This is a genomic window from Enterococcus sp. DIV2449a (assembly GCF_051711225.1).
Classification (GTDB): Bacteria; Bacillota; Bacilli; order Lactobacillales; family Enterococcaceae; genus Enterococcus_D; species Enterococcus_D casseliflavus.
This window is the reverse complement of sequence record NZ_JBIOME010000001.1, coordinates 1,542,051-1,900,000: the sequence shown is the minus strand read 5'-3', so window position 1 is coordinate 1,900,000 and position 357,950 is coordinate 1,542,051. Positions and strand designations below refer to the sequence as shown.

At 42.1% G+C, this 357,950-nt stretch carries 351 protein-coding genes, 1 other RNA gene and 1 riboswitch (2 of these 353 cut by a window edge); of the genes, 176 read left to right on the top strand and 176 right to left on the bottom strand.

Features of this window, described 5'->3' with window-relative positions; all coding sequences use genetic code 11:
* The 3 genes from IGI76_RS08970 to IGI76_RS08960 all read left to right on the top strand — a co-directional run.
* Positions 1 to 405: the end of a hypothetical protein gene (locus IGI76_RS08970; RefSeq protein ID WP_221693121.1), read on the top strand. Its footprint begins 657 nt before the window's first position; the window shows 405 of its 1,062 coding nt (coding positions 658–1,062); the start codon falls outside the window, past its left edge; it ends in the stop codon at positions 403 to 405.
* 73 nt (positions 406 to 478) lie between these two features.
* On the top strand, positions 479 to 1,486 hold the full coding sequence (locus tag IGI76_RS08965) for a zinc-binding alcohol dehydrogenase family protein (protein WP_375354311.1): 1,008 nt from the start codon (positions 479 to 481) through the stop codon (positions 1,484 to 1,486).
* The gene (locus IGI76_RS08960) at positions 1,487 to 2,200 is read left to right on the top strand and encodes a class I SAM-dependent methyltransferase (protein WP_333719202.1); all 714 of its coding nucleotides are present in this window, start codon (positions 1,487 to 1,489) and stop codon (positions 2,198 to 2,200) included.
* Positions 2,201 to 2,332: 132 nt separating this feature from the next.
* Here the strand turns inward: IGI76_RS08960 and IGI76_RS08955 are convergent, their stop codons facing one another.
* Positions 2,333 to 3,436, bottom strand: coding sequence for an SLC13 family permease (locus IGI76_RS08955; protein ID WP_430599410.1), 1,104 nt, complete (start codon positions 3,434 to 3,436; stop codon positions 2,333 to 2,335).
* Positions 3,437 to 3,598: 162 nt separating this feature from the next.
* Between IGI76_RS08955 and IGI76_RS08950 the strand changes: the two genes are divergently transcribed.
* The 21 genes from IGI76_RS08950 to dat all read left to right on the top strand — a co-directional run bounded on the left by IGI76_RS08950 (position 3,599) and on the right by dat (position 25,065).
* On the top strand, positions 3,599 to 5,068 hold the full coding sequence (locus IGI76_RS08950; protein ID WP_034878592.1) for a helix-turn-helix domain-containing protein: 1,470 nt from the start codon (positions 3,599 to 3,601) through the stop codon (positions 5,066 to 5,068).
* Entirely contained in the window at positions 5,065 to 6,429 is a 1,365-nt protein-coding gene (locus IGI76_RS08945) for an FAD-dependent oxidoreductase (protein ID WP_005226235.1), read from the top strand. Before IGI76_RS08950 ends, IGI76_RS08945 begins: the two co-directional genes overlap by 4 nt.
* A 120-nt stretch (positions 6,430 to 6,549) precedes the next feature.
* A complete protein-coding gene (locus tag IGI76_RS08940) occupies positions 6,550 to 6,750 on the top strand; it encodes a hypothetical protein (RefSeq protein ID WP_005236200.1) in 201 nt (66 codons plus the stop codon).
* 319 nt (positions 6,751 to 7,069) lie between these two features.
* Complete coding sequence (locus IGI76_RS08935) at positions 7,070 to 8,020, top strand: ABC transporter permease (protein WP_333719200.1); 951 nt, start codon at positions 7,070 to 7,072, stop codon at positions 8,018 to 8,020.
* Positions 8,017 to 8,961, top strand: a complete 945-nt coding sequence (locus tag IGI76_RS08930; protein ID WP_005236195.1) for an iron chelate uptake ABC transporter family permease subunit — start codon at positions 8,017 to 8,019, stop codon at positions 8,959 to 8,961. Before IGI76_RS08935 ends, IGI76_RS08930 begins: the two co-directional genes overlap by 4 nt.
* Positions 8,958 to 9,716: an iron ABC transporter ATP-binding protein gene (locus IGI76_RS08925; protein ID WP_438781398.1), complete on the top strand. Its 759-nt coding sequence runs from the start codon at positions 8,958 to 8,960 to the stop codon at positions 9,714 to 9,716. Before IGI76_RS08930 ends, IGI76_RS08925 begins: the two co-directional genes overlap by 4 nt.
* Positions 9,717 to 9,740: 24 nt before the next feature.
* Positions 9,741 to 10,712 (top strand): siderophore ABC transporter substrate-binding protein, encoded by a 972-nt coding sequence (locus tag IGI76_RS08920; protein WP_333719199.1) that lies wholly within the window; start codon positions 9,741 to 9,743, stop codon positions 10,710 to 10,712.
* Between the two features lie 189 nt (positions 10,713 to 10,901).
* Positions 10,902 to 11,234 (top strand): PadR family transcriptional regulator, encoded by a 333-nt coding sequence (locus IGI76_RS08915; RefSeq protein WP_005226229.1) that lies wholly within the window; start codon positions 10,902 to 10,904, stop codon positions 11,232 to 11,234.
* Positions 11,231 to 12,190, top strand: a complete 960-nt coding sequence (locus tag IGI76_RS08910) for a permease prefix domain 1-containing protein (protein WP_333719198.1) — start codon at positions 11,231 to 11,233, stop codon at positions 12,188 to 12,190. Before IGI76_RS08915 ends, IGI76_RS08910 begins: the two co-directional genes overlap by 4 nt.
* A gap of 152 nt (positions 12,191 to 12,342) precedes the next feature.
* Entirely contained in the window at positions 12,343 to 12,546 is a 204-nt protein-coding gene (locus tag IGI76_RS08905; RefSeq protein ID WP_010748444.1) for a hypothetical protein, read from the top strand.
* A 306-nt stretch (positions 12,547 to 12,852) separates the two neighbouring features.
* Positions 12,853 to 13,416, top strand: coding sequence for an alkyl hydroperoxide reductase subunit C (ahpC, locus tag IGI76_RS08900; RefSeq protein ID WP_005226227.1), 564 nt, complete (start codon positions 12,853 to 12,855; stop codon positions 13,414 to 13,416).
* Between the two features lie 9 nt (positions 13,417 to 13,425).
* Positions 13,426 to 14,955 (top strand): alkyl hydroperoxide reductase subunit F, encoded by a 1,530-nt coding sequence (gene ahpF / locus IGI76_RS08895; RefSeq protein WP_015509798.1) that lies wholly within the window; start codon positions 13,426 to 13,428, stop codon positions 14,953 to 14,955.
* 348 nt (positions 14,956 to 15,303) lie between these two features.
* On the top strand, positions 15,304 to 17,199 hold the full coding sequence (locus IGI76_RS08890; protein WP_333719197.1) for an endonuclease MutS2: 1,896 nt from the start codon (positions 15,304 to 15,306) through the stop codon (positions 17,197 to 17,199).
* Between the two features lie 287 nt (positions 17,200 to 17,486).
* Positions 17,487 to 17,662, top strand: a riboswitch (M-box (ykoK) riboswitch).
* Positions 17,663 to 17,788: 126 nt separating this feature from the next.
* Positions 17,789 to 18,943, top strand: coding sequence for an FtsW/RodA/SpoVE family cell cycle protein (locus IGI76_RS08885; protein ID WP_074933644.1), 1,155 nt, complete (start codon positions 17,789 to 17,791; stop codon positions 18,941 to 18,943).
* Positions 18,921 to 20,114 carry an FtsW/RodA/SpoVE family cell cycle protein gene (locus IGI76_RS08880; RefSeq protein ID WP_333719196.1) on the top strand — a complete coding sequence of 398 codons (1,194 nt, stop codon included), beginning with the start codon at positions 18,921 to 18,923 and terminating at the stop codon, positions 20,112 to 20,114. The genes IGI76_RS08885 and IGI76_RS08880 overlap by 23 nt, the downstream gene beginning before the upstream one ends.
* Positions 20,111 to 20,764 (top strand): phosphatase PAP2 family protein, encoded by a 654-nt coding sequence (locus tag IGI76_RS08875; RefSeq protein ID WP_333719195.1) that lies wholly within the window; start codon positions 20,111 to 20,113, stop codon positions 20,762 to 20,764. The genes IGI76_RS08880 and IGI76_RS08875 overlap by 4 nt, the downstream gene beginning before the upstream one ends.
* Position 20,765: 1 nt before the next feature.
* Positions 20,766 to 21,689 (top strand): LCP family glycopolymer transferase, encoded by a 924-nt coding sequence (locus IGI76_RS08870; protein WP_142968482.1) that lies wholly within the window; start codon positions 20,766 to 20,768, stop codon positions 21,687 to 21,689.
* A 212-nt stretch (positions 21,690 to 21,901) separates the two neighbouring features.
* Positions 21,902 to 22,318: a GNAT family N-acetyltransferase gene (locus IGI76_RS08865; RefSeq protein ID WP_015509792.1), complete on the top strand. Its 417-nt coding sequence runs from the start codon at positions 21,902 to 21,904 to the stop codon at positions 22,316 to 22,318.
* A 76-nt stretch (positions 22,319 to 22,394) separates the two neighbouring features.
* Positions 22,395 to 22,823, top strand: coding sequence for a hypothetical protein (locus IGI76_RS08860; RefSeq protein WP_231588509.1), 429 nt, complete (start codon positions 22,395 to 22,397; stop codon positions 22,821 to 22,823).
* Between the two features lie 162 nt (positions 22,824 to 22,985).
* Positions 22,986 to 24,086: an AI-2E family transporter gene (locus tag IGI76_RS08855; protein WP_010748435.1), complete on the top strand. Its 1,101-nt coding sequence runs from the start codon at positions 22,986 to 22,988 to the stop codon at positions 24,084 to 24,086.
* 121 nt (positions 24,087 to 24,207) lie between these two features.
* On the top strand, positions 24,208 to 25,065 hold the full coding sequence (dat, locus tag IGI76_RS08850) for a D-amino-acid transaminase (RefSeq protein WP_121261226.1): 858 nt from the start codon (positions 24,208 to 24,210) through the stop codon (positions 25,063 to 25,065).
* 96 nt (positions 25,066 to 25,161) lie between these two features.
* Here the strand turns inward: dat and IGI76_RS08845 are convergent, their stop codons facing one another.
* Complete coding sequence (locus IGI76_RS08845) at positions 25,162 to 25,335, bottom strand: hypothetical protein (RefSeq protein WP_005226215.1); 174 nt, start codon at positions 25,333 to 25,335, stop codon at positions 25,162 to 25,164.
* Positions 25,335 to 26,000: an NAD(P)H-dependent oxidoreductase gene (locus IGI76_RS08840; protein ID WP_016609240.1), complete on the bottom strand. Its 666-nt coding sequence runs from the start codon at positions 25,998 to 26,000 to the stop codon at positions 25,335 to 25,337. Before IGI76_RS08840 ends, IGI76_RS08845 begins: the two co-directional genes overlap by 1 nt.
* A gap of 165 nt (positions 26,001 to 26,165) precedes the next feature.
* On the opposite strand from IGI76_RS08840, the gene IGI76_RS08835 reads away from it, so the two are divergent.
* The 4 genes from IGI76_RS08835 (at position 26,166) to IGI76_RS08820 (ending at position 30,162) form a co-directional block, all read left to right on the top strand.
* Positions 26,166 to 26,348, top strand: a complete 183-nt coding sequence (locus IGI76_RS08835) for a hypothetical protein (protein WP_194192736.1) — start codon at positions 26,166 to 26,168, stop codon at positions 26,346 to 26,348.
* 171 nt (positions 26,349 to 26,519) lie between these two features.
* Positions 26,520 to 27,305, top strand: a complete 786-nt coding sequence (locus tag IGI76_RS08830) for a MurR/RpiR family transcriptional regulator (protein WP_333719194.1) — start codon at positions 26,520 to 26,522, stop codon at positions 27,303 to 27,305.
* Between the two features lie 103 nt (positions 27,306 to 27,408).
* A complete protein-coding gene (gene malX, locus IGI76_RS08825; RefSeq protein WP_060791978.1) occupies positions 27,409 to 28,971 on the top strand; it encodes a maltose/glucose-specific PTS transporter subunit IIBC in 1,563 nt (520 codons plus the stop codon).
* A gap of 30 nt (positions 28,972 to 29,001) precedes the next feature.
* Positions 29,002 to 30,162 (top strand): MalY/PatB family protein, encoded by a 1,161-nt coding sequence (locus IGI76_RS08820; RefSeq protein ID WP_430599417.1) that lies wholly within the window; start codon positions 29,002 to 29,004, stop codon positions 30,160 to 30,162.
* A gap of 58 nt (positions 30,163 to 30,220) precedes the next feature.
* Here IGI76_RS08820 and IGI76_RS08815 read toward each other — a convergent pair whose 3' ends face one another.
* Positions 30,221 to 30,391 carry an aldo/keto reductase gene (locus IGI76_RS08815; protein WP_074536738.1) on the bottom strand — a complete coding sequence of 57 codons (171 nt, stop codon included), beginning with the start codon at positions 30,389 to 30,391 and terminating at the stop codon, positions 30,221 to 30,223.
* 185 nt (positions 30,392 to 30,576) lie between these two features.
* Positions 30,577 to 31,977 carry a C69 family dipeptidase gene (locus IGI76_RS08810; protein WP_333719192.1) on the bottom strand — a complete coding sequence of 467 codons (1,401 nt, stop codon included), beginning with the start codon at positions 31,975 to 31,977 and terminating at the stop codon, positions 30,577 to 30,579.
* Positions 31,978 to 32,142: 165 nt separating this feature from the next.
* Between IGI76_RS08810 and IGI76_RS08805 the strand changes: the two genes are divergently transcribed.
* From IGI76_RS08805 to IGI76_RS08795, 3 genes are all read left to right on the top strand, one after another.
* Positions 32,143 to 32,562, top strand: coding sequence for a DUF4430 domain-containing protein (locus tag IGI76_RS08805; RefSeq protein ID WP_438781393.1), 420 nt, complete (start codon positions 32,143 to 32,145; stop codon positions 32,560 to 32,562).
* A complete protein-coding gene (locus IGI76_RS08800) occupies positions 32,546 to 33,091 on the top strand; it encodes an ECF transporter S component (protein WP_333719190.1) in 546 nt (181 codons plus the stop codon). The genes IGI76_RS08805 and IGI76_RS08800 overlap by 17 nt, the downstream gene beginning before the upstream one ends.
* Before the next feature lie 167 nt (positions 33,092 to 33,258).
* The gene (locus tag IGI76_RS08795) at positions 33,259 to 33,630 is read left to right on the top strand and encodes a hypothetical protein (protein WP_005226207.1); all 372 of its coding nucleotides are present in this window, start codon (positions 33,259 to 33,261) and stop codon (positions 33,628 to 33,630) included.
* An 89-nt stretch (positions 33,631 to 33,719) separates the two neighbouring features.
* On the opposite strand, the gene IGI76_RS08790 is transcribed toward IGI76_RS08795, so the two are convergent.
* Positions 33,720 to 33,992 carry a hypothetical protein gene (locus IGI76_RS08790; RefSeq protein ID WP_005226206.1) on the bottom strand — a complete coding sequence of 91 codons (273 nt, stop codon included), beginning with the start codon at positions 33,990 to 33,992 and terminating at the stop codon, positions 33,720 to 33,722.
* A 135-nt stretch (positions 33,993 to 34,127) separates the two neighbouring features.
* Between IGI76_RS08790 and IGI76_RS08785 the strand changes: the two genes are divergently transcribed.
* Entirely contained in the window at positions 34,128 to 34,325 is a 198-nt protein-coding gene (locus tag IGI76_RS08785; protein WP_015509783.1) for a hypothetical protein, read from the top strand.
* A 36-nt stretch (positions 34,326 to 34,361) separates the two neighbouring features.
* On the opposite strand, the gene IGI76_RS08780 is transcribed toward IGI76_RS08785, so the two are convergent.
* From IGI76_RS08780 to rsxC, 3 genes are read right to left on the bottom strand one after another with little or no spacing between them, the layout of a single operon-like run.
* Positions 34,362 to 34,934, bottom strand: a complete 573-nt coding sequence (locus IGI76_RS08780; protein ID WP_015509782.1) for a hypothetical protein — start codon at positions 34,932 to 34,934, stop codon at positions 34,362 to 34,364.
* A gap of 24 nt (positions 34,935 to 34,958) precedes the next feature.
* Positions 34,959 to 36,029, bottom strand: coding sequence for an RnfABCDGE type electron transport complex subunit D (locus tag IGI76_RS08775; protein ID WP_438781390.1), 1,071 nt, complete (start codon positions 36,027 to 36,029; stop codon positions 34,959 to 34,961).
* Positions 36,022 to 37,359, bottom strand: coding sequence for an electron transport complex subunit RsxC (gene rsxC / locus IGI76_RS08770; RefSeq protein WP_034857394.1), 1,338 nt, complete (start codon positions 37,357 to 37,359; stop codon positions 36,022 to 36,024). Before rsxC ends, IGI76_RS08775 begins: the two co-directional genes overlap by 8 nt.
* 185 nt (positions 37,360 to 37,544) lie before the next feature.
* Here rsxC and IGI76_RS08765 point away from each other — a divergent pair, with 185 nt between their 5' ends.
* Positions 37,545 to 39,479 (top strand): heavy metal translocating P-type ATPase, encoded by a 1,935-nt coding sequence (locus IGI76_RS08765; protein WP_081116319.1) that lies wholly within the window; start codon positions 37,545 to 37,547, stop codon positions 39,477 to 39,479.
* A gap of 32 nt (positions 39,480 to 39,511) precedes the next feature.
* Here IGI76_RS08765 and IGI76_RS08760 read toward each other — a convergent pair whose 3' ends face one another.
* A complete protein-coding gene (locus tag IGI76_RS08760; protein ID WP_005226200.1) occupies positions 39,512 to 39,955 on the bottom strand; it encodes a hypothetical protein in 444 nt (147 codons plus the stop codon).
* Positions 39,956 to 40,075: 120 nt separating this feature from the next.
* Positions 40,076 to 40,603, bottom strand: a complete 528-nt coding sequence (locus IGI76_RS08755; RefSeq protein ID WP_005226199.1) for an HdeD family acid-resistance protein — start codon at positions 40,601 to 40,603, stop codon at positions 40,076 to 40,078.
* A gap of 137 nt (positions 40,604 to 40,740) precedes the next feature.
* On the opposite strand from IGI76_RS08755, the gene IGI76_RS08750 reads away from it, so the two are divergent.
* On the top strand, positions 40,741 to 41,235 hold the full coding sequence (locus tag IGI76_RS08750; RefSeq protein ID WP_005226198.1) for a hypothetical protein: 495 nt from the start codon (positions 40,741 to 40,743) through the stop codon (positions 41,233 to 41,235).
* Between the two features lie 63 nt (positions 41,236 to 41,298).
* Here the strand turns inward: IGI76_RS08750 and IGI76_RS08745 are convergent, their stop codons facing one another.
* Together IGI76_RS08745 and IGI76_RS08740 are read right to left on the bottom strand one after the other, a co-directional pair.
* Positions 41,299 to 41,895, bottom strand: a complete 597-nt coding sequence (locus tag IGI76_RS08745) for a nitroreductase family protein (protein ID WP_074536743.1) — start codon at positions 41,893 to 41,895, stop codon at positions 41,299 to 41,301.
* 112 nt (positions 41,896 to 42,007) lie between these two features.
* On the bottom strand, positions 42,008 to 43,459 hold the full coding sequence (locus IGI76_RS08740; RefSeq protein WP_333719189.1) for an NAD-dependent succinate-semialdehyde dehydrogenase: 1,452 nt from the start codon (positions 43,457 to 43,459) through the stop codon (positions 42,008 to 42,010).
* 214 nt (positions 43,460 to 43,673) lie between these two features.
* Here IGI76_RS08740 and lepB (IGI76_RS08735) point away from each other — a divergent pair, with 214 nt between their 5' ends.
* The 6 genes from lepB (IGI76_RS08735) to pheT all read left to right on the top strand — a co-directional run bounded on the left by lepB (IGI76_RS08735) (position 43,674) and on the right by pheT (position 55,840).
* Positions 43,674 to 44,222 carry a signal peptidase I gene (lepB, locus tag IGI76_RS08735; RefSeq protein ID WP_005226195.1) on the top strand — a complete coding sequence of 183 codons (549 nt, stop codon included), beginning with the start codon at positions 43,674 to 43,676 and terminating at the stop codon, positions 44,220 to 44,222.
* A gap of 122 nt (positions 44,223 to 44,344) precedes the next feature.
* Positions 44,345 to 47,962: a PD-(D/E)XK nuclease family protein gene (locus IGI76_RS08730; protein WP_115232360.1), complete on the top strand. Its 3,618-nt coding sequence runs from the start codon at positions 44,345 to 44,347 to the stop codon at positions 47,960 to 47,962.
* Positions 47,955 to 51,632: a helicase-exonuclease AddAB subunit AddA gene (gene addA, locus IGI76_RS08725; protein ID WP_438781387.1), complete on the top strand. Its 3,678-nt coding sequence runs from the start codon at positions 47,955 to 47,957 to the stop codon at positions 51,630 to 51,632. Before IGI76_RS08730 ends, addA begins: the two co-directional genes overlap by 8 nt.
* 67 nt (positions 51,633 to 51,699) lie before the next feature.
* Complete coding sequence (locus tag IGI76_RS08720) at positions 51,700 to 52,020, top strand: winged helix-turn-helix transcriptional regulator (RefSeq protein WP_005226192.1); 321 nt, start codon at positions 51,700 to 51,702, stop codon at positions 52,018 to 52,020.
* Between the two features lie 352 nt (positions 52,021 to 52,372).
* Entirely contained in the window at positions 52,373 to 53,419 is a 1,047-nt protein-coding gene (pheS, locus tag IGI76_RS08715; protein ID WP_005226191.1) for a phenylalanine--tRNA ligase subunit alpha, read from the top strand.
* A complete protein-coding gene (gene pheT / locus IGI76_RS08710) occupies positions 53,420 to 55,840 on the top strand; it encodes a phenylalanine--tRNA ligase subunit beta (RefSeq protein ID WP_438781385.1) in 2,421 nt (806 codons plus the stop codon).
* A gap of 400 nt (positions 55,841 to 56,240) precedes the next feature.
* Here pheT and trpS read toward each other — a convergent pair whose 3' ends face one another.
* Positions 56,241 to 57,248, bottom strand: a complete 1,008-nt coding sequence (gene trpS, locus IGI76_RS08705) for a tryptophan--tRNA ligase (RefSeq protein WP_005226189.1) — start codon at positions 57,246 to 57,248, stop codon at positions 56,241 to 56,243.
* A 267-nt stretch (positions 57,249 to 57,515) separates the two neighbouring features.
* Between trpS and IGI76_RS08700 the strand changes: the two genes are divergently transcribed.
* From IGI76_RS08700 to cbpB, 8 genes are all read left to right on the top strand, one after another.
* Positions 57,516 to 58,253: an amino acid ABC transporter ATP-binding protein gene (locus IGI76_RS08700; protein ID WP_430599424.1), complete on the top strand. Its 738-nt coding sequence runs from the start codon at positions 57,516 to 57,518 to the stop codon at positions 58,251 to 58,253.
* 18 nt (positions 58,254 to 58,271) lie between these two features.
* Positions 58,272 to 59,081 (top strand): transporter substrate-binding domain-containing protein, encoded by an 810-nt coding sequence (locus IGI76_RS08695; RefSeq protein WP_438781383.1) that lies wholly within the window; start codon positions 58,272 to 58,274, stop codon positions 59,079 to 59,081.
* An 11-nt stretch (positions 59,082 to 59,092) separates the two neighbouring features.
* Positions 59,093 to 59,740: an amino acid ABC transporter permease gene (locus tag IGI76_RS08690; RefSeq protein WP_333719184.1), complete on the top strand. Its 648-nt coding sequence runs from the start codon at positions 59,093 to 59,095 to the stop codon at positions 59,738 to 59,740.
* A 17-nt stretch (positions 59,741 to 59,757) separates the two neighbouring features.
* Positions 59,758 to 60,414, top strand: coding sequence for an amino acid ABC transporter permease (locus IGI76_RS08685; RefSeq protein ID WP_005226185.1), 657 nt, complete (start codon positions 59,758 to 59,760; stop codon positions 60,412 to 60,414).
* Between the two features lie 230 nt (positions 60,415 to 60,644).
* Positions 60,645 to 61,460: a glutamate racemase gene (gene racE, locus IGI76_RS08680; protein WP_015509769.1), complete on the top strand. Its 816-nt coding sequence runs from the start codon at positions 60,645 to 60,647 to the stop codon at positions 61,458 to 61,460.
* Complete coding sequence (gene rph, locus IGI76_RS08675) at positions 61,461 to 62,813, top strand: ribonuclease PH (protein WP_005226183.1); 1,353 nt, start codon at positions 61,461 to 61,463, stop codon at positions 62,811 to 62,813.
* A complete protein-coding gene (locus IGI76_RS08670) occupies positions 62,810 to 63,322 on the top strand; it encodes a metallophosphoesterase (protein ID WP_074536749.1) in 513 nt (170 codons plus the stop codon). Before rph ends, IGI76_RS08670 begins: the two co-directional genes overlap by 4 nt.
* A gap of 109 nt (positions 63,323 to 63,431) precedes the next feature.
* A complete protein-coding gene (gene cbpB, locus IGI76_RS08665; protein WP_005226181.1) occupies positions 63,432 to 63,935 on the top strand; it encodes a cyclic-di-AMP-binding protein CbpB in 504 nt (167 codons plus the stop codon).
* Positions 63,936 to 63,970: 35 nt separating this feature from the next.
* Here cbpB and IGI76_RS08660 read toward each other — a convergent pair whose 3' ends face one another.
* Entirely contained in the window at positions 63,971 to 64,888 is a 918-nt protein-coding gene (locus tag IGI76_RS08660) for a mechanosensitive ion channel family protein (RefSeq protein WP_015509767.1), read from the bottom strand.
* Between the two features lie 140 nt (positions 64,889 to 65,028).
* Positions 65,029 to 65,784 carry an enoyl-ACP reductase FabI gene (fabI, locus tag IGI76_RS08655; RefSeq protein ID WP_005226179.1) on the bottom strand — a complete coding sequence of 252 codons (756 nt, stop codon included), beginning with the start codon at positions 65,782 to 65,784 and terminating at the stop codon, positions 65,029 to 65,031.
* A gap of 206 nt (positions 65,785 to 65,990) precedes the next feature.
* On the opposite strand from fabI, the gene fabZ reads away from it, so the two are divergent.
* Positions 65,991 to 66,431 carry a 3-hydroxyacyl-ACP dehydratase FabZ gene (fabZ, locus tag IGI76_RS08650; protein WP_005226178.1) on the top strand — a complete coding sequence of 147 codons (441 nt, stop codon included), beginning with the start codon at positions 65,991 to 65,993 and terminating at the stop codon, positions 66,429 to 66,431.
* A 50-nt stretch (positions 66,432 to 66,481) separates the two neighbouring features.
* On the opposite strand, the gene IGI76_RS08645 is transcribed toward fabZ, so the two are convergent.
* Positions 66,482 to 67,231, bottom strand: coding sequence for a peptidylprolyl isomerase (locus tag IGI76_RS08645; RefSeq protein ID WP_333719183.1), 750 nt, complete (start codon positions 67,229 to 67,231; stop codon positions 66,482 to 66,484).
* Positions 67,232 to 67,413: 182 nt separating this feature from the next.
* Between IGI76_RS08645 and IGI76_RS08640 the strand changes: the two genes are divergently transcribed.
* The gene (locus IGI76_RS08640) at positions 67,414 to 68,505 is read left to right on the top strand and encodes a DUF871 domain-containing protein (protein ID WP_060791964.1); all 1,092 of its coding nucleotides are present in this window, start codon (positions 67,414 to 67,416) and stop codon (positions 68,503 to 68,505) included.
* 178 nt (positions 68,506 to 68,683) lie between these two features.
* Positions 68,684 to 69,634, top strand: coding sequence for an alpha/beta hydrolase (locus tag IGI76_RS08635; RefSeq protein WP_074536925.1), 951 nt, complete (start codon positions 68,684 to 68,686; stop codon positions 69,632 to 69,634).
* Positions 69,635 to 69,686: 52 nt separating this feature from the next.
* On the opposite strand, the gene gap is transcribed toward IGI76_RS08635, so the two are convergent.
* Positions 69,687 to 70,697 carry a type I glyceraldehyde-3-phosphate dehydrogenase gene (gap, locus tag IGI76_RS08630; protein ID WP_005226174.1) on the bottom strand — a complete coding sequence of 337 codons (1,011 nt, stop codon included), beginning with the start codon at positions 70,695 to 70,697 and terminating at the stop codon, positions 69,687 to 69,689.
* A 248-nt stretch (positions 70,698 to 70,945) separates the two neighbouring features.
* On the opposite strand from gap, the gene obgE reads away from it, so the two are divergent.
* From obgE to IGI76_RS08595, 7 genes are all read left to right on the top strand, one after another.
* Positions 70,946 to 72,259 (top strand): GTPase ObgE, encoded by a 1,314-nt coding sequence (gene obgE, locus IGI76_RS08625; RefSeq protein WP_005226173.1) that lies wholly within the window; start codon positions 70,946 to 70,948, stop codon positions 72,257 to 72,259.
* A 180-nt stretch (positions 72,260 to 72,439) separates the two neighbouring features.
* Complete coding sequence (locus tag IGI76_RS08620) at positions 72,440 to 73,015, top strand: DUF456 domain-containing protein (protein WP_010748409.1); 576 nt, start codon at positions 72,440 to 72,442, stop codon at positions 73,013 to 73,015.
* Between the two features lie 72 nt (positions 73,016 to 73,087).
* Complete coding sequence (rnz, locus tag IGI76_RS08615; protein WP_034857404.1) at positions 73,088 to 74,044, top strand: ribonuclease Z; 957 nt, start codon at positions 73,088 to 73,090, stop codon at positions 74,042 to 74,044.
* Positions 74,028 to 74,816: an SDR family NAD(P)-dependent oxidoreductase gene (locus tag IGI76_RS08610; RefSeq protein ID WP_015509761.1), complete on the top strand. Its 789-nt coding sequence runs from the start codon at positions 74,028 to 74,030 to the stop codon at positions 74,814 to 74,816. Before rnz ends, IGI76_RS08610 begins: the two co-directional genes overlap by 17 nt.
* Positions 74,817 to 74,828: 12 nt before the next feature.
* Positions 74,829 to 75,266 (top strand): lipopolysaccharide assembly protein LapA domain-containing protein, encoded by a 438-nt coding sequence (locus tag IGI76_RS08605; RefSeq protein WP_005226169.1) that lies wholly within the window; start codon positions 74,829 to 74,831, stop codon positions 75,264 to 75,266.
* Between the two features lie 146 nt (positions 75,267 to 75,412).
* A complete protein-coding gene (gene recJ, locus IGI76_RS08600) occupies positions 75,413 to 77,713 on the top strand; it encodes a single-stranded-DNA-specific exonuclease RecJ (protein WP_074536927.1) in 2,301 nt (766 codons plus the stop codon).
* Between the two features lie 11 nt (positions 77,714 to 77,724).
* Complete coding sequence (locus tag IGI76_RS08595) at positions 77,725 to 78,237, top strand: adenine phosphoribosyltransferase (RefSeq protein ID WP_005226167.1); 513 nt, start codon at positions 77,725 to 77,727, stop codon at positions 78,235 to 78,237.
* Positions 78,238 to 78,313: 76 nt separating this feature from the next.
* Here the strand turns inward: IGI76_RS08595 and IGI76_RS08590 are convergent, their stop codons facing one another.
* Together IGI76_RS08590 and lexA are read right to left on the bottom strand one after the other, a co-directional pair.
* On the bottom strand, positions 78,314 to 78,526 hold the full coding sequence (locus IGI76_RS08590; RefSeq protein ID WP_005236082.1) for a hypothetical protein: 213 nt from the start codon (positions 78,524 to 78,526) through the stop codon (positions 78,314 to 78,316).
* A 129-nt stretch (positions 78,527 to 78,655) separates the two neighbouring features.
* Entirely contained in the window at positions 78,656 to 79,276 is a 621-nt protein-coding gene (gene lexA, locus IGI76_RS08585; RefSeq protein ID WP_005226165.1) for a transcriptional repressor LexA, read from the bottom strand.
* Between the two features lie 136 nt (positions 79,277 to 79,412).
* On the opposite strand from lexA, the gene IGI76_RS08580 reads away from it, so the two are divergent.
* From IGI76_RS08580 to IGI76_RS08500, 17 genes are all read left to right on the top strand, one after another.
* Positions 79,413 to 79,652, top strand: a complete 240-nt coding sequence (locus IGI76_RS08580; RefSeq protein ID WP_005226164.1) for a DUF896 family protein — start codon at positions 79,413 to 79,415, stop codon at positions 79,650 to 79,652.
* A 100-nt stretch (positions 79,653 to 79,752) separates the two neighbouring features.
* A complete protein-coding gene (gene tkt / locus IGI76_RS08575; RefSeq protein ID WP_086295431.1) occupies positions 79,753 to 81,750 on the top strand; it encodes a transketolase in 1,998 nt (665 codons plus the stop codon).
* Between the two features lie 375 nt (positions 81,751 to 82,125).
* Positions 82,126 to 83,004 (top strand): glucosaminidase domain-containing protein, encoded by an 879-nt coding sequence (locus tag IGI76_RS08570; protein ID WP_074535762.1) that lies wholly within the window; start codon positions 82,126 to 82,128, stop codon positions 83,002 to 83,004.
* A 198-nt stretch (positions 83,005 to 83,202) separates the two neighbouring features.
* Positions 83,203 to 84,132, top strand: a complete 930-nt coding sequence (gene cysK / locus IGI76_RS08565; protein WP_005226159.1) for a cysteine synthase A — start codon at positions 83,203 to 83,205, stop codon at positions 84,130 to 84,132.
* A 168-nt stretch (positions 84,133 to 84,300) separates the two neighbouring features.
* Positions 84,301 to 84,741 carry a Fur family transcriptional regulator gene (locus IGI76_RS08560; protein WP_005226158.1) on the top strand — a complete coding sequence of 147 codons (441 nt, stop codon included), beginning with the start codon at positions 84,301 to 84,303 and terminating at the stop codon, positions 84,739 to 84,741.
* Positions 84,738 to 85,124 carry a RidA family protein gene (locus IGI76_RS08555; RefSeq protein WP_015509753.1) on the top strand — a complete coding sequence of 129 codons (387 nt, stop codon included), beginning with the start codon at positions 84,738 to 84,740 and terminating at the stop codon, positions 85,122 to 85,124. The genes IGI76_RS08560 and IGI76_RS08555 overlap by 4 nt, the downstream gene beginning before the upstream one ends.
* Positions 85,125 to 85,235: 111 nt before the next feature.
* The gene (locus IGI76_RS08550) at positions 85,236 to 85,937 is read left to right on the top strand and encodes a DnaD domain protein (RefSeq protein ID WP_074535763.1); all 702 of its coding nucleotides are present in this window, start codon (positions 85,236 to 85,238) and stop codon (positions 85,935 to 85,937) included.
* Between the two features lie 24 nt (positions 85,938 to 85,961).
* A complete protein-coding gene (gene nth, locus IGI76_RS08545; protein ID WP_074535765.1) occupies positions 85,962 to 86,618 on the top strand; it encodes an endonuclease III in 657 nt (218 codons plus the stop codon).
* 593 nt (positions 86,619 to 87,211) lie between these two features.
* On the top strand, positions 87,212 to 87,586 hold the full coding sequence (locus IGI76_RS08540; protein WP_121261285.1) for an LPXTG cell wall anchor domain-containing protein: 375 nt from the start codon (positions 87,212 to 87,214) through the stop codon (positions 87,584 to 87,586).
* Positions 87,587 to 87,600: 14 nt separating this feature from the next.
* Positions 87,601 to 88,404, top strand: coding sequence for a WxL domain-containing protein (locus IGI76_RS08535; RefSeq protein WP_008379814.1), 804 nt, complete (start codon positions 87,601 to 87,603; stop codon positions 88,402 to 88,404).
* Between the two features lie 41 nt (positions 88,405 to 88,445).
* The gene (locus tag IGI76_RS08530) at positions 88,446 to 89,258 is read left to right on the top strand and encodes a WxL domain-containing protein (protein ID WP_074535768.1); all 813 of its coding nucleotides are present in this window, start codon (positions 88,446 to 88,448) and stop codon (positions 89,256 to 89,258) included.
* Between the two features lie 13 nt (positions 89,259 to 89,271).
* Positions 89,272 to 90,399: a DUF916 and DUF3324 domain-containing protein gene (locus IGI76_RS08525; protein ID WP_167823262.1), complete on the top strand. Its 1,128-nt coding sequence runs from the start codon at positions 89,272 to 89,274 to the stop codon at positions 90,397 to 90,399.
* A 1-nt stretch (position 90,400) separates the two neighbouring features.
* Complete coding sequence (locus IGI76_RS08520; protein ID WP_086295427.1) at positions 90,401 to 93,454, top strand: WxL domain-containing protein; 3,054 nt, start codon at positions 90,401 to 90,403, stop codon at positions 93,452 to 93,454.
* 259 nt (positions 93,455 to 93,713) lie between these two features.
* Positions 93,714 to 95,765: a glucosaminidase domain-containing protein gene (locus IGI76_RS08515; protein WP_086295425.1), complete on the top strand. Its 2,052-nt coding sequence runs from the start codon at positions 93,714 to 93,716 to the stop codon at positions 95,763 to 95,765.
* Between the two features lie 18 nt (positions 95,766 to 95,783).
* Positions 95,784 to 96,263, top strand: coding sequence for a signal peptidase I (gene lepB / locus IGI76_RS08510; protein WP_333719179.1), 480 nt, complete (start codon positions 95,784 to 95,786; stop codon positions 96,261 to 96,263).
* 121 nt (positions 96,264 to 96,384) lie between these two features.
* Entirely contained in the window at positions 96,385 to 97,236 is an 852-nt protein-coding gene (locus IGI76_RS08505; protein WP_236598497.1) for a hypothetical protein, read from the top strand.
* The gene (locus IGI76_RS08500; protein WP_413135641.1) at positions 97,236 to 98,435 is read left to right on the top strand and encodes a hypothetical protein; all 1,200 of its coding nucleotides are present in this window, start codon (positions 97,236 to 97,238) and stop codon (positions 98,433 to 98,435) included. The genes IGI76_RS08505 and IGI76_RS08500 overlap by 1 nt, the downstream gene beginning before the upstream one ends.
* Positions 98,436 to 98,513: 78 nt before the next feature.
* On the opposite strand, the gene IGI76_RS08495 is transcribed toward IGI76_RS08500, so the two are convergent.
* Positions 98,514 to 100,835: a PBP1A family penicillin-binding protein gene (locus IGI76_RS08495; RefSeq protein WP_333719176.1), complete on the bottom strand. Its 2,322-nt coding sequence runs from the start codon at positions 100,833 to 100,835 to the stop codon at positions 98,514 to 98,516.
* A gap of 1 nt (position 100,836) precedes the next feature.
* Complete coding sequence (gene recU, locus IGI76_RS08490; protein ID WP_201689153.1) at positions 100,837 to 101,463, bottom strand: Holliday junction resolvase RecU; 627 nt, start codon at positions 101,461 to 101,463, stop codon at positions 100,837 to 100,839.
* A gap of 70 nt (positions 101,464 to 101,533) precedes the next feature.
* Between recU and IGI76_RS08485 the strand changes: the two genes are divergently transcribed.
* The 8 genes from IGI76_RS08485 to IGI76_RS08450 all read left to right on the top strand — a co-directional run bounded on the left by IGI76_RS08485 (position 101,534) and on the right by IGI76_RS08450 (position 107,192).
* Positions 101,534 to 102,079 (top strand): DUF1273 domain-containing protein, encoded by a 546-nt coding sequence (locus tag IGI76_RS08485; protein ID WP_005226143.1) that lies wholly within the window; start codon positions 101,534 to 101,536, stop codon positions 102,077 to 102,079.
* Positions 102,080 to 102,150: 71 nt separating this feature from the next.
* Positions 102,151 to 102,561 (top strand): cell division regulator GpsB, encoded by a 411-nt coding sequence (gene gpsB, locus IGI76_RS08480; RefSeq protein WP_005226142.1) that lies wholly within the window; start codon positions 102,151 to 102,153, stop codon positions 102,559 to 102,561.
* A 24-nt stretch (positions 102,562 to 102,585) separates the two neighbouring features.
* Positions 102,586 to 102,951, top strand: an RNA gene (gene rnpB, locus IGI76_RS08475) — RNase P RNA component class B.
* Between the two features lie 66 nt (positions 102,952 to 103,017).
* The gene (locus IGI76_RS08470; RefSeq protein WP_201689152.1) at positions 103,018 to 104,181 is read left to right on the top strand and encodes a THUMP domain-containing class I SAM-dependent RNA methyltransferase; all 1,164 of its coding nucleotides are present in this window, start codon (positions 103,018 to 103,020) and stop codon (positions 104,179 to 104,181) included.
* The gene (locus tag IGI76_RS08465; RefSeq protein WP_333719175.1) at positions 104,178 to 105,692 is read left to right on the top strand and encodes a carboxypeptidase M32; all 1,515 of its coding nucleotides are present in this window, start codon (positions 104,178 to 104,180) and stop codon (positions 105,690 to 105,692) included. Before IGI76_RS08470 ends, IGI76_RS08465 begins: the two co-directional genes overlap by 4 nt.
* Positions 105,693 to 105,838: 146 nt before the next feature.
* Positions 105,839 to 106,498 (top strand): HD domain-containing protein, encoded by a 660-nt coding sequence (locus IGI76_RS08460; protein WP_005226139.1) that lies wholly within the window; start codon positions 105,839 to 105,841, stop codon positions 106,496 to 106,498.
* A gap of 83 nt (positions 106,499 to 106,581) precedes the next feature.
* Positions 106,582 to 106,962: a hypothetical protein gene (locus IGI76_RS08455; protein ID WP_005226138.1), complete on the top strand. Its 381-nt coding sequence runs from the start codon at positions 106,582 to 106,584 to the stop codon at positions 106,960 to 106,962.
* A complete protein-coding gene (locus IGI76_RS08450) occupies positions 106,959 to 107,192 on the top strand; it encodes a hypothetical protein (RefSeq protein WP_010748385.1) in 234 nt (77 codons plus the stop codon). Before IGI76_RS08455 ends, IGI76_RS08450 begins: the two co-directional genes overlap by 4 nt.
* Before the next feature lie 156 nt (positions 107,193 to 107,348).
* Here the strand turns inward: IGI76_RS08450 and IGI76_RS08445 are convergent, their stop codons facing one another.
* Positions 107,349 to 107,675, bottom strand: coding sequence for a hypothetical protein (locus IGI76_RS08445; protein ID WP_010748384.1), 327 nt, complete (start codon positions 107,673 to 107,675; stop codon positions 107,349 to 107,351).
* Positions 107,676 to 107,768: 93 nt separating this feature from the next.
* Between IGI76_RS08445 and IGI76_RS08440 the strand changes: the two genes are divergently transcribed.
* Both IGI76_RS08440 and IGI76_RS08435 read left to right on the top strand, forming a co-directional pair.
* Positions 107,769 to 108,932: a VanZ family protein gene (locus IGI76_RS08440; RefSeq protein WP_142968454.1), complete on the top strand. Its 1,164-nt coding sequence runs from the start codon at positions 107,769 to 107,771 to the stop codon at positions 108,930 to 108,932.
* Positions 108,933 to 108,990: 58 nt separating this feature from the next.
* Positions 108,991 to 110,337: a DEAD/DEAH box helicase gene (locus IGI76_RS08435; protein ID WP_005226134.1), complete on the top strand. Its 1,347-nt coding sequence runs from the start codon at positions 108,991 to 108,993 to the stop codon at positions 110,335 to 110,337.
* Between the two features lie 37 nt (positions 110,338 to 110,374).
* Here the strand turns inward: IGI76_RS08435 and IGI76_RS08430 are convergent, their stop codons facing one another.
* Positions 110,375 to 110,812 carry a GNAT family N-acetyltransferase gene (locus IGI76_RS08430; protein WP_142968453.1) on the bottom strand — a complete coding sequence of 146 codons (438 nt, stop codon included), beginning with the start codon at positions 110,810 to 110,812 and terminating at the stop codon, positions 110,375 to 110,377.
* 70 nt (positions 110,813 to 110,882) lie between these two features.
* On the opposite strand from IGI76_RS08430, the gene IGI76_RS08425 reads away from it, so the two are divergent.
* From IGI76_RS08425 to cls, 4 genes are all read left to right on the top strand, one after another.
* Positions 110,883 to 111,935 (top strand): DUF7278 family profilin-like fold-containing protein, encoded by a 1,053-nt coding sequence (locus tag IGI76_RS08425; RefSeq protein WP_438781369.1) that lies wholly within the window; start codon positions 110,883 to 110,885, stop codon positions 111,933 to 111,935.
* A 350-nt stretch (positions 111,936 to 112,285) separates the two neighbouring features.
* Positions 112,286 to 114,928 carry an alanine--tRNA ligase gene (gene alaS, locus IGI76_RS08420; RefSeq protein WP_074535779.1) on the top strand — a complete coding sequence of 881 codons (2,643 nt, stop codon included), beginning with the start codon at positions 112,286 to 112,288 and terminating at the stop codon, positions 114,926 to 114,928.
* Between the two features lie 276 nt (positions 114,929 to 115,204).
* Complete coding sequence (locus tag IGI76_RS08415) at positions 115,205 to 116,347, top strand: cation diffusion facilitator family transporter (protein WP_333719174.1); 1,143 nt, start codon at positions 115,205 to 115,207, stop codon at positions 116,345 to 116,347.
* 24 nt (positions 116,348 to 116,371) lie between these two features.
* Complete coding sequence (gene cls / locus IGI76_RS08410) at positions 116,372 to 117,838, top strand: cardiolipin synthase (RefSeq protein ID WP_015509734.1); 1,467 nt, start codon at positions 116,372 to 116,374, stop codon at positions 117,836 to 117,838.
* Here the strand turns inward: cls and IGI76_RS08405 are convergent.
* Complete coding sequence (locus tag IGI76_RS08405; protein ID WP_201689140.1) at positions 117,818 to 118,234, bottom strand: ribonuclease HI family protein; 417 nt, start codon at positions 118,232 to 118,234, stop codon at positions 117,818 to 117,820. The genes cls and IGI76_RS08405 overlap by 21 nt on opposite strands.
* A gap of 65 nt (positions 118,235 to 118,299) precedes the next feature.
* On the opposite strand from IGI76_RS08405, the gene IGI76_RS08400 reads away from it, so the two are divergent.
* From IGI76_RS08400 to IGI76_RS08320, 17 genes are all read left to right on the top strand, one after another.
* On the top strand, positions 118,300 to 118,710 hold the full coding sequence (locus IGI76_RS08400; protein ID WP_005231379.1) for an EbsA family protein: 411 nt from the start codon (positions 118,300 to 118,302) through the stop codon (positions 118,708 to 118,710).
* Between the two features lie 209 nt (positions 118,711 to 118,919).
* The gene (locus IGI76_RS08395) at positions 118,920 to 120,590 is read left to right on the top strand and encodes a formate--tetrahydrofolate ligase (RefSeq protein WP_333719173.1); all 1,671 of its coding nucleotides are present in this window, start codon (positions 118,920 to 118,922) and stop codon (positions 120,588 to 120,590) included.
* Between the two features lie 228 nt (positions 120,591 to 120,818).
* Positions 120,819 to 121,226 (top strand): hypothetical protein, encoded by a 408-nt coding sequence (locus IGI76_RS08390; protein WP_074535785.1) that lies wholly within the window; start codon positions 120,819 to 120,821, stop codon positions 121,224 to 121,226.
* Positions 121,219 to 121,926, top strand: a complete 708-nt coding sequence (locus IGI76_RS08385; protein WP_005226123.1) for a CBS domain-containing protein — start codon at positions 121,219 to 121,221, stop codon at positions 121,924 to 121,926. The genes IGI76_RS08390 and IGI76_RS08385 overlap by 8 nt, the downstream gene beginning before the upstream one ends.
* Positions 121,923 to 122,408 (top strand): signal peptidase II, encoded by a 486-nt coding sequence (gene lspA, locus IGI76_RS08380; RefSeq protein WP_005226122.1) that lies wholly within the window; start codon positions 121,923 to 121,925, stop codon positions 122,406 to 122,408. Before IGI76_RS08385 ends, lspA begins: the two co-directional genes overlap by 4 nt.
* Entirely contained in the window at positions 122,392 to 123,300 is a 909-nt protein-coding gene (locus tag IGI76_RS08375; RefSeq protein WP_074535788.1) for an RluA family pseudouridine synthase, read from the top strand. The genes lspA and IGI76_RS08375 overlap by 17 nt, the downstream gene beginning before the upstream one ends.
* 243 nt (positions 123,301 to 123,543) lie before the next feature.
* Positions 123,544 to 124,080 carry a bifunctional pyr operon transcriptional regulator/uracil phosphoribosyltransferase PyrR gene (gene pyrR / locus IGI76_RS08370; protein ID WP_005231374.1) on the top strand — a complete coding sequence of 179 codons (537 nt, stop codon included), beginning with the start codon at positions 123,544 to 123,546 and terminating at the stop codon, positions 124,078 to 124,080.
* 19 nt (positions 124,081 to 124,099) lie between these two features.
* On the top strand, positions 124,100 to 125,380 hold the full coding sequence (locus IGI76_RS08365) for a solute carrier family 23 protein (protein WP_005235990.1): 1,281 nt from the start codon (positions 124,100 to 124,102) through the stop codon (positions 125,378 to 125,380).
* A gap of 47 nt (positions 125,381 to 125,427) precedes the next feature.
* Positions 125,428 to 126,354, top strand: a complete 927-nt coding sequence (locus IGI76_RS08360) for an aspartate carbamoyltransferase catalytic subunit (RefSeq protein WP_005235988.1) — start codon at positions 125,428 to 125,430, stop codon at positions 126,352 to 126,354.
* Positions 126,355 to 126,390: 36 nt separating this feature from the next.
* Positions 126,391 to 127,674, top strand: coding sequence for a dihydroorotase (locus tag IGI76_RS08355; protein ID WP_333719172.1), 1,284 nt, complete (start codon positions 126,391 to 126,393; stop codon positions 127,672 to 127,674).
* Position 127,675: 1 nt separating this feature from the next.
* Positions 127,676 to 128,755 (top strand): carbamoyl phosphate synthase small subunit, encoded by a 1,080-nt coding sequence (locus tag IGI76_RS08350; protein ID WP_005235984.1) that lies wholly within the window; start codon positions 127,676 to 127,678, stop codon positions 128,753 to 128,755.
* A 1-nt stretch (position 128,756) separates the two neighbouring features.
* Entirely contained in the window at positions 128,757 to 131,942 is a 3,186-nt protein-coding gene (gene carB, locus IGI76_RS08345) for a carbamoyl-phosphate synthase large subunit (protein WP_333719171.1), read from the top strand.
* Between the two features lie 21 nt (positions 131,943 to 131,963).
* Positions 131,964 to 132,740 (top strand): dihydroorotate dehydrogenase electron transfer subunit, encoded by a 777-nt coding sequence (locus tag IGI76_RS08340; protein WP_005226114.1) that lies wholly within the window; start codon positions 131,964 to 131,966, stop codon positions 132,738 to 132,740.
* Positions 132,740 to 133,663 (top strand): dihydroorotate dehydrogenase, encoded by a 924-nt coding sequence (locus IGI76_RS08335; protein WP_005226113.1) that lies wholly within the window; start codon positions 132,740 to 132,742, stop codon positions 133,661 to 133,663. The genes IGI76_RS08340 and IGI76_RS08335 overlap by 1 nt, the downstream gene beginning before the upstream one ends.
* On the top strand, positions 133,663 to 134,382 hold the full coding sequence (gene pyrF, locus IGI76_RS08330; RefSeq protein ID WP_142968443.1) for an orotidine-5'-phosphate decarboxylase: 720 nt from the start codon (positions 133,663 to 133,665) through the stop codon (positions 134,380 to 134,382). Before IGI76_RS08335 ends, pyrF begins: the two co-directional genes overlap by 1 nt.
* A complete protein-coding gene (gene pyrE, locus IGI76_RS08325) occupies positions 134,379 to 135,014 on the top strand; it encodes an orotate phosphoribosyltransferase (protein ID WP_074535794.1) in 636 nt (211 codons plus the stop codon). The genes pyrF and pyrE overlap by 4 nt, the downstream gene beginning before the upstream one ends.
* Before the next feature lie 157 nt (positions 135,015 to 135,171).
* The gene (locus tag IGI76_RS08320; RefSeq protein WP_074535795.1) at positions 135,172 to 135,849 is read left to right on the top strand and encodes a carbonic anhydrase family protein; all 678 of its coding nucleotides are present in this window, start codon (positions 135,172 to 135,174) and stop codon (positions 135,847 to 135,849) included.
* Positions 135,850 to 136,051: 202 nt separating this feature from the next.
* On the opposite strand, the gene IGI76_RS08315 is transcribed toward IGI76_RS08320, so the two are convergent.
* Together IGI76_RS08315 and IGI76_RS08310 are read right to left on the bottom strand one after the other, a co-directional pair.
* On the bottom strand, positions 136,052 to 136,927 hold the full coding sequence (locus IGI76_RS08315; protein ID WP_317726542.1) for an IS3 family transposase: 876 nt from the start codon (positions 136,925 to 136,927) through the stop codon (positions 136,052 to 136,054).
* Positions 136,897 to 137,463, bottom strand: coding sequence for a helix-turn-helix domain-containing protein (locus IGI76_RS08310; protein ID WP_016249835.1), 567 nt, complete (start codon positions 137,461 to 137,463; stop codon positions 136,897 to 136,899). The genes IGI76_RS08315 and IGI76_RS08310 overlap by 31 nt, the downstream gene beginning before the upstream one ends.
* A 239-nt stretch (positions 137,464 to 137,702) precedes the next feature.
* Here IGI76_RS08310 and IGI76_RS08305 point away from each other — a divergent pair, with 239 nt between their 5' ends.
* Complete coding sequence (locus tag IGI76_RS08305; RefSeq protein ID WP_142968441.1) at positions 137,703 to 138,605, top strand: AraC family transcriptional regulator; 903 nt, start codon at positions 137,703 to 137,705, stop codon at positions 138,603 to 138,605.
* Between the two features lie 14 nt (positions 138,606 to 138,619).
* The gene (locus IGI76_RS08300) at positions 138,620 to 139,108 is read left to right on the top strand and encodes a pyridoxamine 5'-phosphate oxidase family protein (protein WP_142968440.1); all 489 of its coding nucleotides are present in this window, start codon (positions 138,620 to 138,622) and stop codon (positions 139,106 to 139,108) included.
* Between the two features lie 254 nt (positions 139,109 to 139,362).
* On the opposite strand, the gene efbA is transcribed toward IGI76_RS08300, so the two are convergent.
* Complete coding sequence (gene efbA, locus IGI76_RS08295; protein WP_438781364.1) at positions 139,363 to 141,063, bottom strand: fibronectin-binding protein EfbA; 1,701 nt, start codon at positions 141,061 to 141,063, stop codon at positions 139,363 to 139,365.
* Between the two features lie 108 nt (positions 141,064 to 141,171).
* Entirely contained in the window at positions 141,172 to 141,570 is a 399-nt protein-coding gene (locus IGI76_RS08290; protein WP_010748365.1) for a DUF1622 domain-containing protein, read from the bottom strand.
* Positions 141,571 to 141,696: 126 nt separating this feature from the next.
* On the opposite strand from IGI76_RS08290, the gene IGI76_RS08285 reads away from it, so the two are divergent.
* The 23 genes from IGI76_RS08285 to IGI76_RS08175 all read left to right on the top strand — a co-directional run bounded on the left by IGI76_RS08285 (position 141,697) and on the right by IGI76_RS08175 (position 163,333).
* Entirely contained in the window at positions 141,697 to 142,275 is a 579-nt protein-coding gene (locus IGI76_RS08285; RefSeq protein ID WP_142968438.1) for a hypothetical protein, read from the top strand.
* A gap of 374 nt (positions 142,276 to 142,649) precedes the next feature.
* Complete coding sequence (gene trpX / locus IGI76_RS08280) at positions 142,650 to 143,702, top strand: tryptophan ABC transporter substrate-binding protein (protein ID WP_010748363.1); 1,053 nt, start codon at positions 142,650 to 142,652, stop codon at positions 143,700 to 143,702.
* A gap of 78 nt (positions 143,703 to 143,780) precedes the next feature.
* The gene (locus tag IGI76_RS08275) at positions 143,781 to 144,665 is read left to right on the top strand and encodes an ABC transporter permease (protein ID WP_010748362.1); all 885 of its coding nucleotides are present in this window, start codon (positions 143,781 to 143,783) and stop codon (positions 144,663 to 144,665) included.
* Positions 144,665 to 145,423 carry an ABC transporter ATP-binding protein gene (locus tag IGI76_RS08270; protein WP_005226102.1) on the top strand — a complete coding sequence of 253 codons (759 nt, stop codon included), beginning with the start codon at positions 144,665 to 144,667 and terminating at the stop codon, positions 145,421 to 145,423. The genes IGI76_RS08275 and IGI76_RS08270 overlap by 1 nt, the downstream gene beginning before the upstream one ends.
* Before the next feature lie 413 nt (positions 145,424 to 145,836).
* Positions 145,837 to 146,706: a shikimate dehydrogenase gene (locus IGI76_RS08265; RefSeq protein ID WP_167827274.1), complete on the top strand. Its 870-nt coding sequence runs from the start codon at positions 145,837 to 145,839 to the stop codon at positions 146,704 to 146,706.
* Between the two features lie 39 nt (positions 146,707 to 146,745).
* Positions 146,746 to 147,771: a 3-deoxy-7-phosphoheptulonate synthase gene (gene aroF / locus IGI76_RS08260; RefSeq protein WP_005226100.1), complete on the top strand. Its 1,026-nt coding sequence runs from the start codon at positions 146,746 to 146,748 to the stop codon at positions 147,769 to 147,771.
* A 36-nt stretch (positions 147,772 to 147,807) separates the two neighbouring features.
* Entirely contained in the window at positions 147,808 to 148,863 is a 1,056-nt protein-coding gene (gene aroB, locus IGI76_RS08255) for a 3-dehydroquinate synthase (RefSeq protein ID WP_015509713.1), read from the top strand.
* 19 nt (positions 148,864 to 148,882) lie between these two features.
* On the top strand, positions 148,883 to 150,049 hold the full coding sequence (gene aroC, locus IGI76_RS08250) for a chorismate synthase (RefSeq protein ID WP_077453377.1): 1,167 nt from the start codon (positions 148,883 to 148,885) through the stop codon (positions 150,047 to 150,049).
* A gap of 44 nt (positions 150,050 to 150,093) precedes the next feature.
* Positions 150,094 to 151,176: a prephenate dehydrogenase gene (locus IGI76_RS08245; RefSeq protein ID WP_167823256.1), complete on the top strand. Its 1,083-nt coding sequence runs from the start codon at positions 150,094 to 150,096 to the stop codon at positions 151,174 to 151,176.
* A 9-nt stretch (positions 151,177 to 151,185) separates the two neighbouring features.
* Complete coding sequence (gene aroA / locus IGI76_RS08240) at positions 151,186 to 152,475, top strand: 3-phosphoshikimate 1-carboxyvinyltransferase (RefSeq protein WP_086295405.1); 1,290 nt, start codon at positions 151,186 to 151,188, stop codon at positions 152,473 to 152,475.
* Positions 152,472 to 152,978, top strand: a complete 507-nt coding sequence (locus IGI76_RS08235; protein WP_008379901.1) for a shikimate kinase — start codon at positions 152,472 to 152,474, stop codon at positions 152,976 to 152,978. Before aroA ends, IGI76_RS08235 begins: the two co-directional genes overlap by 4 nt.
* A gap of 1 nt (position 152,979) precedes the next feature.
* Positions 152,980 to 153,861, top strand: a complete 882-nt coding sequence (pheA, locus tag IGI76_RS08230) for a prephenate dehydratase (RefSeq protein WP_086295403.1) — start codon at positions 152,980 to 152,982, stop codon at positions 153,859 to 153,861.
* A complete protein-coding gene (locus IGI76_RS08225) occupies positions 153,836 to 154,306 on the top strand; it encodes a GNAT family N-acetyltransferase (protein WP_086295401.1) in 471 nt (156 codons plus the stop codon). Before pheA ends, IGI76_RS08225 begins: the two co-directional genes overlap by 26 nt.
* A 116-nt stretch (positions 154,307 to 154,422) precedes the next feature.
* A complete protein-coding gene (locus IGI76_RS08220; RefSeq protein ID WP_086295399.1) occupies positions 154,423 to 155,697 on the top strand; it encodes an LCP family protein in 1,275 nt (424 codons plus the stop codon).
* Between the two features lie 93 nt (positions 155,698 to 155,790).
* Positions 155,791 to 156,639, top strand: a complete 849-nt coding sequence (locus tag IGI76_RS08215; RefSeq protein ID WP_005235946.1) for a DegV family protein — start codon at positions 155,791 to 155,793, stop codon at positions 156,637 to 156,639.
* A gap of 177 nt (positions 156,640 to 156,816) precedes the next feature.
* On the top strand, positions 156,817 to 157,359 hold the full coding sequence (locus tag IGI76_RS08210) for a GNAT family N-acetyltransferase (RefSeq protein WP_438781360.1): 543 nt from the start codon (positions 156,817 to 156,819) through the stop codon (positions 157,357 to 157,359).
* Positions 157,352 to 157,609 carry a TfoX/Sxy family DNA transformation protein gene (locus IGI76_RS08205; RefSeq protein WP_333719170.1) on the top strand — a complete coding sequence of 86 codons (258 nt, stop codon included), beginning with the start codon at positions 157,352 to 157,354 and terminating at the stop codon, positions 157,607 to 157,609. Before IGI76_RS08210 ends, IGI76_RS08205 begins: the two co-directional genes overlap by 8 nt.
* A 289-nt stretch (positions 157,610 to 157,898) precedes the next feature.
* Positions 157,899 to 158,378 carry a DUF6530 family protein gene (locus IGI76_RS08200; RefSeq protein ID WP_005235941.1) on the top strand — a complete coding sequence of 160 codons (480 nt, stop codon included), beginning with the start codon at positions 157,899 to 157,901 and terminating at the stop codon, positions 158,376 to 158,378.
* An 18-nt stretch (positions 158,379 to 158,396) separates the two neighbouring features.
* Positions 158,397 to 160,664 carry an AAA family ATPase gene (locus IGI76_RS08195; RefSeq protein ID WP_333719167.1) on the top strand — a complete coding sequence of 756 codons (2,268 nt, stop codon included), beginning with the start codon at positions 158,397 to 158,399 and terminating at the stop codon, positions 160,662 to 160,664.
* Positions 160,665 to 160,801: 137 nt separating this feature from the next.
* On the top strand, positions 160,802 to 161,440 hold the full coding sequence (locus tag IGI76_RS08190; protein WP_333719166.1) for a hypothetical protein: 639 nt from the start codon (positions 160,802 to 160,804) through the stop codon (positions 161,438 to 161,440).
* A gap of 87 nt (positions 161,441 to 161,527) precedes the next feature.
* Positions 161,528 to 162,196 (top strand): hypothetical protein, encoded by a 669-nt coding sequence (locus IGI76_RS08185; RefSeq protein WP_438781746.1) that lies wholly within the window; start codon positions 161,528 to 161,530, stop codon positions 162,194 to 162,196.
* A 15-nt stretch (positions 162,197 to 162,211) separates the two neighbouring features.
* A complete protein-coding gene (locus IGI76_RS08180) occupies positions 162,212 to 163,060 on the top strand; it encodes a sce7725 family protein (protein WP_333719165.1) in 849 nt (282 codons plus the stop codon).
* A 120-nt stretch (positions 163,061 to 163,180) separates the two neighbouring features.
* Entirely contained in the window at positions 163,181 to 163,333 is a 153-nt protein-coding gene (locus tag IGI76_RS08175) for a hypothetical protein (RefSeq protein ID WP_010748347.1), read from the top strand.
* Between the two features lie 707 nt (positions 163,334 to 164,040).
* On the opposite strand, the gene IGI76_RS08170 is transcribed toward IGI76_RS08175, so the two are convergent.
* The 10 genes from IGI76_RS08170 to IGI76_RS08125 all read right to left on the bottom strand — a co-directional run bounded on the left by IGI76_RS08170 (position 164,041) and on the right by IGI76_RS08125 (position 171,847).
* Positions 164,041 to 165,030: an IS30 family transposase gene (locus IGI76_RS08170; RefSeq protein WP_438781357.1), complete on the bottom strand. Its 990-nt coding sequence runs from the start codon at positions 165,028 to 165,030 to the stop codon at positions 164,041 to 164,043.
* Positions 165,031 to 165,392: 362 nt separating this feature from the next.
* Positions 165,393 to 165,626, bottom strand: coding sequence for a hypothetical protein (locus tag IGI76_RS08165; protein WP_325815798.1), 234 nt, complete (start codon positions 165,624 to 165,626; stop codon positions 165,393 to 165,395).
* A 54-nt stretch (positions 165,627 to 165,680) separates the two neighbouring features.
* Positions 165,681 to 166,856, bottom strand: a complete 1,176-nt coding sequence (locus IGI76_RS08160; RefSeq protein WP_438781353.1) for a replication initiation factor domain-containing protein — start codon at positions 166,854 to 166,856, stop codon at positions 165,681 to 165,683.
* The gene (locus IGI76_RS08155) at positions 166,849 to 167,124 is read right to left on the bottom strand and encodes a hypothetical protein (RefSeq protein ID WP_325815795.1); all 276 of its coding nucleotides are present in this window, start codon (positions 167,122 to 167,124) and stop codon (positions 166,849 to 166,851) included. Before IGI76_RS08155 ends, IGI76_RS08160 begins: the two co-directional genes overlap by 8 nt.
* A 217-nt stretch (positions 167,125 to 167,341) precedes the next feature.
* The gene (locus tag IGI76_RS08150; RefSeq protein WP_325815794.1) at positions 167,342 to 168,049 is read right to left on the bottom strand and encodes an ATPase; all 708 of its coding nucleotides are present in this window, start codon (positions 168,047 to 168,049) and stop codon (positions 167,342 to 167,344) included.
* Positions 168,050 to 168,165: 116 nt separating this feature from the next.
* Positions 168,166 to 168,420: a hypothetical protein gene (locus IGI76_RS08145; RefSeq protein WP_008379919.1), complete on the bottom strand. Its 255-nt coding sequence runs from the start codon at positions 168,418 to 168,420 to the stop codon at positions 168,166 to 168,168.
* On the bottom strand, positions 168,410 to 170,794 hold the full coding sequence (locus IGI76_RS08140; RefSeq protein ID WP_438781351.1) for a hypothetical protein: 2,385 nt from the start codon (positions 170,792 to 170,794) through the stop codon (positions 168,410 to 168,412). Before IGI76_RS08140 ends, IGI76_RS08145 begins: the two co-directional genes overlap by 11 nt.
* A gap of 103 nt (positions 170,795 to 170,897) precedes the next feature.
* Positions 170,898 to 171,047 carry a hypothetical protein gene (locus IGI76_RS08135; RefSeq protein ID WP_325815792.1) on the bottom strand — a complete coding sequence of 50 codons (150 nt, stop codon included), beginning with the start codon at positions 171,045 to 171,047 and terminating at the stop codon, positions 170,898 to 170,900.
* A 25-nt stretch (positions 171,048 to 171,072) separates the two neighbouring features.
* On the bottom strand, positions 171,073 to 171,579 hold the full coding sequence (locus IGI76_RS08130; protein WP_438781347.1) for a hypothetical protein: 507 nt from the start codon (positions 171,577 to 171,579) through the stop codon (positions 171,073 to 171,075).
* Position 171,580: 1 nt separating this feature from the next.
* On the bottom strand, positions 171,581 to 171,847 hold the full coding sequence (locus tag IGI76_RS08125; RefSeq protein ID WP_325815790.1) for a hypothetical protein: 267 nt from the start codon (positions 171,845 to 171,847) through the stop codon (positions 171,581 to 171,583).
* Between the two features lie 100 nt (positions 171,848 to 171,947).
* Between IGI76_RS08125 and IGI76_RS08120 the strand changes: the two genes are divergently transcribed.
* Positions 171,948 to 172,211 carry a helix-turn-helix domain-containing protein gene (locus tag IGI76_RS08120; RefSeq protein WP_438781345.1) on the top strand — a complete coding sequence of 88 codons (264 nt, stop codon included), beginning with the start codon at positions 171,948 to 171,950 and terminating at the stop codon, positions 172,209 to 172,211.
* 537 nt (positions 172,212 to 172,748) lie between these two features.
* On the opposite strand, the gene IGI76_RS08115 is transcribed toward IGI76_RS08120, so the two are convergent.
* Positions 172,749 to 172,907, bottom strand: coding sequence for a hypothetical protein (locus IGI76_RS08115; protein WP_438792257.1), 159 nt, complete (start codon positions 172,905 to 172,907; stop codon positions 172,749 to 172,751).
* Positions 172,908 to 173,130: 223 nt separating this feature from the next.
* Between IGI76_RS08115 and IGI76_RS08110 the strand changes: the two genes are divergently transcribed.
* Positions 173,131 to 173,541 carry a hypothetical protein gene (locus IGI76_RS08110; protein ID WP_074535832.1) on the top strand — a complete coding sequence of 137 codons (411 nt, stop codon included), beginning with the start codon at positions 173,131 to 173,133 and terminating at the stop codon, positions 173,539 to 173,541.
* Between the two features lie 159 nt (positions 173,542 to 173,700).
* On the opposite strand, the gene IGI76_RS08105 is transcribed toward IGI76_RS08110, so the two are convergent.
* The gene (locus tag IGI76_RS08105) at positions 173,701 to 174,087 is read right to left on the bottom strand and encodes a hypothetical protein (protein ID WP_074535834.1); all 387 of its coding nucleotides are present in this window, start codon (positions 174,085 to 174,087) and stop codon (positions 173,701 to 173,703) included.
* A gap of 213 nt (positions 174,088 to 174,300) precedes the next feature.
* On the opposite strand from IGI76_RS08105, the gene IGI76_RS08100 reads away from it, so the two are divergent.
* The 4 genes from IGI76_RS08100 (at position 174,301) to IGI76_RS08085 (ending at position 175,717) form a co-directional block, all read left to right on the top strand.
* A complete protein-coding gene (locus IGI76_RS08100; RefSeq protein WP_074535836.1) occupies positions 174,301 to 174,669 on the top strand; it encodes a hypothetical protein in 369 nt (122 codons plus the stop codon).
* 36 nt (positions 174,670 to 174,705) lie between these two features.
* Positions 174,706 to 174,984, top strand: coding sequence for a hypothetical protein (locus IGI76_RS08095; RefSeq protein WP_010748343.1), 279 nt, complete (start codon positions 174,706 to 174,708; stop codon positions 174,982 to 174,984).
* Entirely contained in the window at positions 174,981 to 175,268 is a 288-nt protein-coding gene (locus tag IGI76_RS08090) for a hypothetical protein (protein WP_005226077.1), read from the top strand. Before IGI76_RS08095 ends, IGI76_RS08090 begins: the two co-directional genes overlap by 4 nt.
* A gap of 95 nt (positions 175,269 to 175,363) precedes the next feature.
* Positions 175,364 to 175,717, top strand: a complete 354-nt coding sequence (locus tag IGI76_RS08085) for a DUF2200 domain-containing protein (protein WP_015509694.1) — start codon at positions 175,364 to 175,366, stop codon at positions 175,715 to 175,717.
* Between the two features lie 315 nt (positions 175,718 to 176,032).
* On the opposite strand, the gene rsgA is transcribed toward IGI76_RS08085, so the two are convergent.
* The gene (gene rsgA / locus IGI76_RS08080) at positions 176,033 to 176,974 is read right to left on the bottom strand and encodes a ribosome small subunit-dependent GTPase A (protein WP_333719158.1); all 942 of its coding nucleotides are present in this window, start codon (positions 176,972 to 176,974) and stop codon (positions 176,033 to 176,035) included.
* 152 nt (positions 176,975 to 177,126) lie between these two features.
* Complete coding sequence (mgtE, locus tag IGI76_RS08075; protein ID WP_074535841.1) at positions 177,127 to 178,491, bottom strand: magnesium transporter; 1,365 nt, start codon at positions 178,489 to 178,491, stop codon at positions 177,127 to 177,129.
* A gap of 408 nt (positions 178,492 to 178,899) precedes the next feature.
* On the opposite strand from mgtE, the gene IGI76_RS08070 reads away from it, so the two are divergent.
* Complete coding sequence (locus IGI76_RS08070) at positions 178,900 to 179,886, top strand: DNA/RNA non-specific endonuclease (protein WP_333719157.1); 987 nt, start codon at positions 178,900 to 178,902, stop codon at positions 179,884 to 179,886.
* Between the two features lie 32 nt (positions 179,887 to 179,918).
* On the opposite strand, the gene IGI76_RS08065 is transcribed toward IGI76_RS08070, so the two are convergent.
* Positions 179,919 to 180,173 carry a LexA family protein gene (locus tag IGI76_RS08065; RefSeq protein WP_016620130.1) on the bottom strand — a complete coding sequence of 85 codons (255 nt, stop codon included), beginning with the start codon at positions 180,171 to 180,173 and terminating at the stop codon, positions 179,919 to 179,921.
* A 341-nt stretch (positions 180,174 to 180,514) separates the two neighbouring features.
* Between IGI76_RS08065 and IGI76_RS08060 the strand changes: the two genes are divergently transcribed.
* Positions 180,515 to 181,000, top strand: coding sequence for an AmiS/UreI family transporter (locus IGI76_RS08060; RefSeq protein WP_438781340.1), 486 nt, complete (start codon positions 180,515 to 180,517; stop codon positions 180,998 to 181,000).
* A 35-nt stretch (positions 181,001 to 181,035) separates the two neighbouring features.
* Here the strand turns inward: IGI76_RS08060 and IGI76_RS08055 are convergent, their stop codons facing one another.
* The gene (locus IGI76_RS08055) at positions 181,036 to 182,286 is read right to left on the bottom strand and encodes a glycosyltransferase (protein WP_167823254.1); all 1,251 of its coding nucleotides are present in this window, start codon (positions 182,284 to 182,286) and stop codon (positions 181,036 to 181,038) included.
* A 162-nt stretch (positions 182,287 to 182,448) separates the two neighbouring features.
* On the opposite strand from IGI76_RS08055, the gene IGI76_RS08050 reads away from it, so the two are divergent.
* The 4 genes from IGI76_RS08050 (at position 182,449) to IGI76_RS08035 (ending at position 184,795) form a co-directional block, all read left to right on the top strand.
* Complete coding sequence (locus tag IGI76_RS08050) at positions 182,449 to 182,841, top strand: hypothetical protein (RefSeq protein WP_167823253.1); 393 nt, start codon at positions 182,449 to 182,451, stop codon at positions 182,839 to 182,841.
* A gap of 61 nt (positions 182,842 to 182,902) precedes the next feature.
* Entirely contained in the window at positions 182,903 to 183,442 is a 540-nt protein-coding gene (locus IGI76_RS08045; protein ID WP_167823252.1) for a sigma-70 family RNA polymerase sigma factor, read from the top strand.
* Positions 183,432 to 184,226 carry a hypothetical protein gene (locus IGI76_RS08040; protein ID WP_081117174.1) on the top strand — a complete coding sequence of 265 codons (795 nt, stop codon included), beginning with the start codon at positions 183,432 to 183,434 and terminating at the stop codon, positions 184,224 to 184,226. The genes IGI76_RS08045 and IGI76_RS08040 overlap by 11 nt, the downstream gene beginning before the upstream one ends.
* Before the next feature lie 443 nt (positions 184,227 to 184,669).
* A complete protein-coding gene (locus tag IGI76_RS08035) occupies positions 184,670 to 184,795 on the top strand; it encodes a hypothetical protein (protein WP_270288240.1) in 126 nt (41 codons plus the stop codon).
* Positions 184,796 to 184,943: 148 nt separating this feature from the next.
* On the opposite strand, the gene IGI76_RS08030 is transcribed toward IGI76_RS08035, so the two are convergent.
* Entirely contained in the window at positions 184,944 to 186,269 is a 1,326-nt protein-coding gene (locus tag IGI76_RS08030; protein WP_333719156.1) for a dihydrolipoyl dehydrogenase family protein, read from the bottom strand.
* 183 nt (positions 186,270 to 186,452) lie between these two features.
* Here IGI76_RS08030 and IGI76_RS08025 point away from each other — a divergent pair, with 183 nt between their 5' ends.
* A complete protein-coding gene (locus tag IGI76_RS08025; RefSeq protein WP_333719155.1) occupies positions 186,453 to 186,641 on the top strand; it encodes a hypothetical protein in 189 nt (62 codons plus the stop codon).
* A 62-nt stretch (positions 186,642 to 186,703) separates the two neighbouring features.
* On the opposite strand, the gene IGI76_RS08020 is transcribed toward IGI76_RS08025, so the two are convergent.
* The 3 genes from IGI76_RS08020 to IGI76_RS08010 form a co-directional block, all read right to left on the bottom strand.
* The gene (locus tag IGI76_RS08020) at positions 186,704 to 187,681 is read right to left on the bottom strand and encodes a Gfo/Idh/MocA family protein (protein ID WP_167823249.1); all 978 of its coding nucleotides are present in this window, start codon (positions 187,679 to 187,681) and stop codon (positions 186,704 to 186,706) included.
* Complete coding sequence (locus IGI76_RS08015; RefSeq protein ID WP_333719154.1) at positions 187,678 to 188,148, bottom strand: heme-binding protein; 471 nt, start codon at positions 188,146 to 188,148, stop codon at positions 187,678 to 187,680. Before IGI76_RS08015 ends, IGI76_RS08020 begins: the two co-directional genes overlap by 4 nt.
* 69 nt (positions 188,149 to 188,217) lie before the next feature.
* Positions 188,218 to 189,243, bottom strand: a complete 1,026-nt coding sequence (locus tag IGI76_RS08010) for a Gfo/Idh/MocA family oxidoreductase (RefSeq protein WP_333719153.1) — start codon at positions 189,241 to 189,243, stop codon at positions 188,218 to 188,220.
* 204 nt (positions 189,244 to 189,447) lie between these two features.
* Between IGI76_RS08010 and IGI76_RS08005 the strand changes: the two genes are divergently transcribed.
* The 3 genes from IGI76_RS08005 (at position 189,448) to IGI76_RS07995 (ending at position 191,674) form a co-directional block, all read left to right on the top strand.
* The gene (locus tag IGI76_RS08005; RefSeq protein ID WP_333719152.1) at positions 189,448 to 190,341 is read left to right on the top strand and encodes a MurR/RpiR family transcriptional regulator; all 894 of its coding nucleotides are present in this window, start codon (positions 189,448 to 189,450) and stop codon (positions 190,339 to 190,341) included.
* Positions 190,338 to 191,324 (top strand): Gfo/Idh/MocA family protein, encoded by a 987-nt coding sequence (locus tag IGI76_RS08000; protein ID WP_438781335.1) that lies wholly within the window; start codon positions 190,338 to 190,340, stop codon positions 191,322 to 191,324. The genes IGI76_RS08005 and IGI76_RS08000 overlap by 4 nt, the downstream gene beginning before the upstream one ends.
* 125 nt (positions 191,325 to 191,449) lie before the next feature.
* Positions 191,450 to 191,674, top strand: a complete 225-nt coding sequence (locus tag IGI76_RS07995; protein ID WP_005226057.1) for a hypothetical protein — start codon at positions 191,450 to 191,452, stop codon at positions 191,672 to 191,674.
* 105 nt (positions 191,675 to 191,779) lie between these two features.
* On the opposite strand, the gene IGI76_RS07990 is transcribed toward IGI76_RS07995, so the two are convergent.
* The 8 genes from IGI76_RS07990 to IGI76_RS07955 form a co-directional block, all read right to left on the bottom strand.
* A complete protein-coding gene (locus IGI76_RS07990) occupies positions 191,780 to 192,919 on the bottom strand; it encodes an AI-2E family transporter (RefSeq protein WP_438781333.1) in 1,140 nt (379 codons plus the stop codon).
* A 172-nt stretch (positions 192,920 to 193,091) separates the two neighbouring features.
* Positions 193,092 to 193,949 (bottom strand): triphosphoribosyl-dephospho-CoA synthase, encoded by an 858-nt coding sequence (locus tag IGI76_RS07985; RefSeq protein ID WP_005231353.1) that lies wholly within the window; start codon positions 193,947 to 193,949, stop codon positions 193,092 to 193,094.
* 12 nt (positions 193,950 to 193,961) lie between these two features.
* Positions 193,962 to 195,047 carry an acyltransferase family protein gene (locus IGI76_RS07980; RefSeq protein ID WP_010748325.1) on the bottom strand — a complete coding sequence of 362 codons (1,086 nt, stop codon included), beginning with the start codon at positions 195,045 to 195,047 and terminating at the stop codon, positions 193,962 to 193,964.
* Between the two features lie 24 nt (positions 195,048 to 195,071).
* Positions 195,072 to 195,665 carry a malonate decarboxylase holo-ACP synthase gene (locus IGI76_RS07975; RefSeq protein WP_142968425.1) on the bottom strand — a complete coding sequence of 198 codons (594 nt, stop codon included), beginning with the start codon at positions 195,663 to 195,665 and terminating at the stop codon, positions 195,072 to 195,074.
* A gap of 3 nt (positions 195,666 to 195,668) precedes the next feature.
* Positions 195,669 to 197,351, bottom strand: a complete 1,683-nt coding sequence (mdcD, locus tag IGI76_RS07970; protein ID WP_142968424.1) for a biotin-independent malonate decarboxylase subunit beta — start codon at positions 197,349 to 197,351, stop codon at positions 195,669 to 195,671.
* Positions 197,341 to 197,640, bottom strand: coding sequence for a malonate decarboxylase subunit delta (locus tag IGI76_RS07965; RefSeq protein ID WP_005226050.1), 300 nt, complete (start codon positions 197,638 to 197,640; stop codon positions 197,341 to 197,343). The genes mdcD and IGI76_RS07965 overlap by 11 nt, the downstream gene beginning before the upstream one ends.
* A 25-nt stretch (positions 197,641 to 197,665) precedes the next feature.
* On the bottom strand, positions 197,666 to 199,312 hold the full coding sequence (mdcA, locus tag IGI76_RS07960; RefSeq protein WP_015509676.1) for a malonate decarboxylase subunit alpha: 1,647 nt from the start codon (positions 199,310 to 199,312) through the stop codon (positions 197,666 to 197,668).
* 5 nt (positions 199,313 to 199,317) lie between these two features.
* A complete protein-coding gene (locus IGI76_RS07955) occupies positions 199,318 to 200,232 on the bottom strand; it encodes an ACP S-malonyltransferase (RefSeq protein ID WP_010748321.1) in 915 nt (304 codons plus the stop codon).
* A 117-nt stretch (positions 200,233 to 200,349) separates the two neighbouring features.
* Here IGI76_RS07955 and IGI76_RS07950 point away from each other — a divergent pair, with 117 nt between their 5' ends.
* Positions 200,350 to 201,204 carry a LysR family transcriptional regulator gene (locus tag IGI76_RS07950; protein WP_438781330.1) on the top strand — a complete coding sequence of 285 codons (855 nt, stop codon included), beginning with the start codon at positions 200,350 to 200,352 and terminating at the stop codon, positions 201,202 to 201,204.
* A gap of 213 nt (positions 201,205 to 201,417) precedes the next feature.
* Here IGI76_RS07950 and IGI76_RS07945 read toward each other — a convergent pair whose 3' ends face one another.
* The 4 genes from IGI76_RS07945 to IGI76_RS07930 form a co-directional block, all read right to left on the bottom strand.
* Positions 201,418 to 201,837, bottom strand: coding sequence for a cupin domain-containing protein (locus tag IGI76_RS07945; protein ID WP_016609368.1), 420 nt, complete (start codon positions 201,835 to 201,837; stop codon positions 201,418 to 201,420).
* The gene (locus tag IGI76_RS07940; RefSeq protein ID WP_434232669.1) at positions 201,838 to 202,182 is read right to left on the bottom strand and encodes a carboxymuconolactone decarboxylase family protein; all 345 of its coding nucleotides are present in this window, start codon (positions 202,180 to 202,182) and stop codon (positions 201,838 to 201,840) included.
* Positions 202,151 to 202,717, bottom strand: a complete 567-nt coding sequence (locus IGI76_RS07935) for a flavodoxin (RefSeq protein ID WP_434232668.1) — start codon at positions 202,715 to 202,717, stop codon at positions 202,151 to 202,153. The genes IGI76_RS07940 and IGI76_RS07935 overlap by 32 nt, the downstream gene beginning before the upstream one ends.
* 166 nt (positions 202,718 to 202,883) lie before the next feature.
* Positions 202,884 to 203,765 carry a LysR family transcriptional regulator gene (locus IGI76_RS07930; RefSeq protein ID WP_438781328.1) on the bottom strand — a complete coding sequence of 294 codons (882 nt, stop codon included), beginning with the start codon at positions 203,763 to 203,765 and terminating at the stop codon, positions 202,884 to 202,886.
* Positions 203,766 to 204,053: 288 nt separating this feature from the next.
* Here IGI76_RS07930 and IGI76_RS07925 point away from each other — a divergent pair, with 288 nt between their 5' ends.
* Positions 204,054 to 204,242, top strand: a complete 189-nt coding sequence (locus tag IGI76_RS07925; RefSeq protein WP_185939944.1) for a hypothetical protein — start codon at positions 204,054 to 204,056, stop codon at positions 204,240 to 204,242.
* Positions 204,243 to 204,453: 211 nt separating this feature from the next.
* On the opposite strand, the gene IGI76_RS07920 is transcribed toward IGI76_RS07925, so the two are convergent.
* Positions 204,454 to 205,158: a flavodoxin gene (locus tag IGI76_RS07920; protein ID WP_438781326.1), complete on the bottom strand. Its 705-nt coding sequence runs from the start codon at positions 205,156 to 205,158 to the stop codon at positions 204,454 to 204,456.
* A gap of 194 nt (positions 205,159 to 205,352) precedes the next feature.
* Between IGI76_RS07920 and IGI76_RS07915 the strand changes: the two genes are divergently transcribed.
* Together IGI76_RS07915 and IGI76_RS07910 are read left to right on the top strand one after the other, a co-directional pair.
* Positions 205,353 to 205,556 carry a GNAT family N-acetyltransferase gene (locus tag IGI76_RS07915; RefSeq protein WP_368856678.1) on the top strand — a complete coding sequence of 68 codons (204 nt, stop codon included), beginning with the start codon at positions 205,353 to 205,355 and terminating at the stop codon, positions 205,554 to 205,556.
* A 310-nt stretch (positions 205,557 to 205,866) separates the two neighbouring features.
* Complete coding sequence (locus IGI76_RS07910; protein ID WP_005226030.1) at positions 205,867 to 206,367, top strand: hypothetical protein; 501 nt, start codon at positions 205,867 to 205,869, stop codon at positions 206,365 to 206,367.
* A 174-nt stretch (positions 206,368 to 206,541) separates the two neighbouring features.
* Here the strand turns inward: IGI76_RS07910 and IGI76_RS07905 are convergent, their stop codons facing one another.
* The 4 genes from IGI76_RS07905 to IGI76_RS07890 all read right to left on the bottom strand — a co-directional run bounded on the left by IGI76_RS07905 (position 206,542) and on the right by IGI76_RS07890 (position 211,962).
* Complete coding sequence (locus IGI76_RS07905) at positions 206,542 to 207,231, bottom strand: ABC transporter ATP-binding protein (RefSeq protein ID WP_195960677.1); 690 nt, start codon at positions 207,229 to 207,231, stop codon at positions 206,542 to 206,544.
* Entirely contained in the window at positions 207,225 to 208,424 is a 1,200-nt protein-coding gene (locus IGI76_RS07900) for a Tat pathway signal sequence domain protein (RefSeq protein ID WP_195960676.1), read from the bottom strand. Before IGI76_RS07900 ends, IGI76_RS07905 begins: the two co-directional genes overlap by 7 nt.
* A complete protein-coding gene (locus IGI76_RS07895) occupies positions 208,421 to 209,410 on the bottom strand; it encodes a hypothetical protein (protein WP_438781324.1) in 990 nt (329 codons plus the stop codon). Before IGI76_RS07895 ends, IGI76_RS07900 begins: the two co-directional genes overlap by 4 nt.
* A 488-nt stretch (positions 209,411 to 209,898) precedes the next feature.
* Positions 209,899 to 211,962 carry a glycosyl hydrolase 115 family protein gene (locus tag IGI76_RS07890; protein ID WP_438781322.1) on the bottom strand — a complete coding sequence of 688 codons (2,064 nt, stop codon included), beginning with the start codon at positions 211,960 to 211,962 and terminating at the stop codon, positions 209,899 to 209,901.
* 406 nt (positions 211,963 to 212,368) lie between these two features.
* On the opposite strand from IGI76_RS07890, the gene IGI76_RS07885 reads away from it, so the two are divergent.
* The 3 genes from IGI76_RS07885 (at position 212,369) to IGI76_RS07875 (ending at position 213,318) form a co-directional block, all read left to right on the top strand.
* A complete protein-coding gene (locus tag IGI76_RS07885) occupies positions 212,369 to 212,773 on the top strand; it encodes a hypothetical protein (RefSeq protein WP_118215235.1) in 405 nt (134 codons plus the stop codon).
* Between the two features lie 39 nt (positions 212,774 to 212,812).
* The gene (locus tag IGI76_RS07880) at positions 212,813 to 212,926 is read left to right on the top strand and encodes an AAA family ATPase (protein ID WP_221928419.1); all 114 of its coding nucleotides are present in this window, start codon (positions 212,813 to 212,815) and stop codon (positions 212,924 to 212,926) included.
* Between the two features lie 116 nt (positions 212,927 to 213,042).
* The gene (locus IGI76_RS07875; protein WP_438792256.1) at positions 213,043 to 213,318 is read left to right on the top strand and encodes a hypothetical protein; all 276 of its coding nucleotides are present in this window, start codon (positions 213,043 to 213,045) and stop codon (positions 213,316 to 213,318) included.
* Between the two features lie 213 nt (positions 213,319 to 213,531).
* Here the strand turns inward: IGI76_RS07875 and IGI76_RS07870 are convergent, their stop codons facing one another.
* The 3 genes from IGI76_RS07870 to lepA all read right to left on the bottom strand — a co-directional run bounded on the left by IGI76_RS07870 (position 213,532) and on the right by lepA (position 217,022).
* Positions 213,532 to 213,783, bottom strand: coding sequence for a hypothetical protein (locus IGI76_RS07870; protein WP_438781319.1), 252 nt, complete (start codon positions 213,781 to 213,783; stop codon positions 213,532 to 213,534).
* A gap of 272 nt (positions 213,784 to 214,055) precedes the next feature.
* A complete protein-coding gene (locus IGI76_RS07865) occupies positions 214,056 to 215,006 on the bottom strand; it encodes a zinc-binding dehydrogenase (protein ID WP_375853319.1) in 951 nt (316 codons plus the stop codon).
* Positions 215,007 to 215,186: 180 nt separating this feature from the next.
* Positions 215,187 to 217,022, bottom strand: a complete 1,836-nt coding sequence (lepA, locus tag IGI76_RS07860; protein WP_005226023.1) for a translation elongation factor 4 — start codon at positions 217,020 to 217,022, stop codon at positions 215,187 to 215,189.
* Between the two features lie 145 nt (positions 217,023 to 217,167).
* Between lepA and IGI76_RS07855 the strand changes: the two genes are divergently transcribed.
* From IGI76_RS07855 to IGI76_RS07840, 4 genes are all read left to right on the top strand, one after another.
* Complete coding sequence (locus tag IGI76_RS07855) at positions 217,168 to 218,382, top strand: GNAT family N-acetyltransferase (protein WP_005226022.1); 1,215 nt, start codon at positions 217,168 to 217,170, stop codon at positions 218,380 to 218,382.
* A gap of 51 nt (positions 218,383 to 218,433) precedes the next feature.
* Entirely contained in the window at positions 218,434 to 218,919 is a 486-nt protein-coding gene (locus IGI76_RS07850) for a nucleoside 2-deoxyribosyltransferase (RefSeq protein WP_010748216.1), read from the top strand.
* Positions 218,920 to 219,585 (top strand): hypothetical protein, encoded by a 666-nt coding sequence (locus tag IGI76_RS07845; protein ID WP_016609503.1) that lies wholly within the window; start codon positions 218,920 to 218,922, stop codon positions 219,583 to 219,585. It abuts the gene before it with no gap.
* Between the two features lie 277 nt (positions 219,586 to 219,862).
* Complete coding sequence (locus tag IGI76_RS07840; protein WP_005226019.1) at positions 219,863 to 220,048, top strand: hypothetical protein; 186 nt, start codon at positions 219,863 to 219,865, stop codon at positions 220,046 to 220,048.
* Positions 220,049 to 220,109: 61 nt separating this feature from the next.
* On the opposite strand, the gene lepB (IGI76_RS07835) is transcribed toward IGI76_RS07840, so the two are convergent.
* From lepB (IGI76_RS07835) to clpB, 4 genes are all read right to left on the bottom strand, one after another.
* Positions 220,110 to 220,679: a signal peptidase I gene (lepB, locus tag IGI76_RS07835; protein WP_074933965.1), complete on the bottom strand. Its 570-nt coding sequence runs from the start codon at positions 220,677 to 220,679 to the stop codon at positions 220,110 to 220,112.
* A 166-nt stretch (positions 220,680 to 220,845) separates the two neighbouring features.
* Positions 220,846 to 221,799 (bottom strand): ABC transporter ATP-binding protein, encoded by a 954-nt coding sequence (locus IGI76_RS07830; RefSeq protein WP_010748213.1) that lies wholly within the window; start codon positions 221,797 to 221,799, stop codon positions 220,846 to 220,848.
* On the bottom strand, positions 221,796 to 223,337 hold the full coding sequence (locus IGI76_RS07825; protein WP_438781317.1) for an ABC transporter permease/substrate-binding protein: 1,542 nt from the start codon (positions 223,335 to 223,337) through the stop codon (positions 221,796 to 221,798). The genes IGI76_RS07830 and IGI76_RS07825 overlap by 4 nt, the downstream gene beginning before the upstream one ends.
* Before the next feature lie 167 nt (positions 223,338 to 223,504).
* On the bottom strand, positions 223,505 to 226,108 hold the full coding sequence (gene clpB, locus IGI76_RS07820; protein WP_438781315.1) for an ATP-dependent chaperone ClpB: 2,604 nt from the start codon (positions 226,106 to 226,108) through the stop codon (positions 223,505 to 223,507).
* 308 nt (positions 226,109 to 226,416) lie between these two features.
* Between clpB and IGI76_RS07815 the strand changes: the two genes are divergently transcribed.
* Positions 226,417 to 227,943: an ABC-F family ATP-binding cassette domain-containing protein gene (locus IGI76_RS07815; protein WP_438781313.1), complete on the top strand. Its 1,527-nt coding sequence runs from the start codon at positions 226,417 to 226,419 to the stop codon at positions 227,941 to 227,943.
* Between the two features lie 38 nt (positions 227,944 to 227,981).
* On the opposite strand, the gene IGI76_RS07810 is transcribed toward IGI76_RS07815, so the two are convergent.
* The 12 genes from IGI76_RS07810 to IGI76_RS07755 all read right to left on the bottom strand — a co-directional run bounded on the left by IGI76_RS07810 (position 227,982) and on the right by IGI76_RS07755 (position 238,211).
* Positions 227,982 to 229,013 carry a lysylphosphatidylglycerol synthase transmembrane domain-containing protein gene (locus IGI76_RS07810; protein WP_005231344.1) on the bottom strand — a complete coding sequence of 344 codons (1,032 nt, stop codon included), beginning with the start codon at positions 229,011 to 229,013 and terminating at the stop codon, positions 227,982 to 227,984.
* A 27-nt stretch (positions 229,014 to 229,040) separates the two neighbouring features.
* Entirely contained in the window at positions 229,041 to 229,313 is a 273-nt protein-coding gene (locus tag IGI76_RS07805; RefSeq protein ID WP_010748207.1) for a DUF1294 domain-containing protein, read from the bottom strand.
* A gap of 33 nt (positions 229,314 to 229,346) precedes the next feature.
* The gene (locus IGI76_RS07800) at positions 229,347 to 230,255 is read right to left on the bottom strand and encodes a diacylglycerol/lipid kinase family protein (protein ID WP_438781310.1); all 909 of its coding nucleotides are present in this window, start codon (positions 230,253 to 230,255) and stop codon (positions 229,347 to 229,349) included.
* Positions 230,256 to 230,354: 99 nt separating this feature from the next.
* Positions 230,355 to 231,587: a peptidase T gene (gene pepT, locus IGI76_RS07795; RefSeq protein ID WP_005226010.1), complete on the bottom strand. Its 1,233-nt coding sequence runs from the start codon at positions 231,585 to 231,587 to the stop codon at positions 230,355 to 230,357.
* An 11-nt stretch (positions 231,588 to 231,598) separates the two neighbouring features.
* Positions 231,599 to 232,717 carry a Nif3-like dinuclear metal center hexameric protein gene (locus IGI76_RS07790; RefSeq protein ID WP_288722814.1) on the bottom strand — a complete coding sequence of 373 codons (1,119 nt, stop codon included), beginning with the start codon at positions 232,715 to 232,717 and terminating at the stop codon, positions 231,599 to 231,601.
* Positions 232,714 to 233,409, bottom strand: a complete 696-nt coding sequence (locus IGI76_RS07785) for a tRNA (adenine(22)-N(1))-methyltransferase (RefSeq protein ID WP_413153351.1) — start codon at positions 233,407 to 233,409, stop codon at positions 232,714 to 232,716. Before IGI76_RS07785 ends, IGI76_RS07790 begins: the two co-directional genes overlap by 4 nt.
* 95 nt (positions 233,410 to 233,504) lie before the next feature.
* On the bottom strand, positions 233,505 to 233,966 hold the full coding sequence (locus IGI76_RS07780) for a hypothetical protein (protein WP_010748202.1): 462 nt from the start codon (positions 233,964 to 233,966) through the stop codon (positions 233,505 to 233,507).
* A gap of 24 nt (positions 233,967 to 233,990) precedes the next feature.
* Complete coding sequence (gene dnaI, locus IGI76_RS07775; RefSeq protein ID WP_005226006.1) at positions 233,991 to 234,920, bottom strand: primosomal protein DnaI; 930 nt, start codon at positions 234,918 to 234,920, stop codon at positions 233,991 to 233,993.
* Entirely contained in the window at positions 234,920 to 236,296 is a 1,377-nt protein-coding gene (locus IGI76_RS07770; protein ID WP_438781307.1) for a replication initiation and membrane attachment family protein, read from the bottom strand. The genes dnaI and IGI76_RS07770 overlap by 1 nt, the downstream gene beginning before the upstream one ends.
* Before the next feature lie 13 nt (positions 236,297 to 236,309).
* Entirely contained in the window at positions 236,310 to 236,780 is a 471-nt protein-coding gene (gene nrdR, locus IGI76_RS07765; RefSeq protein WP_005226004.1) for a transcriptional regulator NrdR, read from the bottom strand.
* Between the two features lie 203 nt (positions 236,781 to 236,983).
* The gene (locus IGI76_RS07760) at positions 236,984 to 237,625 is read right to left on the bottom strand and encodes a FusB/FusC family EF-G-binding protein (protein WP_438781305.1); all 642 of its coding nucleotides are present in this window, start codon (positions 237,623 to 237,625) and stop codon (positions 236,984 to 236,986) included.
* Between the two features lie 247 nt (positions 237,626 to 237,872).
* Entirely contained in the window at positions 237,873 to 238,211 is a 339-nt protein-coding gene (locus tag IGI76_RS07755) for a hypothetical protein (protein WP_016609515.1), read from the bottom strand.
* A gap of 168 nt (positions 238,212 to 238,379) precedes the next feature.
* Between IGI76_RS07755 and IGI76_RS07750 the strand changes: the two genes are divergently transcribed.
* Together IGI76_RS07750 and IGI76_RS07745 are read left to right on the top strand one after the other, a co-directional pair.
* Positions 238,380 to 239,159 carry an ABC transporter ATP-binding protein gene (locus tag IGI76_RS07750; protein WP_438781303.1) on the top strand — a complete coding sequence of 260 codons (780 nt, stop codon included), beginning with the start codon at positions 238,380 to 238,382 and terminating at the stop codon, positions 239,157 to 239,159.
* A 216-nt stretch (positions 239,160 to 239,375) separates the two neighbouring features.
* Complete coding sequence (locus IGI76_RS07745; protein WP_153884166.1) at positions 239,376 to 240,671, top strand: ISL3-like element ISEfa11 family transposase; 1,296 nt, start codon at positions 239,376 to 239,378, stop codon at positions 240,669 to 240,671.
* Between the two features lie 185 nt (positions 240,672 to 240,856).
* Here IGI76_RS07745 and coaE read toward each other — a convergent pair whose 3' ends face one another.
* From coaE to IGI76_RS07610, 27 genes are all read right to left on the bottom strand, one after another.
* Entirely contained in the window at positions 240,857 to 241,450 is a 594-nt protein-coding gene (coaE, locus tag IGI76_RS07740; protein ID WP_221692991.1) for a dephospho-CoA kinase, read from the bottom strand.
* Positions 241,447 to 242,289 (bottom strand): DNA-formamidopyrimidine glycosylase, encoded by an 843-nt coding sequence (gene mutM, locus IGI76_RS07735; RefSeq protein WP_275850407.1) that lies wholly within the window; start codon positions 242,287 to 242,289, stop codon positions 241,447 to 241,449. The genes coaE and mutM overlap by 4 nt, the downstream gene beginning before the upstream one ends.
* 15 nt (positions 242,290 to 242,304) lie before the next feature.
* Complete coding sequence (gene polA / locus IGI76_RS07730) at positions 242,305 to 244,950, bottom strand: DNA polymerase I (RefSeq protein WP_081117054.1); 2,646 nt, start codon at positions 244,948 to 244,950, stop codon at positions 242,305 to 242,307.
* A 125-nt stretch (positions 244,951 to 245,075) separates the two neighbouring features.
* On the bottom strand, positions 245,076 to 245,768 hold the full coding sequence (locus IGI76_RS07725; protein WP_005231333.1) for a Bax inhibitor-1/YccA family protein: 693 nt from the start codon (positions 245,766 to 245,768) through the stop codon (positions 245,076 to 245,078).
* Positions 245,761 to 246,234, bottom strand: coding sequence for a MaoC family dehydratase (locus IGI76_RS07720; protein WP_005225996.1), 474 nt, complete (start codon positions 246,232 to 246,234; stop codon positions 245,761 to 245,763). Before IGI76_RS07720 ends, IGI76_RS07725 begins: the two co-directional genes overlap by 8 nt.
* Before the next feature lie 141 nt (positions 246,235 to 246,375).
* A complete protein-coding gene (murC, locus tag IGI76_RS07715; protein WP_005225995.1) occupies positions 246,376 to 247,710 on the bottom strand; it encodes a UDP-N-acetylmuramate--L-alanine ligase in 1,335 nt (444 codons plus the stop codon).
* A gap of 114 nt (positions 247,711 to 247,824) precedes the next feature.
* Positions 247,825 to 248,289 (bottom strand): SprT family protein, encoded by a 465-nt coding sequence (locus IGI76_RS07710; RefSeq protein WP_005225994.1) that lies wholly within the window; start codon positions 248,287 to 248,289, stop codon positions 247,825 to 247,827.
* Positions 248,286 to 250,472, bottom strand: a complete 2,187-nt coding sequence (locus IGI76_RS07705) for a Tex family protein (RefSeq protein ID WP_438781299.1) — start codon at positions 250,470 to 250,472, stop codon at positions 248,286 to 248,288. Before IGI76_RS07705 ends, IGI76_RS07710 begins: the two co-directional genes overlap by 4 nt.
* A gap of 137 nt (positions 250,473 to 250,609) precedes the next feature.
* Complete coding sequence (locus tag IGI76_RS07700; RefSeq protein ID WP_123833883.1) at positions 250,610 to 251,344, bottom strand: metallophosphoesterase family protein; 735 nt, start codon at positions 251,342 to 251,344, stop codon at positions 250,610 to 250,612.
* A gap of 165 nt (positions 251,345 to 251,509) precedes the next feature.
* Positions 251,510 to 251,881, bottom strand: coding sequence for a VOC family protein (locus IGI76_RS07695; RefSeq protein ID WP_005225991.1), 372 nt, complete (start codon positions 251,879 to 251,881; stop codon positions 251,510 to 251,512).
* A 22-nt stretch (positions 251,882 to 251,903) separates the two neighbouring features.
* Positions 251,904 to 252,317: a DUF1149 family protein gene (locus IGI76_RS07690; protein ID WP_005225990.1), complete on the bottom strand. Its 414-nt coding sequence runs from the start codon at positions 252,315 to 252,317 to the stop codon at positions 251,904 to 251,906.
* A gap of 92 nt (positions 252,318 to 252,409) precedes the next feature.
* Positions 252,410 to 253,462, bottom strand: coding sequence for a SepM family pheromone-processing serine protease (locus tag IGI76_RS07685; protein ID WP_005235759.1), 1,053 nt, complete (start codon positions 253,460 to 253,462; stop codon positions 252,410 to 252,412).
* Positions 253,452 to 253,946, bottom strand: a complete 495-nt coding sequence (coaD, locus tag IGI76_RS07680; RefSeq protein WP_005231326.1) for a pantetheine-phosphate adenylyltransferase — start codon at positions 253,944 to 253,946, stop codon at positions 253,452 to 253,454. Before coaD ends, IGI76_RS07685 begins: the two co-directional genes overlap by 11 nt.
* Before the next feature lies 1 nt (position 253,947).
* Positions 253,948 to 254,502 (bottom strand): 16S rRNA (guanine(966)-N(2))-methyltransferase RsmD, encoded by a 555-nt coding sequence (gene rsmD, locus IGI76_RS07675; protein WP_005225987.1) that lies wholly within the window; start codon positions 254,500 to 254,502, stop codon positions 253,948 to 253,950.
* Positions 254,503 to 254,602: 100 nt separating this feature from the next.
* Positions 254,603 to 254,947 carry a YlbG family protein gene (locus IGI76_RS07670; protein WP_005225986.1) on the bottom strand — a complete coding sequence of 115 codons (345 nt, stop codon included), beginning with the start codon at positions 254,945 to 254,947 and terminating at the stop codon, positions 254,603 to 254,605.
* Complete coding sequence (locus IGI76_RS07665; protein ID WP_167822798.1) at positions 254,934 to 255,362, bottom strand: YlbF family regulator; 429 nt, start codon at positions 255,360 to 255,362, stop codon at positions 254,934 to 254,936. Before IGI76_RS07665 ends, IGI76_RS07670 begins: the two co-directional genes overlap by 14 nt.
* Positions 255,349 to 256,479, bottom strand: coding sequence for a CAP-associated domain-containing protein (locus tag IGI76_RS07660; RefSeq protein WP_167822799.1), 1,131 nt, complete (start codon positions 256,477 to 256,479; stop codon positions 255,349 to 255,351). Before IGI76_RS07660 ends, IGI76_RS07665 begins: the two co-directional genes overlap by 14 nt.
* Positions 256,480 to 256,494: 15 nt before the next feature.
* Positions 256,495 to 259,923: a pyruvate carboxylase gene (locus IGI76_RS07655; protein WP_333719119.1), complete on the bottom strand. Its 3,429-nt coding sequence runs from the start codon at positions 259,921 to 259,923 to the stop codon at positions 256,495 to 256,497.
* A 22-nt stretch (positions 259,924 to 259,945) separates the two neighbouring features.
* Positions 259,946 to 261,109, bottom strand: a complete 1,164-nt coding sequence (locus tag IGI76_RS07650) for an FtsW/RodA/SpoVE family cell cycle protein (protein WP_087627421.1) — start codon at positions 261,107 to 261,109, stop codon at positions 259,946 to 259,948.
* Positions 261,110 to 261,111: 2 nt separating this feature from the next.
* Positions 261,112 to 261,411 carry a YlaN family protein gene (locus IGI76_RS07645; protein ID WP_010748186.1) on the bottom strand — a complete coding sequence of 100 codons (300 nt, stop codon included), beginning with the start codon at positions 261,409 to 261,411 and terminating at the stop codon, positions 261,112 to 261,114.
* A gap of 370 nt (positions 261,412 to 261,781) precedes the next feature.
* Positions 261,782 to 262,816: a diacylglycerol kinase gene (locus IGI76_RS07640; RefSeq protein ID WP_005225980.1), complete on the bottom strand. Its 1,035-nt coding sequence runs from the start codon at positions 262,814 to 262,816 to the stop codon at positions 261,782 to 261,784.
* A 10-nt stretch (positions 262,817 to 262,826) separates the two neighbouring features.
* Entirely contained in the window at positions 262,827 to 264,257 is a 1,431-nt protein-coding gene (gene gatB, locus IGI76_RS07635; RefSeq protein ID WP_201689039.1) for an Asp-tRNA(Asn)/Glu-tRNA(Gln) amidotransferase subunit GatB, read from the bottom strand.
* Positions 264,254 to 265,726 carry an Asp-tRNA(Asn)/Glu-tRNA(Gln) amidotransferase subunit GatA gene (gene gatA / locus IGI76_RS07630; RefSeq protein WP_086295271.1) on the bottom strand — a complete coding sequence of 491 codons (1,473 nt, stop codon included), beginning with the start codon at positions 265,724 to 265,726 and terminating at the stop codon, positions 264,254 to 264,256. The genes gatB and gatA overlap by 4 nt, the downstream gene beginning before the upstream one ends.
* Positions 265,726 to 266,031: an Asp-tRNA(Asn)/Glu-tRNA(Gln) amidotransferase subunit GatC gene (gene gatC, locus IGI76_RS07625; protein WP_005225977.1), complete on the bottom strand. Its 306-nt coding sequence runs from the start codon at positions 266,029 to 266,031 to the stop codon at positions 265,726 to 265,728. The genes gatA and gatC overlap by 1 nt, the downstream gene beginning before the upstream one ends.
* Before the next feature lie 215 nt (positions 266,032 to 266,246).
* Positions 266,247 to 268,277 carry an NAD-dependent DNA ligase LigA gene (gene ligA, locus IGI76_RS07620; RefSeq protein WP_086295266.1) on the bottom strand — a complete coding sequence of 677 codons (2,031 nt, stop codon included), beginning with the start codon at positions 268,275 to 268,277 and terminating at the stop codon, positions 266,247 to 266,249.
* Between the two features lie 13 nt (positions 268,278 to 268,290).
* Positions 268,291 to 270,534, bottom strand: coding sequence for a DNA helicase PcrA (gene pcrA / locus IGI76_RS07615; protein ID WP_005225975.1), 2,244 nt, complete (start codon positions 270,532 to 270,534; stop codon positions 268,291 to 268,293).
* 211 nt (positions 270,535 to 270,745) lie between these two features.
* On the bottom strand, positions 270,746 to 272,212 hold the full coding sequence (locus tag IGI76_RS07610; RefSeq protein WP_015509620.1) for an alpha-amylase: 1,467 nt from the start codon (positions 272,210 to 272,212) through the stop codon (positions 270,746 to 270,748).
* Between the two features lie 205 nt (positions 272,213 to 272,417).
* On the opposite strand from IGI76_RS07610, the gene IGI76_RS07605 reads away from it, so the two are divergent.
* The 3 genes from IGI76_RS07605 to IGI76_RS07595 are packed head-to-tail and all read left to right on the top strand — an operon-like array spanning position 272,418 to position 276,026.
* The gene (locus tag IGI76_RS07605) at positions 272,418 to 273,173 is read left to right on the top strand and encodes a DeoR/GlpR family DNA-binding transcription regulator (RefSeq protein WP_201691688.1); all 756 of its coding nucleotides are present in this window, start codon (positions 272,418 to 272,420) and stop codon (positions 273,171 to 273,173) included.
* Entirely contained in the window at positions 273,170 to 274,087 is a 918-nt protein-coding gene (gene pfkB / locus IGI76_RS07600) for a 1-phosphofructokinase (RefSeq protein ID WP_015509619.1), read from the top strand. Before IGI76_RS07605 ends, pfkB begins: the two co-directional genes overlap by 4 nt.
* A 13-nt stretch (positions 274,088 to 274,100) precedes the next feature.
* Positions 274,101 to 276,026: a PTS fructose transporter subunit IIABC gene (locus tag IGI76_RS07595; protein ID WP_201689037.1), complete on the top strand. Its 1,926-nt coding sequence runs from the start codon at positions 274,101 to 274,103 to the stop codon at positions 276,024 to 276,026.
* Between the two features lie 42 nt (positions 276,027 to 276,068).
* Here IGI76_RS07595 and IGI76_RS07590 read toward each other — a convergent pair whose 3' ends face one another.
* Positions 276,069 to 277,400, bottom strand: a complete 1,332-nt coding sequence (locus IGI76_RS07590) for a hypothetical protein (protein ID WP_086295257.1) — start codon at positions 277,398 to 277,400, stop codon at positions 276,069 to 276,071.
* Positions 277,401 to 277,528: 128 nt separating this feature from the next.
* Here IGI76_RS07590 and IGI76_RS07585 point away from each other — a divergent pair, with 128 nt between their 5' ends.
* Positions 277,529 to 277,705 (top strand): SPJ_0845 family protein, encoded by a 177-nt coding sequence (locus tag IGI76_RS07585; protein WP_254777463.1) that lies wholly within the window; start codon positions 277,529 to 277,531, stop codon positions 277,703 to 277,705.
* Between the two features lie 112 nt (positions 277,706 to 277,817).
* On the opposite strand, the gene IGI76_RS07580 is transcribed toward IGI76_RS07585, so the two are convergent.
* From IGI76_RS07580 to IGI76_RS07545, 8 genes are all read right to left on the bottom strand, one after another.
* A complete protein-coding gene (locus IGI76_RS07580) occupies positions 277,818 to 278,699 on the bottom strand; it encodes a helix-turn-helix transcriptional regulator (protein ID WP_086295255.1) in 882 nt (293 codons plus the stop codon).
* Between the two features lie 171 nt (positions 278,700 to 278,870).
* Entirely contained in the window at positions 278,871 to 279,455 is a 585-nt protein-coding gene (gene yihA / locus IGI76_RS07575) for a ribosome biogenesis GTP-binding protein YihA/YsxC (protein WP_005225967.1), read from the bottom strand.
* 69 nt (positions 279,456 to 279,524) lie between these two features.
* The gene (clpX, locus tag IGI76_RS07570) at positions 279,525 to 280,769 is read right to left on the bottom strand and encodes an ATP-dependent Clp protease ATP-binding subunit ClpX (RefSeq protein ID WP_010748174.1); all 1,245 of its coding nucleotides are present in this window, start codon (positions 280,767 to 280,769) and stop codon (positions 279,525 to 279,527) included.
* A gap of 226 nt (positions 280,770 to 280,995) precedes the next feature.
* Positions 280,996 to 282,279, bottom strand: a complete 1,284-nt coding sequence (gene tig, locus IGI76_RS07565) for a trigger factor (protein WP_201689035.1) — start codon at positions 282,277 to 282,279, stop codon at positions 280,996 to 280,998.
* Positions 282,280 to 282,398: 119 nt separating this feature from the next.
* Positions 282,399 to 283,346 (bottom strand): hypothetical protein, encoded by a 948-nt coding sequence (locus IGI76_RS07560; RefSeq protein WP_201689033.1) that lies wholly within the window; start codon positions 283,344 to 283,346, stop codon positions 282,399 to 282,401.
* A gap of 37 nt (positions 283,347 to 283,383) precedes the next feature.
* A complete protein-coding gene (locus IGI76_RS07555) occupies positions 283,384 to 284,214 on the bottom strand; it encodes an RDD family protein (RefSeq protein WP_333719117.1) in 831 nt (276 codons plus the stop codon).
* Between the two features lie 2 nt (positions 284,215 to 284,216).
* Entirely contained in the window at positions 284,217 to 285,248 is a 1,032-nt protein-coding gene (sppA, locus tag IGI76_RS07550; protein WP_086295247.1) for a signal peptide peptidase SppA, read from the bottom strand.
* A gap of 31 nt (positions 285,249 to 285,279) precedes the next feature.
* On the bottom strand, positions 285,280 to 285,570 hold the full coding sequence (locus tag IGI76_RS07545; protein WP_194186084.1) for a hypothetical protein: 291 nt from the start codon (positions 285,568 to 285,570) through the stop codon (positions 285,280 to 285,282).
* A 445-nt stretch (positions 285,571 to 286,015) separates the two neighbouring features.
* Here IGI76_RS07545 and glmS point away from each other — a divergent pair, with 445 nt between their 5' ends.
* From glmS to IGI76_RS07530, 3 genes are all read left to right on the top strand, one after another.
* A complete protein-coding gene (gene glmS, locus IGI76_RS07540; protein ID WP_144808636.1) occupies positions 286,016 to 287,827 on the top strand; it encodes a glutamine--fructose-6-phosphate transaminase (isomerizing) in 1,812 nt (603 codons plus the stop codon).
* Between the two features lie 125 nt (positions 287,828 to 287,952).
* On the top strand, positions 287,953 to 288,519 hold the full coding sequence (locus tag IGI76_RS07535; protein WP_016249835.1) for a helix-turn-helix domain-containing protein: 567 nt from the start codon (positions 287,953 to 287,955) through the stop codon (positions 288,517 to 288,519).
* Positions 288,477 to 289,364 carry an IS3 family transposase gene (locus IGI76_RS07530; RefSeq protein WP_317756472.1) on the top strand — a complete coding sequence of 296 codons (888 nt, stop codon included), beginning with the start codon at positions 288,477 to 288,479 and terminating at the stop codon, positions 289,362 to 289,364. Before IGI76_RS07535 ends, IGI76_RS07530 begins: the two co-directional genes overlap by 43 nt.
* A 298-nt stretch (positions 289,365 to 289,662) precedes the next feature.
* Here IGI76_RS07530 and glmM read toward each other — a convergent pair whose 3' ends face one another.
* The 4 genes from glmM to nifJ form a co-directional block, all read right to left on the bottom strand.
* On the bottom strand, positions 289,663 to 291,018 hold the full coding sequence (gene glmM / locus IGI76_RS07525; RefSeq protein ID WP_005225959.1) for a phosphoglucosamine mutase: 1,356 nt from the start codon (positions 291,016 to 291,018) through the stop codon (positions 289,663 to 289,665).
* A gap of 39 nt (positions 291,019 to 291,057) precedes the next feature.
* On the bottom strand, positions 291,058 to 292,149 hold the full coding sequence (locus IGI76_RS07520) for a CdaR family protein (protein WP_167822811.1): 1,092 nt from the start codon (positions 292,147 to 292,149) through the stop codon (positions 291,058 to 291,060).
* Complete coding sequence (cdaA, locus tag IGI76_RS07515; protein WP_005235688.1) at positions 292,146 to 293,027, bottom strand: diadenylate cyclase CdaA; 882 nt, start codon at positions 293,025 to 293,027, stop codon at positions 292,146 to 292,148. The genes IGI76_RS07520 and cdaA overlap by 4 nt, the downstream gene beginning before the upstream one ends.
* Before the next feature lie 268 nt (positions 293,028 to 293,295).
* Positions 293,296 to 296,979 carry a pyruvate:ferredoxin (flavodoxin) oxidoreductase gene (nifJ, locus tag IGI76_RS07510; protein WP_194186085.1) on the bottom strand — a complete coding sequence of 1,228 codons (3,684 nt, stop codon included), beginning with the start codon at positions 296,977 to 296,979 and terminating at the stop codon, positions 293,296 to 293,298.
* Between the two features lie 227 nt (positions 296,980 to 297,206).
* Here nifJ and IGI76_RS07505 point away from each other — a divergent pair, with 227 nt between their 5' ends.
* On the top strand, positions 297,207 to 297,722 hold the full coding sequence (locus IGI76_RS07505; RefSeq protein ID WP_167822813.1) for a DsbA family protein: 516 nt from the start codon (positions 297,207 to 297,209) through the stop codon (positions 297,720 to 297,722).
* Between the two features lie 88 nt (positions 297,723 to 297,810).
* Here IGI76_RS07505 and whiA read toward each other — a convergent pair whose 3' ends face one another.
* The 7 genes from whiA to uvrB form a co-directional block, all read right to left on the bottom strand.
* Complete coding sequence (whiA, locus tag IGI76_RS07500) at positions 297,811 to 298,746, bottom strand: DNA-binding protein WhiA (protein ID WP_005225954.1); 936 nt, start codon at positions 298,744 to 298,746, stop codon at positions 297,811 to 297,813.
* Between the two features lie 18 nt (positions 298,747 to 298,764).
* Positions 298,765 to 299,766, bottom strand: a complete 1,002-nt coding sequence (locus tag IGI76_RS07495) for a gluconeogenesis factor YvcK family protein (RefSeq protein WP_010748165.1) — start codon at positions 299,764 to 299,766, stop codon at positions 298,765 to 298,767.
* Positions 299,763 to 300,653 (bottom strand): RNase adapter RapZ, encoded by an 891-nt coding sequence (gene rapZ / locus IGI76_RS07490; protein ID WP_333719102.1) that lies wholly within the window; start codon positions 300,651 to 300,653, stop codon positions 299,763 to 299,765. The genes IGI76_RS07495 and rapZ overlap by 4 nt, the downstream gene beginning before the upstream one ends.
* Positions 300,654 to 300,766: 113 nt before the next feature.
* The gene (locus IGI76_RS07485; protein ID WP_005225951.1) at positions 300,767 to 301,477 is read right to left on the bottom strand and encodes an amino acid racemase; all 711 of its coding nucleotides are present in this window, start codon (positions 301,475 to 301,477) and stop codon (positions 300,767 to 300,769) included.
* Between the two features lie 3 nt (positions 301,478 to 301,480).
* Positions 301,481 to 302,734 (bottom strand): carboxylate--amine ligase, encoded by a 1,254-nt coding sequence (locus IGI76_RS07480; RefSeq protein WP_167822815.1) that lies wholly within the window; start codon positions 302,732 to 302,734, stop codon positions 301,481 to 301,483.
* A gap of 308 nt (positions 302,735 to 303,042) precedes the next feature.
* Positions 303,043 to 305,859, bottom strand: a complete 2,817-nt coding sequence (gene uvrA / locus IGI76_RS07475) for an excinuclease ABC subunit UvrA (RefSeq protein ID WP_005225949.1) — start codon at positions 305,857 to 305,859, stop codon at positions 303,043 to 303,045.
* Positions 305,860 to 305,872: 13 nt separating this feature from the next.
* Positions 305,873 to 307,864 carry an excinuclease ABC subunit UvrB gene (gene uvrB / locus IGI76_RS07470; RefSeq protein WP_010748162.1) on the bottom strand — a complete coding sequence of 664 codons (1,992 nt, stop codon included), beginning with the start codon at positions 307,862 to 307,864 and terminating at the stop codon, positions 305,873 to 305,875.
* Between the two features lie 270 nt (positions 307,865 to 308,134).
* On the opposite strand from uvrB, the gene IGI76_RS07465 reads away from it, so the two are divergent.
* A complete protein-coding gene (locus IGI76_RS07465; RefSeq protein ID WP_010748161.1) occupies positions 308,135 to 310,288 on the top strand; it encodes an amino acid ABC transporter substrate-binding protein/permease in 2,154 nt (717 codons plus the stop codon).
* A 1-nt stretch (position 310,289) separates the two neighbouring features.
* Positions 310,290 to 311,027, top strand: coding sequence for an amino acid ABC transporter ATP-binding protein (locus IGI76_RS07460; RefSeq protein ID WP_005225946.1), 738 nt, complete (start codon positions 310,290 to 310,292; stop codon positions 311,025 to 311,027).
* A gap of 48 nt (positions 311,028 to 311,075) precedes the next feature.
* Here IGI76_RS07460 and IGI76_RS07455 read toward each other — a convergent pair whose 3' ends face one another.
* A complete protein-coding gene (locus IGI76_RS07455; RefSeq protein WP_074536413.1) occupies positions 311,076 to 311,315 on the bottom strand; it encodes a hypothetical protein in 240 nt (79 codons plus the stop codon).
* 397 nt (positions 311,316 to 311,712) lie between these two features.
* Here IGI76_RS07455 and IGI76_RS07450 point away from each other — a divergent pair, with 397 nt between their 5' ends.
* Entirely contained in the window at positions 311,713 to 312,255 is a 543-nt protein-coding gene (locus tag IGI76_RS07450; RefSeq protein ID WP_167822817.1) for an outer membrane protein assembly factor BamE, read from the top strand.
* A gap of 105 nt (positions 312,256 to 312,360) precedes the next feature.
* The gene (locus tag IGI76_RS07445) at positions 312,361 to 313,116 is read left to right on the top strand and encodes a Tat pathway signal sequence domain protein (protein WP_144808625.1); all 756 of its coding nucleotides are present in this window, start codon (positions 312,361 to 312,363) and stop codon (positions 313,114 to 313,116) included.
* Positions 313,117 to 313,211: 95 nt separating this feature from the next.
* On the opposite strand, the gene IGI76_RS07440 is transcribed toward IGI76_RS07445, so the two are convergent.
* The 11 genes from IGI76_RS07440 to IGI76_RS07390 all read right to left on the bottom strand — a co-directional run bounded on the left by IGI76_RS07440 (position 313,212) and on the right by IGI76_RS07390 (position 325,435).
* Positions 313,212 to 313,667 carry an S-ribosylhomocysteine lyase gene (locus IGI76_RS07440; protein ID WP_008382180.1) on the bottom strand — a complete coding sequence of 152 codons (456 nt, stop codon included), beginning with the start codon at positions 313,665 to 313,667 and terminating at the stop codon, positions 313,212 to 313,214.
* Positions 313,668 to 313,679: 12 nt separating this feature from the next.
* The gene (locus IGI76_RS07435) at positions 313,680 to 314,324 is read right to left on the bottom strand and encodes a class I SAM-dependent methyltransferase (RefSeq protein WP_005225941.1); all 645 of its coding nucleotides are present in this window, start codon (positions 314,322 to 314,324) and stop codon (positions 313,680 to 313,682) included.
* A 2-nt stretch (positions 314,325 to 314,326) separates the two neighbouring features.
* Complete coding sequence (locus IGI76_RS07430) at positions 314,327 to 315,472, bottom strand: cystathionine gamma-synthase (RefSeq protein ID WP_194186088.1); 1,146 nt, start codon at positions 315,470 to 315,472, stop codon at positions 314,327 to 314,329.
* Positions 315,462 to 316,427, bottom strand: a complete 966-nt coding sequence (locus IGI76_RS07425; protein WP_194186089.1) for a PLP-dependent cysteine synthase family protein — start codon at positions 316,425 to 316,427, stop codon at positions 315,462 to 315,464. The genes IGI76_RS07430 and IGI76_RS07425 overlap by 11 nt, the downstream gene beginning before the upstream one ends.
* Positions 316,428 to 316,836: 409 nt before the next feature.
* Positions 316,837 to 317,937: a glycerol dehydrogenase gene (locus tag IGI76_RS07420; RefSeq protein ID WP_438781288.1), complete on the bottom strand. Its 1,101-nt coding sequence runs from the start codon at positions 317,935 to 317,937 to the stop codon at positions 316,837 to 316,839.
* Positions 317,938 to 318,124: 187 nt separating this feature from the next.
* Positions 318,125 to 319,294, bottom strand: coding sequence for a molecular chaperone DnaJ (gene dnaJ / locus IGI76_RS07415; RefSeq protein ID WP_005225937.1), 1,170 nt, complete (start codon positions 319,292 to 319,294; stop codon positions 318,125 to 318,127).
* 126 nt (positions 319,295 to 319,420) lie between these two features.
* Entirely contained in the window at positions 319,421 to 321,250 is a 1,830-nt protein-coding gene (dnaK, locus tag IGI76_RS07410; RefSeq protein ID WP_005225936.1) for a molecular chaperone DnaK, read from the bottom strand.
* A 52-nt stretch (positions 321,251 to 321,302) separates the two neighbouring features.
* Positions 321,303 to 321,890, bottom strand: a complete 588-nt coding sequence (gene grpE, locus IGI76_RS07405; RefSeq protein ID WP_005225935.1) for a nucleotide exchange factor GrpE — start codon at positions 321,888 to 321,890, stop codon at positions 321,303 to 321,305.
* Between the two features lie 38 nt (positions 321,891 to 321,928).
* Entirely contained in the window at positions 321,929 to 322,972 is a 1,044-nt protein-coding gene (gene hrcA, locus IGI76_RS07400; RefSeq protein ID WP_005225934.1) for a heat-inducible transcriptional repressor HrcA, read from the bottom strand.
* Positions 322,973 to 323,155: 183 nt separating this feature from the next.
* The gene (gene hemW / locus IGI76_RS07395) at positions 323,156 to 324,346 is read right to left on the bottom strand and encodes a radical SAM family heme chaperone HemW (protein ID WP_194186092.1); all 1,191 of its coding nucleotides are present in this window, start codon (positions 324,344 to 324,346) and stop codon (positions 323,156 to 323,158) included.
* Positions 324,347 to 324,787: 441 nt separating this feature from the next.
* The gene (locus IGI76_RS07390; protein WP_194186102.1) at positions 324,788 to 325,435 is read right to left on the bottom strand and encodes a hypothetical protein; all 648 of its coding nucleotides are present in this window, start codon (positions 325,433 to 325,435) and stop codon (positions 324,788 to 324,790) included.
* 161 nt (positions 325,436 to 325,596) lie between these two features.
* Between IGI76_RS07390 and IGI76_RS07385 the strand changes: the two genes are divergently transcribed.
* Positions 325,597 to 326,418: an aldo/keto reductase gene (locus IGI76_RS07385; protein ID WP_005225931.1), complete on the top strand. Its 822-nt coding sequence runs from the start codon at positions 325,597 to 325,599 to the stop codon at positions 326,416 to 326,418.
* A 136-nt stretch (positions 326,419 to 326,554) separates the two neighbouring features.
* Here IGI76_RS07385 and iadA read toward each other — a convergent pair whose 3' ends face one another.
* From iadA to truB, 4 genes are all read right to left on the bottom strand, one after another.
* Positions 326,555 to 327,739, bottom strand: coding sequence for a beta-aspartyl-peptidase (gene iadA, locus IGI76_RS07380; RefSeq protein ID WP_015509592.1), 1,185 nt, complete (start codon positions 327,737 to 327,739; stop codon positions 326,555 to 326,557).
* 30 nt (positions 327,740 to 327,769) lie between these two features.
* Positions 327,770 to 329,461: a putative basic amino acid antiporter YfcC gene (yfcC, locus tag IGI76_RS07375; RefSeq protein ID WP_170927566.1), complete on the bottom strand. Its 1,692-nt coding sequence runs from the start codon at positions 329,459 to 329,461 to the stop codon at positions 327,770 to 327,772.
* 239 nt (positions 329,462 to 329,700) lie between these two features.
* Positions 329,701 to 330,654: a riboflavin biosynthesis protein RibF gene (gene ribF, locus IGI76_RS07370; RefSeq protein WP_201689011.1), complete on the bottom strand. Its 954-nt coding sequence runs from the start codon at positions 330,652 to 330,654 to the stop codon at positions 329,701 to 329,703.
* A gap of 2 nt (positions 330,655 to 330,656) precedes the next feature.
* Positions 330,657 to 331,583, bottom strand: coding sequence for a tRNA pseudouridine(55) synthase TruB (gene truB / locus IGI76_RS07365; RefSeq protein WP_118214884.1), 927 nt, complete (start codon positions 331,581 to 331,583; stop codon positions 330,657 to 330,659).
* Positions 331,584 to 331,705: 122 nt separating this feature from the next.
* Here truB and IGI76_RS07360 point away from each other — a divergent pair, with 122 nt between their 5' ends.
* Positions 331,706 to 332,284 (top strand): phosphatase PAP2 family protein, encoded by a 579-nt coding sequence (locus tag IGI76_RS07360; protein ID WP_194186094.1) that lies wholly within the window; start codon positions 331,706 to 331,708, stop codon positions 332,282 to 332,284.
* A 51-nt stretch (positions 332,285 to 332,335) separates the two neighbouring features.
* On the opposite strand, the gene rbfA is transcribed toward IGI76_RS07360, so the two are convergent.
* The 12 genes from rbfA to IGI76_RS07300 form a co-directional block, all read right to left on the bottom strand.
* On the bottom strand, positions 332,336 to 332,686 hold the full coding sequence (gene rbfA, locus IGI76_RS07355; RefSeq protein WP_005225925.1) for a 30S ribosome-binding factor RbfA: 351 nt from the start codon (positions 332,684 to 332,686) through the stop codon (positions 332,336 to 332,338).
* A gap of 32 nt (positions 332,687 to 332,718) precedes the next feature.
* Positions 332,719 to 335,451, bottom strand: a complete 2,733-nt coding sequence (gene infB / locus IGI76_RS07350; protein ID WP_333719100.1) for a translation initiation factor IF-2 — start codon at positions 335,449 to 335,451, stop codon at positions 332,719 to 332,721.
* A gap of 12 nt (positions 335,452 to 335,463) precedes the next feature.
* On the bottom strand, positions 335,464 to 335,766 hold the full coding sequence (locus IGI76_RS07345) for a YlxQ-related RNA-binding protein (RefSeq protein ID WP_005235626.1): 303 nt from the start codon (positions 335,764 to 335,766) through the stop codon (positions 335,464 to 335,466).
* Positions 335,759 to 336,055: an RNase P modulator RnpM gene (gene rnpM, locus IGI76_RS07340; RefSeq protein ID WP_005225922.1), complete on the bottom strand. Its 297-nt coding sequence runs from the start codon at positions 336,053 to 336,055 to the stop codon at positions 335,759 to 335,761. Before rnpM ends, IGI76_RS07345 begins: the two co-directional genes overlap by 8 nt.
* Positions 336,056 to 336,071: 16 nt before the next feature.
* On the bottom strand, positions 336,072 to 337,286 hold the full coding sequence (gene nusA / locus IGI76_RS07335) for a transcription termination factor NusA (RefSeq protein WP_008378144.1): 1,215 nt from the start codon (positions 337,284 to 337,286) through the stop codon (positions 336,072 to 336,074).
* A gap of 21 nt (positions 337,287 to 337,307) precedes the next feature.
* Positions 337,308 to 337,781, bottom strand: a complete 474-nt coding sequence (gene rimP, locus IGI76_RS07330) for a ribosome maturation factor RimP (protein ID WP_008378146.1) — start codon at positions 337,779 to 337,781, stop codon at positions 337,308 to 337,310.
* 207 nt (positions 337,782 to 337,988) lie between these two features.
* On the bottom strand, positions 337,989 to 338,330 hold the full coding sequence (locus tag IGI76_RS07325) for a DUF2752 domain-containing protein (RefSeq protein ID WP_430616349.1): 342 nt from the start codon (positions 338,328 to 338,330) through the stop codon (positions 337,989 to 337,991).
* Positions 338,327 to 338,761, bottom strand: a complete 435-nt coding sequence (locus IGI76_RS07320) for a DUF4234 domain-containing protein (protein WP_008378150.1) — start codon at positions 338,759 to 338,761, stop codon at positions 338,327 to 338,329. The genes IGI76_RS07325 and IGI76_RS07320 overlap by 4 nt, the downstream gene beginning before the upstream one ends.
* Before the next feature lie 175 nt (positions 338,762 to 338,936).
* On the bottom strand, positions 338,937 to 340,877 hold the full coding sequence (gene thrS, locus IGI76_RS07315) for a threonine--tRNA ligase (RefSeq protein ID WP_194186096.1): 1,941 nt from the start codon (positions 340,875 to 340,877) through the stop codon (positions 338,937 to 338,939).
* 311 nt (positions 340,878 to 341,188) lie between these two features.
* The gene (locus IGI76_RS07310) at positions 341,189 to 341,365 is read right to left on the bottom strand and encodes a 2-hydroxymuconate tautomerase (RefSeq protein WP_005225916.1); all 177 of its coding nucleotides are present in this window, start codon (positions 341,363 to 341,365) and stop codon (positions 341,189 to 341,191) included.
* Between the two features lie 88 nt (positions 341,366 to 341,453).
* Positions 341,454 to 341,951 carry an ASCH domain-containing protein gene (locus IGI76_RS07305; RefSeq protein WP_005235615.1) on the bottom strand — a complete coding sequence of 166 codons (498 nt, stop codon included), beginning with the start codon at positions 341,949 to 341,951 and terminating at the stop codon, positions 341,454 to 341,456.
* The gene (locus tag IGI76_RS07300) at positions 341,921 to 342,793 is read right to left on the bottom strand and encodes an aminoglycoside 6-adenylyltransferase (protein ID WP_194186097.1); all 873 of its coding nucleotides are present in this window, start codon (positions 342,791 to 342,793) and stop codon (positions 341,921 to 341,923) included. Before IGI76_RS07300 ends, IGI76_RS07305 begins: the two co-directional genes overlap by 31 nt.
* 140 nt (positions 342,794 to 342,933) lie before the next feature.
* On the opposite strand from IGI76_RS07300, the gene helD reads away from it, so the two are divergent.
* Positions 342,934 to 345,213: an RNA polymerase recycling motor HelD gene (gene helD / locus IGI76_RS07295; protein ID WP_218212988.1), complete on the top strand. Its 2,280-nt coding sequence runs from the start codon at positions 342,934 to 342,936 to the stop codon at positions 345,211 to 345,213.
* A gap of 57 nt (positions 345,214 to 345,270) precedes the next feature.
* On the opposite strand, the gene IGI76_RS07290 is transcribed toward helD, so the two are convergent.
* The 16 genes from IGI76_RS07290 to IGI76_RS07215 form a co-directional block, all read right to left on the bottom strand.
* Positions 345,271 to 345,930 (bottom strand): hypothetical protein, encoded by a 660-nt coding sequence (locus tag IGI76_RS07290; protein WP_005225912.1) that lies wholly within the window; start codon positions 345,928 to 345,930, stop codon positions 345,271 to 345,273.
* A 215-nt stretch (positions 345,931 to 346,145) separates the two neighbouring features.
* Entirely contained in the window at positions 346,146 to 346,868 is a 723-nt protein-coding gene (locus IGI76_RS07285) for a YebC/PmpR family DNA-binding transcriptional regulator (RefSeq protein WP_005225911.1), read from the bottom strand.
* Between the two features lie 79 nt (positions 346,869 to 346,947).
* A complete protein-coding gene (locus IGI76_RS07280; RefSeq protein WP_194186099.1) occupies positions 346,948 to 348,114 on the bottom strand; it encodes a nucleotidyltransferase in 1,167 nt (388 codons plus the stop codon).
* 27 nt (positions 348,115 to 348,141) lie between these two features.
* Positions 348,142 to 348,870, bottom strand: coding sequence for a class I SAM-dependent DNA methyltransferase (locus IGI76_RS07275; RefSeq protein WP_034695540.1), 729 nt, complete (start codon positions 348,868 to 348,870; stop codon positions 348,142 to 348,144).
* Positions 348,870 to 349,211 carry a ribosome silencing factor gene (rsfS, locus tag IGI76_RS07270; protein WP_034695537.1) on the bottom strand — a complete coding sequence of 114 codons (342 nt, stop codon included), beginning with the start codon at positions 349,209 to 349,211 and terminating at the stop codon, positions 348,870 to 348,872. The genes IGI76_RS07275 and rsfS overlap by 1 nt, the downstream gene beginning before the upstream one ends.
* 11 nt (positions 349,212 to 349,222) lie before the next feature.
* Positions 349,223 to 349,822 (bottom strand): bis(5'-nucleosyl)-tetraphosphatase (symmetrical) YqeK, encoded by a 600-nt coding sequence (gene yqeK / locus IGI76_RS07265; RefSeq protein ID WP_005225907.1) that lies wholly within the window; start codon positions 349,820 to 349,822, stop codon positions 349,223 to 349,225.
* Complete coding sequence (locus IGI76_RS07260) at positions 349,812 to 350,453, bottom strand: nicotinate-nucleotide adenylyltransferase (RefSeq protein ID WP_005225906.1); 642 nt, start codon at positions 350,451 to 350,453, stop codon at positions 349,812 to 349,814. The genes yqeK and IGI76_RS07260 overlap by 11 nt, the downstream gene beginning before the upstream one ends.
* Before the next feature lie 12 nt (positions 350,454 to 350,465).
* Complete coding sequence (gene yhbY, locus IGI76_RS07255; protein ID WP_005225905.1) at positions 350,466 to 350,777, bottom strand: ribosome assembly RNA-binding protein YhbY; 312 nt, start codon at positions 350,775 to 350,777, stop codon at positions 350,466 to 350,468.
* A 15-nt stretch (positions 350,778 to 350,792) separates the two neighbouring features.
* Positions 350,793 to 351,911, bottom strand: coding sequence for a ribosome biogenesis GTPase YqeH (gene yqeH / locus IGI76_RS07250; RefSeq protein ID WP_438781280.1), 1,119 nt, complete (start codon positions 351,909 to 351,911; stop codon positions 350,793 to 350,795).
* Between the two features lies 1 nt (position 351,912).
* Positions 351,913 to 352,437 carry a YqeG family HAD IIIA-type phosphatase gene (locus tag IGI76_RS07245; protein WP_194192869.1) on the bottom strand — a complete coding sequence of 175 codons (525 nt, stop codon included), beginning with the start codon at positions 352,435 to 352,437 and terminating at the stop codon, positions 351,913 to 351,915.
* A 359-nt stretch (positions 352,438 to 352,796) separates the two neighbouring features.
* Complete coding sequence (locus tag IGI76_RS07240) at positions 352,797 to 353,522, bottom strand: amino acid ABC transporter ATP-binding protein (RefSeq protein WP_322745110.1); 726 nt, start codon at positions 353,520 to 353,522, stop codon at positions 352,797 to 352,799.
* 16 nt (positions 353,523 to 353,538) lie between these two features.
* A complete protein-coding gene (locus IGI76_RS07235; protein ID WP_005225900.1) occupies positions 353,539 to 354,228 on the bottom strand; it encodes an amino acid ABC transporter permease in 690 nt (229 codons plus the stop codon).
* Between the two features lie 22 nt (positions 354,229 to 354,250).
* Positions 354,251 to 355,096, bottom strand: a complete 846-nt coding sequence (locus tag IGI76_RS07230; RefSeq protein WP_194192871.1) for a transporter substrate-binding domain-containing protein — start codon at positions 355,094 to 355,096, stop codon at positions 354,251 to 354,253.
* 190 nt (positions 355,097 to 355,286) lie between these two features.
* On the bottom strand, positions 355,287 to 356,072 hold the full coding sequence (locus tag IGI76_RS07225; RefSeq protein WP_194192872.1) for an acetyl-CoA carboxylase carboxyl transferase subunit alpha: 786 nt from the start codon (positions 356,070 to 356,072) through the stop codon (positions 355,287 to 355,289).
* Positions 356,065 to 356,934 carry an acetyl-CoA carboxylase, carboxyltransferase subunit beta gene (gene accD, locus IGI76_RS07220; RefSeq protein WP_005225897.1) on the bottom strand — a complete coding sequence of 290 codons (870 nt, stop codon included), beginning with the start codon at positions 356,932 to 356,934 and terminating at the stop codon, positions 356,065 to 356,067. The genes IGI76_RS07225 and accD overlap by 8 nt, the downstream gene beginning before the upstream one ends.
* A 12-nt stretch (positions 356,935 to 356,946) precedes the next feature.
* A protein-coding gene (locus tag IGI76_RS07215) for an acetyl-CoA carboxylase biotin carboxylase subunit (RefSeq protein ID WP_194192873.1) crosses the window boundary here: on the bottom strand, positions 356,947 to 357,950 show its 3' portion. It continues 361 nt past the right edge of the window; 1,004 of the gene's 1,365 nt are visible here — the last part of the coding sequence; its start codon lies beyond the right edge, outside the window; the stop codon is at positions 356,947 to 356,949.

Sequence of the window (357,950 nt, the reverse complement as noted above, 5' to 3'; positions counted from 1 at the left end):
CAATGGCATGCGGAGAATATTTTCTCGGTCAATCAGCTTTCGCTCTTTAATTATGATGTCAACTTGGTATTGGCGCATTTAAAAGAATTAGGCTTTACGGTTTCACCAAGCTTGATCGACAATACCCAAACATTGGCTGTCGATATGGAGACGGACTTTGCTGTTGCAGCAGAAGTTCTCGATCAAATTTTCATTATTACAATGGAGAATCAGCAATATGATTTTATCACAGAAAACAAAGGTGAAATTCTTGTTTTACTTGATAAAAATCAACGATTGACGATTCATTTGTATACAGAGTCCACTTTACTAACGATTGATTCAGATCAATGGAAGCGATCCTTATTAGATTTCTTCACAAGCTATCCATTTTTGGTTCCGCTTGTCGTGGAAGGTGAAGAATAAATGTTCTAAATTCATTAAAAGTGCTAGAATGGTTTTTATAACTATTCAGCACTTTTTTTTTGGAAGGAGCAGTATGATGAAAAACAAAGCACTAGGTTTTTATGAAGGACGATCTTTAGATGAGTCAAATGTATTTATTGAAAAGGAAATTCCGATACCCAATTGCCAAGCAAATGATTTATTGGTGGAAGTACAGGCAGTTTCGGTCAATCCAATCGATACAAAAAGACGGCAAATGACTGCTTTAAGTGAAGCGTTCCAGATCCAAGGGTATGACGCCGTTGGGATCGTTAAAGAAATCGGCTCAGCAGTTAATGGCTTTGCCGTTGGTGATCGGGTGTTTTATGCTGGAACCACACAACGACCTGGTGCGAATCAAAGGTTCCAAACAGTTGATTCTCGGATCACAGCAAAGGCACCAGCCGGCTTTTCTGATGGCGATCTTGCAGCTATGCCATTAACGAGTATTACAGCGTGGGAATTGCTTTTTGAAAAATTTGGGTACGTGCCTGAAGAAAACGCGAATGATGGATCGATTTTATTGGTCAATGCCAGCGGTGGTGTTGGCTCAATTGCGGCGCAACTAGCAAAATGGGCAGGATTGACAGTCTATGGCACTGCGAGTCCTAAGAACGATCAGTGGCTTAAAAACAATCAAGTGGATCAAGTACTTAATCATCGCTTGCCGTTGGCTGAACAAATCACTGAGCCTTTTTCAGCCGTTGCAATTTTTTATGACGCCTCGGCCTATTTGCCACAATTAACGAAAGCAATCTTGCCGTTTGGCAAAGTCGGAATGATCGTGAATACGAAAGAAGCGCTAGATTTAAATCCATTTAAAAACCTCGGCATCGATTTTTATTGGGAGTATATGTTCGCAAAAACAGATGCTCAGTTGATGATTGAAACACAAGGGAGCATTTTGCAACGGATCGCCTCGTTGCTTGCTGACAAAAAGATTCATACGACTGCGGTCCAAACGTTTGATGGAGGAATTACCATCGAGACCTTAAAGCTCGCTACAAAAGCGGTTGAGCAAGGAACGAAAGGAAAGACAGTGATCACTGGAGGCGTCCGCTAGATGGAAGAAGAGGAAGCGATGCTGTTTTGGGATGAATTTGCCCAAGAATATGCACAGATTCAAAGAGAATCCCAATTGAAAATTGCTGAAGAGGTAGCAGCTTTTTTGGTGGAGCAGAAAGTGTTCCCGATATCGGCCTTCGTTGACTTTGCTGCGGGGACTGGCCGCTACATTTCAGCATTTTATCCTTATGTAGATGAGTATTACGCAATTGATTTTTCAAAAGAAATGTTAAAAATCATTGAAGAAACGACGGAAGATCCGATGAACAAGCTCCATCTGGTTCAGCAGAGCCAAAAAGACTTTTTATCTGCAGACCAGCACTGGCCCTGTATTTTTATGGCAATGAATCCCGCAGTCAGAGACAAGGAAACATTGCTTCAGTTTCAAAAAAAGGCCCATCAATTGATTATTCTAAGAATGATCACAGAAGAAGAAAACGTGTTTCAGCCATATGAAAAAAATCTTTCAGCGAAGAATGACCTGAACCTAAACACTTGGTACAAGAAGTGGTTTTCAGAAGAAGCGATCGATTGGCAGCGTCGGCAATTCGAGTATATTTTGAAGGAAGAGATCGATCAAGAAATATTTCATCTTTATTTTGAGGAGGAGTACTCATTGGAACAACGGCAACAAATGGTTCAACATGTCTTTGGTGAGGCATTGACTGTCGAAAGCCAAACGAAAATCACTTTTGAGCTTCTTTTAGCTTAAGTAAAATCACACAATGGGTATCAAAAAAACGAGATTCTGACATAAGATCAAGAAACAGGTACAGGAGCTAGGCTTCTTTTGGCTGCTGACTGGAAACATCTTATGCTGGAATCTCGTTTTACAGTGAATTTGCTACAATAGAAGGTATACGATGCTGCCTAATAACAGTAAAAAAATGATGTTGACGATAAAAAACAGCTTTTGAAACGTTCTCGCTTCTTTTGGTCTGGCTTGTTTCAATAATTTGTACCCAATCAAATTCGCCAAAGAAGCAATCAATGTACCCAAACCACCAACATTGACGCCCAAAAGAACGGCTTTTTCTAAATCGGTAAAAGGAGCAATCAAAATTGCTGCTGGAACGTTAGATATTCCTTGGGAGAGTAAAATACTACCTAAAAAAGCGCGATGCGTTTCTTGAAAATACGGTCGAATGTGATCGGTGACCAGAGATAGGTCTTGAATATTCCCGACGATCAAGAAGAAGCAGAGAAAGGTAAGTAGTAATCGATAATCAACTTTTGCAAATAATCGTTTATTACTAAACCAAACCACGGCTGCGACGACAAGCACGGCGATTGAAATAGGGAGAACACTAAAAATACCAAGAATCATAAGAACAAATAATCCTGAATTAAGCAGCGCTGGCTTTTTTTCAAAGGGTTCTTCTTGCAGGGCGATTTCCAATGGAGTCTTTGGGATGAGCTGGATCGAAACAAGGAGTAATAGTAATGAAAGTCCCACAAAGGTGCCAGTAGTCCACATGAATTGTGGCAGCGAAATCTGATAGTAAGAAAATAAAAATAGATTTTGCGGATTTCCAAATGGAAACAGGCTGCTTCCTAAATTGGCTGCTACGATCAAATAGACAGCGCCTAATAAGACACTGGTGTGCTGTTGTTCTTTCCTCGTTAAGAGTAAATAGATGGGCAATAAAGTTAAGATAGCCACGTCATTTGTTAAAAACATCGAACTGAAGAAGCTTAGCAAAACGATTGCGCGGATCAAGTCACGCAGATTGCGACTTTTTTCCACTAATTTTTGTCCAAATGCTCGTAAAAGACCAGCTTCTTCTAACCCATTGATTACTAACATTAATCCAAACAGTGATAAAATCACTTTAAAGTCAATAAACGACCAACGGAAGGTGCCGAAAAAACACGTAATAAGTGCTAGTAGCAGGGAAATCGAAAATAATCGATCCGTTCGAAAAAATGCTAACATTCGTTTTCCCATAGTTCACCACCTTTCTTCTCAAGAATTTTACCATTCCCGCGCTTTAGGAACAATAAATAACGCTTTTTCCATCGAACTCAAAGTCATTCAGGCAATTTTTATAGTTGACAAACGACTCATTAATTGGGAAATTAGTATGTGAAAGGTGAAGGAGGTTCAAGAATGAATGTGATGCAGCTGCTTGAAAAAAATCAGCAGGTACATTTTCAAATTTTGGCTGTTTTTTTTCAGAATGGCTCAGAAGTCTCGTATAAAAAACTTGCAAAAACGTTATCCATTTCCGCGCCCACTTTGCAAAAAGAACTTCAAAATCTTCATCAAAATTTAGCTGCTTTCCATGAAGACGCAGCTTTGATCTATTCAGAAAATGATCAAGTGCAATTGGTATTGCCCCTTGATTTTTCCCTGAAGCAATTTTTTTATGCGTATCTTTCAGAAGCAATCGATTTTCAAATATTGTCGTATTTGTTTTTTCATCGAGATGAGTCAACGACGAAAATGATGTTAGAACTGATGTTGAGTGAAGCTTCATTGTTTCGTCGTTTCAAAGCGATCAATCAGTTATTGAAAGAATTCGACATCCAATTAAAAAATAAAAAATTGATTGGGGATGAAAAACAGATTCGCTTTTTCTATTATCAGTTTTTTTCACAAAGTTATCCCAATGAAGAATTGATCGCTCGCTTGAATGCACCAGCCATCAACAATTTGATTCGAGTCATTGAAAAACAGTTGCAGACAACGTTTAGTCAAGCAGAGCGTTGGAAAGTCGGGCTTTGGTTAGGCATTATGGAAGCCCGTTTTGATTATCGCGGCTCGCAACAGCATGAAGCCTCGTATCCATTGTTGAAGTCATTGGAAAATGAAGCGATGTTCCAGCTTTTGCGGAATATATTAGGGCGCTATCTCAGTCGTTTTGCCGTATCCTGGAGCGATTATGAAACGGTATATTTCTATTTATTTTTATTAGCTGAAGGCTTGATTCGCCCTTCACTGGATGACTCCTTGCAAAAATCACTTTTCTTCCAAGAGATCGATGCGTTAAATGGGGAGCTGCTGCAGGCCATTGGTGATAGTGAAAGAAAGACTACGGAAACTTCTACGGAATTACGCGTCTTCTTGACGAGTGTGACGATCCAAGCGTTGTATATTCATGGCGGCATTATTGCCTTTGCTGAATTTCAGCCCCAAAGTGTTGCGAATGAGAGCTTGATCGAAGTGGCACAGCAAGCAATCGAACAGTTGGAGAAAAACGTAAACCAGTCTTTTTCTCTTGAGAAAAAGCAGCATTTGACCAATGAATTGCTTTTGATCCGTCAATGGATTCAAGTAAAACAGGAAAAAGCATTTACGGTAGGCATTTTGCTGACTCAATCACGATTACGCAGTGGCTTTTTGCGGCGCTTTTTGATCAAAGAATTGGCTGGCTATCCGAATATTCACTTCGATGAGACGAAGGAGAGGGACTATGATTTATTGATCGTTGATCATTCTGAGATCTCGGAAGGCTATCGTTATAAAAAACGATTGATTTTAACAGGTGGTGCAACCCCATTTGAAGAAGAGCGGCTTCATCAAATCGTGGATGAAATACGAAATGAGAACCTTGAAAGCGAGTTGGAAAAGATATGAGAATAGTGATTATTGGAGGCTCTCATGCAGGAATTGCTGCTGCCCGTCATTTAAAAAAAGTTGACCCAAAAGTCGATGTGATAATTATAGAAAAATCAAGCGTTCTTGGTTATGTTGCCAGCAGTTTGAATTTAGTACTGGAAGGTTACATTCAGCGTTTGGAAGATTCCAAAACGGCAACTGCCAGTGAACTTCTTTCAGAAGGAATCAATGTGATGTTAAACAGTGAAGTCACAAAAATCTTTCCGCAAGAACAAACGGTTCATTTTGTCACATCAACGGAATCTTATCAGCAAGAAGATGAAGTGAGTTATGATGGCTTGATTTTGGCGATGGGATCGAGTACTTTCCGTTCGGAGTTTGCCTCAGATGTCGAAGCACATATAACGACCTACAAAACCATTGGTCAATCAAAGCAAGCATTAGAAAAAATCGAGAATGCCCAAACCGTTGCGATCGTCGGTGCTGGTCTGATCGGGTTTGAATTAGCGGAATCTTTAAGCGGACAACAAAAAGCCGTTCATTTGATCGATCGCATGGATACGCTGTTGTTCCGTTATTTTGATCATGAAATTGCCAAAATTTTGATGGAACGCTTTCCTAAAAATTTGCAGATCTATCTTAACAGCAATGTCGCTCATACGATCAAAAATGAGAAAGGCGATTATCAAGGTATTGAGCTGTCAAATGGAACGAAGATTCAAGCTGACGTGGTCGTTTATGCTGTCAATCCACGTCCAAATGTCGCGTTAGTAGAAGATTTTCTAAAACTAAATCTGGATGGCACGGTATCGACAAATGAGTATTTGCAAACGTCTGACCCAGCGATTTATGCAATTGGGGATCTTGTTTCGATCCCATTTAATCATTCGGATAGCTCCTTGTATATTCCTTTAGTAACAAATGCTTACCGCACCGGGATCGTTGCTGCCACCAATTTATTGGCAAATGAACGGGGAACAACGAAAATTCCTTTTCCAAAAATGCAACGGACCGTCGTCAGTAAATTGTTTGGCTATTTCGTCAGCAGTTCAGGTATTAATGAGACCGAGGCACCGTATTACGGCTTTGAAGTAGATTCAGTGACGCAAACATTTCATTCTCGGACATTTTTCGCGACAGATGAGGATTTTGAAGTAACGTTAAAACTGATTTTTGATCAGCAAACGAAAGTGATCATGGGGGGACAAATCATTACGAGTGATCGTGGAAGTTTGGAGATCATCAATACGATCTCAACCTTGATCAATAGCAAGACGACCTTGCACCAATTAGCAACAATGGATTACTTTTTCAATCCAACCATCTCATTTCCACTGCACTTTTTGAATCAATTGGCCCTTGATGGCTTGTTAAAGTAAAATAGTAAGTCTTGATAAACCTGCGATGATCGCAGGTTTATTTTTGTGAATTGACGTTAATCGGGAGAAAATAGCGATTGCGCCCATGAAAGGTATCGCGTATTAAAACCAGGTGGGGTTGTGCTGAACTTTGATGCCAACTGGTATTGCTATCTTTTTGATGAAGAAACTCGTAAAAAATATGACGACGCTCGTTTTATGACTGAACGATTTTTGGTAAATGATTGTTATCGGCAGACGAATGTTCCTTGTATGGACACGTTAGCTCATCAGTACTCTTTATCTGAAAAGCTACGCCTAGCATGGGATGAGCATGTGTGAACTACACAGGGGGTTCAACAAATTGAAACGAATGAACGTGTGAATGATTTGTTATTGAATGAAACTCAGAAGTTGAATCTAGCCTTCTCAAGTATTTATTTGATTAAAGCGATTAAATAGACTTCATTGATAAAAAAAGACGTGCTTGCAGTCTTTTATAAGAGAAAAATATCACATAATCCCATGCCTTGGCAGATTCGTTTTCACTGAAATTGCGTTAGTAAAGGGATTTTTTTTAAAAACTTCTTGTGATTTTAAGTGAAATACGTTACCCTATTAAAGAGAGTGAGAATCATTCTCAATAAGGAAGGGGCGGGGCATGTTGAAAAAAATCGGATTACTGCTGATCTTGATTCTTCTTGTGGGCTGTTCTTTACTGGTAGGTACCCATGAATTATCATTAAGTGGTTTACAGCAGGGTGATCCGAATCATTGGCTTGTTTTGGTAAAAGTTAGGCTCCCACGGACGATCAGTTTGATCATTGCAGGTGGAATCATTAGTTTATGTGGGAAAATCATGCAGCATATGATGCAAAATAAATTTGTGGCATCAGAGTCGATCGGGTTATCTGATAGTGCTCGTTTAGGAATTTTGCTAGTCATGCTTTTTCTGCCAAATGCTTCAAACTTGATTCGGACAACCGCAGCATTTGTGTTTGCTTATGCAGGTGTTTTGTTCTTTTTATTTTTAAGCCAATTTCTACCAAAGAAAGATCCAATGATGCTCCCTTTGACCGGGGTGATGTTCGGTAATATCATCGGTGCCATTAGCAGCTTCTTGGCCTATCGCTTCCAATTGGTTCAAAATGTCTCTTCTTGGCTACAAGGAAATTTCGCTACTATTATGGCTGGCCAGTATGAACTTTTGTATTTGACGATTCCAGTATTCGGTCTGTTGTATTTCCTAGCTTATGAGATCACGATTGCTGGTTTAGGAGAAAGTGCCGCCAAGAGTCTGGGGATCAATTATCTGTATTTACGCTTTGCTGTGTTCGCTCTGGTGACGTTTGCCAGTAGTGTCGTTTTATTGACCGTTGGACAAATCCCTTTTCTAGGGATCGTTATCCCAAATATGATCGGCATGGTGTTTGGGGATCATTTGAAGAATAATCTACTGCTGATCAGCTTTGCTGGAAGTGCATTTTTACTTTTATGTGATGTATTGGCACGCATCGTGATTGCTCCGTATGAGATGCCCGTAAGTGTGGTTGCCGGTGTACTAGGTGGTTGCTGCTTCTTGATTTTGCTGCTGGGGAGGAAGTTTCAATGAAGAAAAAACTCTTTCTTTTGTTCTTTCTGATCCTTTGTGCCGCTACTGCCTATCTGACCTATAACACCTATGGTAATTGGTCATTTGCTTTTGCATTGCGGGGCCGTCGGATCTTCGCCTTTGCTCTGGTGGCGATCGCAATTTCCTTTAGTACGATCACCTTACAGACTGTTACGAGCAATCGCTATTTAACACCAGGAATCTTAGGCTTGGATCAACTATATGTCCTGGTTCAGACCCTATGTTTCTTTTTTATCGGCGGGATCCAGATGCTAAGCCAAGAAACAGCAGCGATGTTTTTATTCTCTGTCAGTCTGACTGCCATTCTAGGAAGTTTATTGATCGGTTTTTTCTATCAAAAAGCCGTCAACGGATTGTTTTTGTTGTTGATGGCTGGAATGGTATGCGGCACGATGTTCAGTAGTCTGAGCACGTTTTTGCAAGTCTTGATGGACCCGAATGAATATGATTTACTGCAAGGTCGCTTATTCGCTAGCTTTGGCAATATCAATACGCAACATCTCTTAATTGCTGCTGTGATCATTTTGATCGGTAGTAGCTGCCTGATTCTGTTGATTCCAGAATTGAATCTATTACATTTAGGAAGCGGGCAAGCCAAAAGTCTAGGCGTTCCTGTTCAATGGCTTCATAGAGGTATTTTATTTTTGATTGCGCTTCTGACAGGTACCGCTACGGCACTCGTAGGTCCAGCTGTTTTTCTCGGCTTTGTAGTGGCAACGATCACCTATCAGCTTTTTCCCACCTATCGCCATGGGTGGTTGTTTGCTGGTGGCAGCCTGATTGGTTTTCTCCTGTTAGTAGGAGGGCAGTTCTTAGTGGAACAAGTGTTTCAATGGCAAACGACCATTGGTACGGTGATTCAATTATTAGGTGGCGTCTTCTTTATAAGCAAATTGCTGCTGGAAAGGAAAAAATCATGATCGAAACAAAAAACGTATCCAAAAATTATGCGAAAACACAGGTGTTGACCGAGTGTTCTTTAGCATTACCTGAGCAGAAAATGATTGCCTTTATCGGGCCTAATGGTGCGGGAAAAAGCACCTTACTCTCCTTGGTCAGTCGAATGCTGGACCAGAGAACTGGTGATATTTATTTAGATGGAACTGAGATTCGCCAATGGAAATCCAAAGAGCTAGCCAAAAAAATGGCTTTTTTGCAACAAAGCAATCGCTATGCAGTCAATCTGACTGTAAGAGAACTGGTGGCATTTGGTCGCTATCCGTATAACCGCGGGCGACAATCGGCAGCGGATGATAGGATCATTGATGATTCTTTGGCTAAGCTATCCCTTACCGAATACGCCAATCAATCGATTCATGAGCTTTCTGGTGGTCAGCTACAACGAGTTTACTTGGCGATGATCTTGGCTCAAGATACAGATTATCTGCTGTTGGACGAACCGTTAAACAATCTAGATTTGAAGCACGCCAACCAGCTGATGAAGTTATTGACCACCTCGGTGGAAGACTATCAGAAAACCGTTGTGATCGTCTTGCACGACATTAATTTTGCCGCTCGCTACGCCGATCACATCGTTGCCATGAAAGACGGTCAGATTTTTAAAGCGGCCGACACTGAGGCTGTGATCCAGGAGCAAGTGTTGGCATCGTTATATGAGATTCCAATCAAACTGGTACAAGTGGATGGTCGGCAATTTTGCTATACCTTCCAATAAAATGTATTTCTAAGGAGGAAAAAAATGAAAAAAATTGTAGTAAGCTTTATGAGTATTTTCGTATTAGCGGGGTTGACCGCATGCGGCTCGAATAATACAGGGACAACAGATTCAACGGGTACAGCTCAAACCCAAGTAGAAGAAAGTACACAAGCACCGACAGAAATCGAGATTACGGACAGCAATAGGACTGTTACTGTTCCTTATGCACCAGAAAAAGTGGTGGTTTTTGACAATAGTGCCTTAGACACGATGGATGCGCTTGGCCTTGGGGATCGAATCGTTGCTGCTGCGACCAGCAATTTACCAGATTATTTATCAGCGTATGCAGATGTTGAATCAGCAGGGGGAATCAAAGAGCCTGATTTAGAAAAAATCAATCAACTGCAGCCAGACCTAATCATTATTTCTGGGCGACAACGTGATTTCCAAGAGGAATTGTCTGCAATCGCGCCAACCGTTTTCTTAAGCGTTGACAATAGTGATACTTGGGCATCGATCGAAGCCAACATTACGACCATTGGTCAAATTTTTGGTAAGGAAGAGGAAGCGCAAGAACAACTAGCATCGTTACAAGGTCAGATCGATACCTTGAAGGAGCAAGCGCAAAATGCTGACGAGAAAGCCTTGGTTGTTATGGTAAATGAAGGCAATCTTTCTGCTTTTGGGCCAGGTTCTCGTTACAGTATCTTGTATGATACGTTTGGTTTCCCTGCAGTAGATGAGGAATTAGAGGCGTCGACACATGGACAAAGTATTTCTTATGAGTACTTGCTAGAGAAAAATCCTGATATCATTTTCGTGATCGACCGGACAAAAGCGATCGGCGGCAATGAAAGTGAAAGTGAATTTGTTGCAAATGAAATCGTCCAAGAAACAAATGCTGGGCAAAACGATCAAGTCATTGAATTGGATGCCGCGGTTTGGTATTTAGCAGGTTCAGGCTTGGAGTCGATCCAACTAATGATGGACGATGTCAAACCAGCCGTTGAATAAATAGGTGAGAAAAGCAATCAAGTAATTAGGACACGCGTATCAGTTTACTGAGAATGCGTGTCCCTTTTTATTTTCCTATTTTCTAAGACCTACGACTGATTTTTGATAACTTTCCCTGTTTTACTTTACCTGTCGTAGTAATTGTTTTATAATTAGTACGACAGATGAAGTAATTTAGGAGGCGATTGCGTGATCTCGAGTGACGGAATTCGCGGCTATAACGACGCAATCATTTTATCCATTCTTTCCAATGAAGATTCTTATGGATATGAAATATCCAAGCGTATTCGCGAAGGAACAGATGCTTTATATGTGATCAAAGAAACGACGTTGTATTCCGCTTTTACTCGGTTAGAAAAACAAGGATTGATCCGCTCATATCCTGGAGAAGTGACGCATGGCAAAAAGCGGACGTATTACCAGATAACTGCAGACGGAAGAGCAAGCCTTACGGAGAAACTATTGGAGTGGCAGCAGACAAAGATCGTCGTTGACCAGTTCTTACAAGGAGGAGACAAATGAAAACCATTCATGACTATCTAGACAGCTTATTTTTATCAGTACCCATCACACCGGAAACCAAAAAGGCGAAAGAAGACCTCTTAGCGATTATGGAAGACCACTACTTAGAACTGATTCACCAAGGGAAAAGCGAGCATGAAGCCATCGGTGCAGTAATCAGTGAGTTTGGTTCCATAGATGAGCTGTTGCAAGAGTTAAATGTTTCAAAAGAAGAAGCGCCGATTGATGATTGGTCCGATGCCATCACAGAAGACGATGCGTTTGATTATTGGGGAACTGTGCGACACTTTGCTTTCTCGTTATCTATAGGAATCGGTTTTTGTATCGCATCCCTAGCAGCCTTGATGCTCTTTGTTAGTATATATGCTGAGACCTTTGGAATAATGGTGATGTTTCTTTTTATCGCCATCGGGGTCGGTTTTATTATCTCTAGCAGTTTGCACTTTTCCGGTGCGCGTAAACAGTTGGATGATCGTCCAATAAAAAGGGATGCCAAACGAGAAGCCGCTCAGCAACTCGCAAATTATGAAAAAAGTTTTCGGATTGGTCTTGTTTTAGGAATTGGTGCCTGTATTTTATCAATTGCGCCTGTACTTTTAAGTGAATTGTTTTATTATTCTGTTGAATTTGGGATTTCCTTGTTTTTCTTGACGGTTGCAGCAGGTGTGTTCTTTATTATTTATGTAAGTATTATCCGTACAGGCTTTGCGAAGCTGGCAACTGAGACGTATTTTATTCGCGACGAAGACCATCCGGGGGATCGAGCAACACGTCATAAATATGGCGAATCCGCTGGTAGAGTTACCTTTTTTCGAACAGTCTACTGGCCAGTGATTTTGGTCGTTTACATGCTTTGGTCCTTCATGTTTCATGCATGGGCTTACTCTTGGGTCATTTTTGTTGTTGGTGGTGTCTTAGAGGACTACTTTATCGGACATACGAAAGCAAAAAAATAAGAGACACTTCAATCGAGAGTGCTTTCTTTACTTTTAAAAAAAGGAAGATTATAATACGCCTTGTAACTGAACCAATCAAAATAGAACTTCGAGAAATATGGTTCTCTCAATGCTTTTTTAAAGTTCAGAATACAAGAAAAGAGGCAATGAATATGTTAGAAATTCATTATCTGAAAAATGGCAGCAAAGAAATAGCAACAGTCGAATCTCCGGAGCGCTTTCTCGCAAGTCAATACTTGGAAGTTCCACCTTTTCAAGACCATTACCCAGTCGAAGAAGTTTTTTTAGACGGTAAGCGGATTACATTGAGGGATCGAACGATCAGTGGATTGTTCAACTATTTAAATACTAAATAAAAAATTGCCTTTTTCTATGGCTCACTTTACTTGGTGAGGAATCATAGGAAGAGGCAATCTTTTTTATTTAATTGAGAATGAGAGGTGTAATTGAGAATCTAACAAGTAGGGAATTGAAATGGAAACGATTAGTCAAACTTACAACTATACTCTATTTGTATTGGATAGGAAATAAATATGCTCATTTCTGAGGAGGATAACATTTTTTTTGACTATTTCTGAATAAACTATTGCTTTTTATAGTTAGATATACTAATAATTAATAGAGATTATTCTCAAATAATTATTCTAATTGGAGGAAATGATATGTCATTAATTGGAAAAGAGATTGGTTCATTCGAAGCGAAAGCTTACCACAATGGAAAATTTATCGATGTTTCATCAGAAGATTTTAAAGGAAAATGGAACGTTGTTTGTTTTTACCCTGCAGATTTCTCATTTGTTTGTCCGACAGAGCTTGAAGATTTGCAAGATCAATATGCATCATTAAAAGAATTAGGCGCAGAAGTTTATTCTGTATCAACAGATACTCATTACACTCATAAAGCATGGCATGATCATTCTGATGCCATCAATAAAATCGAATATATCATGATTGCAGATCCTTCTCATGTGATCTCAGAGATCTTTGATGTACTAGATGAAGCTTCTGGGTTGTCTCAACGTGGAACATTCATCATCGATCCAGATGGCGTAGTCCAAACAGTTGAGATCAATGCGGACGGTATCGGTCGTGATGCTAGTGGCTTGATCGATAAAATCCGTGCTGCACAATATGTCCGTACTCATCCAGGTGAAGTATGTCCTGCAAAATGGAAAGAAGGCGAAGAAACTTTAACGCCAAGCTTAGACCTTGTAGGCAAGATTTAGGAGGCTCTCATGGCATTAGATAAGGCAATCAAAGACCAACTGACGCAGTATCTCGCGATGCTAGAATCAGAGGTTGTTTTTGCGGCAACTTTAGGTGAGGATGATTCTTCCACGAAAGTACGTGAATTCTTAGAAGAAATCGCAGAAATGTCGCCAAAAATCACTATCCAAGCTGTAGCAAGTGAACGGACACCAAGCTTTTCGATCAATCGTCCCGGTGAAGAAAGCGGCATCGCTTTTGCTGGTTTACCGTTAGGACATGAGTTCACTTCGTTTATTTTAGCGTTGCTTCAAGTAAGCGGTCGTCCGCCGAAAATTGACGAAGCACTTCAAAAGCGCATCAAAGCGATCGATAAGCCATTACATTTTGAAACCTATGTCAGTTTGACCTGCCATAACTGTCCTGATGTTGTTCAAGCGTTAAATATCATGGCAGTGCTAAATCCTTCCATCAGTCACACCATGATCGAAGGTGGGATGTTCAAAGAAGAAATTGACAAGAAAAAAATTATGGCTGTGCCAACCGTCTTTTTAGACGGTGAAGAATTTGCAAGCGGCCGACAAACGATCGAACAGTTGTTGGAAAAAGCAGCTGGTCCGACGAGTAAAGATGACTTTGCTGAAAAAGAGCTTTTCGATGTGTTAGTTGTCGGTGGCGGACCTGCAGGCGGAAGCGCAGCGATTTATGCAGCGCGTAAAGGCATCAATACTGGGATGGTCGTCGAAACAATGGGTGGACAAGTAATGGAAACCCTGGGGATCGAAAACATGATCGGTACTCCTTATACCGAAGGACCAAAATTAATGCGTCAGGTAGAAGAGCACATCAACGAATACAATGTAGACGTGATGAAAGGGCAGCGTGCGAAAGATATTCGTCGCAATGATGTCATCGAAGTTGAATTAGAAAATGGTGCAGTATTAAAAACCAAAACGGCCATTTTAGCAACTGGCGCTCGCTGGCGTAACATCAATGTTCCAGGAGAAAAAGAATTCAAAAATAAAGGTGTTGCCTATTGCCCACATTGTGACGGTCCGTTATTTGCTGGGAAAGAGGTTGCTGTCATTGGCGGCGGAAACTCTGGGATCGAAGCAGCGATCGATTTAGCTGGCATGGCAAAACACGTCTATGTTCTTGAATTTTTACCGGAACTAAAAGCGGACCTTGTGCTACAAAACCGTTTGAACACGTTAGAAAATGTGACTGTTATTACGAATGCGGCAACGAAGGAAATTGCTGGATCCGATCATGTCGAACAATTGACCTACGTTGATCGTGAAACGAATGGCGAATTCACATTAGCTGTTGAGGGTGTCTTCATCCTGATTGGCTTGATGCCGAATACCGAATGGTTAAAAGATCGCATCGTTTTAAACGAACGCAATGAGATCGTCGTAGACAAACACGGCGCAACCAATATTGAAGGGGTCTTTGCAGCAGGGGATTGTACCGATAGTGTATACAAGCAGATCATCACTTCAATGGGTTCAGGTGCCACTGCGGCATTAGGTGCCTTTGATCACCTGATTCGCTCGTAAGCGCCTTGCATCATTTAAAATCAAAAAACGTCTCAGGCGCTTTTAGGAGCTACTGAGCGTTTTTTCTTTTTGTAAGGGCAGTTTGGGTGCAGTTGACAGAAGGACAGCTTCTATATTACAATGAAAAAAACTCGTTCAAAAAAGAAAGAGGTATATTGATGAGTGTCGTAGGTATCTAATCAGCCAATTAAAACAAATAAGCAAAAACAGACTGTTTATTTGTTGTGCCTGTAGATACCGATAAAAATCGTTATTGATGAATCAGGTGATGGGAGACTATCGCTTTTTTTGTACACTTTTTTGGACGGGGATCTGATCGGAATCCTCAGGCACAAGAAAGGATAACTCATGAAGATACCTCAAGCAACTGAATTTGAACAAATTAAAGAACAAGTAAGTAAAAAAATAATCAGCGATTACGGCAAAGCGCGCTTTGCGAATGAAAAACCAGCAGCGACGATCCACTCTGCCCAAAAACGAGTGACAGAGACCACTGAAGCGATGGCACTATTAGCTGCTGGTCGTCAAGTGCCTTTTATGGGGCTGCAGCATGTCTTACACCATACGGAGAAAATTGAAAAAGGGTTTGTTTTAGAACCACAGGAGCTTATCGAATATGGAGACTTTTTACGGTCTTTTCGAATCATCCGTCAATTGTTCGAAAAGAATCAATCGATTGCCCCAAGATTACATCAATATGCACAAGGGTTAGAAGACTTTTCTGAAATCGCCGAAATGATTTTCCAAAAGATTCGCAATGGTCAGGTTGATAGTAATGCCAGCCGAGAATTGCGGAAAATTCGCGGTACGATCGAAAAATATGAAGCTGATCTGAAAAAAGTTTTTGCAAAGTTTTTTAAGGAAAGTCGCTATTTACAAGAAAATCGTGTCATCAAAAAGAACGACCGATATACGTTACCTGTGCGTGCTGAATTTCAACAGCAATTTAACGGAACGATCATCGAACGTTCCAATAAACGAGCGACTGTCTTTATTGAACCGGAGGCAGCTGCCCGTTTAAATGATCGATTGATCTTGGCACAAGCAGAAGAAACAGCCGCTCAATACCAAGTGTTGTCAGAGTTGACAGGGGCGATCGCCGAACAAATGAACGCCGTGTTTGCCTGTCTTGACATTTTAGTTGTGCTGGATATTATTTTTGCTCGGGGAAAATATTGTCGAGAAATCAATGGGCAGCCGATAACTATGACTGAGAAAGAAGTTTTGCTTCTTGATCAAGTCCGCCATCCTTTGCTGGGGCGTGATGCGGTTCCTCTTTCTTTAAAACTTGGCGAAGAAAACCGCTGCATGGTCATCACTGGACCCAATGCTGGAGGCAAGACCGTCGTCTTAAAAACCGTTGGACTTGTTTGCGCCATGGCTCATTATGGCTTATTTCCAGCGCACAATGGCAAAAGCATTGTTCCGTTTTTAAAAAGTCTTTGGATGGATATTGGCGATCAACAAAGTCTAGAAAATTCTTTAAGTACCTTCTCTGGGCACATGTCGAACATTGCTCAGATTATGAAGAATGCTACCCGACACAGTATTGTTTTATTGGATGAAATCGGCAGCGGCACTGAGCCTAATGAAGGGGCTGCTTTGGCGATCGCCATCATGGAATCCATCTATCGCTCAGGAGCTTTAATGATCGCAACAACGCATTATGGTGAAATCAAGCAGTTTGCCGTCGATCATCAAGATTTCGAAACAGCGGCAATGGCTTTTGATGCCAAAACCTTGACACCAAAATATCGTTTGCTGACGAATGCAGTCGGTGATAGTAATGCGTTTTGGATTGCCGAAAAGATGGCGATCCCCGCTGACGTAGTCCAAACAGCAAAGGAATATTTAAAGCATAAAACCTATTCTTTTGAGAAGGAACCTTTTGAAAAGGGGAAGAAACAACCCCCTCAACAAGAAGCCAAGATAGATCTTATTTTTCAAAAAGGAGACTTGGTCTTTTCAACAGAACATAACCAGCGCGGGATTTTTTATGAGTATTTGGAACAAGGACAAGCGAAAATTTCAATTGAGAAACAATTTTTTGTTGTTGCCGCACGTCGCTTGCAACTCCTCACAAAGCGAGAGGTGCTCTATCCCGCAGGTTATGATCTTGATCAGCTATTCGTTGAGTTTGCGCAGCGCAAGTTTACTCGAGATATTGAACGGGGATCAAAAAAAGCGCAGAAGCAGTTACGAAAAGCAGCGCAAGAACGGCAAACCAATCGACCCGTGGATTGATAGATTAAGAAAACTTTCAATCGATAGACCAAAATCAAGCAAGCAGTCCTTTTTCAGCACCTAGAAAAAGGACTGCTTTTTTTAAATGTTCGTTTTTTTAATAACGTCCTTTATCGATGCCGTTCCTTTGTTTGGATGATTATTTTGGTTGTTTTTTCTTTATAGAGCAGAAAATATTCGAAATATCTAAATTCTTTAAGAAAAGTTAAAGAAAAATAAAAATAACAGAGAATTGGTTGTATCTTTATTCGAGGAAGGGTACCATTCATATTGGATTGAAAAATAACATATAACCTTGTTAGGTGAGGCTCCTATACAAACACAAGCTATTGCGCAGAAACGTCGAAAGACGCCAATGTGTAAAACAGGAATTGTCGGATTAAGGCTTTTCATAAAATAGCTAAGAGAGCAAATGACTTTCTTTACGTTGTATAGTGCTAAAACTCGGACGATGAGATTGCTGCTAAAGTCTGACGTCCTAAGAGAAGTGAGACTTTTTTGCTTTTCTTTCTGATGGATGACGAAGCTCATAGAGCAAAATAACTGGTACCGTCTGAACACCTACTCCAAGGCAAGAGGAGTGGAAGCAATGATAGAAAAAAAGAAGATCGATTGGCTGCTGATCATAGCTTATTTGCTATTGAGCCTTATCGGTCTTTTAATGATTTATAGTGCAAGTTCATACCGTTTATTAACGAGAGATCAACCACCAGCGTCGCTATTTATCCGTCAATTGGTCTTTTTGTTACTTAGCTGGGTTCTTTTATTCATTATTCAGCGGACGCGAAGAGAGATTTTGCTTAGCAAATACTTAGCGATCGGTCTGCTAGCATTTGGGATCTTTACCTTGCTCTTAGCTCGTTTGCCCTTTTTCGGTGTCTCTGTTAATGGGGCACAACGCTGGGTCTCGATCGCAGGGATTCAATTTCAACCATCAGAGATTGTGAATGTAGGGATGGTCTTGTACCTCGCTCATTACTTTCAAACAGCAAAAACCACCTTGCAGGAAATGAAACGTCCGCTTTTCGTTTTGTTTTTGTGCTGTGTGTTGATCCTGATTCAACCGAAAGTAGCCGGTGTGATGATTTTACTCTTTCTAGCATTTGTCATGATAACTACGGTACAAGTCCCCGTGAAGCTGACGGCTCTTTTATTTGGTGGCTTAGTGATCAGTCTATTCCTGGTTGCACTGTTGATCATGTTTTTAGGTGACAATGATTTATTGCCCCACATGTTTATGCACGTATATAACCGAATTCGCTTAGTAGGCGATCCATTCTCCGACCCTTACAATCAGGGGTTCCAAATGATCCATTCTTACTATGCTTTATTTAATGGAGGGCTTACTGGTCTCGGTTTAGGAAACAGTATTACGAAAAAAGGCTTTTTACCAGTTGCGGAAACCGATTTTATTTTTTCCGTTTTAGTAGAAGAGCTTGGCTTGCTTTTCGGGATTTTTGTTATTGGCTTATTATTCGTAATCATCTTACGTTTATTTATTCGTTCCGCAGCTATTGAAAACCCTCAGATTGGATTGATATTGCTAGGAACAAGTACATTACTTTTGTTGCAAACAAGTATCAATATAGCCAGTATTTTAGGGTTGATGCCGATGACGGGGGTACCGTTACCATTTATCAGCTATGGTGGCTCCAGTTACTTTATTCTTTCATTTGCCTTTAGTATGTGCCTGAAATTAGAGCGAGAGGAGGGCAAACGAAATGAAGTTCCTCAAACGACATGATGCAAACTATGCCTTGCTGCTACCCGTTTTTCTACTTTTTTTGCTAAGCATTTGGGTACAACATCAAGCTTCTGTAATGGATGGCAATGATCCTTCTGGAATCGTTTTTCGACAGCTCGTTTTTTGTGTTCTATCCGCCATCGCGCTCTTCGTTACGAGTTTGATCCCAACCAATTTGCTCTTACGCTTTTCGGGTCTTTTGTATGTATTGGCACTAGGTCTGATGGCTTCTCTTCATTGGTTCTACGATCAAACGATGTTTGAACAGACGCATACCAAACGCTGGATCAGAATCGGCGACTTTACCATTCAGCCCTCAGAGTTTATGAAAGTGGCCTTTATGCTTTTTATGGTCTATCTCACCTTAGTGTATGAAAAACGAAAAGCCGAACGGACCATTAAATCTGATTTGATCTACGTCACTAAGATCTTGCTTTATAGTATACCGACATTTCTATTGATGTTTATGCAACGGGACTTTGGTACAAGTTTAGTGTTTATTGTGATGTTAGGGGCTTTATTTATTATCTCGGGTGTTCATTGGAAAATTTTGACCGTAGTGATCGGTTTGATCGCAGCCCTCGGCGCTATTTTATTGCTGCTCGTGTTTACGGAATGGGGCAATCGTGTCTTGTTTCGACTTCATTTCTCGCAGTATCAATTAGACCGAGTGCGAGCTTGGGCAGATCCCCTAGCGTACCAAGACTCTATCGCGTTCCAACAAGTTCGCAGTATGTGGGCGATTGGCTCAGGAGGCTTATTGGGAGCGCCTGACACCCATACGACAGTGTACGTGCCGGTTCGTGAATCAGATATGATTTTTACAGTTATTGGTGAAACCTATGGCTTTTTAGGAAGTACCTTAGTGATCTTCTTGTATTTTTATCTCATCTATCAAATCATCTTCGCCGCGTTAAAAACGAATAACAAGGCGTCGGTCTATATCGCCATCACGTACGTTTTTGGCTTAGTCTTTCAGATCTTTGAAAATATCGGAGCGGCGATTGGGTTGCTGCCATTAACGGGAATTCCTCTGCCATTCTTAAGCCAAGGAGGAACCTCGTTGATTGCGATCAGTATTGCGATGGGAATTATTTTTGGGTTAGAAAAATTTCCGACTAAAGCGAAGAAACGATCGTACGCATTAAAAGAAAGTAGGGGATTAACATGAGCAAGACAGCAAAACAAGGGGTGATAGGTGGACTGCTTTGTAGCTGTTTCGCATGGTTGTTTTTCCTTGTAGCATTAGAGCCGCAGTGGTTCCAAACGCTTGATACCCTGTTTTCCCACGTGCCTCAATGGCGGACGGCTACAGTAGAAGCGATTTTTGTTCCGCTTGCTAGCACGGCAACGATCGTCCCGATAGCGGCTATTCATTTTCTATTGGCAGCAATTTTGTTTCTTCGGAAGAAACGGATCGAGAGTTTTTGGTTGATGGGAAATATGATCATAATCAGTGGTGTTGGCCAAGTGATCAAGAAATTCGTTGATCGCCCAAGACCGGAGTTTGCTGACAGTATGGAACGGGCGTCCGCCAGTTTTCCAAGTGGGCATACGCTATTAGCGACCACGCTAATTATTTCTCTCCTCTTTTTCTTCGCACAAACAGCTTCTGGCAAAAGAGGCAAACGTCCTATTAGCCAAAAACTAGCTATGTTTTTGGGATTGGTTTATTTACTGCTTATTATGATGAGCCGCTTGCTATTTGGGGTTCACTATCCTAGTGACTTGTTAGCGAGTATCTTATTGGCAAGTGGAATCAGCTCGATTACGTGTTCAATAGTTTTTTCAATAAAAAAAAGGGTGCTTAGGGGGGAATAAATTGAGTTTGGTAAAAAAAATAATTATTGTATTTTTGGCTTTGCTTACAGTGGTTGTGGCATCGGGGACTGCGTACGGAATCAAAGTATATTTTCAAGTTGAAAATGTTGCGCACTCGATTCATCGGCCGATAGAAGGAAGACAAGAAGCAGAGGTGATAGAAAACACAGAGCCTTTAAGTCTGCTTTTGCTAGGAATTGCCAATGATGCTCGCCGGCAAACAGATTATCGTGCCAATACGATCATGATTGCAACGTTGAATCCAGTTACGAAAAAAACGACACTTACGAGTATTCCCAGGGATGCGTATGTTGAAATTGTTGGTCAAGGATATGAAGATAAAATCAACCACGCACATTCCTTTGGCGGAGCAAAGATGATGATTGAAACAGTGGAACAATACCTTAATGTTCCGATTCATCATTATTTTTCTTTAAATATGGATGGTATGGCAGATCTAGTTGATGCGATTGGCGGTATTACCGTTGAAAACGATTTTGCATTTACTGCTGAGGATATCTATTTTGAAGAAGGTATCCTTGATTTGGATGGCTGGGAAGCACTTCAATATACTCGTATGCGCAAAGATGACCCCGAAGGTGACTATGGACGCCAACGTCGTCAGCGAGAAGTGACAGAGATTTTGGCGAATGAATTAGTTTCTCTATCAAGCGTGATGCGGATTCAGGATCTGTTAACGATTATTGGGGAAAATGGTGAAACAGATTTAACGTTTTCTCAGATGAGTCAACTATTCACCCAATATCAATCGGCACTCGTTACTGTCGAATCTTACCAAATGGCGGGTACTGGGTTCACTGGCGATGGCTTTAGAGGTGAATACGGTATCTCTTATCAAGAAGTGTCGCCTGAAGAACAACAAGCGACGAGTCAGCGTTTAAAAAGCGAATTAATGCTTGATTAAGTAAGCCTTGGGTTTAATTAGTAATAACACCACTTCCTCTTTGTTCCTCTAGTAAATCGTGATTAGAGTTGACAGCTGCTTTTCCTCAGGATACTCTTTAGTCAAGCAAAGCAATTCGGCTTGAAGGGTAGCAAGATCCTGTTCGGAGAAGGACTGTTAACTCTTTATTTGTTGCTATATCGTTTGGTTAAAAGTTACAAGGGGGGAAAAGAATGACTATCATCTTTAAAGATCAATTACCAGCGGATTCAAATCAGATACTCGCTTTATATAAATGTGTTGGCTGGGTCGCCTATACGAAAGAGCCAGAGCGACTATTAAACGGCCTAGCTCAGTCGCAGGTGATCACTGCCTATGTTGAAGAGCAGCTAGTCGGACTTATTCGATGTATAACCGATGGACAAACTATTCTTTATATTCAGGATCTGTTAGTAGCGCCAGCGTTCCAACGTCAAAAAATTGGCCAGCGATTGCTCAAAAAAATGCTGGCGAGATATCCATCGATTCGACAAAAGGTTTTGATCACGGACAACACAGAGAAAACGCGCCGATTTTATGAGTCTTGCGGCTTTTCCTCTGTAGAAACGCAGCAAATTGCAGCATTTATTTATTTACCTAAAAACGAGTAAATAGCCAGAGACCCGATCGCTAGTTGAAAATGGTCAATTTATTAACGGTTTTATGTTTGATGAAGGAGTGGGAGAAATGAAGCTGCGATTTGCGTTATTTGTGTTAAGTTTAGTGATTGGTGTTGGCGCATGTGGAGGAAGCATGCTGGCGTTTATGAGTATTGAGCCATTAAGGAAAGGACAGTCATTTGCTGGGTTGGAATCGTCCATGCTCCAAGGAACGCCATTTACAACATTTTTGATTCCCGGGGTGTTTTTGCTAATTGTGTTAGGACTGGGCAATTTATTGTCAGCTATCCGATTGTGGCGCAACCAAGGGTATCATGGCGAATTGCTTTTAGGCATCTGTTTAGTTATCTGGATCATTGTTCAAGTGATTTTATTAAGGGGCGGGAATGTTTTGCATCTGATTTTCTTAGTGTTAGGTTTACTCCAGCTCGGTGTGGCAGCTTACTGTATCAAACACTTGCAACTCTCGGTTCCTTTTTCTGCTCATCAAAATTGATTTTGCAGAAGGGTTTTATGGGGGAAATAATTAAATTACTCAAAAGTTTCCTATGTAAAACGTGGATTTTTGAAAAAATATTCGCAAAAGGATCATTCGCTTAAAAAATTATGATAAACTGAAAGAAGTGAACGTATTTTCTAGAATCAGGAGGATCAATTATTGGAGTTTCTTAAAAAATCAAAAATTTTTGCAGGTCTGGTGATCGTCTGCCTTTTAGGGATCGCCGTCTGGATCTATTCAAATATACTGTTTGTTTTTCGACCATTAGAAGCAATCTTTTCTAGTGTCTTTTTACCTGTACTGATATCAATTTTTATTTTTTATATCTTTTTGCCTTTCTTTAATTGGGTAAAAAGAAGGACGAAAAAGAAAAGCATCGCGCTGTATGCGACACTGTTGTTGATCGTTTTTGCAGCTTATTTGATCATTCAGGTGATTGGACCCGCATTAGCCTATGAGATGGGACGCTTTATCAATCAAATACCCGTTATCATCAATTTAGTGATCGATAACATCGATCATTCCTATTTGGAGGAACTTTTCGGTCCTTTCATTGATTCGATCGATATTTCGCAAGCGAGTAATTTCGCTTTGCAGTTTATTACAGGGGCAACGAATAGTCTGACGAGTTTGATCTCCATCGTTTCTCACTCAGCGATCGTTTTGTTTACGATCCCACTGCTCTTAGTCTATATGTTTAAAGACGGTGAGAAAGTGCCAGACTTTTTAGCAAACAAAACACCGAAAAAGTACCAAGGTTTGATGCGTCAATTATGCAGTGATTTCCACCAAGCAGCATCTGCTTATATTGGCGGGAAATTGCTTGTATGTTCGTACGTTGCCGTTTCCAGTTATTTGATTTTTTCTTTGCTAGGTTTGCAGAATGCGTTGCTTTTAGGCCTGATTTGCGGTGTCTTGGATATCATCCCATACTTCGGACCATTTATCGGAGCGGCACCCGCATTTCTATTTGCTTTAAGTTTAGATATCCGTACCGCCATTTTATTGGTAGTGGGCATCACGATCATTCAATTGGGTGAATCGTATCTAGTTTCACCTCTAGTAATGAATAAAGTGTTGCATATCCATCCGATTATTGCGGTGTTCTTATTATTGATCGCCGGCAACTTGCTGGGATTTGTTGGTATGATCGTTGCACTTCCAGTGTATTCGATCATTATGGCGATGTCTGGCACGCTACTCCGTTTTTTCCAGGAACGCAAACTAGAACGTTCTGTGATCGACAAGGAGTCATTGTAACAATAAAACTTGCTGTTGAAGAAATCTTCATCAGCAAGTTTTTTGTTTTAGATGACACATAGCACGGTACAAAGACTCATGCTATACTGATTGAAACGAAAACGACGATAGGAGTGAGGAAATGAAGGTTTTGTGGAATGATCAGATCATTGATCGAGAGGCAGTGAGAATTGATATCGAAGACCGTGGCTATCAGTATGGTGATGGGATCTATGAAGTTATCCGAATATATAATGGCCACTGTTTTATGTTAGCGGAGCATATGGCTCGATTGGAAAGCAGTGCACAAAAAATTAAGCTAACGTTACCCTATTCGATTCCCCAATTGACTGAAAACCTAAAGTTACTCATTAAGACTGAAGGAATCACAGAAGGAGAAATCTATCTTCAGATCACCCGAGGAATCGCTTCTCCGAGAAATCACGAGTTTCCACCAGCTGGATCGGTCAAAGGGGTGGTGACGGCAAATGTGATCCCCTTTGAACGACCAGATGAAATGCAGCAAGCAGGGCTTTCGGCAACCGTCCTTCCTGATGAACGCTGGTTGCATTGTGATATCAAATCATTGAGTTTGTTAGGGAATCTTTTGGCGCTGGATCAAGCGATCGAAGCTGGCTTCGATGATGCGATACTGCAACGAGATGGCTTTTTTACAGAAGCATCTGCATCCAATCTCTGGTTTGTCATTGATGGGATCGTCTATACTCATCCGGATGGGCGTTTGGTGTTACCGGGAATCACGAAATTGAAGGTCCTTCAGTTGTGTCGCCAATTAGAAATTCCCTATCGAGAAGAACCCGTCCCGATTGAGGCACTACGCAACACGCAAGAGTGTTTCTTGACCAACTCAGTTTGGGAAATCGTTCCGATCGTTGCCATTGATGGGAAACCCGTTGGCACTGGCGTATTGGGTTCAATCACGAAACAATTGCAAGCAGCGTATATCGCTGCCACAAAGAATAAAAGCGATTCATTGTGATTATGCAATAGAAACCACCTAAAAAAGCTTTGGCAACACCCAGTATTTTTAAGGCTGGGTGGGACCAAAGCTTTTTCTTGCGTTGAAAATTATTTCTTACCATTCACTAGGATTCCACAACTTCCCGTCAAGTTCTCCTTGTTTCAATTCGATGCGGGTTTCTTGCTGCTGCAACAACTGTCCCAGCTCTTGCAAAAATGCTTTTTCATGGTAATCAGTGGTTTCTTGAATGGATTGTTCTATCAGCGGTGTTAGCCAATCATGCCCCATCAAAGCACCTCCAATTCAGCTAAAGCATCTTCTAATTCGTTCAATGTTTCATGGTTTTCCTGCAACAGGGATAGCAAAGGAGCAAGCTGCGGTTTTTTAGAAACCAAATGTGCCAGTTTCTCAGCAAACCATTGTTGCTTTTGGTCAAACGTAAAGGGAGCGGGCATCGATAATAATTGCTGATAGGCAATGACAAAGGCACGCTTTTCTTTTTCCGTTTTATACATCAGTTGGTCAAGGACAACGATGGGTAACACGGTCATTTGGTGTTTTTTTGCCATCAGTACGAGTGGATGCAAAATTTCGTTAAAGGTCGTATTTTCTCGACCGCCTAACTGAAATTCTTTGGCAGCAACACCAGTAGAAACGGCGAAACTGATTTCTTTTCCCACCAAAGCAGGCGCGCAATTTTCCCAAACCGTATCGATCCAAGCTTTCATTTTTGCTGGAACACTGTACCAATATAAGGGGAATTGTAAAACCAAACGGTCACAGTTTTGCAGCAGCGCCTGTTCATCGGCAAGAGAAAAGTCAGAAAAATCATCAAGAAAGTGTATGGTGACATTAGGAAGTTTGGCACTTTCACTGAAAAAACGTTGGGAAAGAGAGTTGTGGAAATCTGGGTGGCTAGCCACCACTAAGGTTTTTATCATGAGATTGATCATCCTTTCCTACTACATGTACCATATTTTACCAGAAAGGGAAACTAGTCTGCTTTGCTTTTCGTAGTGTTGGTCCTCTTTTAGTTTGATTTAAGGTACCTCGTCTATATTCATTGATAAGGAAGTGTCAGTAACGACTTACACGTGAAGGAAATGGGGGAATAGAGGATGGAACCAAACGATCCCTTGATCAAAGGTCTAGCAAATGTAGTAATGTTCGCCGCCAATACAGTGGAATATGTCGAAAATAAACTTGCCAGTTGCCGACAACGAATATCTGGAAAGCAACCCTCAAAAGAAAGTGACTATGGCAATGGGCAAGAGTTTACAGAATTGACTGCGCAAAAATGATAGATAGAGAGAAAATAGAAGAAGTGGCTCACCTTTTACCTGGTGAGTCACTTTTTTACTGTCAAGTTCTTCATCATCAGTTGGTACTTTTCTTGAGGGAAGGTATAATGAGTAAATGAAGCATAGTGGAGAGGAGAAGAATGAAGAAACAGTAGAGAGGAGAAGCAGGTGATGAACCATTTATACAAACGAATCCAATACAAAATCCCTGAGCTAAACCGAGCAGAACGAACCGTCCTTAACTATTGTTTGAGGGCGCCTGAGAAAGTTTCGGAAATGACGGCCGATGAGTTAGCTTCTCAAACCTATACTAGTCAAGCAACGATCAGTCGAATGGCGAAAAAGCTTGGCTTTACGGGTTTTCAAGAATTCAAATTTTCATTGAAAAGTTATCAAAGCCTTGAAAGAAACGAGTCTGCTACCCAAGCCTCTCTTGGCTTATCCCCACTGATCAAGCAAATGATTGACCAGCTGACGACATCCTTATCAATGATTGAAGAAGCTGACTTTCAGCGTGCCGTGGAAATGCTGCAGCAAGCACAACGAATCGAATTTTTCGCTTTAGGGCAAAGTGCGCCGGTCGCATTATCTGCAAGTCGAAAATTGCGCTTTTTAGGTAAAACAGTGGGTGCATCAACGGATTGGGATGAATTGACAACCATCGCGAACCAACTATCAAAAAATGATTTAGCTCTTTTTATTAGTCATAGTGGAGAAACGATCGGGATGCTAAATTATGCTACTCGTTTGAAACAAAGAGGCGTGCCGATTTTAGCCTGTATTGGTCAACCAAAAAGCACGTTAGAAAAGCTTGCCACCTTCTCTTTTCCTGTTGAAATGACAGCGATTTATCATCATGAAGTCGATTTGAGCCCGCGGATCTCCTTAGCGGCGTTACTGGATATTTTAATTATTCAATACGCCAATCAAATCGAAGCAGGACTTGATCCTGAATGACCATTCCATTTTGTGAATGGTCATTCTTCTTTGGGGAACTGTATTGTAAGCCTTCTTGATATCGTTTACATTTTAAGAGATAAAAGTGTTAGGAGGAAATGATATGCAAAAAGGAAAGAAAGCAAGCTGGATGGAAATTTTTCAAGGACTTGGGAAAACATTTATGTTGCCAGTCGCTTTACTCGCATTCATGGGTTTATTTTTAGGGATTGGTAGTTCATTTTCATCGTCTTCAACGATCGACGTTTTCCCATTTTTAGGTGCCCCTTGGCTCCAAGTGGTTTTTCGTTTCATGTCAACGATCGGTGGGTTTGCCTTTAGTTACTTACCCGTCATGTTTGCGATGGCGATTCCTTTAGGTCTAGCAAGAAAAGAGAAGGGAGTTGCGGCATTCTCAGGCTTTGTGGGCTATGTCGTGATGCATTTATCCATCAATTTTTATTTGCAAGAAACGAATCAATTAGCTGCTGCAGATCAACTACGAGAAGCAGGGCAAGAGATCGTTTTTGGCATTCAAACATTATCAATGGGTGTTCTAGGAGGTATTATCGCAGGATTGATCGTTTATAAATTGCATATGCGCTTCTACCATTTTCAATTGCCAGATAGTTTTGCATTCTTTTCAGGAGCACGTTTTGTTCCAATCATCACCTCGCTTACTTTAGCTATGGTCGGGGTGATCATTCCGATGATTTGGCCGTTGTTTGCTATGATCATCACAGGAATCGGACATTTGATCCAACAAGCTGGTCCTTTCGGTCCGTTCTTATTTGGTTCAGGTGAGCGCTTGTTACTGCCATTTGGATTACACCATATTTTGGTTTCCATGATTCGCTTTACCGAAGCCGGGGGAAGTCAGCTGATCGATGGTCAGCAAGTCTTTGGGGCGTTGAATATTTTTTATGCGGAATTACAAAACGGCTTGAGCATTTCACCAAGTGCAACTGCGTTCTTGTCTCAAGGGAAGATGCCAACCTTCATGTTTGGCTTACCGGCAGCAGCATTAGCTATGTACCACACGGCAAAACCTGAGAATCGTTCAAAAATAAAAGGTTTATTGATTTCAGGCGTCATTGCAACTTTTGTGACAGGAATTACTGAACCAATCGAATTTTTATTCTTATTCATCAGCCCTTTATTATGGATTTTTCATGTCATCATGACAGGTGCTGGATTTATGGTAATGAGTCTATTAGGTGTCACGATTGGAAATACCGATGGGGGCGTGCTTGATTTTCTTATCTTTGGCGTGATGCAAGGCGCATATACAAAATGGTGGCTCGTTCTGATTGTAGGAGCTTGCTGGTTTGCCCTTTATTACTTTGTTTTTAAAACAGTAATCCTTCGCAAGAACTTGAAGACACCTGGTAGAGAAGAGAACAGTGATCAAACGAATGAGTTGGAAGAGGAAATGACCTATTCTGGAAAGAGTGGCTATGATGCCCATGGTATTTTGGCAGCATTAGGGGGAGCAAGCAATATTGATTCTTTAGACAATTGCATTACACGGCTACGCCTCGTTCTAAACGATGGTACATTGGTTGATGATGAACGGCTGAAAAAACTAGGTGCGCTTGGGGTCGTTCACTTAGATGATACTAACGTGCAAGTAATCATTGGAACGAAAGTAACAACAGTCAGAAATCAACTTGATGCGATTCTTTAGCAAAATTGTCAAGTAGTAGGAGTGAAGAAAATGTTTTTTGATGAACCAATCAATCGTAAAGGAACCCAGTGTACTCAATGGGATTATGTTGAAGACCGTTTTGGTGAAAAAAACTTGTTGCCATTTACGATTTCCGATACGGATTTCAAGGTGCCAGCTGCAGTTGAAGCGGCACTTATCAAGCGGATGCAGCACCCGGTTTTTGGGTATACACGTTGGAATCATAATGAATTCAAGCAAGCGGTCTGCAAATGGTATTCTGAACGTTTTAACAGCATGATCAAAAGCGATTGGCTGGTCTACAGTCCTTCCGTTATGTATAGCGTTAAACAGCTCGTCACCCTACTCAGTGAACCAGGAGATGGGATCATTATTCAGACGCCAGCATATGATGCGTTTTATAAAATGATCAAAGAGAACAAAAGAAAAATCGTACCTAATGCACTCATCTATGATGCTAAGTCGTATCGCATTGATTTCGAAGAGCTAACAAGATTGATGGCACAGCCTGAAAATAAAGTTCTTCTCCTCTGTAGTCCTCATAACCCAACTGGGAGAGTCTGGCAAAAGGATGAGTTGCAACGAATCATCGAATTGGCGAAAACCCATGATGTATTTATCATCTCTGATGAGATCCATATGGACATTGTAAGAAAAGGACAAAGGCATCAACCGATCATTGATTTGTTGCAAGAAAATGTAGCCCTTGTTACTTCGGGAAGTAAAACATTTAATTTCCCAGGGTTGATTTATTCTTATGGAATCATTCCTGATCCCAAGTTGCGTGAGCGCTTCTTAACTCAGTTAAAAGAAGCCGATGGGTTGAGCTCCACCAGTATTTTTGGCATGACCGCAACGATTGCTGCCTACGATAATGAAAGTAAGTGGGTGGATCAGCTCAATGACTATCTTGATGGTAACATTGCTTATGTGATCGCTTATTTACAGGAACATCACCCAGAACTCATGGTCACGAAAAGCGAAGCCACGTATCTTATGTGGATTGATTGTACAGCACTGGGTTTAACGATGGCGGAATTGCAGCAACGAATGATTCGAAAGGGGAAAGTCGCGATTATGTCAGGGGAGATCTATGGGAAAGAGGGGAGAAATTTTTTGCGCCTAAACATTGGCTGTTCGCGAAAAAAACTCATTGATGGCTTGAAGCGATTCACATTGAGTTTGACATAAAAAAAAACCACTGAGCGATCAGAAAGATCCTGTATTCTTTCTGATCGCCAGTGGTTTTTTAGTCTTTCGTCGTGCGGGGAGCCATTGCAGTAGTAACGGGGATTGGTTCAACGACATGGAAATAACCTTCTTTGTCTTGAATGATCAGCATATCTTGCTGACTCTTGCTCTTGATGATCTCACCTTTAACAATTTCGTTGGTGACAGTCCGATAAATGCTTGTAGTCATGTTCATTCCTCCCAACGGTTTTTACCAATTGATCTTCAATAGGGGGACTAGTACAAATCAATTGCTTGATTTGTACCAGCAAGGAAAAAGAAAACGAATTGGTATCTTTAGTATAGGAGAGCAATGTTTAGATTGCTGCAATTCCATGTAAAGTTTTTGTTAATCCTTTTATTTTCAGCGATTGACTAATCGGCTAAAGAAAAACGCAAGGCCATTTTATTACTGCCAGAATCCACCATTTTTCCTAGTAACGTTGTTGCATTTTTTAAATACAGTTCGGCCATCTCAGCGTTGGCTTCTTCAAGCAGACGAGTAGGCTGCTTGTCAACGGAAGCTTTACGATCAGTTTCTTGTTGGATGCGGCGACAAGCCGCCATCGTTTCCATTTCAAAACGGTTGGCAAGATCACTATAGCGATCGTAGTCGCTGTCTCCAATCAACGCCAAGGTGCGTCCTAACCAATAGCTATTTGATGGATCGTAGGTCTTTGTCGTATCACAATAGCCAAGTGGGGTCTTAGTGATAGCTGCATAAAAGGGCACAACGCCATTGAAGGTATTGGGGCCAAAGGCAAGCCAATGAATGCCAGCGATTGCTGCGGGCACGTGGTTGCGGATCTGTAAAATATGGACTTGCTGGTTGCGATTGAGAGCAATCGATCGGAATTGTGTTTTTTGTGTCTCGCTCCCTGTACCGTAAGGGTCAAATGGCGTATTTTGGAAGTGGGAGCTCAATGCCCATTTTACATCTTCCACGGATAGCTTTTGTTTTGGGTAGCATACAAACGGGAGCTCTTGATCGATCGGTTCAGCGGCTGTTCCGCTAAAGTGTTTTTGAATGTACCATGCCCGCGGGTTATTGTAACGGGTATCTTTTTCTGAGGAGCTGCCAAAAATATGGCGTAGATTAATGCCTTCAAAATCAGGATTTAATTGATAGTCTTCAATCAACTGTTCGAGATCCTGCGAACACAACGTCATTTCTGAGGCGAAGTCGAAGTGATCAATGTTTAGTCGATTGGGTGCCACGACATAGGCATCATCTGGTATGCGAACAGCTGCCCAGTGATGTCCACCGATGGTTTCCATATACCAGATTTCCTCGGCATCAGAAAAAGTGATCCCGTTGGCTTCATAGGTCCCATAGGTTTCTAAGAGTTCCCCTAAGCGCAAAACACCTTCTTTAGCGGAATGGATATAAGGCAGTACGATGCTGACGAAATCAGCTTCCCCGATACCATCTTCCACATATGGATCAATAGCCAAAACGCGTGAATTGGTTGTGATCGTTTCTGTCGCAGTCATGGCGATATTTTCTTCATTGATTCCTGAAGCTGCCCAGACTCCTTGCGATTCATCTGCTTCAGGGGTTGAAGTATAGCGTAATGATTTTGCTGGTAAACTGATTCGACAGTCGCTTAAAACGGCGTAAAATTCATTTCCTTGCTGTTCTGGAGTGATGACGACGAATTTTTGCGGTTCCGAACCGCTTCCAGAATCTTCATTGCGGGCAATCATGGTCGAGCCGTCGATCGATGCTTTTTTTCCTACTAGTAAAGTGGTACAGGACGCTTTTTTTCTATCCATCTTTCCAACACTCCTTCATTTCTTCTTACGAATGATTGAAGCTAGTATACCCATAGTCTCATGGTTTTACAATGCTTTCTATAGAGAGGAGCAAAAAAATTTCGCCTTTTTTATTTATTTTTAGTACAATAAGGTGTTGTAAAAAAAATCAAAGGAGCCATTATTATGAAGAAAACAGTTATTTTTAGTTATATTTTTTTACTAAGTCTGGTTTTTGCCGGCTGTGCCAAACCGTCGATGGATGCGGGAAACTCCTCCAGTGAATCTTCGTCAGTCCAACAAAACGCCGAAGAGCGCACTGCCCAAATCAGCTTCAATAATAAAAGTGAAGAGCAAGACCAGGAAATCGAAAACAAAACGGTCAATTTTAAAGAAGGGGTTTCTTTGATGACTATCATGAAAGAGAACTTTGACTTGGAAGAAAATCAAGGGATGATCACCAGCATCGACGGTTTAGCGCAAGATGAAAAAGCTGGCTATTATTGGACATATACGATCAATGATGAAATGATTACAACTGGGGCAGGTGATACCTTTTTAGGAAACAACGATAAAGTGGTTTTCACCTATGAAAAATTCGAATAAACCACTTGCATTTGCTGGAAAAGAAATTGCTTATTTAGGGCTGCTTGTAGCAGCGGCCGTCGTCGGCAGGTCACTTTTTCAACCCTTACCCAATGTTCAACCAATGACGGTGATCTTTTTATTAGTAACCATCCATTTAGGTCTTAGTCGTGGATTGATCGTTTGTCTGCTCTCGATGCTGATTACCAGTTTTTACATGGGAATGGGAATATGGACGATTGCTCAATTAGTTAGCTATGCAATCATTATTTTGGGGATGTATCTGTTGTCCAAAAGCAAGCTGTTTATGAAACGGTTGCTTTTACAAGTCAGCTACAGTGTATTTGCAGGGTTTGCTTATGGCTTTGTGATATCTTGGATCAGTGTCAAACTTTATGGGTTTCCTAGCTTTTGGGCTTATTATTTTCAAGGATTGAGCTTTGATGCCCTCCACGCAATAGGCAATGGCATTTTTTATCTGTTACTAGCACCGATCTTTCTGCGGCTTTTCCAACACTACTATCCAAAGAACAACAGCGAAGGGCACTAAGCGCTTCGCTTTTTTGTTGAGTTAGCTAGTGTCGGGCAAAACGTCCATGACTAGAGGAAAAGTCTTTGACGATCAAGCGAGGTGAAAGGGGCTATGTGAGGAAACAAGCAGGCATATTGTTGTGCAAAAGCGGTTTCTGCAGGTATCCTTAAGGTATCTAAGGAAGGATGTGGCTTTTGATGAAATGGATCGTGAAAAAAGATGATTTAGAAAGCTACCGTGCGAAGTTCCATGGAAAACTGGCTGGTTATGCCGAGGAAGCCAAAATGATTGCCCTGCCAACACCAAAGTATTTTATCGTGGTGGTTGACGAAGAAAAAATCCACTTGATTCAGTTAGATCTGCAATTTCATGAAAAAGGGATGCAGACAATTATGATCCACGAGATCACAAAATTACAACTAGGCGGTGTGGTAAATAAAAAAGTCCAGATTCAGACACCTTCGACCACTGTCAAACTAATGATCAAACCGTTGGCGATCGGTATCAAAGAGGAGCAAAAAGCCTTGATCGATCGGTTTACCAGAATGTCGCGATAAACATCGGAGGAACACGCGGGAAAAATCAGCTGGATTTTTTCAAAAAAAAAGCAAGGGCAGTTGCCTGCACTTGCTTTTCGTGAGTCCTGTTATTCTGGTGTACCGACGATTTTAATAAACTCATCGATATTCTTGATTTTCATATGCTTGATCACTAACTGTTCCCGCTTGTTCCATTTTCCTTCGACTTCTAATTGGTATTTATTTAAAGGAAGGCGTAAGACATAACTGGCTAAGTAGCGATCCTTAATAATGCAATTCACGATTTTGTGGTCTTCTAAAAGTTGGATACCTGTTAGCATCATTGGCGTTTCTTGAAAAACACGGCTATTGACTAACAATCCAGTGTGGGTTTCGTTCATGGGATCTTCCTTTCTGATAAACCTGGGATAAATCATCTTTCTGTCTGTTATGTTACCTGATTTGCATCAGAAAGGCAATTCCTATAAAAAATCCTCGTTATTATGTGTCACGCAAAAAGAAAGGAGGCAAAAGGAGTGGTTGGGTATAACCGTTTCTCAAAAGAGTTTCAAAAGGCTTCGAAAGAACTCCGTGAAGGGAAGAAGTCCAAAAATGCCAATAAAGGGCTGCGAACACGACAAAAAATCGCTGCTGAAAAAGAACAAAAAGCACAAAATGCTTTTTCGACTGGTTTTTTGATCGGTTCCTTCAGAGAAATATTCCGCAAGAAATAAGCAAGTTCCGCTGCCAAAGCGGGACTTGCTTTTTGTTTAGAATAAATAATTGAAGAAGACACCGTTGAGAAAGGAAAAGCTCAGATAAAATAGAAAAAGTGTCACGATGTCCAGAGGTAAGCCTTTCAGAATTGGCGGAATTGCGGCAATTTGATTTCGTGTATGAACCCCTGACAAAGCACAGGAAAAGAGAAAATACATGCCTACAGCAACAAATAAATTGGTTAAATAATCGGTATAGGGAAATTGGGTCACAGTGGCGATCGTCAGCAAGATGACACTGACTAGGGTCGTCTTTTTTAGATCATTCGTCAAGAAACGTTTTTTTGCTGGAACGATCAGTAAGCATAAACTGGCAGTAATCAAGGCGATGATGGCAGCACTTACCAAATTGGTGACCACTTGATTGCCATAGACAAAGCGATTTTGAAGCAAAAGATAAAAACTTAAACCGCTCAACAAGTATGCGACTGCAATGATCCCTGACAGGAAAACCACCCGTGTCGTCACGTTCGGTTTTTTTTCTTTGACGGTCGGCGCCAAATTTTGACAGGCGTAATTTGTGAGTAGAATGACTAGGAAGACCACTAGTCGATTGGCGATCATCATATGAGAACGCTCCTTTCTTGCGTTTTAGCTCATGATTTTAAGGTTGAACGGGGTCTTTTTTCCTTCCCCTAAAATGCGAAGGCGTAAGAAGCGATCGATGAGTGGAGTAAAACAATTCATGATCAAGATGGCATAGCTCATGCCTTCGTTTGTGAAACCAAAGAAACGGAAGAGGACAACGAGAAGCCCCACGCCTAAGGCAAAAAGATTTTCTCCTGCTTTTGTTCCTGGAGTCGAAGAATAATCAGTCGCCATATAGATCGCACCCAACATGGCACCACCGCTGATGATATGCCCAATCACCGTTTGCCAACTGCCAGTAAAAAGTCCTTCTGGACCAAGGATAAAAGCAAAGAGCCCGATCGTTGCAAAAATAATCAGTGGGATACGAGGGGAGATGATTTTCTTGTAAACGAGAAAAATTCCACCCAGAAGTAAAAGCAAGGCACTGGTTTCACCGATTCGTCCCCCAGTAAATCCTAAAAAAGCATCCAACAGATCAGAACCGCTTAAGGTGTCCCCGGCCTTCATGACAGCTAATGGCGTAGCACCGGAAACGACATCGTTCGCCGTAGCTTGCGAAACCACATCAGGAGCGATGCTGCCAAAAGGTGGATCTGGCCAACTGATCAAAAACATCTGGTTATAAAACAAGCCAATCAACAAGGCGCGACCGCCAAGGGCTGGATTTAAAAAGTTATAGCCGATACCGCCAAAAAATTCTTTGACGATGATCACGGCAAACGCCACCCCGATCACTGGGAAATACCAAGGTGCGGTCGGTGGAAGATTCATCGTTAAAAGCAATGCCGTCACAACGATGCTTAGATCGAAACGAAATGGCCGTTTGATGAGGTAGGACCAAATTCCGTCGGCGGCAAACGCCGTGGCTAGCGCAATGAAAAACAACCCATATACCTTGAGCCCGAAAAGGTAGCCCGAGAATAAAACTGCTGGTAGTAAGGCTAGTACTACACAGCCCATGATTTTGACTGTTTCGTCATTGCTGCGAATATGGGGGCTTGGTGGTGGTTCTTGGTTTTTTCGTTGCTGAAAGAGGCGCTCGCTATCGGAATCCTTGTAGTAATCAGGCACTTTCCTTCGCCTCCTTCTGCAGCTGTGCAACCTTGCCTTTTGCGGCAGTGATGTTGGCAGCTAAGGAACGTTTGGCTGGACAGACAAAGGTGCAAGCACCACAATTGATACACGCTTCTGCCAGCAATTCTTCACATTTTTGATAATCGCCTGCTCGATAGAATTGATCAATCTCCATCGGCATCAGGCGCATCGGACAAGCTTCGACACATTTATTGCAGCGAATGCAGGGGTTTTCGGCATATAGCCAATCGGTTTCTTCATTAAAAACAACGATCCCGTTGCTGCCTTTGGTGACCGGAACCTTTAATGTTTTGACGGATTTCCCCATCATGGGGCCGCCAAGAATCAGCTTGCTGGGCGCACCTTGAAAGCCGCCAGCAAAATCGATCAACTCTCCTGCGAGTGTTCCTAAAGGATTTTTGACGATGCGTGGATGTTGAACATCACCAGTCACGGTTGTATAGCGTTCAATCAGCGGTTTGTCATAACAGACCGCTTCAGCGATGGCAAAGCTGGTGGCAACATTGATCAATACGATCCCAATATCGGCAGTCAAGCCGCCTAAAGGTACCTCCTGATCGGTCAATAACTCTACTAACTGCTTTTCACCACCGGTTGGATAAACAGTTGGGACAGTAACGACTTCTATCGTGTCATCCTCTGCACTTGCGGCTTGCATCGCTGAAATGGCTAGCGGTTTATCATCCTCGATGCCAATGATGATTTTTGGATCAGCTAACAATTTTTGGGCAATTTTTGCCCCTTGGATGATTTTTTGGGCTTCTTTTTGCATTAAGAAGGCATCACTGCGCAAAAAGGGCTCACATTCAGATCCGTTTAAGATCAAGGTATGGATTTTTTTATTTTCATCAATACTGAATTTGACATGGGTGGGAAACGTTGCACCGCCTTTGCCGGCGATACCGCCTTGACGGATTTTTTTGAGGATCGTTTCGTTAGCAGCAGATTGCCAGTTGAATGGGGTAGACAAAAAATCATTATCGAAGGCATAATCGTTTTCAATGATGATGGTTTTTCCTTCTTCATTGTTTTGATTTGGCCAATCGACAATATCGACGATTTTGCCTGAAACAGATGCATGGACTTTCGCAGACACAAAGGCATCTGCTTCAGCGATCACTTGCCCTTGCTTGACGTACTCACCAACGGAAACCGTCGGTTCGACAGGGGCACCAATATGTTGTGCCAAAGGGATAAAGACCATCGTGGGTGAAAAGGTAAGGATTTCATCTTGTTCGATCATTAATTTTTCTTTTAACATTTGTAACGGGGGACTTAGTGAAATTCCACCAGTAAATGTTCTCATAGCCAACACTCCTTTTTTCTCCTAACTTTATTCTAGCATGCCATCCGCATTCTCAAAACCATAAACGCTTACATTTCACAAGAAAAACTTCTTTCGGTTGACATATGATTGTTTGTTCATATATAATCAGGGTATAAACATGATTGATCGTTCATATGTTCGATGGAATAGAGGAGGTTTTGATGATGGCTGAACATACTTGTCAACACGAGCACACAAAAACGAAGGGACATACGCATACCCATGATCATGGGACGTTTCCTCGTAAAGTTTACTTCGCGGGGGTAATCTTCTTTATAGTGGCGCTGTTTATTTCGAATCAATGGGTAAAAGACGGGGTTTATTTTGCTGCAGTTTTATTAGCGGGCTACCACATTTCGTGGGAAGGGATCGAGGATACCGTAAAAAGCACAAGAATCAATCGGCGCTTTACGCCAAATGTACATCTATTGATGTTATTAGCAGCGATAGGGTCAATGATCATAGGCAATTTTAATGAGGCAGCCTTACTGATTTTGATTTTTGCTGGTGCTCACTTTTTAGAAGAATACGCGGAAGGGCAAAGTCGACGTGAAATTACCAATCTTCTCAAATTGAATCCAACGGAAGCACGTTTGATGGGCCCAGATGGGAAAGCCAAAAAAATTGCTGCTTCAGAGATAAAAAAAGGGGATATATTACAAGTTTTGCCTGGTGATCAGTTAGCAACAGATGGGGTGATTCTTTCTGGCACGAGTGCCATCAACGAAGCTTCCATCAATGGCGAGAGTATACCGCGAGAAAAAACAGCGGGAGACGAAGTTTATGGCAGTACCATCAATGGCAATGGAACATTTTTGATGGAAGTCACAAAAGACAGCTCGGAAACGGTCTTTGCCAAAATTCTTTCAGTCGTTGAAGCGGCACAGTCGAATCAGTCACCAACAGAAACACGAATCAAAAAAATCGAACCAATCTATGTAACCATTGTTTTCATTGCAGTCCCTTTGTTCATCTTAACAGCACCGTTTCTACTTGGTTGGGATTGGTATACCAGTTTTTATCGCGGGATCGTGATGATGATTGCAGCGTCTCCTTGTGCGTTAGCGGCAAGTGCGGTACCTGCTAGTTTATCTGCGATTTCAAATCTAGCGAAAAAAGGGATTCTTTTTAAAGGCAGCAACTACTTAACGAATTTTGCTCAGATCAAAGCGGTGGCATTTGACAAAACGGGCACGTTGACCGTCGGAAAACCAACGGTCACGGATGTCATTTTCGCTGAAGCCATCGATCAAGCAGAGGCCGCTTCCATCATCGTTTCGCTGGAAAAACAAGCCAATCATCCATTGGCAGATGCGATCGTTACTTATTTTGAGAAGAACAATAAAGAGCAGCAAAACGAACAGCTGACGGTTACGAATGAGATTGGTTCCGGTTTAGTAGCCGTCTCAGGAACAAAAACCTATCGATTAGGAAAAAGAACCGAAAACTCCCAGTTAACAGGTTCGTTGGAGCAACAGTACCGTCACCTGGAAGCGCAAGGAAAAACGATGGTCATTTTTTCCATCAATGAAGAGGTTGTCGCAATCATCGCTTTGATGGATGAGCCGAACGAACAGGCAGCTTCTGTGATTCGTTATTTAAAAAATGAAGGGATCCATACCGTTATGATCACTGGAGATAGTGCGTCTGCTGGGGAAGCCATCGGAAAGCGGCTAAACGTTGATCAAGTGGCGGCTAATGTGTTACCTGAGAACAAAGCGGAAGCGGTTCGAGCACTCCAAGAAGCCTACGGACAAACCGCCATGGTGGGGGATGGCATCAATGATGCGCCCGCACTTGTTCAGGCAGACATCGGTTTTGCGATGGGGGAAGGGTCAGATGTTGCTATCGAAGTGGGGGACGCCGTGATCATGAAAAATGATCTTTCACGCTTCGCGTATGCCTATCGCTTAGCGAAGAAAATGGATCGAATCATTTGGCAAAATATTTTCTTCTCCATGTTTATCGTCGCATTATTAGTCGGGTTGAATCTATTTGGAAAAATGAATATTGGACTGGGGGTATTTGCCCATGAAGGAAGTACGTTGATTGTATTGTTTAACGGGTTGCGCCTTTTGCGCAAACTGCCAGATGCATAAAAAAAAGCGGCTATCGAAGGATAGCTGCTTTTTTAATGACTGAATTGTGTCGAAGTTGGAAAATCAAAGGCATCGATTTTTTGCAATCGATTTTCGATCCTTCTTAAAATCCCTTCAGAGGAATCCAACGGTTTGATTGCATGATAAGCAGTCAGTAACAGGTCTTTTTCTTTAGCGGGACGGTTTTCGATGCGGTAGATATTTGCTAGTCGTTCCACGTATTCATAATGACTATAGTCTGTTTTGTTGATCAAGAAATGCAAGAGATCTTTTGCTTTTGCGTAGTCTTCTTGAAGATAGAAACTGATTGCTTCACGATACAATTTGATATCAAGTTCTTCGATCTGGTCAGGGGTTGCTTTAAGCGCACGCCACTCATTGATCGAGATTTTTCGTACGACTTTGCCAGTTGCATCGGTCAAAAAAATTACCGGTACATCGTTTGGATGTTTTGCTTCTTGCTTGATTTTCTTCATGTCGCACCTCCCGCGTGTCAATGGACTGACTGTTTGATATCTCCTATTTTAAAAGGAATAGCGGGAAAAGTCTACATGTAGATGTTAGATTCGTAGGAAATTTTAAAACATTCTCATTTATTAGGCTCTTTTTCGTTGAAAATGGTTGACCGCATCGGAGGCACCCATGAAAATCAAGATCCCGCCAAAAATTTGGAAGAATAACAACCAAGTGGCGAAGGGATTCAATACTAGGATGATCCCTGCAGCAATGATCAATAGACTGATGATCAAGCTAGTGATATAAGGTAAACCAATGCGTTTTTGGTTAAAGCTTGCCATCAATCGGGTGCAACCGCTGATGGTGATCATGATTCCTAAGAAAAATGGCACGATGGCAAGTAACCCTTTGGCAAAAACTAAAATCGCAGCTGCCGCAATCAACAGTAAGATACCAGAGACGGATTGCACATTGCGATAGCCCTTTTGTTTTTCTTTGTAGCTCGTATACAAGCTAATGATCCCTAAACATGCAATATACCCGGCAACAAGATAAACGATCGTGTTGAAGACAGATCGTGGTGCAATCAAGATGATGAAGCCAAAGACGATATATACGACGGCACGAAGTAAATCATAGCGTTGTAATTTATCAAAAAATGCATTCATGATAATTCCTCCTTTTTTTCCTATTGTACCGAATTCTTGTTAAAATAGATATCAAAAAACCTACGAAATAGGCTAAGCCTTTTGTATCAGAGGGTTTTTTGGTAAAATAAGGAAAAGAAAACAGAACGGAGAGTATTATGAGTGGGTTAACGCTAGTGATGTGTGCCTTTACGATCGTTTTATACCTTTATTTATTCGTGGTAAGGAAAGACATTCAATTTCTTGCTGTGGAGCGCAAACTAAGCAAGGTCGCCATTACGATTTTTTCAGTAATGATTATCCTATCTATGGTGATGATGGAAGAGGCACTTGATAATCGGGTGCGGGGGATCGTTTCGGGTTTGGTCTTTTTGAGCTTTGTTTTAGATAGCCGCGGCTTAGCACTTGATCGAATCATTGTCCATCCAATGAGTATCAAAGGGGTACTCTACCAAGAGATCGATCGAGTCGTTTTATTTCAAGAAAAGGAAGGGCAGCCCATCAAGATGAACTATTTTCGAAGAGGGATGAGAGGCCCATTGATGAAATTCAAGCAGCCATTAGCAGAATTGGTTGTTTTCTTGTCAGAACACTTGAATGAAGGGACACCGATCGATATTTTAGTCGATCATGATCAAGGAACAAAGGACTAAAAGACCCTCGATTACTGCCAGTTTAAGGCGTAATCAAGGGTCTTTTTTTAGGTCGAAAATTGATTAATGGAACACGCGGAAGCGCTCATCGTCACTTAGAAATTCTTTTTCGTTCGGTTCGCTTTCTTTTGAACCAAAGACTAGTTGCGCCCGCAGTTGCCAATTTTCAGGAATTGACCATTCAGCTGCAACAGCGTCATCGATGACAGGGTTGTAATGCTGTAAGTTGGCACCTAATCCAGCTTCTTCTAAAGCGGTCCAAGCGTTCGCTTGAGCGATCCCATTCGATTGTTCTGCCCAAACGGGAAAGTTCTCTGCATATAGAGCAAATTGCTCTTGCAAATTTTTCACGGTATCCGTGTGAATAAAGAATAGAACGGTTCCGTAACCCGCTTTAAAACCAGCAAGCTTTTGTTTTGTCGCTTCAAACGCTTCGGGTGGTGTCAATGGTTCTAACGCAGCCTCTGTTAATGTCCACAATTTTTCGTGGGCTTCGCCAAATAAAATCACGGCTCTTGGTGATTGTGCGTTAAACGCAGTTGGACTATTTTTCACTGCTTCTTTCACAATGTCTTCGATTTCAGTGTCGGAAAGAGCCACATTTTTACCTAGCCCATAGATTGAGCGGCGCTGTTTGATCGTATCAAGAAATTTTGTCATCGTATTCCCACCTTTTCTATTGTCATAGAGTGAAGTATACATTCTTACTTAATGTTAGTAAAAGAAAATGCTTGGGACGTCAAAAAGTCAGGCAAACGCACCTGACTTTTTCTTATTGGGCATCGATAGCAATGAATTTAACGGTCACGTATTCTTCAGGACCATATTTGCCGTTTTCACGACCAAAACCGGAATGCTTGACGCCACCGAAGGGAGCCGCCGGATTTGAGATCGCAATGTCATTGACCCCAACCATCCCATATTGGAGGTTTTGGGCTACATCCGAGATCGTTTGCAAATTCGTTGAAAAGAAGTAGGAAGCTAGTCCAAATTCCGTATCATTTGCCGCAGCGATGACTGCTTGTCGATCCGTAAATGAGATCAATGGGATCACGGGTCCAAAGGTTTCTTCATAGTAGATAGCCATCTCAGAAGTAATCCCATCGATGACCGTTGGTGCGAAGAAGTTGCCTTTTTCGTATTCACCTTCAGTAAGCTTCTTACCACCGAGTAAAACTTTAGCTCCTTTATTTACTGCATCTTCCAACTGCTCGATGACTTTTTCAACGCCTGCTTGGTTGATCAAAGGACCAACAGTAGGGTTTTCCAGACCATTGCCGACCGTTACGGATTCCATTTTCGCTAGTAATGTTTTGGTAAAGGCGTCTTTGACGGACTCTTCGACAAAAATTCGATTGGGGGATGTACAGACCTGACCGTTGTTACGGAATTTTGCTGCAATTAATTTTTCAGCAGCTAAATCTAAATCAGCATCAGCAAAAACTAGAAACGGGGCATGACCACCTAACTCCAATGAAACTTTTTTCAGAGTTGGTGCAGCTTGTTCGTATAATTTCATCCCAACTTTCGTGGAGCCAGTAAAGGTGATTTTTTTGACTTGTTCATTTTCGGTCAATTCTTTCCCAATTTCAGAAGAATCTCCTAAGACGATATTGACGACCCCGTCAGGAAGGCCCGCTTGTTGAAAAAGTTCACCTAAAGCCAATGCTGATAGGGGTGTTTCTTTAGATGGTTTCATAACAAGGGTACAGCCAACGGCCATAGCAGGCGCAATTTTTCTTGCAATCATGTTAGAAGGAAAGTTCCAAGGCGTGATCGCGCCAACAACCCCGATCGCTTCTTTGCGTACCAGCCAATGATTGTGTTCAGGGGCTGGAATCACTTCGCCATAGACCCGTTGCGCTTCAGCTGCATTCCAACGGAAATTGTCAACGTTGGATTGGATTTCTGCCTCCGCTTCTTTTAATGGTTTTCCTTGTTCCATACTCATGATTTTTGCTAAACGATCGCTTTCTTCTTCCATCAAATCAGCAATGACGTTCATCAAATCGGTACGTTCTCGAGGGGAGCGTTTTGACCATTCGGGAAAAGCAATCGCTGCGGCATCGATTGCTTGCTTGGTTTCCTCGATCCCTCCTTGACTGACTTTTACGAGTTCTTCATTAGTGGCAGGATTGGTAACCGAAACCGACTCTTTTGTTCCTTCAAGCCATTTTCCGTTAATCAATAACTTTGTTGGTACTTGTGGTAACTGTTGGTTCATCTTGGCACTTCCTTTCAATAATGGGTTCTTATTAAACCCTAGCACGGATCAGAAAGGATGACAATTCATATGCAAGTCTCTTGATTCTCCAAATTTTTGTAAAGAACCAAAGGGGAAATGTCCTGCTCCTATCATTTTATGGTAGAATAGAAAAATAAGAATGTTTGTTCGATTCTTGGGAAATATAGTAAAATATTCAAGGAGTGAGGGACGCGTGCAACAAGTAAAAGAGCTTTTAAAAACAGTAGGATTTGTCGTGATCTTCACTTTATTCCTCTTGTTATTAAGACAGTATGTCTTTACTCCTGTGATCGTAAAAGGAGATTCGATGGACCCCACATTACATGATGGTGAGCGGGTAATTGCTTTGAAAAATACCGAGATCGAACGTTTCGATATCATAACGTTTGAAGCACCGGATGAAGCAGGCAAAAACTATATCAAACGCGTGATCGGTTTGCCTGGCGACCAGGTTTCCTATCAAAACGATACCCTTTATATCAATGGACAAGCATATGATGAACCCTACTTGGATGAATTCAAAGCAGCTGTCACAGATGGCTTTCCATTGACCAGTGATTTTGATATGGGGTTATTTGGTGTTGAAGTCATTCCTGAAGGTCAAATTTTAGTGTTAGGGGATAACCGCCGAATTTCCAAAGATAGTCGTCAATTAGGTCTGATCGATGAAGCAACGATTTTGGGTGATGTAAAATTTGTATTCTGGCCAATTGCCGATTTTGGTATGCTAGGCAAAGAGTGAAATTCTGCGACCGTTTTTTTGTTTTTAAGGAGATTCTTTTAAAAACAAAGACGCATTTGAAAAAACGTGCCGCTGATTTTTAGTGTTTTTTTTAAAAGACGATGGAGAGAAGGAGTCCTTTCATGAGTTTACGATTTATCCTTGGCGATGGCCGTTGTCGTCATGATCAAGCAGTGATAGAAAATGCAAAAAGCTGGTTAGAAAAAGACCATCAAGAAGTATTTTTTTTGGTGCCTAACTACAACAAATTTGAACGAGAACGCGAGATCCTTCAATTACTGAGAGAGGATCGCGTAGAAGATTTTGCTTCTATTCGCGCGCAAGTGTACAGTTTTCACCGTTTGGCTTGGTTTTATCTGCAACAAACCGGCTTGCTTTCTCAAAATGCCATCACTGAAAATGGTGCCTCCATGATCATGCGTAAGCTGCTTTTGGAACTAGAAGAAGAACTCGTCTTATACCGTGGTGAGATCAATAAAGCGGGTTTTATCCAACAATTGTTGGCGTTCTATCAAGAAATGCATACAAGTCGATTGGGGATCGAAGATTTATTGGCAGGTGGTGCTGCACCAAGCGCAACACAAGACGAGGAGAAAAAATACAGTGAATTAGCGAAAATATTTCAACGATTTGAACAAGAACTTCTGGAGCGTGCATTACAAGTCGAACAACCGATCACCTTGTTGACACGCTTTCTTGAAGGTTCCTTGCTGGATGATTCTCCAGTGGAGCAAGCAATGCCTAACGCAGTGTCAATGAACAAAGCGCCAGATCTTTCCCATGCCTTATTTATTATCAGTGGGTTTTCCGCTTTTTCAACACAGGAACAGCAGCTGATTCAAGTGTTGATGAAAAAAAGTCATGTCATTATTGATCTTTTTCTGGATCGTGGGTATCCACAAGAGCTGCCTTCACCGTTGAATTTGTTTTATGAAGCAGGGCGAACCTATTATCAATTGATTAGTTTTGCCCGAGAAAATCAAGTGCCGATTTATTTGGATCAGAAACTTTCGGTCAACCAAGAGGTGGACGAGGAAGCCAAGGGATCGATGCAACAGGCGTATAATGAAATTGAAACATTTTGGCGGCATACCCAGTCACAAGTCAGCTATCAGCAACAGTCCTCTGTGAAGGACTTTCTGGCAGTTTGGAAAGTTGGGAATCCAGAAGAAGAGATCCGTCAGATTGCAGCGTCGATCCGTGGGATGATGAGCGATAACAAACGGTATCCAGCATTACGTTACCGGGAGATCCAATTATTGATCGCCGAACCAGAAATCTATCATCAATATATCCCTAAAATTTTTACTGAGTTTGAGATTCCTTTTTATATCGATGAAGAGCAGATGATGGCGCAACACCCATTGGTTGAGTTTTTGAATGCTTTTTTTGCTTGTCAATCCTATGGCTTTCGCTTAAATGATATTTTGCGGCTGCTTAGAACGGAACTTTACTTACCGGCAGCCTATCGCTCCGAAGCAGATTGGCTCGTCGGCCGTGACCAGTTTCGTAAGTTGGTGGATATTACCGAGAACAAAGCGTTGGCTCATGATTTCCAAGGAGCGAGTTGGACGAGAAACGAAGATTGGGAACTGATCGAGTATTTACAATCGGAAGAAGAGCAGACGGATAAAGTGGATTTGACAGCGTATACCAACCAGTTGCGCAGGGCCTTTAAGCAAGATGTTGCTGATACTCTTGACTGGCTGACGGCCGCTAGAACGAACCGCGATGCGGTCGAACTGCTGTATCGCTTTTTACTGAATGCCGGCGTTGAAGAACAACTGCGGCATTGGCGAGATCAAGCGATCCAGCAAGGGAAGTTGGATCAAGCCCGTAATCATGAACAAGCATGGCAAGCCTTGATGGATTTGCTGGATGAATATGCTGCGATCTATGGGGAAGAGTCCTTTGATTTTGTACTCTTTGAGGATGTCTTATTGACTGGCTTAGAAAATGTCACATTCGGGAAGATCCCAACAGCGATCGACCAAGTCAACATCAATCGCCTTGATCTGGCACGTCCAAAGCAAGCAAAGATCACATTTGCACCGGGATTGAATGAAACGGCGTTGCCAAGAAAAATAGAGAACAAAACGTTGTTGACGAATGAAGAACGTCAGCATTTCAATCAGTTGTTCAATGGTGAAAAATACCTTAGAGATACAGTGGTGGAAGGCAGTGTCAAAGAGCCATTTGCTTTTTACTCTGTCTTGCTTTCAGCAACGGAACACTTATCACTGTCCTATGCCGTTAATTTTGATACCCAGCAAAACATCAAAATGTCGCCTTATTTAGATCGCGTGGTCAAACGTTTGGATGTCCCACTGCAAGAGCGAGGGATATTGACGCTAGTCAGCGATCCAAGAAACTATGTCGGCAGTTACCGTGGCCTGATCTATCAAATCAATAACCTCAGTCAGCAAGCGCAAAAAAACAAAGCGAATTTGCCTAGGGTTTGGGAGCAGCTGAAACAAGCACTGCTGCGTTCGGAATGGACAGATTTAGCTGCCCAAGTATTTGAAAGCCAAACTCATCAAAATATTCCGATTCCTTTGTCTCAAGCACAAGCTGCGGCGCTATATGGCCCGTCGATCTACAGCTCCATTTCTCAGATGGAGACGTTCTATCAGTGTGAATACAAGTATTTCGTCAGCTACGGATTACGGTTAAAAGAACGGGAAGTTTATGGCTTAAATCCAGCAATGACCGGTGAGTTTTTCCATGATGCGTTGGACCGCTTTGTCAAAGTCCTGATTGCTGAAAATATTTCCTTGACCCAGTTAACTACTGACCAACGCGTGCAATTTGTGGAAGTCGTTTTGCAGGAAATTTTTGGCGAAAGCCGTTATCGCTTACTGACGAGCTCTGCTCGGATGAATTTTATTCGATATCAATTAGGCAAGACGATTCAGCGAGTAGCGTGGGCATTAGCGAAACAAGGACAAAAAATGCATTTTAGTCCTGAAAAGACGGAGGTGCTATTCGGACAGATCGCTGGCTCAAATGGGATCAATGGGATCGAATTACCATTAAGTTCTGGCGGGAAACTGCATGTGCGGGGGAAGATCGATCGTGTCGATACGGCAAAAACGGAAGAAGAACAATGGCTTTCTGTTGTTGACTATAAATCTAGCAGCCGAGATTTTGACCTTTCTGAAGCATACTACGGACTTGCGATGCAGTTGATCACCTATCTCGATGTCGCATTGACGGATGCTGTCCAACTGGTTGGTTCGCCAAATGTGCGACCAGCGGGGGCATATTATCTGCATGTGCATAATCCGCTTTTGGACGGACAAGAAGCCAGTGAAGAAGAACGTTTAAAACGTTTCAAGTATGACGGGTTGTTTATTGACGAACCGGCTGTTTTCCCATTGCTAGATGAGGATGTTGAAGCCAGCAAAAATTCACCGATATTTCCTGTTCGAAAAGACAAAAACGGCAATTATCAAAAAACAACGCAGGCGAAAAACAAGTTTTATAAAGAAGAAGAGCTTGAACTGTTAAGAAAACACAATCGTAAAAACATGCAGCAAAGCGGTGAGAAGCTGTTGAGCGGTGAAATCGCCTTAAACCCGTCTTATAAAATAAAAGACAAAAAACGGGCGTGTGAATTTTGTCCGTTTCGCAGCATCTGTGACTTTGATGTATTGTTGAAAGAAAATGAGTACCACCGTTTAGAAAACTTATCTAAAGATGAGATTATCCATCGCTTAAGGGAGGAAGAAGATGAGTAAGATCCCTTTAAAACCGCAAAATGAAACCTTTACGGATACCCAATGGCAAGCCATTTTTGATAAAGGGGATAATATCCTCGTTTCCGCTTCAGCGGGTTCAGGCAAAACCACCGTTTTGGTTCGGCGAGTGATCGAAAAGCTAAAAGCAGGAACGACGATCGATTCTTTACTGATCGTAACCTTTACCGAAGCAGCTGCTCGAGAAATGAAAGAACGGATTCAAGTGGCATTGCAACAGGCCATCAATCAAGAAAGTGACGAGCAAAAGCGCCAGCACTTCGTTCGTCAGCTGCAGCTGTTGCCGACAGCTAACATTTCTACCTTGCATGCGTTTTGTTTAACTGTGATTCGGCGTTTTTATTATTTGATCGATTTAGATCCCAATTTCCGCATGATGACCGATGAAACCGAAATTTTATTGATGAAAGAAGAAATATGGACACAGCTGAGAGATCAACAATATGAAGCCAATGATGAAGCCTTCTTTCGTTTGACGGAAAATTTTTCAAGTGATCGTTCTGATGAAGGCGTCGGGGATCTGATCCTGTCTCTCTATGACTTTGCCCGAGCCAATCCAGATCCAGTCAACTGGCTAGCTCATCTAAGTGATCACTATATCGGCAAAGAAACCTTTGCTGAAAATATCCTGTATCAATCGCAAATAAAACCGACTTTGCAAGAAAATTTGAAGACAGCGGCGCATTTGCTGCAGGCGGCGCAAGACTATGCCCGTTCTGATGAAGCGATGGAAAAAGCGGCACAGTTGATCGATACCGAATTGGGCATGGTGGAAACCTTAAAGGCTCTGCTGGATGCAGACGATGTCGGTGGCTTCTATGAGCAGATCCAAACATTGCGTTTTGGTCGTTACCCAGCTTTTCGCAAACCAGAACAAAAGGAATTGTCCCAAGAAATCAAGCCCTTACGCGATGATGTGAAAAAATTGGTCGAGCAATTGAAAGCCACCTTCCCGTATCCACCAGCTGAAATGATGGAGTTGCTTCATCGATCAGCACCTGTCGTTGAAAAAATGGCAGCGATGACCGAAGCATTTATGAAAGCATTTCAAGAAAGAAAGCTTTCAAAAGGCCGTTTAGACTTTAATGATTTGGAACATTTCACCTTGCAGATTTTACAAGGAGATGGCAGTGGAAGTGAGGCGTCGACCTATTATCGTGATCGCTTTGAAGAAGTTTTAGTCGATGAATACCAAGACGTCAATCGGCTGCAAGAGGCAATTTTATATTGGGTGAGACAAGTCGAGCATAATCCTGGCAACATGTTTATGGTGGGGGATGTGAAGCAGTCGATCTATTCGTTTCGACTAGCAGATCCGACGCTATTTATCGAAAAATACTTGGCATTTGAAACAGAGAATGGTGGGCGGAGAATCGTCTTAGCAGAAAATTTCCGTTCTCGTTCCGATGTATTGGATTTTACGAATCTAGTTTTTCAACAACTGATGGATGAAAGGGTTGGACAAATCCCTTACGATGAGGCGGCAGCCTTGATTACCGGTTTTCCTGATTTTCCAGAAAGCGAGGCCTTCGCCACAGAGCTCTTGTTATATGAAAAAGAGCATGAATCCGAAGAACAATTGATTGATGACAAAACAGAAGGTGAAATGCAGATCACTGCCTTGAAGATTCAGGAGCTGATTGAATCAAAATTCATGATCTATGATAAAAAAGCCAAAACAAATCGACCAATCACTTACAACGATATCGTCTTGTTGACCCCCACACGTAAAAACAATCTTGTCATTTTGGATGTCTTTAAGCAGTTTGGGATTCCGATGGCGGTCAATGATGCTCAAAACTATTTTCAGGCAACGGAGATCCAAACCGTCGTTTCTTTGCTGCAGATCATTGATAACCCGTACCAAGATATCCCACTTGTAGCCGTTTTGCGTTCGCCAATCGTCGGCCTAACAGAAGATCAATTGGCTGAGATCCGTTTGGCGAATCGTTCCAGCGACTACTACGATGCAGTATTGGATTACCATGGGCAACAAGAAGCGTCACCCTTGTGGCAAACGGTGGATGGGTTTTTAACAAAACTGGAACAATGGCGAGAGGAGGCACGACGATTACCAATCCCGACCTTACTTTGGCAAATCTATGAAGATACTGCCTATTTGGATTATGTCGTGGGACTGCCTGCAGGTCAGCAGCGTTATGCCAATTTAGCGGCATTGGTCCACAGAGCGGAGAAATACGAAAAGAGCAGTTTCCGTGGGTTGTACCAATTCATTCGCTTCATCGAAAAGATGCAAGAAAAAAACAAGGACTTGGCAGAGCCATTAGCTACACCAGTAGAAGATGCGGTTCGTGTGATGACCGTCCATGCAAGTAAAGGTTTGGAATTTCCTGTAGTCTTCTTATTGGATACAACAAAATTCTTTAATTACCAAGATTTTCAAAAACGCTATATCTTTGAAGAACAGCTGGGGGCTGGGATCCAATATGTGGAACCCGCAGAAAACCTTAAATTTGAAACACTGCCGTTTCAAGCCATCAAGCAAGTTCGTTTGAAAAAAGCCTTGTCAGAAGAGATGCGAAAATTATATGTAGCATTGACACGAGCAGAGCAGAAGCTTTTCTTAGTAGGCTCCTATAAAAATCAAGCGGATGCCTTCAAGACATGGCAATCTGGCTTGACACAATCCGAGATGGTTCTTGATCCAGCGTTGCGCTTAGTGGCACGGGGGAGCTTGATGGATTGGGTCGGACGGACCCTGATGCGCCATCCAGATATGGAAGCAGTATTCTCCGAAGCGTCAGAGCGCAAGCGGACGATCGATCATCCGGCTCATTTTCGTCTGTCATGGTGGAATCAAGAAACGATCACGCAAGAAGTCCAAGAGATCCTTGCGCCAGTCGAGGAGCCTAAACGATTGATTGAGCCAGATAGCAATATCGATGATCTTTTGAAACGCCTAGCCTATCGCTATCCTTATCAAAAAGCGACCCAAACGACTAGTTATCAATCTGTTTCAGAATTGAAAAGACTCTATAACGATCCTGATGATCAACAGACCACTTTGTTGGAATGGCGGTCGGTTTCCGAGAAGACGAATCCTCAGCAATATCGCTACGTACAAGATGAATTGGCGAAACCCAAATTTCTGCAAGAAACGAAGCCTCTCGCCAGCAGTATCGGAACCGCAACACATACGGTTTTGCAAATGATCCCCTTAGGAATGAAGCCAACACAAGATACTTTGGCGCTCCTGATTGCTGAACTCGTGAAAAAGCAATTTTTTTCTGAAGAAATCGCCAAAAAAATTGACCGATCGAGTATTTTATGGTTTTATCAAACTGAACTAGGTGAACTGCTGAACCAACCCTCTGATGTGGTGAAGCGGGAGCAGCCGTTTTCGATGCTAAAAGAGGCCGATACGATCTTTGAAGGGTTTGACGAACCAGATGCGCCGCTTTTGATCCATGGTATTATTGACGGCTATATTGAATTGGCGGATGAAATCATTTTGTATGACTTTAAAACAGATGATGTGTTCGGCAGTCAGGCTAAGATTGAACAGAAAATGCGCGAACGATATTATGGTCAATTAAAACTCTATTGCCAAGCATTGGAGAAAGCATTGAACAAACCAGTGAAACAGACCTATTTAGTGCTGTTAAAACCTAAGATGATCGTGGCATTCTAGCTGATCGATCCTAGTTTCTTACATTTCGTAAGTCATATGCTATAATAGGTAAAAGAGGTGATGGAGAATGATAAAAGTAGAATCGGATTATGCCCTTTGTCCTAAATTTGAAAAAGCTTTTTCTATTTTAGGCAAAAAGTGGAACGGCTTGATCATTGATGTCCTTCTTGAAGACGGCAAACAAAGATTTGTTGAGTTAGCAAACAAGATTCCTCAAGTGAGTGATCGGGTGTTAGTCGAACGCTTGAAAGAATTAGAGCGGGAAGAAATTGTCTGCAAAGAAAACAATCTTTACTGCTTGACGCCAAGAGGTATTGCTCTTGAAAAGAGTATGATGAGTGTGAAGCGTTGGGCAGAAACCTGGGTACGTGAGGAAGAATGCAGTTGATTTCTCAACGGAAATTAGGTAAACTAAGCTTAAATGAATAGTAAAAAAAGCGTTGATAGAAACTAGTAATTTGGCTGGATCAGAAAAAGGGAGACTTGTCACAGACTGAAAGCAAGTCCTGTATTCGAAAAATGAATTTCACTTCTGGAGCTTGCTGAGAACAATCAGTCGGCAGTGTTGCTGTCGTTAGCCGAAGTGAGTGCGCGGAACTTTCCGCGAATGAGGATGGTAACACGAGACGTCGTTCCTTTTTTTAGGGATGACGTCTTTTTTTGTCTTTTTATCAAAAGATCGTCACTTTTTCCAGTCAAATCGTTTTTTACGCTATTCACAGTATAGAAGGAGGAAACACATGTCTTTACAAGAAAAATTAGAAGCATTGAAGGAAACGACATTGCTTAAAATCAAAGAAAGTCCAACCATGAATGACTTAAATCAGATTCGAGTGGAAGTGCTTGGAAAAAAAGGTCCCATTACTGAAGTTCTACGAGGGATGAAAGATCTTTCTGCGGAAGAACGGCCGAAGGTGGGGAGCTATGCCAACGAGATTCGTGATATCTTGACAGAAGCGATTGAAGAAGCAAAATCGTCTATCGAAGCAGCAAACTTGGAAAAAGCCCTCGCTGAAGAATCCATCGACGTGACTTTGCCTGGTAAAAAGATGGACCGAGGAACACGCCATGTGCTAACGCAAATCATGGAAGAAATCGAAGATATCTTTGTTGGTATGGGCTACCAAGTAGTTGAAGGCTACGAAGTGGAAAAAGATCATTACAACTTCGAACGGATGAATCTGCCAAAAGATCATCCAGCCAGAGACATGCAGGATACTTTTTATATTTCAGAGGAAGTGCTGATTCGGACCCATACGTCACCAGTGCAAGCGCGAACAATGGAGACTCATGATTTTTCTAAAGGGCCGCTGCGGATGATCTCACCAGGGAAAGTTTTCCGTCGTGACACAGATGATGCGACCCATAGCCACCAATTCCATCAAATTGAAGGATTGGTGATCGATAAAAATATTACGATGGGTGACTTAAAAGGAACCTTAGAAGTCATGATGCAAAAAATGTTTGGGGAAGATCGCCAAATTCGCTTGCGACCAAGCTATTTCCCTTTCACAGAACCATCGGTCGAAGTTGATGTCAGCTGCTTCAAGTGCGGTGGTGCGGGTTGTAACGTTTGTAAACAAACTGGCTGGATCGAGATCCTCGGTGCTGGAATGGTGCATCCTAACGTCTTAGAAATGTCAGGGATCGATCCAACCCAATATTCAGGATTTGCTTTTGGTTTAGGTCCTGATCGAGTGGCAATGCTGCGCTACGGCGTAAACGACATTCGCCAATTCTATCAAAATGATGTGCGTTTCATTCGCCAGTTCAAGGGGGAACAATAAATGTTAGTATCGTACAAATGGTTAAATGAATACCTTGATCTGTCTGAGATCACACCAAAAGAGCTGGCGGACAAAATGTCAGTGACGGGGATCGAAGTCGAAGGTATTGACGTGCCTGAAGAGGGTTTAAAAAAAATCGTTGTCGGAGAAGTGACCGACTGCCGACCACATCCAGATTCTGATCATCTATCGATTTGCCAAGTAAATATTGGTGAGGAAGAAGACACGCAAATCGTTTGTGGGGCACCAAATGTCAAAAGTGGCATCAAAGTCATCGTGGCATTACCAGGCTCTCGAATCGCGGGCAATGTAAAAATCAAAAAGGGCAAGATGCGGGGAGAAGTTTCGAACGGCATGATTTGTTCATTGCAAGAATTGGGATATGCGGATAGCGTGATTCCCAAAGAATACGCAGAAGGAATCTATTATTTACCAGCAGAAGCAGAAGTAGGAACACCGGTTTTTCCTTATCTCGATATGGATGATCATATTATCGAATTATCGATCACACCGAACCGTGCGGATGCGTTGAGCATGCGGGGGGTTGCTTATGAAGTCGGTGCCATCTATCGGCAAACACCGAAGTTTCCTGAAATTGCGCTTAATGAAAGTGAAGTAGCTGCTGCCGATAAAATTCAGGTGAAGGTCACGGAAGCAACCGATGCACCCGCTTACCAAATTCGAATCATTGATGGTGTAACGATCGTTCCAAGTCCACAATGGCTGCAAAATCGCTTGATGAATGAAGGCATTCGTCCAATCAACAATGTCGTGGACGTGACAAATTATATCTTGCTATTATTTGGCCAACCATTGCATGCTTTTGATTATCAAAAGCTAGACAGCAAGGAAATACTGGTACGTCGCGGCAAAGAAAATGAAAGCCTGGTAACCTTAGATGGAGAAACACGTCAGCTTTCATCAGAAGACATCGTTATCACCAACGGAACGACACCCGTTGCGCTCGCAGGCGTCATGGGAGGGCTTGATTCTGAAATCACGGAAACAACGACCACAGTCGCTTTAGAAGCGGCCTTGTTCGATCCATTAGCGATTCGTTTAACCTCAAAGAAATTCAATTTAAGAAGTGAGTCCTCTGCTCGTTTTGAAAAAGGGATCAACCAAGCAACGGTTGCAAAAGCTTGTGATGCAGCAGCAGCACTGATTGCAGAACTTGCTGGCGGAACGGTCTTAAAAGGAGCAGTAATAGGTTCCCAAGTAGCAGTAGAACCTGTGGAGGTTACAATCACTTTAGCTCGAATCAATAGCTATTTAGGCACAGAAATCACGGATGAAGAAGTGCAAGAAATCTTTGATGCATTAGGCTTTGGTCATCGTCAAGAAGCAGACAGCTATATTGTTTCTGTACCACCTCGTCGTTGGGATATTACGATCGAAGCAGATATCATTGAAGAAGTGGCGCGTATTTACGGTTATGATCGTTTGCCATCGACTTTACCGCAAGGAGAAACGGTTGCCGGTCATCTAACCAAAGCGCAACGTCTGACTAGAGAAGTTCGGACGCTATTAGAAGGCAACGGGGTCAGTGAAGCCATCAGCTATGCTTTGACCACTGAAGAGAAGGCACAACAATTTACGGATAAATCGAGCCAAGTGACTCGATTGGATTGGCCAATGACCGAAGAGCGTGCCGTCTTGCGCTTGAATCTGATTTCAGGTTTGTTAGACGACGTTGCGTACAATTTGGCACGTAAAAACAATCGTGTTGCTTTGTATGAAATTGGTCGCGTCTTCTATCAAACAGGCGACAGTAAGCACGAGCTGCCAACAGAAGTCAATCACTTAGGGCTAGCTTTGACAGGAAATATCCATGAGAAAGACTGGCAAACCCAAGCTCAAAAAGTTGATTTCTTCCATTTGAAAGGCATTTTAGAAAATCTATTTGATTCGTTGGCATTAACCGACCGTATACGTTATCAAAAAACGGCAGCTATCAAAGAGATGCATCCTGGCCGTACGGCAATGATCTTGCTAGATGACCAAGAAATCGGCTTCTTGGGACAAGTCCACCCGTCGATCGCCAAAGATTATGAAGTGAGTGAAACCTATGTTACTGAATTGAACTTAGATCAACTGTTAGCAGCGAAAACAGAACAATTGGTCTATCAGCCAGTTTCTAAGTTCCCATCAGTAACGCGGGATATGGCACTCTTGCTTGATGAAACGATCGATAACCAGTCCGTGATGGAGATCATTCGCAAAAGTGCAGGTCGCTTCTTAAGTGCGATTCGTTTATTCGATGTGTATCAAGGGAAAAACATCGAAGCAGGCAAAAAATCATTAGGGTACAGCCTGACCTTTAGCAATCCGGAAGCTACCCTGACGGATGAAGAGATCAATCAAGCAATAGCGAAAATTACTCGTAACTTAGAAGAAAAAGTTCAAGCAGAAATCCGCTAATCAAATAAGTAGAAAAACGTTCTCCACCATACAAAGAAGTTGGGTGGGGAACGTTTTCTACTATTATAATAGATGCTCAGATGACACAAGAATGTTAGGAGTTGAGTGAGAGCCGTAAAAGATTTCACTATAGAAGGCAATCCAGTTTTTTTGGTACAACTTTTTTAAACACTGGCAAGGTTGAAAAAAAGGATTTTCTAATCCGCATTTTATGAGGTTATTTTTTAGGACAGCTCTCTTGATTTTTGTGCAAGAAACAGCATCAAATCAAATTACACAAAGTGTCAGTCTGGGGAGGAAGGTTCTCGTGAAATCTCACACAGAGTTGACACATAGGTTTTGTATGAAAGAATTCATTCCGATTTGTAAACGAAAAAACAAGCCGTAAAGGCTTGTTTTTTTAGGCAAAGTAATTGATGCCCATTGCATTTTTGACTTCAGCTAACGTTTGGGCGGCAACTTGTTCTGCTTTTTCACTACCAATTTTTAATAAGTTCATCACTTCACCGGGATCTTTTGCAAAAGCTTCACGGCGTTCACGAATCGGTGCAAATTCGGCTTCTAAAACATCGATCAAATAGCGTTTGATTTTGACATCGCCTAATCCACCACGGGTGTAATGTTCTTTTAATTCAGCAATTTTTTCTTTTTCAGTGCCAAATACATCAAGATACGTAAAGACCATATTGCCTTCAACTTGTCCAGGATCGTTGACATGAATGTGATTTGGGTCCGTGTACATACTCATCACTTTCTTTTGTAATACATCGGCTGGATCAGCTAAGTAAATACCATTGTTCAGTGATTTGCTCATTTTCCCGTTCCCATCGATCCCCGCTAAACGTCCCATGCCTTTTGGCGGTAAAACCGCTTTTGGTTCGACTAATACTTCACTATACGTAGAATTAAAACTATGCACGATTTCTTGCGTTTGTTCCAGCATTGGTTTTTGATCTTCTCCAACGGGGACTAAATTTGCTTTAAAAGCGGTGATATCCGCTGCTTGAGAGACAGGATAGATGAAGAAACCTGAAGGGACGCCTTCACCAAATTTTTTTTGTTCAATTTCGGCTTTAACGGTTGGATTGCGTCGTACTCGAGCAACACTGACTAGATTGAGATAATACATCGTCAATTCAGAGAGCTGAGGGATTTGCGATTGAATAAACATCGTTGTTTTTGCTGGATCCAATCCAACGGCTAAATAATCCAAAGCAACTTCTAGAATATTCGCTGAGACCTTCTCAGGTGTTTTCGCATTATCTGTTAGTGCCTGCATGTCAGCGACCATGATATAAAGCTGATTTTCAGGGTCAGCTTGCATTTCGACCCGTTTTTTTAAAGACCCCACATAATGGCCAAGATGCAATTTGCCAGTTGGGCGGTCGCCAGTTAAAATCGTATTCACTTTTTTTCCACCTTTTCCTTTGTTATATGGTTTATCTTACCTTTTTTTAGCAAAAGAAACAACCGGTTCTCCTTGTGATCTGATGGGGTGAGAAAAATTTTCATGGACAAAAACCTCACATCAAAGTAAAATAGCACTTGTCTTTTCAGAAATAAGGGGGGAACATTGGAAAAGCACCTTTACAAATGAAAAAAGATTGAGCTATAATATGAATCAAATCTTTCCAATTACTCATTTAATTTTAAAAAAAGCTAGGAGTGTGAATCAATGGCAATGATCGAATTTAAGAACGTAGAGAAATATTACGGAAAGTTCCATGCATTAAAAAACATCAACCTTGAATTTGAAAAAGGTGAGGTCGTTGTTGTTATCGGACCTTCAGGATCTGGTAAAAGTACAATGCTCCGTACGATTAATGGTCTAGAAACCATTTCAGGTGGTCAATTATTGGTCAATGGCAAGAACTTGTTTGACAAAGATGTCAAAATGACAGAAATTAGAAAAAACATCGGTATGGTGTTTCAACATTTCAATTTGTATCCAAATAAAACCGTGTTAGAAAACATTACGTTGGCACCGGTTAAAGTATTAAAACAAAATGAGCAAGAAGCCATCAATTTGGCGGAAAAGCTTCTTGATCGGGTAGGGATGTTAGATAAAAAAGATTCCTATCCTTCCATGTTATCCGGCGGACAACAGCAGCGGGTCGCAATTGCCAGAGGGCTTGCGATGAAACCAGAGATGCTGCTTTTTGATGAGCCAACGTCTGCATTGGATCCAGAAATGATTGGTGATGTCTTGGATGTCATGAAAAAAATTGCCAGTGAAGGCATGTCCATGATCGTTGTTACCCATGAAATGAGCTTTGCCCGTGAAGTAGCAGATCGAATCGTCTTTATGGCGGAAGGACAAGTACTAGAGGATCGGCGCGATGTCGATGGATTCTTTGATGCACCAAGAGACGAACGTGCAAAACAATTCTTGAGCAAAGTCAGCAATCATTAAGCAATAGGAGGAACCCTTATGAGAAAGAAAATATTTTCCTTTCTAGTCTTAGCCTTTGCCCTTGTGACTTTCTCAGGTTGTAAAGGACAAAGTGCCGCAGAGATCGATATTTTAGAAAACAGCAAAGAGACGAATCAGATCGTTTGGGGCGTAAAAAACGATACCCGTCTTTTTGGATTAATGGATATCGCGACCAGAGAAGTACGAGGATTCGATATTGATATCGCTCGTGCAATCACTGAGAAAATTTTAGGTCGTGATGGCAATGCCATCTTTGTTGAAGTAACCTCAAAAACTCGGATTCCTCTTTTGAAAAACGGCAACATCGATGCAATCATCGCCACGATGACTATCACGGAAGAACGTAAAAAACAGGTCGATTTTTCCGATGTCTACTTTGATGCAGGCCAATCGTTATTAGTTGCCAAAGACAGCCCTATTCAAGGGATCGAAGATTTGACCGCAGATACCACTGTATTGGTCGTGAAAGGCTCTACTTCCGCTGTGAACATTCGTGAAGCAGCACCAGAAGCGCAAATTTTGGAACTTGAGAATTATGCGGAAGCCTTTACCGCTTTACAATCTGGTCAAGGGGATGCTATGACCACGGATAATGCGATCCTATTAGGGATGGCGAGTGAAAATCCCAATTACCATTTAGTTGGCGAAACTTTTACAGAAGAACCTTATGGTATTGCTATCAATAAAGGACAAAAGCCGTTTCTTGATGCAGTGAATCAAGCGTTGCGGGAAATGCGTGAAGATGGAACCTATGATGAGACTTACAACAAGTGGTTCCCTGAAGACGAATCAGGAAAAGTAGAGTAGGAGGAAACTGAATGGTTGAATTATTTCAAACGTATACCGGTCAGTTTATTGAAGGCTTTAAGTACACAGTCATGGCGAGTTTGATCGCACTGTTTTTTAGTCTTTTGATCGGAACCTTAATGGCAATTTTTCAGTTGTCAGACAATCGCCTCATCAAAGGGATTGCCAAAGCGTATGTTGAGTTTTTTAGAAATATTCCCTTATTGATCATCGTGATGTTCTTTTATGTCGTTGTGCCAATGTATTGGGTTTCTTTTGACGGCTTTCAAGCAGGAACGATCGGCTTAACGATCTATACATCGGCATTTATCGCTGAGACGATCCGTTCAGGGATTCAAACGGTCCCTAAAGGCCAGATGGAAGCTTCCTTGTCTTCTGGTTTTACTTACAGCCAAGCGATGCGCTACATTATTCTGCCACAAGCATTTAAGATCGTCGTACCGCCGTTAGGCAATCAATTTATCAATCTTGTCAAAAATTCATCAATTTTGGCGATGGTCGCAGGATTAGATATTATGTATCAAGGCGATTTGATCGCAAGTGAGACCTTCAATACATTTGATACGTATATCATTGTTGGTCTTTTCTATTTGATCATTACCCTACCATTGTCTTATTTGATGATTTACTTGGAACGGCGTTGGGCTGTCCGCTCATAGAAAGGAGCTAACGAACTATGGACTTTTTTGAAGCTTTTTCAGCGATTAACATTCGCTTCTTGATCGATGGCTTGCGGGTAACAGTTGAAGTGTCGATCCTATCGATTTTATTTAGCTTTATAATCGGAGGGATCGCCGGTATTTTGCGATTCAGCTCGATCCCAGTCTTTTCCAAAGTATTAGGTGTCGTGATCGATGTTATTCGTAACTTGCCTTTGCTCTTGATCATCTTTTTCACTTACTTTGCATTGCCGCAGATCGGTATCCGCTTTAATATTTTTTGGTCAGCGGTTGTGGCGTTGACGATTTTTGAATCAGCGATGCTCTCTGAAATCTTTCGTGCTGGTTTGAATTCTGTGCCAAAAGGGCAGATGGAAGCTGGTTTGTCTACAGGGCTAAGCTATGTCGAAGTATTGCGGAGCATCGTCGTGCCGCAGGCATTTAAAGCGATGCTGCCAGCGATCGTCAGTCAGTTGATCTCTTTGATCAAAGATACGTCATTAGCCGTGATTATTTCTTTACCAGAGCTGACTCATCATGCTCGAATCATTTATGGCCAAAATACAAACTATGTTTTGCCTATGTTTTTGGCAATGACTGTTTTATACTTTTTGGTTTGTTATGCCTTGTCATTGCTTTCTGGCTTTTTGGAAAAACGTCAGTACGATTACTAAAAAGAATAATCGTCAAAAAAATCCCCACGATCGGTCTTACACCCATGCAAGTGCAACTTGTGGGGTGTAAGCCAATCGTTGGGGATTTTTTCTTTTTGACCGTTTCGTGTTTTTGGGGAAAGCTTTTTTAGCAAACGAAAGGAATACTTGAAAAATAGTCAAAAAAAGTCCAAAATGAATAAGAGAGAAAAATGCACCAAACTCTTTCTTTCATGTAAAGGATGGAAACTATGACAAACAACAGACCAATTGGTTTTATCGATTCTGGTGTTGGTGGGTTGACGGTCGTCAAAGAAGCAATCAAGCAATTACCCAACGAATCGATTCTTTATCTGGGAGATACAGCCAGATGCCCGTATGGTCCGAGACCTGCTGAGCAAGTCATCGAGTATACGTGGCAAATGACCCGTTTTTTATTAGAAAAAAACATTAAAATGTTGGTGATCGCTTGTAATACAGCGACAGCGGTCGCCCTTGAAGAAATCAAAGAACAACTAGCGATCCCAGTGATCGGCGTGATCCTGCCTGGCAGTCGAGCAGCAGTCAAAGCAAGCAAAAACCAACGCATCGGTGTCATCGGGACAAACGGAACGATCAAAAGTGACTCTTACAAGCGCGCGCTTCATGGCAAAGCGCCCCATGCGTCCGTCGTCAGTTTGGCTTGCCCGAAGTTTGTGCCGATCGTAGAAAGCAAACAATACCATAGCTCGGTCGCCAAGAAAATCGTGGCAGAAACGTTGCGTCCATTGAAAAACAAACGGCTAGATACAGTGATTTTGGGTTGTACCCATTATCCTTTATTGCGTCCTTTGATTCAAAATGAATTGGGCGCTCATATCCAGCTGATTGATTCAGGGGCAGAAACGGTGGGGGAAGTCAGTACCTTGTTGGACTATTTTTCCATTGCTGCAACGAGTCAGGACGATCCGCATCCGCAACATGCATTTTTTACTACTGGTTCACCGAAAATGTTTGATGAGATTGCCAATGATTGGCTTGATTTAGACACGATCTCATCGATTCACACTGATTTAGGAGGCTTTTAAATGCGACATGATGGCAGAAAAGAAACAATGTTAAGACCAGTTAAAATTCAAACCAACGTCTACAAACACCCCGAAGGATCGGTTGTGATCTCTTTTGGTGACACAACCGTGATCTGTTCGGCAACGATTGAAGATCGGGTCCCTCCGTTTTTACGAGATACGGGAAAAGGCTGGGTCACAGCCGAATACAGTATGCTCCCACGAGCGACCAACACTCGTAATCGTCGAGAAAGTGCCAAAGGCAAGCTTTCTGGTCGGACGATGGAGATCCAACGGCTGATCGCTCGTTCCTTGCGCGCAGTAGTCGATTTAGAAAAATTAGGGGAGCGCAGTATCGTGGTCGATTGTGATGTCGTTCAAGCAGATGGCGGTACCCGAACAGCTAGTATTACCGGCGCATTTGTCGCGTTGCGTTTAGCTATCGATACCTTGTTGCGTGACAAAGCGTTGACGGAAGATCCAATCAAGGAGCATTTGGCAGCAATTAGTGTCGGGATCTTACCAGATGGCACCTGTGTGACCGATCTTGATTATCAAGAAGATTCTTCAGCTGCTGTTGACATGAATTTGGTGATGACGGAATCTGGTCGATTTGTCGAATTGCAAGGAACTGGGGAAGAAGCGACCTTTGATGGTCAGCAGTTGAATGAGATGCTGATTTACGGAAAAACGGCTATCGAAGAATTGATTGCCTATCAAAAAGAGGCACTGTTTTTACCAGATGAACCCCCTTATGAGATTCCCGAAAAAACGATTGTCATTGCTACAGGCAATCCAGGAAAAGCCAAGGAGTTTAAAGCCGTATTTGGCGCAGCAGGTTACGATGTCCGTACCTTAAAAGACTATCCTTCCTTGCCAGATGTTGAAGAAACCGGCACCACCTTTGAAGAAAATGCCCGCCTTAAAGCCGAAACCATCGCCAGAATTTTGGGAAGACCGGTGTTAGCTGATGACTCAGGACTGAAAGTCGATGCACTAGGGGGGCGACCAGGGGTGTACTCTGCTCGATTTGCTGGTGAGCAAAAAAGTGACGCTGCCAATAATGCAAAATTGCTCTATGAATTGACGGATGTCGAAGATGACAAACGCAGTGCCCAATTTCACTGTACGTTAGTTTTTGCAGCGCCAGGAAAAGAGAGTTTGGTGGTTGAAGCTCAATGGCCGGGGAGAATCGGTCGCATCCCTCGCGGAGAAAATGGGTTCGGCTACGATCCATTGTTTATTCCTGATGGTTCAGAGCAAAGCGCAGCCCAAATGAGTCAAGAAGAAAAGAACCGAGTGAGCCACCGTGGTCTAGCAATCAAAAAACTGCAGGAACAGTGGCAGGAGTGGTTAGAAGGAGAAAATGTATGAAATACTTAGTTGTCAGTGACAATCATTCAGATCGTGAGATTCTTGTTGATCTTAAAAATGAATTCGAAAATCAAGTCGATTTGTTCCTTCACTGTGGGGATTCAGAACTTCCTGAAACGGATCCTTTATGGGAAACATTCCAAGTCGTTTGTGGGAATTGCGATTACGGTGGTGGTTTTCCGAATGAGCGTATCGTTAAAACGCCGCTGGATATCATCTATATGACCCATGGCCATTTGGCGGATGTTCGTTTTGGCGTAACCAAATTAGGCTTAAAAGCGCAACAAGCAGATGCCTCGATCGCTTTGTTTGGTCATACGCATCAAATTGCTTGTGAGAAAGTCGGGAATCGACTTTTCTTGAATCCCGGCAGTATTTCCCAACCGCGAGGGCAAATTCAAATCAAAAGTTTTGCGATTATTGAAAGTACGCCAGAACAATGGGCAATCCAATACTATGATCGTTCCTTTCATAAAGTCCCAGAGCTAGCTTTCGTTTTTACACGTTAAGTAAGCGGAATCAAAAAGTAAAAATTTCATTATAATTTTGCAGGTTTCTACTTTCTATTCTCATTTTCAAGTAAAATAGAAGAGTAGCTGTGAAATGGAGGCAATTAGATTGATAGGACAGACCGTAGAAAAAATATTACTCGAGAATCAAGAAAATTTCTTGGTGCCGGCAGAGAATGTGGCATCGGTATTTTATAACCACCCTTTGAGTCACGCATTGCTTGTTTTATCAAAAGTGGGCTATTCAAAGATCCCAGTACTAGATAGTGAGGACCATTTAGTCGGCTTAATCAGCCTCTCAAACATCGTAGAACGAATGATGGATCTCACTGGCTTCAGTATGGAAAATATTGAAGGGCTGACTGTGGCAGATGTCATGGAAGTCAATGTGAATTGCATCAAAGAAAACGATGAGTTGGAAAGTATGCTGCATCTGTTAGTGGATCAAGCATTCTTGCCGATCGTTGATGATGACAATGTCTTTGTTGGGATTATCACCCGCAAAGAGATTTTAAAATCCGTCAATCATTTGGCGCATGAAATCGAAAGACGCTATTTGCTGATTTCGAAAGAAGATGCCCCAAAGATGACAGATGAACTACATGTGGTATAGAAAAAAGGTTATCCCAGTTTCGGGATAACCTTTTTTTAAATACCGACGATCGGCGCATTGGGGATCGTATAGCCTTTGGCAGTTAATGCATCGATCGATGCGGCCAAAAATTCCTCTTTGATTTTCCATTGCGTACCGTTGGTCACATACATGGTCGTGCGAATTGCAAAGTTGTTGTTTCCTAGATCCACCAGACCGAAGACCGTAGGGGCCGTTTGAATCTCTTCTTCGTGCTGCTGAGCAATCTGTTCATTGACTTCTTCAATGATGGCACGTATTTCATCTAAGCCTTCAGATGGTAAGATACGTACGTCTACCACGACTTGCATATTGGCTCTGGATGTATTACTGATGGTTGTGATGTTACGATTTGGGATATAATGAACGGTTCCATCAACGGATTTTAATTGAACAGTCCGAATACCGACGGCCGTCACTGTACCTTCAAGCGTCAGATTGGTCAAGCGGACGTAATCACCAACGTTGATTTGTTGTTCGGTAATAATAAAGAAGCCAGTAATCAAGTCATTCATAAAGCCTTGGGCACCGAGACCGAGGGCGACACCGACGACTCCGGCACCGGCTAGTAGCGAGCCTACAGGTACACCGATGGTAGAAAGGAGTGCATAGACAAAAAAGAAGCCTAATGTGTAATGAACCGTATTGCGGATCAGAGTATGGATCGTGTTGATTCGACTCACATTGAAGGTGGCTTTTTTTTCATAGGACCGATAGATCCGGTCAATGATCATGTTGCTTATTTTTAATAAAATTCCGAATAAGATACACAAAAAAAGCAGCATCAGTGCTTTTTGGATCAGTAGGCCAATGATCGATTCCCAGTCGATCGATGCCCACCATTTTTGTAATGCATTGAGCTGAGCAGCTGCTGGTTCGGTAATGCTGGAACCACTTGAATCGGTCGTGCTAGCTGCAAGTAGCAGTTGTTTCATAAAATCCCTCCAAGTCTTACTGCATCTATTTTAACGAAGATAAAATAGAAATGCAAAGGAGGTTTTCTGAAATACCTGTTTTTTTCAGAAAAAGCCTGCTTAGCCAACGGGTAGGCAGGCTTTTCTATGACAATCATTGATTAAGATAAATGAACGCCTTTATCAACGAAAATCACTTCGCCGATAATCCCGCTTGATAATGGACTGATCAAGAAGGCACAAGTATTGCCCACTTCTTCAATCGTCACACCAATATGATCAGGTGTTCGATCCTCTGACAATTGGATCAGTTTTTGATAGTCTTTTACACCAGTTACTGCCAGCGTCTTGATGGCACCAGCTGAAATCGCATTGACGCGGATTTTTTGCGGTGAAAGTTCGGCAGCTAAATAGCGAACGCTTGATTCTAAAGCGGCTTTTGCAATCCCCATCATATTGTAGTTCGGTACTGCCCGTTCGGCACCTAAGTAGGAAAGGGTAACGATTCCAGCATTTTCAGCTAAGATTGGTTTGGCATATTTAGTGACGGCAATCAATGAATAACTGCTGATGTCTTGCGCCAAAGCATAACCGTCACGAGAAATATTCAAAATATCGCCAGATAGATCTTCTTTATTGGCATAAGCAACGGCATGGACAACACCATGGATCTCACCTGCATATTCTTTGATCGTTTCAAAGGCGGAAGCAATGCTTTCGTCATTGGCGACGTCACATTCCACTACAAATTCATCAGATTCCAATAAGCGCTCTAAAGGCTTTTTCATGCGGTCGTTTTGATACGTGTAGATCACTTCGGCTCCTTGTGCTTTTAATGCTTGTGCACAGCCCCAAGCGATACTGCGTTTGTTAGCAACGCCCATGACGACAACTTTTTTACCGGTTAAAAAACTCATAATTCCACTCCTTAATAAATTCAACAATAATAAAATACGTATAATGACAAATAGTAAATCAAACTATCTTGATTTCTAATTATTAAGCATAATTGTTTGATTGTCAAACTATTTTTTTCTTAATAAATATTTAGTTGCGAATTTCGCTGAACTATGATACTTTGATAATCAAACTATAATAAATTCTTAAGCAAGGAAGGGAAACCATGAAAAAACTATTGACTGAAACAGAAGTCATGGATTTGATTCCAAATCGCTATCCAATTATATATATTGATTACGTCGATGAAATCGAGTCTGGCAAAAAGATTATCGCAACGAAAAATGTCACCATCAACGAAGACTTTTTCCAAGGACATTTCCCAGGAAATCCAGTAATGCCAGGTGCCTTGATTTTAGAAACATTGGCACAAGCAGGATCGATCCTGATCTTGAAATCCGAGGAATTCCAAGGTAGAACGGCGTATATCGGCGGCATCAACAAAGCCAAATTCCGTCAAAAAGTTGTTCCGGGAGATACCATGAAACTTGTTTTCGAGATCACTAAAATCAAAGGCTCTGTAGGAACTGCTGATGCGGTCGCTACAGTGGACGGCAAAAAAGCTGCGGAATGCGAATTCACCTTTATCGTTGGCGACCAAAAATAAAAGAAAACCGCTGAAATTCCCGAATATCGGAGACTTCAGCGGTTTTTTATTTATTCTTTGGCTTCTTGTAAGACCTTGATCGTTTCGATCTTCACTGGCTCAACCGGTTGAGAATTCTCACCATTGCCAGAGTCTTGGGTTTCTGCTTGTGCAATTTTATCTACGACATCCATGCCTTCAATCACTTGACTAAAAACGGTATAGCTGCCGTCCAATTGTGGTGTTCCACCATTTTTGTAGGCTTCGATGATTTTTTCAGGATAGTGTTGGATCGCTAGACCGTCAGATACATCTTGATCATTTTGAACGATGTAGAATTGACTGCCTTGGCTGTTTGGCGCACTTGATTTTGCCATTGCTAATGCGCCTCGCAAGTGATAAAGCTGGTTCGAGTATTCTTCGCCGAATCCTTCGCCCCAAATGCTTTCTCCGCCAGTGCCATCACCATTAGGGTCGCCCCCTTGGATCATAAACTCTTCTACGACACGATGGAAAGTCAAGCCGTCATAATACCCATCTTTGGCATGGGTCAAAAAGTTTTCGACTGCTTTGGGCGCGATCTCTGGGAAAAGTTTGATTTTGATCGAGCCTTCTTCCGTTACCATTTCAACTAAAGCTTCATTCTCTTGCACATCCGTTGATAATTGCGGCAATTCCAGGGCATTCAAGTCAACAGATTCTGAGGTTGACGTGCTTTCTGCCGAATTGCTTGATGAGGGATCGGTGGTACTTGAACCTGTACAAGCAGCTAGTAATAAAAGGCTAGCAGCTGCTGTCAGTGTGAATAGGATTTTTTTCATTCTTTCATTCCTTCCAGTTTTCTTAATGATAATCATAACAAAAAAGAGACATAGAAGAAAGCGCAGATTTTGTGGAATGAGAAAGAAACAGACGGAAAGGTGTAGACCACTTTTTAGATGTTTGCTATAATGAAAGAGGATTCATTATAATAAACGGATAGAATTTACAGGAGGTTTTTTTGATGGGAAAATTAGGGATATCGATTTATCCAGAGCGCTCAACGTTTGAAAAGGACAAAGCGTATCTAGACTTGGCACACAAATACGGCTTTAAACGGGTATTTACCAGTTTGCTGCAAATCAACGATGATAAAGAAAAAGTCTTGGCAGACTTTAAACAAGTCGTGGATTATGCCAATCAGTTAGGAATGGAAGTCATGGTAGATATCAATCCTGGTTTATTCGAACAGTTAGGTATTTCTTATGATGATTTATCCTTCTTTGATGAGATGGGGGCTTACGGTGTTCGGTTAGATATTGGTTTCACTGGTTCAGAAGAAGCCAAAATGACCCGTAATCCTTACGGGATCAAAATCGAAATCAATATGAGCAGCGGCACGAGCTACGTGGATAACATCATGAGTTATTCACCTAATACTGAAAATTTACTCGGTTCGCATAACTTCTATCCTCATCGCTATTCAGGGTTAGGCTATGACCATTTTGTTTTTTGTTCGGAAAAATTCCGCAAATACAATTTAAATACGATGGCTTTCGTGAATTCTCACGAAGCTGATTTCGGTCCATGGCCAACACAAGATGGTTTGTGCTCTTTGGAAGACCATCGTGATCTGCCACTAGCTACACAAGTCAAACATTTAGTGTTGACTGGTTTGATCGATGATATCTCTATTGGAAATGCCTATGCTTCAGAAGCAGAATTGGCAGCAATGGCTGAAGCGTTTCATGCTGATTATCCGACATTAAGAGTCGATGTCGTTGACGGAATCACTGAAGATGAACGAATTTGTCTCTTCGATAATCTGCACAGCTATCGAGGAGATCGCTCAGAGTACATCTTGCGTTCAACGATGACGCGGATCTATTATAAAGACAAGGAATTTCCACCTCATGATACCCGTGATATGGTAAGAGGGGATGTCTTGATCGATAATGCTGGCTATGGACAATACAAAGGTGAGACGCAAATCGCCTTGAAAGCAATGAAAAATGATGGCCGCGTCAATGTCGTTGGGAAAATCGCTGATGAGGAACTATTCTTATTAGAATTTTTGAAACCTTGGTCAAGTTTTAAATTGGTCGAAAATAACTAATTATCACGAGAAATCAACCATTGCCAACAAAGCGTGTTGGCAATGGTTTTCTTTTTGGGCGCTTGCAATTGACAAACACGAGCAAAAAACGGTAATTTATGTAGTGGGTTCTTTCCATGAAGAACGATGAAACCATAATAATATTATGTAAACTATATAACAAGAGGACGTGACAAGTGTGAAATTGCGCTGGAAGATTGCCATCGGAGTGGCTGTATTAGCAATTGCAGGATTAGGGTATGCAGGAAATTATTTTTACGATTATGCGGTGGTTCCTTCAGAAAAAGATTTTTTGGAAGGAGATACCCCTGGTACGGATGAAAATCAGACAGGAAATGAATCGCAAAATTGGTTTACAGATCCAGCAAATCGTGAGATGTGGCAGCTGACTTCTGAAGACGATTTAAAATTATCCGCCATTTATCTACCGGCAGAGGAGAAGAATCGAGGAAAAACGGCGATCATCGCGCATGGCTACATGGGGAATGCAGAAACGATGGCGGACTATGCTAAGATGTATCATGATTTAGGCTATAATGTCTTGGTTCCAGACGCTCGAGGGCATGGTCAAAGTGAAGGAGATTATATTGGTTTTGGGTGGCACGAACGTAAGGATTATCTGCAATGGATTGATGAAGTACTCGCAAAAAATGGTCCTGAAGAGACGATCACTTTGTATGGCATCAGTATGGGGGCTGCCACGGTAATGATGACCAGTGGGGAAGACTTGCCGAAAAATGTCACTTCTATCATTGAAGATTGTGGGTATACCAACGTCAATGAAGAATTGGGGTATCAACTCGATCAATTGTTTGGTCTACCGGCCTTTCCATTGATGAATGTCACTAGTCTTGTCACAAAAATCCGAGCGGGGTATTTCTTTGGTGAAGCAGATGCAGTCAAACAACTGCAAAAGAATACGCGTCCAATCTTTTTTATCCATGGCGATGCGGATACGTTTGTTCCTTATTCGATGCTGGAAATTTTGTATAACGCGACCGATGCACCAAAAGAAAAGTGGGTTGTTTCAGGTGCCGAGCATGCGAAAAGCTACAAAACAGATCCAGCGCTTTACAAAGAAAAAATCGCGGCTTTCTTGGAAAAATACGATCATCCAGCAAGTGAATAAAAAAAGTGCCGGTTCTTTTTTCAGAACCGGCACTTTTTGCCTACTCATTGACTTACAAACGAGCAAATTCTTCTAGTAAACGAATCATTTGGCAAGTAAAGCCATATTCATTATCATACCAAGCGACGGTTTTCACCAGTTGGAAATCGCCAGCCGTGGTTACTTCTGTTTGTGTCGGATCAAAGATAGAACCTTGGGTGGTACCAATCACATCTCCAGAGACGATCTCACGGTCATCGTAACCGAATGACGGATTATCGACGGTGTGTTTTCTGATCGCTTCATTGACTTCATCGGCGGTTACTTTGGTTTTCAAAATTGAGACTAATTCTGTTAAAGAACCATCGACGACAGGAACCCGTTGGGCGTGTCCTTGTAATTTGCCATTTAATTCTGGGATAACTAGACCGATCGCTTTAGCAGCACCCGTCGAGTGAGGGATCGTGTTATCTGCAGCGGACCGAGCGGCTCTTAAGTTTCCGCCTTTTACCGGACCATCCAATAGCATTTGTGTAGAAGTATAGGCATGTACCGTCGTCATCGTACCAACTTCGATCCCGAATTCCTCATTTAAAAAGTAGGCCATCGGAGCTAAGCAGTTGGTCGTACAAGAACCTGCGGATATTATAGTATCCTCTGGTGTTAACGTGTCGGAGTTGACATTGTAAACGATCGTTTTCATATTACCAGCTGGTGCGGAGATAACGACGCGTTTGACACCCGCATCAAGATGGGCTTGTGCTTTTTCTGCGGAAGTGTAAAAACCCGTGCATTCTAAAACGATATCGACGCCATTTTCTTTTGCCCAAGGGATTTTGCTTGCGTCTGGTTCAGCGTACACACGGGTCTCTTTGCCATCGACAACAATAGCATTATCCGTTGCAGTAACAGTTCCAGGGTACGTGCCGTGGGTCGAGTCAAATTGCAATAAGTGTGCTAACATGACTGGACTCGTTAAATCATTGATTGCCACAACTTCAATATCGGCAGAAACTTCTTTGATCCTACGAAAAGCCAAACGTCCAATTCGTCCAAAACCATTGATTCCAACTTTTACTGTCATTTCTTGTTTCCTCCTTTGATTGTGTCTGGTACACTTAAAAGTTTGCTACGATTTCAAGTGACTGTCAAAGAATAACCCTTAAGAATTCGCGATTTCTTACGGAAACCCATGAGAAAAGATAGACAAAAGACGTTTCGGTCGTTACAATAAAATAGACTTTCTTATTAGAGAAATAGTAACCACTTAAGGTGAGATAACTGATAATCAAAAAGTATAGAAGGTAGTAAAAAAAGAATGGAGGACAAATAATGTCCATGTTTTTAGATCAAGTGACAATCGATGTCAAAGCAGGAAAAGGCGGCGACGGAATGGTTGCTTTTCGCCGAGAGAAATATGTCCCAGACGGCGGACCCGCAGGTGGTGACGGTGGACGTGGTGGTGATGTCATTTTAGTCGTAGACGAGGGTCTGCGTACATTAATGGATTTCCGTTTTAATCGTCATTTTAAAGCGCAACCCGGGGAAAACGGCATGAGTAAAGGAATGCACGGTCGTGGCTCAGATGATACCTACATCAAAGTACCACAGGGAACGACCGTTCGTGACGCTGAAACAGGTGCCTTATTAGGTGATTTGATTGAGCAAGGCCAAACATTAGTGATTGCTAAAGGTGGCCGTGGCGGCCGTGGCAACATTCGGTTTGCCTCTCCGAAAAACCCAGCCCCAGAATTAGCTGAGAATGGAGAACCTGGTCAAGAAAGAAAAATCGAGCTCGAATTGAAAGTTTTAGCAGATGTTGGTCTAGTTGGTTTCCCTTCAGTTGGGAAGTCTACATTACTCTCTGTGATTTCCTCTGCTCGACCAAAAATTGGTGCGTATCATTTTACCACGCTGGTACCAAATTTAGGTATGGTAACAACTACTGATGGCCGTAGTTTTGCGGTCGCTGATCTACCTGGTCTGATCGAAGGAGCCTCACAAGGGGTTGGTTTAGGGACTCAGTTTTTACGCCATATCGAACGGACCCGCGTCATTTTACATGTGATCGATATGAGTGGCATGGAAGGACGCGATCCATACGAGGACTATTTGTCCATCAACAATGAATTGTCGACCCATAACTTGCGCTTACTAGAGCGACCACAAATCATCGTTGCCAATAAGATGGATATGCCGGATGCTGAAGAAAACCTAGCCCTTTTCAAAGAGCAGCTGGCAAAAGAAAAAACGGATGAGTTCGCGGATGAACCAATGATTTTCCCAATCTCTGGTGTCACTCGTAAGGGAATCGATGCCTTGTTGAATGCGACAGCGGATCTATTGGAAGTCACCCCTGAGTTTCTTTTATACGATGAAGAAATGGAAGAAGATGTTGTTCATTATGGCTTCCAATCGGATGAACCAGAGTTCTCAATTGATCGCGATCCTGATGCAACTTGGATCTTGAGCGGTGAAAAAATCGAAAAACTATTCCAGATGACGAATTTTGATCATGATGAGACCGTGATGCGTTTTGCTCGTCAGCTGCGTGGTTTAGGTGTCGATGAAGCATTACGGGCGCGCGGTGCCAAAGACGGCGATATCGTTCGGATCGGCAACTTCGAGTTCGAGTTTGTCGAATAATCGTTTAAAAGAACATCATTTGCCTAAAAAATACCTTTTTAGCTGCAGTGGATTTGACTACCGATCATTGATTTTCACTAAGAAATCAATGATCGGTAGTCTTTTTGGTTTCTTTTTTCATTTAAATGATTTACTGTTAAAATAAAGAAGAGAACAAATAAACCAAAGGGAGCGATTTTTATGTCAAAACGTGTCATTGTAATGAATTTTGATGCCAGTGCCAAAGCGTACCAAGCCTTTTCGGAAGTGAAACGGATGCATATGGAACGGAAGATCAAAGGGGAACAAATGGCAGTTCTTACCCACACCAATGAAGGCGTGCATCAATTTAAAGTCGAGGACTTTCTCGATTTTACTGGGAACAATAAGACATCAACGGGTGGATTGATCGGGATGCTCGTTGGCGTGCTAGGCGGACCTTTAGGAATCATGCTGGGCTGGTTTGGTGGCAGTATGATCGGTGCTACTCGTGATGCAAAAGAGATCCAAAATGCGCAAATGCTTTTTGAACATGTCGGAAACCAAATTGGTGTTGGTGATACGGGGTTATTATTGATCGCAGATGAAGAAGACAATCGTCCTTTGAATCAATTGATCATGAATGAATTAGGCGGTGACATCACGCGCTTTGACTACGATGAAGTGGAAGCAGAGATTGAAACGGCTAAGAAAGTCGAAGAATCCACCAAAGCACGCGTTCAAGAAGACTGGAAAAACTCTCATAACGACGCAGAAGATCGCCAATCTGAGAAATAAAATCCACAAGCTTCAATTGCAACTTGATTTCTTTTCCGCTAAAATTGGAAAGAGATGAAAGGAAAGAAGCTTATGGAATTAGAATTTTTAGGAACAGGCGCGGGTGTGCCTGCGAAACATCGAAACGTGACCAGCATTGCGTTACGACTTTTAGATGAACGGAATGCCGTTTGGCTTTTTGATTGTGGCGAAGGGACGCAAATGCAGATTTTGCATTCTACGATTCGTCCACGAAAGATTGAAAAAATCTTTATCACTCATCTTCATGGTGACCATATCTATGGGTTGCCAGGATTGATCAGCAGCCGCTCCTTTCAAGGAGGCGACACGCCTCTAGAGATTTATGGACCCAAGGGGATCAAAGCATACGTTCAAACCGTTTTGCGGATTTCTCAGACCAAAGTCAGCTACCCCTTACATTTTTTCGAGATTGAAGAAGAAGGGATTCTTTTTAAAGATCAGCAATTTGAAGTATCGTGTCTGCGTCTTGATCATGGCATTGACAGTTTTGGTTATCGGATTGTTGAAGCAAGCCATCAAGGGGAATTGCAAGTGCAGGCTTTACTGGAACTTGGGTTGAAACCTGGGCCGCTCTTCGGTCGTTTGAAAAAAGGTGAAGTAGTTACCCTTGACGATGGACGTCAAATCAATGGGGCTGATTTCTTGGGCCAAGCGAAAAAAGGTCGGATCGTGGCGATATTAGGTGATACGCGTAAATGTCAAAACGCCGTACTGCTAGCAGAAGATGCGGATGTATTGGTGCATGAAAGTACCTTTAACAAAGAAGAAGCCAAGTTGGCTCGCGCTTATTTTCACTCGACGACGCGGCAAGCTGCCGAAGTGGCACAAGAAGCTCAAGCGAAGCGTTTGCTGTTGACCCATATCAGTGCGCGTTACGTTGGCAAAGATATTACAAATTTAGTAAATGAAGCAAAAGAAGTATTTCCGAATACGTTGATCGTCAAAGATTTTGATATTGTCGAGATCCCTTTTGCCGGAGAGGAAGAAACAGATGAATTTAGAGAATAAAGTTGTCGTTGTAACAGGTGGCTCTGCTGGACTTGGAGAACAAATCTGTTATGAAGCCGCAAAACGTGGTGCGATCGTCGTGACTTGTGCCCGAAGAACGAATCTGATTGGGAAAGTCAAAGAACAATGTATGGAATTAAGCGGCAAAGAAGCGTATGCGTTTCAATTGGATGTAGCAAATCCTGAAAGTGTGGAGCGCTTACTAGAAAAAATCAATGAAAAAGTTGGTAAGATCGATGTCTTCGTCAATAATGCTGGCTACGGGATCTTTCAAGAATTTACAGAGATGGACCCGGCGGTCATCCGAAATATGTTCGAAGTCAATGTGCTTGGCATGATGGTTTTGACCCAGCAAGTAGCGATCCAAATGGCTGAACAAAAGCATGGTCATATCATAAATGTTGCTTCGATCGCAGGTAAGATCGCTACGCCAAAAACGGCCGTCTACTCTGCAACAAAATTTGCTGTGCTCGGTTTTTCTAACGCATTACGTTTAGAACTAAAACCATTAGGGATCAACGTAACAACGGTCAATCCTGGACCGATCGAAACGGCATTCTTTGACCAAGCAGACCCAAGCGGTAGTTACTTATCGTCGGTGGGCAGCCTAGTGCTCGAACCGAACAAATTAGCGCAAACGATCGTCAAAGCGATGATCCATCCAAAACGAGAAATCAATCGCCCACATATTTTAGGCGCTGCTGCGAAACTATATACGCTGTTTCCTTCAATCGGCGATTATATGGCGGGAACGATGTTCAACAAAAAATAGGAGTTGAAGCCCATGAAAAATCAATGGCGTGTTATCGTTGGTATTTTACTGATTTTAGTGATCGTTTTATTTGCCGTTGCAAACAATATGACTGTCCCGATCAACTTTGGCTTCACAACGATTCAATCGCCACTGATCTTAGTCATTATTGGTTCTGCTTTGTTAGGCGCATTGATTTTGCTGCTGGTTTCCACAAGCGCAATGTTCCGCCAAAAAAAAGAACTAAAGCAATTGAGAAAAGAGCTCTCAGATTATCGTTCGAATAACGAGAAGGTTCTCCAAGAACAGCGAGAAGCTTTGGAACGGGAATACACGAACAAGCAGGCGGAGTTAGCGGCAAGACAGCAGCAGCTCGATGATCAAGAAGCCCAGCTTTCCTCACGTGCTGCGGGCGCATCCACGCCGCCAACGATCGATGAGGAAATGAAGTCTTTTGAATCGCAAGCCTAAAAGAACGACGTTTCACAAAAAAAGAGTTTGCTAGTGCAAGATTTGCTGCAAGCTCTTTTTTTGTGTTGTAAAACGAGTGCTGTTTCTCTCGTTGTTTTTCTTTTTTGCATAAACTTTGCTATAATATCCTAGTTAGGAGTGATTTGGTGAAACGTGCAAATTTTCATTGGGTGCGTCCGCAAGAAAGCGAAACGACCCCAGTATTTAAAGAGCTGATCCAAGAAAGAAAGATCCCTGAGCGGATCGGCGCGTTGCTATGGCAGCGAAATATTCGAACAGCAGAGGCGCTCGATGCTTTTTTATCAACGGACCTGCAATATCTTCATGATCCGTTTTTGTTTCATGATATGGCTAAAGCCGTGGAACGAATCCATGAAGCGATTTTAAATGGCGAACGAATCTTGATTTATGGTGATTACGATGCGGATGGGATTACGAGCACTACCGTGTTAAAGGAAACGTTGGAATTGCTAGGGGCGGAAGCTGAGTATTATTTGCCTAATCGTTTTACAGATGGATATGGGCCCAATCTAACTGTCTATCAAGATAAAATTGCAGCAGGGACGCAATTGATCATCACCGTCGACAATGGGGTGTCTGGTCATGAGGCGATTGCTTATGCTCAAGGACAAGGAGTTGACGTGATCGTCACAGATCACCATGAACTACCTGCAGAACTACCGGAGGCGTTTGCTATTGTCCATCCCCGTCACCCTCAAGGAAACTATCCTTTTGGTGATTTGGCTGGAGTCGGCGTTGCATTTAAAGTGGCTTGCGCTTTGTTAGAAGAAGTGCCAGTGGAATTGCTTGATCTTGTTGCGATTGGGACGATCGCTGATATGGTTTCTTTAACCGATGAGAATCGGCTATTAGTCAGCAACGGGTTGAAAATGATTCAGCAATCGGATCGCATCGGACTGAATGAGTTGCTGTCAGTCAGCGGTTTAAAAAAACAAACAGTCAACGAAACAGATATTGGCTTCGCCGTTGGACCACGGTTAAATGCGATCGGTCGTTTGGAGGATCCCAATCCGGCTGTTCGCTTGTTGACTACCTTCGATGAAGAAGAGGCAGTAAGCTTAGCGAAAACCTTAGATACAATCAATCAGCAGCGAAAAACCTTTGTTGAAGAAATCATGAAAGAAGCACAAGTAAAAATCGATCCTGCGAACCATGTTCATTTGGTGGTGGGAGATCATTGGCACGAAGGCGTTTTAGGGATCGTGGCAGGGCGAATCATGCAAAGTACAGGACAACCAGTGATCGTTTTGACCAAAAAAGAAAATGGCTTAGCCAAAGGGTCGGGAAGAAGCATTGCTGCGTTGAATCTGTTTGAAATGCTGTCGACGATGAAAGACATGTTTACTAGCTTTGGCGGCCATCATGCAGCAGTTGGATTAAGTATCCCCATCGATCATTTAGATATGCTGCAAGCCCAAATGAATCGTTACGTTGAAGAAAATGCCATTGACCTCAGTCAGGGCATCCCCTTAGCGATCGATGAGGAGCTACCGTTAACAGAAGTTTCGATCAGTTTTATTGAATCATTAAAAGTCTTAGCGCCTTTTGGAACGGACAACCCCTTACCGAAATTTTTATTTTCTAATCTGATGACTCAAAATGCTCGCCAGATTGGTTCAGAAAATCAGCATTTGAAGTTAGTGATGAGCGATGAGTCTAACACGCAGCTGGATGTCATTGGGTTTGGTTTTGGAAAAGATTTAGTAGCGTTTGAAAACGACCGCTTATCGATCGTTGGTCAGCTTTCCATCAATGAATGGAATGGCAACAAAAAACCGCAGCTCATGTTGGATGATTTTGCAGTGGAAGGGATTCAGCTATTTGATTATCGTTCGAAAAGAAGCCGTCAAGGTGTCTCTCTGGGCAGTCAAACACTAGGCGTTCTTTTCAAGCAGAAACTTCCTCGGGAATTGCAAGGCTTTTGTGGGCAAACCACCATATTTGACTCAGTTACAGCCTTGGAAGATACTTTTCGTGCTGGTCAGTTCCAAGAGATTGCATTTTTAGATTGTCCTGCTGACCCTGCAGTGATCAAAGAGATCGTTCAAGCGCTCCAGGCGTCAAGAGTTGCTTTTGTTTTCTACTCGACAGAAGATGCTTATTTAGATGGGGTAGGGACAAGAGAGCAATACAGTCGTCTCTTTCAACTGATCAAACAGCAGCCTCGTTTGGACATTCGTTACAAACTAAAGATGGTCGCTGACTATCTAAAAATTCCACAAAAATTACTTATTTTCATGATTCAGGTGTTTTCTGAGCTGGAATTTGTTACAATACAAGATGGTGTTTTGAATAAAACTGCTGATCCTGTTTCCCGTCCATTGACGGAGAGTCATTTGTATCAGCAACGACAAAAACTGATCAAAACAGAAGAATTTTTATTAATGAGTGATTTATCAACCCTTCGTCAGTGGTTGACAGTCTAGGAGGAAAGAAAATGGATTTAAAAGAGTATATTGCTAGTATTCCTGATTATCCCCAAGAGGGAATTATTTTTCGGGACATCTCGCCATTGATGGCAGATGGAGAAGCGTATCGGTATGCGACACAACAAATCGTTGAGTATGCACAAGAAAAAGGCATCGATATGGTGGTAGGACCTGAAGCCCGTGGCTTTATCGTTGGTTGTCCAGTTGCCTATCAATTAGGTGTCGGCTTTGCCCCAGTACGTAAAAAAGGCAAATTGCCACGGGAAACGATTGAAGCAGAATATGAAAAAGAGTACGGTGTGGATGTCTTGACGCTGCACGCCGATGCCATCAAACCAGGTCAACGTGTCTTGATCTGTGATGATCTACTAGCAACTGGTGGAACGATCAAAGCAACGATCGAACTCGTAGAAAAACTAGGTGGTATCGTTGTTGGCTGTGCCTTCTTGATCGAACTGATGGATCTACATGGAAGAGACAAGATCCAAGGTGTCGAAATCAAGACGTTAATGGAATACTAAAAAAGCAGAAACAAAAAAGGACTCGCTGGAGTCCTTTTTTGTTTCTGCTGCCTTATGGGCGTATGTAGGGGAAGGATCATGGTTCATAACGATAAAAATCATGATCGTGATAATAATGGCGGTTACGTTTGCGCTCTGCTTGGCGGAATTTCTTTTCATCCCAAAGCATGAACCAAAGCATCATTAGAGGGCAAAAAATCAGAACAGCACTTAAAACGCCAAAATAGCCAATAACAATTCCCATCAATAATACCCACAACATAAAACCAAATCGACGAACTGCTTTCATCTCATTCACTCCTTAAATAATACGAACATATGTTTGTATACTTATTATACGAATGTTTGTTCGTTTTGTAAAGAGGAAAGAAAAAAAATCTTCGTAAAAACGAAGATTTCCTAGTCAGCTCGTTGAGCATCAAAGCAGATGGCGATACAATCCAACAACCAATCCTAAAATCGTTACGTCAGGCAAAATGATTGGTTCTAAATAATCATTTTCTGGTTGTAAACGAATGTAATTCTTTTCTTTATAGAATCGTTTGCACGTAGCTTCGTCTTCATCTGTCATAGCAATCACGATATCGCCATTTTGAGCACTTTGTTGTTTACGAACGATTACTTGATCACCGTCGAGAATGCCAGCATTGATCATACTTTCTCCTCGGATCGTCAACATGAATAAACTTCCTGTGCTATTCGCTAAATCTGGCGGAATCGGAAAGAAATCGGATGCATCTTCCACGGCTAAAATCGGTTCTCCAGCAGTTACGACACCAAGCATCGGAATGGATGCTGGTTGAACATCGATTTTTTCAAGACCGGAAGCAGTTAATTCAATGGCTCTGGGTTTTGTAGGATCTCGTAAGATCAGCCCTTTTTTTTCAAGTCGGGACAAATGGCCATGAACAGTTGAGGTAGAAGATAACTGAACGGCTTCGCCAATTTCGCGAACAGTCGGCGGATAGCCTTTTTCAGTGACACGTGTATGAATGAACTTAAGAATTTCGATTTGTCGATTTTCTGTTCGTTTTGCCAAAACTGACACCTTCTTTCATTTGATAACCTTAGTGTACCATAGCTATATCGATTATTCAAACAAATGTTCGCTTTTTGTGCTATTGTTTTTGCTCGCTAGTTTGTAGTAAAATCAAGAGGGAAAAGGAGGAACAACTATGCTATCTCAAGAAAAATTAGCTCGAATCAATGAACTTGCCAACAAGAAAAAAACAGAAGGCTTGACTGAGGCTGAGACCCACGAACAAAAAGTTCTGCGTGAAGAGTATTTAACCGCCTTTCGTGGAGGGATGCGACACCATATCGAAGGAATGAAAATCGTTGACCCTGAAGGTGCTGATGTAACACCAGAGAAGTTAAAAGAGATTCAAAAGAAAAAAGGTCTCCACGGCAGATAATTGTGAATTCCTTTTCATTGCTATTGAAATAAGCTTCTGAATCACGTATAATGAAAGATGTAATAAAGGTAAAAAAAACCTAAATTAGGAGGAACTACCATTGTTTGATAAAATCGATCAATTAGGAGTGAACACCCTTCGTACATTAAGTATCGAAGCCGTACAAAAAGCCAATTCAGGACATCCAGGATTACCGATGGGGGCAGCACCCATGGCCTATGCCTTATGGACGAAACACTTGAAAGTCAATCCAACGACTTCTCGCAACTGGGTGGATCGTGACCGCTTTGTTTTGTCTGCTGGACACGGTTCGGCGTTATTGTACAGCTTGTTGCACGTGTCTGGTTACGATGTGACCATTGAGGATCTAAAAAACTTCCGTCAATGGGATAGCCGCACGCCAGGACATCCAGAAGTCGATCACACAGACGGCGTGGAAGCAACCACTGGACCTTTAGGACAAGGGATCGCCATGGCAGTCGGTATGGCAATGGCCGAAGCCCACTTGGCTGCAACCTACAATCGCGACAAGTATCAAGTCATTGATCACTATACCTACGCTTTATGTGGCGATGGCGACTTGATGGAAGGTGTTTCGCAAGAAGCTGCATCCATGGCTGGTCACATGAAATTAGACAAACTGATCGTCTTGTACGATTCAAATGACATCTCCCTAGATGGCCCAACTTCAAAAGCCTTTACAGAAAATGTCGGTGCGCGTTTTGAAGCGTATGGCTGGCAACACATTCTCGTTGAAGACGGCAATGATTTAGAAGCGATCTCGAAAGCGATCGACGAAGCAAAAGCTGAAAGCGACAAACCAACCTTGATCGAAATCAAGACTGTGATCGGATACGGTGCGCCAAATCAAGGCACCTCTGCCGTTCATGGTGCGCCGATCGGTGCCGAAGGCATTTCTGCAGCCAAAGCGATTTATGGTTGGGAATACCCAGAATTTACCGTACCTGAAGAAGTTGCCGCGCGCTTCAAAGAAACCATGATCGATGAAGGGCAAAAAGCTGAAGCAGCTTGGAACGAAACCTTCCTTGCCTATGAAGCAGCCTACCCAGAACTTGCTGCGCAATTCAAACAAGCCTTTGCGGGTGAATTGCCAGCAGATTGGGATGCAGCATTACCAAGCTACGAAGTTGGCAGCTCACAAGCTAGTCGAGTATCTAGCAAAGAGATGATCCAAGCCTTATCCAAAGCCGTCCCTAGTCTCTGGGGTGGATCGGCTGACCTTTCTGGATCCAACAACACGATGGTGGCAGCAGAAAAAGACTTTGAACCTGGCCAATACGAAGGCCGCAACATTTGGTTTGGCGTCCGAGAATTTGCGATGGCGGCAGCGATGAACGGCATCCAATTGCATGGCGGTACGCGAATCTATGGCGGAACCTTCTTCGTCTTCGTTGATTACTTACGTCCAGCGGTGCGCTTGTCTGCGATCCAGCATGCACCTGTGATCTATGTCTTGACGCATGACTCCGTGGCGGTGGGAGAAGATGGACCGACGCATGAGCCAATCGAGCAATTAGCCAGCGTCCGTTGCATGCCAAATGTCCAAGTGATTCGTCCAGCAGACGGCAATGAAACCCGTGCTGCCTGGAAATTGGCCATGACAACAACGGATAAACCTACGGTCTTAGTCTTAAGCCGACAAAATCTACCAGTGATCGAAGGCACGCAAACCGGTGCGGATGAAAATGTCGCAAAAGGTGGCTACGTGATTTCAAAACAAGCTGGTGAAACACCAGCGGGGATTTTGATCGCCACAGGTTCTGAAGTGAATCTTGCGGTCCAAGCACAAGCTAAATTGGCAGAAGAAGGCATCGATGTATCGGTGGTTTCCTTACCAAGCTTTGATCTGTTTGAAGCACAAAGCTCAGAATACAAAGAAAGCGTCTTGCCAAAAGCAGTGAAGAAACGGGTAGCGATCGAAGCAGCTTCCCCATTTGGTTGGGAACGTTACACCGGTTGCCATGGAAAAGTGATCGCGATCGATCATTTCGGTGCATCGGCACCTGGTGACAAAGTCTTAGCGGAATTCGGCTTCAGTGTTGAGAATGTCGTGAATACTTTCAAATCAATCGATTAATTGATCGACAATCAATCAAAAATAGCACGTTCGAGAATCTTTTCGATTTTCGAGCGTGTTTTTTTGTCTGGATTCTTGCCACTTTAAACGTGTTAGAGTGACTTATTTAAAGTAATAGTGGCTAAGATTTCCAAAAAATGGTTGTACCGCAAGGCACAAGCACTTGTGAATAGTAAGAGGGAATCGATAAAATAGCAATCTAACAGTTTTTAAAAATACTTATCAGTAGTTAGCAATCCAAGCGGGATACCCATACAGTTTTTTAAAAGTCTTTTGTTGTTTGCAAAGTGATCATTGTTTGCACTGTTAGATGTTTTTCCGTATAATAGCTGTATTGATTTATTTGAAAAAACGTACAGTTACTGGAGGAAAAAAATGGGAAGTTATCAAACAAGAAGTGAAAGACATCATCAACCAAAGAAGACGATAAAAAGACCTACTAAAAAGGCGGTGGTCTCTTTGATGGGGGCAGGAATGATGTTAGCGCCAATGACGGTCACTTTCGTTCCTCAACAGGTACAAGCTGCTGAGAATCAATACGCGACGCAGGACATCTCAGGTTTTATTGAGCAAATTGGCTGGTCAGCACAAGATGTTGCTGCCAACAATGATCTCTATGCTTCTGTGATGATTGCTCAAGCGATTTTGGAAAGCGGCTATGGTTCTTCCGCGTTATCCAATGCACCCTATTACAATTTGTTTGGGGTCAAAGGCAGTTACAACGGACAAAGTGTCTATATGCCTACACAAGAGTATTTGAATGGTCAGTGGGTAGAGATGAATGAACCGTTTCGTCAATATAACTCTTACTGGGAATCGTTTCAGGATCATGCGAATGTCTTGCTCAGCACGAGTTTCGCGACAGGAACTGCTCATTACAGTGGTGTTTGGAAAAGCCAAACAACCTCATTTTATGATGCAACGAATTACTTGACGGGGCGCTATGCTACCGATCCAGGGTATGCACAAAAACTGAACTGGTTAATTGAAACGTATCAGCTCACACGCTTTGATACTGGGACAACGCAAAGTACCGCATGGACAAGTACAACGAGCACGACTAGCACGAGTACTACGCAAACTACAACGACGACTCAGGTAAACAGCGGATCTACAGCGCAGAGCTATCACGTTGCTTCAGGCGATACACTTTGGGATATCGCCAATAAATTTGGCACAACGGTCGACGCTCTAATGGCAACAAATGGGTTATCTAGTGAGGTCATTGTTGTTGGCCAAGAATTAATCGTTTAATTATCTGATACCGCCTTAAGAATGATTGCTCTAAATGGCATCATTCTTAAGGTTTTTTTGTAATGGAAAAACAAAATCAAGAAAGTGAATACAAACAAATATAAAAAAATAAGAAAAAACTTGAAATTGCTTACTTTTTATTCGCAACTCGGGGTTATTTTAGGTAGAATGGAAGAATAAGAACGGGAGGGATTTTCAATGACAAAAATCTATCAATCGGTCAATGAGTTAGTTGGGCATACGCCAATCGTCAAATTAAATCACATCGTAGAAGAAGGTTCTGCGGATGTGTATCTGAAATTAGAGTTCTTCAATCCTGGGGGAAGTGTCAAGGACAGAATTGCTTTAGCCATGATTGAAAAAGCAGAAAAAAATGGCTTGTTAAAAGCTGGTGATACCATCATCGAACCAACATCTGGGAATACTGGGATCGGCTTAGCCATGATCGGTACGGCAAAAGGCTATCGTGTCGTGCTGGTTATGCCAGAAACCATGAGTATTGAAAGACGTAAAATTGTTCAAGCTTATGGCGCAGAGTTGATTTTGACCCCTGGGTCTGAAGGAATCACTGGTTCTATCAATAAAGCAAAAGAATTAGCAGAACAAGACGGCTATTATATGCCATTACAATTTGAAAACCCAGCCAATCCAGAAGTCCATGAAAAAACGACAGGGAAAGAAATTGAGGATGCGTTTGAATCTAAAGGGTTAGACGCTTTTGTTGCTGGGATCGGCACAGGTGGCACGATCACTGGTGCGGGGAAGGAATTGAAGCGCGTCTATCCTAATTTGAAGATCGTGGGCGTTGAGCCTGCAGAATCAGCTATTTTAGGAGGTGGCAAACCTGGTCCCCATAAGATCCAAGGGATCGGCACGGGATTTGTTCCTAAAGTACTAGACACTGAGATTTATGATCAGGTCATTGCCATCGCTAGTGAGGATGCCATGGAAACTGCGCGTCAAGTTGGGATGAAAGAAGGAATCTTAGTAGGAATTTCTTCTGGTGCAGCGATCAAAGCGGCATTAGAGGTTGCTAAGGACTTAGGAAAAGGCAAAAAAGTCTTAGCGATCGTCCCAGATAATGGTGAACGCTATTTGTCTACGGCACTGTATCAGTTTGAAGACTAACAAAGAGGGGGAAAGCAGGCATTCGTTTGTCTGCTTTTCTTTCTCGAAAAACTGAGGGAAGACGGGCTGGGCAAATGCGTTATTCCTTTAAAAAAACAAGGAAAGCTGTTTGAATTTTTAGGTTTTACATAGTATGATAGGTAAGATAAGAGAAATGGAGGAACTCCTGTGAGTACGATCTACGATGAAGCGATCAAACGATTAAAACATGAAAATATTCGTATTACACCGCAGCGAGTAGCGATATTAGAATTTTTAGCCAGTCACGATGCCCATCCGACCGCTGAAGAGATTTATCGGGCGATCGAAGTTCATTTTCCTGGTATAAGTGTCGCAACGGTATACAATAACTTACGTTTGTTCACAGAAATTGGCTTTGTAAAAGAAATGAATTATGGAGATGCCTCCAGTCGTTTTGATTTTACAACGGAGCCTCATTATCATGCTATCTGCCAAAAGTGTGGAAAGATCGCTGATTTTTACTATCCAGGATTGGAAGATGTCGAAATGGCGGCTTCGAAATTAACTGGGTATCAAATAAATAACCATCGACTAGAAGTTTATGGCCTATGTCCCGAATGCCAAGTGAAAGAGGAGGAAACAAAATGAAGATAATTTCTACAGATCAAGCACCACAAGCAATCGGTCCTTATGTTCAAGCAAAAATCGCAAACGGCTTTTTGTTTGCTTCTGGTCAAGTGCCATTAGATCCTGTTTCGGGGGAAGTTGTCGGTACGACGATTGAAGTACAGACTCAGCAAGTATTGAAAAATATCAACGCGATTCTTGAAGCGGCGGAACTTACGCCAGATGACATCGTTAAGACGACATGTTTTTTAAAAAATATGAATGATTTCGTTCCTTTCAATAATACGTATAGCACATTGTTCAATGAAGCGTTACCTGCACGTTCTGCTGTCGAAGTTGCTCGCTTACCAAAAGATGTTTTGGTTGAAGTTGAGATCATCGCAGCAGTCAAAGAAAAAGCGTAACCAACAAAGAATCGTGGGACGTCCGCATTTGCGTCGTCCCCTTTTTATTGATTCGATCCTGATAGGATGAATCTTTATGTTTCAGATGAGCCAAGGAGAAGAGGATGTAGTATGGTTTCATTAAAGGAATATTTGGCAAAAGGGCAAACGACGATTTCAAATTTGCTTTTAGAGAATTACCATCATCTTGGTTTGACGAATGATGAATTTTTGTTATGGCTGCAACTGTATCGCAGCCATGAGCAAGGCAATGATTTTCCAGATTTACGTGAGATCGCCTCGGTGATGGGCAGCGACCAAAAAGAGATCTATCATTGGTTGAATCAATTGCTGAAAAAAGATGTGCTGCGAATGGGTTCAAAAAAAGACGACGCAGGAAAAATGGTGGATTATTATGATTTCACTGGCATTTATGAACGGCTCGAGTTTCTTTTGAAGCAGCAATCTAAAAAGGAATCCGCTGAAACAAATGAAGAGAAGATACGCGAGTTGTATCGCTTATTTGAAGGAGAATTTGGTCGCCCCTTATCGGCGATCGAATACCAACGGATCGGGCAGTGGTTGGATGAGGACCACTATGATCCCGAGCTGGTCCAGTTTGCTTTGCGAGAAGCGGTCTTGAATCAAGCGTATAGTTTAAACTATATCGATCGTATTTTGCTTTCGTGGGAACGCAAGAATATTACCTCAAAAGCGCAAGTAGAAGAAGAGCAAAAAAGAAGAAAAAAACAGTTTCTTCAAAATGAAACTACGCCACAAGAAGATGGCCCAATGCCCAAAATCCCTATGCATAATTGGTTAGAAGGAGAGTAAGATACAAGGAGTTTAATTCGTCCAATGATCAGTAAAGAAAAAACAATGACTGCGATAGAAATAATGTATGAGATGTTTCCTGATGCACATGGAGAACTAGTGTCAAAAAATGCCTTTGAATTGCTGATTGCTGTCATCCTAAGCGCACAGGCAACGGATGTGTCAGTCAATAAAGTGACACCGGCACTTTTTGAAGCATATCCAACGCCGCAGGCTCTCAGCGAGGCGCCGTTAGAAGACATTATTGAAAAAATCAAATCGATTGGCCTCTATCGAAACAAAGCGAAAAATATCAAAGCTTGTGCCTCTGAATTGTTGCTGCGTTTTGGAGGCGAAGTGCCTCAAACCAGAGAAGACTTAATTTCTTTGCCAGGTGTCGGCAGAAAAACAGCGAACGTCGTTCTTGGCGATGCATTTGGCATTCCAGCAATCGCTGTCGATACGCATGTCGAGCGGGTATCAAAAAGGCTGCGCATCTGTAAACTAGACGCCAACGTATTAGAAGTCGAACAAACATTGATGAAAAAGATTCCAGATACGTTGTGGGTCAAAACGCATCACACGTTAATTTTCTTTGGTCGTTATCATTGCACAGCACGGGCACCTAAGTGTGAGGTTTGTCCATTGTTGACAATGTGCCAAGAAGGAAAACTTCGGATGAAGGGGAAGAAAACCATTTAATGGTGAACATAAACCAAAAGTAACTAGGATCAAGACGCTAAGCGAAATCGCTTAGCGTTTTTTTTGCATAAGTTGATAAAAGAACAGGTGATTAACGTAACAACCTTTGATAAAGCCGTTTCAAGTAACTGGAAAAACATAAGCTTACTGAACTTTTTTGATTACACCACTCAAAAACAGGTGGTTTTTCACAAAGAGCGCGTGTGACGATTGTTGCTCGATACGAGATTAAACCTTCCAATACGCCTTTTTATGAAAGTATTTGTAGGCTTAATATGATGGGATTCTTTCGCAAAAATTTTAACTTCTCTTTTTTATAAAATCCTATTTTTGGTCAATAATAAGTAACGTTAATAAGAAAATTCACCTATTGGTGAAAAATAGTATTTCAAATCTGTGGAAATCATCAGTATAGTGAACTTTGTCAAAGGTTATAAGTCTTTCTCTGCTATTTTGCTAATGACAGAAAAAGCGTTGCAAATTTCGAAATGATTCTTTAACAATCTCATAATCATTTTTGTTACGGATACTAGACAAACGCAGTTTTGAAAAGATCACTTATAAGATGTGGCAAGTATAGAGGAGGAGGGAGAATGAAAGGAGAAAAGGTATGGAAATTAGTTCGTATGGTTCTGTTTTGCACTCTTTTTTATGGGATAACTATTTCTACGGCAGCGGTGAATGCTCAGGAAGTGCAGTCGGTTGAAACAGAAAGCTCTGTGCTTTTTACCGGTGTTTATGAGCCTATTGGCCAACCCAAACCAGCACCGCCAGCAGGCCCTACAGAGAATATCTCGCCACCAAAAGAGGTAGCAAAACCAGGTGGCATTTTACCAAAGACCAACGAGACAAAAACTTACGGCGTAATCTTGCTTGGATTACTGCTCGTACTGGTTGCATTGTATGCGCAATATACCAAACATCGATCAAAATTTATGATGGTTAAAAAGAAAAGACAAATAATTTGAAAGCAGGGATGAATTTGAAATTCGTACGATTTGCATCGGCAGCTGTTTTAGCTGCAACTTTATTTACTATTAGCGCGGAAGCCTTCGCTACTGAAAGTGTAACAAACCATGATACAGAAGGGAAAGTTCTCTTTGTACCAAACGATAGCGAAGCGACAGTGGTTCAACCACCAAATCCTGGTCCTAATGGTCCAGATGTAGAGATCAATCCAGTCGGCCCTGAAGGACAAACAGGACCATTGACGATTGCTTACGCACCTACGCTTAATTTCGGTGAGCAAGTGATTTCTAATACCGATCAAGAATATAAGCTAGTGGCTGAATTACACAAGCTAAAAGACGCGGAAGATAGTGAAGAAAGAGTTCCGTATGTTTCATTTGCCCAAGTCCAAGATACGCGCGGGACAAATGCTGGTTGGGATTTAAAAGTTTCATTAAGTGCTTTTGAATCAGGAACACAAAATAATGAACTGACTGGAGCAAGAATTCGTTTTAATTCGCCGAAATTGGAATATAACGGAAGCAACCAAGAAAATGAACCACAAATTCATGCGGATGGATTGATTTTAGATGCTACAAATAGTGAGCGTTCGGTTCTGACCGCCGCTCAAACAAAAGGTGCCGGCGTTTCGTCAGTCGTTTGGGGCGATCAGGAAGAAATCAATCGACAAGTGGAAGCAGGCGCAGAGGTTGTTGAAAATGCCGGAATCGAATTACTTGTTCCTGGATCAACAGCAAAAGACGCTGCTCTTTATGAAGCAACCCTTACTTGGACATTGGCTGCAACAGCCGGACCGGACGGAGAAACGGTTCAATAACTTGGTTTTGTACTGAATAAAAAAGAAAGAAGGAACTAGAAATGCAAAAGATTCGTTTAGCTACGGTCGCTGTATTATCCACCACTTTACTAGCCGGAGGCGTTCAAGCCTTTGCCCAATCTTCATTAGAAACGACTACCGATAACGTTATAGGATTTACCTCAGACGGAAGCGATCTAACAGAGGTACAGCCTCCAGTCGTAAACCCAGAAGTAGAAACAATCGAACCAACACCGCCAGGGCAAACGGGTCCGTTTACCATTGCTTATGCACCAAAAACTTTTGATTTTGGTCAGAATGCTATCTCTACCAGTGATCGTTGGTATTCAATGGTTGCAGATGAGCGTAATTTGGCTGATCAATCAGGTACGACACCGTATGTATCATTTGCCCAAGTGCAAGATACCCGAGGAACGCATGCTGGTTGGACATTAAATGTTAGTCTAACTGATTTTACTTCTGAATCAGGGGATGTTTTGACTGGGGCAAAAATCAAGTTGGCAAACCCTGAGATCGTGTTCAACAAAGGCGAAGGTGATCGAGACTTACAGCCAAGTGCCGTTATCAATAGTGAAGAACAAAATGCGTTGATCCTAGATGTCAACGATCAAGACATTCCTGTCATGCGTGCTTCGGTCGGTCAAGGCGCGGGCGCTTCATCGATTTACTGGGGAGATCAAGAAAAATTGACGGAACAAAATCTTAATAAACAAGAAGACGAAATTATCAGAAATGATGATATTCAACTATTTGTACCAGGCTCTACCACGCAGCTAGCAACCAACTATACTGCGGAAATGACATGGACGCTAACTGCTTCTGTTGATAGTGGCGGCGAAACAGTAAATCCGTAAGAAGGATCATAGCTTGCAACAAGAAACAACTGGCAGGAATAGTAAATTATTCCTGCCTTTTTTGGAAGGAGAACCACTTTTGACTGAACAACGTATAAGAATGAAATGGATAAAAACGGTTACCTGTGCGGTCATCCTGCTATCATTCTTTTTTTCGCCAAGATTGAGCTATGCTCAGACAGAATCAGAATTAAACTTCTATGTGACGCCTATCTTACCAGAAAGTCAGCTGGAAGGAGGGGCGTTGGGGTATTTCGATTTAAATCTTGGGGCAGGAGAACGTGATGAATTGGCTTTAGAGATCGAAAATGGTTCTGATCAAGCGATCGAAATAGAAATTTCTGCCCATACGGCATTTACGAATGTGAATGGTGTTGTGGAATATGGCCGGGATGCAGAATCCCCTGATCCGACTTTACCTGCATCAATTGATGAACTGGTAGAGGTGCCGGAAACCATATCGTTAGATCCATTAGAAAAACGAATCATTTCTTTACCGATTGCGATGCCAGAAGAGGAATTCAAAGGGGTTTTGGCAGGTGGCATTCGAATCAATGAAGTTATTTCTAAAGAGGAGCAAACACAATCTGCTGAAGAAGGATTAGGCATACGGAATGCATTTTCCTATGTCATTGGTGTGGTAGTAAGCAACAATCGGTCCGCAATGGATCCGGGATTGGAACTGCTTGATGTTTTTGCCGATCAAGTAAATTACCGAAACGTATTTAGTGCTGTTATCCAAAATTATACATCGACATTTGTCAATCAATTGGAAGTAACAGCTGAAATTCGATCTGTTGGCAGTGAGACGATCTTATATGAAGCAAGTCAAGCAGCGATGCAAATGGCTCCTAATTCACATATGCATTTCCCAATTCCCTTGAATGGCGATCGTTTTCGTAATGGGGAGTATGTATTAAATCTTACTGCACGGTCAGGAGAGGAAGAGTGGTCTTGGGAACAGACATTTAGCGTGGAGGCAGAAGATGCTCGCCGCTTAAATGAACTCGATGTCAATGTAGATACGTCGCTCAATTGGTGGATGATCGCCACGGCTGGTCTAATCAGCTTGTTTTTATTGCTTGTGATCATCCTAATTGTTCATAAGAAAAAAAAGGCAAAGGAAGGTGGGAATAGTTGAAATGAAGAATACCCCACACAAGGTAATAATTGCGATCATTATTGGATTACTAAGTGTGCAAACTTTTTTTCCAAGTCTGAGTAGTTTACTATTGCCAGAAATCCACGCCATCGATCACACGATTGAACCATTGGACGAAACGCAGAACATGTCCTTGCTTGATAAAGCAACACAACCGATCCAAACAAAAGAATTTGACATCCATAATCCTTTTTTTCAGTTTCCAGTTAGTGTGATTGAAGGTATCGTGGATCAACCGATCGATGTTTTCGTCGTATCAAGCCAACCGTTAGATGAGATTACGCTAGTTGTAGCGAAAGAAGCATTGATCGTGGAAGAAGAATTTGCTGCAGAAGTGAAGAGTAAAAAGCTGTCTGAAGAAGAACAGGAATGGAAGCTTACCTTTGATGAAGAGCTAATGGAGTTCGAGATTCCTATCGTCTTTAATAAAATAGGCGATTATCAACTGATTATAGGTGAAGCGGAACTAACGATCGAAGTACAGGCAGAAGATGACGGGGAAGAGGACTCGGATGATGATGCAGATAATGAAACGATCGAGACAGAAGTCTCACCATCAGAGACGCCGCAGGAAGGGGAACGAACCACGCAACCTTCCAATGACGCGAACCTAAACGAGAATCAGCAAGACACAGAAGCTGATCAAGCAGAAGCGATTGCCCAATTGACAGAACCGGTCACACCGTTAAACGAAATCAGTCACCGAGATGTTTCCAATTGGCAAGAATTTATGGCGGCAATCGTGAACAAAGATGTAAATTATATCAATATCGTAAACGACTTTGAATCTTCGGATAATCCTACTCAAGGAGTTTCTGGAGTGGCTGTGGGAAGTGCAACTTCCAACCCAACAAATGGATTAGCCTATATTTGGACCAATGCTTCTGGAATTTCAAGAACGCTTGTGATCGAAGGCAATGGGTATCAAATCGACTTTAGAGCTGTTGCTGTCGGATTTTATGATAGTACCGTCAATAGTGCAACGCCGTGGGACATTACGTATCAAAATATCGATGTCGTTCATGGCAACTGGTATGGGTTTATGAACTTTACGAATATGAGTATTCCTCAGCAAAATCTATCCAGAATGCGTTACCACAATTTAACCAACGCGGGCAATCAGTTGATCCACTCGTTAGCGACACCTGTTATTATGTCTGGCGAAGTAATATCGCATCAAACTCCGACATATACTTCCAGATCTGGACGTGTGCAAACGATCAATGCAACCAACCAAGCGAATATGGAAGTAACACAATTGGAAATTCTTGATAACGCAACAGTTGACATGTCGACAATAAATTCCGGCAATATCTATTTATATTATGCAACGGGGCGTATGACTATTGGCAATGATGCAAAGATGTCCCTGCGTGCAGCTGGAACAGCCGGTGAGGCTTTTGGAGCAAATATTTATATTGCGAATGGACGGATCAATATCGGTAATCGATCAGAGCTGCATTTGAATGCCCGAGCCAACTCCCCCGCAATCAGTATGTATGCAAGCGGCGCCCACTTTGAAATGTCTGAGGATAGCAAAGTGGTAATCAAAGCTGACGGACGTACCACAAGCCTCAATGGATGGTCCTATAACATTATCTACATGGGTGCTGGAAGCACGATGCTTATTGGAAATAAAAGCAGTGTCGAAATTGATGCAGTGAATCAAGGGACCACCACATCCGGAGTGATCCATGTAGCCGGTGCCGCCACATTTATTGTTGCTAAAGAAGGAATCTTGGATATTAAGTCAGACGGAACCAATCCCTCTCATTCCTTGATGACATTTTTGAGCTCGGCCTCAACCTTCACTTTTGCGGATGCACAACGCATCAATTTAGAGAAAACAAGGGCGGTTACCGGAAATGCAGCAAATAGTAGCCTTATTTCGATTTCCGGCAGCGGCGGGCTATTAGATGTGGATATTCAAGCAGCGAAGCAATGGCGGCATGGAAACTTGACGGAGGAACCAGACTTCAGTTGGAGTCCAATCTTCAATTTAAAAGTGAATTTTTCCTCTACCTTGTCATCGATTTCGAATGTTTCTTCCATCTCACAAGAGATCGTTGATCATTTTCGCGCGAATTTTACCACAAGAGCACAACGTATCCTATTTGAATATATTCCAGATGTCGAAGTTCATTTAGAACCATTAACGGAAGACCCGGCACTAGATGGATCAAGAATCATTAGAGGAAAAGCCACACCTTATAGTGTGATTCGTTTTGACGGAGATCCAGTTATTCCCGCACCGCAACTGCAATCACCTTCTTTTGATGATAACAGCTTGTTTCATCTTCAAGCAGATGCCAATGGTGATTTCAGCTTGACCTTAGCCGAGGGGGATCGGTTTACAAAACATAATACGGTGACGGCTTACGCTTTCTTAAATGGAAAATTCGATACAGATGAAACAGTTGTTCAAGAGATTGCCACAATGAATCCACGAGATCCGATCGCGCCAGATATTGAAGTGAACCCAGAAAATAAACCGGATATACCAGACCATTTAGGGTTTATCAGTGTCGATTTCATCTCCCAGTATAGCTTTGGAGATGTATCAATAAGTGCAGATACCAAACAGTACAAGGCATTGCCGCAACGTCTTAGCAGTGCAGATGGCTCAGTAACTGAGGAACGGCCAAATTACGTGCAGATTTCTGACCGGCGCGCTCAATTTACCGGTTGGGAACTTAACGCGACATTATCCGCTGCAGGATTTCGTAATGATCGAGGAGAAGAACTTCGGGGTGCACGAATTATTTTAGAAAATGCAGTTATGCTGACGAATGCTGCCAATTCAGCAATTCCTCCCACTTATAGTGAATCAATGATCCTTGATCCTGGGGTACCCGCTTTGATCGCTGAAGCAGATGCAAATGAAGGAAGCGGTACCTGGATTCAGCGCTACGGGGATATGGGGACGATGGGGGATAGTGTCAAACTTGAAGTTCCCATTGGATCAAATCCGCGTAACATGACCTACCAAGCAACGATTGAATGGGAGTTAAGTTTTGTCCCATCTACCGAATGATCAATGCTCAATCTTATCAAATGGAAGCTGTTGACACCTATGACAGCTTCCATTCTTGATAGGAAGATAGTGAGTAAATCGCTTGAAAAGCAGTGGGTTTTACCGTTTTTTTGCGGTAGATCACGCTTACTTCATAATAACCGCGAAGATATAGAGTTCACCTAAACTCGTGCAAAAACTATTCAAGCAGCTTTGAATCAGTTCGTCAGGTTTTGTTCAAAACCAATGATGCCAGCTGAAACAAGAGAAAGGAAACTGTATGAAGAGTAAAAAAAAGAAGTCATATCTGACATTATTCAGTGCTGGGATTTTAGCAAGCCAACTTTTTGTTTCTCCCGTATTGCTGGCGAAAGAAAGCCCTCAGCCTGATAACTATTCAGAAAATACAAATGTCGAACAGGAACTTGATGATCAAGATTCATCGGCAGCAGAAGACCAAGAGAGTCAAGAAGACGTCAGCAAAGAGCAAACGGAGGGCTCGACCGAGCTATCCACCGAATCAAATGAGACGCTTATGGATTCAGAAACAGCAGATACCGTTGTAGAAACTCCCGATTCGTCTGAAGAAGTAGACTCAACGCAAACGACCGAGTCAGCGGAAACGACCGAAATAGAGGAATCAGAGTCCACGGAACCTTCCGAGGAAGAGGAAAAAATAGATGCTGAAACGGACGATCTAGAAGTAGAAACAGAGAACAAGCCAAAAGAGACCGACTTGATTGATGAGTCATTGGCACCAAAAGAAAATGAAATTTCAACTGATAGCAACGAAAATACTGAAAATGCAAAAAAAGAGGAGCCGAAAACACCTCCGATTATTGCACCTGAGCAAGTAATAAACCCTGTCGTTCAAACACCAGATGCTACTTCTGACTTGAAAAATTCTTTTTATGATGGACGTACTATTGATTTACCAGAGAGTTTTCGGGCAGCAAAGATCGCAGATTCGAATCTGTTAGATTTCACCTTGCCGATATTAGCTGATTATGATGCGCAATGGCAAGCGGCATTCGTCTACGAGATCATCGGACAAATTGGTGAACTAGAAGAACCATTGACGATGGACGAATGGATCAATGAACGGATCAAAGCGGTTATAAATGGGGAAGCTAGCTGGATAGAAAAAGAACAGCAGGTTGAACAATTACAACCGGGGGATCTTTTATATGACGCAAATAAGTTAATCGGTATCTACCTCGCAGATGGTTACCAAGCAAGTTTAGTGACAAATCAAGAAGAGCCAATGAAAACTGCCATCGAAGTTCAGCGGGTTTCTATCGAAGAGCCGCTATCGATCAGACGGCTATCAAATCCTGAATTGGCTACATATGGCGAAAAGCTAGTTGCTGAATATCCAGCCCCTTACGAATTTACAGTGAATCAAAAGACCCAGATGTTTATTGAAACATTGGCACAAGAAGCCCAAAGCTTAGGGCAAGAATACGATGTCTTTGCTTCTGTTTTGATCGCGCAAGCGATCCTTGAAAGCGGCAGTGGCGACAGCGGGCTTTCCAGCAGTCCCCATTATAACCTTTTTGGCATCAAAGGCAGTTATCAAGGAAACAGCGTGACTTTACCAACAATGGAAGATAAAGGCAACGGGGAACTTTTCCAAATTCAAGCCGCCTTTCGTTCCTATTCAAGTTATCGAGATTCCATGGCAGATTATGTCAAATTGATTCGCGGAGGAATCACTGGAAATCCAACCTTTTATCAAGACGTGTGGCGCTCTGAATCAAAAAACTATCTTCGGGCAGCAGATGCTTTGACGGGCACTTATGCGACTGATGTTAATTATAGTAAAAAAATCAATTCACTGATTGCGGTCTATGGATTGACGCAATATGACCAAGTGATCGCAACAGAAACAGGCTTGTTTATCCAAGGAAAAGAACAAATTCCAGAAGAGTATCGCTCCCTTATGACATTCCCAGAATACAACGGTCGTGACTACAATCTTTCTGGTTCGTATCCTGTTGGACAATGTACTTGGTATGTGTTCAATCGCGTGAGTCAATTAGGCGGTCAAGTAGATGACTACATGGGAAATGGTGGTCAATGGGGCAATACCGGACGACGTTTAGGTTACAACGTCAGTCAAACGCCTAAAGCAGGCAGTATGATCTCTTTTGCACCTGGAACAGCTGGATCTGATCCTCGTTATGGTCATGTCGCTTTTGTTGAAGCCGTTGGTCCAAATGGTATTTTGGTTTCAGAAGGAAATGTCTATGGTGGAACCACAATCTCTTATCGCGTGATCAGCAATGAATTGGCGCACTCATCAAGTGTTTCATATATTATGCCAAAATAAGGATGGAGGGCTGGCAATATGAGTAAAAGGCATAGACAAATAGGTCTTCCTATCAGTGGTATCTTTTTGATGGTCCTTTTGCTTATTGTGTTTCTTCAGCCGTATCGACTGGCGTTAGTCAGAGGAACATCCATGCTGCCGACGATCGAGGATCGACAAGTTGTGCTGGTTCATAAAAAGCGCCAGCCAAATCGCTATCAGCTGATCGCTTTCGAACAGGAAGGAAAATTTTTGATCAAGAGAGTGATTGGTGTGCCAGGGGATTCCTTCGTTCGTACACAGAAGCGGTTGTTGATTGGGGCGGAGGATACTGACTTTGATTTTTCATTTATGATCACTGTGAAGGATGAAGCCGTTGAGGCGTTGCCGATTCGGGGGTACCTCAAAGAAGATGAGTACTTTGTCGTTGGCGATGCACTGCTCACTTCAAGTGATAGTAGAGAATTTGGAATCATTTCAAGTAAAACTTTTTATGGTGTGGTGACCACGTTCTTCTGACACATCAGCTTTTTGAAAGGAAGTTTGCGATGATTCATTTCTTGCAACATATCAACGAGACTAAGTTTGTATCAAAATGGATGAATAAAACGAATTTTAGTTTTGATGGAAGGAAGAGACTGTGATTTTTATCTATATTGGGATGATACTACTTGCCATTGGAGCAGGTAGTATCATCGGTTGGCGATTGTATCGAGAATATTTATTAAGAAAAGTTGAAAAGCAGCTGTCGTCAGATGCTTTAGCCAAAAGGAAACTTCGTTTATTTAAGCACAACCTCCGCAGTGGGCACCTGCTGATTGTATTGGGCTGCAGTAGTGCCATAATCGTAAGTGTCTTGCTACTAACAGTTTTTCAGCTGACAGGCGGCATTCATTTGCAAAAGCTGCATGAAGAAACCAATCAATTAAAAGAGGAAGTCTTCGCGCTTAGAACTGAGCAAACGGAATGGATGCGGATGCCGATTTTTGCATATCCTGAGAACGGCTTTTCTTTTGAAGCGATTGATTGGGAGCATTTACTCGTCTCCAATGATCGTGAAGCACAGTTTGCAGCTGAATATGAGTTGGCCTATCAGTTATCACCATATCTAGGTCGCACTGTAGCGATGATTTTTGTTGATCAGCCTTTGCAAGAAATCTCGATTGTTCTATCTAGCAAATTACCATCAATTGATGACTTAAACGGATGGGAAGAGAATTTTTCTCGTCTACTCCATGATATGCAGAACGTTCCCCTGATCACCCAAGGAACCTTCTCTGTCCAATTTTCCAAGGATTCTGATCAGTCCTTTGAGCAGACGATCATTCGTGACGAGAATGGGGTCTGGACCCTTTTAGAACGCAGATTCCCAAACACTGATGCTCAAGAAGTAGCCAACAACGAGAGGAGCGAGAGCATATCGTCTACTCCTCAAACGGATCAAAGTGAAACGATCAATACAAATGAACAAAAAGGCAGTGTGAAAAATTAATGATGAAAAAGAAAAACAAAGGTTGGTTTTCTGCCCAAAAGCTAATGGATGAAGTGAATCAATTATCCATAGAAGAGCTGAATGAATTTGAGGAGACAAATCAAGAAGAGGGAATCGTTGAGGATCAAGGGTCCGCAAAGGCTACCCCTGAAAAAAATGAGGACGAGACCAATCGACCAGCAGACAATGAACTCCCTAAAACCCAGAAAGAAGCAGTAAAACCTGTCGCACAAACTTTCGCAAAACCGATTTCTCACCAAAGAGTGGCTGGAGATCAGCAGAAAGAGCAAAGTGTCAAAAAGATAGCAGTGCAGCAAAAGTCCTCTGGCAACCGTGATAGCTACGCCAAGGATAGTCAACTCGTTGAAGATAAAGGAGAACGTATGGAGAAAGAATTGAGTACAAACCAAACAAATAAGCAAGAATCAAAAGAACAAGAAAAGGATCATATGATTGAAAATTTATCTTTTGAAATCAAAGAATTGATTTTAGAAAATGAGCAACTACAGGAAGAAAAAAATCAGTTGAAAAAACAGCAGAAGATAATGGTTCAACAAGAAGCAGAGGCAAAAGAATTAAAAGCTTCGCTAGTAGAAGCAAATAAGAAAGTCAAAGACCTAGAAGAACAGTTTGCAAAAGTAGATACAGAAAAACTTGAAGCAAAAATCCAGCAATTAGAGGCCAAGTTAGCTGTTCAGCAAGAAAAAGAGCAACAAGAGAAACAAACTTACGAAAAGGAACGCGCTGAATGGACCTTGAAGCGGCAAGAAATCCAGCAGCTGCAAGAGGTAATTGCTGATTTGAAACAGCAATTGGCAGAAAAAGAAGAGCTTGCTGCAAATGTATCAGCTAGCGAATCAAATGAAGAAGTCGCAGAGCTTCAGGCGACAATCGAAGCATTAAGGGAAGAAAATGCAGCCCTACAAATCGAAAACGAGCAGTTCCAAACAGAAATCAGTGAGGTCTTAGTCTTTGCTAGAAGAAAAGCGAATCGCACGATTCAAGAAGCGAAAATCGAATCTGAACGAATGATCCGTACAACAGAAATGCGGATCGATGGGATTCATGATCGTGCCAAAGAGATTCTTTTTGAAGTGAACGAGACGAAAGAAAATGTGATTCATTTATTTGACGATCTGCATAATCAAGTTTATCAGCTTTCCGATAAAAAATTGCTGTTTGAAGAGCTTGAAAAGTAAGCTTCTACATTTATATGACAGGAATTAAAAAAAAACAGTAGATCAGATTTTGATCTACTGTTTTTTTGCGATTCTCCATTATTCGACACTACCATCGTTTGGTTCCGGCGGGTCCGGTGGTGAGGAAGGATTATCCTCACTGCTGGAAGGTGTTGTTGAACCGGGATCCTGACTAGAAGCAGGAGGCGTAACGACCGATGATGAATCATCCTCATCAGGTGTTGTCACTGGTGGTGTTACTTCGCTTGATGATTCTGTGGTACTTGATGGTGTTGATTCGCTACTTTCTGTAGAAGGTGTCGTTGGTTCAACGTAGGAACTGCTGCTGGACGAACTTGGTGCTGAATAGCTTGGTTGGGTGTACGTCCCTTCAAGATAAAGCTCTCTTCCGATCCGTGTTAATCCGTCAGGCATTGTCCAGTCCGTGTTTTCTACAGAAGCAGAAACATAGCGCATCAATTCACGATAGACATCTGAAGCCACATGGGTACTACTATCAGTGATCGGTGTCATTTTGTCATTGTAGCCTGTCCAAACCGCCAATGAGTAGGAGGGAGTATAGCCGGCAAAGGTAATATCAGGGTAGGCACCATTCGATGTATCCAGTTGTGCTAACTGGTCATCGGTGTAGTTGGACGTTCCCGTTTTCCCTGCTTGGTACAATCCATCGATTTGCGCGTTGGTTCCAGTTCCGACAGAAATAACATCTTTCAAGATATCGGTCACCATGTAAGCTGTCGTATCATCCATTGCTTCTTGACCAGAAACTTTAAAGGATTCTTCGTCTTCTGTACCATCTTGCATGACGATCTTATTGACGTACTGTGGTTCGTAATAGGTACCACCATTTGAAAACGCAGCATAAGCAGCGGCCATTTTCAGGCTGGAGATCCCATATTTTGTGCCATCTAATTTATCCGTATTGCTCGAAATTGCATTAGATTGAGTAATCGTGTGGTATTCGATACCTAAACCGCTAAGAAAGTCTGCGATATTGTCCGCGCCGACTTCATCAAACAATTTCACTGCCGGCACATTTCTAGACTCTGCTAGAGCGGTCCGCAAGGTGATATTGCCCATGTATTGGCGATCCCAATTGTATACAGGGATATCGGTTCCTTTGTAAGTATAAGGTTCATCTAAAATCATTCTACCGGTAGAGTCTTGTAGAAATTGGAAGGCAGGGCCGTAGTCTGTGATCGGTTTAACGGTCGATCCAAAGTCCCGAGCGACGTTGACAGCCAGGTTGTTTGCTAGAACGTCATCAACGTTGCGGGCACCAATTTGAGCCGTGACTTTGCCCGTATTGACATCAACTAAAGTAGCGGCAACTTGCATCTTGTCGTCTGGATAATTAACATAATCATCGCTGTTGACGATGTCATATAACCGTTTTTGCGCATCGATATCGACATTGGTGTAAATATCTAAGCCATCGGTATAAACATCTTTGCCGGTTTTTTCTTTGACTTCTGCGATCACTTCGTTGAAGTAATTATCAAAGTACTTCCACTCTTGGTTTTCTCGCGGGTTTTCTTGCAATCCTTCTTGAATATCTTCGGCAACGGCTGTATCATATTCCGCTTGCGTGATTTTCTCGTTTTCAAGCATTGCGCCTAAAACCACATCTCGACGACTTTTCGCATTATCAGGATGAGCGAAAGGATCAAACGCAGAAGGGGCATTTGGTAAACCAGCAATCAAAGCGGTTTGGGCAAGGTCTAGTTCAGCTAACGGCTTGCCGTAAAACTTCATTGCGGCCGTTTGCATCCCATATACACCATTGGACATATATACTTTATTGATGTAGTAAGTGAGGATCTCTTGTTTTGATTTCATTTGTTCAAGACGAACCGCCATCCATGCTTCTTGTGCTTTACGACGTAATGTTTGGTCTTCAGCGCTGGTAGAAAAGAAGGATAGCTTGATCAATTGCTGTGTCAACGTACTTCCGCCTTGCATACCGCCGGTTGTGGCATTGGATAATGCGGAACCGACGATCCGAATCGGATCGACTCCGATATGCTGGTAGAAGCGGCGATCTTCGACAGAGACGATCGCGTCTTCCAGCAGTTGAGGAATCTCACTTGCTGTAATTTTTTCTCTGGTTTCACTACCGAATTCAGTGATCAATTCGCCATTTGACGCATAGAAACGAGAAGAAACCGTTGAATCCAAACGTGTTTCATCAAGTGCAGGCGCATCTTTGGCATACCACCAGAATAGCCCCATCCCGGATAGAATCCCGATACAGCCTAAGAAAAACAGCCCCATAAATACTTTTAAAAGAATACTCCCAATGCTTCGTTTGCCTTTTGCCTTAGGAGGCTTTGGTGCTTTTTTAGCTGTACCTTTTTTAGAATCATGCCGAGAGGTCCTCGATTGTGATCCATTTGCCATACTAATCATTCTCCTTCATCGTTAAAAATTGATCAACTGCTTTTAAATAGGGAATACGCGGCGCAATTGAAGGGATGATTTCAATCCCATTCGTTTCAATATAGGCCAGTGTCATTGATTTTTTTCCCGTTTCTTTTTGCAGGTGCCATTGAGAAACTAAGCACTTGCTATCGAGAAAAAAGCAGCGTTGTAGACAAGAAAACCATAAAAGAACGAAACATAAACCCGCTTGTTCCAAACAGTCTTCCATATGCTTGATTTGGTGTGGATGAAAATTTTTAAAGGGAAATGACGTTTTGTTTTGAGTCTCTTTCGCTTCAAAGTCGATATATTGCCCTTGATAAACCCCATTGTAATCAGTGGTGGATGCCTCACGGAAATAGGCTTCTTTGATTACGGCGGCGCTTCTTCTTGGATAATCTACTTTCACGATTTGAATTGGTGTCGGTTTCTTATGAATGACAGCAAGTTTCCGATTCAAATAATAAAGGTTGCTTTCATTGATCGCTTCTTCAAAACGCATCCCACGATTGGCATACGTTTTTGGCTTTATTAGTTTCTCTTGCATTTTTTGTTTTTTGCCGTCATCATAGGTAGTAGATTGTCCATTCGGGTAACGAATAACCATGTTGTTCACACTCCTAGGCAACATTATACCAAAAAGTCGTTTGGAAAGAAAAGAGATGACCAGAGAAACAATGAAAACCTTATACTTTACTGGCTATCGTAATTATGAATTAGGTGTCTTTCAAGCAAAAGATCCCAAGATTGCAGTTATTAAGAAAGTAATAATGTCGACTTTGACCAATTATGTCGAAGAAGGGTTAGAATGGCTCTTGATCAGCGGGAATCTTGGCGCGGAGCTGTGGTGTGCCGAAGCCGTTGAACAATTAAAACAAACATACCCAGAACTGAAACTAGGAATTATTTTTCCTTTTGAAGGGTTTGGTGAAAATTGGAACGAAACAAATCAGCAGGCACTGCAAACAGCGAAGTCATTTGCCGATTATGTCAATGCCACCAGCCATAAGCCTTACCAAGACCCCAGTCAATTAAGAAATCACACGGCATTTTTACTGGAGCATACCGAAGGCGCACTTGTGTTATATGATGACGAATTTCCAGGAAAACCTAATTATTTCTTAAGAGATGCCAAAGCTTATAGTGAGCAAAATCCCTACTTTATTCATCAAATAACAATGGATGACCTACAAAACGCAACATTTGATAGTAATTTACTTTGATTTTCGTATATTTTTTGATAGAATGGTCTAGAAAGTGAAAACCATTTGGAATAAACAATGAGGTGTAAATAATGGCAAATTTAATTTATAGTCCAAAAGATATTCTGCAACAAGAATTCAAAACAAAAATGCGCGGGTATGATCCAGTTGAAGTGGATGAGTTTTTAGATAATATCATTAAAGACTACGAAAGCTACAATAAAGAGATCTTAGCCCTGCAAGAAGAAAATGACCGTCTGACAGCGAAAATCGATCAATTGTCGAAAAACCAAGCGATCGCATCTCGTGTTCAACAAGAAGCGCCGAAAAGCCAAACCGTTACAAACTTTGATATTTTGAAACGTTTGTCTAATCTTGAAAAAGAAGTGTTTGGCAAAAAGCTTGATCGTGAATCAGAACCTGTCACTCGTTCTTCTTCCTACAACAGCAACTATACAAATGCTGATTTTGAAGATGACAACGAAAAAACCCGTCAATTCTAATCTATTTTAGAAAAGATAGTTGTGGTTTTCGGGTAATTGCGGCATAACTCGATTATGCTGAGGAAAGTCCATGCTCGCACAAGCTGAGATGCTTGTAGTGTTCGTGCCTAGCGAAACCATAAGCTAGGGTACTTGAGAAAGTAACGGCAGGAAAAATGGCTAAGGTGTAAGCTATGCCAAAGTATCCTTGAAAGTGCCACAGTGACGAAGCAAGGCGGGAAACCGTCTTGGTGGAACGCGGTAAACCCCTCGAGCGAGCAACCCAAACAATGGTAGGGGCACTTTTTGCACGGAAATGAACGGAGCAAGAAGGCAAGTAATTGCAGATAGATAATTACCCAGTGTTTTCTTCTCCCTGAGGAAAATACGGACAAAACATGGCTTATAGAAAATCACAACCTATCAGGGAATCCTTCCAGCAACGGAAGGTTTTTTTATACCAAGAAGGAGAGCGTTATGACTGAAAAAACATTTAATTGTATTGCCACCGCTGCGAGCGGTTTAGAAGCACTAGTGGGCAAAGAATTACGGGATTTAGGGATCGAGTGTGAGGTTGAAAACGGCCGAGCGCGTTTTAAAGGGACGATGGAGACCATTGCTACCGCGAACTTGTGGCTCCGTACAGCGGACCGTATCAAAATTGTCGTCGGGGAATTTGACGTATTGACTTTCGATCAGCTGTTTGAAGAAGTTAAAGCGTTACCGTGGGAAGACTTTTTACCTTTAGATGCTGAATTTCCAGTAGCTGGAAAATCAATCAAATCAAAATTGTATAGTGTACCTGATTGTCAAGCGATTACCAAAAAAGCAATCGTCAATCGCTTAAGAGAAGTATACCATCGTCCAGCAAGTGTGCCGCTGACTGAAACGGGCGCTTTTTTCCAATTAGAAGTGGCTTTATTGAAAGACCATGCGATGATCACATTGGATACGACTGGCCCTAGTTTGTTTAAACGTGGCTATCGTTTAGAAAAAGGAGGCGCGCCGCTGAAAGAAAACATGGCTGCGGCTTTAGTGATGCTGACAAATTGGTACAAAGACAAGCCGTTTGTCGATCCCGTTTGTGGATCAGGCACGTTGTGCATTGAAGCAGCGTTGATCGGTCACAATATCGCCCCTGGCTTTAATCGGGAATTTGTTTGCGAAACGTGGGATTGGTTCCCAGCAGAAGTATTTGAAAAAGTACGGAAAGAAGCAGATGAAGCAGCAGATTATGATGTCGAATTAGATATTATCGGTTCGGATATCAATGGTCGAATGATTGAGATCGCCCGCAGAAATGCGGAAGAAATCGGTCTAGGAGACTCGATCACCTTCAAACAACAAGCCGTTAAAGACTTTAAAACAGAAAAAGAGTATGGTGTCGTTGTGGCTAACCCTCCTTATGGCGAACGCTTAGGAGAAGAAGCGTCCGTTCAGCGACTGTATCAGGAAATGGGCCAAGTGTTTCGGCCGCTAAAAACCTGGAGCAAGTACTTTTTGACCAGTGACTTGACTTTTGAGACCCATTACGGCGAAAAAGCGACAAAAAAACGCAAATTATACAACGGTGCGATTCGTACCGATCTCTTCCAATACTGGGGACAACGTCCGCCACGCAAAAAGGAGTCTGCTGAATGAAAGAACAAGAATTTCTGAAAGAATTAAAAGAAATCGATCTATTACAACAAGCAATGGGGATCTTAGGCTGGGATAATCAAACAGGGATGCCAGAAAAAGCCAGTGATTACCGTGCCGAAGTTGACAGCTATTTATATGGTCTATACTTTGATAAAAAAGTGGGGGAACCAATCCAAGAAGCGATCAGCTATTTCGGGAAACACCCAGATGAATTATCAGAAGTAGGGAAAGCTGCGTATCAATTAGTCAAAGAAGAATATGAATTGCAAAAAGATGTACCCAATGAGTTGGCGATGGCGGCTTCCGCAGCTACGTCAAAAGCACATACTGCTTGGCTCAAAGCCCGTAAAGAAAAAGATTTTTCTTTATTTAAAGACGCTCTTTCTGAAAACATTCGCTTGACAAAAGAATTGATTCCTTATTGGAAGAAAAATGAGCTGACGAACTATGACGTCTTGTTAAACCAATACGAACCGAATATGACGGTTGAGATCTTGGATAACGTATTCTCACAAGTGAGAGACGGTATCATGGATATTCGTCGTCAATTGGCTGAAAAAGGAACAGCGCCAGATACTTCGATCCTTTCACGTAAGATGACCGAAGCGCAACAACGTAAATTTATCTCAAAAGTGATCGCCGACTTAGGCTATGACTTTTCTCGCGGCCGTTTGGATAATACGGTCCACCCATTCGCTACGGGGATCAACCACAATGATGTACGGTTGACCACACGCTGGAGCGAAACTGACTTTTCGATGGGACTGTTCGGTGTGATTCATGAAGCTGGTCACGGGATGTACGAGCAAAACATCGATGAGAAATACGAAGGCACGCCTGTTCATGAAGGGGCGTCCATGGGAATCCACGAATCCCAATCGCTGTTTAATGAAATCATTATCGGCAGCAACCGCAATTTCTGGGCAAAGCAATACCCATTTTTCCAAGAATGTGCGGAAGGCACGTTTGATGATGTGTCTTTTGACACTTTCTATGACTCCTTAAAGCATTCAAAAGCTAGCTTGATCCGTATTGAAGCTGATAGTCTGACATATGTCATTCATATTATTATTCGTTACGAGATCGAAAAAAAGATCTTTAACGAAACCGTATCGATCGATGAACTGCCAAAAATCTGGAATGACAAATACGAGGAATATTTAGGGATTCGTCCAGAAAATGACTTGGAAGGGATCTTACAAGACGTTCATTGGTCAGGTTCAAGCTTCGGGTATTTCCCATCCTATGCTCTAGGATATATGTATGCAGCGCAATTACTCCATGCCATGGAAAAAGAAATCAATGTCGATGAAGTGTTGGCTTCGGATGATTATTCACCGATTCGTAAATGGTTGACTGAAAATATCCATCAATATGGCGCATCCAAGAAACCAAATGAATTGATTTTAGATGCAACGGATGAATTATTGAATCCTCAATATCTATTAGACTATTTACGCAAGATCTATTTTAGCGTCTATAAAATCAGCGAGACGCAAGATTTCGCTTAAAAGTAACGAGTGGAAAGAAGCTTCGCAAGACGTTGCCGCCCCAATTATTTCATGGGGTGCTCGTCTTGTTGAACTTCTTTTCCTTTTGTATCAAACACCATCGAAAAAAGAAGGCTAGCTGCTTTCATATCGAAAGAAGGAAAAAAATGAAGGAAGAATACAATGTTGCCGATCTTAGCAAAGTAATTGCTTATGCCGAAAGTATTCTGGGGAATGATTACACAGGACATGGGTTTGATCATGTCAAACGAGTGGCTGGGTTAAGTCAAGCCATCATTGATGCCGACGAATTGGCAGTTGATTGCTTTGTCGTACAGGCGGCAGCCTATCTCCATGATACGGTGGATGACAAAGTTGTGGCGGATGTCACAGCGGCGTCTAATGAAGTGCGAGCTTGTTTGACCACAGCGGGAGCCAGTGAAGCACAAACGAAAGAAATTTTTTCTATTATCGAGAATCTGTCTTTTTCAAAAGAACTTTTGCAAGGCGCGCAAGTTGTCTCAGTAGAAGGCCGCGTCGTTCGTGATGCAGATCGTCTCGATGCTTTAGGTGCGATCGGTATTTTACGGACGAGTTATTTTGGTGGCAGTCATCAACACCCGATCCATGTCAGTGACTTAGCCCCAAAGACGTTTCAAAATCATGAAGATTACCGAAAAGGAACGACGGTGATCAATCATTTTTATGAGAAACTATTTTTGCTTCCTGAAAAGATGACCACGGCGTATGGCAAAAAAGAAGCCCAACGACGTGTGGCTTTCATGAAGGATTTTTTAGAAGAATTCTATGCAGAGTGGGATGTTTAACTTTGTTTAGAGTTTTTTAAACTGAAATTCGATTATTTCCTTTTTCCTCCATTGTTCTTTATAATAATAAGTACAAAGGAGGGATGGAAATGTACTACCAACAGGCATTACAACCGAATGAACTATTGCCAGCGATTTCCAATTCAGGGGAATGCTTTTTTGTCATTCGGGCTGAGCTACCCATCCGGCAATATCAAATCGCAGTCTATCTTTACGACGATCAATTCTTTTTGTTGCAAGATGATCGCTTGTTTGATCAAATCGACCAAATCTCTAGTGAAACATTAGGGGATGAAGAAGAGATTTTACCATTTATCGAAGAAGCGCTGGAAGAAAACCATTATTTATTAGTGGAAAAAGCGTTTATTCGTTTAGATCTATCTACTTTACAAAAGATGACCGATCTTACTAGTTTCGATATCTTGTTTTATGAATTTTTTGACTCATGGGGGGAAGAAGGATGAAACGGACTGAATACGTAACGCTACAAGACCAAACATTGATCGACCTATTCCAGCAGTTAGGAGAGGATGTTTCGAATCTCGAGCTGATCGATGAAGAAAAGAATATCGATGTGGTGGTTGTGTCGAATAGTGATTGGCAATATTTATTGGAGCAAGTCAATGATGATGTGAAAGAGTCTTTTGCTGATACCTCAGAGACAGACCTGGATGAAGAACTAGCCGACGAATAAACCTTTTTTTAGTTGATAAACTGTTTTACTACGAAAGTGGCGGATGGATCTTTAGAAGGGGTCTAGCAATCTAGGCAGCTTACCAAAAAAATACGAAGCGATCTCATTTCCCGTCAAGAGGAGCAGGATCAATTCGTATTTCTAGGTAAGTTGTTTTTATTTTGTCCGCAGACGAACGTTTTTGACTTTTAAATAGCCGCGAATCAAGTTGACAATCAGTAAAAGAATGCCCACAATCAATGGAATCGCTAATAAGTAAGGCGAGTAAAGGTGGGTTTCTTGCACGTGTTCAAGAGATGTTTTCTCCACTTCATTGATGGCTTGTTGAATGACTTGTAAACTAAATCCTGTCAGAAAACCAGCAATGATGAAAAGGACGAAGCCTAAATAGGGAATATCGGAAGACCGGCGAAAAAGAGCAAAAGCTGCATATAAAACCAAAAGGAATGCCGGTACGCCAAAGGCAAAATAGGGATTTAACATGGTTTTTTAACCTCCTTTTCTTTTATGATACTCCAAAATTTACGTTTTGGGAAATAGCGTGTAAGATAAAAAGAAAACGTGAAGGAGTTCTTTATGTCCGCTTATATTACCCCAATAAAGGTTGCCTTACTGGTTTTTCCTTTCCTAGCATTGGCGATATCAATGATTTTTTTTGTTATCCAATATCGAAAATACGGTCGTTTTATCTTGTCACGCGCACTGGTTCTGTATTCATTTGTCTTCTATTTATTGTGCGCCTATTTCTTAGTTATCCTACCATTGCCCTCGATCGAAGAGGTAGCACAGATGACTGGTCCTAAGATGGAATTGCAGTTAGGGGCATCGTGGCAACATTTTGTCCAACAGACCGTCTTAAACATTCACGATCCGCAAACCTATCTTCCCGCTATGAAGCAGGGGGTCTTCCTTGAGCCACTCTTTAATTTATTGTTGACCTTACCATTTGGGGTCTATTTGCGTTATTACTTCAAATGTTCCTTTTTAAAAACACTCGTTATTACGTTTTGCTTGACGTTGTTTTTTGAATTAACGCAGTTGACGGGACTGTATTTTATTTATCCTCGTCCGTATCGCTTATTCGATGTCAATGATCTCTTTGTCAATACAGTTGGAGGGCTTGTGGGCTGGACGATCGCCCCACTTTTTACGTTCTTATTGCCATCAAGGGAAGAGATGGATGCGGATTCTTACGCCAAAGGCACTCGGGTGACTGTGACACGAAGGGTGTTTGCTTGGTTGATCGACTGGGGAATACTGAAAGTGGTCAGTTTTATTGTGGTGATCGCTGTTCGTTTGCTCACTCAACAGACGGTACGGGACTTTAGTGGGGACTATTGGTACTTTGCTCTTGAAGTGTTGCTGTACTTTGTGTTGTTGGCTTACCTTGCCAAAGGACAAACGATTGGAAAAAAACTCGTACGAATCAAAATCATGCAAGAAGGCCGTGAGCGTGTCAGCTTGGGGGCTTTATTGAAACGCTATGGTTTGTTTTATCTGATTTATGCCAGCATCAGTCGGGTCAATATCTTTTTCGCACCGTTTCTTGAGTCCAACAATCTGCTGCTTTTAGTCGTTAGTTTGTTGATGGTAGTTATTTTTGGGTTGATCCAGTTTGGTTTTTACTTGAATCTCTTGTGGGCAGCAATAAAAAAAGAAAGCCGCTTTTTCTATGAACGCCGCAGTGCAACGTATACTATCAGTACGATCGATCCTCAATCGATTACAAAAGAAAGTTAGGAAAACAAGGCAACATATGCTATAATCCAAAGGATGCTAAAAGAAAGAAGGTGTTTGAATGTCTTTTGAGTCATTTAAATTTCAACCATTTATTTATGAAGCACTTGCTGATAAAAAGTTCTCTAAGCCAACAGAAGTGCAAGAAAAACTGATACCTGTTATCCAAAAAGGACGCAGTGTTGTAGGGCAATCACAGACCGGAAGTGGTAAGACCCACACATTTTTACTGCCATTGATGGATAAAATCGATGCCGAAAAAGATGAAGTGCAAGTAGTGATCACTGCACCGAGTCGTGAATTAGCCACGCAAATCTATCACGCCGCAAAACAAATCGGCGGATTTCATGATCCTGAAATTCGAGTGTCAAATTTCGTCGGAGGAACGGATAAGCAACGTCAATTAAGCCGTCTGCAAAATCAACAGCCCCATGTCGTGATTGGGACACCTGGTCGTATCCTGGATATGATCAACGAACAAGCGTTAGGGGTTCACACTGCCAATGTATTTGTCGTGGATGAAGCAGACATGACCTTGGATATGGGCTTTTTAGAAGAAGTCGATCAAATTGCGGGACGTTTGCCTGAGAAACTACAAATGCTGGTTTTCTCCGCAACGATTCCAGAGAAATTGCGCCCATTCTTGAAAAAATACATGGCCAATCCATTGATCGAAGAAATCAAATCGAAAGCAGTCATCTCTGATACGATCGAGAATTGGTTGATTTCTACCAAAGGGAAAAATACCAATAAATTGATCTACCAATTATTGACTACAGGCCATCCCTATCTTGCCATCGTTTTTGCCAACACGAAGAGCCGTGTGGATGAAATTACGGATTACTTAAAGGAACAAGGCTTAAAAGTAGCGAAGATCCACGGCGACATCAGTCCTCGTGAAAGAAAACGGATCATGCGCCAAGTGCAAAATTTGGACTACCAATATGTTGTCGCAACAGATTTAGCTGCGCGAGGAATTGATATTGAAGGGGTTTCTCATGTCATCAATGCTGAGATTCCAGCTGATTTAGACTTCTTTATCCACCGTGTTGGTCGGACCGGTCGAAACCAAATGGATGGGACCGCGATCACGTTATATGATCCAAGCGATGAAGGAGCAATCCAAGCCATCGAAGATTTAGGGGTTGTTTTCCAACCGAAGGAAATCAAAAATGGCGAGATCGTTGCGACTTACGATCGGAATCGTCGGCAAAAGCGGGAAAAATCTCGTGACGAATTAGACCCAACCTTGATTGGCTTAGTCAAGAAAAAGAAGAAAAAAATCAAGCCTGGCTACAAGAAAAAAATTCAATGGGCTGTTGATAAGAAGAACAAAGAAAAACGGAAGATCGAACGTCGTCAAACGACTCGAACTGCCCGCAAAAACAAGAAAAATTCGAATAGTTAATGGTTACCAAAACAGCAGTCATGTAAGGGGTGTTCTCTTACTTGACTGCTGTTTTTAATTGTTTGGTCATTTCTACACACAATACACCATCTTCAGTATAGGGCTCGGATGTTTTTTGATACCCACAGGATTCATAAAACGCACAAGCGTCGATCTCTGCGGATAACACTGATTGGAGGGCACCCTCTTGGACACCACGCATTTCGAGATAATGCAATAATTTGGTGCCGTATCCTTGGTGCCGATAGGCCTTGGCTACGCAAAAGCGATCAGGTTGCAGAGTGTTCGGTGAAGAGAATTGATAGCGAATGGTCGCGATCGGGATGCGTCCATCTAGCCAAAGAAAGTATGGGCAAGATTGGTCTTTTTCATCAAATTCCCATTCTATAGGGATGTGCTGTTCTTCCACAAAAACGGCTTGCCGCAGGGCGAAAACCGCTTGTAGCATCCACGGACTGCGTCCAAAATAAAGCATCAGTCGTTTTCCTCCTTTTTCGTGGTATACTCGTTATATAGTAATTGTAGCAGATGAGAGGAGAAATGACGTGGATTTTTTTGAGGCGTTACAATGGTCAAATTGGAAGACACTGTCCTTTGAAATCAAAGAACAGCTGATCCAGCAAATTTTAATGTATTTTGTCAGTCCTTTAAAGGAGATCACCGATGTCCATTTTAGTCAGTTGACGTATGCAGGGTTGAAATGTGCGACCTTTGAATTAACGATCGATGGCGAAGACTTTGTCTTTATACCAGGGAACTCTGAGGCGATCTTAGGTTGGGATCTCGGTGTGCAAGGATTACCAGCTACTTGCTGGAGTAAAAATTGGCAGTCAGCCCCCAACGAGATCATTCGCCAGCTGGAAACAATCTATGAGTTAGAAACCAGCCAGGATTGGGGGATTTTTGTCAATGAGTCTACGAGCCCTTTGCGCAAAGCTGTGATTGATCCTATGCTAGTCCAAAAAAGTTCTCTGCCTGCTGGCGCAAGGTATATCGGGAAGTTAAATACAATCACTGGGGAGTTTCACGGGTTAGTCGATCAATTCAGTGTTTTCGAAAAAGAGCTAAAGGCACAATTCACAGCACCAGCGTCCTTTGAGGAAAGCTTGCGTTGGGAATTACCCGCTTTTTACCACGAAGAGAATCGCTATTTTGCTGCACTAGAGCCGTTATCGGAAACCTATCAGTTATTTACCCACGAATCCGTCAGTCAAACAGAATTGAAACAGCAGTTAGATAAACAAGGCTTTCAGCTACTATCAGAGGATCAATGGGAATACGTTTGCGGTGCTGCGACTCGGCGACTTTTTCGCTGGGGCAATGAAAAGTCCTGCGACGATGGTGTCTCTTTGTCAACCGCTGAATTGCTTGAACCGAATTTATTTGGCTGCACCTATGGGCTTGCGGATGCGTGGGAGCTGACAGATGGCTTGTCTTTAAAAATGGAGAACTGGCAGATTTGTGGGCATCCTTTATTCGATGCCTTGCCATATGCCAGTTATTACCGTTCACGGAAAATGCTGCAGCCAGATCAAAAGCTTTCTCCGCAAAGCTATCGTTACCGCAAAGCGATTCTGATCAACAAAGAACGGATTTGAGGATTGACTTTTTCGACACATTTCCTTATACTTTGAATGACGAAGGATATGGTCGGTTTGATGATTCATTACAGAAAGTTTTTCATTGCTGAGAGAAAAACATGAATTCAGACGGATTGCTCCCTTTGGTGCTCAACTGTAGCAGAAATGTTGCCGTCCACTCCGCGTTAACGAGTCTAAGAGGTAATGAGTCACATCATTGCAAGCAAGGTGGTACCGCGTATCGACGTCCTTGCTCTGCAATGGTGTTTTTTTTCGTCAAAATGACTCGACAGGCATAAGAGCGCCTTACCAGCAATTTTGTCAGCCCCTGTATCTTAAGCGAACACAGAAGAAAGTAGGAGAATAACGTGAAACAATTATCCAGTGCAGAAGTACGCCAAATGTTTTTGGACTTCTTTCAATCAAAAGGTCATTCAATTGAACCAAGTGCGTCCCTTGTCCCAGTCAACGATCCAACCCTATTATGGATCAATTCAGGAGTGGCAACGCTAAAAAAATATTTTGATGGCAGTGTTGTTCCTGAAAACCCAAGAATTACCAATGCGCAAAAATCGATTCGGACCAACGATATTGAAAATGTTGGGAAAACAGCGAGACACCATACGATGTTTGAAATGCTAGGCAACTTTTCGATCGGCGATTACTTTAAAAATGAAGCGATTCATTGGGCCTGGGAGTTTTTGACATCACCAGAATGGATGGCTTTTGATCCAGAAAAATTATATGTCACGGTTTATCCAAAAGACACAGAAGCAAAACGGATCTGGGCAGAAGAAGTCGGCTTGACACCAGAGCATATCGTTGAGATTGAAGACAACTTTTGGGACATCGGTGCAGGACCATGTGGACCAGATTCAGAGATTTTCTATGACCGTGGTCCTGAGTTTAATGACGTAGCGGAAGATGATCCCGAAAACTATCCTGGTGGCGAAAATGAACGCTATTTGGAAATCTGGAATCTGGTCTTTTCAGAATTCAATCATCAACCAGATGGCTCCTATGAACCACTACCACATAAAAACATTGATACGGGGATGGGGCTGGAACGAATGGTTTCCATCGTTCAAAATGCACCAACCAATTTTGAAACAGACTTGTTTCTGCCGATCATTAATGCAGTGGCAGATTTAAGCGGTCGTGTGAACTACGGCGACAGCAAAACGACAGATATCTCCTTTAAAGTGATTGCAGACCATATCCGCGCGCTTTCTTTTGCGATCGGCGATGGGGCACTTCCTTCAAATGAAGGCCGTGGCTATGTTTTACGTCGTTTATTACGTCGTGCAGTCATGCATGGGAAAAAATTAGGGATCGATGCTGCCTTCTTATACAAATTAGTACCGATCGTTGGCGAGATCATGGAAAGCTACTATCCTGAAGTACTAGAGCAGCAAGAATTTATTGAGAAAGTGATCCGCAACGAGGAAGAACGTTTCCATGAAACCATCAATGAAGGGTTAGATATTTTAAATCAAGTGATCGCCCAAGTAAAAGCAGACGGTCAAGATACGTTAGCTGGTCAAGATATTTTCAAATTGTATGACACTTACGGCTTCCCAGTTGAATTGACAGAAGAAGTGGCGGAAGACGAAGGGTTGAAAGTGGACCACCAAGGGTTTGAACAAGAAATGGATGCACAACGTGCCCGTGCTCGTGCAGCTCGACAAACGGAGCTTTCAATGGGCGTACAATCCGCTTTATTGACAGATATCAAAGTAGACAGCCGTTTCGTTGGCTATGATTCACTTGAAGCAAACAGCGAATTATTAGTGATCATCCAAGACGAAGCGTTACATGATTCTGTTTCGACAGGTGAAGCAAAACTGATTTTTGCCGAAACACCATTTTACGCAGAAATGGGTGGACAAGTTGCGGACACAGGCACGATCGTAGCAGAAGATGGTACGATCGTAGCGGAAGTGACGGATGTCAAAAAAGCACCGAACGGTCAGTTCTTGCATACTGCTACAATCAAAGCGCCACTACAAGAAGGCATGAACTATTTCTTACAAGTGGATCAGCATCGTCGCAATAAGATCATTAAAAATCATACAGCGACTCACTTATTGCATAAAGCCTTAAAAGAAGTATTGGGCAGCCATGCGAACCAAGCAGGTTCATTAGTTGCTCCAGGACATTTGCGCTTTGACTTTAGTCATTTTGGGCAAGTGACCAGCGAAGAGCTGAGCCAAATGGAACAAATCGTAAACCAGAAAATTTGGGAAGCTCTTCCTGTTGTGACGATCGAAACGGATATCGATACCGCAAAAGGCATGGGAGCGATGGCACTCTTTGGTGAAAAATATGGGCATGACGTTCGCGTCGTCAATGTTGCCGATTGGTCGATCGAATTATGTGGGGGAACCCATGTAGCAAATACGGAGGATATCGGTATTTTCAAAATCGTTTCTGAATCAGGGATCGGTGCTGGTGTTCGTCGGATTGAAGCAGTGACTAGTCAAGAAGCTTATACGTTATTGCATGAAGAAGAAGCGCAATTAAAAGCAATTGCAGGGATCGTTAAATCCGCCCAATTAAAAGAAGTCGTTGCCAAAACAGAACAACTGCAAGCGCAGCTGCGTGAATTGCAAAAAGAAAACGAAGCTCTTGCCAGCAAGTTAGCAAACCAGCAAGCAGGGGATGTTTTCAAGGATGTCAAAGAAGTAAATGGTCTGCGTCTGATCACAGCAAAAGTGACTGTAAAGGACATGAACCAATTACGTCAACTAGCTGACCAATGGAAACAAAAAGACCATTCTGATATTTTAGTGTTAGCTACCGCGAATGATGGCAAAGTGAATCTTTTAGCTGCCATGAAGAAAGCAGCCAACGAAAAAGGATTGAAAGCGGGCGATTTGATCAAAGAGATCGCACCTAAAGTTGGCGGCGGCGGTGGCGGCCGTCCTGATATGGCACAAGCCGGCGGGAAGAATCCAGAAGGAATCGCAGCAGCACTTGAGACAGCAGCAGCGTGGTTAGCTGCCAAGTAAGCACACTATGGTTGAATCTATACCCGCGAGTTCCTTTCCTTTAAGAAGATAGGTGAAAGAGGAGCGTAGGTCTTTAACACATTCCTTTTTTGAACGAAGATGACGGAGGGGGAGACCCTTCCGTTATCTTTTTCCTTTTTTCCTACGTGTTATCTGAAAATGCGTTTGATAATTGAAGGGAATTCGCTTTTTTTTCGAAAAAACGATACGAATAGTTGTTTAATTGAATTCCTTCGGGGTAAAATAAGAAAGATGGTTTTTTGAGAGGGTGATGATTTGCTAAACTTTTTTTTAGATCGTAGCAAAAAAAATGGTGTCTACGAACGTACAGCCATCGGGAAATTAGCAGGTAGCCTCGGGTTGCTTTCCAACCTACTATTATTTGCTGGGAAATTTATCATTGGCTTATCTGCCCAGTCTGTTTCGATTATGGCAGATGCCATCAACAGTCTTTCAGATACCGCTTCGTCTATTTTAACATTGATCGGTTTTCGGATCTCTGCGAAACCAGCCGACAGTGAACATCCATATGGTCATGAGCGATTTGAAGCCATCAGTGGGTTTGTAGTATCTTTGATCATCACGTTTGTTGGCGGCCAATTTCTCATCAGCTCTGTGCAACGCATCATGGAACCGACGAGTATCCGTCTTTCCCCACTATTGTTTATCGTTTTGGTCTTATCGATTTTGATCAAAATCTGGCAAGGAGCGATGTACCGCAAGCTGGCGAACCTGATCGGCTCTCAAACACTTAAAGCCAGCGGACAAGACAGTCTCAACGATGTGTATACAACGGGGGCAGTTTTGTTTTCAGCGACGATCGAGTGGCTGACTGGCCTACGTATCGATGGCTTTGTCGGCTGTCTGATTGCCTTGTATATTTTGATTAGCGGAATCAAAATGATTCGTTCCTTTATCAACGAATTATTAGGGGCACGCCCAACGCAAGAAGAAGTAGCTGCCATGGAGCAACGCTTGGATCACTATCCGACGATTCTCGGTTACCATGATTTACTGGTTCATAATTATGGACCGAAAAATCGCTTTGCCAGTGTGCATATCGAAGTGGATGAAACATGGACTTTACGAGAAGCGCATGAGGTGATTGATGCCATTGAACAAGATTTTCGCCAATCTTTAAAGGTCGACTTGGTCTGTCATCTTGATCCCGTACCAATTCAAGATCAGCAGTATCGGCATTTAAAAAAAGAAGTGTCAAAGATCATTCGCTTCGTTGACCCACAGTTACGGATGCATGATTTTCAGGTCAAAGGAGATCTGTTGGCTTTTGATTTAGTGATTCCCGCAAAACCGGCGTATAGTGATCATGAAATCGAAGAAATGCTGAAACAAAAAATCAAAGAAACACTAGGGGACTATGAATTGAAGCTTGCTTTCGATCACAGTTACCTATTATAGGGTTACAGGATATAGGAGGAAACTATGATAAAAATGGATATGAGCATGATTTCCACGGTCTTATTGGCACTTTTGTTTATAAATACGATTGCTGCTTTTATTACTGTTTTTCGGAAACCACGCTCGATTGCAAGTGTCTTTGCTTGGATGATGACATTGGTATTCATCCCCGGCATCGGGTTCTTGTTGTACTTGTTTTGTGGTCGGGGGATCGACGGAGAAATTATTTATAAATTTAGTGAGCACCACCAAAGTAGGATCAATGAGTTGAATCAAATCATCAAAGTGCACAATTATTCTTTTCCTGAACATCCTTACTCAGATGACAATCATCTATTAGAGCGCTATTTTAAGAACCTTGATGAATCTCCCTTGACGAAAGGAAACAAAGTAGAATTTTATACAGATGGAAAAGAAAAATTTGCAGCATTGTTTGAGGACATGAAGCAAGCAGAAGATAATCTGCATGTGGAGTATTATTCGTTTTTTAATGATGAGATCGGTGGCCAATTCTTGTCAATCTTGATCGATAAAGCCCGTGAAGGTGTTGAAGTGCGTTTGGTCTATGATCCATGGGGGTCACCGAAGGCCAATCGGAAATTCTTTCAACCGTTGATTGATGCCGGTGGAAAAGTCGTGCCTTTCATCACTTCGAAGAACCTAATCCGCAACACACGATTGAACTACCATCTACATCGAAAAATCGTTGTGATCGACGGTCAAATCGGATGGACTGGCGGCTTTAATGTCGGCGATCAATATTTAGGGAAAAAGGCCAAATTTGGCTATTGGCGAGACACCCATGCGAGAATCGTAGGTACTGCCAGTTTTACACTACAAGAGATTTTTATTCGTGACTGGAACGCATCTGTAAAAAGAGAAGAGGATCAGCTGGAATACGAGGATCGCTACTTTATTCTACCGCCGAAAGAGCGCTCTGGAAATGTTGATTTGCAGATCGTCGCTGATGGGCCTGAAAGTGAGACCCAAATTCTCAAAGGCGGCTTTGTGAAAATGATTTTGGCTGCCAAAGAATCGATTTGGATCCAAACGCCTTATTTGATTCCCGATGACAGTATGATGAATGCATTAGAAATTGCGATTCACTCAGGTGTAGACGTCCGAATCATGATTCCATGTATGCCGGATCACCCATTTATTTACCGGGCAACGCAGCATTATGCCAATTACTTGCATCGTCGTGGTGCAAAAATCTACATCTATAACAACGGTTTCCTCCATGCGAAGACGGTCATGATGGATGATACCATTAGTTCCTTTGGGACGACGAATCAAGACATTCGGAGTTATGCCTTGAATTTTGAAGTCAATGCCTTCGCCTACGATCACGATGTCACGCAAACGTTGAAAGGCTTCTTTGAAGAGGATATGGCACAATCAACATTACTGACGGATGAAATTTTGGCGAAGCAATCTTACTGGTTGCGCTTCAAACAAAACTTCTCTCGGTTATTGTCTCCGATCCTTTAATTTCATCGCTTTTGCTAATCCTTGGCGTGCCAAATGGTCGGCACCTTTGTTTTGACTCTCAGGGACCCATTGGATGATTGCTAAAGAGAACTGTTTCAACAAGTATTGAATTTCTGTTAAATAATCAGAAAAAGCAGGGTTTTTGGTATAATTCTTGTCGATGGTCTGCGCAACGACTTTGCTGTCGGTATAGAGCATAATTGTCTGTTCCTGTAAACCTTTGTCAATCAGCAGCTGCAACGCGTTGACCATCACAGCGAACTCTGCTTGGTGGTTGGTTGAATCAGGTAGCGGAAACGCAATTTGTTCATGCAGATCAGTACCGACAATGACGATTCCACCGCCACTAGGGCCGGGGTTGCCTTTCGTGGAAGCATCAAGATAAACTTTTAACATTGTCTCACCCTTTTTTGATATGATAAAGATAGTATACTAGAAATTTTATGTTGTGAGGAACTTTTATGAAGCGTAAATTGTATTGGCAACCGGAAGCTGCTACAGCGATCATTTATTGGTCGTTTACTATGATGATATTATTTATCAGTTTGATTCTTTCGTTAGAAAATACCAGACCTTATTGGAAAAGCAACCTCGTATTAGCCGTCTTTTTCTTTTTTGTATGGTTAGGGATTCACCGAAGCATGCTCATCAGGAATGATTTGCTCCTGATTCGCTATGCGCGCTTATGGAAGAAAAGCCTTATTTCTTTACCTGAGATAGAAAAATGGCAAATTATAAACCGTTTAATAAGCATTACCGATCATCAAAAAACGTATACCTTCACGTTGCGTAAAAAAGATGTGGCATGGTTAGAAACTTTTTTTCAAGAAAAAATCCCTGAAAAAAGGGTGCAGGTCAAAACCAACGAGTAATTCATAGAAATCTAGAAAGCAGCGATCACTCCTTTTGGCGTTACAGCCTTAGGAGGGACGTTGTTTTTTGTTTACATAAAGGATTCGTGAAACTTCTTGTAAAAGTGTGAAAAATCACTCTTTCTTTCTGAATAAAATCAAGTATAATAAGAGCATAGCAAACAAAATACATTTTAAAGTGCTAAATAGTTCGTGAATTGAGGGTAAAAATGAAATCAGATATCGAAATTGCACAAGAATCAATGCCTAAACCGATTATTGAAATTGCTGAACCACTTGGTTTGACAGGCGATGACCTGGAACTTTATGGCAAATATAAAGCAAAAATCGAATGGTCGGCAATCAACGAAAAAGCAAACAATCCGCTGGGTAAACTCATTTTAGTCACAGCGATCAGTCCGACACCCGCTGGAGAAGGCAAGTCAACCGTGACCATTGGACTTGCAGATGCGTTAAATCAAATCGGCAAGCAAACCGTCATCGCCTTACGTGAGCCATCTTTAGGACCAGTAATGGGCATCAAAGGCGGCGCCACCGGCGGCGGCAAAGCACAAGTGTTGCCGATGGAGGACATCAACTTACACTTCACTGGCGATATGCATGCGATCACAGCAGCAAACAATGCCTTGTCTGCATTGATCGACAATCATATCCAGCAAGGCAATGAGCTGGGGATCGACGGACGTCGGGTCACATGGAAACGGGTTGTCGATTTGAATGATCGAGCGTTACGACAAGTGATCGTCGGTCTAGGGGGACCGTTACAAGGCGTTCCCCGAGAAGACGGTTTTGACATCACCGTTGCTAGTGAAATCATGGCGATTTTGTGCTTGGCAACAAGCATTGATAATTTAAAAGAGCGATTAGGAAAGATTTTAATTGGTTATTCTTTTGAGAAACAACCGATTTACGTAAAAGATCTGGCGGTCAAAGGTGCTTTAGCCTTACTTTTAAAAGATGCCCTCAAACCGAATCTTGTTCAAACGATTGAAGGAACCCCTGCGCTGATCCATGGCGGACCTTTTGCAAATATCGCTCATGGGTGTAATAGTGTCATCGCAACCGAGACGGCTTTGCACTTAGGCGAATACACGGTGACCGAAGCTGGGTTTGGTGCTGACTTAGGGGCAGAGAAATTTCTTGATATCAAAACACCGAACTTATCAAAGGCACCAGATGCGATCGTAGTAGTAGCGACGATCAGAGCACTGAAGATGCATGGTGGGGTCGCTGTGGCTGATTTAGGGACAGAAAACTTAAAAGCATTAGAGTTAGGCTTCAGTAATTTAAAGCGACATGTTGAAAACATGCGTAAATACGGGATTCCAGTTGTCGTTGCGCTTAATGAGTTCTCACAAGACACCGAAGCGGAGCGAACATTAGTCGAAACCATGTGCCAGAAAATCGACGTCACCATCGCACGGACAGCCGTTTGGGCAGACGGTGGTGCAGGTGGAACGGATTTAGCAAAAGCAGTGGTTCAAGTAATCGAGGAAAAACCTGCCAACTATCAACGCTTGTATACCGACGATTTGCCTTTAGCGGATAAAGCTTCTTTGATCGTGCGGGAAATCTATGGCGGGGCAGAGGTTGAGTTTGCGCCGAAAGCCAAGGCACAGTTGCAAAGCTTCAAAGAACAAGGCTGGGATCAGCTGCCGATCTGTATGGCAAAAACCCAGTATTCCTTTAGTGATGATCCAAAGCGATTGGGCGCACCAGATGACTTTACAGTAATGATTCGCGAATTCGTGCCAAAATTAGGGGCTGGCTTTATCGTAGCCTTGACTGGTGCCGTGATGACGATGCCAGGATTACCGAAGAAACCTGCCGCCATCAATATGGACGTGACTTCTGATGGCCAAGCGATCGGTCTTTTTTAAAAGAGCTATCACAAACAAAGAAGGCATTCGCGGCATTTGAAACGGAAAAACGGAAAGAGATGACTTGAAAGGACGGGTGCAAGCGGCATTCGTCTTTTTCTCGTTCATTAGACGTGATGGAAGATAAAAGTAGGGATTCTTGTTATAATAATCAAGGAAGCAAGCAAAAGTCTATTTTCTTTCTTTTGATAATCAAGTATACTTAACCAATTGAGGTGATCTTTGTCAATGGAGCTACAACTAACTAGGAGGACTGGTTTTTATGGAATGGGCAGTCCCTTGGAGGTCATGCAAGGAAAAAAAAGAATCGCTGCCATCAATCATCAGCAAACGATTTTTTTGGCGCTGGCTGAGCAGACGCCGATTCGTGTGCGCATGTTTTTTTTAGAAAGTCAGCCTTTTCATTTACCAAAAGACCAATCAGCGCTCAAGCTGGAGGTCGTGATGAATCCTGCGCTTAAAAGAATATATATCGGCTTTTATTTAAGCCTTTTTCTCATGATGGGGGTATTGGGCTTATTATCCATCTCCCTTTACTCGTTGCTTTTTGTCGGTGTGTATTTAGTGGCATATTTTGTCTTTGTTTTGATTTATTTAAAAAAAGCGTATCTTATCAAGGAGGTTCCTCATGGCTAGTGGTGCAGATCAATTTTTGAGCAGTTTTAATCGAATCGAAAAGCGGCTTCGTGACGAATTGGATAATCCGCGGAATATGGGTTTTTCTGAAATGGTTCGTCGCTTGTCAAAAAGCAAAAATATCAATGTCAGAAGAGCAGAAGATGATCTATTACAAATGGCTCAGCTGCGCAATGCCATCGTACATGAAAAAATCGGAGAAAACTTTGTCATTGCAGAACCGAATGAATGGGTTGTCAATCGCATCCAAGAAATTGAACGCTCCTTACTGGCACCTGAAAAAGTCATGCCGCGTTTTGCGAAACGAGTGACTGGTTTTGAAAAGCACCTGCCATTACCAGAGTTATTGAAAATCGTTGCCCAAAAGCGCTATTCACAATTTCCGATCTATGATAATGGTCGATTTTTGGGATTGATCACCTTGCGGATGCTGGGATACTGGTTAGCGAAAGAAAGCCTCCATGGTGAAATCAAGTTGGCAGGCAGAACGGCAGATGAATTATTAGCAGGAGATGGGAAACGATCGAATTATTGTTTCGTGTCGGCTGAAACGACCATCGTAGAAGTGGAAGAATTGTTTCAAAAAAATGCCCTGCTTGAGGCGGTTTTGATCACCAAGGATAAAAATCCGAATGGAAATCTCTTGGGCATCATCCGTCCGCGAGATATTTTTAAAGAAGAAAGAGTGGAAAATTTATGATCGCGTTGTTTTTTTTGTTAAGTGCTGTTGTCATTGGCTTGGATCAATGGCTGAAAATTTGGATCGTTGCCAATTATCAACTGGGTGAAACACATTCTCTGATCGACAATGTGTTGTCCCTGACCTATCTTCAGAATACGGGCGCAGCTTGGAGTATTCTAGAAGGAAAAATCACCTTTTTTGCGATCATCACCGTTATCGCGGTTGCTGTTGTTGTTTACCTATTGTTTCGCTACCAAAAAAGCAGTCTATGGTTTCGTTTCGGACTTGCGTTTGTTCTAGGTGGGGCGATCGGTAATTTTATCGATCGGTTGCAGCATGGCTTTGTGGTCGATATGTTCCAGCTTGATTTTATCAATTTCCCAATTTTCAATATCGCTGATATGTCATTAGTGTTCGGGGTGATCTTGATTTTTATTTATGCACTGGTAGATGACGAAGCAAAAGGGAAACAAGGAGAATCAAATGGAAAAGCAAATTGAAGTAATCATTAAAGAAGAAAAAGGGCGGGTCGACAAAGTGTTGGCTGAACGCTTGCCAAATCATAGTCGGTCACAAATCCAGCAGTGGCTAAAAGAAGATGCGGTCACATTGAAGGGCGAAACGGTTCGGGCAAATTATAAGGTAAAAGCAGGTGATCACTTGATCATCCAAGTACCAGAACCTGAAGTTGTAGACTTACAACCAGAAAATATTCCTTTGACGATCGTCTATCAAGATGCTGATGTGGCAGTCATCAACAAGCCGCAAGGGATGGTGGTTCATCCATCCGCTGGGCATCCCAATGGCACCTTGGTCAATGCGTTATTGTACCATATGGATGATTTATCCACGATCAATGATGTTGTTCGGCCAGGAATCGTTCATCGAATCGACAAAGATACGTCGGGTCTGTTAATGATCGCCAAAAATGATCAGGCACATGAGTCGTTAGCGAAACAATTGAAAGACAAAACATCGTTACGCAAGTACGTAGCATTGGTCCATGGCAATATCAGCCACGAAAAAGGCACCATCAATGCACCGATCGGCCGCTCGAAAGTTAATCGGAAAATGCAAGCCGTGATCGAGAATGGCAAACCCGCAGTGACTCATTTCACCGTGTTGGAACGCTTTGATCAATTTACCTTGGTGGAATTGCAATTGGAAACTGGAAGAACCCATCAAATAAGAGTCCACATGCAGTACATCGGTTTTCCGCTAGCTGGCGATCCGCTATATGGACCTAAGCGCACGCTAAAAGGCAATGGGCAGTTTTTACATGCCAAGCTTCTAGGCTTCACCCACCCAACAACAGGCGAGTCGCTGGTCTTTGAAGCGCCATTACCAGAGCTGTTCGCGGACACGTTAAAAAAATTGCGAAAAAATGATTGATTTTTTTGTGTGAGAACTGTATAGTAATTGTAACAACTAAATAGCTCCTTTAAATGTAGTCCCGTGAGGCTAAGAAGGAATGAGTAAGCAGACGACTCCCGCGTTGGAGATTCGAACCCTTACTAGATGATAACGTGTACCCAAAATCCACAGAATGGGATTTTAGGCAACGATCGGAAAACATGACTCCTACCTCAAGCAGGTAGGAGTTTTTTTATGTTCAAAATTAGGAGGGAATAACATATGGCAGCGAAAGAAGTAGTAGATGCAGTAACAATGAAACGAGCGTTAACGCGGATCACCTATGAAATTATTGAAAGAAATCGAGGCATTGATAACTTGGTGCTGGTAGGGATCAAAACCCGCGGCATCTATATCGCGCAACGAATAGCAGAACGTTTAAAACAACTAGAAGGCGTAGAAGTACCTGTCGGTGAATTGGACATCACCTTGTACCGAGATGACAAAAAGACAGAAGATGATCCAGAGATCCATTCATCAGACATCCCGACTGCCATTGATGGCAAAGAAGTCATCTTGATCGATGATGTCTTGTTTACAGGACGGACGATTCGGGCAGCTTTGGATGCCATCATGGATATTGGTCGACCAAAAAGAATCTCACTCGCCGTTTTAGTTGACCGCGGTCATCGTGAATTGCCGATTCGGGCAGATTTTGTTGGAAAAAATATTCCAACTGCTTTAAGTGAAGAAATTATCGTGGAGATGGAAGAATCCGATGGTTCTGACCGGATCATGATCAATAAAGAAAACGACTAGGAAGAAGAGTGACAGCAACATGCAGAAGCAAGAATTTCGTAATCCAGACGCAGTTTTAGACATCAAAGATCGGCCCAAAGCACTGCCTTGGTTAGGCCTAAGCTTACAACATCTTTTCACGATGTTTGGGGCAACCGTTTTAGTTCCGATCCTCGTTGGGATCAACCCCAGCATCGCTCTAGTTAGTTCAGGTATTGGAACATTGGTTTACTTGGTTACGACGAAAGGGAAGATTCCAGCGTATCTAGGCAGCAGCTTTGCGTTTATCGCAGCGATGCAGATGCTGATGAAATCTGACGGCTACCCAGCTATCGCACAAGGCGCCATCACGACTGGGTTGGTCTACGTGATCGTTTCGATGATCATTAAACGTGCGGGTGCTGCTTGGTTGGATAAGATCTTACCACCGATCATTGTCGGTCCTGTGATTATGGTGATTGGATTAGGGTTAGCCGCTAACGCAGCTCAGAATGCGATGTACAATGACTCAGTCTACGATTTCAAGTACATTCTGGTAGCCTTGGCTACCTTAGGATTAACGATTTTCTTCAATATGTTTCTGCGAGGGTTCTTAGGACTGATTCCGATCCTTCTGGGGATCGTGGGCGGATACTTGATCGCCTTAGCAGCGGGAATCGTCGATGTACAGCCCATCATTGACGCCAACTGGTTTGGCATGCCGAGCTTCGAGATTCCCTTCATTAACTATGAACCAAAACTGTATCTGAATGCAATCACTACGATGGCGCCGATCGCTTTTGTTACCATGACCGAACACATCGGTCATCTGATGGTCTTGAACAAATTAACGAAGCGGAACTTTTTTGAAGAGCCAGGCTTGAACCGAACACTATTGGGAGATGGGTTTGCTCAAATTGCAGCCGGTCTCGTTGGGGGCCCCCCAGTGACAAGTTACGGAGAAAACATTGGGGTTTTAGCAATTACACGCGTCCACAGTGTGTTCGTTATCGGTGGTGCAGCAGTTCTAGCCATCGTACTAGGCTTCGTTGGAAAACTAAGCGCATTGATCTTAAGTATTCCTGGTCCAGTCATCTCAGGGATCAGCTTCCTGCTCTTTGGCGTCATCGCTGCCAGCGGGTTGAAAATTTTGATCGACAACAAAATCGATTTTGATCGTAAGAAGAATTTGATCATTGCGTCAGTGATCCTTGTGGTAGGAATCGGCGGTCTTGTCTTCACGGTCGGTACCTTCACATTATCCGCAATGGCGTTAGCAACTGTCCTAGGGATCTTCTTGAATCTTATTTTACCTGACAGCTCTCGCAGCGAAGAAAAATAACTTGTGCCAACTCATCGTTTAAACAGAATCAAAGGAGGAATTCATTCATGATTATTCAATCCGAAAGAATCAGCTTAAAGCATCTTTTGACGGTAGAAGCATTGACGGACCGTGAAGTGATGGGACTCATCCGCAGAGGACAAGAATTCAAAAGAGGGGCGAAATGGATGCCCCAAAAAGAACAATATTTCGCAACAAATCTCTTTTTTGAGAACAGTACCAGAACCCACAAAAGCTTCGATGTTGCTGAGAAAAAACTAGGGATCGAAGTCATCGAATTTGAAGCCTCCACCAGTTCTGTTCAAAAAGGCGAGACCTTGTATGACACGGTCTTGACGATGTCGGCTTTAGGTGTAGACGTTGCGGTCATTCGCCACGGCGATGAAAATTACTACGACGCTTTGATCCAAAGCAAAACGATCCAGTGCAGTATCATCAATGGCGGGGACGGCAGCGGCCAACACCCAACTCAATGCTTGCTAGATCTGATGACGATCTATGAAGAGTTTGGGCATTTTGACGACTTGAAAGTCGCAATCGTAGGTGACATCACCCACTCACGGGTCGCAAAATCAAACATGCAAATGTTGAAGCGTCTCGGAGCGAAAGTCTTCTTCTCAGGTCCAAAGGAATGGTATGACGAAGAATTTGAAGTATACGGTCATTGGCTACCATTAGACGAATTGGTCGCAGAAGTCGATGTTATGATGATGCTTCGTGTCCAGCACGAGCGCCATGATGGAACGGAAAGCTTTTCAAAAGAAGAATACTTAAAAAATCACGGGTTGACCGTCGAACGCGCCGCAAGAATGAAAGAGCATGCGATCATAATGCACCCAGCGCCGGTCAATCGCGATGTGGAATTGGCTGATGCCTTAGTTGAAAGCTTACGCTCACGAATCATCACACAGATGTCCAATGGCGTCTTTGTTCGAATGGCGATTCTTGAAGCGGTGTTGAACGGTAAGGCCTAACAGGCAAAAAGGAAAGAATTAGAGGAGGAAGTTTACATGAAAACACTCATTAAAAACGGTAAAATCATCAAAAAAGACAATCACTGTGTTCCTGCAGCAATTTGGATCGAAGAAGGAATCATTCGCGGGATCGGTACAGCATTTCCCGAAACAGATTTTGACGAAGTCATCGATGCCAAAGAGCAATTGATCACGCCAGGTTTAGTGGATGTTCATGTACACTTCAGAGAACCAGGCTTTGAATACAAAGAAACAATTGAAACGGGCAGCATGGCAGCAGCTCGCGGTGGGTTCACGACAGTTTGCGCAATGCCAAACCTTGACCCAGTTCCCGATACACCGGAAAAATTAGCAGCTGTTTACGAAAAAATCAACGCAGATGCGTCAATCAATGTCTTACAATACGCCCCGATCACCGAAAACTTGCGCAGCGAAACGTTGACGGATGCAGCTGGAATGAAAGCCGCGGGGGCATTTGCCTTAACAAATGACGGTGTCGGGGTTCAGACTGCTGGCACAATGTATTTGGCAATGAAGCAAGCCGCCGAAAATGACTTGGCCTTGGTTGCCCATACAGAAGATGATTCCTTACTCTTTGGCGGCGTGATGCATGCTGGTAAAAAAGCAGAAGAACTTGGACTACCGGGGATCTTGAGTGTAACGGAAGCTTCTCAAATCGCTCGTGATGTACATTTGGCGGAAGCAACGGGTGCTCATTACCATGTCTGCCATGTCTCGACCAAAGAAAGTGTTCGAGTGATCCGAGATGCCAAAAAAGCTGGTATCCATGTGACAGCCGAAGTTTCTCCTCATCATTTACTTCTAATCGATGAAGATATTCCTGCCGATGAAGGCTTTTGGAAAATGAACCCACCGTTACGTGGGCAAGAAGACCGTGAAGCGTTGATCGAAGGTCTGCTGGATGGCACGATCGATTGTATCGCGACGGATCATGCCCCACATGGCTATGAAGAAAAAATGCAAAGCTTTTTAAAAGCACCATTTGGCATCGTCGGATCAGAATATGCCTTCCAATTGTTGTACACTCATTTTGTCAAAACAGGACGCTTTACCTTGCAACAACTAGTGGATTGGATGACCGTGAAACCAGCATCAATCTTTGGTCTAAGCGCCGGAACGATGATGGTCGGAGACAAAGCCGATCTCGCGATTTTTGACTTAGAATCAGCTTATAACGTGGATCCTAAGCAATTTCTATCAAAAGGAGTCAATACGCCTTTCGGTGGATGGACGTTATATGGGGATACAAGTTATACATTTGTAAATGGAAAATTAGTATGGCAAAAAGGTGGGCAATAATATGAAACGTTGGCTTATTTTAGAAGATGGAACATACTTTGAAGGCGAAGGCTTTGGTGCCAGTATCAATGTTTTTGGTGAGATTGTTTTTACCACCAGCATGACGGGCTATCAAGAAGCCATTACGGATCAAAGCTTTAACGGACAAATCATTACGTTTACGTATCCGATGGTTGGAAATTACGGCGTCAACCGAGACGACTACGAATCAATTTCACCGACTTGTAAAGGGGTCGTTGTGAAAGAACACGCGCGTCTAGCGAGCAATTGGCGGAAACAGCTGACGTTAGATGAATTTTTAAAACGCAAAAATATTCCAGGGATCGCAGGAATCGATACACGCGCGCTGACAAGAAAGATCCGTCAACATGGGACCATGAAAGCGAGTATCGTTGATGCAGGAGATGTCTTTGACCATGCCTTTGATCAATTAAAAGCGGCGGTTTTACCAACCAATCAAGTGGCACAAGTTTCTACCTCAAAACCTTATCCAAGTCCTGGAACGGGTCGCAATATCGTGGTCATCGACTTCGGCTTGAAGCACAGTATTTTACGGGAGTTGTCACGCCGCAACTGCAATTTAACGATTTTGCCATACAATACGACAGCGCAAGAAATTTTAGACCTCGCACCAGATGGTGTAATGCTGACAAATGGACCGGGTGATCCTAAAAGCTTGCCAGAAGCAATTAAAATGATACAAGGGATTCAAGGCAAGGTACCGATCTTCGGGATTTGTTTAGGCCATCAGCTCTTCTCATTAGCGAATGGGGCAGATACCTATAAAATGAAATTCGGTCACCGCGGATTAAACCATCCGGTAAGAGAGATCGCCACTGGTCGGATCGATTTTACCTCACAAAACCATGGCTTTGCTGTGGATGAAGCATCCATCGATCCAGAAAAACTAATGGTAACCCACGTCGAAGTGAACGATGGCACGATCGAAGGGGTTCGTCATCGCCGCTACCCAGCATTCAGTGTCCAATACCACCCAGATGCGGCACCGGGCCCGCATGATGCAGTCCACTTATTTGACGAATTTTTAGAGATGATCGATGCATGGAAGGAGCAGAACTAATATGCCAAAACGTACAGATATCAAGAAAATCATGGTTATCGGTTCTGGACCGATTATTATAGGACAAGCGGCAGAGTTTGATTATGCTGGTACACAAGCTTGTTTAGCATTACGAGAAGAAGGCTACGAAGTGGTGTTAGTCAATTCGAATCCCGCAACGATCATGACGGACAAAGAAATTGCTGACAAAGTCTACATTGAACCAATCACATTTGAGTTTGTCTCACGGATTTTACGTAAAGAACAACCTGATGCAATTTTACCGACATTAGGTGGACAAACGGGCTTGAACATGGCGATGGAATTAGCCAACTCAGGTATTTTGGATGAATTAGGAATTGAGTTGCTAGGAACCAAATTAGCAGCAATCGACCAGGCAGAAGACAGAGATCTATTCAAACAATTAATGGAAGAATTGGATCAACCGATCCCAGAATCCGAAATCGTGTCAACGGTGGAAGCAGCAGTTGATTTTGCGAAAAAAATCGGCTTTCCAATCATTGTTCGTCCAGCATTTACGCTAGGGGGAACGGGCGGCGGCATGTGTAACAATGAAGAAGAACTTCGCCAAATCGCTGAAAACGGCTTGAAGCTCTCGCCAGTGACCCAATGCTTGATTGAACGGAGTATTGCTGGATATAAAGAGATCGAATATGAAGTGATGCGAGATTCTGCTGACAACGCGATCGTCGTTTGTAATATGGAAAACTTCGATCCAGTCGGTATCCACACCGGCGATTCCATCGTCTTTGCGCCGAGCCAAACTTTGTCAGACCATGAATACCAAATGTTACGGGATGCCTCATTAAAAATCATCCGCGCGTTAAAAATCGAAGGTGGCTGTAACGTTCAATTGGCGCTTGATCCTAATAGCTTCAACTACTATGTCATTGAAGTAAATCCACGGGTCTCACGTTCCTCTGCGTTAGCAAGTAAAGCTACAGGGTACCCGATTGCCAAACTGGCAGCGAAAATTGCCGTCGGTTTAACATTGGATGAAATGAAAAATCCAGTCACAGAAACGACGTATGCAGAATTTGAACCCGCCCTTGACTATGTCGTCGCAAAAATTCCTCGCTGGCCGTTTGACAAGTTTGAAACTGGGGAACGTCGATTAGGAACACAAATGAAAGCGACTGGTGAAGTGATGGCGATCGGTCGTAATATTGAAGAGTCATTATTAAAAGCCGTTCGTTCATTGGAGATCGGCACACACCATATCGAAATGAAAGAATTAGAAGCTCTTTCTGACAATGATCTGATGGAAAAAGTCATCAAGGCGCAGGATGATCGCCTATTCTACGTCATGGAAGCCATCCGAAGAGGGTACACCATCGAAGATTTGAACGAAATGACGAAAATCGACTTGTTCTTCTTGGATAAGATGCTTCACATCTTTGAGATCGAACGAGCATTAGCAAACGAACCACAATCCCTTGATGTGTTGAAAAAAGCCAAGCAAAATGGCTTTACGGATAAAAAGATTGCTGAGCTGTGGGAAACCACGGAAGCTGAGATCCGTACGCTGCGTCATGAGCAAAAGATTTTGCCCGTCTACAAAATGGTAGATACATGTGCCGCCGAATTTGAATCTGCAACACCTTATTTCTACAGCACCTATGAGTTTGAGAATGAAAGCAAGCGCAGTGAAAAAGAATCTGTTCTTGTCCTAGGTTCTGGACCGATCCGAATCGGACAAGGGGTGGAGTTCGATTATGCGACAGTGCACTCGGTGAAAGCGATCCAAGCTGCTGGCTATGAAGCGATCATCATGAACAGTAATCCTGAAACGGTTTCGACTGACTTTTCTATCTCCGACAAGCTGTACTTTGAACCATTGACCTTAGAGGATGTCTTACACGTCATCGATTTGGAACAACCCATTGGGGTCATCGTCCAATTTGGCGGGCAAACGGCGATCAACTTAGCAGAGCCTTTAGTAAAAGCTGGGGTCAAAATCTTAGGCACCAGCATTGAAGATCTTGATCGTGCCGAAAATCGTGATCTCTTTGAGCAAGCATTACAAGCGCTAGATATTCCGCAACCACCAGGGGATACAGCGACGAACGAACAAGAAGCGATCGCCATCGCTCAAGAAATCGGCTATCCTGTTTTAGTCCGCCCAAGTTATGTCTTAGGGGGACGTGCGATGGAAATCGTGGAAAACCAAGCCGATTTAGAAGATTATATGCGTCATGCAGTGAAAGCATCACCAGAACATCCTGTCTTGGTCGATCGTTACTTGGTCGGTAAAGAATGTGAAGTCGATGCTATCTGTGACGGCAAAACTGTTTTGATTCCTGGAATCATGGAACATATCGAGCGTGCAGGGGTCCATTCAGGAGATTCAATGGCGGTCTATCCACCGCAAAATCTTTCGGATGAATTAATTGCAACGATCGAAGAATATACCAAACGCTTGGCATTAGGTTTAAATTGTATCGGTATGATGAATATCCAATTTGTCATCCATGAGAACAAAGTGTATGTCATTGAAGTAAACCCTCGTGCTAGCCGAACCGTACCATTTTTAAGCAAGGTAACAGAGATCCCAATGGCACAAATTGCCACGAAGGCGATTCTCGGAGATGAGATCACAGCGTTAGGTTATCAAGACGGACTTGCGCCAACACCAAATGAAGTACACATCAAAGCACCTGTCTTCTCCTTTACAAAACTTTTAAAAGTCGATACTTACTTAGGCCCTGAAATGAAATCAACGGGTGAAGTAATGGGATCAGACAAAGATTTGGCAAAAGCACTTTATAAAGCTTTTGAGGCATCAGGCCTGCATATTCCTGAATTTGGAAAAGCACTTTTCACCGTTGCAGACGAAAGCAAAGAAGAGGCCGCAGCGCTGGCAGCGCGTTTCGTAGAGGTCGGCTTTACCTTATTGGCTACCAATGGAACCGCCGATTACTTTGAAGAAAAAGGACTACAAGTGACTCGGGTTGCCAAGATTTCCGAACAGCAAGCAGAAGAAACGGTTGTTGATTTGATCCGTAAAGGAACGACCCAAGTAGTAGTCAATACCATGGACAAAGATCGCCAAAATGCAACGGAAGACGGATTTATCATCCGCCGAGAAGCGGTGGAACATGGTGTACCGACCTTTACTTCTCTTGATACAGCGGATGCGATTCTAAAAGTGATGGAATCCCGCAGTTTTTCAACAAAAGCAATTTAACGCAGATAAAGGAGTTTTTTGATGAAGCAAGAAATCATGACCATCAGCAAACAGCGTCAACTGGCACCGCGGATTTTTGAAATGACATTGACGGGTGAATTAGTCAATGAGATGAGGACCCCAGGGCAATTTCTACACCTGCGGGTTCCTCAAAATGCCTTTCTTCTTCGCCGACCGATCAGTATCAATCATATTGATGCTGAGAAAAAAGAATGCCGAATCATTTATCGGGTCGAAGGAGATGGCACAAGAATTTTTTCAGAAATGACTGTTGGTGATCCAATCGATGTGATGGGGCCGTTAGGAAATGGGTTTCGCTATCATCATTTAAACCAGGGGGACACTGCATTTATCGTCGGTGGCGGTATCGGTGTACCGCCGCTCTATGAATTATCGAAACGCCTGACGCAACAAGGCGTCCACGTCATTCACTTTTTGGGCTTTGCCAGCAAAGACGTCATGTATTATGAAGAGGAATTTCGCGCACTGGGAGATACGAGGATCGCTACCGATGATGGCAGCGCGGGTTTACAAGGAAATGTTGGCAACCTGTTATTAGCTGCAGAGCAAACACCTGCGGCGGTCTTTGCTTGCGGAAATAACGGTCTTTTAAAAACCACCGCCCAGCTTTTCGAAGACCTTCCAGATGTTCAATTATCAATGGAGGCGCGAATGGCTTGCGGGATGGGTGCCTGTTATGCCTGTGTTTGCCATACGAAAGATGATGAACAAGGCACAAAAAGTGTCAAAGTTTGTGACGAAGGGCCTGTATTTCAGGCGAGAAAGGTGGTCATTTAATGTCGATCAATGTCGAGCTACCCGGATTGAGCCTGAAAAATCCGATCATGCCTGCCAGCGGCTGTTTTGGGTTTGGTGCAGAATATGATAAATATTATGACATCAGTCAATTAGGTGCGGTGATGATCAAAGCGACCACACCTGAACCGCGTTTCGGCAATCCGACCCCAAGGGTAGCAGAAACGCCTAGCGGTATGTTGAATGCCATCGGGTTGCAAAATCCTGGGTTAGAAGCGGTCATGAATCAAATTTTACCCGACTTAGCTCAAAAACACCCCGATTTGCCAATCATCGCGAATGTTGCTGGTTCGACCGTCGAAGATTATGTTCTTGTGTGTCAGGAAATCAGTCAGGCAGAAAATGTCAAAGCGATCGAATTGAATATCTCTTGCCCGAACGTCAAGCATGGCGGCATCACGTTCGGAACCGATCCTGCGGTTGCTGGTGCATTGACTGAAGCGGTCAAAAAAGTCTCGCAAGTGCCGATCTATGTCAAACTTTCGCCGAATGTGACGGATATCGTCCCAATTGCGCAAGCGATCGAAGCAGGCGGCGCCGACGGGTTTACGATGATCAATACACTTTTAGGCATGCGGATCGATCTAAAAACACGGAAACCAATTTTAGCTAACCAAACGGGGGGCTTGTCTGGTCCGTCAATCAAACCAGTGGCGATTCGCCTGATCAAACAAGTGGCGCAAGTTTCTCAATTACCAATTATTGGCATGGGGGGCGTGATGTCAGTGGATGATGTCCTTGAAATGTATCTGGCAGGTGCTAGTGCTGTTGCAGTCGGAACCGCAAACTTTACCGATCCTTACATTTGCCCAAAGTTGATTGAAGAATTGCCTATCCGAATGGCAGAATTAGGGATCCCTTCTTTGGAACAGCTGATAAAAGAAGTGAGAGAGGAGCACATGTGATGAGTGAACGGCCAATTATTGCCTTAGATTTTCCTAACAAACAGGCTATTGAAACTTTTTTAGCGCAATTTCCTATAGAGGAAAAGTTGTTTGTGAAAGTGGGAATGGAGATTTTCTACCAAGAAGGACCAGCGATCGTTACTTGGTTAAAAGACTGTGGCCATGATATCTTTTTAGATTTAAAACTACATGATATTCCCAATACAGTAGGACGAGCAATGGAACGCTTAGCTTCGTTAGGAGTTGCTTTGACGAATGTTCATGCAGCCGGCGGGATCGAAATGATGACTGCTGCAAAAATAGGCCTACAAAAAGGAACCCCCGCAGGACACAAAGTTCCTGATTTGATTGCAGTTACCCAATTGACCTCCACTAGTGAGGCACAAATGCATCATGATCAGCAGATCATGACGTCACTGCAAGAAAGTGTCATCCATTACGCCACTTGTGCCCAAAAAGCTGGGTTAGACGGTGTTGTTTGCTCCGCTCACGAAGCAAAGCAGATCAAACAAAGGACAACGGATGCCTTCATCCGCTTGACGCCTGGTATCCGACCAGCTGGCAGTGAAGTTGGTGATCAAAAACGGATCATGACACCTGCACAAGCTCGTAAAGCAGGGGCTACCATGATCGTTGTGGGACGTCCAATCACCCAATCTAAGGCACCGTATGAAAGTTATCTGCAAATAAAACAAGAATGGAAGGAAGCTAGCCAATGAAAGAACAATCCAATCAAATTGCCAAAGATCTTTTAGACATCGAGGCGATTTTCTTACGACCGAATGAACCATTTACTTGGGCAAGCGGCATCAAAAGCCCTATTTACTGCGACAATCGAATCACTATGAGTTATCCACATGTACGTCGCGCCATTGCGAAAGGCTTAGCTGCAGTCATCAAAACGACTTACCCAGAAGCAGAAGTGATTGCAGGGACCGCAACAGCTGGGATTCCCCATGCTGCATGGGTCGCTGAATTGTTAGATTTGCCAATGGTTTATATTCGCAGCAAAGCAAAAGAACACGGTAAAGGCAATCAAATTGAAGGGCGTATTAAACCAAATCAAAAAATGGTCGTCATTGAAGATTTATTGTCAACAGGTGGCAGTGTCTTAGAAGCTTGTGAAGCAGCCAAAAGAGAAGGAGCCGATGTATTAGGCGTCGCTGCGATCTTTACTTACGAGCTGCCTCAAGTCCAAGAAAATTTTGATCAAGCAGGTTTATCCTATGTGACTTTGACAAACTATACAGCGTTGATCGAGTCGGCTTTAGAAACGGGTGCTATTCAAGAGTCTGATGTTGCCCTGTTACAAGAGTGGCGTAAAGATCCTGCTGCCTGGTTGAGTGAATAAGGAATTGAAATAAGAAACGGATATGTGAGGGAATGACCAAGCATATTCGTTTTATTTTTACCTATTTTCTGATAGCATTGGGAGAAAGTTTTTTGATAGGAAGGGCTATACCTTGCTGTCAACTTGAATTAGGAGGCTGTTTTTTTTGAAAAGAAATATGGACGTTCCCTGGAGTTATTCTGGAGACAATGGACCTGAACATTGGCACACTTTGTGCGACTGGTATGCACAAGGTGCCGAATTTCCTTACCAATCCCCAATCGCTTTAGTCCACGATGAGACCGAAGAACCCATCGATCAGGACTTGGCTTTTCACTATAAACGAGAGCGGTTCACGGAAAAAGAATTCAAAAATACGATTCACTTCGTTCCTTATAACAAAGAAAGCTATGTCACATTTAAAGGGATCAACTACTATTTGACGGATATTCATTTTCACATGCCGTCTGAACACATTATCGATGACGAGCAGCAAGAGTTAGAGTTTCACCTCGTTCATATGAATGAGGACGGAGAAAACTTGGTGGTGGGTATCTTATTCAAACTGACGGATAAACTCAACTGGATCTGCAATCAGCAAGACGACAGCATCTGGGACTTTGAGAACCATACCCAATGGTTTGATCCGAGCATGTTCTTGCCAGAGCGCACTCATCATTTTCATTATGTGGGTTCCTTGACGACCCCGCCAACGAAAGGGCCAATCAACTGGTTTGTCTTTGACTGGATTGGTGAGATGAGTCGTCGCTTCATTTTAGAATTCCGCGAAGAAGTATTAGAAAATAATAATCGCCCATTACAAGACCGCAAAGATCGGCCTATTTATTTCTATTGATTTATAAAAATGGTCCCTTTTGCGTAGTTTTTCTCGGACTTCTCTTCTGATTATCCTATAAAACCCGACGTAGTGGGAACCTTCTAACAATACAATCGTTTAAAAACGAACGAAAAAAAGACGAAAATTGTAGTGACCCCAAAAAGTTAGACTTTTATGGAGTGGAGAAATCCACTCCTTTTTTGTACGATAAAATTAACAGTTAGACAGCTGTTTTTACAGCTTCTCGAAACTGAACCGGACTTCGCCAATTTAATTTCTTTTTGATGCGTTTATGGTTGTAATAATAGATATATTGGTCAATTTTTGTTTTCAATTCATCTAAACTCCGATAGACTTCTCCATGAAAAATCTCTTGCTTTAATAAACCAAAGAAGTTTTCCATAGGTGAGTTATCTAAACAATTCCCTTTACGAGACATACTCTGGAAGATTTTATGCTGCTTCAATTTATTCTTATAAGCATTCATTTGATAGGCCCATCCTTGATCTGAATGGAAGGTTCTACGAAATGGACAATCATTTGTCATCTGGATTGCTTCTTCTAATCCTTCCATTATGGCTAGTGCGTTTGGTTTTTCAGAAATCCGATAAGATAGAATTTCACTATTGTAGAAATCCATGAAAGGATCTAAATACAGCTTTTTCTGACGAACGACACCTGTGGTGTCTACTTCATAATACTTAAACTCTGTGGTATCAGTTGTAATTTTTTGGTGACAGATATTTGTATAAAACCGACGATGAATACGATTTTTGGCGACAGTGCCAACCTTCCCACGATAAGAATTGTACCGTCGAGATTTTCGAGTGTAAGACTTTACTTCGATACCTAGTTTTTTTATCAGACGTTGAATCTTCTTTTTATTGACATGAATCCCTTGATTCTCTAATTCTTTTTTTAGTCGCAGACAGCCATAATCTTTATGCTCTTTGCGAATTTCAAGCATTTTTTCTTCAATTTCTTGGTCTGGGTTTGGTCTGTCAAACCGTTTCTGCCAATACATATAGGTTGCTTTAGGAAATTTCAATGTTTCAAGAAGCTCAACTAGTTTGAATGATCCTCGGAGGCTGGCGATGATTCGTGCGATTGATTCTTGCGTCTTTGCTGGGCTTCCTGTTTTCGCAGCTTCCTCAACTCTTTTAAAAAGGCATTCTCAATTTGAAGGGATCGGACTTGCTTTTCTAATGCCTTGATACGATCGCGTTCTTCAGTTGTTGTATTTTCTTTTTTGTTTTCTTTTTTTCTAGTCAAAGTAAGTGGTCGCCCTTTCTCTTTTGAGAGCCCCTCAATACCTGCTTCTCTGAAATTACGCATCCAATTGGCAATAAGCGCAGGGTTGTTCATTTCTAAAGTGCTAGCAACTTCTCGATAGGACATCTCACTTGTTTGATATAACTCTAGCGCATTTAACTTAAATTGAACAGAATATTTCTGATTTTGATGTTTTCTCAATAGACCTTCCTCTCCGTATTCACGATAGGCATTCACCCAATTACTTACTTGAGACTTGCTTGAAATACCGTATTTGTTGGCAAGATACCGATATCCGCCCACGCCACTAAGATATTCTTTAACGATTTTTAGTTTTAATTCAAAAGGATATTTTGCCATACAAATAACGACCCCCAAAAGTTAGATTTTCTGGTCTAACTTTTGGGGGTCGCTTCAAATCCTCGTCTTTTTTTATTTTCATAGCCATCGAGCACAAAGGCTATGCTAAACTAATCAATAAGCAGGTTCTAAGCATTCGTTTTCCTGTGAAATAAAACACAATTAAATCAATTGAAAAAGAGCAGACACGGTAAAGCTTTTTTAGCGAATTATTTTATAGTAAAAGAAAGGAAATTCATATGCATGCATGGGAGGCAATCCAAAAATCAATCGATTATATTGAAGACAATCTTACCGAGCCATTAGAGATCGATACGTTGGCGCAAGTTGCATCATTGTCCGTTTTTTATTATCAGCGCTTATTCACTCGTTTGGTTAAAATTTCTGTTAGGGAATATATAAAACTGCGTCGTTTGGCAAGAGGTGCGCTTTTATTGAAAAACCAAAAGAAGCGAGTCATTGATGTCGCTTTTGAAGTCGGCTTTAGCAGTCATGCCGTTTTTTCAAGAACGTTTAAAACGGTCTATAGAATTTCACCCTCACTTTATCAGAAAAAGCCCATTGGCTTACAAAACTTTGATAAGCCAGATCTTTCATTAGGCTATATTGTGACGGAAGAGGGTATCCCATTGATCAGTGAAGGGGTTGTTTTAGAAATCCAGAAAAAAAGCAATCCGCATCCGCTGGTCTTCTATGGGATCGTCGGTTACTACCCATTCAACTATGGGAAAATGCTAGGGCAACGAACAGGGATCGACCCGATTGAAGAAATTTGGCATGAATTTCTTCAAAAGATTGCCCATCAACCGGGAAAAGCCAACTACCAGATCGGTGTTTCGTTTCCAGGAGATGCGCCAGAAGGCTATTCGAGTTACTTTGTTGGCCAAGTAGGTGATGACTCACAGGGATCGACCTTCAGTGAATGGACGCTACCGGCTCGGGATTACGTTGTTTGCAGTTTTGATACGATTTCAGAGCAACTGATCATCAATATGGGGAAAGCGATGCGCTATACCCGTTTCTGGTTAAAGAAGAATGGGTGGATTGCTGAGGATTTTTTCCCTGAGCTTTATCAAAAAAAAGAAAATCAGGTCGTTCATGTTGAATTATGGATTCCTTTTAAAAAAAGAAGTGAGATGTAAGGAGGAACAGTACAATGACTCAGTTTGAAGAAGGAGTAAAGCTACTTGAAGAAAAATTCGGACATTTTAAAGACAATGTGATCGCCCTTGCCACGACTGCTTGTAACGAGAATGACAAGGGAGGAACACAGCCAGTCGTCCGAGAAGTAGATGCTTTTTATGAAGACGGCGTTTTTTACGTGTCAACTCATGAGCAATCAAACAAAATGAAGCAAATCAGTAAGAATTCAGCAGTTGCGATTGCTGTCAGTGGTGAATGGTTTACTGCGATCGGTCAAGGAGAGAATTTAGGGTGGGTGCTAGACCCTAAAAATGCAGAATTAAGAAGCAAAATTCGCAAAGCCTTTGTCTGGTACGACGAAGTTAACAATGAGGATGATAAAGGCTGTTGTTTTCTAGCGATCCGTTTGACCAAAGGAACGTTGAATATCAATCACTGGGAAAAGCTGTATCATTTTGATTTTGAGAAGAAAGTCACTATGGAGGATGGCGGGATTTATTAGCCAGCAGAACCTATTGGCTGCAGGAGATTTTCATTTGCCATTCTAGCGGATCTAGCAGATACGTCGATGGCTGAATTCTGAGAAGGCTTGCCTTTTGTGGTTCAAGCTAAGGAAAATTGTTGCTGAAAGAGCAGTAGATAGAACGAAAAAGCATAAAAACCGATCACAAGCGCGTGTAGCTTCGCTGCGCTTTTGTGGTCGGTTCTTTGATTGATTACTTTATGATTTTTTGATCCGAATAGACTTAGGAACAGCTAGGACTGTTTTAATCTCAAAATTCCCTCATCAGGTGTCACAAAAAGTGTTTTTTGATTCTCATAAATGACGAATCCAGGCTTGGCACCATTCGGTTTCCGAATATGTTTGACTTGCACGTAGTCCACTGGTACTTGGGCAGATTGACGATATTTTGAGAAATATGCGGCAAGCTCTGCAGCTTCCATTAAGGTTGTCTCACTAGGATCATCCGAACGAATGATGACATGAGAGCCAGGAATATTTTTGGTATGCAGCCAGATATCACTCTTACGAGCTGTTTTTAAGGTCAGTTGGTCATTTTGTAAATTGTTTTTTCCGACGAAAATTTCAGTTCCGTCTGAAGAAAGAAATCGTTCTGGTTGCGAAGGAGCAGCTTTTTTACGCTGTTTCGCCCGATTTTTGACATAGCCTTGTGCGATCAGTTCTTCCCGAATAACCGCCAGATCCATGGGAGAGGCAATTTCTAATTGGGCTAACACGGATTCGAGATACGCGATTTCTTCTTTCGTTTCGGCAATCTGCTGATGGATCAGTTTGACTGCATTTTTTAATTTCTGGTAACGTTGAAAATATTTCTGAGCATTTTGATTGGGAGAAAGAGCAGGATCGAGTTTGATCGTCAAAAGCCGATTCTCATCATAGTAATTTTCCAAATCAACTGATGCAGCACCACGGGGGACTTGATTCATAAAGGTCGTCAAAAGCTCACCTTTTTGACGGAATTCTTCGGCGTTTTCTGAATCGATCAACGTTTGTTGGCGTTTCTTTAACTTCAATTGGTTCCGTTTCAGTTCATTCTCAATCTTCTTTAGTAATTCGCCACCTTGTTGTTTGACCCGATCTCTTTCCGCCTTGTCGTGATAAAACGCATCTAAAAGCTCGCTCAGACTCTGACAATGGGTGACAGTGGTGGTCGCATCGATTAATGATGGATAGGGAATTGGTGTAAAATATTCCTTTTTCTCTGACTGGAGATAACTTGGTGCTAGCTCCTGGGTAAGCTCTGTAAAGAAAGCTTCCCACTGACGCAGTTTTTCATTGGGATTGGCATTGATTCGAGCGATCAATTCTTCTGCTGTATCGCGGCCTAAGCCTTGGAATCGTTGTTGAAGTTCTTTTGCCGTCAATGGATCAAGAGTAGATAATTCTTCAAAAATCTTGGTGCGAGAGGCTGTGAAAGGATTAAGCGTCGATTGCTTTGGTGGTGCAACATAGACAGCACCTGGCAATAAGGTACGATACGTATTTTGTGAATGACCAATGTGTTTGATCGTATCGACGATTTTTCCGCTCGTCTTATTCATTAATAAAATCGTACTGTGACGGCCCATTAGTTCGACGATCAAGACGAGGGCTTGCAAATCACCTAATTCATCTCGTCGCGTGAAATGAAAATGGATCACACGGTCATTGTCGATTTGTTCGATTGATTCTAAGATCGCCCCTTCTAAATATTTCCGTAGCATCATCAAGAAATTCGGTGGGGTTTCTGGATTGCTATAGGCGATCGTTGTGCATTGTACACGAGCATAGGTGGGGTGTGCGGATAGCAAAAGTTTGTGATTTTTCCCTTGGGAACGAATCACAAATACGACCTCATTTTCATAAGGTTGATGAATTTTGTTTACACGTCCACTGGTTAATTGATTTTGTAATTCTTGGACCATTAAATGGGTAAAGACACCATCAAAAGACATATTGTTTCCCTCTTTTCTTTTAAGAATAGTTTGACTGAGGGATTGATCCTTCCAATGTCAAATATTCCTATCTATTATACCGAAGAATCCAAAGAAAAGCCATGGCAGCTAGCTTTCCTTTTTCTTGGTAGGTTGGTGATCGGTGGTTTGCAGTGCACGCTCGATTTCCTTATTCAAGAAATAAGAGATGACTGTCCGAATAATAACGACGGCAGCTAGACGTACGATGTCTTCGAAAGTAGGGTGGATGATCGTCTCAATAATATCTGCTGCAATCAAGATCTCCAGACCTAATAAGACATAGCTCCCTAAATAATTGCGGATAAAATTATTCTCTCTGGCTGCCACCAATCGATCCTTTTCTGTTAATTCGTAGCGCACAAAGTCAATGCCTGCGATCAATACACCCCAAACGATGACAAAAATGGAGAGAAAGTTCAAACAGACAACGATGAAATCGAAGATGGGATTGGCTCCAGACATCAATGAATCAGCTAGATTATGCATAATGACTCCTTTACCGTTTTCTTTTATCTTACCGAATTATCGAAGAAATGTGAAGTTTCTTGACGTTCTAGGAGGGAATTGATAGTATGAATTAATAGTAGGATTTTTAAAAAAGGTGGGCAAATTATGGAACAAGTTAGGAACTTTGTTCATTACACGAAAGAAAAAATAGTTGAAAGCTGGCAAGCTTTTTTAGATGATCTTTATCGAGATCAGAAAAAAACGATTTTCACGCTGATCGGGGGAATTCTTTTCGCACTGGTCTTCGCAGGTTTGATCGTCTTTTCTCAAAATAGTATCAATGCTTCTTTAGTGGATCGGATCGCTTTTGACAAGCTGCCGTCAGAAAAAGTACAGCCATTGCCTTATCTGACTGCAGACAAGACGATTCGTGAAACACGAGCGATCTCAGTGATGTTTAGTAAGCCCAACGGACCTCAACTCGATCAAGTATTTGATCTGATCCAAGCGCAAGAAGATGAGCTGAATCGGACATTTTTTTATTATCCAATCGTCTATGATGCGGCTTTTTTCTCCAATGAATACAGCGTTGATCCTGATAAAGTGACGTTTATTTTTTATGAAGAAGGGATTGAGAAAAATCGCTTTACCTTTGATTCATTTGAGCAGCCAACGACGGAATTCATCCCAGAATTGAATCGTTTACCGATGTGGACGATTCGTTCTTCGGCCAATGATCGATAAAAAAATCTGACAATTTGACAGAAAATTGTTGACGTTTTTTTATCAATAAGCTAAACTGAATTCAATCAAGAAAGAAAACAAGTTGAGAAGGAGGAACAATCATGAAACTATTTATTCCATTGCAAGTGAAATCATGGCAAAACTGGCGTAGATAGTTGTATTGATGGGACCTCATTCCATAGATACAACTTTTTAGAGAACCTTCTAAAGTGCTGTATCTATGCTGGTAGTTGAATTTATCGCCGCATAGGACAAGCTTCTATGCGGCTTTTGCTTACTTGCAATTGCCGTCACATAGGCAGTTGCTTTTTTTGTTCTCAAAAACCATAAAATGAAAAACACGAAAAACGTAAGCAGAAAAAGGAGAATGAAAAATGAAAAACAAGGGATTAATTGCATCGGTTGCCGTTATTTTATTATTTTTAGGAGCGACATTTGTCTATCAGTTAGGAATGAGAAGTGGGACCAATCAAGCTAGTGAGACTTCGGAACCAGTAGAAAAAGCTGAAAAAACAGTCGGGATCCTACAATTTGTCAGTCATGAAGCACTGGATGCGATCACCGAGGGGATCAAAGAAGGCCTTAAAGAATCAGGCTATACCGAAGGGGACAACTTGACGATCGAATTCCAGAACGGTCAAGCGGATCAAAGCAAATTGGCAACGATGAGTCAGCAGCTGCTAAATAAAGATGCCGACGTTTTGGTTGGGGTAGCAACACCCGCAGCACAAGCGTTGGCGAATGTCACTCAGGATGTACCGATCGTTTTAGGAGCGGTCACTGATCCAGTTGGGGCAAATCTGGTGGCAGATATGGATCAACCCGGCGGCAATATCACTGGTGTTTCCGATAAAGCACCAGTTGCTGCACAAATCAAACTAGCAAAAGATTTGCTGCCAGAGGCAAAAACAGTCGGTATTTTGTATTCTTCGACCGAAGACAATTCGAAATACCAAGTGGCAGAAGCAGAAGCTGCTGCCGAAGAAAATGGCTTGACCAGCAAATCGTATGCCGTTCCTTCAAGTAATGAAATTGCGCAAATGGTCCAAGTGATGGCACGGGAAGTCGATTTTATCTATATTCCGTTAGACAATACGATCGCAAATGCTATGCAGACCGTAGTTCAAGAAGCCAATAAATCAAAAACACCAATCATTACTTCCGTAGACACGATGGTGGAACAAGGCGGTTTGGCAACGGTCGGACAAGATCAATTTACGATAGGCGTGGAAACTGGGAAGATGGTGGCAGCAATTCTTGATGGGACAGCAGAACCTGCGACAACACCGATCTATACATTCAGCGATGGCGAAACGATCATCAATGAAACTCAGGCGCAGTTATTGGGCATCACTATCCCAGAAAACCTCAAAGACGAGGCGAAACTGATTACAACGACGCCAGAAAGCGAAGCAAGTGACGAGTAACAACCAAGAACAGCGACCACCTGCGATCATCGAGAGGGTCTTGAAAGAGAAAACTTGTAAGAATATGGAGGAAGAATGATGATTGTTTCAGCAATAGGGCAAGGACTACTTTGGGGAATCCTGGGATTAGGGATTTTTATGACCTATCGAATTTTAAATTTCCCGGATATGACGACGGAAGGGTCCTTTCCGTTAGGCGGTGCTGTCTGTGTGACAGCGATCACCCATGGGGTGTCGCCCGTCTTAGCGACTTGTTTAGGAGTATTGGCTGGGATGTGTGCGGGCTGTGTGACAGGACTTCTTTATACAAAAGGCAAAATTCCCGTGATTTTAGCTGGAATCTTGGTGATGTCTTCATTGAACTCGGTCATGCTGTTTGTGATGCGCTCACCCAACCTCTCTTTATTAAACCAACCGAAAATTCAAGATTTTTTTACTAGAATGAATTTACCGAATTATTATGATACGGTGATCATTGGATTGATCATGGTCTTGTTGATCGGGGGCGTCTTGGTTTACTTTTTCCATACAAATTTGGGTCAAGCTTACATCGCTACAGGTGATAATGAGCATATGGCAAAATCGATGGGGATCAATACCGATCGAATGAAAATCATTGGATTGATCGTCTCCAATGGCGTGATCGCACTCTCAGGCGCATTGATTGCGCAAAATGACGGCTATGCCGACATAAGCAAAGGTATCGGTGTGATCGTTATCGGACTGGCGTCAATCATCATTGGTGAAGTGTTATACGGGGAACTGACCTTGCTGGAACGTTTGATCGCTATTGTGATTGGCAGCATTATTTACCAATTATTGATCCTATTTGTGATCAAAGCTGGATTTGATACGACCTACTTGAAGATCTTCTCTGCAATCGTCTTGACGATCTGCTTGTTGATCCCTCAATTTAAACAAGCCTTGCATCTACGCACTGGTTTTGAAACGGAGGACGAATAATGTTAGCCTTAAAAAAAGCCTTTAAAGTTGTCGGCAACGGACCAAATGAGAAAAAAGTACTCTTGAATAAAATCGATCTTTCTTTAAAGCCAGGAGAATTTGTCACGGTCGTTGGAGGAAACGGCGCCGGCAAAAGCACGTTATTCAACTGCATCTCAGGCACCATGCCCTTGACGAGTGGGCAAGTGATGATCGATGATCAAAATGTGACTACACTTTCGGAAGAAAAACGCGCACGCTTTTTGGCGCGGGTTTTCCAAGATCCGAAAATGGGCACTGCTCCCCGTATGACAGTGGCAGAAAATCTGCTGTTAGCCCAAAAAAGAGGGCAAAAACGGTCACTTGGTCTTCGACAACTCCAAGGACAAAGGGAAATGTTCTTTGCACTTTGTAAAGAAATCGGCAACGGGTTGGAAAATCATTTGGATACGCCAACGGGCAGTTTATCTGGTGGTCAACGACAGGCACTAAGTTTATTGATGGCAACGATCCAAACTCCAAAACTGTTGTTGCTAGATGAACATACGGCTGCGTTAGATCCAAAGACCTCCAAACAGCTGATGCAAATCACTGCAAAACGCGTGGAAGAACAAAACCTGACCTGTCTAATGATCACCCATCGGATGGAAGATGCATTAAAATACGGAGACCGCTTGATCCTGCTCAGAAAAGGGGAGATCGTCAAAGATCTTTCAGCAGAGGAAAAAGCGCAATTAAGCTTACCTGAACTATTATTGTTCTTTGAGGATGACTTATAAACCCTTGATAGAACAGTGTTTTCAAAAAAAACAATCAAATAAATGAAAAAAATAAGAAAAAATCATTGACATCTTTCAAAGTTAAACCTATACTTAGGTCAATCTTACATCAGTTTGGAGCGAACGACTATGCAAAAATTATTGCTAACGAACCCCACACAACTGAATAAATATTACTTTAGCTATTTTAGATAGGTTTGTATTCATGAAGGCATGGGTACAAACGCTAAGTTTGTATCTATGATGGCTAGAGCATTTCGTAATGAATTCGCAGCCACGTAGATCGTAAAATCTATAGTGGCTATTTTTTATATTCACATATCGGCTCTGTCGTTATGTAATGTTTGAAGGTGTTCACTGTAGATTCTTAAATTTACGGTGGACATCTTTTTTTGTTGAAAGGAATGAACCAGATGAAACAAATGATAACCGGACACACACGGTTGGCGGCACTATTTGCCAAACCAGCCAAACACAGCATCTCTCCAGCGATGCACAATCTTTCTTTTGAAGAACAAGGGATCGACGCCGTGTATCTGGCCTTTGATGTTGAGCCGGATGATTTAGCCGCTAGTATCCAAAGCATCCGTCAGTTGGACCTCTTAGGTGTCAATTTATCGATGCCTCATAAAATGGCGGCTGTAGCGCTGATGGATGAATGTTCACCAGCAGCCGAGTTGATCGGCGCAATCAATACGATCGTCAATCAAGAAGGACGCTTGATTGGGCACAATACAGACGGCATCGGCTTTATGCGAGCTCTTGAGGACATTCAAGTATCCATCCTTGGCGACACCATGACGGTGATTGGAGCTGGTGGAGCGGCGACAGCGATCATTAGCCAAGCCGCACTAGACGGCGTCAAAACGATCCATGTCTTTAACCGCAAGGATGAGTTTTATCCAATCATCCAAGAAAAATTAACACAGATTGCACAAAAAACAGCTTGTGAAATTACCTTAACCGACTTAGAAGATCAGATGGCTTTAAAAACAGCCATCGATCAAAGCAGCTTATTGGTAAATGCCACGGGCGTGGGAATGAAACCAAATGATACCGAAAGTCCTCTGAAAGATAAAACACTCCTGCGGGAATCATTAGCTGTCTATGATGTCATCTATAATCCAAGAGAAACGCAGCTTTTGAAAGATGCGAAAGCAGTCGGCGCCAAAACTGCAAACGGCTTAAGCATGCTACTCTATCAAGGTGCAGCCGCATTTGAACTTTGGACTGGCAAAGCGATGCCTGTTGAAAAAGTCAAAGCACTCATCGAATCCATGTAAAAAATAAAAAACAGAAAAAAACGAAAGTAGGAAGAAAAAATGATCGTAATTATGAAACCAGGCGCTACGCCAGAACAAGTTGAAGTTGTTGTAACAAGAATCAAAAAAGAAGGCTTAGATGTTCAAGTCAACCAAGGAAAAGAACAGGTCGTTATCGGCTTAAAAGGGGATACCCGCCGCATCCAAGATGTTGCTTTTCGCAGCTACGAGGGTGTCGAAGATGCCATTCGGATCTCAAACACCTACAAATTGACCTCTCGTGAGTTCCATCCGCAAGATACGGTTGTGGATGTAGATGGCGTGAAAATCGGTGACGGCAACTTTGTTACGATGGCTGGTCCATGTTCGATTGAAGGCTTAGACCAAATTCGTGAATGTGCCCGAATCGCTAAAGCTGGTGGTGCACAAATCTTACGTGGTGGTGCCTTCAAACCACGCACGTCGCCATACGCATTCCAAGGGCTGGAAGAAGAAGGGCTAAAATACATTCGTCAAGCAGCGGATGAAACGGGCATGAAAGTCATCACAGAAGTCATGGACGAAGGACATATCGATATGGTTGCGGAATACAGTGACATTTTGCAGATTGGTGCTCGGAACATGCAAAACTTCAAATTGCTAGCTGCCGTTGGGAAAACTGGGAAACCAATTGGCCTTAAACGAGGCATCTCTGGCACGATCGACGAATGGTTGAATGCAGCGGAATACATCGCCGTTCAAGATAAAAGTGAAGTGATTTTCATTGAACGTGGGATCCGAACTTACGAAACAGCAACCCGTAATACCTTTGATCTAAGTGCGGTACCAATCATCAAAAAACTGAGCCACTTCCCAATCATCGTTGATCCTAGTCATGGAACAGGTATCTGGGATCTCGTACCGCCTATGGCTAGAGCGGGTGTTGCTGCTGGCGCCGATGGGATGATCGTTGAGATCCATCCAGATCCAGCCAATGCTTGGTCTGATGGTCCTCAATCACTTAATGAAAAAACGTACATGAACATGATGAAAGAAGTCCATATCATGGAAAAAGCGATGAAAGAAATCAAAGCGTTGCAAGACTAAGCGTCAAGACAACCAATAAAAGAGGTGCAAAAATCAATGTTACACATTCATTTAGAAGAACATTCCTATGATATCCTCATCAAACGAGGGGCGTTTCAAAAAGTCGGAACCTGGGTGCAACAGTTGTGGGACAAACAGCGTATTGCCGTCATTACAGACAGCAACGTCGCACCCCTGTATGGCGGACAAATCGTCGATTCCTTAACCGCTGCAGGGTTTGAGGCAACACTGTTAGTCGTACCAGCTGGCGAAAAAAGCAAATCACTAGAGCAAGCAGCTAATTTATATGATGGTCTTGCCCAACTCGGAATGACCAGAAGCGATGGGATCATTGCCCTTGGTGGCGGTGTGATTGGTGATCTTGGAGGATTTGTTGCTTCTACTTATATGCGCGGCATTGATTTCTTGCAGATTCCAACGACGTTATTGGCACAGGTCGATTCAAGTATCGGCGGAAAAACAGCTGTAAATACTGGCAGTGCCAAGAATCTCGTCGGGACATTTGCACAACCAGCCGGTGTGATGATCGATCCAGATTTACTTACAAGTTTGCCCCTCAAACGCGTCCAAGAAGGCATTGCTGAAATCATCAAGTCAGCCGCTATTGCAGATCCTGAGCTTTGGCAAACGTTAGCAGGTTTGAAAGATGAAGTCGATCTTTTGGCACATGCTGAGAAAGTAATCACTGCTTCTTTAAAGGTAAAACAAAAAGTAGTAGAAGAAGATCCTTTTGATCATGGCAGTCGTCTGACACTGAACTTCGGTCATACGATCGGGCATGGCTTAGAAAGAACAGCCGCGTTTGACACCAGTCATGGCGAAGGGGTTGCAATGGGGATGATCATGATCACCCGTCATGCAGAAGCCATCGGATTAACACCAAAAGGTACGACCCAGCAGCTTACAGAAATGGTTGAGAAGTTTCATTTGCCGATCACACCAAGTGAAATAGATAAAGAGCAATTATACCAAGCAATCACTCATGATAAAAAAGCCCGCGGGCAACAATTGAAGATTATTCTATTAGAAGCGATCGGACAGGCGAAAATCGTGACGATCCCGACTGAAAAAATCAAAGACTACCTATTATAAGAAAGGAAGGTAACGGATCATGCGTTATATTACAGCAGGCGAATCACATGGACCAGAGTTGACCGCCATTATCGAAGGTTTACCGGCAGGATTGCCATTAACAGCAGAAGACATTAATTTTGAATTAGCGAGACGACAAACCGGCTATGGCCGTGGGGGACGGATGCTGATTGAAAAAGACCAAGTCCGTATCACTTCGGGTATCCGTCATGGAAAAACACTAGGCTCTCCTGTGACTTTAGTGGTTGAGAACAAAGATTGGAAAAACTGGACCAAGGTCATGGCGATCGAAGAGGTACCAGAAAAAGACCGCAAACTAAGACGAGTGGCACGACCAAGACCTGGTCATGCTGACTTAGTCGGCGGCATGAAATACCATCATCAAGATTTACGAAACGTCTTGGAACGTTCATCTGCCCGGGAAACGACTATGCGGGTAGCCATCGGAGCAATCGCGAAGAAAATTTTAAAGGAGCTTGGCATCGATGTGGCAGGTCATGTAACAATGTTAGGCGGCATCAAAGCGGAAATTCCTGAAGGGTTGACCGTCAAAGAAATCGCAGAACGCTCTGAAGCTTCAGAAGTAAGGGTGTTAGATCCGTCAGTCGAAGAAGAAATCAAGCAGCTGATCGATCAAACGAAGAAAAATGGCGATACGATCGGCGGTGTAGTGGAAGTACTTGTTGGCGGCGTTCCTGCTGGTTTAGGTAGTTACGTGCAATGGGACAAAAAACTTGATGCGAAAATCGCCCAAGCCGTGGTCAGCATCAATGCCTTTAAAGGTGCTGAGTTCGGCGTTGGCTTTGAGGCTGGTGTTTTGCCAGGTTCCAAAGTCATGGATGAGATTTTATGGGACGAACAACGAGGCTATACCCGTCGCAGCAACAACCTTGGCGGGTTTGAAGGCGGCATGACGAACGGTGAACCAATCGTGGTTCGTGGTGTTATGAAGCCGATCCCGACCTTGTACAAGCCGTTGCAAAGTGTGGATATCGACAGCAAAGAACCGTATAAAGCAAGCGTCGAACGCTCAGATAGCACCGCTGTACCAGCAGCCAGTGTTGTTTGTGAGAGTGTGGTGGCGACAGTGGTGGCCAATGAACTATTAGAAAAGTTCCCAAGTGATTCATTCGAAGAATTGACTGCATCTGTTCAGGCGTATCGAGAATACTTGTTAACCTACTGATTAAAGAACCAGCAAAAATTCCAGTAGAAATGAGGATTCTTTTCATGAACCAAAATATCTTTGTCGCCGGTCTAGGATTGATCGGCGCTTCCTTAGCAAAATGTATCAAAAAGGCACATCCGCAAGTGCATTTGATGGGCTGGGATTGTCAGGAAACCAATGAGATCGCATTAGCGACAAGTTTAGTAGACGAAGTGCCCCCTTCATTTTCAGAAGGTGCTGTCCGTGCCGACGTGATTTTGTTGGCATTGCCGGTAGAGATCACCAAAAAATATCTTGCCGAACTGGGGACACTTTCATTAAAGCCTTCGGTGCTAGTAACAGACACCGGCAGTACCAAAGCGGAAATCACCCAATTCGCCGAGTCCTTTTCCTTTGATTTTATTGGGGGCCATCCGATGGCTGGCTCTCATAAATCAGGGATCACAGCAGCCGATGAGAACCTTTTCGAGAATGCTTACTATATCTTCACACCGACGAAAAGTCAGCGGATGGAAGAGCTGCAAGAGCTTTTTCGCGGCACTAGAGCCAAATATGTGGCGCTTGCGCCAAAAGAGCATGATCAAATCACAGGGATGTTGAGCCATTTGCCCCATATTATTGCTTCTGGATTAGTCAATCAGGCAGACGCTTTCAACCAAGCCCACCCCAGAGCGCAACAACTTGCAGCAGGCGGTTTTCGCGATATCACTCGCATCGCTTCTTCAGATCCTCGCATGTGGACCGATATCTTATTGAGTAATCGACAGGAACTGCTGCAGCTGATCGATGAGTGGCAAAAACAAATGACGACCATGGCTCACTGGTTGCAAGAAAAAGACGAACGGGCGATCTTTCGGTTCTTTGAATCCGCGAAGGAAACACGGGATCAATTGCCGGTTCATCAAAATGGCGCGATCCCGGCATTTTATGATCTATTCATCGATGTACCGGATCATCCTGGTGTTGTCGCTGAAGTGACGGGGCTATTGAGCGAACATCAGCTCTCTTTGATCAACTTAAAAATTCTTGAAACTCGAGAAGACATCATTGGTGTTTTACAGATTTCATTTAAAACGCAAAATGATTTGCTGCAAGCAGAGCAGCTGATCCAAAACAAGACGACCTATTCGTGTCGAAAAAAATAGGAGGCTGGGATGAAACTAAAAAAAGCAACACATTTAAAAGGGACGATAGCGGTCCCTGCTGACAAATCGATCTCGCATCGCAGTATCATGTTCGGGGCGTTAGCTGAAGGAACAACGACTGTCCGAAATTTCTTACGTGGAGAAGACTGCTATAGCACCCTTCATGCATTTCAATCATTAGGGGTTCCGATCCATGATGACGGTCAGACGATCACGATTGAAGGACAGGGCTTCAATGGCCTTAAGCCTGCCCACGAACCAATCGATATCGGTAATTCTGGTACAACGATTCGTCTAATGATGGGGATTTTGGCTGGACAGCCATTTACAACTACCTTATTCGGTGATGACTCATTGAATAGACGACCAATGAATCGCGTGATGCTGCCATTAAGAGAAATGGGTGCCAATGTGAGAGGGCATGAGCAGACGGAGTTCCCACCGATCACCGTTAATGGTACTGCTTCTTTACAGCCCATCAATTATCAGATGCCCGTAGCAAGTGCCCAAGTAAAATCGGCGCTGATTTTTGCGGCATTGCAAGCACAAGGTACCTCGACGATTATTGAAAAAGAGGCGAGCCGTAACCATACTGAAGAAATGATCCGTCAATTCGGTGGCGTCATCACAACACAAGGCAAAACGATCACTGTGACGGGACCTCAAACACTCCAAGGACAAGAAGTAATTGTTCCTGGTGATATTTCCTCCGCTGCTTTTTTCCTAACAGCCGGCGCGATTATGCCAGAAAGTGAGATCGTTTTAAAAAATGTCGGGATCAACCCCACTCGTACAGGAATTCTTGACGTGCTAGAGGAGATGGGTGCTTCGATTGCTTGTTCCAATCAAGACGATCAGAATCAATCAGCTGACCTTACCGTTCGAAGTTCTACCTTGCAGGCAGTAACCATCGCTGGCGATATTATCCCACGCTTGATCGATGAATTGCCGATCATTGCGTTGTTAGCCACGCAGGCTCATGGCAAAACGGTGATCAAAGATGCGGAAGAACTGAAAGTAAAAGAAACCAACCGAATTGATGCAACTGCCGAAGAGTTGACAAAACTTGGGGCGGACATCACTCCCACCGAGGACGGGTTGATCATCAACGGTCCAACCCCTTTGCATGGCGGACGTGTGTCAAGTCGGGGGGACCATCGCATCGGCATGATGCTGCAAATTGCCGCCTTATTGACAGATGAAGAGGTAGAATTAGAAAAAGCCGAAGCCGTAGCAGTTTCTTATCCTGATTTTTTTGAGGATGTCGCACGTTTGGCTAAAGGAGGAAACAGCGAGTGAAAAAAGTGATATTAATTGGATTTATGGGTGCTGGAAAAACCACGATTGGTCGTCTTTTGGCTGAAGAAACGAAACAGTCTCATGTGGATTTTGATGACTTGATCGTTGCTGAGATCGGCATGACCATTCAAGAATTTTTCGACCAACACGGTGAGGAAGCCTTTCGCAAAATCGAAACGGATATTTTAGCTAAAACTTTGGCAAAGGAACAAATTATTTCCACTGGTGGGGGCATCGTATTAAAAGAAGAAAATCGTCAACTTTTAAAAGAGATGCCGCTCGTCGTGTATTTAAAAACAGATCCCGAGGAGCTGATTCATCGCTTAAAGGCGGATAATGGCAGCATTCGTCCCTTAGTCGTCTCAAAATCACCAGAAGAAATATTGGCTGTTTACCGTCCTCGGATCCCTCTTTATGAAGAAACTGCTTCATTGATCGTTGAAACGACGAACAAAGCACCAGAAGAAATCGTACAGGAAATTTTGATCAAAGCGGGTGCATAAAATGAAGATTGGTTATTTAGGACCGAAAAGTTCCTTTACGCATTTAGCTGCGCAAGAAGCTTATCCGGAAAATACCTGTATCCCCTATGGATCGATTCCGCTTTGTATTCAAGCGCTAGCTAACGGCGTGATCGATCGCGCGGTCGTTCCGAACGAGAACTCATTAGAAGGATCTGTTCATGCCACGATTGATACGCTCTTTCGTCAAAATCAGTTGAGCATCGAACAGGAAGTTATTTTACCGATCAATCATCAATTGTTAGTTTCTCAGCAATCAGCAAAAGACAACCGTCCCATCACTAAGATAATTTCTCATCCGCAAGCCTTAGCGCAATGTGCCGACTTCATCGAAGCCCGATTTGCTGGAGCTACTGTTGAGGCGGTTGCTTCCACAACGACTGCAGCAGCCTACGTAGCAAAACATCCAGAAGAAGCAGTTGCGGCGATTGCTTCCAAAGAAGCGGCATTGGCCTATCAATTAACGATCAAAAAAACCAATATTCAAGATGTTGCCTTTAATCAAACCCGTTTTTGGGTTTTGACGAAGAAAGCAGCAAACACCCAATTACCAGAGCAGACTGCTGAGAAAGCAACGATTTTTGTGACGCTCCCAGCAAATCGACCGGGGATCTTGCACAAAATCTTAGCAACCTTTGGCTGGCGAGAAATTGATTTAAGCAAAATTGAATCGCGGCCTTCAAAAACCACCTTAGGGGAATACTTTTTCGTGATCGATCTGGTGATGGACAAGCCGTGGCAACTGATTGTAAATGCCTTTGAAGAGATTCAGTTGTTGGGTGGTCAAGTCCATCTTCTCGGCGTGTATTCCGTAAATGTTGTTGAGGAAGTGACAAAAAATGACTCAAGTCAAAATAAAATTTAGCCATGATGAAACCCTTTTAGCAACGTTTCATAAAGAGATCCAAACACAGCACCATCAATGGTACCCAACGATTTTTAAGCCCTTTGATCAGTCAAGATTTGAACAAGCAATCACACAGCAGCTGCAAGAGCCAAGCCACCACTTTTTTATCGCTTGGTTGGCGGACCAGCCTTGTGGCTTTGTGCATCTTCAAGAGGTCTGTTTGCCACAAAATGCGATGATGCATGAACGAAAGTGGCTGGAAATTGCAGCGATCGCTGTTGACCCTCGGTACCAAGGGATGCATATTGGAAAACAATTGTTGGTATTTGCTGAAAATGTTGCGCTGGAAAAAGGCTTCGATGATCTCTCACTAAACTTTTGGTCGGCAAACCAAGTGAAATCATTTTATGAGCAAGCAGGATTTGTGAGCTTACGACAAGGTGCATCAAAGCATCTGAGGTAAAATATGAAGAAATTTCCTAGAAAAAGGTTAAAATTTCAGAAAATAGCTTTCTTTCTATAAGGTCTAGGGTATCCTTATAGACAGAGAGCTATTTTTTAGTTGGAGGATCAGAAGCAATGAGCAGGATGGAAAAAAATAAAAAACTGCATGAACGGCTAGAAAAGGAATCCAGTCAGGCAGCCAAAGAAAGTATCTTTGCCCGTCGAGAAGCCAAAAGAAGAAACCAGCGCGTCAGACCGAGTGATTCTACTTCTTCTGCTGATGAGCGAGTAGGAGACATTCCTTATCAAAACACCGAGCATCCTAGGGCAAGCGACTCTCGTGCGGCTCAAAGTTCTCGAGAACAGTCACAAGTAGGAGCAATAAAATCTGAGGGACGAAAAAGCGCGATCCCTCCGCTATCTGCTCAGAGGCCTGCGATGCATCAAAGCCAGGAACAAAGCAAACAAAAACCGTCAAAGCTTAAGAAGACCAAGCAACCCAAACAAAAGAAAAAGCGGAAGCACCCAGTTCTGCGTATTGTGGTTCGGGTACTATTGGTGCTTTTTGCCTATTCATTGATTGCGTTTCTTGTCGGTCAGCAAGTCGCAAGAAGTGACGCTGCTTTTGCTACGACTGATGAAGAGTCCTTTAATGGTACGGCCGCTGCAAATGGTGCTCGGAATATATTGCTCATTGGTAGTGATAGTCGTGAAGGAGAAGCTGGACGAGCAGACACTATTATGGTTTTGCAATTAGATGGTCCCAGTAAGCAACCGAAGCTACTTTCCTTTATGCGGGATACTTTAGTTACGATTCCCGGTTATGGCGAAAACAAGATCAATGCGGCTTATGCCTTTGGTGGTGCTGATTTGGTTAGACAAACGTTAGCGGAGAACTTCGGGCTAGAAACCAACTATTATGCAAAAGTTGACTTTCGTTCCTTTGAAAAAGTGATCGACACATTGTTTCCCTCAGGCGTTGCTATCAACGCGGAAAAAGATATGAGTAAAAATCTTGAAGTTGCCATCAAGCAAGGGCAACAACAAATGAATGGGCTTGAGCTGTTGCAATACGCACGCTTTCGGATGGACGAAGAAGGTGACTTCGGTCGTGTAAGACGACAGCAGCAAGTAATGGATGCGATCTTTAGCGAAATGAAAAATCCTTTAGCTATTTTAAAATTGCCTTATGCAGCTGGAAAAGTCTTAGGCTATGCTTCCACCAACCTGCCAATGTCTTTCCTATTAAAAAATACCTTCTCGATTGCTCGAGGGGCGGGAGGAGTCGACAGCTTGACTGTCCCAGTCGCTGACTCTTGGCAATACGGTTCAAGTGCGAGTGCCGGAAGTGTGTTAGTCGTCAATCTTGAAACCAATCAACAAGCGATCAGGAATTTTCTTAATGAGTAAGCAGAATGAAAAGTTCTGAAAACCATTTGAAAGTAAGTAAATTTATGCTATATTATTAATGACGTTTGAAATTTGTTGAAACGAGGAAAAAGAATGAAATTAGCCGTTGTTACTGACAGTACAGCTTATCTGCCGGAACGGATCAAAAACCATGAAGATTTGTTTATCATACCGATTCCTGTTATTTTAGATGGAAAAGTCTACAATGAAGGTATCGACATTGAAGCTGATGAGTATTACGCTTTGCTGAAAAACAGCAAAGAATTCCCAACCACTTCTCAACCGGTATTAGGAGAAGTGTTAGCCTTATATGAGTCATTGAAAGATCGCGGTTACGACACGATCATTAGTATCCACTTATCAAGCGGGATCTCTGGATTTATCGGAACGCTTTATGGAATCACCGATGAAATCGAAGGCGTTCAAATCATTCCTTACGATTCGAAGATCACAAGTATGCCGATGGGCCACATGGTAGAAACCGCTCTTGATCTATCAAGTCAAGGCAAAACCGTAGAAGAGATCATTTCCCATCTGGACACTATCAGAGACAATACCTATGCCTATCTAATCGTGGACGACTTGAATAACTTGGTTCGCGGCGGTCGCTTAACCAATGGGGCAGCCTTGATTGGCGGATTATTAAAAATCAAACCGATCTTGACCTTTGATCAAGGTAAAATTGTGCTTTACGAGCGCATTCGTTCCAGTAAAAAAGCATTCAATCGCGCGGAGGATATCATTGGTCAACGGGAGCAAGAAATCGCATTGCCTGTTAAATTTTATGTAATCCACGCCAACAATTTAGAAGTAGCGAAAGAAGAAAAAGCGAAGCTACAAGCGAAATACCCAAATGCAGAAATTGAGATTGGTCACTTCGGACCAGTTATCGGCACGCATTTAGGAGAAAAAGCCATTGGGATCGCTATTTCAGCGCAATAATTATTATTTTTTCTATGTTCATTCACGCCTTTATCTTTTCAAGACATTGTATGTAAGAACCAATTAGACGTTTGTCTAGCTGGTTCTTTTTTCTGCTTTTTTGAGGTTCGCTTGTAAAAAATCACACAAACTCGTACAATAGGATCAAAATGAAGGACTGACAAAGGAGGAATTGCTATGAAGTGTTCCTTAAGAAGGTGGCAAATGAGCGATGCGCAAGATTTAGCCCGTGCGTTAAATAATCAAACCATCCACGATTATTTACAAGATGGGTTGCCATTCCCCTATACGGTCGCAGATGCACAAGCCTATATTCGATCTGTGGAGGAAGCAGAATTTGCCTTTGCGATCACTGTGGATGACCGAGCAGTCGGCAGTATCCGTGCTGTTCGCAAAGAAAATATCCATTATAGAACGGCTGAGATTGGCTACTCTATTGCACAAGAGTATTGGGGAAAAGGCTTGATGACCCAAGCTGTTCAGCAACTATGTGACTATGTATTTACTACATCAACTATTGTTCGTATTTCTGCAGAATCTTTTGCGAAGAATCATTCCTCTTGTCGTGTGTTGGAAAAGGTAGGTTTTACGTTAGAAGGCGTCTTGCGAAAGCATGCGGAGAAAAACCAGCAGCTGTTCGATATGAAGCTCTATGCGTTGATTCGTCAAGAGAAAGAGGGGCAGGATGACAACAATCAAAAAGGAGAAACCTATGAATGAACTGCAAAAGTTACCAAATGTAGGTCAGGTTTTAGCGGATCACCTGGTTCGTATCGGCATCAATACCTCTGAACAACTACGCACAAAAACGGCTGAAGAGGTTTTTCTAGCTATCCGCCAGCGATGCGATGCGGGCGCTTGCTTGCATATGCTCTACGGCATTGAAGGGGCGATCCAAGGCATTCCTAAAGCGCAGCTTACATATCAGAGAAAACAAGCGTTGCGCCTTTTTTTCAATCAATTGAGTTAGTGAAGTAATGCGTCATAAAAAAGCACTTTTTAAGAGCGTTTGTTTTTAGATGCTTCTTATCAAGTGCTTTTTTACGGCTTGTTTCCTCATTCAGCGAAGACACATTGGTCACATTGGTATTGGTTCCTGAAATCGCCGCAGTCATGGATAGAATCGTTTGCCACTGAAAATCAACTAGACATCTGTCCCTAGCTACTAGAAAAGACCTTTTGCTTGTTCCAAACCAGCTTCCTCATTATAATTACTCTATCTAGTAAATTACTAATTTACTAAACAAGGAGTGAGAATAATGAAAATACCAGAAAACTTGAAACATAAGCCCGTCATTAAAGTGGAAGACTATGATACTGTTGACGGAAAAAATGCATTACACACAGATGCAAAAGGCCTTTCCCTCGGATTAGCACAATGGAATGATCGCGGAAAAGTCGATATCTCAGGCAAGGTTTGGCGCCATACAGGTGAAAAATGGTCTCGTCAGTCAGAAGAACTACCCCTCACTAGAATCTTAGATTTAGCAATCTTAGTGGCGCAATCTAGTTTGTATTTTCAAGAGGCCTATCGCCATGAAAAGTTTTACGATCCTGAAAACCCGTTGATCGAGATCATTGGCTTACAAGGAAATCGAATGACCGTTGAAGTAGACACCGAAAATCCTAAAATCGATGAAGACATTTTGCTTTTTTATGATTCCTTGCAAAAAGATGGCGAGCTATACGGTGAACGCTTCAAAATCCTAAAGCGGCTTTTAGATGAGCTAGGTTATTAAGAAAAGGAGCAGATTGCCATGACACAACATCAACCGTCTTTTGTCGTAACGAAAGGACGCGCTTTTAGCAAATTAGAACAAACCATGATTTGGAAAAAACCACAAAGTCATCAGACCAGTGCCGAAGAACAGCGAATTGCTTCAGAGATCGCGTTGAATTGGACGGATCCAGAGATGAAGATCTTCAATGTGTTGCTGGAAGGCGATGCTGGGTCTGGTAAGACCCAGTTGGCAAAGGCACTTTCTGCTGACTTGCAACTGCCCTACACCAAAATCACCTGCTTTGCGGATATGGATAAGTCAGATGTATTTGGTGCTTTATTACCAGTGATCAACACCGACCAAGAAGAGGACAAGGACTTGCTGGATGCGATTTATCAAAGTGATTGTTTTGAAGATGTCTTAGGGTTGATCCAGCGGCATTTTTCCCTGACTCGTGAGCGGGCACGGGCGAAATTTGCGGAACTGATCGAACGGATCGAAACCAGTGATCAGCAACCGACGATTCAATACAAATTTTATCCCTCCGAAATCGTACGGGCGCTGGAAAAAGGCTACTTGCTTGAGATTCAAGAGCCAACGGTCATTCGTGATGCTTCGGTACTAGTGGCACTAAACTCGGCCCTTGAACAAAACGGGATGCTGAATATCCCGACTGGCTTTGTCCGACGACACCCTGACTGTGTGGTGATCATCACAACGAATCGGAATTACCAAGGCAACCGCCCCTTGAACGAATCCTTGCGAGATCGGATGCAGCATGCTGAAAAAATGGATTTACCTGAGCTAGCAGTCATGGTGCAGCGAGGCATTGCCAAAACCAATTATCCGGACAAAACGACTGCAGAGAAAATGGCTGAAATCATACGCTTACTAGACGTGACCGCCAAAGCCAACGCCATCAAAGGAGTGGCGGGCATGCGTTCCTATTTTTATTGGTTAAATGCAGTCAAACAAGGACAAGATCCCTTTACAGCAATTGATAGCAAAGTGCTCTACAAAATCACTACCGATCCAAATGAGCTTTCTCTGTTACAACAGGCGTTAGAAGCTTCAGGGTTATTGGCGCAATTGCGGCTTTTGTTTTCTGGACAACCGCTAAATGCCTTTAAAGAACAAATCAAAGGACGCAGAATCAGCAGCGAAGAGGCTGACCAACGCAATGTAGTGGAAGAAGGCACGCCCATCCTAAAAAATGAGCAAGTCCTTGAGACCGCCAATCAAGAAACTGAGGCGGAAACGATGGAAACCAGTGATTCTGACAAACAAGAAGCGAAAAGCGCAGCAACTGAGGCGACGTTTTCAGAAGAACTAGAACGCAATAGTCATGATGGCCAAGCAAAAGCTGGGAGTGAGACACAAGAGGCAACTCCTGCTTCTCATTCTTTGTCCATCGAAGCGTATGAAGCCCATGAGAAAGAAAAGAAAACCACGGCATCAAAGGCAGCACGACAAGCATTGAAAGAATCGATCCATGCCAAAGAAGGGCTGATCGTTCATCGACCACCCGTCGATTTAGAAAAAGCGACTGAAGCCCAACAGCGTTTGCAGCCGTTGCTGCCAATCGTAGAGTCATTGATCAAGCAAACCCAAGAAGTATTGGAAAACGAACAAGCTTCGGCATACAGTAGAGGTAAATACAGTGGTACACGCTTTGATGCCAGCAAGGTTGCGTATCAGGATTTTCGGACCTTTGACAAGAAGAATCCACCTCAAGAACAGCCTTCCTTAGCTCTTGCTTTGCGCATCGATGAATCAGGTTCGATGATTCGAGAAGATCGGATATTGTATGCCCAACAGGCGGTCTTAGCGGTGAATGCTTTTGCCGAACGTTTATCTTTGCCATTGATGATCTATGGCGATACAGCGGACGTGACCGCTCGTGAAAAAACCTCGCTTTTTGCATACAAAGAATTCAATGAAGGCTTTGAATTTGTGCCAGAGAAACTCATGACAATGAAGCCTCGGCAAAATAACCGTGATGGAGCTGTCTTGCGCGTGCTAGCTGAAAAGCTCGCTCATCAGCCGGCAACCACTAAATTACTCTTGAATATCAGTGATGGCCAGCCAAAAGCTCTTCCTGATTATACAGGGGTAAAAGCCAAAGAAGATATTCAGCAGGTGATCGCTGACTATGAACGACAAGGGGTGCTGTTTCTTGCAGCTGCTATTGGGCAAGACAAAGAGGTGATCAAAGCGATTTATGGGGAAGAACGCTTTATTGATCTTTCCAATCTAACAGAATTTCCGCAGCGTTTGTTGCAGCTGCTGACAAGGTATTTGTAAACGTCGATAGCTAAAGGGAAAAGAGTGTGGGCTGTGTGCCGCACTCTTTTTTTGATTATAATTATATTATGTAAACAAGATGATGTTTGTCTAAATTTGGAAAGTTCTGTAAAATAGACGCCAAAAGGAGGGATATCATGAACAAATGGCGGTACTTCTACTATCCTTGCCAATTCGGCTGGCACGCAGCACTTCGTAGGCGCAATTTGCTGATGAGTGGTGTATTGGCGATTCTTCTACTGATCATCGCCATCTTTGCAGAGCATTGGCTAGTGCTTTTTCATCGATGGCTACAATATGAAACAAATAGCAGTGAAAATCAGATGGATCTCACGTATGCCAGTTGGCTTTTCTTTTTGCAGTTGCTTCGCTTCGTACTAGGCGTTCTAACTGTAGGCTTGATCGCTGCCTTTTTATGGCACTGCAATCACATGTATCGTTTTCATTTGATGGGGGAGGAGCAGCAATCCCTGAGTATTCGGTTGTTGTTAGGACAGTCTCCGTTGTTAATCACCTTAGAAGAGCTTTTCTTTGTAGGCATTCAAAGCATTGTTATTAGTTTGATAGGGCTTGTCAGCGGTTTGTGGCTTAGTCAAAAAGCACTGCAGGATTTTTTTCATTTCTTTCATTTTCCCGCAGGCTTTACTTTTGAATTTCCCTTTAAAGGTCTATTAATCGCTCAACTTGGTGTGCTCTTGCTGCTTTTTTTGTTACGATTCCGCGGTAAAAAGAGGACGGTTGAAGAGATTCTCGTTAACGGATGCCCGAATAGGTGAGGGGATGATAGGTTGCTTTTATTTCCCTCTTCCAAAATGCGAACGTATGTTTTATAATAGGTGAAACAAGACAAAGGTCGTGAATTTGTGAAGACATCCTTAACTTTAGAAATGGAAGAGGCACTTTATTATTATTGTCGGGAAAACAGTGATATTGTGGTAGAAGAGGTAGTCATGCCAGATGATCACGGCATCGTGGATACTTTGAGTTGTCGCTTGACGACTGAAAATACCTTTGAATGGCGTTGCTACGAACTCAAAGTTAGTTTGGCAGATTTTCGCTCAAAAGCAAAACTATCCTTTATTGGGAATTATAATTATTTTGTCTTACCCAAGGCATTGTATGAGAAAGTCAAAGATCAGATTGCACCTACAATTGGTGTTTTGGTCTATCATGCATTTCTTGAAAAAGAAACGGGCAGCAAAGGGTATTTCAGCGTCGAAAAGAAACCCCAACGGCAAGAGCTGCAGGTTCCAGAAATCGCCTTATTGTTTCGGTTGATTTCGGCACAAGCGCGAGAAGTCGGCAAAGCAAAACAGACTGCTCGAGGATTGCGGGTATTTTCAACAGAACGTTTGTACCAAGAACTGAAGAAACGTCAGCCTGAGTATGACTTGTTCGGTGGTGGAGTCAATTACTATGATCGATTTATTGAAGATACTCAGCTGCAAGCGATCGAAGCCTTGAAAGAAGAATTGGCCGCTACGAGAGCAGCCTATGAAGCGCTGGAAAAACGTTTTTTATCAGGCGAGTAAGAAGGAGAGAAGAAGATGTACTTCCCGTATATTCGTGGAAAACAATTTGATTTATTGGCGTTGAAAGCACTGTTGGAACAAGATTGTTTGTCAGAAGCGATCCAGCCGATCATTGAACCGGTCAAGCAATCAAAAACGTTTTGGACGACTATTGACCTGTTTCAAAAAAAGCAGCATCCTTTTTATCTGGTTCGCAATCCACAGGCGGGGGCTTTTCTGACTGCAGAGGGGTTAGCAGAGTTGCAAAATGTTGCTGCCCCTAAAGCAATGATCGTAGATCGGCCCATTGAAACAGTGGAAGAAAAGCCTGATCTTTGGATCATTCATCAAGCGGACCAAGCACTCGCTAGTGATTGGCGGGAAAATACGCTGCCGGTGCTGGTAAGCAAAGAGTTTCGTTTGTTAAATAAAATCAACGGCCCGAAACTACTGATGGAAGATCCCTTTACCCGTTTACCTAAAAATAGTTTTTATACAGAATGTCCGGAGGAAGGATTTTCAAAAACCCATCATTTTTATCATAAATTGGGCTATGCGGGATTTAGTGATTTTTCTGTCGATAGCAAAATTTATTATGAGCATAGTTATCCCTCAAAACGGTTGGTTTTGCATTGGATCTATCCGACAGCAGAGCAAGACTTGCGAATCGTTCACTTATTTTCTGAGGAAGAATTACCAAATCAGAAAGAAAAGTTTTTCGAAGTCATGGAAGCTTTGTTACAGCATGAAGAAGAGTATCCTACACAAACAGCTGGGCTGCAGCTATTAGTTGCTGCTTATCAGCAAAGGTCGTTTCCTGGTATGGGCGTTATTCGGAAAGCTGCCGTTATGAATCACGTGGAACTCGTCAGTCGTCTTATTTAGTCGCTATACGCATACGATTGTAGGCTCTAACAAAATACTGCCATTTATTGTACAAAACACCTTGATTGCACCCATTGTTTTCAGGATAGTGATAAAATCAGGGAAAAGGAGTTGGCGCTCGTGGGAACAAAAGATAGAGAATATTATCGAAATGAAGGAAAAGAATTTGAAAAAAATAAGAAAAACCTGCTTATTCGACGTTTAAATCAACTAATCGTTGTCTTGGTCATTTTGATCATTGTCTTTTCGGCGATCCTGTATTACATAGTTTGAAACTTTTGTTGCTGTCATTGCTTTATTGGCAGCAATAAAACGAAAATTGTACTTAGATGACTGTGAACCCTTGATTAGGACTCGCTATGGGAATCTGATCCGTTTAGGTGAAAACTGAACGCAACGAAACGTTTCTTGTTTATCGCTGCTGGTTTGCCTGTGATCAAGATTCCCATTAGGCTATTAGTTACTGGGTTAAGTACGAATCATTACTGATAAGATCGTGAACAACAATACTTGACTGATTCATTGAGTTTGGCCAGCAGCTGCAAACCAAAGCTTGAATTCAAAGATTCAAGAATCAACAAAATCAAATACAGACAAAGGTACAGAGATAATTTGTCAGTTGATTTTCTTGTCAGTCGTAAAATAAACAAAAATCCTAAACTATCGCTCAAATAACCGTTTTTTTGGATTATGCTGCCAATTAGGTGAATTTGAAGGAAATAATCCTAAATAAGAGGGAGGAGAGCCGTAAAATTACCAGTTAAATACGGTGTTCGAAAAATTTTATATTTTAGTTTACATAATATATATTATACAAAGTTAACAGTTAAAGGCGAATGTTAAGATTAAGCGCAACTATACATTGCTTTTATATAAACATAGTTCGTCTTTTGCTCTTTTTATCCCTATTGATAAACTTGAATTGATACGATTGTTCGACAAAATCATTTCATAACGAATGAAATGTTCTCTTGAAAATATCATGTAATTCTCGCGTATTCTAGTTTAAACTTTTGAGCTGGTGTTTTCCACTTTAGAATTTTTCTTGGTCTAGTATTTAAGTTTTCTACAGCGTCATCGACGATACGTTGCGAGACATTCTTAAAATTAAACGGTTTAGGGAAATATTCTCTAAGTAATCCATTATGATTTTCGTTAGAACCACGTTCATGAGGTGCATACGGATTTGCATAGTAAATTTTGCACCCGAAGGTGTCTTCAATAAGACCGACTTGAAATTGATTTACAAATTCAGTTCCTCGATCACAAGTAATAGATTTTACCCCTTGAGGATACATTTCTATTAGTTTTTTAATCGCTGCCATCATAGCGCGACCTGTTTTATTAGGGAGTTTAATCGCTACGTATTGTCGTGTCTTTCTTTCGATAAAAGTTGCGAGACAGGTTGATATGCCTCGTTTTGAAACTACTGTATCAGCTTCCCAATGACCAAATTCTGTACGAAGCTGAACAGCTTCTGGGCGCAAATCAATGGTTCTATTTTCAAAGAAAGCTCGATCAATGCGAATCTTCGATCCAGATGACTTTACTTTATATCTTTTTCCATGTCTCCTAAGCTTTTTGATGTTGAAATCAATGGTTTTTGAGTAAATCCAGTTATAGATCGTGGATGTACATACCTTTACGCTTTTAACGGAATGTGCAATTTGTTCTGGAGAATATTTTAGATTCAGATATTTTAAAATAGTTTTAGTATTATGAATCGTGGCTTTTTTAGTAACTCCACAGTTCTTTTTCCGCAATTTAGCGATATTTTGTGCACTTGAAGCTTGATAAGGCAACCGTGCGATACTGTTGGCTTTTCTAGCTTCAGTCCCCCGTTGAATCTCCCGAGTGATTGTTGAACGATGGCGATCTAATCTACGTGCTATTTCAGCTGGTCGTAATCCTTCGTCAAGATAGGCCTCAATTTTCCCACGCTCTTCAGCGGTTAAATGCTTATATACCATGTATCAAACTAGCTCCTTTGCTCTATTAATTACTACGGCAACGAATGATTTGACAATGAACCTTCACAGATATGAGATCCGCTTCCAACTAGGACCTAACTTAAGACAAGTCAGCTCAGCCGATACAAGGCTATCATATCTGTGTTCATAATCAAATCGTATTACCTACCGTATGCAGGCACATCGTATCATATTAAATAACGAGCATCAATATAAGTTTGCGGAGGTTTGTTGCGCTTTATTTTGCTATCCAGCAGTTAATAGTTAAAATCTAAAGGCTAATTAAGCTTATTTTTTTTGCTCATTTTAGCCCTCTCTACGTTATTTAATATAATTGTAACATTTAAATATGCTTTTTCCTCTTAAAAACTAAATGTTGAACCGCTAATCATTCCTTTATAAACTAGAAACATTGCAAAAAGAATTATTAGTACAGCTAACCACAATGACAATTTACTTTTACCGCGTTTGCTAAATACATCTTTCTTTATAGACCCACTCGTAAAAATAAAATACATAATAAAACAAATGCCAACTGCTAATAAAACTTCAATTCCAACACCTAACCAAATCCTATCCGAATTAATAATAGTCATTTTTATCACCTCGATTAATTTTACCATTAAACAATTTCATTATGAATGATATTACTAATTTGATAGTTGTTTTTGATTGTTATATTGAATTATAGAATTCGCATTTTTTAACCAGTTATTAGTTGCTTGCTGCTTGCTAAAGGATTTCTTTTCTTGGATATAAGAAACCATATCACTTTTGAGCTGATTCCTAAAATCATCCTTATTTGCGAACTCTAAAGCCATTTGCAACTGGTGGTCACTCATTTGTGATTTCCCTTTCTCGATGATATAATCATTAAAGAGTTTATCATCTGAACCGAGCGAGATATACAGAGTTGCTAGTGAAGCAAGCACTTGCTTGTCAATCCAGTCCTTTGTACGAAGAACACTTTTATCGGGAGCTTGTAGAGAGAGCTTAATTTTGCCAATATTATTGAGAAATTTATCCCACCATCTAGTGTTTTTCCATCTTGCTCTGTTCGTATCATTCCCCTTAACTTTAAACGCAATATAGCGATTTAACAAACCTCTAAGAAAATCACCCAAATCCATATCGTTATTAACAATCACATCTAAAGCGGCCTTTGCGCGATCGCCACGAAGCTGAACCTCAGAACGAACCCAAGTTTTAATGTCTTCATGAAAATATTTACCTCTTTGCAACCGTTCATAGTACTTATCATAAAAGCGAAATATCACTTCTGATTGCCCAAAATATAATGTTTGACCCTCAGTCTGACCAGTTTCAAGATTTATCTTTTCAAAATTTCTGCCATGCTTAAAACGACTTGCTACACAACCGTTTCTCATACATAATTCTAACTGGTGTATCGTAAATATGTTGTTAAAATCATCAATCGCAATATCTAATCGAGTTACATTTGCTTTTTCTTCAAGTACAAACTCAAAAACTTCTATCCATGTCCATTTAGTGTGTTCAAACAATTCCTCGAATTGACGACAACCTTGCCCCCCTAAATTTAACCATATACCCATTGAATCGTTATGGCCGTCAAAATAAAACTCTATATTATCCCATATTGCTGATTTTAAATAACCATTTATCCCCTTTTCTTTTACTGTAAATTTCTCTAAAGGGAACCGAAAAAGTGCTGCAAGTTCTTGCCAATTTCTTGCAGAGAAAAAAGTGCAACTAAACCAGTCTACGCAAGCGATTGGGGATTTTGGGCATGTATCGACAACCCCCCTGTTAGAAACGGGGGTTGATTTTTCATTTCCATCATACATAAGCAACTACCTCACCTTTTAATATAACGCGTTCGATAGACTTTATAAAATAGTGAGGAACATTTGAAGCGCCTTTACGACTTACACCAAGCTTCACCCGAACTTTATCGTTTCTTTTGAACTTTGATAGATCAATCTTGTAATTTACAAGATAATGGAGTTCTGTATTTGAATCGGGATCACACAAAACCAATAGCTGTACTTTTCTTTTGTACATTTCTCGAATAGAAATCCGTTTAACAATCATAAAATCATATTCAACAAACATAAAACTACCTCTTTCATTTTGAAATGTGTTGTGAAAGTCAAAAAAAATCAGCTCCCCACCCCCTCATTCTGGAGGGGCACCCCTCGGCGGGAGCCAGCTTCTCCGGTATGGTAATACCGAAGAAGACACTCTAGGGTTTGGGGTTCTATTTGAAGTAGTCAAGGCATAAATTCCCTACGGTCAGACATTTATACTTGACTACGCTGTACCTACGTTTCTATTTACTGACAAGCATTACATTCGTGTTTGGATTACTTTTTTCTTCTAATGCTTGTTGAGATAAAGTCTTGATAACAGCATAAGAATCGTAAAGCATTCTTAAATCGTCTGTCTGAATGAATGACGTTGTGCGTAAGCGGTGTAATTGTTTCTTCTGGTCTGGTTTATCTATGTTATGAGAAAACTCATCAGCGTCATAGAAACGCCCTCTAGTGTAACGCCCCATAATTGTATTGCAGACACAAACCTCAAAAGTCTGCTCACGTAATGCCTTAGAAACACGTGTAAAGACTTGAGAAGTTCCTAGTATCTTGATATGCTGCTTTCTTTGTTGAGTAACAACTGCAAGGACATCACGAGAAACTTTTGAGAAGCTATCAAAATCATTCTGGATCTCGTCCCATAAAATAAGCACACCACTTGCATCTGCTTCTTTTGCTTTAAGCACAGCATTCGCAATATCAGCTAAGCTTTTTAAAGGCTCATTTTCGTACACATATCCAAAGTTGCTGCAAATATATAAATCAGGATATTCCTCACGGTAACGTTCAGCTTCATGAACTAATGTCATCGTTTTTCCCGCACCTTGCCGACCAGTAAACAAAGTAAGACCATACTCTTTAAAAGGTTTAATCCCCATTTTTCGCAACTCCCTATAATGTTTATAATCAATTCCCTTATACTTGATAAACTCGAACATTTTCATACTTTTAAACCCTCCAATGGTTTCAACTTCTTAATTTGACAACTAATATCCTATTGTCGATAAAGGTGCAGAAATGCTTGCCACGCTAAAGCGTGGACTGCATTTCCTGCCCCTCTTTATCCGCCTATAAAAGGAATCTTCTTGTATACAAAATTAAATATCTTTAAAATAAATTGAACGTTTTGAACAGCAATTAAAACGCCAAGAGCTGCTATCAACGTACCAATAGGAAAAAAATAATTTGCTAAACCTAACATTTCTCTAAAAGCAGTAGTATCAGGCAGAGAAATATCGAATTTAATTTCAGGAATCAAAGAAATCAATAAATCAACAGCCCCAAAAATCAGCTTAAAAAGTAACTCAATTATCATTGATTAAATCCCCATTTCCTGTAATTTTTCGATAAATATAAATTGCAACGGACATCCAAATACTAAGTGCCATAACTGTCCTGAAACGAACAACTACCCAGTCAATCGTAGTAAAATCAGGATTGAATTTAGCACCCATAATATCTATTGAAACTACTTGTTTAAAATCTTGGTTAATCGGCTGAACAACTTCCTTAACTTGATTACCCAATGACAGGAAGCTACCAAATTTAATATCAATTTTAGATTTTACTGTTCCAAAACCCGTATCAAGAAAATCTAGATTTTCAGGAACAATTAGCTTAATGATTTGATTGATTAGATCACCAAGTAAATCTAATATTTGATCAGCAATATCTGTTAAGCCAGTTATAGCTGTACCAATGACCTCACCCAATGTTTTAATTAATTGACTTAGAAAATCCCAAATATTCGTACCAGCTTCATTAACTATATTGCCAAAATTCAAACCATCTAACATTTGCTGAAGTCTATTAAAATCAAATGGTGGAATTGTAACATTAACAGCAGAATCAGACTTTTCAAAAATCATTTTTAACCAATTTGTTATAAGTAATAGTGAATCATTTGCTATTATCAAATTATCATTAATTTCAATAATGAAATCCCTAGTCTTTGTCATTTCATCTATAAAAAAATAAACCAAACGATATAACAAAGAATCTTTGTTTTCCATGTTGTAGATATTATCGAAATAATTATTCAATAGACCTTGAAGCCATAGCGGAAAATTATTCCAGCGCTTATCATATTCAACCCAATAAGTTCCGTCTTTTCCAAATACATTTCTTAGTAAGCTAACATTATTAGAAATACTTGACCCAATTTTGTTTGCAACAGATTTCATAAGTTTTACTGCATCACCATCATCTGGAAGAACTGAAGCATTATAATCCTTTGATTTCCAAGTATCATGCAAACCAACAATAGCAGCTATAATGCCAACATCTGACCATGAGGGAAAGCTACTTTTTAATGAAGCTATTTCATCTGAATTGTTTTGAATCTTTTGATTCGAAATGATTTGATTTTGTTTAACGTTGTCAATGATTTCCTGTGTTTTCACAAGTTTAACGTCAACGGAATCAATACGATTCCCATTTGTAACAACTGAAGATTTAACTGTATCAATGATTTTCTGTGTATCAACTAGTTTTTTGTCTACTGAATCAATACGACTTCCATTTGTAGAAACAGAAGTCTTTACACCATCAATAATTTTTTGTGTATCCACAAGTTTTTTATCAACAGAATCAATACGATTTCCATTAGTAGCAACAGAACCTTTGACAGAGTCTATAATCTTTTGCGTATCGACAAGTTTTACATCAACCGAATCTATCCTTTTAGTTTGGTCACCTAATGCCAATCTTAAACTGTGGTCTGAATTGGTAGCATCTTTTCTTAATGAATCTAGAGCAGTTTGTAAGGTACTAACAACCCCTTGTGTACCTACTATCTTCTTATCAACAGAATCTATTCGTTTAATTTGTTCCTCTAAAGCCAACCTAATACTATGGTCAGAATTAGTAGCATCTGTTCTCAAAGAATCTAATGCCTTTTGTACAGTAGCTAAAACACCTTGTGTTGATACTATCTTTTGGTCAACCAAACTAATTCGTTTACTTTCATTGGCAATCGAACTTTTAACACCATCGACAGCACCTTGTGTAGCTACAATTTTTTGGTCTAATGAACTAATACGACTACTCTCATTGGATATAGAACGCTTTACTGAATCGACAACACCTTGTGTGGATACAATCTTTACATCTAAAGAACTAATACGGCCATTAATACTTGACTGTCCGTTCTCAAGACCATTTAAACGCGAATTAACTGCAGTAAAACTATTTCTAGCTTGTTTTACTATCATGTCTATATTATTCGCAATCATAGTAGCATTGAGAGTTCCATCTAATCGCCATGAAGCAAAATATCCTGTTATATTCCATCCGTTATTAGGTCCTGCATAAACAGTCCCTGGATTCACAGCAGCAAAAGTAGTAATTAGACTACTTCTCAACATATCTTCGGTAGAATATTGTGTATCTTCGCTAACATTTCCATATACAAAAGGATTTGATAAATCCGTATTGTTGGAGTCTGATTCTATACTCCCTTGAATATCCTCTTCGATATTTTCTGAACTTTCACTGGAACTTGTAGTTTCTTCTTGTTGAATACTACTAGAACTATCCACAATGACACTCGTAGAATCAGTAGTGCTAACGCTACTTGAATTGTCAACATAGCTACCTGAATCAAGTAATATGTCAGAACTGTCACTATCGGCATAAACGTAATTACTGCGATAGCAAAAACTAAGAATAAAAAAACTATACCTACCCATTTACCAATTTTCTTTGCGTTAATCATTTGTTTTCCTCCTTAATAGAAATAAAAAAGACTGGCTAACTAAGCCAGCCTCTAAGCCGTTAAATCGATAAATACTATTAACCCTTGTTCATCATTGATTTGACAAGTCCAAAGCCTTTTTTCGCTACCCAAGTAACGGAAAAGACACCAACACCAGCACCAACCGCAACTGGTACAATTTTTGTAATTTCAGTAACAATTGGTGTAAACATTTCAGCTGTAAACATCTTCATTCCTCCATTTTTTTATTTTTTAAGCAAATGCACTATCGAATAATTTCGTTAAACCTTTGTAGGCTAGAAAAGCGGGGACAAATGCAAGAAAAAATACGATTAATGTTAAATCGGTAAAATGACTAACTTCTTGTTCCTGTTGTTGTTCCTCACTAACTTCCGAACTTTCGACAAGTACATTTAACTTATTACTGATTTCAGAAAGAGAAGACTTTTGCTCAGTCTGGTCTAATTCGTCAAGTGCAGTCATTAATTGAGTTCTAAACTCACTAGATACTGTACTTTCCTCATCTTGCGCTTTGAAGAATGATTCAATTTTTGAAAATCTTTCTTCTGCCAGTTTTTCTGAGGCAATTTCTTTCTCTTTGGCTTGTTGCTCTTTGATAGCAACTTCTTCTTGATTCTTAGCTTCTTGTAAAGCTTGCGCTTCACGTTCCTTGGACTGCCTTTCTTGTTCGTCAGAAAGCGTCTTATTCAAGGTTTTCAATTCAACTAGAATCGCTTGTAAGGCTTCCTGCTCGTTCATATTAGGCAGCAGTAACAGATAAGCAATTTAAGTTAGTGCTATATCCACGACGGTCAGCTTTTAAAACAACTTTGCATTTTGCACCTTCACCACAACCGATTGTAAGATTTTCATCTGCAAAGAACTCTAAACGCTGAAAATTTTTCGTATCGATCAAGTGAATAACAGTATAAGGATTACCTGACTTTGAAACCTTTTCTTCTTTCTTCTCAAAAATTAAATCTGAATTACTGACAAACATTTGACAACCTCCTTCAATATTTAACAAAACTTTGTTACTCCTTAAGTATATCTTAACATTTCTGATTTTCAACTAAACATTGTTAATTTGCTGTGTTATAATATTCAAAAAAAGAGGAGTGGTTTCAATGGTAGATAAAACTTTACAAAATAAGATTATAGTAAAAAGAATTATTGAATTAATGAATGAGCGGAATCTCAATGTTAATCAGCTGGCAAAAGTCGCAAATATAAGGCAATCTACTATTAGCAACTTAATAAATGGTGGGAATATCCCTACTATACCAACGCTTATAATGATTTGTGAGGGACTAGAAATAACGTTGCATGAATTTTTCGATATAGAAGAATACAACAAAAAAGAAGCCCTTTTACAGGCTTCTGATAGATAACAATTTATATATTATACAAAGTTATATTCGAAAAAGAGTTCGTGATATTTTAGACAGTTCAAGTCAATTTTGCATCATTTTACCTCCCTCCGAATGACTTTTATCAGAAAATTGTCTCTAATTCATCTAAAATTTAACTAAAGCTAAGAATTTCTTATTTTACAAGTTTCTTCAGATTCTTTTTGGATTTACTAATCAACAGATTGTTAACGGTCTTGTAGCAAGTTACATACGGATTCGTCTTTTTTATCTCAGCAAATACAGAATCAAGCTATCAGCCTTGATTCACGAACCAATCGGTTTGATTGTATGCTATAATCATGTTGAAAATCTTTGAGCTTTTACCTAGAACTTTATTCATATATAGCCAATCCATTTCAAAGTTCTTACACAAGTAGTTAGACGTTGCAAATGCCAGCAAATATCTATTACATGATTCGATAAAAAAGAACCCTAAAATCATGTAGATAATTTAGGGTATTTCGTTATTTAATATAATTGTAATGTTCATAGGTCGACATAAACGTCCATATTTTGCTAAAAAAGTCTGAATAAAGCGCCGTTGATCATTCCTTGGAATACTAGAATCATGGCAAGTAAAATCAAACCAGCAGCTACCCATAAGCTTATTTTTCCTTTTCGTCGACTGCTGAACGGGTTTTGCTTCAAGTTGCCACTCGTCAGGATGAAATACATAATCATGCTGAATGATATGAGCAAAATAATTTCTATCCCTATACCTAACCATAATCGCTGATTGTTTATTATTGTCATTTTATCACCTCAACTCATTTTACCATTAATGAGTTGCAGACTACTGATTTGCCTGGTTTGCAGCTTGTTTTTTCCACTGTGTAATTAACACCCGATAAAAGCAATTCCATCCGTATAAGCTGACAATTTTAAAAGGAGAATAATAATGAAAAAGAAGAAGCAATTAAAGCTAGTCTTTTTACCAAAAATCTGGGCGTCACTCCTCTACTTGCTTTTCGTGTTCACAGCCCTCTTCCTCTACTTATCAAAGTACTTGGACGTTTCTTTCTTTACTTCGATGTATCCTGACTTTTATCTTCATATCTCCAATTTTTCGATTAGTTTGATTATTGGCTTACTGGGGTACTTTTGGCTTCTCGTAGGTGCGCCATTTAAAGCCGTCACGCTATTGACCCTGCTCTTACTCATTGCCAATCTATTGAGCGAGACTGTCTTGGGCTTTATGAACACCCCTGATCGAATCGATTTACTTTTTGGGATTGCAGGAACGCTCGTCGCATATTTTACTTTGGCAATGATCAAAAGACACGGTTTAGTCAAGAATCAATCGGTTTGATTCAAACAGTCGTGACTTCTCCTTATATGATCCCCCTTGCTACTTAGGTTCAACCCATTTTTTGGGAAAAGAAACATCTTGCTGCAGTGATTTAGCCGAAAAAAGCACTCAATAAAGGGAGTGCTTTTTTTCGTTTCCATTGGCGATACTTTCGTATGGCTAGTCACTTGGTAGCCAATACAATGGACTTAGCTGTAGATTTTCCCAATACGGGTTGTGAAACCCTATCAAATAGTGCATAGCTAAATACCCAAAAATCATAAAGCCAAATGACAAAGTCACGATCCGTCCCCACCGTGGTATTTCTTTGATAAATAGACCTAGCATACCTATCAATAAGGGGAACGAATAATTAAACAGTAAATCACTTCTAATATTTTGGTTCCGAGGATCCTTCATTATTTTGTCATTTAAGCCCCAACTTATGCCGACGATCACAAACATAAGCGCCAGAATAGTCAATCGTTTGGGATCAAAAAGCCACTGTTCTTTATCTTTCCTACTTGCAAAGTAGATCGTAAGCAGGACCACGATTAATCCAGACATACTATTCTCCTTTTTCGCCAGCTATTTTCTAAAACGTTCATGATTACTTCAGGATAAATTATAACATATATAGTATAAAAAAACGATACCCGCCACTATCCCCTTGTTTGATGCACTTTTTAGATGTTTCATAGAAGAATCAGAAATTTAAAAATCTGTTCGCTTTACAAAAGAGAACGTATGTTTGTATTATATAGATAAGAGGTGATTGCTATGGGTATGCTGCAACCATATGAAGATCGGAAAAAGCTAAAGTGGCAAGGATTCTTTTTATCTGAGCATACAACTGAAATTGAAGAAGAGCCGACACGCACGTTTGATTGTCCGCCTAAGCCGTCACTCACAACGGAAGAAATCAATCAATGCTTATTCGAAGCGATGAAAAAGAATCTAACTGTGGCGATCCAACGAGAAGAAGTCAATGAAGAAGGTGGCTATCCCCCAGATATTGTCGGAAAAATCAACGGATACGACACATTGGGCATTTATTTGACGGGAGAAACCACAGAAAAAATTCATTATGATGAGATTCGTCATGTTGCTTTTTATGAAGAGAAAAAATGGTTTGATCTCAACGAATGATCCGCTTTTTACTACTTACTAAAGGAGGAATACCTGATGCAAACACAAAAAGGCGCTGTCTCAAAAATAAGGATCGTCTCCTTTGCCCCCTCCCCTTTGGTCCGCTTTACACTAGGCACCACCAACTGTTTGATTGCGAAGCACAGTTTGAATTTTTTAGGCGATGTTGATGAGGGCATGTTTCTAACTGTGGGTGGCTATTGGAATAAGCGCCACCAATTCGTGGTGCAAAAGTATACGGTATACGGCAAAACAAAAATCATGTTGGATATCGATGCCTATCGACAAAAAACAGTAAAGGCGGGTTCATTATGAGAGCAAGAGACCTCTTGACAGCACTGACAACGTCGTCGAGTGCAGCAGATTACCAAGGAATTTATTTAACTTACAAAGAAAACCTGATTCCTTTTACGACGATCGCACAAGATAGTCATAACCAATTGATTTTATTTTTCGAACCCAAAAAGCCTGCTTTGACTCTGAAAGAATTATATACACAGCTAATGCTGCATAAGAATTTGGACTTGCTCTATTGGGATGGCGAGTCACGACAAAAGGTATTGGGGTTTCGTGAACAAGAAGAAAAAATCATCCTTTAGTCCCCTCGCCTATTTTGGCACACAACAAACGTTGAAAATCTCGGCAAAAAGAAAAAAATGAAGTATACTTTGTGTAAAGACTAAAGGAGTTTATCATGAAAAATCAAAAGATTACCCAAATGAGTTTTGCGAAAGTCTATCCTCTGTATATTGCCAAAGCAGAACGGAAAAATCGGACAAAAGAAGAAGTAGATCAGATTATTACCTGGCTGACTGGGTATGACCAAGAAACACTCCAACAGATGGCTGATGATGTTTCTTTTGAACGCTTTTTTAAGCAAGCCCCTCAGCTCAATCCTGCACGAAAACAGATTACTGGTGTGATTTGCGGGATTCGGGTAGAAGAGATCGAAGAGCCAATAGTTCAAGAAATTCGTTACCTAGATAAACTGATCGATGAATTGGCGAAAGGAAAAGCCATGACGAAAATTCTGCGCTCTGCTGAATGAGGCGTTTTTTTCGAGTTGCTATTTAAGAATCAACGCTTTATACTAGAAATACCTTGGCAGGGGCAAATCATTGCTCAAAACACAGTGGGACAACACCCCACTGTGTTTTTTTATCCTGCTTTTCTTGACGACAGCTTGTAACCAGGCAGGCGATCTTAGTTTAGTTCAACCACTTAGCATGTAGTGCCCTTTGGAATTGGCCGCCTTTTCGTGAAAACACAAGAACGTTGGCTGCGGCTCTCCTCTTCTTTACTCAACAAGGCGCTCTTGACACGTACAAAAAAGCACTCCTCTTATAGAAAGGAGTGCTAACTATTACTTTTTCATTTCTTTGATCTGTTCTTTTCGTTTCAAATACGCCAGCTCTTTTTCCATTTTGCGATAGCGAACGAAGGCTGCTTCTGAAAGCTCACCGGCAGCAATAGCTGCTTTGACCGCACATTTCGGTTCTGTTTCATGCTGACAGTCTCTGAAGAAACAACCTTCAGCATATTGACTGATCGCTTCAAAGGATTGCTCGATCGAAGCTGACCGAACGGTACTGATGCCAACTTCCCGCATGCCAGGAGTAGCGATGATCATTGCGCCAGAGGGCAGTGTGAACAACTGGCGACTCGTCGTCGTGTGTCGTCCTCGACTATCCTCTCGTATGTCATTGGTTTTTTGAACGGCTTGCTCCATGAGCTGATTTAATAAGCTGGACTTCCCAACGCCTGACGAACCGATAAATGCACTGATTTTTCCGTCTGAAAAGTAGGCTTCTGTCAGCAATTCGTTCGGTTCATAAATAGAAGTAGCGAATGCTTTCACACCAAAAGCATCGTTTAATGCTTGCAACAGCTCTGCTTTTTCATCAGCTGTGACTTGATCGGCTTTGGTCAAGAGAATCACTGGGTTAGCGCCACTGTCCCAAGCGATCGTGACAAAGCGCTCTAACCGAGCGAAATTGAATTCTTCATTGGCGCTGGTTGCAATAAAAACCGTGTCGATGTTCGCAGCGATCCCTTGTTCATCCGTCCGATTTCCAGCTACTTTTCGTTGTAAAAAACTCTTTCGTGGGAGCAAAGCATCAATCAAGAAATGATCTTGATCATACACCTGCCCTTGGACAAAATCACCAACAATAGGATAATCCTTTGGCACTCGTGCCTGTTGACGAAATTTTCCTGAAACGGTTGCTAAACATTCTTCTCCTGTGGTCAGGCGGACTTTTGCGATATCCTTAGCCTGAAAGACCACGATTCCTTGTTTTTCCATGATTTCCCTCCAGTTAATTAGGAGGCCGCACTTAAAAAGAGAAACCTCCGAGTTGATGTTGCTTCATTTGATTTGTCATAGGACATTTCCCCTTTCTATGTTGTGCTCATCATGCGATGTCGCTTTATTATACCACTGGAACGGACAGTATGCTAAAGCAAATGACCCAAAAGAACATTTACTGAAACGAAGTAGATAAACAAGCCAGCAATATCTTTGATCGAGGTGATGATCGGTGCCGAACCGGCTGCTTGGTCGATGTTTAGTTTAATAAGTACAAACGGGACTAAAAAGCCAAGTGCTGCGGCTAAGGTCATAGCAAAAACTAATGAAATCCCAACAGCGACCCCTAACATCGGGATCCCTTGCCAAAGTGAAGCAGCGGTTCCAGAGATGATCCCGACGATCAAGCCTAGACTCAAACCGATCCAAACTTCTTTAAAGAAATGGCGGGTGAAGGTTGAAAGATCAATATGCCCTAACGACATTCCCCGAACAAATACAGTAGAGGATTGTGTACCAACGTTTCCACCCATATCCATGATCAAAGGAATAAAAATCGCAACGGCTGCCACCGACTCCAACGTTTGTTCAAATTCATCAATGACGACCCCAGCTAAAAGCCCAGCAACAAGCGTGATCACTAAGAATGGCAAGCGGACTTTCCAGATTTGCCACAGGCTGCCATTGATCAAAACATTACTACGGTCTGCTTCATTAGAAGCAACATCGACTAAACCAGCGGCATTAAACATGTCTTCCGTTGTTTCTTGCTCGATGACATCGATCGCGTCATCGACGGTAATGATCCCAACGATTCGTGATTCCTTGTCTACGACTGGCAGCGCAATGATATCTAGTTCATTTAGCAAACGGGCTGCTTCTTCCTGGTCGGTGTCCGTGGTCACATAAATAACTTTTTGGGACATGATCTCACTGATGCGTTGCTCCCCTTGTGCCATTAAGAGATCTTTCAGCGACAAAACACCTTCTAACGTTTTCGTTTGATCAGTAACATAAAGCGTATAGATCGTTTCTTTTTCTTTGGCTTGCATTCGCACTTTTTCTAACGCTTGATTGACCGTCATATCTTTTTTCAATGTGATGAATTCCGGTGTCATCAAACGACCCGCAGTTTCGGCTTCATACCCTAGTAAGAGGTTTGTTGCAGCACGTTCATCCGGTGCCATTGATTGTAAAAGTTTTTGTGTTACGGTCGCTGGCAACTCATCCAAGAGTCTTACTCGGACATCTGGTGCCATTTCGTTCACAAACTCGGTTGCCCGTTCATCGGTGAAAGAGCGTAATAAGTGTTGTTGTGTAGCTGGTGTCAAATCTTCAAACAGGATAAGTGCTTTATCTTTCGGTAATAGTCGGAAAACGATCACTTTTTCATCCGCGGATAAATTGCTGAACAATTGTAACAACGGCAGCTCTTCCATTCCTGATACGAGTTCTTTTAATTTTTCAGAGTCTTTCTGATTTAAATAATGTAAGATGGTTTCTTGCTGGTTCATGGGATACACTCCTTCTCCTGTAATTTTGCTCAAAGAAAGAAAGGAAATCGTTCAGAAAATTGTCCAGATTTCTTTCGTTTGAAGGTTGCGTGCTATACAGCTGAAATTTCGTTCCGCAGCTGGAGATGCCTGTTATTAAAACAAGCATCAAAGGGAAATAGCAACAACTTTATTCATTATATCACATAGTTTTTTTAAAACATGAAAAATTTGACTTGCAAATAAAAAAAACATTCAGGCATGTTCCCTTGGTAAAGAAAGTGGGTTAAGAACATTTGAGATCAAAAAGCAAAAGAAACCTGAAAGTTCTGTAAAACGCTCCATGCAAATGGTATGATGAATGGGTTGCAGTTTTTTTACTCCCCGTTTATGCTAACTATACATCAATGAAAAGAGAGGCAAAAAAAGATGGCAAAGAAAAAAACATTTATCGGATCGGTCACTGCGCTTCTCGCACTCGCAGCAGTCGGATTTAGTTTCCTACACAGTAATGATCTATTCCCAAATCACAAAACACCATCATCAGTAGTGGCAGTCACTTCTGCTAAGGATATTCGTGCAGATGAGCTGGCACAGTTAACTTACCAAGGCACCCAAACGATTGAAGTCAATCAGAACATTCCTGAGTTTTCAGAAGATGATCTTTCCCTTGAAAATGGCGCCTGGGAAGCATACGGCGACCTCGATCACCTCAATCGTGCGACATCTGCTGAAGCAATGTTGAATCAATCCTTGATGCCCACGGAAAAGCGTGGCGATATTTCCAGTGTGAAACCGACAGGTTGGCGTAATAAACAGCTCCCCAATGGGAAATATTTATATAATCGAACCCACTTGATTGGCTTTGCTTTAGCTGGCGAAAATGCAAACTGGAAGAATCTGATCACAGGGACAAGTCAGTTGAACAATCCCGAGATGTTGCGCTTAGAAATGGATATCAACTATTATCTCAAGCAAGATAAAAATCATTATGTCCGATATTCCGTCACCCCGATCTATCGCGATGACGAGCTGGTTGCCCGTGGGGTACAGATGCAAGCCCAATCTATTGGCGAGGATACGATCCAATTCAACTATTATATCTTCAACATCCAAGATGGTGTCACAATCAACTATGCGGATGGTAGCAGCGAGATTTCCAACGAAGATATGACGCAGCCGGAGAATGCTACAAGTAGTGAAAACAACACGACAACAGCCACTTCTCAAAGCAGTGAAACAGAGGAAAAACAGAAAGAATATGTCGATCAACAAGGAAACGGTTTGATCAAAGGATCAAGAAGCGGCATCTATCATTTGCCCGGATCTAAATACTACGAGGATACTACCAACCCGAAAGAATGGTTCAAAACCATCGCTGAAGCGGAAGCTGCCGGCTACCGTGCACCAAAATAAAAAAGCCTTAGGCTTTTTTATTTTGGTTTTATTTATTCTTCGTTGGCTTGTGCTTGTCGCAACACTTTGACATAGGCCTTCCCTTCGTCTGTAAAACGAACCGAACGTGACTTAAAGCGATAAGCTCGGTAAATCAGGCCTCTTTTTTCAAGACGCAATAAATGACGATAAACCAAAGAAGTTGTTTTTATCTCTTCATTGGCACAGATTTCTCGTATGGTAGGTGCGCAACCTTGAGCTTGCATATATTCGTCAATAAAAAGTAAGATTCGATCTTTTCTCGGCATAATTCCTCCTTTCCGCAAAACAGTCTTCACTGCTGCAAATTCGTAAAAACCGATAAGCTACTGCCTCGTCAGCTTTTTGTCCAATTAATACACTGAAAATCTATTGTTCCTCTCTCTTTTCCCATTCTTCCAACGAGTTAAAGTTACTTTTAAACGCTGGAATTTTCCCCTTAACGAGAAAAGCATCGGCTAGCAGCGCTCTTTGGTATTGATTTTATCAAATTTAGCAGCAAAAAATAGCAAATTTCAAAATTATTTTCCTTTTTATTGACCTAAAAATAAATAGAGCTATTATTTTTTCTTAGAATTTGTTATTCTAAATTTAAGTAAAGGAGGATTTTATGTTAGGGATCGGTTTATTTTTTGTAGGAATTACTTTGATAATCAACGGATGGGGCAGCTTACTTCACATTGACTACCGCTCACTTGCTTTGATCAATCTTTTTACAGGTACGTTATCTTTTATTATCAATCTAATCTATATGCTTCAAGGCGCTTATTATGAAGCAGGCACTGGCTTTCTCTTTGCCTTCACGTATTTGTTGGTAGGGATCATTTACCTTTTTGATTTAGATCTACGTATTTATGGGATTCTCGCACTATTCGTAGCCATCAATACCTTACCTTTTGCTTGGGTCTCTTGGCAATGGGAGCAAGATCCCCTCTTTGCATTGATTTGGTTAACATGGGGAGCGTTATGGTTTTGCGGCTTTTTGGATACGATCGTGAAGGTAAACTTTGGTCGTAAGATTCATTATTTTGCGATCGCTTGTGGTATCTTCACTACGTGGGTCCCAGGCTTGCTGATGCTAGTAGATCTCTATTAAAAAAGAGTGATTATCTCAATGATAATCGCTCTTTTTTAATAGGAAAATTTAGAAAAATTGTTTTTTTCTAAAAAGTGTTCAATCTCCTGCATCGCTTTCTGAGGACCATTTGTCGGGAAATCCTTCTTTAACTGATAGGCTTGTTGGCAAATCTTCGGAGCTCCAACCTCAGTCAGGGCAGCTTCCAGCTTTTTCTCAGTTAATGGTTTTGTCAGCGCGATTGCATTGCCATACGCCACGCAGTACTGAATATTGCAGCATTGCTCATAGTGCATCCCAATTCCGATAAACGGCTTCCCAGATGCACAAGCTGTTTGAACAGTCCCTTCCCCACCATGGATAAAAGAAAAATCGATATGCTCATGCAATAGATGACTTGGCAGATATTCGGTCAAGAACAGATTCTCTGAGTCGTTGTGTTTCCCCTTGAGTAGATGTGTAACCGGAGCAATGATCGCTAGTTCCGAACGGTTTCGCAAGAAAGCTAAGATTTTTCGCACCATGCGCGGATTCCCCGAACTGCCCATCGCAAAATAAACGATTCGTTTTCTTTCCCGCCGCTTTTGTTGAATAAAAGTCAACACTTCGTCTGGTAAAGAAGACCCGAGCTTCGCAAAAATCGGCCCAACGATTTGATAATTTTCTGGCAGCTGCTCTTTCGTTAAAAATAAATCAGGAGTGGTGATGAGATTTAAATCAGCGTCCATCATTCGTAAGCTCGTTTCAGGCATAAAAAGTTTTTCTGTTTGAGCAGCGTGTTTGAATGCTCGGGGCATCCAGCGGGATTTTACCAATTGTTTTCTTATCCAATACCAAAGTGGTTTCCTTAGCGGTCCGAAGAAACGCAAACTAGAAGGGATAAATGCGCTATCTGATCGAAAAAAGGGATCGCTCATCGCATAGGGTTTTACGTAGACTAAGGGAATCTGTTTGCTGCGAGCTGATAGAAAGATCGTGACATTCGATCCAGTTACAATGACCTGAGGAGCAAGTTTATCGATCAGCTTTTGTTCGCTCAGAATACGCGCGGCAACCATCTCTTTGGTGAAGGGATTTTTGATTGAGCGTAGTTGATCTAATTTTATGATCTGTTCCTCTTGTTTTTCTGTCAGAGTCGGCGTCAGCAAATGGTACGTAAAGCCACTTTCAGTGATAAGTGAAGCAAAGGTATTTGAAAAACCAAAGAACTCGCAGTGGTGATTTCCTTGCATTTGTTTAGCGACTTCGATCATCCTTGTCGTTTCAGCCAAGTTGAATACCGCAGGCGCAAAAAGAATCGTTGGCATGAAATCCTCCTTATATATCGAGTCCATCCACTCGTTTCTTTCAAGTATACTAAAAGTAGGCACATGTAGGAGTAGTTTTTTTGCAGACCTTCTCGTTCATCTTTTTACATTATTTAACTAAAAATTTGCTATAATAAAGAAAACCTTTCAAGGAGTAAACCAATGCAAAAAAAAATATCTTCCTTGCGGCTTAGTACATTATCAAGCGGGCTCATTCTCTTTGCTTTCTTTTTCTTGATTCAACAATTTTGGGAAATGGTTGTTTCTGACTTTGCACTTTTGCCTTCGCTGGCATTCATCCAAATTCTCTTGATGATCCTTTCAACCTTTCTCATTAGCAAGTTTGTTAAAAAACGCTCGTGGCGGCAAGTGCTTTTTGGCAGCTACCTATTCATCATCGGCTCGCTATTTTCTTTCTGGCTAGCAAATAATCCATTGGAGCTGCAAGCAGTCATTCTTTATATGATAGGCGCTTTTTTTGGCGGCATTCTTTGGGAATATTTGGCCCAGCGCTTGGCAACAGATCTTCTGGCCAAAGAACATGAACCTCGTTAACAGAGGTTTTTTTCTTTTTCTGATAGAAAAGGCAAACATTCTTCGTATATAGTGTGAAGGGGTGAAAAAGGTGCAGGATGAAGAAATCATTGAACGAATCAAAAAGAAAGACTATGCCGGCTTAGAAGAACTGTTAGCTGTTTATGGTGATAGCATGCTGAGGACGATTCATAGTGTCCTCTCCCAACCGCATGAAGTGAGCGAGCGCCAAGATGTAGCGAACGAAGTTTTTTACGAGGTTTGGCAAAAGATTGCTGCGTACCAACCAGAAAGAAGCCGCTTGATTACTTGGCTGCTTTTGATCAGTCGTAGTCGTGCGATTGACCACAAGCGGAAGTTGAACAAGCGCTCACTGGAAGAAAAACCTGTTGATGAGCAGGAACTAGCTATTGAAGAATCACCTTTGACAAAGGAAACCTTTTTGGGCTTTATTGAAGACCTTGAAGCCCTTGATCAAAGGATTTTTCTGCTCTACTATTTTTACCAAGAGTCACCAGAAACCATCGCAGAGCAGACGAACTTAAATGTCTCAGCGATCTACAATCGTCTTTCCCGTGGCCGCAAACGCTTAAAAGAAAGGATGACTATCGATGGATTTTAAACAGTTAGTCTTAAATGAAAACAATTCACTGACAAAAATATCTGAACAAGTAAAAGCAACAACTTTCGAGCTGTCCAAACAATATGTTTTCTTGCAAGATCTATTAGAGGAGCTTCAGACGCTTTTAGCAAAAGACGAAACGATTCTTGGCTATCTGCCTTTGACGCCAGATGGAAACCTCGCCTTCGCCAATCAAGGACTTGGCGCCTATGCCTATGCAACAACCGAGAAAGCAAAAGCATACCGTGACATCTTTCATGATACCCGCGGCAATCGTTTGTTAGTTTTCACAGAAACCCGCATGCTTTTTCTGGTCATCATCGACTATTTAGAAAGTAACACCTATTTCAGTTACCCCTATGAGACCATCAAGGCGTTCACGATCAAGCCAAGAAAGCTGATGAAGCACGAATCACCAGAGGATAAAGAACAATTCCATTGGGGCTATTTCGACTTTCAGGCAGGGACGCACATTTTCTCAGAAGTACTGACGAAAAAAGACTACGAATTATTTACGTCCTATCATGAATCGATCCCTGCACTCAAGAAAATTCCGATTCAAAACAAAGTTTACCGAGCAGCGAAATATCAGTATTTCCTGAGTAATTGGCATTTCAGTTTTCGCTTGATGACCGCTTTCAACCTGCTTTTTCTGCTGCTGTTTGTATTAATGATTCTCGGATTTTTCTTACACATTGGTCCACTAAAAGGATTTTATTATAAGGATCTGTTGGACATAGGTATGGTCATTTCCCTTTTTTATAGTAAGAACATCTTGCCATAAGAAAGGACTGCTGCTCCTTCCTAGGCATTTCTTTTATATCAATTGAATAAAGCACCAGATTTTCTACAAAAGAGTACCCCTTGCAGGATTCAAGTCAAAATGAATGCTGCAAGAGGTATTTTTTGTCTCGGACTATTGGGATATTCCTAACCGTTCGTTTTTTCATTTCCTTTTGAAATTCTCAGATTTCTTGTGAACTTTTCAGAAGACTCCACTCATAATTTCATACATGCCTAATGGGATTATTTTTTCCTTCACGCTTGCTTTTTAGGAAGAAACGTTATGATGATTTTACTTGCTAGGAGGTGTGAAAAATCGAACTTATCGGACATTTGGTCTTTTGGATCCCGTTTTGTCTTTTTCTAGTGATTGGATCGTTTTTCATACAATGGCGGAAACGTTTCGTTTCAACCCTTATTGCAGCGATCCCGTTTCTCTTTTTTATGGTAAAAATATTCAATTATCGGCACTATGAGCCAGATTCTGTTTTCATCATCTATTTGGTCGGACTCTTCTTGTCAGCGATCTTACTGATTGCAGCTGTCCGCCGACTGTCAAAAAAAGCCTAAACCTAGGGTTACTAGAAAACAAAGACATTGCCTAAATGAAACCCAGCCTAACTTTAAGGTTCATTTAAGGTTCACGGACTATAGTCAATACGGACATAATAATTTAGAGCCTGTGCTAGCGGAAACTAGCGCAGGCTTGTTTGATTATTTATAGAAAATAGGACAAATCGCTAGCAGGTGTTGGGTAGGCAAAAATCATTTGGGCCAGCGCTTCTTTCGATAGCTGATTCTCCAACACAAAAACGAAGTGGTTGATCAACTCATCGGCCAATGCAGAAACAATCGTGACCGCAACGATGGTATCAGATGTGTTATAAACCAATTTGATTTTTGCATCTTGATCATTGATTCGTCGATAGGTATACCAAGAAGAAAGATCCATCACCTCGCTATGATACTCTGAGGCATTATCGGCAATCTCTTGCTCACTGATCCCGATTCTTGCTAGTTTTTCCGCACCAAAAACCAGCGTAGGGATCAGCGGATAGCGGATGGGTGTTTTCTGGTCATCTATATGATCGACAAGATAGGCGGCTTCAAAGCTGGCAACAGGCGTCAGTTTGGGCTGCTTTTTCGCTAGCACATCCCCAATTGCATAGATGTGTCTTTGACTAGTCTGCAAAAACTCATTTACTACGATCCCTTGTTTTGACGTTTCTACCCCTGCCTTTTCCAGTTGCAGCTGATCGCTATTGGGTCTGCGTCCCGTGGCACCAATCACTGCTTCTACGGTGAGAGACAATGCTTGTGTCTGGATCGTATAGTGGTTTTGTTCTTTCGTGATTCGCCGCGTGTTCTGATTAAAGTGGAACGAAACGCCTTGGTCCTGCATTGAACGAACCATTTCTGCGGTCAATTCAGCATCAAATCCTTTTAGCGGCTGGTCATTATGATGGATCACATGAACTTCAGCACCTGCTGCTTGAGCGATCATTGCCAATTCGAAGGTAATATACCCAGCACCTATGAAAGCAATCGTTGCTGGCATCTTTTCAAAGGAAAGAAAATCAGTACTGCTTTGTAAATGCTCCTTGCCGACGATGGGCAGTACGGCTGGACGCTGTCCTGTCGCAATAATTATTTTTTCTGCTTGAATCTCTTCTGCGTCCGCGACGACCGTATGGGCATCACGAAAAGCGGCTTGTCCGTAGTAAGTAGTGATCCCTTCTGCTAGTAACCCTTGTTTGGTTGACTCTGGCACCCGATCGGTATACGAGCGCTTAAACGCCATCAGTGCCGGCCAATCAATGGCTACCTGTCCTTGAACACCATTGCCTTGCATACGTTTCGCCTCTGTTTTGACTTCTACGCCTCGCATCAGTAGTTTTTTCGGATCGCACCCGCGATTGGGACAAGTGCCACCCCATAAATCGGCTTCAACGATCGCGACTGTCTTACCTTTGGCTTTTAACCCGTAGGCAGCAGCCGTTCCAGCTGGACCCGCTCCGATAATCAGTACATCCACCTTTTTCATCTGTCTCCTCCTTCTCCTAAAAAAATATTCCTGCGCTTTCTCTTCCCTTCAAGTATAGCGAATCACGGTCAGCCGACAAAACAATTCGCCTTTTGTGGCTCCTGCGAATGATCACAATCAGCCCTTGAAGTTGCATTTGATGTGGTATACTTTTCTTGTCAGTTTAACGACAAAGGAGAATGAATGACTGTGAGTTTTAAACGTTTTTTTCAGCTCTTTCTTTTTTATTTTCTCTCGATTCTGGCGGCATATGGCCTGATTGCATTTCTAGCAGTAGAAAACTTTTGGCTGGCGGTCTGTTTGATGACGATTATCGGCTACCTCATCTTGGGTATCCCACTAACCTTATTGAGTTTAAAGAAGAAAAAATAAGACAACAGACAAAGACACCAGCAACTTTTCTAAGAAGCTGGTGTCTTTCCTCATTGATGCGATTATCCTAATACGATCTGGGCATCTGCCAATGCTTTTTCCACGACTTCCATCACCAGCTTGCTATGGGCAAGGCGTTCCTTGACAAAGGCCTGATCATTTTCGTGAATGGCTTGTGCAAAGCGGACAAATTCTTCAAACATACGATGTCCGTGAACGCTGCGATCCTGATGGCTTTTTGCCCCATGAACCGATTCAACGTCATAACTGGCAAGCATATTCGTCGGCCCATTGACGATGATCGATCCTTTCGTCCCTTGGATCGTTGAACGAATCGTCGCTGTCGAATCTTTGGCGCCAATACAAACGACTTTTGTTTGTTCATAGTCTAAAAACAGCATGCCAGAAGTATCGATCCCCTGTTCGACATTAGCAAAATAGCGGACACTTTTTGGTTTTCCTAAAAGCCCGACGACAAAATGAATATTATAGATATTGATATCCATCAATGCCCCACCACCCATTTTCGGGTTAAATGCAGGTAAAACGGTTCCCTCTTTGAATAAATCATAACGAGAAGAATACTGCGAATAGTTGCATTCAATCAATTTCAGCTCTCCCAATGTTTCAAGCTGCGCTTTTATTCCTTGATAGTTGGCTAAGTACTGATTTGTGATGGCTTCGATCAAAAGCACCTTGTGGGCAGCAGCCATTTCTGCTAATTCTACTAATTCTCGTGTCTGCAACGTAAATGGCTTTTCACAAATGACGTGTTTGCCAGCGAGGATTGCTTCTTTGGCAAAGGAATAATGCAAATGATTGGGCAGTGCGACATACACGGTGTCAACGGATGGATCCGCCAAACATGCCCCTAACTCTGTGTAGACGGTTTGAATCTTGTATTGCTGTTTTAAGTGATTCATTTTTTCTAAATCATTTTCTGTCCCAAAAATAGCGGACAGTTCAAGTTGTGGGACATCCCCTGCCACCGTTAAAAAATCATGGACGATCATGCCTGCCCCTAAAATCGCTAAGTTCATCTTGCTTCCCCTTTTCTATCTTCTTGGATCATTTGTTTCAATACTTCAGTGACCACTTTATGATCCTCTAAATGGGCCAAACCTGACACACAGATAGCACCAGTGACTTTTCTGTCTTCGATAATTGGAAAACCACCACCACAAATTGCATAATGTTCGTCTTGTGCCCACTTAGCAAATTGTATATCTCTATCTTTTTGCGCATAGACGTATAGTGAACTATGCCCGCTTTCTAGTACCGTTCGTTCTTTTCTTTCAAGCCAAGGGCTCTCTTTTCGCCCTGCCATTAAAAATCGAATGATCGGCAAGCCCTGATGAACAACTTTGATCCCTACCGGCTTCGGGTAGTTCCTTTTAACGTACTGATCGATGGCAATAACCAACCGCAATGCGAGGTCATTGTCAAAATGAGCAAACTGCAGCTGCTGTTCTTCTTGCAGGATTTCTGAAGGTTCGATTCGGATCAACTCCTTTACGTTGAGTCAGTTGATGCCTTCAGGCGCTTTGTTTGTCAAAAGCCCCATAATCACTCTGCCTTATGACTCAGTGATCACTTGATTGATGCCTGTTTCTACCATTTCGATTTGTAAAATCGTTTCTTCGTCTTTCACGATTTTTTCTTTGCCATGGATGATCGTTTCATAGACGCCCTCATACACACGGCTATAATCACCAATTTCAGAGATGACTTTTTCTTCATGGTAGTTCCCGTTAGCATCCATATAAGTTAGTGTGCCATAGTGCTCTGGCAAATCGATCCCAAAATCGGCATGATCTGGGAGATAAAACTGTTTTAGATGCTCTTCTTGTCGATCCTTGGTTTGTTTTACAAAAACGCCGTTTTCGCCATAAACGACAAAACTAGGCCGCTCTTTTAATCGGAAGTAACTAGATTTGACTGAGACTTTCATTCGACCATAAAACAGATCCAAATCGAAGTAATCATTCATGCGATTTTTTCCAAGCAATTGCCGAACCTCATAATGGACATCGTCTGGTTGTCCAAAATAGGAGATCACTTGGTCCAGTGTATGACAAGCGTGTCCGTACAAGTAGCTAGTATTCAATGAAAATTCGGTCACTGACCGTGGAATCTCTGGACGAAAATAATCATAATGCATCTCTACTTCTAAGAGATCTCCGAGCACGCCACTTTCGATCACTTTTTGCGTGGTCAAAAAATCGGAATCAAAGCGGCGATTTTGATAGCATTGCACAAACAAGCCTTTCTCCTGCGCCAGTGCGAACAATTCCTTTGCTTGTGCCGAAGTTTCCGTAAAAGGTTTTTCGATCAAGACATTTTTCCCATGAAGCAAGACATCCTTGCCTAATTCATAATGCAAATGACTGGGGGTCGTGACCACAACTAATTGAATTTCAGGATCACGGTAGATATCCTCTAAGTCAGAGGTGTAATGAACGCCTTCTAGTGTTGGCCAGGTCAGCTTTCCGCTTGGTGAATAGATCGTCTTTACTTTGATCTTATCCTGTAGCTTGGTTGAAAAAGGCAGATGGTAGCGATTGGTGCTTTTTCCGTTTCCGAGATATGCGATAGTTAACATTGTGACGCCTCCTATGAATTGATAGCTTGATTATTGATGAAATCCTTCGAAATGGGAAGTCTTTTGCCAAAAACAGGTTCTTTTGACCAGACTTTTTCGCAAACTGCTCAGTGGTTCTGAACATTTTTACCAAATTGACAAAAATGTACAGTTTTTGCTTTTGGTTTTCTTTGTCCTAGGCTATGATTAGAAAGAGGTGGTTTGATGTTATTAGGAGATAAATTACGGCTTCAAGAAGGATTGACCAATACGGAGAAACGGATTGCCGATTATATTTTGCTAAATATCAATGATGTGCCTTCGTTGACGATTGAAGTCATCGCCAAGCATACCTACACATCCCACTCTTCCGTCATTCGTCTAGCCAAAAAGATGGGGTATGAAGGATTTAAAAGTTTTCGCTTAGGTCTGGCTGAAATTGCCCATAATCAGATGTTCAACCCAACCTTTGTTGACGCGAATTTCCCCTTTTCGCCCAAGGATCAAACACCTGACATTTTGAAAAAAATGGCCGATCTAACGATCAACTCGATCCACAAAACCCACGCTCAGGTTGCCCCAGAAACGATGGAAGCAGTGGTGCAATCGTTGGAAGCTGCGCAACGGATTTTCTTATTTGCTCGCGGCGATTCTCAGATTCGGGCAAGAAGTTTTCAAAATAAGTTAGTCAAAATCAATAAGTATCTGATCGTTGCTGATGAATATGGGGATGATGCGTGGAATGCATCGAACGTCACGCAAAATGATTGTGCCGTGTTTATTACCTACCGTGGGAAAAATACGCAATACGAAAAAATCATGCAGCACTTTCGTGATGTCGGCGTACCAGTGATTGTGATTTCTGGTAACGCCTATGCGAAAATCATCCCATTAGCGACCCATGCGATCATCGCTTCTCATGATGAACGTGATTTTCTCAAAGTCGGTACCTTTTCTTCACAGGTCGCTTTTGAGTATATTTTAGATTCACTGTTTGCATTGCTGTATGCCAAAGAATACCAAAAAAATATTGTCGAGTTAAGAAAAAAACAAACTGTTTTGGAATCAGGGATTCTCTCAGAATACCCGTCAACTGAAGAAAAGAGGGAAATGAAATGATCAATTGGGGAATTATTGGTGCCGGAAATATCGCCAATCGCTTTGCTGCAAGTTTAGAAAATTTTCAAGACGCCCAGCTTTATGGGGTTGCTTGTCGTACGATGGAAAAAGCGCAAGCGTTTCAAGCAAAATTTCCGTGTGACGTCGTCTTTGATGACTACCAAAACCTATTAGATGATCCAACTATCGATGTCGTTTATATTGCTTTGCCGCATTTGTATCACTATGAATGGATCATCAAAGCCTTTCAAGCGAAAAAAGCTGTTTTATGTGAAAAACCAGCAACCTTGACTGCACAAGAAATGCGCGATGTACAAAAACAAGCCCAAGCACACGAAGTCTTCTTTATGGAAGCTATGAAGCCACGCTTCACCCCAGCGTATCGCAAACTAAAAGAACTTGTGGATGGTGGTCATATCGGCGAGCTGACCAGTGTTACGACTACTTTTCGCCGCCATTTACCAGTCAAAGGCAGTTCTTATCATTATCTGCCAAAACAAGGTGGTGCTTTACTGGATATGGGGATCTATAACTTAGCCTTTATTCAAGATTTTTCACCAGAAAATTTAACTGCCGAATTGATCGGTTACAGCCTTTATGAAACTGGGGTTGATACCTACGTTGAAGCACGCTTTGTCAGTGAAGACTTTGTCGCAGTGATTGAGACTGGATTTGACCAAACAAAAGAGACGGTGGCGGAATTACAAGGAACAAAAGGGAAAATCACGATCCCCAACTTCCATCGCCCCGCTTCTTTTACCGTGACGATTGACCAAGAAGACATGGTCTATGATATTGGGTACGAGATCGATGATTTCCATTCAGAGATTCAAGCAGTTCACACCGCTCTTGCACAAGGACAACTCGAAAATCCCCTGATGTCCTTAACAGATAGCATTGCCTGTATCGCTTTAGCTGATGAACTAAGAAGCTTACTAGATGCGGAAAAAAAGACAATTAAGATCATGCCCCATCGTTTTTGAATAGAACTGACCAGTGGCTACCACTCGGTCAGTTTTTTGTATCAAAAATTGAGCGCTTTCTTTGACGGTATCGAAATGGTTATATTATATTTTTATACAAACGAAAAAAAGAAAGGAAAACGCTTATGACTCCAGAAATTATTACGTATCTTATTTGTTTATTGACCTTCGCTTATCTAGCTGTGACGGTTTTTACTTTTGTAAAAAATCGCCGGACAGGTGACGGCTATCGCCTCCGTATTTTTTACGTGTTGGCAGCAGCACTCGTCTTTTTGCTTTCCGTTTATGCAATCGCTACCGGTCAAACCTATGACGACTTGGTTACATCGATAAATGATCTTTTTCAATAAAACACCGACGGCACGAACCCAAGCTGGTTCACTTTTATCATTCTTTGGGGTATTTCCCAACAGGCAGGTTTCAAAGCCCCTCTTCAGCAATCTGCTTTGTCTCCTTTACGAAAAAAATTGCTGCGAAATAAAAAAGCCATCTCGCCTTTCATCGGCAGAGATGGTTTTTTCTATCAATTGCCATCCTTTACAGCAATCATTTTTATTGGTCCTGCAAGGTGTCATCGTTTTTTTACGCAATCGCGGAATCTCTTTCACATTCATTAAATCTAAAAAGAAAGTGAACAATGGGATCCCGATGATCAAGCCCCACAAGCCAAAGAGATGTTCGCTAAGATACAGGAGAATAAACGTGTAAAACATCGGGATCTCTGTTTTATTAGCCATCAAGCGGGGATTTAAGATATAGGATTCCAACGCATGAACAAACACTATGATCAATAGAATGTAGATCACGTCATTAAATCCGCCGATAGAATAGGCAATAAACGTCAATGGAACACACGAGATGATCACACCAGCAACAGGAATCAAGCTGAGAAAGAAAATCATCAACGCCAAACTCAACAGCTGCGGAAAGCCCATCACCGCTAAGGCGAAAACAGTGATCGCTGTATTGACTAAGGCGATCACCAACTGCGTCTCGATCACATTTCCGAAAGCCCGCGTAAACTTAGCTCCTAAATAGTAAACATCTTCAAAGAACCACGCCCCTCGCCCTTGCAAAAACAGCCGAGAAAACGCAACGGTCTTTTTGTTATCGATCATAAAGAAGAAACTAAGCAGAAAGGAGATCAGCACAGTCAACGCCAACTCACCGAAATTATACAGATAATTGATCACGACTAGAACGCCGCTTTGTAATTTCTGGATGTATTCGCTGGTCTGCAATAAATTCAAGACATATTCGATCAATTCATTATTGGAGTCTGTCCGTTGGTAGAAATCAGCAACGGAATTGACTAATTGGACGGATTGTTTGATGATGATGGGTACATAATTTGTTGCTACTAAATAAAGAATAAAAACAATCAAGCTGTAGGTCAGGATGCTCGTAAGCTTGATGGGCAGATGGCTTTTTCGATGGAGCAAAAGAACCAGCCGATAAATCAGATACGTAAAGATAAAGGTCAGCAAAAGAATGGTCATCAGACTGCGAAACAAAAAAAGAATGCCCGCAAGCATAAACAGGACAGTCCAGCGCCGCAACACAAGATTTTGAAGAAAAGCATTATAGTATTTCATCTGTAACTCCTTTATTCGTTGCAATGGAGCAACGAAGCATTTCAGTAGTGCCTAAGAATTATCTAATCATTAAACTATGCAAATAGCAAGAGATTTTATTTTTCTTAATCGAGCGAAAAAATGAAACAAAAAATCCTTAGAAGAATCGTTGCCTTTCTTCTAAGGAAAAGAGTTATTGGTAAACGGTCTTTCCTTCGTTTACGGGTAAAACCGAGTTGATGGACAATAAAAAGAAGCTGGCAGCCAACAGATCAGCACTGCCGCCTGGAGACACATTTTCTGACTGGCAGAAGGCTGCTAGTGCATGAAATGCTGGGTTCGGCAACGCTTGCTGATTGGCTTTTTGTGCGAGTTGCTGAACCAGTGCCAGTACCTCTTGATTGCTGCGGTATAAAATACACGTATCGTCCAGCGTAGCGATGATCGCCAACAGCATGTGGAGCCTTTTTTTGGTCTCATTGGAACAATCCCGAGAAAAATAATCTGCTAGAGCGATTTGAACATGAGGGAACCCAGCAGCAGCTTCCCCATACGCACCGAGATGTCCATATTTGGCTTGAACAGTTTTGCCATGACTTTCTGTTTGTTGAATCAGCGCGCGATCAGGAAATGCAGTGAGAAGCTGGATGTCAGAAAAGACTTCTGGTAAAAAAATCCGCTGTTTGCGACTAAGTTGGCTACTGACGGCGCTGATGAGCAAGCCTAATGCCCAGATGGCTCCTTTATGAGTGTTGATGCCACCAGTGGCTGCCAACATCGCCTGTTCTGCCTTCCGACCGATTGCAGCGATTGCTTCCCGCAACTCTTGAGACATGCTGCTTCCCCAAGACACCAAGGCCATTTCTTCAAAGTATGGCGTCAATGCTCGAGCTGATCGTAGAAAGAGTGCTTGATCCATATCGTGATGGGCACCTGAATCAATGGCATCCACTAACCCAGGTTTTGGGGACAATGTCACTTCTGCAATCAAGGCTTCTTCTACCAATTGGGCGAGTCGTCGACAATTTTCTTCTACAGCTAATGCAAACATCCAACTCCTCCTCTAGTTTTTGATTTGACCTTTGATCGTTACCCATAAAACATGCAAAACATAGCTTGTTAAAAAACCACAGCTGGCAGTTGCCAAATAAGCGACGATGATCATGATGCCCATTGGCAGTTGCAGCAATAAATCTTTGAAGCATAGCAACAAGACTTGAAAGACAAAAACATTGGCAAGATAGGTCCGATACGCATAAGTAGACAGCCACTTAAACGTCCCTAACTGTGGGGCATTGTTTTTGATCATGGTTGATCCAAACATAAAGACTGCAAAAATCAATACTAAGCTATATAAGCTTTGCAATGTATTTAAATACGGTGCATGAGCGAAACTTAGATCACCTGCATAATGTAGCAGATGATTGGCAGATAATAGCCCTAATGCTAAGCCCACTGGCAAGAAAGCGTAGCGAATCTTGTATAGGAAGCGATAGACGGTTTCGTGATAAATCAAAGCGGCCTCGCCATAGATCCCGTAGATCACAAAGCTAAAGACAAACCGATCCAATAAATACCAGCTTTCATGATGCGGTCCTTCAAAAACTTGGCGATCATAAAACACATACCAAGCGACATACAAAGCAGTTGCGACGATCAATACTGGCCAAACAGCTTTTTTCTTCGTCAACACTTTGTAGCCTAACCAGACAAAAAACGGCATCAACAATTGGATCTGCAGCATCATGATCGTATACCACAAGTGTGGCGCCGCATCCCCCGTCACATATTTCAGTAAAAACGTTGCTGTGTCAGTATAAGGTTTTCCTTGTTGGACAGCGGGAAACAGCCATAAATAAGCCGTCGTCCAAAGCACATATGGCACGACAAGTTCAAAAAACTTTTCTTTCAAAAATTCTAGATAAGACAGATGTTGACTTGTCTTAACCATGTTATAAACAATAGCAAAAATAAACAGGGGTGCGGTAAATTTCACCAAGACATAAAAGGTACCGATGAATGCTGCAGTCTTTTCATCTTGGGTATTGGATAAGGCAAAAGTCAAAATCGTTTGCATCATTACTGCTGTCACGGCAAATACTTTTTGGAAATCACTGATGTTGATTTTTAAATCGTTGTTCTCAAACATGTTTTTCGCTCACTTTTCTAATAATTACCAAATCTCAGTGGTGAGTTTTGGCCCTTCGTCTGTTTTTACTAAGATTTTTTTTGATGGATGGTCCAAATACTCCTTTAAGGCAAACCCGCCTTGTTTTGTGATAACTTGAACATCGATCTGTTGAAAAAAGGCTGCCTGCTTTTCCAATAGTTCCAGTGGCAGCTTTTCTTTCGTGTCGGCATAAAGCAACAGATCTAAATCACTGGTCGGCTTGATTGCTGCCTGTTTTGCAGCCAATTCAAAACCCAAGCTGCCACCGATTCCCCAAGAATAGTGCTTCAATAAAAGCCGTGCTTGTTGATAGTTGCGGTAAACTGTATAATTGGCTACTTCATTGAATCGAAAGCTCTCACGAGTGATCAATTCCCAAGGATGGATCGTTCGTTTGATCATGTTGCAGGGTGCCTCAAAGGCAAACCGTTCTTGCCGCTTTTCCCCGCGCAACCCCACTGGTAAATAGCTGGGGTTACGGGGTTTCCCATGACGGACGGTCGCAAAAAGCTGTTCTTTTTCAGAAAACCATTTGGGAATATCAATCATATCAAGAACTTCTTTATCTAATTGAACGATATCGTGGGCACGGTTCATTCGTTACTCATTCCATTCTGCATTCATTTTTTCAAATACGTTATTCGTTTCCAGCCGGCCGCTCTTTTTAGCGATCGGATTGTTGTAGCGACTGGTCAACATCGTGTCATTCGTTTTACGCACATCATCAATCGCCTCATTGATCGCTTCAATTACAGTCGCTTTGCTTTCAGAGGTGACAGACTGATCCGTAATGGAGGATAAGAAAGTGAAGATTGCCCCAAGTTTCGTATAATTTTTGATATCATAAGCAATACTTGGTACTTTTTCCGCCGCGGCTTCAATCGCTGCAATCGACCGTTTGGTGACCCGACTTGCACTTTCTTTTGACATTGCTTGAACAGTGATCTTTTCACTATTTAATGCGATCAGACGACTTGATTGCAAGCCATGCGCTAAGAAAGCCCCAGAGATCGCATTACCAGCGATAAAACCGATCACTGGATGACCCGCTTGGCGTAGTTTGGCATAAGCTGCCGCACTATTTGCTAAAGCTGCATGAATACCAATCAATTCTTCATTATAGCCATACGCTTGGCTAGGGACATCGATGACCGCAACGATTGGCCGTTTGATTGCTTTCTCTTTGTCTTCGTGATAAACAGTTTCTAACAGATGGCCCATCTCGTACCCTTCGACTAAACCAACTTCTCCATTGCGTACCCGATACATCGGATTATTTGGGTTTGGCACGATTGCTGTAACAACGACTTCTTCAGTAAAAAGGTCAGATGCAGCTGCATAGACTGTTGCACTAGTTGAGGTTGGGAACTGCAGATTCGTCAATGCTGAAAACCAATGATAACCGATACTGTCAGCAGCAGCTTCTTGGCCTTCTGTTACAGTAATAGGTGCCACTTCAGTTGCTTTATGCGCTGCAAGAGCCTTATTGTATGCCTCGATAGTCAGCGGCTTTGATAGATCAAGTTCGTTTAAAAGAGAAAGATAAAAACCACTTTTTTCGCTGCGATGACTGTCTTTCTTTTCAACCATCGCCGCAATCACAGCTTCTTGGATCGATTCGACACTGTCAGTCACTAGTTCATCGATCATTTGTGCTTCCAAACGTTGTTTGGCGCCAATGGTATTCCAAATCAAATCTTTATCACTGGAATCAAATTCTCTCACGCCAGCTTCTTGTTCGATGACTTCAGGACCGTTCAAACCGATACGGGCTTTCTTCGTCGCTATCAAGTAGCTCATAAGTGCTGAGGTAATCGACATACCGCCAAAAGAACCCACCCGACCTGGCACTAAGCCAATCACTGGCACATACGATTTTATTGCAACGATCAAATTGCCGATTTCTGCGATCGACAATAAGCCGTAATTCGCTTCTTGGAGGCGTACCCCACCAGTATCGAGGATGATGATCGGTGTGATCGGATTGCCCTTTTGGTTTTCTTCCAACACATGCGTCAATGCAGCGATGATTTTAGCACCAGAAACTTCACCGATCCCGCCACCTTGGAATTTCCCTTCCATAGCGATCCCGACTACGTTTTCTCCAGAAATCGTTCCACGACACACAACGATCCCATCATCGCTTTGTGGCACGATGTCTTGAGCCACCAGATTGGGTGCGATCATTTGGTCGAATGGATCGATCAATTCACGACCGCTCTTGGCATCCAATAATGCGTGCACCCGTTCTCGAGCATTTAATTCTACAAAACTATTCTTCATCTGCTAGTTCCTCCATTGCTTGGGTTAATCGTAGGTAAACCACACCGGGAGTGGCGCCAAAGTCGTTGATCACTATTTGCGCACTGATTGGATAGCGCTCAAAAAAACGCGTCAAGACATTTTGCCACACATCGCCAAAGCCGTCACTTCCTGTACAAACTGAAACGGTGGTTTCTTGTTTGTCTGTTGGAAAAAGCAGAATTTCCAAGTCTCCAGAACCAACCACGCCAACATGGACTTTTTTGGTGACTGGTTTCGTTGTTTGATACGTATAAGCTAATTTTTCCATCTCTTCTTCTCTCCTCTTGCTCTTATTAAGACCACGTTCTGAATTTCATTGGCGGTTCGTACAACCCATCGGACCATTCGATCAAATCATCAACGGTTTGAGCTGCTAGCAATGATCGTTTGGCATCACTGCGTTTGATCCCTAAGTCTTCTGGTAATTTCACGATTCCCGCTTTGCGCAAGGCATCCAGAGAAGCTTTTGTGCTGGTCATTCCTAGTGGGGTTACACCGCCGATGGCTGCGATTGCTGCTTGTTTTTCCTCTTTTGAGTTTGCTTTATAAAGATAAGCGATGCCTTCTTCTGTCACGATATGCGTCGTATCTTCGCTATAGATCATAATTGGGGCATTGGCTAAACCAGCTTGCTTTTGGACAGCCAACGCATCTAACGTTTCTACAAAAACAGGTTTTTTATTGGAACCATACGTTTCAACCATTTGAACGACTAATTTTTGTCCTTTTGCTAAAGGATCTGTTTCATCCCGCAAGGATTGCCAAGCTGGAGTCGAATGGCGACGGCCCCCCGGATTATGCCCCATATTTGGTGCACCACCAAACCCAGATAAGCGGCCTTTCGTCACTGTAGAAGAATTTCCTTGATAATCTAGTTGTAAGGTCGAACCGATAAACATATCGATGGCATATTGACCTGCAGTTTGTGATAATGCTCGATTGCTGCGCATCGTGCCGTCTTTTCCGACAAAGAATACATCGGGTCGAGCGGCAATATATTTTTCCATACCAACTTCCCCACCAAAACTGTGGATGCTTTCGACCCAACCAGATTCGATAGCTGGAATCATCGTTGGATGAGGATTCAAGACCCAGTTTTTCGCTACTTTTCCTTTGATTCCAAGGGTTTCTCCATAGGTTGGTAAAAGTAACTCGATCGCAGCGGTATTAAAACCGATCCCATGATTCAACGATTGTACTTCATGTTCTGCATAGATTCCTTTTAATGCCATCATCGCCATCAAAATTTGTAATTCCGTAATGTTTTGCGGATCTCTCGTAAAGAGGGCTTCTAATTGATACGGTTGATCTGCTACCACGACAACATCGATCCAATCGCTGGGAATATCGACCCGCGGCAAACGATCGACCACTTCATTAACTTGGACGATCACGATACCATCTTTAAAGGCTGCTGCTTCGACGATCGTTGGCGTTTCTTCCGTATTGTAACCTGTATAAAGATTTCCTTGGCGATCGGCTTTGTCCGCCGCCACAAGGACCACATTCGGAATCAAGTCGATAAATAAGCGACCATATAATTCCAAATACGTATGAATGTCCCCTAATTTCATGGTTTTGTCTTCAATCATTTGGGCAACGCGCGTACTTTGTGCGCCTGCATAAGAAAAATCGATTTTCGCTGCAATGCCTTTTTCAAATATCGTCAAATGTTCTGGACGGGAGATACTCGACATGATCATATGCAAATTATTGACTTTTTGAGCATCGACTTGTTCTAAGCTTTTTGATAGGAAGCTTGCTTGTTTTTGATTGTCGCCTTCAAGGACCACTTTGTCTCCCGGACGGATCAACTGTTCTAAGACTTCAATGATCGCTTCCGTTGGGACATATTTTCCATCGAGAAGATGCTCGATTTTTTTCATGGTTTGGGCCTTCTTTTCACGTTTACTTGCCCAGTTTCTTGCAGGTTTTTCCATTCTATTCATCTCCATTTTTGATATAGGAATAAAGCATCATCCAAGCCATGTTGATCCAAATTGATCACACGGATCGCTTTGTTTTCACCAAATTTTGCTTGGATCAGTTTTGTTAGGGTATTGCCAGGAGGAAATTCAAGAGCCAAATCAAGTCCTGCTTCGTAGGCAACATCCATGATCTTGTTCCACTGCACCGGATAAGCAATATTTTGCAGCAAATCTCGACGGATCTCTTCAGGGTTCATGGTCATCCGACCATCCGTATTTTTGAGGTACGGACAGATAGGCACATCAAGGAATACCGTGTTCATAAATGGCGCAAACCGTTTCACGGGTTCTGCCATCAACACACAATGAGACGGGACAGGCACTGCTAAAAGTTTGGCGGTTTGCGCATGATAATCTTTCGCTTGAGCTAGCGTCTTGCGCAAGCCTTTGATATGACCAGAGATCGTATGCTGCATGGGGCAATTTTCATTTGATAAATAGACGGGAGCAGCAGGATCAAATGTTTTTGCCACGAGCGCTTCTGCTTCACTTCTCGTTACACCAACCAGTACCCCCATGGCATAATCAGTCGGATAGGCTTCTTTCATCAATGTCGCCCGATGATAGACCAAGCTAGCGGCATTTTCGAAACTCAAGCTTTCACAAGCTAACGCAGCGGAAAAAGCGCCAATCGAATGCCCCGCCACAAGCTGAGGTTGCACACCAGATGCTTTCATCTGGTCCGTGTAAAAAGCTGCTTTTACTAAAAGGGCCAACTGAATAGAGACGGTATCTTGTTTGAGATCCCCCGATACAGGGTGTAAATCAAAGCCTGTCGCCTGTTCTAGCCGATGGAAATAACTGGCAGGCACGTCCTCAAGCATCTTGCTGGTCTGACTGCCTTGTCCTGGGTATAAGAAACCTGTACTCATGAAACACCTCCTAAACAATTTCTCTTTCCTGTGTCATAATAACGGAAGTTTGTTATAATAAAAAATACCAGTTTCGTGAATATCCATAACCAAAAGGTATGGAAAGAGGAGTATCTGATGAACCTTGATCATTTACGCTACTTTAAAAAAGTAGCCGAATCGAAAAATATTACCCAATCTGCACAAGAATTATACATCTCACAACCTGCCTTGAGCCGTGCCATGAAACACCTAGAAAGTGAACTAGGCGTTCCTTTGTTCTATCATGCCGGTCGGCATATCGAGTTGACGATGTATGCGGAAGAATTTTATCCCTATGTCGTTGAGACGTTAGCACGTTTCGACGAAGGAATGAGTGCGATCCAAGCCTTAAATGGAGAAATGGTCCCGGCGGTGACGATCTACTCTGAAGTCGCATCCGTTTCCTTGCCTAACCTGGTGGCGACATTCGTTGAAAAGCACCCTGAGATCCAACTTTCGATCAAGCAGCACGGCAGTAAGGAGACCAACAAAGAACAAGCCTTCTACATTACCTCAGAGCCAAAGAACGGCTTGACTAATCTGCCGATATTCACGGAACCCATCTTACTGGCGATCCCCCAAAAGCACCCTATGGCAGAAAAAAAAGACTTGCAAGTTGCCGATATCCAACAAGTGCCTTTGCTGATGCTGGTTGAAAACAGCCCACTGCGTAGAACCATCGACGAAGCTTTTGAAGCAAAAAAAATCAGTTTGGCTATCGGTTCAACGACGGACGATCCGGCGACGTTGCGCTCCCTTATCAATCAAGGACTAGGAATCACGTTCTTTCCTAAAATTACTTGGGGCTATGAAGATGAGGCACCTTTCTTTTTACGTGAACTAGCAGATTTCCCCTTATCAAGGACGGTCTATTTAGCATCAAGCTTTACTAAAGGTCATCCCATGACAAAACTAATTGCAAAAACGTTGATTGAATTTTATCTTGGCTAAACAAAAAGAAGCGTCCATTCGCACGTTAGCTGTGCAAGTGGACGCTTCTTTTTTCTCTCCTATTTACAAAGGTTGAATCATCGGCTCGACCGTACATTCATTCACATTGATCACTCCGATCTCTTTTGACTCGCCACACTATTGGCTGCCCCAGTCAGGTGAGACCCCATAAGATTTGTTACACGCCTTCCAGTACGGCTGCCTTATCATCGCTTATGCATCAGGCAATTGATCGTATTCTTCATCACTGACTGCTTCTAACCATTCTGAAGCACCAGCAGTAATCGCTACATGGGCAAACCAACTATTTTTTGCTGCACCATGCCAATGTTTGACCCCTTCCTTAATGACTACGACATCACCAACAGTAAGTTTTTGCGGTTTCTTGCCTGCTTCTTGGTACCAGCCTTCTCCTGAAGTCACCAACAACAATTGATACCCACCATCGATATGCCGATGCCAATTGTTGCGGCAACCTGGTTCAAAGGTCACATTGCCAACGTTGACTGGAATCGCTGGATCAGCTACTAAAGGATTCAAGTAACTCTGACCGTTAAAATATTGTGCATAGGCGTCATTTGTGTTACCTAATGAAAAGATTCCAGCTTCTTTTGCTGCATCGAGTTCTGACATTTATTTTTCCTCCAATTCAGCTAGCTCTTCTTGATAAACCGTTTTGGCGATGTTAAAAGCAGACCAAGCTTTGGGCCAACCAACATAGAAAGCCAGATGAGTGATCACCTCAGCGATTTCTTCTGCTGTGATCCCGTTTTCTTTGCCAATCGTCAGATGGGCAGTCAATTGCTCAAAATTGCCACCCGAAATCAAGACAGATATCGTTACTAAGCTTCTCGTATGAGGAGCCAATTCTGCCTCACGTGACCAAACTTCATCAAATAACACATCATCATTTAATTGCGCAAATTTCGGCGCAAATGTCCCTAGGTTATCTCTTCCTGCAGTTTGTTTCTTTACCATATCGATCGACTCCTTCTTCTATTGTGATAAAATGCTGGCTCACCCAATTTTGAATGGCAGTATTCGCCTTATTCACTCGTGAACCACGGATGGCTAATCCAGGATATATGAGGGCTTCAGGACAAGTTTTTTTAAAGTCTTCAAGGCTAGAGCCGAATCCTGAGCCTTCATGGGTACAAAAGGGAAAAATAATCTTCCCATCGAAATGATGGTCTTTTAAAAAACTCGCCACGATCCTCGGATAGCTCCCCCACCAGTTGGGAAATCCAACAAATAGTACCCGTTCTTTAAAAAACGCAGACGGTACTGTTTGATAACGGGGAAAATCATTAGTAGCTTTTTCTTTTTGTGCTTGTTCGACCATCGCCTGATAGCTTTCAGGATAAGGTTCCACAGGGGCAAGGGGATAAAGGGGGCATTGCAGCTGCTCTGACAGTTTCTCTGCTAGAATCTGCGTATTTCCTAAGCCCAGTTTTTTTAGCTGTCCCTCAATCAGATTTTCACCAGCTCGTGAACAAACAAGTATCGCCGCCATTTTGTCACCTCCTACTCTTTGTTTCCTGATAGATTTAATGGTAAGCCACTCGAGTTGGATTGGCTAATGCTTTTTCACACAAGACCTTATGCTTACAAAGCATAGCTGGTTTCGATATACAAAAAAGAAGCGGATATCACCGCTTCTTTTGATGTTTACACTGAGATTATTGAAAGGAATCGCGAAATCGTCGAATAAACTCGATAACGACTGGCGACAGTACACGATTCTTTTTCCAAACCAATACACAGCTGGTCTCGATTTGTGGTACTAAAGGCAGAAACTTGATTGCCTCATTCCTTCGCTGACCAACAGCGCCACTAACAGTCAGTGCCGAACCAACATGGCTTTCTACTAAGGAAAAGACATTGAATATTAAATTGTAGGTACCCACGATCGGCAACTCTTCCACTGGTGTCTTCGACCATTGACTGAACATTTGCTGTACTTCTGGACGCTTGGAGATCAATAAAGGCACACCTTTGATGTCTTCGGGTGTAATCTCTTCTTTATGCGCAAGAAAAGAATCAGCCGATGTCAAAAAGCCCCATGTTTCTTTTCGTGGAAGAACGATTTTTTCGTACTTCTCGATTTCAATCGGTTCGATCAAGATCGCTAGATCCAACAAGCCTTTTTCCAGACGATCGCTGATGTCATCTCCTGTACCACTATAAATATGAAAGCGAACATTAGGATAATCATTGATAAATTCTTCCAACATCAAGGAGAGCGTATCGGAATTATCTGCTTCCACACAACCAATCGTGAAGTGACCGCTAAATAAATGTTTTTTACGATCTTCAAACGCTTGCATTGTCTGGTCTGTCAAACTCAAAATCTCTTCCGCACGGCTTTTTAAAAAAAGCCCCGCTTCCGTTAAAACCATTTTACGATTATCACGAGTGAATAGTGCCGTCCCTAACTCGTCTTCTAATTCTTTTAATTGTCGACTCAATGTCGGTTGTGTAATGTGGAGCACTTCTGCAGCTTGAGAAATCGTCCCTTCCTCCGCAATCGTGTAGAAATATTTTAATAACCGAATTTCCACAAAATCTCCTCCTCATTTTTTCTTGTGCATTCAAGGTGTTCGAAACAAAAGAGAAGCTCCCTCTCCAGTCTCCTTATCAATTCTTATGATAACAAAGAATCACTGTTCCAGCGAATCTAGCTAAAAAAGCGTAGGAAATTGCAGAATTGTAAAAAGATTCGTCAACAACATGTAAAAACTGTTCGCTTAAACGAACAGTTTTGTCAGCTGCTTGCTTTTTACGGCTTTTGGCGTAGGATGTATGAGTATCTTGGTATGAGTCCTCATACAATGATTTGGAGGAATATGATGTTAAATTTATCAATTTTTTTATTTTGTGTAGCGATCGCTTTACTCGGACTTGGAGTATTCATCTTTAGAGTGCGTGCGTTGCTGAACAAACGTCCGTGGAATGGTCCTGTATTGCCATTGTCGGTTATTGGTGTGATTCTATTAATCGTCTCTTTGGTCATGATCTACCTTTCTTATCCTAAATAACACGATTGTAGTCAACCTAGAACGAATAAATTGGAAAAATTGACTCTTCTCGGGAATAAGTGGAAGCTCTTGCTTCTAATCCATCAACTCATCCCAAATGATTCATAAATCAACCACACTAGTTTACCATAATTATATTATGATTATTTCGATTTGTGGTACATCATGAACATGTAGCCAATTGAGAAACGGCTACTAAACTTGAATTTTGCTAATATCCTAGTTCATCGAGCCAATTCAACAGATTCGGTTCAGCCTCTTCAACACTTCCCGCTCTTGCTGCAAAGCCTTCAAGAAAGTCATACGCTGGATACAACGTTTGAAGTTCATTTTGACTATTGGTCAGTCCACTTCCCCCATGGGTTGCAAAAGGAATGATTTGTTTATCCGTAAGATCATAGGTTTCAAGAAATGTTAAAACGGCTCTTGGGGCACGGTTCCACCAAACGGGAAAGCCGATAAAGAGAACATCCACTTCAGTCATTTCGGCAACGTCAGTCATCAACGTTGGTCGGGCATCTTCTTCCACCTCTCTAGTCGCAAAAGCTGTATGTTCATCGTAAACGTTAGGGTAACCTACTTCTGTTTGAATCGAGAACAACGCACCGCCGGTCTGTTCAGCAATCATTTCTGCTATCACCTGGACATCTCCTACTAAGGTGTCATCGATTACATTAAAGCTACTTCCAGAAACTGCTTCGACTGCTGGTTCATGCTCTAAATTTTCTGGTCTTGTGAAGTAGGCAATCAAAATATCGGCATCCCCATCAATCCCTGTTTCTCTCATTTGTTGCGTAATGGTGTCACTAGTACTTGTTTCTGTTGTACCAATGTCTGGCTCGTCATTCATTGAATCACTGCTACATCCTGTTAGAAAAAGCATTGTCAGAAAAAGTCCTTTTGTCCATTTGTTCATTGAATTGCTCCTTTCTTTTCCCATCAAAAATGGTAGTTCCAGTATAATTCTTGAAGTGGACTTTAAGGCAAGGTTCTTGAACAAACCATCCCAATCATTAAAGATAGTTTTTTGGTTGCGGTTGATGACGACGATCAACCGATTGGCTATGTTGTTGGACCGATTATCCAGGAGCGATATTTATATGATGAACTATTCAAAAAAACAGTCTAAACCCTTCTTCTGGCGGTTATCAAAGCATTCTTAGTTTAGCTGTTGCACCCGAGTACCGACATTGCGGATTTGGCGGAAAACTCTTGAAGCAATTTATCCTACAGTGTAATGAGCAGCAAAGAACTGGAATTACATTGATCTGTTTGGAGCCATTAATCCCTTTCTACAAAAAATACGGTTATTAGTTTAAAAGGTCTTTCTGCTTCAAAGCACGCAAATGTCCCTTGGTTTAATATGGTTTTAGAACTGAACTGAAACGAAATGAGTAAAAAAAGAGATCACTTCGATCTGTAATGGTCTTTTTTTCGTCTAAAGAGCTCGATAATCATTTCATACGGGAAACCTGAGGAAGCGAGAATACTGTTTAAGCAACTGAGACATAGTAAAAAAAATCTGAAATTCTTCATTCTATTTACTAGTAATTAGAATGAGATAGATGTATTATTAAGATAAAAGAAATAAGTTGGTATAATTTTACTTATAAGGAGAAAATACATGAAAAAAATATTTATTGCCTATTTTTTATGTTCAATGTTGGGTCTTGCAGCTTGTAGCACAGGTACCTCGGATAGTGTATCAACCAAAGAAAGCACTACTCGCACTTCGCTTACAAGTGAAAGTACTCTTTCCAGTTCCTCTTCTACAAATGAATCAATAGCTGAAACAACAACTGGAACAATTCCCAGCCAATCATCTGTTACACAGAACACACAAATCCAATCATCAGATATTGCGACTGATTCAAATACACAAGCGAATGCTGACGGTACGCTTTCTATGGAAGATCAAGCATTAGAAATGCTGTATGCCGCTAGACCAGAAATGAAAAATGACGATTATACATTCGCATTTTTCGGGATGGTTGGTGCTGATTATCTTTTCCGAGGTACAAGCATTTCGATTCGTAATCAAGGCGGATCGGGGACAATAGGATTTTTCCGAGTAACACCTGAAGGTGCTGTGATCGATACCGACTCATCGGGAAATCCTTACTAAATCATCCGTTCTTAATGATTCAAAGTTACTATTAAAAAGTTTTGCGGATTTCAACATCCCCAGAACCGAATAGTTGGATATGTTTTTCATTTTTCGAAGAACAAAATGAATAAAGAGAGAGCAAAAAAGAGTTGTCTTTTGCTTCTCTCTTTTTAATTGACGGTTGTCCTTTTATTATTGGCCCTTCACATAAATCTCCTGATATTTTTCCATCAATGATTTTTTAGGATCATTGTATTCAAACATAACCCCATCTTTCAGAAATAAGATCTGCTGAGAGATCTCCTCCAAATTATACAAAATATGAGAAGAAACCATAATCGCTTTTCCTTCTGCAGCCAGCTGCTGCAAAATAGTCGAAACCAATAAAACATTGGTAGGATCCAGTCCGTTCATCACTTCGTCCATGAACATATATGACGTATCCCCGATTACTTGCATCGCAAAACAGAGCCGCTGACGCATGCCTAATGAATAGGTCGCTACGCGGTTTTTTGCATAATCTTCCATTTGTAGCAGAGCAACGATGGTTTCAACCTTCTTTGATGACTTCCAAATACTTTTGTATAGCTCAAGATGTTCAATACCGGTAAATTCCTCGAACAATTCACTTTGATCTGGTAATAGAGATACATTTTCTAATAAGCGACTTTTTTTCTTTAGCGAAGTGAAATCTTCGCCATTTAACGTTATCTCGCCAGAAAAGCGCGGTACTTGCCCCAGTATGGCTTTCATCATTGTGGTCTTGCCAGTACCATTTGGCGCTACTAAACCAATAATCGCCTTTTCTGGCAATTCAAAGGAAATATTTTTTAGGATCTGCTTATCTCCAAAATTGACGGATAAATTCTGAATGCTCAACATTTTTTTCGTCTCCCTTCAATCAGATAGGTAAGCAGAAGCAAACCCGTTAAACTAACGATCCAGGCTAATAAGACCCTGACACCGAAATCAAAACGCATCCGAGGATCATAATAATCAAACCAACTTCTCCCCAATACGACCTTCCCAATACTAACAAAAGAAGTGGGGAAAAAATGCCAGCTATTGTATGCTCCGCCACCTCGAACCAGATAAAAATTACTGGAAACAAGCAGCAGCAATGAAAACATTGCGCTAATAATCTGGGAAGAAAACCACTTATTTAGTAAAAACGCAAATAGAAAACCAAGAATCAGGAACAACACATAGAGAGCAAGGCAACGAAGCAACACGTTTCCCAACGTCGATAAAACAAAATTCACTTCGATACCACTCGTCCAATAAACCGCCACTGGATAATTTAAGCGCCCAACTTCATGGGTAAAGCTATAGAGAAAAACGCAAGCCATGACTGGTAAAAGCAAGCTGAGTCCATACGCTAACCCAGCTGCAGCTTTGGCTAAAAATCTGCGAGACTTGCGCAATGGAAATGTCGCAAGCAGTGTCTCATGTTTTTGGTCCCGTGTAAAACTATCACTAATTCCTAAAATGAAAAAGAAAAGCAAAGCCATTGGCAAGATCGTTTCACTGCTTCTGAGCAATGCCTGCAAAGCCGTTTTTTCCTCCAAGGCTTGTGCTGTCACCTCCCCCTCATAGCGGGCAAATTCCTGATATTTCAAGATATTTTTTTGATAATCGAAATGTCCATCGATTTTTGCATTCGGATTATTGTTTAAATAATAAGGAATGTCGTAACGTAGAACCCCAATATCGTTTGCGAATAACTGCTCGTCAGAAAATCGATACCATTCACTCGTGGCTTCAGCGTATTGCCGCCAATCATGATCATCGATCGCTGCTAATCGCATTTGATCCCATTTGTTCCAAATCGGAAATACACTCAGCGCATAATGAACATAAAAGTGAGTATTTTCATCCACAGTAGTATTTTCTAGAAATGTCTGTCTTTCCGCAACTCTGGTGTTGATAACAGGTCGATTGATTTTATCGATCGGCTCAAAGTTGGAGGCGACCTGCAATGTATAGTAGACACCTAAGAAGAAAAGCAGGAAAAAAGAGACATACGTTCTTTTTTGGCGAAACTGTCGCTTTAATTCGAACATCCAGATAGTCATTTCCTTAATCCCCCTTTCAATCGTTGTGTGGTCAACCAAAAAAGAGCGACCGTATAGATGAGCAAGAGGATCAGAGCGAAATAAAAAGAATAGAATGACCAATCACTGGCAAAAGCACAGTCTCCTTGAAGCAGCTGGAAGACATTCAGAAATTGAAATGGTGTAAGCAGCCAGATCCGACTAGGAACAATCAGCGGTAATGCCCCAAGTAAACTAGCAAGTAAGCAGGTTTGTAAGACGTCTTTCGTTACAGTAAAAATGAACGAGGTCAAACAAATGGCAAAGCCAGTGATGACAATCGTCATCAGAAAATACAAGAGCAAAAAGAGAAGAAATTCAATTGCTTGAATTTCCCGCAACCAATAGGCAAAAGGATATGAAAAATCAACATGATCAAAAAAGAAAGAACAAAAAACAGCACTGATCAAAAACAAGCTGGTCCCTATGGTGCAAATTGCCAGTCGAATGATGATAGGAATAAAAATTCGGTCTCGTTTTCTAAAAGGTAAGCTGTTGGAAAACTGCGGTCGTTTCACTTCTGAAAGAAAAAGATCTGCTGACCAGAAAACAGTCAAATAAAAAAGTAGTGCGCCATAGAGTAAAAAAACGGTTTTCCAGTAGTCACTAAATCCTTGCTGATTCCAATGAAATTCTTTGCTTTTGGCAAGTACTTGTGTGAACTCACTTGTTTCTTGAACCACTTTTGCCTGTTTTGGAAACAGGGATTGGTCACTTTCAGCGGCATACTTCTCATAGAACGTTTCCATTTTTTCACCATAATCTATGCTGGCAGATAGATACCGTTGGCGATTTTCTAACATAGCAGATTGTGTCATGGTTGCTAAAGCGTTGGATTGATCGATAAGACTAAGGTAACGCTCATCGGTATTCTCGACATCGGTCAAATCAATTTTTTGATAACTTTGCAAGGCGATATCGATAGATGATAGTCGTGCCTGAGCAATAGCTGCGACTGTTTCTGTCACATTTTTTTGAATGAAAACAAAAAATAGCGGCAATAACAGCAAGAATACTACTATAAAGCGATGCTTTAGGCTGTTTGTTTCTAATTTTAGGTAAAAGAGTAAGGTGTTTTTCAAAAGACGCTCCTCAATAAATCATTTTTAGAAAGTTCATTATTACATAAAAGCCCATAAAACATTCATTTTGCAAGATATATTTTCGTTTTTATGATTATATATAAATAAACATTAACTTTTTTTGCTATTGTAGTCAATCGATTTTCTACACAAAAACTTCCTAACACTGTAGGCTAGGAAGTTGTCGTAAAACCGTTTATAAATATATGACTTGAAATTTTTCTCAAAAAGATGCTTAAGAACAATTATTTTATGAAATTGGAAAGTTCGCTAAATCCGGGCCAAAATTGCATGGCTATATATCCATAGATAATGACTAAAATTATTAATAAAAAATGTAAAGAGATCTACTCGCGTCTTTAAAAGTACTTATTTCAATACATTAAGGCTACTCTGATTTTTCTTGCTAACTTTTCATCCGTCAACGCTTTTTTAGTATTTGAAAGCAACATAACTCTTGATTCAGTGGGATCCATAATATATTTTCTCTCCCACTGATCTTGATCTGGACCATCGCCAATGATACGAATGTAAGACAACAGACTTTTGATCATCTCTTTTGTCAATGTTAGGTTGGTATAGCCATCATTTTCATAAAAATCATACCATGTATCACTAGGATTTTCCTTCAGTATTTGAATTAGTTGATAGATTTCTTCTAACGCATCGAAAACTATTACAAATACAAAAACCATTTCTTCCCGATCAATCATCTGATAAGCGTCTAACAAATGGAGCAATGCTTTTAACGTTTTGCATTGAACGGCTACTGAGAGGTAAATATCATTAAAAAAGCGAGCATTTTGCGCACGTTTATCCTGAAGGGATGATGTAATCTGCTGGCATCTCAGCAATAGATTCTCCCAGGCTGCTATCTTTTCTCCTACCATAGAGAAAATTTCTGTGACTTGCTCCTTGATTTTCCGATCACCCGTCAACCATTCTATCCTCGGAATTTTTGTTTCTTGCTTGAGCCAAGATTGAATAATTTTTCGAATCAAATAACAGGCAAACTCGTCCCCAGCGGTTTGATCCTCCTGTGTTCCATAGCGAATAATCGCTTCAAAGTAAGCTTCATAGACAGCTTGGATCTCTTCTTGCTGATTTTGATAATATTGTGTTACATGCTCTGAAATTATCTCTTGATTGGTTCGTAACTGATAATCTGCTCGCCAGAAATTCGCTATTTCTTGTAAGAACAAAATATGCGGTTTTATGTTGCCTGTATTGACTAAGACAAACTTATCCATCTTGACTTCTCTAACCGCCATTAACTCTCTAGAAACAAATTCTGGGCTATTAGGCAAGATCGTCAAGAAATTAGATGCTTGTAAATCATGAAAGGCAACGTGATAATAGATTCCTCTTGATTGATTTGGTTTTGATGTGTTTGTTAACACTTCATCTCGTGGATCGTGATTTTCTTGTCTACGAGAAACCATTTTGCCATAACCATTATCCGCCCAAATCTCAATCACATCATCTGGAAGCTCAAGTAAGCCAAGATTAAATAATTCCGTCATCTCCCCATAAATGTTCACTGAACATACTGCATGAGGATCGATTTCTTTAACCATATGGTATTGCAGATGGACGACTTCGTTGATCACTGCTGCTTTTTCCGCTGCTGACAACTGTCGATCAAGATCTTCTGCCCAGAAAGGACAATCCCCTTGTCCCCGAAAACCGAGTGTGTAAATAACGTTGGTACCCTTTTGCTCGTGTAAGGCTTTTTTCCATAATTCCTGAAACAACGCAAAATGTTCCTCATATGAAGCCTTCAAACCAGGATACCTTCTAGCAAACATCTCAGCGCCTAGTGGCTCGGCATGATGATGTGTATAGATCAACCCCATCGCTTGCGCACTTTCTCGATGTCTATGACTGTTCTTATCTGTTCCAGGGATGATGACATTTCCGCCTAAACGTAACAATGTTTCATAAATACGTTCCCATACATATTCATTTGAACCATTATCTTCCCATTGATCCAGCAGCAACTCATCATTAACGAACCAGCCCCGATAGTCCGTTGCAAAATCAGGCAATGTTAAGTCAAAATCTGTCCATTTAATAAACGGCTTTTTTATTGGGGGAATCTCCATAAAATACCAAAAAGGTTGAACATCTAAAATTTTATGTGAGATTTCAAGAACCCCATACATTAATCCTAACGGTGTTTCAGCACACACTTTTACTTTATCTGACGATACGAAAAGCATATGAAAAGCATCCGTTTCATTTTTTCCATCAAGTAAAACCAATTCAATTTCATTTGCCTTCCTCGTGTCTGTCACAACGGTTAAAATGTCACGCTGCAAGATCTCGCAAGCATGTCCAATCACTTCATTTTTCAACTGTTTTGACGTGACAGAAGTATTTTTCGAAATGAAAAATGTTGTTTCCATGTAATCACCCGTTTCATCTTTTTCTTTCATTATTTTAACTCTAATGAAAATCCAACTACTGTACTGTAACTAATATTCTATCTATAACTTGATAGTCAATTCGCTCTTAGAAAAAATAGGACCACATTCTAAAAATCATTCTAATAATCCCCATCTAAACACTTTGAGATCGTTTACAAGTATAGAATAAACGAAACCTTTCCCCAAAAAAATAGAGAAAATCGATGAAAAAATTAAAAAAACAGACTTTTTTCGTATTGTGGTTTTAATCGTCTTCTTTTAAGTAAACACGTCTCTCATAGATAGATTAATTTAATTCAATCAATAATTTCGTCCTTCCCATTACTAGATTGGCGATACAAGTTAGCTTAAATTTCCCTCGCTTAGCACCTTCATCCTGATATAATGAAGTAAATCAACGACAAGGAGCCATAGCATGTCAAAAATAATTATTTCTGGAAGTATCGCTTTTCAAAAGGATTTTGAAGAACTGACGAATACACTTACTGAAAATGGTCATCAGGTGATCAATTATCCAAAAGCCACGGACGATCTTTCTACTCAGTTTCCAACCTTATTCGTAGACTTTTATAAAGACATAGAAAAAGCCGAGATTTTTTATTTATATAACACAGAAAAAAATGGCATCTGCGGTTATATCGGTGCAGCTGGCTTTGCGGAAGCAACCTTTGCTTTGACTCGAAAACTACTGTACGGACAGAAAATCCAATTGTTTTTGCATGAGGAACCGAGTGAAAAAGTAGCTTGCTCTGAAGAGATTGGGCTGTGGAAAGAGAATGGTTGGATCACAGTTAAAAATCTAAACACGTTTTTGGATTGAGAAAAAAATACTTTTTATATGAAAGCTGGCGGTAGTCTGATGAAAAAGCTTATATTGATCAGTGGTACGATGGGAATTGGTAAATCAACTATAACTGAAGAACTATCCAAACAAAGCAGTCTGTTTACCTTGACGGGGATTGGTGCTGGATGATGAATCCGTTTATCGTCAATGAAGAGAATAAGGATATGGTGATCAACAATATCCATTTTCTGTTAAACTCTTTTATCAATAACTCTATGATCAACGTCATTTATTTTTGCTGGGTTATGGATGAGCAAAAAATTGTGGATCGAGTCTTGAACGGCATCGCATTGGAAGATATTGACGTGCAACACTTCTCATTAATTGCCTCGCCAGAAAAATTGCAGAAAAACTTTGAAGGAGATATAACCACCGGGAAACGAACACTATCTGATTTACAGCGTTCACTGGATAGGTTACCAAAATATACTGAATTGCGTTCAAGAAAAATTGATATTTCCCATTACTCTGTTGCGGAGACCGTTTCAAAAATAAGAAAAATAATTTTAGCATCTTCTTAAATATTCCTTCAATTAGTAAATTTTGGCCCATGTTTTTTAACGCAACTATTATCAGAGAGCTACTTCTTGTGACTGACACAAATAAGCCCACACTCATAAGAGCATGGGCTTATTGAGATCATTGTCAATTCTAAATCTTCAATTGAAATCTGGCTTTTATCAATTCAGATTTCAATTGCTGAATAATGGTGACAATTTCTTATTATTCTTCAATTACATATACTTCTCAACTTCATCAATTTCTTTTTGTAGTGCTTTTTCATCGTACTTTTCATACTTACCGGCTTCGTGTGCGATCTTTTTGATTTCATGAATCGCTTTTTTCTCAACGATCCATTTCTTCATACTATGTTTTTTTGCATTTGTATCTAGTGTGTCTAATTCAGCTAAATTTTCATCTAACTTATCAAGAACCTCTGCAATTTTTACCAATGCTTTTGCTTCCTTTTCTTCATAGTTTGTCATAGATATCACTCCTTAAGTATTTGATATATTTATCTTACTGCTGTAATTAAATATTTTCAAATTAAATGTACTGTGTATCACAAAGTTTTATCTTATTCTCACTGAATAGATAAAAACTATAATTTTTTTGCAATATTCTATTCATTTTACATTTATTTTTATCCTTAAAGATGTATCATAAGAGAACTATCGATTGTATAAAAAAATGTCTTAGTGAAACATCAAACATTCGGTGTATCGTTTGCAATAAAAACATCTAGTTTTTTACCTTCTTATGGTTGCAGCAGAATTTTACCGATACTTTTTCCAGATTCTAGATAATCATGGGCAGCTTTTCCGTCAGCTAATGAAAAAATGGTTGGTTGACTGATTTTCATTTGATCCTTGCTAAAGTAGTCAAACAATCGAGAGCTTCTTCTCTCCCGCTCTTGAAAACTTGTCAAGTAATCCCAGAGATCTCCTGTCAAAATACTTTTTGATTTAGATAGCAAGGGAATAAAGTCGATCGCTGGAGGATTTCCGCCGGCCATGCCAAAAAAGACAACCTTCCCTCTATTTTTGAGCAAGTCGACACTTTCGGCTAATGTATGCCCAATGCCATCATAAACGGTATCAAAGAAAGAAGTGTAGGTATCTTGCCATTCTGTATTTCTTAAAAAGACTTGTTTTGCTCCTTGGTCTAAAGCCAGTTGTCGCTTTTCTTCCGTAGAAGTGACGCCATACACTTCTAGGCCATCTGCGGTTAATAGTTGCGATAAAATTTGTCCGACGCCACCACTTATCCCATGGACGAAGACCTTACTATGATTCACATTATTGCCAAGATCATGAGCTAAAAAATCAGCTGTCAACCCTTGCAGACCGATACTGGCTGCTAATTTAGGTGGTATACCTGATGGAATACGGATAGCATTTTCCTCAGGGACAGCCACCAATTCTGCATTAGCAAAAGGAACATCCACAAAAAGAATCGTTTCTCCTAGCTGAAACTTGGAGACAGATCTTCCTTTTTGAACAATCCTCCCTACCCCTTCATAGCCATTAATAAGAGGGTCTCGGGATTCAATATGATAGTTACCCTTTCTCCGATAAATATCAGCATAATTCAACCCAATATACATCATCTCTACCATTAGCTCATTTTCGTGAATGATGGGATCAGGCAAATCCCCATATGTTAAAACAGTTGAATCACCGAATTCATTAAAATACAACGCCTTCATGCGCAAATCATCTCCGATCTTCAATCTATCAAAAGCCACGCATCAATCGATTGAAACTATCTACTAAACAACCGATGAATGTCCCTTCGGTCATTCTAGATTTTCCTTTTATTCAAAAAAAGCACCTTCTCTCGAAGGTACTTTCATTCTATTCCTCTTGATGAATTCCGTCAAAACAGATTATTTCTTCGGTTCGTCCTCATCCATTTTCAGAACTGCCATGAAGGCTTCTTGCGGTACTTCGACGGAGCCGATTTGTTTCATCCGCTTCTTCCCTTCTTTTTGTTTCTCTAGGAGTTTGCGTTTTCGAGAAACGTCACCGCCGTAACATTTCGCCAATACGTTTTTACGCAAGGCTTTGATGTCGGAACGCGCAACGATTTTTTGTCCGATGGCTGCTTGGATCGGTACTTCAAATTGTTGTCGTGGGATCAGTTTTTTCAGTTTTTCAACGATGGCTTTACCGCGTTCATACGCAAAGTCACGGTGAACGATAAAGCTTAACGCATCGACTTTTTCAGTATTCAGCAAGATGTCCATCTTCACTAGCTTGCTGGTGCGGTAACCAGACATTTCGTAATCCAGTGATGCGTAGCCTTTGGTGCTGGATTTCAATTTATCAAAGAAATCAAAGACGATTTCCGATAGTGGGATCTCATAAACGACGTTTACACGATAATCATCCAAGTAATCCATTGTGACAAAGTCTCCCCGTTTGCGTTGGGACAATTCCATTACAGCACCGACGTAATCATTAGGCACCATGATTTGTGCTTTGACGTAAGGTTCTTGTACGTTTTCGATCGTGACTGGTTCAGGAAATTCTGCCGGGTTATCAACGACCACCATTGAGCCATCTGTCTTGTTGACATGATAGATTACGGAGGGTGCAGTCGTAATCAACTCAAGGTTAAATTCACGTTCTAGCCGTTCTTGCACGACATCCATGTGTAATAGGCCTAAGAAGCCGCAACGGAACCCAAATCCTAATGCTTGAGAGGTTTCTGGTTCAAATTGCAATGCTGCATCATTCAATTGTAATTTTTCCAATGCTTCTCGAAGGTCGTTGTAGCGTGAAGTATCGATTGGGTACAATCCGCAATAAACCATCGGATTCATTTGACGATAACCAGCTAAGGCTTCTTCTGCTGGATTGTTGGCTAATGTCACCGTATCCCCGACTTGGGTATCTTTAACGGTCTTGATGGCAGCAGTGATATACCCAACATCGCCCACCATCAACGCATCTCGTTGAATGGCTTTTGGTGAAAAGACACCAACTTCCGTAACATCAAAGGTCTTGCCATTGCTCATCATTTTGATTTTATCTCCAGGTTTGACCATCCCGTCCATGATGCGGACGTTTAAGACCACCCCACGATAGGAATCGTACACGGAGTCAAAGATCAACGCTTTTAGCGGTGCTTCAATATCACCTGCTGGAGCTGGGACATACTCAACAATTTGTTCCAAAATGTCTTCGATCCCAATACCTGCTTTGGCACTTGCTAAAACAGCTTCACTGGCATCGATACCAATCACATCTTCGATCTCTGTTCGTACTCGCTCAGGATCGGCAGCTGGCAAGTCTATTTTATTAATGACTGGTAGAATCTCTAAATCATTGTCTAACGCCAAGTAGACGTTTGCCAATGTCTGTGCTTCGATCCCTTGAGCCGCATCAACGACGAGCACGGCGCCTTCACAAGCGGCCAAACTGCGGGAAACTTCATAGGTGAAATCGACGTGCCCTGGGGTGTCGATCAAATGGAAGATGTAGGTTTCTCCGTCTTTGGCGGTATAGTTAAGTTCCACGGCATTTAATTTGATCGTGATTCCTCGTTCACGTTCAAGATCCATGGAGTCTAATAGTTGGTTTTGCATTTCTCGTGACGTCACCGTATGGGTTTGTTCCAAAATACGGTCCGCCAATGTTGATTTCCCATGGTCGATATGGGCGATAATGGAGAAATTACGAATCTTCTCCTGTCGTTTTTTCATTTCTTCTATGTTCATGGATACGTTCCTCATTTCTTTTAGTCAGCCTTTCTATTATACCAACGAAACGCCAATAGATAAAGTATTTTTCTTAACCGTTATTTAGACATATTCATTCAGGTTTTGCTATACTAGAGCTAGCAAATAAATTGGAGTTGAAAGAATGGACAATAATTTTCATCAAAATCTACATATTCGAGCGGTGGAAGAAAAAGACGTTGATCAGTTCAACGAACTGTTAAGCTATGTTTTTCAGATCACTGAATCGGATATTGAAGAAAGCGGCTATGAGAGCAAACGGGAAATGATCAAATCTAAGCGCCCGATCTTAGAGCTTTCCAAAGTCTTTGGCTGGTTCAATGAAGACAAGTTGATCTCGCAAATCGCCGTTTATCCTTGTGAAGTCAATATACACGGCAAATTGATCAAAATGGGCGGAGTGACCGGTGTTGGGACCTACCCAGAATATGCCGGACATGGCCTGATGAAAGACTTGATCAAGCTTGCCTTAGAAACGATGCGGGAAGATCAGCAATGGATCTCCTACCTTTACCCTTATAATGTGCCCTACTATCGTCGCAAAGGCTGGGAGATCATGTCCGACAAGCTGACCTTCAAAATTCGTGATACCCAGCTTCCGAAAACCAAAGAAGTCCCTGGGATCGTAGAGCGCAAAGAAGTGGATGATCCTGATGTCTTTACTGTCTACAACCAATTCTCCCGCGACAACCATGGTGCCTTGCAGCGGACCTCTTTTCACTGGGAAGAGTATTGGCGCTATGAAAATGAAGAAGAGCGCACCGCGGCTGTCTATTACAATGCCAGTGGTCATCCGACTGGTGTACTTTTTTATTGGGTAGCCGAAGAAGTCTTCCATGTAAAGGAAATGTTCTACTTGAATCAAGAAGCCCGCAATGGTCTTTGGAATTTTATCTCTGCCCATTTCTCAATGGTTTATTGGGTCAAAGGAGACATATATTCAAACGAACCCCTGTCCTTCTACTTGGACGATAGCCAAATCAAAGAAACCATCGAGCCTTATTACATGGCGCGGATCGTCGATGTTGAACAGTTTTTGAAAAACTTCCCATTTGAAGCCTTCCAAACACCCTTTCACTTTGTTGTTTCCGACCCAGTTGCCGATTGGAACAACGGGATCTTCGGTGTCCAATACAATCACGGGGAGATCGTGGTTTCAAGAGAAGCTATCGGAAAAGCGGTCCAACTGGATATTCAGACATTGTCGTGTCTGTTGATGAATTACCGCCGTCCGGCTTACTTAGAGCGTGTGGAACGGCTAAATACCGATTCAGAAACACTGGCATTACTGGAATCGATCATCCCTGATATGGAAGCCTATTTTAGTGATTATTTCTAAACAACGAATCAACAAAACGTACAACTATGAATGATTAAGGAGTGTTTTTGAATGAAACTATATTTTGCTGCTCCCCTGTTTGCTGCTAGTGACCTGCGCTACAACGCCGAACTTGTTGCGTCGATTCGTCAGCAGTATCCGCAGCTGGAGATTTATTTACCTCAAGAAAATGCCGCGATCAATGATAAATCCGCCTATGCGGATAGCAAAATGATCGCTTTGGCAGATACCGAAAAAGTGCTGGAAAGTGATTTGATGATCGCATTGCTGGATGGTTTGACCATCGATGCTGGGGTTGCCTCTGAGATCGGTGTCGCCTATGCAAAAGGCATTCCTGTTTTAGGGCTTTATACGGATAGTCGCCAACAAGGTGCCGACAATCAGCAAAAGCTGGCAGCATTACAAACCGTTGCGGAAAACCAATTCCACTATGTCAATCTTTATACGGTGGGTTTGATCAAGCTAAACGGGGAGATTTACTCCTCTGAAGCAGCCCTTTTGGCTGGCTTAGCCGACTATCTTTCGGAGGACAACTAAATGGGGCAAAATTATCAGCGACTGCAAAAGGTATTCACTATTTTCGGTGTTCTCGTGTTTTGTTTTTCTTTGTGGGAATTTTTCCGTGGGGTCTATCCGCAAACACAAGGATTGATTTTCCTCGCCCAAGCCTTGCTTGGGATTTTATTGATCTTTGTCCCAGAAATGAGTAAAAAGTTCTTGAAAATCCAGCTACCAAATGCCACCGTCTACTTTTATTGGTTTTTCTTGCTTATCTCTGTATTTATGGGGACGATCTTACATTTGATCGAAACCATTGCTTTCTGGGATAAAATTCTGCATGCGGTAAGCCCAATGGTCTTGACGGCTGTCGGCTACGGGTTGATCTGTCTGCTGCTGAAAGAAGTCAAAGTTTCAAATGTCTCTCCCTGGTTATTCCTACTGATGGGCTTTGCTTTTGCCGGCTTGTGTGGTATCTTCTGGGAGTTTTGGGAATTTATCTGCGATTCCGTTGGTGGAATGAATCTCCAACGTTATGCAACCTTAGATGGCACCCCGTTTATCGGTCGTGAAGCATTGATGGATACGATGGGTGATTTACTGACCAACACGATTGGTGCTGCCTTGATGGGCGTGATCGCGTATGTGCAAGGTCGAGGCAAACCTGATTACTTTGAAAGTTATCGGATTAAAAAATTATCATAAACGACCTTTAAGAGCTTGTTGAAACCAGCGTTTTTTCAACAAGCTTTTTTCTTTTGTTCTTTTATTCATAAAGAAAAATTTATAAAAATACTTAAATAACACATCTTATTTTTATAGATTCGCTGTCTATCAAGGTTTAACCTTTCTTACACTTCCCTATAAAACGATTACAACCACAAAAAAATTCCCTCGTTTAATCATTTTTATTTCCCCAAAAAACCATGGTCTGTTATAATTACATTATTCATTTGACGTTGCGTCAGTAAAGGAGAGGCTTATGGTTCTAACAGTGTTTTTTATTTTATGCTGCTTGATTTTTTCATCGATCACCTATGCGTTCTCTAAAGATGCTCGAAAATTTGTCCAACCTTTATCAATCAAAATTATTTTTATTGCATCAGCTATTATTGCGGTTTGGACAATGTTCTTTTCAATGGTTGCATTTGTCGCTTGGGTCATCTAAAAAACATTCTTGTCAGTAGCGATCGTTTTCGCTGCACTGGCAAGAATGTTTTTTCTTTTGATTAAAATAGTTTGAGTTGATTCAATGGCCAAAAGCGCAGCAGCACTTTCCCTTCCATTTGATCTTCCGTTACAACCCCGAAACTGCGACTGTCTCTAGAGATCAAACGATTGTCTCCCATCACAAAATAGCTGCCTTCAGGCACCGTTACTGAGAAATCTTCCGTAAACTGTTCCGCACCAGCGGCGATTTGCTGAAACATTTCGCGATAAGAATATTCGTCTTGTAATTGATCGTCTGCAAATTTCTCTTTAAACTCATCTAAATAAGGTTCTTCGTATACTTCTCCATTGATCGTTAGGACATCATCTTTCATCTCGATGGTATCACCGGGTAAACCAATCAACCGCTTGACAGCGATTTTACTTGGATCATCTGGTTCAACACATATCACGATGTCTTGTCGGTCATAGGATGAGATTTTTGATGCAATCAAACGCTGTTTATCTGCCAACGTTGGGTCCATAGAATGGCCGCTGACTTGAACTGGGGTCAGGACAAACAGACGGATGAGAACCACGGCGACGATAAAGAAAAGCAGTAACCAATTTTCTTTGAGGATTTTTACCATAGCTGCTCTTTCGCTCCTTTACTGCATCTTTTGTCATCGGCGAAAGCTTGTTCTGCCATTTTGACAAAAGATATCTTCCTCAATCTTACGTGGAATTTTTGCTTTGAGCAAGAGAAATCATCGATTTTAAAAAATTTATGATATTTCTCGTTGCGAAAAGAATCGTTTACGTACGATCACGACTCAAGAAAGCAAACACATCTTTTCGACGTAGACTCCCTATCAGTTGGTGATTTTCTTCGATCACCACCGTCTCATGACTCGCAAATAAAGTATACAACTCATTTAATGGCGTAGATGCTGCAATTTTCGGGTCAGCTTGATTGATGTCATTGCTGAAAAAGTTCATCCGTATCAAATCTCCTGCTGTGACCAGTTTCGCTTCATCTTCCCCGGTTTCTTCAAAGAAGCTTTTCACAAAAGCGGTCTTCGGTTGTGAAACAATGACTTCTGGTGTATCGCATTGAACGATCTTCCCTTGATTCATCACAGCGATGCGCGTCCCTAATTTTACCGCTTCTTTCATGTTATGCGTGACAAAAATAATCGTTGTCCCAAGCTCTTGGTGCAGATCGAGGACTAGCTCCTGTAAGGAATTACGAGAAATTGGATCAAGGGCACTAAAGGGTTCGTCCATCAGAATGATTTCGGGATTGGCAGCTAACGCGCGCAAGATCCCGATCCGTTGCTGTTCTCCACCAGACAATTCTTTCGGCATTCGATGACGGTATTGCTCTGGGTCAAGTTTGACCTGTGTCAGCAAACGATCCACGGCTTCTGAGCGATCTTTTTTTGACCACCCTAACATCTCTGGGATCACTTCGATATTTTGTTTGACATCCATCGTCGGAAACAGAGCGATTTGTTGGAGAACATAACCCATTTGCCAACGCATCTTTTGAATATTGTATTCTTTGATGCGTTTTTCTTTGAAGTAAATATCACCATCTGTCGGTTCTGACAACGCGTTGATCATCTTCAAAGTCGTCGTTTTCCCACTCCCAGAAGGACCGACCAAAACAAAGATTTCTCCTTTATTGATACTCAGATCTAATTGATCGATCACTAGTTTTTGATCAAACTTTTTACTGACGTTTTTAAATTCAATAATTGGTGTCATTCTTGTCCCTCCTTAATTAATCCTTCGTCTATCAGGAAGGTAAGTGCGACTTCTGCTGGATTTTTTCCTTCGACATTGACCTGATAATTCATTTCACTCATTTGTTCTTCGGTGATTTTCCCTGCCAACTTTTCCAATGCACGGACGACTTCTGGATGTTCCTTGGCAAAGGCTTCTTTCATCAAAGGCGCTCCTTGATAAGGTGGAAATAGTTCCTGATCGTCTTCTAGAATAACTAAGCCATATTGACGCAATTCACTGTCCGTGGAATAGGCATCCAGTAGATTGATATCACCATTATTGATGGCTTGGTAACGCAATGCTGGTTCCATACTTTGGACACTTGGAAAATCTAGCCCATAAAGTTCTTGGATCCCCGCATATCCGTCCGTCCGATCAATGAATTCGAGGGTGAAGCCAGCTTTGATTTGATTTTCGATTTTCTTCAAATCAGAGATCGTGGTTAGTCCATTTTCCTCAGCAAATTCTTTTTTGACAGCCAATGCATAGGTATTTTGATACGCCATCGGCTGAAGCAAGGTCATCTCAAACTGATCCTTCAATAGATTGACTGCTTCGGTATAGGTTTCGTCGGAGTCAAGGTTTTGACTCGCAAGCTCTTCTGGTACCTCAACTAAGCTCTCCAACACGGTACCAGTAAACTCTGGATATATATCAACTTGACCATTGTCCAATGCGCTGAATAAGAAAGAGGTTTTTCCAAAATTTGGCTCTAGTTCAACTTGGGCATCAGGGTCTTCTTGTTCAATCAATTCTTTGTACATGTTGATCAAGATATCTGGTTCAGATCCTAGTTTTCCTGCGATGGTAATGGTTTTGGGAGCGAAAAATCCGCTTTGTGAAAAGGAAACCCCACCAATCAGCAAGATGATTGCTGCCAACGTGATCAAGGTATAGCGCGGTTTTAAATGTTGTAGGTAACGAATCAGGGTACTGAAAACAATCGCCAACAAGGCAGACCCGATCGCACCAATCAACGTTAACTCAGGCGCATTTCGATCGATCCCTAACAAAATAAAGGAACCTAACCCGCCAGCGCCAATCAAAGCGGCTAAGGTCGCTGTTCCGATGATCAAGACCAGCGCCGTGCGAATCCCAGAAATTATGACAGGCAAAGCAATCGGCAATTCGACTTTGATCAATCGGCGCATCCGAGACATACCAAATGCCGCAGCAGCTTCTTCGATTGATGGATCGATCTCCGAAAGGCCAATATAGGTATTTTGAAAGATCGGCAATAACGCATAAATAACTAATGCGATCAATGCAGGTGGCGTTCCGATCCCCACGAATGGAATCAATAAACCTAACAGTGCCAGTGATGGAATCGTCTGTAACACACTCGTTATTTGTAGGCCGACTTCCGCTGCCCGTTTATGATTAACCAGCCAAATAGCTAAAGGAACAGCAATAACGATCGCCACGAGCAGCGCAATGATCGACAATGACAAATGTTCAAAGACAGCTGTCAGCAATTCCCCTTTTCGCTCATTCAACGTTTCAAAAAAAGTATTCATCTTTTCATTCCTCTCCTACTCCATAAGAACAGTATAATCGAAGTGCGAATTTCCTCCAAACAACAAGCAAGGAGAACTTTTTTGTCATATGTTGAGAGACAAAAAAACGATGGCTGCCAATGAAATGGCAACCATCGTTTTGTATTTATTCATTTGTTCTCTTTTTATTACTCGGCCATTGGCGTATTTTTAAAAACCAGCTGATCGTTCAATAATTCGATCGTGACTTGGGTCTTTGGTAAGACTCTGCCAGCAACGATTTCTTTTGCCAATGGGGTTTCGACTTCTCTTGTGATAAACCGACGGAGAGGTCGCGCACCATACGCTGGCTCATAAGCATTTTCAGCGATCCAGCGTTTGGCTTCTTCAGTGATCGTCAACAGTATATCTTGGACTTCCAGTCGTTGTGAAAGCTGTGCGATGATCTTGTCGACGATGCCTGTCACATCGCTTAGACTAAGCGGTGTGAATAAAATCGTATCGTCGATCCGATTTAAGAATTCTGGTTTGAAATGGCCTCTCAAGAGATTACGGACAGTTTCTGCAACAGTTTCTGGGATCGTCCCTTCTGCAGTCACGCCATCTAGCAAGACTTGAGAGCCAATGTTGCTAGTCATGATCAAGACGGTATTTTTGAAATCAACGACGCGTCCTTTTGAGTCTGTCAAACGGCCATCATCAAGCACTTGCAATAAGATATTGAAGACATCTGGATGGGCTTTTTCGATCTCATCCAATAAGACGATCGTGTATGGATTGCGTCGAACGGCTTCGGTCAATTGTCCGCCTTCTTCAAATCCAACATAGCCTGGAGGGGCACCGACCAAACGAGACACCGAATGTTTTTCCATGTATTCGCTCATATCGATCCGAACCATATGCTCTTCAGAGTCAAATAGGTTGACCGCTAACGCTTTCGCTAATTCGGTCTTACCGACGCCGGTCGGTCCTAAGAACAAGAAGGAACCTAATGGTCGATTTGGATCTTGCAGACCAGCTCGGGAACGAATGACTGCGTCACTGACGGCATCGACTGCCTCGTCTTGTCCAATCACTCGTTGATGCAAGGTCTCATTTAATTTCAACAGTTTTTCTCGTTCGCCCTCCACTAATTTCGCAACAGGGATTCCTGTCAAGCGGCCCACGACTAAGGCGATCTCATTTTCTGTCACTGACTCTTGAACCATCCGAATGCCTTCGTCCTGGTTTTTTTCTTCCAATTCAGCGAGTTCTTTTTCCAGTTGTGGAATCGTCCCATGACGAAGAACAGCTGCCCGTTCCAAATCATAGTTATTTTCAGCATCTTCCAACTCATGCTTGGCTTTATCGATCTCTGCCCGTTTATTGGAAACTGCATTGACTTCTTCTTTTTCCGTTTCCCACTGCATTTTCATGGTATTGACTTCTTCACGCAATTCCGCCAATTCTTCTTGTAAAATGCCTAAACGTTTTTTCGATGCATCATCGGATTCTTTTTTCAGTGCGGCTTCCTCGATCTCCAGTTGCATCAAACGTCGAGTGACCTGATCGAGCTCGGTAGGCATCGAATTCATTTCCACCCGAATCGTGGCACTTGCTTCGTCGATCAAATCGATGGCTTTGTCTGGTAAAAAGCGGTCCGTGATATACCGATCGGATAAGGTCGCAGCAGCAACAAGCGCATTGTCATGGATGTTGACGCCATGATGGATCTCGAACCGTTCTTTCAACCCACGTAAAATCGAAATCGTATCTTGAACGGTTGGTTCCTGTACCAACACTTTTTGGAAACGACGTTCCAAGGCTTTGTCCTTTTCCATGTATTGACGGTATTCATCAAGGGTGGTTGCGCCAATCGTATGCAATTCTCCCCTTGCCAGCATTGGTTTTAGTAAGTTTCCAGCATCCATGCTGCCTTCCGTCTTACCAGCACCTACAATATTGTGGATCTCATCAATAAAGAGAATGATCCGTCCATCGGCTTTTTTCACTTCTTGTAAGACGGCTTTCAAACGCTCTTCAAATTCACCTCGGAACTTGGCACCTGCGATCAAGGCACCCATATCCAGAGAAAAGATCGTTTTGTCTTTTAGGTTTTCTGGGACGTCTTTTCGCACGATCCGTTGAGCCAATCCTTCAACAATGGCTGTTTTACCAACTCCCGGTTCACCAATCAAAACGGGATTGTTTTTTGTTTTCCGAGAAAGGATGCGAATCACGTCGCGAATTTCTTCGTCTCGTCCGATAATGGGGTCCATTTTTCCGCTGCGGACTTGTTGGACCAAGTCAACGCCGTATTTTTCTAATGCTTTGTATTGTTCTTCTTGATTTTGTGAGGTCACACGATCCCCTCCTCTTAATGTTTCGATCGTTTGCTTGATTTCTTTAGCGGTGATTCCTTGTTTCTTTAAATACACCGTCAATGGATGATTTTTCAATTTCATCAACGCATAAAGGACGATTTCTGTGGAAAGATACTCGTCTTGAAATTCATTTTTTAATTGATCTGCCTCAGACAAAAGATGAAACAGATTTTGACTCATGGATTGACCATAACGAACATTTCCTCCTTCAACCGAAGGCAGTTCATCTAGTAGCTGGTCGACTTCCTTTTCAAATGCATCGACATCAAGGCCTGTATCCGTATAAAAATTGCGGCCGAATTGATTGGCTTGCAATAAAATCTTCCATAAATGCGGAATATCGATTTCTTGGTGGTGACGCGTCATGGCAATCTGCTGTGCTTCCGCGATGGCACTCTGTAATGTAGTCGTCATTTTTTCTGGGTTCATACTTTTCCCTCCCAAAATGGTAGTCAGAAAAATTAGTACGCTGCAAGCAGCTCCTTTTTTCTATTCTTCTATTATACAATATTGGTCAGTAATGGTCAAAAGATTTCCCTCGAAGATCAAGATTTTTTTCAGTATTCTTTCATGAAAATTGACAGATAGGAAGCCGCAATGGTATGCTAGGTCCTGATTGGTCAGGAACAATCGATTTTCCTGATCCTTTTGATCGCTCTTTGGCGATAGTTATTCAGTAAGATTATCTACTTAGCTGTAACGTCTACTGTTTACAGCTTTTTTATATGGAGGAAACGATGTTAACATTAACGAATATTAGCCAACAATTTGGCGACAAATTGCTTTACGAAGATGTTTCCGTTCAAATCAACCGTGGGGAAAAAGTCGGGTTGATTGGACGGAACGGCGCCGGCAAAAGTACTTTAATCAAAATCATTACAGGAGAAATTCTCCCAGACGATGGCTTTGTTCAATTTCCGAAAAATTTGAAAATGGGCTATTTGGATCAATATGTCAATGTTGATGAAACGCAATCGATCCGTGATTTTTTGCGCTCTGCCTTTGCAGAAGACTTCGAAAAAGAACAACAGATCGCAGATCTTTATACTGCTTATGGCGAAAGTCTTGACGATAAGCTTTTAGAAAAAGCCGGCGAATTGCAAAATCAATTGGATCAAGGAAATTTCTACCAAATGGATACATTGATCGATGATTTAGCAGAAGGATTAGGTATTTCGGTTCTCGGCATGGATACCCCCCTTGCTTCCTTAAGTGGTGGTCAACGCTCAAAATTGATCTTAGCAAAAATGCTGCTAGAAAAACCCGACATGCTGATTTTAGATGAACCGACCAACCACTTAGATGATGAGCATATCAAATGGCTGGTTGAGTTTTTACAGGACTTTACTGGTACCTACTTAGTCGTTTCTCATGATCGACAATTTTTGAATGAAATCACGACCCATATCATTGATATCGAATTTGGCAAGCTTTCTAAGTATACGGGGAATTTAGACAAAGCATTAAAGCTAAAAACGCTGCAAAATGAAAGTTATATGAAGCAATACGAAGCACAACAAGAGCATATCAAGAAAACCGAAAGCTATATCCGTAAATACAAAGCTGGTTCTCGTTCAACAATGGCAAAGAGTCGTGAAAAACAATTGGCAAAAATCGAACGTTTGACCCCACCCCAAGATGTCCCTAAACCGTATCTAGGATTTGATTTGGCACCGATCGTTACGACCTTGGCATTAGAGACGACCAATCTAGTGATTGGTTATGACCAAAAGCCTTTACTATCGCCAATCAACCTAACGATCCGCTATGGCGAAAAAATTGCGATTCGGGGATTTAATGGGATCGGTAAATCGACGTTGATCAAAACAATACTTGGTGTGATCCCTGCAATTGAAGGAACCGTTTCTTACCCACAGCATACAAAGTTTAATTACTTTTCTCAAGATCTTGACTGGGAGTATCCATTACAGACGCCTCTGCAATACCTCGAGGATCTTTTCCCAAAGGCAACCAACAAAGAATTGCGACGACAACTTTCTCGTGCGGGATTACCTAGCCAGCTTGCTCAAGAGGAATTGAAATTATTAAGTGGTGGCGAGCAGACAAAAGTGAAGTTAGCTGAAATGATGCTGATCAAAAGCAACTTTTTGATTCTTGATGAACCGACCAACCATATCGATCAAGACACGAAAAACAATTTGGAAGAAACCCTGGCAGCTTTCCCCGGAACCGTTCTGATCGTTTCCCATGAAGCTGAATTCTATGAATCCTTTGTTGATCGGATCATTGATTTGAAAGACTAAAAAAAACGCTTATCCTCTACTCGAAGATAAGCGTTTTTTTAACTTTCCACTTTTTCTTTTCTAAGCTCTGTCAGCTCTTGGCTAATGTCTTTGCGCTTTTCTTTCATTACATATGCAAAGCCAATAATGAAGGGCCAAATGAATGTCGCTAAGCGATACAGCAGCATAGAAGATGCTGCATCGACTGTGCCGACTAATGGACCAAAAAGCAGCATATAAATAAATTCAAAGGAACCGATCCCTGCCGGTGTTGGAATCACTCCGGACAAGACGACGGCAAAGCTGATGAAGGATAACGTCAACAAGAAATCGATCTCTGGGTGCTGCACGACAAGAATCACATAAGGGATCACGTACCAAGGCAGCATCTTCAAAAGATTCCAAAGATAGATGCGTAAAAAAGCGGTGCGGTCGGTAATGATTGCATTGACCGTTTCTCGCAAAGAATAGATCTGGGTGTTGCATTTGTCAACGATTCCTCTTAATGTCGCACTTTTGAACAGCTTATTACTGACGATCACAAAAAAGACTTGAATGTTGATACTGACAGAAAGTGCCAATAAAGCGGCAATGATCAAAAAGACGAGTACGATCCCCGCCAATATCACCCAAATCATATTCGGCGCATTGTCATAGAATAACGAGAATTGAATGATCAACCCAGCGATCGCATAAGTCAATATGGCAAACTTATACATCACCATGTGTAAGGTGGTGACCCCAACCCCTTGTGACAACTGCAAACCATTTTTACGATAAAAATTCACCTCTGAGATCAAGGTGCCCGCACCAAACGTCACGATCCGATAAAACCCACTGTAACAGACGGTTAGAAACCCCGCCTTGGTGGTGAATTCCGGTTGAAAAGTCACTGCGATCTCTTTAACTGTTCGTCCTTCAATCACTAGGTACAATGTGCCAAGCCCCATAACCAGTAAGACGACGAGAAAGCTGGTCTCTCTTAGCCCCGCTAAAATTTCCATCATCGAGTTACGGACAAAAAAATACATCACACCCAGAATGCCTACTAGTAAAAGTAAATTAAGGGCGAACTTCACTTTAGTTTTCATATTAACTCCTTGCTTGTTAAACCGAATTTATGCAAAAAAGACCATCAGCAGGATAGCAAAAACGGTGCCGAAAGCAAAAAAGAAATAAAACTTCTTCTTTCTTGTTTTGTGGCGAAACACGCGTTGCGCGATCAAACCGCCTAATCCGCCGCCAATCGCCCCCATAAAAAGGAGATTTGCTTCGGGAACCCGCCAACCTTGTTTTACTGCCTGATATTTATCATAACCCATCAGACAGAAAAGATAAAGATTGACTGCAATTAAATAAAACCACAATGGATTGTAAATCAGTGCATCCATCCATTTCCTCCATATGATTGATCGTAGGGACCATTATTTTGATTCTTGTGCTTCCTCAGGTACCAACATCGTCAACCCGTGCTTGATGACTTTCATCTCGATTGGCAGATCATCCGTTGGATCGCCGTCGGTCCGAGTATGAACCGTTTTTTCTTTCGCCTTGATCGAGACCTTTGCGGCAGTGAAGTATTCAACACTTGGCACTTTGGCAATTCTACCATGAATGATTCTTGGCAAATACAAAATAAACCGTAAAATGTTCAATTTTGGCAAAAGAATAACATGGAACAAGCCATCGTCAGGTTTTGCTTCTTCATCAAAGTTCTTAAACCCACCTGCTGAATTCGACATGACGATCGTCAGTAATTGACTTTTCCCTTGCCATTTCCGTTCGTCAGCGATGACTTCCAATTTGTATTGTTTCTTTTTGATCAACAGATGAATGAACCGTTTCATAAACGCCAACGGACCGTAATGTTGTTTTTCTTCTTGGGAAGTTGCTGCTGCAGTATCTGCTAAAAGACCAATAGTCATCGTCGAGATCATTACTTGATCATTGACCATCCCATAATCGATCGGACGTCCAACCCCTGTTAAAATATTCTCAAACGCTTCTTCTGGCTTGACTGGAATACCTAACATTCGAGCGAAGTTATTTACCGTTCCTCCAGGAATGATCCCGATCTTCAGCTCATCCAGCTTTTCTTTGAATGTTTGCAGCCCATGATGGATCGTTCCATCCCCACCAATAATAACAATCGTATCGACAGCATGTTTCTTGGCTGCCTCTTTAACATCCTCAGGGTCAACATCGGGATTTGAAGCTTGTAAAAACACTTGATGCTCATCGCCTTGTTCACTCACATAGGCTTGGAATTTTTCTGCTGTTTCTTTTGCTTCACTTTTCCCCGCTGTATCGTTGTATAATACGAGAATTTTCATCCTATTCACATCCTAATAAAAGGCCGGGCCTTACGCAATACCTGCGTGAAGAGTTCCCAGCCCTAAAGTTGTTCTTTTCTTTCAATGAAGAAGCTGCTGCTATGCTTGCGCATTCAGTTCGGCGATTTTCACGATCACATCGGTCGCTTTCATCATTGATTGTAGTGAGACGAACTCATAACGTCCATGCATATTTTCTCCACCAGCAAAGATATTCGGGGTTGGAATCCCTAGATAGGAGATTTTCGAGCCATCCGTACCACCACGGACAGGTTCTGTCATCGGTGTGATTCCAACTGCTTTCATCGCATCTTTCGCTAAATCAATGATGCTCATATCTTTTTCGATGATTTCTTTCATGTTGTAGTATTGATCATATAGATGTACGTGCACTCGTGGTTCATCAAAGCGGGCATTCAAGCTTTCTTGAACCGCTAATAATTGTGCTTTTCTTTCTTCAAAACGACTCCGGTCATGATCTCGAATAATGTATGCCATTTTCGCTTCTTCTACTGAACCACTAAGGCTCATCAAATGGAAGAACCCTTCTGTCCCTTCGGTTTTCTCAGGAACTTCATCAGCAGGTAGCGCATTTTGAAAATCGACTGCTAGTTGCAAGGCGTTGATCATGGTGTCTTTGGCTGTTCCAGGGTGGACATTTTTTCCTTGGATCGTAATTTCAGCTTGCGCCGCATTGAAGGTTTCGTATTGCAATTCTCCTACTGGACCGCCATCCATTGTATAGGCAAAATCAACATTGAAATCTTCCACATCGAACTTATCTGCACCAACACCAATTTCTTCATCAGGGCCAAAAGCGACTTTGATTTCCCCATGCTTGATCGTTGGGTTTTTCAGTAAAATTTCCATGGCTGTCATGATTTCTGCAATACCTGACTTATCATCAGAACCTAATAAAGTGGTACCATCAGTAGTGATCAAGGTTTCCCCAGCATAATTTTTTAAATTCGGAAAATCTTTTGTGTTTAATGTGTATTTTCCTTCTTTATCTAATTTAATGGTCGATTCGCCATCGTAATTTTCGATGATCTGCGGATCAACATTTTCTGCATTAAAATCGGCGGTATCCATATGGGCGATAAAACCGATGGAGCGCACGTCATGATCGACGTTACTTGGTAATGTTGCGATCACGAAACCATTGGATTCATTGTAATGAACATCGCTTAATCCTAATTCTTCAAGTTCTTTTTGCAGTTCTTTAGCAAACGCGACCTGTGTTTGGGTGGAAGGTGTTGTGGTGCTTGTCGCATCTGAGCGAGTTTCTGTTTTGACATATTTTAAAAAGCGAGGCAATAAATTTTCGTACATAAAAGATTCTCCTATCTATAGTCAAATGGATTTGTTGAAGTGGTGGAAGGAACAAAGGTCACAGCCCAGTTCTCTTCTGCTTTCCACTGATTGAATTTCTCAATAAACCGAGGAATACATTCCTTTTCGATGTTGTGCCCTGGATCGATCGCGATCAACCCATTGGCTTGCATGTCATGGGCGAAATGGTAACTGATATCGCCAGTGATGTACACATCCGCTTGATGGCGTAAGGCATCGGAATAAAACGATTGGCCACTGCCGCCGCAAATGGCGATTCGCTGAATTTTTTCAGGTGCGTTAGGAAAACTGACAACACGTAAAGCAGTCAAACCAAACCGCTCTTTGACACGTGCGACAAACTGATCAATGGAAAGAGGCTCAGCGAGGTTGCCAACCCGTCCGATTCCATAGGTCTTCGGCAAATTGTCTAAGGCATACAGATCATAGGCTGGCTCTTCGTAAGGATGAGCAGCGATCATTGCCGAAAGGACCTTTTTCTCGATCGTTTCTGGAAAAATGACTTCGATTTTCGCTTCTTGCACCTGTTCTTCTTTTCCAATCTCACCGATGGCAGGATGCGCCGCTTGCTGTGGCGTAAAGCGACCGGTGCCAATCAATGAATAGCTGGTGTTTTGGTAATTGCCTTGCTGACCAGCACCAGCTTTTCCTAATGCCTTTCGCAATGCTGGTGCCGATTCAACAGGTGTAAATACAGCTAACTTCTTCATTTTTACTTGATGGGTTTGCTTCAAGTACGTATCTGGTTCAACTTCTAGCAGTTCACAAAACCAATCGTTCAAACCGTCTTCAATAATATCCATATTGGTGTGGGCGGCGTAAACGGCGATATCATGCTTGACGAGATCCATCAACATCTTTTGTTGCGGATCATCGGTCAGCAAGCGGTTCAAAGGGCGAAAGATCGGTGGATGTTTCGCGATGATCAAGTCGATCTTTTTCTCGATGGCTTCGGTTACCACTTCTGGACGGACATCAAGGGTCATCATGACTCGCTCGAGGGGTTTGTTTAATGTACCAACATGCAGACCAACAGGATCGCCTTCTTCTGCCAACCATAATGGGCAATATGCTTCAAAGCGTTTGATAAATTCTTGACCAGAAATCATGCCAGTACCTCCTTGATCCATTCGATTTGTTCTTTCAACTCATTCATTTTCTCAGCAGGTGGTTCTTTGGCTTTCTCTAACTCTTTGACCACTCGTTGACGCTGCTTCAATTCATGCTGCCATTTTTTATAAAAAACTGGATTTTTTTCTTTTAATAAAAAGGGACCAAAAAATAATTGCTGGGGCGTGTACGTCGCTTTTCCAGTTTCCGCAACGATGATTTCGTAATTTTTGTCATTTTCTTCTAACAGCACTTCATGAATGATCGTAAAATTGTGATCAACGAGCCATTCCCGCAAGGTTCTTTCGCCAACATTCGGTTGTAAGATCAAACGTTTGACCCCCGCTAAGCGATTTTTTCTGCTGCCTTCTTCTAAAATAGAGCGAATCAAAGTCCCCCCCATTCCAGCAACAACAACCGTGTCGATTTTATCTGCTGGCTGAATAGCGTCCAATCCGTCTGCTAAGCGCACCACGATCTTCTCTGTTAGCCCGTTTTTACGTACTTGTTTACTGGCAGAATCATAAGGTCCTTGAACGACTTCTCCAGCTACAGCATAAGTGATTTTGTTCTGCAGCATCAATGCCACAGGTAAATAAGCATGGTCGGAGCCGATGTCGGCGATACGTGCTTGGTCGGGAATTTGTTCGCCCACGCAAGCCAAACGATCCGATAATGCATGTTCGTTCATATTGTCACTCCTTCTTTCGTAGTATAACACGCTTTCCATAAATAGAAAAAAATGTGCGTCTTGACTGTGGTGCCATTGCCAAGGCGCACATTGCATTAATCGTTCACTAATTCAACCTTTTGAATCGAGTTACCGGGAATTTGCGGTGGGATCGACATCGTCATGATCGGGACGCCTTGCAGCGACACTTGGACTTTGTCTCCTTCAACTAACTCCTCGATCTCTCCTGAATAGGCCTCGATAGGGACATGGAGAATGACCCCATCATTTTGAAAACTTTGGACGACTTGATCCTCATCTTCAACTGCCGCTACGTCTTTCAAAAATAATTGAAAGGTATCATCTGAACCTGCTCGGGCATCTTCTTGAATAATACCAGTAAAAACCGTCGCTGTTTCGCTCTCTGAAGAACTATTGGCAACGGAACTAGCATTCTCACTTGATTCAGAAGGCGTGTTATCGCCACTTGATGCATTGTTGTTTTCGGGACTGCCACAAGCCGTTAACAGCAGCACTGCTGCTAAGGACAAGCCTAGAATCACTTGTTTTTTCATCATCTTCTTCCTCCAGTAATGGTTTTTTTAGGCATCATTTCGTCGATTTTTGCCCGTCATTTGGATCTCTTGTGTCAAATAACGAATACGCTCCATAATACGTTTGGCTTTCAATGGTTCGGATTCGCCGCGTTGCGTTACTGAAAGATGCTGCTCCAACTCATGCATAGTAAAATTCGAGGTAAAGAACGTCGGGAGTTGCTCTTGCATTCGGTATTGTAGAATCACACCGAAGACTTCATCACGAATCCAACTGCTCATCGCATCCGCACCGATATCATCCATCATTAAAATTGGGGCTTTTTTCACTGCGTTCAGCTTATCCCCCACCTGATCTTTGCCGATTGCTTGTTTCATCTCTACTGCAAATGTCGGGAAGTGAACCAATGTCGTCGTGTAGCCTGCCTCCGCTAAATCTCTGGCGATCGCGCCAAGCAGATAGGTTTTTCCGATCCCAAAACTCCCTACAAAGTAAAGTCCTTTATGAAACTCCTGTGGATTGGCTGTCAACTCACTAATAAAATCAACGGCAGCTGCGATGGCCTCCATTCGGCCAGGCGTTTGCTGATAATCTGCAAAACTTGCTTCTTGTATATCTTTAGGCATATCCATCGCTTTGATGCGGCTGCGAATTTCTTCTTGTTTCTGATATGCCAGTAGTTCTTTCGTTGGTACATAGGTGACGTCAATAAAATGAAAATTTAACGCTAAGCGCGGCTCATAGCCCGGTGCGATCATGGATGGATCATTGATGCGGAATTTCCGCTTTTCTTGGACGAACTCATACAGTTTCGCATAGCTTTTTTGAATATCTGCTTCGGTCAATACCTCTTCATTTTCGGCAATAAACGCTTTGACATCAGGATCTTGTAAAACCTCTGCCATCATTGCTGAAAACTGATCACGGTAATTGCGTTTATCCAATAGTTTTCCTAAGTTTTTCCCTACATCTTCCATTACTTGTCACCAGCTTTCTTATGCAAGTAGTTTTGCAGTTTTTTATCTAATTCTGCTTGTCGCTCTGGCGTTAAGGCTGTCTCTTCCACTGGTTTTTCAGCCCAAGAAGGCAGCTTTTCTTCGCGAATGATTTTTTTGCCGCTGGTTTGTGGTCGGCTGCGTTTTTCCTTGGCACTTCGAACAAGGCTCCGAACATGTTTGATGGCATCTTCTGCCGTGCCAATTTTTAATTCTGACCACTGGGCGGCGATATTGTTCACATAATTCCCTGACAAAGCGGCATTGTTTTGGACCACCAAGACATAATGAACCAGAACATTGATCACACTATTAGGCAATGGTGACCGTTCGACAAGGCTCTTGATCAGCCATTGTTCTGAATCCGTCATAAAACTGTTTTTCTCCGCTTTGATCGCCTTGAGAAAAGCGATTGGTGCATTGTTCTCACTTTCTTGAATCAATAACACATCATTTTCTGAAAAACCATTCTGTTTTAAGGTATTGAAGCGGCGCAACTGACTTTCCGCTTGGGGATCTTCTCTTTTTGATGTTTTCGTAAATGTTTGTCGTGATTTCTTCATGATGGCTTGTTCCAGCTTCTTCTGGTCGACCTCGCCTGTTGTCAAAGAAACATTGTCCGCCATCAAATCCAACAATTCCAACACATCATAGCCATATAAAGAATGGTATAGAACTAACTTTTGTCGAAAACTTGGTGTGAAATTAGCGGCACGGATATACCGACGCTGCGCTTCATATAAAAGAAAGTCCCAATCCAACTGCTTTTCATCAAGCACCAAGTTCGCATTGGTTTCTTGAAAGGAATCACTGACTGCCTGTAACGTTTCTTCATGTGAAGCAAAACGTGCGGTATTTAACCCATAGGCGGCTGAGAAGGATTGGGTCACTTCCTGATAATCGGTCAAGGAACACTGCTTTGGTTGATACAGCTTGACCAGCTGATCAAATTTACGCTCTCCGACTCTTTCCAACAACAGATAGGCATACAATTCATCTTGAAAAAACGCTGCTGGATGGACCGGTTCTTGCAACCAATACAGATACGAGCTTACGTTTTGAGCATCTGCTTTCTCATAAGACTTTAGCAAGCCGATGCCCTCTAAGTTTTGCTTGGCTTTTATGAAGCGAGGCATTCCCGCATTCATGGCATTCAAGATATCTAGATGCACGGACGTCATCGACTCCTCGCCAGAAAAGCTTTGGGCTTGGACATCGCTTGCGAGTGTCAAGTACAACGCTAAAGCATCACTTTCAATAATTGGTTGATACAAATAAATGAGGGCGTCTTTTCCTTCCGTTGTAAGTGGACGGCTTTTGAACACTTTGTACGATTGATTCGGTAAACTATTGCCCACTTGTTGTCCCCCTCTATTCTTGTGGTTCTTTCGCTTTTTCGACGATGTCTTGTAGTTCTTTCAAGAAAACTGACATGTCTTTAAACTGGCGATAGACACTGGCAAAACGGATATAAGCGATCTCGTCTAAATCAACTAAATCTTCCATCACATACTCACCAATCTGTGTTGTAGAAATTTCATTTTCACCAAGAGCACGAACACGACTTTCCACATGATCGACGATCGTTTCCATCTGATCCATTGTCACTGGACGTTTTTCAGCAGAACGAATCAAGCCCCGTAGGATTTTTTCGCGATTGAATTCTTCACGGGCACCATTTTTCTTAATGACAAGTAGGGGTGCCTCTTCGATACGTTCAAATGTTGTAAAGCGATAGCCGCAATTTTCGCATTCACGACGGCGGCGAATCACACGTCCATCATCGGCTTGTCGACTATCAACTACCCTAGAATTGTTATGATGACATTTTGGACATTGCATAGTTCCACCTCATTTTCTCTCTTATGCGCTTACGTATTTACGTAAAGTCATCGGTTTCTATGATTAATTATAACATGAAATCCGTTGGTACAATAGCCAAAGTGGTTTATTCTGTTCATTTATTACAAAATTTAAATAATGTTATAACTACTGTTTTTTTGAATTTGAAAAAACGGCAGAAATTTTTCTGCCGTTTCATTTCGTTATTTATCTTTCATTTGCAGCAAAGAAACAAAGTCATGCAAATTTGCTGGCTGTTCCATCTGCTGATTGCACCGTTGGCTATCCCGGCAAATATAGTTCCCCCGTTTGGTATACGTTCCATCGCCATTGCTTTTCGTCAAAGAAAGAAACATCGAGACATTCCCCTCATGCTGACACAAGGGACAGATTCCTTTTTTGACCTCGGTTGAGACATGACCGTGAAGTCCTGTAAACCCTTCTTCAGTGGCAATGATCATAAACTTGCTTTGACTACCGATATCATCCCAAGAAAGATAGATGGTCTCTTTTAAATCAACGGAAGCAAAATCAGGTATTTTCAGTTTTTTTACTTTCCGAAACATTTTTTCAATTTGTTTTGTTGTCGGTACCTGAAAGGGTCGGACGTACTCTTTGAGCTCTGTTAACAGCTCATTGCTGCGACTGATCGTCATCCCTGGTTGAAAGAAAGCAGCTAAAATTTCACGTGGCGCTGTTTCTTCTTCAGGAAAAAATTGTTCTATGGCGTCTTTTGTCATCGTTTCAACCGTTTTGATCGTTCGAGGATCATTGACCGATTGATACGTTCGTACTAATTGGTATACTTGATGTTTAATTGAATGAAATTGGTAAGGTTCGATCATAAAAAAGCCTTCTTTCTAATTTTCCGTTTCCTATTGCGGCTGTTCTACTTTCTTGACAGTCGTACACAATGCATAAATAAGCATTTGATGACCACCTCCCAATTTCTTTGCTTCTTTCCATGCGATCTTAATGGATTATAATGAGAGGTTGAGAAATTGTCAACTGTGTAGGTGGTTGTCTTTCAACCTCTCTTGTCTCATTAACCCAAAAATGCCTCGTCTAGAAGACGAAGGCATCCATGTTTGTTTATAATTTATCTTCAATTCCTGTGTAATGCTTCAGCTGGTCTGCATCCCGTCGATCATTCGAAGAAATTTTATTTGCATCGGGATTTTCAGCTCGCAATAGTTCTTCGCTGCTGACATTTTCAGGGGTGGTTCGATCATTGCGGGCATCACGCTCATCATTTTGATCATCTAGTTCATTGACTCGTTTTTGATCGTGCTCTTTCTTGATTTGACCTTCTTGTGCTTGTTCTTTTCCAGAGTGGGCAAGTTCTTCATTGTTGGTCCACTCACCGATTTTTTCTTTGGCTTTGCCAACGATCACATCTTTTTCATCTTTAAAAGTACCCATAGTTATCATCCCTCCTGTATAGTTTCATCATAACAAGCATTCTGATTTCTGACAAAAGATATGAATGCGATACCAAACAGTCAGCAAAATGTTTTTCTTTATGCTATAATATGAGCGATTATTTTCTGAATTTTCTTACAACTGGAGGTGAAGAACCTGTTTAAGGTTCGACAATAGATGACAATCCTCGATTTCCAACAGGTTTCATTCGTTCGCGACAAGAACTATTTATTAAAAGCGATCAATTGGCAAGTGAAAAAAGATGAGCATTGGGCGATTTTAGGTCTGAATGGTGCTGGCAAAAGTTTATTACTCCAAATGATCACGGGAAGTTTATGGCCTTCTTCTGGTCAACGAACAGTCTTAGGGGAGCGTTACGGAAAAACGTCTGTGCCCGATCTTCAACGGCGCATTGGTTGGGTCAGTTCAGCGCTGCAAAGCAAGTTTTATGGTCGCGATCTTGCCGAAGAGATCGTTCTTTCCGGGCTTTATTCCAGTATTGGTCTTTATGAGTCCTACGAAGAAGAGCAGCTGATCCAAGCAAAAGAGCTTTTGGCTGACTTAGGTTTATCGCATCTGATCCATCGTTCCTATCACGTCCTTTCTCAAGGGGAAAAACAATTTGTCATGATCGCACGGGCCATGATGGCACAACCAGAGATCCTCATTTTGGACGAACCTTGTACGGGCCTTGATTTATTTGCGCGAGAAGAACTGCTAACCCGTCTGCAGGCTTTTTCACAGCTGCCGAATACGCCGACTCTTCTTTACGTTACCCATCATACGGAAGAGCTACTACCGATTTTCACTCATTTGCTGATGTTAAAAAACGGCAAAGTCCACGCCGCTGGTCAACGAGAGACGATTTTTACTGAGGAGGTTCTCACCTCTTTTTATGATCAGCCGATCGTTCTTCACCCCTTTTCCAGCAATCGCGTGATCGTGACCCCAAAATAAATCAGGGCTGGTACTTTGATGTTTAACCATTCATACACGATCGTCTTACTTTCCAAACCAAACAGTTTCCGACATGTTTCGGCTCTATAATTTATGGGACTGATGAATCAGAATTGATTCTTCAGCCCCATTTTCATTTTAGGTATTAAAAAACATATCGTTCTCTAGTATGATTAAATCACCACAAAATAAACAACTGAGAGGACGATATGCTATATGAATGATTCTATCAAAAAAATGCTGAGAATAATAGAGAAAGATTTGATGATTACAGAGGTCTCTTACGAGACCCTTCAGAAGAAAAAGACGTTGGTCGTCGATGCTGTTCTCTCGCCTACTCCTCGTGCTTGTAGAAGTTGTGGTTCTACTGTGGTAGATGGAAACGGGAAAGCAATTATAGTGAAAAATGGGAAGAAGGAAATGATTGTCCGTTTTGAACAATACAATCATATGCCTTTAGTTATGCGCCTAAAAAAGCAGCGCTATACCTGTAAAAACTGCCGAACCCATTGGACGGCTCAAAGTTATTTTGTCCAACCCAGACATTCAATCGCAAATCATGTTAGATATAAAATTGCTTCTTTACTGACTGAAAAAGTATCTTTATCTTTTATTGCGAAAAGCTGTCAGGTATCTTTGACCACCGTTATTCGTACATTGAAAGAGTTTAAAAGCTATTTGCCAAAACAATCTAAGAAGATTCTCCCAAGAGTATTGATGGTTGATGAATTTCGTTCGCATGCTTCCATAGAAGATAAAATGAGCTTTATTTGCGCAGATGGCGAAACAGGAAAATTAATAGATGTTTTGCCTACGCGTAAATTACCCCGATTAACAAGCTATTTCTCAGGTTGTACTAATCCGGAAGAAGTAGAATTCTTGGTGACAGACATGAACGCCGCCTACTTCCAGCTCACCAAACGTGTTCTGCCAAATGCGAAAGTAGTGATTGATCGGTTTCATATTGTCAAACACATGAATCAAGCGTTCAATGAGTTGCGTATCCGTGAAATGAATGAACTTCGTAAAGCAGGACAGAAAAGCCAAGCAGAAAAACTGAAAAAGAACTGGCGCTTTTTGCTAAAAAATCGTGCAAACATCAACCATTATGAATACAAAACATGGAAAAGTTTCCGAGCGCCAAAATACCCATTTCTTACTGAAGCAATGATGATTGATCGATTGCTTGAGTTTTCTGCGCCCCTAAAGGAGGCGTATCCCTTTTTTCATGAATTAGTTGAAGCCTTTCGAGACAAAGACCCTGACTTATTTTTCTCCTTATTGGCAGAACTTCCCGAAACGTTAGATGACGGCTTTCGAGAAAAGCTTCAAAACCTTCTTACCCATGAAGAAGGCATCACCAACGCAATGATCTATCCTTATTCCAATGGAAAAATAGAAGCGAAGAATACCCACATAAAGACAATGAAACGAGTATCCTACGGATTTAAATCATTCGAGAACATGAGAATTAGAATCTTTTTGATCAATCAATTAATCAATGTAAGATAACAAAAAAATCTGAGCCAGAATGTGGTTCATTCTGACCCAGATTTGATTTTACACAACTCATCAGTCCTTATTGACAAAGAGCCCATGTTTCAGCGCCAGTTGTTTTTTAGAAATGATAGGGCTAAGTTTGCTATTGAAAGACAAATAGCAGGTTCCCTTTTGCTGAAGGGAACCTGCTGTCTTATCTATTTGTTTAAGGATGCTAACCAATCATCGATCTGCTGATTGAGTTGGGCGATCGTTCCTTGATTATCAAAGACAATATCGGCTCGTTGTTTCTTTTTCTCAATTGAAAGCTGACTGTCGATTCGTTGTTGCGCTTCTTGCTCACTCAGTTGATTACGTGCCATCAACCGCTCTTTTTGAAGCGCTTCTGGCACATAAACGACTGCGGTTTGATCCATGTATTGGTCGTAGTCGGCTTCATATAACAAAGGAATGTCAACGATCAACAAAGGCACCTGCTGTTTTTTTTCTTCGATCTGAGACAAAATCTCTTGTCGAATAAATGGCGACAGCGTCTGATTCAGCAAGCGACGTTTTTCTGGGTCATTAAATATCAGGGCACCGAGGGTTTGCCGATCCAGGTGCCCGTCATCGGTCAAAATTTGCGGACCAAAGGCTTGTGTCACCGCCTGCAAGCCCTCCGTATTCGGTTCAACGACTTCTCTGGCGATGATATCGGCATCAATAATCGGTAAGCCCAGTGAGCGAAAATGCGCGACTGCGGTACTTTTCCCAGTGGCGATCCCGCCAGTGACCCCTAAGACAAAGCTCATTTGCTAGACCTCACATGCAATTTTTGGCACTGAGGACAAAAGTGCGTCCCCCGTTGGGCAACTTTGGTCTTGACGATTGGTGTCCCGCATCGCCCGCAAGGATTGCCCGTCTGGCCATAGACATTTAATGACATTTGGAATTTTCCTGCTTCGCCCAACGCATTGAGATAGGTCCGAATGGTTGTCCCCCCTGCTTCAACGGCGCGTTCCAAGACATCGATGATCGCTTGATGCAACACGTTGGCTTCTGCTGGAGTTAGCGAATCTGCTGGTTGTTCGGGATGGATCTTCGCTTGCCATAGCGCCTCATCTACATAAATATTACCCAAACCAGTCACAAGTTTTTGATCTAACAAAAGGGGTTTGATGGCTTTTTTGGACCGCTTTAAGCCTTGCTCAAATGCTTCCAATAAAAACAATTCAGGCTTAGGCTCAGGACCTAATTGCATGATGCCTTTATAGGCTGCGCTTTGGTCTTTATCCACTAAAGTCATACGACCAAATTTTCTTACATCATGGTAATTTAACTGACTGCCATCCGTAAAATGGAAAATGACATGTGTATGTTTATCGACAATCGGGTCTGACTCAAAATACTCGTACTTACCTTCCATTCGTAGATGAGAGATCAGATCATAATCTGTCAATTTAAAAATCAAAAATTTTCCACGTCGTTCAAATCTTTCAAAACGTTGCCCTTTCAACAGTGCCGAAAAGATCGGCACTTCAGGACTTTCGATGATTCGTGGCCAAAGGATCTCGACCGATTCGATCGTTTTATTTAAAACAAGTTTTTCAAGTCCTTTGCGGACCGTTTCAACTTCTGGTAATTCAGGCACCTCTGTTCACCTCATTTATTTTGCATCGTACCATGTTTTGCCCCAATTGCTGTCTGTCAGTAAAGGGACATGCAATGCAACGGCTTGCTCCATCACTTCTTTCACTAAAGCGTCAAGACGAGGCAATTCAGATTCAGGTACTTCAAAGACTAGTTCATCGTGTACTTGCAGCAGCATCGTTGCTGCTAATTTTTCTTCTTTCAAACGTTTCGCCAAATCGATCATGGCAATCTTTAAGATATCTGCCGCACTGCCTTGGATCGGTGTATTGATGGCGGTTCTTTCCGCAAAAGTCCGAATATTGAAATTGCGCGAATTGATATCAGGTAGGTAACGACGGCGATGATACAAGGTTTCAACGTACCCTTTGTCCTTCGCCTCACGAACCACATCCTCCATATACGTTTTCACACCAGGATATTTTTCAAAATACGTATCAATGTATTGTTGGGCGGCTTTTCTGGTGATTCCTAGATTCTGGGATAAGCCATAATCGGAAATACCATAAACGATACCAAAGTTGACCGCTTTGGCTTGACGACGCATATTTGGGGTCACATCTTCTGCTTTTTCGATACCAAAGACTCGCATCGCTGTGCTTGAGTGGATATCTTGACCTTCGATAAAGGCTTCTTTCAAATGGGTATCATCTGAGATATGTGCCAACACTCGTAATTCGATTTGAGAGTAGTCAGAAGAATAGATCACCCAATCAGCTTCTCGCGGCACAAAGGCTTCACGGATCTTTCGACCTTCTTCTAAACGAATCGGAATGTTTTGCAAGTTCGGATCGACAGAACTTAAACGACCAGTTTGGGTCAAGGTTTGTACATATCGTGTATGGACTTTGCCATCACCTTGGATCACTTTTAATAAGCCTTCTACATAGGTTGATTGGATCTTAGCGATTTGACGATAAGTCAAAATGTCTTCAACGATCGGTGCTTGCTCTTTTAGTTGTTCTAACACATCGACGGCTGTCGAATAGCCAGTCTTGGTTTTTTTGATGACTGGTAAGCCCATTTTTTCAAATAAGATCACACCCAGTTGTTTCGGTGAGTTTAAGTTGAAGGTTTCACCAGCTTCGGCGTAGATTTTTTCTTCAATTTCATGCAACCGTTGCGCAAATTCGCCCTTCATCTGATGCAAGCGAGACGCATCAACTTTGATTCCAGTAATCTCCATATCAGCTAAAATCATTGATAAAGGCAATTCCATTTCTTCAAATAGCGCTGTTTGATTCTTCGCTGCCAATTCTTCCGTAAGCTTTGGTGTTAGGTTCGTAATCGCTGCTACTTTACGGGCTAAATGAGCAAAGAAATCTTCCTCATCCGCTGGCAAACCTTTTTTCGCACCTTTTCCATAAATCGCTTCATCCGATTGGATCGCATCATAGCCATAGTGAGCGGCAACACCTGCGATGTCATTATTCGTATCATTCGTGTCTAAAAGATAAGCTGCCAATAAAACATCAAAAGCGATTCCTTTTGGTGCTGTCGTGTATCGGTTTAATGCCACGTACGTGCGTTTGGCATCATAGACGAACTTTCTACGCTCCTCGTCTTTTAACCAATTGGTAAAGACTGGACTTTCAAACAATTCTTCACGATTGCTGACATAAATTTTTTCTTGATTGCCCCAAGCAACACCGACGATGTCTTCCAAATGATAGTTATCCCCCATCATCTCGACATACAATGCCGTGTCTCCTTGGAACATATCTTCTGTTACTTCTTCAACGACCGAAAATAAAATGTCTTCCATCTCAACTGGTTCAGCTGTAATCTGCAACTTCTCTAAGAAGCTATTAAAGTTCATTTCTTGGTAGAATGGCACCAATTTCTCTAAGTCTTTGCCTTCATATTTCAGTTTGTCGACATCGACCTCAATGGGCGCATCCACATCGATGGTTGCTAACTGTTTTGAAAGAAAGGCGATCTCACGGTCATTGATCAAGTTTTCTTTCATCTTGCTTTTTTTCATTTCATCGATGTGTTCATAGATCCCCTCAACGGAGCCATATTCCTTCAATAGCTTGATGGCTGTCTTCTCACCAATTTTGGTGACACCAGGAATATTATCGGAAGCATCACCAGCTAGTCCTTTCATGTCGATGATTTGTAAGGGCGTTAGGCCGTCATATTTTTCAGCCACATGAGCGGGTGTATAACTTTCAATTTCGCTAACTCCTTTGACCGTAATGTCAACTTTCACGTGCTCCGTTGCCAGCTGGGTCAAATCGCGATCGCCAGATAAAACGACAACGTCAAACAGCTCCTTGTCGACTTTATTCGCCAATGTGCCAATAATATCATCGGCTTCGTAATTATCTAATTCGTAATATTGAACACCTAACGCGTTGATCAATTCGCGAATGTAAGGCATTTGTTCTTTAAATTCCCCAGGGGTTTTTGAACGTCCGCCTTTATAGTCTTCATACATCGCTGTCCTGAAGGTGGTTTTTCCAGCATCAAAAGCCACTAAAACATGTGTTGGCTGTTCTTTTGCCATCACATTTTCAAACATAGTATGAAACGCATAGATGGCATTTGTGTGCAGCCCATTGGCATTTTTAAACCGTTCTAATGAATTATGCAACGCAAAAAACGCGCGAAAAGCCACACTATTTCCATCAACGAGTAGTAATTTATTTTTTGGCATTTGATTACTCCTTTTCTCAAAAAGTTCCTCTTTATTCTATCAAAGAACGGGCACAAAAGCGATGAATTGCTTTGTTTTCTCTCTCATTTTATACAAAAAAAAAGGCGAGTTTCCTCGCACTTTTTTTAGTTGTTTTTTCCAAAGATTCGCAATAATGCAAGGAATAAGTTGATAAAGTCCAAATACAGTTGTAATGCCATGAAAACGGCCACTCCTGTATTTGCGCCACCATTCGTTGCGAAGTATACATTGCGGATTTGCTGATTGTCATAGGCGGTGATCCCCATAAAGACAAAGACGGTCACGATCGATAAGAAAAAGTCAACCGGTTGACTGCGTAAAATAAATACATTCAAGAGCGTCGAGATGATGATCCCGAGCAACAGACCATAGCCGATACGACCAACTACACTTAGATCCCGTTTGGTCATGATCCCAAATGCTGACATGACACCAAAAGTGACAGCTGCTGAAACAAATGCTCCCACGATCGATCCAAAGTCATAGATCATCAGTGTCACAGATAAGGTCAATCCATTCAAGAGCGAATAGACTAAAAAGCCAGCAACGGTCAAGGACGGATTTTTCTGCGCCTTCACCCCTAATACAATAACTAGAATGATCTGTAAGATCCAAAGACCAGTAAATCCTAGCGGAAAGTTGCTGATAAATTGCAGGGTTTGCGCTTGAAAGACTTCCCCAAATATATAGGCTGAGATCGCACTGATCGCAAGCCCAACGCCGAAGAATAAATACACTTTTGAATAAAAGCGATTTAAGCCTTGGGCTTGGACGGTTTCATTATTTAAATTATTCATCTTGTTGTTCCTCCTCATTTTCTGCTACTGCTTTTGGCGGCTGGACCATGACCACAGCATCTAAAATACGATGATCTTCTGTGTTGATCGCTTCAACTGAAATAGTTACCACGTCTTTCATTTTATCCACTTTGATCACTTCGAATTCAAAGGTCAACGTTTCATAATGATATACAGGTTCAATAAAGTTTACCGAAAAATTGACTACATGAGAGCCAGGACCAGGCAAATGTTTCGATACGGCACTGGTAATGATCCCCATCAACATAATGGATGGTACGATGGGACGCTGGTACTCAGTTTTTTGTGTGTAGTCATGTTGTATATACAAAGGATTGGCATCATTAGTCAGCCCTAAATATAACAGCAGTTGATTGTCTTCGATCGATTCTGTTAAGGATAACGAATCGCCTTCCTCGATATCTTCAATACTTTTTCCTATTTTTCGCGGTTTCCCTATATTCAAAATTTAATTCCTCCAAAAAGAATAGTTTCATCTGAGTATATTCTATCAGATGCCGACAAAAGTGCAAGTTCGCGGTGCTGCTTTTGCAAAAACTTCATATGTAAAAAACTCTTGCAGCAAACACGCCACAAGAGTCTTTGATTACAATACGTTACGAGTTGTATTGCTTAATAGTTTTTCATAGGCTGTTTCAAATTTTTGCACATCGCCTGCTCCCATGAAAATCACGACAGCATTTTGATGATCCAATAGCGGAGATACGTTCTCTTCTTTGATCACAGTTCCGCCTTTTTGGATTTTCTTGCCTAGATCTTCAATTTTAACATCTCCTCGTGATTCACGAGCAGATCCAAAAATGTCACATAGATAGACATGGTCTGCAAGATCCAATGCTTCCGCAAATTCATCCATCAAAGCGATCGTGCGGGTAAAGGTATGTGGCTGGAAGACAGCAATAATTTCTTTCTCTGGATATTTTTGACGAGCGCCATCGATCGTTGCTTTGATTTCTGCAGGATGGTGGGCGTAGTCGTCCACGATCGTCATATCCGCCACGATTTTTTCGCTAAAGCGGCGTTTCACTCCAGGAAATGAAATCATCTCAGCAGCAACTTCTTTCATATCCAATCCTTCTTTGTAAGCCACAGCGATCACACTTAATGCGTTGTTGATGTTGTGCTGACCAAACGCTGGCAAGACAAAATGGCCAATATTTTCACCATGGATAAAGACGTCGAACTCTGAACCTTGGGTGGTGCGTTCAATATTTTTTGCTTGGACATCGTCGTTATCGTTGACGCCGTAATAGTAGATTGGGACATCGGCTTCAAGTTTACGCAAGTATTCATCATCACCAAAAGCAAAGATACCTTTTTTCACTTGACTTGCCATCGATTGAAAGGCTGAGAAGACATCCTCGATCGAGTGGAAGTAGTCTGGGTGATCAAAATCGATGTTGGTCATGATTGCATAATCCGGTGAATACGCTAAGAAATGACGACGGTATTCACAGGCTTCAAATGAAAAGAATTCCGCATCAGGTTCCCCATGACCAGTCCCATCGCCAATCAAGAAACTTGTTGGACGGATGCCGCTTAAGACATGAGAAAGCAATCCTGTCGTACTGGTTTTCCCGTGAGAACCGGTCACCGCAATACTCGTATAGGGCTGAATGAATTGGCCAATAAAGTCATGATAACGAGTAACTTCTAAACCAAGTTCTTTTGCCCGTACGATTTCTTCGTGGGTGTCAGGGAAAGCATTCCCTTGGATAATGACCATTTCTGGTTGAATGTTTGCTTTATCGAAAGGCAACAATTTGATCGCTGCTTTTTCTAGATCACGTTGAGTGAAGAAATATTCTTCCACATCAGAGCCTTGTACTTGGTAGCCTTTTTCGTGCAGAATCAAAGCCAATGAACTCATACCGGAACCTTTGATTCCAACAAAATGATGTATTTTGTTTTGATTTTCCATTATTATAATCCTCTTTTCTCAAATCCGCGTCGTAAAAAAACGCGTGTATTGACAAATATCAGGTTGTCACACGACCTACATTATCATACAAAATGAAAAAAATAGCAACGAGTTTTATTTTTCGACTTGACTTTTCTCATCATTTCCTATTTCTAGCAAACGTCCACGACATTTTCCACAAACATATTTTTTGATATCCACACGTCGCTGCCGCCGAATCTCGCAGCCGCAATTTTGGCATCGATAGCGATGTTTGGCTGTCCTTTTGGCAGGAGGTGCATAACGCAAGCCTCCCGTTCTTGCCAGCAATGCTTTAAAGGCAGGATCTTGGTGACGGTGACCAAGACCTGCTAAGTGCAAATGATAATGACACAATTCATGCTTGATAATGCCGATAAAAACCTCCATCCCGTGTTCTGTGAGCATGGTTGGATTGAAATCCAAGTGGTGATCACTTAGATGGTAGCGGCCACCGGTTGTTTTTAAGCGAGAATTAAACACCGCTCGATGCGTGAATGGTTTGTTGAAAACAGACAGCGACAGCTCTTCCACCAAATGCTGCAATTCTTGTTGGGTCATTTTGCATTTCCCGGATCGACCATCGTTAAACTGATACGGCCTTTTTTGACGTCTACTTGCTCGATCCAAACGGTTACGACATCACCGACGGAAACAACGTCTTTCGGATGCTTTACAAACGAACGGCTCAGCTTCGACAAATGCACCAGTCCATCTTGTTTGACACCGATATCGACGAAAGCACCAAAGTCGATCACATTTCGAACCGTTCCCTTCAGTTCCATTCCCGGTTTTAGGTCCTCCATACTCAGCACATCTTTGCGCAATAATGGCGCTGGCATTTCATCACGCATATCGCGTCCAGGCTGCATTAACGCCTTTAGGATATCCGTGATGGTTTCTTTCCCGACTGACAATTTTGCGGAAAGCTCCGCTGGGCGTAGTTGGGCAAGTTTCGCTTTATTTTCTTCCATTTGCTCTTTCCCTAGCTCCGCTAAAGAAATACCCGCGATCGCCAAAATTTCTTTGGCAGTGTCATAACTTTCTGGATGGATCCCGGTATTGTCAAAAATGACTTTTCCGCCAGGTATCCGCATAAAGCCGATCGCCTGTTCATAAGCTTTTGGTCCTAAGCGAGGGACTTTTTTCAGTTGATTCCGCTGCGTAAATACACCATTTTCTTCTCGATAAGTCACGATATTTTGAGCAGTGGTTTTATTTAAACCAGCTACATGCTGCAAGAGTGCCGCACTTGCGGTATTGACGTCAACGCCAACTTGGTTGACAACAGTCTCAACAACAAAATCCAATTGTTCAGCGAGGCGTTTTTGCGAAACGTCATGCTGGTATTGTCCGACGCCCACGGATTGTGGATCAATTTTGACTAATTCTGCCAAGGGATCTTGCAGACGGCGACCAATACTGATAGCGCTGCGTTCTTCCACTTGCAAATCAGGGAATTCTTGACGAGCGATCGGACTGGCAGAATAAACAGAAGCGCCTGCCTCATTCACGATCACATAATATACTTCTTGATCGATCAATTTTAATTGTTCAGCGACGAATTGCTCTGATTCCCGACTCGCAGTCCCATTACCGATTGCGACCATCTCGACTTTATAGGTTTGTAATAAGCGACGAAACGCTGGTCCGGCAGCTTCTCGCTTATTCATAGGCGCTGGTTTATGAGGATAGATCACTTCGATCGCTAGTACTTTTCCAGTCTCATCAATGACGGCTAGTTTACAGCCTGTACGATACGCTGGATCAAAACCTAAAACGACTTTGCCCTTCAATGGCGGCTGCAGCAACAGATTGCGAAGATTTTCTCCAAAAATCGCAATTGCTTGTTCGTCAGCTTTTTCTGTCAATTCATTGCGGATCTCTCGTTCGATGGCTGGTGAAATAAACCGTTTCAGCGCATCAGCAGCTGCAGCTTCAACAAAACCGGCTGCGGGTGAATCCCTATTCGTGATCAATTTGCGACGTAGGTAATCCATGATTTTTTCTTCATCTGCCACAAGGGCGACCTTCAAGATGTCTTCTTGTTCCCCACGATTAGTGGCTAAAATTCGGTGGGATACCATCTTATTGATAGGATGCTGGAAATCGTAATACATTTCATAAACGCCTTTTTCATCTTTTTCAGCATTTTTGACCGTGCTTTGATACAGTCCTTTGTTTGTGTAATAGCTGCGGATCCAACTACGAAACTCTGCAGTATCACCAACGCCTTCTGCAATGATCTCGTGCGCGCCTGCTAAGGCATCTTCTACAGTAGGAACAGCATCACTGATAAATTCGGCCGCTTTTTCTTGAACGTCACCTGCTTTTGGGAAGCTTAACAGCCACTGAGCAAATGGTTCCAAGCCGTTCTCTTTGGCGATCGTCGCTTTGGTGCGTCGTTTTTGTTTATAAGGACGATACAGGTCTTCGACGGCCTGCATTTTTGTCGCAGCTAAAATCGCCTGTGATAGTTCAGGCGTTAGCTTTTCTTGTTCTTCTATCAAACGCAAAACCTCTTGCTTGCGTTTCTCTAAGTTTTCTAAGTACTGGTATCGCTCTTCAATTTCTCGAATCTGAACTTCGTCAAGTCCATTCGTCATTTCTTTACGGTAGCGGGCAATAAAGGGGACGGTATTTCCTTCTTGCAATAATTGCAACACCGTACTGATTTGTTTTTGGGTAAAAGCGGTTAATTCTTGTTTTACTAAATCAAGTACCTCTTGATTCATTTCTGCCATTTGTTCTCACCTTTCCTTTGTTGCTTTTGCTATTTTAACATAAAAAAGACAGCCATTGAGCGAACAAGATTGCACGAAAACAGTGTTGCTTTCGCGACTCTTGTTATGGCTGCTTTTGTCTTTTCTCAAAAAGACTTTTAAAAGTCTGGTTGCCAAGGACCTGCTAAATTTTGGTATTCGATGTCCTGAACGATCCCTTTGTCATCAAAAATCACACCATGCACCGATCCACCAAATACTGCCCCGCCATCGATGCCGATTTTGTCGTCTTGTTGCCATAAATCCGTCGTCTGCATATCTCCATGCAGCATGGGCGTGATGGTATGGCCAAAAACGATCGTTTTTCCTGTACGGTTTTTTCCTTTATGAAACGGCTCGCGAATCCAGATAAAATCATGGTCTGCGGTCTTACGCCAATCTTTTTTACTTAAATCCACGCCCGCATGAACAAAGAGATACTTTCCCCATTCGTAATAAAGCGGTCGCTCCATCAAAAACTCTATTAAGTCTCGATAGCTACTGCGGATCATTAAGGCGATTTCCGTCGGCGAATACTCCTCAGTGGCGCCTGTATGCAAAAGACTTTCAATCGTTTCTTTGCCGCCATTGCGTACGTAAGCGGCAAACCAATCCTCAGGGGCATTTAGAAATTGCAGAAAATACTCCTCGTGATTGCCGCGTAAATAAATCGCTTGGTATTCTTCGACTAACTTTTTTCCAAGCAAAAAACACTCTTTTGACTTCGGCCCCCGATCATTTAAGTCTCCAATCAAAAGCAGCTGATGGAGCTTAGGGTCATAATCGGTAAGAAGTTTTTTAAACAGATCGGCCATTCCATGAATATCACTGATGGCATATAGATAGTTTTGCATAGTCATTTCCTCCTTAAAGGCAATTGATTCTCTTGTTATCAATTTTAGACCTTTGCCTGTAAAATGTCTTGCAATAAAACGAAAAAACCAACCATTTGTCCTGAACAGTACGACAACATAAAGTCGGGTTCAAAAGGACGAATGATTGGTTACGATCGACAAAAGCTATTTTCCTGAAACAGCAAAATAATTGCCATCCGGATCGGCAAAATTGAAAACCAGTTGTTCTTCCATCTGAATCAATTCACCCACTTCTGCTTCCATCTCTAAAAGCTTCTTATAAAGTGTCGTAATATCTTCTGCAAAAAACATGATCGATGGGGAATTCAAAGCGACTTCAGGTGAATGTGTTTCGATAAACTCACGGTCATATAAGACAAAATGTGCCTCCGCCTCTTTTGATGGCGCGATTTCAACGACGGATGTTCCATCAACGGTTTGTTGTTCAATGATCACAAACCCTAGTTCTTGCCAAAACTCAACTGCTTTCGTCACATCGTCGACGTATAGCATCACTTGCATTTGATTGGAAAACAATGGGCATCCCTCCTATTTCTCGTTATTCGTCTGCTTCCTTCGCTTCTTGCGCAGCGTTCGAATTGGTATTAAAGTTCAATTGTAAACCTGGTTTGTCGGTCACGATCTCTGTCACTTCATAAGTCAAGCGTTTGACGATATCAAACAAGGGCTCAACCAAGCGATCAGTTTCGGCTTTCGTCAAATCCTCTCCAGAATTGACTTTGCGATTCAAAATATGATTGACTTGTCCGACACGTCCTGACAAAACGTAATCAGGGAACACCAATTGGAATTCTAAGCGGGCACCAATAATACTGTTTTTTTCCATATATTCTTCATCTTTGACTTTTAACGGCGCAAAGCCGACATTCAATTTTGTTTCCATTTCTTTGTCTTTCGGTTTCATATCAAAATGATATGCTTCAACGATCGGTTGTTGTCTTTTTAATTCCACTAGATTCACACTCCTTATCTAAAAGTATAGCATAACCTTTTCTTTGAGCCTACTGTATTCTTTAGACAATAAAAAAAACGGCAAGTGCCGTTTTAATTTGCTTCTTTTAGTGTTGCTAGGTAGTCCAATGCATCTTGGACATTGGCGATCGGAACGATTTTCATGTCTGTGTCTAACTTCTTCGCTGCTGCCACTGCCTCTTCGTAATTCGTTTTAATGGAAGGATCTATTTCACGCTCTTCATCAGTGATTTCATCGTCCGGAGCAAAAAAGATTTCTGCTCCACTTTCGCTGGCACTCGCTACTTTTTTGTCAATCCCACCGATTCGACCAACCGTCCCATCAGCTGAGATCGTTCCGGTTCCAGCAATATTATGGCCTTTACGCAAGTTATCTCCAGTTAGCTGTTCATAGATTTCAAGGGTGAACATCAACCCAGCTGAAGGCCCACCGATATTGCCAGAATCGATCACGATCTCTTCATCAGAAGTGATCTCTGTATGATCGACGAGTGAGATACCGATACCTGCTTTTTGATTGCTTTCCAGTTCAATTAATTTGCCTGTTGCTTCTTTTTCTTCACCATCTTGCAAGTAAGTTACGGTGATCTCATCACCAATGGTTTGACTTTGTACATAGTCGATAAAGTCTTGGCTACTTTTAAATTCTTTGCCATTGACAGCGGTGACGGTATCTCCAACGGATATTTTCCCCGCAAAACTGGAATTTGGATCGATCCCCATGACATAGACCCCTTTATAGGTCATTTCATAAGGCAAGTCTGCCAGCTTTAATGCTTGCTCAATCGCACTATTTTGCGAGGATTCCATATAATAGCGCTGGATGCGATTGTACTCCTCATCTGTCGCACCGCCTAAAAGTTCTTCCTCACTGATCAAGTCTTGAAATTCATTGAATTTTGTTCCAATCGCCGTAAACACGGTAGCCTGTCGAATCCCGACACTGGTTAAAGAAAAGGAGCCAGCTGAGGTATCTTCTTTTTGATTGACGGTAATCAATTCTTTTAAATCGATCGTTGCACCAGGTTGCTCGATATAATAAGGAATCGGCAAAAAGGCACAGGCTGCGATGATCAGTGCTAAAACAAACAAGAGAACATATTTGATCGTTGATTTAAGATTCATTGGTATCACGCTTCTTTACTATAGCATCGTAGATATTTTGTGGTAAATATTCCGCAACATCGCCGTTAAAGGTTAAGATTTCTTTCAACAAACTGGAGCTGATGAAACTATGCTTTGCATCTGCTAAAAGAAAGACGGTCTCTAGGGAAGGTTCTAAGTGATGATTCATTTCCATGATGTCCCGCTCATACTCATAATCTTTCACACTGCGAATGCCTCTAAGCAGAAACTGTGCGCCTAGTTTTTTCGCGATCGTGACCGTCAGCTCCGTTTCTTGCGCCAGAATCTTGACGTTTGGAATATGAGCGAGGGCTTCTTCAATTAGATGAACTTTTTCTTCACTTGTAAAAAAACTTTTTTTATTGGTATTTGTAAAAACACCCACGATCAGTTCATCAAAAAGCGTTGCGCCTCGCTCAATCAGATCCACATGACCTGACGTCAGCGGATCAAAACTTCCTGGAAATAAAGCAATCTTTTTCATGTTATCCCTCATTTCTATAGATCGTCACCGCAGATATGCCATAGGTTTGGGCGCGCATCAAATGCAAAGAACCAATCTTTTCTGGCAAGACGATGGACTTATCTGTTTCGCAAACCACATAAGCAAACGGACGAATCAATTCATCCTTCAGCATAGCTTCTAGCTGTTGCAGGATCTCTTGCTTTGCGTAAGGTGGATCTAAAAATAGATAGTCAAAACTTTGTCCCTCAGCTGCAAACTGGCGTAAGGCTTGATTGGCATCCATTTTTAGTACCGTGAACTTTTCTGGTTCTTTGGTTATTGCAATATTTTCACGGATCACTTTGATAGCTGGAAAACTACGGTCGACACAAACGGCATGCTCCGCACCACGAGAGACCGCTTCGATCGCTAAGCCCCCGCTCCCACTAAACAGATCCAGTACAACTCCTCCATCTAAATATTGCCCTAACATGTTAAAGATCGCCCCTTTTACTTTGTCTGTCGTGGGGCGAGTGTTATCTCCAGCAAGACTTTTTAATCTGCGGCCACCATATTCTCCGGCTACTACACGCATGCGTTTTTCCCTCCAAGATCTTCGTAAATACAAATATAGCACTGTTTCTATAAATAGCAATAAAAAAATGGCGGTGACTCAAGGCACCCCCACTTTTCTATTACACGTTTTCTGCCAATCGAATCATCGTATTTTTTTCTTCGATATCAAACCCTTCATCTTTCACTGGATAGGCTGCTGATGTACCAATTTTTTCAGCAAAATCCATTTCGACATCTGGTCGATAGGAAGCTTCAACTTGTCGAACAAAGTGAAACTGCTCGATTTTTGTTTTTTTGCTTTCGTATTCTTCTTCGTTCAAATACATGACCACATATTTCATTTTGCGTGACACATAATGAACGAAGCCAAAACGACGCAAATTTTTTAGTTGGCGTAGGCTGTAGACCCATACGATCAATCCTCGACGCTTCTGCATCGTAAAAGGCGTTTTATCCTCGTGCATGACAATTTCCTCCACAACTTGATTTTGATTGAAAAAAAGGACTTCCAGCATCCACTTTGACAGTTGGTGAAAAACACGTAGAAATCGCTACGGTCAGTTCATCCAGCAAACGCTGCAGCTGCGTTTCACTCCAGCGGTACTCGCTCACTTGCTCATTGAGATCCAGCTGTCGCTTAGCTGTGCGCATCGCACGCTTTTTCTCTTTGTAATCAGGGGCATATGCGCCGTACGCTTCAATTCTTTCAAAATCCAGCTTTTTTTCTAAAAACGATTGCATCAATTCCTGAGCAACAGGATCTTGATGCATGGTTTGTTTTGCTATTTGATAGTTTCTACACGTTTCACTCGCTTTGATTGCCGTCACAAGTGAATCGATTTGATCTTCAATCTCGAAAAAGGCTTCATCGTAAATCATCTGATGTACTATCCTCGGTCCCTTCTACATCTTCTTGCACTAAGACTACCATATTTGCTTCAGAAAAAGCAATTCCTATCTTTTCTGATTGTTCATGGGTCAAACGTTCAGTAAATCTTGGGTTGCTGAACCAAGATAAAATAGTAAAGGTTGGATCATAGACAGGCGCTTCAAAAATCGAAGCAGAAGCCTCTAACTCCTTCGCTGCTAATAACTCCTGCCACTCATCGTTCGTCAAAACAAAATTACTCGTTTTTTCCGAAGAAAGAGCACGTTGATAGGAATGGATGCGTTGAGAGGTCAAATGATCCGATAGATTATTCGTCAAATCTGCTAAAAGTCCGACCGCATCTTGATGCGTCTGGGTATCTTGTACAAAGCTTTCCAAACCGATTTGATTACGAAGCTTATCAATAATGACAAAGGCTAACGTCTCTTTTTCAAGATCAGCTTGTGCTTGGTCAATCGTTTGCGAAACTTGAAACAGCGGTCGTTCTCCTTCCGTCAAGGGATAGGGCGCTAACTTAAGCAGGGTCGTCTGATCCAAGTAAGTGATCGCCTGCAGTTGAGCCGTCTCTTGATCAAAGAATAAAACAGCAAATGTCCCATTATCAAACGCTACTAAGGGTCGGTAGTTCATATCTTCTTCCATCAATTCAAAACTGATGGTGCGATCATTTTGTGTCAAGGTGAAATTTGGATAAATCATGGTCAGCTCAGTCAAGTCAGTCAAGGTCATGCCCATTGCAAAGGGCGCTAGGGAAGATCCCCCGGCGCCGATCACTTTGATTGCCTGCACACTCTCACCATCCGTATTGATCTCAACATATTGCTGATCGTCTAATTGATTGTAGACCCGAATTTCAAACTCGTAGCCCGAGCGATACGTTTGAACTGGAAGCCCGTAGATTTCTTCAAAATCAGAAACAGGCTCCCCAATCAATTCAGCTAATCCTTTGGCTGCGATTGGTTCATAATTCATGGTCGTTGGTGCTTTGATTGGGTTCTCGATCGTCATTCTTGAATCTGAAGCGTTTTGCATGAATACTGGCTGCAAATACACGATTATCAGGGCTAGGACAAATAAGCCGCAAAATAATAATCCCCTTCGCTTCATCTGCTGATCGACTCCTTATTTTTCTTTGACTTCAATCAGAAGGTCTCCTGACTGGATTGGTTCCCCATCGGTTACGTAAACATGCTCAACTACACCAGAGAAGCGAGCTTCGACGGAAGTTTCCATCTTCATCGCTTCAGTGACCATCAAAGTCTGTCCACGTGCCACTCGGTCACCTTTTTTGACTAATACTTCTAAAACTGAACCACTCATGGAGGCACCGATTTGTTCTTTGTTCGTTGGCTCTGCTTTGCGTTTTGTTTGAACAGAACTGATGATCGAACTATCTTTCACAACGATTTCTCGTCGTTGACCGTTTAAGTTAAAGAAGAGGGTCCGATTGCCTTCGATATCTGGTTCACCGATTTCATCAAGACGAATGATCAAGATTTTGCCTTTTTCTAATTCGACATTGATCGTTTCGCCTAAGCGCATACCATTAAAGAAGGTTGGTGTATCAAGGACTTTTACATCGGCAAACTGCTCATACGCTTTTCGATAATCCAGGAAGACTTGCGGATACATCAAGTAGCTCAAGACTTCTTCGTGTTTTGGTTCATAGCCGATTTTTTCCGCTAGTTCTTGTTTCACTTCGGCAAAATCAACTGGTTTGGCAAAGGTTCCTGGTCGTTCCGTAAAGGCTGGGCGTCCTTTTAAGATAATACGTTGCAATTCTTTCGGGAAACCGCCGACTGGCTGACCTAACTCGCCTTGGAAGAAGGTGATCACTGATTCTGGGAAGCTCAATGTATCGCCTTTTTCAAAAATATCTTTTTCTGACAAGCCATTTTGTACCATGAAGAGCGCCATATCGCCCACGACTTTCGAAGAAGGTGTCACTTTCACGATGTCTCCAAACATCATATTGACTTCATGATACATTTCTTTGATTTCATCCCATTCTTCGCCTAAACCAACGGCTTTGGCTTGCTGCTGGAGATTGGTATATTGTCCTCCTGGCATCTCATGCTTGTACACTTCCGTTTGAGGGGCGTTCAAGCCATTTTCAAAGGAATGGTAGTACATGCGAACATCTTCCCAATAGTGATTCAATTGTTGGATATTATCCACATTGATCTCTGGGCAACGCTCGCCGTTTAAAAGAGCATAATACAAACTACTCATACTTGGCTGACTCGTTGCGCCACTGATAGCTGACATAGCGACATCCACGATATCAACGCCAGCTTTGGTAGCTGCTGAGTAAGTGATAATCCCATTCCCGCTGGTATCATGCGTATGCAGATGGATCGGTACATCGATCGTATCTTTTAACTCACTGATCAAACGATAAGCCGCTTGCGGTTTTAATAATCCAGCCATATCCTTGATAGCAATAATATGGGCACCAAGATTTTGCAATTCTTTTGCCATGTCTTTGTAATATTGTACCGAATATTTTTGGCGGGATGGATCATTGATATCCCCTGTATAACAAATCGTCGCTTCTGCAATTTTCCCCGTATCGCGAACGGCTTGGATACTTTTCTCCATTTGTGGGACCCAGTTCAAACTATCAAAGATTCGGAATACATCGATTCCTTGTGCCGCAGATTCTTTGATGAATTCTTCCAAAACATTGTCTGGATAATTGGAATATCCGACAGCGTTGGAGCCTCTAAACAACATTTGCAACAGGGTATTCGGCATTTTTTTCCTGAACATCCGCAATCTTTCCCATGGATCTTCTGTTAAGAAACGGTACGCAACGTCAAAGGTTGCTCCACCCCACATTTCACTTGAGAACAATTGTGGTAGGCCAGCTTCCGTCATCGCGGCAATTTTCTTAAAGTCATGGGTTCTTACACGAGTTGCCAACAAACTTTGATGGGCATCTCGGAAGGTTGTATCCGTCAGTAAGACATTCTTTTGTTGACCGATCCATTCAACGACACCCTCTGCACCTTTCGTATCTAAAATATTTTTGGCGCTGACAAAATCAGGCGTTGCTTGGATGTGTTGTGGCATCCGTGGTTCATTGTAGAAAGGTTTCTTTTGTTTTTCGATTCCCGGGAATCCATTGATCGTGATTTCACCGATATACTTCATGGTTTTGTTTCCACGGTCACGAATCCGAGGGAAATTGAATAGTTCTGGCGTATTGTCGATAAAAGTGGTTTTGGCTTCCCCTGAACGAAAGGCTGGATGAGAAACAACATTACGCATAAAGAGAATGTTTGTTTTTACACCACGTACTCGGAATTCTTTCAGACAGCGCATCATTTTTTGAATTGCTTGGTCGAACGAAGCTGCATGCGTACAGACTTTTACAAGTAGCGAGTCGAAATAAGGGGTTACCACTGCACCGGCATAAGCATTTCCGACATCTAAACGAACCCCAAACCCACCTGGAGAGCGGTAGGTATCGATCTTACCAGTATCTGGCATAAAATTATTCGCTGGATCTTCTGTCGTCACGCGACATTGGATCGCAACACCCTCAAAGCGAATGTCTTTTTGTTCAGGAATCCCGATTTCTTTATGCAAGTCTTTGCCTTGTGCAATCAAAATTTGTGTCGTCACGATGTCTAAATTGGTGATCATTTCAGTGATCGTATGTTCCACTTGGACCCGTGGGTTTACTTCGATAAAGTAGAATTTGTCGCCCTCTACTAAAAATTCCACGGTTCCAGCATTGATATAGCCGACATGCTTCATTAGTTGAACGGCTGCTTGGCATATTTTTTCCCGTTGTTCATCAGTCATTGACACACAAGGTGCCACCTCGACTACTTTTTGGTGGCGGCGCTGAACCGAGCAATCACGTTCAAATAAGTGAACGACGTTTCCGTGCGTATCTCCTAAAATTTGGACTTCAATATGTTTTGGATTACTAATGTATTTTTCAACGTAGACTTCATCGCTACCAAATGCCGCTTTGGCTTCACTTTTGGCACGTTCGTAGCCGTCTCTTGCTTCTTTTTCATCATGAGCGACACGCATGCCTCGCCCACCGCCCCCAAGGGCTGCTTTGATCATGATTGGATAATCATGTTCGTTTGCAAAAGCTAAAACGTCATCGATCGATGCAACTGGACCGTCAGAGCCAGGAATCGATTGAATCCCTGCCTCGATCGCTGCTGCTTTTGCTTTGATCTTGTCGCCAAAAATATCTAAATGATGGGTGGATGGTCCGATGAAAATCAAACCTTCTTCTTCACAGCGTTGAGCAAATCCCAGATTTTCTGATAAAAAGCCGTATCCAGGATGGATTCCTTCGGCACCGGCCTTTTTCGCCGTGCGAATGATATCTTCAATGTCTAAATACGCATCGATCGGACGTTTGCCTTTCCCTACTAAATACGCTTCGTCTGCTTTAAAGCGATGGACGGAGTATTCATCCTCCGCAGCATAAATTCCGACAGTTTTGATCCCAAGTTCCGCACATGCGCGGAAGACACGGATCGCGATTTCTCCACGATTGGCAACAAGAATTTTCTTCATCTAATCCACTCCATTCAATTGATCAATAATTCAAATAAACCTGTTTCCTCTTTTCTTCGGCACTGATATTTAACACAAAACCGATACAAATCGATAGCATCAGCAAGCTTGATCCACCTTGACTTAGAAATGGGAAAGTGATTCCCGTCAACGGGATCAAACCAGTGATTCCACCTAAGTTGATAAAAATCTGAGACATAAATAATGTCCCTATACCTATGCACATCATGGAATTAAAGGGATCTCTTGAACGGATACCGACAAGAAAGATTCGTCCCACCATATAGAACAAAACACCTAAAATGATGATCGATGGGATCAGCCCTAATTCTTCCATAACGATCGAAAATATATAATCGGTGTGCGCTTCGTTTAAGAAGCCACGTTTTTGGATACTATTTCCAAGCCCGCGCCCGAACAGCCCACCGTTGAACATTGCGTAATACCCATTAACCATTTGATGACCTGTATCGTATTCATCAGCAAACGGGTTCAAAAAAGATGAAAAACGACTATAGACATAGTCGGGTAAAAGCTTACCACCGGTTAGATTCACAAACAAGACGATCAACATACTACCGATAATACCTGCCACACCTAATATTAAGGTATACAGGTAATTCAATCCGCTAGACAATAACACGACAAATGCCAGCAACATAACGATTACAGCATTCCCTAAGTCGGGATAAAGTGCCATGATCCCGGTGTAGACAAAAACGATTCCGATTGGACGCCAAACCGTTTTCCAAAATTCTTGTTGGATACCTTTTTGACGATAAGATAGCGTCACCGATAAAAACCAAATCACAATAAACTTTAAATACTCTGCTGGTTGAATGGAAAAGCCAGCAATCGATAACCAACCGAGTGCCCCATTTCTTCTTGGGAAAAAGAAGGCAGCGATCAATAAGAACAAGATGACGATCATGGCGATCTGGACAAATTTTTTGTTCCGAAAAACATCCGTTTTCATTTTATACATGACAGTGATCGCTATTAGGCTCACCAACCAAAATAATGTTTGATTGATGACGTAAGAAGCAGCTGTGGTCGGTTGTGTGGCGGTCATCGCAACGTAAGATGTGGAACTATAAACCATCATCAAGCCCGTGACACACATAACAATATATGGTAATAAAATACTATAATCTAATAAATGTCTTTTCTTTACTTTCTCTGGCAAGTTTATGCCTCCTTGCCGATGTCAGGTGTCCGCTGGTCCTCGTAGACCTCGCTATACAATTGGTTCAAATCTTTTTCAAGATCCGCCATCAATTGCTGTCCTGTTTGATTATCAACGATCCCCAAGCGGATCGCAAATGCCACTTGTCGTGATAGACCATACATCTGGGTATCAACCACTTCTTCAAATGCTTTGCATTGTGCGATACATAAACTATTTTCTTGGTTTCGGATCAGCTTTTTGATTCGTTCTGCGTCATCTCTCAGCAGATCAAGCGCTTTTGTAGAATCGATTTGCTCCATTCCGGTCCCCCCATTTCTTCGTTTCACCATTATAGCATATTCTTATTCGCTTTTGCATCCATAGATTGGATAGAAATACGGAAATAACGAACTTTAATGAGCATATATTCGAAAAGTTCGCTTTTTGATGATTATCATTCGTGTTTTGGAAATTTTATTCGTTTTATTTATATGATCCGCGCCCGATCTCGTGAAACAAAGGCGAAACGTGAAACACTTTATAAAAAACGTCCTTTACTAAAATTTAAGAAAAGCTATTCTATCAAGTATTCGAAAAAAAATCGGTGCCTGCTTTTCCACAATTACGTTTTAAAAAAAGAACAGGTCCAAAAGTCCCTGTTCTTTCAACTCGCATGAAAAGAAAAATCGTTTACTTTGTTTCGTCGCCGATCTTGCCATCCCCATTGATGTCCTCATCGGAAAGACGTTCGACTTCTTTAATAAAACCTTCGCTCATCTCTTGATAATTTTGCTCACCAACGACCGCATCGTCAGGGATTTGATCGACATTTGCAAAAAACTCAATATGATTGTGTAGGTTTTCAAAGCGCATAGGAGCATCTCCGCCGTATTCGCCATCAAGGTTGATCATTAAACGATTGACCTGTTCTGGTGCGTCTACTTCAAGAAAAGATGTTTTCGTATAAATCAGGCGACGATCGTTGATGTGTTTTCCACCATTCATCATTAAAGCAACTAAGTGGACGATCTCAAAAATATTGGCCGTTTTGACAATGATCAACGAAAATTTCCCATCGTCAAGCTTTGCATCAGGCGCAATCTGTTCAAAGCCCCCCACTGAATTCGTCAGCCCTAAAAAGAACATCGACGCTCCGCCAATGTATTCTCCGTCTTCATACTTTAGATGCATTTTGATTGGTTTGACACGAGGCAGTAATTCCGCTCCTTTTGCTAGATAAGCTAAGTAGCCAAAAACACTTTTCAGTTCAGAAGGAACATCGTAGGTCAATTCCGTTAAGTGCCCACCAGCAGCAATGTTGATAAAATACATGTTGGGTGTTTTTCCGACATCCATTTTCACTGTCTGCTGCTTCAAAATCACTTCCGCAGCTGCTTTGATATCCGTACGGGGAATCTTTAGTGCTCGTGCGTAGTCATTGGTCGTGCCTCCAGGAATGATCGCCATTTTTGGTCGCTTTTCTAAAGGAGCGATCCCATTGACGACTTCATTGATCGTGCCATCCCCACCGGCAGCTACCACCAAATCAAAACCAGCTTCGCCGGCTCTTCTTGCTTCATCACGAGCGGAAAATGGCGCAGCGGTCGTGGCAAATGCACTCGCCTCATAACCGCCAGTTTCCAAAACATCTAAAATATCTGCTAAGTTTTTTCGAATCAATTCTTTCCCAGATGTCGGGTTGTAGATTACTCTTGCTCTTTTCATCGCTTGCCTCTTATCGCTTTGCTAGTTCTTCTTGCAACAGCTTGTTCACAACGCCTGGATTCGCTTGTCCTTTGGTTGCTTTCATGATTTGACCAACTAAGAAACCGACTGCGCGGTCTTTTCCGTTCTTGAAGTCATCGACGGATTGTTGGTTGTTATCTAATACTTCATTGATCATTGGTAGTAATTGCGCAGGATCTGATAATTGGATCAATCCTTTGGCTTTTACGACTTCTTCAGCGTCGCCGCCGTTTGTGATCAACTCTTTGAAGACTTTTTTCGCAATCTTCGAACTGATCGTGCCATCGGCGATCAAACGAATCATTCCCGCTAAATTGTCTGGGGTTAATTTCGTTTCTGGCAGTTCCAATTTCTCGCTGTTCAGATACGCTGAAACTTCACCCATCAACCAGTTAGAAGCTTGTTTAGGATCAGCACCAGCATCGATGGTTTTTTCAAAGAAATCGGACATTTCTTTTGATAAAGTCAAGACCATTGCATCATATTCTGGTAAGCCCAATTCAGAGATGTAACGGGCACGACGTTTTTGCGGCATTTCTGGCAAGCTTTGACGTACACGTTCGATCCATTCATCATCGATCACAAACCATGGGATATCTGGTTCTGGGAAGTAACGATAATCAGAAGAACCTTCTTTGACACGCATCAATAAGGTTTTGCTGGTTGCTTCATCAAAACGTCGAGTTTCTTGTTGGATCTCGCCTCCAGAAAGCAATACTTTGGCTTGGCGTTTTTCTTCAAATGCCAACCCTTTTTTCACGAAGGACATAGAGTTTAAGTTTTTCAGTTCTGTTTTTGTTCCGAATTGTTCTTGGCCGTAAGGTCGCAACGAAATATTCGCATCACAACGCATGGAACCTTCTTCCATCTTCACATCGGATACTTCTGTAAACAAGATGATTGAACGCAACGCTTCTAGATACGCATATGCTTCTTCTGGTGAACGCATATCCGCTTCGGAAACGATCTCGATCAAAGGGGTTCCTTGACGATTTAGATCAACATAAGAATAACCGCCTTTGCCGTGCATGTTTTTCCCAGCATCTTCTTCCAAATGAACTCGCTCGATGCGAATCTTTTTCTTTTTGCCTTCCACTTCGATCTCGATCCACCCATCATGACCGATCGGTTGATCGAATTGCGAAATTTGATACGCTTTTGGATTGTCGGGATAAAAATAGTTTTTGCGGTCGAAATGCGTTTCTTTTGAGATTTCACAATTCAGCGCAAGCGCAGCTTTCATCCCAAATTCGATAGCCGCTTTGTTCATTACTGGTAAAACACCTGGATAGCCCCAGTCGATCACATTCGTGTTGCTATTTGGTTCAGCGCCAAAGTGAGCAGGTGCTGGAGAAAAAATCTTTGATTCTGTTTTTAATTCTACGTGGACTTCAAGCCCAATGACTGTTTCGAAGTTCATGCCTTATCCCCTCCTAAAATCACTGGTTTTTTCGTGTGGAAATCAGTTGCTTGTTCAAAGGCATAAGCCGCTTTATACATGGTTGCTTCATCAAAATGTTTCCCAATGATCTGCAAGCCGACTGGCAGTCCTTCAGAAAAACCTGCTGGGATCGACATCCCTGGCAGTCCTGCTAAGTTCACAGGAATGGTTAAAATATCATTCAAGTACATGGTGATCGGATCATTGATGTTTTCTCCAATACCAAATGCTACCGTTGGGGAAGCTGGGCCAATGATCAAGTCGTATTGGCTGAAGACCTTATCGAAATCTTGTTTGATCAACGTCCGTACTTGACCGGCTTTTTTGAAGTAGGCATCGTAGTAGCCAGCACTTAGTGAAAACGTACCTAACATGATCCGGCGTTTTACTTCTTCCCCGAATCCTTCACTGCGAGAATTGACATAGACATCTTCTAGATTGCTGACATTTTCTGAACGGAAACCATAACGAATACCGTCAAAACGTTGCAAATTAGAACTTGCTTCAGAAGAAGCGATGATATAGTAAACGGCTACCCCGTATTTTGAGTGTGGCAAGCTGACTTCTTCCACAGTCGCTCCTAACGCACGGAAAGTGTCCGCTGCTTTTAAGATTGCTTCTCGAACGCCTGCTTGGATCCCTTCACCTAAGTATTCTTTAGGCAAAGCGACTTTCATTCCTTTGATATCACCCGTCAAACCTGCTGTAAAATCAGGAACAGCGGCGCCTGCTGACGTACTATCTTTCGCATCAAACCCACTGATGGCATTTAATGCAAAGGCATTGTCTTTCACACCACGCGTCATCGGTCCAATTTGATCTAAAGATGATGCAAACGCGATCAGACCAAAACGAGAAACCCGTCCGTAGGTTGGCTTCATCCCGACGATTCCATTGAAAGCTGCTGGTTGGCGAATCGAACCACCTGTATCGCTACCTAAAGATAATGGGACTTGTCCCGCTGCAACGGCAGCCGCCGAGCCACCTGATGAACCACCAGGTACTTTTGTCTCATCCCAAGCGTTTTTCGTTTTCTTAAAGAACGACGTTTCGGTACTTGCGCCCATCGCAAATTCATCCATGTTTAACTTACCAACTGGAATCATGTCTGCTTGGTAAACTTTGTCCATGACTGTTGCATCGTAGATTGGGTCAAAGTTGCCTAAAATTTTAGAAGCCGCTGTTGTGCGTAGATCTTTCGTAACAATGTTATCTTTGATCCCAATGGGAATCCCTGCCAACACATTGCCTTCAGTGATACCTTTTTGATCGATAGCTTGCGCTAACTCATGGGCTTTTTCTTCATTCAACGCTAGAAACGCATCGACTTTCGGCTCTGTTTCTTTAATGCGAGCAAAGGTTTCGCTCGTTAAGTCTGTTGCAGTAATTTCCTTTGACACTAATAAGCTGTGTAATTCTTCTAAGCTTTTTTTATATAATTCAGTCATTAGGCACCCGCCTCCCCATTATCAATGATTGCAGGCACTTTGATAAAGCCTTCTTCGGATTCTGGAACATTTTTCATTAATTCATCACGGTCCCAGCCGCCGGTCGTTACATCTTCACGCATCACGTTAATCGTTTCTGCGACATTCGATGTGAATGGTACTCCTGTGGTGTCCACTTCTTCAAGTGTTTCAACCATATCAATAATTTTCCCTAGCTGAGAGGTAAACTCATGTAATTCATCGTCTGAGAATGAAAGTTTTGCTAGTTTGGCAACGTGTTTGACTTGTTCTTCGCTGATCGCCATAAAATCCTCCTCTTTCTCGTATCCGTAATCTACGTTTACGTTTTTCCAATGTATTGTATCATTTTTTTAACAAATCATGAAATAGAATTTGAAAATTATCAAATATAATTGCAAATAAAAGCAGAAATCATTTCTTTCCTCGTAGTGCAGGGAAGAAATGATTTCAATTAGACAAGAAAAAACAACTGCTTCTCGTCTGTGACAATGCTTAAAGGTTATTGATCTGCCGAATGACTGCCTTCGATCGCAGCCACCATTTGAGCTTCATCCCAAACGGTGACACCTAGGGATTGTGCTTTGGTCAGTTTGCTGCCTGCCTCTTCCCCAGCAACAACGATATCGGTCTTTTTCGATACACTGCCTGTTACCTTCCCACCGAGATTTTCAATTCGTTCCTTGGCTTCTTCACGAGTGAAGTGACTTAATTTTCCTGTTAAAACGACGGTTTTCTCTTTAAATGGTGATTCGACGTCTTCCAACTGTTCATTTCTAAGCCCCAAATAAGCAAAGTTGACACCCGCTCTTTCAAGTTCATCTAACAGGTCGTGAACTTCTTGATTGTCAAAATACGTGACGACACTTTCAGCAATCGTTGCGCCGATAGCTTCTAGCGAAATGATTTCTTCTTCCTTGGCTTTGCTGAGCGCCCGCAGATCACCGAAATGTTCTGCTAAAATCCGAGCCGCTTTCGCACCGACATGACGGATGCCTAGCCCAAAAATCAAACGTTCAACCGAATTTCCTTTACTCTGATGAATCGCCCGCAACAGGTTATTGGCTGATTTCTCTTTGATTTTATCAAGGGTCAACAATTGTTCTTCTGTTAAAAAGTACAAGTCGGCCACATCTTTAACTAAGGATTTATCGAACATTTGCTCTAAAACACGGGGTCCTAAACCGTCAATGTTCATAGCATTCCGTGAAACGAAATGGCTGAGTCCTTCTTTGATCTGTGCTGGACACTTTGGATTGATACAACGCAAGGCAACTTCTTCATCTAAATGGATCAGCTCACTCCCACATTCGGGACAATGTGTAGGCGATTCAAAGGGTTGACTTGCTTCTGTTCGTTTTTCTTCCAAGACTTTCGCAACCTCTGGAATAATGTCCCCCGCCTTAAAGATGATGACCGAATCGCCAATGCGGATGTCTTTCATTTTAATGAAATCTACATTATGGAGACTGGCACGGCTGACCGTCGTTCCAGCAACACGAACAGGGGTCATCACAGCGGTCGGTGTCACAACACCCGTCCGTCCCACGGTCCATTCGATCGTTTCGATCACTGTTTCCGCTTCTTCCGGTGGAAACTTATATGCCGCCGCCCATCGGGGTGCTTTTACGGTAAAGCCTAGCGCATCTTGATCTTTGAAATTATTGACTTTGATGACTACGCCGTCAATCTCATAGGGAAGCTCACTGCGCTTGTCATGAAACTCTTCGATATATGCCCAAACCTCATCGATGGTGTGGCACACTCTGCGTTCGTGATTTGTACGAAAGCCTAATTGATCCAGTTCATTCAATGCTGAAAATTGATCATTGGCTTCAATTGGTCCAAAGTCAGCTAGTGTGTACAAGAAGGTGCTTAAGTTTCTTTGGGCTGCGATCCGTGTGTCTAATTGTCGCAAGCTTCCAGCCGCTGCGTTTCTAGGATTGGCAAAAACTTCCGCCCCTTCTTCTTCTCGCTGTTGATTCAATTTCAAAAACGAAGCCTTTGGCATATAGCATTCGCCGCGAACTTCCAACGAGATCGGTTCTTTTAATTTCAGTGGAATCGATTTGACGGTCTTTAGGTTTTCTGTAATGTTTTCACCTACCGTACCATCTCCTCGAGTTGCTCCACGAACAAAGCGCCCTTCTTCATATTTCAAGGAAATTGACAATCCATCGATCTTTAACTCGCAGACATAATCTACCGCTTTCCCCAGTGCTTTTTGAACACGGGCATCAAAAGCCACGATTCCTTCTTTGTCAAAGACATCGTTCAGGCTATATAGCGGAATATCATGCGTGACCTTTTCAAAGCCAGGTAAAATGATACCGCCTACTCGTTGGGTGGGTGAGTCTTCGGTTACTAGCTGCGGATAATTGGTTTCAATTTCAACCAGTTCTGCATATAGCTGATCATAGAGATAATCTTCCACGGAAGGCTGATCTTTTACATAGTATTCGTAAGCATACTGATTTAATTGTGTGCGCAGCTCTTCTGCTCGTGATTGGATTTCTTTTGAAGGGACATCCATCCTAATATCCTCCTTATTTTTCAACTTTTTCAATCGGCGCAAAGGCCGCCAACAATCGTTTGACTCCTTGTTGTGGGAACGCCACATCTAATTCAACATCTTGCGCGCTGCCAGTCGTCCGAACGACGGTACCGATTCCCCATTTTTTATGTTGAACTTTCTCGCCAACTTGCCATGTATTACCAGCTGCAGAAGTCTGTTGTTTAGAAGCGACAGTCGTTTGACGCGGCTGTGTATAGCTCGGTTTGAACACTTTTGGTTGAAACGGTGCAGCAGCTTTCGGCTGTGAACGCTCGCCTAATGATTGCAGCAGATCTTGTTCGATCTCTTCGATAAACCGAGACGGACGATTGTATTGGGTCCGACCGTATAATGTTCTGGAAAAAGCGTTGGTCATAAAGAGCTCTTCCTCGGCACGAGTGATTCCCACGTAAGCAAGGCGCCGTTCTTCTTCGAGCTCGCTTTCTTCCATTAAGGCACGAGAAAGCGGGAAGATATTTTCTTCCAACCCAATCAAAAATACCACTGGAAACTCTAGTCCTTTTGCAGCATGCAAGGTCATCAAAGTCACTTGACTACTTTCTTCTTCATAACTATCGACGTCTGACAATAAAGCTAAGTCATTTAAGAAAACACTCAACTTCTCATCTGGTGCATCTGCATCGTCTTCGTTTTGCGCCTCAAATCGTTTGTCGAATTCTTGGGTAACCGATAAAAATTCTTCCAAGTTTTCAAGTCTAGCTTGTGCTTCTAAATTATTCTGGTTGACTAACTCTTGACGATAACCCGTTTTTTCTAATATTTCTTTTGTCAGTTCGGTTACTGATAGGTAAGGAACCATCTGGGCGAAGCCATCCATCATCATCCCAAAGCTTCCTAATTCTTTGCCAGCCTTTCCAGAAATATTCGCTAACTCGACGTTCATGGCTGCTTCTAACAATGACCATTCATGAAGATTCGCAAACGCTCGTAGTTTCTCGACGGATGTCGCACCGATCCCACGTTTTGGTACATTGATGATACGCTCTAAGCTGATGGAATCTCGCGGATTGGCGATCGCCGATAAATAGGCCAAAATATCACGGATTTCTTTGCGGTCATAGAATTTTCTGCCGCCGACCATCGTATAAGGAACGTTGGCTTTTAAAAGCATTTCTTCAATGATCCGTGACTGGGCATTGGTCCGATACAATATCGCAAAATCACCGAATTTACGGTTCTTTTCTGCAATTTGTTTTTGCATTTCACTGACGATAAATCGTGCTTCATCTCGTTCACTATCCCCGCGATAATAAGTGATCTTTTCCCCATCATGATTTTCTGTCCATAGATTTTTATCTGGACGGTTGCGGTTATTTTTGATTACTTGGTTTGCCGCATTTAAAATCGTTTGCGTTGAACGATAGTTTTGCTCTAACAAAATCGTTGCGGCATCTGGATAGTCCTTTTCAAAGTCTAAAATATTTTGCATGTTGGCACCACGCCAACCGTAAATACTTTGGTCCGCATCCCCAACAACACAAAGATTTCGAAAACGAGCGGCCAATAAATTGACCAGTGTGTATTGGGCGTGGTTGGTATCTTGGTATTCATCGACATGGATATAGTGGAATTTCCGTTGATAAAATTGCAGCGCATCTTCATTGTCTTGGAAGAGGCGGATCGTATTCATGATTAAATCATCGAAGTCCATGCATTGATTATTGCGCAGCTCTTTTTGATATTTTTCATAACAACGACCTACGATCTGCTCAAATAGACTACCTTCCATGGCTTGGTAAGCTTCAGGTGTCAACAGCTCGTTCTTGGCATGAGAGATCGTTCCCAAAATAGAACGAGGATCATATTTTTTGGGATCGATATTCAGTTCTTTTAATACCCGTTTCATCAGTGTATTTTGCTCAGAAGAGTCAATGATGGTAAAATTCTTCGAATAGCCAATACGATCAACGTCCCTGCGCAAGATTCTGACACACATCGAGTGGAAGGTTGAAACCCAAACGTCTTCTCCACCCGATCCTAATAGTTGACTGACCCGTTCCTTCATTTCACGTGCCGCTTTATTGGTAAATGTGATGGCTAAAATATTCCATGGATTCACATTTTTTTCTTCTATTAAATAGGCGATTCGGTGGGTTAGGACACGGGTCTTCCCGCTTCCTGCACCTGCCATCAGCAGCAACGGTCCTTCCGTATGCATAACGGCTTCTTTTTGCCGTGGGTTCATGCGTTCAAGTAATTCACTTTTGGATGACATGATTTTAAACATCCTTTCTTTCTCAATCTTCTCAATTATAGCATTATCCGGGAAAGGGGAAAACCGAACGCTTTGAAAACTTTTAATTAAAAGCGCTCTGATTTTTTCCCTTACGATTCATGCGATTTTTCAAGAGAAAGCAGGCTTGGTTTGTTTACATAATAAAAAGGCTGTAAACCTACCAGCCTTTTTATTCGTTTGAAGATTTTGGTTAACTAAAGTACTTCTCTACTAGTTTTTCATTTACATAAATCGAGACTTGCCCATCATTGACCGGGAAAACACCTTTTCCGGTATCATCTAAAACAACTTTCGCTTCATTGTTTCTCAATATATCCACGAATGTCTCTCCACCATGGATCGCACTGATAGTCATTTCTTTTTCCGCTCCTTGGGCATTGGTCATCACGACCGCTAATCCAGAAAGCTCATGTTCATAATCGCCAGTTAATACCCAGCCAATGCAATTAGGATCATCGAAATAATCGACTTGATTCCCGAATGCAAGCTTCTCCCGAAGTTTCAGCATATGGACCAGCGCATCCCCGACAGGGGCGATTTCTTGCGCGGGAATCCCAAATAAATCCCCCCAGAAAACTACTGGTACGCCAGCTTTACGTAAAAGGATCAATGAATAGGCATGGACTTTGAACCATCCGTCTATCCAAGATTGTAAACTTTGCCCAACCTGCGTGTCATGATTATCCACAAAAGTCACTGCATAATCTTCGCGAGCGGCGGTCAACGTACCTGCAAAAATTTGGCTCATATCGTATTCGCCATTTGAGTGAGATGCTTCATATAAATTGTAGTGCAATGGCACATCAAATAAATAAATCAAATTTCCTGAAGAATCTAAATACTCTTCTAATTTTGGCAGATCCCCTGACCAATATTCTCCGACAACAAATAGTGGTTTGCCTTTTTCCTCGCGTCGGTTTAAGATCCAATCCGCGTAATAGTTGAACTCAATGTGTTTGACCGCATCTAGTCGATACCCGTCAACGCCGGTCAGTTCTTGGTACCATTGGCCCCATTTATTGAGTTGTTCCACTGTTTCGGGATTTTCCATGTCCAAATCACAACCCATTAAGTAGTCGTAATTGCCCATCTCATCATCCACTTGGTTTTCCCAGCCCTTGTCAGCGAAGTTAAAAATCCCGTGGTCTTTGTTGCGGTCATCATAATCGACACCAGAAAAATTATGCCACGTCCAAACGTAATCATTGTACGTCCCCTGACGTCCTGGGAATGTGAACTTGGTCCAAGCTTCGATTTCTTCCTCATCACTGATCGGTTCATTACGGTTTTCGGTATTGTATTTAACCGCTGGAACGACTTCTTTTTCATCGGCACCAATCAAGTGATTGAAAACGATGTCGGCATAAACCTCTATTCCTTGTTCTTGCAGTGCTTTGATGGCTTCTAGGTATTCATCCTTTGTCCCATATTTTGTTGGCACCGACCCCTTTTGATCGAATTCGCCTAGATCATAATAATCATAGACACCATACCCAACGTCTTCGGACCCAGCTGTCCCTTTATAGGCAGGCGGCAGCCAAATTGCGGTAAATCCATACTCTTTGATTTCTTTACTCATTTCTTTCAATTTGTTCCAGTGCTGGCTATCTGCCGGCAGGTCCCATTCGAACCCTTGTAAAATGACTTTGTTATTCATTTATTTATCCCCCCTTACTTCAATTAAGCCAAATAATAGTAAAAATTGTCAAATATAAGGATAGCTATTAAATCAAAATGACGGTTATCATGACCGTTTATGACCGATTCCATTTATTCACGCTTTCATTTTGAATGTTTTTTACTGTTTATGATTGATTTTGAACGAATCATATGGTATCATGGCAGGTGAAGAGGTGATGAAAATGCTTACAGAGGAGCGTCATCAAGCGATTTTGGCACGATTGGAACAAGAAGAAATCGTCAAGGTCAGTGACCTGATTCAACTGTTGGATGCTTCAGAATCAACGATCCGTCGAGACCTGCAAGAGTTGGAAGACAAAGGATTTTTAGTCAGAATTCACGGTGGAGCCAAGAAAAGTCAGCAATTAGGCTTCGAACCAAACATGTCAGAAAAAACGGCGAAGTTTCAAACGGAAAAACAAAAGATAGCAAGAGCAGCTGCCCAGACGATCAAAAATGGTGAAGTCATTTACTTAGATGCTGGCACAACGACCCTCGAAATGATTCCTTTCCTATCGGCTATCTCAGGCCTTAAGGTGGTCACAAACTCCGTCAAACACGCTTCCCTATTGATCGATCACGGGATCGACACCATGATTTTAGGGGGAACCATTAAGATATCGACGAACGCTGTGTTAGGGATCAATGCTGGTAAGCAACTGCGAAAACTACGCTTTAATCGTTGCTTTATGGGCATGAACGGGGCTCATTCTGAGGCTGGATTCACAACACCTGATCCTGAAGAAGCCCTGATCAAGCAGATCGCTTTAGAGCACAGTCAACAAGCCTATGTCTTGCTAGACCATTCCAAATTTCAGCAAACGACTTTTGCTCAAGTTGCTTTTATCGAAGGTGCGACGATCATCACCGATTATTGCCCAAAAAACTATTTAGCGAAATTCAGAGCAAAAACAACCATTATGGAGGTAATACAATGATTTACACAGTAACACTCAATCCATCGATCGACTTTATCGTCCATGTCGATCATTTGGAAATCGGCGCCCTTAATCGAATGAAACAAGACTTTAAACTACCTGGCGGCAAAGGAATCAATGTCTCACGGATTTTGAAACGCATCGGCATCGCCTCGACTGCCCTTGGTTTCGTTGGCGGATTTACTGGTCGTTTTATTGAAGAGTGGCTGACCAAAGAGGAAATCAACAGCAACTTTACCCAAGTCGCTGCGGACACACGAATCAATATCAAACTAAAATCCGGCGAAGAAACAGAAATCAACGGTCTTGGTCCAGTCATTCGCCAGCAAGAAATTGCTGAATTGAAACACCAATTAGCCACTCTTTCTGCCGAAGACATCGTCATCCTATCAGGAAGTAAACCAGCTGGTCTTCCAACCGACTTTTATAAAGAATTGATCAAAATCGTTAAAGAAGCGGGTGCGGAATTTGTCATTGATACGACCGGCGCGGAACTTTTTGATGCTTTATCCGATCAGCCTTTGCTGATCAAACCAAATAATCATGAATTAGCCGAACTTTATGAAACTTCTTTTTCAACAATCGAAGATATTTTGCCTTATGGTCAAAGAATGCTAAAGGATGGCGCTAAAAATGTCATTGTCTCTCTAGGCGGCGATGGCGCCCTGCTCTTTACTGGCAATGAGATCTATCGATCCAATGTGTTGAAACGACCTTTGAAAAATTCAGTCGGCGCTGGAGATTCCATGATTGCTGGATTCATTGGGCGTTATGCAAAGACCAAAGATGTGGTTGAAGCATTCAAATGGGGAGTCGCTTGTGGCAGTGCCACTGCGTTTTCAGATGATTTAGCTGAGGCGTCATTTATCGAAGAATTACTACCGGAAGTCATAATTGAACAAGTGAATCTATAGGAGGATGGAAAAAATGAAAATCAATGAGTTGATGCTGAAAGATGCCATGATTATGGACTTACAAGCAACAGACAAAAAAGGTGCCATTGATGAAATGGTAGCAAAATTATATGCTGTCGGACGAATTTCAGATATCGAGGTCTACAAAGAAGGAATTCTTGCCCGAGAAGCTCAAACATCAACAGGGCTAGGTGAAGGCATCGCAATGCCTCATGCCAAAAACAGTGCGGTCAAAGAAGCGACGGTCTTATTCGCAAAAAGTAATGCGGGTGTTGACTATGAGGCGTTAGATGGACAACCAACGTACCTCTTCTTTATGATCGCAGCACCAGAAGGAGCAAATGATACTCATTTACAAGCATTAGCAGCGCTATCTCGCTTGTTGATCGATCCGGATTTCGTTGCTAAATTAAAAACAGCGACGACTGCTGATCAAGTACAGCAACTTTTCTCAGAAGCTGAGGCACAGCAAGAAGCCGATGCTTTAGCAGAAGAAGCGGCAAACCAAGAAGCAGCACTTGCTAGCGAACGTCCCTATATCGTCGCAGTTACAGCTTGCCCGACAGGAATCGCCCATACCTACATGGCAGAAGATGCTTTGAAAAAGAAAGCCAAAGAGCTGGGTGTTGACATCAAAGTCGAAACAAATGGTTCAGAAGGAATCAAAAATCGTCTAACAGAAGCTGATATCGCCCGAGCTACTGGTGTAATCGTAGCTGCTGATAAAAAAGTAGAAATGGATCGCTTTGACGGCAAACATTTAGTAAACCGTCCTGTCAGTGATGGTATCCGTAAAACCGAGCAATTAATCAATGAAGCAATGAGCGGTACTGCTCCTGTTTTTCATGGTAGCGGCCAAGCTTCTGATAAAGAGGACGCTTCTGCTGATGGTTCAGTCGGTCAACGAATCTATAAAGATTTGATGAATGGTGTTTCTCATATGCTGCCATTTGTTATTGCCGGTGGAATCATGATCGCTATTTCCTTCATGGTGGACCAGTTCATGGGTGTCCCTCAAGATGCCTTGAGTCAATTAGGAAACTACAACCAAGCAGCTTCTTGGTTCAATCAAATCGGTAGCGCGGCATTTGGTTTTATGCTACCTGTCTTAGCTGGATTTATCGCTTCAAGTATCAGTGACCGACCTGGATTGATCGTCGGTTTTGCAGCAGGTGCGTTAGCAAATACAGGTGGTGCTGGGTTCTTAGGTGCCTTGATCGGCGGTTTCTTAGCTGGTTACGTCATCAAGTTCTTACGTTCATTATTCAAAGGCTTACCAAAATCATTAGAAGGAATCAAAACGATCCTCTTCTACCCTGTTTTCGGCCTATTGATCACTGGCTTCTTGATGTTACTGATCAACGTGCCAATGAAAGCTATCAACGACGGTTTGAACAGCTTCTTGACTGGCTTAAGTGGTACCAACGCAGCTTTACTTGGCGCTTTGTTAGCAGCGATGATGGCAGCCGATCTAGGCGGCCCAATCAACAAAGCCGCTTATGTTTTCGGTACTGCAACATTGGCAACGACCGTTGCTGACGGTGGTAGCGTCGTGATGGCATCTGTAATGGCGGGCGGAATGGTTCCTCCATTAGCAATCTTTGTCGCAACGTTATTGTTCAAAAATAAATTCACAAAAGACCAAAAAGAAGCAGGTTTGACAAATATCGTCATGGGGCTATCCTTCGTCACAGAAGGTGCGATCCCATTTGCAGCAGCAGATCCATTGCGGGCGATCCCAAGCTTTATCGTTGGTTCTGCACTGACTGGTGCGCTTGTCGGTGCCTTTGATATCCAACTAATGGCGCCACATGGTGGGATCTTCGTTGTCCTGTTATTATCGAAACCAATTTTGTTCTTGCTATTCATCTTGATCGGTGCGATCGTTTCTGGCGTCGTATTCGGTTTGTTGAAAAAAGCGCCTGAGCAAGCAGCTTAATTGAAAAGACCCACAAGATCCTCGTGATCTTGCGGGTCTTTTTCATTCTTGATTGGTAAAAAGCTGCTGCTCGACTAACTTTTGGGTATTCATAAAATACACTCGAAGTTTCTTGCCATTCTTTTTTAGATTGACCCACGTATATTTGCGCGTGCGGTGCAAATACCCAAAATGAACATCCGGCATCGCTGCTTTCAATCCGTCTATTGGCAGCTCCTTCAAGGCTGTTTCTGGTAAATAAAATTGTAAGCAAGCTGTGTAGTCTTTAAAGCGATCCTCTGAGTAATCAATTTCGAGGTGATTCCGAATATAAAAGGCATATGCCTCGACCCCATCATCTACAGTCAATTCCGGTTTTAATACGATATAATCCATCATTCGCAACCGCTCTTGATCCACCCAAGGAAAATACGCTTGGGCATTCAGATACCCTTTCACTCGCCGCTCTTGATACTCTTCGTTCACGAGGTCGAAGCTTCTGGTGACAAAATGTGTCGCGCTGCGTTTTGTTGTCGGCTGCAGTCGATCATTTTGGTATTGGATGGTTTGGATCAAGTGATCCCCAAAGGCATATTCAATATATGGTTCTCTCAAAATACCGACCCCGTTATCCCAAGTCAATTGATCGATTCCAGTTTGATCGCGAAACAATCGCTGATAGGATAGATTCAATTCGTGATCCCACTGGAAAGGATCGCGATACAATTCCACCATCACGACCCCTTGGTCTCTTACCTGCACTTGCTCCACCTGTTGCGCATCAGTAATGATCACTTGAGGAATGATATGCGCGTAGAATGCCGAAAAGTACATGCGCCAGCAAGAAGTCAATGTATAGCCATTGTAAAAAACATCGTACCCAGCAAATTGATTGCAGTCGATGACGATTTCTTGTTCAAAATTTTTCCGCTTCGGTAACGCGTTGATTTCAGCAATCGATTGAAAATTTTGTCTTTTCTCGATTCCTTCGACGTTATGCATCAAGTACTCGTCATATGAACGCAAATAGCCGAACAAGCCATCTCTTTGCATCGTTTCATCAAAGTAACTTAAAATCACTGGTTTTTGCGCGGAAAACACCTCTTTTGTAAACAGATGCCGTTGTAAAACTGCCTCTTGAATGACATGGATACTAGACTCATTTTGTCCATCCGTGACAATAATTTCTGTATTGATTTCTTCAGGGGCGTTATGCAACAACCGACTGATTTCATCAAAATCATAAGGTTTCTTTGCTTGTTGATTGTAGTAGTATTCCGTCGGCTGATAGCTAAGACGAACCAAAGCGAACCAATTTTCAATCAACAAACGCAACTGTGCTGCTTCCATTTGGGTCGATTGTAGAAAGCCATAGATTTTTTCAGTTTTGATCATCGCTATCCCTCTTTTCTATCCCCTTTCTTTAATTATAGTAAAGGGGGAAACGATTGAACACTATTTCGCTTTTTTTGATGAAATCTACCACCGTTCGTGGTAAACTTAAGGCGCTTGGAGGTGAACCTATGGGCTTAAAATTCCAACGAGAAGACTCGCTAGATAAAATGTTTGATGATTTTGCCTTTCTTCCCGATAACGACAAAGACAAGAAAAAACAGGAAAACGATATTGAGCGTTTCTTGAAAAACGAACCTGCTGAAGAGAAAAAAACACAACCTAAAGATAGTAAGAAAGCAGACTAATAAAAAAGGCAAAGGACTCCATAGTCCCTTGCCTTTTTTACTTGTGGTAACAGAAAATGAGCCCCTGAAGCTACATATGTTTAACGATCAGAAACGGCATCTAGAGGTTTTCTTATAGCTCTTCATACAACATGCTTTGACGTAATCGCACCAAGCCGATGGTCAACAAGCAAAGAATAAAAAAGATGGTTGCTAAGATCGTCACCACGAAGATCATCACAAAAATCGGTGAGCTTGTAAAACGAATCATTGGTTCAAAGATAGTGGTTTTAATCAAGTCAGGGATCTCTGAGACTATGAGTTGTTGAATCGCTTGGTTAAAATCTTCCGTGGTTGAATTTGAGGGTAAAACAGCCATAAAGCTCCCTACACCATAATTAGCAACCCCAATCCAAGCAATTGCGACATTTGCTAGAGCGAGCCAGCCAATGCCAAGATTACCAACAACGATCGAGCCGACAGCAAGATTGCCAATCCCAACTAAAAAGCCAAAACAGAGGTTCCCTATTGCAATGACACCGGTGCTGACTGTCCCAATCCCCAGCATTCCGAAGGACAATAAGCCAATCGATAAAAAGCCTAAACTCACAATCCCCAAAGCAATAACCCCTTTGGCTTTGACACCAAGGCTAAACCAGCCGCTGGCAGTTGGTAGCTCTTTCATTAGAACAAAAAACTCTCGAACGCTCGTCACTTGATTCAGTAGTAAGAATAAATTAGGAATCAAAATGTGCATTAATGGAAGCCGCAGAACCGTCCGTTCACTTTTGTATTCATAATAGTAGGTTTCTTTCTTTTCTTTTAATAGCTCTTCCACGGGTGTGCCTAGTAAATCGGCTAGACGAACCAATGTCTCGATGTCTGGCAACCCATTTCCTCGTTCCCATTTTGAAATGGCCTTATCAGAAACAAATAACCTTGCAGCTAATTCCTTCTGTGTTAAGTTATATTTTGATCGATACTCTTTTAATTTTTTGCTTAATGATTCATGCATTCGACCACACCTCCTTGTTACAAGTTTAACAAATATCAAGGAGATTTTCGCTAAAATTGGGCAAATTTAGCACTCTATGCTACGTAGAATAGCGTAAATCAGCTAATTTCCACTGTAAAATGAGAAAAACCGAAGCAAGGGACTTTCTTGCTTCGGTTTCCTAATTGATAATTATTTTATTGCTGCTTCAATCGCTTTCCACGCTTCTTCTTTTCCTTGTTTGGTAATGGAAGAAAATAGGATAAACGTATCTGCTGGGTCAAAGGACAATGCTTTTTTGATCATACTTTCATGCTTGTTCCATTTCCCGCGAGGGATTTTGTCTGCTTTGGTGGCGACCACGATCACTGGAATCTCGTAGTATTTCAAAAACTCATACATTTGAATATCTTCTTGTGAGGGGGCATGACGTAAATCAACAAGAGATACGACTGCACGCAGCTGCTCTCTTTGTTCAAGATATGTCTCAATCATTTTCCCCCATTTCGCTCGCTCTGTTTTCGATACTTTTGCATAGCCGTAGCCGGGGACATCGACAAAATGCAGCGTATTTTCAATCAAATAAAAGTTCAGCGTTTGCGTCTTCCCAGGTTTTGATGAGGTACGGGCTAAATTTTTACGATTGATCAATGTATTGATGAAGGATGACTTTCCGACATTTGAGCGGCCTGCTAAGGCAATCTCCGGTAAAGGTGTAGCTGGATATTGTGCTGGAGAAACGGCACTGATGACGATTTCAGCATCATGTACTTTCATCGAATCGCTCCTTTCTATTTTTTCAAAAAGAAAGCCGGATAGCAATGAAACTATCCGACTTGGTCTCGATTAGACTGCTTTTTTGGTCTCTTCATTGTAAATGATTTTTGGTTCACCAAGTCCTTTTGCCGCTTCTTCCGTGATGGTGACTTTTTGGATCGACTCATCAGAAGGGACATTGAACATGACGTCCATCATGATATTCTCGATGATCGAACGCAACCCACGAGCACCGGTATTTCGCTCAATGGCTTGCGCAGCAATGGCACGCAAAGCCTCTGGCTCAAATTCAAGCTCGGTGTCATCTAATGCCATTAACTTTTGGTATTGTTTGACCAGCGCATTTTTTGGTTCAGTCAAAATATGCACTAAATCATCTACTGTTAATTTCTCTAGGGCAGCCATCACTGGCAAGCGGCCAATAAATTCAGGAATCAAACCGAATTTAAGCAAGTCTTCAGGAATGATTTGCTGCATCACGCTTTCGCCTTCTTCAAGGCGCTTATTGTTCGTGCCAAAACCAATTGTTTTTTCACCTAAACGGTTTTTAACGATGGTTTCGATTCCGTCAAACGCCCCACCAACGATAAAGAGAATATTGGTGGTATCAATTTGGATCATCTCTTGATGTGGATGTTTTCGTCCACCTTGTGGCGGTACACTAGCAGTCGTTCCTTCTAGGATCTTCAGCAATGCTTGCTGCACGCCTTCACCGGATACGTCACGAGTAATCGATACATTTTCACTCTTACGGGCGATTTTATCGATCTCATCAATATAGATGATTCCTTTTTCTGCCATTTCTACGTTATAATCAGCAGCTTGTAACAGTTTCAAAAGAATGTTTTCCACATCTTCACCGACATAGCCGGCTTCTGTCAAACTGGTTGCATCAGCGATTGCAAAAGGCACGTTTAGTGAACGTGCTAACGTTTGTGCCAAAAATGTTTTCCCAGAACCTGTTGGTCCGATCAAGCAAATATTGCTTTTTTGTAATTCTACATCTTCTGCTGTCGTTTCTACATTGACCCGTTTGTAGTGATTGTAAACCGCTACAGCCAGTGTCCGTTTCGCACGATCTTGTCCAATCACATATTCATTGAGAACATTCAGTAGTTCTTGCGGTTTCGGCACTTCGGTAAATTCACGAATTGCTTCTTCGTAAAACTCTTCATCAATGATTTCTTTACACAAATCGATGCATTCATTACAGATATAGACCCCAGGACCTGCAACGATCTTTTTCACCTCTTCTTGCGTTTTGCCACAAAAAGAACAACGAACAGCTTCATTACCGTTTGTATTATCGTACATACTGTTCACCCCTTGAAAATTTTCCAACCTATTTAAAGGAGTGGAATTTTGTTTACTAACTTTGCAGTCTTAAACAATCATATCATAACTTTTTTGAAAGAAAAAGTTCTTTTTACGTTGCCTAACGTTTTCTTATCATTTGTTAGTAATTGTTAAACTAGCCCCTCTTACTCCCAAGAAAAAACGGCAAACACCGCTAGATGTTCGCCGTTTTTAAGCATTTTGCTTACGCTTCTTTTGCAGTACCTGTGACAAGTTCAACTGCTTTCTTCATCGTGATATCATGTTTCAACATGTCTTCTGTTAAGACGCGTTTGATTTGATCCACTGGCATGTTGTAAGCTTCAGAAAGTTCTTTGATTTCGTTTTCGATATCTTCTTCTGTTGCTTCCAAACCTTCTGCTTTAGCGATTGCTTCAATAACAAGGTTTGTTTTCACGCGGGTTTCTGCTTCACCTTCAAATTGTGTGTGCAGATCTGCTTCAGTTGAACCAGTTAATTGATAATACATTTCTGGTGAGATTCCTTGACGTTGCATGTTGTTCAAGAATTCATCCATTGAACGGTGTACTTCATCATGAACCATTGAATGTGGTAATTCAACGATTTCTGCGTTTTCAACTGCTTGACGGATCGCAGCTTCATCTTTTGCATCTTCAGCTGCTTTTTCTTTTGATTCAGTCAATTCAGCACGGTATTTTTCTTTTAATTCAGCTAATGATTCAACGCTGTCATCAACGTCTTTTGCGAATTCATCATCTAATTCAGGAAGTTCTTTTGCTTTTACTTCGTGAACAGTTACTTTGAAGACTGCTTCTTTACCAGCTAAATCTTCTGCTTGATAATCTTCTGGGAAAGTAACGGTAACGTCTTTGCTATCACCAGCTTTTGTTCCTACTAATTGTTCTTCAAAACCAGGGATGAATGAGTTTGAGCCAAGTTCAAGTGAGTAGTTTTCACCTTTGCCGCCTTCAAATGTTTCTTCCCCTAAGAAGCCTTCAAAGTCGATAACGACTGTGTCGCCATTTTCAGCAGCTTCGTCTTCTTTGATAACTAATTCAGCTTGTGCTTCTTGTTCACGTTTGATGCGTGCATCCACGTCTTCTTCTGTTACTTCACGGTCTTGTTTTTCAACTGTTAATTCTTTGTAATCACCAAGTTTTACTTCAGGTTTTACAGTAACTTCTGCATTGATAACCCAATCTTGGCCTTTTTCCATGCTGTCAACGTCGATTTTTGGTTGCGCAACAGGATCGATCCCTGCTTCTTTTACAGCAGCTTCATAAGCTTCTGGAAGAACAGCGTTCAATGCATCTTCATACAACGCTTCTTCGCCGTACATACGGTTAAATACTTGGCGTGAAACTTTCCCTTTACGGAAGCCAGGTACGTTAAGATTGCCTTTCACTTTATTGAATGCAGTCGTCAAGCCTTTTTGGATTTCTGCTTGAGCGATCGTAAATGTCAAAACACCATCATTGGTGCCTGTTTTTTCCCATTTTGCAGTCATTTATTTCCCTCCGAATATTAATTGATTTACATATGAAATAGCTTCATGCATACCTTTAAATAGTACACTAACGTTGTTTAATTGTAAACATTTTACCATGAAAGTTGCGAATTTTTCTTTCAGCGAATGCTCAATCGTAGGATATTGCGTAGGTGTCGTTTGCGTTCTTCTATTTCATTCGCTGCTTTTGGCTGTTCTTTTTCTTCAAATAACCCACGATAATCTTCAATGTAGCTTGCCACCCATGCTTTTGCCTCCTCTTTTGCAGGTAAAAATGGGTAGCTGATGGCTAAATGATCATTGATTTCTGCTGAGACGCTTTCTGCTAAAATCGGATCTTCTTGGGCGATCGTTTCGTCAATCTCTTTCTGGATCGCTTTAACAGCGGCATCTTCTTGCAAAAGTTTTAACTCTTTCGGAACGATTTGCTGCATATTCCCAAGGTAATCGATCAGTTCAAAAGGTTCGTCCACTTCAAGACGCACGAGCTCATCCACTAATTTGGGCAGCAAATATGGATTTTTGATGGAAGCTAACGTTTCATGCATCAGCGTGACAAATTGTGGTTTGGTAATGGCTTGGGTAAAAACGTGCCATTCTGTAGCACTCACCGGTTGATTGGCTTCATCTAATGCACGTAAATGCTTGCGTTTCCCATGAAAATCTTCCAGCCCTAAAATTTGCTGCACTTCTTCTACCTTTGCTAATTCACTTGCTAACTGTTCCTGATAGCGGCTTGCAATTTTTGTTTTTTTACCTAATGTAAGCCAGCGCCGAGCTTTTAAATACTGACCATCCAAGATCAGCAGATGACCAATTTGTAAATACCCGTCGGTTTCTTTTAAATAGTCATCCAAATAGTCTTCCGCCAGATCTAACGCTTTGGCAAAATCATTCAACTGCTGCAGACATTCAACCAGCCATTGATTGATCTCAAAACTGGCATTTTTTTGATAGAGTTCATTGTACAGGCGAAAAGCTTGCAAAAACTCCTTTGACTGGTAGGCTTTTTCTGCCGCCAGCCGAAGCCGTTCATTTGGTCCTGGGAAATCAATCGTCTCACCCATTATCGATCCCTCCTTTACTACTTGCTTGATCTGCTAGTTAGTTTTGTGCGCCAATCATTACGTGATTGGCATCCACCTGTTTATTGAAAGCTTTGATCAGATTAATGGTCACCACACTGGTTTCTGCGAAATAATCCGCAGCCTGCTGCTTATTTTTATTAAAGACGATTGGCAAATAACCGAGATAAAAGAAAAGATTGAATTGTAATACGTAGCGTCCGCAAAGCTCGCGAATCAACACAGTTTGCCAGCTGAGTTCTTCCTCTACAAAAGAAACCACTCGAATACCAAAGAGCATTTTCCCAATGGTTTGACCATGATTTAGCTTTGTCATTAGAACAAAATAGCATAGATAGATTGCTAAGGCACAGATGTTGTAAAGGCCAAACCGCTGATTGGTTGCCGTTAAATTCGCTAGATTGTAGATACTACCGATCGTTATTTGGGTAATCGCTCGGATCACCAACACATCAACGAGATAAGCAAAGAAACGAATCCAAAACCCAGCAAAAAAGTAGCTAGGAAAATCATTGAAGAACCGTTTGTCTTCTGCCTGTTTTTCAGGTTCTTCGTACCGTTGCCAGGCTTGTTGTTTTTCCTCGATCTCGCTTTGGGTATACTCTTCTTCCTTAAAAGACGTCAAGACTTGTTGGTAAAAATCATCGGGATGATTTACTTGTGTGTTCCTCATCGCTTTGTTGGCAGTTACTGGTTCGGTTGTTTCTGAAACCTGTGCCTCAGTTGGCACATCCATATGATCGGTTGACGGTGTCGAGGTTTCCCGCTGTTCCCTTTGATCGATTGACGTACTTGTGTGATTGTCATCCGTTGACGATGTGCCAGCGGAATACTTGTTTTTCTCTGTCATAGTCATTCACCTCCATAATAATAAAGAGGTTTCGGAGCATCGCTGGTTCCAAGGCTTTCCATCAATTGGATCACCCGCTCTGTGTTTGATTCTTTTAATCCTTGTAGTTCGGCTAAACTTGAACCTAACCAAGTAGAAGCAAATCCAGTAGATGAAACATCATAGCTGAAAATCTCGGCATCTTCCAAGCCTAGATCTGCTTGCATTGCTGCTAATGTATCTTCAGGAAAACCGATTTCATCCACTAAACCAACGGACACTGCTTGCTGCCCATCATAGATACGGCCATCAGCGATCTTTCTAACGGCTTCTTCTGTCATGCCGCGTCCTTCTGCTACGATTTTAACGAACCGACCATAGGCATTGTCGACATAGGTCTGCAAGACTTCTTTGTCGGCTTCTGTTGGTTCTCTCGTTGCTGAACCTACATCTTTTAGCGCGCCACTTTTATACGTATTGTCTTCGATCCCTAGCTTTTCGAATAAGCCAGCATAGTTTAGCCCTGACATGATCACTCCGATTGAACCAGTAATGGTTTCATCCGTTGCAAAAATTTTATCAGCACCTGCCGAGATATAATAACCGCCACTGGCTGCCATGTTTTTCATACTGACATACATCGGAATCCCTAACTCTTTGATTTTTGCTAACTCCCGAGCGATCTCCGCACTTTCATAGACGCCGCCTCCAGGGGTATTAACTTCCATCAAGATGCCCCCAATAGTTGGATCTTCTTGGATCATCCGTAGTTCTTCCAAAAACCGCTGATGATCATAAGATTCCGTTGTGAATAAACCGCCACTGGAGCTGCTGGCGATGGTTCCTTCTAAAGATAAGCGAACGATGCGATTGTCTTGATCTCCGGCAACTAACGTTGTCTCTTCGATCGCATTACTTCCATAGAACAAAGCATTTAACCCTTGTAACGTCTGAGTTTCCTCTTGCTCTGGACGATTTGTGATTACTGAAAAAACCCCCGAGCAGATAAATAACCCTGCTGCGATCGCCACTGCGATCCATCTTCTTTTATTCATTCTCCCACCTAACTTTTCACCTTTCCCATTTTTAGTATAGATTTTTGATGACGATCACTGCTTCTTCGTCTCCAACCGCATCAAATTTCTCGCTTTTTTCAGCTAAGACGTAGCCACCAAAAAATTCCTTTGTTAGTTCATCTTGGACTTCGAATGTTTGCGCGGTTTCCACGGTGACTGATCCAGGCAAAATTTCTTGCAAGCTGTCCCAGCCCGTATCCAACATGACCTTTGTTTCATCTGTGACATTAGGATCTTTTTCTATCGAAGCTACCATTTTCTTTAGCTCGGAAAAAGTCATACAATTTACAAATTCTGGCATTTCATTCCCTCACTTTCTTACTTTTTTATTGTAGCGAACTTAAAAAAAAAAGCATAGCTTTATGAGGAAATTTCTTGGGAATCTTATTCGACAAAGCTATGTCAGCTGTTTTGATTTCCTTTACACAGGTTCAAATCAACCTTACCAATAACTATACCAATTATTTTTATATAACTTACAGTTGACAGAAACAGGAATAAATATTATGATATTGCTTGTATTTCTATAAAATATCTCACAAGGAGGATAGATAGACCAATAAGGATAGCGCCTGATCTGGAAACAGATGACGAGGAAAGAGTTTATCGAAACATTCGGCGGATGACTCTAGGGACTGCACTCTACAGGCAAGAACAAATCTCATCGTAAGATGATGACAAAGACTTGCTACGCAGATAGAAATACATAATGCCAAACTAAATTTTTTGAAAGTAGGATTATCATTATGTGTGGAATTGTAGGAATCGTAGGAAAATCAAATGCAGAACGAATTATTTTGAACGGATTGGAACGCTTAGAGTATCGCGGCTATGACTCAGCAGGTCTTTATGTCGCTGATCGGACTTCGGATCACTTAATTAAAGCCCAAGGAAGAATCAAAAACTTGGAAGAAAAAGTGACTTCTGAAGTAACAGGAACGATCGGTATCGGACATACCCGTTGGGCGACCCACGGCAAGCCATCAGAAATGAACGCTCATCCTCACACTTCAGCAAACCAAGCACTCGTGTTGGTTCATAACGGTGTGATCGAAAACTTTGAAGAGCTTCATCAAGAATATTTAAGCAACCACCAATTTGAAGGTCAAACAGATACGGAAATCGTTGTTCATTTGATTGAAGCATTGAAGGAGCAAGACAACAGCACGACCAAAGCAGCCTTTAAAAAAGCTTTGTCCTTGATTCGCGGCTCTTATGCCTTTGCCTTAGTAGAAAAAAATGATCCAGAAACCATTTATGTTGCCAAAAACAAAAGTCCTTTATTGATCGGTTTGGGAGATGGGTTCAATGTCATCTGCAGCGATGCCTTAGCAATGCTCGATCAAACGACTCACTTTGTTGAGATCGAAGATGGCGAAATGGTGACCGTAACAGCCGATGCGATCGAAATCGAAGATCCAAAAGGAAACCTTGTGTACCGTGAGTCTTATGAAGCCCAACTAGATCTGACTGACATCGAAAAAGGAACGTACCCTTACTACATGTTAAAAGAAATCGATGATCAACCAACTGTGATGCGCCGCTTGATCCAAGAATATCAAGGAGAATCCGGTGAAGTAGTGATCGATCCAGCGTTAAAAAGCGAACTTTTAGCGAGCGATCGGATCTACATCATTGCTTGTGGTACCAGCAATCATGCTGGCTGGGCAGCAAAAGCCATTTTAGAAAAACTAACACAGATCCCTGTTGAGGTTCATTTATCTAGTGAGTTTGGCTACAACATGCCATTGTTGTCAGCAAAACCCTTCTTCTTGTTCTTATCACAAAGTGGTGAAACGGCAGATAGCCGTCAAGTATTAGTGACGATCAACCAGTTAGGTCTTCCTAGTCTGACGATTACCAACGTTGCTGGTTCTACTCTTTCTCGAGAAGCGAACCATACCTTATTGCTTCATGCTGGTCCAGAAATCGCTGTTGCCTCTACAAAGGCGTATACTGCACAGATCGCAGTGATGACGTTGTTAGCAAAAGCCATTGGTGATGAAAAAGCTGTTCCTGAAGCATTGGACTTTGATGTCTTCCATGAACTAAGCATCGTTGCTTCTGCAATGGAAGCTCTAGTAGATGAAAAAGCTGTTATCAGTCAATTTGCTGAAGATTTCTTATCTGATACCCGCAACGCCTTTTATATTGGTCGTGGAAATGATTACTATGTATCGATGGAAGCGGCATTGAAATTAAAAGAAATTTCTTATATCCAAGCGGAAGGCTTTGCAGCTGGTGAATTAAAACACGGCACCATCGCGTTGATCGAAGAAGGTACACCAGTGATCGGTGTGATCACGGAAGAAGTGACCGGCTCTCATACGCGAGGCAATTTGAAAGAAGTCGAATCTCGTGGGGCTCACACCCTTGTGATCGTTAGTCAAGAGTTAGCAAAAGCGACTGATCAAATCATTTTGCCAAATGTTCACCCATTGGTAACCAGCTTAGTGGCAGTCGTTCCAACACAGCTGCTGGCTTACTTTGCTACTTTACAACGTGGATTCGATGTTGATAAACCAAGAAACTTAGCAAAATCCGTTACCGTTGAATAAGTTTTTTAAAAGATTGAAACCGAATTGGTTATTTTCTGTATAATAAAAAGAACTCCTCGTTCGATAACTGAAGCGACCCCCAAAAGTTAGACCAGAAAATCTAACTTTTGGGGGTCGTTATTTGTATGGCAAAATATCCTTTTGAATTAAAACTAAAAATCGTTAAAGAATATCTTAGTGGCGTGGGCGGATATCGGTATCTTGCCAACAAATACGGTATTTCAAGCAAGTCTCAAGTAAGTAATTGGGTGAATGCCTATCGTGAATACGGAGAGGAAGGTCTATTGAGAAAACATCAAAATCAGAAATATTCTGTTCAATTTAAGTTAAATGCGCTAGAGTTATATCAAACAAGTGAGATGTCCTATCGAGAAGTTGCTAGCACTTTAGAAATGAACAACCCTGCGCTTATTGCCAATTGGATGCGTAATTTCAGAGAAGCAGGTATTGAGGGGCTCTCAAAAGAGAAAGGGCGACCACTTACTTTGACTAGAAAAAAAGAAAACAAAAAAGAAAATACAACAACTGAAGAACGCGATCGTATCAAGGCATTAGAAAAGCAAGTCCGATCCCTTCAAATTGAGAATGCCTTTTTAAAAGAGTTGAGGAAGCTGCGAAAACAGGAAGCCCAGCAAAGACGCAAGAATCAATCGCACGAATCATCGCCAGCCTCCGAGGATCATTCAAACTAGTTGAGCTTCTTGAAACATTGAAATTTCCTAAAGCAACCTATATGTATTGGCAGAAACGGTTTGACAGACCAAACCCAGACCAAGAAATTGAAGAAAAAATGCTTGAAATTCGCAAAGAGCATAAAGATTATGGCTGTCTGCGACTAAAAAAAGAATTAGAGAATCAAGGGATTCATGTCAATAAAAAGAAGATTCAACGTCTGATAAAAAAACTAGGTATCGAAGTAAAGTCTTACACTCGAAAATCTCGACGGTACAATTCTTATCGTGGGAAGGTTGGCACTGTCGCCAAAAATCGTATTCATCGTCGGTTTTATACAAATATCTGTCACCAAAAAATTACAACTGATACCACAGAGTTTAAGTATTATGAAGTAGACACCACAGGTGTCGTTCGTCAGAAAAAGCTGTATTTAGATCCTTTCATGGATTTCTACAATAGTGAAATTCTATCTTATCGGATTTCTGAAAAACCAAACGCACTAGCCATAATGGAAGGATTAGAAGAAGCAATCCAGATGACAAATGATTGTCCATTTCGTAGAACCTTCCATTCAGATCAAGGATGGGCCTATCAAATGAATGCTTATAAGAATAAATTGAAGCAGCATAAAATCTTCCAGAGTATGTCTCGTAAAGGGAATTGTTTAGATAACTCACCTATGGAAAACTTCTTTGGTTTATTAAAGCAAGAGATTTTTCATGGAGAAGTCTATCGGAGTTTAGATGAATTGAAAACAAAAATTGACCAATATATCTATTATTACAACCATAAACGCATCAAAAAGAAATTAAATTGGCGAAGTCCGGTTCAGTTTCGAGAAGCTGTAAAAACAGCTGTCTAACTGTTAATTTTATCGTACAAAAAAGGAGTGGATTTCTCCACTCCATAAAAGTCTAACTTTTTGGGGTCACTACAAACTCGATCGTTCATAGGGGTTCTTTTTTCTGGTTTTCTGCACAACAAATCCGGAAAGACTTTTAAAAGCAACTATGCTCCGCAAGATTTGTCCAATGCGCGTTCCTTTTAAGCGTCGTCGACAAATCCGTTAACAAGTTTATTTATTTCGCAAGTTGTCTACTTGCTGGCAAGTAGACAAAAAAGACGACCAAAGGATATCTTTGATCGTCTTACTTCTTCATTTATTCCGCACCGATTTCTTCTCGAACGACTGCTGCGATTTTTTCAACATAGTAATCGACTTTTTCAATGGTTGGCGCTTCTGCCATCACTCGAAGCAATGGTTCTGTTCCTGAAGGGCGAACCAAGATACGGCCTTCGCCGTTCATTTCTGCTTCTGTCTCTTCCACGATTTTACGGATAGCTGGAACATCCATCGCGCCATTTTTATCTGTCACTCGAATGTTGACAAGTTTTTGTGGATAGATCGTTACCTCTCCTGCTAATTCCGACAGTTTCTTGCCCGTTTGTTTCATGATATTCAATAGTTGAATTCCTGATAGCAAACCGTCACCTGTCGTATTGAAATCCAAGAAAATCATGTGACCTGATTGCTCGCCACCAAAATTATAATCGTTTTTACGCATTTCTTCGACGACATAACGGTCACCGACTTGTGTGATGACATCTTTCAGTCCAATTGCTTCCACTGCTTTATGGAACCCTAAATTGCTCATGACTGTTGTCACGATCGTTCCTTGGTTCAAGCGCTTTTGCTCCGCTAAATATTTCGCACAGATATACATGATTTTATCGCCATCAACGATGTTTCCTAGTTCATCTACTGCGATGACCCGATCACCATCTCCATCAAACGCAAGACCAGCATCCGCCCCTTTTTCAACGACAAATTCAGCTAACGCTTCAGGGTGAGTCGATCCCACACCATCATTAATGTTCAACCCGTCTGGAGACGTCCCCATTGTGAAGAATTCTGTTTCTAGATCGGCAAACAAACGATTGACACTTGTTGCTGTTGCGCCATTTGCTGCATCAACACACACCGTGATTCCTTCCAAATCATCAGGAATCGTTTGACGTAGAAATTGAGAGTATTTCAACAACCCTTCTGGAAACTCATCCACCGTTCCTAAGCCATCGGCAGAAGGACGTGGAAGTGTGTCTTCCGGCGCATCAAGTAATGCTTCAATTTCAGCTTCTTGTTCATCGACTAATTTAAAGCCATCATTCCCGAAAAACTTGATGCCATTGTCTTGTGCAGGATTGTGAGAGGCAGAGATCATTACACCTGCACTCGCTTTTTGCACTTTCGTCAAGTACGCAACACCCGGTGTAGAAATAACACCCAATTGGAATACCTCGATCCCGACAGATAATAGTCCAGCGATCAATGCATTTTCTAGCATCTGTCCAGAAATCCGTGTGTCCCGTCCCACCAAAACGCGGGGACGGCGGTCACCAGTTTCATGCTGACTTAATACATAGCCGCCGTAACGACCTAATTTAAATGCTAATTCAGGTGTCAACTCCTTGTTTGCTTCTCCTCTAACACCATCAGTACCAAAATATTTTCCCATTTTAATAACCTCTCTTATTCATTCTCTACAGTCAAACGACTAAGAACTGCTTGTCGTCGTGCTGCTTGCGGAATTCTCTGTTTGTTCTTGCGTCGTGTCGACTGTCGAAGAATTGGCTTGAGAATTCGCACTGTTCGTTGCTTCATCGCCATCATTGTTTGATTGATTCTCAGTAGTTGTTTCTGCAACCGGAGTGATTTGGATCGTCACAACTGTTGGATTGATCGTTGTTCCCTCTGGTACTGGAATCGTTACTGTCCGTTCGGTCGTGGTTGTGATCTCACTAACATCCACTGGGACACCGATCTGCTGGGTCTCATCCAAAATACTTTGTGGTCCTGTTAGCACCGCACTGATACTACTCATCCGGTAGATGTAATGAGAGATCCCATCTGGTGTTGTCCCCTGTTGAGTGACAAACAATTCAATTTCTTTGCTTGGTGCTTCCATCATCAATGCCACATCGACCGAATCTGGCTCAGGAATGATCGCTAAAGGATTGTTTTCACTATCCCAAGCCTCGATCGTTCCATCCACCGTAATCGAATCGCCAGTAATATCATCTGGATTCACGATCGCTACCACTCGGTCGATTTCTGCCAGTGTCTTGTCGCCAGTAGTGATCTCTACTTCTTGCGGTTCAACACTCATTGAATCAACGCCGTAACCACTCGTTGATCCATCAGTCGAGATGACTGGCTCAACGGTAAACGTTTGGGTGACTTTTTTCTCGATCGTCACAGTGACGGTTTTGGGTTCGATTTCGGCTGTCACACTTGAGCTAAGATTTTTCACTTCTAAAGGGACCTCATGGGTTCCTTCATCGAGTCCAGTCAAATCAGCAACTACTCGAAAGCTCCGCGTTTCCTCGCTACGTTCAGCATTCAATTGCACCCGATTTCGACTAGACAAAGTCACGTCTACTGTTGTTTCAAATCCTTGGATAAAGTATTCATCTGTGTCATAGGTGGTCTGAATCGGTACATTATCGATCTCTTCCTCATAAGGATTTGAAGTTCCTGCAAGGTTGACTTGCAGGCTTGATCCGCTGGCGATGAAAAACAGAACCAGACTAAAGAACAGCGCTAGTATACCATAAAATACGTTTTGACGACGTTCTTTCTTGATCATTTTCTTCCTCCTTTGTTGACCCCTTCAAAGAAAGATTGCAGCAAGTTGCGTTTACCAGGCTTTTCTTCTGGCACTAATTCGCGATTCAACACGTCGAGATACTCTTGTCGCGAAAGCTCAGTAAGCATCCGATTATTCAGGGTAATACTGACGTCTCCCGTCTCCTCTGAGACGATAATGGTCAACGCATCACTAACTTCTGAAATCCCGACAGCCGCTCGATGGCGCGTCCCAAATTCTTTGGGAATCAACGGACTTTCTGACAGTGGTAAGTAGGCACTAGCAACAGCGATCTTATCATCTCTTAAGATGACTGCACCATCGTGTAGCGGTGTATTGGGAATAAAAATATTGATCAGTAATTCGCCCGTCACGTCCGCATCTAAAGGAATCCCCGTTTCAATATATTCTTCTAACCCCGTCGTCCGTTCGATCGTGATCAATGCACCAATTTTTCGTTTTGCCATATATTGAACAGCTTTGTCCAACGCTTGGACCAACACTTCATCCCGTCGTTTTTCATTCTTAGAAGTCTTGAAGAAAGAGCTACGGCCAAGATGCTCCAGCCCTCGTCGAATTTCTGGTTGGAAAATAACAATCGCGGCGATCACCCCATATGTGATGACTTGATCCATCAACCAAGATAGCGTCTTTAATCCTACGATACCTGCCAAAAACCTTAGAACAATGAATAGGCCGACGCCTTTAAACAACTGGATCGCTTTTGTTCCTCGCACAAGCTGGATCAGCTTATAAACCAAGTACCAAACAACGATCACATCTAAAACATTTACTAAAAATGACCAAGAAAATATATCAAATGAGAGCAATTCTCTCCAATAATCTAAATTAAAAAAATCCCTGAAATTTATCAACATAAACAGCCTTCCTTTATTCTTAAGACTTCAGATAATAGTATAACATAGGACCTCTTCAAAGATTTGAAAAAAAACAAATTTATGAAAAAGTTTTGAAAAAATAAACAGCTCTTTTACTTAGTTTACCATTATCCTGAAATCATTGTTTGTCAAAGGTCTTAGAAGATTTCATCTAAACGAGCTTCTTGCACTCATTTCTTAGGAAAAACAACAAATGACCCTGAAAAACGGGTCAAACCGTTTTGCAGGGTCATTCCTCAGCGAGCGATTACTCTTGCTGACGGCGCTTTGCGCGCGCTGCACGCCGTGCTGCTCTTTCAGCGAGCTGTTCTTCGCTTAACGGCTGTTTTTCTCTTCGTACACGCTCCGTTTTTACTGCCGTTGGTCGTTCTGCATCAGTACTTACCTTATTTTCAAGCTTTGCTCGTATTTTTTCTTCTTGACCTGCTAAGCGGGCATAGTTGTAGAAACGAGTTTTCGCATCTGAAACGGTTTTTTCAAACAATGCTTGCGCCGCATTCGGATTGGCAGACTGCAAGGATGCAAATCGAACTTGTGTCTGCATAAAGGCAGGCATTTGATCAAATGCTGGCTTTTTGAAATCGAGTGTCATTGGCTGTTTCCCTTTTTCTGCCAACAGCGGGTTATAGCGGTAGAGACTCCAATACCCCGATGCAACTGCTTCTTGTGCTTCTTTCAAGGATTGACGCATTCCGCCTGCAAGACCGTGGGTGATACATGGCGTATAGGCAATGATGATTGACGGTCCTGGGAACCGCTCGGCTTCTTCAAAGGCTTTGATCGTTTGCATTTGATTGGCACCAGATGCGATTTGTGCGACATAGACATGTCCGTAGGTCATCGCCATCATTCCTAAATCTTTTTTGGAAACAAACTTGCCACTCGCAGCGAATTTAGCAATGGCCGAAGTCGGTGTCGCTTTAGAGACTTGCCCCCCTGTATTAGAATAGACTTCATTATCTAACACGAGAATATTGACGTCTGCACCAGAAGCGAGGACATGATCGATACCGCCAAACCCAATATCATATGCCCAGCCGTCACCGCCTATCATCCATTGGCTTGGCTTAACAAACAAATCTTTCTCCTGCAAGATTTTGTTCAGCTGAGGTGTTGTGGCAGCTTCAGCTTCTAAGGCGGCGATCAATTTTGCTGCTCGCTGTTGCGTCCCAGCACTTTCTTCTCGATGAAGGTCCCAATCATCAATCAAAGCCTGCAATTCTTCTGATACATTGGCTTTCAACGACTGCAGCTGGGCCGCTAATTTCTCCCGTCGGGTTTGGTTGGCTAAGAACATGCCATAGCCATATTCGGCATTGTCTTCAAACAACGAGTTTGACCAAGCTGGCCCCTGTCCTAAGTGATTGGTTGTATAAGGGGATACTGGTGAGGTTCCACCCCAAATCGAAGAGCAGCCAGTCGCATTGGCGATCATCATGCGATCACCAAACATTTGGGTCAATAGTTTCACATAGGGGGTTTCCCCACAGCCCGCACAAGCACCAGAGAACTCCAACAAAGGTTTATTGAATTGAGAGCCCAAAACAGTTCCTGGTTTTGCTGGATTTTCCTTTTGACGTAAAGTCATCGCAAAAGCCCAATTTAAAGCTTGTTCTTTTTGTTCTTCGTAAGGACGCATCGTCAAAGCTTTCCCTTTGGCGGGACATGCTTCCACGCAAAGGCCGCAACCTGTACAATCTTCAACGGAAACTTGAATTCGATATTTTTGGCCGTTCGCTCCTCGCATCTCTCTGACGATAAAGCCTTCCGGTGCTTCGATTAATTCATCTTCATCTGCCAAAAACGGACGGATCGCCGCATGAGGACAGACAAAGGCACACTCATTGCACATGGTACAGCGATCTGATAGCCACTCGGGCACTTCAACAGCGATGCCCCGCTTCTCAACCGCTGTTGTCCCGACAGGGATCACCCCTTCGGTCATTTGATTCCGTACGAGGGTGCCCACGGTTAGTTGGTTGCCTTCTTGACGGTTGATGGGTTCCACGATTTCCCGCACAAATTGTGTTGTCGCAGTGGATGTCCTCTCCGGCACTTCGAGAGTTGCCCACTTGCTTGGAACAGGGATTTCTTGTAATAATTCGATGGTACGATCGATGGCTGCTTGGTTCTTTTCAACGATCGCCATCGATTTGTGCCGATAACTTTTCAGTGCCTCTTCTTTTAAAATCGGCAAGATTTCCTCGGTCGGAATGATGTTTGCCAAGTAAAAGAAGGCTGTTTCCATCGCGGTATTGATCCGCCCACCTAAGCCAACTTCCATTGCCAACTGCATGGCGTTGATGGTATAAAAACGGATCTCGTTTTCAGCAAGATAACGTTTCATTTTCTTCGGTAGATTTTTTAAGATTTGCTCTTGTGACCAGGTCGTATTTAATAAAAAGGTTCCGCCTTTTTTGAGTCCTTTCAGCAAATCATACGTATGCAAATACGCAGGTGTATGACATGCAACGAAATCCGCGTGTTCGATCAGATAGGTGGAACGAATGGGGGTATCCCCAAATCGCAGATGGGAAACCGTTAGACCACCAGATTTTTTCGAATCATAGTGGAAATAGCCTTGCACATATTTTTCGGTATGGTCACCGATGATTTTGATTGCTGACTTATTCGCCCCAACGGTCCCATCAGAGCCGAATCCCCAGAATTTCGCTTGGAAGGTGGATGGATCAGTTAGATCTAGCGTGCCTTTTGAGGGCAACGACAATTGCGTCACATCATCCGTGATCCCAATGGTGAAGCGTTTCTTTTGGCTCGCTTTTGGCTTAATCAATTCGTCATAAACGGCAACGATTTGATCAGGCGTCACATCTTTTGACCCAAGACCATAGCGTCCACCAATGATCGTCGGCCGAATCGCTGCATCATACATGGCACTTTGCACATCCAAAAGCAAAGACTCGCCATTGGCACCAGGTTCTTTGCTGCGATCCAATACAGCGATACTTTTAACGGTAGCAGGCAGTTTTTCTAAGAAGACTTCTAATGGGAATGGTCGATACAAATGGATCGACAAGACCCCCACCTTGCGTCCTGAAGCGCACAAATGATCCACCGTTTGCTGGATCGTTTGCGTCGAGGACCCCATCGAAACGATCACTTCTTCGGCGTCCGCAGCACCATAATAATCCACTAAATCATAGTTGGTTCCTCTTAAAGCATTGATTTTTTTCATGTAAAAACGAACGATCTCAGGCAATGTTTGATAATGCTGATTGATCGTTTCCCGCTGTTGAAAATGGATATCAGGATTTTGATTCGTTCCACTCGTCGTCGGGTGATTCGGGTTCATGGCTTTTTGTCGAAAGGCAGTCAATTTTTCATGATTGACCAACTGTGCCAATTCCTCATAATCTAAGACCTCTATTTTTTGAATCTCATGACTGGTTCGAAACCCATCAAAAAAATTTAAAAATGGGATATTGGCTTCGATAGCTGCTAAATGAGCGACTGGCGCTAAATCCATTACTTCTTGGACACTGCTTTCCGCTAACATAGCAAAGCCTGTTTGTCGGGTGGCCATTACATCGGTATGATCTCCAAAAATATTCAAAGCATTGGTGGTCACTGCTCGGCTGGCGACATGAAAGACGCCTGGCAGCATTTCCCCAGCAATCTTGTACATATTTGGTACCATTAATAAAAGTCCCTGGGATGCCGTATAGGTCGTCGTTAAGGCGCCCGTTTTTAATGAGCCGTGAACCACACCGGCCGCCCCTGCTTCAGATTGCATTTCAACCACTTTCACCGGCTGCCCAAAAAGATTATGCTTTCCTTGAGCAGACCACTGATCCACTAATTCAGCCATGGTTGAACTAGGGGTTATCGGATAGATCGCCGCAAGTTCCGTAAAGGCATAGGAAATATAGGCTGCTGCCGTATTGCCATCCATTGTTTTTCTTTTTCTCATCTATATAACTTCCTTTAATCATCATTTTGCACAATAAAACACAATTCATTATAGCTGAAAATCAAGGAATATAAAAGCACAGTCAGGGGATTTTTCATAATTTCGTGAAACGAAATACATAGTATTTAGCTCATTCTCCTCCTCTTTTCACAGACTTAAATCAAAAGACCTGAGGCTTTTCTTTCAGTAGAAACTTCGGTAAACTAAAAGAAAAAGGAGGAATCTTAATGGATATTTCAATCATCAAAGCACAGGAAACAAATGCGGTAACAGGGATACATATCGGAGACCCTTCCGCTAAACCGATCGTCGAATTTATGAATTTGCGCTGTCCTTATTGTCGGCAATGGTTTGAGGAATCGTTACCGATCTTAAGTGAAGCTGTCGCAGCTGGGAAACTACGCCGTGTCATCAAATTATTCGACAAAGAAAAAGAATCATTGCAACGAGGCAATGTGATGCACCGCTTTGTTTCCAGTACAGATCCTCAGGCAACGAGCGCTGAGATCACAAAAATTTATCAAACACAAGACGAATGGGGGCATTTATCTTTACCTGAAGTGGCAGAATATGCGAAAAATACCTTAGGGCTATCTGAACAAAACCATCCTGCGATCGCAGGAGAAATTGTGGAAGAAGCGAAAAACGCCAACATTCAATTTGTGCCAACGATTATCTTAGATGGGCACATTTTTGATGAATCGATCTCTGCTGAGGAATTAACTGCATTGATCAATGAATAACCTCTAACAAAAAAACAGGAGCTGATTTGACACTAAAATCCATGTCAAATGCAAGCTCCTGCTTTTTTGATTTCATTCACTACTTAGATTAACTGACTTGTTCACGCAAATGATCCGCAAATTCATTGATTTTGCGAATGCGATGATTGATTCCTGATTTCGAGATCGCTCCTGATGGAATCATTTCCCCTAGCTCTTTCAAGCTGACCTCGGGATGTTCCAAACGCAATTCGGCGATTTCTTGCAGCTTTTCAGGTAAAGCTTGCAAGCCAACTCGATCTTGAATAAATTCGATATTGTCGATCTGCTTCGAAGCAGCGTCGATCGTTTTGTTCATATTGGCGGTTTCGCAATTCACCAAACGGTTGACTGAGTTACGCATATCACGCACGATCCGCACGTCCTCGAATTTCAGCATGGAATTGGTGGCACCGATCAGTGTCAAAAAATCAGCGATTTTCTCAGCGCCTTTCAAGTAAGAGATATACCCATTTCTGCGTTCTAATGCACGGGCATTCAATCCATATGCGTTTAGCATATCGCAAATATCTTGGTTATGCTCCTCATAGATGGAATAGATCTCTAAATGATAGCGGCTGGTTTCTGGATTGTTGATGGACCCAGATGCCATGAAAGCGCCTCGTAAATAGGAACGCATTTTTTGAGTATTGCCCATGATCTCATCAGAAACATGGCTTTGAAACATCAGCCCGTCCATGATATCTAAGTCCAAAAGCACGCGCTGTGTATCTTGCTTCAAACGAACGATGTAAACGTTGTTCTTTTTTAATTTCATTTTACGACGGACCAGCAATTCGCTGCGCACGTCGTAATGATCTTTTAGTAACGAATAGATGCGTCTGGCAATCGCCGCGTTTTCTGTTTGAACGTTTAAAACAAATTGCTGGTTATTGATACTTAATGACCCATTCATCCGAATCAAAGCGGCCAATTCTGCCTTGGCATGTTCGCGATGAACTTCTAATGCGGTCAATTCTTTTTTTACTTCTGCTGCAAAGGACATAAAAAAATCCCTCCTTTCTTAGATTTTGGCCCCGTAAACGATACGTAGAAGTTCTTCAATCACTTTATCTCCGTCATGAAAAACTCCGCCATCTCTAAGCTCCAGAAAGTCAGCTGAAATGACACGGCTGGCTTCTTCTCGCAGTCCTTGGAAATCGTGTTTCACTTGTACAAGATATTCATCATAAATCTCTGGGTCCATATACCCTTCTGGAACTTTCTCGGTGTTGACTAACACCGTATCAATAAAGGGTTTGCCTAAATGCTTATGCAGGACCCGCACATGGTCGGCATCACTAAAGTGTTCAGTTTCACCTTTTTGGGTCATGATATTACAAATATAAACCGTTTCAGCTTGTGTTTCCAACATTGCTTGGCCGATCTCGCTAATCATGAGATTGGGCAAAATACTAGTAAAGAGACTACCAGGACCCAAGACGATCATATCTGCCTCCATAATTGAAGAAACAACTTTACGAGCTGCTTTCGGCTCATCATTATTTTCTTGATTACGAACAAAGACCCGATCGATCGTTTTGCGATCAACCGCGATCTTGGACTCTCCTACCGCTTCGGTGCCGTCTTTAAAAACAGCGTGCAACACCAATGGCAGATCTGACGAAGGATAAACTCGTCCATCGATATGCATGATTTTTGACAAAATTTGAATGGCTTCATAGGTACTGCTGCGCATTTCAGCAATCGCCGCAATAATCAAGTTCCCCAGGGCATGATTGGCTAAAAATTTGTCTTCGGCTTTAAAACGGTATTGAAAAATATCATTATACAGTTGCGGCATATCAGATAGAGCCGCCAAAACATTGCGCAGATCCCCTGGTGGCGAGATAGAGGAAACCAAATTGCGAATTTCGCCACTGCTACCGCCATCATCAGCGACCGTAACGATCGCTGTGATGTCGACACCCTGATTCCGCAAGCTCTTCAGGATGACTGGTAACCCAGTTCCGCCACCTACCACAACGATCTTCGGCTTTCTGATTCGGTACGTTTTCATTTTCATGAACGATTCACCGTCTCTTTACGCTTATCTTTGTCGCGATGAGTAATATTGACGCGATAGTCTTCTGCCAAAACCGCACCGATGCGCTCAGATAATGCAACTGAACGGTGTTGGCCCCCAGTACAGCCGATAGCCACCGTCAAGCTGCTTTTGCCTTCCTTGACATAGCCTGGCATGATCGTTTGCAACAGTGTACTAAATTGCTGATAGAATTCTTCCGTTTCTGGAAAAGACATGACGTACTCATACACGGGTTCATCTTTACCCGTTAAAGGACGCAACTCTGGAATGTAATGTGGATTCGGTAAGAAACGAACATCCATCACAATATCAGCATCGATCGGCAAGCCATACTTGAAGCCAAACGAAAGTATTTCAATACGAAACCCTGTCTCATGAGAAGCACGAAATTCTTGATTGATTTTTTCTCTCAATTGCCGTGGGGTCAGCGTCGTTGTGTCGATAACAATACTGGCACGCGTCTTCAAATCGTTTAAGATCGCTCGCTCTTTGCGAATCCCTTCCGTAACTAAGCCATCCATCGCTAATGGATGTGCTCTTCTCGTTTCTTTGTATCTTGACACCAATTCATTGTCCGATGCATCTAAAAAGAGCATCCGTGTGTCAATAAATTTCGTGTTTTCAATATCGATCAGCATACTTTGGATTTCTTCAAAAAACGATCTTGAACGCAGATCGACAACTAAGGCAATTTTTGTCACTTTTCCTGATTCTTTGATCAGTTCCCAAAATTTAGGGATCAAGCTTGGGGGCATATTATCGATACAAAAGTACCCCATATCTTCAAAACTCTGGATCGCGACCGTTTTGCCGGCTCCGCTCATCCCAGTAATAATGACCAATTCTAAATGATCCACTTCAGTCATAGGTAAAACTCCTTTCTGAAACAACTCTATTATATCATGCCGGGCGTATCATTGGAACACTGGCATAAAAAAAGACGTTAGCTCAAAAAATGCCGCTAACGTCGCTATCATCTTTAGATTGCTTGGCGATTTGCCAATGCTTTTTCGATCGTCCTATCAACTAAAATCGATTGGGCATCGACGACTGGATACGGATTATCAGTCACAAATTCATCCATCAAGGACAACTCGGTACATCCAAGCACTACGCTTTCACAGCCGATACGTTCGGTGACTTCTTCCAGTATCTCAAAGTAAAGTTCTTGATCCAAATGATCATTTTCTTTGATTCGATCATAAATCAATGTATTGACCTTTTTTTGGATCGTCGGCTCTGGAAGATAGACGTCAAGTCCGAACTTCCGCAATTCTTTTTCATAGATGCCAGCTTTGACACTGCCTTCTGTCCCAAGAAAGGCCACTTTTCCAGTGACGCCTTTTTCAAAAACGACTTTCGCAGCCTCACGAGGCATATGCAAAATCTCGATCTCAGTGGCAGCTTGCAGCTCATCAAAAAAATAATGGGCGGTGTTACAAGTCAACACAATAAAATTTGGCTTTAACAAATTTTGTTTTTCGATGTCGTCCATTAAATATGGAACAGGGTTTTCTAACGTGTTGTCTAAAATATATGCCGTTCGATCTGGGACTGTCGCATGATTGAATAAAACATAGTTCAAGTAATCTTGGTCTTTATGGGTCTGTGTCCGTCGGTTTAAAATGCGGACAAAACTTTCCGTCGCTAACGTTCCCATGCCGCCTAAAATACTAAAAAAATTCTCCATCTTCTAGCCTTCTTTCGTATGGAAATACGTTTTGAATCGTTTGTTGTACAGATGGAACATTCTCTTTAATAGAATCCAACGCTTTAGAGATAAGTCTTCTTTGTAAAAGACAGTCGTTCCCCAGCGATTTTCTGCTAATAATTTTTTTGCTCGTTCTTTCGCAGGATTTTCTTTTGCATAAGTCAAGAAAATGTTTTTTGGTACCCCTAGCCATAATTTCGCTTCTGGCGCGTCAGCTTTGCCATAAACCGTTTCTGTGTAAGGTTTTTCGAAGACTAAATCCTCTGTGATGAACTTCGCCAGATTCAATCCGCTTAAGGTAATAAAGAAACTGCTTCTTCCTTGACGCAAGTTGATTTCAAATAATTTATATTGCCCGTCTCGCGCATCATATTTCAAGTCAAAATTGGCAAATCCAACATATTCAATCTCTTTTAAAAACTTACGGATCATTTGATAGATTTGATCATTTTCATCTGGAATGATCACGACATAATTCCCAACAGCTCCAGGCGTTGGATCCTCTAATAAAGGATGACCTAAACCCATCACGCGAACTTCGTGATTCTCATCAACATAGGCATTTAAGACCCGCATGTTGCTGTCATCGCCAGGAATAAAATCTTGGACGATCATTTCATATTGATAACCCGCTTGATAAATGCGAGAAACGATTTCTTCAAATTCTGTTCGATTGTCAATAATGAAGGCTTTTTTGCGCCCTTCAAAATCAACTGACAGCCACGCGACACTATTTGCTGGTTTCAAAGCCACAGGAAAATCAAAAGGCAACTCTTCTTTGAACGTTCCTTCCGTCAACAGTTCAGGCGTTAAAATGAAGGTCTTAGGATAAGGCAAGCCGTATTCCTCGCAGACTTCGTAAAAACTTACTTTGTTGATCAACCGTTTTAATAGGGAATAGTCATTGGCAATAAAGGTATAATAAGGCTTCAATTCTTCTTTATGCTTCGCTAACAGTTCTGCATAGCCATCTCCGCAGGGAATCAATAAATATTTCATGGCAGGATCGTTGTAAGTATTTTTTCCTAACTTGATCAACGTCTCAGTGAATCCGGGATCATGGTCAAAACCTTCCACTTGATTGATTGTAACAATTTTACTAAAGCGGGTTGGCGCAAGTTCCGCACCAGCATAGGCAACTGATTGAATGCCATATGCTTCGTGGAATGCTCTGGCCATACCATAAACATTCATATCGCTTCCTAATAATATGGGAAGAAAATTTTCCTGACTCATCAAAAATCACTCTCTCTTTTGAATACGAAAAACGACCTCTCTCGTTTCGTTTAATTACAATAGAATTATAATACCACAAAGAAAAAAGCAATCAAAGTATCTATCTTTGATTGCTTTCTCCCACTTTGAACGGATAGAACTTATAGGCAGTTTATTCAATGCGAATATACGTATACCTATTGCTATTCTATCAAATAAAATTTTGATTTCAAGCCCTTATCATGAAATTTGCAGATATTTCACGCTTCCTTAAACTTTAGAGAAACCTATTGACAGACAAGTAAAAAAGTGAGTGCTCTTTTCCTTGCTTAAAGGACTTTTTTCAAATAATGACCGGTGTAGCTTTCAGAAACCGCAGCAATTTCTTCTGGTGTACCAGTTGCAATGATCGTTCCACCGCCTTCGCCACCTTCTGGACCTAGATCAATCACATGGTCCGCTGATTTGATGACATCCAAGTTGTGTTCGATCACTAAAACGGTATTGCCAGCGTCGACAAATCGTTCCAAAACTTTCAACAAACGGGCAATATCATCCGTATGCAGACCAGTCGTCGGTTCGTCTAAGATATAAAAACTCTTGCCATTGGAATTTTTGTGCAGTTCACTGGCAAGCTTCATCCGTTGCGCTTCCCCACCAGATAAAGTAGTCGCTGGTTGTCCCATCGTGACATAACCTAGACCGACATCGACGATCGTTTGCAATTTTCGATGGATTTTAGGAATATGTTGGAAAAATTCCACTGCATCTTCCACAGTCATATCTAAGATTTCCGAAATATTTTTTCCTTTGTAATGAACTTCTAACGTTTCTGAGTTATAACGTTTGCCATGACAAACCTCACAAGGTACGTAGACATCAGGTAAGAAGTGCATCTCGATCTTGATGATTCCGTCCCCTTTACATGCTTCACAGCGTCCACCTTTTACATTAAAACTAAAGCGGCCTTTTTTGTAACCACGGACTTTCGCCTCATTGGTTTTAGCAAATAAATCGCGAATGTCATCAAAGACACTGGTATACGTCGCCGGATTGCTTCGAGGCGTCCGACCGATAGGGCTTTGATCGATATCGATCAATTTCTCAATCGCTTCATAACCAGTAATGGTTTTAAAGCGACCAGGTTTGTTCGAATTCCGATTGATTTTTTGCGCCAAGGCTTTTTTCAAAATTTCGTTGACTAATGTCGATTTACCAGAGCCAGAGACACCAGTAACGGCGACGAACTTTCCTAATGGAAAATCGACCGAAATGTTTTTCAAGTTATTCTCAGAAGCACCGGTCACACGAATCTTTTCACCATTGCCTTTGCGGCGTTCCGTTGGTGTCGGGATTTGTCGTTTTCCTGATAAGTATTGACCTGTTAAGGAAGACGCATTGGCTGCGACTTCATCAGGAGTTCCTGCAGCGACGATCTCGCCACCTGCGTGTCCTGCACCTGGACCGACATCGATCAAGTAGTCCGCTGCCCGCATCGTGTCTTCGTCATGCTCAACGACGATCAGGGTATTCCCAAGATCACGCATTTTCCGCAATGAATCTAGCAAGCGATCGTTATCCCGTTGGTGAAGACCGATCGACGGCTCATCAAGAATGTAAAGCACCCCAGATAAATTGGAGCCGATTTGTGTTGCCAAACGAATCCGTTGCGCTTCCCCACCAGAGAGTGTGCCTGATGCACGACTCAAGGTCAAATAGTCCAATCCGACATTTTTCAAGAAGCTTAACCGATCATCGACTTCTTTCACTATCGGACGTGCGATCATTTGCTCTTGTTCCGATAGTTTCAATTCTTCGACAAAGTTCAACGCATTGTTGATTGCCATCTCGCTCATTTCCCCAATGTGTTTCCCGTTGACTTGCACACACAGCGCTTGGGGGTTCAAACGATAGCCATGACAAGTTTTACAAGTCAATTCCGTCATATACAAACGCATTTGATCACGGGTGAAATCAGAGTTGGTTTCATGATAACGGCGTTTGATATTTGGTAAGATTCCTTCAAAAGCTACCTCAACATCACGCACGCCACCGAAATCATTCTCATAATGGAAATGGAAAATTTCGCCATTCGAACCATTCAAAATAATGTCTTTGTGTTCTTCTGGCAGTTCTTCAAAGGGTGTGTCCATATCGATATTGAACTCTTGACAGGCTTGTTCCAGCATTTGCGGATAATACTGTGAACTGATTGGGTTCCAAGGCAATAGTGCGCCTTCACGCAACGTTTTGCTTTGATCGGGAATCACTAGGTCGACATCGACTTCGAGCTTCACACCAAGACCATCACAGTCTGGACAAGCACCAAAAGGCGCATTGAATGAAAAGAGCCGTGGTTCTAATTCACCAACTGTAAAGCCACAATACGGGCAAGAATAATGTTCACTGAAAAGCATCTCTTCTTGACCAATCACATCGACTACCGCATAGCCATCAGCTAAACGTAATGCCGCTTCAAAGGAATCAAACAGACGAGAACGGATGCCTTCCTTTACAACGATTCGGTCAATGATGATGGCAATATCATGCTTTTTATTTTTTTCTAATTCAGGCGCTTCGGAGACATCATAGACTTCGCCATCCACCCGCATCCGAACATAACCTTCTCTTTGGATACGTTCGAAGACTTTTTTGTGCTGCCCTTTCTTTTGATAAACGATAGGTGCCAACAATTGGATCTTGGTGCGTTCTGGTAATGCCAAAACTTCATCCACCATCTGCTCAACCGACTGACTAGTAATCTCAATATGATCATTGGGACAGATTGGGTGACCGATTCTGGCGTAAAGAAGCCGCAGATAATCATTGATTTCAGTAACCGTCCCCACTGTTGATCGCGGGTTCTTGCTGGTGGTTTTTTGATCGATAGAAATCGCTGGACTAAGTCCATCAATGCTATCTACGTCGGGTTTATCCATTTGCCCTAAAAACTGACGGGCATACGCCGATAGACTTTCGACATACCGGCGCTGTCCTTCGGCATACAACGTATCAAATGCTAAGGAGCTTTTCCCTGAACCCGAAAGACCAGTTACAACAACGAGCTGGTCTCTGGGAATCGTCACATCGATATTTTTTAAATTATGGGCCCGTGCCCCATGGATCACGATTTTATCATTTGCCATATTGTTTCTCCTTCTAATCAGCAGCTTTTAGCTCAAGAATAGTATCTCTCAAGGTAGCAGCCGTTTCAAAATCCAGTGCTTTCGCAGCATCTTTCATTTCTTTTTCTAATTTCAACAACAAGGTTGCTTTTTCTTCACGACTCAATTCTTCATAAGAAGTCGTGGTGTATTCGCCAGTTTCTTCCGCCACTTTCGTGATTGCGATCAGATCGCGAATCTCTTTGATGATGGTTTTCGGTACGATTCCATGTTCTTCGTTATAGGCTTCTTGAATACTTCGGCGTCGCGCTGTTTCGTCGATCGCTCGCTGCATCGAATCGGTCATTTTATCGGCGTACATGATTACTTTTCCTTCTGAGTTACGAGCTGCTCGTCCGATGGTTTGGACTAATGAACGCTCGCTGCGCAAGAAGCCTTCCTTATCGGCATCAAGGATCGCAACCAGGGAAACTTCTGGGACGTCTAACCCTTCTCGCAATAAGTTGATTCCGACCAGTACATCAAATTCACCGAGACGCAGGTCGCGAATGATCTCTGTTCGTTCCAATGTTTTGATGTCACTGTGCAGGTATTTGACTTTGATCCCTAATTCTTTAAAGTAATCCGTCAAATCTTCAGACATTTTTTTCGTCAAGGTCGTGACAAAGACCCGTTCATTTCGCTCGACTCGCTCATTGATTTCTCCTACGAGGTCGTCAATTTGACCCATAATCGGTCGTACTTCGATCACCGGATCTAACAGACCAGTCGGACGAATGATTTGTTGAATGACGGTATCGGTTTGATCGTATTCATATGGTCCAGGTGTTGCTGAAACATAGACGATTTGATTGACATGCTTCTCAAATTCTTCCAAGCGTAACGGACGGTTATCCAGTGCAGAAGGCAAACGGAAGCCATAATCCACTAACATTTGTTTTCTAGCACGGTCACCATTATACATCCCACGAACTTGCGGCATGGTCACGTGGGATTCATCAATAACGATCAGAAAGTCATCAGGAAAGAAATCTAATAACGTATAAGGCGGTTCGCCTTCTTTTCGTCCATCCATGTGGCGAGAGTAGTTTTCGATTCCTGAGGTATACCCCATTTCTCGCATCATTTCAATATCATAGTTGGTTCGCTGCTCTAAACGCTGTGCTTCCAGCAGCTTATTTTCTGCTCGCAAAACTTTCAGTCGTTCATCGAGTTCACTTTGGATCGAAGCGATCGCATGTTCCATATGGTCTTCATTGGTCACAAAGTGCGTTGCCGGAAAGATCGACACATGTTCGGTGTCACTCATGATCTCGCCCGTCAAGGCATCGACTTCACGAATCCGATCGATTTCATCGCCAAAAAACTCAATGCGTAACGCTCGCTCATCACGAGAAGCTGGGAAAATCTCCACAACATCGCCACGTACGCGAAAACGCCCCCGTTGAAAATCGATGTCGTTTCGTTCAAATTGGATCTCGATCAATTCTTTTAATAGTTGATCGCGAGACTTTTCCATCCCTACTCGTAAAGAAACAACCTGTCTGGCATACTCGATCGGCGAACCTAAACCGAAAATACAAGAGACAGAAGCTACAACGATCACATCGTTTCTCTCTAATAAAGAACTTGTGGCCGAGTGACGCAGCTTATCGATTTCATCGTTGACACTGGAGTCTTTTTCGATGTATGTATCACTGGAAGGAACATACGCTTCTGGTTGATAGTAATCATAGTAACTGACAAAGTACTCGACCGCATTATTTGGGAAAAAGTCCTTGAACTCGCCATATAATTGTCCAGCCAGTGTTTTATTATGGGCAATGATCAATGTCGGTTTATTGACTTCCTTAATTAGATTAGAAATCGTATAAGTCTTACCGGTCCCAGTGGCTCCCAACAAAATCTGTGCTTTTTTTCCACCGACCACCCCGTCAACCAATTGATGGATCGCTTCTGGTTGATCCCCAGCTGGTTGATATTTTGATACTAAGTCAAATTCATGGGAAGTTGTTCTTTCGATCATCTTCATTCCCCCTCGATTATTCTAAACGACAACAAAAAAAGAAAAACTCGCTGCCGCTTTTCCATAAATAAGTATATCATAGCGAACATACTTTCGCCATCATTTGCTATGAAAGTTTCATGCGATTAAGCATAACTTAACATGTTTGATTTTCTAACATCTGATGTGAGGTTTAAGCAATTTTGTCATATTTTTAAAGAGAAAGACTTGTGTGTAGAAGAAAAAATCCATATAATCTATAAATACGTTATATCTAAAGGGGGAATTTTCTTGAAAAGAAAACACATGTCCTTCGCTTTAATCGCGCTGATTATCAGCATTTTTACGCTATCAGTAAAGTCAGCAAGTGCGGAGGAAACTACGTATAAGATAGGAACAGATTTAACATTTGCTCCTTTCGAATTCCAAAATGAAAATAATGAATACGTTGGGATCGATATAGATTTATTAAACGCGATCGCTGAAGATCAAGGTTTTGCAGTTGATTTACGTCCTTTAGGTTTTGACGCCTCCATTCAAGGCGTGCAATCAAATCAGTTAGATGGCATGATTGCTGGGATGAGCATCACTGATGAACGTAAAGAAACGTTTGATTTCTCAGATCCTTATTTTGATAGTGGGATTCAAATGGCGGTAGCTGCGGACAATGACAGCATTACTAGCTACGAAGATCTTGAGGGCGAAACGGTCGGTGCAAAGGTTGGTACCGAAAGTGCCCGCTTTTTAGAAGAAAATAAAGACCAATATGGCTACGACATCAAACTTTATGATGACGCTACTGGGTTGTATGGCGCTGTACGCAATGGTACTGTGGCAGCCGCTTTTGATGATTATCCAGTGCTTGGCTATGCCATCAACAACGGCGAACCGATGAAACTTGTCGGCGAACCTGAAAAAGGTGCTTCTTACGGATTCGCTGTCAGAAAAGGCCAAAATCAAGAACTACTTGAAAAATTCAATGCTGGTTTAGCCAACATGAAAGCTTCTGGCAAATACGACGAAATCGTCAATACTTACATCACAACGTCTGATTCAGATGCAGACACCAGTGAAATGGTGAAAGTCGAACCAAAGAAAGATGTTTACCGAATTGCCAGTGACTCCGCCTTCGCTCCTTTTGAATTCCAAAATGAAGACAATGAGTATGTAGGGATCGATGTTGATTTAATGAATCGGGCGGCAGAATTGCAAGGGTTCAACATTGAATTCAATTTCATCGGTTTTTCAGGAGCTTTGCAAGCCTTGGATGGTAACCAAGCAGATGGGATGATCGCTGGGATGACGATCACTGATGAGCGTCGTCAATCCTACGACTTCTCAGACTCTTACTTTGAAAGCGGCATTCAGATCGCTGTAAAAGAAGGCAATGATTCCATCAATTCCTATGAAGATCTAGATGGAAAAACCGTTGGTGCGAAAGTGGGAACAGAAAGTGCAGACTTCTTGATCGCCAACGAAGAAAAATATGGCTATTCGATCAAATATTATGATGCGGCCGATCAATTATATGCGGCTGTTAACGGCGGACAAATCGATGCCATGATGGATGATTATCCAGTGATCGGTTATGCCATCAGCCAAGGTCAAAAACTAGTGACACCGATTGAAAAAGAATCTGGCGGTCAGTATGGTTTTGCGGTGAAAAAAGGCCAAAATCCTGAACTGATCCAAATGTTCAATGAAGCATTGAAAGAAATGAAACGGACTGGCGAGTACGATCAAATCATCAATAAATACATTGAAGATGGCTCTGCCACAGAAAAACGAGTGGATGAATCAACGATCACTGGTTTGATCAGCAACAACTATAACGTCTTATTAAAAGGTTTATGGAATACCCTTTTACTAGCATTGATTTCTTTTGCCTTAGCATTAGTGATCGGCATCATTTTTGGACTATTTAGTGTTGCTCCAATCAAAGCATTGCGGGTTTTTGCAGGGATCTATGTTGATATCATTCGTGGTATTCCTATGATGGTATTGGCTTTCTTCATCTTCTTCGGCCTTTCCGATGCCATTGGTATCACGATTCCCGACTTTGCAGCCGGGGTCATTACATTGACTTTAAATGCCAGTGCCTATATCGCTGAGATCGTCCGTGGCGGGATCAATGCAGTGCCAAAAGGTCAGATGGAAGCCTCTCGTAGTTTGGGGATGACCTACACTCGGACAATGCAGAAAATCATTTTACCGCAAGCGATCAAAATCATGATTCCATCTTTCGTTAACCAATTCGTTATCTCGTTGAAAGATACAACGATCATCTCGGTTATCGGAGTCGTAGAATTATTGCAAACTGGGAAAATCATCGTTGCTCGGACTACGCAAAGTACCTATGTTTACTTGATCATCGCGATTATTTACTTAGTCGTGATCACAGCTTTAACGAAACTTGCAAAAGTTTTAGAAAAGAAGGTGAAATAGCATGAAAGAAAAAATCTTAGTTGAAAATCTTGTAAAAAAATACGGCGACAATACCGTATTGAACAATATCAATGTTTCAATCGCTGAAGGAGAAGTCGTTTGTGTGATCGGTCCTTCAGGATCTGGGAAATCGACGTTCTTACGCTGTTTGAACCGCTTAGAAGAACCAACCAGCGGCGATATTATCGTTGACGGCGCACATCTGATGGATAAAAACACCAATATCAATGCTGTTCGTCAACATATCGGCATGGTGTTTCAGCATTTCAATCTCTTCCCTCACTTGTCGGTTTTAGAAAATATCATTTTAGCACCGATGGATCTAAAAAATGCTTCTCGGCAAGAAGCGGAAAAGAACGCAATTCGTTTATTAGAAACGGTCGGTTTGGCAGATAAAAAAGACATGTACCCTGACAATCTGTCTGGAGGACAAAAACAACGGGTGGCGATCGCTAGAGCTTTAGCAATGAATCCCGATGTGATGTTGTTCGATGAACCAACCTCCGCACTCGATCCAGAAATGGTTGGCGATGTACTCAATGTTATGAAGGATTTGGCAAAACAAGGAATGACCATGGTGATCGTAACTCACGAGATGGGTTTTGCCAAAGAAGTAGCAAACCGTGTGATGTTTATTGACGGCGGGAACTTCTTGGAAGACGGTACACCTGAGCAAATCTTTACCAATCCTAAGCATGAGCGTACCAAAGACTTCTTAGACAAAGTATTGAATATTTAAAAAAGCCTCTGCAACAGTCCGACGAAGGAACTGTTGCAGAGGTTTTCTTTATTGTTTGTTCCGTTTCGTTTCATCTGCGATCCGCTTTTGATTTTCCCCCAAAAACACTTTTGTATCGATGGGGTTTGCTTTGTTCGCCCCGCCGATGCCAGTATCAACCATTTTCCCCCAGCCCTTCAACGGCTCTTTCCCCGCTGCACGAAGCTTGGCATTTTTTAACCGTAATGCCTGTTTTTTTGCTTCTTTTTTCGCTTGATGTTTTGCTTGCCATTGCTTTAAGATGCTCATATTCCTTCCTCCTCTCCGTGTTATGAAAAAAATCATTCCTTACATAAATTCTTAGCAAAAGGTATGCTGGTTCCTGTTGATCTGGTAAGAGTAAACAGGATTCACCTTTAAAATAGCAAATTTTTATTGAGTAGTTAAATCTATTATAACATTTACTTTTCAACATCGTAAGCTGCAGATACCAGTTTTACTAAAACCACGAAAGGATATTGGAAATCAAGTAGCCAGATCGGAAGCAACATGTTACACTTATTAAACAACACTCCCTCCAAATCTAAATAGGTATACAAACATTTTTCTTTTTTATTTTATAGCAACTGACGGGATTTTTCTAATAAAAAACCAACATTAAAATAACAAAGAAAATTCACGAAATCATTTTGGAGGAACCTATCTTATGAAAACCATCTTTTTATTTCCCTTACTAATGTTACTCTCCCTCTTTCTCACTGGCTGTACCTTAATTGACGAAATCATGGATGACACCACCAAGAGTAGTTTCTCACCAGAAGCAACGTCGTCTTCTCAATCTTTGTCAGCTGATTCAGAAACCATAGCTTCTTCTTCCAGAACTGAGAACCACACATCAGAACCCGCATCTGAAACAGCTCGTTCTTCTGATGACTTTGCACAAGCTCAGAGCAGTACCGAAACAGCTGCCCCTCAATTTTCGTATTGTGAACAATTGCAGATCGGGCTGCCGCGACGGTGGAATCGAACAGTCAACAAAGACTTACTCCACCAATTGCAAGAAGGAATGTCCTGCGATCAAGTTCTTGAGATCATGGGTGGACTGCCTTCTTGGCGACTAGCGGTTGTAGGTGTGGAATCTAATGCATGGATCAATTCCGATGGTGAGGCAATCATTGTAACTCTTATTAACCGAACCGTTTCTGATGTGGCCTGGCATGATCAGTTTTCTGAAACAGAAATTGAGTAATCCATTAAGCGATCTCTCGTAACTAAGATTGGCAAAATGCGTGATGAAATTCAAACACCTCTATTATCATGAGTCGTCTAAAAAACTTAGGAGTTGAAGGATAAAATGAAACTGAATCGTCCTCAGAAAAAAATCCGAGAGCATCGCAGAAGAAGTCTTTTGCTTTGTTTGGGCATTAGTTGTTTTTTACTCGGAGCTGTCCTCTTCTACAGCGAAAATCAACCAGCAGCTGCCTACGAGCAGTTTTTAGAGATCGATTACTTAACTGCTTTACTGGAAGAAAGACCTTCCCCTGAATCCATCAGCGATCTTGGCCTCGCTCTCATCAAACGTAGTGATCGGGTAAACCAAGAGCGCAGTGCCATTAACCGAAAGCGGCGCCGCGAAAATGTGATCGTCACGGAAGAGACTAGAAAAGTTTTTTCTCCCGATCAAGGAGCAATGGTTGATGAAGTAAGAAAAGTAACCACTCGTTTACCTGATTCAGCCATTGATTTGTTATCAACGATGGCTGACAGCAGCGCTCTCGAGACAAAAAGAGTTCCTTTAGGTTCAAGGGACAAACTGTCCAAAATCAGCTTTGATTTTGACTCCGATAACGCGGGAAATGAACATTTATCTAGAATCACATTGGTTGATGTCCCAGAATTTTTCGGTATTGATTTCTCACAATTCGGGAAAGAGGATGATATTGAGGAGATCAAAGAGACATTGATCGAACAGTATGGTTTAGATGCTCACATCAGAGACGTTAGCGCCATTCGGAGACTTTTCTTTGTTCATGAAGGATTTGAGTTTTACATTAGTCAAACCTATAATCCAAACGGAGTCGGCATCACTGTCCAAGCAGTAGAACCATAAACAAAAACTATCGAACCCCCGTCTCTTTGCGGGTTTAACAAAAAAGGCGTCTGCGAATCCAAACGCAGGCACCTTTTTTCTACTTCTATTTTTATTTAGGCAAAAACGGTCGACCAATTGTCACGTTCATCAAGAAATTCTTGCGCTAATTTTTGCGCACCCTCTAAGGTATGGTTCGCCGCCCAACCGCATTGCACTTCATTGCTGGCAGGTACTTCAGTTGCTTGCAAAACGTCCTTCATGGTTTTTTCTAGGACGGTCAAAATCTCTTCATAATCGTCGTGATTCAAGACAGTCAAATAAAAGCCGGTTTGGCAGCCCATTGGTGACCAGTCCACGATATAATCCGCATGATTACGAATCAATTCTGCCGTCAAATGTTCTAGCGAGTGCAGACTTGCCATATCCATATGCGCTTGGTTCGGCTGCTTCAAACGGACATCATATTTGATGATGGTATCATTCGTTCCTTGTTTTTTATCGGCAACCCGTACATAAGGTGCTTTGACTTTCGTATGATCCAAATTAAAGCTTTCAACATTCATTTTCATTGTACTTCTCTCCTACTCTTTTTGTGCTTCCACAAGCCAAACATACTCATTGATCTGCTTAAAACGACTGGTAAACCCATGCTGACGAAAGTATCGTTCAATATCCGCTATAACTGGATAGTACTCTCTTTGCAGATCAGCGGCTAGTCGCTGGTGACCAGCTTGCCGTGCTTCATCGATTCGTTCCATTTGGTGGGCTAGAGAAAGAAACATCGTATCCCCGAAAAGCACTTGCCCGCCTTTGGGCAGCATCGCAGCATATTTGCCGATTGCCCGTTGTTTTTCGTCCTCCGTAAGATGATGAAAAACATAGGTAGAAACGATCGTATCAATCACATCCGTGATCTCAGGAAAAACCTCCATATCACCATCTACAAAAGTCACTTTAGAAAGACTGGGTTTTGACTTGGCGATTCGCCGCATCTCTGGCGATGGCTCGATTGCCAGCACGTTTTTTCCTTGATCAAGCAGAGCTTGTGTTAGATTTCCAGTTCCACTACCAAATTCTACCACAGACTGCCCTGCTTTTTCAGCAATTTCAGCGAGTAACTGTTCATATTTGAAAAAAACCGCTCGATATTCTTCATCCTTACCTGCAACTGTTTCATCGTACTCAGCTGCCCAGTCAGAAAAAATTGGAATAAACTCTCTCCCCATCACTAGCTACCTGCCTTTTCAAACGCTTGCTCTAAATCTGCCTGCAGATCCTCACCGTCTTCGATGCCGAGAGACAACCGAATCAAGCCATCTTTGATCCCAGATTGCTCACGAATTTCTTTAGGGATCGAGGCATGGGTCATCACGGCTGGCACTTCTACCAAGCTTTCCACGCCACCTAAGCTTTCTGCTAAAGTAAAAATCTTTAATGATTCAACAAATTCTGCTGTTTTCGATTCATTGTTTAGTTCAAAAGATATCATACCGCTATACCCAGACATCTGTGATTTGGCGATCTCATGTCCTTCATGGGCAATCAATCCTGGATAATACACGTTTGCGACAGCTGGATGTGCTTGTAAGTAGTGAGCAATTTTCATCGCGTTGTTTTGATGTGCTTCCATCCGCAAAGCAAGAGTTTTGATGCTTCGTTGAATCAACCAGCTATCATGAGGCCCCAATACACCACCAATGGCGTTTTGTAAAAAAGCAATTCTTTTGGCGATTTGCGGCTCTTTGGCAACCGCTAACCCAGCTACTACATCACTGTGTCCACCGAGATACTTGGTAGCACTGTGAATCACAATATCTGCGCCTAATTGTAGCGGCTTTTGAAAGTAAGGGGTCGCAAAGGTATTATCCACGATCGTCAAAATGTCCTGTTTTTTAGCTAGTTGGGCAACGATTGCGATGTCCGTGATCTTCAATAATGGATTAGTCGGCGTTTCCAGAAAGATCGCTTTGGTTTCTGGAAGGATGGCTGCTTCAATGGCAGCTAGCTCACTTGTTTTGACAAGTGTATAAGACAATCCGCTTTTTTCTAATACTTGATGGAGCAAACGAAACGTCCCGCCATATACATCATCCCCTAAAATGACATGATCTCCAGTCTGAAACAGCGAGAAGACCGCATGGGTGGCTGCTAATCCTGAGGCAAAAGCAAACCCTTGGGCGCCTTCTTCCAGATCCGCAATCAATTCTTCTAAGGCAAAACGAGTTGGATTGCCTGAACGACTGTATTCATATTGCTTTGGCTGACCAAGAGCATTTTGCCGATAGGTTGATGCTTGGTAAATTGGCACACTAACAGCACCAGTCATTTCGTCTTCGCTGATACCGCCGTGGATTACTTTTGTATTAAAATGCATGGTTTGCTCCTCCTATGAATGGGGTGATTGCTGATTCACCCGCATAAATCTTTTTTGATAGATAGCGATCGCCTCCATCTGGAAAGACGGTAACGATCGAGCTTCCAGTTGGTAATTCGAGGCTTTCTTTTACTGCTGCTGCCATTGCCGCTCCACTTGAACTTCCAACAAGCAGACCATAGTTTTTTGCCAAGTAACGCGTAAAAGCAAAGCCTTCCGCATCACTGATCGTATAAATTTGATCAATAAGCAAATCGTCAAAAAATTGTGGAATGAACTCAACACCGATCCCTTCAATCTCATGTCCATGGGCAGGCCCGCCATTTAAGATCGATCCTTCTGGTTCAACGACAGCAAGTCGAGTGCTTGATTTTTGCTTCTTTAAGTATGTTGCGACACCCGCGAAGGTCCCCCCGCTGCCAGCTCCAGCAACAAAGCTGTCAATTTTTCCAGATAACTCCTGAAAGATCTCTGGGCCTAAGGTTGCTTGGTAGGCTGCAGGATTGTTTTGATTGTGAAATTGCATTGGCATATAACTATTTGGTAGCTGTTTTGCTATTTCCTTTGCTTTTTCAATCGCACCTTGAATGCCTGCTTCAGTGGGCGTATGAACGATGGTCCCGCCCAACGCTTCAATCAGTTGCTGCTTTTCAAGGCTAAATTTTTCAGGAATGACAAAAATCATTTTTAAGCCATACTCGATCCCAGCTAAAGCTAAACCAATTCCAGTATTTCCCGCTGTCGGTTCGATAACGGTTGTCTCATGATCGATCACATGCTCACGAAACGCTTCATCGATCAAATACTTTCCTAAGCGGTCCTTGATACTTCCACCAGGATTTAAATACTCAAGTTTCGCATAGATGGTACTTCCCTTTTTGCCGCCAAATGCTGCGGCATCAAATTCAAAGAATGGGGTGTGCCCAATCAATGCTTTTATATTATTAACGATCATCGCTCGACTCCTCGCTCAACTTTGTTTGGTACAGCTCGTATGCTTCATGTACTCATTTTCATTTGCTATCATCAGCCGTCGCCAATGAAAGCGGTAAAAAACAGCAAACAAAAAGGGGTACTGACTATTACATCAGTACCCCAAAAACATGTCGTCTTATCCGGATAGAAGTGAATCACTAAAGAAACTTCAGCGATCTTCTGCGACAAAGGAACTAATAATAGGCATGACAAATCGGTATGCTGCTTTTTGCACCATACAACAACAACAGGTAGTTTGTGTGTTGACGTTTGTCATGTCTTGTTCCCTCCTTTAATTTGCTTGTTATCAAAATAGCACGACTCTTTTTTATTGTCAAACATTTTTTGAAATCACCGAGCACACATTGATGGTCTTTAATAAAATAACATCATAGAGGATAGTAAGCACTCACATAGGCATCCACGGCTTTGATCGCTGCTGCAACATCTTCTGCAGAAACTGGGAATGGCATATTGTGGATCGTTTCCCCTTCGATGGTTGCTTGCTCGCCAATTTTTAATAGGTCTGCATCGCTGGCTTCCGCAAGATGCATGTCGGATAATGTCGTCGGTAATTCTAATGCCTGATACAATTCTATATATTGGTCGAGCTCTTCAGGATCTGCATTTTCCAGCATCAATTGAGTGAGTGTTCCGTAAGCAACCTTCTCACCATGGGTCAGATCATGAACGTCTCCTTCAAGGGCTGTCAAGCCATTATGAATCGCATGAGCTGCTGCCAGACCTGCACTTTCAAAGCCTAATCCACTTAGCAAAGTGTTGGCTTCCACGATTTGTTCAAAAGCTTCGGTAACGACTTGTTTTTTATTCGCTTGATAGGCTTTTAAGGCATTCTCAAAAAGGATCTCTTCGCATTTTTCAGCGATTGCCATGCTGGCAATTGGTTGTACGCCGCCAACCATATTTTTACTATGGCTTCGAGCAACAGCACGTGCCTCGACATAGGTTGCGATTGCATCCGCAATACCAGCGGCTAGCAATTTGGCAGGCGCTTTGGCAATCACAGCGGTATCCACTAAGACAAGTTCAGGATTTTTGTTATAAAAACGATACTTTTCAAAACGACCTTCATCAGTATAAATAACAGAAAGTGCCGAAGTTGGTGCATCAGTGGAGGCAATCGTTGGCAAAACAGCGATCGGTATTTTCAATTCATCCGCAACAGCTTTCCCAGTATCGATGGCTTTCCCACCACCTAATGAGGCAATCACTTCGATTGATTCACTTTTGGCTTTAGAGACGATACGATCGATTTCATTTGCAGAAGCTTCTCCACCAAAAATTTCTTTTACCGGTTCTAACTCGGCTGCTTTCAGGTTCTCAAATAGTTCTTCACCGGCAATTTTCCAAACAGTTTCATCGGTCAAAAGAAGCACTTTCTTTCCTAAATCTTTGATATGGGATAACCCATGCTTCAAGACCCCTTTTCCTTGAACGTATCGTGACGGACTCGCAAATATTCTTTCCATTGTATCTCCTCCTTTAATTGGTCTACTTTTATTGTGACACACTAAGCAAGCGATTTCAAAGGAAAAGAAAAAAAGATGGCCAAGAAGATTCGATTCTTGCCCATACTGCACATTTATAGCCATACAAACACTCATGCCCTTATAAAACGGATGGTTTTATAAGGGCATGAGTTGGATTTTTTCATGGTTATTTCTTTTTCCCACCAAAAGCATCTTTCATTTTATCAAAAAATCCTTCTGGTTGTTGTTCGTTCGTTTCATGGCCACTGGCTTTTGCATAAGCCCGCAATGCCTCTTTTTGTTCCTCATTTAAGTTCTTAGGTGTGATCAGCTTCACTTTGACCTGTTGATCGCCATTGCCGCCTCCCCGTAAGCGAGGGGCTCCCTTACCGCGTAAGCGGAAGTTTGTGCCTGTTTGCGTACCAGCTGGAATTTTTAATTTCACATTCCCATGAACCGTTGGTACATTGACTTCGTCGCCTAAAGCAGCTTGGACAAAGTTTAACGGCAGTTCGTAATAAATTTCCGACCCATCACGGTCAAAAATATCACTTTCTTCCACTCGGAAAACAACGTACAGATCACCATAAGGACCACCATTGGTGCCAGCTTCTCCTTGACCAGACAAGCGCATTTGTTGTCCATCTTCGACACCTGCAGGTACGTTGACTTTCACACTGTGTTTTTTCTTTTCATGGCCAGTACCATGACATGTTGTACATGGTTCTTTGATTTCTTTCCCAGTTCCATGACAAACATCACAGGTTTGACGGCTCATCACACGACCAAGCGGTGTTTGACGTTCAACATTGATGGTACCTGCACCATGACATTTATGACAGGTTTCTGGTGAAGTACCTGGTTTTGCCCCGTTCCCACCGCAGGTATGACAGGTTTCTTCACGATTGTATTGAACAGTTTTTTCCACTCCGAAAATCGCTTCTTCAAAGGAAAGATCAACCGCATATTGCAAGTCCGCTCCTTGTCGAGGTGCATTAGGATTGGCTGCTCTGCCGCCTCCACCACCGAAAAACGATTCGAAAATGTCTTCAAATCCACCAAAACCGCCACCGGAAAATCCGCCACTGTTAAAGCCGCCGAATCCACCGCCATAACCGCCTCCGTAGTTCGGATCGGTACCAGCATGACCATACTGGTCATAAGCAGCTCTTTTTTGGGAATCACTTAATATTTCATAGGCCTCAGAAATCTCTTTAAACTTTGCTTCTGCATCAGGTTCTTTATTGATGTCTGGATGATATTGTTTTGAAAGCTTACGATAAGCTTTTTTGATTTCGTCATCCGAAGCCCCTTTTTGTAGACCTAAGACCTCATAATAATCTCTTTTGTCTGCCATTGGCTTCCCTCCACTATATTCTTGCGTCTCTCGTATTTTAGCATATAATTCGCTCTAGAAAAATACGTTTCGCAAATTCATAAGAAAAAGCCAAAGCGGTGACTTTGGCTTTTTCACAAACAGCGATTATTTATCGTCACCGTCTACTTCTTCAAAGTCGGCGTCAACCACATCGTCTGCGCCGCCTTGTGCAGCTTCTGGATTTTCTTGTGCTTGTTGTTGTGCTGCTTGTTCGTATAATTTAACAGTTAAGTTTTGTACGATTTCATTCAAAGCATCACGTTTCGTTTTCATTTCTTCTAAGTTGTTTGCTTCAAGTGCAGCTTTCAACTCATCACGAGCTTCTTCCGCTTTTTTGACTTCGTCTGCATCCACTTTGCCTTCAAGCTCTTTCAATGTTTTATCAACAGTGAACAACAAAGCATCGACGTCATTGCGTAGATCAACTTCTTCTTTGCGTTGTTTGTCGGCTTCAGCGTTTGCTTCAGCATCTTTTACCATGCGTTCGATTTCTTCATCTGATAAACCTGAAGATGATTTGATCGTGATTTTTTGTTCTTTTTGTGTACCTAAATCTTTTGCAGAAACATTGACGATCCCATTTTTATCGATATCAAATGTTACTTCGATTTGAGGGATGCCACGAGGTGCTGGTGGAATATCCGTCAATTGGAATCTACCTAATGTTTTGTTGTCAGCTGCCATTGGGCGTTCTCCTTGCAAGACATGGATATCAACGGCTGGTTGATTGTCTGCTGCAGTTGAGAAGACTTGTGATTTACTTGTAGGGATCGTTGTGTTACGATCGATCAGTTTTGTGAAGACGGCACCCATTGTTTCGATACCTAATGATAATGGTGTAACGTCTAGTAAGACGACATCTTTCACATCACCTGTGATCACGCCACCTTGGATCGCAGCACCCATCGCTACCACTTCATCTGGGTTTACTGATTTGTTTGGTTCTTTATTGGTTTCTTTACGAACAGCATCAACTACTGCTGGAATACGTGTTGAACCACCAACTAAGATGACTTCATCGATTTCTGATTGTGACAAGCCAGCATCTTTCAAAGCTTGGCGTACTGGAATTTTTGTCCGTTCGACTAGGTCTGCGGTCAATTCATCGAATTTCGCACGAGTCAAGGTCATTTCCAAGTGCAATGGACCAGCATCACCAGCTGTGATAAATGGCAAGCTGATTTGAGTACTTGTTACACCTGACAAGTCTTTTTTCGCTTTTTCAGCAGCATCTTTCAAACGTTGCAAGGCCATTTTGTCTTTTCCAAGATCAATGCCGTTTTCTTTTTTGAATTCTGCTACCATGTGGTCGATGATTTTGTTATCAAAGTCATCCCCACCTAGGTTGTTGTCCCCAGCAGTTGATAATACGTCAAAGACGCCATCCCCTAATTCAAGGATCGATACGTCGAAAGTACCACCACCTAAGTCAAAGACTAGGATTTTTTCATCTTTATCTGTTTTATCTAACCCATAAGCTAAAGCTGCGGCAGTTGGTTCGTTGACGATCCGTTCTACTTCAAGACCGGCAATTTTACCAGCATCTTTGGTTGCTTGACGTTGTGCATCGTTGAAGTATGCAGGAACAGTAATGACTGCTTTTTCAACTTTTTCACCTAAATAGTCTTCAGCAAATCCTTTGATGTATTGAAGAACCATTGCGGAAACTTCTTGTGGTGTGTAAGATTTGCCTTCAACTTCTACTTTGTATCCAGCTTCACCCATATGGCGTTTAATAGAAGAAATCGTATTCGGGTTTGTTACTGCTTGGCGTTTTGCAACTTCCCCTACTTGGATCTCACCGTTTTTGAATGAGACAACAGAAGGTGTGGTACGGTTTCCTTCTGGATTCGTAATGATTTTTGCTTCGCCGCCTTCAAGGACAGCAACAGCTGAGTTTGTTGTTCCTAAGTCGATACCGATAATTTTACTCATAAGTAATACACTCCCTTTTTTAATTTAAACATCTACTTATAGATAGAAAGAACTATTGTGCAACGATGACCATGCTTGCACGCAAGACACGATCATGCAATTTATACCCTTTTTGCAAGACAGTAACGATTGTGTCTGCCGGTGTTTCATCAGAGGCAGGTACAGTCTGCACCGCTTGATGCAAGTTCGGATCGAACATTGCACCTTCAGCAGGAATCTCTTCGATTCCCTCTTCTTTTAAGGCTTGACGCAGACTTTCAAGAACCATTTCAACGCCTTTTTTCAAATTCGCAGCTTGGTCTTGATCGACATCTGCTGCCATCGCTCGTTCCAAATTGTCGATTGCTGGCAACAGTTTTTTGCCAAGATCTTGCGAGCGGTATTTTTGTAAAAGTTCCCGCTCGTTGCGGTTACGTGAAGTGATATTTGCGATCTCTGCACGAGCACGCAGGAATTGATCTTCCAATTCGTTATTCTTTTCTTGCAAAAGTTCCAATTCGCTTTTTTCCACTGCTTCTTCCTCTGGTTGAGGAGTCTGTGCTTCAGTTTCAGTTGATTCATTTGAAGATTCAGTTGTTTCTGCGGTTTCTTCAGCAGTTTTATCTAATTCTTCATCTAAACGCTCTTCTTTTTCCGTCACGTTTCAACCATCCCTTCTACGATTTGTTTCATTGCCGCTTATTCATTGGCAGCGTCTAATGCGCGATAATAATCGGCCAATTTTTTTGCTAACTCGCCTCGAAAAACTTCCATCAATCCAAACATCCGTGAATACGGCATACTTGATGGACCTAATAAAGCGATCGTTCCTTGTCCATGACCTTCGATTTCATAGCTGGCTTGGATCAAACTCATATTTTGTAACAAGTCGTTGCCAAGCTCAGAGCCGATTCTGATTTGAATCGCAGAATCTCTTGGCGCCAGCAGCTGTGTCAGCTGATCTGCGTTTTTCATAAATGAATACATCGATTTGAACTGACTAACATCTTGCGTCGGTTCAAAATCCAGAAGATTCATTCGCCCGCCGACGAAGATTTTTTCTTCAAAAATATGGCTCAGCATCGTATCAAAGAGATCAACGATTCCGTCAGTCGTTTGAAAATACTTATGCAGAATCATAGGAATCTCGGTTCTTAATCGATGGTAGACCGTCATTAGAGGTTCACCGATCAATTTGTCGTTGATGATCCTTACCATTTTTTCCAAATCTTCGCTGCTCATTGATTCAGGAAGAGTAAAGACTTGATTTTCGACATTTCCTTTATCCGTCACGATGATCGCGATGATCTGTCGTGCATTCAAAGGGACGATTCGAAAGCCCGTCAATTTCCTTTCCTTCATATCTGGTCCGAGAGACAACGCTGTATAGCTAGTCAAGTTGGACAAGATCGTGGCAGACTGCTGGATGATTTCATTGATTTCATGAAAATCTTTTCCAAAAGAATGACGAATGGTTTGAATTTCGTTTTGGTCAACTTCAGATGGCTTCAATAAGTGATCAACGTAATAGCGATACCCTTTTATTGATGGCACACGCCCTGAAGATGAATGTGTTTTTAGCAGAAGACCAGCTTCTTCCAGCGCCTTCATCTCATTACGAATGGTGGCAGAGCTAGCTTCAACCCCATCTTCCATCAATCGCTTCGAGCCCGTGGGCTGACCAGTATTCGTATAGTTTTGGATGATGAGGTGTAAAATCATTTGTTGTCTAGGTGTCAACATTTTATCCACTCCTCCGTTAGCACTCATTCCTATTAAGTGCTAACACGATTATAAATATACCATATTTGCTAGGAATGTCAAGTATTTGCATCACTTTTTTAGCACTCTTTCTAAGAGAGTGCTAAAAAAAGAAATCAAAAAAAGAAGCAGCGCGAAATGGCTACTTCTCTTCCTTGTTCTTTCTTATTTTTCTCCATCCAAGAGAAATGCTTCAAACACTTCGTTGCCAATGAACATCCCAGCTTTCGTTAAAAAGACACGATCACCTTGACTAGCCAACCAGCCTTTTTGAACCAACTGTTCGCTAGTTGAACCATAGATTTCCTGAAAAGACTTCCCGAATTTTTCTGCAAAGCGTATTTTTGAAATGCCAGCCTTTTTACGAAGGCCTAAAAACAGTTCCTCTTCCATTTGATTACTGGTTGTCAATTCTTCGGTTTCATGGATTGGCAATTGATTTTCCTGTAATGGTTTCAAATAATGCTGGATTGGACCTTTATTCTTGTAGCGGGTCTGTCCAAGATACCCGCTGGCGCCTGCCCCAAAGCCAAAATAATGTTCATTGTTCCAATACACTAGATTATGCAAGGACTCATACCCTGGTCGTGCAAAATTACTGATTTCATATTGATTCAAGCCAGCTTTTGTCATCGCGGCGATCGCCTCATCAAACATCTGCGTTTCAGCTTCTTGAGAAGGCAGCGCCATTCTCCCTTGGCGAACCCAGTTCATAAACATGGTTTTGTTTTCTAAAATCAAGGAATACATCGCATAGTGAGGCAACCCGAGATCAATCGCTCGCGTCAGTGTATCACGGAAGCTTTCTATGCTTTGTCCCGGAAGTGCATAAATCAAATCGATCGTCACATTCTGAAAATCATGTTTTTCCAGCAGCTGAATGGTTGAATAAACATCTTCAGCGGTATGCTTGCGGCCAATTTTTTTAAGCAAGCGATTATCAAAGGTTTGGACCCCCATCGACAAGCGAGTGACTTGATGGTTTTTCAAAACCAGCATTTTTTCTTCACTCAAATCACCAGGATTTGCTTCCACGGTAAACTCTTTGGTTGTGTGGGTCGGCAGCAATTCATGCACACCTGAAAGCAATCGATCCAGCTGGTTCGCCGAAAGCGACGTTGGCGTCCCGCCGCCGATATAAATTGTTTCCACCTCATTGATAGGCTGACGCAAGAGGGTCAGCTCAATTTCTTTTAGTAACGCTTCGATGTACTCATCCACTGGCTGCCCTTCTAAAAACACTTTGTTGAAGTCACAGTAATAGCAGATATGTTCACAGAATGGTATATGTATATACGCAGAAATATTTTGCGCGCTTTTTGTAGATGGATCGTTTATTGTTTGACCTTCAGGCATTCCTAAGTGATTCTCCTCTACCTTCTTTTTACTCCCATCGCTGAGAGCATCGGCACTCATTGTAGCATAGTTCTTAGAATTCTCCTATCACTTGGACTATTTTGGGCAAGAAAAAACACCACTTCCAAGAAGTGATGTCTTCAAATAGTCATAGCAAAAATTAAGAGCACTACTCTTATTAAGTACGGTAAAATACCGCTTTTGTTCTTATCCCACCCAGAAAAAAATCTGTTTGTTACAAGAACTAACACTTCCCCCAAACTGTTAGCGCCACAATAGATAAGCTGTTGCTGACGGCTTACTTAAAAAGAGCAGGACTCTTATTCTTGAAAGACAATTGCTTGTCTTATCTGACTTAAGTATACCTTTTTTTAAAAATTAAGTCCTATCATCTTTTTCACCAGTCTATGAAAACGATGAGAATCATCCCCTTGGCGACCGTTATAGAATGTGTAGCAAAATATCGATCAGATAACGGATCAACCGATACGCAATAAATAAGAAGAAAATATTTCCCAGCAAGAATTGAAAAACATTGCCGATCGATCCCTTAAAGGAGCGAAAGCTGAAATAACGCGACCAACGATTGAACCCGTTTTGGCGATTTCGTTTCAAACGATACGCTTCATCATATTTCATTTCCAAGAGGTCATAGTAAAAAATCATCAAGGGTTGTTGCACAAAGAAAACTTTTTTATAGCCTGCCATCAACGTGTACTGTTTATTATTGGAAGGGAAATTGCGATTGCCGTTTTTCTTCACGCGCATCGTTGTTCCATCGTTCATTGGGAACGCATAATGATCCTCGAATTCTGTCAGTTGATGAATTTGCGGCACCTGATTTTCTTCTTCAAAAGCACGTACGACCTCACTCGCTTTCTGAGAAAGTGAAACCAGCCACGCCATCATCCCTAGCAAAATACCTAGCAAGATGATATTTAAAAGCAAACTTTCTTGTAACAAAAATAAATAACCTAAGATAATCAAAATCGCCACACCCAGGGCAATCATTCTTCTACGGAAATAACTGCGATACATCAATTCAAAAGAGCGCCGATAATAGGCATAATCTTCTTTTACAAAATCCATTTTTTCCACATCTTTCTGCGTTTAGGTTGCTGATAATGTATCAAAGATCCTTTTGAAAGTCAATTTACCGAAAAAGTTTCAGCGTCTGATTTGTTTCAAACAAGAAAACGTTTTATAATGGAAGATGTAACAAAAAAAGCGATGAAAGTAGGTTGAGATACGTGATATTACAAGAAACATTTACCTTGCAGAACAAACTGACGATTCCTAAGATTGGCCTTGGAACCTGGCAATCTTCTCCAGAAGATGCTTACAACGCCACAAAATTTGCCATTCAAAACGGTTATCGACATGTCGATACAGCGGCAGCATACAAAAACGAAGAAGCGGTTGGGAAAGCTGTGCGCGATTCAGGCGTTGCCCGCGAAGAAATTTTTGTTACCACGAAAGTACCTGCTGAGTTGAAGACCTACCAAGAAGCGGTTGATAGCATTGATGCTTCTCTAAAAAAACTTGACTTAGGGTATATCGATTTGATTTTGATCCACGCCCCTCGTCCTTGGAAAATCATGGGAAACAATCCAGAAAACAAAGATTTTTATCTTGAAAACATCGATGTTTGGAAAGCATTAGAAGAAGCCTACTTAAGTGGGAAAGTAAAATCAATTGGTGTTTCCAACTTCGATCAAAAAGATTTACAGAATATTTTTGATCATTGCGATGTGAAACCGATGGTCAACCAGTTTGTTTACCATATTGGACGCACAAATGAAGAGTTATTGGCATTTTGTAAAGACCACGAAATTTTAGTGGAAGGCTATTCTCCAATCGCCACCGGTCGTTTACTCGATAACGATGCAGTGAAGACGATTGCGGAAGCTTATGGAAAATCTATTCCACAACTTTCAATTCGTTACTTGCTACAAAAAGACATTCTGCCATTGCCAAAATCCGTTCATGAAGAATACATTTCTGACAATGCCAAAGTTGACTTTGAAATTTCTGAAGAAGACATGAAGAAATTGGATGCGTTGCAAGCTTAAGAATGCTTGCGTTTAATTGAAAAAAGCAGTCCGATCAAGTCCAGTAAATGCTGGTCATGGATCGGGCTGCTTATTTTGTTCTAAAACTCTGTTTAAAAAAACAACCGTTTCTTAGTTTGTCAAAGCTGGAATCTTCTTATGTTAGTTGCTCAAAGGTACCCCACACTTTTACTTCTTGTTTTTCTACCATCGTTCTGCCTTTCGCTAGAACCGTTTCTACTGTTAATGATTCTTTGTTCAGCAAGCAAATATCAGCATCCATCCCTGCTGCAAGACGTCCCTTTTGATCAAGCTTCAATACTTTCGCTGGATTAGAAGTGATTGCTCGAATGGCGATCTCCAATGGAATCTGCTCTTTTTGGACTGCTTCTTTAATGCCTACCATCAGCGCTCGCGAACTACCGACACCCAGACCTATGAATTGATTGTTTTCATCAAAGTACGGGAGGCTGCCTTGCCCATCAGAGGTCATGGTAAATTGATCCAGCCCGATCCCTTCTGCTAACAAACGCTTCAGTCCTTTACTGAAGCGAACCTCATCGTCTTCTTTTTCCCAGAAATCAGGATCCTCACTCGCCGTAAAATCAATCGTTCCACCCATTTTTGCAAAAGCAATACTTGCTTCGAAAAGCTCGCTAGTCCGATTGGCATGTGTCGGTAAAAATTGGCTGATTGGAATCTCTGTTTCTTCGATAGTTCGTAAAAGCAGCTCATATTTTCTCTTTCCTCCCCCTAAGTGGACGTTTACGATGCCTGCTTTTCCAGAGAGCATCCCACCAACACGGGCATCCGCCACCGCGCGGGTAAATTCTTCGAAACTCGGTTGTGAAGAACGATGGTCAGAAACGGCAATTTCACCGATACCAATGATTTTGTCAATAGTCAAAAAATCTTGAATGATAGAATCGGTGACCGGAGTCAATGGCAATCGATAAGAACCGTCATACAAGTACGTCGTGATGCCTTCTGCCTCTAGTCCACGGGCCTTACTGATCAAGGCAGTCATATCTCTGCCTACTCCGTCAGTACCCAAACACCCAACCACTGTCGTTACCCCCGCTGAGGTCAGCTGAGACAATTTCACTTCTGGTGTCCGGTTCTGAAAGCCACCTTCCCCGCCACCTCCTAAGATATGAAAGTGGCAGTCAATAAAGCCGGGAACAGCAAGTAACCCTGTGCCATCGATTTCTTCAAGAGGAACCCCTGAGAATCCTCCTTCGATCGAATCTTCAATAGCAATGATCTTGTCTTCGCTTAAAAGAATATCTTTTTTTCCTAAATAGTCAGGCGCATAAACCTCCGCTTGTCGTATCACCTTCATGAGTGCTTCCTCCTCGTGTCTGATTGCTTCTTATTGCAAGCCGATCGCGACTGCAATAAAGATGAAGATCGTTCCTAATACAAATAAGAACCCTTGCATTTTGATCTGGAATTTCGCCCATTTCACCCATTCGATTCTTGCGACACCTAGCACACCGATCAGACTTGCCGATACTGGAGTGAAGGCATCCATGAAGCCTGAGCCTAATTGATAAGCCAATACAGCGATCTGTCTGGAAACACCTAAAAGATCAGCTAATGGCGCCATGATCGGCATGGTCAATGCAGCCTGACCTGAATTGGAGGTCACGATCAAATTGAAGAAGCTTTGGAAAATGTACATGAACCATGCCCCAATAAATGCTGGAACATTGCTTAACAAACCACCGATGCTGTGCAAAATCGTATTCAAGGCTGACGGCACGTTGGCATCAGAACCGCCGAGAACCAGAAGAATCCCTTTGGCCATCCCTACAACGATTGCAGTTCCCGCTAATTCTGAGGCCCCTGATTGAAAGGCACTCGCCACATCATTCAAGCCCATATTTTCTAATTTGAAAAGAACCGCTATGATTCCTGCCCCTAAGCCCATAACAAAGAATTGAGAAGCGATCTCGGGAATATAATAGCCTTTTTGTGTCACACCCCATACGATCCAGATCAAGACCGCCAGCATTTCAACCAAGATCAATTTATGACCTAATAAAAATGGTTTTTGCTCACTGGAGGTTTTTTCAAGATGATTTCGAAAATACGCATCTGATTGATACGTGAGCGATTTCTCAGGATTCTTGCGAATTCTTTCGGCATAGATCATGAGGTATCCTGCGGATAATGCGGTAACCACGACCCACATGATGATTCGGAACGTTGCGCCTGAAAGAACGGGAATACCTGCGATCCCTTGAGCCACTGCCACACTAAATGGACTCATCCACGAGGTGGCATTCCCAATCTGGGAGGCGACATAGGTGACAGTGACCGCCACGATCGAGTCATACCCTAATGCGATCACGAAAGGCACCATGACCATCGAAAACGGAATGACTTCTTCTGCCATCCCAAAAGTAGCACCACCAAATGAAAAAGCAAAGAACAACAGTGGCAATGCCAAACGTTCTAATCCACGGGTTTTGCTGATAAATGCAAAAATCCCCGCATCGATCGCTCCCGTTTGCATGATAATACCAAATGCACCACCGACCACTAAAATCAGTGCTGCAATCCCTACTGCTGAGCCGTATTTGTCGCCAGAAACCAACCCTTCAAAAACAAAATTTAAAAAGCCGAAACCGCCAAAGTCATCGGTTCCCCAAACCTTGGCTGTTTTATGCAGTTTTTCTGAAGTATCATAAATCTTTTCGCCATAAAGGCTGTAAAGGGTGTCATCCGTTAGCCCGACCTCATCTAATTGACTCTGGGACAACTCTTTAGGCCCTTCAGCTAGAACAGCTGCTAAAGCCTCAGGATCGACATCTAATTCTTCCAGCTCTTGTGGATCGTCTTCCAATTGATTCAACTGTTGATAGACGTATTCGTTATCTAACGGGTAGGCATAACGAAACGAATCTTGCATCAAGACCGTTCTGGTACTTATGTCCCCATTTGCATCGGTATACTCGATTTCTTGTGTACTAAATTTCCCAGCAGGAACTAAGAAAGTCAGCAACCATGCCAACAGCACGACCCCAAAAATGATGACATACGTATGCGGCGTTTTCATTTTGGTTAAATCTTTCTTTTCTTTCCCCTTTTTCGCTTTTTTTCCAATTGTCACTTTTTCTCTCCCTTTCCCTTTGCAGCGTACTGCATAAATTATCATTTTAGCCTATTTTTTAGTATATCGAAAAAACGTTTTTTCCTCATGGGGAAAGCATTAGAATTCAAATAAACTACGTTATAAAAAGAGAGAAAAAGAAAAAGTGAAAAGAAGCCAGAAACGCTTCTTTTCACTACGAACGACTAGTTTTCTTCAGAAAGCCCATCAAAATAAGCTTCAGTGTCTCGTTCATCTTGCTTTAATTGCTCGATCAACGCTTGTGCGCCATTGAAAGCGACTTGATCACGTAAGAAATGATGCCAACGGATCGTCACGGTTTCACCATAGATATCTTGGTGAAAATCGAGAATATAAATCTCTACTGTTAACTGGCGACCTTGACCAAACGTATCATTGTGACCAATCGATCCCATCGATGGATACCACTTGTCACCAACTTTGATTTCCGTCACATAGACGCCTTCTTTTGGCAACCGAACGGTGCTCTTCACTTTGATATTTGCGGTTGGAAACCCAAGTTCTCGTCCTCTAGCATCACCGTGAACGACGGTTCCTTCAAATTCATAAATATACCCTAACAAGCGATTGACTTGCACCATATCACCATTTTGTAGTGCAGAGCGAATGCGTGTGGAGCTGACCTTTTCCTCATGAAACGATTCTTGCGCGACAGTCACGACTTCAAAACGTCCTTCTGCATAGGTTGGCAAAAGCGCCATGTTGGCTATCTCTTTCTTGCCATAGGTATAGTCAAAACCTGCAACAACAACTTTTGCATGCAGTCCGATCATGTATTCATCTACAAATACTTGCGGTGCCAAATTTGCAAAAGCAGAAGTAAATTCAATGATATAAAGAATATCTACCCCAAGTTGTTCCAGGTGCGCTTCTTTTTGCGGCAAACTGGTCAGGTATTGCATTTTTTCAGGATCAACCTTTTGAAAAACGATCGAGGGATGCTGATTAAAGGTCATCAACGCCAATTTTAACCCTTTCTCCTCTGCAATCTTTCGTCCTGTTTCAATGACTTTTTGATGACCTAAATGTACGCCATCGAAAAAGCCTAAAACTAAGACGATCTCCTCATCAGGAATCGCTGCGTGATCATAAGGGTGTCTTATTTCAATGATTTCCATATTCATTCTCCTATTTCTGTACGGATGACTTTTACCGGTTTCATCATATCATGGTATTTGTCATGAGCTTTATAGATACTGATCAATTGTTCTCGATAAAAAATCGCCACTAATTCCTCTGGGCGCTTTGGTAATCCAAACGCGCTGAAGGGCAAACGCATGCCATTTTTTACTTTCTGCCAGAGGTCTGCATCGATCGTCACTTGAAGAAATTCTGATACCCCGTATTCTAAAGGTAGTAGTAGTTCCGAAACACGTTGTTCATCGACTGCCTTTTGCACCTCTGCAATCGTGTAGGATTGTTCTTTTGAAAAACCACCGCTTTTTAGGCGAGTCAAATCAGACATATGCGCGGGTACACCCAGCAATTTCCCTGTGTCGACCGCTAATGTGCGAACATAGGTCCCTTTTCCACAAGCAACTTCAAAACGCCAGCTTTGCGTATTGTCCTCATGAATAATCGGCTCTGAAATTCGTTCAAAGGAATAAATTTCTGCTTTGCGCTGTGGCCGCTCGACAGTTTCATTGTTACGAGCATATTCGTAAAGTCGTTTGCCATTGACTTTGACCGCCGAATACATCGGCGGGATCTGGGTAATCGTCCCCGTCAACTGTTTCATTGCCTGATCGATCTCTTCCTTCGTAAACGGACGAGTTAGTGCTTGTTGTTCAACGATATCCCCCGACCGATCTTCTGTAGTGGTACTGAAGCCCAAAGTGATTTCCCCGGTATAGACTTTTCCAGAATCAACCAAGTATTCGACGATCTTCGTTCCTTTTCCGATACAAATGGGCAAGACACCATCCACGTCAGGATCTAGTGTGCCGCTGTGTCCGATTTTTTTTGTCTTTAATATTTTTCGTAATTTAAACACGCAGTCGTGACTTGTTTGTCCACGCTCTTTCCATAATGGTAAAATCCCGTCCATCGTATTCCTCCATTTCACTTCAACTTGCTTATTATAACATATAAAAAAAATTCATTGCACGACAAAATCCTTTTCGCTCTTTCTCATTACATGATAAACTAAGCATATAAGGAGGTCCTAAAATGGTTGTTTTAACGATAGGGTCATTTATTGGATTTGCCATTTTTTTGATCATGATTCAGCTCGGCACGATGCAGCGTTGGGAAGAAGCGTTTGCTTTGCAGATCATCCAAAGCCGTACGCCCTCTTTGACGCGCATGATGCACTTTTTTACCAATTTAGGAAAAGCCTTTCCGACAGTTGCGATTGCTTTACTGTTGTTTGCCTTTCCATTATCGCGGGCGGATCTTGCACCAAAAACAGCAGTCAGTATCTTCATAGTATCAGCAGCTGCTTACTTGATCAAACGAATCGTCCGACGAGATCGTCCTATTGATCATCGTTTAGTTGAAGAAAAAGATCACAGCTTTCCTAGTGCTCATGCTGCCACATCCGCTGCCATGTATGGAACGATCGCCTTGAATCTTGGACAATTGGTTCCCTCAGCTGTCATCCCGATGACCTTACTGGCAATTTTGCTTAGCTTTATGATTGGCTTTAGCAGAGTCTACTTAGGAATCCATTTTTTAACAGATGTGATCGGTGGTTGGCTCTTAGGGGCAGGTGTTGCTGGACTGGTTACTTTACTGATGAATACCTGATGCTCTTTTCAAATAAAAAAGAACAGCTTCGATTGGAAGCTGCTCTTTTTTTTATTCTTCTGAGTGCAATGCGCGAATCATTTCATCAATTTTATTCCCGTATTGTACTGATTCATCCAATTCGAATTGGATTTCTGGAACTTTATAGAGCGTTAACGCTTGACCTAATTCACGACGAACCAAGCCAGTTGCTTTTTCCAGTCCTGCTTGGGCTTTTTGCTTATCTGAAGCTAAGTCCGTTAGGGTGCTGTAAAAGATCGTTGCTTGCTGTAAATCTCCAGTTACTCGTACATCTGTGATCGTCACATCTTGCACGCGAGGATCACGAACTTTTTTACGAAGAATTTGATTGACTTCTTTTAAGATTTCTTGCGCCACTCGGCGATCTCGATAGTTAGCCATTCAAAAAGCCTCCTTGTATAGTTGTCATTCCGTTATTTTGTCGGTACTTCTTCCATGACATAGCCTTCGATCACGTCATCAACTTTAAGATCGTTGAATTTCTCGATCATCGCGCCACATTCAAACCCTAGCTTCACTTCTTTGACATCATCTTTGAAGCGTTTCAAGCTGGCAAGTTTTCCTTCATAGATAACGATGCCGTCACGGATCACGCGGACGCCACTGTCACGGCGAATACTGCCTTCCGTTACGTAGCAACCTGCGATCGTGCCCACTTTAGATACTTTGTATGTTTCACGAACGATCATTTGACCAGTGATTTTTTCTTCGAATTCAGGATCAAGCATCCCTTTCATCGCGGTTTCGATTTCTTCGATCGCTTTGTAGATGATGCGATGCAAACGAATATCGACTTTTTCCGCTTCCGCTTGCTGTTTGGCTTGCGGTGTTGGACGTACGTTAAATCCGATGATGATGGCATTACTTGCTGCTGCTAGCGTTACATCACTTTCATTGATTGCACCAACGGCTGAATGGACGATGTTCACTCGCACACCTTCAACATCGATTTTCTTCAATGAAGCAGCTAATGCTTCAGCTGAACCTTGTACGTCTGCTTTGATGATGACATTTACTTCTTTCAGTTCGCCTTCTTTTAGACTTTCAAACAAGTTATCCAATGTCACACGACTGCTTGATGCGCGTTGCTCCATCAAGGCACGTTTTGCACGTTCTTCACCTGCTGCCCGAGCCGTTTTTTCATCTTCAAAGGTAACGAAACGGTCACCTGCTTGAGGGACATCGTTCAATCCTGTGATTTCGACTGGCGTTGCAGGTCCAGCTGCTTTATCACGACGACCTAAATCATTCGTCATCACGCGGACACGACCGAAAGTGTTCCCTACAACGATTGGATCACCAACATGAAGAGTTCCTTGTTGTACCAATAGTGTTGCTACAGGACCTTTGCCTTTATCAAGGCGCGCTTCAATAACGGTACCGATCGCTCGTTGGGTAGGATCAGCTTTCAAATCTTCGACTTCTGCTACTAAGAGGATCATTTCAAGCAATTCTTCAATGTTTTGCCCAAATTTCGCTGAGATTTCAACGAAGATCGTATCCCCACCCCAAGCTTCTGGGATCAACTCATGTTCACTTAATTCTTGCATCACATGTTGAGGGTTAGCACCTGGTTTATCGATTTTGTTAACTGCAACGATGATTGGCACTTTTGCTGCTTTCGCATGGTTGATCGCTTCCACCGTTTGCGGCATGACACCATCATCAGCTGCGACAACTAAAATCGTAATATCAGTGATACTTGCTCCCCGTGCACGCATACTGGTGAACGCCGCGTGTCCAGGAGTATCTAAGAAAGTGATTGGTTTGCCATTGATGTCGATTTGGTAAGCCCCAATATGCTGCGTGATTCCTCCAGCTTCACCACTTGTTACGCGTGAATGACGTAATGTATCAAGCAATGTTGTTTTCCCGTGGTCAACGTGACCCATGATGGTAACAACAGGTGGTCGTGATACTAAATTCTCTTCAATTTGTTCTTCTGCTTCGAAGAATTTATCGATATCTGCGATATCCACTTGAACTTTTTCTTGTGGTTCGATTCCGTAATCGGTAGCAAGCAGTTCAATCGTATCTTTATCTAAAGGTTGGTTTTGATTGACCATAACCCCCATCATAAAGAGCTTCTTGATGATCTCTGCTGGTTCACGGTAGATTTTTTTCGCGATATCCGCTACGTTCATGCCTTCTGTATATTCCAATACTTCTGGCAGTTCACGGAATTTACGTGCTGGAACTGGCGGTTTCTTTTCCGTCTGCTGACGGCCTTTTTTCCCTTTTTTGTTAAATTTATTGCGATTGTTGTTGTTGAAATTGTTATTGCGTCCACCGTAATTTGACTTGCCGCGGTTTTGATTTCCTCCACGGGAATCATTCGAGCCTTGCGTACGGTTGTTGTTGCGGTCTGCCCCTTGCGTATTTCCTGCAGATTGAGCGGCTGGACGGTTTTGCTGTCCTTGGTTTGTTGGGCGATTTTGTTGCCCTTGATTATTCGGACGGTTTTGTTGTCCTTGGTTTGTTGGGCGATTCTGTTGCCCTTGATTATTCGGACGGTTTTGCTGTCCTTGATTGTTCGGACGATTTTGTTGCCCTTGGTTGTTTGGACGGTTTTGCTGTCCTTGATTGTTCGGACGATTTTGTTGCCCTTGGTTGTTTGGACGGTTTTGCTGTCCTTGGTTTGTTGGGCGATTTTGTTGCCCTTGATTATTCGGACGGTTTTGTTGTCCTTGGTTTGTTGGGCGGTTTTGTTGCCCTTGATTGTTACGATTCTCTTGGTTATTCACTCGATTATGACTTCCTTGGTTATTTGGTCTGTTACTTCCTTGACTGTTCGTGCGATCTACTTGTCCTTGACCAGCAGGACGGTTATTGCTTTGCGTAGTTCGCTGTTGACTTTGATTGTTATGACGGTTTTGGAAGTTAGGATTATTTCTTTGCGTTTTAAATTTCTTTTGTTCTTGTTTTTCCGGCTGGTTGGCTGGTTTCTGATTTGCGGGATTTGAGTTTGCAGATGTTTTACCATTTGGATTGCCGCCTAATGACTGCTGCAATTTTTGCGCCTCTCCATCTGAGATCGCGCCCATATGATTTTTGACATCAAAGCCTAAAGATTGTGCTTTTTCAACAACCTCTTTGCTCGACTTATTCCATTCTTTTGCAAGTTCATAAATTCTTTTTTTTCCCATGCAATCACCTTCCTAACCTAATATTAATTCCTGCACCTTCCTTGCAAATCCTTGATCTAAGATGCCAATGACCATTCTTGGTTTCCCAATGGCCGCACTGATTTCATCAGCAGAAAATGCATCTAGGAGCGGAATTTCGTAATAAGAACTTTTGTCCTTAATTTTCTTTTGTGTATTTTTACCAGCATCACTGGCGATAATGACTAAAGCAGCTTTCTCATTGCGAATCTCTTTTAAAGTCATTTCTTCACCAGTTACTAATTTCCCAGCACGCATGGCTAGTCCTAACATATTTAATGCTTTGGTTTTATTCATTTGCAAATAACTCTTTTCGCGCTTTTTGGTGCGTTACATAGTCCAATAGTTCTTGGTAAAATTCATCTGTCAATTTCGTTTCCAGCACTCGATCCAAGATACGCTTATCCCATGCTTTCTGGGCTTCAGCCGGTTCGATCGCTATATAAGCTCCCCGACCTGGCATTTTTCCTGTCGGATCGATGGAAACAACGCCTTCTTTTGAACGAGTGATACGAAGCATTTCTTTCTTAGGTAGCATTTCGCCTGAAATCACTGATTTTCGTAAAGGAATTTTTCGTTTTTTCATCACGATCTCACCTCAACTATTTTTCGTCAAACTCAACATTTTCATAATCATCCGCAGTCATGTCTGATGGAAGGATCGCTTCATCAACTGTTTCTGCAGATTCTGTTGCTTCTGTGCTGATTTCTTCAGCAGCTTCTGAAGCGTTGGCATCATACTCATCGATATAGTCGCCTTCATCCAGCTTCGCATAAAATTCTTCCATGTCTGTTTCTGATTTGATATCGATTTTGAAGCCAGTCAATTTGGCTGCTAGGCGAGCATTTTGTCCGCGTTTACCGATCGCTAATGATAGTTGGTAATCAGGCACGACAACAGTACAAGCCTTCGGATTATCAACATCAAAAATAACGTCGCTGACTTCTGCTGGATTCAACGCATTGGCGATGAAGATCGCTGGATCTTCATTCCATTCCACGATATCCATGTTTTCGCCTTTTAGTTCATTAACGATCGCTTGAACCCGTTGACCTTTAGGGCCAACACAAGTGCCGACTGGATCGACGTTGGCATCAAAGGAACGAACAGCAACTTTGGCACGATCCCCTGCTTCACGAGCAATACTTACGATCTCTACAGTACCATCATATACTTCTGGCACTTCTTGTTCAAATAATCGGCGCAGCAAATCTGGATGGCTGCGGCTAACGAATACTTGAGGCCCTTTTGAAGTATTTTCAACACGAGAAACGAATACTTTGATCCGATCATGGGGTTGATAAAACTCATTTGGCATTTGGTCTTGTTTTGAAAGCACGGCTTCAATTTTGCCTAAGTTTACATAGATATAACGATTGTCTTGGCGTTCAACGATTCCTTGCAAAATGTCTTTTTCGTACGCACTAAATTCGTTATAGATAATGTTTCTTTCCGCTTCACGGACCCGTTGCAAAATGACTTGTTTTGCCGTTTGCGCCGCAATACGACCAAAGTCTTTAGGCGTTACTTCAAAGCGGATTTTGTCGCCGATTTCATAAGCGGGGTTGATTGTCATCGCTTCTTTTAATGAAACCTCTAGTTGCGAGTCCATGACTTCTTCTGTCACTTCTTTGACTGCATAGACGTGGATATTGCCTTTTTTCTGATCAAATTCTACTTCCACATTTTGTGCTTGCCCGTAATGACGTTTGTACGCTGAAACCAATGCCGCTTCCAAGGCATCGATGACAATCTCTTTTGAAATGCCTTTCTCTGCTTCTAATGCATCCAATGCATTCAACATTTCTTTACTCATGATTCTTTCATTCCTCCGTGTTTAAAATTGAATGGCTAAACGAGCTTTGGCAATATTTTTCCGGTCGATCGTTCGTTCTTTTTCTCTGGTTTTGATTCGGGTCTTCATAACTAGCTGATTTTCGTCGAATGACTGTAAAAAGCCTTCGAACTGTTTTTCTCCATCAATCGGTTGATATAAAGAAACATGAATGTACTCGCCGACTGCCCGTTGATAATCTGCTTCTTTCTTCAATGGACGCTCGGCGCCAGGGGAAGAAACTTCCAAGAAATAGGCCTGTGGAATAGGATCAGGTTCGCATTGGTCTAATTGTTCACTAAGTTGTTCACTGACAAAGGCACATTCCTCGATATCGATTCCGCCTTCTTTATCAATGAACACACGAAGAAACCAATTTTTCCCTTCCTTCACGAATTCTACTTCAACTAATTCAAATTTTTGCGCATCCAGAATAGGGGTCACTATATCTGTAACAGTTTCCACTACCGTACTCACAACATCGCCTCCTTTATTTCTCAACGAAACGAACTTCATTCCATTAAAAAGAGTGAGCGAAAAAACCGCTCACTCACTCTAAGTATCATTACATTGTAAATATAACACAATTTTCATAAAGATTCAACTACTGTCGCATGTTCCCTTCGCTTTCAGAAAAAAACAAAGTATTTTCTTAAAGATTTTTAATGCTTGGGTGAATGGCTGTTAGTGAATCACTTGACCAATCCGACGTAGTAGTTGTGGGAAAATGCTCTCTGGATCAAAGTCCATTGGCGCGTCATGTGGGAAATGAAGCCAGAGCCGACCACCATAAACCACTAGTACCAAAAGTGTCAATGTCACCCACAGGTTGTGACTGTAGTAAAGTTTGCTGATTTTCGGATTTTTTTTGAATAAAACAATTCCGAATACGATCGGCACTAACCAAAACAAGGGATGAAAATGCAGCGCACCTTCAAGATTACCCTGAAATAAGTGCAAATAGGCGCGCGTCATGCCACAACCTGGACAAGGAAACCCCGTTAACCATTTAAACGGACAAATCAATAATCTACCCAATCATCTGAATCAGACGAATCGTTTGTATTGTTAGATGAGGTCATGGCATTTTGATCAGCCGCTTCCCACATTTGGTTCATATCACCTTGTAAAATCGCCATGTTGATGAAATCAAAAGCAAACAGGCTCAAGACGACAAAAAGAATTTTGTTGTCACTCAGACGAGGCATATTCGCTCGTTGTTGTGCACTCATAAAGATATCCGCAATTCGGTACCACCAATAAATTTGATACAATCCACAAGTAAGGATCGTGAGTAAAATCGACGTTTCTGGCGAAAGACGATTATCCCCGCTGTATTCTGCCAGCTCTTTGGTTGTTTGGTACATCCAAAAGAATGTATAAATGCCACAAGTAATAAATGTTAATAAAATGACCGATACAACCGATTTCTTTCTAACTCCGTAATTATAATTCATCACAAACTCCTTCTAGTTTATTCCTTTTTATCACTTACTAATTATACACGATTTTATTCACAAAAACAAAAAAAATCTAAATATTTTATTTTATATAGATTAAAAAAAGGTAAATAGCACCTACTGAAAGCAGGTGCCTATACTATAAAATCATTCGTTTTCTTTGAACCAAAAGCTATGCTCGACTATAATTTTTCACTTCAGCAGCCATTGCATCAACAAACAAATTCAATTCTTCGACTTGGGTCTCCTTGCTGCCGTAGCGACGGATATTGACTGTCGCATCATTGACTTCTTGATCCCCAACAACAATTTGGTAAGGAATTTTTTGGGTTTGTGATGAACGGATCTTATACCCCATTTTTTCGTTGCGGTCATCCACTTCCACTCGCAGTCCTTGCGCTTGCAGGCGTTCTTTGATTTCGTAAGCATAGTCGCTGTGGGCTTCGACTGAGACCGGAATGATCGATGCTTGGATTGGTGCCAACCAAGTCGGGAATGCCCCTTTATAGACTTCTGTCAGGTAAGCCACAAAACGTTCCATCGTTGAAACGATTCCGCGGTGGATCACCACTGGACGGTGATTGTTTTCGCCATCTTCACCAACATATGTTAGATCAAACCGTTCAGGCAATAAGAAATCCAATTGGATCGTTGACAAGGTTTCTTCCATACCTAAAGCTGTTTTCACTTGGACATCTAGTTTAGGTCCGTAGAAAGCTGCTTCACCGTCAGCTTCAAAATAATCCAATTCTAATTCATCCATGGCCGCTTTTAGCATTGTTTGCGCATTTTCCCACATCGCATCGTCATCAAAATATTTGTCTTTGTTTTGTGGATCGCGATAACTTAAACGGAAACGATAGTCAGTAATATTAAAGTCTTCGTAAACGCCCACCATAAGATCCAGTGTCCGTTTGAATTCTTCTTTGATTTGATCAGGACGAACAAATGTATGACCATCATTTAAGGTCATTTCCCGAACCCGTTGCAACCCTGATAGTGCCCCTGATTTTTCATAGCGGTGCATCATTCCTAATTCAGCGATCCGAATTGGTAGTTCACGATACGAATGGATGTCATTTTTGTAAACCATCATGTGATGTGGGCAATTCATTGGTCGTAGAACCAGCATTTCGCCATCCCCCATATCCATTGGTGGGAACATGTCCTCGTGGTAATGATCCCAGTGCCCTGATGTTTTGTATAAATCCACGTTTGCCATGATTGGTGTGTATACGTGTTGGTACCCAAGGCTAACTTCTTTATCCACGATATAACGCTCGATCGTACGACGGATCGTGGCTCCTTTTGGCAACCAGAAAGGCAAACCCGCGCCGACTTCAGGGGACAACATAAACAATTCTAATTCTTTCCCTAATTTACGATGATCGCGTTCTTTTGCTTCTTCTCGTAAACGAATAAATTCCTTCAAGTCTTTCTTATCGAAAAAGGCTGTTCCATATACCCTTTGCATCATCTGGTTGTCAGAACTTCCACGCCAATAGGCTCCGGCTACTGATAACAATTTGTACACTTGGATACGACCTGTCGATGGGACATGAGGGCCGCGGCATAAGTCAACAAATTCTCCTTGCTGATAGGCAGTAATCGTTTCGTCATCTGGTAATTCTGTAATCAACTCAACTTTGTATGGATCTTCAGCAAAAAGAGCCAAAGCTTCCTCTTTTGTTAATACACGTCGTTCAATTGGCAGATTTTCTTTAATGATTTTCATCATTTCTGCTTCGATTGCTGGTAGATCTTCCGCAGTTACTGGGTTTTCCCCATTGTCTGTGTCATAGTAAAAACCAGAATCAATTGCAGGTCCTACTCCAAAATGGATCGATGGATAGAGTCTGCGCATGGCTTGAGCCATTAAATGAGCTGTCGAATGACGAAGTAAACCTAAGGCGTCTTCATGATCGGGTGTCACGATCTCAATCGTTGCATCTTCTTCGATCGGACGTGAAAGATCGATCAGTTGTCCATTGACTTTTCCAGCTAAGGCTTTTTTTGCAAGACTTTTCGAGATACTTTCAGCAATCTCTTTAGTTGTTACCCCAACAGCAAATTCTTTTTTTGCGCCATCAGGAAATGTAATAAATAATGACATATGAATGTCCTCCTTTGAATGATTTCAATCAATAAAAAAGTCCTAGTATCGGTTACGATACTAGGACGATCACTCGTGGTTCCACCTATTGTTCGAAAACAGAAAAAGTCTGTTTTCCTCTTCATGAGATAACGGTTCAACCGCCTCCGTTTCGACAGAGGTCTAAAAAAAGTGGTCATCCTTTGGTTTTCTTCCAGGAAATTTTCAGCCAAGATTTCCCTCTCTTATCGAAGACTCTCAAACTCAGGTGTCTTTTTTATTGATCGATTATGGCTCAATTAAACCACTACCTACAAGAAAAAGCAAGAGAATTATTTCCAATCGCCATTCACAGCATAGGTTCCTTGCTTCATTTCATTGATGATGACATGGATATGCTCCTTAGGGGCACCCGTATTTTTATGGACCGCCTCAGTGATTTCTTTCATCATATTCGTCAGTTGTTCTTGCGAACGCCCTTCAACTAGTTCGACATGAATAAATGGCATACGATTTCCTCCTTTGTTTGCTTTTGATTATACACCTTTTTCAAAAAGACAAAAGCTATTCCCATGATTTCCAAAGAAAAACGTGTCTTTATTCCTCCTGATACACGACAGAAAACTTTTCACAAACGCATAGCATTTGATCGTGAAAAGACAACCCCGCTGAGGCATAAGCTCGTCGAAAAAAAGCTTCATGAACACGGCGCCAATAAGCCAAAGTGCGATCTCCTTCCCCTTCTAAAAAGGCAAACGCTGCTGTCACTTCATCAAATGGCACGATCGACACTGACTCTAAATAAAGAACAGCTCTTGGTACATCCGAACCATCTAAAAGGACACTATACGTTTCTGATTGTGGCAATGCTTCTTGCTCGATTTCATAGAGCGCAGCGGCGGAGGTCGTCGCTGTCTTTTTGCCAGCTAAAACAAGTGCTGCCAGTTCATCCGCCATTTCTGAAGTATCACCAAAGGACCAAGCATCTTCATAGGTCAGAGAAGATTGATTTCTTGGATTTGCTTTTAAAAACCGCTGCCAAAACGCTTGAATCTGACTGTCTTTTATTTTTGGTTCTCTGGTCTCATCTGCCAATTTTTTTCACTCCAATACTTCGTATATGTTTGGACATTCTCAGCTTCTTGCCAATCATAGGCCAACCCTAATTTCTCGCTGATTTTCTTTGCTTGCTTATCAAATCGTTTTTGCATCTTCAAGAGGGACTGACCGCAGGCAGTGATCGTGGAAAAATCAAGCAATGAGGTCAATTCCCGCCACTCCTTTTCCGTTAGAAACTCCTGTAGGTATTTATGATTTTTCCCTGTACTCACCTGAAATTGCTGAGCTTGGGCAACGAACAAATCTTCAATCCATAACAATTCTTGCCAACAAATAGTGTATAAATGATCCGCAGCATAAATCAGCTGCTTTCGAAGCAGCCCTTTCACGACATACGTGCTTACCCACCAAAATTCGTTGCAGTGTTCCTGAAAAGCGGCTTGGGTCGGGCGCTTGATCCAGTAATGCGAATGATTTGCTTGATTAGCAAAACTTAGTATTTGGTCTGGATCAAGCAGCGGCTGCAAGCCTGGTTCGTTAGCCAGACGATCGACCAGTGCAAGAGGACATAGCATGAGATCGATTCTTACTCCGTCTAAAAAATGCATCAAGTACGTAAAACACCCGCCCAAACTTGGCGGATAGATGGTGCTAGCTTCAGGTGTTTGCCTGATCATGATCGGTCCAAAGGCTTCTAACCATGAAGGATCATCGACCAAGGGCTGAATATCATCCATTACGTAAACCACATCAAAGTCTTGCAAAAAATCTTTTGGCGCCTGTGGATCGGTCCGTGAACCAGATAAACCGATGGCACGTGCCCCAACACGTTGCCCCACAGACAGGATCAATTGGTGCAATTCTGCTTCTTCCCTCACCGTCTCCACCTCTTTTTCGTTTCGTTTTTGAACACCTAAGCTCTTTTTATAAATATTAGCATAGTTTCTTTTTTTCCACGACATTCGCAGGGAAAATATGCTATAATTTTATGTCGCAATTTTTTTAAGGAGGATCCTTCGTGAACGAACGTCAAAAAGAACAACAACATGTCAATGAAACCATTGCTCTGATCCACAGAGAACAAGCGATCCTTTCGCAGCAAAAACAAGAGTTAGCCGCTAAAATGGATGATCAATTAAAAGAAATCGCCGATAAGAAAATTCGCGGGGGCGACAGTGAAGCCTTTTATGAATCAGTGATCGAGTACCAGCAGCATGAACAAGAATTGCTGATAAAATACCAAACCGCAGAATCACAAGAAAAACGCGTCAAAACCTTAACAACGATGGCGGGCAATCCGTATTTTGCTCGAATCGATTTCAAAGAAGAACAAGAAACCGAGACCCTCTATTTGGGGATCGCTTCATTGCGAGACAAAGATGAAGAAACGATCGTCATCGACTGGCGCGCACCGATCGCCAATCTTTATTATGAAGGAGAGCTTGGTGAGACCTTCTACGAAACAGACACTGATCGGTTTACGGTAGAATTGCTTTTGAAACGCCAATTTAAAATTCAAAATGGTGAAATCTTGTCGATGGTCGATACTTCGGAGATCATCAATGACGAATTTTTGTTGGAAATATTGGATGAAGCCTCTTCTTCTCAAATGCGTAACATCGTTTCGACGATCCAAAAAGCACAGAATCAAATCATTCGTGATACCACCAATAAATTCTTACTGATCGAAGGGATTGCTGGAAGTGGGAAAACCTCTGCTTTGTTGCAGCGGGTCGCCTTTTTACTTTATCGGAATCGCAAATGGTTGGACGAAAAACAAGTCTTGCTGTTTTCACCCAATCATTTGTTTTCTGACTATATTTCCATGGTCCTGCCTTCTTTAGGTGAAAGTGAAGTGCCCACAAGAACCTTCCACCACTTTATCCAATTGATTCTGACTGGCTATGAAGTGACGAAAGAAACCCAACAAGAAGAAACCTTTTTAAGCGGCGATGATGATGCCATTGAAAAAATCAAAAGTAGTCTTTTCTTGGTGGAAAAAATCAACCGTTATGTCCGTTCGATTGCACCGATCGGTCCCTTGTTCCGTGATCTAAAAATCCAAGGGCAAACCTATTTGACAAAAGAACAGATTCGCCGCTGGTATCAAGAAACCAATAACGAACTGCCGATTTACCAAAGAACCCAACTGCTTCAAACGAAATTATTAAAAAAAATCGGCGGCTTGGAAAAAGATGAAGCCAAAAAAGACTGGGTCAAAGAAGCGACCGAAGAACAATTGCAACAAGTATTTGCCAATGATCCTCATCAAGAATACAGCGAAGAAAACGAACGCCGTTTGCGGAAGAAACTTAGACAGCAGATCGTCCGCAAGAAGTTCCGTTCCTTGACGCGGGGAGTGAAAAACTTTCAGTTTATCAACCAAGCCAAGCAATACTTACACTTTTTACAATCGGTTGAGTCTGCTGCAGTCAAAGAAACTGGCATCGAGGCTGCGGCTTGGCAGCAAAGTATTGCCGATATTCGACAAGGCATGCGCCAAAGACAGATCAAACAAGAAGACGCCGTTTTGTTTTTCTTACTGATCAAACAGCTTTATCCTGTTCACGTCGAAGAAAAAGCTCGGTTTATCTTTATCGATGAAATGCAGGATTTTCCACCAGCACAAGTGGCTCTACTGCGTCAGCTTTATCCAAAGGCTGGCATCACCCTGTGCGGCGATTTGAATCAAAAAGTGTATGGCAATGAAACGATCGTCGGGGCATTAGCAGAATTATTCCCCCGCGAAAGTGTGAAACGTTATCAATTGAAAACCAGCTATCGTTCGACTAAGGAAATCACAGATTTCGCCAATCAATTTTTAGTTGGCAGTGATCAAGTGGAATTGACGGCTCGTAAAGGGGCGGTACCAACAATTGTTAAAGGAACTGCAACTGAAAATCTGGCTTTCCTAGAAACCAGTATTCGTGACGCCGCTGAGAATCAGCGTTGGCGCACCGCGATCATTTGTAAAACCGCAAAGGATTGCCAGCAGTTATATGCCCAGCTGGCAGAAACAATGCAGGAACAAGTGCAGCTGATCACCTCTGAAGAAGACTTCATGAAACGCAATGTGATGATCTTCCCGGCCTTTTTAGCAAAAGGGCTAGAGTTTGACCAAGTATTTGTCTGGACACCAGGTGCCACTTTCGTGACTGAACAAGACCAATTGATTTTTTATACAATGGCGACACGGGCGATGCATCAGTTGACCGTCCTCACCCAAGAGGAATTGCCGCTGCTAGCAAAAGCTGATCCTACCACTTATCAGTTCCAAGAAGCATCAACGATCGGATAACAAAAAACATCACGATCGGCGAGTTCCCAAAGGAAACAAGCCGATCGTGATGTTTTTTTAGCCTTTTAACTCGCCAATAAATAAACGGGTTTCTGGATAGCGCATCCCTACGATGGTTAAAATCATTTGCAGCTCAGAAACGTGTTCGGGATCTTCTGGAACGAATAATTTTGTATGTCGTCCAATGCTGCCGTTATCGATCAAGCGATGGGTACGATTCCACTCACTAAATTCTTCAATCGTCGTAAAGCGACTAAGAGGAAAGCCAGCGCCATCCAGAATTTCTGTCAATCGAAAAAGTACATAGGAACTGTCGATGACAAATTCTTTTCTATGAGGCAAAGCACGCGTTCGTTTATAATCAATAATTGCTTTTTCTGGTCGGTGCTCTAAAAGCCAATCCAACAGCAAGAAGAACCCTTCCATTCGATACTCATCGATAAAGAGCCGTTCAGAGTATTCCGACATGCGAAAGACTAATGGAATCAAGAATCGCTCTTTATAAATTAATAAGGGTGCGCGATCAACGACGACATTTAAATAACGATTCAAATAAGAAGAACCACGATAATCACCTAGACGATACCCTTCTACCCCATACTTTTGATATTTCCGACAAAGAGCCGAGCAGTCAGAAATCGATACAGACACTTCTGCTAGCTTTTCAAAACCACTTAAGATTCGATTAAATGGCTCTAAAACGATTTTTTCTTCCATGTCTGCCCCCCTAACGATTTGTTTGCTTATGTAGTAAATCATAACACATAAAATGTATAGAAACCAACTGAAAAGATGATCAACACAGAAGAATTTTCAGTAAATGAGCAACGCTACCGCTTCATTATTTCTCTTGCATAAGCGACAAAGCCTCTACATAAAAAAACATACTAAAAAAATGGCAGCCAGATTGTCTCTAGGCTGCCAAGTGACACTTATTCTTCCGCATCTGCCACATTGTGATAGACGTTTTGTACGTCTTCAAGATCTTCTAACACATCGATCATTTTTTCGAATTTTTCTAGATCGTCACCCGTCAAGGTTACTTCATTTTGAGGAATCATTTGCATTTCTGCAATTGAGAATTCAGTGATTCCTTTTTCTTTCAAGGCTTCTTGAATGGCATGGAAGTCACTTGGTTCACCGTGAACGATGATTTGTCCATCTTCTTCAACGACATCACGAACATCGATCTCTTTGTCCATCAAGTATTCTAAGATTTCATCCGCATCGTCACCGGCAAAGCCAAAGAGTGCCGTGTTATCAAACATATAAGCAACGGCCCCTGAAACACCCATATTCCCGCCGTTTTTACCAAAAGCGGCCCGAACATCGGCTGCGGTACGGTTGACGTTATTTGTCAACGTATCGACGATCACCATTGATCCATTTGGTCCAAATCCTTCGTATCGAAGTTCTGAGTATTGTTCATCGCCAGAACCTTTGGCTTTTTCAATCGCACGGTCAATAATGTGTTTTGGCACATTGTAGGTTTTCGCACGTTCGATAACAAAGCGTAATTTTTGGTTCGCGTGAGGATCAGGATCACCCGATTTTGCTGCTGCGTAGATTTCGATTCCAAATTTTGCATAAACTCGGCTATTGTTTGCATCTTTAGCAGTTTTTTTCGCTACGATATTTGCCCATTTACGACCCATGATTTCACTTCGCTTTCTTGTTTTTAAAAATCCTTATTCATTATACTTGTCAAATGGCGTTCTGTGAAGTAATTTTCACTTATTTATCAATAAAAAGCGGAATTCTTCGAAAATTTTGTTCTGTGATTTGAGGATTCCCTTGCTGATAAATCTGGTCGATCCGCAATGACAAGCCATAGCGCTGTGCTTCTTGCTTACCAAATTTAGCGATCAGCGGCAGGGTCAGCTCTTTTTTGACCTCTTTTAAATAGTGCTGCCCTTGCTTCGTATACCCTAAGACTCGAATAAAGGAATGTTCTTGAGCTTCCTTCATTTCAGCTTTTGTCACTTGGAACAATACATAACAAGCAAGACGCTGCAGTCTCGTTTGGGTATAGCGTTTTGTCTTTAACAACTTGATAAAATCTGCAAAAGAATCCGCCGCCGTCACATATTGTTTTAGTCGATATTCTAGTCCTTCTTCCATCTGGTAAATAGCAGCTAATTTTTCGATTGGGGCAGAAATGATCTGGTATTGAAGATACGGCCAAAAGGCTTCCCAGTCGACTGTTGCTTGTGAAAGAAAGTTTTGTGTGGCTTCAGGAACAAAATCCACAACAGCTGCACCTTGTTTGATTGCTTGGCGAATGGCTGTTGCACTGGCGATTGTTGGATGATCGAATTGTTCTGAATGATAAGACGCCGCAACGCGTTGGATGGGGACCAAACGCATTGGTTTTTCATAATGCAGCACTTCCCGTGCATACGCCATACCCAACAGATGATTCGGCTGGTCTTTTTCTGCATGGTACTCAGGATAAAGCTCACTGAGGACCATACTCATTTTTTTACTATAGGTAGCATTTTGCCTAGCTATGCGTTGAAATGCGTCATCGATCATCCGCTGATTTTCTTTTTCAAACTGAGCGAACTTTGCATAGTCAAAGGGTTGTTTCGCATCTGTTCCAAAACACAAAGAATCACATTGCAGATTTTGTAAGATCCTAATCGCTCCCTCTGCAAAAAAATCAGCAGACTGGACGGCCCAAGCGGATGGCAGTTCAACGACCAAATCGACGCCATTTTGCAATGCCGCTTGGGCTCGTTGCCATTTATCGATGATTGCTGGTTCGCCACGCTGTAAAAAATTCCCACTCATCACAGCTACAATGACATCAGCGTTGGTTTCTTGCCTGGCTTTGTCCACATGGTATTGGTGGCCATGGTGAAAAGGGTTATATTCTACGACTAGTCCGCAAGCCTTCATCGACATCCCTCCTGTTTTACATAACGGTTACTTATGGCAGACAAAAAACCAGCGACGGCTTTTTTCATTTGGTTTTGTATCGATAAAATCAGCGTAGCATTCAACATTAGCAAAACCAGCATTTTCTAACATTCTTAAATAGCTTTCAAGAGGATAGGTTCTTTCTTGATGAAGCTCATCTAAGCGTTCAAACAACCCATTCTCTTGTGCAACAAAAAAGGTCAAGAAGTGTTCAATGCTATGGTCTTTTTCGCCTTGATAGCTTTCCCAAAGAAAGGCAAATTCATCGGTTTGGTAATGATAGCTATAATCAGGAAAGACTTCATCGATTTGATATACGGAATGCACATCAAATAAAAAGACGCCATCTTCTTCTAAACAACTGTAAACACCATCAAACACTTGCTGCACACTCTGCTCGTCTTCCATGTAGCAAAGGGAGTCAGAATAGCAGGTAATTGCTTGATAGGTGCCAACATCTACGAGATCCAGCATGTCACCCGCAACAAATTGCACAGCCGCCTCTTCTTTTTCAGCCCGTTGACTAGCGATCATCAGCATCTCTTCTGAAAGATCTAACCCAGTCACGTCAAAACCAGCCTTGGCAAACTCAACGGCTAACGCACCAGTTCCACAAGCCAATTCTAACAGCTGTTTTCTTTTTCCTAAATGACGACAAGAAAAATCCAGCCACTTTTTATAGAGACTGGAATCCATTACTTCGTCATAGACAAATGCGAAGGTTTCGTAAGCCATTACGCCACGACCCATTCATTAAGATCCACAAGCGGCGCATCAGACCATAATTTTTCTAGGTTGTAAAAAGCACGTTCTGAGGCACTGAATACGTGAACGATCACGTCACCTAAGTCGATCAAGACCCATTTTCCACCATCTTTTCCTTCGACACGGCGAACAGATACTTGATTTTCTTCTTCTTTATCGATGACTTCATCAATGATCGCATTGATTTGACGTTCGCTATTTCCTGAACAGATCACAAAGTAATCTGCTAGCAAAGAGATTTCCCGCACATCTAATGCCATAATATCTTCGGCATGTTTGGAATCGGCGGCTTTTACAGCAATTTCTAATATTTTCTGACTATCTATGGTAATTCCCTCCTATATTTGGCTACCCAAAAATTGTAGGTTTCGATCGTTTTTGGGTAGATAACTGCTTCTGTTTCGATCAAATGAAGCAAGGTATGTTTCGTTTCGTAAGCAACAGCGGCATCTAAGTCAATCATTGCGATCTCTCTGGCTTCAACGACTCCAGGAAACGTACGTCCGGGTTCGATATAATCTGCCACATAGATGATTTTATCTAACAGGCTCATCTTAGCAGCTCCGGTGGTGTGCAAACGGATCGCTTGTAAGATTTCTTCGTCATCGATTTCTAATTCTCGTTGAACGAAATCAGCACCGACAAGTCCATGCCAGATGGCATTGTTCCAGTTCAAGAGATCCAAGTCGAATCCGTCTCTACGAATGACTAATTGAAATTCTTCATCGCTGCGTTCTTTCGCATAATCATGCGTCAAGGCGGCGATGCTGGCTTTGACCGGTGAAGCACCATATTTTTCCGCAAGGGCAACGGCCGTTTTTTCGACACCTAACACATGCTCAAAGCGCTTTTGACTCATCTGCATTTGGACCTTTTGCATCAAAAGTTCCCGTTCTGCTTGTGTGTAGTGTTCACTCTTCATCCAAGTACAACCCCTTTTCTTGAATATAGTGTAACACATTATCTGGCAATAAGTAGCGAACCGAACAACCTTGTTGCACTTTTTTACGAATTGTTGTTGAGCTGACATCCATTAGCGGGATATCGATCCAAATAATCGGGTATGGGCTATCGATCGGCACTTCTGGACGACGAACCCCCACAAAAGTCACCAATTCCATCAGCTCATCGATTTGATGCCATTTTGGTAAATAGTTCACCATATCCCCGCCAATGATAAAATAATAATTGGTATCTGGATTCTTAGCTGTCAATTCCCGCATCGTATCAACCGTATAACTCTTACCTTTTCGTTCCAACTCAATGGTCTCTACAGCAAATCGCGGATTATCGGCGATCGCCAACTCCAACATCGCCAAGCGGTGCTCAGCTGGGATCGTCTTTTTCTCATCAACATGAGGCGGTAAATACTCAGGCATGAAATAAACTTTATCCAGCCCTAATGCTTGCCCTACTTGCTCACCCATGACCAGATGTGCGTAGTGTACTGGATTAAAATTCCCACCAAGAATGCCCACTTGCTTTTTCGGTACAAGTTCTTGTGTTTGTGTTTCTAAAACAGTTTGTACCTTTCCAAATGTTTGTCCTTGCATGCCTTCTCCCTCCTAAATTGAACGAACTTTGCTTGAAATCGTTTGGTATTTTTCTTTGCTTGACGGTTTGAATAAAACGATCACTCGTCCGATGATCTGTACCACTTCACAGCCGACTTTCTCACGGATCGTTTCAGCTGCTTCGTCAGCAACCTCATCGGTATTTTGGAGCAATGAGACTTTGATCAATTCTCGTTTTTCTAGCGCTTCTTCAATTTGCGCCATCATCGCGTCATTCAAGCCGCCTTTGCCGATTTGAAAAATCGGGTTTAAATGGTGCGCTTCACTTCGTAAAAATCTTTTTTGTTTTCCTCGTAAGTCCATATTCTTCCTTCTTCCTTATACTAATGCTTTACGTCTAAGCACATCGACACCCTTTGGCGCCCACCCAGCGATGACACACGGTTTGGTGATTGTGATCCAGCCAAGTCCAGCAAAAACGATATCGGTTTTTTCTTTGATTGAAAATTCGAAACGGACGAGTTCAGGAAAATCCGCCACTTCATCTGCTCGCGGCGGCTGCAGCAGCCCACCAACATGTTTCTCATAAAACTCATCGGCTTTCGTTAATTTGGTCCGATGGATCGCCACATCATTTGCTACATAAGCAATAAATGAACTGCGTTCTCCTTGAATGAAATCAAATCGGGCAAGTCCTCCTAAGAACAAAGTTTGTTCTGGATTCAACTGATACACCTTTGGTTTGATCTCTTTGGCTGGGGCCACGATTTTTAGATCTTTTTTACCTAAATAATGCGCCATTTGATGACGATGAATGATTCCTGGTGTGTCGATCAAGAAGTGTCCGTCATCCAAGGGAATCTCGATTTTATCCAATGTGGTTCCTGGGAAACGCGAAGTCGTGATCAATTCGTTGATCCCTGCTGTTTGTTTGATGATTTGATTGATCAATGTTGATTTCCCAACATTTGTCACACCCACCACATAGACATCGCGTCCTTCACGATACGTTTCGATCGCTTGCAGTAAAGCTTCCGTTTCACCTGGCTTCTTGGCACTCGTCAATAATACATCCACTGGTCTTAAACCAGCTTCATGAGCACGTTCCTTCATCCATTGGGTCATCTTCGATTTTTTCAAAGATTTTGGCAAAATATCCACCTTGTTGCCCACTAATAAAACAGGATTATTGCCGACAAAGCGGTGCAGTCCTGGGATCAATGAACCATTAAAATCAAAAATATCAACGACATTAACGATCAAGGCTTCTTTTTCCCCGATTTCATTCAGTAGACGCAGAAAATCATCGTCGGTAAGGGAAACATCTTGGATCTCATTGTAATGGCGCAAACGGAAGCAGCGTTGACAATAGACTTCTCCTGATTCAAGTCCTTTTTCTAATACGGATTGCGGGGTGTAGCCCAATTCATTGGGGTTCGTTGTCTGAATCACTGCCCCGCAGCCGATACAGTGAATTTCTTCGATTCCTTCTGTCATATTAAATTCCTCCACGCCATTTTAACTCTGGGTTGTGCTTCAATAAATAGTTCATGATTTTTCTTTCTGCGGCTCGATTAAATTGGGTTTTCCAAGAATCCGTTGGGATCACTGGTTTCACTAAAATACTGCGAACACCGGCACGATTGGCACCTCGTACATCCGTCATGATTTGATCGCCGATCATCACGACCTCTTCTTTTTTCAAGCCTAATTGTTGATAGCCTTGTTTGATCCCTCTTGAAAAGGGTTTTAATGCGCGGTGTACGTACTTTAAACCAAAGGGCGCAACTGCCCGTGCCACTCGTTCACTATTGTTGTTGGAAACGACAACTACCGGTATCCCAGCATTTTTCATTTCCAGTAGCCAGTTTTTTAGTTCTTCGGTTCCGTCAGGATTGTTCCAAGCAATCAAGGTATTATCTAGATCGGTCAAAATCCCTTTGATCCCCTGTGCCTTTAGTTGGCTAGGGGTGATTTTATAAATCGCATCGACCATCCAAGTCGGTTTATAATTTAAAAACATAAAATCTCCTTTGCTGCATGATTTCTTCACGTATTAAAAATCGGCGACTAGTCATCGATCCAAATTGTCGATCCTTAAAAAGAAACAGTCCGATCTGCCTACAATCACGCAGATGGTTTCTATCAAGATCAGACCTCTTCAACCTGTAATTATACAATAGAATCTTTTTGAATACTAGCAAGTGCGCCAGTTTCTGCAGGTTTCTTGTAAAAGAACTGAAAAAGGAACCTGCCAAGACAACCGTTTGTCCTATCACTTCTTTAAAGTAGTCTTTTTTCCGTCAAAAAAGCATCCTTTTACTGAAAGGATGCTTAGGAAAGGTCCAAATTTATCACTAACAACTGCGAACTTCTCGCAGTTTACAATACTTTACTCAAAAAATCAATGGTTCGTGGATTTTTCGGATGATCAAAGATCTGTTCTGGCGTTCCTTCCTCCATAATGATTCCCTGATCCATAAATAAAATCCGATCCGCGACTTCTTTCGCAAAGCCCATTTCATGAGTGACGATGACCATCGTCATTCCTTGCTGAGCCAAACGCTGCATGACCGACAATACTTCGCCAACCATTTCTGGGTCTAACGCTGAAGTCGGTTCATCAAAGAGCATCACGTCTGGTTCCATCGCCAAGGCACGTGCGATAGCGATTCGTTGCATTTGTCCACCAGAAAGACTTTGAGGATAGGATTTTGCTTTGTCTGGTAAGCCGACATCATTTAGTAGTTGTTTTGCCAACTGATCAGCCGCCGATTTTGCTACCTTCTTGACTTTCGTCGGGGACAAAGTAATGTTTTCTAAAACTGTCATATTCGGAAAAAGATTAAAATTTTGAAATACCATACCCATTTTTTCACGCATCTTATACAAATCATTCTTTGGATCGGTAATATCGGTTCCTTCAAAAAAGATTTTTCCGCTTGTCGGTACTTCTAATAGGTTCAAACAGCGTAAAAACGTGCTTTTTCCTGACCCAGATGGCCCAATCACCACAACGACTTCTCCTTGAGCGATCGTCGTTGTGATCCCTTTTAGCACTTGATTGCTGCCAAAGGTTTTGTGTAAATCTTGAATATCTAACATCATAGCTTGTCTTCTCCTTTTAACGACGATAGCCTTTGCCTAGTTTCTTTTCCCATAAACTCAATAATCGCGAAGTCGTAAACGTCAAGATGAAGTAAATGACCGCCGCCACATAGAAAGGCGTTAATGGTTGGAAAGAACTGGTGACAACGATCTGCGCACTGTTCATCAGCTCGTAGATGCCGATCGTTGAAAGCAAAGAGGAATCCTTGATCAAAACGATAAATTCATTGCCTAGTGGCGGCAAAATGTTGCGTAGTGCTTGTGGCAATACGACATACCGCATCGTTTGAAAAGGCCGCAGCCCTAAAGAACCAGCCGCTTCTGTTTGACCGTAATCAACGGCATTGATTCCCCCTCGGACGATCTCAGCAACATATGCCCCAGAATTAAGCGAGAGCGCAATGATCCCAGGAAATAGCCGCCCAAAATCAAGACTCAACACGCCGATCGAGACCGTCGGCAAGGCAAACATTCCTTGCAAAAGACCAAAAGCGATCAATATCTGTACCAGCATCGGTGTGCCGCGGATAACTTCAATATACGCATTAGCAAACCAGCGCAAAGGCGTCACTTTTGATAATTTCATTAGGGCAAAAATCACCCCTAGAATCGTTCCAAAGATCACGGTGATGATAGAGATCACGATGGTGATCACCACACCAGAAAGAAAATAAGGGTAATATATCGCTAAAAAGGATAAATCCATAATTGTGTCTACTCCGTTCTATCTATTGCGCCGCATTTTCGTTGGCTAGATCTGTGTTCTTTTGTACATACTCATCGATTGTACCATCTTCAATCAATTCTTTCAAAATACTGTTTAGCTCTTCTTGTAGTTCGGTACTCCCTTTAGGTAAAGCAATTGCATAAGAATCGCCTTCAGATGCTTCTAATGCTACATCAGTGATCACGAGGTCATCATTTTGTGCAACATACGATTCAGCAACCGCACTTTCAAGGACCAAACCGTCGATCGAGCCTTGTTTCAATTCATTGACTAGATTCGGGACTTTGGCGATGGAAACCAATTGCGAATCAGCTAACTGATCTTGAACGATCATTTCTTGGATCGAGCCTTTTTGAGCGCCTACTTTTTTGCCAGACAAGCTTTCGATTGAATCAAATGCCGATTCATTGCTTTTATTAACAACTAATTTTTGTTCTGGTGTAAAATAGTTATCGGTGAAATCAAAAGTCTGCTTACGTTCTTCAGTTGCTGAGATGCCTGAAACAGCGATATCGGCTTTCCCTTGTTGCAAAGCAGTCAAAACAGCATTGAAATCAAGGTCCAAAATATTCACTTCGACACCAAGACGATCAGCGATCTCATTGACCATATCGATATCTGCGCCCACGATCGTATCTTTGCCATCGATCAAGGCATGAAATTCAAACGGGGCAAAGTCAGCAGAAGTTGCCACATTTAACACACCAGCTGCTTTGATGGCTTCCAATTGATTATCCGCCGAACCACTGGCACTAGAACTTCCAGTACTCGATGAGCCGCCATTCCCACAAGCTCCTAAAACCAAAATCCCCGTCAATACAACAAGTGCTCCAAATAATTTTTTCATTAAAAACGCTCCTCTTCAAAACAAATATTTATGCAATATAATCTTCTTATATTCAGAATATATACATAATAGCACAGAATAATTAAATTTTAAACTAAAAACTTCGCCATTTGCACGATTTATTCAATAACACTTTTAATAAAAAAATACTAGGATACCCATCCTCTAATCAGAGTGGATATCCTAGTTTTTAAAATCGGCGAAAACGTTGATACCTTGCCTCGAGCAATTCTTCTGTTTGCAAGGTAGAAAGTTCAGCAAGTTTCTTTGAAATTGCCGCTTTCATCTGTTCCATCAATTGCTCTTTCGGTAAAAAGGCCTCTTCATGGGTTTCAGCAATCACTTTTTCAATAACACCGAGTTCATATAGTTCTTGAGCTGTGATCTTCATCAAGCCAGCAGCTTCTTTGGCACGGCTGCCATCTTTCCATAAGATCGAAGCAAAGCCTTCGGGAGATAAAATGGCATAGATCGAATGTTCCATCATCCAAACCTCATCGCCTAATGCCAGTGCTAAGGCACCGCCGCTGCCGCCTTCACCAATGATGATTGCCAAGATCGGCACCGTTAAATCGGACATTTCCATCAAGTTACGGGCAATCGCTTCGCCTTCTCCGCGCTCTTCCGCGCCAATACCGCAAAACGCCCCTGCTGTATTGATCAATGTGACCACAGGTCGCTGAAATTTTTCTGCTTGCTTCATTAAGCGTAACGCTTTTCTATAGCCTTCAGGATGTGGCGAGCCAAAGTTTCTGCGTAAATTTTCAGGCAGATTACGGCCTTTTTGAATACCGATCACGGTCACTGGCTTGCCATCTAAACAAGCAATCCCGCCAACAACGGCTTCATCTTCGCCAAACAGACGGTCTCCATGAAACTCTTCAAACTCAGAAAAAATGCCGTCAAAGTAATCCAGTGCCGTCAAACGGTCTTTGCTGCGAGCGAGTTCAACGATTTCGTGGGCTGCTCTAGTCATTGCGATCCCATCCTTTCCGCGTATGCAAAGAAATCAAATGGTGGATTTTCTCCCGCAAGTTCGTCCGTGGAACGATTTGATCGACAAAGCCATGATCTAACAGGAACTCTGCCTTTTGAAAGTCTTCAGGTAGTTCCTGACGAATGGTTTGTTCAATTACACGTCGTCCAGCAAAACCGATCAAGGCTTGCGGTTCTGCCAGGATGATATCCCCCTCCATCGCAAAACTAGCGGTGACGCCACCGGTTGTCGGGTCCGTTAAAACCGTTAGATAAAACAAGCCAGCTTTACTGTGGCGTTTTACCGCCGCAGAGATTTTTGCCATTTGCATCAGTGACAAAATTCCTTCTTGCATCCGCGCACCACCTGAAGCGGTAAAAAGAACAACTGGTAGCTGTTTTTCGATCGCACGTTCAAACAAACGGGTGATCTTCTCCCCCACGACCGTTCCCATACTGCCCATGATGAAATTCGCATCCATGATTCCGATCGCTAATGGCAATCCTTGAACTTTTGCTTCTCCTGTGAGGACAGCCTCATGCAACCCAGTTTTTTCTTGCATTTGTGCGACTTTATCCAAATATCCAGGAAAATCAAGAGGATCTTTTGTGGTTACATCTGTGTCCCATTCTTCAAAACTTTTCTCATCAATCGTGATAGCGATCCGTTCCCAGGCACTGATTCGGAAATTATACCCGCAGTGAGGACAGACTTTCTCTGCCCCCATCTCCTTCGTATAAAGCGTTCGTTTGCAACTAGGACATTTCGCCCAAAGATTATCTGGTACGACTGGTTCGTTCGTTGGCAGCTGACCTCGATTAGGATTGATGCGAATGTAGTTTTTCTTCTTAAATAAAGCCACTCATCTTCCCTCCTATTGTTCAGGTGTCCAATTTGGCAAAAATTCCTCTTGTAAAAAGGCGGTTGTATAGTCTCCCGCAATCACTTTCGGATGACTGATCAAGTCCATTTGGAATTCTGCATTCGTAATGACACCATCGGTCACTAATTCGGCTAACGCCCGCTGCATCTTCATCAACGCTTCGAAACGGTTCTCGCCGTGAACGATCACTTTAGCGATCATAGAATCATAATAAGGTGGGATCGTGTAGCCAGAATACATGGCACTGTCTACACGAACGCCTAGACCGCCGCTTGGTAAAAACAAATTGTTGATCTTGCCTGGTGACGGTGCAAAATTGAAGGCTGGATTTTCTGCATTGATCCGACATTCGATCGCCGCGCCCGTCATCTTGATGTCTGCTTGCGTCAAACCTAGCGGTTCGCCACTAGCGACTTCAAGTTGTTTTTTGACTAAATCAATGTTTGTCACCATTTCGGTGATCGGGTGTTCCACTTGGATTCGAGTGTTCATTTCCATGAAATAAAACGCCCCAGTGTCCGCCATTAAAAACTCGATCGTGCCAGCATTACGATACCCTACCGCTTGTGCGGCACGCACCGCTGCTTCTCCTAGTTCTGCTCGCTTGCTTTCAGAAATCACCACAGAAGGGGATTCTTCCAACACTTTTTGGTTGTTGCGTTGTAGCGAGCAATCGCGTTCACCAAGGTGGATAATATTACCAAAAGAATCACCTAACACTTGCACTTCTATGTGTCGAGCAGGATAAATGATTTTTTCAATGTACATTTCATCGTTGCCAAATGCTGCTTTTGCTTCTTGCTGTGCGGAAGCAAAATGATGCGGCAACGCTTCTTTATCGGCGACTTTCCGTATCCCTTTACCGCCACCACCGGCCGCAGCTTTGAGCATGACTGGGTAACCAATCTCTTCAGCGATCGTTAAAGCTTCTTCCACATCAGAAATCGCGCCTTTGCTTCCGGGAATGACCGGTACTTCTGCTTCGATCATCAAGC

Coding starts and splice junctions, on each gene's coding strand:
- IGI76_RS07875 (WP_438792256.1), top strand. CDS start 213,043: ATGGATGAGCAAAAAATTGTGGATCGAGTCTTGAACGGCATCGCATTG.
- IGI76_RS08860 (WP_231588509.1), top strand. CDS start 22,395: ATGAAGCTGCGATTTGCGTTATTTGTGTTAAGTTTAGTGATTGGTGTT.
- obgE (WP_005226173.1), top strand. CDS start 70,946: ATGTCCATGTTTTTAGATCAAGTGACAATCGATGTCAAAGCAGGAAAA.
- trpX (WP_010748363.1), top strand. CDS start 142,650: ATGAAAAACAAGGGATTAATTGCATCGGTTGCCGTTATTTTATTATTT.
- IGI76_RS08810 (WP_333719192.1), bottom strand. CDS start 31,977: ATGGATAGAAAAAAAGCGTCCTGTACCACTTTACTAGTAGGAAAAAAA.
- yfcC (WP_170927566.1), bottom strand. CDS start 329,461: ATGAAAACGCCGCATACGTATGTCATCATTTTTGGGGTCGTGCTGTTG.
- IGI76_RS07745 (WP_153884166.1), top strand. CDS start 239,376: ATGAATGATTCTATCAAAAAAATGCTGAGAATAATAGAGAAAGATTTG.
- IGI76_RS08090 (WP_005226077.1), top strand. CDS start 174,981: ATGAGAGCAAGAGACCTCTTGACAGCACTGACAACGTCGTCGAGTGCA.
- IGI76_RS07605 (WP_201691688.1), top strand. CDS start 272,418: ATGCTTACAGAGGAGCGTCATCAAGCGATTTTGGCACGATTGGAACAA.
- coaD (WP_005231326.1), bottom strand. CDS start 253,946: ATGAAAAAGATTGCTTTATTTCCAGGAAGTTTTGATCCGCTGACGTCA.
- IGI76_RS08130 (WP_438781347.1), bottom strand. CDS start 171,579: ATGAACGAGCAGGAAGCCTTACAAGCGATTCTAGTTGAATTGAAAACC.
- IGI76_RS08760 (WP_005226200.1), bottom strand. CDS start 39,955: ATGAAGAAAATCAAGCAAGAAGCAAAACATCCAAACGATGTACCGGTA.
- glmS (WP_144808636.1), top strand. CDS start 286,016: ATGTGTGGAATTGTAGGAATCGTAGGAAAATCAAATGCAGAACGAATT.
- IGI76_RS07425 (WP_194186089.1), bottom strand. CDS start 316,427: ATGATCGTTAATAATATAAAAGCATTGATTGGGCACACCCCATTCTTT.
- dnaJ (WP_005225937.1), bottom strand. CDS start 319,294: ATGGCAGACAAAAGAGATTATTATGAGGTCTTAGGTCTACAAAAAGGG.
- IGI76_RS07535 (WP_016249835.1), top strand. CDS start 287,953: ATGGCAAAATATCCTTTTGAATTAAAACTAAAAATCGTTAAAGAATAT.
- lspA (WP_005226122.1), top strand. CDS start 121,923: ATGATCGCGTTGTTTTTTTTGTTAAGTGCTGTTGTCATTGGCTTGGAT.
- murC (WP_005225995.1), bottom strand. CDS start 247,710: ATGGAAAATCAAAACAAAATACATCATTTTGTTGGAATCAAAGGTTCC.
- IGI76_RS08795 (WP_005226207.1), top strand. CDS start 33,259: ATGTGGCTTTTGATGAAATGGATCGTGAAAAAAGATGATTTAGAAAGC.
- IGI76_RS07885 (WP_118215235.1), top strand. CDS start 212,369: ATGTCAAAAATAATTATTTCTGGAAGTATCGCTTTTCAAAAGGATTTT.
- IGI76_RS07585 (WP_254777463.1), top strand. CDS start 277,529: ATGGGCTTAAAATTCCAACGAGAAGACTCGCTAGATAAAATGTTTGAT.
- IGI76_RS08300 (WP_142968440.1), top strand. CDS start 138,620: ATGACTCAGTTTGAAGAAGGAGTAAAGCTACTTGAAGAAAAATTCGGA.
- IGI76_RS08210 (WP_438781360.1), top strand. CDS start 156,817: ATGAAGTGTTCCTTAAGAAGGTGGCAAATGAGCGATGCGCAAGATTTA.
- rapZ (WP_333719102.1), bottom strand. CDS start 300,653: ATGACTGAAGTGGATCATTTAGAATTGGTCATTATTACTGGGATGAGC.
- IGI76_RS07290 (WP_005225912.1), bottom strand. CDS start 345,930: ATGGAAGAAAAAATCGTTTTAGAGCCATTTAATCGAATCTTAAGTGGT.
- IGI76_RS08160 (WP_438781353.1), bottom strand. CDS start 166,856: ATGTATGATGGAAATGAAAAATCAACCCCCGTTTCTAACAGGGGGGTT.
- IGI76_RS08610 (WP_015509761.1), top strand. CDS start 74,028: ATGAATTTAGAGAATAAAGTTGTCGTTGTAACAGGTGGCTCTGCTGGA.
- IGI76_RS07435 (WP_005225941.1), bottom strand. CDS start 314,324: ATGGGGAGAGAGTTTATTCCAATTTTTTCTGACTGGGCAGCTGAGTAC.
- IGI76_RS08115 (WP_438792257.1), bottom strand. CDS start 172,907: ATGTATTTCATCCTGACGAGTGGCAACTTGAAGCAAAACCCGTTCAGC.
- IGI76_RS08225 (WP_086295401.1), top strand. CDS start 153,836: ATGACTCAAGTCAAAATAAAATTTAGCCATGATGAAACCCTTTTAGCA.
- IGI76_RS08050 (WP_167823253.1), top strand. CDS start 182,449: ATGCAAAAAAAAATATCTTCCTTGCGGCTTAGTACATTATCAAGCGGG.
- IGI76_RS08580 (WP_005226164.1), top strand. CDS start 79,413: ATGCTATCTCAAGAAAAATTAGCTCGAATCAATGAACTTGCCAACAAG.
- lepA (WP_005226023.1), bottom strand. CDS start 217,022: ATGAACATAGAAGAAATGAAAAAACGACAGGAGAAGATTCGTAATTTC.
- IGI76_RS08025 (WP_333719155.1), top strand. CDS start 186,453: ATGACTGTGAGTTTTAAACGTTTTTTTCAGCTCTTTCTTTTTTATTTT.
- IGI76_RS07545 (WP_194186084.1), bottom strand. CDS start 285,570: ATGCCAGAATTTGTAAATTGTATGACTTTTTCCGAGCTAAAGAAAATG.
- IGI76_RS08620 (WP_010748409.1), top strand. CDS start 72,440: ATGTCAAAACGTGTCATTGTAATGAATTTTGATGCCAGTGCCAAAGCG.
- IGI76_RS07950 (WP_438781330.1), top strand. CDS start 200,350: ATGAACCTTGATCATTTACGCTACTTTAAAAAAGTAGCCGAATCGAAA.
- IGI76_RS08265 (WP_167827274.1), top strand. CDS start 145,837: ATGAAACAAATGATAACCGGACACACACGGTTGGCGGCACTATTTGCC.
- IGI76_RS08790 (WP_005226206.1), bottom strand. CDS start 33,992: ATGAACGAAACCCACACTGGATTGTTAGTCAATAGCCGTGTTTTTCAA.
- IGI76_RS07755 (WP_016609515.1), bottom strand. CDS start 238,211: ATGATAACTATGGGTACTTTTAAAGATGAAAAAGATGTGATCGTTGGC.
- sppA (WP_086295247.1), bottom strand. CDS start 285,248: ATGAATAAAAGAAGATGGATCGCAGTGGCGATCGCAGCAGGGTTATTT.
- truB (WP_118214884.1), bottom strand. CDS start 331,583: ATGGACGGGATTTTACCATTATGGAAAGAGCGTGGACAAACAAGTCAC.
- IGI76_RS07850 (WP_010748216.1), top strand. CDS start 218,434: ATGAAACTATATTTTGCTGCTCCCCTGTTTGCTGCTAGTGACCTGCGC.
- IGI76_RS08340 (WP_005226114.1), top strand. CDS start 131,964: ATGAAGCAAGAAATCATGACCATCAGCAAACAGCGTCAACTGGCACCG.
- IGI76_RS07870 (WP_438781319.1), bottom strand. CDS start 213,783: ATGACAAACTATGAAGAAAAGGAAGCAAAAGCATTGGTAAAAATTGCA.
- IGI76_RS08215 (WP_005235946.1), top strand. CDS start 155,791: ATGAAATTAGCCGTTGTTACTGACAGTACAGCTTATCTGCCGGAACGG.
- IGI76_RS07890 (WP_438781322.1), bottom strand. CDS start 211,962: ATGAAAGAAAAAGATGAAACGGGTGATTACATGGAAACAACATTTTTC.
- IGI76_RS08435 (WP_005226134.1), top strand. CDS start 108,991: ATGTCTTTTGAGTCATTTAAATTTCAACCATTTATTTATGAAGCACTT.
- mgtE (WP_074535841.1), bottom strand. CDS start 178,491: ATGAACCAGCAAGAAACCATCTTACATTATTTAAATCAGAAAGACTCT.
- IGI76_RS07845 (WP_016609503.1), top strand. CDS start 218,920: ATGGGGCAAAATTATCAGCGACTGCAAAAGGTATTCACTATTTTCGGT.
- IGI76_RS08455 (WP_005226138.1), top strand. CDS start 106,582: ATGGAAATGTACTACCAACAGGCATTACAACCGAATGAACTATTGCCA.
- IGI76_RS07645 (WP_010748186.1), bottom strand. CDS start 261,411: ATGGAGCAAATCGATTCTACAAAAGCGCTTGATCTGCTGAGAGATGAC.
- IGI76_RS07245 (WP_194192869.1), bottom strand. CDS start 352,437: ATGTTTTTAAATTATAAACCGACTTGGATGGTCGATGCGATTTATAAA.
- IGI76_RS07815 (WP_438781313.1), top strand. CDS start 226,417: ATGTTAACATTAACGAATATTAGCCAACAATTTGGCGACAAATTGCTT.
- IGI76_RS07995 (WP_005226057.1), top strand. CDS start 191,450: ATGACTCCAGAAATTATTACGTATCTTATTTGTTTATTGACCTTCGCT.
- IGI76_RS07580 (WP_086295255.1), bottom strand. CDS start 278,699: ATGCATGAATCATTAAGCAAAAAATTAAAAGAGTATCGATCAAAATAT.
- yqeH (WP_438781280.1), bottom strand. CDS start 351,911: ATGACAGAAGGAATCGAAGAAATTCACTGTATCGGCTGCGGGGCAGTG.
- fabI (WP_005226179.1), bottom strand. CDS start 65,784: ATGAGTTTTTTAACCGGTAAAAAAGTTGTCGTCATGGGCGTTGCTAAC.
- racE (WP_015509769.1), top strand. CDS start 60,645: ATGACAAACAACAGACCAATTGGTTTTATCGATTCTGGTGTTGGTGGG.
- rsxC (WP_034857394.1), bottom strand. CDS start 37,359: ATGAGAACATTTACTGGTGGAATTTCACTAAGTCCCCCGTTACAAATG.
- IGI76_RS08360 (WP_005235988.1), top strand. CDS start 125,428: ATGATTATTCAATCCGAAAGAATCAGCTTAAAGCATCTTTTGACGGTA.
- IGI76_RS08515 (WP_086295425.1), top strand. CDS start 93,714: ATGAAGAGTAAAAAAAAGAAGTCATATCTGACATTATTCAGTGCTGGG.
- IGI76_RS08780 (WP_015509782.1), bottom strand. CDS start 34,934: ATGATGATCGCCAATCGACTAGTGGTCTTCCTAGTCATTCTACTCACA.
- IGI76_RS07955 (WP_010748321.1), bottom strand. CDS start 200,232: ATGAGTACAGGTTTCTTATACCCAGGACAAGGCAGTCAGACCAGCAAG.
- pheS (WP_005226191.1), top strand. CDS start 52,373: ATGTCTTTACAAGAAAAATTAGAAGCATTGAAGGAAACGACATTGCTT.
- IGI76_RS08845 (WP_005226215.1), bottom strand. CDS start 25,335: ATGGGGCATGATTGGCTAACACCGCTGATAGAACAATCCATTCAAGAA.
- IGI76_RS08405 (WP_201689140.1), bottom strand. CDS start 118,234: ATGTTAAAAGTTTATCTTGATGCTTCCACGAAAGGCAACCCCGGCCCT.
- IGI76_RS07725 (WP_005231333.1), bottom strand. CDS start 245,768: ATGAATAATTTAAATAATGAAACCGTCCAAGCCCAAGGCTTAAATCGC.
- IGI76_RS08245 (WP_167823256.1), top strand. CDS start 150,094: ATGAACCAAAATATCTTTGTCGCCGGTCTAGGATTGATCGGCGCTTCC.
- IGI76_RS08085 (WP_015509694.1), top strand. CDS start 175,364: ATGAAAAATCAAAAGATTACCCAAATGAGTTTTGCGAAAGTCTATCCT.
- IGI76_RS07225 (WP_194192872.1), bottom strand. CDS start 356,072: ATGACTAGAGCAGCCCACGAAATCGTTGAACTCGCTCGCAGCAAAGAC.
- IGI76_RS07900 (WP_195960676.1), bottom strand. CDS start 208,424: ATGACTATCTGGATGTTCGAATTAAAGCGACAGTTTCGCCAAAAAAGA.
- aroC (WP_077453377.1), top strand. CDS start 148,883: ATGCGTTATATTACAGCAGGCGAATCACATGGACCAGAGTTGACCGCC.
- IGI76_RS08590 (WP_005236082.1), bottom strand. CDS start 78,526: ATGAAAGCAGTTCGTCGATTTGGTTTTATGTTGTGGGTATTATTGATG.
- ahpF (WP_015509798.1), top strand. CDS start 13,426: ATGGCATTAGATAAGGCAATCAAAGACCAACTGACGCAGTATCTCGCG.
- IGI76_RS08430 (WP_142968453.1), bottom strand. CDS start 110,812: ATGCTTTATTTTGGACGCAGTCCGTGGATGCTACAAGCGGTTTTCGCC.
- IGI76_RS08395 (WP_333719173.1), top strand. CDS start 118,920: ATGAAATCAGATATCGAAATTGCACAAGAATCAATGCCTAAACCGATT.
- IGI76_RS07840 (WP_005226019.1), top strand. CDS start 219,863: ATGGTTCTAACAGTGTTTTTTATTTTATGCTGCTTGATTTTTTCATCG.
- IGI76_RS07610 (WP_015509620.1), bottom strand. CDS start 272,212: ATGAATAACAAAGTCATTTTACAAGGGTTCGAATGGGACCTGCCGGCA.
- IGI76_RS08040 (WP_081117174.1), top strand. CDS start 183,432: ATGGATTTTAAACAGTTAGTCTTAAATGAAAACAATTCACTGACAAAA.
- rsmD (WP_005225987.1), bottom strand. CDS start 254,502: ATGCGTGTAGTAGCCGGAGAATATGGTGGCCGCAGATTAAAAAGTCTT.
- IGI76_RS08445 (WP_010748384.1), bottom strand. CDS start 107,675: ATGTTAAATCCCTATTTTGCCTTTGGCGTACCGGCATTCCTTTTGGTT.
- IGI76_RS08875 (WP_333719195.1), top strand. CDS start 20,111: ATGAGCAAGACAGCAAAACAAGGGGTGATAGGTGGACTGCTTTGTAGC.
- IGI76_RS07450 (WP_167822817.1), top strand. CDS start 311,713: ATGAAAACCATCTTTTTATTTCCCTTACTAATGTTACTCTCCCTCTTT.
- dnaI (WP_005226006.1), bottom strand. CDS start 234,920: ATGGAAGATGTAGGGAAAAACTTAGGAAAACTATTGGATAAACGCAAT.
- IGI76_RS08835 (WP_194192736.1), top strand. CDS start 26,166: ATGGAACCAAACGATCCCTTGATCAAAGGTCTAGCAAATGTAGTAATG.
- IGI76_RS08945 (WP_005226235.1), top strand. CDS start 5,065: ATGAGAATAGTGATTATTGGAGGCTCTCATGCAGGAATTGCTGCTGCC.
- whiA (WP_005225954.1), bottom strand. CDS start 298,746: ATGTCCTTTGCAGCAGAAGTAAAAAAAGAATTGACCGCATTAGAAGTT.
- IGI76_RS07235 (WP_005225900.1), bottom strand. CDS start 354,228: ATGGATTTATCCTTTTTAGCGATATATTACCCTTATTTTCTTTCTGGT.
- gatC (WP_005225977.1), bottom strand. CDS start 266,031: ATGGCGATCAGCGAAGAACAAGTCAAACACGTTGCCAAACTAGCAAAA.
- IGI76_RS08645 (WP_333719183.1), bottom strand. CDS start 67,231: ATGAAAAAAATCCTATTCACACTGACAGCAGCTGCTAGCCTTTTATTA.
- IGI76_RS08540 (WP_121261285.1), top strand. CDS start 87,212: ATGAAAGGAGAAAAGGTATGGAAATTAGTTCGTATGGTTCTGTTTTGC.
- IGI76_RS08205 (WP_333719170.1), top strand. CDS start 157,352: ATGAATGAACTGCAAAAGTTACCAAATGTAGGTCAGGTTTTAGCGGAT.
- IGI76_RS07555 (WP_333719117.1), bottom strand. CDS start 284,214: ATGACAGAGAAAAACAAGTATTCCGCTGGCACATCGTCAACGGATGAC.
- IGI76_RS07420 (WP_438781288.1), bottom strand. CDS start 317,937: ATGGAAAGAATATTTGCGAGTCCGTCACGATACGTTCAAGGAAAAGGG.
- IGI76_RS07945 (WP_016609368.1), bottom strand. CDS start 201,837: ATGTCAGAACTCGATGCAGCAAAAGAAGCTGGAATCTTTTCATTAGGT.
- IGI76_RS08955 (WP_430599410.1), bottom strand. CDS start 3,436: ATGGGAAAACGAATGTTAGCATTTTTTCGAACGGATCGATTATTTTCG.
- IGI76_RS07980 (WP_010748325.1), bottom strand. CDS start 195,047: ATGTTTGAGAACAACGATTTAAAAATCAACATCAGTGATTTCCAAAAA.
- rph (WP_005226183.1), top strand. CDS start 61,461: ATGCGACATGATGGCAGAAAAGAAACAATGTTAAGACCAGTTAAAATT.
- ahpC (WP_005226227.1), top strand. CDS start 12,853: ATGTCATTAATTGGAAAAGAGATTGGTTCATTCGAAGCGAAAGCTTAC.
- IGI76_RS08960 (WP_333719202.1), top strand. CDS start 1,487: ATGGAAGAAGAGGAAGCGATGCTGTTTTGGGATGAATTTGCCCAAGAA.
- IGI76_RS08110 (WP_074535832.1), top strand. CDS start 173,131: ATGAAAAAGAAGAAGCAATTAAAGCTAGTCTTTTTACCAAAAATCTGG.
- IGI76_RS08060 (WP_438781340.1), top strand. CDS start 180,515: ATGTTAGGGATCGGTTTATTTTTTGTAGGAATTACTTTGATAATCAAC.
- IGI76_RS07595 (WP_201689037.1), top strand. CDS start 274,101: ATGAAAATCAATGAGTTGATGCTGAAAGATGCCATGATTATGGACTTA.
- gatA (WP_086295271.1), bottom strand. CDS start 265,726: ATGACTGAATTATATAAAAAAAGCTTAGAAGAATTACACAGCTTATTA.
- mdcA (WP_015509676.1), bottom strand. CDS start 199,312: ATGGAAAAACCTGCAAGAAACTGGGCAAGTAAACGTGAAAAGAAGGCC.
- IGI76_RS07640 (WP_005225980.1), bottom strand. CDS start 262,816: ATGAAAAGAGCAAGAGTAATCTACAACCCGACATCTGGGAAAGAATTG.
- pepT (WP_005226010.1), bottom strand. CDS start 231,587: ATGTACGAAAATTTATTGCCTCGCTTTTTAAAATATGTCAAAACAGAA.
- IGI76_RS07275 (WP_034695540.1), bottom strand. CDS start 348,870: ATGGCTTACGAAACCTTCGCATTTGTCTATGACGAAGTAATGGATTCC.
- IGI76_RS07990 (WP_438781333.1), bottom strand. CDS start 192,919: ATGAAATACTATAATGCTTTTCTTCAAAATCTTGTGTTGCGGCGCTGG.
- dat (WP_121261226.1), top strand. CDS start 24,208: ATGAAGGTTTTGTGGAATGATCAGATCATTGATCGAGAGGCAGTGAGA.
- IGI76_RS07230 (WP_194192871.1), bottom strand. CDS start 355,096: ATGAAAAAATTATTTGGAGCACTTGTTGTATTGACGGGGATTTTGGTT.
- yhbY (WP_005225905.1), bottom strand. CDS start 350,777: ATGGACTTACGAGGAAAACAAAAAAGATTTTTACGAAGTGAAGCGCAC.
- pheA (WP_086295403.1), top strand. CDS start 152,980: ATGAAGATTGGTTATTTAGGACCGAAAAGTTCCTTTACGCATTTAGCT.
- thrS (WP_194186096.1), bottom strand. CDS start 340,877: ATGTCATTATTTATTACATTTCCTGATGGCGCAAAAAAAGAATTTGCT.
- IGI76_RS08095 (WP_010748343.1), top strand. CDS start 174,706: ATGCAAACACAAAAAGGCGCTGTCTCAAAAATAAGGATCGTCTCCTTT.
- IGI76_RS08310 (WP_016249835.1), bottom strand. CDS start 137,463: ATGGCAAAATATCCTTTTGAATTAAAACTAAAAATCGTTAAAGAATAT.
- IGI76_RS07940 (WP_434232669.1), bottom strand. CDS start 202,182: ATGGTAAAGAAACAAACTGCAGGAAGAGATAACCTAGGGACATTTGCG.
- IGI76_RS08200 (WP_005235941.1), top strand. CDS start 157,899: ATGAAAATACCAGAAAACTTGAAACATAAGCCCGTCATTAAAGTGGAA.
- cls (WP_015509734.1), top strand. CDS start 116,372: ATGATAAAAATGGATATGAGCATGATTTCCACGGTCTTATTGGCACTT.
- IGI76_RS08555 (WP_015509753.1), top strand. CDS start 84,738: ATGAAGATAATTTCTACAGATCAAGCACCACAAGCAATCGGTCCTTAT.
- gap (WP_005226174.1), bottom strand. CDS start 70,697: ATGACAGTAAAAGTTGGAATCAATGGTTTTGGACGAATTGGACGTTTG.
- rbfA (WP_005225925.1), bottom strand. CDS start 332,686: ATGGCTAACTATCGAGATCGCCGAGTGGCGCAAGAAATCTTAAAAGAA.
- IGI76_RS08180 (WP_333719165.1), top strand. CDS start 162,212: ATGTACTTCCCGTATATTCGTGGAAAACAATTTGATTTATTGGCGTTG.
- IGI76_RS08305 (WP_142968441.1), top strand. CDS start 137,703: ATGCATGCATGGGAGGCAATCCAAAAATCAATCGATTATATTGAAGAC.
- polA (WP_081117054.1), bottom strand. CDS start 244,950: ATGCCAAAAAATAAATTACTACTCGTTGATGGAAATAGTGTGGCTTTT.
- IGI76_RS08055 (WP_167823254.1), bottom strand. CDS start 182,286: ATGCCAACGATTCTTTTTGCGCCTGCGGTATTCAACTTGGCTGAAACG.
- IGI76_RS08595 (WP_005226167.1), top strand. CDS start 77,725: ATGGATTTAAAAGAGTATATTGCTAGTATTCCTGATTATCCCCAAGAG.
- IGI76_RS07810 (WP_005231344.1), bottom strand. CDS start 229,013: ATGAAAACTAAAGTGAAGTTCGCCCTTAATTTACTTTTACTAGTAGGC.
- coaE (WP_221692991.1), bottom strand. CDS start 241,450: ATGAGCTTTGTCTTAGGGGTCACTGGCGGGATCGCCACTGGGAAAAGT.
- IGI76_RS07440 (WP_008382180.1), bottom strand. CDS start 313,667: ATGAAAATGAATGTTGAAAGCTTTAATTTGGATCATACGAAAGTCAAA.
- cysK (WP_005226159.1), top strand. CDS start 83,203: ATGACAAAAATCTATCAATCGGTCAATGAGTTAGTTGGGCATACGCCA.
- yihA (WP_005225967.1), bottom strand. CDS start 279,455: ATGAAAGTACATGATGCTGAAATCGTCATCAGTGCCGTTTCTCCAGCA.
- mdcD (WP_142968424.1), bottom strand. CDS start 197,351: ATGAAGAATAGTTTTGTAGAATTAAATGCTCGAGAACGGGTGCACGCA.
- IGI76_RS08865 (WP_015509792.1), top strand. CDS start 21,902: ATGACTATCATCTTTAAAGATCAATTACCAGCGGATTCAAATCAGATA.
- IGI76_RS08100 (WP_074535836.1), top strand. CDS start 174,301: ATGGGTATGCTGCAACCATATGAAGATCGGAAAAAGCTAAAGTGGCAA.
- IGI76_RS08935 (WP_333719200.1), top strand. CDS start 7,070: ATGTTGAAAAAAATCGGATTACTGCTGATCTTGATTCTTCTTGTGGGC.
- IGI76_RS08905 (WP_010748444.1), top strand. CDS start 12,343: ATGTTAGAAATTCATTATCTGAAAAATGGCAGCAAAGAAATAGCAACA.
- IGI76_RS07310 (WP_005225916.1), bottom strand. CDS start 341,365: ATGCCATTTATTCATGTCGAACTAGTTGAAGGGCGTTCGCAAGAACAA.
- IGI76_RS07455 (WP_074536413.1), bottom strand. CDS start 311,315: ATGAGCATCTTAAAGCAATGGCAAGCAAAACATCAAGCGAAAAAAGAA.
- IGI76_RS07280 (WP_194186099.1), bottom strand. CDS start 348,114: ATGAAGGCTTGCGGACTAGTCGTAGAATATAACCCTTTTCACCATGGC.
- aroB (WP_015509713.1), top strand. CDS start 147,808: ATGTTACACATTCATTTAGAAGAACATTCCTATGATATCCTCATCAAA.
- IGI76_RS08880 (WP_333719196.1), top strand. CDS start 18,921: ATGAAGTTCCTCAAACGACATGATGCAAACTATGCCTTGCTGCTACCC.
- IGI76_RS08930 (WP_005236195.1), top strand. CDS start 8,017: ATGAAGAAAAAACTCTTTCTTTTGTTCTTTCTGATCCTTTGTGCCGCT.
- IGI76_RS08840 (WP_016609240.1), bottom strand. CDS start 26,000: ATGATCAATCTCATGATAAAAACCTTAGTGGTGGCTAGCCACCCAGAT.
- IGI76_RS08700 (WP_430599424.1), top strand. CDS start 57,516: ATGGCAATGATCGAATTTAAGAACGTAGAGAAATATTACGGAAAGTTC.
- IGI76_RS07800 (WP_438781310.1), bottom strand. CDS start 230,255: ATGAAAATTCTCGTATTATACAACGATACAGCGGGGAAAAGTGAAGCA.
- IGI76_RS08690 (WP_333719184.1), top strand. CDS start 59,093: ATGGTTGAATTATTTCAAACGTATACCGGTCAGTTTATTGAAGGCTTT.
- IGI76_RS08910 (WP_333719198.1), top strand. CDS start 11,231: ATGAAAACCATTCATGACTATCTAGACAGCTTATTTTTATCAGTACCC.
- IGI76_RS08000 (WP_438781335.1), top strand. CDS start 190,338: ATGATCAATTGGGGAATTATTGGTGCCGGAAATATCGCCAATCGCTTT.
- IGI76_RS08350 (WP_005235984.1), top strand. CDS start 127,676: ATGAAACGTTGGCTTATTTTAGAAGATGGAACATACTTTGAAGGCGAA.
- IGI76_RS08005 (WP_333719152.1), top strand. CDS start 189,448: ATGTTATTAGGAGATAAATTACGGCTTCAAGAAGGATTGACCAATACG.
- IGI76_RS08385 (WP_005226123.1), top strand. CDS start 121,219: ATGGCTAGTGGTGCAGATCAATTTTTGAGCAGTTTTAATCGAATCGAA.
- gatB (WP_201689039.1), bottom strand. CDS start 264,257: ATGAACTTCGAAACAGTCATTGGGCTTGAAGTCCACGTAGAATTAAAA.
- IGI76_RS08190 (WP_333719166.1), top strand. CDS start 160,802: ATGAACAAATGGCGGTACTTCTACTATCCTTGCCAATTCGGCTGGCAC.
- IGI76_RS08135 (WP_325815792.1), bottom strand. CDS start 171,047: ATGTTTACAGCTGAAATGTTTACACCAATTGTTACTGAAATTACAAAA.
- hemW (WP_194186092.1), bottom strand. CDS start 324,346: ATGCCTGAAGGTCAAACAATAAACGATCCATCTACAAAAAGCGCGCAA.
- IGI76_RS08660 (WP_015509767.1), bottom strand. CDS start 64,888: ATGAAACAACTGCTACTTGCAGCTAGCACGACCGATTCAAGTGGTTCC.
- IGI76_RS07905 (WP_195960677.1), bottom strand. CDS start 207,231: ATGTTGAGCATTCAGAATTTATCCGTCAATTTTGGAGATAAGCAGATC.
- IGI76_RS07780 (WP_010748202.1), bottom strand. CDS start 233,966: ATGATGAAAAAACAAGTGATTCTAGGCTTGTCCTTAGCAGCAGTGCTG.
- hrcA (WP_005225934.1), bottom strand. CDS start 322,972: ATGTTGACACCTAGACAACAAATGATTTTACACCTCATCATCCAAAAC.
- glmM (WP_005225959.1), bottom strand. CDS start 291,018: ATGGGAAAATATTTTGGTACTGATGGTGTTAGAGGAGAAGCAAACAAG.
- IGI76_RS08950 (WP_034878592.1), top strand. CDS start 3,599: ATGAATGTGATGCAGCTGCTTGAAAAAAATCAGCAGGTACATTTTCAA.
- IGI76_RS07910 (WP_005226030.1), top strand. CDS start 205,867: ATGAAAAAAATATTTATTGCCTATTTTTTATGTTCAATGTTGGGTCTT.
- pyrR (WP_005231374.1), top strand. CDS start 123,544: ATGGCAGCGAAAGAAGTAGTAGATGCAGTAACAATGAAACGAGCGTTA.
- IGI76_RS07665 (WP_167822798.1), bottom strand. CDS start 255,362: ATGATTTACGATGAAGCCTTTTTCGAGATTGAAGATCAAATCGATTCA.
- nrdR (WP_005226004.1), bottom strand. CDS start 236,780: ATGCAATGTCCAAAATGTCATCATAACAATTCTAGGGTAGTTGATAGT.
- infB (WP_333719100.1), bottom strand. CDS start 335,451: ATGGGAAAAAAAAGAATTTATGAACTTGCAAAAGAATGGAATAAGTCG.
- IGI76_RS07430 (WP_194186088.1), bottom strand. CDS start 315,472: ATGCATTTTAATACAAAAGTAATCCACGGCGGTATCAGCGAAGACGAA.
- IGI76_RS08105 (WP_074535834.1), bottom strand. CDS start 174,087: ATGTCTGGATTAATCGTGGTCCTGCTTACGATCTACTTTGCAAGTAGG.
- IGI76_RS08375 (WP_074535788.1), top strand. CDS start 122,392: ATGGAAAAGCAAATTGAAGTAATCATTAAAGAAGAAAAAGGGCGGGTC.
- IGI76_RS07590 (WP_086295257.1), bottom strand. CDS start 277,400: ATGATCAAAACTGAAAAAATCTATGGCTTTCTACAATCGACCCAAATG.
- IGI76_RS07880 (WP_221928419.1), top strand. CDS start 212,813: ATGAAAAAGCTTATATTGATCAGTGGTACGATGGGAATTGGTAAATCA.
- rnpM (WP_005225922.1), bottom strand. CDS start 336,055: ATGAAAAAACGAAAAATTCCTTTACGAAAATCAGTGATTTCAGGCGAA.
- ribF (WP_201689011.1), bottom strand. CDS start 330,654: ATGGAAATCATTGAAATAAGACACCCTTATGATCACGCAGCGATTCCT.
- IGI76_RS08925 (WP_438781398.1), top strand. CDS start 8,958: ATGATCGAAACAAAAAACGTATCCAAAAATTATGCGAAAACACAGGTG.
- IGI76_RS08720 (WP_005226192.1), top strand. CDS start 51,700: ATGATAAAAGTAGAATCGGATTATGCCCTTTGTCCTAAATTTGAAAAA.
- rsgA (WP_333719158.1), bottom strand. CDS start 176,974: ATGGAAAAACAAGGAATCGTGGTCTTTCAGGCTAAGGATATCGCAAAA.
- iadA (WP_015509592.1), bottom strand. CDS start 327,739: ATGAAGGTGATACGACAAGCGGAGGTTTATGCGCCTGACTATTTAGGA.
- IGI76_RS08070 (WP_333719157.1), top strand. CDS start 178,900: ATGGCAAAGAAAAAAACATTTATCGGATCGGTCACTGCGCTTCTCGCA.
- IGI76_RS07685 (WP_005235759.1), bottom strand. CDS start 253,462: ATGAATCTTAAATCAACGATCAAATATGTTCTCTTGTTTGTTTTAGCA.
- lepB (WP_074933965.1), bottom strand. CDS start 220,679: ATGGTAAAAATCCTCAAAGAAAATTGGTTACTGCTTTTCTTTATCGTC.
- clpB (WP_438781315.1), bottom strand. CDS start 226,108: ATGAACCCAGAAAAAATGACGACTACATTACAGAGTGCCATCGCGGAA.
- IGI76_RS08890 (WP_333719197.1), top strand. CDS start 15,304: ATGAAGATACCTCAAGCAACTGAATTTGAACAAATTAAAGAACAAGTA.
- IGI76_RS08020 (WP_167823249.1), bottom strand. CDS start 187,681: ATGAACTTAGCGATTTTAGGGGCAGGCATGATCGTCCATGATTTTTTA.
- IGI76_RS07520 (WP_167822811.1), bottom strand. CDS start 292,149: ATGATCAAGAAAGAACGTCGTCAAAACGTATTTTATGGTATACTAGCG.
- IGI76_RS08885 (WP_074933644.1), top strand. CDS start 17,789: ATGATAGAAAAAAAGAAGATCGATTGGCTGCTGATCATAGCTTATTTG.
- IGI76_RS08400 (WP_005231379.1), top strand. CDS start 118,300: ATGAAGCGTAAATTGTATTGGCAACCGGAAGCTGCTACAGCGATCATT.
- uvrB (WP_010748162.1), bottom strand. CDS start 307,864: ATGATCGAAAGAACAACTTCCCATGAATTTGACTTAGTATCAAAATAT.
- IGI76_RS08285 (WP_142968438.1), top strand. CDS start 141,697: ATGGAACAAGTTAGGAACTTTGTTCATTACACGAAAGAAAAAATAGTT.
- IGI76_RS07360 (WP_194186094.1), top strand. CDS start 331,706: ATGGTTGTTTTAACGATAGGGTCATTTATTGGATTTGCCATTTTTTTG.
- IGI76_RS07505 (WP_167822813.1), top strand. CDS start 297,207: ATGGATATTTCAATCATCAAAGCACAGGAAACAAATGCGGTAACAGGG.
- IGI76_RS08465 (WP_333719175.1), top strand. CDS start 104,178: ATGAAAGAACAAGAATTTCTGAAAGAATTAAAAGAAATCGATCTATTA.
- IGI76_RS08815 (WP_074536738.1), bottom strand. CDS start 30,391: ATGACTACAAGCATTTATCGGACTGTCACCAACGAAATTGTTAAAGGT.
- IGI76_RS07480 (WP_167822815.1), bottom strand. CDS start 302,734: ATGAGTCAGGAAAATTTTCTTCCCATATTATTAGGAAGCGATATGAAT.
- nth (WP_074535765.1), top strand. CDS start 85,962: ATGATCAGTAAAGAAAAAACAATGACTGCGATAGAAATAATGTATGAG.
- addA (WP_438781387.1), top strand. CDS start 47,955: ATGAGTAAGATCCCTTTAAAACCGCAAAATGAAACCTTTACGGATACC.
- nifJ (WP_194186085.1), bottom strand. CDS start 296,979: ATGAGAAAAAGAAAAACAATGGATGGCAATACGGCAGCAGCCTATATT.
- IGI76_RS08470 (WP_201689152.1), top strand. CDS start 103,018: ATGACTGAAAAAACATTTAATTGTATTGCCACCGCTGCGAGCGGTTTA.
- yqeK (WP_005225907.1), bottom strand. CDS start 349,822: ATGAAGAGTGAACACTACACACAAGCAGAACGGGAACTTTTGATGCAA.
- pcrA (WP_005225975.1), bottom strand. CDS start 270,534: ATGTCATCCAAAAGTGAATTACTTGAACGCATGAACCCACGGCAAAAA.
- IGI76_RS08140 (WP_438781351.1), bottom strand. CDS start 170,794: ATGGGTAGGTATAGTTTTTTTATTCTTAGTTTTTGCTATCGCAGTAAT.
- IGI76_RS07920 (WP_438781326.1), bottom strand. CDS start 205,158: ATGAACAAATGGACAAAAGGACTTTTTCTGACAATGCTTTTTCTAACA.
- gpsB (WP_005226142.1), top strand. CDS start 102,151: ATGGCAAATTTAATTTATAGTCCAAAAGATATTCTGCAACAAGAATTC.
- IGI76_RS08520 (WP_086295427.1), top strand. CDS start 90,401: ATGAAGAATACCCCACACAAGGTAATAATTGCGATCATTATTGGATTA.
- cdaA (WP_005235688.1), bottom strand. CDS start 293,027: ATGTTGATAAATTTCAGGGATTTTTTTAATTTAGATTATTGGAGAGAA.
- IGI76_RS08805 (WP_438781393.1), top strand. CDS start 32,143: ATGAAGAAAACAGTTATTTTTAGTTATATTTTTTTACTAAGTCTGGTT.
- IGI76_RS08460 (WP_005226139.1), top strand. CDS start 105,839: ATGAAGGAAGAATACAATGTTGCCGATCTTAGCAAAGTAATTGCTTAT.
- IGI76_RS08755 (WP_005226199.1), bottom strand. CDS start 40,603: ATGAATGCATTTTTTGATAAATTACAACGCTATGATTTACTTCGTGCC.
- IGI76_RS08920 (WP_333719199.1), top strand. CDS start 9,741: ATGAAAAAAATTGTAGTAAGCTTTATGAGTATTTTCGTATTAGCGGGG.
- IGI76_RS07855 (WP_005226022.1), top strand. CDS start 217,168: ATGGACAATAATTTTCATCAAAATCTACATATTCGAGCGGTGGAAGAA.
- ligA (WP_086295266.1), bottom strand. CDS start 268,277: ATGGATGTCCCTTCAAAAGAAATCCAATCACGAGCAGAAGAGCTGCGC.
- IGI76_RS07705 (WP_438781299.1), bottom strand. CDS start 250,472: ATGGCAGAAATGAATCAAGAGGTACTTGATTTAGTAAAACAAGAATTA.
- IGI76_RS08500 (WP_413135641.1), top strand. CDS start 97,236: ATGATGAAAAAGAAAAACAAAGGTTGGTTTTCTGCCCAAAAGCTAATG.
- IGI76_RS08150 (WP_325815794.1), bottom strand. CDS start 168,049: ATGAAAATGTTCGAGTTTATCAAGTATAAGGGAATTGATTATAAACAT.
- IGI76_RS07445 (WP_144808625.1), top strand. CDS start 312,361: ATGAAACTGAATCGTCCTCAGAAAAAAATCCGAGAGCATCGCAGAAGA.
- IGI76_RS07240 (WP_322745110.1), bottom strand. CDS start 353,522: ATGATGTTAGATATTCAAGATTTACACAAAACCTTTGGCAGCAATCAA.
- pfkB (WP_015509619.1), top strand. CDS start 273,170: ATGATTTACACAGTAACACTCAATCCATCGATCGACTTTATCGTCCAT.
- IGI76_RS07285 (WP_005225911.1), bottom strand. CDS start 346,868: ATGGGTCGTAAATGGGCAAATATCGTAGCGAAAAAAACTGCTAAAGAT.
- IGI76_RS07805 (WP_010748207.1), bottom strand. CDS start 229,313: ATGGATGCACTGATTTACAATCCATTGTGGTTTTATTTAATTGCAGTC.
- aroF (WP_005226100.1), top strand. CDS start 146,746: ATGATCGTAATTATGAAACCAGGCGCTACGCCAGAACAAGTTGAAGTT.
- pyrE (WP_074535794.1), top strand. CDS start 134,379: ATGAAAGAACAATCCAATCAAATTGCCAAAGATCTTTTAGACATCGAG.
- IGI76_RS08165 (WP_325815798.1), bottom strand. CDS start 165,626: ATGACTATTATTAATTCGGATAGGATTTGGTTAGGTGTTGGAATTGAA.
- IGI76_RS07655 (WP_333719119.1), bottom strand. CDS start 259,923: ATGAAGAAAATTCTTGTTGCCAATCGTGGAGAAATCGCGATCCGTGTC.
- IGI76_RS08965 (WP_375354311.1), top strand. CDS start 479: ATGATGAAAAACAAAGCACTAGGTTTTTATGAAGGACGATCTTTAGAT.
- IGI76_RS07985 (WP_005231353.1), bottom strand. CDS start 193,949: ATGTTTGCATTAGCTGTAGAAGAAAATTGTCGACGACTCGCCCAATTG.
- IGI76_RS07825 (WP_438781317.1), bottom strand. CDS start 223,337: ATGAATACTTTTTTTGAAACGTTGAATGAGCGAAAAGGGGAATTGCTG.
- IGI76_RS08155 (WP_325815795.1), bottom strand. CDS start 167,124: ATGTTTGTTGAATATGATTTTATGATTGTTAAACGGATTTCTATTCGA.
- IGI76_RS08530 (WP_074535768.1), top strand. CDS start 88,446: ATGCAAAAGATTCGTTTAGCTACGGTCGCTGTATTATCCACCACTTTA.
- IGI76_RS08570 (WP_074535762.1), top strand. CDS start 82,126: ATGGGAAGTTATCAAACAAGAAGTGAAAGACATCATCAACCAAAGAAG.
- IGI76_RS08485 (WP_005226143.1), top strand. CDS start 101,534: ATGAAAACCTTATACTTTACTGGCTATCGTAATTATGAATTAGGTGTC.
- IGI76_RS08440 (WP_142968454.1), top strand. CDS start 107,769: ATGTCCGCTTATATTACCCCAATAAAGGTTGCCTTACTGGTTTTTCCT.
- pheT (WP_438781385.1), top strand. CDS start 53,420: ATGTTAGTATCGTACAAATGGTTAAATGAATACCTTGATCTGTCTGAG.
- IGI76_RS07560 (WP_201689033.1), bottom strand. CDS start 283,346: ATGGGTGAGACGATTGATTTCCCAGGACCAAATGAACGGCTTCGGCTG.
- IGI76_RS08195 (WP_333719167.1), top strand. CDS start 158,397: ATGACACAACATCAACCGTCTTTTGTCGTAACGAAAGGACGCGCTTTT.
- IGI76_RS08275 (WP_010748362.1), top strand. CDS start 143,781: ATGATTGTTTCAGCAATAGGGCAAGGACTACTTTGGGGAATCCTGGGA.
- IGI76_RS08685 (WP_005226185.1), top strand. CDS start 59,758: ATGGACTTTTTTGAAGCTTTTTCAGCGATTAACATTCGCTTCTTGATC.
- IGI76_RS08745 (WP_074536743.1), bottom strand. CDS start 41,895: ATGACAAAATTTCTTGATACGATCAAACAGCGCCGCTCAATCTATGGG.
- IGI76_RS08640 (WP_060791964.1), top strand. CDS start 67,414: ATGGGAAAATTAGGGATATCGATTTATCCAGAGCGCTCAACGTTTGAA.
- IGI76_RS08740 (WP_333719189.1), bottom strand. CDS start 43,459: ATGAACCAACAGTTACCACAAGTACCAACAAAGTTATTGATTAACGGA.
- IGI76_RS07925 (WP_185939944.1), top strand. CDS start 204,054: ATGTTAAATTTATCAATTTTTTTATTTTGTGTAGCGATCGCTTTACTC.
- IGI76_RS08355 (WP_333719172.1), top strand. CDS start 126,391: ATGAAAACACTCATTAAAAACGGTAAAATCATCAAAAAAGACAATCAC.
- IGI76_RS07750 (WP_438781303.1), top strand. CDS start 238,380: ATGACAATCCTCGATTTCCAACAGGTTTCATTCGTTCGCGACAAGAAC.
- IGI76_RS08030 (WP_333719156.1), bottom strand. CDS start 186,269: ATGAAAAAGGTGGATGTACTGATTATCGGAGCGGGTCCAGCTGGAACG.
- aroA (WP_086295405.1), top strand. CDS start 151,186: ATGAAACTAAAAAAAGCAACACATTTAAAAGGGACGATAGCGGTCCCT.
- pyrF (WP_142968443.1), top strand. CDS start 133,663: ATGAGTGAACGGCCAATTATTGCCTTAGATTTTCCTAACAAACAGGCT.
- IGI76_RS07830 (WP_010748213.1), bottom strand. CDS start 221,799: ATGACACCAATTATTGAATTTAAAAACGTCAGTAAAAAGTTTGATCAA.
- IGI76_RS07790 (WP_288722814.1), bottom strand. CDS start 232,717: ATGATTTCTGGTCAAGAATTTATCAAACGCTTTGAAGCATATTGCCCA.
- IGI76_RS08820 (WP_430599417.1), top strand. CDS start 29,002: ATGTTTTTTGATGAACCAATCAATCGTAAAGGAACCCAGTGTACTCAA.
- rnz (WP_034857404.1), top strand. CDS start 73,088: ATGGAATTAGAATTTTTAGGAACAGGCGCGGGTGTGCCTGCGAAACAT.
- IGI76_RS08270 (WP_005226102.1), top strand. CDS start 144,665: ATGTTAGCCTTAAAAAAAGCCTTTAAAGTTGTCGGCAACGGACCAAAT.
- uvrA (WP_005225949.1), bottom strand. CDS start 305,859: ATGGCAAATGATAAAATCGTGATCCATGGGGCACGGGCCCATAATTTA.
- IGI76_RS07710 (WP_005225994.1), bottom strand. CDS start 248,289: ATGACCCAACAAGAATTGCAGCATTTGGTGGAAGAGCTGTCGCTGTCT.
- IGI76_RS08800 (WP_333719190.1), top strand. CDS start 32,546: ATGAAAAATTCGAATAAACCACTTGCATTTGCTGGAAAAGAAATTGCT.
- IGI76_RS08145 (WP_008379919.1), bottom strand. CDS start 168,420: ATGATAATTGAGTTACTTTTTAAGCTGATTTTTGGGGCTGTTGATTTA.
- IGI76_RS07460 (WP_005225946.1), top strand. CDS start 310,290: ATGAAAGAAAAAATCTTAGTTGAAAATCTTGTAAAAAAATACGGCGAC.
- dnaK (WP_005225936.1), bottom strand. CDS start 321,250: ATGAGTAAAATTATCGGTATCGACTTAGGAACAACAAACTCAGCTGTT.
- IGI76_RS08220 (WP_086295399.1), top strand. CDS start 154,423: ATGAGCAGGATGGAAAAAAATAAAAAACTGCATGAACGGCTAGAAAAG.
- IGI76_RS07865 (WP_375853319.1), bottom strand. CDS start 215,006: ATGAAGGCGTTGTATTTTAATGAATTCGGTGATTCAACTGTTTTAACA.
- IGI76_RS07670 (WP_005225986.1), bottom strand. CDS start 254,947: ATGCACGAGGATAAAACGCCTTTTACGATGCAGAAGCGTCGAGGATTG.
- IGI76_RS08765 (WP_081116319.1), top strand. CDS start 37,545: ATGGCTGAACATACTTGTCAACACGAGCACACAAAAACGAAGGGACAT.
- IGI76_RS08605 (WP_005226169.1), top strand. CDS start 74,829: ATGAAAAATCAATGGCGTGTTATCGTTGGTATTTTACTGATTTTAGTG.
- IGI76_RS08120 (WP_438781345.1), top strand. CDS start 171,948: ATGGTAGATAAAACTTTACAAAATAAGATTATAGTAAAAAGAATTATT.
- IGI76_RS08010 (WP_333719153.1), bottom strand. CDS start 189,243: ATGTTAACTATCGCATATCTCGGAAACGGAAAAAGCACCAATCGCTAC.
- IGI76_RS08335 (WP_005226113.1), top strand. CDS start 132,740: ATGTCGATCAATGTCGAGCTACCCGGATTGAGCCTGAAAAATCCGATC.
- IGI76_RS08320 (WP_074535795.1), top strand. CDS start 135,172: ATGGACGTTCCCTGGAGTTATTCTGGAGACAATGGACCTGAACATTGG.
- tig (WP_201689035.1), bottom strand. CDS start 282,279: ATGACTGCAAAATGGGAAAAAACAGGCACCAATGATGGTGTTTTGACA.
- IGI76_RS07345 (WP_005235626.1), bottom strand. CDS start 335,766: ATGAATAAAACCAAAGCATTAAATATGTTAGGACTAGCCATGCGTGCT.
- IGI76_RS07260 (WP_005225906.1), bottom strand. CDS start 350,453: ATGCAAGGACAAACATTTGGAAAGGTACAAACTGTTTTAGAAACACAA.
- IGI76_RS08170 (WP_438781357.1), bottom strand. CDS start 165,030: ATGGTATATAAGCATTTAACCGCTGAAGAGCGTGGGAAAATTGAGGCC.
- clpX (WP_010748174.1), bottom strand. CDS start 280,769: ATGTACGATAATACAAACGGTAATGAAGCTGTTCGTTGTTCTTTTTGT.
- IGI76_RS08390 (WP_074535785.1), top strand. CDS start 120,819: ATGGAGCTACAACTAACTAGGAGGACTGGTTTTTATGGAATGGGCAGT.
- IGI76_RS08695 (WP_438781383.1), top strand. CDS start 58,272: ATGAGAAAGAAAATATTTTCCTTTCTAGTCTTAGCCTTTGCCCTTGTG.
- IGI76_RS08290 (WP_010748365.1), bottom strand. CDS start 141,570: ATGCATAATCTAGCTGATTCATTGATGTCTGGAGCCAATCCCATCTTC.
- nusA (WP_008378144.1), bottom strand. CDS start 337,286: ATGAGTAAAGAAATGTTGAATGCATTGGATGCATTAGAAGCAGAGAAA.
- IGI76_RS07320 (WP_008378150.1), bottom strand. CDS start 338,761: ATGAATTATAATTACGGAGTTAGAAAGAAATCGGTTGTATCGGTCATT.
- IGI76_RS07975 (WP_142968425.1), bottom strand. CDS start 195,665: ATGAACCGTGCCCACGATATCGTTCAATTAGATAAAGAAGTTCTTGAT.
- malX (WP_060791978.1), top strand. CDS start 27,409: ATGCAAAAAGGAAAGAAAGCAAGCTGGATGGAAATTTTTCAAGGACTT.
- IGI76_RS08495 (WP_333719176.1), bottom strand. CDS start 100,835: ATGGCAAATGGATCACAATCGAGGACCTCTCGGCATGATTCTAAAAAA.
- recU (WP_201689153.1), bottom strand. CDS start 101,463: ATGGTTATTCGTTACCCGAATGGACAATCTACTACCTATGATGACGGC.
- IGI76_RS08065 (WP_016620130.1), bottom strand. CDS start 180,173: ATGCCGAGAAAAGATCGAATCTTACTTTTTATTGACGAATATATGCAA.
- IGI76_RS07965 (WP_005226050.1), bottom strand. CDS start 197,640: ATGGAAAAATTAGCTTATACGTATCAAACAACGAAACCAGTCACCAAA.
- IGI76_RS08670 (WP_074536749.1), top strand. CDS start 62,810: ATGAAATACTTAGTTGTCAGTGACAATCATTCAGATCGTGAGATTCTT.
- IGI76_RS07660 (WP_167822799.1), bottom strand. CDS start 256,479: ATGAAGCGAAGGGGATTATTATTTTGCGGCTTATTTGTCCTAGCCCTG.
- IGI76_RS07390 (WP_194186102.1), bottom strand. CDS start 325,435: ATGGATTTTGTAAAAGAAGATTATGCCTATTATCGGCGCTCTTTTGAA.
- IGI76_RS07785 (WP_413153351.1), bottom strand. CDS start 233,409: ATGAACGAACATGCATTATCGGATCGTTTGGCTTGCGTGGGCGAACAA.
- IGI76_RS07485 (WP_005225951.1), bottom strand. CDS start 301,477: ATGGAGAATTTTTTTAGTATTTTAGGCGGCATGGGAACGTTAGCGACG.
- IGI76_RS07495 (WP_010748165.1), bottom strand. CDS start 299,766: ATGAAAATGAAAACGTACCGAATCAGAAAGCCGAAGATCGTTGTGGTA.
- lepB (WP_333719179.1), top strand. CDS start 95,784: ATGAGTAAAAGGCATAGACAAATAGGTCTTCCTATCAGTGGTATCTTT.
- IGI76_RS07700 (WP_123833883.1), bottom strand. CDS start 251,344: ATGCAAAACTATCTATATGCCATCAGTGATATTCATGGAATGGCCGAT.
- IGI76_RS08730 (WP_115232360.1), top strand. CDS start 44,345: ATGAGTTTACGATTTATCCTTGGCGATGGCCGTTGTCGTCATGATCAA.
- IGI76_RS08750 (WP_005226198.1), top strand. CDS start 40,741: ATGAGTGGGTTAACGCTAGTGATGTGTGCCTTTACGATCGTTTTATAC.
- IGI76_RS08830 (WP_333719194.1), top strand. CDS start 26,520: ATGAACCATTTATACAAACGAATCCAATACAAAATCCCTGAGCTAAAC.
- efbA (WP_438781364.1), bottom strand. CDS start 141,063: ATGTCTTTTGATGGTGTCTTTACCCATTTAATGGTCCAAGAATTACAA.
- IGI76_RS07760 (WP_438781305.1), bottom strand. CDS start 237,625: ATGATCGAACCTTACCAATTTCATTCAATTAAACATCAAGTATACCAA.
- IGI76_RS08550 (WP_074535763.1), top strand. CDS start 85,236: ATGGTTTCATTAAAGGAATATTTGGCAAAAGGGCAAACGACGATTTCA.
- fabZ (WP_005226178.1), top strand. CDS start 65,991: ATGAAAAAACTATTGACTGAAACAGAAGTCATGGATTTGATTCCAAAT.
- IGI76_RS07935 (WP_434232668.1), bottom strand. CDS start 202,717: ATGGCGGCGATACTTGTTTGTTCACGAGCTGGTGAAAATCTGATTGAG.
- IGI76_RS08365 (WP_005235990.1), top strand. CDS start 124,100: ATGCAGAAGCAAGAATTTCGTAATCCAGACGCAGTTTTAGACATCAAA.
- IGI76_RS08450 (WP_010748385.1), top strand. CDS start 106,959: ATGAAACGGACTGAATACGTAACGCTACAAGACCAAACATTGATCGAC.
- carB (WP_333719171.1), top strand. CDS start 128,757: ATGCCAAAACGTACAGATATCAAGAAAATCATGGTTATCGGTTCTGGA.
- IGI76_RS08035 (WP_270288240.1), top strand. CDS start 184,670: ATGGTAAAAATATTCAATTATCGGCACTATGAGCCAGATTCTGTTTTC.